Origin of the sequence: Streptacidiphilus sp. MAP12-33, assembly GCF_041261265.1 — a bacterium.
In the GTDB taxonomy this organism is placed as follows: Bacteria; Actinomycetota; Actinomycetes; order Streptomycetales; family Streptomycetaceae; genus Streptacidiphilus.
Genome location: NZ_JBGCCA010000001.1, coordinates 1 through 456,732 on the forward strand (window position 1 = coordinate 1; position 456,732 = coordinate 456,732).

Below are 456,732 nucleotides of genomic sequence, written 5' to 3' on the forward strand. Positions count from 1 at the left end.
GTGACCAAGCTGGTCAGCCTGGCGAACACGCTGGGCGGCATACCCAGCGACCACATCACCTTCACGACGATGCCGGCCATGAACGACCCCTACAACCCGCAGGCCTGGCTGGCCCCCGCGCCGAACGCGCAGCAGTTGTTCGACGCGATCGCCAACGACCAGTCGCTGTCCGGCGGGCCCTCCACCACCAAGCCGACCGCCGGCGCCTCCGGCGCGGCGAGCGCGACACTGGACCCCTCCACCATCGAGGTCCACGTCTTCAACGGCACCGGGACCCCCGGGCGCGCGGCAGCGGTGCAGGGCGAGCTGACCAGCAAGGGCTACTCCGACGCGATCGTCGAGCACACCGCCCCGCCGTCGGTCAGCGCCAGCAAGGTCGAGTACTCCGCGTCCGACCCGCAGTACAAGAAGCAGGCCCAGCAGGTGGCGAGCGCGCTCGGCCTGCCGTCCTCCTCCCTCACCGTCACCCCCGGCCTGACCACCGTCCACGTGATCGTCGGCCCCGACCTCAAGGTGGGCGCCGGCGGCAGCACCGCCAAGCCCCCGGCCAACATCGGCCAGGCCACCAACGGCGCCCACGCCGAGGTCGCCGGCGACACGGTCAAGTGCGCCCAGGCCTCCCCGTTCCCCCTCGGCGGCCTCCCCTCCTCGGCCGCGGCCTACCAGGGCCTCACCGTCGAGCAGGCGTACGCCCTGGCCACCAAGAACGGCATCCCGGACTCCGACAAGCAGAAGTAGCCGCCGGGTCGGGTAGAGTTACCTTTCGTTGCACCGGGGTGTAGCGCAGCTTGGTAGCGCGCTTCGTTCGGGACGAAGAGGCCGTGGGTTCAAATCCCGCCACCCCGACTTCGCAAAGCGGCCGGAGGCCCTGTCATTCGACAGGGCCTCCGGCCGTTTCGCGGGTACCCGCGCTCAGCGCTTGCGGGCCTCGATCAGGTGGCGGGTGGAGTGGGCCAGGAAGAGGCCGTCGTGGCGGATCCGCGCGTCCATCTCGCGCAGACGGTCCTGGTACGTCGCCACCGAGAAGTCCGGGACCGTCCACAGCACCTTGCGCAGGAAGTAGACGACCGCGCCGACGTCGAAGAACTCCATGCGCAGGCGGGCGGTACGCAGGTCGACCACCTCGAGGCCGACGGCGCGGGCCTCGGCGGTCTCGACGTCGGGGTGGCGGTCCTCGCCGGAGGTCGGCCAGGGGCCGAGGAAGTACTCGGTGAGCTCCAGGGAGGTGGCCGGGCCGACGTGCTGGGAGAGGTAGCTGCCGCCCGGCCCCAGGACGCGGGCGATCTCGCCCCAGTGCACCGAGGCCGGGTGGCGGGAGGAGACCAGGTCGAAGGCGCCGTCGGCGAAGGGGAGCGGGGGCTCGTCCGGATCGGCGACGACCGCGACCCCGCGCGGGTGGAGCAGCCGGGTCGCCCTGGCGAGGTTCGGGGGCCAGGACTCCGTCGCCACCATGGTCGGCGGGTAGGTCTCGGTGGCACCGGCCAGGACCTCGCCGCCGCCGGTCTGGATGTCCAGTGCCGCGTGCGCCTCGCGCAGCCGGGCACCGAGGAGGCGCTGGTAGCCCCACGGCGGGCGCTCCTCGGTCGCGCGGCCGTCGAGCCAGGAGAAGTCCCAGCCGTCGACGGAGACCGCGTCCGCCTCGGCGACGAGGTCGTCGAAGGAGCGGGAGGAGTGGTCCATGGTCGCGAGTATCGCCCGTGGGCGGGCGACGCGCTCGCGAAATATCCCGCCGCATCGCCGCCCTCGGGAGAGGATCGAACGAGAGCAGCAGTCCGCGCAGCCGAGGGAGCGAAGCCCATGGCCGACCGCACGGTCGCCGAGCAGATGATCACCGTCCTGCGCCAGGCCGGTGTGCAGCGGATCTACGGGGTGGTCGGGGACAGCCTGAACCCCGTCGTGGACGCGATCCGGCGCAGCGACGGCGCCATCGAGTGGATCCACGTCCGCAACGAGGAGGCGGGCGCGTTCGCGGCGGCCGCCGAGGCCGAGACGACGGGACGGCTCGCCGTCTGTGCCGGCTCCTGCGGGCCCGGCAACACGCACCTGATCCAGGGCCTGTACGACGCGCACCGCTCGGGTGTGCCGGTGCTCGGGCTCGCCTCGCACATCCCGTCCGCGCAGATCGGCACGGGCTTCTTCCAGGAGACGCACCCGGAGCGGGTCTTCGCGGACTGCTCCGGCTACTGCGAGATGGTCGGCACGCCGGCCCAGCTGCCGCGGGTGCTGCGCACGGCGGTCCAGCACGCGCTCGGACAGAGCGGGGTGTCCGTGGTGGTCTTCCCCGGCGACGTGGCCGCACTGCCCGTCGCCCACCCGACGGGCACGAGCGCGTTCCTGCAGCCGGACCAGCGGGCGACGCCTGTGCCGGCGCAGGCACAGGTCGAGGCACTGGCCGAGGCGATCAACGCGGCGCGCAAGCCGGTGCTCTTCGCGGGAGCGGGGGTGCGCGGCGCGCACGCGGAGGTGATGCGGCTGGCGGAGACGGTCCTCGCGCCGATCGGCCACTCGCTGCGCGGCAAGGAGTGGATCCAGTTCGACAACCCCTTCGACGTCGGCATGAGCGGACTGCTCGGCTACGGCGCGTGCCACGACGCGCTCCACGAGGCGGACCTGGTGCTGCTGCTCGGCACCGACTTCCCCTACGACTCCTTCCTGCCGGGCCGCCACACCGTCCAGATCGACCACGACCCCACCCGCCTCGGGCGGCGCACACCACTGGACCTGGCCGTCCACGGCGACGTCGCCGCGACGCTGCGGGCGGTGCAGCCGCTGCTGAAGCCACGTCAGGACCGGTCGTTCCTGGACGACATGCTGCGCCGTCACGGCGCGGCGCTGGAGCGGGTGGTCGGCGCCTACACGAAGAACATCGAGCACCACACCCCGATCCACCCCGAGTACGTCGCCGCCCTGCTGGACGACGTCGCGGCGGACGACGCGATCTTCACCGTCGACACCGGCATGAACAACGTCTGGGCGGCGCGCTACCTCACGCCCAACGGCCGCCGCCGCGTCATCGGCTCCTTCCTGCACGGCTCCATGGCGAACGCGCTACCGCACGCGATCGGCGCGCAGCTGGCCCATCCGGGGCGGCAGGTCGTGGCGCTGGCCGGGGACGGCGGGCTCGGCATGCTGATGGGCGAGCTGCTGACGCTGAAGAAGTACGCGAGCCGGGCACCGGTGAAGGTGGTGGTCTTCAACAACGGCGCGCTCGGCATGATCAAGCTGGAGATGATGGTCAGCGGCTACCCGGAGTACGAGATCGACAACGGCGACGTCGACTACGCCTCGATCGCCCGCGCCTGTGGCATCGACGGCATCCGGGTCACCGACCCCACCAACGTCCGCTCCGCCCTCGCGGACGCGCTCGCCACCCCGGGCCCTGCCCTGATCGACGTCGTGACGGACCCGAACGCACTCTCCCTGCCACCCACCATCACGGCCGCCCAGCTCAAGGGCTTCGCCCTCGCCGCCGGCCGCACCGTGCTCGACGGCGGCGTCGGCAGGATGCTCGACCTCGCCCGCAGCAACCTGCGCAACATCCCGAGGCCGTGAGCGGCGGTCAGCTGAACACGAGCGGGCAGCGACGCCGTATCGAGTGCCCGGCGCCGACAAGGCGCCCGGGTCCGTGGGCCTCAGAACACCGACCAGCCCGACAGCGTCGTCAGGGCGTCGAGGGCCGCGACGGCGGCGACGCTGTTGCCGGCGGGGTCGAGGGCCGGGCCCCAGGCGCAGACGGAGGCGCGGCCGGGGAGGACGGCGAGGATGCCGCCGCCGACGCCGGACTTGCCCGGGAGGCCGACGCGGTAGGCGAAGTCCCCCGCGGCGTCGTAGGTGCCGCAGGTGAGGAGGATGGCGTTGATGCGCTTGGCCTCGCTGCGGGTGAGCAGGCGGGTGCCGTCGGCGCGCAGGCCGTGGCGGGCGAGGACCAGGCCGGTGCGGGCGAGGTCCTCGCAGGAGGCGGCGATGGCGCAGTGCGCGTAGTACTCGGCCAGGACCGTGTCGACGTCGTTGACCAGGTTGCCGTGGCTCGCGATGAAGTGCGCGAGCGCCGCGTTGCGGTGCCCGTGCTCGGCCTCGGAGGCGGCGACCTCCTGGTCCGTCGTGAGCGCGGCGTTGCCGGACTCGGCCCGCAGGAAGTCGACGACGGCCTGTGCCGCGTGCCCGTCGGTGAGGCTGTGCAGGTGGTCGGTGACGACGATCGCGCCCGCGTTGATGAACGGGTTGCGCGGGATGCCGTGCTCGGTCTCCAGCTGGATCAGCGAGTTGAAGGGGTTTCCGGAGGGCTCGCGGCCGACGCGGTGCCACAGGTCCGGCTCGCCGCCCTCGGCGAGGGCGAGTATCAGCGTCAGCAGCTTGGAGATGCTCTGGATGGAGAACGGGCGCCCCCAGTCGCCGACGCCGAAGACCTCGCCCTCGACGGTGGCCAGGGCCATACCGAACGCGTCCCCGTCCTCGCGCGCCAGCGCGGGGATGTAGTCGGCGACCCGGCCCGTCCCGGCGGTGCGCAGGGCCGCGGTCATCGAGGCGGCGAGCAGTTCCTGGTAGTCCACGGCGTTGTCCACCCGGACATTCTCGCTGGTCGAGGCGGCCCGGCCCGATTCCCGGACAGGGGCGGGGCCGGTGGTTACGATGACAGGACAAGTTACTCGCCGGTAGACACCCGAGGAGCTCCGCCACCATGACCGCACCGCAGCACGCCCCCACCCTGGACCGCGACGGCGAGGTCTTCGTCCTCGACATCGGTGACGGCGAGAACCGCTTCCACCCCAACTGGCTGACCGCCGTCGGCGCACTGCTGGACGAGGTGGAGCAGGCGGAAGGGCCCAAGGCCCTGGTGACCGCCGCCACCGGGAAGTTCTTCTCCAACGGCCTGGACCTGGAGTGGCTCTTCGCCCACGCCGACCGGGCCGGCGCCTACGTCGAGTCGGTGCAGGCGCTCTTCGCGCGCCTGCTGACGCTCCCCCTCGTGACGGTCGCCGCGCTCCAGGGGCACACCTACGCGGCCGGGGCGATGCTCTCGCTCACCCACGACCTGCGGATCATGCGGGCCGACCGCGGCTTCTGGTGCCTGCCGGAGGCGGAGATCAACATCCCCTTCACCCAGGGCATGTCCGCGCTGATCCAGGCCCGGCTGGCCCCGCAGACCGCGCACACCGCCATGGTCACCGCCCGCCGCTTCGGCGGCGTGGACGCGGCGACGGCCGGGATCGTCGACGCCACCGCCGACGAGGCGGGCCTGCGCGCCGCCGCGATCGAGCTGGTCCGCCCGCACGCCGCCAAGGCGGGCCCGACGGTCGGCACGATCAAGGAGCGCCTGTACGCGCCGGTCCTGGAGGCGCTCCGCGAGAAGGACGTCCCGCTGGGCTGAGGTGGCCGGTCGCCGAGGGAGGGGCCTGTTCCGTCCGGACCCGTGCCGGTCCGGCCTGACGGCACGTCGCATTGCGGGCCCGGACGGGCACGCCGACCGTGGAGGGGTGGACGAGAAGCGAGGGGACGCCGCGGCCTGGTGGGCGACGCTGCCGCCCGCCGCCGGATCGGCGGTGATGGCGACCGGGATCGTCTCGGTCGGCCTGCACCTGGTGGGACCAGAAGGGCTCTCGGTGGCCCTGCTCGTACTCGGCGGCGCGGCCTGGCTCGTGCTCGCCGCCGCGTTCGTGTTCCGGCTGCTGCGGGACCGCAGCCGCTGGGAGGCCGAGGCGGACACCCCGCCCGCGCTGACCGCCGTCGCGGCGACGACCGTGCTCGGCACCCGCGTCTGCCTGCTGGGCTCCTCCGGATGGCGGGCCCTGGCCGTCGCCGCGCTGGTGGTGGCCGTCCTCGCCTGGACCGTGCTGCTGCCGCACGTCGTTCGCCACTGGGCCCGGCACGGCATGCCCGGCGCGGTCTTCCTGGTCTGCGTCGCGACGCAGGGCCTGGCCGTCCTCGGCGCGACGCTGGCCGCCGCCCTTCCCGTGACGTGGCTGGCCTGGGCGGCGCTGGTCTGCTGCGGGCTCGGTCTGGCGCTGTACGTGGTGGCGTTCCGTCACTTCGACCTGCGTCAGATCGCGACCGGCGCGGGCGACCACTGGGTGGCGGGCGGCGCCCTGGCCATCACCGCCCTGGCGGGCGCGAAACTGCTCGCCGTCCCGGCCTGGCACGGCACCGGGCTCCACGCCGTGCTGCGGCCGCTGACACTGGCCGTCCTGACGCTGGTGCTCCTGTGGTACCTGGTCCTGGTCCTCGCCGAGCTGCGCTGGCCGCGCCCCCGCTACGACCTGCGCCGCTGGGCGACGGTCTTCCCGATGGGCATGACGGCCGCCGCCACCCTCTCGACCGCGACGGCGGCCTCGGTCTCCTGGCTCCGCACCCCGGGCCAGGTCCTCCTCTGGCTCGCGGTGGCCGCCTGGGCCTTGACTCTCATCGGTCTGCTCCGCACCCTGATCCGTCCGCACCGGGCCGACGCCGCGCAGCCGCGCGGGTGACGCGGCCGGCGCGGCCGAGCGGCGGACTCGCGGGCGTCAGCGGCGGGCGGTCGCCGACGCGGTGTCCGCCAAGGGCGCCACGGTGGTGGCGGTCGGGGCGGCCGCGAGGCGGCGGGCGCAGGCGCGGTGCTGGAGGGTGGCGTTCGCGGCCACCGCGAGGCCGAGGCCGAGCCAGCCGACCGGGCCCGCGGCCATGACGACGCCGGTGAGCAGCAGCGGTCCGGCGGACTTCTGGATCGACTGCGACATCCCCGCGACGCCCAGGTACGCCGCACGTGAGCCCTCGGGAGCAAGGAGGACCGAGAGCTCCCAGGAACTGACCGAGCGCAGCAGCTCCGCCACCGTCACCAGGACCGCCGCCGCGAGCAGCGCGAGCGAGGCTCCGACTGCGCCGCCGCCGGTCGTCGCGGCCAGCAGCAGGCAGGTGAGCAGCAGGGCCGCGCCGTACAGGAGTACGGAGCGGACCGCCCCGCGCGGTCCCTCCGCCGCGGCGGAGACGCGCAGCTGGAGGACCACCACGAGGACCGTGTTCACGGCGAGGAACGCGGGCACGAGCGCGTGCGGCGCGGTGGTGTGGGCGACCAGCCACAGCGGCAGGCCCACGTTGAGGATCGAGTCGTCGAGGCAGAGCGGGATGTCGCGCAGGACGAAGAGCAGGTAGCCGCGGTCCCGCCAGGGGCTGCGCGCCGCCTCGCCGTCGCCGGACCCGGCCGCCCCGACGACGGCGGAGGCGGACGCGGAGGACGCGGAGGACGCGGAGGACGCGACGGGTGTGCTCGTCGCCGTGGGCTCGGCGGTGCGCCAGACCAGGGCCGCGGCCAGCAGGTAGGAGACGCCGTTGCCGAGAGCGAGCGCCCGGTACGCGCCGTCGGTACCGACCGCGAGGCCGGCCGCCGCGATCCCCGCGCCCAGCGCGTAGCCGGCGTTCGCGGTGGTGCGGGCCAGCGCCTGGTAGCCGGTGCGGCGGTCCCCGGCGACACGCGTGGCGAACAGCATCTCCAGCATCTTGGCGCCCCTCTCCCCGAGCGCCGTGACGGCCACGACCGGGAGCAGCATCGCCACGCCGTGGCCCAGCAGCAGCCCGCCGACCGCCACCAGGCGGATCAGGTGACTGCCGATCAGCAACCCGCGTGCGGGGAGGCGCCCGGCCAGCCAGCCCGCCAGCGGCGAGCCCGCGATCCCGGCGAGCCCGGCGACGCCCAGCAACAGGCCGATCTGACGGGCGCCCAGGTGGGAGACGAAGGTGAAGTACAGCACCGAGGAAGCGGCCCAGACGCCCGTCCCGGTGCGGTCGACGAGCATCGCCCCCAGCATGATCCGCGCGTCGCGTCCGCCCGGCGGGCGCCGCAGCTGGGCCAGGAGCCCCTCGTTCGCCGTCACCTCGTGCCCCCGCTCCCGTGCACTTATCTTGACATCAAGAGACTTGACGTCAAGATGTTAGCCGGGGCCCCGCGACGTGGTCAACATCACTCGGAAGCCGCAGCTGACGCACTTTCAGCCAGGTGGCCTCGTTGCCCGGTACACAGGCCAGGTTCTGACGGTGTCGCAGCGGGCAGGGCGGCCCGGCGTCGCCCAAGGAGCCCGCCCGGCACGCTCGAAGCCCTGAATCGGACGGGCAGGAACCGATTAGTGTGGTTTGACCGTCCTAAGCGCCGGATCAGATCAACCTTTGATCACTTCTTTCACTCAGTCCTCACTCTCTGACCGATCAGGGCCGAGACCACGCCGGAGCAGCGCGATGAACCACCAGTCCACCCCGCCCGGGGAGTCCGTCATGGCGCCGTTCGGCGCACCCGGCGGGAGCGGCGAGCCGGGCGTGTGCGGGGAGTGCGGCGCACCGGTTCCCGACGGCGGGCCCGTCGGCGGCGCCAAGCGCCGCAAGCGGCGGCGCGTGCTGGTCTGGACCGCGGTGGTGGCCTGCCTCGCCGCGGTCGTGGGTGTGGCCATACCCGTGATGAAGCACTACGAGATCCCGCCGTTCAGTGAGAAGGGCCAGCCGCTGGCCTTCGACACGCCCGGCCCGCAGGGTGGAGGCGGCCAGAACGGCGGCGGTGACGGCAAGCCCGCCGCGGTCGACGCGCTGACCCAGCTGCCGACCGGCCCCGAGGCGCCGTGGAAGGTCGAGCACACGCTCGACGACGGCACCCACATCGGCGTCATCACGTACCACGGCCCGAAGTCCGGCTACACCGGCAAGGTCTGGGTCTGGGCGCCCAAGGCGTACAGCGACCCGAAGTACGCCCACAGCGGCTTCCCGGTCATGATCGCGCTGCCGGGCGGCCCGGGCTTCAACGACAACTACTGGAAGGACCCCGGCCTCAAGCTGGAGCAGAGCATCACCCAGTGGTACCAGCAGGGCAAGAGCAAGCCCTTCCTGGTGGTCATGCCAGTGCTGAACCCGGGCCCCGACGACCACGCCCACTACTGGGACGGCAGTGACATCCCCGGCCAGCCCAAGATGGGCACCTGGCTGACGGACGACATCCCGGACCTGATGCGGCAGAACTTCCGGACCATCAAGTCGCGCGACGGCTGGGCCTTCATGGGCTCCTCCAGCGGCGGCTTCGCCGGCCTCAAGGCCGTGCTGAAGTACCCGGAGAAGTTCAAGGCCGCGCTGATCTCCGGGCCTGACATCGTGGCGGACTCGCCGTTCTGGAAGGGCCACGCCAAGGAGCAGGCGGCGAACAACCCGCCCGTGCTGGCCAAGCAGCTGCTCGCCCGCGGCGGACCCGACATCTACCTGGCGTTCCAGTACGGCACCCGGGAGGGATCGGGCGAGATCGGCGCGGTGACGGGGTTCCTCAAGCAGTTCGGCAACAAGGGACCGATCCACACGACCGTCAACGTCATCCAGGGCGGGCGCCACAACGCCTACACCTACGTTCCGGCGATGGGCACCGGCCTGATCACCTGGTTCAGCGACCAGCTGATCGGCCCCACGCCGTCCCCGTGAGCGCAGGAGTGTGACGGCAGTCACATTCCTGTCCGTCACAGACGCGTCCTCCTTCCCGTCGAGAAGACGAACCACCCCGACGGGAAGGACCCCACGATGCTCAGCCGTGCCCGTCGGCGGGTGGCGTCCGCACACGCTTGCCGGGCCGCGACGGCGGCCGAGGCCCGGCCGCTCGTCGAGGCCTTCCTCGCCTCTTCACCGCGGTGTTCGAACGCTTCTACGCCGGGACGGAGATCACGTTCGCGTCGTACAACCACGCACCGGCGCTCGTCATCCGAACGCCGGTGCGTGAAGTGGTCTACGTCTTCGGTTGTGACGCCGAGGGCCGGATCGCCGAGGTCTACGCGGTGCTCAACCCCGACAAGCTCCGGCGGTCGGGGCTCAGTGGACCAGCAGGGCCTGGTGCGGCACCGGAACGGCGGACCCGTCCCAGTTCATGATCCACAGCACGTCCTTGACCGGGGCCTTGACCGTGTAGTCCACGACCCGGACCCGGAGCTCGAAGGTCTTCGAGGCGCCGTTGGCCAGACCGGCCGCGTTCAGGTCCTTGGCGAACGGCTGCCAGTGCCCCTTGGCGGCCGAACCGACCCACTCGTCGACGGCGAGCTTGGCGCCCGGTGCCTGCTGGAGCATCGGCTCCATGAGCCAGGCCTGGTTCAGGGCCGCGCCGGTGTGGTTGGTGACCGTCAGCGACTCGAAGGCCGGGTGGCCGACGGAGAGGCTGGTGTCACCCGTCAGCTTCTCGACGACCGGACCACCGGTGCCCTTGCCGACCTTGATCCCCACGGTGGCGATCGAGGGCCGCACGGGGCCCGGGCCCACGGCGCCGACAGCGACCTCGATGCCCTTGTCGTTGCGCGGGAACGCCTTGGTGGCCGCGAGCGCGATCTTCCAGGAGAAGGTCGCGTGGGCCGGGATGGTGAAGTAGCCCCACTTGGTGCCCGCGGGGTGGAAGATACCGATGTAGCCCGGGGTCTGCGACTCGAACAGGCTCCCCGTGGCGGGCGTGCGGCCGAGTGCCGTGACGGAGCCGTTCAGCTCACCGTGGCTCAGGTACACGGAGCCCTGGGCCATGACGCTCAGCAGGCCGTCGAACTTCTGGGCCTTGCCGCTGGTGTTGGTGACCTTGAACACCTCGGTCCGGGCGGCGCCACCCGGCGTGATGGCAGCGCCCGTGGTCGGGGTGAACGAGACCCGCAGCGCCGGCGGCGTGGCGGTCGCCGCGTTCGCGGCGGCCGGGAAGGCCAGCGCGGCGGAGCCGAGCAGCGCGGCGGCCGCGACGGTGGCGGCGGCTGAACGGGTGAGGCGAGCGGACATCAGGAGCCCCCCAGGCTGTGTTGACGCGATGGTCCGGAGCGGTTTCTGTTCGCTGCGCTCCCGGCGGGAAGAACACTAGGACGGGAACGATCTTCGAACCAGACGCGCACTGTCACAGGCGTGCAACAGGCGCGGACGTATGCGGACGTATATGGGGAAGGCTCGGGGCCCGGCGGCGGATAGTCTTGGCCCATGTCTGCTGCTACCCCGGTCCGTGTCCGCTTCGCCCCCTCGCCCACCGGCATGTTCCACGTCGGGGGTGCCCGCTCCGCGCTGTACAACTGGGCCGTGGCGCGACAGTCCGGCGGCGTCTTCGTGCTGCGCGTCGAGGACACCGACGCCGCGCGCAACAAGCCCGAGTGGACCGACGGCATCATCAACGCGCTCGCCGCGATCGGCATCCACCAGGACGACCCGACCTTCGAGGGCCCCTACTTCCAGTCGCAGAACGCCGAGCGGCACCGCGAGGCGGCCGCCCAGCTCCTCGCCTCGGGCCACGCCTACTACTGCGACTGCACCCGGGAGATGCTGACCGCCCGCACCGGCTCCGAGCACCTCGGCTACGACGGCTTCTGCCGCGACCGCGGCCTCGCGTACGCCGAGGGCCGCGCGCTGCGCTTCCGCACCCCCGACGAGGGCGAGACCACCGTCAAGGACGTGGTGCGCGGCGACACCGTCTTCCCGAACAAGGCCATCGAGGACTTCGTCATCGCCCGCGGTGACGGCTCGGCCGTCTTCCTGCTGGCCAACGTCGTCGACGACCTCGACGAGAAGATCACCGAGGTGATCCGCGGCGAGGAGCACCTGTCCAACACCCCCAAGCAGCAGCTGCTCTGGGAGGCGCTGGGCGCGACCCCGCCGGTCTGGGCGCACCTGTCGGTGATCGTCAACGAGAAGCGGCAGAAGCTCTCCAAGCGCCGGGACAAGGTCGCACTCGAGGACTACCTGGCGGAGGGCTTCCTGCCCGAGGCCATGGTCAACTACCTGATGCTGCTGGGCTGGTCCCCGGGCGAGGACGAGGAGATCCTCCCGTTCGAGGAGCTGGTGCGCCGCTTCCGCATCGAGGACGTCAACACCTCGCCGGCCTTCTTCGACATCAAGAAGCTGACGGCCTTCAACGGCGAGTACATCCGCGCGCTGACGCCGGAGCAGTTCCTCGCCGCGTGCGCGCCGTACCTGACCGCGCCGTACGCGACGTGGACGCCGGAGCAGTTCGACCGGGCCCTGTTCGAGACGGTCGCGCCGCTGGCGCAGACGCGCCTCGCGGTGCTGTCGGAGATCACCGCCAACGTGGACTTCCTCTTCCTCGACCAGCCGGTGGAGGACGAGGCGTCCTGGTCCAAGGCGATGAAGCCCGGCGCGGACGCAATCCTGCGCGACGCGCGGAGCGCGTACGAGACCGCGGAGTGGGCGGCCGAGCCGCTGAAGGAGACGCTGCTCGCCATCGGCGAGAAGCACGGCCTGAAGCTGGGCAAGGCCCAGGCTCCCGTCCGCGTGGCCGTCACCGGCCGCACGGTGGGCCTCCCGCTCTTCGAGTCCCTCGAGGCGCTGGGCCGCGACCGCGTCCTCGCCCGCCTGGACGCGGCCATCGCGAAGCTGTAGCAGCGCCACAAGGGGGCGTTGCACTGTCCAGGGGCGCGGGTCTCTGCTCGATCAACTGCGTGCGCGAGCAACCCACTTAAGGCGGATGGCCCTGCTCGCTCGGGATCTCGATGTCGTGGGTGGCTTGTCGCTCCCCCCGGGGAGCGACCTATCGGTGGAGCCCCGCGCCCCTGGACAGTGCTCCCGCCGCATTGGTGACCGTGATCGCCACCTCGACGGCCTTGCCGAACTCCCGCGCCAGGCGCGGCCACAGGACGCGGGGGAGGTAGGGCGCGCCCGGGCCCTCGCCCGTGGTCGCGCGGGCGGAGGCGATCACGGTGTCCCCACCGATCAGCAGCTGGTCCGCGCGCCCGGCGTCGATCAACGACGCCAGCGCGGCGAACAGCCGCCAGTCCGTGGCGTGGTGCGTGCGCGAGGGGCCCTCGAAGCCCAGGAAGCAGCCCGTGGCGGCGAGTTCGCGCAACGCGCGGTCGTCGGGGAACCGGTTCAGGTGCCCGAGGATCACCGATTCCGGTGCCACGCCCAGCTCGTCGCAGAGCAGCGCCGCGACCTCCGCACCGGAGGTGCCGTGCTCCAGGTGGACGCCGACCGGCGCACCGCAGGCGTGGTGGGCCTCGGCGGCGGCGCGCATCGTCCAGCGGGCATGGGCGTCGAGGCCGTGGAATCCGCCCGCGACTTTGATCATCCCGGCCCGGACTCCCGGAACGATCCCCTCGGTCAGCTCCCGGACGAAGACCTCCGCGAGCCGGGGACCGGCGAGCGACTCCACCACCGTCGGCGCGTAGTGGCGGGCCTGGTGCAGGCCGGTGGCGGCGACGAGGTGGACGCCCGTCCGCCGGGCCAGGCCCGGCAGTTCGGCCGCGTGCCGGCCCATGCCGTAGGGCGTCCACTGGACGAGCGCGCCACCACCGAGGCGGGCGAACTCCGCGAGCTCGGCCCCGGCGGCCGCCGCGTCGTCCAGCTCCTGGCCCGGCAACGCGACCGAGCGCAGGAACAGATGGTCGTGCGCGTCGACCCGCCCCAGCTCCGCCGCGGGGACGTCGCCGAGCACCGTGCGCACCAGGGACGGTGTCACGCGTCCACCGCCGCGAACGCCGTGCCGACCGCGCGCAGACCGGCGAGAGCCTTGGGAACGCCGACGTAGGGCGCCAGATGGACCATGCTCTCCACGATCTCCTCCCGGCTCATGCCGATCCGCAGGCTGGTCCGCACGTGCCCGACGAGCTGCGGCTCCACGCCCCCGAGCGCGGTGAGCGCCGCCAGGTTGAGCAACTGGCGGTCCCGCAGGGAGAGGTCGCCCTCGCGTTGGTAGGTGCCGCCGAAGAGGGCCGTGACGACCCAGTCGGTGAAGCCGGGCGCCAGGCCCTCCAGGGCCGGGAACGCGGCCTGCTGGGTCGCCTGGTCCTGGAGTTCGTCGAGCAGCGCGTAGCCCGCCTCACGGTCGAGCGTGGCGCGGGTGAATCGGTCTTGCATCTGACTGCCTCCCCGGGTTTGCGTAACGGCTCAGCCGTTACCGACTCGACGACCGTAGCATGTGTAACGCCTGAGGCGTTACGATTTCTGCATGCCCGACGACGATCTCTCCTTCCGGCTCGATTGCGGGGCGACCTGGCTCAACCTGCTGGCCACCCAGGGCCGCCACCCGACCAGCACGCCGATCGAGCGGATCGCCACGCCCGAGCGACTGGCGGCCTGGCTCGCCCTGCACGGGCTCACGCCGGACGCACCGGTCACCGAGGACGACGTCCGGCTCGCCCAGGAGCTGCGCCGGCCGATCCGCGCGCTCGCCTGGGCCACCGTCACCCGCACCCCGGCCCCCGCGGACGCGATGCGCGAGCTCGGACGGTTCCTGCGGGACCACGACGAGCCGGTGCGACTGCTGACCGCCGAGGGAGGGTTGCGCCGGGCAGCGCCGGCCCGCACCGCCGGGGCACTGTCGCAGGTCGTGCGGCAGGCCGCCGACCAGCTCACCGGGCCCGAGCGACTGACCCTGAAGGCCTGCCCCGAGCAGGACTGCCTGGGGATCTTCAGCGATCCGGGCGGCCGTCGCCGCTGGTGCCCGGCACCGGCTTGCGCGAGCCGGGGGCGGGTCCGCGCGCTGCGAGCGCGACGCGCGGGCACATCGGACGACCATATGACTAGTTCTGACCCGGGATGACCGTTTTCCCGGCGGGGTAGGCCCCACGGGTGACCCCTGCCACCGCCACCGCGCCCCAACAGCCTTTCGTGCTGCCCGAGTTCTACATGGTCTACCCCGCCAGGCTCAGTCCCCACCTGGAGCGGGCCCGCGCACACACCAAGGAGTGGGCGCGGTCGATGGGCATGCTGGAGGGCTCCGGCGTCTGGGACGAGCACGACCTCGACGCCCACGACTACGCGCTGCTCTGCTCGTACACCCACCCCGACGCCACGGCCGAGGACCTGGACACCGTCACCGACTGGTACACCTGGGTCTTCTTCTTCGACGACCACTTCCTGGAACTGTTCAAGCGCACCCAGGACCGCGAGGGCGCCAAGGCCTACCTCGACCGCTTGCCCGCCTTCATGCCGCTCGACCCGGCCGCACCGGTGCCGGACGCGACCAACCCCGTCGAGGCCGGGCTCACGGACCTGTGGCGGCGGACCGTTCCTCACCTCTCCTCCGGCTGGCGCGCCCGCTTCGCGGAGAGCACGCGGAACCTGCTGAACGAGTCGTTGTGGGAGCTGTCCAACATCCACGCGGGTCGCATCGCCAACCCGGTCGAGTACATCGAGATGCGCCGCAAGGTCGGTGGCGCACCCTGGTCGGCCGGACTGATCGAGTTCGCCAACCGCGCCGAGGTCCCGGCGCAGGTCGCGGCGAGCCGTCCGCTGCGGGTGCTGCGGGACACCTTCTCCGACGCCGTCCACCTGCGCAACGACCTCTTCTCCTACCAGCGCGAGGTCGAGGACGAGGGCGAACTCAGCAACGGCGTCCTGGTGCTGGAGCACTTCCTGGGCTGCGCCACCCAGGACGCGGCGGAGGCCGTCAACGACCTGCTCACCTCGCGCATGCAGCAGTTCGAGCACACCGTCGTCACCGAGCTGCCGGCGCTGTTCGTCGAGCGGACGCTGGACCCGGCCGAGTGCGCGGCCGTCCTGGCCTACGCCAAGGGGCTGCAGGACTGGCAGTCCGGCGGCCACGAGTGGCACCTGCGCTCCTCCCGCTACATGAACGCCGGTGCCCTGGACGGTGGTTCGGGCCGCTCCTGGCAGCCCGGGCCGAGCGGCATCGGACTGTCGGCCGCCGACCTGCGGACGCTGACCGGCCGTCTGGGCCTCAAGCGTGTCCGGAGCTTCGCCCATGTCCCGCACCAGCCGGTCGGACCGCTGGAGGCGCCAGGCGTGGCTTCACCGTTCCCGCTGACGATGAGCCCGCACCTGGACGAGGCGCGCCGGGCCACGAACACCTGGGCGGTCGCCCACGGACTGTTCAGCGAGGGGATCTGGGACGAGGGCCTGCTCGCCGGCTTCGACTTCCCGCTCTGCGCCGCCGGGATCTTCCCCGACGGCACGGCGGACGGCGTCGTCCTCGCGGCGCTGTGGCTCACCTGGGGCACCTACGCCGACGACTACTACCCCGCCGTCTTCGGCCGCGGCGGCGGCCCCGCGGCGGCACGCCTGGCCAACGCCCGGCTGTACGGGCTGATGCCCGTCGATCCGGGCGAGACCGCCGGGCAGCCCACCACCCCGGTCGAACGCGGTCTCGCCGACCTGTGGCGGCGCACCGCCGCCGATCTGCCGCGCGAGGCGCGGCGGAGCCTGCGCCGGGCGGTGGGCGACATGCTGGACAGCTGGCTCTGGGAGCTGGACAACCAGGCGCTGCACCGGATTCCGGACCCTGTCGACTACCTGGAGATGCGCCGCGACACCTTCGGTGCCCCGCTCACCATGGCGCTGAGCCGCCTCGCCCGCGGCGAGGAGGTACCCGCCGCGTTCTTCGACAGCGGCGCGGCCCGCGCGTTGCAGGGTGCGGCGAGCGACTACGGCTGCCTGCTCAACGACCTGTGGTCGTACCGGAAGGAAATCGAGTTCGAGGGCGAACTGCACAACGCGGTCCTCGTGGTGCAGTCGTTCTTCGACTGCGACGCCCCGACGGCGGTCCGTATCGTCACCGACCTGATGGACTCGCGACTGCGCGAGTTCCGGCACGTGACGGCGGAGCAGCTGCCGGTCGTCCAGGACGACCTCCACCTCGACGCCACCGCGCGGTCCGGGGTCGCCGACTGGATCCGCGACCTGGAGCACTGGATCGCGGGCGTCGCCCACTGGCACGCGGAGACCTCCCGCTACACCGAGCGCGACCTCCTCGCCCGCTACGGCGGCGGCCTCACCGGCTCGGGCGGTCCGGCCTTCCCCACCGGCCCGGCGGGGCTCGGGACGGCTTCCCTGAACGCCTTCCGATAGGTGCACACCTTCAGCGGCGCGGGGCGCTGCTGATCAGCGGCACCTCCCCCGGCCCTCGGCCGGGGGAGGTGCCCCCTGCGTGAGCGCGAGCAACCACCGACGAGCGGATGGCCTGCGCGTTCGGGGCTCTACCTGCGTGGGAGGGGCACCTCCCGGCCGAAGACGGGGGGATTGTCGCGCCCCGCGGCGGAGCCGCACATCAGCAGCGCCCCGCGCCCCTGCGGGGCGCTCAGCTCCGCTGCTTGCGGATCTCCTTGGCGCGGCCGTCGACGAAGTCCAGGAACCAGTCCGGCACCTGGCCGGTCGCCCGCAGGTGCAGGCGCTCGTCGTGGCTGAGGCGCTCCGCGCCCTCGTCGACGGCGAAGGCGTAGTCCATCTTCTGGTCGCTCATCGCCTCACGGCGCATGTCGCCGCCGAGCCGTGCGCCGTTGGCCCCGGACCGGTTGCCCCCGACGCCCCCGCCGGACCCGAGCGAGCTGAGCCAGCCGAACAGACCCACCTTCCGGGTGTGCTTGTCGACGTGCTCCTTGACGGCGAGCCAGCACAGCCGGTCGTCGTTGAGCTTCGGCACGGCCGTCAGTTGCTGCTGCTTCTTGGCCACGAACCCACCCCCAGCGGATCACACGGTCGGATCACGAAGAATCGCGCCGAGCACGCTAGCACCAGCCCCGACGGCGGTGAAGATCACCCCACCACCACCCGCACGATCGCCACCACGCCCACCGCGACGATCACGCCGCGGAGCACCGGCGCGGGCAGGCGGCGGCCCACCAGGGCCCCGAGCTGGCCGCCCACGACCGAGCCGGCGGCGACCAGCAGGGCCGCCCGCCAGTCGATCCGGCCGACGACGGCGAAGAGCACCGCGGCGACCCCGTTGACCAGCAGGGCCAGCACGTTCTTCACACCGTTGATCCGCTGGAGCGGCAGCTCCAGCAGTACGCCCATCAGTCCGAGCAGCAGCACGCCCTGCGCCGCTCCGAAGTAGCCGCCGTAGATCCCGCACAGGTAGACGCCCACCAGCAGCGCCCGGCCGCCGTCGGCCGGGCGCGGGCGGCCCTCGGCGCGCGCGGCGAGGCGCTTGGCCAGCAGCGGCTGGAGCAGCACCAGCGCGAGCGCGCCCGCGATCAGGAACGGGACCACCGCCTCGAAGGTCTTCGCGGACAGCTCCAGCAGCAGCACCGCGCCGGTCAGGCCACCCGCGAGGGCGGACGCGCCGAGGCGGCGAAGCAGCGGGGTCAGGCCCGCCAGCTCGCGGCGGTAGCCGAGAGCGCCGCTGACCGAGCCGGGCACCAGGCCCAGCGTGTTCGACACGTTCGCCGTCACCGGCGGCAGCCCGGCCGCGAGCAGCACCGGAAAGGTGATCAGCGTCCCCGAGCCGACCACGGTGTTGATCAGTCCGGCTCCCACACCGGCCAGCGCGACGCCCGCCTGGGTCCAACCGGACGCTCCGGCCAGCCCGGCGGCCGTCGTCAGGACAGCTCCGTTCATTCCGCACCCCTTGCTTCGGCGATCCGGTCCACCGACGCGGTACCGGTCGCGGTTCGTGAGCCGAGCTTCTCATCCAGCTCCCATGTGGCTCCCACCGATGTCTCAGGGCGGGTGGGGAGTCTCGATATGCGAAATGGGAGGAAGGGGATGGCGATGGACACGACCGCACGAAAGGTCGCCGCGTTCGTGGCAGGCGGACTGCTGCTCACGGGTGTCGGCGCGACGGTCGTCCCCGCGGTCGCCTCCCCGCGCGCGGCCTCGGCCACGCCGAGCTCCGCCACGTCCCAGGTCACCGCGCCCACCGCGGCCGCGAGCGGGACCGCGACGACGCAGGCCGGCGCCTCGGCCAGGGCCGGCGCGTCCGCCAAGGCGAGCGCGAGCACCGGCACCCGGACCACGGCCTCCGCCACCGGGCCGAGCGCGAGCCCGAGCCCCACCGCGAGCGCGAGCACGGCCGCCACCTTCGCCAACGCCGCTACGACCGGGGACGTCCCGGTGACCGCGGCCGGTCAGTCCCAGGTGCTGTCCTCCTCCCAGCAGAGCACGAAGGTCGGCGCGATCTTCTCCTCCTCCTCGATCACGCCCGGCAACCACCACTGCACCGCGAGCGTGGTGGACAGCCCGGCCGGGGACGTGATCGTCACCGCCGGACACTGCCTGGGCACCGACCCGGACAGCGCGGTCTTCGTCCCCGGCTACCGCGACGGCTCCGCACCCGACGGCGTCTGGAAGATCACCCAGGTGATCGAGAACTCCGCCTGGACCGGTGACGGCGACCAGGACGACGACGTGGCCTTCGCCTTGGTCGCCCCGCAGAACGGCCAGAGCCTGGAGTCCGCCGTCGGCGGCGGCTACACCCTCTCGACCTCGGGGACGACCTCGGCAACGGTGCAGATGACGGGCTACCCCTCCGCCACGGACGAGCCGATCACCTGCACCGGCGACGCCTCGGCGTTCTCCTCGACGCAGCTCGTCATCGACTGCACCGCGTTCACCGGCGGCACCAGCGGGACGGCCTGGCTGGCGGGCTACGACTCCGGCTCCGACCAGGGCAGCATCATCGGCGTGATCGGCGGCTACCAGCAGGGCGGCGACACCGCGGACGTCTCGTACAGCATCGTCTTCGGCCCGGCCACGCAGTCGCTCTACGAGCAGGCCGTCACGTCCTGACCCGGGGGGCCGGGACAAGACCCGGGGGCCGGGTCAGGAGACGTCGAAGCGGGGCGCCGAAGCGGTTCCCTCGAGCCGGCGGGCGTCGAGGCGGGGACTCCCCCGCGACCCCCCGCCTCGACGGAGCTCATGCTTCCGGTCTCAGGACGCGCATGTCAAGACGCGACGTCTCGTCTCGCTCGGCGGGGCCCTAGAATGCGATCATGGGCCGAACCCCCAATCCCGACCTCCGCAGCGCGCGGGCCCGCCGCGCCATCCTCGACGCCGCCGTCGAACTGGGCACCCGTGACGGGTACGCCCAGGTCACCGTCGAGGCGATCGCGGCGCGGGCCGGCGTCGGCAAACAGACGATCTACCGGTGGTGGCCGCGCAAGTCCGCCGTGCTGCTGGAGGCGCTCAACGAGCGGTCCGGCCCGGCGGCGGAGGTGCCGGACACCGGCGACCTCGCCGCCGACCTCGGCCGGCAGCTGCGGATGGTCATCGGGCTGCTCAACGGCGACCTCGGGCTGATCTGGCGCGGCCTGCTGGCCGACGCCCAGAGCGACGCCTGCCTGGCCCAGGAGCTGCGCGACAACTTCTTCACGCCCAGACTGCGACGCTGGCGGGACCGGCTGGAAACCGCCGTGGCCGCCGGCGAGCTGCGGGCCGACGTCCCCTCCGCCACCATGGTCGAGCTGCTCTTCGGGCCGGTCTACTACCGCTACCTGATCGGCACCTCACCGCTGGACGCGGACGACGCGGAGGCCCTGATCGAACAGATCTTCAACGGTCTGCGCCCGCGCCCCTGAGCCACGACATAGGGTGACGCACGTGCGATTCGACGCCGTACCCAAGCCCCCCACCGTGGCCGCACGGCCGCACGACCCGCGCGGCTACCCCGTCCCGGCGATCACGCCGTACGAGGAGGGGGAGCCGCGGTTCGCGCGGACCGACTACGAGAAGAGCGCGGCCTGCGCGCGGGGGCGCCTCTGCTCGGTCTGCGGGACACCGATGCCGACGGACGAGCCGGTCTGGCGGGTCGTCGGCGCGCCCGAGGCCGAGGCCATCGGCGCCGCGCTGGACGCGGGCCGCCCGTACCGGAACCTCGCGCCCACCTGGGAGGGGCCGGGGCACCGGCTCTGCATGCTCTACGCCTCGATGGTCTGCCCGTACCTGGCCCGGCCGCAGGCCCGCCGCAAGGTGCTGGACCGCGGGCGGGCCCGGGGCGCCACCGGTGCCGTCGTCGGCTTCGGCGACTTCGAGTACGCGGTGACGGACACCCAGGTGCTCTTCCGCTTCCTCGACGTCGTCGAGTTCCTGCCCCACGACGACGCCGCCTCCACCCATCTGGACACGCTCCAGCAGGAGTTGGATCAGCGGTAGGCCGGCAGGCCCTGCACGGTGGAGACCAGCCGCGGCGCGGCCGATCCGTCGATCGGCAGCACGGCGATGCCGGCCGGCGTGCGCACCGCGACGGTGCGGCCGTCGGGCGAGACGGCGGGCTCGGTGTAGTCGGTGGTGGCGTTCGGCGTCAGGTCCTTGGCGGTCGGGCCGCTCCGGGTGAACTGCTCGAGGAACACGTGGTCGTGGCCGCCGACCGAGCGGACGAACACGACGCTCCCCTCCATGTCCTGGCCGGGGACCAGGGCGGGCTCGGAGCCGCTGGTCAAGCTGGAGCCCTGCTGACGCAGGTAGTCGTCACGGAGGTAGACCTCGCCGTTGCCGCTGTTGGCGTAGACGACCTCCCCGAAGAAACCACCCCCGTTGACCCAGGTGTTGCCGGTCACCGGCGGGAAGACGTTGCTGCCCTGCTGACCGTTGAGCCCGAGCGGGGCGGGCGTGCCGCCTGTCGCGGGGACCTCCATGAGGCGGGTGGCGGAACCGCTGCCGGCCACGAAGAAGAGGTTGTCGCAGGCCGGCACCCGGTCCGGGTTGCCGGCCTTGATGACCTGCCAGGCCGGGTGGGACCAGGTGACGTTGCCGGGGTTGCGGGCGACGACCACACGGTCGGAGCCGTCCGGGTTGGCGGTGTCGAGGTTGCCGTCGCCGTCGACGAAGGCGGCCCGGGTGCCGTCGGGGGACCAGGTGAGGTCGCGCACCACGACGCCGAAGTCGACGGTGGTGCCGTTCATGACGACGCGGCTGGTGCCGTTGCTGACGGTCAGCATCGTCCCGGCGGTGCCGTTCAGGGAGACCGGGGCGGCGCTCACCCCGCCGTTGCCGCCGGTCGGGGCGGTGGACGGAGCGCCCGACGGAGCGGTGGACGGACCGGCGGACGCGGACCCGCTCGGCGAGGCGCCCGCGTGCGAGCCGGAGGCGACCGGCGCCGGGGAGGCGCTCCCGGCCGGGGAGGCGGAGCCGCACGCGGTCAGCAGGCCGCCCGCGGTGACGGCGGTGACGAGGGCGATCGCTGTGTTGAGCGGGCGAGGACGCATGGTGGTTCCCCCGGATCGGGCAGTCTCGTGGAAGGCTCATGAAAGGCCTGCCAAGAAACTGCCCGGCGCCCGTCGTGGATCCGTGCGCTCCCCGTCACAACCGCGCTACAACCAGCTGTGCGCGGAACCCCGGTCAGTCGACGTCGATCTGACCACTGTTCAGCTGCTTGCGCGGGATCTGCTTGCCGTCCTCCGCACCGTTGCCCGGCTGCGGCGTACCGAGGTTGCGGCGCACCGAGTCCAGGATGGTCAGGCCCTGGCCGACCAGTCCGGCGGCGATCTCGCCGAGGCCGTCCGCGCCGTTGAGCACGTTGACGTTGGCACCGGCCAGGCCGCCCGCCGCCTCCTTGACGATCAGCGGCAGCTGGTCGATCAGCATCCGGTCCAGCGCGACGCGGTCGTGCGAGGCGGCCGCCTCCGCCTGGATCTTCATCTTCGCGGCCTCGGCCAGCGCCAGCACCCGGATCCGCTCGGCCTCCGCCTCGGCGGGCTTGACGATCTCCGCGACCAGCTGCTGCTGACGCAGCTCGGCCGCCCGCTGGGCCAGCTCGGTCTGCGCCGCCAGCACCTCCTGCTGGGCGTGCGCGGCGGCCAGCGGACCGGCCTGCGCCGCCTCCGCCTGGGCGCGGTCGACCTCGGCCGTGTACTGGGCCTTCACGACCGCCGTCTGCCGGGCGTACTCGGCCTGGTTCCGGGCGGCCGCCTGCTCCGCCTCGGCCGCGGCCTGGGTGGCCTGGGCCTGCGCGACCTGTGCGGCACGCTTGATCGCGGCCTTGTGCGGGGCGGACATGGCGGCGATGTAGCCGGCGTCGCCGTCGTCGATGGACTGGATCTGCAGCGAGTCGACCACGAGGCCGATCTTGGCCATCTCGGCCTTGGAGGTCTCCAGCACCTCGGTGGCCAGCTTCTGCCGCTCGGTGACGATCTCCTCGACCGTCATCGAACCGATGATCGACCGCAGGTGACCGGCGAAGATCCGGCCGGTCAGGACCGACATCTGGTCCTGGTCGGAGAGGAACCGCTGGCCCGCGTTGACGATGCTCTCGTGGTCGTTGCCGACCTTGAACGCGATCACGGCGCGGACCGTGAGCGCGATGCCCTGGCGGGTCACGCAGGTCTCGGCGACCTCCGACTCGCACATGGCCAGGGTCAGGAAGCGGGTCTTGCGGAAGACCGGCAGCACGAACTTGCCGTGGCCGGTGACGACGCGGAACGGAGCCCCCTCCAGCCCACGCCTGCCACCGGAGATCAGCATCGCCTCGTCCGGGGCGGGAACGCGGTAACCGAACATCCTTCTCGTCTCCTCGTCCAAGCTCATCCAAGAAATCCTGGAAAGTCGGGGTGAAACTACACCTCTACTCCACCCCTTCGTCGAGCGGATCCGCCCACTCGATCACATCGACCTGACGGGCCCCGCGCGACTCGATCACCAACACCGTGGTGCCGACCGCCAGCGGCTGCTCCGACCAGGCCAGAAAGGCCTCGCTGCCACCCCGGACCCGTACCAGCACCTCGCCGGGGCCCGCACTGCCGCGGGTCGCGATGAGCAACCGACCCGTGCACCCGATCACCGCCTCGTCCGCCGGCATGCCCAGGTGCTCCCTTCGGTATTCCCGCTGTGGCTCGGGGATCACGACCCTAGCGCGAATTCCGGCAGCCCAGCAGGTTACGGACGGCGTTTGCTCTCCTATGCTGGACTTGTTATTTACACAGCCTTAACACCGTCGCCGTCGCCAGGCTCCGATACCGGGAGCCGCGCGCTCTCAAGGCCCCGGCTCACCGATACCGCCGACTGACCCGGTGGGATTGAGGTGGTCCACATGGCAACCGCGACCGCGCCCCCCAAGGGAGGGCCGCAGCACGCCCTGAAACGCGACATCGGGCTGATCGGTCTGACCTGGACCTCGGTCGGGTCGATCATCGGCTCGGGCTGGCTTTTCGGCGCTCTGTTCGCCGCCCAGGCCGCCGGCACGGCGGCACTCGTCTCCTGGGGCATCGGCGCCGTGGCCATCATCATTCTGGCCTTCGTGCACGCCGAGCTCGGCGCGGCCTATCCGGTCTCGGGTGGCACCGGCCGTTTCCCGCACTACGCCTTCGGTACCGCCGCGGGCGCGTCCTTCGGCTGGTTCTCCTGGCTGCAGGCGGTCACCGTGGCCCCGATCGAGGTCATGGCCGCACTGAACTACCTGTCCGTCCACGCGAGCTGGATCCAGACGGGCAAGAACCACCTGACCGGTGGCGGCTACGCGCTGGCCGTCGCCTTCATGGCCTTCTTCGTCGTCGTCAACTGGCTCGGCATCAAGGTGCTGGCGCACACCAACAGCGCCGCCACCTGGTGGAAGATCGCCATCCCGGTGCTCACCATCCTGGTCTTCGCGGCCACCGCGTGGCACAGCAACAACTTCGGCTACCAGGGCTTCTCGCCGTTCGGCTCGGAGGGCATGCTCTCCGCGATCAGCACCAGCGGCATCATCTTCGCCCTGCTGGGCTTCGAACAGGCGGACCAGCTCGCCGGGGAGAGCCGTAACCCCAAGCGCGACATCCCCGTCGCGGTCATCGGCTCGATCCTGCTGGGCGCGCTGATCTACATCATGCTGCAGGTGGTCTTCATCGCCGCCCTGCCGCACAGCGCGTTCGCGGCCGGCGGCTGGGCGAACCTCAGCTTCACCGGCAAGACCGGCCCGTTCGCCGGTCTGGCCACGACCATCGGCGTGGGCTGGCTGGCCACGATCCTGTACATCGACGCGGTGGTCTCCCCGGCGGGCACCGGCCTGATCTACACGACGGCGACGTCCCGCGTCTCCTACGGCCTGTCCCGCAACGGCTACGTGCCGGAGGTCTTCGAACGGACCACCAAGCGCGGCGTGCCGTGGTTCGGCCTGCTCTTCGCGTTCGTCATGGGCCTGGTCGTCTTCCTGCCGTTCCCGACCTGGCAGAAGCTGGTCGGCTTCATCACCTCGGCCTCGGTGCTGATGTACGCGGGCGCGCCGCTCTCCCTCGGCGTGCTGCGCAAGTCCGACCCGGACCGCGTCCGGCCGTACCGGCTGCCGGCCGGCAACTTCTGGGCGCCGGTCGCGTTCATCGTGGCCAACCTGATCATGTACTGGTCCGGGTTCGACACGCTGTGGCGGCTGGGGATCGGCATCCTGCTGGGCTACGTCCTGCTCGGCACGTCGGTGGCTTTCAAGCTCAACCCCAGGTCACCGCACCTGGACTGGCGCTCCGCGCAGTGGCTGCCGGTGTACCTGATCGGCATGGGGATCATCTCCTGGCGCGGCCGCTACTGCAGTGCCGGACCGGCCTCCACGAACTCGTGCAGCGCGACGAACAGCCTGCCGCTGTGGTGGGACATGGTCGTCGTGGCGGCGTTCAGCCTGGTGATCTTCTACTGGGCGCAGGCGGTGAGGCTGCCCGCTGAGGAGACCCAGGAGTACATCGGCAACGTGGACGTCGCCGAGCCCACCGGCACCGCGACTCCGCCCAAGGAGTGATGCCGTAGGCGTCTTCAGGGGCGCGGGGAACTGCGCGAGCCACCGACCTGTGCGGGTGGCCCTGTTACTGCGGGACCATCCGCATCGGGTGGTTTGTCGCGCAGTTCCCCGCGCCCCTTGGTAGTGCAACCACAGGCGGGATGCCGACATCACCCGCGCCATCGAGGCGGGCGCCTGGGCAACCGGGAGATCGCTCGGGCGCTCTTCATCAGTGAGGCCACCGTCAGGACCCACCTGGTCCGCGTCGACGCCAAGCTCGGCGTCGACACCCGCGCGGCGGCCGTCGCGCAGGCCAAGGAGCGGCGGCGGCCGCCCTGGCCGTCGTCAACTCCATGCCACGGTATGGCACCCGACCGGGTGATACGCGGCGACGATCCGTAGTCGGCTGGTTACCATCGGCGTGGCGAACGGGCCCACGCCGGGTCGCCGCGCCCGCTTGCCGACGAGGAGCCGTCCGATGTCCCAACTCCCGGCCGACACCAACGCCGAGGCCCGGTCCGCGAGAAGCGGCCCACTCGCCGTTCCCGGGCCGAGGCTGTCCATGCAGGCGGCCCGCTGCCAGTACGAGGGCCTTCCGATCCACGCCCGCCCGCCGTTCGGGGTGCTGCGCCCGACGCGACGCATCCGCGAGCACGCGCGGGAGCGGATCTCCGGGGTGCCGGGTCCCGGGCGTCCGTCCGTCTTCGAGGTGGGCAGCTGGGTCACCGTCCGCAGCGCGGCGGAGGTCCGCACGACACTGGACACGGACGACCGCCTCGGCGGCCTCTGGTTCACCGAGTCCCAGTGGTCCTTCTGCGGCGGCACCTACCAGGTCGAGCACGTGGTGCGGCGGATGCTCGACGACCACTACCGGATGCGCCGCATCTCCCGCACCGTCACCCTCCGGGGCGGCACGTGCGCCGGGGCCGGCCCCGAGGACGAGGGCTGCGGGCTGGGGTGCGCCCTGCTCTTCCGCGACGACTGGCTGCGTCCGGCCGAGGCCCTGCCCGCTCCCCCGGCGCCGCTGCGCTACGCCACCGTCCGCACCCTGCAGGAGATCCAGCAGACCCTCGGCTCCGACGGCACCCTCCTCGGCGTCCCCTTCCACGCGGCCATGGCCCGCCATGTCGGCCGCCGCCTCCCCGTCCTGCGCCAGGTCACCCCCCGCGCCCTGCCGCGCTGGCAGTACCCGGTCGGCGAGTGGTACCAACTCGACGGCCTGCGCTGCCTCGGCGAACCCCTGGCCGACCTCGGCTGCGACCGCCAGTGCTCCCTCCTGTGGCACCGCAGCTGGCTCCACCTGGAGTAGCACGGCCGGTTTCGGCGGCGGAACCGAATGAAACCGCGCTGAAGCCATCGTGAATCCGACCGGCCGCAGTCTCTTCCTCGTCACCACCGCACCAACGGAACACGACGAAGGAGGAACCGGTCATGAGCCCGTCGCAGCTGGCGATCGAAGCCACCGGTTTGCGCAAGGCGTACGGCGAGAAGGTCGTTCTGGACGGCATCGACCTGGCTGTCCCGGCCGGGACGGTCTTCTCGCTGCTCGGTCCCAACGGGGCCGGCAAGACCACTGCGGTGCAGATCCTGTCGACGCTGATCAGCGCCGACGGCGGCAGCGCCCGGATCCTGGGGCACGACCTGACCGGAGAGGCCGACGCCGTCCGCGCCGGGATCGGCGTGACCGGGCAGTTCTCGGCCGTGGACAACCTGCTGACCGCCGAGGAGAACCTGCTCCTGATGGCGGACCTGTACCACCTGCCGCGCGCCGAGGGACGGCGCCGGGCCGCCACGCTGCTGGAGCAGTTCGACCTGGCCGACGTGGCGAAGAAGACCGCCGCCACCTTCTCCGGCGGCATGCGGCGCCGGCTGGACCTGGCGATGACGCTGGTCGGACAGCCGAAGGTGATCTTCCTGGACGAGCCGACCACCGGCCTGGACCCGCGTAGTCGGCGGGCGATGTGGGAGATCATCCGCGGCCTGGTCGCCGGCGGCGTCACGCTCTTCCTCACCACCCAGTACCTGGAGGAGGCCGACCAGCTCGCCGACCGGATCGCGGTCCTCGACCACGGCCGGCTCGTCGCCGAGGGCACCCCGGAGGAGCTCAAGCGGCTCGTCCCGGGCGGCCACCTGGTGCTCCACTTCCCCGACGCCCAGGCTCTCGACGACGCGGCGCGGCTGCTGCCCGCCGGGCCCCGCGACGACAACGCGCTCACGCTCCAGACACCGAGCGACGGCAGCGCCCGCGCCGTCCGCGCGGTGCTGGACCGTCTCGACGCGGCCGGCATCCCGGTCGAGCGCCTGACCGTGCACACCCCCGACCTGGACGACGTCTTCTTCGCCTTCACCGGTCGGCCGACCAGGTCCACCGTTCCGAACCAGACCGGCCAGACCAGCCAGAGCACCAGCAGCGACGAGACCCCGAAGGCGGCCGCACGATGAGCACTCTCTCCTACGCCCTGACCGACTCGGCGACGATGCTGCGCCGCAACCTGCGGCACGCGACGCGCTACCCCGCGATGACCGTCGGCGTGGTCGGCATGCCGGTCGTCATGCTGCTGCTCTTCAACTACGTCTTCGGCGGCGCCATCGGTCACGGCATGACGGCCGGGGCCGCGACGGCAACCGGCGCCCAGCACGGCAGCTACCTGAACTACCTGGTCCCCGGCATCCTGCTGATGACCATCGCCTCCGGCTCGATGCCGATCGCCGTCGCGATCTGCACCGACATGCGCGAGGGCATCGTGGCCCGGTTCCGCACCATGCCCATCTCGCGGGCCTCGGTCCTCACCGGGCACGTCGTCGGCAACGTGCTGGTGACGCTGGTCAGCTCGCTGCTGGTGATCGGCGTCGCGTTCGCCCTCGGCTTCCGGTCCACCACCGGACTGCTCGACTGGGCCGGCGCGCTCGGCCTGACCACACTGGTCACCCTGGCCGTCACCTGGCTCGGCGCGGGCCTCGGCCTGGCCAGCCCGACCCCCGAGGGCGCGAGCAACAACGTGCTGCCCTTCTCGCTCCTGCTGCCCTTCCTGAGCAGCGCGTTCGTCCCGCTCGGCTCGCTGCCCACCGGGCTGCGGCAGTTCGCCGAGTACCAGCCCTTCACCGCCTTCATCGAGACGATGCGCGGCCTGATGCTGGGCACCCCGATCGGCCACAACGGCGTCCTGGCGCTCGTCTGGATCGTGGTGATCGGCCTCGGCGGCTACGCCTGGAGCAAGAAGCTCTTCCACCGCGACCCGGTGGCCCACTGACCCATCGGTCAGCACTCACCGGCGAGAGCCGCCAGCGCCGCGAGGCGCAGACCCTCCGGATCCAGGCCGGCGTACGACGAGACCGCCTCGTCATACGCCGGCCGGTCGGCGTTCCAGGCCGCCGCGCGGGCGCGTTCCGCGGACATGGTGGGCTGGAAGTTCCGTGCGTAGCGCAGCCGTTCGGCCAGCGCCACGCGACGGGCGGCGCGCGTCGCCTCGCCGTGCTCGATGTCGACGTAGGCCAGCGCGACCAGTCCCGAGCCTACCCGGGTCAGGTCCACCCCGGCGGGAGAGAAGGCCATGGCGGGGCGGGTCAGCATGGCGCCGAGGTTCCGCTCCACCTCCGCGACGAGCCCGGCCACCAGCCCGCTGCGCCGGTGCTGGGCGTGCGCGGCGACGGCGACCGCGTGGACCTCGACGACCCACGGCTCCAGCAGGTCGAGCTCGCCGGGCCGCTTCGTGCGGGCCGTGCCACCGCCGTCCCCGTCCCCGCGATCGGGTTCCGCGCGATCGAGTTCCGCACGGTCCAGGTCCGTGCGGTCCGGGTCCGTGCGGTCCGGGTCCGTGCGGTCCGCGAAGAGGCGGAGCCGGTCCACGGCGCGGCGCCAGAAGCCCAGGCCGAGGTCGGTCTCGCCGCGCACCAGGGCGATCTCCGCCCGGCCGCCGAGCTCCACCAGCAGTGCGTCGACGGTCTCGTCGGTGTGCAGCAGCGCGGCCTGCTCCAGCCAGCGTTCGGCCTCGTCGGGCCGGTCGAGCTGGAGGTTGGTCAGCATCAGGGCCCAGCGCAGGCCGATCTCGTCCGAGCGCCAGCCGAGCCGCTCCTGCAGCAGCAGGGCGGCCCGCAGATGGTGCTCGGCCTCCTGCGGTGTCTCGGCCAGCAGGCACAGCTCACTGACCCGGGAGTGGGCCAGGATCTCCAGCAGCGGCAGCGAGCCGCCGCGTCGCCCGACGGCGGACAGCATGCCGCGGGCGTGGGCGAGCGCGCCCTCGACGTCGCCCTGCGCCTCGGTCGCATAGCTCGCCATACCGCGTGCGACGGCCGCCAGCAACGGTGGCTGGTCGTCCCCCGCCAGTGCGAACACCGGTGCCGGATCACCGAGGACCAGGGCGTCGCGGCTCGCGGACAGGACCGTCGCCAGGGCGCGGACCATCGTCGTCGGCGGACCGGCAGGCAGTCGACGCAGCGTCACCAGTGCTCGCACGGCCCGGGGCCCGCGCACCAGGTAGGTGTTGGTGACGCCGAGCGTGCTGACCGTGCGGACGGCCTCGACCAGGGCCGGATCGGTCGGACGGTAGTGCGAGAGCAGCGGGGCGACGTCGGCGTCCAGCACGGCCAGCCGGTTGTGCTTGGCCTCCACCGTCCACAGGCTCGCCAGAACGGCCGCGGTGGCGGCGACCGTGTCGCCGTCCTCCCGGGCCAGGCCGAGCCGCAGGGCGAGAGTGAGGTTCTCCTGCTCGACGCGGATCCGGTCGGCGGCCCCGGACAGGTCCGCCCCGAACGGGGCGTCGAACTCGGCCAGCCCGAAGGCGCGGGCCCACGCCAGCAGGGCCGCCGTGGTGCGCTCGGTCCCGCCCTCGGCCTCCCGCTGCGCCGCGCTGAACTCGCGGACCGTCTCCAGCATGTGGAAGCGCAGACCTGCCGGGGTGTCGGCGGCCTTGAGCAGGGACTGGTCGACGAGGTGCTCGACGAGCTCCAGCGCGTCCGGGGCCTCGTCCTCGGCGAGAGCGTCGAGCAGGTGCTGGGCGGCGTCGACGGTGAAGCCTGCGGGGAAGACCGAGAACGCGCGCATCGCGGCCCGGCCGTCCGCGTCGAGCAGGTTCCAGCTCCAGTCGACCACGGCCCGCAGCGTGCGGTGACGCTGTGGCGCGTCGCGGGCGCCGCCACGCAGCAGCGCGAAGCGGTCGGTGAGCCGGCGCGCGATCTCCGCGACGGACAGCACCCGCACCCGGGCCGCCGCCAGCTCGGCCGCCAGCGGCAGCCCGTCGAGGTGGCGGCAGAGCGCGCGGACGGCGTCCCCGGGCAGCTCGACGTCGGGACGCGCCGCGCGGGCCCGGCGGCGGAACAGCTCGGCGGTCTGCTCGGGCCCCAACTCGGGCAGCAGGTAGACGGATTCGGAGGAGAGGCCGAGCGGAGCACGGCTGGTGGTGAGCACCCGCAGGTCCTTGGTCCGCTGCACCAGCACCCGCACGGTGTCGGCGACCCCGCCGACCACCTGCTCGCAGTTGTCCAGCACCAGCAGCACCGGGCCGGTGCCGAGCGCCTCCACGAGCGCGGTGAGGTCGTCGGCGGTACCACGCCCCGGCACGGACGTGCGCGCCCCGTCGTGCGCGGCGACCGCCGCGGCGATCTCGGCGGCGACGTCCGCGTCCGTGGTCACGGCGGCCAGCGGCACGAAGTGCACCACCCGCTGCTCGGCGGCCCGGCTGACGACCTGCGCCAGCCGCGTCTTGCCCAGCCCGCCCGGACCGACGACGGAGGTCACCCGCGCGCTGCGCAGCAGCGCGGAGACGGCGGCGATGTCGTCGTCCCGGCCGATCAACTCGTTCGGCTCGTGCGGCAGACCGTGCCGCTCCAGCGGCACCTCCCCCTGGAGCAGCGTCCGTTGCAGGGTCTGCAGCCCCGCCCCCGGGTCCACGCCCAACTCGTCGCGCAGCGAACGCCGGTACTGCTCGTACCGGGCGAGCGCGGCGGGCGGGCCCACGGTGGCGGCCTCGGCGCGCAACAGCTCCAGCAGCGCCTCCTCGTCGCGCGGCTGCGCGCGCACCACGTGCGCGAGCGCGGGCGCGGCCTCCTCGTACCGCGCCAGCCGGGCCAGCGCGAGGGCCTGCGCCCGCGCCAACGCCCGCCGCACCGGCGCGCGTTCCGCGCGCAGCGCCGAGACGGGGTCGTCCTGGCCCCCCTCCGGCGCGCCGGCCTCGCCCTCCCACAGCGCGAGCCCCGCCTCGGCGTGCGCGAGCGAGGCGGCATGGTCCCCCTCCCGTGCCTGCTGGGTGGCGGCGGCCGCCCGCAGCAGGACAGCGGAGCTGTCCACCTCGTCCTCGGCGAGGTCCAGGCGGTAGCCGGCGGGGGTGGTGACGATCAGCGCGGCCCCGAGCTGCGCGCGGGCGCGCGAGACCAGCACCTGCAACGTCTTGGCCGGGTTCTCCGGCTGCGCGTCGGGCCACAGGCCCGCCGCGAGGAAGGCAGCACCGCACCCGACCCGCAACTCGCTCGCGAGCAACGCGAGCAGACCCCGCACCCGGCCGGAGGTGACCTCCTGCCCCCGAACGGAGACACGTGGCAGCAGGGTCAGTTCGATCGTCACGTGTGCAGAGTAGTCAGTGGCAACCTCCTGAGGGGCGCGAGGCTCTGCCGATCTGCGGCTCCGCCGCGGGGCGCGACACGCCACCCACGCAGGTAGAGCACCGAACGCGCAGGGCCATCCGCACCGGGTGGTTGCTCGCGCAGTTCCTCGCGCCCCCAAGGAGGTTACGACCGGCTCACGCAGCGAGCAGTGTCCGCAGTTCCTCCACGAACGCGGCTGCGGCGTCGCCGGAGGTGCCGCCGAGGGGGGCGAGGAGGGTGTCGAGGCGGGCCTGGACGACGGTGATCGCCTCGCGCGCGGCCTGCTCGCCGCGCTCGGTGAGGGTGAGCCGGACCGCGCGGGTGTCCGCGCTGTCGCGGACCCGCGCGATCAGGCCGTCGGCCTCCAGCGCACGGGCCAGCTTGGAGACGTAGAGCGCCTCCAGGCCGGTGCGCTCGGCCAGCTCGCGCTGGTTCGGCTGCCGCCCCTCCCGCTGCATGGCGTAGAGGGAGGCGACGAAGGAGTACGTCGCCTGCGTCAGCCCGAGCGGAGCGACCGCCCGGTCGACCGCGGTGCGCCACTTCAGCGACAGCCGCCAGACCAGGTGCCCGGCCAGCGAGCCCTCGGGGAACGTCTCCGCGCCTGTCGTGTCACTCTCGCCCATGCCCGATACCGTACATGGCTACTGTCATCTCCTCCTCGCTCCCGGCCGCCCTCGGGGCCACCACCGGCGCGCCGCCGCCCACCCGGGCGCGGGTCAGCAGCAGCCACACCGGCACGGCCACGAGCAGCGCCAGCGCGGGCAGCACGTAGAGGTTCTGGCACAGGAAGTCGAGGACGGCCAGCGGCGAGCGGTCGCCACCGGGAAGCGGCACGGCCCAGGTCAGGCCGCCGGGCCAGTCGTCACCGCGGATCGGGCGGAACCAGCCCGGCGGCCAGGCGCCGTAGACGAGACAGCCGAGCACCGGGGCGGACCACCTGGACCAGTGACCCCGCCGCACCCAGACCACCAGCAGCGCCGAGGCGGGCAGCAGCGCCCACACCCAGTGGTGCACCCAGGACATGGGCTCCACCAGCAACGCCGCGACCGACACCAGCACCAGCCCGGCAGCGGCCCGGCCACGCCGGTGCAGCAGCACCCCCAGCCACAGCCCGAGGGCGGCCGCCGCCCACCCCAGCAGGCCGCCCACCTCGCGCACCCGTGCGGTGTCGGCGACGGCACGCATGCAGAAGGAGGCCACCGCCTGGTCGATCGGGGTGGCCATGAGCAGCATCCGGTGCGCGCGCTCCGGCAGACTGCTCAGCTGCGGCCAGTAGGCGAGGGAGGCGCGCGGCAGCAGGACCAGGCCCAGCACCACCGTCCCGGCGAAGGTCGCGAAGCCGCGCAGTCCGGCCGCACGGCGGCCGGTGCACAGGTAGTGGACGAGGAACAACGCGGGCGTCAGCTTGATCCCGGCGGTCAGGCCCAGCAGAACACCCTTGAGCCGGTGGCCGTCCGGCAGGCACCAGTCGGCCATCGCGGGTGCGAGCAGGAGCAGGTTCAACTGGCCGTAGCGCAGCGTCTCCTGGACCGGCGCGAGCCACAGGCCCACCGCCGCGCAGACCAGCACCGCCGCGGGCCCCGGCCGCTCCTCGCCGGCCAGCCGCAGCCCGCACCAGCTCACCAGCACGAGCGCGGCGACGCTCGACCCGAGCAACAGCCCCTGTGCCACGGCGAACGGCGGCGCCAGCCCCCAGAAGACCAACGCCGCGAACGGCGGGTACAGGTACGGCAACCCGCCGGGCCCACCCCGCAACAGGTACAGCCGCTCCTCCCCGCCCGGCAGGCTCTGCCCGGCCCGCAGGTAGACGGCGAGGTCCATCTGCCGCAACTCTCCCTCCGACCAATGGAACAGACACCACAGCCACAACCCGAGCGCGGCGGCGAGGACGAGCACGGCCGCCACGAGGGCAGTCCGACGAGCGGTCACGGAGTACTCCTGGGACGAGAGAGATTCGTGGACCAACGACTAACGTGCACCGCCCGGTCGAGTCACGGAATTCCGCCGCCTCGGAGTGTCGGGCGAGTGTGAGGGTGCGGGGCGCGGTCCACACCGCCGACATCACCACCAGGGGTGATCGTCAGAACCTGCCGTCAGGCCGTAGCGCCTCGGGCGCCGGACGGATCGTAAGGTGGGGCTGGTAACACCGGTCCCACCCCGCGGATCGCCGTCCGCACCCACAAGGAGCGCTCGCATGTCGCAGTCCCCCACGTCTTCCGCGCAGCTGGCCGAGGCCGTCGCCGGGCTGATGCCGCGGGCGAAGGACGAGCTGGCCGAGCTGGTCGCGTTCGCGTCCGTCGCCGACCCGCGGCAGTTCCCTGTCAGCGAGTGCGAGAAGGCGGCCCGGTGGGTCGCGGACGCGCTGGGCGCGGAGGGCTTCACCGACGTGGCGCTGCTGGACACCCCCGACGGGACGCAGTCCGTCTACGGCCTGCTGCCCGGCCCGGAGGGCGCGCCGACGGTGCTACTGTACGCGCACTACGACGTGCAGCCGCCGCTGGACGAGGCGGCCTGGGTCTCCCCGCCCTTCGAGCTCACCGAGCGCGACGGCCGCTGGTACGGGCGCGGTGCGGCCGACTGCAAGGGCGGTCTGCTGATGCACCTGACCGCGCTGCGCGCGCTCAAGGCGAACGGCGGTGTTCCGGTGACCGTCAAGGTGATCGCCGAGGGCTCGGAGGAGCAGGGCACCGGCGGCCTGGAGCGCTACGCCGAGGCCCACCCGGAGCTGCTGACGGCGGACGCCATCGTCATCGGCGACACCGGCAACTTCCGCGTCGGTCTGCCGACCGTCACCGCGACGCTGCGCGGCATGAGCATGGTCGAGGTCGCCGTGCGCACCCTCGGCGGCAACCTGCACTCCGGCCAGTTCGGCGGCGCCGCGCCGGACGCGCTGGCCGCACTGATCCGCATGCTGGACTCGCTGCGCGACGAGACCGGCCGCACCGTCGTGCACGGTCTGGAGGCGGAGGCCGAGCAGCAGTGGGACGGCCTGCAGTACGAGGAGTCGTCCTTCCGTTCCGACGCGAAGGTGCTGGACGGCGTCGGCCTGATCGGCACCGGCACCGTCGCGGACCGCCTCTGGGCCCGCCCGGCGGTGACCGTCCTCGGCATCGACTGCCCCGCGGTCGTCGGCGCCACCCCCTCGGTCCAGTCCGCCGCCACGGCGCTGGTCTCGCTCCGCGTCCCGCCGGGCCTCGACGCCGCCCGCGCCGAGGAGGCGCTCGCCGCGCACCTGACGGCGGCCGCGCCCTGGGGCGCGCAGGTCGAGATCACCCCGCGCGGCCAGGGCCAGGCCTTCCGCGCGGACACCTCCAGCCCGGCGTACGCCGCGATGGCCGCGGCCATGGCGGTGGCCTACCCGGGCGAGCAGATGCAGGTCGCCGGCCAGGGCGGCAGCATCCCGCTGTGCAACACGCTCGCGACGCTCTACCCGGAGGCGGAGATCCTGCTGATCGGCCTCAGCGAGCCCGAGGCGCAGATCCACGCGCCGAACGAGTCCGTCTCGCCACAGGAGCTGGAGCGGCTCTCCCTCGCCGAGGCGATCTTCCTGCGCACCTACGCCAAGCGGTAGTCGCGGCCTTGCCGGGCGCCGCGCGGCCTCAACCGCGCGGCCTCAACGGCGCGGCCTCAACCGCGCAGGTCGACCATGCAGAAGACCTTGTCGTAGCGCCGTTCGCCGACGGCCACGAAGTCGGGGAGCCGGCCGTACTCGGTGAACCCGAGGCTGCGGTACAGGTGCAGGGCGTTCGCGTTGTCGCCGCGGGCGTCGAGGGTCAGCACCTCGACGCCGGCCGCGCGGGCGTCCGCGACCAGCGCGGTCACCAGCGCCCGGCCCACGCCGCGCCCCTGCGTGGCGGGGTCGACCGCGACCTTCTCCAGGTCGGCGTGCGGCCGGTGCGTCGGCCGGGAGTAGCGGGTCCAGTAGCCGAGGCCGACCAACCGCCCGTCGAGGACGGCCACGCGCAGCGCGGCGTCACCCGCCCGGACGTCCGCCGTGACGCCGGCGAGCAGCGCGCTCACCTCCTCGCGCGAGGGCGGCTCGACCCAGCCCAAGGCAGCGCCACCGCGCACCAGCTCCGCGAGGAGCCGGTGCGCGGCGTCGGCCCAGGAGGCGGGCAGCTCGTCAAGCGCGAGAACGGTGAGGTCAGCGGCGGCGTCCATGTCCGCGAGCCTAGCCGCGGCCGCATCGCAGACGGGGACAGGGACGGGTACGGGTACGTACGGGTACGGTCAGGCCACCGCCGGGGTGTAGTGCGCGGCCTCGTCGCCCTCGACGACGTAGCTGTGCTGCCCGTCCACGCCGACCGGCACGTCACCGGCGACGGTGACGCGGTGCAGCAGGCGCGGCAGGTCCCCGTAGTCGTCCGGGGCGTAGTGCTGGGTGGCGCGGTTGTCGAAGAGCACCACGTCGCCCGGGTTCCAGGCGATGCGGACGACGTTCTCGGGCCGGGTCACGTAGGACTGAAGCAGGCGCAACAGCTCCTGCGACTGCTCGCTGTCGAAGCCGAGCAGGGTCCGGGCGAAGCCGCCGACGAAGAGGCCGCGCCGGCCGGTCTCCGGGTGCACCCGGACGACGGGGTGGGCGGTGCGGTACTTCCGGGAGGTGAACTGCTTGCGCCGCTCGGCCGCGCGGTCGTCGCGCGGGACGGCGTAGTCGTAGTCGTTGGTGTGGACGGCCCAGGCCCGGTCGGCGAAGGCGCGCAGCGGCTCCGGCAGGTCCTCGTAGGCGGCCTGGGAGTTCGCGATCAGCGTGTTGCCGCCGTAGGGCGGGACGACGATGCTGCGCAGCGTCGACGCCTTGGGTGGGGTGCGGACGAAGGTGACGTCGGTGTGCCAGCGGTTGGCACGCTGGCCGGCCTCACCGTCGACGGGAAGGACGTTGGGCTGCCCGTCCGCCGCGGGGACGGTCGGGTGCGCGGTGGTCAACTCGCCGAAGAGCGAGGCGAAGCGCAGCTGGCCCGCGTCGTCGAGGTGCTGGTCGCGGAAGACCAGCGCCTTGTGGTCGAGCAGGGCGGTGTTGAGCTCGCCGACGAGCGCGGGGTCGAGCTCCCGGGTCAGGTCGACGCCGAGGATCTCGGCCCCGATCCGGCCGCCGATGCGGCGGACGTCGAATCCGGTGCTGGTGGACATGGTGGTTCCTCTCAGACGGCGGTGACGGCGGTACGCGGGTGGGTGAACTGGTTGGCGGGACGCGGCAGGCCGTAGTGATCGCGCAGGGTGCTGCCGGTGTACTCGGTGCGGAACAGCCCCCGGTTCTGCAGGATCGGGACGACCTGGTCGACGAAGTCGGCGAGGCCGGTCGGCAGGATCGGCGGCATGATGTTGAAGCCGTCGGCCGCGCCCTGCTCGAACCAGTGCTGGAGCTGGTCGGCGATCTGCTCGGGCGTACCCGCGTAGACGCGGTGGCCCCGGCCGCCGCCGAGGCGGGCGATGAGCTGCCGCAGCGTCAGTCCCTCACGCCGGGCCAGCTCCGCGACGAGCGCGAAGCGACTCTTGTTGCCGTTGATGTCGCTCTCCTCGGGCAGCTCCGGCAGCGGCCCGTCCAACGGAAGGCCGGTCAGATCGACACCGACCATGCCGGAGAGCTGCGCCAGCCCGTACTCCGGCACCTGGAGCTCGGTGAGCTCCTCCAGCAGCGCCTGGGCCTCGGCCTCGGTGCCGCCGATGACCGGGCAGATGCCCGGCAGCACGAGCAGTGCGTCCTCGCTCCGCCCGTGGCGGGCGAGCCGGCCCTTGAGGTCGGCGTAGAAGGCCTGCCCGTCCGCGAGCGTCTGCTGTGCGGTGAAGACGGCCTCGGCGTGGCGGGCGGCGAACTCCTTGCCGTCCTCCGAGGAGCCGGCCTGTACCAGCAGCGGATAGCCCTGGGGCGAACGCGGCACGTTGAGCGGGCCCTGGACCTGGAACCACTCCCCGGCGTGGTCGATCGCACGGACCTTCTCGACGTCGGCGTAGTGGCCGCGCTCGCGGTCGACCAGCCGGGCGTCGTCCTCCCAGCTGTCCCAGAGCTTGGTGACCACCTCGACGAACTCCGTCGCGCGCTCGTAGCGCAGCGCATGGGCGAGGTGCTCCTCGCGGTTGAAGTTGCGGGCCTCGTTGACGGAGCCCGAGGTGACGATGTTCCACCCGGCCCGACCGCCGCTCAGGTGGTCCAGGGAGGCGAAGGCGCGGGCGGTGTGGAAGGGCTCGTTGAAAGTGGTGGAGACGGTCGCGATCAGCCCCACGTGCTCGGTCGCGCCGGCGAGGGCGGAGAGCAGCGTCAGCGGCTCGAAGCCGCCGAGGGCGTTGTAGCGGACCTGCCCCCACAGGGCGAGCCCGTCGGCCAGGAAGACCGAGTCCAGCCGGCCGCGTTCGGCGGTGCGCACCAGCTCGCGCCAGTAGCCGAGTTCGGTGGCGCGCTCGGGTCGGCTGAGGGGGTGCCGCCAGGCGGCGTCGTGGTGGCCGGCGTTCATCAGGAAGGCGTTGAGATGCAGTTGACGTTTGGCCTCGGGTGCGGCGGGCGGTGTCATCGGGTCTCTCCTCAGGCGGCGTTGACGGGGATGCGCCAGGCGCCGAGGCGGCGTTCGGCGGCGACGAGCAGCTGGTTGACGAGCACGCCGATCACGGCGATGGTCACGATCCCCGCGTACATGTCCGGGATCGCGAAGTTGAACTGCGCGGAGTTGATCAGGAAGCCCAGCCCCGCCTTGGCGCCGACCATCTCGGCGGCGACCAGCACCAGGATCGAGATGGCCCCGGCGAGGCGGATGCCGGTGAAGATCGTCGGCACGGCCGCCGGGAGGATGACCTTCTGGAACAGGCGCAGCGGGGAGAGGTCCATCGAGCGGGCGAGCCGCAGCAGGGTCGGGTCGACCTCGCGGACCGCACTGATGGTGTTGAGCAGGATCGGCCAGGTGCAGGCGTAGAGGACGATGGCGATCTTCGACGTCTCGCCGATGCCGAGCAGCAGGATGAACACCGGCAGCAGCGCGAGCGCGGCGGTGTTGCGGAACAGCTCCAGCAGCGGCCCGAGCAGCGCGGCGAGCGGGCGGTACCACCCGATGAGCAGTCCGAGCGGGACGGCGAGCAGCACGGCCAGGCCGAAGCCGCTCAGCGAACGGACGAGGCTGGCTTCGGTGTTGGCCCAGAGCTGCCCGTTCAGAGCGAGGGTCCACCAGTCCTCCATGACGACGGAGAACGGCGGCAGGAACGTCGCGTCGACCAACCCGGCCCGAGGCGCGACCTCCCACAGCACCAGCAGCGCGACGATCGCGACGGACTTGGTCACCACCCGCAGCAGCAGCCGCCCGAAGCGCGCGCCCCAGGGCCGCGCTGCGGTCGGGGCCGAGGCCGGAGACACCACGGCACTCCCCGTCCCGTCCTGGACGCCCGCCCCCGCCTCCGGCGGGGTCGGCTCGGCGGACGGCTCGTCCGGGGCGGCCGACGCCACCGTCCCCTCTCGCGCCCTCTCTCGCGCTCCCACTCCCGCTCCCGCCGGAGCCGGTACGGGCGGGTCGTCCTGGGGGCGGGTGTCGGTCGAGGTGGTGATGCTCATGCGGCTGCCCTCTCCTTCTCCAGGCGTTGGGCCAGCGCGACCTCGTCGCGCAGCAGAGTCCAGATCTCGTGCCGGTGGCGGGCGAACTCGGGGCTGGAGCGCAGGTCGTCCACCTCGTGGCGGCCCGCGCCCAGCGCGATCGGCACGACGTGCTTGACGCGGCCCGGCCGCGAGGTCAGCACTGCGACGCGCTGTCCCAGGTGGACGGCCTCGTCGATGCCGTGGGTGATGAAGACGACCGTCTTGCCCGTGCGCTCCCAGATCCGCAGCAGCTCGTCCTGGAGCGTCTCGCGCGTCTGCGCGTCCAGCGCGGCGAAAGGCTCGTCCATCAGCAGCACGTCGGGGTCGTAGGCGAGGCTGCGGGCGATCGCCACGCGCTGCCGCATGCCGCCGGAGAGCTCGTGCGGGTGCCGGTCCTCGAACCCGGCCAGGCCCACCAGCTCCAGGAACTCCCGGGCCTTCACGGCCCGTTCGCGACGCGGGACGCCCGTGGCCTCCAGACCGAACTCGACGTTGCCGCGCGCCGTGCGCCACGGCAGCAGCGCGTACTGCTGGAAGACGATGCCCCGGTCCAGTCCGGGACCGGTCACCGGCGCGCCGTCCAGCAGGACGCGTCCGCTGGACGGGCGGGTCAGCCCGCCGAGCAGGTCCAGCAGGGTGGACTTGCCGCAGCCGCTCGGCCCCACCACGACCAGGAACTCCCCGGCCGCGATCTCCAGGTCCACCCCGTCCAGGGCGAGGAGATCGGCCGCGCCGCCCCGCCCGGGGAAGACCTTGCCGACACCCTCGAACGCGATCTTGGCCGTCATGCCGTCAACTCCCCGACCGGTAGGCGTTGTACTGGTTGGTGTAGAGCGAGGCCGCGGTGACGCTGCCCTTCGGGACGGTGCCACGGCCGGCGAGCCAGTCGAGCCAGAGCTGGAACTCGGCGTCGGTGATCCGGCCGCCGGTCTCGGCGACGCCGAAGGACTGGAAGTACTTCAGCGGGGTCGCGTTCTCGTTGCGTCCGCGCTTGTGGACGATGTCGGTCATCCGCGCCACCACCTGCTCGCGCGGGGTGGTCCGGGCCCACTCGATGGCCATGGCCGTGCCGGTCACGAACGTCCTTGCGGTGTCCGGGTTCTGGCGCAGGAACCGCTCGGTCATCACGTAGGTGCCGGCGCTGAACGCGCCGAGCAACTGGTAGTCGGTGAACAGCGGCCGGATGCCACCCGTCGCCAGGGCCTTGTCGCGCAGCACGCCGCCGAGGACGGCGACCTCGATCTGCTTCTGCCGCAACGCCTGCTCGGTACTGACCGGCGGCAGCACCACCGGCTCGACCTGCGCGATCTCGGCGGGGCTCAGCCCCTGGCGCTTGAGGTAGATGTCGAGCATCGCCTCGTCGTGCGCACCCAGGGTGTTGACGCCGACCTTGGCGCCGATCAGGTCCCGTCCGGAGCGGATCGGACTGTCCTGGCGGACGTAGAAGCCGTTGTAGGAGTAGCGGTCGACGCCGTAGTAGCTGATCACGGCCTTCACGGGCGCGTGCTGCGCCGCCAGCTTGACCACCGCGCCGTTGAACGCGCCGCCGAAGTCGACCTGCCCGGTGGCAGCGGACTGGATGTCCTGCGGACCGCTGATGGTGTCGCCCACCCAGTCCAGCGTCACGTCGCCGAAGTAGCCCAGATCCTGCGCCAGTTCGGGCAAGAGCACCTGCCCGGCCCAGCCCTGGTAGCGCAGCTTCTTCGTCTGCCCGCCACCCCCCGACCCCGCCGCGGCGGCGGCGCCGCACCCGGCCAGCGTGACAGCGGCGGCGGAGCCGCCAAGGAGGGCGAGAAACCGGCGTCTGGAGGCGGAGGTGACGGAGGCAGGCATGGCAAAGAACCCCTTCACTGGGCGGGAATGCGGGCAGGCAGAAATTCACGACGGGAAACAGGAATGTAATCCGACGCAACACCGTGCAATGATCGGCGGCCCGGAAAACAAGAAAAGCCGCGCACGGGACACACGTGCGCGGCGAACGAAAAGCCAGCTCAGCCAGGATCGACTAGCGGCCGGATCGGTTCACCGACCGGCGGCACAGAGGGCGCTGGCGTCGCGCCGGAGATCGACGTGACGGCGCAGCGCGAAATTCGCGGACTGGCTCATGGACGAAATCCTGACAGGAATTCACTCGGTACGTCAATACGTCAATTCAGAGAACTGATCAGATCGCGTGTGATGTCGGTGAGCGTCACCGCTGTCGGCGCAGAGGTCGCGCTGCCGTCCATGGCCCGGGCGATCCCGAAGTCGATCAGCACCGGTCCGTCGGGAGACAGCATCACAGCCCGTACACGGACTACGAAGTCTCCTCGTCGGCCTGGTGCGCACGGCCCTGCGCCGTGAGCGCGGACAGTGCGGCGAGGTGGTCCTCGAAGGCGCGGCGGCCCTTGACCGTCAGCGAGAGCCAGGTGCGGGGACGGCGCCCGACGTGGCCCTTGCGGACGCGGACGTAGCCGGCCTCCTCCAGGGCGACGGCCGCCTTGGACAGGGTGGGTGCGGCGATCTGACAGGACTCGGAGACGGTGGCGAAGTCCGCCTCGCCGCAACCGGCCAGGAAGGCGGCCAGTTTGAGCTTGGGCAGGGTGCCGAACGTCTCGTCCGGGAGCGGGGGCTGGTCGGCTTTTCTCATTCCGGGCGGGTCCATCCGACGAGCCGGTACCAGTTCTCGGCACCGGCGATCAGACCGAAAGTGATGATCCCCCAACCCGAGCTGCCGAGCAGGAAGCAGACCCCGCCGACCCCGAGGGCCGCGATCAGGAACCAGCGGGACGCGCGCCGCCGGAACTGCGTCGTCGGGGTCTCCCCGAGCGGGACGAGACCACCGCGACGCCAACGGCGCACCAGGGCCACGTACATGGCCAGATGGGCGACCACCAGGACGATCCCGGCGATCCCGAACACCTGGGCGGCGCCGTGGTCGCCCCCGCTCAGGTTGGACACTCCGATCGCGGCCATGGCCAGTGCGAAGGTACCCCCGGCGTAGGGCGGGAACCAGGCGGGGACACGTGGGGGCGCGGCGGAACGGCGCGTTTCGGCGGCGATCCGCAGGGCCTCTTCGGGAATCAACTCAGCTGCCATGCTCGAAGGCTAGCATTCAGTTTCCAAAAGGAAAGTACTTTCTTTGCATCAGGTCAGGATCCGGGCGTCCGCATGCCCTGGCGGATGCGGGTGGCCAGCCAGAGATCGAAGCGGTCGTCCCCGTCGTCGAGGCTGCGGCTGGTCAGGCGCATGGCCTTGTCCACCCGGTTGCGGACGGTGTGCCGGTGGACCGCGAGGCGGCGGGAGGTCTCGTCCCAGGAGCCGCCGGTGTCCAGCCAGGTGGCCAGGGTGCGCACCAGTTCCCCTCCCGGGTCGGCGGCGTCCAGGGGGCCCAGCACGGAGTCGGCGTAGCCGCGCAGTGCGCGGCGGTCGCCGAACTCCAGCAGCAGGCGCGCGGAGCGCGCCTCGCGTGCCTCGACGGGGTGTCCCAGGGCGCGGCTGACCGCGACGAGGGCGCGGGCCTGCCGCAGCGACCCCCCGGCGGCCTCCGGCGGCACCGCCGGCCCGATCCCCGCGGCCGCCCCGGGCGCGAAGCGCGCCAGCACGTCGCGCAGATCCACCTCGTCCCCGACCACCCCCTCCACCAGCCCGTCCCTCACCCGCACGAGCCCTCCGGGCACAGCCAGCGCGAGATCCGCAGCCAACTCAGCCGCGCTGTCGCTCCCACCCCGCCCCACCTGTCCCCTTGCCCCGCCCGAGCCCCCGCTCCCGGCGTCCACGCCCGGCGCGGACGCAACCCCGCCCCGCGCGCCCGCGGCAGCCCCCGGGCCCTCGGCCCAAGGCTCACCCTCGCCCGTCACGCCCGCCCCTGGCGCGAGGGAAGCGGCTGCCGGCGGGGAGGGGTCCAGGGCGACCGTGCGGACCGTGTCGCTGGTGAGGCCAGGAGGAGGCACGATGAGCGACCAGCCCATCGGCCCGATCGACGCCACCCGCGTCCCCCGCTACGCCGGCCCCGCCACGTTCGCGCGACTGCCCCGCACCGACGAGGTCGACCACGTCGACGTCGCCGTCGTCGGCGTCCCGTTCGACAGCGGCGTCAGCTACCGCCCCGGCGCCCGATTCGGCCCCGCCCACGTGCGTGCCTCCTCCAAGCTGCTGCGCCCGTACCACCCGGCGCTGGACGTCTCCCCGTTCGCGGCCCAGCAGGTCGCCGACGCGGGCGACATCGCGGTGAACCCGTTCGACATCACCGAGGCGATGAAGACGGTGGAGCTGGCCGCGCGGGAGCTCGGCGCGGGCGGCACCAAACTGCTGACCATCGGCGGCGACCACACCATCGCCCTGCCGCTGCTGCGCGCGGTCGCGGCCGAGCACGGCCCGGTCGCGGTCGTCCACTTCGATGCCCACCTCGACACCTGGGACACCTACTTCGGCGAGCCGACCACCCATGGGACGCCGTTCCGCCGCGCGTCGGAGGAGGGTCTGCTCGACCAGGAGCGCTGCCTCCACGTCGGCATCCGCGGCCCGCTCTACTCGCGCGAGGACCTGCGCGAGGACGGCGTCCTCGGCTTCCAGGTGGTCCACGCGGACGACTACCAGGACGCGACCGTCGCCTCGGTCGTCGAACGGATGCGGCGCCGCCTGGGCGAGGGCCCCGTCTACGTCTCCATCGACATCGACGTCCTCGACCCGGCCCACGCCCCGGGCACCGGCACGCCCGAGGCCGGTGGCCTGACCAGCCGCGAACTGCTGCACACGCTGCGGGGCCTGGTCGGGCTGGACATCGTGGGCGCGGACATCGTCGAGGTCGCCCCGGCCTACGACCACGCGGAGCTGACGGGCATCGCGGCAGCGCACGTCGCCTACGAGCTGCTCTCGGTCCTGGCCAGGAACCGACAGTAGCGGCCGGGGAGTCGGCTACGGTCCCCTGGTGACCCACGCCGACTCCCCCTCCTGCGACGCCCCCGCCTATGAGGCCGTGGCCGAGCGCTACGCCCAACAGTTCCACGACTCCCTGCGCGAACGCCCGTTGGAGCGCGCCTTGCTGGGCGCGTTCGCGGAGCTGGTCCGCCTGGGCGGGAACGGGGAGGTCGGCGATCTGGGCTGCGGCCCCGGGTACGTCACCGCCCATCTGCACGGGCTCGGACTGCGCGCGTTCGGCGTCGACACCTCGCCCGCGATGATCGCGCTGGCCCGCGTCGCCTACCCGGAGCTGCGGTTCGAGGTGGGTTCGATGGCCGCGCTCGACCTCCCGGACGGCGGGCTCGGCGGCATCCTGGCGCGGTTCTCGGTCATCCACCTCCCGCCGCGCGATCTCCGCTCCGTACTGGCGGAGTTCGCCCGGGTGCTGGCCCCTGGCGGGCACCTGCTGATCAGCTGCTACGCCACCGACGCCGACGCGGCCGCCCCCACGCAGTCCTTCGACCACTCTGTTGCCACGGCCCACCGCTGGTCGCCGGACCACCTGTCGGCGCTGCTGCGCGAGGCCGGGTTGGACGAGACGGCCCGGGTGCTCGTCGAACCGAAGCCGACGGACCGCAGACCGTTCCGGGAGCTCCAGTTGCTCGCGGCGAAGCGCGTGACTTGAACCTTGTGCAAGTTCTTGTGCAAGTTCTCGCGCGGCATGTCCTATCGTGGGCGCCATGCCGCGCGACACCCTCACCCGGGACCAGATCGTCCGGGCCGCCATCGCCCTCCTCGACGAGGAGGGGCTGGAGGGCCTCAACATGCGTGCCCTGGGCAAGCGCCTCGGCTCGGCGGCGACCGCGGTCTACTGGCACGTCGGCAGCAAGGACAACCTGATCTCCCTCGCCGGCGACCGGGTCTGGGCCGAACTGACGCTGCCGGACGCCGCTCCCGGGCCGGACGGCTGGCGCGAGGCGGCCGAGGCGACGGCCGTCGGCGTGCACGGGATGCTGGCCCGGCACCCCTGGCTCGTCCAGGCCTTCGGCGCGCACCTGATGTTCGGGCCCGGCAAGGCCCGGCACGACGACCACATCCTCGGCCTGTACGAGGGCGCGGGCTTCACGCCCGCCGAGGCGGACCAGGCCGCGGCGGCGGTGCTGACCTTCGTCCTCGGCAACGCTCTCGGCCCTGCGGCCGCAGCCGCGCTGTCCCGGAAGCTCGCCCGCGACGGCGCGGACTCGCAGGCCCAGCTCGCGGAGGGCATGGCCCGGGCCCGCGAGGTCGCCTCCCGGTACCCGCGCCTACGGGCCCGCCTCGACGCCCCGGACGCCGCCACCCACGGCGCGGACTACGGCTCCGCCCCGGACCACACCTTCGCCTTCGGCCTCCACGCCCTCCTCGACGGCCTCACCGCCCACCTCGCCTCCAAGCGATAGCCCCTGCCGGAGGCGGCGCCGTCGCGGCGTCCCCTCCCCGCCGGAGGCGGCCCCGCTTGCACCGCCCCCGCCACCGGATCCCTCTTCGCCCCTCTCCATCCCCTCCCCTCTCCCCGCCGGAGGCGGCCCCGCTTGCACCGCCCCCGCCACCGGAGGAGCGTCGGAGGCAGGAACCCAGACACGACAGGAATGGGGGCCGGTCATGCACGTACGCACCACCTACGTGACGGGCGATCCGGGAAAGATCGACCAAGCCCTGGACGGGCTGCTGGTGGAGGCCGTCAAGCTGCTCTCCGACCAGCCGGGCTACCGGGGCTACGGGCTCTTCGCCGACCGTGAGCTCGGCAAGATCGCGATGGGCAGCTGGTGGGAGACCCTGGAGGACTCCGCCGCCAGCAACCAGCACCTGCAGCAACGACGCGCCGAGCTCCTCGCGCCCTTCGCGTCATCCCTCTCGATCATGACCTTCGAGGTCCTGGCCTTCACGCCGAACCCGCAGGTCGAGGCGGGCGCGGGCTTCCGGCTCGGCCGCTTCCAGATCCCGCCGGACAAGCTGGACCGGATGGCCGAGCTGTTCCGGACGGTGGGGCTGCCCTCCTTCGAGGGGACGCCGGGCTTCGCAGGCGGCTCCCTCCTCGCCGACCGGCGCACCGGCATGGGCTCGGTCGGGACCCTGTGGGCCACCCGGGACGCCCTCGTCGCGTCCCGGGGCGCGCAGTCCGCCGCCCGGGCGCGGGCAACCTCGGACGTGCCCATGAACGTCATCGCCCTGGAGGAGTTCGAGGTGGTCCTGCTGGACCGCCGCGACTGACTCGCGACGACAGACCGTGGAGGCCCGGACGGGAACGACCGTCCGCCTCCTACCAGGCGGTCTACAAGCCGCTGCTGGTCGTCGACCAGTCCTACCTGGACGCGGGCCGAAGCGAGGTCACCGCCAAGTACGGCTCCTTCGACGCCTACCTGCACCAGGGCCTCGGTCTCTCCGACGGCGACCTTCGCTGGCTCAAGGCGGAGCTGCTCGTCGGCTGAGCCATCGGACGTTCGGCAAAAGATAATTGATCCCCCCTCAAGTGGATCTTGTGGACTACCGTGCGACACGGGTACCACACAGCATCCAAGGGGGATCTCCTCGTGCGAACGAGAACACTGCTCGAAACGGCGGCCGTCGCCACCGTCGCCGGCCTCGTCGGCATGGCGGCGGCGCCGGTCGCCGGGGCCAGCACCGCGGCGACGCTGCCGTTGACGGCCGCAAAGCTGCAAGCCATGGTGGTCGACCAGGTCCACCGGCACGTCTTCCTCAGTGACGGCGCGAACGTCTACGTCACCGACTTCTCCGGGACCCTGGTGGCCACCGTCGCGGAGCCCGGCGCGGGGGCCATGGCGCTGTCGCCCGACAGCGGCGCCCTGTACGTGGCGCTCAACGGCAACCTGAACCCGGCGGACACGGTTCCGTACACCCAGATCGTCACGGTCGACACCACCTCGTTCGCCCCGACCGGGACGAGGAACACCGGCATGACCGAGCCGGGCCGGACCAGCATGGTGCAGATCGGCGGCAAGCTCTGGTTCAACGCCGGTCTGCTGACCTCGGCGGGCTGGAAGACGGGCATCGGCGTCTACGACCCCAGCACGCCGTCGATGGGCAACGTCTTCACCCCGACCACCGTCCCGGCCGACCTGCTGAGCGTCAACCCGGCGGCGCCCGGCGTGCTGGTCGTGGCCGGGGCCCCGGCCACGGCGGGCGCGCCGAACATCGGCGTCTACGACGTCTCCAACGGCACCCTGCCCTACCAGCCGACCGCCGCGGCCTCCGTGCCGGACGTGGGCGCCCCGAGGGGGCGGAGCGCGGCCCTCGCGGTCAGCGCGGACGGGCGGCAGATCGTGCTCGCCGACGGAGACGTGCTGCGCACGAGCGACCTCACCTCCGTCGGCCGGTACCTGTCCCCGGTCGTGAACGGAGCCCTGACGAGCGTCTGGCTGGCGCCTGACGGAACCGTCGCGTTCGCCGGCCCCGCGCCGACCGCCGCCGGCCAGGTGCCCGGCGTGGACCTGTTCGTCTTCGCACCCGGCGCCTCCCACCCGTTGAACACCTACGCGTTCCCCTCCTCCGTCACCGCGGGCGCGCTCTCCGGCGAGGGTGTGGCCTGGGACCCGGACGGAAGCCGGATCTTCACCCTCGTCCTGGACGCCTCGGGCGACGCCGGGACGCTGGGGGCACTCGACTCCCCGGAGGTCGCGGCGACCGCGATCGCGCTGTCGGCGCCGGCCCAGGACACGCTCGGCCAGGCCCTCACCGCGCACGGCACCCTCGGCTCCGGTGCCGCGCTCGCGCCCGGCACCACCGTCACCGTCACCCGCTCCGACGCCGCGAGCCCGGCCGGGACCACGGTGGCGACCGTTCCTGTCGCCGCGGACGGCTCCTTCTCGTTCACGGACACCCCGCCGGTCGCCGGTGCGGCGACCTACACGGCCCAGTACGCGGGCGACGCCGCGCACAAGCCGACGACCACGTCCGCGACGGTGCAGGTCAACCGCCTGTCGACGACGCTCACGGTGACGACCGACGCCGCGGCCTACGCCTACGGCGGCTGGGCCACGGTCACCGCGCACCTCGGCACGACCCCCACCGGCCGCACCGTCTCGCTCTACGCCCAGCCCTACGGCGGCGCCCGCACCCTGGTGGCGACCGGCACCGTGGACGCCCGGGGCGACCTGACCGCCCGCTACCGCGCCTGGCGCACCACCACGTTGACCGCCGTCTTCGCGGGCGACGACCGCTACGCACCGGCGACGGCCACCCGGCAGATCGCGGACCGGGTGAGCCTGGCGGAGGCACTGAAGGGCTACTACCGTTCCGTCAGGTACGGCAGCATCTGGGTCCGCGACTACCACCACTCCGCGAAGCCGGTGCTGACCGCCTCGGTCACCCCGAAGAAGCCCGGCCAGTGCATGGTCTTCGACCTGGAGCGCTACGACGGCGGAGCCTGGCACAACCTGGGCGCAACGCCGTGCATCAAGATCAACGCCGCCGGGACGGCCTCGATCACGGTGGTCCGCACCATGCCGACGGGCCTCTACCGGATCGACGCCGCCTACCTGGCGGCCCGCACGGACCCGTCCAACGCGAGCACCCCCGGCGCCTGGCAGTTCTTCGCGATCACGAACTGACCACCCCGGCCTCGCACGGCGGCGGACCGGACCGCCGCCGCGCGAGGCGAGCAGTTTTCGAGAAGCGGCACGGGCCACGCCGGACCTAGTTTGAAGACATGACCTCCATCGCATCCCTCACCCTCGACGTGGCCGACCCCGAGGCCGCGCGCCGCTTCTACGCCGAGGCCTTCGGCCTGGACGCGCGCCTGCGCGTACGGGCGGCCGAGGCGCCCAGTTCCGGCTTCCGCGGCTTCACGCTGTCGCTGGTCGTGGCCCAGCCGGCCGACGTCGACCTCCTCTTCGGTGCCGCCCTCGCCGCGGGCGCCACGGCGCTCAAGCCCGCGACGAAGTCCCTGTGGGGCTACGGCGGCACACTGCAGGCGCCGGACGGCACGATCTGGAAGATCGCGACCTCCGCGAAGAAGAACACCGGTCCCGCCACCAAGGAGTTCGACCAGCTGGTCCTGCTGCTCGGCGTCGCGGACATGGCCGCCAGCAAGCGCTTCTACGTCGAGCACGGGCTGACCGTGGCCAAGAGCTTCGGCCGCATGTACGCCGAGTTCGCCGCGGACGCGGACAGCACGGTCAAGCTCGGCCTGTACCGTCGCCGCGCCCTGGCCAAGGACGCGGGCGTCGCGCCCGAGGGCACCGGCTCGCACCGGCTCGCCATCGGCGGTACCACCGCCGCCTTCACCGACCCCGACGGCTACGCCTGGGAGACCGCTGTTCCGGCGTCCGCCGCAGCCTGACGGCGCACTCGGGCGGGCGCGACCAGGTAGGTGCAGCCGGGCATCCGGGCGGGTTCTGTCGGCGTTTCAACGGATTTGTGCCGATCTGCTTTCCTACCCTGGCTCCATGTCACCCACCCCGCGCACGACCGCCCAGCGCTACCCCGAGCGGGTCACCTACGACCGTGACGCCGCCTACGCCATCCTCGACGAGGCGCTGGCGGTCCACGTCGGCTTCGCCACCGACGACGGCCCCGTGGTCATCCCGACCCTGCACATGCGGGAGGGCGACGAGCTGCTGCTGCACGGCTCCGCGTTCGGCCGGTTCATGACCACCGCCGCCGCGGGAGCGCCTCTGTGCGTCACCGCGACACTGATCGACGGGCTCATCCTGGGACGGGCGGCCTCGCACCACTCGGCCGCCTACCGGTCCGTCATGATCTTCGGCCGGGCCGCGCCCGTCGAGGACGAGCGGCAGCGGGCCGACATGCTCGGGCGCATCGTCGAGAGCGTCGTGCCGGGTCGCCTGGACGGCCCGAACGCCGCCCGTCGGCCCAGCGTCGAGGAGGCCCACTACACGGCGGTGCTGACGATGCCCATCGAGGAGTTCTCGATGAAGGTGCGCGAGGGCTTCGCCCGTGACGAGCCCAAGGACGACGCGGTCGAGGCCTGGGCGGGCTTCATCCCGTTCACCCCCGCCCCCGGCCCGCCGGTCCCCGACACCATCACCGGTACCCGGTTCACCGCCCCCGCCTACGACCCCGCCACCCACCGCTTCCGCCAGGACGGCTGACGCCGGCAAACCGTTGGCGGGGATCACCCGGCTCTGCTGGACTACGGGCTGTCTGTCTCATCGTCAAAGTCCGTCCTGGGGTGGAGAGAACATGAGCAAGGAAGCTGCGTACGAGATCGCCGGGAACATCTGGCGCATCCCGGCGGCACCGTTCGACTTCGTCAACATCTACGCCCTCGTCGAGGACGACGGCCGGGTGACCCTGGTCGACACCGGGGTCAAGAGCTCGGCCGCCCGCACCGCGGCCGGTCTCGCGGCCATGGGCAAGTCGGTGCAGGACGTCCAGCGCATCGTGCTCACGCACGCGCACGGCGACCACGCCGGCAACGCCGCCAACCTGGTGACCGAGGCGGGCCTGGACGGCGTGGCGATCAGCGCGATCGACGCGCCCTTCGCCCGCATCGGCCAGGCCCCGCCACGGGACCAGACCACGCTCATGGGGCGGTTGCTGACCCGGATGTCCAAGCCGGGCAAGGACTTCCCCGCGGTGGTCGTCGGCGAGGAGTTCGCCGACGGTGACGTGCTGCCGGTGGCCGGCGGGCTGAGAGTCGTGCACACCCCCGGCCACACCCCCGGGCACGTCTCGCTGTTGCACGAGGACACCGGCGTGCTGATCACCGGCGACTCGATCTGGAACGTCCGCAAGTTCAGCTTCGGGGTCCGCGCCTTCTGCACGGACATCGCGCTGAACCGGCGCACCGCGCACGTGCTGGGCGAACTGGACTACTCGGTCGCCGCGTTCACGCACGGCCCGCACGTCGGCGAGAACGCCCGCGAGCGCGTGCGCGGCTACCTCGCCGACGCGGCGAAGAACGGCGGGTCGCAGGGCTCCGACGCGTCGTAGCGGCGCGGCCGCCGTCCCGGGCCGAGGAAGCCCTTTCGTGCCGGGTCCGCGCTGACCACGGCCGTTCCGGCTGTCCCGCGGTGTCCCAGAGGCCTCGTCGCGGGCGGCCGGGACGGGTGTCATGGAGTCACCCGAGCACGGAACCGTGAACCCCGAAGGGAACCACCTTGAAGCTCAGCAGCGTCTCCGGCCTCACCTGCCAGGTCGCCGACCTCGACCGCACCGTCGCCTTCTACGAGAGCCTCGGCTTCCGGATCGGCAAGCGCGACGCCGAACAGGCCACGTGCTACGTCAACTGGTTCTGGATCACCTTCACGGCCGCGGAGGGCCCCGTCGAGGCGCCCAGCGGCCCGACGGTCCACCTCAAGGTCGAGAACATCGAGGAGGCCCACCAGGGCCTGCTCGACGCCGGGCACAAGCCCGAGAGCGAGCCGGCCAAGCGGTCCGGCGGCGGGACCGAGTTCTCCCTGCTCGACCCGGACGGCTACCGGCTGGTCTTCTTCTTCAAGAAGTAGGCGCCCCGCGTCCAGCGGTCGGGCCCGCGCCGGTCTGCCGGCGCGGGCCCTCGGCTGTGGACGGGAGATCAGGGCTGGGCCGGCCCCTGCCCCTGCTCAGGCGCCTGGCCGGGCACCGGGCCGGGTGTCTGCCCGGGCGCCTGTGGACCCTTGAACGCGGCGCCGATGGTCTCCAGTCTGCCGCCCTCGGCGGTGAAGCCCAGGTAGCCCACCGCCACCGCGCCGAGGCCGAGCAGGACGGCCAGATAGGTGCCGAAGTCCGCGCCGGCGCTGATGAACGGGTCGTCCGCGGCGGGCACCGAGGGGTAGGTCAGCCAGCGCAGCAGCACGATGACCGTGGCGACCAGCGCCACCCCGCCGAACGCGGCCCAACCGCCGCGCAGATCGACCTGCCGTCCGAACGCGGGCAACGCGACCAGCACGCCGATCGCCAGCAGCATCAGCATCGGCAACCAGCCGCCGATGCCGACGCCCCAGGCGTTGCCGCTGGACGCGAATCCGTAGGTCACCCCCGGGTACACCGACTTCTCGGAGACCGAGTACCACGGCAGGAAGCTGTCGATGAGGGCCAACAGCCCGATGACGGCCAACACCCGGGAGCGGGTGCCGAGTTTGGTGAGATCCATGCCATCCTCCATCGCACGGTGGAGCGCCGATGTTCCATGCCGGTATCTGCCCGTTCCAGGCGGTCCCCCACCATGGACGAGAGGTCGGGAACCGGCGCCCCGGATCGCGGACGCCGCAGCGGCGAGGCGGGTGACGGCCTCGACGCGGTCGGCAGCCTCGGGAACCGCGGCGATGGCGACGCGCAGACGGGCCGCGGGCGGCTCCGCGGGGAAGCAGTGGCGGCCGGGGTTGACGGAGACCCGCTGCGCCGGGGCCGCCTCGGCGAGGGCCGCCTCCGGCAGACCGGGAGGAAACCGCCGTGACCGAGATGGCGGGCGAAGAGGGTCCGCAGGGTCGACAGCCTCGCGGCCGGCGCCCGTCGCCACGCGTCGGGCCGCCGGGCGGCCCGGGCCAGAGCGCCGCCGAACAGCCGGGTGAGCTGGAGGCTCTCGTGCAGGTAGCCGCCGGCGCGTCGCGAGGGTGCCCGCCGACGCGGCGCCGCGCGCTCCTCGGCGCGCTCGGACCCCGGCAGGAACGGCCACCCGGCCAGGGCCACGGGCCGAGCCGGAGGCGCGCGGGCCGCGACGGGCATACCGTGGCGGCCATGACCCATGTCACCGGCATCGGCGGATTGTTCTTCCGCGCGAAAGATCCCGAGGCCCTGGCCGCCTGGTACCACCAGCACCTCGGCATCCCGCCCGTCGGCGCACCGTCCGGCCCCTGGCACACGGGGGCCGGCGTCACCGCCTTCGCGCCCTTCCCGGCCGACACCGACTACTTCGGCCGCCCCGACCAGTCGTTCATGCTGAACCTGCGGGTCCGCGACCTCGACACCCTCCTGGGCTCCCTCCGCGAGGCGGGCGCCCAGGTCGAGGAACCCGCCGTCGACACGCCCTACGGGCGCTTCGGCTACGTCACCGACCCCGAGGGGAACCGCGTCGAACTCTGGGAACCCTCCGCCTGACCGACGCCGACGGCGCGGGTGGACGCCTCAGTACTCGCCCTTGATCACGAAGAACGAGCCGCGGATCACCCCGGCCAGCTTGGACTTCTGACGCGCGAACTTGAAGCGGTCCACCAGCTCCTCCGGCACCTCCATGCCGTCCGAGAGCTTGAACCCGACCGCGCGCTTCTTGCCGTCCTCGATGCCGTACATGACGTTGACCGACAGGCCGGACTCGTAGAACACGTAGGCCATCCGCAGGCCGTCGACCTCGAAGGAGGTCACCTCCAGCGGGCGAGAGGCGATGACGATGTCCCGCTCCTCGGCCAGGATCCGGTTCACCCAGGCGAGGGTCTCTGGGGCCGCGGCCACCTCGGTGACGGTGAACACGTGATCGAACTTGTTCTTGTAGTAGCGCGCCTCGTTGGCCCGCAGTCCGGCCAGCGCCTCCGCGACCGGGGACGACTCCAGACCGACGGTGGACACGTTCACGAAGTCGACGGCATACGGCATGCGTCCTCCTGACCCTGTTGGCGGCGATCCACCCAGGCCACGGTAACGGCCGATCCACCGCCCCGCCTTCCCGACCGGCCACGCCCCGCGCCGTCACACCGCCGCAGCGGCGGTCCGGCCCGGCAGCCGGAGGCGGCTGACGACGAGTTGCAGCAGCGGCGTGCAGACGACGGCGACGCCGAACCCGGCCACGGCGCCCAACGGCTGGACCAGGACCGCCACCAGGAAGCAGAAGGCCGCGAATCCCCACAGCCCCCTCAGCACCCCGCGCAGCGTGGCGGTGGCGGCCTGCGTCCCGCCCTGCGCCAGGGCGAACGCCGCGACGACGCTGGTCGCGATCGGGAAGGGCGCGAGCACGCCGGTCAGGTTCGGCCCGAGGTGTGCCGCCGCGGTTGTCACCGCGGTGACGAGCAGTGCCGTCACCGCGGCGCGCGCCGGCAGGTCCCACCACGGGGCCACTCGCGCCGTCGTCACCGGGACCGTCCCGGTGGCCGCCGTCCTGCCCTCGATCCGGGCCAGGGCCCGCGTGGCGAGGCCGGCCCCCACCAGGGCGAGCCCGAGCGCGACGACCGGCGGCACCGACACCTGCGCGAGGACCGCGTCCACCGCCAGGCAGACAAGCCATGCCAGAACCAGCGTGACCCACCAGTTGCGCGTGCGCGAGCCCCGCGACAGCAGGACGAAGACCACCGCGAAGACCGCCAGTGAGACCAGCCCGAGCAACGACGACGACGCGGCACGAGCGGCGAACCCCCGCCCACGCTCGAGACAGGTGATCGCGAGGATGGGCCCCGCCACGATCGGCAGCGCGACCAACAGCCCGGCGACCGAAGGACCCCACCGCCTCCCGGCCAGTGAGGCCCCGACCACGAGCCCTGGCGCGAGCAGCAACTTCATCATCAGCATCGACACCGGCGTCATGCTCGCACAGCCGCCAGCAACCGCGCACGGCCCGGAACAGCCCCGAACGGCCCTGGGCCGCCCCGCGTCGCGGGGCGGCCCAGGGCGGACGTACGACCGGCGGTCAGCCGGGGATCACTTGACCGTGACCGAGGTGGCGCCGGAGGTCGCGGCGGCGCTGGCGGCGTTGCCGCCGTAGCTCAGGCGCCAGGCGCCCGAGGCGTAGTCGCGCAGGTTGACGCGCACGGAGCCGTCGGTCGCGGTGCGGGCCCACTGCTCGGTGACCCAGGTGCCCGTCCCGGCCTTGCGGAACTGGACCTTGACCCACTGGGAGCCGTAGCCCTGCCACGTGCCGAGGTCCCAGTTGGCCCGGTTGAGCTTGCCCTTGAGGGTCACCGCGCCGCCCTTGTGGACCGAGGTCGCGTTCGCGGCCACGGCGAGCTGGTCGGCCCGCTTCCAGCTGAAGGTGGTCGCCTCCTGGTAGAAGGTGGTGTGGCCGTCCTTGGCGGTGACCAGGACCGCCACGCCCCACTCACCGGCGAAGGCGTTCGGGGGCAGGTCGCCCGGGTGGTAGCTGATCACCTGGGCGTGCTTGACGGTCTCGGTGGTGGCCGTCGTGGACGTGGCCGGGGTGGCCGGCCCCTCCAGCAGATCGGCCTTGGTCGGCAGGCCGGTCCTCCCCACCAGCGCGAGCGGGAAGGCGGCCAGACGGATGCTGCGGACGCCCTTGGCGTCGTAGGCGGTGATGTTCACGCCCATGGTGGTCTTCCCTGACACACCGAAAACGTTCGAGGTCCACGACGCATGGGTGAGGACCGGCCCGGGGGTCGCGGCGACGGCCGCGGTCGGCGCGGCGAGAGCCGCCAGCGCCAGGGCGCCCACGAGGACGGGGGCGGCTATGCGAGTACGCATGATGCTCCAAGGACGAAGGCCCGTCTCCATGACGGGATCGCGTGCGAGTCTTTATACGCCTGTCGTGATCACCCGCGCGGGCGGGGGTCCCCCAACGTTTCGTGCCCGTCGTTCGTGTCAGTCGGTGAAGGACCCGACCGACGACCCACGGAGGAACGCAGCGTGACCCCTGATCCGATGACCACCACCGGACCGTTCGCACGACGGCGCCTGCGCGGGTGGACCCGCCGCCGGGCCACCGCGGCCGCCACCGTCACGCTGGCCGTCGCGGCCGCGGGCGCCGTCCTGCCGAGCGCGGCGGCCGACGCGGCAGCCGGCGCCCCGCCGGCCGCGCGCCCGGCGGCCCACAGCGTGTCGGGTGGTTCCGTCAGCGCCCAGCAGATGGTCCGCCTGCTCACCGAGGTGCTGCCCGCGAAGGGCAGGAGCACGGACGGAACCGGCCGGGGCGTCAACGGCAAGGGCCTGCCCAGCCCTTACGGCAACGGCCTGTTCGAGCCGACCGCCCGGGTCACCTACGACGACGGGCACGGCCCGGCCGGCATCTGGGTGGACGTCACCCGCTGGAACCGGCCCGACACCCACCTGGAGCCGTTCACCTGCAAGACCCTGGGCCCGTCGGGCCGCGACCGCCAGTGCACGGTGGTGCGCCTGGCCGGCGGCGCCGTGGTCAACCTGACCCGGCAGGACTTCCCCAACCCCCAGGGCGGCTGGGAGCGGATCTTCACCGCCACCTACGCGCTCAAGGGCGGCGGCCGGGTCGTGATGCAGGAGTCCAACTCCGTCTACGACAAGCAGCCGGCGACTCGCGTCAACCCTCCGCTGACGCTCCCCCAGCTGGAGGCCGCCGCCACCAACCCGGTGTGGAAGAAGGTGGTCGCCGCCATCCCGGCGGCCGGCGCCCAGCCGAGCAACCTCAACACACCGTTCGGACCCGACGGGATCGGCGCGGTCTTCTACCGGCTGATCCCGGCCGGTTTCTCCATCTCCGGCACCACGGGCAGCATGTGGCCCGCGCCGGGCAACACGATGGTGCTGCGCGACGCCAAGGGCCGCGGCAGCGTCTACAACACGGACCTGAGCTCCCAGTCGACGACCTGGCTGCGGAACTGGTTCCACAAGCAGTACCCGAGCGCCACGGCCCTGCCGGGCGGCGGCCGGCTCGGCGTCAAGCGCGTCCCCGGCGACCACGCGGGCACCGAGCAGTACTGGGTCGCGGTGCTGCGCGGGCACACGATCGTCGAGGTCGTCGCCCTCAACAGCGTCGGCCCCAACGGCACCCGCACCCGCCCGACCCCGGTGCTCAGCATCGCCCAGCTGACCGCCATCGCCGAAAGCCCCACCTGGGGCTCGGCCACCTGATTCCCGACCGCCCTCTCGATCCCGGGGGCCGTCCCCCGACCCCCCGTGACCGCGGTCAGCGGGGGGACGGGGAGTCGGACCTGCGCAGCGCGGAGCGGCCCGCGTAGCGCGCCGAGGCTCCCAGCTCCTCCTCGATCCGGATGAGCTGGTTGTACTTCGCGGTGCGGTCGGAGCGCGAGAGCGACCCGGTCTTGATCTGGCCGCAGCCGGTCGCCACCGCCAGGTCCGCGATGGTGGTGTCCTCCGTCTCGCCCGAGCGGTGCGACATGACGGCCGTCCAGCCGGCCTGGTGGGCCGTGGTGACCGCGGCCAGCGCCTCGGTCAGGGTGCCGATCTGGTTGACCTTGACCAGAATCGAGTTGCCCACACCGGTGCGGATGCCCTCGCGCAGCAGGGTCTCGTTGGTGCAGAACACGTCGTCGCCGGTGAGCTGGCAGCGGTCACCGACGCGGGCGGTCAGCTCGCGCCACCCGTCCAGGTCGTTCTCGGCCATCGGGTCCTCGACGGAGACGACCGGGTAGGCGTCGATCAGCTTGGCCAGGTAGTCGGCGTGCTCGGAGGGGGTACGGCGCACCCCCTCGCCCACGTAGTCGTAGACCCCGTCGTGGAAGAACTCCGACGACGCCGGGTCCATGACCAGGCCGATGTCCGCACCGGGACGGTAGCCGGTGCGCTCGATGGCGGCCGTCACGAAGTCGAGCGCCTCCTCGGCGGTGCGCAGCGCGGGCGCGAAGCCGCCCTCGTCGCCGACGCCCGTGGAGTGCCCGGCCGCGAGCAGGTCGCGGCGCAGGGTGTGGAAGACCTCGCTGCCCATCCGGACGGCGTCGAGGAAGGTCTCGGCGCCGACCGGCGCGATCATGAACTCCTGGAAGTCCAGCGGGTTGTCGGCGTGGGCGCCGCCGTTGACGATGTTCATCATCGGCAGCGGCAGGAGGTAGGCCTCGGGACCACCGAGGTAGCGGTAGAGCGGCCGGCGGTGGGCCGCGGCGGCGGCCTTGGCCGTGGCGAGGGAGACGCCGAGGATCGCGTTGGCGCCGAGCCGGGACTTGGTGGCGGTGCCGTCGAGCGCGATCAGCGCGGCGTCGAGACCCGCCTGGTCCACCGCGTCCCGGCCGCGCACGGCCGCCGCGATCACCCCGTTGACCAGGCCCACCGCGCGGTCGACGCCCTTGCCGTGCCAGCGTGCGGCGTCGCCGTCACGCAGCTCCACGGCCTCCCTGGCTCCGGTGGACGCGCCGGAGGGGACGGCCGCGCGCCCCAGCGACCCGTCCGCCAGGACGACGTCGACCTCGACCGTGGGATTGCCCCGGCTGTCGATGATCTGACGGGCGAGGACGGACTCGATGGTGGCGTTGACGGTCCCGACTGCGTGTGCGGACATGGGAGTTCCTCCCCGTTGTTGGGTTCCGCCGGCCCGGCTGCGACGACGCTGGCGCTGGGCCCGACAGTCAAAACAATACAGCAATGCTGCTCAGTTCTGCTGTACAGCTTTGCTGTGCAGGTCACGCGGACGGCTCGGCCGGCCAGCGCGGGGTAAGGTGCCTTATGTCCACCCCGGAAGCCGCCGCCATCGCGGCCGAACTGCGCACGGCGATGGGTAAGCTCACCCGACGCGTCAAAGACGAGGACCGCATCCCCCTGGGCCAGGCCGCCGTCCTCGGCGCCCTCGACCGCAACGGCGCGATGACCACCAGCGACCTCGCCGCGGACCAGCGCGTGCGCCCCCAGTCGATGGCCCGGGCGGTCGGACTGCTCATGGACCAGGACCTGATCACCCGCCGCGCGCACCCCACGGACGGCCGCAAGTCCCTCGTCGAACTCTCGGACGCGGGCCGGGCCGCACTCGAGGCCGAACGCAGCCGCCGCGCCGGCTGGCTCGCCCAGGCCATCGAGGCCGAACTCACCGACGAGGAACGCACCCTGCTGGCCCACAGCACCGCCCTCCTGGAGCGCCTCGCCGCCCGCTGACGCCATCCGGCCACGCTCACCCGGAGCCGACGGATCCGCTCAGGCGAAGGCGACGACGGCGGCCATCCACTGGCGATCGCAGGTCCAGACGGCCGCGCAGGAGCCTGCGACGCTCACCTGCTTGTAGCCGGTGGCCAGTTGGTCGGCGTGACGAACAGGGTCGGCAGCGCGGTGAAGCCGTCCGTCCAGGTCGGCAGCGCGTCTCCCTGGACACCGGCGACGCCACCCGGGCCGGCCGGTCCACCAGCGGCTAACGACCCGGCTTCCGCATGTGGCAGCATTCTGCCGGAGTCGCGGGGGGCGCGGCACTCCGGCGCGGACGGGAACGGGGTCGAAGGTGCTCGACGAGAGCGAGCTGACGCAGCTGGTGGCAGCTGCCCAGTCAGGTGACCAGGGGTCATTGGAGCACCTACTGGCCAAGCTGCGGCCGTTGGTCATGCGGCGCTGTGCCAAGTTCCTGCCCCATCACGCCGACGCGGAGGAGGCCGCCCAGGACGCGCTGCTGTCCGTCAGCCGGCATCTGCACGAGTTCGGCGGGCGCGGCTCGTTCCTCGGCTGGGTCACGGTGATCGCGTCCAACGCCGCCAGGTCCACCTACCGTTCGATGCGCCGCCGCGCCGAGGACAGCCACGCGGTCCTGCCCGAGGACGTGGACCCCCGGACGACCAGCGTCATCGCGGGCACCCGGATCGACCTGATGGAAGCGCTGACCGCACTGGAGCATCAGCACCCGGCGCTGGTGGAGTCGTTCGTGCTGCGCGATCTCGGCGACCTGACCTACCTCCAGGTCGCCGAGACCCTCGACGCTCCCCTGGGCACCGTCAAGGACCGTATCCACCAGGCGCGCCGCTTCATGCGCGACCGCCTCACCGACAGCGTCTGAAGGCCCGGGTGCGCGCTCGGGCCGCCGTCACCGTCCTTGCCGCGGCCGCCGTGCTCGGCGTGCTGACCGGGCGCTTCGTCCTGCCCGCCCGGTCTCCGGCCCCGGCGGCACCGAAAGCGGCCCCCGGCCACAGCGTCACCGGGCCGAAGGCCGCCACCGGACCGAAGGCCGCCACCGGACCGATGACGAAGCGGAACCTGGTGACTGCGACGGCATTCACGGATGTCGGCGTCACCGGGCACATCTACGTGCGGGACCGGTTCGGCGACGGCAGCTACGGCAACGGGGACTGCGTCGGGGAGAGGACCCTCCTCCAGACCCTGGGCGGGACGGGCGCGTACTTCCGCGGCCTGATGACGTCCAAAGCCGCGTCGCCCGACGACCCCACCATCGCCCTCGGCGAGTCCACGCAGATCGCCCGGGAGATCGCCGCGGACGCCGGGACCGCGGCGCTGGCACAGAACTTCACCGAACGCCTGGTACTGGAGGAGGTGCCCTGCCAGGACGAGCCGCCCACCCACTGGGTCTACGGGCCGACGCACACCCTCACTCTCGCACCGGGCGTCAGCGCGAGCTGGATGGGCATCTACGAGGGGACCCTGAACACCACCGGAACCGCACCGCCCGGCCGGGAGCCGTGCGGCGGCATCTCGTTCCTGCGCAGCGGCTCGCACTACGCGATCCTGGACGTCGACGCCTGCCTGGGCACGCGTGCCATGACGGCACTGGTCCGCACCGCCGTGTCACAGCTCTGAAACAGCGGCCGGCCGGTCCAACTTCTCTCGAAGGGCCGACATCTCCCCGGTTGTACGAGGGCGCAGAGCGCGCCCCGACGACCAGGGGGATGAGATGTCCGACAACCAGACGACCCGCCAGAAGTTCTCCCGTCGCGGCCGTGTCGCGGCAGCCGTGTCCTGCGTCGCCGCCGCCCTCCTCGCGGTGGGCGCCTCCGTCCAGCCCGCGTCGGCCGACGCGAGCGCGCACGCGACGCACCGCTCGGCCGTCTCCGCGCCGGTGGCCGCCCCTGCGCTCGCCACGCCCGGCCTCGGCTCGCAGAACCTGATCCAGAGCGGCGACTTCTTCCAGCAGGGTCTGGCCCCGGTGGCCGCGACGTTCGGCCTGGCCGGGAAGCAGGGCCTCTCGGCGTGCTCGGGCGAGGAGACCATGCGGGTGCTGACCAAGGGGCGGGCGACCGGCTACGCCGACGTCATCTGGACCTTCGACACCCGCGCCGGCCTGCTGACCGAGTCCACCGCGGAGGGCTCCACCGTCGCCTCGGCGACCTCGTACGAGAAGCAGCTCAACGCGCTCGTGAGCAGCTGCCGGAAGGAGCCGGCCGGCCACTGGTACTACGGCGCCCCGCGGGCGCTCACCGTCCCCGGCGGCGAGGGCCGCTGGTACCCGGCCTACAACGGCGACGGCGTGGCGTCCGGCGGCACCGCCGTCGTCCGCAGCGGCCGGCGCGTCGCCATCGTCGAGCTGACCGGAGCGCCGAGCAACGACCCGGGCTCCGTCAAGGGCATCGCCGCCGCCGCCATCCACCGCCTGGCCGGCTGACCCGTCGCCACGCCGCGGCCCCCGCCGATCCGGCGCGGGCCGCCGACGCGGCCGGACCCGACAGCGCTGACCGCTGCTTCACAGCCGTGACAGAGCGCTCCGGACGACGCGGTTCCTCGCGGCCGTCCCCAGGCAGGCGTCAATCTCCAGCACCCCGTAATGGGAACCGCTGCGCAGCACGGCCAGGCCGCCGCAGGGCTCCCTGCCCTCGGGCGCTGTACCGGTGGTGTTGAGGGTTCCCCGGTAGTAGCCCATCCGGCCCGCGGTGACGTCCGGGGCGAGCGGCAGCGTCACGGTCCTTCCGTAGGCCCGGTGCCCCGGCGGCGCCGTCTGGCCAGCCGGAGGCCGAGGACGAGCGCGCGGGCGCGGGCGCGGGCGCGGGCGCCGAGACGGACGTGCCCGCGGTCGCGGGAGTGGCAGCGCCGGGGGGCGGTGGCAGCACGAAACTCCAGCCCGCCGAAGGGGAGTTCCACACGCCCGCCGAGTCCGGCAGAATGCTGCCACATGCGCAAACTCGGTCGTTACCTCCTCGTGGAGCGGCTCGGTGCCGGCTCCTTCGCGACGGTGTGGAAGGCTTACGATCCGGAGCTCGACACCGACGTCGCGGTGAAAGTGCTGGCCGAGAACTGGGCCGCCAACGCCGACGTACGCGAGCGGTTCCTGGCCGAGGCGAGGCTGCTGCGCAAGATCGCCAGCCCGCGGGTGGTCCGGGTGCACGACGTCGGAGTGCAGGAGGACCGGCCCTACTTCGTCATGGACTACGTACGCGGCGGCACCCTGGCGGACCGGGTCGGGCACTGCGACCCGCAGGAGGCGCTGCGGCTGGCCGCGGAGGCGGGCTACGCGGTTCATGTCCTGCACGAGGCGGGCGTGGTGCACCGCGACGTCAAGCCGTCCAACCTGCTGCTCGCCGCCGGCCCCGGTCCCGCCCGGGTGCTGGTGGCGGATCTGGGCAGCGCGAAGCAACTGGCCGACGCGTCCGGGCTGACGGTGACCACGGGCACGCCCGCTTACATGGCCCCGGAACAGGCCTTCCAGACCGGCGGCTTCGACGGGAGGGCCGACGTGTACGCGCTGGCCGTCGTGGCCTACGAGCTGCTGACCGGGCAGAAGCCCTTCGGCCCGGGCGGACGCGCCACGGCCCTGATGACCGACCAGCCGACCGCGTCGACGCTGCCGGCGCTCCCGGCCGGAACGGAGCTCCCACCGCACGTCGCCCTGCTGCTGCGGGCCGCGATGTCGATCGAGCCGGCGGACCGACCGGCGACCGCCCAGGCCTTCGCAGACGCGCTGCTGACCCCGCTCCCGCAGCCCCAGGCCCAGGCCCAGGCCCAGGCGACCGAGCCCGAACTCCCGCAACGTTCTCGGCAGCTGAGCCTGCGGGCGGTCTGTCTGGCGTCGGGCGCGGTGTTCACGGCGACGACCCTTTTGAGCTGGCTCTACCGTTGAGCCTGAGGCGGACTCCGGCCGAACGGCGCGCGGGCCGAACAGGGTTTGTCACGGGTCTGGAACAGCCGCCCAGGCCTCCAACCTTTCCGGTGCGGTCGGCATCTCCCCGGTTGCGTGAGGGCGCAGCAGCACTCGTCTTCGCGTGACGCACAGGGAACTCACGAGGGGTGTGGAGAAGATGGCACGGAACGCGCGACGGGCGGCGCACCGCAGGTACGTTGGGATCGCGGTGCTCACCGCGGCGGTACTGCTGGGGGCGACCGCCTGCGGCGACGGCTCCGCAAAGGCCGCCGGGCCGGGCTCTGCGTCGACGCAGTCCCCGTCGGCCGGCGGGACCTTGGGCACCGGTTCCGGGTCGGGCAGCCCCTCGCCCACCCACCCCGCGGGCCCGCCGCTGCTGCTCGACACGATCGCCCCGGCCGACGGCGCCACCGTCGGCGTGGCGATGCCCGTCTCCGTGGAGTTCACCCACCCCGTCGCCCCATCCGCCCACGCCGCGGTCGAGCAGGCGATGAAGGTCACCACCTCCACCCCGGTCACCGGCGCCTGGCACTGGTTCGGCAACACCCGCGCGGACTGGCGGCCCCAGAACTTCTGGCCCGCCGGCACCCGCGTCACCGTCGACGCCCGCCTCACCGGCATAGCCGACGGCAACGGCCGCTACGGCATCCACGACTACCACCACGCCTTCACCATCGGCGCGGACTGGGAGACCAGGGTCGACGCCCCCGCCCACACCATGGACGTCTACCTCGACGGAGTCCGCCAGAAGCACTTTCCCATCGACGCCGGCAGCGCACAGTTCCCCACCTGGGACGGCACCATGGCCGAGATGGAGAAGGCCCCGTCGGTGCACATGACCTCCTGCAGCGTGCACATCACCTGCGACCCGGCCAACGTCAACTTCTACGACGTCACCCTGCCCTGGGACGTCCGGCTCACCACCTCCGGCACCTTCGTCCACTACTCCACCGCCCACCCCAACCCCGGCCAGTCCACCTCCCACGGCTGCATCCACCTGTCCCTGGCCGACTCCCAGTGGTTCTACGCCCACGCCCACCAGGGCGACCCCGTCACCGTCACGGGCACCCCGCGCGGCCTCGTCCCCGGCGACAACGGCTACGCGGCCTTCACCCTGAGCTGGAGCAGCTGGCTGGCCGGCAGCGCCACCGGAGCACAGCAGACCACCAGCTGAACCGGCCCCCGGTGCCGCCCGCCTACGCTGCGGGTCGGCGCAGGACGTAGCCGATGCCCCGTACGGTGTGGATCAGTCTGGGGGTGCCGTTCGCGCCGGAGTCGAGTTTGCGGCGCAGGTAGGAGATGTAGGACTCGACGATGCTGAGGTCGCCACCGAAGTCGTAGGCCCAGACGTGGTCGAGGATCTGCATCTTGGAGACGACCCGGCCGGTGTTGTTCAGGAGGTACTCGAGCAGTTTGAACTCGGTCCTGGTGAGCGCGACCGCGTGGCCGCCGCGCAGCACCTGGTGCCCGACCGGGTCCAGCTCCAGATCGGCCACGACGAGTCGGCCGTCCACGTCCGGGCAGCCGGCGCGGCGGAGGATCGCCCGGATCCGGGCGATCAGCTCCTCCAGACTGAACGGCTTGGTGACGTAGTCGTCGCCACCGGCGGTCAGACCGTTGACCCTGTCACCCAGTCCGTCCTTGGCCGTCAGGAAGATCACCGGCAGCCGGTCACGCTCGGCGCCCTCGGGTGTCGCCGCGAACTCGTTGCGAAGCCGCCGGACGACCGCGAATCCATCGGTGTCGGGCAGCATGACGTCGAGCACGACCAGATCGGGGCGGTCCCGGGCGACGGCCGCCACCGCCTCCGCCCCCGAGGCCGCTGAGGTCACCCGGAAGCCTGCGAATGTGAGGGACGCGGAGAGCAGTTCGCGGATGTTGGGTTCGTCGTCGACGACCAGCAGGCTGGCCTCGGTCATGTCCATGAGCGGCGGCTCCCGTAGGAGGAGTGGTCGAGTGATCGGAAGGCCTGCGTCCCAGGCGGGATCGGCATGAGGACAGGCCATGGCTCAGCCCCTGGTGCCACCGGCGCCCGCGGTGCTCCCGCCCTCGCTGACCGTGGTTGCCGTCACGTTGCCCGAGGAGTCCGTGGTGCCGCGGACGGTCACGCTCTGTCCCGGTTGCAGCCGGCTCACCGTGCTGCTCTTGGCGATGCTGACGGTGGTGGAGCCGGTGGTGGTGACCTTGACGATGTTCCCGGAGCTGTCGGTCAGGTAGATGGTGTTGCCGTCGACCAGCTTGACCGTCCCGGTCGTGGCCCCGCCGCCCCCGCCGCCCCCGCCTCCGAAGCCACTCGCGCCAGTACCGCCCCCCGCCGCGCTCCCGGCAGCTCCGGCACCTGCGGCGCCTCCGAGGCCGGGGAATCCGGAGGCTCCGCCCGTCGCACCCGAGCGCAGTTTGGCGAACGCCGAGGCCGCGCTGCCCGCGCTGGAGGTGCCGCTGTTCTTCTCCACCATCGCGCCGGCGACGAAGGAGCCGGCCCCGAGCACTCCGGCGACGAGCAGCAGGGTCAGCCAGGGCAGTTTGCGTCGCGGCGGGGCGGCCAGCTCGGCGGCGATGTCCCGGGCGTCCGGCGCCTGGGACAGGACGTCCTCCGGGTTGAGCCGCTGTTCGCGGGTGCTGTCGTCCGGTGTGCCGGACACGAACTCCACCTCCCCCGGGTCCTCGCGCAGGCCGGGGACGATCGAGCCGTCGGCCTTCACCAGATCACTACGGCGTGCTGCCATGTCCGCGTCCTCCTTTAGAAGTTGTTGGCTGTCACTCATGGCGCAGCGCGTCGATCGGGCGCAGGCTCGCCGCGCGGTTGGCGGGGTAGCTGCCGAAGAACAGGCCGATGGCGACGGCGATGCCGAAGGCGCCCCAGACCGAGGCCGGGATCACCACCGGCTGGATTCCGACGATCGTGAAGCGGGCTCCGATCAGGGCGGCCACGACGCCGAGGCCGCCACCGATCAGTGACAGCAGCGTCGACTCGGCCAGGAACTGGCCGAGGATGACGCCCTTGGGCGCGCCGATGGCCTTGCGGATGCCGATCTCACGGGTCCGCTCGGTGACGGTGACCAGCATGATGTTGGTGATGCCGATGCCGCCGACCAGCAGCGAGATCGCCGCGACCGCGCCCAGCAGCACGGTGAACGTCTGCGTGCTGGAGGAGCGGGTCGCCAGCAACGTGGTCTGGCTGCTGACCCGGAAGTCGACCGCCGAGGCCGAGGCGATGCCGTGGGTGCCCATCAGGACGGTGGTGATCTCGTCGGTCGCCTGGGTGGTGGTGTCGGCCGAGCGCGCCTCGACCAGGATCTGGCTGAGCGAACCGAAGCCGGTGTAGGCGTTCTGCACGGTCGGCAGCGGCGCGATGATCACGTCGTCCGGGTCGTTGAAGCTGCTGGTGCTGCTGCCCTTGGTGGCCAGCTCGCCGACGACGGTGAGCGGGGTGCCGCCCAGGGTGATCTTCTTCCCGATGGGTGAGGCGGTGCCGAACAGGTCGGTCGCCGTGGTCGAGCCGATCACCGCGACCTTGCGCGAGGCCAGCACGTCGTCGTTGCTGAAGTAGTCCCCGGTGGCGATCTTGCTGTTGGACGCCTCGAAGTAGGCCGGGTAGGTGCCGATCACCGAGCTGACCGTGTGCGAGGTGCCGTCGTAGAGGGCGGTCTGCGGGGTCTGCACCTCGGGCGCCACGCCCTTGATGTCCGGCCCCTGGGTGGTGTCGGCGAGCGCCTGGGCGTCCGCGATGGTGAGCGGCTTGGTGCTGGTCGCCGTCGACTGCGCGCCGAAGCCGGCACCCGAGCTGACGGTCAGCGCGTTGGTGCCGAGTGCGTCGATGGAGTTGACCACGGCCTGCGAGGAACCGTTGCCGACCGCCAACAGCAGGATGACCGAGGCGACACCGATCAGGATGCCGAGCATGGTCAGCCCGGAACGGACCTTGTTGGCCGCGAGTCCGCTGACAGCGAAGCGCAACGTCTGGAGCGGGTTCACCCTTGGATTCCCGTCTGCGCGTGCTGGATCCGCGGGACGTGGTGCGCGCCGCGGGGCTGCTCGGGACCCTGGACGTACAGCGAGTTCGCGGCGAAGCGGGTCGGATCGAGCAAGGCGGGCGGAGGTCCCAGGACCGGGGCTTGGCGCACATCGGAGTCGACACGGCCGTCGACGAGTCGGACCACGCGCTTGGCGTGCCGGGCGACCTCGTCCTCGTGCGTGATCACCACGACCGTGCGGCCGGCGGCGTTGAGCCGGTCCACGATGGCGAGGACGTCGTCGGTGCTGCGGGTGTCCAGGTTGCCCGTGGGCTCGTCGGCCAGCAGCATCGCGGGCGAGGTCACCAGCGCACGGGCCACGGCCACACGCTGCTGCTGGCCACCGGACAGCTCGTTGGGCCGGTGGTCGGCGCGGTCAGCCAGACCCACCATGCTCAACGCCGCGAGCGCCCGGCGGCGGCGCTCGGCCGGCTTCACCCCTGCGTACGCCAGGGGGAGTTCGACCTGGGCGACGGCGGTGGTGCGCGGGATCAGGTTGAAGGACTGGAAGATGAAGCCGATCTTGCGGTTGCGCACGAGCGACAGCTGGTGCTCGTCCAGACCGCCCACGTCGAGACCGTCCAGCAGGTAGCGGCCCGCCGTCGGCGCGTCCAGGCAGCCCAGGATGTTCATCAGGGTCGACTTGCCCGAACCCGAGCTGCCCATGATCGCGACGAAGTCGCCCTGGTGGATGCTCAGGTCGACGCCCATCGGCTCGCCCTGTCCGTTCAGGGGACCGGCGAGCGCGTGGACCGTGGCCTCGCCGGTGCCGTAGGACTTGACCAGCCGCTGCACGGTGATCACGGGGACCGGGTCGCGGGTCTCACCGGAGGCGGCGGCTGCCGGAGCGGTCCGCTTGCCCACCGCTCCGGCAGAACGACGCCTGAGGGCCGGAAGGGAGTGGCTCATCCGCGGCCACCTCCGCCCAGCGCACCAGCGGCGGCGCCGGCAGCGGCGCCGACCCGGCCGCCACCCGTCCCGCCGGGGAAGGCTCCGCTGGGGAACCCGTTGCTGCCGCCGGCCGAGACCACCGTCAGCTCGACCTTCTGGCCGAGGCTGACCCCGCTGGTGATCTGCACCTCGGTGTCTCCCTGGACGCCGACGGTGACCGTCTGCCTGGTGGTACTGCCGTCGGCGCCGACGAGAGTCACCGTGCCGCTGCTGCCGCTGCCGGTGAGCGCCGTGGTCGGCACGTAGAGCGCGTTCTCGGCGTCGCCGGTGACCACCTCGACGCTCGCGGACAGGCCGGTCCGCAGACTGCTGGTGTCGCTGGTGATGGCCATCGTCGCGGCGTACTGCACCGCGCTGGAAGACCCACCACCACCGCCGCTGGAGCCGGAGGAACCGGAGGAACCGCTGCTCACCGGGAGCGAGCTGATCGAGACCACCTTGGCCGGAAGGGTGGCCCCGGTCGCGTTCAGGGTCACCGTGGCGGCCTGCCCGGCCTTCAGCTTCAAGGCGTCGGCCTCGGAGAAGTCGGCGCTGACCTCCATCCCGCTGGGGTTGGTGATGACCACGAACCCTGAGGGCGAGCCCGAACCGGAACTGGAGCTCGACGAGGAACCGCTGCCGCCACCCGATCCGCCGGAACCCGAACCGCCACCCGTGCCGCCGGAACCCGTGCCGCCGGAACCTGAACCGCCGGAACCTGAACCGCTGGAACCTGAACCGCTGGAGCCTGAACCGCCCGAGCTCGAACTGCCGGTGCCGGAGACCGTCTGGCCGACCTTGCCGCTCACCGACGCCACCGTGCCGCTCACCGGCGCGGTGATGACCGTGCCGGCCACCTCCGCCTGCGCGGCGGCGACGGCGTTCTGGGCCGAGGTCACCTGTTGTTCGGCGTTCGCCAACTGCACCGGGTCCACCGTGGGGGCTGCCGTGGCAGCGGTCACCGCCTCGACGTCGGACAGAGCGGCCGCCTGAACGACGGCACCGGCCGTGTGCGACTGCGAGCCGCTGGAGGACGCGGAGGCGGACGAGGTGGGCTTTGCGGGCGCACTCGCCGAGGGCTTGCTGCTCGGCTTCGAGGAGCCGGACTGCGAGGAGCCGGGCTTCGGCGAGGGGGAACTGCTGTGGGTGGTGCCGCCCGGCGCGGAGCCGCTGGAGCCGCCCGAACCGCCACTCGAGCTCCCACCGGAGCCGCCACCGCCCGAACCCGTGGCGGAGGTGGAGTCGTTGCCGGCCTCCACACTGGTCAGGTTCGCCTCGGCGGAGGTCAGCGTGGCCTGCGCCGAGCTGAGTGCCTGGTTCGCGTCGGTCGGATCGACCTTCGCCAGAACCTCGCCCTGGGTGACCTTGTCACCTGGCGCCACGTAGACCTTCGTCAGCGTGCCGCCGGTGACGAAGTCGACCCCCGCGTCGGAGGGAGAGATCAACGACCCGGAGCCGTCGACCGTCGCCTGCACCGTGCCCTGGGCTACTGTCGCGGTCTTGATCGCGGACTTCGCGGGAGTACTGCTGTCGTTCACTGCCGCGTAGGCGGCCCCTGCGCCCGCCACCAGCACAAGGCCGAGTACGGCATTCGACAGGACGGCCCGGCGCCGCCGTGGAAGCAACTTCATGACGCCACAGCGTGGCCCGCCGACCTGTCGGAACCTGGCACAAGCCTGGGAGTTTCCCGGGCACCTCACCTCAAGAATGCGCACCAACTACGACATTTGCTCCGTACCTTGGCGTGCTTGACAGGCCGGGCACATCCGACGCCTATCAACTCACAGGCAGTCGGCGGTCTCCGCCCAGGCCACTGCTACGGCGGCGCGGTGAGATCCAGGGCCAGGGCATCCCAGCCGCCAGACAACCGTGGTCCTGCTGCCCACCCGCAGTCCGGCGCCCTCGGCCAGTCCGAGCGCCTGACACACCACCGCAATCTCGAACCTGCGAGAGGCCGGCGGCCTCCTGGCCTCCGGCCTCTCGCGTCAGTCCCCCGAATCAGCCGGCGCCGCCGGGCATCCGCGGCGCGGCGACGGCAGGGTCAGCCCCGCCCGCCACCACCGCCGAAGCCGCCAGCGCCACCGCCACCGCCACCGCCACCGCCACCGAGGGCACCACCGCCACCACGGCCGCCGCCGAAGCCGCCACCTCCGGCAGTGCCACCTGTCGTGGCCGTCGTCACCTGGACCTTGTCGCCATCGGTCAGGCCGCTGAGAATCTGCACGTCGCTGTCGCCGGCGAGGCCCACCTTCACACTCACGGACCGGGTCTTGCCGTCGGCCAGGACCTCGGTCGCGAGCCGGGTGGTGCCGGTTCCGGTGAGCGCCGCCGTCGGCAGGTACAGCGCACTGTCCACTTCGCCCGTCAGGACCGAGACGGTTGCGCTCTGACCGGTGCGCAGATCACTGGTGGGGCTGGTGATGACCAGCAGCGCCGCGTAGTTCACCGTGCCGGACGAGGACGAGCCGGAGGAACTGCTCACGGGGAGCGAACTGACGGACAGCACCTTGGCGTTGAGCTCCGTCCCTCCCGTGGTCAGGGTGACGGTGGCGGCTTGGCCCTTGGCCACCTTCAGCGCGTCGGCTTCGGCGAAGTCGGCGGTGACCTCCATGCCAGTCGGGTTGGTGATGACCACGAAGCCGGTGGGCGCGGTACCCGCGCTGCTGGTGGTGTCGCTGCTCGCGGAGACCGTCCCGCCGACCTGACCGGCGACCGAGTCCACGGTCCCGGCGATCGGCGCGGTCAGCACGGTGCCGGCCACGGCGGCCTTGGCGGCGGTGACCGCGTTCTGGGCCGACGTCACCTGGGACTCTGCCTGGGTCTCCGCGGAGGCGCTCACGGTGGGTGTGGCCGTCACGCCGTTGACGGTGGTGGAGCTGGGGTTCTCGACCTGGTTGAGGTTGGCCTGGGCAGCGGTGAGCGCAGCCTCGTCGTCGGCGAGGGTCGCGTTGGCCGAGGTCGGGTCGATCTTGGCGAGCACCTCGCCCTTGGTCACCTTCTGCCCGGCCTTGACGTAGACCGCGGTGAGAGTGCCGCCGGTGGCGAAGTTCACGCCGGCATCGCTGGGGGAGGTCAGGGTCCCGGCAGCGCTGGCCGTCGCCAGCACCAGGCCCTTGGCCACCGTGTAGCTGGTGGTGTTCGCCGAACTCGTGCCGGCGCTCGACGCTGGATGCACGGTGGCGTAGGCAGCCCCAACCCCGGTCACGAGGAGGACAGCGAGGACGGAGTTGAGCAAGGCGGCCCTGCGCCGCTGTGGGAGCACCTTCATAGGTGCACATGGTGTTCCGTCAGTTGAGCGAAGCCCTGGAAGAAGCCTGGGTATCCGCTGTCAAAGGTGGCGCTCCCCTGATCGGCCAAGGCCGAAGCCCCGGCCGCGCGATCGGCCTCAGTCTCCCGACAGCCTCTGCCAGCGCCCCGCCGATTCCAGCCGACTCCCGGGAGCCCTCGTGAATGGCGCGCACAGTGCGGCCCGGCTCAGCGCAGCCAAGCCAGGCGGCCAGGCTCGGAACATCACCGCCCCCTTCGTCGCACCACGATGGCCGGGATCCAAGGCCCGGCACGGCTGCGGCCCGCGTAGGCCCAGGTGGGAGAGCTTCGATCCGAAGATGAGTGCGAGGGCCATACTGATCTGCATGGCCCTCGCACCGGGTGTGGGATGCCCCGTTCCCGCCCTCGCCGTCCGGATCTGCACGTGGTGGTGAGGTGTGCGGAGTGCTCCGTCACCTGTGCGCGATGCTGAGCTGCAGTGTTGGTGGGGAATCGAACCCCTGCGTTGCTCTTCACGCGCCATGGGCCGGATAGACCGCCGGCCCGCGGTGTGTGCACGCCTCCGTGACGACTACCTGCTTCCCACACCCAGCTTGTGAGAGGTCAGTCCTCGATCAGGTCGATCTCCCAGTTGGTGCGCTGGATCAAGGTGTCCACCTCGCGGATCTCCTTGGCCAGAACGTCCGCCTGGGCGCGGAGTTCGGCGACTGGCAGCGCGGACAGAATCCTCAGTTCGGACCGCAGCTGGCGTACGGCTCCGCGCTGGTCGCGCCCCGAGGCGGCGTCGGCGGCTGACGTGATCACCGAGTGGCGCAGCCGAAGGACGTCACGGCGGGCAAGGGCGTCGGTGAGGGTTCCGCCGCCCTCGACGGTCGCGGCGGAGTTCGTCCGGTTGATCTGGCGGATCAGCCGCTCCAGCTCGTCCAGCACTTCGCCGGCCTCTGCCAGGACCTCCGCCGCGTTCTCGGCCGGTTCCTCGCCCTCCTGGTAGCGGGCGCTGCCGACGACGCGCGTGCGCAACTGCTCCACCCGCCGTACCGCAGCAGCCCGCTCTGCGAGCGCTTCAGCCAGTTTCACCGCGTCATCACCCCTACGTCCTGCCGATCGTCCAGCAAGTATGCACGTCAGCAATCGGCGGGCCCCGCCCTGCGGAGCGGGGCCCGCCGGGCACCTGCGGGCGGCTGCATCTAAAACTGCAACTAGGGAACGCCGAAGGCCCCGACCGCCAGAGGGGTCGGTTCGTCTGCCCTGGTGGGCGGGTACGGAGGATACACATCTGTAGCGCGCCGCATTACGCCGCGATACGCTGGCTCCATGAAGACCATCACTCAGCGAGAGCTCGCGGCGCGCTCCAAGGCCGTGCTCGACGACGTGGAGGCGGGTGAGACGTACCACATCACCCGAAACGGCACGGAGATCGCCGAGGTCCGCCCGCTCAGCAGTAGGCGCCGTTTCGTCCCGGTGGAGGAACTCCAGCGGAAATGGCGCCACGCGCCACAGGTCGACGCGGCTCTGATGCGAGCGGAGGCGGACGAGTTCTTCGACTCCGAGGACCGCGTGGATGACCACCGCAATCCATGGGATCGCGCATGACCGGCAGGCTGCCGCGCGGGCTTCTGGACACGTGCGTCGTCATCGATCTCCCGCTGATCGACTCCAGCCTCCTGCCCGTGGAGGCGGCCGTCTCCTCGATCGTCCTGGCTGAACTGGCCCAGGGCGTCGCGATGACGGGCGACCCAGCCGAGATGATGGCGCGAGCGCAACGCCTGGCCGACGTGGAGGCAGAGTTCGCGGCCATCCCCTTTGACCGGGAGGCCGCCCGCAGGTTCGGGACGCTGGTGGCGCTCACCGTCAAGGCGAATCGCAACCCCCGCCCCCGTCGGATGGACCTGCTGATCGCCGCGACCGCCGCCGCCCACGGACTCCCACTCTTCACGCGGAACGCTGACGACTTCAAGGGGCTGGAACAGGGCGTCGAGATCATCTCGGTGTGATCTCTCCCGCTCGGCCGCTTGGGACTGTGAATGAGCGGACGAACGCAGAAGGCCCGCACTGATTCCCTGGGCGGGCCTTCTACCTGCGGAGAATACGAGATTCGAACTCGTGAGGGGTTGCCCCCAACACGCTTTCCAACTGTTCGTCCGGGGGTCCAGGGCGGTTCGTCACCGTCCTGACCTGCGACGCAGTGGTCGAAAGCGAAGCGCTCGGACACCCGCGAACGCAGCCGAATGCAACCCGAACTGCAACCCTCCCGCTGGTGAGCCAGCGGCCTTATGCTGCCTCAGCTACGCCGTCGGCCACCCCAACCATCAGGACCGATCAGGCAGCGGTCCTGATGGCCGGCACCCTGCTCGGCCTGGGTCAGCCCGTCCGGGTACCAGCGGGCAAAAGTCAAGGGCGCTGACCCGCTGCCGGGTAAGAGCCCAGCTCATCGGCGGATTCGCCGCAGCTGGGCTCAACGCGTCTCATGTGGTTGCGCGGTCGTAAGCGGGATCACCCCCGTTCCTTGTCGAACTTCGACGACGACCAGAAGTAGCCGAGCACCGTGAGACCGAGGCACCACGCGATCGCGATCGCGCCGTTGTCGCCGATCTTGCTGTGGAGGAGCAGGCCTCGGAGGGTTTCGATGGCGGGGGTGAAGGGCTGGTAGCGGGCTATCGGCTGGAACCAGCCCGGCATTGTGTGCAGGGGTGTGAAGGCGCTGGAGATGAGTGGCAGGAGGATCAGGGGCATCGCGTTGTTGCTTGCTGCTTCCGCGCTCGGGCTGATCAGGCCCATTCCTACTGCAATCCAGGTCAGGGCCAGTGCGAAGAGGACCAGCAGGCCGATGGCTGCCAGCCATTCCACCGGCGTCGCGTGGGATCGGAAGCCGATCGCCACCGCTACCGCGCCTACCAGCAGGACGCTGACGATCGCCTGGATCACGCTGCCGATCACGTGGCCGACCAGGACTGACGAGCGGTGGATCGCCATCGTGCGGAAGCGGGCGATGATTCCTTCGGTCATGTCGTTCGAGACCGATACCGCTGTGCCGACCACGGTGCTTCCGATCGTCATCAGCAACAGGCCCGGGACGAGGTAGGCGATGTAGGCCGTCCGGTTGCCGCCGACGCCCGCGCTCATCGCTCCGCCAAAGATGTAGACGAACAGCAGCAGGAGCACGATCGGGGTCAGGAGGAGGTTCAGCGTCAGGGACGGGTAGCGGCGGGCGTGGAGGAGGTTGCGGCGCAGCATCGTCGAGGAGTCGCGGGCGGCCAGGGTCAAGGTGCTCATCGGACGTTCTCCAGGGGTCGGTCGGTGACCTCGGCCAGATCGGAGTCGGACGCGGCGGCCTGCGACGCGCCGGCGCCACCGGGCCAACTGTCCGTCAGGGCAAAGAACACATCGTCGAGGTCCGGCGTGTGGACGGTCAGCTCGTCTGCGGTGACGTGGTTCGCGTCCAGGCGGTCGAGGATGGCCCGCAGGCTGCCCTGGCTCCCATCGCTCGGCAGCTGAAGCGTCAGCGCGGCATCGTCCCGAGCGGCGTCGCGCAGCGTGTCGCCGGCCTCCTGGTACGCCTGCGGGCTGGTGAACCGAAGCCGCACATGGCCGCCGGGAACGAGTCGCTTGAGCTGGTCGGCGGTGCCTTCGGCCGCGATCTTGCCATCGTGCAGCACCGCGATGCGGTCGGCGAGTTCGTCGGCCTCCTCGAGGTACTGCGTCGTGAGCAGGACGGTGACACCGTCCGCGACCAGGTCCCGAACGGTCTGCCACATGGCGTGGCGGGCCCGCGGGTCCAGGCCTGTGGTCGGTTCGTCGAGGAAGACGATCCGCGGGTCGCCGACCAGGGTCATCGCGATGTCCAGGCGGCGCTTCATGCCGCCGGAGTAGGTGGACGCTGGCTTGTCCGCCGCGTCCGTCAGGTCGAAGCGCTCCAGCAGTTCCGCGGCGACGCGGCGGCCCTCGGCCTTCGTCAGGTGGTGCAGGTCGGCCATGAGGCGCATGTTCTCGATGCCCGTGATCAGGGGGTCGACGGCCGAGAACTGGCCGGTGACGCCGATCGCGGCGCGGACCGCCTGCGGGGCGGTTGCCAGGTCGTGGCCGCCGACGAGGATCGGGCCGGACGCTGGGTCAGCGGCCACGAGCGTCGAGAGGATCTTCACGGTCGTGGTCTTGCCGGCGCCGTTCGGGCCGAGCAGGGCGAAGATCGTCCCCTGCGGGATGGTCAGGTCGATGCCGTCGAGGACGATCTTGTCGCGGTAGGACTTGCGCAGCCCGGTGACGGTGATCGCGGGGGCGGCGAGGGTGGGTTCGGTCATGGCTGGTGCTCCTGTCACAGACTGCGGGCGGTGATGTCGCCCTGGGCCGTCATCGCATGGATGGTCAGCTGCACGGTGCCGTCGCTGTTCTTGAGCGCGTTGTGTATCCGGCCGTAGGTGGTCCCGGCGTCCAGGGCCGCGGACACCCCGTGCGCCGCGCCGACCGTCAGGTCGCCAACGCCAGTTCGGAGCTCAACGGTGCCGGTCACGGCCTCGTCGATGCGGATGTCGCCCATACCGGTGGTGATCCGCGCCGGGCCGCTCAGGCGGCCGACGGTGACGTCGCCGGCGTGGGCCGTCAGACGGGCGCCGGCGGCCTCGTCGATCTCGATGGCGACCGCGCCGTTCGCGCCGTACCCGCCGTCGACCGCGACGTCCCCGAGCGTTCCAACGCCCCGGAAGCCGACGGCGCCGGCCTTCACCTGGATGTGGGAGCCCGTGGGCACGTGGAGCGTCACCGCGACCGAGCCCGAGGGGCCGAGGATCTGGCTCCGGATCCTGGCCGCGGTCTCGATGCGCAGCACGCCCTTGCTGAACGCGAGCGTGGTCTGCTCCCCGAGCTTCACGTCGCGGCCCTTGGTCGCGTCGACCGGACGGACCTCGACGGTCGTGTCGGCCCGGTCTGCGGCGATGACCTCAACATGTCCCGCGGAGATGTCGAGGACGGCGGTGATCGGGGCCGGGGTGTCAAACCGCTGAGGGATGGTGGGGGTCATGGTGCTGCTCCTTGTCCAGGCTGCGGGCGGTGATGTCGCCGTGGGCGGTGGTGGCATGGATGTTCAGGGCGGCGCGGGCGCCGTCCGAGTTCCGCAGGGTGTTGATGATGCGGCCGGGGCCGACGCCGGCGTCGAGGGTCGCTGCCACTCCGGGGGCGGCGCCGATCGAGATCCGGCCGGTGCCGGTGTGCAGCGTGACCAGGCCCTGGCGGGCCTCGGCCACGGTGATGTCGCCGCGCTGCGTCCTGATCTCGCCGGGCCCGGCCAGCCGGCCGACCGCGACGTCGCCGGACTCCAGCACCAGGCGCACGGCGGTCGCCTCCTCGATGACGACCGACCCGGCCGCGCCCTCGAAGACGACCTCGCCGAGCGGGCCGACGCCGTGGAACGCGCCGACGGCCGACGTCGCCGCCACCCCGGACCCGGACGGCAGGTGCACGGTTACGTCGACGGACCCCGAGTCGCCCAGGACCCGCGGCACGGACCGCTCGGTGCCGACGTGCAGCACGCCGACGTCGAAGTCGACCCGGGTCCGTCGGGCCGCCGTCACGTCGCTGCTCCTGGTGGCGTCGTCCGGGCGGACCTCGACGGTCGCGTCGGACCGCTCGGAGGCGACACACAGGATGCGTCCCGCCGCGATTTCCACGACGGCGCGGATCGGCACAGCGACGAGGAAGGAGACCCGGGTCTCCGGTGCGTTCATGACGGTCATGGTCCGAACACCACCCCGGCCTCTCAAGAGACCGAGCTGCCTGTGGGGCGCTCGCGCAGCCGGCGAGAACCCGCTACCACCTGCAGGATTGCCAACTCGCGGCAGCTGTCCCTGAATTGCCCCGGCCGGGGCGGGACGACGGATGAAGATCGCGCGTCGACGCGAACTGATCTAGGGTGCTGGTCGGCGGAGACAGGGGGCTCGCGGTGAGTGACGATCTCGCACTGAGACTGCGGACGATCAAAGACGCGTCGCGACGCAGCCTGCGCGAGATCGAGCGGGCAACCCACGTCAGCAACTCCTCGCTGTCCCGCTACCTGTCCGGGCAGGCGACACCACCGTGGAACGTCGTCGTCGCGCTGTGCCGGGCCACCGGTCACGATCCACGCCCGCTGCGTCCGCTGTGGGAGGACGCCGATCGCCGACGGCGAGCCCCCGGCCGTCCCGCCGACCCGCGTCGCGCGGCCCTCGAGCGGCCGGCCCGCAACGACCTGCCCCGCGACGTCGCCGTCTTCACCGCCCGGCGCGACGAGGTCGACCACGTCGCCCGCCTGGCACAGTCAGGCCACACGCTGGCGATCGACGGCATGGGGGGCGTCGGCAAGACGGCGCTCGCCATCCACGTCGCCCACCGGCTGACCCCCGAGTTCCCCGACTGTCAGCTGTACCTGGACCTGCACGGCTTCACCCCCGGCCGCGACCCGGTCGCCCCGGCCGACGCCCTCCTCACCTTGCTGCGCGCGCTCGGCGTTCCCGTCGGCCGCATCCCGGACGATCCGGAGGAGAGGTCCGCACTGTGGCGCGCGGAACTCTCGACCGTGCGGGCGATCGTCGTCCTCGACAACGCCGCCGACGCCGAGCAGGTCGAGGCCCTGCTCCCGGGCGCCGGCCGCAACACGGTGCTCATCACGAGCCGCCGACGCCTCGTCGGTCTCACCGGCGTCGAGCCGCTGTCGCTGGCCCCGCTCGGCCCGGTCGACGCCGCCGAGTTGTTCACGACCGCGCTGGGACCGGGCATCGAGGCCGCGGCGGAAACGGTGAGCGAGCTGATGAAGCGCTACGGCGGGCTGCCGTTGGCCATTCGGGTCGCCGCCGCACGGCTCCGGCATCGCCCGTCGTGGTCCGTCGCCGACCTCCTCGACCATCCGCCGAGCTCCGACGAGGAAGGCGTCGGCAGGGTCATCGACACGTCGCTGGCGCGGCTCGCCGGGCCACAGCGTCGGCTTTTCCGGCTGCTCGGCGTCTTCCCCGGCGCCGTGATCGATCCCTTCGCCGCCGCCGTGCTGGCCGACCTGCCGGTCACCGGAGCACGGACCTTGTTGGCCGAACTGGTGGACGCGAACCTGCTCGAGGAGCCGCGCGCCCAGCGCTACCGATTCCACGACCTGATCCGTGAGCGCGCCGCGGAAGCCTCCCTTCGGGAGGAGTCGGCGGCCGAACGGGACACCGCTCTCGAACGCGTCACCGACTTCTACCTGCACTGCCTGCAGACAGGCAGACCGATGCTCGGGCCGTCCTCCCCTCACCGGCGTGCGGTGCGGCACGTCCCCACGAGGACGCCGGACCTCGGGTCCGCCGAACGGGCCATGGCCTGGTACAGCGACGAGGCCGCGACCATCCACCGGATCTTCGACCTGACCCTGGCGGAGGGCCACGACGAGATCACCATCCAGTTCGCGCTCTTCGTCGACGAGTTCCTCGGCCACCGCGGCGAGATGGGCGCCTGGCGGCACGTCAGCGGCGCCGGGATTGCCGCCGCCGAACGCCGTGGCGACCGCTGCGAGCTCGCCGACCTCCGCCTGGCGAGCGGGACCGCCAACCGCTACCTCGGACGACTCGCCGAGGCCGAGGCCGACCTCACCGCGGCACTCGACCTGGCGGTGGCACTCGACGACACCCGCATCCGCATCAGCGCACTGCGACGCCTGCTCGGCGTCGCCGACGACCGGGGCGACCTCGACCGCGTCCTCGACCTGCGCCGGCAGGTGCTGGAACTCCCGGACTCGCCGTCCACCTGGAACGTCGCCTTCACCGTGACGAACTGGGGACGCGCGCTGGTCCGCCTCGGCCGGGCCGCCGAGGCCGACGCCGAGGCGTCGCGGATCCTGGCCGGCCCCCACGCCGCCGACGACTCACTGCGTCTGTTCTGCCTGCGATCGCGCGGCCGCGCCCGGCTCGGCCTGGGGGACTTCGAAGCCGCGCTGGCGGACTTCCTCGCAGCGGTGGAGGTGAGCCGGCTTCTCGGGCACGTCTCGTACACGGCGGTGTGCCGCGCCGACACAGCCGAGGCGCTGAGCGCGCTCGGCCGCCACGCCGAGGCACTGGACGAGCACGAAGGGGCAGTGGCCTGGGTCACGGACAACGGCGAGATCAACAACGAGATCAACCTCCGCGAAGCCTTCGGCCGGACCTGTCTGGCGGCCGGCGACCTGGAACGCGCCGAGCAGCAGTTCCGGCGCTGCCTCGCGCTCGCCGAACCACGCGGCTTCGCCTACGTCGCCGAACAGGCCCAGATCGGGTTGGCGCGGGTCGCGGAGGCGTCCGTAGGGCACGTGCGGCTATAGGAGGACGAGCGGGACCCCGGACCTGCGCGGGGTTGCCCTTCCAAGCCGCGCCAGGCCGACGGCGTGATCAAGCCCACCCAGTCGAGCGCCGACATCCAGGGCCTGGAGAACGGCCACTGGGTCACCCTCGGCAAGAACCAAGCCCTGCCGACCCTGCCCGGCCTGGCCAACGGCGCCTCGCTCACCTTCCAGCTGCGGATCCACCTGACCGGCTACGCGACCACCCTCAAGGGCGGCACCACCAAGGTCGGCATCGGCGACATCACCTGGACCCCCGCCCGCGGCCCCATCGCCCGCCTCGGCGAGACCTACGCCATCGTCAACAGCCGACGCAGCGATCGAGCCACCACGCCCACTCGGAACAAGCTCGACAGAAAAACGACGAGGGCCCGGACCGCTTACGCGGTCCGGGCCCTCGATCGAGGCGGAGGATACGAGATTCGAACTCGTGAGGGGTTGCCCCCAATACGCTTTCCAACTGTCCGCAAGCCCGTTCGGGGACGTCCGCGAGGGTTCGTGGCCAGGCTGAGCACGATGCACGTACTGCGCCGAACGCCGACGTCCACCAGCGCACTGGACAAAGATGTGGACAACGACGGCGCTTGCCCAAATGTGGGCGACGAGGGACTCCCGCCCTACGCGGGATGCCCTTCCAGGCCGTGCCAGGGCCAGTACTCGAGACCGGCCTGGTACATGTTGATGGCCGCGGCCGGACTGCATGAGTGCGAGTGGTCCAGGAACGACTGGTAGTACGCGCCCTTGATCGAGTGCGCCGGGAAATAGGTGTCGACCTCGATCCACTTGGTCGCGTGCGGGCCCAGGTTCCCTAGTTCGAGGTTGCTGCTCAGCCACTGGGACGCGTGGGGCGTGGTAGGGCTGTTCCAGGCCCACGTCAGCCGGGCCCGCTTCCACTGGCCGCCAGCCACCCGCCACCACATCGACGGCAGCGGCGCCCGGCGCTGGACGTCTCCTGAGGTCACGAAGTTGACGTAGACGTTGGGAATGACCACGGACTGGTGGTTTCGCACCGGGACCCACTCCCGCAGCCGCACCCCGGGCTTACGGGCTGTCGGCACGGTGCTCGCGCTTCCGTCGCTGTAGCCGATCGTGCACGCCTCCGCCGAAGTCGCGCTCGTGGTCGTCTTCGCAGACGCCAGTCCCGCCCCCGAAACCGTCAGTCCCGCCACCACGCACGCCGCCAGACCGGCACCGACAACACGTCGGATCATTCGCTTCAAGATTCCCTCCCCAGGATCGGACCGGAGTGTAGCGGCCTTCCTTTGGCAGCCGTCCTATCCCTGGGAAGCGATGAGAGGACCAAGACCGGGCATGTCGTTCAGACGGGCGGACGGGCCCCAGGACCAGGACGACGAGCGCCCGAAACAAGCGAGACCAGAACGGCAACCCAGGAAACGACGAGGACCCGGACGCAGAAGCGTCCGGGTCCTCGTCTGCCCTGGTGGGCGGGTGCGGAGGATACGAGATTCGAACTCGTGAGGGGTTGCCCCCAACACGCTTTCCAACTGTTCGTCCGGGGGTCCGGCCGGATTCGCCACCGTCCTGACCAGCGGCGCAGGCGCCGCCCACCCCCTTGCCGAACGCTCTTGAACGACCCTGAATGCAACCCAAACTGCAACCTGTCGGCGACCGCGATAGCCTCACAGCAGCAGCGACGGCTCCCCGCATAGCGCCTTTTAGCGCTGCATCGCGATCCAGGCAGCCTGCGGCGAGGATGACTGCTATCCACGACACCGAAGCGATGACCGGCACGCCCGCTTGGCAGACAACCGTCAGATGGCTGGGCCTCGGCGGACTGGGAGGCGGCGAGCCTGGCAGAGGCGAGGGCTCGCTGTTGCGCGGCAACCGCGGGAGTCAGCGGCGGTACCAGCCAAAGCGACAATGCGGACTCATGTACATCTGGTACATTGAATGCGTGAGCGAGCCCATGATTGAGTCCATGGCCGAGGTCCGTAGCCACCTTGCCGATGTCATCGACCGGGCCCGTCGCGAGGAGACTCCGACGATCATCACGCGGCGAGGCAGGCAAGAGGCTGTAGTGATCGACATCGAGGAGTATCAGCGCCTTCGTCGGATAGCAGACAACGCCGAGGAGGCATGGCTGAATCGCCTCGCCGACGAGGCGGAGGCAGAGGGCATGCACGGGTCCGTCTCTCTTGAGGAGATGGCCGCCCTCCTCCGAGCCCAGGAGGGCTGAAGCGCCGTGGGACACGTCACGCGCTTCACCCCCCACGCTCAGCGTGACATGCTGAAGATCGCGCGTCCCGATGCTCTGCGCATCCTGCACCGTCTTGCCGAGCTGCAGAGGGCCATGGATGTCGGCGACACCACGGCGTTCGACATCAAGGTCCTGCAGGGGCACTCGGCCCGATGGCGTCTCAGAGTTGGCGACCATCGCGTCGTCTACACCGTGGAGAACGGCCAACTGGTCGTCTGGGTCCTGACCGTGGGCCACCGGGGCGATGTCTACCGCCAGATCCCGTAACGGTCCGGCAGGAAGAACCGGCGGGACCGCGGGCGGGCGTGCCACCGGAAGCGCCGCTGAGACTGCAGATGAGACTCTGAACGACGAGGGCCCCGACCGAAGAACGGTCGGGGCCCTCGTCTGTCCAGTTGGGCGGGTGCGGAGGATACGAGATTCGAACTCGTGAGGGGTTGCCCCCAACACGCTTTCCAATTCTCCCCAGCACCGTCCGCGCGGGTTCGCACCCGTTCTGACCTGCGGTGCAGTAGAAGCTGGGCCCTGCCCTGGACCTTGGCGGACGGGGGTGAGTGAGACCAGAACTGAGACCACTCCGGCCTGGGCGCCTGCCGTACGTGGACCTCATGGGAGCGACCACAAGGGGCCAGCGCCGCTCGCCGCCCAGTTCGGCTACAAGTGCTTGGTGAAGAACTCGGTCAGCTTCTCGGCGACCTGCGGGACGTACTCCGGCTTCCAGTACAGGTCGATGTGCGAGGCGCCGTCGAGGACGACGAGTTCCTTGGGCTCCTTGGCCTTCTCGATCGCGTTCTGGCTGTAGTACAGGGTGTCGGCCTCGGAGCCGGCGATCAGCAGCAGCGGGCGCGGGGAGATCAGCTCGATCCCCTCGAACGGGAAGAACGCCATCTGCTGGCTGAGGCTGGACAGGGCGAACGCGCCCATAGTCCGGGGGTTCGGGTCGATCTCCGAGTAGTACCGGTAGCCCTCCTGGTACATCATCGGGATCGTCGAGAGGTCGTTCATGTCGAACTTCGGGTTGTCCGCGATCAGCGAGAACAGCTCGACCTCGCCGCCGGCGGCCTCGCGGGTGCGGGCCGCGGCGGAACGCTCCAGGAGGCTGGTGCGGTACTCGACGGTCTGCGCTCCGAGCGGGCCGACGCCGTCTCGGCGCGCGGCGCCCACATCGAAGGTGCTCACCCCGGCCGCCGCCTTGATCCGCATCTCGGTCTGCGCGGCGTTGACGGTGTAGCCGCCGCCCGCGCAGATGCCCAGGGCGCCGATGCGCTCGGGGTCCACGTCCGGGTGGTTGCTGAGGAAGTCCACGGCGCAGCGGATGTCCTCGACGCGGACCGAGGGGAAGTCGGAGAAGTGCGGCTCCCCGCCGCTCTCGCCCTGGTAGGAGGCGTCGTAGACCAGGGTGAGGAAGCCCTGGGCGGCGAGCAGCTTGGCGTAGGTGGTGGGGACCTGCTCCTTGACCGCGCCGAACGGGTGGGTCACCACGATCGCCGGGTACTTGGTGCCCTGCTCGAAGCCGTCGGGCCGGAACAGGTTCCCGACCACCGTGATGTCCTTGTTCTCGAAGGTGATGCGTTCCATGGTCGTTTCCTTGCCGTGCGGGGATGGTTGGTGCGGTGTGGGTCGCCCTGGTCAGGGGCGGATGAGGACCTTGAGGGCCTCGCGGTCGTTCATGAGGCGGTAGCCCTCGGCGGCGTCGTCCAGGGCGACGGTGCGGTCGAAGACGCGGCCGGGGTGGATGTCGCCGTTGAGGATGTGCGGCATGAGCTCCTCGATGTAGGCGCGGGAGGGTGCGACGCCGCCGGTGAGGGTGATGTTGCGCATGAACTCCCGGAAACCAAAGGGAACTTCGGGGTACTGCGGGGCTCCGACGCGGCTGATGACGCCGCCGTCGCGGACCACTCCGGCCGACTGGACCAGGGCGTCCTTGAGGCCGACGCATTCCAGCACCCGGTCGGTGCCGGTACCGCCGGTCAGCTCGCGGACGGTGGCGACGCCGTCTTGGCCGCGCCCGGCGACGACGTCGGTGGCGCCGAAGTCGCGGCCGAGATCGGTGCGCTGGGTGTGGCGGCCCATCAGGATGATCCGCTCGGCGCCGAGCAGCTTCGCGGAGATGACCGCGGACAGGCCCACCGCGCCGTCGCCGATGACGGTGACGCTGTCGCCGACCGTCACACCGGCCGTGCGGGCGGCGTGGTAGCCGGTGCAGAGCACGTCGGAGAGAGTGAGCAGATCCGGGATCAGCTCGGAGTCCTCGCCGACCGGGAGCTTGACCAGGGTGCCGTCGGCCCACGGGATACGGGCGGCCTCGCCCTGGCCGCCGTCCATGCCGCCGACGCCCCACTGCCCGGCGTGCACGCAGGAGGTGGTCAGGCCGCGGCGGCAGTTCTCGCAGGTGCCGTCGGAGTAGGTGAACGGGACCACGACGAGGTCACCCGTCTTGACGGTCCGCACCTCGGCGCCGGTGTCCTCTACGACGCCGATGAACTCGTGGCCCATGTGGCGGGGGGTGTCGGTGTACGGCTGGGACTTGTAGGGCCACAGGTCGCTGCCGCAGACGCAGCCCGCCACGATGCGGATCACCGCGTCGGTGGGCTGCTGGATCTTGGGGTCTGCGACGTCTTCGACGCGGACGTCGCCGGCCTGGTAGAGCAGTGTTGCGCGCATGGCGGATTGCCTGTCCTTCGGTGTGCAGGGTGGTTGGTCAGCGGGTGGGGGTTCGCGGCGCCTGGTAGACGGCGTCGGTGACCTGCTCGGCCCAGTCGGTCTTAGGGGCGTCGCTGGTGTCGCCGTCCATCAGGACCAGGTGAGCCATGAAGCGGTCAGGGGCGGCGCCGTGCCAGTGCTCCTCGCCCGGCGCTGTGTACACGGTGTCGCCGGGGTGGGCCTCAATGACGGTGCCGTCGCGGCTGCCCAGCAGCGCGACGCCCTCGACGACATGCAGGGTCTGGCCCAGGCGGTGCGAGTGCCAGTGGGAACGTGCACCGGGCGCGAACCGGACGACGGCCAGCCGGGCCTGCTCGGCACGCGAGCCCGCGTAGATCCCGTCGACCCAGACGTCCCCGGTGAACGTGGAGGCCGGGCCCTTCGCGGTGGCCGGGCGCTGGATGATTTCCATGGTTCCTCCTCCGTTCAGCGGCTGCCCTGTCACGCCTCGGCGATCGCCTTGAGCTGGGTCATCGCGGACATCGCGTTGGGCCATCCGGTGTAGAACGCCAGGTGCGTGATCGCTGCGACCAGCTCCTCCTTGCCCAGCCCGTTGGCCAGCGCCAGGCGCAGATGCGCGTCCAGCTGTTCGGGGCGGTGGAGCGCGGTCAGCGCAGCGACCGTGACCAGGCTGCGGTCGCGCGGTGACAGCGCGGGGTCGGCCCAGACCTGGCCGAACAGCACGTCGTCGGTCAGACGCACCAGCTCGGGAGCGGTGTCGCCGAGCAGCTGCTGAGCGCGGGTCTGGGCTTGCTCTGTCATGGGTCTGTGCCTTCGTCTCGGGGATGGGGGCGGCTCCGTGACGTGGAGCGATCCGGTGATCCGATCCCTGTCTAAACCGTGCCCGCCGAAGCGACCACGCGGCAGGGCGAGCTGTTCCGGTGAGCGCGAAAGGGGGTGTGCCACGGCCCCCCTCGCCTGCGGCACGGGCGTCACGCGCGGGCCACACTGATGCCATGGCACCCGAACGGCAGCAGCACGACAGCGGCGGCACGGAACTGGGGCGGTTCCTGCGCGCCCGGCGCACCCAGGTCACCCCGGCCGAGGTCGGCTTCACCCCCGGTGCAGGAGTGCGCCGCACCCCAGGGCTGCGCCGCGAGGAGGTCGCCGCACTGGCCGGCGTCAGCATCGACTACTACACCCGGTTGGAACGCGGCCGGGAGACCCACCCGAGCCTGGCCGTGGTCGAGTCCCTCGGGCGCGCTCTCAAGCTGGACGAGGACGAGCTCGGCCACCTGCGCAACCTCGCGATCCGCGCCGCCCACCACGCACCCGTGCCCCCGGCCGCGCCGAGCCGCACGGTCAGCCCCAAGGTCAAGCTGCTGCTGGAGAACCTGCGCCCCAGCCCGGCCTACGTCACCAGCCGCACCCTGGACCTGCTCGCCGCCAATCCCGGCGCGCTCGCGCTGTACGCAGGCATCGAGAACTGGCCGGTCCGGCAGCGCAACCTCGCCCGCTACCTCTTCCTCCACCCGCAGGCCCGCGACCTCTATGCCGACTGGACCACCCAGATCCGCGGTTGCGTCGCCCGCCTGCGCGCCCTGGCCGGCACCGACCCCGACGCCCCCGACCTCGCCGGACTCATCGGCGAACTCCTCCTGAAAAGCCCCGACTTCGCCAAGCTCTGGGACCGCTACGACGTCGCCCGAGCCAGCCACGCACAGAAGCCCAAGACCTTCCACCACCCCCAGGTCGGCGACATCACCCTCGCCTTCCAGGGCATGCAACTCGAGGGCACCCCCGGCCACCGCCTGGGCATCTACGTCGCCGAACCCGGCTCCCCCGACCACGACGCCATGATCCTGCTCGACCTGACCGCACCCCGGTCCAGCGTGCTGCCAGCCGCTGGCAACGCCCGCGCTTAGACACGGTCACCCGGAAGTACGGCTTGGCCCTGCGTCGTTCTTCGATGCGCCTACGGCTGGACGCTGCCCACACGCGGAGCCCCTCCTCAGCCGAGGGTCTCCTCAACGTGCTTTCCGACTGCCTGTTCGTCCGGGGGTACAGCCGAGTTCGCCAGCATCCTCACCTTCGCCGGAACGTTGACTGACGGCCTCAGCGGAGCCCGCGAACGGAACTGCAGGCAACCCGAACTGCAACCCCATAAACGACGAGGACCCGGACGCAGAAGCGTCCGGGTCCTCGTCTGCCCAGGTGGGCGGGTGCGGAGGATACGAGATTCGAACTCGTGAGGGGTTGCCCCCAACACGCTTTCCAAGCGTGCGCCCTAGGCCTCTAGGCGAATCCTCCGTGGGAGAGCTTACTAGATGTTTGGGGGTGCTCGTGCACACGGTCGACGCAGGTCGGGGGCGCGGGGTCGGCGGTGGGTGATCGGCAGGGGGTTGTCGGGTGGGGGCGGTGAGGGATGGGGCTGGGATCCGGTACTGTTGGCACCAGCCCCTCGTGTGGCGCTATCTCGCTGAACCCCCCCAGGGCCGGAAGGCAGCAAGGGTAAGTGAGCTCTGGCGGGTGCACGGGGGGTCCTTGCGTTGTTAGGGCACCGATTTGTCGGTGGTGACCGTTAGGGTCGAAGACGTGTCGCTCGCTCTCTATCGCCGGTACCGACCCGAGACCTTCGCCGAGGTCATCGGGCAGGAGCACGTGACCGGCCCGCTGCAGCAGGCCCTGCGGAACAACCGGGTCAACCACGCCTATCTGTTCAGCGGCCCACGCGGCTGCGGCAAGACGACGAGCGCGCGCATCCTCGCCCGTTGCCTGAACTGTGAGCAGGGCCCCACGCCCACACCCTGCGGCGAGTGCCGGTCCTGCGTGGACCTGGCCCGTGGCGGGCCCGGGTCCATCGACGTGATCGAGATCGACGCCGCCTCGCACGGTGGTGTCGACGACACGCGTGACCTGCGGGAGAAGGCGTTCTTCGCGCCCGCCTCCAGTCGCTACAAGATCTACATCATCGACGAGGCCCACATGGTCTCGACGGCCGGCTTCAACGCCCTGCTCAAGGTCGTCGAGGAGCCGCCGGAGCATCTGAAGTTCATCTTCGCCACGACGGAACCCGAGAAGGTCATCGGGACGATCCGCTCCCGTACGCACCACTACCCCTTCCGGCTGGTGCCGCCGGGCGTGCTGCGCGACTACCTGGCCGAGGTCTGCGGCAGGGAGAGCATCTCGGTCGAGGATTCCGTCTATCCCCTCGTCGTGCGCGCCGGGGCCGGGTCCGTGCGTGACTCGATGTCGGTCATGGACCAGTTGCTCGCCGGGGCCGACGAGCGCGGTGTGACGTACGGCATGGCCACCGCCCTGCTCGGCTACACCGACGCCGCGCTGCTGGACGAGATCGTCGATGCCTTCGCCACGCACGACGGGGCCACCGTCTTCGGGATCGTCGACCGCGTGATCGAGGGCGGCCACGATCCGCGCCGCTTCGTCGCGGACCTGCTGGAGCGGCTGCGGGATCTGGTGATCCTCGCCGCCGTGCCGGACGCGGGCGAGAAGGGCCTGATCGACGCGCCCGCCGACCGGGTCGCGGTGATGGAGGAGCAGGCGCGGCGCTTCGGCTCGGCCGAGCTCAGCCGGGCCGCCGACATCGTCAACACCGGGCTGACGGAGATGCGCGGGGCGACGACGCCCCGGCTCCAGCTGGAGCTGATCTGCGCCCGGGTGATGCTGCCCGCCGCGTTCGCGGACGAGACGTCCTGGCAGGCCCGGCTGGAGAAGCTGGAGCGCCGCGGCGTGGTCGGCGGCGTGGCCGCGATGCCCACGATGCCCGGTGCGGCCGCCGCCGCGCACGCGATGCCCGCGCCCGCGATGCCCACGCCGACGATGCCCGCGTCGGCTGCCCCCGTGGTCACCCCCGCCCCGACCGCTCCGGCGCCCCCCGTGGCGGAGGCACCCGCCGCGGCCGGGGGCCGCACGCCGGGCGCTTGGCCGGTGACGCCCAGCTTCGGCTCGGCGCCCGCGGCCACCCCGCAGCCGTCCCCGCCCCAGTACCAGTCCCCGTCCCAGCAGCCCGCGCCCACCCCGGTGCAGCCGCAGGCCGGCGCGTCGGCGTCCACCCCGGCGCCCGGGGACGCCGGGAACATCAGCGCAGGCCAGGTACGCCAGTTCTGGCCACAGGTGCTGGAGGCCGTGAAGGGCCGTCGCCGGGTCACCTGGATGCTGCTACAGCAGGCCCAGGTCGCCGGGTTCGACAACGGCGTCCTGCAGCTGGGCTTCGAGCACGCCGGGACGCGGGACGGCTTCGTCAACGGCGGGCACGACGAGATCCTGCGGCAGGCGCTGCAGGAGTCGGTCGGCGTCACGTGGAAGGTGGAGTGCCTGATCGGCCCCGGCGGCTCGGCAAGCTCGCCGGTCGCCCCCTCTCCCGGGGCTCCGGGAGGCTTCGGTGGTTCCGCCCAGCCGCAGCGGCCCGCCGCGTCCGCCGCGCCGACGGCGTTCCAGCAGACTCCGCCCTCACCCGCACCCGCCGCGTTCCAGCCCCCGGCCCAGGCCGCGCCTCCGCAGGCGCACGCCCCGGCACCCACGGCGCAGTCCGTAGCGCCCGCGCCGCGTGGCGCCGCCCCCGGCGCTCAGGGCGGCCCCGTCACGCCGAGCCATCCCTATCCGGAAGGCCCGGACGGCCCGGACGACGACGACATGCCGCCGCCCCCCTTCGATCCGGACGAGGACATCCCGGAGCAGGACGTCACGTCCGTCTCCGGCCACGACCTGATCATCCGGGAGCTCGGCGCGACCGTGATCCAGGAGACCCAGCACGACCGCTGAGTCGCGCAGGCGAACTGACGGCGATCCGACGCGCCCAGCACGTAGGCTCAGCCAGGACAGCCTTGAGGCAGGACAGCCTCCAGGCAAGACAGGCACCACGACAGGCAGGACAGGAGCTCCCATGTTCCCCGGCGGCCAGCCCGATATGCAGGCCCTGCTCCAGCAGGCACAGCAGATGCAGCAGCAGCTCGCCCAGGCGCAGGCGGAGCTCGCCGCCGCCGAGATCGAGGGCAGTTCCGGCGGCGGCCTGGTCCGGGCCACCGTCACCGGCGCGGGTGAGCTGCGCGCCCTCGTCATCGACCCGAAGGCGGTCGACCCCGAGGACACCGAGACCCTGGCGGACCTGGTCCTCGCCGCGGTCCGGGACGCCACGGCCGGCGCGCAGCGGATGGCCGCCGAGCGGCTCGGCCCGCTGGCCCAGGGCCTGGGCGGCGGGGGCGGCATCCCCGGTCTCCCGTTCTGAGTCCACACAGTTCCGGCTGAGTCCACACAGCTCCGGACGGCAGGTCCGGACGGCAGGTCCGGAACCTGGACGGCTCCCCGCGCGTAAGTGGGTGTGTCGGGGAGCTGTGACTGTGCGCCCGTCCGGAGGATGATGGGCGCGAATAGGTAGAAACCCACCAGCCATCAGCACCAGAGCACCCAGAGCACCAGAAAGCACCAGAGAGCAGGTAACGCGGCGTGTACGAGGGCGTGGTCCAGGACCTCATCGACGAGTTGGGCAGGCTGCCCGGCGTCGGGCCCAAGAGCGCGCAGCGGATCGCCTTCCACATCCTGCAGGCCGATCCGGTGGACGTGCGCCGGCTCGCGCACGCCCTGACGGAGGTCAAGGAGAAGGTGCGCTTCTGCACCGTCTGCGGCAACGTCTCGGAGGCCGAGCTGTGCCGGGTCTGCCAGGACCCGCGCCGCGACCCGAGCCTGATCTGCGTGGTGGAGGAGCCCAAGGACGTCGTCGCGGTCGAGCGCACCCGCGAGTTCCGCGGCCGCTACCACGTGCTCGGCGGCGCGATCAGCCCGATCGACGGCGTCGGCCCGGACGACCTGCGGATCCGTGAACTGATGCAGCGACTCGCGGACGGCACGGTCACCGAGCTGATCCTCGCCACCGACCCGAACCTCGAGGGGGAGGCGACGGCCACCTACCTGGCCCGGCTGCTGAAGCCGATGGGCCTGAAGGTGACCCGCCTGGCCAGCGGCCTGCCCGTCGGGGGAGACCTGGAGTACGCCGACGAGGTCACCCTCGGCCGGGCCTTCGAAGGGAGACGACTTCTTGATGTCTGACACGCCCGCTACGCCCCCCATCGACATTCCCGTCAGCGCGCAGCCGATGATCGGTGTGCACGGCGACGGCACGCCGGACGAGTTCGCCGTGCAGATCGCCGACTCGGTGCAGAGCTTCCTGCTCTCCCTGCCGGAGATCGCCAAGGGCGACGAGCCGGGCAGCGCGGTCAGCCTGCTGCTGCTGGAGGTCTCCCAGCTGCTGCTGACCGGCGGCCGTCTGGGCGCCATCGAGGACGTCGTGCCCGAGGACCGCTACGAGGCCGACACCGGCCCGGACTCGGACGAGGACGAGCTGCGCCGCCAGCTGGCCGAGCTGCTCGCGCCGATCGACGTCTACCACGAGGTCTTCGACCCGTACGGCCCGGCGGACAAGCCGCTGCCGTGCCGGATCTCGGACGACCTGGCCGAGGTGGTCACCGAGCTGCGCCACGGCATGGCGCACTACCGCGAGGGCCGGATCTCCGAGGCGCTGTGGTGGTGGCAGTACTCGTACCTGGCCACCTGGGGCTCGACGGCGACGAGTGTGCTGCGCGCGCTGCAGTCGCTGGTGGCGCACGTGCGGATGGACAGCCCGATCTCCGCGCCGGCCGACGGCACCGACACCGACCACGACGGGCTGACCGACGAGCAGCTGGAACAGCAGGCCGGCGACCTGATGGTCGCCGAGCTGGCCACCGAGCTGGGGATCTGACCGGCGCCGGAGCGGGCAGCCGGGGCACGCGAAAGGGCGTTCACCGAATGTGGCGAAGGACACACGGTGGGCGCCCTTCGCCGTGCGGCCGGGAAATCCGGAGCCGCGGCCACCCTCCCCCGGCAAATCTTCCGTCCACCGAGCGTCCCGGCCGGGACGCTCGATGATCGAATCCTGATACGACCGTCTCGCACCTCGGACACCACCCGCCGGGACTAGGCCGATCGCTAGACTGGCCAGCGACCACAGGCCTGCCGGACACCCACCTCCGAGGGCCAGGACCACCGAGTCGAGGAGCGCACGTGGGCCTTGTCGTGCAGAAGTACGGCGGCTCATCCGTAGCGGATGCCGAGGGCATCAAGCGGGTCGCCCGCCGGATCGTCGACACCAAGAAGGCCGGCCATGAGGTCGTCGTCGTGGTGTCCGCCATGGGTGACACGACGGACGAGCTCATCGATCTCGCGGAGCAGGTGTCTCCCATCCCTGCGGGCCGCGAGCTCGACATGCTGCTGACCGCCGGAGAGCGGATCTCCATGGCCCTGCTGGCGATGGCGATCAAAAGCCTGGGCCACGAGGCACAGTCCTTCACCGGCAGCCAGGCAGGCGTGATCACCGACGCCGTCCACAACAAGGCCCGCATCATCGACGTGACGCCCGGCCGGATCCGTGCCGCGCTCGACCAGGGCAACATCGCGATCGTCGCCGGCTTCCAGGGCGTCTCCCAGGACACCAAGGACATCACCACCCTCGGCCGCGGCGGCTCGGACACCACCGCGGTCGCCCTCGCGGCGGCGCTGAAGGCCGAGTGCTGCGAGATCTACACCGACGTGGACGGCGTCTTCACCGCCGACCCGCGCGTGGTGAAGAAGGCCAAGAAGATCGACTGGATCGCCTTCGACGACATGCTGGAGCTGGCCTCGTCCGGCTCCAAGGTGCTGCTGGCCCGCTGCGTCGAGTACGCGCGCCGCTACGACATGCCCATCCACGTGCGCTCGTCCTTCTCCGGACTGACCGGCACGTGGGTCTCCAACAAGCCGCTGACCAAGCCCGAAGGGGGCGAGATCGACATGGAGCAGGCCATCATCTCCGGTGTGGCCCACGACACCTCCGAGGCGAAGGTCACGGTCGTCGGCGTGCCCGACAAGCCGGGCGAGGCCGCACGCATCTTCCGGGCCGTGGCCGACGCCGAGATCAACATCGACATGGTGGTCCAGAACGTCTCCGCCGCGACCACCGGCCGCACCGACATCTCCTTCACCGCGCCCAAGGCCGAGGGCCGCAAGGCCATCGACGCGCTGGAGCGGGTGCAGGAGTCGATCGGCTTCGAGTCGCTGCGCTACGACGACGCGATCGGCAAGATCTCCCTGGTCGGCGCGGGCATGCGCTCGCACCCCGGCGTCACCGCGACCTTCTTCGAGGCGCTGTCCGCCGCGGGCGTCAACATCGAGCTGATCTCCACCTCCGAGATCCGCATCTCCGTCGTGACCCGCTCCGAGGACGTCAACGCCGCCGTGCAGGCCGTGCACACCGCGTTCGGCCTCGACAGCGAGGACGAGGCGATCGTCTACGGCGGCACGGGCCGATGACCGTTCCGGGTGGCGAGCACCGCCCCGGGGCCGCGAAGGCCCAGCCCAAGCGGCCGACCCTGGCCGTCGTCGGCGCCACCGGCGCCGTCGGGCGGGTCCTGGTGGAGCTGCTCGCCACCCGCGCGGACGTCTGGGGCGAGGTCCGGCTCTTCGCCGGGCCCGAGGGCGTGGGCACCGAGATCCCGGTCCTGGGGCGGTCCGAGCCCGTCCGCACGCTGGAACCCGGCTGCTTCGACGGCGTCGACATCGCGCTGTTCGAGGCGCCCGAGGACGTCGTGCTGGAGTGGGCGCCGCTCGCCGTCGAGGCGGGCGCGGTCGCGGTGGACGGCTCCGCCGCGTTCCGGCTCCACCCGGACGTGCCGCTGGTCGTCCCGGAGATCAACCCCTCCGCCGCGCGGATGCGCCGGATCGGGATCATCGCCGCGCCGCGCTGCGCGACGCTGGTGCTGACGGTGGCTCTGGCCGCGCTGCACGCGGAGTTCGGCCTCAGCCAACTGGTCGTCACCGCCGCGCTCGCCGCCTCCGGCCGCGGCCGGATCGGCGTCGACACGCTGCGCCGCCAGACCGCCGAGGTCGCGGGCGACCCGACGGTCGGCACCCGCACCGGCGACCTGCGCCGGGCCGTCTCCGAGCAGGAGGACGACCCGTTCGAGGCGCCGCTCGCCTACAACCTGCTGCCCTGGGCCGGTGACACCACCGAGGACGGCTGGTCGAGCGAGGAGCTGGGCCTGCGCAACGAGACCCGCAAGATCCTGGGCCTGCCCGAGCTGCCGATCTCCGCGACCTGCCTGCGGGTCCCGGTCGTCAGCGGCCACTCGCTGACCGTCCACGCGGTCTTCGACAACGAGCCGGACGTGCACCGGGTCCGCGAGATCCTCGACTCCTCGGCCGGCGTCATCGTCTACGACGACCCGGAGAAGGGCGAGTACCCGACGCCCGCCGACGTGGTCGGCTCCGACCCGACCTGGGTCGGCCGGGTGCGCCGCTCCCTGGACGACCCGCACGGCCTGGAGCTGTTCCTGTGCGGGGACAACCTGCGCAAGGGCGCCGCGCTCAACTGCGTGCAGATCGCCGAACTGGTCGCCGCCGAGGGCCCCGGCCAGCGGTAGGGCCGGCAACAGGACGCGGCGGCGGTCCGGCCCCGGACGGATCGGGAAGAGGTTTAAGGGGAGTTGGTGCAGACGTCGGATTCGGCTTCCGTGCCGGTGGACGGCCCCGTACCGTAGTGCCACTGAACACGGTGTCACGGAGGGGCCAGGTGACGTACAACCCTCACGGCGGGTCATGCGTCCAACTGGCGTGCCACCAAGCTCGGTGCTCGTCATGACAGCGCCCTTCACCGCCGACGCCTCCCGCTCCCACACCGGCCCGCACGCCGCCGCCACGGGCCCCGCCGGCGCGGCCTCCGCCACCGTCACCGTGGGCGCGAGCGTGGACCACCTCACCGAGACCTACCAGGCCCACTACTCCTCGCTGCTGCGCCTCGCCGCGCTCCTGCTGGACGACACCGCCTCCTGCGAGGACGTGGTGCAGGAGGCGTTCATCCGGGTCCACTCCGCGCGCCGCAGGCTGCGCGACCCCGACAAGACCCTCGCCTACCTCCGGCAGACGGTGGTCAACCTCTCCCGGTCGACGCTGCGGCGCCGGATCATGGGCCTGCGCCTGCTGCAGAAGCCGATGCCCGACGCGGCCAGCGCGGAGGAGGGCGCGTACGACGCGCTGGAGCGCGACGAGCTGATCCTGGCCCTGCGCGGCCTGCAACGACGTCAGCGCGAGGTGCTGGTGCTCCGCTACTTCTCCGATATGACGGAGGCTCAGGTCGCGGACACCCTGGGCATTTCCGTAGGCTCCGTCAAGGCGTACGGCTCGCGCGGGCTCGCCGCGCTGCGGATCACCATGGACGGCGGCGCGTTCGACGCCGGTGCGGCGAAGGCGGCCACGCCGCGCACCTACGCGCGGGCGGACGCGCGGCAGGACCAACGACCGGACCAGCGGCCGACGGCACGGACGGAAGCGAAGTCAGAGGGGAGGCAGCGGTGAGCGCGGAACGGCGCTCGCGCTACCTGCGCGTGGTGCGGCCGGGATCGGGGACCGGTTCCGACGCCGCGGCGACGCCGCCGCTTCCCGTCGAACCGCCGCTGACCCCGCCGCTCTGGCTCGACGCCGCCGGACGCCGACCGGCCACGCCGACCCTGCCGGACGCCCAGCGCCCACCTGGCACACCCGGGGTGCCGAGCGGGCGGGCGGCTTCGGACGGTGCGATCCCCACCCAGGCGAGCCGGTCCACCCCGTCCCCCTCCCCGCGCCACGAGCCCTGCGACGAGGACCCCGTGGGCGCCGCGCTGCGCGCGAGCCTGCTGCAGGCGGTCGACGGGGTGCGGCCCGCCCCCGACTCGCTCGCGCAGCTGCGCCGCGCCGTGCCGCAGCGGCGCGCGCTGAAGCGTCGCGCCTACGGCGGGGTGGCCGTAGCCGCCTCGCTCGCCCTGCTCGGCCTGACCGCCCTGCACTCCCTGGGCCCGTCCACCGCAACCAGCGCGGCCACCGGGCCGATGGGCTCGCTGCTCCCCGGCACCCACGCGTCCACCGGCCGACACGGCCATGGCGGACCGTCCACGGACGTCTCCACGCCCGGCCTGCCCTCGATGGGCGACTCCGCCTGGCCCTCCCGCGGTCGGCGGCCGGGTGGCGCGGTGCTGGTCCCGCTGCCCTCCGGCGGCGTCACCACGGTGGCGGCCTCCCTCGCTTATGTTCCGGCACCGACGGGCGCACTGACCGAGTGCAGCCGCGGCCAGCTGGGACGCGGTGCGGCCGGGCTCGCCGCGCCGGACGCCTCCGGGATCGTCTACGGCTCCTTCGCGGTCAGCAACATCTCGGGAACGTCCTGCAAGATCAGCAGTGCGGGTGCGATCGACGTGCTGGCGCCCGTCGGCACGAACGTGACGCGCTTCACGGTCACCGCACACACCATCGGTGACCCCGCCGTCTCCCTGCCCGCCCCCGATCCGGCGCACCCGGCGCTCGCCCTCGCGCCCGGCCAGACCTACGTCGTCGACTTCGCCTTCGTCCCCGGGGCCTGTCCCAGCAACAGCGGCGCCGGTCCCACCGACACCGCGAGCGCGGCGGCACCGGCCACCGCCGGGGACGTCTCGGCCGGCGCGACGGGCAGCGGCAGCAGCAGTGCCGGTGGCACCGCGGGTGCCGCCGGCGCCGGGACGGACGGCAGCGCGGGCGGCGCGGGCAGCACGCCGCCGTCCTCCCCCGGCACCCCCGGCGGCGCGACCGGGACCGGCGCGGGAGGCACCGGGTCCCCCTCCGCCTCGCCCGCACCGAGCGTCCAGCTGGCCGCCGTCCCGGCGGCGGGCGGCGCGGCCGCCGCGAGCACGACGCTCCAGGGCGCCTGCGCCGGGACCATCTACCGGACCGACCCCCTGGCTGCGCCGCACTAGCGCGCGGTTACCGTTAGGGGGTGTACCGGACCCTCCTGACCCCGCGCTGGCTGGGTCTCCACCTGCTCGCGCTGGTCGCCGTGCCGGTGTGCATCCTCCTCGGGATGTGGCAGCTGAGCCGCTTCGAGCTGCACAGCCACGCCGAGAGGCAGCAGGCCGCGCACGCGTCGGGGGACGCGGCGCCGACGGCGCTGGCGCCGTTGCTCGCGGGCACGGACAAGGACGGGATCAACAGCGACGACGGCCGCCGGGTCTCCTTCTCCGGCACGTACGACGCCGCGCACCAGCTGGTCGTCCCGAAGCGGACGGTGGACGGGAGGACCGGCTCACTGATCCTCACCCCGCTGCGGCTGGACGGCTCCGGCACCTACCTCGCCGTCGTCCGCGGGTGGCTCCCCGGCACGCCCGCCACCGCGCCCGCGCCGCCCACCGGCGACGTCTCCGTCACCGCCCGCCTGCGCGCGGCGGAGACCCCGGACACCACCGACGCGATCTCCTCCGGCACGCTCCCGGCCGGGCAGCTCGGGATGATCTCCCCGGTGACCCTGGTCAACGCCCTCCCCTACACCGTCTGGAACGGCTGGGCCTCCCTCGACGCGAACGCCCCGGGCACGGCGGGCCTCAGCCCGCTGCCCTACTCGGCCGCGAACGCGGCCTCCTCGGGCGGCGGGCTGAGCCTGCAGGCGATCCAGAACCTCGGCTACGTGGGGCAGTGGTTCGTCTTCGCGGGGTTCGTGGTCTTCATGTGGTTCCGCTTCGTCCGCCGCGAGATCGAGACGCAACGGGACAGGCTGCTCGGGCTCGAGCCCCTTTAGGGGCGCGAGGCCCTGCTCGATGAACTGCGTGCGCGACAATCCCCCAGCCTCCGGCCGGGGGGACCCCCTCCCACGGCCTTGGGATCCCGAACGGACAGGGCCATCCCCCTCGGGCGGGTTGCTCGCGCGCGCAGTTCATCGGCACGCAGTTCATCGGGCAGGGCCCCGCGCCCCTCAGGTCACAGGTGGCGAGCGACGAAGTCCAGTTCCAGTCGCAGCTGCTTGATCCGCTCCTCCACCACCAGCGAGCCGTGCCCGGCGTCGTAGCGGTAGACCTCGTGCACCTTGCCGAGCCGTTCCAGCTGCGCCACGTAGGTGTCGATCTGCCGGATCGGGCAGCGCGGGTCGTTGACGCCGGCGCTGATGTAGACGGGCGCGCCGACCGACTCGACGTACGTCAGCGGCGAGGACGCCGCGTAGCGGTCGGGGACCTCCTCGGGCGTGCCGCCGACCAGCGTGCGGTCCATCGCCTTCAGGGCCTCCATCTCGTCGTGGTAGGCCGTCACGTAGTCCGCGACCGGGACGGCCGCCAGGCCGAGCGCCCAGGCGTCGGGCTGGGTGCCGAGCCCGAGCAGGGTGAGGTAGCCGCCCCAGGAGCCGCCGGAGAGGACGATGCGCTTGGGATCGGCGAGGCCGCTGGCGACCGCCCACTCCCGGACCGCCGCGATGTCCTCCAGTTCGATCAGACCGACGCGGTGCCGCAGCGCGTCCGTCCAGGCGCGGCCGTAGCCGGTGGAGCCGCGGTAGTTGACGCGGACCACGGCGAAGCCGTGGTCGACCCAGGCGGCCGGACCGGCGGCGAAGGAGTCGGAGTCGTGCCAGGTCGGGCCGCCGTGGATCTCGAAGACGCACGGCAGCGGGCCCTCGCCCGCGTCCGCCGGGCGCTGGACGAGGGCGTGGACGGTGCCGCCGGGGCTCTCGACCCAGACGTCCTCGACGGGGACGGAGGTTGGTGCCTGCGGGCCGGGCGCCGCGAGCACGACCGCGCCGCTGGTGGAGCGGACCACCGGCGGCTGCTCGGCGGAGGACCACAGGAACTCGACCGTGCCGTCGGGGCGCGCGGACGCGCCGGAGACCGTACCGGTCGGGGTGTCGAGGCGGCTGAGCTCGCCGGCGGCCAGCTCGTAGCGGTAGAGCTCGCTGCGCGCGCGGAAGCTGTGCTCGACCAGCAGCGCGGAGGCGTCCGGATACCACTCGGCGGTGACGTCGCCGGGCAGGTCCAGGACGATCTCGTGTTCCCCGCCCGTCGCGGTGTCCCAGATCAGCGGCTCCCAGCGGCCGCGGCGCTGGTGGGCGACGAGCATCCGGGCGTCGCCGGGCAGCGGGGCGAAGCCGAGGCAGGACAGGCCGAGCGGCTCCTCGCGGCCGGTGGCGTCGTCGAGTTCGGCGACGGTGTGCACGGTGTCGCCCTCGACCCGCAGCACGCGCAGCGCGCTGTGCATGGCGTCGCCGTGCTCGGTGTGGTCGACGGCGATCAGGTTGCCGTCGTGGGAGAGGTCGCCGACGCCCGCGGACTCGCGGTGCCGGTAGATCTCCAGCGGCTCGGCGACGCCGGGGCGGACCAGGTGCAGGGTGGAGCCGTCCTCGTCGGTGGAGCGGCCGACGACCGCCTCCCCGCGGCGGCCCAGGGCCAGGCCGGCGGGGTAGGACGGCGCGAGTCCGGGGACGGCCTCGGGGTCCGCCCCCGCGCCGTCCGCGTCGGTGCGGCCCTCGAACGGCTGGCGGCGCCAGACGCCGAACTCGTCGCCGTCGGTGTCGTCGAACCACCAGATCCACGCGCCGTCGGGCGTGAGCGTCGCCTCGGTCGTGCCGTTCGGGCGGTCGGTGGCGCGCCGCTGCGCGTCCCGCGCGCGGTCCCAGGCGTAGATCTCGTAGGTACCGGTCGCGTTGGAGACGAACAGGGACCGGTCCGGCGCGTCCTCCGCCCACTCCGGCAGGCTCACCCGGGCGGCGCGGAACCGCCGTTCCCACGCGGGGAGGGCGTCGAAGACCGCGTGGACGGCCTCCTCCTGCGCTTGCGTCGTCTCGCTTCGCTGGCTGGTCATGGGGACCATCATCGGGCACGGCCCCGACATGACACACGGGCCCGGTCCGCGCTTGTGCGCGAACCGGGCCCGTGGGGGACCGCTGCCTCAGCCGGCCATCAGGTTGTACGTGTTCCAGCCGCTGCCGACGCGGACGCGCGCACCGTACGGGGCGCTCGCGTGGTTGGTGCCCGGGTAGAGCCAGAGCACGCCGCTCGCGTCGCGGGTCACCAGGTCGTTGACGCCGTCACCGGTGAGGTCACGGGCACCGATGATGGTGTTGTAGATGCTCCAGCCGCCGCCGACGCGGATCCGCGCACCGAAGGGCGAGGTCGCGCTGCTGGTGCCCTGGTAGAGCCAGAGCACGCCGCTGGAGTCGCGGGCCAGCATGTCGGCGTTGCCGCCGCCACCGATCGATCCGACACCGACCATGGTGTTGTAGATGCTCCAGCCGCCGCCGACGCGGATCCGCGCGCCGAAGGGCGAGGCCGGGTTCCCGGTGCTGCGGTACAGCCAGAGCACGCCGCTCGCGTCACGGGCGACCAGGTCGGTGCTGCCGCCGCCGACCGTGCCGACGCCGACGATCGAGTTGTAGGTGTTCCAGCCGCCGCCGACCCGGACGGGCGCCTTGAACGGGGTCGTGGCGGACCCGCTGCCCTGGAGGAGCCACAGCACGCCGGTGGTGTCCCGGGCGTACAGGTCGCCGCCACCGAGGGTGTCGTGCCCGACGGGCTCGGTCAGCAGGTTGTAGGTGTTGTAGCCCGAGCCCACCAGGGTGCGCGCGGCGTACGGGCTGCTCGCCTTGCCGGTGCCGTTGTACTGCCACAGGTTGCCCGAGGCGTCCCTGGCCATGAGGGTGTGCTGACGGCAGAGCGTGCCCGCGAGCCCGCTCTCCTTCGGCGCACCGAGGCCCGAGGCCATGTCGTAACCGGTGTGGGCCGAGTAGGTGGCGGTGCCGTCACCCGTGATGTCGTTGTTCCCGACGGTGATGTCGCGGAACGCGGAGCCGTAGCTCGAGGACGCGGCCCTGTAGAGCACCGGGTTCAGGTAGCCGGCCCGGCCGCCCAGGCACGAGGTCGTCGCGTTCGCCTGCGCGATCACGGCGGCCCAGACGGGCGCCGCACCGGAGGTGCCGCCGCTGATGCCCAGGATCTCCTGGTTGTAGTTCTGCCCCGACGGGTCGAGCTGGGTGTAGAGCAGCGGGTAGCCGCTGTTCGGGTCGGCCAGCGCGGAGACGTCCGGCACGGCGCGGTTGGTCGCGGTGGAGAACCCGCTCTGGAACGGCTGGGCCGGCCAGATCTTGGAGAGGCCACCGCCGCCGGCGCCGCCGTACTGGCCGCCGCCGTTGTTCCAGACGGTCTCCTTGAGACCGGTGCCGGAACCCTGCATGCGGGTGCCGCCGACGCCGGTGACGTACGGCTGGGAGGCCGGGTCGTCGACCGAGAGCGTCTGGTCGGTGCTGACGCCGTAGCGGTAGCAGTCGCTGGCACCGGAGTCACCCGACGCTGCCACGACGCTCTGGCCCTGGGCCGCCGCCTCCTGGAAGACCGTGTTCTCGGCTGCGAACTGGGCCGGGTCGGCGGAGTTGAGGTTCGTCTCGCACAGGCCCCAGCTGGTCGAGATGACCTGGGCCGAGTTGTCGGTGACGATGCGCTGGTAGGTGTCCAGGACCTGCTGGTCGGTCGCGTTCTGCGCGTCCGGACCCATGTAGTCGTGGATCGTCGCGCCCGGGACGAGAGCCATCAGGTTCTCGATGTCGAGCAGCGACTCGGCGCCGTAGTGGTCGTTGTCCGGGGCGATCGTCGGGCCGCCGTCCACCGCGGTGTACTGCACCGCCGTGTGGGTGCCCATGCAGCCCTGGTACTCGTTCAGGCTGTTGTGGTCGACGTTCTCCAGCTCGAAGAGCGCGATCGTCTGGCCGGAGCCGGTGGAGTAGCTGTGCGGCAGGCCGTAGGCCGACGCGAGGGCACCCGGGCTGTAGAAGTTCTGGGTGTCCTTCAGGTTGTTGCTGTTGATCACGTTCTGCCACACGGTGCAGAACGCGGGACCGGTGCTGTGCGGCGCGACGGTCCGCGAGGACACGTGCGCGGAGCTGCCCGCCGCGACGGTGTGACCGCTCGGCTTCTCGTGCGACGTGTAGGTGCTGACGTTGTTCAGACCCACGACCGAGGCGACCTGCGGCGCGACGTCGGCCGGCATGGTCGGCGCGGCGGTGCTGACGTAGCCGTGCTTGCCGTTGGCCAGCGTCAGGTTCTGGAAGCCGGTGTTGAACGCCTTGGCGGCCTGGGCCGCGCTGGCGGTGACCGGGATCGACAGGCCGTCCGCGGTGACCGTGCCCGGCTTCAGGCCGGCCTGACGCAGGGCGGCCTTGACCGAGTCGATGGTCTGCTGGGTCGGGCCGAAGACCGAGGCGAACTGTCCGGTCGCCAGGAAGTGGTGGTACTGCGGGTCGCCCGGGGTGCTGGTGGCCTTGATGAAGGCCTCGAGCGCGGCGGGGTCGCGCGGCTTGAGGTTGACGCTCAGGTGCAGCTCGGTCGAAGACGCGGTGGCACCGGTCTTGTGCGCGCCGAGGGGTATGTGAGGCGTCGAGCCGATGCGCTTCGGGGTGGTGTCGGCGCCGGCGCCGGACCCACCCGAGAGCGGAGCGGCCGAGGCGATCGGGCCCGCGACGCACAGAGCCGCGGCGATGCCGGCGGATATGAACGCGACCCGTCCAGCCTTGTTGGCCATGCTGGATCTCCTATGACGTGGTGACGTCGCATCAACCAGAGGGACGGCGACGTCGCAACCGGAGCGCAAGGCGGTCCGGTGACTCCCCCAACAGTGAAATAGGAGGTCTTTCTATCAGCTGCGTTCAGGCCACGTCACAGGGGGGTGGGAATCTTTCAGGAAAACGTTATGACAACGAAGCTTCATGAACGTTCGCGGAACGGCACCATCAGCAACGCCCAGGCCAGCAGGGCTGCGACAGCCGCGCGTTCGCCCGAAATGCCCGGTACGAGTTGGAGGATCAGCGTCACCGCGGCGACACCGAGCGCGGTGCCGAGACCGCGTCCCATATTGACCATCCCGCCGCCGGTTCCGGCGGACTCCGCCGGGAATGCGCGCATCACCATCGTGTTGTTCGCGGGGGTGAACACACCCAGCCCGCAACCGAGCAGCGCGAGCACGAACGGCAGCACGGTGACGGTCAGCGGGACGACCAGCAGCAGGCCGAGGGCGACCAGGCAGAGCGCCGCGCCCGCCCGGGCCCGCGCGCGGTCCGGGAGGGTGGCCGGCAGCAGCCGGTCCGCGGTCGTCGCGGCGAGGGCGAAGCCGAGCGGCAGCGCCGTCAGCACCAGCCCCGCGGTCACCAGGACGACGCCCTGCCGGGACAGCACGACCGGCACCAGCACCAGCGGCCCGAAGAGCACCAGGTAGCCGCTCATTCCGGCCAGCAGCCCGCGGCCGTGCGAGCGCAGCAGCTTCGGGTCCAGCAACGGCTGCGGCACCCTCGCCTGCCGTCGCATCAGCACCCATCCCGCCACGACGGACAAGGCCGCGAGCACCGCCGCGGACCATCGCGGCAGGCCGAGCCCCGAGACGACCGAGAGCGCGAGCAGCAGCCCGGTGCTGGACAGCGCGAGCAGCGCGACCGCGAGCCGGTCCACCCGGGTGTCGGCGCACCGCCGGCGAGTGCGCGGCAGCAGGTAGTGCCCGGCGATCAGGGAGACCACGCCGACCGGCACGTTGACCAGGAACACCCAGCGCCAGCCCAGCGTCGCCACGATCGCCCCACCGACGGTCGGCCCGAGGGCCAGGCCGACGGCCTGCCCCGCGGCCTGCATGCCGAGCGCGGTCCGCATCCGCCCCGCCGGGGCGGAGGTCGTCACCAGCGCGACGCTGTTCGCCTGCATCAGGGCCGCACCGAGCGCCTGCACGACCCGGAACACCACGAGCACGGCCAGGCCCGGTGCGAGCCCGCAGGCCGCGGAGGCCACGGTGAAGACGCCGAACCCGTAGAGGTACATCAGCTTGCGCCCGTGCATGTCCGAGAACCGCCCGACGGGCACCAGCAGCGCGACGAGCGTCAGCAGGTACGCGAGCGACACCCACTCGACCGCGGCGGGCGAGGCGTGGAAACCCCTGCCGAGCGCCTGGTAGGTGAGGGTCACGATGCTGGCGTCGAGCTGGCCCATGAACGCCCCGAAGCACACCGTCGCCACGGCGAGCCGCCACGCCCAGCTGCGTCGACGTATCACGTCGGGGCGGGGGCGCTCCTTCGTGAGGAGGTCCCACCCCCGGGGTACCGGGGCGTCGCTGAGGGCCATGGAACCCAGTTTATCTCTGCCTCCGACATAATCGGAAGAGGAGCAACTCTGCGCACCGAGGCGATCACCACGGGTGCCCCCGGAAGCGGTAGCCAACCTGTGACCGGGAGATCACGGAACCCATAGGTCCTCCGGACAGGCTTGTCACCATGGACCAAAGGACCCGCTCCCGCGCCATCACCGCCGCCGCCGTCCTGCTCACGGCCGGCTTCACCGTCGGCACCGCGGCCCTGCCGAGCAGCGCCCACGCGGCACAGGAGCCCGGAAGGTCTAGACCAACCGCGACACAGTCGATAGCGTCGGGGCCATGGAGTCCTCCGTCCTCGCCTTCGCCGTCGACCTCCTGGACGAGGGCGCAGACCTCTTCTTCGGCAACCTGACCGACCGCGCCGGTGTCGGGGGGCTGACACTCGCGTCCGTCTACCACGAGGCCCGTGACGTCTTCCCGCACAACCCGCGCCGCGTCGTGCGCTACCTGGAGCCCGGCGCCGCCTACTTCCAGCCCGACGCCGCCCTGTGGCGCGGCCGCACGCTCGCACCCCGCGCGTCCACGGCGATCGGCGACGAGGACCCCTTCGAGCTCGCCTGCGCGCAGGCCGCCCGGCGCGGGATGAAGCTGCACGCCTGGACGGTCTTCCTGCACAACGACCGGCTCGGGTTCGAGCACCCGCAGTGCGCGCCCGAGAACGCCTTCGGCGACCGGCACCTCACCGAGCTGTGCCCGGCCAACCCGGAGGTCCGCGACTACGTGCGGACCCTGGTCCTGGAACACGCCCGCTACGGGGTGGACGCGATCCGCGCCGAGTCGCTGCACTTCCACGGGCTGCGCCACGGTTACCACCACGAACGTTATTTCGAAGAGCTCGGCCCGATCACCGAGGCGCTGCTCGGCCTCTGCTTCTGCCTCCACTGCCGCGCCGCCGCCCGTGCGGCGGGGGTCCCGGCGGACGAGGTGCGGGCCCAGGTCCGGCAGGAGATCCGCGTCCGGCTGGAGGACGAGAACGCCGCCACCGCGCCGGGCTCGCTGACGGAGATCGCGGACGGGGCGCTCGCCGCCTACGTCGACGCGTCCGCCGCGACCGTCACCTCGCTCGCCGCCGAGGCGGCGGAGACGGCCGAGGCCTGCGGCATGCGGCTCAGCTTCATGGACGGCGGCGGTCCGGGCACCGGCTGGCTCTCCGGGATCGACCTGCCCGCCCTGGCCAAGTCCGTCCACGGGATCGAGACGCTCGGCTACGCGCCGACCGCCGCGCAGGTGCGGGAGAAGGTGGCGGCGTTCGCGCTGCACGGTGTCGCCCCCTCAGCCCTGGCGGTGATCCTGCGTCCGATGGCGAAGGACTGCGACAGCGCCGAGAACTTGGCGGAGAAGGTGGCCACCCTGCGCGGGCTGGGCGTTCCGGAGGTGGAGTTCTACCACTACGGGCTGATGCGGCTCTCCTCCCTGGACCGGATCGGCACGGCGCTGGGCCATACACGGTAGGCTGCCCGTGTGATCTTCAAGCGCATCGGAAGCGGGCGGCCGTACCCCGACCACGGCCGGGTCAGCACCCGTCAGTGGGCGGACGTCGCTCCGCGCCCGGTCCGCCTCGATCAGCTCGTGACGACCAAGGGCCAGCTCGACCTGGAGACCCTGCTCGCCGAGGACTCGACCTTCTACGGGGACCTCTTCGCCCACGTGGTGAAGTGGCAGGGCGACCTCTACCTCGAGGACGGCCTCCACCGTGCGGTCCGCGCCGCGCTCCAGCAGCGCCAGGTGCTGCACGCGCGGGTCCTCGAAATGGACTGAACGGGTTCACTGATCATCCGTTAGTACGCCTGGGCAGGCGCTGAGCTGGTCGTCGGGGCTACTGTGAGCAACGACACCCGAACCACGGCCGCCCTTCGGCGTTGTACCTGTGAGTACTGCCGACGGCCGCCCAGCGCACAAGGGGGCAACCCGCGGTGAGCATGCTGACTCCCCCCGGCCTCAAGGGAAAGCAGTACCGCATCAGCGGCAAGGCCTACCCGCGCCTGTCCCGCCCCGGCCAGAAGCGCCGTCGGGTGTTCCAGGTGCTGGGCGCGGTCGTCGCACTGGCGGTGATCGGCTGGGGCACGGTCCAGCTGGTCGCGCAGTTCGGCGGAAAGAAGAAGTCCGCCACCGCCGCGGCCGGCCACTGTGTCCGCCCGGCCACGGCCGCGGGAGACGCCGCCAAGGCGTCCGCGAGCCCGCACGCCTCCGGCGCGGCCGCTTCCGGAGCCGCAGGCGCGCCCGGCGCGTCGGCGTCCGCCGGTGCCTCCGGCGCGGCCGGTTCCGCCGGTGGGGTCGTGCTGCCGCTGCCGAGCGGCATGCCGCAGCCGGCCACCGTCACCGTGAACGTCTACAACGCCACCGGCCACGCCGGCCTGGCCGGCCAGACGGCGAGCCTGCTGCGCCAGCGCGGCTTCAAGATCGGCAAGATCGCCAACGCCCCGGCCACGCTGGAGGGCAAGATCACCGGCGCGGCCCAGGTCACCGGCGCGAACGGCAGCAAGGCCGCGATGACGCTGGTCGGCTCGGAAGTCACCGGCGCCACCACGACCACCGACACCCGCACCGACGGCAGCGTCGACCTGGTGATCGGCAACGGCTTCACCGCGCTGCTGAGCCCGGCCCAGGCCTCCCAGGCCCTGGCCCTGGCCGTCTCGCCGTCCCCGACGGCCGGCGCGCACTGCTGACGCCGCCCGCACCTCACCCGCTTCGCGCGGACCGCCGGGGACGGGACGATCAGTCGCCGGCGGTGCCGTAGAGGCGGTCGCCCGCGTCACCCAGGCCCGGGACGATGTAGCCGTGCTCGTTGAGGTGGTCGTCCACCGCGGCGGTGACGACGGTGACCGGCATCCCGGCCAGCTCCTTCTCCAGCACCGCGACGCCCTCCGGGGCGGCCAGCAGGCAGATCGCGGTGACGTCGGTGGCGCCGCGCTCGATCAGCAGCCGGATCGCCGCCACCAGGGTGCCGCCGGTGGCGAGCATCGGGTCCAGCACGTAGACCTGACGGCCCGAGAGGTCCTCCGGCATCCGGGTCGCGTACGTGGAGGCCTCCAGCGTCTCCTCGTTGCGGACCATGCCGAGGAAGCCCACCTCGGCGGTCGGCAGCAGCCGGGTCATGCCGTCCAGCATGCCGAGGCCGGCCCGCAGGATCGGCACCACCAGCGGGCGCGGGTAGCTGAGCTTGACGCCCGCGGTGACCGCGACCGGGGTGGTGATCTCCACCTGCTCGGTCCGCACGTCCCGGGTTGCCTCGTAGGCCAGCAGCGTCACCAGCTCGTCCGTCAGGCGACGGAAGGTCGGGGAGTCGGTGCGCTCGTCACGCAGGGTGGTCAGCTTGTGGGCGACCAGGGGGTGGTCCAGGACATGAATCCGCATGGGACGACATTAACCGAGCGCAGCGTTCATCCCCTTTTTTCCGGGCATGCCGACCCCATCCGTGCACCCCACTGGTGCCGTGCGCGGCGGCGAGGGAGAGTGTGGGGAACGGAAACGCGACACCCGAGGGGTGACCGCCGATGCCTAAGTCGACCCCCAAGTCGACCGCCAAGTCGAAGCGGCGCGCAGAAACCGCCGAACCCGTCGAGCCTGCGGTCGAGTCCGAACCCGTCACCGAGGACCCCGCCGAGCGCCGTCGGCGCCGCGCGGTCTTCCTGCGCGAGCTCGCCGAGGCCCGCGCCCTGCGCGAGCGCGTCCAGCCGCGCCGGACCAAGGCTCTGCGACTGCGCCAGGCCGCCCGGATGCGCACCTTCCGTTTCTAGTCGCCGCCTGGCCGCTCCGCTTTGGACACGGATCCGTCAAAGATCCTTTGCCGTGGTGTCGTCTTGGCCGTGGATCTCGCCAACTCCTCAACACGACCTGGGAAGACGCGCGCCGGAACACTCCCCGGAGGGCACCGCTTTCTGTCACGATGCCGATGGGGCGTCCGCACCTGGGGGCCCTGGACCGCACCGAACGGTCCTAACGGCCGAAGACCTGGGAGAGTCGCTGGTGGCGTACTTCGCTGCATTGCTCGCTCGCACCGAGGACGGGTGGGACGTGAGCGAGACCGATCTCGACGACGTCGAAACCCTCGCCGACCTGGCCGACCTGGCGCGCGAGGCTGCAGAGGACGAGGAGAGCGTCCTCGTGTTCATCGAACAGGAGGACGCCTGGTTCGCGGTCGTCCGGGTGGACGGGGAGGACGACCCGCGGGTCTTCGTCTCCGACGCGGCGGCCGCCTCCCGCAGCTCCTACGGGGAGCTGGTGCTCACCGACGAGCTGCTGGGCCGCGAGGGCGACGACGAGCTGGAGGACCTCGACCACCTCGTGGTCGACCTCGACGACGAGGACGCCGAGGACTCCGCCACCGAGGACGACGAGGAGGACGGCGCCGACGCCGCCGGGGGCGCGGGCATCCCGTCCGGCCCGCTGGGCGACGCCGGGCTGCTGATCGAGTTCGGCTTCGGCGCCAAGGAGCTGATGGACCTGGCCGCGGAGGGCTCCGTGCCCGGCGACGCGCTCAGCGAGATCGCCGAGGCCCTGGGCTGCGGCGAGATCCTGGAGGCGGTCCGCTAGCGGCTGCGCCGTTCGGTCAGACTGGTCCCATGACCCGCCTGCCCGCCCCGGTCCGCCTCGACCCCGTCCGCACCCGCTGGGAGCCGGCGATGCGCCTCGCCCTCGCCGAGGCCGCGCTGGCCCCGGCGACCGGCGACGTCCCGGTCGGGGCCCTCGTCCTCGCCCCGGACGGCTCGGTCATCGGCCGCGGCCACAACGAACGCGAGGCCGTCGGCGACCCGACGGCTCACGCGGAGATCCTGGCGATCCGCGAGGCGGCTGTCGCGGTCGGGGAGTGGCGGCTGACGGGCTGCACCCTCGTGGTCACGCTGGAGCCCTGCACCATGTGCGCGGGCGCGATCGTCCTCTCCCGCCTCGACCGCGTCGTCTACGGCGCCCACGAACCGAAGACCGGCGCCGCCGGCTCCCTCTGGGACGTCATCCGCGACCGCCGCCTCAACCACCGCCCGGAGGTCATCTCCGAGGTCCTCGCGGCGGACTGCACCACCCAGCTCCACGCCTTCTTCGACGCCCATCGGGAGTGACGGCCGTCACGTGCGGGAAAGGCGTTTAGGAGCACGGCCCACCGTCCGGTAAGCTGTCCCACGGTAGCGTGTCCGAGCGGCCAAAGGAGCACGCCTCGAAAGCGTGTGTGGGGGCAACTTCACCGTGGGTTCGAATCCCACCGCTACCGCCAGCTTCACCCCGAGGGCCCGTCAGTGATCTGACGGGCCCTCGGCGTTTGCCTCAACGCGTGATGGTGAAACGGGTGATGTCGGCGAGACCGTCGGCGGGGTTCCCGCTCGGCATCAGTGCCCCCGTGACCGAACCGGCGATGCGCCAGTGGCCGAGATAGGCGTTTCCGCCGACGTGCAGGCGGAAGGTGACATGGCCGAGAGCCCCCGGGCCCACCAGGGTCCCACCGTGGTTGCCAGCGATCCCGTAGTTCTGGTCCGCACCTGCGGAGCTCGGGACGGGGCGCTCCCAACGGCGCGTCGCCACGTCGTAGAACTGGAAGCTCATGCCACGGTACTGACCCGCACCCCAGGGGCCGGAGTTCTGGATGTCCGTTCCGTACAGCAAGGGCACGAGAGACTGGCGCGTGTGCTCCGAGCGGTACCAGAGCGTGAAAGTGACCGTGCTGCCACGCCGCACGCGGGCCGGCAGTCCCGTGATCCACGACTCGGTGACAGGCCGCGGCGGCGAGGCCACGATGTGCCCGGCACCGTGGTCCCGCTGCCCGACGGCCGACGCGGTACCGACCGAGCCAGCCGCCAACGCGCTCGCGCCGACGACACCCGCGGTCAACACCGCCGCGAGGCTCCTGAACCCGAAGAACACGACCATGATCCCCTCCCGATGAGAGCAGGACTGTACCCCAGCGGGTCGTCCCGGTCCGGGCTTCGGCGGGTTCAGCGGGTTCAGCGAGAGTCGGTCACGCTTCTCAGGGCCGCATGGCGAAGCGGCGGCAGACGTGGACGCGGGCGAACTCGGCGCGCAGGCGCTCCTCGTCGGCGAGGCGGGCGTGGAGGAAGAGCGCGATGGGGCGCAGGCCGGGACGGGGCGTCTCGACCGCCCGGGCCGGCTCGCCGGGGGCGGTGTAGTGGTTGGCGTAGACGTGCAGGTAGTGGTCGCTCTCGGCGAAGCCCACGGCCCGGTACCAGGCGAGGGTCTCCGGGGTGTCGCGGGTCCAGGCGTCCAACGTGGCGGCTCCCGCCGTCCGGGCCGCGGCGCGGGTCCGGTCCAGCAGGAGGCGGCCGATGCCGCGGTGCTGGTGGTCTGGGTGGACGGCCACGGTGTCGATGGTGGCGAGCTCGCCCTCGACGCTGGTGTCCATGATCCCGACGACTCGGTCGTCCTCGTCGACCGCGACCAGGTCCAGGCCGGGTGCGGACGTGGCGGGCTTGGCCCGCAGGACGTCGTCGAAGTAGGCGGTGGTCAGGAAGGCCAGCACCCGGCAGCGCAGCCAGGCGGTCTCATCGGCGGGCGTGTACGCGCGGACGGTGTAGTTCATGGTGGTGATCCTCTGCAGGCGTGGTGGTGTGCGGGCGGCGGCTGCAGAGGCGAGTGGTCACACTCCCGATGGTGTCCGAGCGGGCGGCCGGCCCGCAATCGGAATTCCGGCTCGGACGCTACGGCGGTCGAAGGGCAGCCCGGGTAGGGCTCGTCCCGAGGAGTGAGACTGCGGTTTCTTGCGGGTCCGGGCTCGCGTTGTCGCGCGGTGCGCGGGCGGCGCAGGGGATTTTGCGGTGGGGTGCGGGCTGGGTCAAAGGATCTGCGGGCGGGGCTTTCGGGGAGGTCCGCGGGCGGACGGGCGCGTCCGATTTGCCCGCTAGCGTGGCCAGCCCGCGCGCTGCGCGGACGACCTGCGAGAGCCCGCGAAGGGGACCAACGTGACGCCCGAACCTGCCCCGTTCCCCGGTGCGCTCGACGGAGCCCGGATCGCCGGACTCGCCGAGCGGTACGGGACCCCGTTGTGGGCGTACGACGCGGGCACGATCCGTGCCCAGATCGCGCGGCTGCGCCGGTTCGACACGATCCGGTACGCGCAGAAGGCGTCGTCCAACACCCATCTGCTGCGGCTGATGCGCGCCGAGGGCGTGTCCGTCGACGCGGTGTCGCTGGGCGAGATCGAGCGGGCGCTGGTCGCCGGGTACGACGTGGCGGGCGAGCACGAGCCGGTGGTGTTCACCGCGGACCTGCTGGACCGCACCACGCTGCGGCGGGTCGTCGAGCTGGGGGTGCCGGTCAACGCCGGGTCGCCGCAGATGCTGGAGCAGATCGGGGCCGCGTCGCCCGGCCACAAGGTGTGGATCAGGATCAACCCCGGCTTCGGCCACGGCCACAGCCGCAAGACCAACACCGGCGGCGAGCACAGCAAGCACGGCATCTGGCACGAGCACCTCGCCGAGAGCCTCGCGATCGTCGCCCGCCACGGGCTGGACCTCGTCGGCTTCCACATGCACATCGGCTCGGGGGTCGACTACGACCACCTGGAGGCCGTCTGCGAGACGATGGTCAAGCAGGTCCGCCTCGCCGGGCAGGACGTGCGGGCGATCTCCGCGGGCGGCGGGCTCTCCGTCCCCTACACGGCCGGGGAGCCGGAGCTGGACACCGACCGGTACTTCGGGCTGTGGGACGCCGCGCGACGTGAGCTCGTCGCCGAACTCGGCCACGCCGTACGGCTGGAGATCGAGCCCGGCCGGTTCCTCGTCGCGGGCTCCGGCGTGCTGGTCAGCGAGGTCCGGGCGGCCAAGCCGGTCGGCAGCAACGACTTCGTGCTGGTCGACGCCGGCTTCAACGACCTGATGCGGCCCGCGATGTACGGCAGCAGCCACCGCGCGACGCTGCTCTCGCCCGCGGGCGAGCCGCGCACCGAGGGCGTGCGGGACACCGTGCTGGCCGGACCGCTGTGCGAGTCGGGCGACGTGTTCACCCAGGGCGCCGGGGGCGAGGTGCACGCCGTCCCGCTGCCGACGCCCCGCGTCGGCGACCTGCTCGTCTTCCACGACACCGGCGCCTACGGCGCCAGCATGTCCTCGACGTACAACTCCCGCCCGCTGATCCCCGAGGTGCTGGTGGACGGCGACGCCACCGCGCTGATCCGCCGGCGGCAGACCGTCGCCGAGCTGATCGCGCTGGAGCAGACGGAAGGCTGAGAAGAACCGAGAGGGGCCTGGCCGGGCCCGCCCCCTCGTACGGGCCCGACCAGGACGTGCGACACAAGGCTCAATGGGGAAGCGGACAGCCGAACATGGGCTGGTGCCAGACGGGGTTCTCGGCGATGGTCGCGAGCTGGCCGAACGTCAGCACCGGCGACGACAGCGTCGGCGGCCCGCTCACGTCCACGCTGTTGAGCGCGACCACGGTGGTCCACAGGGTGCCGTGGATCACCGCGGCCTGGTTCCACACCACGCCGCGTCCGCTCTCACCGCTCAGGCGGACCTCGCCCAGCCAGTCGCCGTCCGCCAGCCTCACGCCGTGCGGGTAGGTCTGGTGGAACTCCGCCAGCGAGTCGCTCGCCTTGTTGGTGTTGTAGACCAGATCCACGAAGACACTGCCCTTGCCCTGCGGCCCCGTGAGCACGCTGGTGCAGCCGAGCTCCCACTTGGTCCTGGCCGGCACGACCGGCGTGTGCCGGTAGCCCTTCGGCAGCAGCCCGGCCATCACGTTCACGAGGCTGGGCGACCTGGGAACGAGCTTGGCCTGCTTCGGGATCGCCGCAAGGACCTGCTGCCAGATCGGCGCGATCACAGCCGCCCGCACCTGTGCCAGGGTGAGCGGCATGTCCGTACGCGTCGGCACCACGCTCAGGTCGGTCTGGTTGGACTCGCCGACGCACACCATCTCACCGCTACGGAAGGTCAGGCAGGCGCTTTGTTCGGCCAACGTCCCCGACTGCGGCATCGGGATCACGCTTCTGCTGACGGTGAGCACGCCGTCGCCCGGCCAGGGCGTTTCGGTGCAGCTGTAGCCGGACTGGTGCTGGGTCGGGCAGCTCTCGGGCATCTTGGTCTGCCCGTTGGCGTCCCAACGCTCGAGGTGGACGTTGAGGCGGGCGGCACTGTGGCCGTTGTCGTAGAGGAGCGCGGCGTTGGCGACGTACTGCCCCGTGTCGGCCTGGTCGCCCAGTGGCTTCTGGCCCAGGCCGAGCCCGGTGACGTCGCTCAGCCGCCCACCGTGCGGCAGCGTGGACTCGAACCACGCGATCATCCGCGCCTCGGTGACGTCCGCCGGCGCCAGCTTGGGCTTGTGGGTCCGGTTCGCCGGATCGGGCTGGGCGGACACCAGGTGCGGGGCTGCGAACGCGCCGACGGCCAGGACCGCGGCGGCCAGGCCGGCTGCGACGGCGGCACGGGTGCGGCGCTTGCGGCGGACCCGGCCGGTGAGGAGCTCGGGGTCGAGCGGCAGGGTCACGGCCCGCTCGGCAGCCTGGTGGAGGGCCGTGGACAGCTCCGGCAGGTCCGCCTCCGGCGCCTGCGACGACGTCTGCGCGCTCACTGCGCGATCCCCTTTCCGGCCGTTCGTCCGCCAGTGAAGGCCCCGCCCACCGGTTCCCGCTCCCTCTCCTGCGCCGGCACCCGCGCCGACTCCGGTCCCGTCCCCGGCTGCGACTGCGACTGCGACTGCGGCTCCTGGCCCGGCTCCTGCCAGGGCGCGTCCACGACCGTCGACATCCGGGCCAGCCCGTCGCTGAGGTAGCGCTTGACCGCGCCCTGGCTCAGCCCCATCCGCTCGGCCACCCCCGCCACCGGCAGATCCTCGTAGTAACGCAGCACGACGCAGGCGCGCTGTCGGGGTGAGAGCGTGCCGAGCGCGTCGGTCACGTCGAGGCGGCGCACCGCGCCGCCGCTGTGGTCAGGGGCGCTCTCCGGCCCCGAAAGGCGCGGCAGCAGGCGCGAGAAGCGCTGACTGCGGCGACGCTTGTCGAGGAAGTCGTTGAGCATCGTGCGGCGCACGTAGCCCTCGACGTCGCCCAGCGACCAGGAGCGCCGCGGCCGCGCGAAGACGCGCACCAGCGCCTCCTGGACGAGGTCCGCGCCCTCCGTCACGTCACCGCAGAGCAGATAGCCGTACCGGCTCAGCTCCGCGCCCCGTGCCCGCACCAGTTGTGCGAGCTGTTCCGACCACTCGGTCACAAGCCCCTCCCTGCCCCTCAGTGAGATACACGAACAGCTCGCGTGTTTCGTTGGGGGGGTAGGGATCAACCGTTCACAGCTCGCGCAGGCGGCGTTCCAACCGGTCGCGCTCGGCGGGGTTGCGGGTCAGGGCGAGGGCGCGCTCCAGCGCCTGCGCGGCCTCGGAGCGCCGGCCCAGGCGGGTGAGCAGGTCCGCGCGGAGCGCGTGCAGCAGGTGGTAGCCGTCCAGCCGGTCCGCGAGGCCGTCGGCCTCGGCGAGCGCGACCGCCGGGCCCTCCACCTCGGCGAGCGCGACGGCGCGGTGCAGAGCCACCACCGGTGTGGGCGCGAGCGCGAGTTGCTGGTCGTACAGACGGCAGATCTGCCGCCAGTCGGTCTCCGCGGCGGTCGCGGCGTCGCTGTGGACGGCGTTGACGGCCGCCTGGATCTGGTACGGCCCCGGCCGGTCGCGGCGCAGGCAGCGCCGGACCAGCTGCTGCCCCTCGGCGATCAGCTCACGGTCCCACCGGCCGCGGTCCTGCTCCGCGAGCAGGACGAGCGCGCCGTCCGGGGCGAACCGCGCCGGTCGGCGCGCCTGGACCAGCAGCATCAGTGCGAGCAGACCGAGCACCTCCGGCTCGTCGGGCATCAACGCGGCCAGCAGCCGCCCGAGTCGGATCGCCTCGACGCACAACTCCTCCCGCGAGGACGCCTCCGGCCCCCCTGCGGGCCCAGCCACCCCGGCCACCCCAGCCGCACCAGCCGCACCGGCCGCACCGGCTGCACCAGCCGTCCCGGCCGGGGGCTCCCCCGGGGCGCCCTCGGCGGCCAGGTAGCCCTCGTTGTAGATCAGGTAGAGCACCGCGAGGACCGGGCGCAGCCGCCCGGGGAGCTCTGCCTCCGGCGGGACGCGGTACGGGATGCGGGCGTCGCGGATCTTGCCCTTGGCGCGGACGATCCGCTGCGCCATCGTCGGTTCGCTCACCAGGAAGGCGTGGGCGATCTCGCCGGTGCTGAGGCCACCGAGCAGCCTCAGCGTCAGCGCGACCTGCGCCTGCTCGGCCAGGGCCGGGTGGCAGCAGGTGAAGATCAACCGCAGCCGGTCGTCCTGCACGGCGTCCGCCTCCTGCGCTTCGTCGGGTCCGGACGGGGTCGGCGCGTTCAGCAGGGCGGCCTGCGCCTGGCGGGCGTCGCGGGTCGCCTCGCGGCGGGCGCGGTCGATCGCCTTGTTGCGTGCGGTGGTGATGATCCAGCCCGCCGGGCTGGGCGGCAGCCCGTCGCACGGCCACCGCTCGGCCGCGACGGCGAAGGCCTCCTGCACGGCGTCCTCGGCGAGGTCGATGTCCCCGAGAACCCGGACCAGCACGGCCACCGCCCGCCCGTACTCGGCCCGGAAGATCCGCTCGATCGCCTCGGGGACAGGCACGGTGGTCAGTCCTCGACCTCGCCCTGGAACGGACGGACCTCGATGGCCAGTCCGGTCGCCTCCGCGTAGCGGCTGCCCCACGCGAGCGCGGCGTCCAGGTCGACGGCCTTGATGATGGTGACGCCGCCGAGGTACTCCTTGCCCTCGGTGAACGGACCGTCCACGACGAGCACCTCGCCCCCGTCGGGGCGCAGCACCGTCGCCGTGCTGGGGTCGTGCAGTCCGTGACCGAAGACCCAGTCGCCGGACGCCTGCAGCTCGCTGCGGATCCTGCCGAGCTCCGCCATCACCTTGGCCAGGAACTCCGCGTCCGGGATCGGGCCCTGCGGCTGGTACATGCTGAGCAGGTACTGCTTCTTCATGACGTGTCGCCTCCTCGTGGGGTTCTTCACCCTCTATACGAGCGGGACACCCGGGATTCGACAGCCGCGACGCGCGGATCGGCGCGGACGGCCCTCAGGCCGTCCAGTGCGGTGGGCGGGCCAGCGCGGCCGGCAGCCGGGTGGCCGCGTCCCCGCGGGCCGCGGCCAGCTGGACCTGGGTGACGAAGAGCGCGCCGGTCAGGTCGGCGCCACGCAGATCAGCGCCGCGCAGGTCCGCGCCGGTGACGTCGGCGCCGCGCAGGTCCGCGTCCCGCAGGTCCGCGCCGATGAGGTAGGTGCCGCGCAGGTTGGCGCCGCGCAGGTCCGCCTTGCGCAGTTTGGCGCCGACCAGGTCCGCGCCGCGGTGGTTACGCCGACGGCCCGGCAGCCCCGCCCGGGCCAGCTCGCTCGCCTCCAGCAGCAGCCCGCTCACGCCCGCCCGCACCCCGGCCACGTCGAGCGCCGCCAACGCGTCCGCCTCGCCCCGGGTCAGGGCGTCGATGTCGTCGAAGGCGCGGCGCAGGCGGGGGACCAGCGGCGCGGCGGCGGGGAGGGCGAGTGCCTCGTCGAGGTACCGGAGCAGCTCGTGCAGCTGCCGCATCACCGGGAAGGCCGCGAACATCGCGGGGGCGGAGGCGGGGTCGCGACGCCAGTCGACGCCGCCGAAGGTGACCTGGGAGACCTTCTGGCCGGCGCCGAAGCAGTCGAAGACGGTGCAGCCGGTGTAGCCGGACTCGCGCAGCTCGGTATGGATGCCGCAGCGGAAGTCCTCGGCGAGGTTGCGGCAGGGCGTCCCGGCGGCCTTGTTCTGTGCGAAGTCCGCGGACTTCGCGAAGGGCAGCGCGACGCAGCACAGCCCGAAGCAGTTGCCGCAGTCGGAGACGAGAGGAAGGAGAGGGAGTTCGGCGGGCACCTCCCCATTGTCCCAGGCGCGCGATTGTCCCAGGCGCGCGCGGTGCCGCTGGGCATGCGAAAAGCCCTGCCCCCGACGCTGACCACCCTGCCACTACGCGTCGGGAGCAGGACCTCGCTCGGAGGGGGGAGCGGCGATGGGGGGACTTCGCCACTCCCCCGCGGAGTTCCCAATCGACGATGCCTCCGGGGGGGGTGAAGGCACCGTCGATCCCACAGCGGGATCTCCGGATCCACGTACGGGAACGGTTCCTGCCAGACCTGCTCGGTACGTGTTCCACTCTGCCGTCTGCCGCGACCGCTCGCAGGCGGCATTGGACCTGATGTGCGAGGACCTTGGTCCCTTCGAGTTCACACACCGCTCACACCGCGCCGGGGCCGGGGGCTAGGCTTCGCCCGTACGGGTGAGCGCCCGCACGGATGACGGGGAGTCAGCGGCGTCGGGGACGCGGGGAGGTGCACGAGATGGGACAGGCCAAGAAGATCGCCACCTGGGCCGTCGTGATCTTCGTGCTGTACACGATCATCACCTCACCGGTCCGGGCGGCCGACCTGGTGCAGGTGGGTTTCACCGGGATCTCGCACGCCGCGAAGGCCTTCGGCACGTTCATGAGCAACCTGATCAAGTGATCCCGCAGGTGAAGTACCCTCGGGGCACTCAAGCCCTCAAGGAGTGCCGCTCATGATCCGCCACCTGGTCCTGTTCAAGCTGAACGACGGCGTCACCAAGGACGACCCGCGCGTCCCGGCCGCGGTCGCCGCCTTCGAGAAGGTCGGCCAGACCGTGCCCGAGCTGCGCGAGTGGCAGATCGGCTGGAACATCACCGATCGCGACATCGCCCAGGACTTCGCCATCAACAGCCTGGTCGAGGACGCCGCCACCCTCCAGGCCTACCTGACGCACCCCGACCACGTGGCCGCGGCCGGCCTCTGGCGGGAGTTCGCGACCTGGGTCATCGCCGACTTCGAGATCTGAACCGGAATCAATAATTCCACCAACACGCGTAAGGCCGGTGCTTGCCCGCCTCACGTCCTACTTGTGATGCTATGACCAGTTTTGCCAGATATGGGACCGGCAAACACGGGCCAGCTGGACATCACGAGGGGCGGCGTGGCGATGCAGGCACCGGAGGAGGCCCCAGGCGAGGCGACTGAGGCCGCGCCGCACGCCCAGGCATCGCCCACCGCGACACCGCACCCCACGGTGGCACCGCACCCCACGGTGGCACCGCAGCCCACGGCGACGTCACAGCCCACAGCGGCACCGCAGCCCGAACCGACCGAGGCCGAGGCCGAGGCCGAGGCCGAAGCCGGGGGCGGGGGCGCGGGCGAGGGCGCGGGCGCGGGCGAGGCCGAAGCGCCACAGGCGGAGACCCTCACCAACGCGATCGCGGAGTCGCGCGTCGACGTCCGTGCGCTCACCCGCGTGCTCTTCGAGCGGATGACCGAGCTCCCGTCCGGCTCGCCCGAGCACGAGCGCGTGCGCGCCGCCCTGATCGAGGTCAACCTCCCCCTGGTCCGCTACGCCGCCGCCCGCTTCCGCGGTCGCAACGAGCCGATGGAGGACGTGGTCCAGGTCGGCACCATCGGCCTGATCAACGCGATCGACCGGTTCGACCTCAGCCGCGGCGTGCAGTTCCCGACCTACGCGCTGCCGACCATCCTCGGCGAGATCAAGCGCTACTTCCGCGACAACGTGCGGACCATGCACGTACCGCGCCGGCTCCAGGAACTGTGGGTCCAGGTCAGCGGCGCGATGGAGGAGCTGACCGTCACCCACGGACGGCAGCCCAAGGTCCCCGAGATCGCCGCGTCGCTGCGCATCCCCGAGGAGGACGTGCGTGCCTGCCTGGACGCCGGCCGCGCCTACAACGCCACCTCGCTGGAGGCCCAGCAGGAGCACGACGGCGGTCTCGCCCTGCTCGACCGGCTCGGCTACGAGGACTCCGCACTCACCCATGTGGAGCATCGGGACATGGTCCGTCATCTGCTCGTGCAGCTGCCGGACCGGGAGCGACAGATTGTGATGCTCAGGTTCTTCGGCAATCTGACGCAGTCGCAGATCTCGACCGAGCTCGGCATGTCCCAGATGCACGTCTCACGCCTGCTGGCTCGCATCTTTGCTCGGTTGCGCAGCGGCAACCACTGGGAGAGCTGAGGCACGGACGGGCGCACGCGGCGTCGCCTCGCGCCGATCGCTCTGTGTAGTCGGCTGTCCGTCATATGCCGTAATAGTGCTACTGATCAACTTGCGAAATAGCTCCTGACAGCACGTTACTGCCGCGTGACATCTGGCCCTCTCGTGGTTTGCCGGGGATGCTGTGCCGGTATCTCAGTGGAGGTACGGAGTCGTCGGCATGTCGACTCATCGATGGCTGAGTTGAAGGGGGTTGCAGCGTGTCCGAGGCTCTCGCCCACGGCGCCGTGGTCCTGCCCGCCCAGCGGGCGACCGATCCGGTCGCGCCGGTCACTCCGGTGGTCCCGGCGGTCGTTCCGGGGGAGGACGGGCTCGACACCCGCACTCTCTCCCGCTCACTCTTCCTGCGGTTCGCGGAGCTCACACCGGAGCACCCGGACCACGCCTACGTCCGCAACACCCTGATCGAACTCAACCTGCCGCTGGTGCGGTACGCGGCGGCGCGCTTCCGCAGCCGCAACGAGCCGATGGAGGACATCGTCCAGGTCGGCACGATCGGCCTGATCAAGGCGATCGACCGGTTCGACCACGACCGCGGCGTGGAGTTCCCGACCTTCGCCATGCCGACGATCATCGGCGAGATCAAGCGCTTCTTCCGCGACACCAGCTGGTCGGTCCGGGTCCCGCGCCGCCTGCAGGAGCTGCGCCTGGCCCTCACCAAGGCCGGCGACGAACTCAGCCAGCGGCTCGACCGCAGCCCGACCGTCGCCGAGCTGGCCGCCTGCCTCGGCGTCACCGAGGAGGACGTCGTCGAGGGCCTGGCCGTCGGCAACGCCTACACGGCCTCCTCGCTGGACAGCACCCCGACCGAGGAGGACGGCGACGGCCCCCTCGCGGAGCGCCTGGGCTACGAGGACGCGGCGATGGAGGGCGTGGAGTACCGCGAGGCGCTCAAGCCGCTGCTGGCGCGGCTGCCCGCCCGGGAGCGGCGGATCATCATGCTGCGGTTCTTCGGCAACATGACGCAGTCCCAGATCGGCGAGGAGATCGGCATCTCCCAGATGCACGTCTCGCGCCTGCTGACCCGCACCCTGGCCACGCTCCGGGAGGGCCTGATCTCCGAGGGGTAGCCGCAGCCGGAAGGGGCCGGCCGTCGGCCGGCCCCTCGCGGCGCGGTACGTCAGTCCAGCAGGTTCTTGCGCAGTGCCTCGAGGTCCGCGTCGGACAGGCCGAGGCCCTCGCGCAGGAACGCGTCGAAGCTCGGCCAACCCGCGGCGACGGCCGCGAAGGCCGAGTCGAGGTAGGCGCGGTCCGCGCGCATCACCGGGCGCATCAGCTCGGGCTCGCGCATGACGCCCTGGGTGCCGAGCTGGTCGAGGATCCGGGCGATCAGCGCGTCCGTGCGCTCGTTGGTGAGCAGGTAGTCCTCGTAGACCGTCTCGCGGTCCACCCCGAGGGCGGTCAGCACGATCGCCGCCGTCCAGCCGGTGCGGTCCTTACCCGCCGTGCAGTGGAAGAAGAGCGGCAGCCGCTCGGGGCGCGTGAGCGCCCTGACCGTCGCCGCGAAGCGCGCGCGGATCTCCGGGTCGGTGACGAACCAGTCGTACATCGAGACCATCAGCCGCTCCGCGCCGCCGTCACCCAGCAGGGCGCGCTGCGCGTCGGCGTCCTGGGCGGCGAGTGTGTCCCGCAGCGCGGAGTAGATGTCGTGGTCGAGGGCGTAGACGGGCTGGGCCTCCAGCTCCGCGCCCTCCGGGAGCAGGTCCGCACCGTTCTCGGCGACCTCGTTCAGGCCGCGCAGGTCGATCACGTGGCGCAGGCCGAGCCCCGCCAGGATCGCCAGGTCCTCCGCCGAGGCCCGGTGCAGCGCGTCGCCGCGCAGGGCCACGCCGCTGCGGACCGTACGGCCGTCGGCGGTGCGGTATCCACCCAGGTCACGGGCGTTCACGGCGCCCTGCAGACCGAGGCTGCGCCCCGGGGTGCTGTCGATCTGGGTCACATCGGCTCCTTGATCGGGCGAAACGTTTCCTCGTGCAATCGTTCGCCAGTCTAGGCACGGGCGGAGCCCGGACCGAAGCACACCTTCCTGATCTGATGACCCATCAGTAAACTGACGCCTCCGGCGGTAGGCGGAACGGGGAGGACGAGCGTCGATGGCACGTTCCACGGCCGGCCTGGTGGCAGGCGGCCTGCTCGGTGCGACGGTGCTGGCCCTGGCGGGCTGTGGGGCCGATCTCGGCGGTTCGGTCGCCCTCGGCGACGGCTCGCCCACGCCCGCCGTGACCACGCCCTCCCACGACGGCGTGGTCTTCGTCCCGCTCGACTCCCCCACGACCGGCGGATCGGCGACCCCCGGCAACGGCACCGGCACCACGCCGGGCACCACACCCCCGGCCTCGACGGGCTCGGGGACAGGTGGCGGCGCCGGGACACACGGTGGCGGTACCCACGGCGGCGGGGCGCCCGGAACACCCGGAGGCGGCACGGGCGGCGGCACGTCGGCATCCGGCGGCAGCGCGGGCAGCCCGACCGGCACGCCCAGCCCCCCGCCGGGCGGAGGCGGCAGCACCGGCGGCGGGTCGGGCGGCGGAACAGGCGGAGCAGGTGGTGGAACGGGCGGCGGCTCGGGTGGCAGCGGCGGCGGCACGCCGCAGACGCCCGCGAGCCTCGCGGTCACCGCACTGCACACCGCCGCGACCGGTCAGCGCTGGTGCCAACGGGTCGTCCTCACCCTGGCCAACAGCGGTGACCGTGCCGCCACCAGCGGCACGGTGACCTTCGCGACCCACGTCATCGGCGCGCTCGGCGTTGACTGGTGGACGTACCAGACCAGCCAGCCGCTGGCCGCGCCGGTCGCGGGGCACGCGAGCGCACAGGAGAGCTGGACGGTCTGTCTCGACTCCTGGCGCGTGCCCGACGGCATGCACATGGAGACGCGGGCGGCGACCCTCAGCTGAGGCGGGGCCTCGGCGAGGGCCGGCCGAGGGGGTTACTTGAAGGCGAGGTAGACGACGCCGATCACGACCACCAGGCCGATGATCACCGCCGCGGTGATCACGCCGGTGCGGCGCGTCTCGCTCGGCGCGGTCGCCGGCTGGGCCACGGGCTCGTCGACGAAGGCACGGAACATCTGCGTGCTCGCCGAGCTGTCCTCGTTCGCGGGCTGCTGGTAGTTCTGGTAGTTCGACATGTGCCCTGACTCTAGCCAATCCGGAACGGAAGCTGGACCCCCGAATGTCGCAGCTCTGTGACAGAACCCCGGGAACCCGCGTGGCGAAGTCGTACGGCGTGGCAGGGAACACGTCGCGGCCGGGCGGTCGTTGATCCCGGCATGACCTCCTCCGCACGTGTGCAGCTCGGCAGCTCCGACCTCTCTGTCTTCCCGCTCAACCTCGGTGGCAACGTCTTCGGCTGGTCGGCCGACCGCGACCAGTCCTTCGCCGTCCTCGACGGCTACGCCGCCGCCGGCGGCAACTTCCTCGACACGGCCGACGTCTACTCCGCCTGGGCCCCCGGCAACTCCGGCGGCGAGTCCGAGACGATCATCGGCGCCTGGACCGCCGCCCGCGACAACCGCGACGACATCGTCATCGCCACCAAGATCGGCGCGCACCCGCAGTTCAAGGGGCTGAAGGCGGAGAACATCGCCGCGGCGGCCGAGGCCTCGCTCAAGCGCCTGGGCACCGACCGCATCGACCTGCTCTACACCCACTTCGACGACGAGTCGACGCCCGTCGAGGAGATCATGACGGCGCTGGACACGCTGGTCCGGGCGGGCAAGGTCCGCCAGATCGCGGCGTCCAACATCTCCCCCGAACGCCTGCGCGCCTCGATGCAGTTCGCCCGCCGCGAGGGCCTGGCCGAGTACGTGGCACTCCAGCCGCACTACAACCTGGGCTTCCGTGCCGCCTACGAAGGCGGGCCTGCCGCCGTCGCCGCCGAGTTCGGCATCTCCTGCGTGCCCTACTACGCGCTGGCCGGCGGCTTCCTGACCGGCAAGTACCGGGCCGGCGGCCCCGCCGTCGACAGCGTGCGCGCGAGCTCCGCCGAGAAGCTCGCCGCGAGCGAGCAGGGGCAGCGGGTCCTCGCCGCGCTGGACACCGTCGCCGAGGCGCACGACGTGGCCGTCGCCACGGTCGCGCTGGCGTGGCTGGCCGCGCAGCCGACGGTCGCCGCGCCGATCGCCTCCGCCCGCACCGTGGAGCAGCTCGCGGCGCTGGTCGCCTTCCCGGACCTGGCGCTGACCCAGGCCGAGCTGGACGCGCTGACGGCGGCCTCGGCCCCCGTCGAGACCTCCGCCTGATGGCGGTCCAGGTCCGGCCGCTCACCCCGGAGGCGCTCGCCGAGGAGCTCGCCGAGCGCGTCGCCCGGCTGAGCGAGGAGGACGGCCGGACCTGGACCAGGGTCGCCGTGGACGGCGCGGACGCCGCCCGTCCCGGCGACCTCGCCGACGCCCTGGTCGAGCCGCTGCGCGTGCGCGGGCGCCCGGTCCGGCGCGTCCGCGCCCGTGACTTCCTGCGCCCGGCCTCACTGCGGTTCGAGTACGGCCACCACGACGCCGACGCCTACCTGGACCGCTGGCTCGACGCGGGCGCGCTCTTCCGCGAGGTCTTCGACCCGCTGGAGCCGGGCGGCTCCGGCCTGGTCCTGCCCACCCTGTGGGACCCTGCCACCGACCGCGCGACGCGCGCGCAGCGCGTCCCACTGCCGCCGGGCGGCGTCCTCGTCCTGGACGGCCCACTGCTGCTGGGCCGCTGGTTCCCGCTCGACCTCACCGTGCACCTGCGGCTGACGCCGGCCGCGCTGGAGCGCCGCACGCCCGAGCCGGAACGGTGGACGCTCCCGGCCTTCGCCCGCTACGAGGCGGAGGTCCGCCCGGAGGAGCAGGCGGACATGGCAGTGCGGGCCGACGATCCTCGTCGGCCCGCACTGGTCGTCAACGTCTGACGGTCACTGCCTCGGGAAGGAGGCGAACTCCACCGGCACCTGCGCCGTGCAGTACGCGCAGCGGCTGGCGGCGGCCGGGATGGAGCTCAGGCACTCCGGACAGTCCTTCTTCGGCGCGTCCACGTCCGCCTTGGTGGCGAAGCGGGCGCTCAGCTTGGTGATCGGCAGCACCACGCAAAAGTAGACGACCGCAGCGGTGATCAGGAACGTGATCACGGTGTTGATGAAGTCGCCGTAAGCGAACTTCTGGCCGTGGACCTCGGCGACCCCGCCGCTGAAGTCGGTGCTCTTGCCGGTGAACAGGCCGATCAGCGGGGTCAGGAAGTCCCCGGTGAACCCCTTGACGATGCCCGTGAACGCCGCACCGATGACGACGCCGACGGCCAGATCAACGACATTGCCGCGGAGCAGAAACTTCCGGAAACCCTTCATGGCGCGCCACCGTATCACCCGTTAGGGGGACGTAAGTTACGCCGACTTGTCCAGTTCCTCCGCCTTCTGCGCCGCGGCCTGGGCCTGGATGCCGGAAACCTTGCGCAGCGGAACCTCCTTGATGACCAGTGAGAGCAGGAAGGCCACCGCCGCCACGCCGGAGGCGATCAGGAACACCAGGTGCATCGAGTCGGCGAAGCCGATCTTGAAGGGTGCCGCCAGGGCATCCGGCAGCTGCTGGATGAAGGAGGAGTCGCTCAGCACCGAGCCGGAGTTCGCGCCGGAGAGCGCGTGCGGGTGCTGCGCCACCGCGTGCTGGAACGCCGGGGTGTGCTGGGCGGCGGTGAAGGCCTTGGCGACGTTGTCCTTGACCGTGCTGAACAGCACCGAGAGGAAGATCGCCGTACCGGCCGTCGCGCCGAGCTGGCGGAAGAAGGTGGCGGAGGCGGTGGCCACACCCATGTCCTGTGGCGGGACCGCGTTCTGCACGGCCAGCGTCAGCGTCTGCATGGTGAGGCCCAGGCCGATGCCGAAGACGGCCATGTAGCCCATGGTCTCCGGCAGCGGGGTGTTCCACTCGACCCGGAAGTGGAAGAGCAGCATCGCGCCGACCATCACGGCGGTGCCGACCACCGGGTAGATCTTGTAGTGCCCGGTCCGGGCGATCAGCCGGCCGACGACGATGGACGTGACCATCATGCCGAGCATCAGCGGCAGCATCATCAGACCGGACTTGGTCGGGCTCGCGCCCTTCACGATCTGCAGGTACTGCGGGATCATCATCATCCCGCCGAACATGGCCATACCGATCAGCACCGAGAGCACGCTGGTCTGGCTGAAGACCTTGTTGGAGAACAGGCGCATCGGGATCAGCGCGGCGTCGCCCATCCGGCGCTCGACGAGGATCCAGGTGACGATGCCGACGACGCCGATCCCGTAGCAGGACAGCGACCGCGCGGAGGTCCAGCCCCAGGCCTGGCCCTGCTCGGCCACCAGCAGCAGCGGCACCACACCGACGGCGATGGTGACGGCGCCCCACCAGTCGATCCGCTGGGCGCGGCGCACGTGGGGGACGTTCAGCACCTTGGCGACGACGACGAGGGCGACGATGCCGATCGGGACGTTGACCAGGAAGACCCAGCGCCAGCCGGCGATGCCGAGGATCGAGTTCTGACCGGCCAGGAAGCCGCCGACCAGCGGGCCGAGCACGCTGGAGGTGGCGAAGACGGAGAGGATGTAGCCCTGGTAGCGAGCGCGTTCGCGCGGCGGCACGATGTCGCCGATGATCGCCAGCGCGAGGGACATCAGACCACCGGCGCCGATGCCCTGGAACGCGCGGAACGCGGCCAGCTCGATCATCGAGGTGGAGAAGGTGCAGGCGACGGAGCCGACGACGAAGATGCTGATCGCGGCGAGGAAGAACGGCTTGCGGCCGTAGATGTCGGAGAGCTTGCCGTAGAGCGGCGTGGCGATCGTCGAGGTGATCAGGTAGGCCGTGGTCGTCCAGGCCTGCTCGCTCAGGCCGTGCAGGTCGTCGGCGATGGTCCGGATCGCGGTGGAGACGATGGTCTGGTCGAGCGAGGCCAGGAACATGCCCATCATCAGGCCCGACAGGATCGTCAGGATCTGGCGATGGCTCAGTCCGGCCTTGGCCGCTTCGGGTATGCCCGGCGCTGCGGCGGTGGCCGCCCCGCCATGACTGTTGCTGCTCACTTGGCTGCTCCTTGCTCGGCGAAGTGATGCCGGGCGAATTCGTCGTTCAGGCGGGACAGGAGGCGGACCAGCTCGTGGCGGTCCGTACCCGTCCAGTTCTCCAGGAGCGCGCTCAGCTCCCGGTTGCGTTGCTCTCGGAAGGCCTCGAACGCGGCGAGACCGGCCGGGGAGACCGACAGCAGCACGCCGCGCCGGTCGTCCGGGTCGGGGGTCCGCTCGACCAGGCCGCGCTCGACCAGCGAGCGGATCTGTCGGCTGACGGTCGACAGGTCCAGATGCGCCTCCCCGGCGAGATCCGTCGCCCGCCTCGGCCCGCACCGGACCAGCACGGCGAGCAGCACGCGGTCGCCGCCGTTCTCGTCGCGCGAGCGCTGCCGCTTCGCCTGCATCAGGCGGAAGAAGCGGACGATCTCCTCGCCCAGCTCCGCGGCGACCGGGTCCACCTTGTCCGGGTCCACGGGGTCCACCGGCGTCGTCTGTTCCACGGCCGTCCCGCCCCTTGTCCTACATAGTTGCTTGCTCCCAGCAAGTAAATGTAGCGCACATCGGTACGTGCAGAATCCACCTTCAGGACGACCCCGCCTCGGTCGCCGGACCTAGCACCACGGCCAGAGGGGGCACTGGTTGCGCTCCGGTCTCGGTCCTGTCCGATGCGTAGTGCGAAAGTCGCCTCCGGCTCTAGCGTGGGCGCGCACGAACCCCTGATCCCCCTCACACCCTCTGGAGGGCGCTCAATGGTTCCATCCGCACGTCGTCGCATCCTCGCCGCCGTCGTCGGCGGACTGACCCTGGTCGTGCCCAGCGCCGCGCTCGGCGCGACCGCCGTCACGACCGCGTCAGCAGCCACGTACCCGCAGGTCAGACCGACCGTCGCCGAGTACACGCAGCTCAGCACCTCCACCACCCCGCCGACCCAGGCCCAGTGCGGCTCGGCCGGGCGGCGCTGTTTCGACCCGCAGTCCGTGCAGGCCGCGTACAACGTCGGCCCGCTCTACGCCAAGGGCTACGACGGCACGGGCATGACCATCGCGATCGTGGACTCCTACGGCAGCGACACCATGGCCCATGACCTCCACGTCTTCGACCAGGCCTTCGGCATCGCCGCCATGTGCGGCGAGGAGTCCGTCACCTGCGCGCCGGGGATGCCCTCCTTCAGCGAGCTGCAACTCCAGGGCGCGCCCGCGACCGTCGCCCCGCCGTCCCAGAGCAAGGGCACCGGGCAGGAGGACAAGGCCGGCTGGGCGCTCGAGGTCGCCCTCGACGTCGAGACCGCGCACGCGATGGCGCCCGGCGCCAACATCCTGCTGGTCACCACGCCGACCGCGGAGACCCTCGGCGTCCAGGGCCTGCCGCAGATGATGGCCGCCGAGGACTACGTGGTCCAGCACCACCTGGCCAACGTCATCTCCCAGTCCTTCGCCTCCGGCGAGGGCGCGTTCGCCAGCTCTCAGGCGCTGCAGAACCTGCGCTACGCCTTCCAGGACGCGGCCGCCAACGGTGTCACCGTGCTCGGCTCCTCCGGCGACAACGGTTCCGCGATCACACTGAAGACGCCGGTCAAGAACCCCCGCACGCTGCCCGACCCCGGCGTCGAGTGGCCCGCCTCCGACCCGCTGGTCACCGGCGTCGGCGGCACCTACCTGTGCACGGACGCGAACGCGAGCGCGACCAGCCCGCGCACCGTGGACAGCAGCAGCAACCCGGCCAAGTGCCAGGCCGACCCCGGCCAGGCGGAGATCGGCTGGACCGACGGTGGCGGCGGCTACAGCTCCATCTTCTCCCGCCCCTCCTACCAGGACACGCTGCCGGCCGGCAGCACCGCGATCGGCGCCATGCGCGGCGTCCCCGACATCTCCCTCCAGGCCAGCTCCGGCACCGGCATGCTCGTCTACGTCTCCCTGCCGCCGGACGGCAACAGCGGTCTGAGCTGCGGCTCCGCCGCGTGCAGCACCGGCTGGTACGACATCGGCGGCACGTCGCTGTCCTGCCCGCAGTGGGCGGGCCTGACGGCGATCGCCGACCAGATCAACGGCGGCGGCCTGGGCCAGATCAACCCGGCGCTCTACAAGGTGGCGGCGAACCCCGCGCAGTACGCGGCGGACTTCAACGACATCACCATCGGCAACAACCAGACCGACCCGACCGTGGCGGGCTACTCGGCGTCCACCGGCTGGGACCCGGTCACCGGTCTCGGCACCCCGAACGCCGCGCTGCTCCTGCCCGACCTGGTCGCGGCAGCGCACTGACGCCGGCCTGAGCCTTCCGGGGCGCGGGGCCCTGCTCGATGAACTGCGCGCGCGACAAGCCACCCTGTGTGGTGAGTCGCGCAGCGAGCAGGGCCATCCGCACGCCGGTGGTTGCTCGCGCACGCAGTTCTCGAGCAGGGCCTCGCGCCCCTTGAGGTAGTGCCACTACCCGCCGTACAGAGCCGCGAGGCGGGGCAGCCGGCGGCGCATCTCCCCCATGTCGTCGAAGTCGAAGTTCCACGCCTGGTCCAGCTCGGGGTAGCGGACGCTGAACGACCGCGGCGGCAGCTCCGCGCCCGTCGCGGAGATGTGCGCCCGCCAGGCGATGGAGAGGGCGTCCTCGCCCTCCAGATCGGACCCGTGCGCGGCCGCCGCGCGCACCTGCGGCAGCTCGGCCAGCGCGTCCGGATCGGCGACGACGCGCTCGTACGTCTCCCGCCCCTGAAGGATCAGCCAGCCGCGGAAGTAGTCGAAACCGTCGTCCGAGCACCCACCGTTGATCATGTAGGCCGCGGCCCACAGAGGGCTCCGGTAGGACCGGGCCATCAGCGCCCACAGACCCCGCTGTGCCGCGATGATCTCCGCCGCCCCGCGCCGCGCGAGTATCCCGCTGGCCCGGGTGGCCACCGCCGCGCCGTCACCCACGCCGGTGAGCTCGCGGCGTGCCTCCTCGATCAGCTGCCAGAAGCCCCGGATGTCGACCTCGCGGCCGTTCGCGCTCTCCATGGTCCGCAGCATGGCACCCACCACTGACAATGCCCGCTGGCTCCGTCCCGGGCCAGAATGAGCGCGTGATCGACGACTGGGAACCCTTCTACGCGGCCACCGCCGACAGCCCCGTGCGTGCCCTCTGCCTGGAGGCGATCGAGACCGCAGGGGACGCCCGGGGACGGCTCGCCGTCGACCTCGGCGCCGGGGCGGGCCGGGAGACGGCGGCGTTGCTCGCCGCCGGCTGGCGGGTCCTCGCGCTGGACGGCGCGCCCGGCGCGCACCTGCGGATCGAGGCGTCCGTGGCGCCGAGGGACCGGGACCGCCTGACCGTCACCGAGCAGTCCTTCGGCTCCCTCGACCGGCTGCCGCAGGCGGGACTGGTCTACGCGGGCTACGCGCTGCCCTTCCAGCGGGCGGAGGTCTTCGCCCGCACCTGGGCGCTGATCCGCGCCGCTCTGGAGCCGGGCGCGCTGCTCGCGGTGAACCTCTTCGGCCCGCGCGACACCTGGGCGGCCGATCCGGCGATCACCACCCACACCACCGGCGAGGCCCGCGCGCTGCTCGCCGGCCTGGAGATCCTCACCGTGCGCGAGGAGGAACGCGAGGGCCACGCCGTCGGCGGCCCCAAGCACTGGCACGTCCTCGATCTGGTCGCCCGCGCCTGAACGCGCGCGAGGGGCGCCCGAGCCGCTACGGCTCAAGCGCCCCTCGACGCGTCGCTCGGTGCGCCGCTCGATGCGTCGCTCGGTGCGTGGATCAGACCGTGCCGGACTTGGCGATGGAAACCTTGGCGCTGGTGGCGCCGCCACGGGAGCCGTAGCTCTCGATCTTCTTGACGACGTCCATGCCCTCGACGACCTCGCCGAAGACGACGTGCTTGCCGTCGAGCCAGTCGGTGACGATGGTGGTGATGAAGAACTGCGAGCCGTTGGTGTTGCGGCCGGCGTTCGCCATCGACAGCAGGCCCGGCTTGGTGTGCTTGAGCTGGAAGTTCTCGTCCTCGAACTTCTCGCCGTAGATGGACTTGCCACCGGTGCCGTTACCGGCGGTGAAGTCACCGCCCTGCAGCATGAACTCGGGGATCACACGGTGGAAGTGCGAGCCCTCGTAACCGAAGCCGTGCTGGCCGGTGGCCAGCTCACGGAAGTTCTGGGCCGTCTTCGGGACGACCTCGTCGAACAGCTTGAAGACGATCCGGCCGGCCGGCTCGTCGTTGATGGTGATGTCGAAGAAAACGTTGTCACTCATGGACACCATCCTCACATCCCCGGCACAGTGATCGCTCCCGATCCCACCCGTACACCCCGGTTCGGACGGATATCCTCCGCAGGACCCTCACGTCCCCGGCTTGCGACCCCACACCTCGACGAGGGTGCCCTTACGGGTGACGGACCACAGGTGCGCCGCGTCGTGGATGGTCAGGTTGACGCAGCCGTACGAGCCGGGTCCGCGGTGCACGTTCCCGTAGATCCCGTGCAGCGCCTCGCCGCCGCTGAAGAACTGGCTGTAGGGCATCGGCGAGTCGTACTCGGTGGACCAGTGGTGCAGATGCCGCCAGTAGATCCGGAACCGCCCGGTCCGCGTGATGTTCCCGCGCCGTCCGCTCCGCACGGTGACGGGCGCGAACACCACCGACTTCCCCTTCATCACCCACATCCGCTGCGCGCTCAGGTCCACGCAGACGACGGGGTTCTGCCCGTCGGCCCGGCAGTGCCGCAGCTCCGTGGCGCTGAGCCGCACCGCCCGCCTGCTCGCCGCCTCCGCGCCGGGCGCCCACAGGGCCCCGAGCACCAGCACGACGAGAACCAGGACGACGGCCATGACTGAACGTTTCTTCATGAAGCTCAACGGTCGCCAGCCGGAGTGGAACCGAACCACCGTCGCACAGTTCTTCATCCCATCGGATCAGCGGCTCAACCGGATGACCACGCTCCCCGCCCACTGCTACATTGCCGCGGCCCGATCACCGGTAAGCGGAGGCCGTATCCATGAGCGGGACCGTCAGAAGCAAGGCCACAGCCACCCCGGCTCCGCCTCCGGCGCCCACCGCCGGCAAGATCACCGCGGGCGTGATCACGGCCCTGATCTCCATGGTCCTGTGCGCCGCCGCCTACGCGGGCGTCATCGCCACCACCCGGACGGTCTACGGATGGATCGGGCTGATCATCGGCGGCGCCATCGGCTCGGCGGTCCACCGCCGCGGCTGCGGCGGCGCGGTGACCTCGACGGTCAGCGCCGTCTGCTCCCTGGCCGCCACGTTCCTCGGCCAGTACGTGGGCTTCACCCTGCTGGCCGCGCACGATCTCGGCCTCGACCCGGTCGACATCCTGCTCCACCACAGCGGTGCCGCCCTGACGCTGTGGCAGGACCAACTCGGCTTCGTCAACCTGATGGGCCTGGTCCTCGCGCCCGTCCTCGGCGCCGTCTTCCCCAACATCGGGGACACACCCAAGCGCCTGTGAACACCCCGGCCGCACGGGGTCACACCGGCCACGCGTCCCCGCGCACGCGGGCGTGCAGATGCTCGTCGTGCCAGCCGTCCTCGTGCAGCAACGCGCCGCGCATCGTCCCCTCATAGGCGAAACCGGCCCGCTCGGCGACCCGGCAGGACGCGGGGTTCGCCACCGAATGCGTCAGCCGCAAGCGCTGGAGCCCGAGCTCCTCCACTGCCCACCGGCTCACCTCGACCAACGCCTCGGTCCCCAACCCGGTCCCCCGCCCGGCCGGCAGCAGCCAGTACAGGACCTCGGCGCTGCCGCCGACCAGATCGACGTCCGCCCACCCGATCAGTCCCACCGGCCGCTCGGCCCCGGCCGCGACGACCGCCCAGATCGCCGCCTCCTCGCTCCGCCACCTCCGCCGCCACCGCGCGATCCGCTCGCGCGCGTCCGCCTCGGTCACTCCACGCCCGGGGCGGCTCCACCGCTGGATCCCGGGGTCCAGTGCCGCCTCGACGATCGCCGCTTCGTCCCCCTCCTGCCACGGTCGCAGCAACGCGCCCGAAGGCAGTGGCCGCACAGGCTGCTCACCTGCGGCCATCCGCCCGGCGGGCACGACGGGAGGTACGGAGGGAATCATCGTCGCAGCCTAGTCACGAGACGACTGCGGCAGTGCACGAAGCGTGCGAAGGGCTAGTACGTTCGGGGAGGCCCGGCGCCCGGACCGATGGGCGCTCAGGCATCCATCAGACTTCCCGAGGAGGCGTTCGTGCACGCAAGAAGGACCGGTCGGTGGCTGACCGTGGGAGCGTTGGCGAGCGCCGCGGCGCTCGCCTTCACCGGGGTCGCCTGGGCCGGGGGCGTGCTTCCGAACGGGACAGCCGTCTCGTCGACGGTCGCCCAGGGCTACAACTACCCGACGTCGTACAGCTACTGGTCGGTGTCGGCGGTCCAGCCGTCCTCCGGCGCGAACTTCGGGCTGAACGTGCTGAACGTGGGGGGCGGCCTCGCCGGCAGCAGCAACGTGGGCACGGACAGGACCAACTTCGTCGCGGTGGACTCGAACTCGGGCACCGAGCCGTTCGGCACCTGGTACCCGCAGGTCGTCCAGCACACCGCGGGCTCGTACTGGGTCGAGGCGCAGTACGGCGCGAAGATCACCACCATCCCCACTCCGACCCACCACGGCACGACCGGCGCGGGCGACCCCGACATCGCCTTCTCCGTGCTCAACGGCAACCAGGTGACGTCGATCTCGGACATCTACCTGACGGCGGGTGAGTCCTTCTGGGCCTCCACCCCGGTCGCGGCGCAGGAGCTGTACCTGCTGGAAGCCACCCCGGGCCAGTCCTCCACCTACGTGCAGGGCCGCAGCACGGCCGCGGCCGGCCAGAGCACGAAGGTGGTCGACAACTGCACCCTCTACACGGCCAAGCAGACCGGCTGGCACGCTCTCGTCCTGGTCGGCGACTCCCCCCTGACGGGCAACTCGCAGGCGGGCATCGCCTTCGGCATCCACCAGTACGACCCGACCCAGCCGACCTACTGCCCCATGGCGAACTTCCCGGCCGCGACGCCCTGAGCCCCGGCGCCGCCGGCGCGTGGTGGCCGTTCCGCCCCGCCAGGACTTCCTGACCGGTGTTCGGCAGTCGTCCCCGCAACGGCTGAAGGCCCTCCCTGATCGAATCCGGGAGGGCCGCTCAACCGGTGCGCCCGGCGCGGGCCGAAGCCGCTCGTGCCGTCGCCACGACTCCGAGCACGAGGGCGGCCACGAGCGCGGCCAGCCCCGCACAGATCACCGGATTCACCCACCAGGACACGAGTTCGGTGCCGACTCCGTCCGAGGTCACGCATTGCGCACTCACCGGCAGCACATGCCGGGACACGATGTGGTCGCCCGGAACACCCTTCAGCGCGCAGACCTTGTCCGGCCCTTCCCACACGCCCCCGGCGAAGAACCCCCAACCGTAGGCGGCGGACGCGGCCGCGGCCGCCATCACCGCGATCAGCGCGCACGTCAGCACGCCGGGCAGGCGCAGGCCGCCGACGGCCCTGCCCGACGCCCGGATCCTGATCCACCGGACCAGCAGGGCGATCCCCGCAAGACCGAACACCAGCGGGCCGACGAAGGGCGCGAGCAACAAGGCCACCAGCGCGAACTCCCCCATGGTGGCTCAGACGGGGCGCAGCTCACACCGGTTCCCCCGCTCCGGCGCCCGCACCCTCATGGAACCCCGCGGCGCGCGCCGGAATGCCAGAAGCCCCGGCCGTCAGATTCGGTCGGGGCTTCTGTGCTGGTGCGCTCGGCAGGATTCGAACCTGCAACCTTTTGATCCGTAGCTCTTGCCAGATCGGTCATCTACGGACAACTACGTCTCGTCTATGCCGCCCGTGGGCGCCCAAGACCACGCACGGACAGCCCCGTTGCGGTACGCCACTGCTGTACCGCGGGCCGTATCAACGAGAACGGAACGTCCGCTCGTAGATGACAAGGAACGGCGCTACGTAGCCCGAAGCCTCCGTCACCTTCGCCTGATGCGTGCAGACGAGCAGCACTCCCGCCGCCAACGCGAGCGCGTACACCACCGCACTCAGCACGGAGGGGCCAGCGTCTGACCTGTCTCCCTGGACGTTCCCTTGACGGTCTTCCATAATGACTCTGGTCCTCTCACGCGTATGAGAAAAAGGGCCGGTGGGGTCGCCTGTTCCCGCAGGCGGCCTCACGCCATTTGACTGCCCTGAGCCTTGCGCCATTGAGATTAGGGCTTCGGCCCTAACATCAGCAAATTGCCTGCTTAAAGGCCCCTCTTGTAGCTACAAGCTCTCCAACGCCGACAATCCGGCACCGCCTCAGAATCAGCCAAGCGAAGCGCAGATCAGCAGGTGCGGAGGTGCGCAGGTGCTGATGACTTCCGCGTACCCGAAGCTCACACCAGCCGCATCGGGCCGAGCACCCGCGCGGGAAACAGCAGGTAGATACCCGCATGGGACGCTGGCTGTGGCGCCGCCACGCCACCATCAGCTGCGCCACAAGCCATACTACTGATCTCTGCGTCGGGCAGTCGTCCGTCTTATTGCTCCGGAGTTTCGAGCCACTGAATCGCTACCAGTTCTCAGCTACCAGTTCCCCGCTACCGCTTCTGTCGAAGTGATTCGAGATGTATTTTCTTCCACTCCAACGGTGCTTGGATCACGTTATTTTCGAGTGGCTACACGACTGCTCATTCGCGCGAGTTTCCGCGCACTCCAACCGCTGCTAGCTCCGGCGAATTTTTCACTCCACCACCGCAGCTCACCGCCACGAGTTTCCGCGCAGTCCAACGGCTGCTGGTTCCGAGATTTCTTCCACCCACCTACGACACACGTCGCGATGCGAGCCCACTCCTCCTACCTACTCCAGCAGGCCTGACGTCGTGCTCGTGTAGCCCTTGCCGTCAGGCCCGGTGACTGTAACGTTCTGACGTTCCGCTGGAGCCCTAGGACTGGTGCCGGTCCGTGACTAGTCCGGATCTTGGAGAACCGGAGCCAGGCCTTCAGTAGGATGACCGGCCTGACGCGCTTCGGCCTGCAAAGGGGTGCCATGGGTCTGTTCGGTTCCAAAAGATCTGCGTCAACATCGAGCAGTCCCACGCCCGCCGGCGTACGGCTGAAGGCAGAGTGGACACAAGGACATCCGCCCCAGTTGCGCACCTTCCTAGTTGCGCTTCAAGGAAGATATGAGGCGGTCCTTACAGCCGGCGCAGTCAAGACGGAAGTGACGGCTGACTTCTGGGGTGCGGTCCTGGAGGCTGGGGCCTACCACCACGGCTCACTCCCGGCCGCTGCCAACCTGAGTGACACGCCCCGCGCCCTGCTTGGCCGCCTCGACTACCAGCGGAACATCCTCGCCGCCTTGACCGAGTTCGCCTCGTATTGGGGAGTTCCCGGAGCACTGGTTCAGGCATGTTTGGACGCTGAGGAGTTGAACAAGCACACAGCCGCATTGCACGCGTCGGCAGAGGATCAGTTCGACTGGCAGCGAACGGTACCTGCCGCGTTCGCCTGCTCACTGATTCCAAGGGACCGCTCAGGGCGAGGTGCCACCGGACTGCTCGGCACGCATCAAGGGCGGTTCACCTTCGATACCGACACTGTCAGTGCCCGGTCGGTGTTCACCGCTATGGACGTTGAGTTCGCCACCCAGCACGAGGACGGCGGCGATGTGCTCTGGTTCCACACCAACGGCAAGATGGGGAGATGGGAACGCGCTGAGTGCTTCAGCCCCCGACTGATCTCCAACTTGGTGCTTGAGGGCGCTGGTGTAGAGCTGCGCGAGTGATCCCCAGCGGGCTGCCGCTCGGGCTGAGTGGGGTGGTTTCTCCTCGATCGGGCAGCTCTGCCGAGCCGGGGTTCTCCCAGGGCCGCCGGGCTCACCGTGTGACCCTTGGGCTTGGCCTGGCGGCCCTGGGAGGTTCCCGGTACGCCTCCGGTGCTCGGTCGGGGAGGAGCCACCCCGCGCCCCACCCCCTCCCACCGCCGACCCGCACTCTTCGCTGCCGGCTGACTCCTTGAGAGGGCCGGGGTTTGAGGCAGAGCCCCAAGGCGTCTGCGAGGCCGGTGGTGATGGCGACGGCTGGGGAGAAAGGGCGTCATGTTCCCGGAGCGGGTTCCCCGTCGTGACTGAGCGCCTACCGCCGAAACTGCCCCGGTCCCGCCCCGGTCCGACCGGTGCCCTGGACGCACCCCGTACCCGTTCCGGCGGTGGGTGCTTGAAGCAAATCGTCGGTGAGCTCAGCCATGCAGCCCCGGACTGTTGATCCCCCTTGTCCTTCTCTGTCCGAGGGGGAGGCCACCGCCGGCGCGCGCTCGCCCGTACTTAAGGCCTGAGGGCGGGCGGGCATCGGCGGATGGCCGACGCCCGCGAAGCAGTGTGAATGTCCAGACCGTGAGGTCGCCGATCAGTTATTCGCTCTGCCCGTGTGTCCGTGGTAGCTGCTGCGGGACTCGTCCCGCGTCGATTCCTTGCTCTTCCATCCCCTGCGGTTGGTGGAGCGCGGACGTGCAGGAGCGACCGGGGAGAGGGCGCCGATCGGGCCGGGGCGGGACCGGGGCAGTCATCCTGAGGTGCTGGGCCTGTCCTGGAAGGCGATCGACTTCGAGACCGGGGAGCTGTACGTCGGGGAACAGCTTCAGCGCGCCGGCCGTGAACTGCTCCGCCGCGAGACCAAGACGGAGGACTCGGAGGACTACCTCCCGTTGCCCGCCGTCTGCCTGACCGCGCTGCGGCTGCGCAAGCTCCAGCAGGACCGCGCCAAGAAGGAGGCCGCGGACGCCTGGCAGGACCCGCAGGATCTGGTGTTCACCACGCGGTACGGGACTCCGATCGAGCCGGGCAACCTGACCCGGATGTTCCCCGCTCGCTCCCGCCGTGCCGGCCTGCGCGAGATCCGGCTCCATGACACGCGTCACACCTGCGGCTCGCTCCTCGCCGCGCTGGAGGTCCACCCCCGCGTGGCCATGAAGATCCTCCGCCACTCGCAGATCTCGATCACGATGGAGATCTACACCCACGTGACGGACGACCAGACGCGAGAGGCTCTGCGGAAGCTCGGGGATGCCCTCGGGTGAATGCGGCTGACCCCGTTGCTGTACTTCGCTGCTGTACGGCCCCTAGAAATGCCTTGAGGCCCCTTCCCGTTCGATTGGGAGGGGGCCTCTGGCCTGCTGTGCGCTCGGCAGGATTCGAACCTGCAACCTTTTGATCCGTAGGCCGGTTCACCTGCCCGAGTCGCCCAGGCTGGGACGCTCAATCACCTGAACGACCAACACAACCCCAGCAGTCAGGCAGGGCTGCGATCCGTTCCGGTGCGCCTGGGTCCAGCGACGTTGATGTCATCGGTTGATGTCAGCCGTCGCGATGGTCCCCGTGCTCTCAACTTCGGCCCGCGATGGCCCGGATCATCGCGAGTGCCTGCCGGCCGGTGCTCTGGCTGTTTCTGTGTGCTGGTGGCACCACTATGCCGATGAGCCAGATCAGCCCCAGAAACAGGACCAGCAGCGTCAGCGGCAGGCACAGGGCCACGAGCCGCAACGTGTCCGCCGTGGGAGTGGGAGCCGTACTACTCGGTGTTGCACTCGGCGGCTCGATCGGTACTGTCATGAAGCGACCTCTCTACAGACCCATGTAGTCGGTCCGAGACGGCTCCCGCGCCAACGGGGGCCGTCATTCTTTGCCCGGCCACGCCACTCAGACTCACAGCTATAAGCAACACCATCGGAGCGACAATCGAAAAGGTCGTTATCCACAGGCGGCTGTGGATAACTGGCCTGACTGCTTCAGCGTCAGTCTGACCTGCAATTTTGCCAGTTACCCGAACCTCATTTGACGAAGAACGCCGGGCACGGCACGCCATCGGCGAGGACATTCGCCCCTCGGACTTCGCCCGACGAAGCGCCGGCCCTGCTCCCTTCTGGAAGCTAGCACCCGATTCCGCCACAGAAGCGCCGGGAGCCGTTCCACAGACGACATCCAGCTAGCTCGACCGAGACCCGGGGGCCAGCTGCGGGCCGCAGCCCGAGACTTGAGCCTCGGAGCTGGGGCTTTGTCCGCCCCGCCCATCCTTGGGCACGCTCGCAGAGTCGACGAGCTGCCCTCCAGGGAACCCTTGAGATTCTTTCAACGGGTTGCACAGCCTTTCGGCTCGACGTCCCAGGTTGGCCAAAATGAACCGCCGGACCCAGACCCCCGAGCGGGTCACACGGCTTCCTTCGCTGTGGACCATGATGCTGCATCAACGTGACGCACCCTCACCCATCGCTGCGCTGCTGACAAAATGCCGGCGGGGCAATCACCCAGCGTCGCCGCATGTCGGTGACCTGCGTCAACCCCTTCAAGTGAGTGACGGGTTCCGATAACTCAGAGTCGATAATCGGTGGGTATATTTATTCGTGTCGCGACCCAGTTAGCAATGGCTTTTCTGTTTTGTCCTGTGATGCAAATCACAGGTCTAGTCGAGCGTGTAACAGTGTGTGATGGCCTGTCTATGCGGCCGCCTGCTGAGGGAGCCCAATGCCTTCGTCCACGTGGACTGGCGGAGGTTGGCTCCTCGACTCGATCGAGGAGCCATGCCTGATCCACTCCCCGGGTGCTACGCCAGAGCGTTTGCGATCAACAGCATTGAGTCCACTACAGCGGCAGCCCCGGCGTTGGCCAGGCGCACGTCCTTCCCCGGCTTGTTGGCATAGCCGATCGTTGCCACGCCGGCCGCCTCTCCCGCCTCAACATCGCGCGCTGCATCGCCAATGAAGATGCACTGTTGCGGCTTGCTGGCTTCCGCCTCCATGGCTTCAAGGAGTAGCCGCGGATTTGGCTTCATAGACGACGGATCGCCCGGAACGCGTCCGAAAATCCCTGCCACGTAACCGCTAAGGCCATGAGCTGCAAGAAAGGCCGTGATGGCCGCCGCAGAGTTGTTGCTGACTACCGAAACGGAACGCTTCGACTCGGCACAGGCGAGTAGAAGCGCACCGCTGCCGGGGGTGGGTTGGCTCATGCCTACGGCCTCGACCTCCAGTGCAGTCAGTGCCGCGTCTACGCCCGGCACGAGATCGGGCCGGCTGTCAGCGACGCGGCGCAGGAGTGCGACGGGATCGTTCTCGGTAGACCACTCCGCGGGCACGTGCTCATCCTGAGCCACCAGGTGCCCGCGGAGGCGTTCCGCGACCTCGACAGCCGACAGGCCAGCGAACACCGAACACACCGGACCATCGAAGTCGAGGAGGATGTGACGAGCAGGCCGAAGCAGTTCCGACAGAGACAGAGGAGATCCCGTCACGGCTGGCGCTCATAAGCAATGGTGGACCACACGCTGTTGAACCATGCCTGAGACTGCTGGACGTACTGCGAACCCAACGAGGCGTCATCCGGACCTGCGGAGTGGTGGAACAGCGTCGTGTCCTTCCCCGTCACGTCGTAGAAGGTGTGGGCGTCCCCCTCGACGGAAACGGTGCGCTCGCGCAGCGGATAGAAGCCGAAAAACGCCTCGGAGCTGTTCAGGATGTACAGCTTGAAGAGGCTCGCTCCCCGATGCACCCTGACCTGCACTGTTGCGGACTGGACCAACCCAAGTTCGGCCAGCACCCCCACCGAGTGGGCAATCCCGCCGGCATTGGTCAGGGCGATCCCACGGGCCCGATCCCGTAGCGCTGGTTCGTCCTTGAGGCCATCCACCAGCACCGGCACCGCCATGGGCTCGGAGGTGTCCGGCAGAAGAAGTCGGACCGCGATGGACTCAGGCGCGAGTCGACCGGAGCGGATCTTGTCCAACGGCTCCTGCATGGCGTTGTGCAGGGTCTCGCTGGAGAAGCCTGCAAAGTCGATCGTCACCTGAGGCTGTGCAAAGGCGGCCTCAAGGTGCGGACGAAGCCCAACGGGACGCTCGGTGCGCTCCCGCACGAACGAGCCGCTGCCCTGCCGCGTGACGATGAGGCCCTCGCTCCTGAGCAGCTCCAGGGCCCTGTCGATTGTGCCGCGCGCCACGCCATAGTGCTTGGCCAACTGCGGACCAGAAGGCAGCTTCTCGCCGGCTTCGAAACCCGGCTTCTTCGTGAGGATCGCTGCGCGAATCAGCGTGCTGACCTGCTGATACGGCGGACGCGGGTCATCCAGGTCAAGAGTCATGCCTACATGCTAGGGGACATGCCCAACAGACGCGAGTAACCCATGTCTCTTGACCTGCTTAGGCAGGTTGTCTATGTTGAGTATGTCGCCACCGAGAGAAGCGGTAGCGACACAGAGGGCCCTCTTTGGGCTGCTCTGACCTGCACGAACGCACGACCAGGGGCCCGGGGCAGAGCGGGCTGAGGTACCCGGCGCCTTGTCAGCCGGAGGGCACGTCGTCTGCCTGGAACGGGAGCACGCTCCCGCAATGACGACGCGCTGACCGGGCTAAATGCCGAGTCAGCGTGATCAAACGAGTGTCTTTGGTCCTCGACGTGCCCGCTTCGGCGGGACGTCGGGGGTCATGGCTGCTCGCTTGAGCGCCTATCACCCGCGGCTGACAAGGCCGTCCATCCCGGAGGGAGGCCCGCCATGGGCCTGTTCCGCCGCTCCACCAGCAGCAGCACGACCGTCGTCATCACCGGCAACGGCCAGCAGGTCAACCTGGGCCAGGTCGACGGACAGGGAATCCCGCTCACCGAGCCGACCAAGCCCAGCCGGCCCACCCGTGGCGGCAAGGTCACCCGCGACGACCGCGGCAACCAGGTCAACACCGGAACGATCACGGGCGGCATGCACAACTAGCCCGGATCCAGCACACCTTCCCGGCCCTGCGTACGCGGGGCGGCTGGTCTCCCGCCAAGGTTCACAGCCGCCCCGCTACGGGCCTTCCACCGTTCAAGGAGACAGACCCGTGAGGTACATGGTTGCAGGCCACGAGGCCGCTTCGGCGGATGAGCTCGTGGCGCTCGCGTTCGGCATCGACCGTGAGCTGTTCGCCGGCGTGCCCGGCGAGACCGCGATGGAGCGCGCGGCGCGGCTGGACGTGGCCGCCGAGGTGCTGGCCAGCCTCGACCCGGAGGCCGCGCGGTTCGCCCGTGAGCTGCTGCGCTCGGCCCCGGCGCCGCTGCGTCGGCCCATCCCGGTGCGGCACCGGGTCTACAGGACGGGGGTCGCGGCATGATGCGCCGTCAGCAGCACGCGCACCGCACCTGCGAGCACACCACCGCCCGCGGCACGGGCGACCGCCCCGGCGCCCAGTGGGTCGCCGGGATCGCCGCGGCGCTGGTGATCTGGAAGTTCCACCACTTCGGCATGCCGGCGCTCGCCGGGGCCGCGGGCGCCTACCTGCTCACCCTCATCCTGATCCACCTGGCCATCGGGGGTGCGCGCCGATGAACCGCTGGCCCAAGGTGCTCCTGGTGCTCGGCCTGCTGGCCGTGGTCGGCATGGCGTTCCGCGTCTCGTGGCACGCGCTGCGGGACGTGGCCCACGCCATCGGCGCCGACGCGACGGCGGCCGGCGTCTATCCACTGGTTGTGGACGGACTGATGGCGCTCGCGCTGATCGCCGGGCTGATCCTGCCCGCGGGGCGGGATCGGACGTTCGCCCTGCGGGTGCTGGCCGGGTACACGGTCGCGTCGCTGGTGCTGAACTACGTGCACGGCCTCGTCCCGGCGATCCAGTCGGGCGGGCGGGTGCGGTTGGCCGACTGGGCGCCCGCCAACTGGGCACTGGTGCTGCTGGCCACGTCGCTGCCGGTCGGCTCGATCTTCTTCGGGTCGGATCTGGTCGCGAAGGTGCTGCACCACAAGCCCGAGTCCGTCGAATCCGAGCAGATGCGGGTAAATCGGTCGGGGTTTGACCTGGGCGAGTCGGCCGACACTGACCCGCACCCGCCTGTCTACGTCACCCCCGACCCTGCCCCGGCCGCGCCGATCGAGGCGTCGACCCTGGCCCTGGAGCGGCCGACTGCCGCGCCGCGTCCGCGTCGGGCGACCGGCACCGTTCCGCCCGCCGCGCGAACCAAGCGCCCGACTCGCAGCATGGACGAACTTCTCATCGAGGCGCGGGCGTTGACCGTCGACTGGCCGGACGAGGCGCTGACAGCGGATCGGCTGCGGATCGAGCTGCACACCTCCGCGGCGAACGCGCGGACGCTGCGGGACGCGCTCAAGTCGGAGCGCGCCGCGAGCACCAAGCTGCACTCCGTTCCGGACCCGGACGAGGGTGACGCGGCGCCGTCCGCGGACGACTCCGACGCGGCCTAAATCTCCTGGGAGGGATCATGCGTACGGCTCAGGAACTCGCTGCCATGACCTACGAGGAGGTCTCCACCGCGCAGGTGCGATGGGAGATCAGCCTGGTTGAGGTGCAGGCGTGGTTCATCGTGTTCGACTCCGCGTCCCCCCGGACGCGACGGCTCAGGGCACTGCCGGAGTCGATCGCCCTGGCGAACGAGATCAAGGCACTGCCCCCGAACGGCGTCCGGTGAGGTTCTACGACCCGACCGGCGCCCGGTTCGGCATCCCCACCTACCCGTTCCGACTCGCCCCGGACGGCTACGCCACGCGGCGGCAGCTCCGCGCCCGGGACCTGCGCCCGGGCGGCCAGCCCGTCGCCGCACAGATCATCTGGCGCTCGCGTCGCACGCGGGGCGAGGTGCGGTGCGCCTACCTGTACCGCCTCGACCTAGCCAAACCGGTCCGGGCGATGACGCCCGCGAAGCGCGCCGCGCTCGCCGCGGCGAACCGCGCCCGCCGCACCTGCCCCGACTGCGTGCGGGACGTCGGCTACGTGATCCCGAGCTCTCTCGGATGCTGCGTGGCCTGCCACGACACCGCGGCGTTCGCCGCATAGGAACGGCGCAACCCCTTGCACATCCCGGTACTTGGCACCGGGGCGCGTGTCGCCTGCCAGCAATGACGCGCCCCGGACCGCCCAACTCGACCTGCGAGGAAGGACAGTTCAGTGAACCACGACCCGCTGAACGACCCGGCCGGCTCCGTGGCCGTGCAGGACGCGATCCCGGACGCCCCGGGCGCCGCGGTCCTGCCGTTCCCCGACCGCCTGAGCGAGAACACCCCGGCGCCCTCGTCGCCGACGCGGGCGCGGCTGACGCTGCCGCCTCGTCTGGTGGCCGCTGCCCGGCGCACCCGTGACGTGGCCACGCACGACCGTACGCGGGCCGCGGCGAGGTTCACGGTGCGGCACGGCATGTACGCCCTGGGCGGCGCGGGCATCCTGGCCCGGCGCGGCTGGGAGTCGCGCACCACGGCCCGGTACGAGCGGATGATGCGGGCCGCGGAGGCGGCCGGTCAGCCTGAGGTGGCGATGGAGTGGGAGCAGCGCGCCGCCGCGTTCCGTTCCTCCCGTCACCAGCGCCGCATGGACTGGATCACGGCTCCGCTGCGCATGGCGAAGAGCCTGGTGGCCGGGTCGCTGGCCACCATGGCGGGCCTGTTGGCGCTGGGGATCGCCATGGCGATGAGCACGCACCACATCGCCGACGTGATCGCCCCGACCATGTTCGCGGTCCACCTGGCCACCATGGTCGTGCTGATCGCCTCCGTCGTGTGGGGTCCGCTGCTCACGGCGCTGCCGTGGCTGGCGTTGATGGCCTGCTGGAATGCGGGGCGCAAGCGCCAGGCCGCGCCGGCGTGGGCGCTGCCCGCCCGCACCAGCGAGGGTGAGCCGGTCACGCCGTCGAGTGTGGTCCTGGCCCTGCGTGACCTGGGCATCTCCGCGCTGCGCCGGTCGATCCTGGAGATGGGCGACGGCGGGGGGAACATGCTCTCGCCGATCGTGATCGCCGGGTGCGGCGTCGAGGTGGACGTGACGCTCCCGACCGGCGTTTCTACCGACGAGATCCAAAAGCGGCGCCGCAAGCTCGCGGAGAACCTGAACCGGCACGAGCACGAGGTGTTCATCACCATCCCGACCGCCGCCCGCACGGTGCGGCTGTGGATCGCCGACTCTGGTGCGCTGGACGAGCCGATCGGGGAGTCTCCGCTGGTCACCGACGTGACCGCGACCGCGAACTACAAGACGGGGCGGGCCCCGTGGGGCCAGGACCTGCGTGGCGACGCGGCACGGATGAGCGTGTTCCAGCGCCACCTGCTGATGACGGGCCTGTCCAACCAGGGCAAGACCGCCGCGCTGCGGGCGCTGGCCGTGTGGTTGTGCCTGGACCCCACGGTGGAGTTCCGCATCGGCGACCTCAAGGGCGTGGGCGACTGGGCCATGTTCGACGGCCTGGCCACCGTCCTGATCCAGGGCCCGACCGACGACCACGTCATCGAGGTCACTGAGATGGTCGAGGAGGGCGTGGAGGAGATGGAGCGGCGCCTGCTGGCCCCGCCCGGAACCGTGCACCCGCCGCTGGTCCTGATCGTGGACGAGGCGCAGGTGGCGTTCATGTGCCCGATCGTCGGGCAGGACAAGCGCCCCTACGGCGGCACCAAGGCCACAAGCCGCTACTTCATGGCCGCGAGGAAGATCCACAACCAGGGTCGCGCGGTCAACGTCACCTTGTGGCAGGGCACCCAGGACCCCACGGACCAGAACCTCCCGAAGCTGGTCCGCGAGGGCGCGCACGTCCGCGCGGCTCTCGTGCTGGGCACCGAGTCTCAGTCCCGCATGGCCCTGGGCGACAAGGCCGTGGACGGCGGCGCCTCCCCACACCTGCTGCGACAGGGAAAGGACAAGGGCACGCTGGTCGTCACCGGCGACGGCATCGACATGCCCGCCGGGCAGTCCTCGATCACGGTCCGGACGCACTACATCACCGACGCCCACGCGGTCGAGATCACCGACCGCGCCAAGGCCGCCCGCACCGCCGTCATCACCCGCGCCGCCGCGGAGAAGGACACGGAGCAGGTGGACCCGCTCGCCGACGTGGCTGCGGTGATCGGCGACGCGACGCGCATGCTCACCCGCGAGGTGCTCCAGCGGCTCGCCGAGAAGAACCGCGGCTTCTACCGCGCGTGGACCCCCCAGGACCTCAAGCAGCTCCTGGAGAGCGCCGGCGCCGCCGCGCACAAGTCCGACGGACAGATGGTCGTCACCCGCTCCAAGGTCCTCGACGCCCTCGCCCGACGGGACGACGCGCCCACCGACGACTACGCGGAGTAAAGGGAGGCACGCAGGGAGGCAGGGAGAACTCCCTACCTGCCTCCCTGAACCCTCCTCCCTGCCCTGAACTGTGACAACGCGTCACAGGGAGGCGCCAACGGCGCTGCTCCGACCTGCCAGAACACCCCCGAAAACAGGTGTTCGCGCGCCGCAGCGCCTCCCTCCCTGTCACACACCGTCACATCACCGGCCCACACGACAGGAGGCCCCACATGGGCCCGAACCTGCTCGCCACCGCACTGCCGGACCTGGCGTTCGTCGCCGACGGCGGCGCCCTCGTCCGCGAGATCGAGACCTACTTGGCCGCCCACCCCACCCGCACCCTGCCCGCCCCGCGCCGCGGCACGGCGGCGCCGTGGGACCTGGGCGTGCCCGCGCGGCCGGCCCCGAACTGGCTCGACCGCATCCGCCACCGCGCCCCGGCGCCGGTGCCGATCGACACCGCGACGCACCTGCGCCTGCTCTCCCGCTACATCACCGCCCACGGCTGGACCCAAGGCCGGCTGTGGGACGACACCGGCGCCGTGTGCCTGCTCGGCGCACAGCTCATGGTCCTGGCCGCCGGCTACGGCACCCCCGCCACCGCGTCCCGCGCCCGCGTGCTGCTCATGGAGCAGTTCGTGGCCCAGGGTCCGTTCCGCTCCGTGGACGAGTGGAACGACCAGCGCGGCCGAACCGTCGCCGAGGTTCACGCCCAGCTCGACCGCGCCGCCACCCGCGCCCGCTGACCCCAGAAGGGAACTGTGACCATGGCCGCGAACATCCGCCCGCTCGCCGCCGCGCACCTGCGCGACGCGCTCACCGCCGCATCGGAGAACCGCCTGCCCGAGGCCGTCGGCGCCCTGATGGCCATCGATCCGGAGTCCTGGGCCGCGATCAGCGCACGCCTGAGCGAGCTGGGCACCACGGTGCCCGCGCTCATCGCCCGCGCCAGCGACAGGCAGGCCCAGTGAACCGGCCGATCATGGCCGCGGCGGCACTCGTGGCCGTGCTGGCCCTGACTGGCTGCGGGTTCTCGGAGTCGACCTCTACCGGCGTAGTGATCGACCACGGCCCCCGCCACAACCCCGCCACCCACTCTGAGGAGTGGTGGCTGACCGTCCGGCAGTCCGACGGCGCCACCAGTGCTTTCCGGGTCCTGATCAACACCTACGACCGTTGCCCGATCGGCGCCCACTACCCCGCCTGCAAGATGGCGCACCCGCGCGACGTGAGCACGCCGCAGGAGGCGTGATGCCGACGAGCTGGGCGAGCAAGGACAACCCCGGCCTGTACGTCTTCGCGCCACACCACCCGCGCAGCCACTGGAACGCGAACGCCCCGTCGCAACTCCCGCGGGCGCACTACGTGTGCCGCTGCGGGCAGTCCCGGGCCGTGATCGGCGCCAAGGAAGTGCAGGCGCTGATCCGCGAGTACCTCGACCACACGGCCGGAGAGCACCCCGACCTGCCCGTGGTCCCCAAGCGGCAGGCCAAGCGCGCGGCCTGATCCACCCGTGTCACAACTCCGGTGCACAGCAGGGGAGTTAAAGATCCCGACTGTGCACCGGAGGCCCTGAGCGCCCCTCTGCGGGCCTGAGAGGATTCTGCTGGATGGATTCCACCTTCGACCTGACGAACGCCGCTCTGGCGGCCACACAGCGCGACTGGCCCGTCTTCCCGCTCCGCCCCGGCTCCAAGAAGCCCGCCCTGCACGGCGAAACGGCCTGCCCGGGCACCGGGCCCTGCGCCCACGGGCATGCCAAGTGGGAGCAGCGCGCCACCACCGACGAGGCCATGGTGCGCGGTTGGTGGCGGCAGGCACCCGCGGGGAACGTCGCCATCGCCACCGGCCCGGCTGGGCTGCTGGTGGTGGACCTGGACGCCCCGAAGAACGGTTCGGACATGCCTGGCGGCATGACGACCTTTCGTGCGCTCTGCGAGCGCGCCGGGTACGACCTGCCCGCAACTCGCACGGTGCGGACCGCGGGAGGCGGATGGCACCTGTACTTCACCGCCCCCACCGGGGTCCGGCTGGGCAACACCGCCGGCCACCTGGGGCCCATGGTGGACACCCGCGGCTGGGGCGGCTACGTCGTCGCCCCCGGCAGCACCACCCAGGTCGGCACATACGGCCTGGAGAACCTACTCGACCCCGCCCCGCTCCCCGCCTGGCTGCTCGACCTGCTCACGCCCAAGCCCCGGCCCGCCGTGACCGTGACCCGGGCGGGACGCGGGGGCGGCTACGCCGAAGCGGCGCTTGCGAACGAGTACAACGCCGTTGCGGGCGCGGGCAAGGGCGAGCGGAACTGGCGCCTGACCCGGGCCGCGCGGGCCCTGGGCCGGTTCGTCGCCGACGGGCGGCTCACCAGGGAGCGGGTGGAAGACGCTCTTAAGTCGGCAGGCAGCCTGTGCGGACTCACCGAGCGCGAGTGCCGCGCCACGATCACCAACGCCCTGAACTGGTCGATCGCCAACAACCCCACACGCTCCACCACTTAAGAGCCCATCCGGGCCACCCACGGCCACGCAGACGCCGACGCACCCCGCCCCGGCACCGCTTCGGCGTGCCGAGGGGCGCCGGCCGAAGGCCGCCCCCACTGCTTTTCGCCCTGAGCCGCAGGTCACCACCTGCGGCAGCAATCACCAGGAAGGACAGCACGCCTGATGACCGCTCGCGAGAAGTCGCCCCCGCCCCCGTTGGACGGGGCCACACTGCTCAACGAGGTGGAAGTCTTCCACCGCCGCTTCAACGTCTTCCCCACCGAAGCCGCCTACGTGGCCGTCACCCTGTGGAACGCCCACGCGCACCTGCTCGACTGCTTCGACTCCACGCCCCGCCTGGCCTTTCTCTCCCCGGAACCGGGCAGCGGCAAGAGCCGCGCACTGGAGATCGTGGACACCCTCGTGCCACGCCCGATGGTGGCCGTGAACGCATCCGCCGCCGCACTCTTCCGGGCCGTGAGCGGGCCCGACGGGCGACCAACGATCCTGTTCGACGAGATCGACACGATCTTCGGTCCCAAGGCCGGGGACAACGAGGAGTTGCGCGGCTTCCTCAACGCCGGACACCGGCGCACCGGCGTGACCTACCGGTGCATCGGCGACGGCGGCAACCAGACCGTGCAGGCGTTCCCGTCCTACACCGCGGTCGCCGTCGCCGGTCTCGGCTCGCTGCCGGACACGATCCTGACGCGCTCCGTGATCATCCGCATGCGGCGCCGGGCGTTCAACGAGAGGATCGAGCCCTACCGGGCCCGGCTGCACGAGCGGGAAGGCCACAAGCTGCGCGACCGCCTGGCCAAGTGGGCGGAGACCGTGCGCGAGCAGGTCATGGGCGCCTGGCCCGAGATGCCCGAGGGCGTCACCGACCGCCCGGCCGACGTGTGGGAACCGCTGCTCGCCATCGCCGACGCTGCGGGCGGGGACTGGCCGCAGCGGGCCCGGGAAGCCTGCGTGGTCCTCGTCAAAGCGTCCCGGACCGATGCCCGCGCCAGCCTGGGCGTGCGGCTGCTCACCGACCTGCGCGATCACGTCATGGCGGGCCTGGACCGCCTGCCCACCATCGCCGTGCTCGACCGGCTCAACGCCCTCGACGACGCCCCGTGGGCCGATATCCAGGGCAAGCCGCTCGACTCGCGCCGCCTGTCGAAGATGCTCAGTGAGTACGTGACGGCGAACAACGAACCGATCGTGCCGCGCAACATCCGCAGCGCCGGCAGCGTCCTCAAGGGCTACTACAGCGAGGATCTCGCGGACGCCTGGGCCCGCTACTGCCCTCCCCCCTCTCCAGAGTCCGCTACATCCGCTACGCCGCTACAGCCCAGCTCACAGCCACCGCTGGTGTAGCGGCAACCCCAGATGTAGCGGCTACGCACGCGAAACGGCCGTAGCGCTCGAAGCGGCGCGTAGCCGCTACATCTGCGCTATCCGCTACAGATTCACCCCCGCTGACCTGCGATGTAGCGGCGTAGCGGATGTAGCGGCTCTGGGAGAAGGGGGCCGCACCCCCTCCCCGAATCGCCCGGTACCACCTTGCTCGCTCCAGCACGCCCGGACAGGAGGACTCCCCTCGTGACCACCGCCACGCCCGAAGCGCTCACCGTCCCCGAGGTCATGGCCGCCCTCCGCGTCGGCCGCAGCACGGTCTACGACCTCATCCGATCCCGCCAACTGCCCAGCTTCACGGTCGGCCGATGCCGCCGCATCGCCGCGGACAGTCTCGCCTCTTACATGCAGACCCGAATCGAGGAAACCGACTGATGGCCAAGCGCCGCGCCAATGGAGAAGGCACCATCACGAAGCGCAAGGACGGCCGCTACCAGGCCGCTGCGTACGTCTACCGTCCCGACGGCACGCGGGCGCGCAAGTTCGTCTACGGGAAGACGCGGGAGGAGGTGGCCAACCAGCTCATCGAGATGCAGGACCTCACCCGCAAGGGACTGCCCGCCATCACGTCGGCGATGCCCGTCGGCGACTACCTTGCCCACTGGTTGACCCGGATCGCCCCGACGCGCCTCAAGCCCGCGACCCTGGCCAGCTACGAGCCCATGGTGCGGCTGTACATCGCCCCCGCCCTGGGGCGGAAGCGTCTGAACCGCCTCTCTCCGGCCGACATCCGCAAGTTCCTGGCGGACTTCGAGGGCGCCTGCCTGTGCTGCCTCCGCGGCGTGGACAAGGCCCGCCCGGTCGAGGAGCGCGAGTGCTGCGCCATCGGGAAGTGCTGCCAGCGCCGTCCCGCTCCGCGAACCGTCCAGTACACCCACGCCGTTCTGCGCTCTGCCCTCCAGCAGGCAGTGCGAGAGGAGCTGATCGTGCGGAACGTCGCCCGCATCGTGGAGACGCCCAAGGTCCCGCACACCGAAGTGCGGCCGCTCGACCGAGGTGAAGTCCTGCTCCTGCTCAAGGCCGCCAACTCCCACCGGCTCCACGCCCTGTGGCACCTGCTGGTGGCCACGGGCCTGCGTCGCGGCGAAGTGCTGGGGCTGACATGGGCGGACATCGACCTGACGACCCGGCAGCTCCGAGTGCGGCGCAACCTCCAGAGGCTGAACAAGGGGCTGATCTTCGGCACGCCGAAGACGGCCCGGTCGCTTCGGACCGTCGCGCTCCCTGCATCCTGCGTCGCTCAACTCAAGCGGCACAAAACGGAGCAGGAGTCGGAGCGTGCTCTGGCCGGCCAGGACTGGGAGCCGTATGCGTTCCAGCCCGACGGGTTGGTGTTCACCACCTCGACCGGGCGCGCCATCGACCCGCGGGGGCTGAACCGCATGCTCACCGTGCTCTGCCGGAACGCGCACGTGCGCTCCATCCGAGTGCACGACCTGCGACACACCGCGGCGTCGCTCATGCTCGCGGAGGGCGTTGCCATTCGAACCATCATGGAGACGCTGGGCCACGCGAACATCAGCATGACCATGGACACCTACGGCCACGTGATGGAGACCACGCTCCGGGACGCAGCGGATCGGATGGACAAGGCGCTGGGCGCCACGCTTGAGACGCCCGACAGATCCGAGGGAGACGACGACGATCCGCCCGCCGCAGGGGTCCTCGTTCGGCGTTGATGTCAGCCATTGATGTCAGAAGCCCCGCACCATTCGGTGCGGGGCTTCTGATCTGGTGCGCTCGGCAGGATTCGAACCTGCAACCTTTTGATCCGTAGTCAAATGCTCTATCCGTTGAGCTACGAGCGCTTGTTCAGTTGGTGTTCGGTTCGCTCCGGGCTTCCTTCTCGTTCGCCCCTCGCGGCCTCACGAGAAGAACATTACACGACCTCGGCCCGGAGGCGAAATCGAGTATTCGAAGGCCCCGCGAGGCCCCCACCTGCGGTCATGCCAGGAGGTCGACCGAAGTGCCGAGGCCCGAGGCGGAGGCTCGGCGGTAGGCGAGCCAGGAGAGGGCGAGGTCCTGCCAGGGGAGGCCGACCGGGGCGTGGACCGACAGGAGTGGGCGGGGGAGGGGCCGGGAGGCGAGGACGGTGGCGAGGGGGGTGGCCGTGAGGGTGGGGTCGGTGAGGACCCCGGAGGTGCGGGCGAGCGGGAGGTGGTCGACGGTCAGGGAGGCGGCGGCCAGCAGGTCCGGGGAGAGGTCGCACTTGCCCGGCTCGTCCGCGCTCAGCGTCGTGAGGTGCTGGCCCTGGTGGGTGTCGGCCAGGGAGAGGAGCGGGGTGCGGGACCAGGTCGCGAGCAGGACGAGGTCGGACGCCGCGCTGACCGCCGCCGGAGAGGTCGCGACCGTGCCGCCGTGGCGGGCGGCGAGGGCGGCGGCGCGGGCGGGGTCGGTGTCGTGGACGGTCAGCGTCGGCCAGGAGCGGAGGCGGCCGAGGCCGAGGAGGGTGAGCTCCGCCTGCGCGCCCGCACCGATGACGCCGAGGCGGCCGCCCTCCGCGCCGAGAGCGTGCAGGGCGAGCCCGGCGGACAGGCCGGTGCGCCAGGCGGTGACCGTCGCGGAGTCGAGCAGCGCGAGCAGCTCGCCGTCCGCCGCCGCGTGCAGGCAGATCACGCCGCGCAGGGCCGGCCTCGCGCCCGGGAACTTGGCGTTGACCTTCACCGTGTAGGCCTCGACGCCCGGCACGAGCCCGGGGATCAACGCGGTCGCGGTACCGGGGAAGGGCAGCGGGGCGACCAGCCGGTGCCCGGAGGGCGTGTGCGGGTCGGCAGCGAGGAAGGCGGAGCGGAGCGCGTCCAGACAGGCGTCCGGGTCGAGGACGGCGAGCAGGTCCGAGCGGGTGAGGAGCAGTGTCACCCGCAGAGAGTCCCAGAGGCCCGGAGCCCCGGACATGCCACGGGGCCCTGACCTCGGTGAGAGATCAGGGCCCCGGAGTGGAGCGGAGGCTGAGGGATTTGAACCCTCGATGGGCGGTAAAACCCAAACCGCATTAGCAGTGCGGCGCCATAGACCGGACTAGGCGAAGCCTCCTCAGGCGTTCGTGTTCGCCGACTGGCGATCACAACCGTCTGCAGGGATGATGCCACAACCCTGGGGGCTGCGGCCAACCCCGGACCACGTTACTAGGCGGGTCGCCGGGATCGCAAAAACAATGCGATAGTGCTAGCTGGCCGAAGCACCCCTCCCGCGGCACGCAGCCGCAGGCAGGGCGCAAGGAGCAGCAAGGAAGCGAGTAGGAGGACCTCCCGTCGTGAGCAGCAGGCCGACCCGAGGCACTGCTCGCCTCGCCGCGATACTCGACGCCCTTCCCGACGCGTTGCTGCTGGTGAACAGCAACGGCACCGTCGTCGACGCCAATGCCGCGGCGGTGCGCAGCCTCCAGGCACCAGGGACGTCGCTGGTCGGCCGTGGCGTGCTGTCCCTCCTGCCCGAGTTCGACCCGAGCCGCATCCCCGGCTCGATGCGCCCTCGCAAGGGCGGCCCCGAGGGTGCCGAGGACGACGACGCGCCCGTCCGGATGAACGCGCTGCGCACCGACGGCTCGGTGCTGCCGGTCGAGGTCGAGGCGAGCGAGTTCGAGGACGACGGCCGGCTCTCGCTGAGCACCAACGGCTCGGGCTCCTACTACGGCGCCAACCCCGGCATCCCCTCCCCCAGCGACCGCGAGCTGCTGCTGATCGTCGTGCGCGATCTCAGCGCCCGGCTGGAGGTCGAGGCGGAGCTGCGGCGTCAGCACAAGCAGACCGAGATGATCCTGCGCGCCGCCGCCGAGGGCGTGGTGGGCGTGGACACCGACGGGCTGGTCGTCCTGGTCAACCCTGCCGCCGCGCACATCCTCGGCCACCGGGCCGGGGAGCTGGGCGGCGCGGACCTGCTGTCCTTGGTGATGCACTCGCGCGCGGACGGCACGCCGCTGCCGCCGGAGGAGTCCCCGCTCGCCGACACGCTGCGCTCCGGGCGCCGCCACCGGGTGCGCACCGCGACGCTGTGGCGCAAGGACGGGCGGCCGGTGTCGGTCGAGCTGTCCACCGCGCCCGTGCGCGACGGCGACCAGCTGGTCGGCGCGGTGATGACGTTCACCGACCGCACCGCCTACCTGCACCTCGCCGACCGGCACGAGCACCTGACCGCCGTGCTGGAGCAGGAGCTGCGCAAGCCGCTCGACCGGCTCAACGACACCCTGGAGCAACTGGCCCGCGACCCCGCCGGACAGCTGTGGCCGGAGGCCAACTGGGTGCTGCGCCGGCTCGCCGACGAGTGCCGGCGCACCTCCACGCTGGTCGACGGCGTACTGGCCTACCAGCGCTTCGACGCTGCCGTGGAGGCCGGCAAGGAGCGCCTGGAGCAGCAGCCGGTCCAGCTCGACACCGTCCTCGCCGAGGCCGTCGCGATGGCGACGGAGCTGCTCGGCGAGGGACGCGTGGACATCTCCGTGCACCCGGCGCAGGTCGAGCTGATCGGCGACGCCGACCGGCTGGCCGAGGCGCTGGGCCACGTGCTGGCCGAGATCGCGGTCGCGCCCGAGCAGGGCACGAGCGGCGGCAACGCGCTGTTCGGGATGGCCGTCAACGTCGCCTCCGGGCTCTCCGGTCGCCGCCCCGGCGGTCGGCACGGCGCGCGGCGCGCGGGCAGCGGCGGCGTGGTCGTCGCGGCCGCGCAGCGCGGCGACGTGGCCCGGATCGAGTTGCGCGGCCCCGGCACGGGCACGGGCACGGTCCACCAGCCGATCGCGCGCGGCATCGTGGAGCGCCACGGGGGCGTGCTGCAGTCGCACGACCTGCCGGACGGGCAGGGCCGCGTCTACATCGTCGAGCTGCCGCTGGACCCGGCCAACGCCGCCGGGTTCGCGCCGCTGCCCGCCCCGGGCGAGAACGCGACGACGCTGCTGCCCGAGCTGCCGCTGGAGCCTCCGGCGTCGGCCGCGTCGGCGACGACCGGTTCCCGCGCCGAGGTGGAACCGGCCGGTGCGCCGCAGCAGGCGCAGCAGGGACAGCAGGGACAGACGCCCGCCGAGGGGACCGACCGCTCGCGGCGTCGCAACCGCCTGCCGGCGCCCGAGGTGGTCCGCGCGCCGCGCGCCCTCCAGGAGGAGCACGAGCAGGCCCTGGCGCAGGCCGCCGCACAGGCCGAGGCAGAGGCCCAGGCGCAGGCCGACCGGCAGCACGGGGCCCAGCTCCCCGCCCTCCCGGGGCAGGGCGCCGAGGCGGGCGAGACGCCGGCCGGTGGGTTCCCCGGGCTGATCGGTGGTCCGGTCTACCCCGGTCTGGAGCGCGCCCTGCCCCCGGCCGGCAGCATGATCCCGGCCGACCGGCGCCGCCAGACCAACGGCGGCAACGGCCGCCGTCGCCGCCTCGCCCTCGGCCCGGCGACGGGCGACGAGGCGGCCCCGCAGCCGCACGGCGCCCACCCGCACGGGCCGTTCGCCCTGCCCGGCGGCGAGGAGCCCGCCGAGACGGGTCCGGCCGCGCTGGAGCCGGTCCACCCCGCCGTGCCGCCGGTGCCGTCGATGCAGCCCGGCATCGCCATGGGCGGCCCGCAGACGTCCCCGCCGGCCGAGGCCGCTCGCGCGCCCTTCGGCGGCCGCTTCGAGCTCGGCCCCGCGCAGGCGGACGCGGCTTCCGCCGCCCAGACGTCCGCCGAGGACCTCGCGGCCGCGTCCGGTGTCGCGTCAGGCGTGCCGATCAACCGGCAGCAGGTCAACGGCACGACCCAGAGCACTCCCCTGCCGCAGCAGTCGCGGACGCGCAGCCATGCCGCACTGCCGCTGCCGCCCGCGGCGCCGATGCCGAGCGGCGGCACCTTCGGCGGGCGCGGCGGCGTGATGAGCCTGTCGCAGTCGCCGCTGCAGGCGGTGCAGACGCCGCCGAACGGGACGCCGCTGCCCTCCCAGCAGACGCCGCCCCACGGCCAACGCGTTCCGCAGCACCAGCCGCAGCAGCCGGACCCGCAGGCGCAGCAGGTCCAGCGCCCCGCCCAGCCACAGCAGCCGCCCCACCAGCAGCAGCCCGCCGAAGGCCCGCTGACGGAGAGCCGGCTGGAGTTCATCGCCGGTGCCGACTACCCGACCATGATCGCCCCGGCCTCCGACGGGCGGCCGCGCCGCCTGCTGGTCTGGCCGGAGCCCGACCCCTCGACGCAGCAGGCGCTCCAGGAGCGCGGCTACCGGCCGATCCTGGTGCGCACCAGGGACGAGCTGGACGCGCAGGTGCCGGGATTCCCCGCAGCCCTGTTCGTCGACCCGCTGACCGAGCCGATCACGCGGACGGCGCTGCAGTCGCTGCGCACCGCTGCCGGGGACGCGAACGTCCCGGTGCTGGTGACGGCCGGTCTCGGCCAGGCCACCCCGGAGGCGGCCTACGGCGCGGACCCGGCGGTACTGCTGCGGGCGCTGGCCCCACGCGACAGCGAGCGGCACGCTCCGCGCGTGCTGCTGATCGAGCAGGACCCGCACGTGGCCGCCGCGTTCACGGCAGCGCTGGAACGGCGCGGCATGCACGTCGAGCACGCCGCGTCGGAGAACGACGCGGTGTCGCGGGCCAGCAGCGTCCAGCCGAACCTCGTCGTGATGGACCTGATGCTGATCCGGCGCCGCCGGATGGGCATCGTGGACTGGCTGCGGAGCAACAACCGGCTGCACCGCACCCCGCTCGTCGTCTACACCTCGGTGGACGGCCCGGAGCAGCGGGCGGGCCTGCGCTCCGGCGAGACGGTGCTCTTCCTCGCGGAGCGGTCCACCTCGCCCGAGGTCCAGGCCCGGATCGTCGACCTGCTCGGCCGCATCGGCGCGCTCGGCGAGGCCTGAGCCGGACGGCCCGCCCCGCCCCGCTCCGCGCTGTGGTGACGGCGGGTCACCCCTCCTGCGCCGCGTCCTCGCCGTAGGTGCCGGACGCGGCTGCGGCCTGGCTCTGCCCGCAGGTCCGCTGGTCGTCCAGCGGCGCCTGCCAGAGCGGCACGGTCGACTGCGCGGCCGCCGCCCCACCCATCCGGACGAAGTAGCAGACTCCCCGGATCCGCGCCGCGGCGCTCAGCACCCCGTCGGCGGTGCCGACTCCAAGGACCGCGCTGCTCGCGCTGCTCGCGCCGTCCGAGCCGGTCTGTGCGGTCCGCGCGGTCCCCAGCAGCAGCGCGCGGACCCCGGCACCGTCCTCGGCGTACTGGCCCGGCGCGACGGGGGCGACGTCGGGCAGCCGGTGGTCGAGCAGGCCACGCGCCACCGCGAGGTCCGCGTCGGCGGGGCACCTCTGCCAGGTCACCCGCACCGTCCAGGCGCCGAGCCCGAACGACAGCGCGTAGCAGGCCGCCTTCCCCTGGACGTCCATCAGGACGACGCCCTGGTTCACGGTCCTGGTCCGGTCGGAGGCCATGGAGACCAGCACCCCACCGTGGCGCTCGACCTGCTCGACGAGCGTGCCCTGGCTGAACAGACCGCCGTAGATGCTGCCCGGGGCGTAGAAGCCGGTATTCAGGTCCCCCTGGACCGCCTTCACCACGGCCTGCGCCTGCTGGTCCGCCACCGCCGGCCCCCCTCCGCCGCCGGACGCCCACACGCCGACACCGGCCACGAGCGCCCCCGTCACCACCAGCGCGCCGACAACTCCCCGCCGTTGCATACCTCCCCTTCCCGCCTCACGGCACCGACGGAGCGGGAGGCTACACCGAGAGGGGCGCGGGGAGTTCCCCGCGCCCCTCTCGGTGGATGGTCCCTCAGCCGCGGTAGGCGGGGAGGCCGGTGTAGCTGGAGACCTTGACCGGGGTGCCGCGGCCCTCGTCCGGGAGGACGTCGATGCCGGTCGGGGTGCGGAAGGCGATGGAGCGGCCGTCGGGCGAGAAGGTGGGCTCGGTGAAGTTGGTGGTGGCGCGCGGGGTGAGGTCGCGGACGACCGGCTTGTTGCCGGTGAAGCTCTCCTCGAAGATGTGGTCGTGGCCGCCGACGGAGCGGACGAAGACGACCTCCTCGCCGTTGGGCGAGAGGGCGGGCTCGGAGCCCTGGACGAGGACGCCGCCCTGCTGGCGGATGTAGTCGTCGCGGATGTAGACGTCACCGGTGCGGGTGTTGTCGTAGACGATCGAGCCGTAGGTGCTGCCCGCGTTCGGCCAGGCGTTGGCGGTCTGCGGCAGCGCGCCCTCGCCGGCGTACTCGTTGAGGGTGAGCGTGGCGGGCTTGGCGTTGTGCGCGGTGGCGGGCACGGTCTCCAGGCGCGTGGTGCCGCCCTTCGAGGAGACGAAGATCAGGTTGTCCTTCGCGGGGACGCCGTCCGCCCGGTCGGCCTTGGCGACCTGCCAGGTCGGGTGGGACCAGGTCTGGCCGGCGACGTGCTGGGCCACGACGACGCGCCCGCTGCCGTTCGGGTTCGCGACGTCGAGGTTGCCGTAGCTGTCGACGAACGCGGCCTTGGTACCGCTCGGGTTCCAGGCCAGGTCGCGGACGTCGGTGCCGAAGTCGACCCGCGTGCCGTTCATGACGACCCAGCGCGTGCCGTTGCTGATGGTCAGCCCGTTGTGGGCGGTGCCGTTCAGGAACGTCGGCGCGGAGACCTCGACGCCGCGCGGGGCGGCGTTGGCCAGGGTCGGGACGAGCGCGCCCGCCAGGGCGGTGGCGGCGATCACGACGGCGGCTGCGGTGCGGCGGTGACGAGCGGTCATGGCGGGGCCTCTCCGGGAGTGCTGGGTGGTCGGGTGCTCCGGAGCCGCAGGTGCCGCTCGGTGCGATATGACCATCGTGGCGACCGCAGATCGTGATTCTGTGGGGCTGATGTCACCGCCTCGCAACAGCACCCGAAAGGGCGCCCGCCGTCCCCGGCGGGCGCCCCGGCACCACGAGGGCTCAGCCCTTCTCGCCCTTGCCCAGCAGGGTGACGTCCAGCTCACCGGCGGCGTACTCGGCGCGGATGACCTTCTTGTCGAACTTGCCCACGCTGGTCTTCGGCACGGACTCGATCAGCGACCAGCGCTCCGGCAGCTGCCAGGAGGCGACGCGCTCGGCGAGGAACGCGCGCAGCTCGGCGAAGCCGGTGTCCGCCTCCGGGCGCAGCACGACGGTGGCCAGCGGGCGCTCGCCCCACTTCTCGTCCGGGACGGCGACGACGGCCGCCTCCAGCACGTCCGGGTGGGCCATCAGGTGGTTCTCCAGCTCGACGCTGCTGATCCACTCGCCGCCCGACTTGATGACGTCCTTGGCGCGGTCGGTGAGGGTGAGGAACCCGTCGGGGCTGATGGTGCCGACGTCGCCGGTGCGCAGCCAGCCGTCCTCGCTGAACTTGTCGGAGGAGAGCTCGTCGTCGCCGTAGTAGGAGCCGGCGATCCAGGGCCCGCGGACCTCCAGCTCACCGGCCGTCTCGCCGTCGAACGGCGCGGGCGTGCCGTCCGGGCCGATGATGCGCGGCTCGACGGAGGCGGGGAAGCGGCCCTGGGTGAGCCGGTAGGGCCACTGCTCCTCGGCCGTCAGGCCGCCCGGCGGCAGGGCGAACGAGCCGAGCGGGGACGTCTCGGTCATGCCCCAGGCGTGGACCAGGGTGATGTGGTGCCGCTCCTCGAACGCCTTCATCAGCGACGGCGGGCAGGCCGAGCCGCCGATGACGACGCGGCGCAGCGAGGAGGTGTCGTAGGAGCCGTGGTCGAGCTCGTCGAGCAGGCCGGTCCAGATGGTGGGGACGGCGCCGGAGACGGTGGGGCGCTCGGCCTGGATCATCTCGGCGAGCGGCTTGGGCTGCAGGAAGCGGTCCGGCATCAGCAGCGAGGTGCCCACCATGAACGCGGCGTGCGGCAGGCCCCACGCGTTGACGTGGAACATCGGCACGACCGGCAGCGCCTTGTCGGCGGAGGTCAGCGCGAAGTCCTCGGCGGAGATGACCTGGAGGCAGTGCAGGTAGACCGAGCGGTGGCTGTAGACGACGCCCTTGGGGTCGCCGGTGGTGCCGGAGGTGTAGCACATGGCGGCGGCGGTGCGCTCGTCCAGGTCGGCCGGGAACGGGAAGACGGTCGGCCGGTCGGCGATCAGCTCCTCGTAGCCGTGCACGGTGATGCCGCGGGTCTTGGCCTCGTCGAGCGCGGCCACGTCGCCCGGTCCCACGACGACGATGTGACGCAGGGTCGGCTGGAGGGTCGGCAGCAGCGGGGCGAGCAGCGGCAACAGGCTGCCGTTGACGAAGATCGCACGGTCGGCGGCGTGGTTGACGATGTAGGAGAGCTGGGCGGCGGGCAGCCGCAGGTTCAGCGTGTGCAGCACCGCGCCCATGGAGGGGACGGCGAGGTAGATCTCCTGGTGCTCGGTGTTGTTCCACATCAGGGTGGCGACGCGCTGGTCTCCGGTGACGCCGAGCTCGTCGCGCAGGGCGTGGGCCAGCTGCGCGGCGCGGGCGCCGACCTCGGCGAAGGTGCGGCTGTCCGCACTGGTGCCGTTCCAGGTCGCCACGGTCGCGTTGCCGTGGAACCCGGCTCCGTGGGCGAGGATGCGGCCGACGGTGAGTGGGACGTCCTGCATTGTGCTGAGCACCTGGGTCCTCCTTGACCTGACCTGTCCGGCCCCGCCCAGGCCGGAGCCCCTGCTACCCGTGAGTAGGGGCGATGTGGGGATTCTCGCCCCCGCCCGGCCACAGGACAATGGCCGAGCTTGTGTACCGCCTGTCCAGAGGACAAGCGTCACACCGCTCGGCCACTGCGGGAAGCCCCGGCGGTCGGTCGGGTCCGGCCGTCCCGGGTCCGATCGGACCCGGGACGGCCGGGGGCTCTACTCGACGACGGCCACGGGGGCGTCGACGGCATTGCGGTCGATCATCGCGGTCTGGCCGCCGTGGCGCTCGACGGCGTTGCCGACGTACTGGTGGACGCGGTGGTGCCCGGCCCACTGGCCATGGCCCAGCGCCCGGTAGCCGTCGGTGGAGGAACGGCGGTCCCAGCGCGCGTACCAGATCACGTCCGGCATGGCGCCGACCTGCTGCGCGGCGCGGGTGAGCGTGGTCTCACCGGAGAGGAAGGCGTCGACCGGGGCCTCGCGCCAGGTGCCGGCCGGGCCCTGGCCGGTCGCGGCGAGGGAGGCGAGGTCGGCGACGCCGGAGTCCGCGGAGCTGTAGAAGCCGGAGAGGTACCCGGCCGCGTGGACGGCGCGGGACCAGGAGGTGGTGTAGCGCAGCACGGCCAGGCTGCACCGGCCCCGGTCGCGGGAGTAGGCCTCCATGTCCAGGTAGACGGGGCTGCCGGGGGCGAGGCCGAGGGAGCGGGCCGCTCGGACGGCGTCCTGTCCGTCGGTCTGGCCCTGCCCGAAGGCGTTCCAGGAGCTGATGCGGGCGGTGCGCGCGTGTGCGCCGGTGACGCAGGGCGCCTGCGCTCCGACGTAGAGCGGCAGCATGTGCCAGCCCATGGCGGCGGCGGCGCGGACGTAGCCGCGGTTCAGCAGCGGTTGGGAGCAGGCGCGGTTCCCGCCGCCGATGTAGAGGCCCAGCGCGCCGTAGGGCGAGCTGTGCCGCCAGGCGCGCAGCAGGGAGGTTCCGGGGGCGGAGCAGGTGTCGAAGGCCTGTCCGGTGAAGACCTGCGGCACCCCTCGCCGCGTACTCGCGGCAGCCTCGGTCGGGGACACCAGCGCTGGTACGCACACCAGCGCGAGCATCGTGCAGAGAAGTGCGCGCAGCGCGGCTCGAGACCGCGGAGAGCGACGACGGCGCAGAACGGTTCGGGCTTTGGTCACACACGATCGTGAGCTGAATGTCCGTTATGTGACGATATGCCACGCCAAGGTAAGGTGATTGCTGTTTATACGCTCCTTACCTCATACTCGACCGCATGACCTCGACCCCGCCCTCCGCCCGCACCGCGCCTTTCGAGGAGCACGGTGGCTGGAGCGACGTGTCGGCCGGTGTCGGCGCGCCACCTCCGTTGCCTGCGGGCAGCGAGGGTCAGGAAGCGCAGCGGCGCCGGAACAGGATTCCGGCGCCGCTGTTCTGTCTGGCGGCGATGGTCACCGTCCAGCTCGGCATCGCCCTGTCCACGCCGCTCTTCCCGCAGTTGGGCGTCGCCGGGACGACACTGCTGCGCCTGGTCACCGCGTCCACGGTGCTGCTGCTGGCCACCCGCCCGCGGCTGCGTGGCCGCAGCGCGCACGATCTCGGCGCGGCGGCGCTGCTCGGGCTCGCCTCGGCGGGCATGACGCTGACCTTCGCGGGCGCGGTGGCCAGGATCCCCATGGGCACCGCGGCGACCATCGAGTTCCTCGGCCCGCTGGCCGTCGCCCTCGGCTTCTCGCGACGCCTCGGCCACGTGCTGTGGGCGCTGCTCGCCGCGGCGGGCGTCGCGCTGCTCACCCTCGTGGGCGGGGGCGGCCCCGGTTCCGGCCACGACCACGTCTCGGCGGCCGGGCTGGCGTTCGCCTTCGGCGCGGCGGTCTGCCTCGCGCTCTACATCCTGCTGACCCAGCGGGTCGGCAGCGCGTTCAGCGGCTTCGAAGGGCTGGCCCTGTCGCTCACCGTGGCGGCAGTCGTCCTCGTTCCCTTCGGCGCGGCCCAGGCCTGGCACGGCGTCACCACGAGCGCGCACCCGTGGGTGCCGCTGCTCAGCGCCGCGGGCGTGGCGATGCTGTTCCCGGTGGCGCCGTACCTGCTGGAGATGACGGCGCTGCGGCGGCTGCCGCAGCGGGTCTTCAGCGTCATCGCGAGCCTGGAACCCGCGGTCTCGGCGCTGGTCGGACTGGCCGTCCTCGGGCAGGTCCTGTCCCTGGTCCAGCTCGCCGGCATCGCCTGCGTCGTCGCGGCGAGCGCGGGGGCCACCTTCTTCGACAACAGGTAGCTGCCGTAACTGCAACCCCGCAAGGGGCGCGGGGAACTGCGCGACAGGCCACCCGGGGTGGTCACATCCCGAACGATCAGAGCCATCCGCACAAGGGGGTTGCTCGCGCAGTTCCCCGCGCCCCTCAATCGGCCTTCGCGCCCAACAGCTTCCGCTGGGCGGCGTAGGTCTGCTTCGGGCGGTAGCCGAGGCGTTCGTAGAGACCGACGGCCCCCGTCGGAGAGTCGGCGTCGACGCCCAGGGCGGAGCGGGTGTACCCCGCGGCCAGGGCCTCCCGCAGGACGTGGGCCAGCAGCGCGGAGGCGATACCGCGCTTGCGGCCCGACCGGGTCGTGCCGACGAGGGCGATGTACAGCTCGCGTCCCTCCGGCGTCGCGTACTCCTCGCCGAGGACGATCGACAGCGGCGTGCCCTCGGCCGCGTCGTAGGCGACGAAGCTGTTGCCCGCCCGGTAGGCCGGGCCGCCGGTGAAGTGCGCCCACCCCTCCGGTGTCTGCCGCACGCTGTCGTAGTGGTCCTGGAAAGCCTCGTTGCGCACGGCCAGCGCGTCCGCTGAGCACTCCTCGGAGAAGACACGGAACTCCACGCCGTCCGGGACCGGCGACTGCGGCAGCGCGGCCACCGTCGCCGCGAGGTCGTCGACGACCATGTTGCGGAACCAGCGCACGCACTCGTACCCGAGCTGGGCGAAGAGCCGCTCGGAGGCCGCGGAGCCGACGACGCACCCGTCCATCAGGGCCAGCGGGGCCCCGGGGAACCGCTCCTCGTGCAGCACCCTGGCCGCGTCCTCCGCCCAGCCCAGCAGCCGTGCGCCGATGCCGCGGCCGCGGTACGCCGGGTCCACGTCGCCCAGCTGCCAGAACTCGTGGACCGGGGCGGCCTCGGTGCGGGCCTTCATGTAGTGGTAGCCGACCATGCGCTCCCCGTCCCAGACGGCGAGGCTGCCGCGCGCCATGTCGATGTAGGGATCGTCGAAATGGCCGAGCAGGTCGGCTTCGGTGGGGTGCTCGTCCTCCTGCTCGACGGCCTCGACGGCCTCCGTGAGGCGGCACCAGGCCGGCACGTCCGCGCGGTCCAGGGGCCGCCAGGTGAGCTCCGTCGCTCCGTCAGCACTCATACGCCCGAGTCTGCGCACCGAACGACCGGACGGGCAACGCAATTACGCGTCGGAGGTCAGCACCAGCCCGGACGTCGGGACGCCGGTCCCGGCCGTGACCAGCACCGCCGACGCCCCGGCCACCTGGTTGACGCTGCTGCCGCGCAACTGCCGTACGCCCTCCGCGATGCCGTTCATGCCGTGCAGGTAGGCCTCGCCGAGCTGGCCGCCGTGGGTGTTGACGGGAAGCCGGCCGCCCAGTTCCAGGCCGCCGTCGGCGGCGAACGCCGCCGCCTCGCCTCGGCCGCAGAAGCCGAACTCCTCCAGCTGCATCAGCACGAAGGGGGTGAAGTGGTCGTAGAGCACCGCCGTGTCGATGTCGCCGGGGCGCAGCCCGCTGCTGCGCCACAGCTGGCGGGCGACGACGCCGAGCTCCGGCAGGCCGGTGAGGTCGTCACGGTAGAAGCTGGTCATCGCCTCCTGGGCGCGGCCCGCGCCCTGGGCGGCGGCCGCCACGACGGCGGGCCGGTGCCTCAGGTCACGGGCGCGCTCGACGGAGGTGACGACGACGGCCTGCCCGCCGTCGGTCTCCTGGCAGCAGTCGAGCAGCCGCAGCGGCTCGACGATCCAGCGGGACGCGGCGTGCTCGGCGAGGGTGATCGGACGGCCGTAGAAGTACGCGGCGGGGTTGGTGGCCGCGTGGCGCCGGTCGGCGACGGCCACGTGGCCGAGCACGTCCGGACCGAGGCCGTAGGTGTGGAGGTAGCGGGCGGCGTGCAGGGCGACCCAGGAGGCGGGGGTGAGCAGCCCCGGCGGCATGGTCCAGCCCATCGCGACGCCCTCGGCCGACGGCTGCCGCGACTGCAGGCCGGAGCCGAAGCGGTGGCCGGAGCGCTCGTTGAAGGCCCGGTAGCAGACGACGACCTCGGCGACGCCGGTGGCGACCGCCATCGCGGCCTGCTGCACCGTCGCGCAGGCGGCGCCGCCGCCGTAGTGGATGCGGCTGAAGAACGACAGCTCGCCGATACCGGCCGCCTGGGCGACGGTGATCTCGGGGCTGGTGTCCATGGTGAAGGTGACCAGCCCGTCGACGTCCCCGGGGGTCAGCCCGGCGTCGTCGAGGGCGGCGTGGACGGCCTCGACGGCCAGCTTCAGCTCGCTGCGGCCGGAGTCCTTGGAGAACTCCGTGGCCCCGATCCCGGCGATCGCGGCGTGGCCGCCGAGCGTGTCGGCGCGGTGCAGGCTCATCCGTGCTTCCTCACCTTCGCTGATCCGCTCACCCGCACTGGTCCGCTCACGGGCGCTGGTCCGCTCACGGGCGCTGGTCCGCTCACGGGCGGTGGTCCGCTCACGCGCGCTGGTCCACTCCCCCGCACCGGCCCGCTCACCCGCACCGTTCCGCTGACGTGCACGCCGAGCCGGTTGGTGCCCCGGATCGCGAGCACCGTCCCCCCGTCCGGGCCGCGTTCGGTCACCTCGCCGCTGAACTGGAGCTCGTCACCGGGGTAGGCGGGCACGCCGAGGCGGATCGCGATCGCCTCGATGCGTGTGTCCGGGCCGGTCCAGTCGGTGACGTAGCGGCCGACGAGGCCGTTGGTGGTGAGGATGTTCATGAAGATGTCGGGAGCGCCCTTGGCGCGCGCCAGCTCCGCGTCGTGGTGCACGTCCTGGTAGTCGCGGGAGGCGATGGCCCCGGACACGATCAGGGTGCGGGTGAGCGGTATCCGCAGCGGCGGCAGCCGGTCCGGTCCGGCGGGGTGGAAGACGGGGAGCTCCAACTCCTCGTCGAAGCGCTGGAATCCGAGGCGGACGGGCATACCGATGGTCACCTCGTCGGGCGTCCTGGTGGCCACGTTGGCCACGACGCGGACGCCTTCAGCGAGTTCGACGAGCGCGACGGCATAGGGCTTGGTACCGAAGGCCGGTGGGAGCGGGTGGTGGACGGTGACCTTGGAGTACACCTGTCCGTCCCCGCTCGCGGCCTCGGCGTGCCACCGGTCGCTGCCGCAGGCGTTGCATCCGGGCAGCCACGGGAAGCGGGCCGTCCGGCACGCGTCGCAGCGCTGGAACCGCAGTTCGCCGGCGGCGACGCCCTCCCAGTAGCCGGCGTTGTCACGGTTGACGACCGGCCTCGGACGCCGCGGCTTCGTGTCCACAGCCTGTGGACGTTCGCCCGCGGCGACGGGCCTGAACTTCAGGATGCGGAAGCGGTGCGTCCCGACCGGGGTCGCCTCCCCCGGCTTCTCCCCGGCCGCCTCGTCGTAGGCGCGCACGTTCATCCGCGTGGTGATGAAGTAGCCGGTACCCAGTGCGGTGTGCTTCTCCACCGAGACGCTCTCGATGACGGAGTCGAACAGCACCCGCTCACCGACTCGCAGTGGCCGCGCGTACTCCTGCTCGCAGTCGGTGGCGACCACGGAGGCGTATCCAGCGGCCTCCAGCTCCCGCATGAGGGCGTCGAAGTGCTCGCTGCGACCGGACAGTCCCATGGTCCACGCCTGAAGCATCGCGGGCGGCGCGATCCCGTCCGGCGGGCCGGCGTCGCCCATGGCCTCGCACCAGTGCCTGATCATGGGCGCGTTGACGGGATCGGGCCCCACTCCGGCCACGGTGGAGGGCAGTCCCTGGTAAGCCTCCAGATTCACAGATCTGACACTGCGTCAGATATACCGGCCGTGTCAAGACACGACCACGGCCCCGAGGGGGACACCCCGGGGCCGTGAGCGCCGTCCGACGCGGGCTATCCGCCGAACACGATCCGCACGTTGCTGTTGGACTGGTTGCTGAACACCTGGCCGGCGTTGCCCTTCAGGGCGAAGGTGTTGTTCTGGTTGGCCGCGCCGGATCCGTTGGCCGTCTGCTGCGACCAGTTGGCATTGCCGTCCACCCAGCCGGAGAGGTTCCCCGTCCCGGTGTCGGTCACGGAGCTGGTGGTGGTGCTGCTGCTCGAACCCCCACCCGCGAACGCTCCGTTGTCGGCGGACGCGGCCCCCGCCCCGATCAGCAGGGCGGCGGCGGCGAGCGGAACGGCGACGAGAGCGGTACGGATACGGGACATGCGGTCCTCCTGGCTGGTTCTGCGGTACTTCGGAGTGCTGCGGACTGCGACGTCGCACAGTCAGAATTCCTCAACGAATCGACAAAGAGCCAGAGCTGCCGGGCCATTTCGCCCTTTGGTGTGGATCGGGCGCGGAGCACGCATGGACCCGGATTTCCGGGGTCAGCCCCGACCGACCATCGCGTCGAGGTAGTCGTCGGCGATCTGCCGCGGCGTGGCGTCGGCCGGCGGTGGAAGGAGGGAGTCTGCCATGACGCCCAGCCTGCCCCACCGGCCCACCGGCCCACCGGCGGGGGCGCGAACAGCTCAGTGACCCCGGCGTCCGGGCAGCCCGGCCCACGCCCGCCGGCGGGGCCGACCGGAAATCCGCCGCGCGTCGCGGCGATGAGTTCCCCCGCCCCGATCCGTCGGATGATGGGCACCGACACCAATCGGAGGTACGAGGCGTGCGCAAGATCGTCGTCTACATGCTGCTGTCGCTCGACGGGGTCGCCGAGGCCCCGGACACGTTCTTCACCGACTGGGACGAGGCGATGGACGCCAACCTCGCCGCGGTGATCGAACCCCAGGACACGGTCCTCCTCGGCCGCCGCAGCTACGACGAGTGGGCGCGGTTCTGGCCGAGCAGCCCGATCGAGCCCTTCGCGACGTTCATCAACCACGTCACCAAGTACGTCGCGACGTCGACGCCCCTCGACGGCGGCTGGGACCACGCCTCGGCGATCGACGGCGAACCGCTCGACTTCGTCCGGGCGCTCAGGCAGCGGGCAGGTGGCGAGATCGGCGTCCACGCGAGTATCTCGCTCGCGCGAGCCCTGCTCGCCGCCGAACTCGTGGACGAGCTCAAGCTCGTGGTGGCACCCGGCATCGCCGGCACGGGCCGCCGCCTCCTCGACGACCTGCCCCCGCTCCGCCTCGAACTCCTCCGCAGCCGCCCCTCCCCGGCGGGCTACCTGCTCCTGGACTACCGCGTTCTGCGCTAGCCGGGTGATCGACGGCGGCACCCTACAGCGCGCCACCGTCGATCAGGACGAACAGGCCGATACCGCTGAGGACGACGGGGTGGAGGACGTCGCCCCAGCGTCCCAGCGCCTTCGCGACGGCCGGGCGGGTGGCCAGGTACCTGCCCGCCAGACACCACACCGCGACCAGGGCCAGGAAGACGGCGGCGTAGACGGCGATCCCTCCGGGGCCGGCCGTGGCGAGGACCGGCGTGTAGACGCCGATGTTGTCGCCGCCGTTGGCCAGGGTGAGCGCGGCGACCTCCAGCGTCCTGGGCCCGCTCTGCCTGCTCCTCGGCGCGGCCTCGCCCGGGGCGGCGCGGTGGCGCCAGGACTGCCGTGCGGCCCTGAGCCCCAGGGCGAGCGGCAGCAGCCCGAGGTAGGGCAGCGCCGTCCTCGGGAGGAACGACGCGCCCAGGGCGGCCGCCACGGACACGGCGAGGATCACCGCGAACGCCAGGTACTGGCCGACCATGATCCGACGGGTGAGACCCGGCTCCCCGGAGCCCCGGGCGAAGAACAGCGAAAGGACCAGGATGTCGTCCACGTTCGTGACGGCGAACAGCCCGACCGCTTGCCCGACCGTGCCCACAGCCATTGGCGTCCGACCTCTTCCAACCGATCGGCCCCCGACCGTTGTCGCTGGTCGGGGGCCGATCTACTGCGGAGTCTGTGGGATTTGAACCCACGGTGGCGGTGAAGCCACGACGGTTTTCAAGACCGTTCCCTTAGGCCGCTCGGGCAAGACTCCTGGCGCGGACGCGGTGATCGTATGCGATCACGGTCCACGGCAGGGATCTTCTCACGAGTTGAGCCGCGGATGGCGGTGATTACTGGTTGTCACCGGTTCGGGAACCGAGAGTGAGGATGGTCGTGTGGGACTGCCCATTGCGGGTGTAGGTGACGGTGACCTTGTCGCCCGGGTGGTGGGCCCAGATCTCGCTGACCAGGGTCGGGCCGGAGTCGATGATCACGCCGTCGAGGGAGGTGATCACGTCGCCCGGCTTCAGGCCGGCCTTGTCGGCGGGACCACCCGGAGTGACCGGCGGGGTGCCCTGGACCGAGGAGGTGTTGATGCGGGCGCCGTCACCGGTGTAGGTGTCGTCGCGGAGGATGCCGATGATCGGGTAGACCGGCTGGCCGGTCTTGATCAGCTGCTGGGCCACCCACTTGGCCTGGTTGATCGGGATGGCGAAGCCGAGGCCGATGCTGCCGGACTGGCTGCCACCGGTGGACTGGCCGGTGGACTGGATCGCCGAGTCGATGCCGATGACCTGGCCCTCGCCGTTCATCAGCGGTCCGCCGGAGTTGCCCGGGTTGATCGAGGCGTCCGTCTGGAGGGCGTTCATGTAGGACGTCTGCGCGCCGGTCTGGTCGCCGGAGGCGACCGGGCGGTTCTTGGCGCTGATGATGCCCGAGGTCACCGTGCCGGAGAGCCCGAAGGGCGCGCCGATGGCGATGGTCGTGTCGCCCACCTGGACCTGGTCGGAGTCACCCAGCGGGAGCGGGACCAGCTGCTCCTTCGGGGTGGAGTCCAGCTTGATCACCGCGACGTCGTAGCCCTGGGCGCGGCCGACGACGGACGCGCCGTAGCTGGAGCCGTCGGCGAACTTCACCGTGAGCTTGCCGCCGCCCAGCGAGGGCGCGACGACGTGGTTGTTGGTGAGGATGTGGCCCTGGGTGTCGAAGACGAATCCGGTGCCGGTGCCCGACTCCGAGGAGCCGCTCGCCTCGATGGTGACGACGCTCGGCAGCGCCTTCTGCGCGATCGCGGCGATGGAGCCCGGCGCACGGCTGAGCGCCTTCGGGTCGGTGCTGCTGGAGACGGTGGTGCTGGCGTCCGCGCCGCCGGAGTTGCGGCTCTCCAGCCAGGCGCCGATGCCGCCGCCGAGACCGCCCGCGAGGATCGCGGTCGCGGCGAGGACGGCGATGAAGGTGCCGCGACGGCTGACCTTCTTCGGCTTCTCGTAGGGCACACCCGCTCCGTACATGCCGTACGGGGAGGGCGACACGGCCGGGCCACCGCCGTAGGGCGGCTCGCCCGCACCGAAGACACCGCCGGCACCCGAGGTGGGCGGCGTCGGCGGGACCGGCGGCAGCGGCGGCGCGCCGTAGGGCTGCGTCGTGGGCGGCGTCACGGGCTGGGCCGGGGCGTGAGCCGGGGCATCGGCCGCCAGGGCGGCGGGAGCGGCGGGAGCGGCGGGCTCCGGCTGGTACGGGGGCACCGGGGGCTGCGGCAGCGGCTGGGTCGGCGCGCTGTCGCTCACCGGGGCCGCAGCAGGCGCAGCGGGCGCGGGAGCGGCGGGCGCGGCCGGGGCAGGCGCGAAGGCCGTCTGCTCGACGGTCGCGGGCTCGGCCGCGGCAGGCTCGGCGGCGGCGTCAGCAGGCTCGGCCGCCGGGGCCGGGTAGCCAGCCAGCTCCGGGTCGGCCGGGGGCTCAATAGGGCTGCTCGCGGGCGCCTGATCCACCGGACGATCCGTGCTGTCCGCCGGAACCGCAGCGGGGGCAGGGGACGGCGTCCCCTCGGGTCCGCCCTCGTGCTCGGTGCTCACGAACGACCTCCTTGTTGAGGGACCAACGCCCCTAGCATTCCGCACACGCTGTCGGGGCATCGTAAGTCCCAGCCGTGCGCGCAGCACCTGGTTCGGATGTCCGAACTGCGGCGATGCTCTTGGCCACGTCGGCGCGACGGCTTACCATGCCCTCGAACACACGCATCATATGCGCGGGAGCTTGGACCTCATTCCAGGCTGAGAGGGCGACGAGCCGCTGACGCGGCAGGGTCGCCGACCGCCTGAACCTGACCGGGTAATGCCGGCGTAGGGAGCTCTGAACACGGCCATGTCCGCGACCCTGCACAACGCCCAGCCGTCGTCCGCCGACGCACGCGCCGAGGCGCCGCTCGTCCTCGACACCGCACCGCCGAGAACGCTCGGCTTCCGCGACCAGGCGGCCCTGTGGGCCAATCTCGGCGTCAGCCTGATCGGGTTCTCCAGCGCCGCCACGGTGATGGTCAACGGCCAGGGCCAGAACCTGGCCCTCGCCGCCTCCCTCACCGCGATCGTCGTCGGCACCGTGGTCGGCACCCTAATGCTGGCGCTCGCCGCGCTGATCGGCACCCGCACCGGCGCGCCCGCCATGGCCGTCCTGCGCGGGCTCTTCGGCACCCGGCTGTCCTACCTGCCGACCGTGCTGAACATCCTGCAGTGCATCGGCTGGGGCATCTACGAGCTGATCGTGATCACCCAGGGCGCCCAGGCGCTGTACGGCGGCATCCCGCGCTGGGTCTACGTGGTCCTGGCCGGGCTGCTCACCACCGCGATGACGATCTGGCCGCTCGGCTCGATCGCGGCGCTGCGCCGCTACGTGGCGATCGCCGTCGGCGTCTCCATGCTCTACTTCACCGTCCAGCTGGCCCGTCACGGCGTGCACAACCCCGGCGGCAGCAACTGGAACGGCTTCCTGAGCGCCACCGACTACGTGGTCGCGGTCTCGATCTCCTTCGTGCCGCTGGCGGCCGACTACACCCGCCACTCGCGCACCGGCAAGGCGTCCTTCTGGGGCACCTTCTCCGGCTACACCGTGGCGCAGGTGTGGTGCTACGTGGTCGGCGCGATCGCCCTGACGCAGGTCGGCGGGGACGCGAACAAGATCTTCTCCACCTTCACCGGGCTGACCGCCGGCTGGCTGTTCTTCCTGGTGCTGGTGCTGCGCGAGGCCGACCAGTCCTTCGCGAACGTCTACTCGACGGCGATGTCGATCCACAACCTGTTCCCGAAGGTCGACCGCCGCTGGCTCACCCTGGGCATCGGCGCTCTGGTGACCGGCTCGGCGCTTCAGATCGGCAAGTTCACCGACATCTACTACGCCTTCCTCGGTCTGATCGGCGCGTTCTTCGTGCCGCTGCTCGCCGTGCTGGCGGTCGACTTCTTCCTGGGCCGCGGCCGTGACGGCTGGGACATGAGCGAGCAGGCGCCGACCCGCTGGCTGACGCTGCTGCCCTGGGCGCTCGGCTTCGTCCTCTACGAGCTGATCAACCCGGCGACGCTGCCGTACGCGTGGTGGATCAGCTTCTGGGCCGACGCACAGAAGTTCACCCACATCCACCCCACCTCGTGGACCTCCGCCTCGCTCTTCTCCTTCCTCGTCGCCGGCGGGGTCACCTGGGCGCTGACCCCGGTGCTGCGCCGCCGCGCGGCCTGACCCGCGCCTGACCTGCCTGACCTGCCTGACCTGCGCGGACGGTACGGGGCTGCGCGTTCACCTGACGTACACGCGACCCGAATAAGGTAGAGGCGTGCACAACCAGCCCAGCCCCCGGACCGTCGTCCCCAACCGCGCGCGGACGACGGTCATCGCCCACCGAGGAGCCTCCGGCACCTTCGCCGAGCACACCCTCGCCGCCTACCAGCTGGCGGTGGAGCAGGGCGCGGACGGTCTCGAGTGCGACGTCCGGCTGACCGCCGACGGCCACCTGGTCTGCGTCCACGACCGCACCGTCAACCGCACATCGAACGGGCGCGGCGTCGTCTCCACCCTGGAGCTGGCGCAGTTGTCCGAGCTCGACTTCGGCGCGTGGAAGGCGAACGGCTCGACGCAGGTCGAGGAGGCCGACTGGACCTCGCCCGAGCACACCAGGGTGCTGACGCTGGAGCGACTGCTCGAACTCCACGCCGACGCCGGGCGCCGGGTGGAGCTCGCGATCGAGACCAAGCACCCCACCCGCTACGCGGGCCTGGTCGAGAAGCGGCTGATGGAGCTGCTGCGCCGCTTCGACCTCCTGCCGAACGGCCGGAGCGACGAGCCCTCACCGGTGCGGGTGATGAGCTTCTCGCAGCTCTCGCTCAAGCGCGTGCGGCAGATGGCGCCGGAGCTTCCGACGGTCTTCCTGATGGAGCGCGTACTGCCCTGGCTGCGCGACGGCTCCCTCCCGCACGGCGCGCGGATCGCGGGCCCCGGTATCGACCTGATCCGCGCCAACCCCGGCTACGTCGCCGCCCTGCACCGGGCCGGCCACCGGGTCCACGTGTGGACGGTGGACGCGCCGGAGGACGTCGAGCTGTGCCTGCGGCTGGGCGTGGACGCGATCATCACCAACCATCCGCGGCGAGTTCTCGACCAGCTCGGACGCTAGACCGAGTCGTGGGGTTCATTCCGGCCAACGGCCCGATCCATTCGTCCGGAATGGCTGGAAATTCCTCTGGATCGTGGCTGGAACACCATTCCGAGGCGTCGAATGAATGCGCAGCGTAGCGGGGTTGTGACGCGCTGTTAAATGCGCTCCTTGCGCCCGCCGCGAGCTCCTGGAAAGCACGCAGGGTTGCCTTGTTTTCAGTTTTCGACTTGCCCGCACCGGGCATTCACACCCTGGCGCAAGACGAAGGAGGAGGTCCGGGGGTGGCCGTGGTGGTGGCGCATGATGTGCCGACTTCTTCGTCGACCATGGCAGTACCTCATGGTCCGGAGAGTGTGCGTGCCGCGCGACGGAGGCTGCGTGAGGATCTCGGTGAACGCCTGGTCCCCGAGCCCGTCATAGACGACGCGGTACTGATCCTGTCGGAGTTGTTGAGCAACGCCTGTCGGCACGCGAGACCGCTGGAGCGGGAGCTGACCGCACAGGAGCGCGAAGAAGTACTGGTGGGCTGGGAGTTGCACAGCGACGGCCTGCTGACCGTCGAGGTGACGGACGGCGGTGGCCCGACGCGGCCACGCCGCGGGAATCCGTCCCTGACGGCGAAGGGCGGCCGCGGGCTGGGGATCGTCGGCCAACTGGCCTCGGAGTGGGGCGTCCGCGACGACGCGACCGGCGAGGTCACCGTCTGGGCGATCCTCCGCGTCCGCGCCCGCCACGCCCGCCGCGAGGAGCCGCCGGCGGCGGCGGCCAGCTAGGCACCTCTGTTCGGTCGCACCGCCTCAGGGGCGCGGGGCTCTGCGCGACAGGCCACCCACGCGCGGACGGTCCTCATCGAGCAGGGCCATCCGCCTCGGGTGGTTGCTCGCGCGGTTCCCCGCGCCCCTGAGGCGGCTGCGCCGCCCGGGCCGTGCAACTACCTCTAGGCTCTCCCGGAGGGAACTTCGTTCCCGCTTTCACGTTCCGTCCCCTCGGGAGTACGCACCATGGCCAAGAAGAAGGCCCCCCTCCGGACCGCCGCGGCCGTCACCGACGGGCCGGTGCCCGTCGTCGGCGCGCGGGAAGCCTGCCCCTGCGGGTCCGGGCGCCGTTACAAGGCGTGCCACGGGCGGGAGGCCGCGCACGCGGTGACGGAGCTGGTACAGCGGCCGTTCGAGGGACTGCCGGGCGAGGGCGACTGGGTCGCCCTGCGCGAGCTGGTGCCCGCCGCCACCGTCGCGCTGACGGTCAACGCGGAGACGCTTGCCACCGCAACGGGTGACGTCCCGTCGGTGACGCTGGCCACCGTGCTCCCGATGGCCTGGCCGGCCATGCGCCGCCAGGACGGCAGCGTCCTGCTGGGCCTGCAGACCCAGACCTCCTCCGGCGACCTGAGCCGGGACCTCGCGGACGCTCTGATCCAGGCGCTGGCGACCGAGCCGGGCAACCCGGTGCCGCCGCGCCGCCCCGAGCCGGGCGGCCCGCGCCTGCAGGAACTGCTGGACCTGGACGCCACGTTCGAGCCGGACGTGCGGACCGGCTTCGAGTTCTGGCTGGAGGACGCGGCCGGTGCGACCGGCGAGGTCGCCGCCTCGCTGGAGCAGGCCAACGCGGCGATCATCCCGACCGCGAAGCTGGACTCGGTGCCGCAGGCCTACTGGTGCGCCGCCCCGGACCGCAACCACCTGCGCTGGGTCATGCCGCACGAGGAGGAGCGCCTGCTCGACGCGCTGGCGCGCCTCTCCGCGACCGGCGAGGCCTCCCTCGGCGAGGGCACCAAGCTGGTCGGCTCGTTCCGCGCCCACGGCCTGGTCGTGCCGGTCTGGGACCTGCCGCAGGAGCTGGCCGCCGCGGACGTCGAGAAGCCGGCGGCGGAGTTCGCCGAGCGCCTCGCCGCCGCGCTGGCGGTGACCGAGCCGCTGACGCCGGAGCAGCGCAAGGCGCGTGCGGGGCTCACCAGCCGCCAGGTGACGCTGAGCTGAATTGGCCTCACTTTCGGCAGTCGACTCCACCGCAAACAAGGTGATCTGCGTCACATTCACCCGGTGGAGTCGATAATTCCGCACAAACCGACACCCCAAGGGAATTTGCTTGCGGGCCAGAGTTTGTTACGGTTTGAACAGCCCGGTCGCTGGTGCATCCCCCGTCGCCAGCGGCCGGGCCTTTTCCTTTTCCTTGGTACTTCCAGTGGGCAAAGCCGCTCAGGGCGCGAGCGAGGCCCCGTCCGGCGTCGCGACACTCGCCGCGACCAGCGCCTCCACCAGATCGCCCACCGCGGGCAGCCACGGCTCCCGCCGCGCGGATGCCGGACGGCGGACCCAGCGAAGCGACCCGGCCGCGGTCCGCGAGGGCGGCAGCACCAGGTAGCCACCGGGACCGTGGTAGCGCAGGCTGGTCGGCACCCACTCCTGGGCCTCCAGCAGCTCGGCCAGCTCCGGGAACGAGTAGGGCGCCACCAGCAGCACGTAGCGCGTCGGCGTCGCGATCACCGGGCCGGTCCGGACACGCAGTGCGTCGAAGTAGTCGAGGACCCGGACGCCGGCCTCGGCGGGCAGGCTCAGTGCGCAGACCTTGTCCCCCGTGGCGACCAGGACCGGCGCCTGCGGACGGCGCGACCACCACCAGCGGATCATCCGGTCGTCCGTCGTCGCGGCGAGCAGTTTGGGGTCGTGCGGATGGACCCCGGGAATCTGGCAGTCCGGACGGGGGCAGCGGCACGCGCCCTCCGGCCCGAGACCGACGCCGGGCAGCACCGGCCAGTCCCACCCCTGGGAAGCGATCCTGGCCGCGCCGAGCAGTCGCGCCCGGGAGCGGTGCCGACTGACCTTGCTGACGAGTGTTGATACCCCGCGCATGAGCACTCGTTCCTTTCCGTGACGGTCAAGGATCGGTACGTGACCTCGCGCAACGAGAAGCGCACCACGCCCGACGCGCTCACAGAACCCGACGGGACCGGCGCGGGGCGGCGATGGCGACCGCAACCAGGACCTTCCGGCCCGGGCGATGCCGCCCCTACCGGTTCTCTACCCATCGTTGGCTCGCGCGAGCACGTTCTGGGACGAGACTGACGCATCGTCCGGAATGACGCACGGTGAGCGACGATGGTTCCTCCGTTCGGGGTATTCGTCCGGCGGTACGCGAAGGGGTCTGCTAGTGGGAGCGACGCGGGGGTGTCGTAGCGCCGCTGGAACCGTACGATCCGGGGATGGCCCCGGACTCTGCATCGGCCCACGAGGCTGATTCCGCATCAATTCCCGTTACCGGCAGTGGGAACGGCGCTCCCGAATGCGTCGTCGTGGTTCCCGCCCACAACGACGCGGGCCGGATCGCCCTGACGGTGCTGGCCGCGCGCGCCCTGCCGGGGGTGCGCGCGGTGGTGGTCGTTGAATCCGGTTCGACCGACTCCACCCGACGGGTCGCGGCCGACAGCGGCGCGCAGGTGCCCGCCGACGCGTCCGCGCTGGCCGGATACGCACCTCTGCCGCTGCTCTTCGTCGACCCGGGCCGGCAGCAGCGGATCACCGAGGCGCTGACGCTGCTGGGGCCGGTCGCGGCGGGCACGGCGGACGCCGTGGTGGCCGTCTCCGCCGCGCGCGGGGACGCGGCGGCACGCCTGGCCAGGCGGGGCCTCGGACGGGCCGGTCTGGCCCTGCCCGGCGTGCTGACGGGCGAGTACTGCCTCAGCCAGGCGGCCTGGTCGCTGGGGTGGCCACCGGCCGCGGGCGCGGGCGGACTGCCCGGCGTGGTGGCCGATCTGCTGCGGGCGGGGCGAACGGTGGTACCGGTCGCGCTCGAAGCACCGAGGGAGCGTCCGGCCCGTGGCTGGCGCGGTCGCCGGCAGGTCGCCCGGGCGCTGCGCGATCGCCGCGCGTAGCCGAACTCGTTCTGACAAACGATCATTCGCACCGATGTTTTTCGGCCAAATATTCGGGCAAAGACACCAACCACCCGGCAGCTGACAGTTCTGGACATCACCCGATCGGTGTGTGTAGAAGAGACTCATTAATTGCCGCTATGGCATGACATGGGGGTGCATAGTGATTCAATTCAGACAATCAACTAAGAATCCGGCATCACTCTTTGTAGTTTTCGCAGGTGTGGACCATGGCTGAGCCTCAGACCACCACCCCGCCCGCGGCCCTGGGCCTCCCCGCGCCCTCCAGTCCTGCTGAAACGATCAGCGGCGAGCAGATCTGCGCCATGCGCGAGCGCTCCGCTGACCCCCTGGCTGATTTGACCACCCTCTACGACCTGACGGACCGGCTCAGCAGCGCGCCCGACCTGGCCGCCGCCCTCACCGGAGTCCTCGCCGACAGCGCGGCCCTGGTCGGCGCCCGGCGGGGCATGCTGCTGCTCACCCACCCGTTCACCACCCTCGGCCTGGGCCTCGACCGCGCCGACCTCGGCGCGCTGGAGACCGTCCCGACCGCGCAGGTCCTGCGCCCGAGCGTCGGCGAGCCCACCGGCGACCGCTTCCAGGAGGTCGCGGTCCAGCTCGGCATCGCCGCGTCCTACGCCCAGCCGCTGGCCGACCTCGGCTCGGTGGTCTGGTTCTACGACACCCCCGCCCAGCCGAGCGAGCGCGAGCAGCGCCTGGCCGGGCTCTACTGCGCCTCCGCCGCCCGCATCCTGGCCAAGGAGGTCGACCGCGACCGCCTGCGCCGCACGGCGGACGCGCTGCGCCGCGGCCTGCTGCCGAACGCGCTGCCGCGCATCCCCGGCATGCGGATCGCCGCGCGCTGCGTCCCCGCCGGGCTCGACGGCGCGGGCGGCTGCGACTGGTACGACGCGATCACCCTGCCGGAGGGCGCGCTGGCCCTCAGCGTCGGCAGCGTCACCGGCGGCGGCGCCGACTCCGCGGCCGCGATGGGCCGCCTGCGCGCGGCGCTGCGCGCGTACGCGGTGCTGGAGGGCGAGGATCCGGTCGCCGTGCTCGGCGATCTGGAGCTGCTGCTCAAGAGCACGGAGGCGGCCAGGTCCGCGACGGCGCTGTACGCCTACGTCGAACCGGGCCCGCGACGGCTCTCCCTGGCGGGGGCCGGACAGTGCCCGCCGCTGCTGGTCACCTCCTTCGGGGCCTCGTTCGTGGAGACCTCGCTGAGCGCGCCGCTGGGCATGCTGAGCTGCTGGGAGGCGCCCGGCGTGGAGCTGCGCGCGGACCGCGGCGATCTGCTGCTGCTCTACACCGACGGCCTGGCCCGCCGGTGCGGCAGCTCCCTCCACTCCGGCCAGGCCCGCCTGCGCGCGACCGCGGCGGAGGCGCCGCGGGACGTCCGCCACGACCCGGAACGTTTCTGCGACTACCTGCTCGAATCCTGCCTCGGCACCAGCCGCCCGGACCCGGGCGGCGACGACATCGTCCTGATGGCGGCCAGATTCGAGTAGCGGGTGAGTCCTCGCTCCCGCAGGCAGAGGCACCTCCAGGGGCGCGGGGCCCTGCTCGATGAACTGCGTGCGCGACAATCCCCCGGCCTCCGGCCGGGGGACCCCCTCCCGCGGACCTCGGGATCCCGAGCGGACAGGGCCATCCGCCTGCGGTGGGTTGCTCGCGCCCACGCAGGGGGCACCTCCCGGGGCACCTCCCGGCCGAAGGCTGGGGAGGAGCCGCATGTCGGCAGGGCCCGCACCCCTGGCGGCTGCGCCGCCTGGGGGACGGCAACTTACCCAACGACTGTTATGAACCACCCCTTGCGCCGTACGCTTGTACGGACCGCGCACCCAGGACACCCCTGACATTCGTGCGCGCGTTCCCCGTACCACGAGGAGGCGACAGAGCGTGACCGAGGAGAACCTCGCGCCCGAGGAGACCGAAGAGGCCGCGCCGCAGGCGATCAAGCAGCGGAAGAACGGCCTGTACCCGGCCATCTCCGACGAGCTGACCGCCGTGATGAAGGCCGGCTGGGCCGACACCGAGCTGCGGGACCTCGTTCCCGCCGAGCAGTCCGCGTACACGGCCAAGCGGCGCGCCGCGCTCTCCGCCCGGTTCCCCGGCGAGCGTCTGGTGATCCCGGCCGGAAACCTGAAGACCCGGTCCAACGACACCGAGTACGGCTTCCGCGCCGCCACGGAGTACGTGCACCTGACCGGCGACCAGACCGAGGACGCGATCCTCGTGCTGGAGCCGCACGGCGGCACCCACGACGCGTACCTCTACCTGCTGCCGCGCTCCGACCGTGAGAACGGCGAGTTCTGGCTCAGCGGCCAGGGGGAGCTGTGGGTCGGCCGCCGCCACAGCCTGACCGAGGCGGAGACGCTGCTCGGGCTGCCCGCCAAGGACGTGCGCAACGCCCCGGTCGAGCTGGCCGAGCGCGCGGACGAGTACCCGGCCGTCACCCGCGTCGTGCGCGGGTACGACGCGAAGATCGACGCCGCGCTGGCCCCGCACACCACCAAGCACGGCGACGACGAGCTCAAGGTCTTCCTGAGCGAGCTGCGCCTGGTCAAGGACGAGTGGGAGGTCGCGCAGCTGCAGGCCGCCTGCGACGCGACCACCCAGGGCTTCACCGACGTCGTGCGCGAGCTCGCGCAGGCCGTGGCCACCTCGGAGCGGTGGATCGAGGGCACCTTCTTCCGGCGCGCCCGGGTCGACGGCAACGACGTCGGCTACGGCTCCATCTGCGCCGCCGGTCCGCACGCGACCACGCTGCACTGGGTCCGCAACGACGGCCAGGTCCGCCCGGGCGAGCTGCTGCTGCTGGACGCGGGTGTGGAGACAACGACGCTCTACACCGCCGACGTCACCCGCACCCTGCCGATCAGCGGCGAGTTCGACGAGCTCCAGCGGAAAATCTACCAGGCCGTCTACGACGCCCAGGAGGCCGGCATCGCGGCCGTGAAGCCGGGTGCGCGTTACCGCGACTTCCACGAGGCCTCGCAGCAGGTGCTGGCGGAGCGGCTGGTCGAGTGGGGCCTGGTCGAGGGCCCGGTCGAGCGGGTACTGGAGCTCGGCCTGCAGCGTCGCTGGACCCTGCACGGCACCGGCCACATGCTCGGCCTGGACGTCCACGACTGCGCGCACGCGCGCGTCGAGTCCTACGTCGACTGCGTGCTGGAGCCGGGCATGGTGCTCACGGTCGAGCCGGGTCTGTACTTCCAGGCCGACGACCTGACCGTGCCGCAGGAGTACCGCGGCATCGGCGTCCGGATCGAGGACGACATCCTGGTCACCGCCGACGGCAACCGGAACCTCTCGGCGGCACTCCCCCGCACCGCCGACGAGGTCGAAAGCTGGATGGCGGGCCTCAAGAGCTGAGGCCCGCCACCGGGTCGATCGCTAGCGGCATGGCCGCGTGGTTCAGCCGAGCCGCGCGGCCATCGTCTTGAGGACGTTCAGGGAGCCGGTGGCCACGTCCAGGTGCGCGTTGGTGCCCTCGATCTGGACGAAGGAGATCGTGTCGCCACGCTGGACGAAGAACTCCTGCGCGTCGGAGGGCAGGTCCGGGATGTTGCCGGGACGGCCGGCGGCGTTGCGGATCTCCAGGCGGTAGGAGACACCCTGCGTGATCCACGCGGTGCGGGTGACGCTCGCGTGGACGTGCTTGTGGAGGTCGTAGTCCACCGGACCGCGGTCGACGAGGTTGGCGCAGTGCGCGTAGTCGGACTCGATCCGGGCGAGCGCGGTCTTGGCCTTCGCGGCGCTGGAGAAGTGGAACAGGACCTGCGAGCCCTGCACGAGGTGCGCCTTCGTGGCGAACTGCTCGACGGAGATGGAGCTGGTGCCCAGCTCGTGGGCCGGCCGCTTGTCGTAGCCGCAGGTGAACAGCCACTGGAACTCGGCCGTGGTGGTGTGGCGCGTCTTCGGCTCCGCCTGCCAGTGGAAGGCGCCGCTCTGCGGCATCTGCGCGCCGGTCAGCCACGGGGAGGTGTGCGTCGCGGCGTTCGCGGAGCCGGTGGCTCCGGCGGCGAGGCCGAGCGCGACAGCGGTGACGGCGGCGAACTTGGCAGCACGGGACGAACGCAGAGCGCGCATGACGGGACCCCCCAGGGCATGTGATGTGGTGGCTTCTTGCCGTTCTCGCCGATCCGCCGGACCGGCTGGCGAGATCAATTACAGCGCAGGGGGCGTCACTGCTCTCTGTTCGAACCGTCGTGATCGTGTAACAGCGGGATAAGCTCCAGCCATGGCCGTCGACCTCGTCCTGACCAGGGCTCCCGCGCCCGCGCACACCGTGGCCGTGCTCGCCTTCGACGGCATGGCGCCCTTCGAACTGGGCGTGGTGGTCGAGGTGTTCGGCCTCTCCCGACCGGAGCTCGGCGAGCTGTCCTGGTACGAGCTGAAGGTCTGCGCCGAGGAGCCCGGGCGGGATCTGCGGGCCGTCGGCGGGTTCAGCCTGAAGGCCGAGCACGGCCTGGACGTGCTCGCCGCCGCCGACACCGTGATCGTCCCCGGCGTCCCGCACGCCGGCGGCGAGGTCTCGCCCGCGCTGGTCGCGGCGCTGCGCACCGCGCACGAACGCGGCGCACGCCTGGTCTCCATCTGCTCGGGCGCCTTCGCGCTGGCCGCGGCCGGGGTCCTGACGGGTCGCCGGGCGACCACACACTGGCGTTACGCGGACCTGCTGGCCGCGCAGTACCCCGAGGTCGAGGTCGACTCCGACGTCCTCTACGTCGACAACGGTGACGTGCTGACGAGCGCGGGCAGCGCGGCCGGCATCGACCTGTGCCTCTACCTGGTGCGCGCGGACCACGGCGCGCAGGTGGCCAACACCGTCGCCCGGCGGTTCGTCGTCCCCCCGCACCGGGAGGGCGGCCAGGCCCAGTTCATCGAGGCTGCGGTCGGCCCGCTGCGCGACGAGGAGGACGGGGTGGTCCGCAGCATGGCCTGGGCGCTGGAGCGTCTGGCCGCGCCGCTGACCGTCCCCCGGCTCGCGCGCGTCGCCGGCATGTCGGAGCGTTCCTACCTGCGGCACTTCGCCCGCAGGAACGGGACGAGCCCGATCCGCTGGGTCCTGGCCCAGCGGATCGCCGCGAGTCTGCCGCTGTTGGAGGCCGGGTCGGCGCCGATCGAGGAGGTGGCGACGGCGGTCGGGTTCGACAGCGCCGCCACCTTCCGCCACCACTTCACCCGCACGATGCGGACGACACCGACGGCGTACCGCAGGGCCTTCGGCAGGGCCGCGTAGCCTCCGTCGCACGCCGTCGCGGTGGCCGTTCAGAGGCTGCGGGCGGTGATGTCGCCCATGGTGGTGGTGGCGCGGATGGCGAGGGTGGGGGTGCCGTCGTTCTTGAGGGCGTTGGCGACGCGGCCGTGGCCGGTGCCGGCGTCGAGGGTGGCGGGGATGCCGGGGGCGGTGGTGACGGTGATGTCGCCCTGGTGGGTGTGCAGGACGACGTTGCCGGTGGTGGCTTCGGTGACGGTGATGGCGCCGCGGTTGGTGGTGATCTGGGCGGGGCCGTTGAGGCGGCCGATGTGGACGTCGCCGTCGACGGCGGCGAGGCGGACGGCGGCGGCTTCGTCGATCTTGATGTGGCGGTAGGCGCCCTCGACGTCGACGTCGCCGAGGCGGCCGACGCCGCGTACCTCGCTGCTGGCGGTGCGGGTCTTCAGGGCGGAGCCGGCGGGCAGTTGGACGGTGACCTCCAGGGCGCCGGAGGGGCCGAAGTACTGGTTCCCGGGCTGGCCGCCGTCGACGCGGAGGATGCCGTCCTGGTAGGTGACGGTGGCCTTGGCGGCGGCCTTGACGTCGCGGTTCTTGCCGGGGTCGGCGGGGCGGACCTCGACGAGGGTGTCGGTGCGGTCGGCGGCGATGACCTGGATGCGTCCGGCGGCGATCTCGACGACGGCGGTGATCGCGGCGGGGGTGTCGAACTTCTGCATGGTGGGCTCCGGTGAGTGCGCTGGCCGGTGTTTCCGACATGAGAAACGCTACGTTGCGTTCGGAGATCCGGCAATAGCCTTGTTGCACGCCATCCACGTATCCACAGCTCACGGCTGCTTTTTCGTTGCAACTGGATGGAATCTAACGCAATGACAGGCAGGCATTGCGTTGCATTGGATGAGAACGAACGCTATGCGCCGTGGGGTTGTCCCCACCCCCGCCCCGGGGAGTGGCCGGATGGTTCGGGCCCGATCGCGCTGGAAGCGTGAGTGGACGTCACCACACGACCTCCAGAAGGCAGAACCCACATGCGAAGCACCAAGCTCGGGGCGCGTGTCCTGGCCCTCACCGCCGCGGTCGCGATGGCCTGCGGAATGGCGGCGCCCGCCTTCGCCGCGACGGCCCACACCACCGCGCGGCGCGGCGACGTCGTCAGCGTGACCCCGATCGAGCACCTGACCGCCGCTCAGACGACCGCCTACGCACGGGAGGCGGGCTTCGCCGTCGCGGCCGGGCGCGACGGCGTGGACGCGTACCGGATCGTCTACCGGACGGTGACCCCACAGGGGCGGCCGACGACCGCGAGCGGCGTGCTGGCCCTGCCGCGCGGCGCCAAGGGCGCCCTGCCGACGCTGGAGTACACGCACGGGACGATGCCCTACCGCGGTGACGCGCCCTCCGTCTCGGACGGGCCGGACCGGGCGGTGCCCTTGATGTTCGCGGGGCGGGGGTTCGCCGGGGTCGCCCCCGACTACCTCGGCCTCGGCGTCGGCCCCGGCGAGCACCCGTACATGGACGTCGCCTCCGAGACGACAGCCTCCGTCGACCTGCTGCGCGCGGCCCGCACCGTCGCCGCACGGCACGGCGAGCACCTCGACGGGCGCCTGTTCGCGACCGGCTTCTCCCAGGGCGGCGCGGCCGCGATGGGCGTGGGCCGCGCCGTGCAGCGCGGCGAGGCGCCCGGCTTCCGCCTCGCGGGGCTCGCCCCCGTCAGCGGTCCCTACGACGTGGGCGGACAGGAGCTGCCGGCCGCGCTGGACGGGCGGCTGGCACCGCCGACCGCCGCGTTCTACCTGGCCTACGTCCTGACCGCGTGGAACCGGCTGCACCCGCTCTACCACTCGCCGTCGGAGGCGTTCCGCGCCCCCTACGACCGCACCCTCGCCCCGCTGTTCGACGGCAACCACACGGACGAGCAGATCGGCGTGGCGCTCGCGCCGAGCCCGCAGGCGATGCTCACGCCGAAGTTCCTCGCCCTGCTGAAGCACCCCACCGGCGCGCTCGCCTCGATGGTGAACACGGCGGACCGGGTCTGCACCGACTGGGCCCCGCACGTGCCCATCCACCTCTACGCCGCCACCCGCGACACCGACGTCGCCTTCGGCAACGCCATCTCCTGCGACGCCTCGCTGCGCGCGCACGGCGTGAACGCGCCGCTGGTGAACGTCGGGCCGGTCGACCACCCGCACTCGGCGTTCCGCGCCTACCCGCAGATCCTGGGCTGGTTCGGCACCCTGGCCGCCCAGCACTGAACGCACTCCTGGCAATGAACGCACGGTGGGCCGCCGCCCTCACCGACGGCGGCCCACCGTGCGTCCTCACCTGCCACCCGGGTCTCCCGGGTCAGCGCTCCCCGCGGTCCGCGTTGGCGACGATCGCCTCGCGGAACCAGGCGGCGGCGCCGGGCGCGACCTTCTCGTAGGTCTCGGTGAAGCGCGGGTCCGCGACGTACATGTCCGCCATGCAGCGGTGCATGCCGTAGGAGACCTCGAAGAACCGCCGGGTGATGTGCTCCCTGTGGTCCTCGGCGATCTGCATCCCCTGCTCGCTGTCGGCGGCGACACCGGCCGCGACGGCCTCCGCGATACGGGAGTTGAGCGCGTCGCCCTCGGCCCGGATCTCCACCCAGTCCTGCTTGGAGTACTTCGCGGCGCGCTTCTGGGACTCCTTCCAGACGTCGGTGTCGCCCCAGCGCTGCTCCGCCTCGTCCTGGTGGTCGACGTAGTCCTCGCCGAAGACCTCGAACTTCTCCTCCGGGGTCAGTTGGATCCCCATCTTCCTCGCCTCCAGTGCGTGTTCCACGGACGCGACCATCTCCTGGAGCCGGTCGATCCGCCCCAGCAGCAGACTGCGCTGGCGGCGCAGGTGCTCGCTCGGGCTGACCTCGGAGTCGTCCAGGATGGTCGCGATGTCGTCGAGGGAGAAGCCGAGTTCCCGGTAGAAGAGGACCTGCTGCAGCCGGTCCAGGTCCGCGTCGTCGTAGCGGCGGTAGCCGGACGGCGTGCGGTGGCTCGGACTGAGCAGCTTGATCTCGTCGTAGTGGTGCAGCGTGCGCACGGTCACCTTGGCGAACCGCGAGACCTGACCGACCGAGTAACTCATGGGGGCCCTTTCCTCTCCCTCGTGTCACCCAGCCTGCGGTCTCACGTCGCGTGAGAGTCAACCGCGATTGTGCGGCACCGCTCAGGAGGCGTGGGCAAGAGGACGACCACGGCGTTCGCCGTGGTCGCGGTAGGTCAGGGTCCGGTCGAAGCTCACGACCGCGCCGGTGCGGGGGTGGTTTCGGAACTGGACGCTGTCGGAGAGGGCCCGGATCAGGAACAGGCCGCGTCCGCTCTCGGAGCAGAGCTCCGGCGCGACGGCAGCGGTGGTGGCCACGTTGGCGGTGGCGGCTCTGACCCGGCGGCGTCCGCCGTGACCGGGGCGCAGCCGGACCGCGAAGCCCGGCCCCGAGTCGGTCACCTCGATGTGCAGCCGGTCGCCGATGATCGCGGCGGTGACCTGGAACCCGTCGTTCGCCCCGGCCCCGCAGGGGCCGGCGTGCTCGACGGCGTTGGCACAGGCCTCGCTGAGCGCGACGCCCACCTCGTACGAGACGTCCGGGTCGACGCCGGCCGCGGACATCGTCCCCAGCAGCACCTTCCGGGCCAACGGCACGCTCGCCGGCTCACGCCGCAGGTGCAGAGACCACCAGATGTCCACGAAAGGCTCCTCCTGGCTGCGGCACCACATACCAGTAGGTATTGCCGACCCGCCCGGGAACGAACCGCTTCGCTCGGATCTTGTCGCTCTCTTGGCGGATAACGGAGCGCGAAGGCGCACATGGGGGCGCACAGAAGGTGCGCTACCTCAGGGGCGCGAGACTCTGCCCGACCAACTGCGTGCGCGACAATCCCCCAGCCTTCGGCCGGGAGGAGCCGAATGTCAGCGCAGCCCCGCGCCCCTGGGGTAGGTGCAACCCCTGACCGTTTTCGGCCCCGCGACACTGCGTCGCGCGGGGCTCTGAGAGACTGACGGGCGTCATGGCCACCGCCCGCGCGATGAGCGCACCCAGTGTGGACCTTCGCGTAGTACGGGCGCTGCCCTTCGCGACGGTCTGCGTCCTGGTGTCCGCGCTGGGCCACGCGTGTGCCGGCGGCGGGCCCGTGCCGGTGCCGACGCTCCTCGTCGGCCTGCTGCTGGTGGCCCTGCCCGCCGCCGCCCTCGCCGGGCGGGAACGCGGGCTCCCCGCGATCGCCGGGGGCCTCGCCGTGGGCGAGCTCGGGCTGCACGTGCTGTTCCACCTGACCGCGCACGGCAACGGCGGCATGGCCGACATGCCCGGCATGGCCGGCGGCTCCTCGGACCCGATCGCGCGCCTCGCGGCCTCCCTGCTGTGCGGGCCGCTGCCGGCCGGCACCACCTCGTGGGACATCGTGACCCGGGCGGGGCTCGACCCGCACGCCTATCTGGCCTCGGCGCCCATGCCCGCCGGTGGCGGCCTGTGGGCCGTCCTCGGGCTGACGCCGGTCATGGTGGCCGGGCACCTGCTGGCCGCGCTCGTCGCGGGCTGGTGGCTGCGGTGCGGCGAGGCGGCGCTGTTCCGGCTGCTGGCGCTGGCCCTCGAACCGCTGCGCGCGCTGCTGCGCCGGGCTGTCGGCCTGCTCGTGGCGCTGCTCGACAACGCCGCGGAGGCCACCCCGCTGCGCGGGACGCGCCGCGCGCACGAGCCCTGGCGGCTGCCCGCCCGGGTGCACCTGCGACACCAGCTGGTCCGGCGCGGGCCCCCACGCGCTCTCCTGGTCTGACCGTTCTCCGCCCGGTGGCGGTGACGGCGCGACCCCTCGCCCACCCGCACCGGCCCCGCCCACGGGGCCGCCACCCGTGCCGTCCCCTCCGTGCGTCGCCGCACCGACCCGGCACACAGGCTCAAGGAGAGATCCAGCTCATGCGTACCCCTGCCCTTCGCACGCGCGGCCTTCGCACCCCCCTCCGCCGTCTCGCGGTTCCGGCCGCACTCGCCGCGGGCGGCGTACTGCTGCTCGCCGGGCCCGCCTCCGCGCACGTCACCGTGCAGCCGGACGCGGCCACCGCGGGCGCCGCCGACCAGGTCTTCGCCTTCCGGGTGCCGAACGAGTCGGACACCGCCTCGACCGTCAAGGTCGACGTGTACTTCCCCCCCACCTACCCGATCGCCTCCGCACTGGTCGGGGCCGTGCCGGGCTGGACCAGCGAGGTGAAGACCACCAAGCTCGCCCAGCCGATCCAGACCGACGACGGCCCGGTCACCGACGCCGTCTCGGAGATCATCTGGACCGGCGGCAAGATCGCCCCGGGCCAGTACCAGGACTTCACCGTCGACTTCGGCCAGCTGCCCAAGGACGCCAGGCAACTGGTCTTCAAGACCCTGCAGACCTACTCGGACGGCAGCGTGGTCCGCTGGATCGACGCCCCGGCGACCTCCGGCGGGACCGAGCCGCAGCACCCGGCCCCGACGCTGAACCTGACCGCGGCCGCCTCGGACACGGGCTCCGCCGGCAGCACGGACGCGAAGGCGTCCGGGGGCAGCGGCCAGGCCACCGTGGCGGCGAGCAGCACCAGTGACAGCGACACCGCGGCCCGCGTGCTCGGCGGCGTCGGCGTGGCCGTGGGCGTGGCCGGTGTGGTGCTCGGCTTCCTCGGCTGGCGCCGCGGCGGGCGCCGCAGCACGTCCTGAGTGTCCGCAGCGTGATGTGCGCGGCCTGATGTCCGCAGCCTGACGCGCGCGGTGGGCGGCCGGGCGGGCATCCCTGCCCGCCCGGCCGGCCACCGGCCACCGCTCCCCTTCTCTCTCCGCTTCTCCCGGGAAAGCCCTCTCATGACCTCCTCGCTCCCGACCCGACGCTCAGTGCTGCTCGGTGCGCTCGGCGGCGGCGCCGCCCTGCTGCTGACCGCCTGCGGTTCCTCCGGCTCCTCCTCCGGCGCGGCCTCGACCGACGGCAGCCAGATCACCCCGTCCATGCAGGGCCACACGGGCCCGTACCAGGGCGACCCGCTCGGCCGCACCTTCGACAAGCCCGCCGTCACCCTCACCGACACCAGCGGCAAGCCGTTCGACCTGGTCGCGGGCACCCGCGGCAAGGCGATGCTGCTGTACTTCGGCTACACCCACTGCCCCGACGTCTGCCCGACGACCATGGGCGACATCGCCGTGGCCGTCAGCAAGCTGCCGAAGGACCAGCAGGACAGGATCGACGTCGTCTTCGTCACCACGGACCCGGCCCGGGACACCCCGGCCGGGATCCGCACCTGGCTCAACGCCTTCAACCCGAACTTCATCGGCCTGACCGGCGACATCGACACGATCATCGCGGCGGCCAAGTCCGTCGGCGTCTACGTCGCCGCGCCGGTCAAGGGCCAGGAGCCGGTCCACGGCGCGCAGACCCTCGGCTTCCTGCCGGGCGACGGCAAGGCGCACGTCCTCTACACCAGCGGCACCACCACGGCCGTCTTCGAGCACGACGTGCCGCTGCTGATCAAGGGGGTGACCCCGTGAGGCGCCGCGCCCTCGCCCTGGCGCTCGCCCTCCCCGCGGTGCTGGCCGGATGCGCGTCGGCCTCGTCCGGCACCCACGCCGCCGCCGGGGCCCCGCGGCTCAGCGTCACCGGCGCCTACATACCGCTGCCGTCGATGCCGGACATGGCCGCCGGCTACTTCGTCCTGCACAACGACGGCGACAAGGCCGCGACCCTGACGGGCGTCACCAGCCCGGGGGCGCAGTCGGTGTCCATGCACCAGAGCACCGCGTCGACCATGGTCGACCTGCCGACGGTCCAGGTGCCCGCCCACGGCACGGTGACCTTCGCCCGCGGCGGGCGGCACCTGATGCTCATGGGGCTGGACCCGGCGCCGAAGGTCGGCGCGCGCGTCGAGCTGAATCTGCGCTTCGACGACGCCGCACCGGTTACCGTCCAGGCGACCGTGCAGCCGCTGACGTACCAGCCCGGTCAGTGAGGCAGTGAAGCCGTGACGAGGAGAAGGACGCTCCGATGAAGCGATACGCACGCCGGACGGGCGCGCTGCTGGCGCTGCTGGTGGCGCTGCTGCTCGGCGGCGCCGGTGTGGCCTCCGCGCACGCCGCGCTGCTGTCGACCGACCCCGCGCAGGGCAGCGTCGTGGCCGTACCGCCGACCGCGGTGACCCTGCGGTTCAGCGAGTCCGTGACGCTGGAGCCGGACGCGCTGCGGGTCTTCGACCCCAGTGGCAAGCGGGTCGACACGGGCACGGCGGGGCACGCCTCCGGTGACGCCTCGACGGCGCAGGTGCGGATCGACTCCAGCGCGGCCGCCGCGCAGGGCACCTACACGGTGGCCTGGCGGGTGATCTCCGCGGACACCCATCCGGTGGCGGGCGCGTTCACCTTCTCCATCGGACGGACCTCCCCGCCCGCCACGCTGACCGGCGTCGCCGGGGTGGGCGGCAGCGGGCCCACCGCACTGGGCTCCCTGTACGGGGTCGCACGGGCGGTGCAGTACGGGACGGTGGCGCTGCTCCTGGGTTCGGTCGGGACGGTGCTGCTGTGCTGGCCGGGCGGACTGCGGCGGCGGGGCGTCCAGCGGCTGATGATCGCGGGCTGGGCCGGACTGCTGCTGGCGACGCTGGCGGAGCTGCTGCTGCGGGGGAGCTACGAGGCGGGGACAGGGCTGGGCAAGGTCCTCGACCTCTCCCTGTTGCGCCAGGTGATGGGCGAGAAGCTGGGCGAGCTGCTGGCCGTGCGGGTGCTGTTGCTCGCGGGCGCCGGGATCTTCCTCGCACTGCTGGCCGGGCAGGCGAACCAGTCCGACGACCAGGAGAACGCCGACGAGAGCAGTGCTCTCGTCGTGGAGCGGCGTCGCCGAATCGGACTGGGTGTCACCGGAGCACTGCTCTCGATTGCGATCGCCCTGACCTGGCCGCTCGGCGACCACGCCTCCGTCGGCATGCAGGTGCCGCTCGCTGTCACCCTGGACACCGTCCACATCCTCGCGATGTCCCTGTGGCTCGGCGGACTGGCGACCGTCCTGGTCGGCCTGCGCACCCTCACCCGCGACGGCGGCATCGACGTCCGGGCCGTCGGCCGCTTCTCGACGCTGGCCTTCTGGTGCGTCACCGCGCTCACCGCGACCGGCGTCTACCAGGCCTGGCGCGGCCTCGGCTCCTGGTCGGCGCTGACCGACAGCACCTACGGCCGGCTGCTCCTGGTCAAGATCGGCGCGGTGCTGGTCATCCTCGCCGCCGCCTTCATCTCCCGCCGCTGGCTCGCCCTGCTGCGCACGGACGCGGCAGCGACGACAGCGGGTGAGGCCGACGAGGCGGAGGTCCGCACCGAGGTGCACGTCGGCGCGAGCGGCGCCGAGCAGGCCGAGGGCGGATCCGGCACCGAGGCGCCCGAGGCCGGAACCGCCGTCGACGTGGCCGCCGCCGACGGGGACGCCGCCGACGACGGCGATCCGGAGCGCGCGGCGCAGCTCGCCCGGCAGGCGAAGGCCCGCGCGCAGGCCCGGCAGCGCAAGGACCGCGAGGCCGCGCCCGCGCGCGGCATGCTGCTGCGCTCGGTCACCCTGGAGGCCGTCTTCGCCGTCGTGGTGCTGGGGCTGACCACCGCCCTGACCAACTCCCCGCCCGGCCGCTCGGTCGCCGAACAGCAGGCCGTCGCCGCGGCGGCCTCGCGCGGCCCCGTCGACGTGACCATCCCCTACGACACCGCGGGCAGCACGCGCGGCGCCAGGGGCAAGGTCACCATCGACATCGACCCGGCCCGCACCGGCCAGAACACCCTGCACGCCTACCTCTACGACAGCACCGGCAAGCCCGTGGACGTCCCCGAGATCGACATCGCGCTCACCCTCAAGGCGCAGAACCTCGGGCCGCTCGGGGTCAAGCTCGACCACCTCGACATCGGCCACTACGGCACGACGGCGCTCCAGCTGCCGATGCCCGGACAGTGGATCCTCGCCGTCACCGTCCGCTCGGACGACATCGACGAGGCCACGGTCACCACGCCGATCACCGTGGGCTGACCGACCTGATGGCACGCAACGACCCGCGCACCGACCGGAAAGACGGAAGCACCACCATGAGCACCGACGCACCCCGCCCGCAGCTGACCCGCCGTCGCCTCCTCGGCGCGGCGGGCGCGGGCGGCGCCGCCGGGCTGGCCCTGGGCGCGGGCGGCTACGCCCTCGCCCGGCCACCGGCGTCGGACCCGGGCGCGACCGGAGCGACCGGAGCGGCCGGACCCGCGCTCGGCGCCGCGTCCGTCCCGTTCCACGGCACCCACCAGGCCGGGATCGTCGAGCCGATGCAGTCCTCCCTCCACGCGACCGCCTTCGACCTCACCCCCGGCACCGGACGTCCGGGCCTGGCCGCGCTGCTGAAGCGCTGGTCCGCCGCAGCGGCGGCGATGGCCGAGGGCCGCACGCCGCCCGGCCTCACCGACGACCAGGTGGCCCTGGACGCCGGGCCCAGCTCACTGACCGTCACCTTCGGCTTCGGGGCGTCCGTCTTCGCCAAGGCCGGACTCGCCGCGCGGCAGCCCGCCGCGCTGGCGCCCCTCCCGGCCTTCCCCGAGGACCGGCTGGACCGGGCCCGCAGCGACGGCGACCTGTGGGTGCAGGTCTGCGCCGACGACCCGCTTGTCGCCTTCCACGCGATGCGCACCCTGCAACGCCTCGCCGTCGGGCAGGCGGCCCCGCGCTGGCAGATGACCGGCTTCAGCCGCGCCCCCGGCGCCACGGCGCGACCGATGACCGGCCGCAACCTGATGGGCCAGATCGACGGCACCAACAACCCCAAGCCCACCGACGCGGACTTCGCCGGGCGTGTCCTCGTCCCCGCGAGCGGGCAGCCGGCGTGGATGGCCGGCGGCAGCTACGCCGTCTTCCGGCGGATCCGGATGCTGCTGGACGTCTGGGACCAGCAGTCGGGGGAACTGCAGGAACGCACGATCGGCCGGCGCAAGCGCGACGGCGCACCGCTGTCGGGCGGCACCGAGACCACCCCCGTCGACCTCGCCAAGCAGAACCCCGACGGCTCCCTCGCGGTTCCCGGCGACGCGCACGTGCGGGTGGCCGCGCCGGCCTCCAACCAGGGCGCGGCGATGCTGCGACGTGGATACAGCTACCACGACGGTTTCCGCCCCGACGGGGCGCCGGACGCGGGGCTGCTGTTCGTCTGTTTCCAGGCGGACCCGATGACCGGCTTCGTCCCGGTGCAGCGCAAGCTCGCCCGGGGTGACGCGCTGTCGCGCTTCGTCGTGCACGAGTCCTCGGGCCTGTTCGCGGTCCCCGGCGGAGCCGCGGCCGACGGTTACGTCGGGCAGGCACTGCTGGAGGGCTGAGGCGGTACGACGTCCCAGTGCGCAAGACCAGGAGTCCCACCTCCCGTTCACTCGTTAACGTTACGTCCGTGGCAAACGCAGCTCTGGAGGTCGCCGTGTCCGCGAACCGATTCACCTACCTCGGTCCGGAGGGCACCTTCACCGAGGCCGCCTTGCGCACGCTGCCCGAGGCGGCCACCCGGGAGCTCGTGCCGATGGGATCCGTGCCCGCCGCGTTGGACGCGGTGCGGAACGGGGAGGCCGCCGCCGCGCTCGTGCCGATCGAGAACTCCGTCGAGGGCGGCATCCGGCAGACGATGGACGAGCTCGCCCAGGGCGAGCCGCTGATGATCTACCGCGAGGTCCTGCTCCCGATCTCCTTCGCGCTGCTGGTGCGACCTGGCACCGCGCTGGCAGACGTGAAGACCGTCACCGGCCACCCGGCCGCCCAGCCGCAGGTGCGGCACTGGATGGCGGAGCACCTCCCCGACGCGCACTGGGAGTCCGCGGCGTCCAACGCGGACGGCGCGCGCCTGGTGCAGGAGGGGCGCTACGACGGGGCCTTCGCCGGTGCGTTCGCCGCGCCGCTCTACCACCTGGAGCCGTTGGCGACGGAGATCCACGACGCCGCCAACGCCACGACGCGCTTCGTGCTCGTCGGCCGCCCGGGGCGGCCGACCGCGCCGACGGGGGCGGACAAGACCTCCGCGGTGTTCTGGCTGGCGGACGACCACCCGGGCGCGCTGCTGGAACTGCTCCAGGAGTTCGCCGTGCGCGGGGTGAACCTGATGCGGATCGAGTCCCGGCCGACCGGGGAGGGCCTCGGCAAGTACTGCTTCGCCGCGGACGCGGAGGGGCACATCACGGACCGCCGGGTGAGCGAGGCGCTGATGGGCCTGCACCGGATCTGTCCCCAGGTGCGGCTGCTGGGCTCGTACCCGCGGGCGGACGCGGTCCCCGCGACGGTGCGTCCGGGCACGTCGGACGCGGAGTTCGCCCGCGCCTCGGACTGGCTGTCCCGCGCCTTGGACGGTCGCGGGGACCTGTAGTCCACAGCCCCGAGCGAGTTATCCACAGGCGGGCTGGTTATCCACAACCTGGGGACACGTCGCGAGATCCGGCGAAACTCACCTTGCCTCTCAAAACTTGCAGATCAGGCAAGTCGGACATAGAGGGATTCAGATGGCCAGTTTCCCCAAAGTCCCCTTCCCGGACCCAAAAAATCACGCCCCTGGCCGCAAACTCGAGGTTTGACGAGCTCAGAGGCGTGATTGCCCACAATCCACAGGCCGCCTCGGCGGTCTGTGGATAAAGTCGGGATATCCACAGACCGCCGCGTCAGGCGTCGGGGAAGTTGATGGAGTAGCCCTGCTGCACCAGCCACGGCAGCAGCTGGGCCAACGCCTCGACCGTCTGGCTGCGGTCGCCGCCGCCGTCGTGCATGAGAATGATCGAGCCGGGCTTCAGTTGCTTCTTGGCGGTGTCCACGATCGCGGACACACCCGGGCGCTTCCAGTCGTTGGTGTCCACGCTCCACGCGAGCGGACGCAATCCGTTCTGCGCGGATATCTGCCGGATCTCCGGAGTGAAATCCCCACCCGGTGCGCGGAACCAGCTGACCTGCGTTCCGGGACCGCCGGCCTGCTCGATCATCTGCTTGGCGCCGACGATCTCATTCGTCTCGTAGGTCAGGCCGCGCTTCGACATCGCCTCGTTGTGGTGCACCGAGTGGTCGCACAGCCGGTCGCCCGCCGCGAGGATCTGCTTGACCACCGACGGGTTCGCCTGGGCGTTCGGGCCTATCTCGCAGAACGTCGCGTGCGCGTTGTACTTCGCGAGCAGCGCGAGGATCTTCGGGGTCCACTGTGCGCTCGGGCCGTCGTCGAAGGTGAGCGCGACGGTCTTCTCACCGCCCGGGTGGGCGATGTAGTACTCCAGCTGCTTGCTGACCGTGTCGGTCCCGTTGGGAACGGTGTCGCCGGAGGTGCGCTTCGGGTCGGGGGAGGTGCTCGCCGCACCGCCCCTGGTCCCCCCGCTCGCCCCCTGCGCCCCGGTGCCCCCGCCGCACGCGGAGAGCGCCAGCACCGCCGCCAGCATCGCTCCCGCAGCCGCCACCGTGCGCGTCTTCATCCCAGTCCCGCCTTCCGTCTCGCTGTCCGCCCGCCAACTGTCGCAGCCGAATTGGCGAATTCAGAGCGATCTCACAGCTTCGGGGTGACCCCGGGACGAAGATGTGACAAACCAGACCGTGCGACTGTGAGTCCGCTCACCCACGTCCGCGCCCGGTAGGCTCGTACCGTGATTGACCTTCGCCTGCTTCGCGTGGACCCGGACCGTGTGCGTGCCTCCCAGCGCGCCCGAGGTGAGGACGTCGAGCTCGTCGACGCCCTGCTCGCCGCCGACGAGCGGCAGCGATCGTCCAGTTCCCGCTTCGACGAACTGCGCAACGAGCAGAAGCAGCTGGGCAAGCAGGTGGCCCAGGCCAAGGGCGACGAGAAGGCCGCACTGCTGGAGCGCACCAAGCAGCTGGCCGCCGACGTCAAGACGGCCAACGCCGAGCAGTCCGAGGCCGAGGCCGAGGTGCAGCGCCTGCTGGGCGGGCTGGCCAACCTGCTCGACCCGGACGCCCCGGTCGGCGGCGAGGAGGACTTCGTCACCCTCGAGGAGGTCGGCACCCCGCGCGACTTCGCCGCGGAGGGCTTCGAGCCGCGCGACCACGTCGAGTTGGGCAAGATCCTCGGCGCGATCGACACCGAGCGGGCCGCCAAGGTCTCCGGCTCGCGCTTCTACTACCTGACCGGTGTCGGCGCGCTGCTGGAGCTCGCCCTGGTCAACATGGCGATCGCGCAGGCCACCGAGGCCGGCTTCATCCCGATGATCACGCCCGCGCTGGTCAAGCCGCGCGCCATGGAGGGCACCGGCTTCCTCGGCCAGGCCGCGGAGAACGTCTTCCACCTCCCGGAGGACGACTTCTACCTGGTCGGCACGTCCGAGGTGCCGCTCGCGGCCTACCACATGGACGAGATCCTCGACGCGGACCAGCTGCCGCTGCGCTACGCCGGGTTCTCGCCGTGCTTCCGCCGCGAGGCCGGCACCTACGGCAAGGACACTCGCGGCATCATCCGTGTCCACCAGTTCGACAAGGTGGAGATGTTCTCCTACGTCGCGCCGGAGGACGCCGAGGCGGAGCACAAGCGCCTGCTCCAGTGGGAGAAGGACTTCCTGAACAAGCTCGGCCTCGCCTACCGCGTCATCGACGTGGCCTCGGGCGACCTGGGCGCGTCCGCCATGCGCAAGTACGACATCGAGGCGTGGATCCCCACCCAGGGCAAGTACCGCGAGCTCACCTCGACCTCCAACTGCGGCGAGTTCCAGGCCCGTCGTCTGGGCATCCGGATGCGCGGCGAGGACGGCAACCGTCCGCTCGCCACGCTGAACGGCACGCTGTGCGCGGTGCCGCGCACGATCGTGGCGCTGCTGGAGACGCACCAGCTGGCCGACGGCTCCGTCGCCGTGCCGGAGGCACTGCGGCCGTACCTCGGCGGGCGCGAGGTGCTGACCCCGGTCGGCAAGTAAGTACCACCTGAGAGAGAGTCAGACCACGTGAGCTCCGCCCCCCGGCCGTTCGACCTGATCGCGACCGACCTGGACGGGACGCTGCTGCGCGACGACCACACCGTCTCGCCGCGCACGCAGCGCACCCTCGAGGCCGCGAAGGCCACGGGGGCGCAGCACATCGTGGTGACCGGGCGCACCGCCGCCTGGACCCGGCCGACGCTGGACGCGATCGGCTACACGGGCCTCGCCGTCTGCGGCCAGGGCGGTCAGCTCTACGACGCGGGCGCGCACCGGCTGGTGACGTCCGTCACCCTGGACCGTCAGCTGGCCGGCCTCGCCCTCGCCAAGGCGGAGGCCGTGGTCGGCCCGATGGCGATCTCGGTGGTCCAGGACGGACTGGAGGGCGATGTCCTCTTCTCGTCCGACTACGAGATGCCGGATGCCGGCGAGGGCCGCGGGACGCCCGTCGCCCACCTCAAGGAGCTGTGGGCCAAGCCGTTGAGCCGGGTGCTGGTGCAGCACCGGACGCTGTCGGACGACGACCTGGCCGCGGCCGTCGGCGAGGCCGCGGGCGGCCTGGTGACGGTCGTGCTGGCCGGGCAGGGCTTCGTGGAGTTGCTGCCGCTGGGCCTCTCCAAGGCCACGGGCCTGGCACTGGCCTCCTCGCGCCTGGGCGTGACGAAGGACCGGACCGTCGCTTTCGGTGACATGCCGAACGATGTGCCGATGTTCCGCTGGGCCGGCCACGCGGTGGCCATGGCAAACGCGCACCCGGAGCTCAAGGCGGTCGCCGACGAGGTGACGCTGAGCAACGAGGAGGACGGCGTCGCCGTGGCGATCGAAGGATTTTTCGGTCTCTGAACCTTGTTAGCATGGTGAGCGGAGATACCTCACCAGGAAGGCAAGGCGGAGCAATGGCGATGAGTGGAGCAGCGCTCATCGACCTCGTGGACCTCGCCGAGCTGATCGACGCGAACATCAAGCGTCCGGAGAGCTGAAGCCGCGCGCCCTCGGGCGCCGTCCGCTTCCCTCCCCCTCTCCCGCTTCTGTCTTCTTCGCATCGAGGCCGCTCCATCATGTCCCGCTCCGTGCTCGACACGCCCGTTTCGTACGCCTCCGCCCCTTCTGGGGCCTCGCGGCTGAGCCGCGTCATCGCCCACCCGGCGACCGCGCTGGTCGGCATCCTGCTGGTCTCGCTGAACATGCGCGCCTCGGTCTCCGCCGTCTCCCCGCTGCTCGGCGACATCACCGGCCACTATGGCCTCTCCTCGACGGCGGGTGGCCTGCTGACGACGATCCCGGTGCTGATGATGGGCTCCGTCGCGCCGCTCGCCGCACGGCTGAACCGCAAGGTCGGCCCCGAGCGCGTGGTCGCGCTGGCCCTGGTGACGCTCGTCGCGGGGATCGTGCTGCGCGTCCTGCCGGGCGTGGCGGCGCTGTTCGCCGGCTCACTGGTGCTGGGCGCGGCGATCGCGCTGCTCAACGTCACCATGCCGGGCCTGGTCAAGCGGGACTTCCCGGAGCGGGCGGCGGCGATGACCGGCGTCTACACCACCTCGATGATCGTCGGCGCGACCCTGGCCGCGGCGCTGAGCGTGCCGCTGGAGCACGCCTTCGGCGGCTGGGGCGGCTCGCTCGCCTCCTGGTCGGTGCTGGCGGTGTTCGCGTTCCTCGCCTGGCTGCCCCAGCTCACGGCCGCGAAGCGGCCCGCGCTCGCGACGACCTCCGCCACCGCCGCGAAGCTCAGCGGGCTGTGGAAGCACCCGCTGGCCTGGCAGCTCGCGGTCTTCATGGGCATCCAGTCGCTGCTCTCCTACACCCTGATCGCCTGGCTGCCGACCATCCTCACCAGCCAGGGCATGGACCGCGGCACCGCCGGCGCGGTGTTCGCGGTGAGCTCGCTGGTGCAGATCCCGGCGGCGTTCCTCGTGCCGCTCGTCGCCGGACGCACCACCAACCAGCGGGCGCTGGTCGCGCTGATGGTCGGCTCCATGGCCACGGGCGTCGCGGGCCTGCTGATCGCGCCGACGGCCGCGCCCTGGCTCTGGGCGATCCTCGTCGGCATCGCGCAGGGCGGCGGCTTCGGCCTGGCCATGGCGATGATCGTGCTCCGCAGCGGCTCGGCGCAGGTGGCCGCGCAGCTGAGCGGGATGTCCCAGCTGGTCGGCTACTTCATCGCGGCGGTCGGGCCGGTGGGCTTCGGCGCCCTCCACCAGGCCACCGGCGGCTGGGTCCTCCCGCTCGCCGTGCTCCTCGGCTGCTGCGCCGTCGGCCTCACCGCCGGCCTCGGCGCAGCCCGCCGGGTCGTCCTCTCCGCCTGAGCTCAGTCGCAGGGCCAGTTGCGCTGCCCCCCAGGGGCGCGAGGAACGGCGCGAGCAACCACTGACGAGCGGATGGCCCTGCGCGTTCGGGGCTCCACCTGCGTGGGTGGTTTGTCGCGCAGTTCCTCGCACCCCTGAGGGCAGTGCAACGACCTGCGGGAGCGTGGGGCACGCCACCGGCCGGTCATGCTTGGGACACGGACCGTCCACAGAACTCGGGTAGCATCGCGGCGCTTCGGCGAGCCCACGGCGAGCCGCAGCGGCCGAAACCGCGGCGCCTGGACGAGTCTGGAGCATGACCTTGATGAGCGCAGCCCGCAGACTCGTCGACGCGGCCCGCATACCCGTGGCCGCTCCCGCGCCCGAGGTCCGCCCGGTGCGCCGGTTCGCGCCGGCCGTCCTGCTGCTCGGCCTCGTCGTGTTCGGAGCGGCGCTCGCGGCGTACATCCGCGTCGTCCACGCCCACCCCGACCGGCTCTGGTCACCGATCGACCTGCGGGTCTACTACTGGGGCGGCACCACCGCCCGGCACAGCCACCGGGTCTACGACCTGGACTTCCACCTCGGCTCGCTGGGTCTGCCGTTCACCTACACGCCGTTCGCGCTCGCCATCTTCAAGGTCCTGTCCCACCTGGACGAGCGGACCCTGCAGTGGCTCGTCGCCTGCGGCAGCATCGCCGCCCTGGTCGCGTCCGCCTGGCTCGCCTGGGGGATCGCCGGCTACCGCCGGAACCTCGGCCGCCTCGGCGCCGCGCTCACCGTCGCCGGGCTCGCGCTGTGGACCGAGCCGATGATGCAGAACCTCGGCTTCGGCCAGGTCAACGTCTTCCTGATGCTGCTCGTCCTGCTCGACTTCGCCCAGCCGGACCGGTGGTGGACCAAGGGCATCGGCGTCGGCCTGGCGGCCGGTTTCAAGCTGGTCCCGGTGATCTTCATCGTCTACCTGCTGGTGACCCGGCGCCTGCGCGCGGCCGCCGTCGCGACCGCGACGCTCGCCGCCACCGTCCTCGGCGGCTTCCTGCTGCTGCCGAGCGAGGCCCACCGCTACTGGATCGACGGCCTGTTCGCCGACTCCTCCCGAGTCGGCGGGATCAACTACGTCGGCAACCAGTCCTTCCAGGGCGTGCTGGCCCGCACGCTCAACCTCGACGCCACCGGAGTGAAGCCGTACTGGCTGCTCGCCGCCCTGCTCGCGGCCGCCGTCGCGGTGCCGTTGTCGGCGTGGGCCTACCGCCGCGGCGAGGAGTTGCTCGGCCTCGCCGCCACCGCACTGCTCGGCCTGCTGGCCTCGCCCATCTCCTGGTCCCACCACTGGGTCTGGATCGCGGTGTTCCTGACCGCGGCGGGCCACCTGCTGTACAGCCGCCGTGCCCGGTGGTGGGCCTGGCTCGTCGCCGCCTGCGGCTACCTGCTCTGGTTCGCCTGGCCGTCCGTCGCCTTCGGCGACCGCAAGCCCTCGGGCAGCGGGACCAGCCTCCCCAACGGCCTGATCTGGTCCGTCCCGTACAACAACAACGCCGAGGACGGCTGGACCGGCTTCCAGCTCGTCATCGGCAACCTCTACCCGCTCCTGGGCATCCTGCTGCTGGCCGGTCTGGGCCTGTACCTGCGGCGCACCCGTCAGCCGCGACCGGCGGGGGCGCGGGGCTCTGCCGATGTCAGCCGAGCCCCGCGCCCCTGAGGTGAGGGCGGCTACTCCTCGCCGGCCAAGGTGAGCCGCGTCAGGCGGGCGGACGCGAGCCACGCGCCGCCGAGCGTCGCGACCAGCAGCAGCGGGACCGCCGTCGGCAGGTGGACGGAGGAGCTGATCACACCCGGGGAGGCGATCTTCTCGCCGATCGACAGCGCCCACTGGTGCACGCTGAGCGTCTGCGCGCCCGGCACGTACGCGCCGACGACCGTCTCCCACAGCAGGGCGTACATCAGGCCCCAGACCACCGCGTGGCGCGAGACCACGCCCAGCAGCAGGAAGAGCGCGCTGTACGCGATGCCGGCGATCAGCGCCGCGATCGTGTAGCCGAGCGTCAGGTTCTCGAAGGTGCCGAAGAGGATGAGCCCGGCGAAGTACGTCGGCAGGGCCGCGAAGACGACCGAGCAGCCGATCGCGACCACCAGCTTCGAGGTGATGATCTTCCACCGCGGCTGCGGCTTGGACAGCAGGTAGATGATCGAGCCGTCGTCGATCTCGGGGCCGATGGCCCCGGTCCCGGCGACGAGACCGACCAGCGGGACCATGGTGCCGAGGGCGAGGCCGCCGAGGATGTTGGAGGCGGTGCCCTGGTCCTGGCCCGCGACGCCGCGGATCAGCGCGGAGAGCGCGAGCAGGAGGACGGGGAGCGCCAGCAGGAGGAGGCCCCGGCGACGGCCGAGCAGGCCGCGCGCGGTCAGCCGGGCGACGGTGACGTTCATGGTGAGGTCTTGGCCTTCCCTAGCTGGCTACTTGGCGGCGACGAGGTAGGAGAAGACGCTCTCCAGGGACTCGTCGGCCGGGGAGACGGTCAGCAGGCGGATGCCTGCCTCCTTGGCGACGCGGGGCACCAGCTCCGTGAACCGGTAGAAGTCGACGGCCTGGATCTGCAGTTGCTGGTCCTTCAGGTCCAGCTCGATCCCGGCCGTGGACGGGTCCGCGATCAGCGCCGAGGCGAGCGCACGGTCGTCGCTGGACTTGACGGTGTAGCGGTGCGGGCGGTCCGTCATCAGGCGGCGGATCTTGCGGTAGTCGCCCGAGGCGGCGTGGCGGCCGGCCACGATCACCTCGATGTGGCGGGCGAGCTGCTCGACCTCCTCCAGGATGTGGGAGGAGAAGAGCACCGTGCGGCCGTCCGCGCCGAAGCGGCGCAGCAGCTCCATCAGCTGCATCCGCTGGCGCGGGTCCATGCCGTTGAACGGCTCGTCGAGCAGCAGCACGGCCGGGTCGTGGACGAGGGCGGAGGCCATCTTCACCCGCTGCTTCATGCCCTTGGAGTACGTGGAGACCTGCCGGTCCTGCGCGTACTCCATCTCGACGGTGGCCAGCGCGCGCTGCGCCGCCCCGCCCGGATCGGGCAGGCCGTGCAGCTCGGCGTTGGCGAGGACGAAGTCCCAGCCGGTGAGGAAGTCGTACATGGCCTCGCGCTCGGGGACCAGCCCGATCTGCTTGTAGGCCTGCTGGTTCTTCCAGATCGGGGTGCCGTCGAGGGTGACCGAGCCGGAGGAGGGCGGCAGGAAGCCGCTCATCATGTGGATCAGGGTGGACTTGCCGGCGCCGTTCGGGCCGAGCAGGCCCGTGACGCCGGGCTCGATCGTCATCGAGACGTCGTTGACCGCGACGACGTTGCCGAACCAGCGGGACGCCCGGTCGATGCTGATGGTGGTCATGGTGCTGCCTCCTCAGATCTTCCGGTAGCGACGGACGAGCAGGGCGAAGGTGCCGGCGGCCAGCACCGCGATCTCCAGCAGGAAGACGATGCCGCCCAGCGTGGTGGGCGTCGACGCGACCTCGCCACGGGTGCTGAGGCCGAACATCCACGAGGTGGTGGAGTCGATCAGGAAGCCCGGGTTGAGCATCGAGGTCCAGAACGCGTTCGCCTGGTGGCCGGTCACGTGCATCACACCGCGCAGCGCGCCGGCGATGCCCGCCGAGACCATGAACAGCGCGATGATCGCCGCCACACCGAAGCCGCGGCGCGGCGTCAGCGAGGCGATGAGCAGGGCGAGGCCGGAGTAGACGAGCGAGTAGAACGCGGCGGCGACGACGCCGAAGGCGAAGTGCCGGGTGTTGTAGCCGAAGTCCATCGAGCCCAGCATCGAACCGATCCACATGATCAGCATCGGCAGCATGGTGAGGATGAAGACGGCGGAGACCATCGCCGCGAACTTGGCCCGCACGTAGTCGCTGGAGCGCAGCGGACGGGAGAAGTAGAGCGGGACCGTCATGAACCGCAGATCCCGCGAGAGCAGCACCGGCGCCTGGGCGGCGGCGAAGACGGCGGTGACGAACTGCAGGTTGGTGAGGTACTGCGGGTAGTCGACCGGCAGCTTGGTCATCTTCACATAGATGGAGACCGCGACGATGATCAGCGCGGGCACCGCCATGATCACGGCCATGGCCATCGGCAGGATCTTGGACTTGCCGGACCGGCCGAGGCCGAAGGCGCCACGCAGGCTGGAGGTGTACAGCGAGCGGGTGGCGTAGCCGACGCCCAGCCGGGGGCCCTCGTAGTGCCGGTAGCCGATGTCGTGGATGACGTCGAGCCGCTGCTCGGGAGAGGCCGGAGTGCGCGTACCGGACGTCCGCTGGTCAGACATGAGCGGCCTCCTCGGACCTGTCGAGGGCGGCGGCGTCGGTGGCGAACACCTCGGAGATGTGGTGGCGGCGCTGCTCCAGCCGGACCAGGCCGACGCCCAGATCCGCGACGGCGTCACGGATCACGTCGTAGACCTCGTCCCCGGTCAGCTCGACCAGCAGCACGTGGCCGCCGTCGGCGCTGGCCGTCAGCCCGGCCTCCGTCAGCCGGGCCAGCAGCGCGGCGTCCGCGTCGAAGGACGGATCGCCCTGCCGCTCGGTGACCTCGACCGCGAGCAACGAGGTGGCCGCCGTGAGGTCCGCGGTGGAGGAGCTGCGCAGCAGCTTGCCGCCGTCGATGACGACGACGTGGTCGCAGGTGCGCTCCAGCTCGCCCAGCAGGTGCGAGGTGACCAGCACGGAGATGCCGAACTCGCGGTGGACGCGCCGGATCAGCTCCAGCATGTCGTCGCGGCCGACCGGGTCGAGCCCGTTGGTCGGCTCGTCGAGCAGCACCAGCTGCGGGTCGTGGACGAGAGCCTGGGCGAGCTTGACGCGCTGCTTCATGCCGGTGGAGTACGTACCGATCGGGCGGTAGCGCTCCTCGTACAGGCCGACGTGGCGCAGGATGTCCGCGGTGCGCTCACGCGCGGCGGTGGCGGGCAGCCCCGACATCCGCGCCATGTGCACCACGAACTCCGTGGCGGAGACGTCCGGCGGCAGGCAGTCGTGCTCGGGCATGTACCCGACCCGCTCCCGGATCTCGCCGCCCTGGGTGGCGACGTCGAGCCCGAGCACGTGGGCACGGCCCTCCGTGGCCGGGGCGAGCCCCAGCAGGATCTTGATCAGAGTGGACTTACCCGCGCCGTTCGCCCCGACCAGACCGACCACTCCGGGCTGCACCTCGACGGAGAGGTGGTCCAGAGCGGTGACCCGGGGGAACCTCTTGGTGAGGTTATCCGTAGTGATGACAGCCACAGGACGACCCTAGTCACCCCGTGGCCCCCGTCACATCAGGTTGGCGGCTGACTTTTCCCTAGCCCTGGGATGTATGCGAGGGGGTGCATCCCCTAGGGGACGCACCCGCTCACCTCAGGGTCGGACCAGGGTCGGGCGTGGCTCAGCCCCCCAGCATCTCCATCTGCAGCACCATGGCCTGCGCGAAGTCGACGGAACTGACCGCCTTCGGGTTGCTCAGCTCCAGCAGGCCGGTGACGTCGCCGTCGGAGAACAGTCCGACCCGCAGGGCGGGACCGGCCTTCCCCGCCGGACGGCTCACGCTGTCCGCGGCACCGAAGGGCACCTGGCCGAAGGAGTTGTCCAGGCCGAGCGTCGGCGCGGTGGCGAGGTTCGTCCCCAACTCGGCGTTGAAGACGTTCTCGGAGGTGGTGGGGGAACGGAAGGCGAGCAGGTAGACCGACACCTTGGTGCCGTCCGGCATCCGCCACCCGGTGGCCGCGATGTGCCGCACCCCGTTCTCGGCCAGCAGCTCCCCGAGGCTGTCCGGGCTGATGAACTGCTTGACGTAGTCGGCCACCGGCACCCACCCCTTGGTGCCGGGGTAGGCGGGGTCGGCGACGGCGCCGACCGGGCGCGGCAGGCGGTTGTCACGGCAGCTTCCTGGGGTCGTTCGGTGGGCGGACGGGCAGCTGGTCAGGCGCTCAGGAGGCGGTGCTCCAGCAGGACGACCTGTTCGAAGTCGACGGCCGGGACCTGCTTCGGGTTGCTCATCACGACGAGCGCCTCCGTGTCGCCGACCGGGAGGTAGGCGTACGTGACGGCCGGCTGGCCGCCGGCCGCCGGTGCGGCGTGGATGTTGGCCGCCGGGAGGCTGCTCAGGTTCACGTTGCCCGAGCCGGCGGCGGTCGGGGCCGCGCGGAGGTAGCCGCCCACGCTCTCCTCCATGTCCGCGTCGGACGCGGAGGAGGTGGAGCGGAACTGCTGCAGGTAGATCTCGGTGTGGGTGCCGTCGGGCATGGTCCAGCCGGTCGCGGCGACGTGACGCAGCCCCGCGTCCTGTAGCGCCTCCTTGACGGAGAACGCCGACGACGAGGTGAACAGCCCCAGCAGGCTGCTGGTCGGGTACCACCCGCCGGTCCCGGGCAGGCCCGACTCGGCGGTGGCACCGGCCGGTGCGGGCAGCAGCAGCGAACGGAGGTCCACCCGGTGCACGTGCTGCGCGTCGTCGTTGCCCTGTCCGTTGCCCGGCGGCAGCGTCGGCAGGGTGAGCGCGGGGAACGCCCAGCGCCCGTCCGAGGGCGTCTTCAGACCCGGCAGGTCCGTCCGCGCGGGCGCGGTCACCAGCGCGGCGGTCACCGTGCCGACGACGGCCAGCACGCCGACGGCCGTGGCCCACCGACCCACCGTCCGCAGCCACGGCCGCTCCTTCCGCACCTTCGGCGCGTACTGCGGTGGCAACGCCCACACCCCCTGCGGCGCGGCCTGTCCACCCCCGGCGTACGGATACCCCGCCACCCCGGCCACCGGCTGCTGCCACGCCCCTGCGGGCGCGTGCGGGGCGGGCACGGGGACGGCAGGCACGGGCGGAGCCGGGGCGGGAGCCGGGGCGGGCGACGCGCCCTGCGCAAGCGCGGCAGCGGGCTGCACGTCCCCGGCAGAGGCGGAGGCGGAGGCGGAAGCGGGCGACGCGACAGAGGCGGCAGCCGGCTGAACACCCCCGGCGGAAGCCGGGGCTGGCGACGCGACAGGCGTGGCAGCGACCTCAGGCACAACCGGCGCCGCGGCAGCGGGCTGCGCGCCGGCGGCGTCGAGGTCTGCCGGGCCAGGCGCGGCCTCGCGTGCGAGCAGCAGGCGCGGGTCGGCCGGGACCGCGCTCGGCGCGGCGGCCTCGGTCGCGTGGTCCGCGCCGGGCGAGGTGGCCTCACCCGCCTGCGCGGAGGTGCCCTCGGCCGGAGCGGCGGCGGGAGCCGCCGACTCGTCCGCGCCATCCGCGCCGTCCGCGGCGACGGCGGGCTCCGCCTGCACCGCGGCATCGCCGGGCGAAGCGTCGCTTGGCACAGCGTCGGCCAGAACGGTGTCCGCCGGGAGCGCATCCACCAACGCACCGTCCACAGGCTCCGCCTGCACGACGGGCTCGCCGGGGACGGCGTCACTCGGGCACGCGTCCGCGGGCACGGCGTCGCTCGGCACCGCGTCGCTCGGGGCCGTCGCCGGGATCGCGTCCGCGGGGGGTGTGGTGGCGTCGGACGGGGGGACGGGCTGGGGGGCTTCGGAGGTGGTCATACCTGGGCCGCCGGGGTCGCGAGTCGGGACAGTTGGTTGCGGAGGAAGTCCGCCGCCGCGGACTGGGGGAGGGGGCTGACGCCCTCGGCCTGCATGGTGATGAGCAGGTCGCCCTCGACGTCGTCGCAGCGCAGCAGATCCAGCGCGGAGCCGTACGGGTCCGGCGGCTGGTAGCAGTGGGCGTGCGGGAAGCCCCCGACCTGGGGGCCGGAGCGCATGCCGCCGGTGGCCGAGTCGAGGGTCCGCAGGCCCTGCTGGAGGGCGCTCACGTGCGCGGCGTCCTCCTGGATCACGGTGATCTCGATGGAGAGGCCGTCGTCCGTGTCGGCGTAGGTCCGCAGCGCGTAGCCCTTGACCCCGGGCAGGCCGAGCTCCGACTGGAGCGAGGCGCGGGCGCCGGTGCTGAGGAAGCGGAACTCGCGCTGGAACATGGACGCGTAGCGGTCCGGGCTGAGCACGGTGTCGTTCCCGAAGCCCGCCACGTCGGCGCCGGGCGCGGCATTCGACGGGACCGGCAGCAGGAGCTCGCCGAGCGGGCCGAAGTGGCTTCCGTCCGGGCGGACGCCGAACGGCGGCGCGGCCAGCGGCGCCTGCGCCACGGGCGCGGGCGGGGTGGAGTGCGAGCGCGCGGCCAGGATCAGGCCGCCGGTCACGCCTCCCACGGCGACCGCGGACAGGACGAAGGCGACCGCTGCCGCGGTGACCCGGCGCGGCCGACGCGGCTGGGAGCTGTCCGGCTGCTGCCCCGGCGCGGCCGCGGGCTGCGAGGGCTGCGCGACGGCCTCGGCGTTCACAGGCGCTCCAACTGGTTCTGGAGGACGGACATGACGGACTGCGAGGAGATCTGGCTGCCACCCGCGACGTAGACCTCGACCACGATGTCGCCGTGACGGGCGAAGCCGCGGCCCTGGTAGTAGGTGTTGCCGCCGCCGTCGCTGTGGCCGGTCGTCCCCGCGAAGGCCTGGCCGTTCTCCGTGCCGGGGACGGCGACGCCGTCGCCGCCGCAGGAGGTCTTCGCGTAGCCCTCCTGGTCGCTCACTTCCTTGGTGGCGTTGGCCTCGTCCTGCTTCTGGAACTGGAGCAGGACGATCTGGTAGCTGGTGTCGCCCTGCATCCACTCGGCCTCGGCGGCGCGGCGGAAGCCGTCCTGCAGCAGCCAGCGGAACTCGGTCGCGGGCTCCTTGTACTGGAGGGCGAAGGCCGCCGGGGAGAGCCAGCCGTCGGGGGTGTCCGGCTGCTCCCAGGGGCGGCTGCCGGCGGGCGCCGACACCAGCAGCGACGGCAGGTCGCCGTCGGTGCGCACGGCGTCGTCCTGGTCGGCGGGGAGGGGCGCGGGCGAGGCCGTGGCGTGGGCGAGCGGGTAGTGCAGCGCGTCACCGGCCAGTGGCGGCAGCGGCGTCGGCGGGCGCTGCGCCTGGATCGCGTAGCCGATCCCGCCGCCGCCCAGGGCACCGAGCACGACCGCTCCGGCGACCAGCAGCGCGATGCGTCCACGGGACCACCGCCGGCGCACCTTCACCGGCCGCTCCGCCTGGCCGGTCTGCTCGGCCTGCTCGGCCTGCTCCACCTGCTGCGGCGGCAGCGTCGCCGGGCCGGGCTCGGGTGTCGTCGTCACGTCTTCTCCTGGTGCGGTCGCCATCGCGTCGGCGGTGGCGTCGGCGTGGGTGTCGTGGGTGCTCACACGCCGCTGGTGAGGCGCTTTTCCTGGCGCTGCATCAGCTGCGTGAGCAGCGAGCGGCTGGGTGATCCGGCTCCGGTGACGTCGACCTCGTACTCCACGTCGCCGACGTGGGAGACGCCGATGAGCAGGCCCTGGCCGTTGTTGTCGCCAGGGGCGACGCTCTCGCCGAGCGCGTCGGAGATGCCCGAGACGGTGAAGGAGTGACCGTGGGCGAAGCTCAGCCCGGAGACCCAGTCGGCGGCGTGACCGGCACCGTCGAAGTGGATCAGGTGGACGGTCACCGTCCACACCCCGTCGTTGGTGACGAAGCTGCGGTAGGCGCCGCCCTGGCAGCCGAGCTGGTTCAGGATGCCGCGGCTGGTGCTGGGGTTGTTCATCTCCTTGGCGATGTCGCCGAGGCTCTGGGAGACACCGTTGGGGTCGCCGTCGACCTGGTCGCCGTCGGGCACGGGGAGCAGGAAGAAACGCAGGTCACCGCTGTGGATGTTGCCACTGACCCGGCCCTTGACGGTCGCCGAGGGGCTCGGCGTCGGACTCGCCGTCGTCGGCGTGGGGGAGGGAGCGGCGGAGGCGCTGCCACCGGTGCTCGGACGCACCGCGGTCGGGCTCGCGGCCGGGCCGGCGACGTTGTGCGAGGAACCGCCGCTGCCCAGGGCGACGACCGCCCCGGCGGTCGCGGACGCGAGGACGAGCCACCCGGCGACGGCCAGCGCGACCGCACCGGCCCGGCGGCGCGGCCGGTTCCCGCTCGGCGGCAACGGCTGCTGCGCGTAGGGCAGAGGAGGCGGCGGCACCGCCGGATATCCGGGCTGCGCCCCCGGCTGCCCGACGGACGCACCCGAGAAATCGGGATTCACGACACATTCCCCCACTGCGCACGATTTGAGGAGCAGGCGACGAGCGGAGGGCTCTAGCACGCCTGCGAGCTGCGAGTATGCCGTGACTCACAGTCAATCCCAAAGTTCTTTATGCGATCGATACCTGTATCTGCGTCACACTGTCACCGAGGTCCTGATTTCCTGTCGGAATTATCAGAAAAGTCCGGAAATCCCGTCGCATGCGGACCGAATCAGCTCGACGCTCCCACGACGAGGATGCGCGCCGGCGTCGTCCGGCCGGCGCCCGGCCCGAACGGGCGGCACCCTTGTGGCGAGGTGGCGGCGGCGGTTGGATGGGCGGCCGTGACCGATGACGAGACGTCAGCGCCCATCGCGTGGCCGCCCGACTGGACCGGGTGGGCCGAGTGGGAGCGGTTCGCCGACGAGCTGCCGGCCGAGGACCTGGCCCGGGCCTTCCTGGAGGGGCTGGACCATCCGAAGCTGTTCACGCCCGCGCACGTCCTGTCCCGGCGCCTCGGCCACATCGCCGTACACGGCGGGACCCCGGCCGAGGAGCAGGCCGTGGCGGAGACCGTCGAGCTGATCCTGTCCGGACTCGCCGAACCCGGTTCCTCCGTGCGCCGCTCCGAGCACGCCGTGTTCCTGCTCGGCGCGGCCCGCGCCGAGCGGGCGGTCCCGCTGCTGATCGACCAGGGCCGGCCGGGGGCCCAGGCCGTGGTGGCCCTCGCCCGGATCGGCGGCGCCGAGGCGGAGGCGGTGCTGGTCCGACTGGCCGGGGAGCTGACCTCGCCCGACATCCCGATGCGGCAGCGGCACGCGTCCAACGCGGAGCCGGTCCTGTGGGGGCTGTGCCGGCTGGCGACACCGGAGGCGGTCGACGCCGCCCTGCTGCTCGTCCAGGGGACGAAAGGACCGTGGTCGGATGCGACCCTCGGCATGGTGGTACGCGTCGCCGACCACCGCTTCGAGCCGTTCCTCCTGGAGCTGTGCGCGGGCCCGCAGCGAGAGTTCGGCCTGGCCGGACTGAGCAGAGCCGCCACCGCGCACGCCGTGCCGACCCTGCTCCACCTGCTGCACGACGACCGTCTCGACGCCCGCAGCCACCGGACCGTCGCCCGGGCGCTGGCCACCGTGGGGCCCGGAGCCGCGCACCGGCTGACCGCCCGGGCCTGGGAGAACCGGGGCGCGAGCACCCGTACCCTCCGGGCGCTGGCCTGGGCGCTCAGCCGGGTCCTGCCCGAGGGGGGTCTGCAAGGGCGTCCGCCCGAGTTGCTCGCGTTGCTCGCCCACGACGACCCCGGCGTGCGGACCGCCGCCGCCGGGGCGCTCGGGCACGTCGCCGACCCACGGACCGAGCCCGCCCTGGTGCGGGCCCTCGGCGACCCGCACCACCGGGTCCGGGCCCGCGCGGCGAACGCGCTCGGCGGGCTCCCGGCCACGGAAGCGGGCGACGCCGCGCTGGCGCGGACCGCCGGGGCCGACCCGGTGGCCTGTGTGCGGGAGGCTAGCCGAGCTGCGCGAGACCGTCGGTCGCGATCCGCTCGAACACACTGAGGTCGTTCTCGAAGATCGAGTCCGGGACCGGCCAGTGGATCACCAGCTCGTCGATGCCCAGGTCGCGGTAGGTGCCCGCCCAGTCGACGAAGGCGTCGACGGAGGCGAGCGGCTTCTCCGCGGTCGACCCCTGCAGCAGCACCTTCTGCAGCGTGCCGACGTCGCGGCCCTGCGCCTCGCAGGCCGCGCGCAGCTTGGCGAGCTGCGCCTCGACGACCGCAGGAGCCTGGTCGACGGGCACGTCGCCCGGACCGCGCGGGTCACCGTAGGTGACCCAGCCCTGGCCGTACTTCGCGGCGAGCTTCAGCCCGCGCGGGCCGGTGGCGGCGACGTAGAACGGGACACGCGGCTCCTGGACGCAGCCGGGGATGTTGCGGGCCTCGACCGCGGAGTAGAAGCGGCCCTCCTCGGTGGTCGACTCCTGCGTGAGCAGGCGGTCGAGCAGCGGCAGGAACTCGTCGAACCGGTCCGCCCGCTCCCGGGCGGTCCACGCCTCCTGACCGAACGCCGTGGCGTCGAACCCCGTCCCGCCGACCCCGATGCCGACGGTGATCCGGCCGCCGGAGATGTCGTCGAGCGTCATCAGCTCCTTGGCGAGGGTCACCGGGTGCCGGAAGTTCGGCGAGGTCACCAGCGTGCCGAGCCGCAGGCGCTCGGTCGCGGTGGCGGCCGCCGTCAGGGTCGGCACGGCGCCGAACCACGGGTCGTCCTGGAAGGACCGCCAGGTGAGGTGGTCGTAGGTGTACGCGGCGTGGAAGCCGAGTTCCTCGGCCCGCTGCCAGATCTTCTGTCCCTCGCTCCACCGGTGGATGGGGAGGATCACCGTGCTCAGACGCATACAGCCGACCCTACGCGTTCGCTCTGGCAGGTGAGGTTTCGAGCAACCTGCGTGACGGCTCCCGCGGAGCACTAGCGTGGGCGCCGCGGACGCCGTGGACGCGTTGAGCAAGATCGGGATCCTGGACCTGCCCGTGCCGACGCCTCCGCCGGCCGGCGCCGAATGGATCGAGGCCTACCGACACTGGGTCCGGTCCGTTGACACCGAGCAGATCGGACATCAGGTCCATCAGGCTTACCAGGGAGGGCAGGGCATGGATACCGCCGCACAGCGAGGTCACACCATCGATGAGCGATCGCTCCGGGACCTCCTCGAACGAAGCGCAGGGTTGAAGGGCGAGCTGGTCGCCTTCGCGCAGAGCCGGCGCTTCGACCGATGGTTGACTCCGGCTCTGCTGGACGCGGCGGGGCCCGAGCGGCGGCTGGACGAGCTCGAGGCAATCCGGATCACGGACAACTTCATCCTCCGGTACCGCCTGCCGGACGGTTCCACCGTGGTGGACACGTTCGTCGCCGCGCGACGGGACCTGGCCGAGAGCGACCGGCAGATGCTGCTCGGCTGGCGTGACCCGGTGGAGGGCATCTTCGAGATCCGACGCAAGGACGGGGATGCCGTCGTCCTGCTGAACCTGGTCGACGACCTCGAGTACCGCACCTACTCGAATGTCGGCCGTGCCGCGTTCCGCGGCGTCGCCAAGGGTGATTTCCTCGTCGCCCCCCTGGTACCCGTCCACTCCGTCGACGGTGCGTGGCTGGTCTCCGGAGCCTTCTCCGCCTACCCGAAGACCAGCGCCGCCGCAATCGCGCGGGCCGCGCTCGAACTGGCCACCAGTCACCCCGCGCTGGTGTTCCGCAACCCCGAGAAGATCGAACAGGGATGGGAGTCGATGCGGGCGGACCGGGCCGCATTCATCGAGTTCTGCGGCGGTGACGAGCTGGTCCTTTCCCCTGCCGAAGCCGAGGACCGGCTCAACGCCTACTACCGGCACCGGCGGGAGACCACCGTCACCCGGCTGCCCGAGCGCGCCCACAGCAGGCGGCTGCCCGGCCCTGGCCTCCCGTCCTTCGAACTTCCGCAGGAGCTCGCGGAGGCGGACACCGTCGGCGTCATCTACGACGAGATCGACGGACTGAACTTCTACGCGGACTACGGGATGCTGCGGGACCTCTTCGCAGACCCCGCCCTCGCGGGGCGCCGGCAGCACCAGGAGTTGCTCCGCACATACCTGCACGAAGAGTCCGTCGCGCCACTGCCGATCCGTCGACTGGTCGCCGCCCACCCCGAGACGGCCGACGCGGTCTTCCGCAAGCTGCTGCGGAAACCCGGATTCTCCTGGCCTGAACACGGCGAGGAGCTGCTGCGCCGACGCAAGCCCTGGTACTACGCGCAGGAGCCACGCCCCGGCGTGTCCGTGATCGGCGAGCGCCTCAGCGAGCTGGCGGCAGGAAGCCGACGCCCTGCGCTCCCCCGGGCGCGGCACGTACCACCTCGGTGAACGTCCTCGCCCCGCAAGACGCATGCCTTCGACCGTGCCCCGGGGGCACGAGCCCGGGATCAGGCGGCCCTAGTCACGGTGGGAGAGGCGGTCCCGCACGGTCGCCCACCCGTCTGCCAGGCGGAGCAGGCGGCCCTCGACCCGGTCGCGCACCGAGAGGCGGAGCGACTGGTAGCGGAACCAGGCGGGAAGGTCCCGGAACGGGACGAAGGTCAGCACATCCTTGATCGCGCTGTCGGCGGCGCCGCCGAGCCCTGCGGCACGCAACAGGCCGTACAGGGCCGGCGTGAGCCGGCCGTGCAGGCGGGCGAGGTCGCCGGTGGCCACATGACCGAGCCGGCGTACCGTCCCCTCGTCGGCCCGCAGGGCCCGTTCCACCCTGGCGGCAGCCACATCGAAGTCGACGCCGGACAACACGAGTTCGACCACGGCGGTGCCGACCTCCGGATCACCGCGCTCGAACGCGGCGTCCACCGCGCGTGCCGGCTCCCAGCCGACGTCGGATTCGGGGTCGTGCTGGCTGTCTTCCATGGCGGCTCCGACCCTACGCGAGGCGGTGGCCGCTCCGCCGGTCCCGCACCTGCGGTCCGGGCCTCCGGGATGGCTCGGTGCGTTCTCTTGTCCGCTCGGTCGGGGGCTGCGACATTGGCGGCGAGAGCGGGTACGCGCAGGTTCGGGGGACCGATGGCGGAGTCGGTGGGAGAAGCGCGGGCGAATGCCACGGCCGCGGCAGGGCCGTGTGCCGGGATGCTGCCGCCGCGCGGGTTCGCCGCGGTGGGCGCGGCCGGGTTCGAGCCGGTCGGCCGGGCGCGCGGGACGGGGTCGTACCACGTCGAGGTCAGTGGTGAGACGTGGAACTGGCACGCCCACGACTGCGGGTACTCCTCCAGGCCGACCGGCCCGGCGCCCGTCGTGGTGTCCGGATCCGGAGGCTCCAGCACCGTGCTGGTGGAGGTGCTGGAGGGGGCGCGGCACCGGGCGCTGGAGCGCCTTCGCGGCGCCTGCGCACAGCTCGGCGGCCATGGGGTGGTCGGCGCACAGGTCGGGATCGCACCGTCCACGGTGACCTGGCTCGGGGCGGACGTCACGGTCAGCGGCACCGTGGTCCGCGCGCGCGGCGTGGCCGACGCCGTTGCCCTCCCCTTTGTCACTCACCTGGACGGGGCCGACTTCGCCAAGCTGCTGCTGGCGGGCTGGGTGCCGGTGGACCTGCTCGTCGGGCAGTGCGTCGGCGTGCGCCACGAGGACCGGACGAGCTGGAACCAGCAGCGGTCCGCCGCCAACGAGGAGATGCACGGCTGGACGGAACTGCTCGGCCGCGTCCGCGAGGGCGCCCGCGCCCGGCTCCACGAGCAGGCCGCGGAGCGGGGCGGCGACGGGGCGCTGCTGAACGGCGACGAGGTCGCCGTGTGGGAGCAGCGGTGCCAGCGGCCGGGCACCGCGTCCGCCGGCCGCAGGGAACCGACGGACAAGGTCGCCCGCTGCACCGTCGTCGGCACCTCCGTCGCCCGCTTCGCGAGCGGACCGGCCGGACCGGCCGGACCGGCCGGGGTGCGGCCGCTCACCGTGCTCCCGCTGCGTGGTGCGTGAGCTCAGGTGGTGTAGCCGGAGTTGAGCTCGACGTAGGCCTGCGTCAGGTCGCAGCCGTAGACGGTGAACTCGCCGTCCGCGATGCCGAGGTCGATGCGGAGGAGGATCTCGGTGCCGGTCAGGTAGGCCGCCGCGCAGGCGAGCTGCGCGTCGTCCGGTTCCGTCGGGAACATCTCCAGGTCGCCGTAGTGGATGCGCACGGCGGACGGGTGGATGTCGTTCTCGTCGTCGAGCTTGCCGACGGCCATGGCGACGCGGCCCCAGTTGGGGTCGGCGCCGTGCACGGAGGTCTTCACCAGCGGGGAGTTGACCACCGCCTTGCCGACGCGCCTGGCCTGGGCGTCGTCACGGGCTCCGGTGACGTGGACCTCGATCAGCTTGCCCGCACCCTCGCCGTCGGAGGCGATGTCGCGGACGAGCGTCAGCGCCGCCTGGTACAGGACCTGCTCGAACACGGCCTCGTCGACCTCGCCCGCCAGGCCGTTGGCGAAGACGGCGGCGGAGTCGCTGGTGGAGGTGTCGGTGTCGATGCTGAGCGCGTTGAAGGTCCGGTCCACGACACGGCGGAAGATCGCGTCCAGGGTGGGTGCGTCGAGCCGGGCGTCGGTGAAGAAGAAGGTCAGCAGCGTGGCCATGTTGGGCTCGATCATGCCGACGCCCTTGGCGATGCCGACCACCACCGCGTCGCCGCAGCGCAGGTGGACGGACTTGCTGCGGGTGTCGGTGGTCATGATGGCCGCGGCCGCCGCCTGGAAGTCGGCGGGCGGGAGCGGGGTCGGGATCGCCGCGAGACCGGCCCGGATGGACTCCATCGGGTAGGGGCGGCCAATGACGCCGGTCGAGCCGATGACCAGCTCCTCCGGCTTCACCCCGGCCGCCTCGGCGGCGAGCCGGCGGACCTCCTCGGCGTTGGCCGCGCCGACCCGTCCGGTGGCGACGTTGGCGTTGCGGGAGACCACCGCCATGCCGCGACTGGCCTGCGCGGCAGCGTCCGCGCGGCTCAGCACCACGCTCGGCCCGGCGAAGCGGGACCTGGTGAACACGGCCGCGGAGACCGCCGGAACCTCGGAGACCACGAGGGCGAAGTCGTGCGCGGCGTCAGTCGGGGTGGCGTCCTTGAGGCCCAGGTTGGCCGTGTGGGAGCGGAACCCCAGGGGCATGGGCGCAGGCTGGTGCGTCGTCATGATTCGACAGCATAGCTATGCCCTCAAAGGAATGCTCATGCATTCCATTCGCTGGGACCGACCGGGTCCTGGTCGCGGTAGTCGTAGACCGTGTAGGGGTAGTTGGCCTGCTCGTAGGCGTAGCCGGAGCGGTCAACCTGGGCCGCCTCCGTCAGCCAGGTGTCCGCCAGCGGCGGAGCGGCCGCCACCTGGGACGGGATGGGGATGTTGGTCAGCTGCGTCCCCGCCGCATGGCCGGTGTACCCGGCGACCGGCACGCCGAGGCCGGTGGGGGCCTGGAGCGAGCCGTAGCGTTCCATCCGCTGCCAGCGCAGCCGTGCCCCGGCCACCGCGGTGACCACGGACTGGATGACCACCAGGTACATCAGCTGCCGGTAGACGAACTGCTGCAGCGGCAGGCTCCACAGCGGCCCCGGGCTCTCCCCGTCCAGGCGGAACGCGTACAGGCCCATCAGCAGTTGGAGCAGCATGAAACCGAGCCAGAGCCCGATCACGTGCAGGGGATCGAGGAAGACCAGGCCGTAGAGGGCGAAGATGTCGACCACCGGCGCCAGCAGCGGCAGCAGCACCTGGAAGAGCAGCAGGTAACCGAGGCCGCGGCGGCCCAGCTTGCCCGCGGCGCCACGCTGTACCATCGCGCCGCGGTGCTTCCACATCGCCTGCATCGTGCCGTAGCACCAGCGGTAGCGCTGCTTCCACAGCGCGCCGAGCGAGGCCGGGGCCTCGGTCCAGGCGACCGCGCCCTCCTCGTAGACGACCCGCCAGCCGTCGCGGCACAACGCCATGGTGAGGTCGGTGTCCTCGGCCAGGGTGTCCTCGGCGAGTCCGCCGACCCGCAGCAGCGCCTCCTTGCGGAAGCCTCCCACCGCGCCCGGGACCGTCGGCATGCACTCGGCCAGATCGAACAGGCGCCGGTCCAGGTTGAAGCCGACCACGTACTCGATGTGCTGCCAGCGCCCCAGCAGACCACCGCGGTTGACCACCTTGGCATTGCCGGAGACCGCGCCGACGCCGGGGTCGGCGAACGGCTGGATCAGCTTGCGCACGGCGTCCGGCTCGAAGACGGTGTCACCGTCGACCATCACCAGCAGGTCGAAGGAGGCGTTGGCGATGCCGGTGTTCAGCGCGGAGGGCTTGCCGCCGTTCTCCTTGCGGATCACCCGGACGCCGGGCAGGCCGAGCGACTCGGCGAGGTCGGCCGTTCCGTCCGAGGATCCGTCGTCGACGACGAGGATCTCGACCGGGTGGTCCTGCGCGACCAGCGAGCGGACGGCGGCCTCGATGCCCGCGCTCTCGTTGTAGGCGGGGACGATGACGGTGGCCGGCTCGGTGACCGGCTCCTCGCCCCACGGGTACTGCGTCATGCGCTTGTGGCGCCGCGCCGCGACCACGGAGACGACCGCGCGCAGCACGCTCAGCACACCGGCCGCGATCATGAACCAGCCGATGACGGTCAGCAGCCAGTGGCTCAGCAGCAGCACCCAGATCAACGCCAGGCCGAGCCAGTGGTCGGTCGGGGAGGCCTTGGTCATCGGCGCGGACAGGCCGGTCGTGGCGCTGACTGTGCCGACGGTCAGGCCCTCCTGCTGGTACTGCGTCAGCAGTTGGTCCAGCGCCGCGACCGACTGGGAGCGGTCACCGCCGGCGTCGTGCATCAGCACGACCTGGCCGGCCGGGAGCTTCCTCGAACTGACCCGCATGCCCGGGACCGTGCCCGGGATCGCACCGTTGGCGACGATCTTCGGGACGCCGGGCCGCTGCCAGTCCTCGGTGTCCTGGGTGGTCAGCACCGTCAGGTAGCCCTCGCGGCCCGCCTGCTGGATGGCCGCCCAGTCGTCGTCGTCGACCGAGTCGTTGCCCGAGGAGTAGGGCGGACGCAGCAGCGTCGTGGTGTCGCCGGTGGCGCCCGCGATGGCCAGCTGGGCCTCGCGCAGCTGGAGCGTGCGCTGCCAGGCCGGGATCAGGCCCAGGTTGGGGTGGGTGAAGGTGTGCACGCCGAGCTCGTTGCCGTCGGCGACGATCCGCGCGGTGACGTCCGGGTTGGCGGTGACGTTCTCGCCGATGACGAAGAACGTCGCGTGGACGTCGTGCTTGCGCAGCACCGCCAGGATCTGCGGCGTCCACCTCGGATCCGGGCCGTCGTCGAAGGTGAGCGCGATCGTGCCGGGCCGGGGCCGGGCGGTGCGGGGCGTGCCGCCGGGGCCGCCCTGCGGGGATATGACGGGGCTGCCGCCGCTGACCGCGGACGGCACCGACCCGGACGGGCCCTGGACCATGCCCGCGCCGTCCGGGGTGCTGCCGAACATGTGCTGGGTGTAGCCCTCGATCAGCAGGGCCAGCGTGAGCGTCACCACCAGCGTTCCGAGCAGCAGCCAGTGCGTGCGCAGGGGGACCTGACGGACGATCCCGCGTCGGCCGCGACGTGCGGTGCGACCGGTCGGGGCGGTGGGGCGGGACGCGGAGCTCATCGTGCGGTGGCTCGTGCCTTCTTCGTCGGATGGTGCGAGGCCCCCGGCGGGTTCGCCGTGTGGGTGCTGTGCCCGTGCGTGATCACCGTGCTCGGCGAGGCCGTGACGCTCGGCAGGGCGGAGGGCGTGGCGGAGGGTCCGGCGGTCGCGCCCGTCGTGGCGCCGGTGGCGGCCGTGGTGCCGGTGCCTCCGGTCGCCTTGGTCCCGGTCCCGGTGCCCGTGCCGTTCGCGCCGGTGCCGTGCGTGCCGCCGCCGGACGCGCCGTGGGTGTGCGAGCCGGGGGCCTGGGGCGGGGCGGGGAGCGGAAGGTACGGGCTGTTGATGGTCGGTCCGCCGAGCAGGGTGCTCACCAGGAGACCGATGTAGCCGACCGCGGGCACCACGAGGACCCGGCCGATCAGGCGCACCCGGCGCTGGCGCCGCCCGCTCGCGTCGACGAACACGGGACGTTCCGGGACCCGCCGTTCGGGGGGGCCCGGCGTCGTCTCGACCGTCTCGTCCCCGGCCGTGGTACCCGTGTGCACGAGGCAGGACCCTAGCGTCCCAGGGGCCGTTTGACCACGCTGGGCCGGAACGACGAGACCGGGCCGTTACCCCCCGACTGGGGGGACAACGGCCCGGCGAACGAGGGGGGTTCGTACGGTGTCACGCCGTGGGCACCTGGGCGGCGCGGTCGGCGGCGGCGCTGGTGACGGGTTCGGCGTCCTCGTCCGCGATGACCGCCGGGACGCCGCGCAGGCGGCGGACGACCAGGCCCGCGCCGAGCAGCAGCACCACCCCGCCCGCCGCGACGACGGCGTGGAAGCCGTCGACGTAGGCCTGCTGCGCCACCGTGGTCAGCGCGTGCCCGACCGGCGCCGGAAGACCGGGCGCCACCGCGACGGCGCCGCCGACCGACTCGTGCGCGGCGGACGCCGCCTGCTCCGAAAGCCCCGCCGGGAGCGTCAGCCGGTGCCGGTAGACCGCCGTCAGCAGGCTGCCCAGCACCGCGATGCCGAGCGCGCCGCCCAGCTCGGTGGCGGTGGACTCCACCGCGCTCGCCGCACCGGCTCGCTCCTTGGGCGCACTGGCCAGCATGGTGTCGCCGGAGATCCCGAAGACCAGGCCGATGCCGAGACCGGAGACGAACATGACGGCGCCCATCACCCAGTAGTCGGTGGCCACGCCCACCAGCAGGTAGCCGAAGCAGGATCCCGCCATCAGCAGCAGCCCGATGCCGACGGCCCTGGCCCGCCCGAGCGCCTGCACCGCGACCGGGCACAGGGGCCCCGTCACCATCGCCCCGAGCGGACCGAGCAGCAGCGCGAACCCGGTGCCCATCGGCGAGTAGCCGCGCACGTCCTGGAAGTAGAGGGAGGCCGCGAGGGACTGCGCCGCCAGGGCGAAGATGCTGAGCGTGTTGGCACCGATCGCCCCGGAGAAGCCGCGGCTGCGCAGCAGGTCGAGGTCGACCAGGGGGTGTGCGGTGCGGCGCTGACGCAGCGCGAAGGCGGCCAGCAGCGCGAGGCCGAGCACGGCGGTGATCCAGACGTCGGGCCGGGCGAGGCCGTCGCGGGCGGCTGTCTTCAGCGCGTAGACCGTCGAGACGACGCCGAGGCAGGAGAGCGGGACGCTGCGCCAGTCGATCGGGCCCGGGTTCGGGTTGCGGGACTCCACCAGCAGGAACGAGCCGGACAGGATCACCACCGCCATGACGGGCACGTTGATCAGGAACACCGAGCCCCACCAGAAGTGGTCCAGCAACGGCCCGCCCACCACCGGCCCGAGCGCGAAACCGGCCGCACCGACGCCACCGCCGATGCCCATCGCCATGGTCCGCTCCTTCGGATCGGTGAAGGCGTTGCGCACCAGCGACAGCGTCGAGGGCATCAGCGTCGCTCCCGCGACGCCCTGCAGCGCCCTGGCGGCGATCAGCCAGCCGGTACTCGGCGCCTCGGCGGTCAGCGCGGACGCCAGCGCGAAGCCGGCGCTGCCGAGAAGGAGCAGCCGCTTGCGGCCGTAGCGGTCGCCGAGGCTCCCCATCACGATCACCAGCCCGCCGAGGGCGAAGCCGTAGGCGTCGGCGATCCACAGCAGCTGGGTGCTGCTCGGGCCCATGTCCCGGACCAGGTGCGGGAAGGCGAGGTTGACGACGGTGTTGTCGATCCCGAGGACGAGGGACGCGACGCAGCAGATCGCGAGCGTGCCCCACTTGCGGGCGGCGGAGAGGTTCCCTGTCGAAGTCATGCCCCGACGGTCGCGCCCGGCGCGCACCGCGCGCTGACCGGACGCTGACCGGGGTGCTGACCGGGGCACCGACCGTGCCGCCGGCCGACCGCTAGAACGTGGCCACGGCCGACGTCACGAAGGCGATCGCGTCGTGCGGGGCGAGTGCGGCACCGCGCGTGTAGGCCACGGCGTGGGCGGCGTCGACGTGGGTGGTGTCCGGGCGGGGGTCGAGCACGGTGGCCGCACCGAGGAGTTCCGCGGCCGCCGCGCCCCTGCCCTCCAGCAGCGCCAGCTCCGCGAGGACCGCGGCGAGTTCGCCGTAGGTGGGGAGGTTGCGGCCGCCGTCCAGGATGGACGCGGCCGCCCCCAGCCGGGCCCGCGCCGCCTCGCCGCGGGACTCCGCGAGGTCGAGCCGGGCGAGTTCCAGCTGGACCGCCGCCTCGATCCCCGCGCCGCTGTACCAGCCGACCAGGCGGCTCGCCAGGGCCTGCCCGCACAGCTCCCGCGCCCGCTCGAACGCGCCGCGACGGCGCGCGACCTGGGCCAGACCCAGTCGCGAGCAGGCGAGGTTGTCGCTGACCCCGAACGGCTCGACCAGTTGGACCGCGCGGGTCAGGTCCCGCTCCGCCGAGCCGAGGTCGCCCGCGCGCACGCTCAGCTCGGCGCGGCTCCACAGCAGCTCCGCCATGTCCTCCGGGGAGTCCAGCTCGCCGGCCAGCAGCAGGGCGCGGTCGGTGCACGCGGAGGCGCCGTCGCGGTCGCCGAGGCGGCCCCGGGCGCGGGCCAGCTCCATCAGGGCCATGACCATGCCCCAACGGTCGCCCTGCTCCTCGAATCCGCGCAGCGCCTGCGTCAGCTCCCCCTCCGCGGCGGCCGCGTCCGCGTGCAGGAACCAGTGCTGGAAGGCCAGGCCGAAGTGCAGCAACGCCCGGTACCAGGGGTCGGTCAGCACACCGTCGGCGACACGGTTCTGCTCGACCATCGACACGTCGTCGGGCACCCCGACGAACGGCGCCCACAGCACCACCACGAACGGGAAGCGCAGCGGGTGCTCGTACATCAGCCGGGCCATGACCGGGCGGCACGTCTCGATGTAACCGGCCAGCTCGGGGGTGTCCAGACCGCCGGAGATCGCCGCCAGGACCGCCAGCACGAACTGCTGCTCGCGCCCGGGCGGGATGCTCCCGCCGATCGCGGCGAGCAGCCGCTTCGCCGGGACGCGGCCCTCGGTCCGCAGGCCGCGCAGCATCCAGTAGCTGGAGAGGCAGGCGAGCAGGTCCAGCGCGCGGTCGGGGTCGGTGGCGATGGCGTGGCGCAGGGCGGCGTCGAGGTTGTCGTGGTCCGCGGTGAGCCGGGCGAGCACGTCCAGCTGCCTGGCCCCGCGGAGCTGCGGTTCGGCGGCCTCGGCGAGCCGGAGGAAGTGGTCCAGGTGCGCGTCGGCACGCTCGCGCCGCTCGTCGGCGGCGGCGAGCTGGTCGGCCGCGTAGGCGCGGACGGTCTCCAGCATCCGGTAGCGCATCTCGCCCGCGCCGTCCGGCCGGTAGGCCACGACGAGGGACTTGTCGACGAGCGCGCCCAGCAGTTCGACCGTCTCGGGCCCCGTGCCGCAGACCGCCTCGGCGGCGGTCAGGGACCAGCCGCCCGCGAAGACGGAGACGCGGCGCAGCATCGTCCGCTCGGCCTCCGGCAGCAGGTCCCAGCTCCAGTCGACGACGGCGCGCAGGGTCTGCTGGCGCGGCTGCGCGGTGCGGCTGCCGCCGGTGAGCAGGCGGAACCGGTCGTCGAGACGGCCGGCGATCTGGCGCGGGGTCAGCAGGCGCAGCCGCGCCGCGGCGAGCTCGATGGCGAGCGGGAGCCCGTCGAGCCGGCGGCAGATCTCCGCGACGGCTGCGGCGTCGTCGGGCGCCTGCGTCTCCGGGTCGAAGCCCGGACGCACGGCGGCGGCGCGCTCCGCGAACAGGCGCAGGGCCTCCGGCCCGGGCAGCGGCTCCAGCGGGCGCACGTGCTCGCCCGGGACGCCGAGCGGCTCACGGCTGGTGGCCAGGATGCGCAGTTCGGGGCAGGCGAGCAGGAGGCGCTCCGCGAGGGCGGCGGCCTCGGCGACGATCTGCTCGCAGTTGTCCAGGACGAGCAGCAGGTCGCCGCGGCCGGCGAGTGCCGGGGCGAGGCGGTCGGCGGCGTCGGCTCCTCCGCCGAGCACACTCGCCTCGCGCACGCCGAGCGCGCCCAGCAGCGCGGCGTCGAGCGTCGCCGCGTCGGCGACGCGGGACAGGTCCGCAAAGCAGGCGCCGGCGGCACCGGGGTGCCGGGCGGCGGTCTCCAGCGCGAGGCGCGTCTTCCCGGTCCCTCCGGGGCCGGTGAGCGTCACCAGCCGCCCCCGCGTCAGCGCCCCGGCCAACCCGCCCAGGTCGGCCTCCCGCCCGACGAAGCTGGTCAGCGGCCGCGGCAGCGCGGGTGCCCCGACGCCGCCGCCCGCACCAAGATCGTCAAATGTGCCACGTGGAACATTTCGCGATCTTGCTCCCGCCCCGGCCTCCCCGGCATGAGCTGTCGAGGCGGCGAGAACGACCCCCGGCCCGCCACCGGGCACCCCGGCCCCGGCCATCGGCTCCGCCGGACCGACGGCCTCCGGCCCGGCCAGAGCCGAGCCCGGCGCGGGCGCGCCGGCGCCGGATCCCGAGCCGCCGGGGGCGCTGGTCGGGCGGGGTGCGCGCAGCGCGGGGTCGGCGCGGAGGATCGAGAGGTGGAGGGCGGAGAGGTCCGGGCTCGGGTCGGTGCCCAGGGAGTCCGCGAGGGTCTCCCGCAACGCCGCGAACGCTGCCAGCGCGTCGGAGGGGCGGTCCGCGGCGTAGAGGGCGCGCATCAGCAGGGCGGTCAGGGGTTCACGCAGCGGCTCCTCCGCCACCGCCGAGCGGAGCTCCGCGATCAGCTCGCGGGCGCGGCCCAGCGCCAGCCCCGCCTCCGCGCGGGCCTCGACCGCGGCCAGACGCAGTTCCGTCAGCCGCACCACCTGCCCTGCCGCGAACGGCGCCCCGCCGACGTCGGAGAGCGGCTCCCCGCGCCACAGGCCGAGCCCCGCGGTCAGCGCGGTGAAGGCCTGGGCCGGGTCCTCCCCGGTCAGCGCCGCCTCGCCGTCGGCGACCAGGCGGCCGAAGGCGTACGCGTCCACCTCGTCGGGTGCGGTCAGCACCCGGTAGCCGCCGGGGCCGCCCTCGATGCCGACGCCGACCGGCCGCAGCGTCGAGCGCAGCCGGGAGACCTGGGACTGCAGCGCGTTGCCGACGTTCCCCGGCGGCTCCTCCCCGTAGAGGCCGTCGATCAGGCGCTCGGTCGTGACCGTCCGCCCGGCGTCCAGCAGCAGCAACGCCAGCAGCGCACGGCGGCCGGGGCCGCCGAGCGGCAGCTCGCCGCCGTTGTCGTTCCAGGCCTGGGTCGTCCCGAGGATGCCGAATCTCACCTGGTGATTCTGACCCATCGTCGGGCAGGCGCGTGGCTGATCGATCACCGAAAGCGCGGGCAGGGACCCGTGGGATGTGAGGATGTACCCGTGATCCCCTCCCTCATCGCCACCGACCTCGACGGCACCCTGCTGCGCGCCGACGGCACCGTCTCCGCCAGGACCGAGGAGGCGCTGCGCCGGGCCGAGGACGCGGGTGTCTGCATCGTCTTCGTGACCGGTCGCCCGCCGCGCTGGATGGGCGCGGTCACCAAGGCGGTGGGGCCGCACGGGATCGCCATCTGCTCCAACGGCGGCGCGCTCTACGACGTGCGGCGGCAGGAACTGCTGGAGACGTACCCGATGCACGCGGACGACGCCCTCGCCGCCGTACTGGCGTTGCGCTCCGCCCTGCCGGAGGTGAGCTTCGCCTTCGAGTACCCGGACGGGTTCTCGCACGAACCGGCCTACCCGCGCACCCTGTGGGACATGGACGCCGCCGACCGGGTCGCCCCGGCCGAGGAGATCCTCGCCGGCCCGGCCGGCCACCAGGTGTTCAAGCTGCTGGCCAAGCACCCGAGCCTGGACCCGGACGAGTTCCTGCGCCTGGGCCGCGAGCTGGTGGGCGAGTACGGCGAGGTGACCCGCTCCGCCGCGGTGGCGATGCTGGAGATCAGCGCCCCGGGCGTGAGCAAGGCGAGCGCGCTCGCGCGCTGGTGCGCTGCGCGCGAGATCCCGGCGGAGCGGGTCGTCGCCATCGGCGACATGCCCAACGACCTGCCGATGCTGGCCTGGGCCGGCACCGGCTACGCCGTGGCCAACGCCCACCCGGAGGTGCTGGCGGCGACCAGCCGCCACACCGCCGGCCACGACGAGGACGGTGTCGCGCAGGTCATCGAGACGCTGCTGGCCTGACCCGCGCCCCCGCTCGCGCGCCCGCCCGCGCCCGCCGCACGGCTCACTCGGCCGGGCAGCCGCCCCACAGCTTCGCCAGGTCAGCCGGGATCGCGTGGATGCAGCCGCCGGCCGTGCCGGGGAAGTTGTCGCTGCCGATCACGGCCCAGCTGCCGCCCGCGGCGAGGGAGAGGTACTTGCGGGTGCTGCCGTCGTCCTGCGCGGCGACCTGGTCGTTGTAGGTCGCACCGGGCGTCAGGTCGAACGCGGTCGCGGCGTAGATCGTGCCGCCGCACTCGCCGTAGAGGAACTGGTGCGGGCGGGGCGTGATGTGGCCGCGGTGGCTCGCGGCCTCGTAGGCGCTGGTGACGGCGGCCTTCACCGCGTCGGTGGCGACGAGGTTCTGGCAGCCGGCGGCCGCCGCGGAAGCGCCCGGGGTGCCACCGCCGGTCCCGGGGGTCGCCGCGGAGGTGCCGCCGGTCGTGGCCCCGGACGTCCCGCCGGACGTCCCACCGGAGCCGGACGTGGGGGCCTCCGTCGGGGCGGCGCCCCCGGCGGACGCGGTGCTGCCCGAGCTCGGGGCGCTGCCGCCACCGTTGCCGGAGTTGCAGGCGGTGAGCAGCAGCGCGGAGGTCAGGACGACGGCGGCCGAGGCGGCGGCGCGGCGCGTGGTGGTACGCATGGGATTCCCCCCAGGTGGTGTTCGCGGCGACGGGTCCGGCGAGCCGTCCCGGTCAGGGTGAGTGAAATCTAGCGAGGACTGCGCAACACCCTGCCCGCCGCTCCGCTACAGACTCGCAACAGCGCGCCTCCGTTTCCTGCCCGCTACAGCGAGGCCGTCCAGAAGACGCGGGTGCCGCGTCCGGCGGTGCCCGGCTCGAACCAGGCGTCGCCACCGAGATTGCGGGCCCGGTCGCCGAGGTTGCGCAGGCCGCTGCGGCGGCCGCCCTCGGGGATGCCGACGCCGTCGTCGGTGACGGTCAGCACGACGGCCGGCCGGCCCTGGCCCGGGGTGACCCGCCCCTCCACGTCGATGTGCACGGTGCTGTCGACCACCACGTCCACCCGCGACGCCTCGGCGTGCCGGGCGGCGTTGGAGAGCATCTCGCGCAGCGCGGCGACCAGCTGACGGCCGATCGACTCCCCGGTCATCGCCTCGACCGGGCCGACGAAGGTCACCGACGGCTTGAAGCCCAGCGGCCCCGACGCCTGCGCGCACTCGCGCAGCACCCGGCTGCGCAGGTCCTCGCCGCCCTCGGGGGTGTCCTCGTGCTGGAGGGCGTAGATGGTGGTGCGGACCTCCTGGATGGTGGCGTCCAGCTCGTCGACGGCCTTGGAGATCCGGGTCTGCACCTCCGGCACCTGGGCCAGGCGCGCGGCGCTCTCCATCATCATCCCGGTGGCGAAGAGCCGCTGGATGACCAGGTCGTGCAGGTCCCGGGCGATCCGGTCGCGGTCCTGGTAGACGGCGAGGCGCTGCTGGTTGTGCTGACCCTCCACCAGCCGCAGCGCGAGCGCCGCCTGCGCGGCGAAGCCCTCGGCGAGCTCGCGCTCGTCCTCGGTGAAGGGCGGCATGCCCCGGCCCCGCCACACGCTGACCGCGCCGAGGACCCGGCCGGAGCTCTTCAGCGGCAGCGCCATGCTGGGCCCGAAGGACTGCCGGATGTCGACCCGGATGTCGGAGTCGGTCCGCATGTCGGCGACCATCACGGTGTCGCCCGCGAGCAGCCGCCGCACCCGTTCGGTGGCCGGCACCGGCTCGCCGATCAGCAGGTCGGCGGCCTCGCCGGAGGCGTGCGCGACGCGCATGCCTCCCTCCTCGATGGGCAGCAGGATCATGCCGAGCGCGGCCCCGGCGAGGTCGCGCAGCAGCTCGGCCGTGGTGGTCAGCGCCACGGCGGCGTCGTCGGCGGTCAGCATCACGTTGGTGACCTCGCGGGAGGCGGAGATCCACCGCTCGCGTCGCCTCCCCTCCTCGTACAGCCGCGCGTTCTCGATGGCGACGCCGGCGGCCGCCGCCAGCGCCTCGACGATCTGCTGGTCGGCGGCGGAGAAGTGGCGCCCGTTGTGCTTCTCCGCGAGGTAGAGCGTGCCGAAGAAGTGGCCGCGGACCCGGACCGGAACGCTGAGGAAGGTGTGCATCACCGGGTGCCCGTGCGGGAAGCCGACGGCGCTGGGGTGCTTGGTCAGGTCCTCCAGCCGCAGTGGCTCGGGGTGCTCGGTGACGTAGCCCAGCAGCCCGATCCCGGCGGGCGGGCCGCCGATCTCCAGCTCCTGCTCGGAGGTGATGCCGACCTGGATGAAGTCGGACAGGCCGTGGGTGTGCGGGGCCAGCACGCCGACGGCGGCGTACTCGGCGTCGACCAGGTCGGCCGCGGCGTTGGCGATCCGCTGGAGCGTCGCGTGCAGGTCCAGGCCGGAGCTGACGGCCACGACGGCTTCGAGCAGCTCCCGCATCCGGTCGTTGACGGCGGCGACGGCGTGCAGCCGCTCGGCGACCTCGGAGACCAGGTCGTCGACCTCGAGGGACCCGAGGTCGGGAATGAAGTGCGCGTCGCTGGTGGCCATGGAGCGAGCGTAGTTTGTCCACATTTGCCGCGACGCCGGACACGCGCCACGCGCCGTCCCGCGTCAGGAGGTCTGCACGGACGGCTCCGGATCCGGCTCCGGCGTCGGCGCCTGCCTCCTCGTGATCAGCGCCAGGGTGACGTAGCCGGCGACGAGCACCAGCCAGAAGCTGATCAGGCGGTAGACGAGCACCGCCGTCAGGGCCGGGCCCGCGGACATGCCCGTGGCGACGAGGGCGGCGGTGAGGGTGACCTCCACGACGCCGATGCCGCCCGGGGTCAGCCCGATGCTGCCGCCGGTCTTGGCCAGGCAGTACGCCAACAGCAGCCCACGCCAAGGAACGTGGCTGCCCGTGGCGATGATGGCGCAGGCCAGGCAGTTGCAGTCGGCCACCCAGTTGCGCACGGCCGAGAGAAAGGCCAGACCGTACTGGCGCCGGGTCGCCCGGAGGCCGGAGATCCGCTGGAGCAGCTCCTCGAACGCGTGCGCCGCCTCGGCGCGCGGCCGGTGGAAGAGCCGGCGGCTGCCCCCCACGGCCAACGCGACCGTCCGGTTGACGAACCGGCGGACGGCGGGGAAGCGCAGCGCGCACACCACGGACAGCATCGGGAGCGCGTAGACAGCCGCGCCCGTCAGGCCGACCAGGAACGTGCCCGGTCTGCCCGGGATCGCCGCCCCGACCACCATGACGAACGCGAGCGACAGGGCCGCGGAGACCCCGGACAGCGTCAGCGCCCAGCTGACCACGACCGTGTCGACCCCGCGACGCCGCAGGTAGCGGTAGGAGAACGCGGTGCCGACCCCGGCCCCGGCAACGGGAATGCTGGTGGCCAGGGCGGTGTAGCCGAAGGCGACGCCCACCGCCGTGCGCAGCGGCACGGGGCTGCCGCCCACCCCCAGTAAGCGGCGCTGGCTGCGTGCCATGGCGACCATCGAGCCGAACTCCGCGACCAGGGCCAGCGCGGCGAACTGCCACCGCAGATGCCCGAGCGCCACCAGACTCCGGCGTAACGCCGGGACGGTGGCGAAGACGGTCACGACCACGGCGAGGGCCGCGCACACCGCGCCCAGGGCGGCGGCCCTGCGGGCGTCGGGACGTATGGATGCCATGGTGCTGCCGTTCCCCGCCCGGGGGCGGCTGACCCCTCACCGGACGGTGAACCAGGTCGCACCAGGCGTCCCACATGTCACGCGCCCGCGCGGGCAAGGCGGAACACGGGGCGGGCACGGGCACCCCCACGCGCCGGGCACACCTCGCGCCCCGCGAGTGCCGTGACCACAGGCGCCCCACGCGACGAGCGCGCCTCGCGCCCTGCGGGTGCCGTGACCGCAAGCGACCCACATGTCACGCGCCCGCGCGGGCAAGGCGGAACACGGGGCGGGCACGGGCACCCCCACGCGACGGGCACACCTCGCGCCCCGCGAGTGCCCTGACCACAGGCACCGCCACGCGACGGGTACGCCTCGCGTCCCGCGAGTGCCGTGACCGCAAGCGACCCACATGTCACGCCCCCGCGCGGGCAAGGCGGAACACGGGGCGGGCACGGGCACCCCCACGCGACGGGCGCGCCTCGCGCCCCGCGAGTGCCCTGACCACAGGCACCGCCACGCGGCGGGCCCGCAGCCCGGCCAGGCAGCCGAGAGCGGAGCCTCCGGGCCCTGGCGGCAGTCGAGCGGCCGGGCCGTCGCCGGAGCGGGCGGGCTCTACCCCACCGACACGGCGCCTTCCCCAGCCCGCGCGGGCTCGCGCTCGCGCTCGCGCTCCCACAGGTCACGCAACAGGCCGTCCACCGCCACCAGTTCGTTCCAGGTGCCGCGCTGCGCGACGCGCCCGGCGTCCAGGACGAGGATCTCGTCGACCGACTCCAGCCCCGCCAGGCGGTGCGTGATCAGCACCGTCGCGCGGCCGCGCGTCGCGGCGAGGAGGTCGGCCGTCAGGGCGTCCGCCGTCGGGAGGTCGAGGTGCTCGGCGGGCTCGTCCAGGACCAGGACCGGGAAGTCCGCCAGCAACGCGCGGGCCAGGGCGAGCCGTTGCCGCTGGCCGCCGGAGAGCGACGCGCCGTGCTCGCCGACCATCGTGTCGAGGCCGTCCGGGAGGGCGCGGACGAAGTCCGCCAGGCGGGCGGCGGTCAGCGCGGTGAACAGCTCCGCGTCGGTGGCGCCCGGGCGGGCCAGGCGCAGGTTCTCGCGCAGGCTGCTGTCGAAGACGTGGGCGTCCTGCGCGCACAGACCCACCGCGCGGCGCACGTCGTCGCCGGCAAGGGTCCGGGTGTCGGTCCCCGCGAGGGTGATCGCACCCGAGGACGGGTCGAGGAACCGCAGCAGCGCGTGGGCCAGCGTGGTCTTGCCGGAGCCACTCGGCCCGACGACGGCGACGCGACGGCCCGGCGTCAGGTCCAGACAGACGCCGCGCAGCGCGGGCGTGGTGCGCCCCGGCCAGGTGACGGTGAGGTCGTCGACACGCAGCGGGAGCGGGTCGGCCGGGAGCGTCGCGGGGGAGTCGGGCTCGACGACCGGCTCGGGCGCCTCGGCGAGCTCGGCGAGGCGCGCCGCCGAGCGCAGCCCGCGCTGACGGGTCTGCACGGCGGCCGTCAGCCCGGTCACTCCCTCGAACGCCGCGAGCGGCGTCAGCAGCAGCACCGCCAGCCAGACACCGTGCAGCCGACCGCCCGTCACGGCGGCGACGCCGACGGCCGCACAGGCGACGGCCGTCAGGCCGGTGAGCGCGGTGGTGATCCCGGTGCCGAGCCCGAGGCCCGCCGCGGAGCGGCGCTGCAACCCCGTCAGCTCGGCGTCGATCGCGCGCAGCGCGCCCAGACGGGCGGGCAGGGCGCCACTGACGGTCAGCTCGGCCGCGCCGTCCAGCAGCGCGACGACCTCGCCGCTCAGGCGTCCGCGGGTCTCCGCCTGGGCCTGCTCGGCCCGGATCGACAGCCGCAGGGCCAGGAGCGGGACCAGCACCCCGGCCAGCAGCAGCCCGAGGGCGAGGAGCAGTCCGGCGAGCGGCAGCAGCCAGCCGACGACGCCGACGGTGACGGCGCCCGCGAGCACCGTCGCGGCGAGCGGAAGGCGGTAGCGCAGGTAGTGGTCCTGCATCGCGTCGACGTCGGCGACCATACGGGCCAGCAGGTCCCCGCGCCGGAACGTCGCGCCGAGGCCGGCCGGGGCCAGCCGCGCAAGGCGGCCGTAGACGGCGGTCCGCAGCGCGCCGAGGCTGCGCAGCACGGCGTCGTGGCTGACCAGCCGCTCGGCGTAGCGCAGCGCGGAACGGCCGATGCCGAAGGCGCGCGTGGCCGTGACGGCCACCATCAGGTACAGCACGGGCGGCTGCTGCGAGGCCCGCGAGATCAGCCACCCGGAGGTGCCCATCAGCGCGGTGGCGCAGAACAGCGCGAGTGCGCCCAGCACGATCGCCGCCCCGAGCCTCGGCTTCGGCCACCCGGCCCAGCCCCCGGCCCGGCCCGCGGCCGTGCCAGGCAGGCCGACCCCGGCCTCCGGCCCGGCCCCCTGCACGGGCACGCGCCCCGCGGCGACGCCGAACGGTGTGCCACCGAGCCCGGCAGCGCCCGTGCCCGCAGGGGCAGCGAGCCCCGTGCCCTGCGCGGACGCACCCTCCGGCGCCGCCTGGCCTGCCGGCGCCGAGAGGGCCGCCTGGCTCGCTTCGGCGGCGTCCGCCGCCGGGGGGCCGGTCAGTTCGATCCGGCGGTCGGCGAGGGTGAGCAGGGCCGGGCGGTGGGAGGTGAGGAGGACCGTGCGGCCCACGGCCAGCTCGCGGATGGCCGCGACCACCGCGGACTCGTGTGCGTTGTCGAGGCCCGCCGACGGCTCGTCCAGCAGGACGACATCGCGGTCGGCCAAGAAGGCGCGGGCGAGGGCGACGCGGCGGCGCTGACCGGCCGAGAGGCCGGTGCCGGAGTCGCCGATGACCGTCAGCTCGCGCTGCGGCAGCTCGGCGACGAACTCCCAGGCCTGGGCGGCGACCAGCGCCGCCCTCAACTGCTCCTCGGACGCGTCCGGACGCGACAGCCGCACGTTGTCGGCGATCGTCCCGGCGAAGAGGTAGGGATGCTGGGGCACCCAGGCGATCCGGTCGTGGGCCGGGGCCTCCACCGTGCCGTCGAAGGGCACGAAGCCCAGCACCGCCGCCAGCAGCGTCGACTTGCCCGCGCCCGACGGCCCGGTGACCGCGACCGTCTCCCCCGGGGCGACAGTCAGCGTGAGGTCCGAGAGCGCCGGTTGTTTCCGCCCCTCGTAGCGGACGGTCAGCCCGTCCACCCGCACACCGCCCGACGGCGAGGCGGTGACGCGGGACTCCACGAGCGGCGTCTCCAGAACGGCGAAGATCTGCTCCGCCGCCGCCAGACCCTCCACGCTCGCGTGGTAGTGCGTGCCGACCTGACGGATCGGCAGGTACGCCTCGGGCGCCAGGACCAGCACCACCAGCCCGCTGTACAGGTCGATACCGCCGTCCACGAGCCGCATGCCGATGCTGACCGCGACCAGCGCGACCGACAGCGTCGACAGCAGCTCCAGCGCGAAGGACGAGACGAACGCGACGCGCAGCGTGCGCAGCGTCGCCCGCCGGTACTGGTCGGTGATCTTCCGGATCGACTCGGCCTGGGCCTTGGCCCGGCCGAAGACCTTGAGTGTCGGCAGCCCGGCGACCACGTCGAGGAAGTGGTGCGAGAGGCGTCCGAGCGTGCGCCACTGACGGTCCATCCTGCTCTGGGTGGCCAGGCCGATCAGGACCATGAAGACCGGGATCAGCGGCAGCGTCGCCACGATGATCGCGGCGGAGACCCAGTCGGCGAACACGATCCGGGCCAGCACCGCGATCGGCACGATCACGGACAGCGCCAGCTGCGGGACGTAGCGGGCGAAGTAGTCGTCCAGCGCGTCGACACCACGCGTGGCCAGCGTGACCAGCTCGCCGCTGCGCTGCTGGGCGAGCCGGCCGGGGCCCAGCGCCGCCGCCCGCTCCAGCAACTGCTCGCGCAGCTGGGACTTGACCTTGGCGGAGGCACGGTGGGCGACCGCCTCCGTCGCCCAGGCGACCGCGCCGCGGCCGAGCGAGACCGCCGCGAGCGCGGCCAGGGGCCCGGCCAGACGGCCCAGCCCCTCGCCGTGCTGGAAGCAGCCGACGACGATCTGCGCCACCAGCAGCGCCTGGGCGATGACCAGTCCGGCGCCGAGCGCGCCCAGCGTCACCGAGGCCAGCAGGAATATCCGGGTCGCTCTGGCGTACCGCAGCAGGCGCGGGTCGACGGGCTTCACTTCGTCCCCTTCGGGGTCAGGCGGGTGTCACGCGGGGATGTTCTGCACGCCGATGCGGCGGCGGAACACCCAGTAGGTCCAGCCCTGGTAGACGAGCACCACGGGGGTCATGATGCCCGCGACCCAGGTCATGATCTTCAGCGTGTAGTCCGAGGCGGACGCGTTGCTGACGGTCAGCGACCAGGCGGGGTTCAGCGAGGACGGCATGACGTTCGGGTAGAGCGACAGGAAGAGCATCGCCACCGCCGCCACGATGGTCACCCCGGAGAGCAGGAACGCCCAGCCCTCCCGGCCCAGCTGGTTCGTCACCAGGGCCCCGACCAGCGCCAGGGCCGCGACGACCATGGCCGCGAAGGACCAGTTGTCGCCGTTGTTCACCTGGGTCCAGACGAGGAACGCCAGCGCCGCCAGCGCGGCGACCGCCCCGACCCAGAGCGCGAACGCCCGGGCCCGGTCCCGGATCTCACCGACCGTCTTGAGCGCGGTGAAGACGGCCCCGTGGAAGGTGAACAGGGTCAGTGTCACCACGCCGCCGAGCAGCGCGTAGGGGTTCAGCAGATCGAGGAAGTTGCCCACGTACTCCATGTGGGCGTCGATCTTGGTGCCGTGCACGATGTTGCCGAAGGCCACGCCCCACAGGAAGGCGGGCAGCAGCGAGCACCAGAAGATCGCGTGGTCCCAGTTGCGCTTCCAGCTCGCGTCGTCCCGCTTGCCCCGGTACTCGAAGGCCACGCCGCGGACGATCAGGCAGACCAGGATGATCAGCAACGCCAGGTAGAAGCCGCTGAACAGGGTGGCGTACCAGTCGGGGAAGGCGGCGAAGGTCGCGCCACCGGCGGTCAGCAGCCAGACCTCGTTGCCGTCCCAGACCGGGCCGATGGTGTTGATCAGGACGCGGCGCTCGCGCTCGTCCCTGGCCAGCGCCTTGGTGAGGATGCCGACACCGAAGTCGAAGCCCTCCAGGAAGAAGTAGCCGATCCAGAGGACCGCGATCAGCACGAACCAGACGTCGTGGAGTTGCATGGCTCGGTCTCCTCAGTACGCGAAGGCGAAGGGCTTGTCGGCGTCCTCGGAGCCCGCCGGGGGACCGCCGAGCCGTGGGTCCTGACGCGGCGGCTCCTCGTCCGTCGGTCCGGCCTTGGCGTACTTGACCATGAGCTTGACCTCGATGACCGCGAGGATTCCGTAGAGCAGGGTGAGCACGATGAGCGAGGTCCACTGCTCGCCGATGGAGACCCCGGGGGAGACCGCGTCGGCGGTGGTCATCAGCCCGTAGACGACCCAGGGCTGACGGCCCATCTCGGTGAAGATCCAGCCCCAGGAGCAGGCGATCAGCGGGAAGCCGAGGGTCCAGATGCCGCCGCGCCAGACCCACTTGGTCAGCGTCGGGCCGAGCTCCCTGGTCCTGGTCAGCATGAAGACCGGCACCTCGTCCCCGGCCCGCCGGTACTCCGGCGCCAGCCAGAACCGGCGGCGGGTGAGCCAGAGCCCGGCCATGGCGACCACGAAGGACGTCATGCCGAAGCCGATCATCCACCGGAAAGCCCAGAAGGTGGTGGGGATGTTCGGCTTGTAGTCCGCCGCCTTGTCGCCGTACTTGGCCTTCTCGGCGGCGTTGGTGTTGTTGATGCCGGGCACGGGGGACGAGAAGTCGCCCTTGGCCAGGAAGGAGAGCAGACCCGGGATGGTGATCTCGACGGTGTTGTGGCCCTTGGAGACGTCGCCGTAGGCGAAGATCGAGAAGGGTGCCGGCGCCTGGGTCTCCCACAGCGCCTCGGCCGCGGCCATCTTCATCGGCTGCTGCTCGAACATGACCTTGCCGAGCGCGTCACCGCTGATCGCGGTGCCGAGACCGGCCAGCAGGCAGACCACCAGGCCCAGCCGGAGCGAGGTCACCATCGAGGCGACCTTGACCCGTGCCTTCTCGTCCGGCGCAGCCCCCTCCGCCTTGGCCAGGCGCGACGTCCTGCGCAGCTGGTAGGCCGCGATACCGATCATGAACGCACCGCCGACCAGGAACGCCGCGGTGATGGTGTGGAAGACGACCACCAGGGTGGTGTTCTGGAAGAGCACCTTGGGGAAGTCGGTCAGCTGGGCGCGACCGTTCTTGAGCTCGTAGCCGACCGGGTGCTGCATCCAGGAGTTGGCCGCGAGGATGAAGTAGGCCGACAGGGTGGTGCCGATGGCGACCATCCAGATCGACAGCAGGTGCAGCTTCCTGGGCAGCCGGTCCCAGCCGAAGATCCACAACCCGATGAAGGTGGACTCGAAGAAGAAGGCGATCAGCGCCTCGAAGGCGAGCGGGGCGCCGAAGATGTCGCCGACGAAGCGCGAGTAGTTCGACCAGCTCATGCCGAACTGGAACTCCTGCACGATGCCGGTGACGACACCCATGGCCATGTTGATCAGGAAGAGCTTGCCCCAGAACTTCGTGGCCTTGAAGTACTTCTCACGGCCCGTCCGTACCCAGGCGGTCTGCAGGCCCGCGACGAGCGCGGACAGCGAGATCGTCAGGGGGACGAAGAGGAAGTGGTAGACGGTGGTGATGCCGAACTGCCATCGCGCCATCGTCTCGTGAGCGAGCGCGAGCTCCACGGGTTCCCTCCTCGTCGGGCGGCCATCGTGCCCATCAACGCACCTTTTGCCGCACTTATGTGGGATATGCGAGTTGAACACGAAATGCACGTGCGCTTGTGAACGTGAACACGATCACAAGCTATTATCACCATGTCGTTTCGCAGAGACTGACAGGGGGGTGGGGTGAGTCGACAGCGCCGTTCGGCACAGTCCCACCAGGAGGAATAGCCGTTTCGGCGCTTGCCGTCGGGGGCGTCTCAGGCGGGTGTCAGGTGGCGCAGGTCACGCGCTGGGCAGGAAAATCCGGAAGACGGCGCCCGCACCGGGGGCGGTCTCCAGTTCGACCCGGCCGCCGTGGGCCTGGGTCAGCGCGGAGACGATCGCGAGCCCGAGGCCCGCTCCCCCGCCGTCGCGTCGGCTGCGTGAGGCGTCGACGCGGTAGAAGCGCTCGAAGACGCGCGCCGACTGGTCCGGCGTCAGCCCCGGGCCCTCGTCGGCCACCTCGATCACACCCTCGCCGTCGACCGTCCCGACCCCGATGCGGACCGGGGTCCCGGCCGGGGTGTGCTTGACGGCGTTGCCGACCAGGTTCGTCACCACCTGCCGCAGCCGCGCCTCGTCCCCGAGGACCAGGGCCGCACCGGGCGACTGCGCTCCGGCGGGACCGGAGAGCCGCACCGGACGGGTGGGGTCGAGCGCGGTGGTGTCGTGCAGCGCGTCCGCGGCCAGCGTGCGCAGGTCCATCGGCTCGAGTTCCAGCGGCCGCTGCTCGTCGAGGCGGGCCAGCATCAGCAGGTCCTCGACCAGGCCGCTCATGCGGACGGCCTCGCTCTCGATGCGGCCCATCGTCCGCTTGACGTCCGCCTCGTCCGCGAGCGCGCCCATCCGGTAGAGCTCGGCGAAGCCGCGGATCCCGGAGAGGGGGGTGCGCAGCTCGTGGCTGGCGTCGGCGATGAACCGGCGCATCCGGTCCTCCGACTCGGTGCGCGCGGCGAAGCCCGCCTCGATCTGCTCCAGCATCGAGTTCAGCGAGCGGGCCAGTGAGCCCACCTCGGTGCGGGCGTCCGCGTCGGCCCCCGGCACCCGGTGGGTCGGCGGCTGCCCGGCCGCGGTCTGCTCCGAGATCTGGTGCGCGGCCTGCTCGATCCGCTGCAACGGCCCGAGCCCCGCGCGAACGGCGAAGAAGCCGGCGACGGTGAGGACCAGCAGCACCCCGCCGCCGATGGCGAGGAAGCCCTCGTTCAGCTTGGCCAGCATCGCGTCGGTGTCGTCGAGCGAGGTCGCGACGACGACGCTCGTCCCCGGGTGGTCCGCGCTCGGGCGGATCAGCACCCGCCAGCTGCCGCCGCCGTGGTCGGCGGGGACGGTGAAGGGGTGGTTCGTCCGCGAGGCGAGGGCGTCGCCGGTCAGCACCGGCAGCGAGGGTTGCGGGTCGCCCTGCTCGATGGGTTGGGTCTCCACCGTGCTGTAGTGGCCGGTGGCGTCGATCTGCCCCAGCACGAACTGGCTGGGCAGGTAGGCGCGGCGGGGGCTGTTCGTGGGCAGGGCCAGCGGCCGCTTCCAGTCGCCGGTGCGACGAACGGCAGTGTCGCCGAAGCGGGTCAGCTGCGTGTCGACCCGCTGCACGAGCTGGTCGCGCACGCTGCCCAGCACGAGCGTGTCACTGACGACGAGCCCGAGCACGACCAGCGCGATCGCCAACGCCAGCAGCCTGACCCTGAGCGAGAACCTGCCCCGGACCTTGGGTTGCAACCCCCTGGGGGCGCGGGGAACTGCGCGAGCAACCCCCCGAGGCGGATGGCCCTGATCGTTCGGGATCCGACCGCCCTGGGTGGCTTGCCGCGCAGTTCCCCGCGCCCCTGGGAGGTGCGACGTCCCCGGCGCCGAAAGGCGCTTACGCAGCCGGGCGGCGGAGGACATAGCCGACTCCGCGCACGGTGTGGATGAGCTTGGGCGCGCCCTCCGCGCCCGAGTCCATCTTGCGGCGCAGATAGGAGATGTAGGACTCGACGATGCTGAGGTCCCCGCCGAAGTCGTAGGCCCAGACGTGGTCGAGGATCTGCATCTTCGACACCACCCGGCCCGTGTTCGTCATGAGATATTCCAGCAGCTTGAACTCGGTCGGCGAGAGCGAGACCGGCCGCCCGGTCCGGTGCACCTGGTGGCCGACCAGATCCAGCTCCAGGTCGGCCACGACCAGGCGGCCGTCGTCGGCGGGGCCGCCGGTACGGCGCAGGATCGCGCGGATCCGGGCGATCAGCTCCTCCAGGCTGAACGGCTTGGTGACGTAGTCGTCGCCACCCGCCGTCAGCCCGTTGATCTTGTCGTCGACCCCGTCCTTCGCGGTCAGGAAGATCACCGGGATCTTGTCCCGGTCGCTGTCGTCCCGCAGCCGTTTGACCAGGGCGAAGCCGTCCACGTCGGGAAGCATCACGTCCAGCACCACCAGGTCCGGGCGCGCCCGCTGGACGGACGCGACGGCCTCGGCGCCGGTCGCCGCCGAGGCGACGCGGAATCCGGCGAAGCGGAGCGAGGCGGAGAGCAGCTCGCGGATGTTCGGCTCGTCGTCGACGACGAGCAGGCTGGCCTCGGCGGTGTCCATGGGCGCCCCCGGTGAGTACGGAACTGGCTGCGGCAGGTTAGTCGCCGTAGATGAGGAGTTCATGAGTGAACCCTGTGCGCGGGTTCAGCCTCCCACCTGGGTGACGGTAGTGGCAGCCACATCGCCGTTGGAGTCGGTGGTCCCGCGGACGGTGACCGTCGCTCCCGGCTTGAGCTGGCTGACCTTGCCCGACTGGGCGATGCTGACCTTGGTCGAGCCACCGGTGGTGATCTTCACGATGTTGCCGGAGGTGTCGGTGACGTAGATCGTCGAGCCGTCGACGAGCTTGACCGTCCCGACCGTCGCGCCGCCACCGGCGCCACCGCCGAAACCGGCTCCGCCGCCGAAACCGCCCCCGCCGAAGCCACCGGCGCCGGTGCGGCCGGAGGCGCCCGTGCCGGTGCCGGTGCGGCCCGCCGCGCTGAAGCCGCGGCCCGACGTGCCGGTCGAGCCGTTGTTCTTCTCCACCAGCACACCGCCGAGGAAGCCGAGACCCGCGACCAGGCCGCCGGCCAGCAGCAGCGTCAGCCACGGCAGCTTGCGGCGCGGCGGGGCGGCCAGCTCCGCGCTGATGTCCAGCGCGTCCGGCGGCTCGGCCAGGACGTCCTCCGGAGAGACGACCGGCGGTTCGACGAACGGCTCGATCGCCTGCGAGTCGACCGTGTGGGACCGGGACACGTCGAGGTCCACGGTTTCCTCCTCTGTCGGGAAAAGATCACTCATGACGCAGCGCCTCGATCGGACGCAGGCTCGCCGCCCGGCTGGCCGGGTAGCTGCCGAAGAAGAGGCCGATCGCCACCGCGATCCCGAAGGCGCCCCAGACCGAGGCCGGGATCACCACCGGCTTGATGCCGACGATGGTGAAGTGCGCGCCGACCAGCGCCACCCCGACGCCGAGGCCGGCACCGATCAGTGACAGCAGCGTCGACTCGGCCAGGAACTGGCTGAGGATGACGCCCTTGGGCGCGCCGATGGCCTTGCGGATGCCGATCTCCCGGGTCCGCTCGGTGACCGTCACCAGCATGATGTTGGTGATGCCGATGCCGCCGACCAGCAGCGAGATCGCCGCGACCGCGCCGAGCAGCACGGTGAAGGTCTGCGTGGTGGAGCTGCGGGTGGTGAGCAGCGTGGTCTGGCTGCTGACCCGGAAGTCGACCGCGGTCGGATCCGTGATGCCGTGCGTGCCCATCAGGATCGTGGTGATCTCGTTCTGCGCCTGCGTGGTGGTGTCGGCCGAGCTCGCCTCGACCAGGATCTGGCTGAGCGAACCGAAGCCGGTGTAGGCGTTCTGCACGGTCGGCAGCGGCGCGATGATCACGTCGTCCGGGTCCTGGAAGCCGGTGCCGCTGCCCTTGGTGGCCAGCTCGCCGACGACGGTGAGCGGGGTGCCGCCCAGGGTGATCTTCTTGCCGATCGGGTCGGCGGTGCCGAACAGGTCGGTCGCCGTGGTCGAGCCGATCACCGCGACCTTGCGCGAGGCCAGCACGTCGTCGGCGCTGAAGTAGTCACCCTTGACGACCTTGCTGTTGGACGCCTCGAAGTAGGCCGGGTAGGTGCCGATCACCGAGCTGACCGTGTGCGAGGTGCCCTCGTACAGGGCCGTCTGCGAGGTCTGCACCTCGGGCGCCACGCCCTTGATGTCCGGCCCCTGGGTGGTGTCGGCGAGCGCGCGGGCGTCCGCGATGGTCAGCGGCTTGGTGCTGGTCGCCGTCGACTGCGCGCCGAAGCCGGCACCGGAGCTGACGGTCAGCGCGTTGGTGCCGAGCGCGTCGATGGAGTCCTTGACCGCCTGCGAGGAGCCGTTGCCGACCGCCAACAGCAGGATGACCGCTGCCACGCCGATCAGGATGCCGAGCATGGTCAGGCCCGAGCGGACCTTGTTGGCCAGCAGGCCCATGGTGGCGAAGCGGAGCGTCTCGAACGGGTTCATCGCGCGCCTCCCTGGGTGAGCGCGCCTGCCAGGGCCGGCGGCGGCCCGTCCACAGGCGCCTGCCGCACGTCGCTGACGATCAGCCCGTCGACGAGGCGGATCACGCGCTTGGCGTGGAGCGCCACCTCGTCCTCGTGGGTGATCAGCACGACCGTGCGGCCGGAGTCGTTGAGCCGGTCCACGATGCCGAGGACCTCCTTGGTGCTGTGGCTGTCCAGGTTGCCCGTGGGCTCGTCGGCCAGCAGCATCGCGGGCGAGGTCACCAGCGCGCGGGCCACGGCCACACGCTGCTGCTGACCGCCCGAGAGCTCGTTGGGCTTGTGGTCGGCGCGCTCGGCGAGCCCCACCATGGTCAACGCGGCCAGCGCGCGGCGCCGCCGCTCGGCGGGCTTGACGCCCGCGTAGGCGAGCGGCAGCTCGACCTGGGCCAGCGCGGTGGTGCGCGGCACCAGGTTGAACGACTGGAAGATGAAGCCGATCTTGCGGTTGCGCACGAGCGACAGCTGGCGTTCGTCCAGCCCGCCGACGTCGATGCCGTCGAGCAGGTAGCGGCCGGTGGTCGGCACGTCGAGGCAGCCGAGGATGTTCATCAGCGTCGACTTGCCGGAGCCCGAGCTGCCCATGATGGCGACGTAGTCGCCCACCTCGACCGTGAGGTCGACGCCGGCCAGGGCGTGCACGACAGCGTCGCCCATGCCGTAGCTCTTCACCAGTCGCCGGGCCGAGATGACGGGCGCGGTACCGCGCTCGTCCGTCGTCGGCCCGGAGAGCGGGCCGGAGGTCAGGGTCATCCCCTGCCCCCGCCACCGCCGCCGGTGCCGCGGCCACCGCCGCCACCACCGAAGCCACCACCACCGCCGCCGAAGCCGCGACCGCCGCCACCGCCGCCGGGGAAGCCGGTGCTCGGGAAGCCGTTGCTGCCGGAGGTCGACACGACCGTGATCGCGACCTTGTCGCCGTCGTTCACGCCGGTGAGGATCTGGTCGTCGCTGTCACCCTGCACGCCGAGGGTGACCGGGGTGCGCTTGGTCGTGCCGTCCGCCTGGACGATGTTGACGCTGGCGTTGGCGCCGGTGCCGTTGATCGCGGAGGTCGGCAGGTAGAGCGCGCCGGACGCCTCACCGGTCACCACCTGCACGCTGGCGCTCAGGCCGGTGCGCAGGTTGGCGGTGTCGCCGGTGATCGCCAGCAGCGCCGCGTACTGCACGGCGCCGGAGGAGCTGCTGCCGCTGCCGGAGCTGCTGACGGGCAGCGAGCTGATCGACACGAGCTTGGCGTTGAGCACCTGGGAGGTGTCGGCGTTGAGCGTGACGGTCGCGGCCTGGCCGGCCTTCAGCTTCAGCGCGTCGCTCTCGGAGAAGTCGGCGCTGACCTCCATCCCGGACGGGTTGGTGATCACGACGAAGCCGGAGAGGCTGCTCGACGAGCTGGAGGAGCTCGACGAGGAGCCGCCGCCGCTGCCACCGGAGCCGGAACCGGAGCCAGAGCCTCCGGTGCCGGAGACGGTGTCGCCGACCTTGCCGCCGACGGAGGCGACCGTGCCGGAGACCGGGGCTTTCAGCACCGTCCCGTCGACCGCGCGCTGGGCAGCGGCGACGGAGTTCTCCGCGGACGTCACCTGCTGCTCGGCACTGGCGAGCTGCGCCTGGTTGACGGTCGGGGTGGGGGCGGGGGTGGGGGTCGAGGACGTCGCGCTGCCGCGCCCGCCGGTGGACCCGCCGCCGTTGGAGCCGGAGCCGCCGTTGCCGCCGCCGTTGTTGGAGCTCGCGGCGGGGGTCGTACCGGCCTCGACCTGGGTGAGGTTGGCCTGGGCGGAGGACAGCTGCGCCTGGGCGTTGGAGAGGGTCTCGTCGGCCGAGGTGGCGTCGACCTTGCCCAGCACCTGCCCGGCGGTGACCTTCTGACCGGCCTTCACGTCGACCTCGGTCAGCGTGCCGCCGGTGGTGAAGTTCACCCCGGCGTCCGACGGGGAGGTCAGTGTGCCCGACCCGGAGACCGTCGCGAGGACCGTGCCGCGCTGGACCGTCGCGGTGCGCGTGGTGGCGGAGCCGGTGCTGCTGGAGCCCTGCGCCACGGTCGCCCACGCGATGCCGCCGGTGGCCAGCAGCGCCGTGGCGAGCACGGAGTTCAACAGGACGGCCTTACGCCGTCGTGGAAGCACCTTCATGCCGCACACCTTGACGGGACCCGCCCAGCGGGCTCTGGGAGCAGCCTGGGAGTTCCCTGGGAGCGTATAGCTGGCAAAGTCCGACATTCGGGGCGTAAGCCCCTCTCTGCATCGCCGGTCGGGTCACCGCTCCCAGCGGATTCGAAGAACTCACCCAGGTGGTGCGCATGGCTGTGGGGTTCCTTCGAACCCATGACGACTCACCGCAACGCCGCTCGCGCGCGGGCCGCAGCGGCGGCCGGCCTCATCGGCGCCTCCGCACTGCTGCTGTCCGCCTGTGGCTCCTCCGGCTCGACGAGCGCCTCGGGGAGCCAGGCCTCCCCCTCGTCGTCGTCCGCGCGTGGCGCGGCGATGCAGGCCTACCGCACCTGCCTCAGCCAGCACGGCGTGAACCTCCCGACCGGTCGCCCCTCCGGGCGTCCTTCCGGCGGTTACGGCGGCGGTGGCAACGGCGGCGGCTACGGCGGTGGGGGCGGCGGCGGTTTCGGCTTCGGCGGCGGTGGTGCCTCGGCGAATCCGACCATGCAGGCCGCGATGCAGGCGTGTGCCTCGCTCCGCCCCAAGGGCGGCTTCGGCGGCGGGGGGCGCGGCGGCTTCAACTCCACCGCGATGGCGGCGTTCACCAGCTGCCTCAAGGACCACGGCGTGACCCTCCCGAAGACCGGCGGCCTCCGCGCGCTGAACACGACGGACCCGAAGACCGCCGCCGCGTACAACACCTGCAAGCCCCTCCTCCCCACCCGCAGCCCGGGCGCGTCAGCACCCTCGCCGTCGGCTTCCTGACAGGGACGTTGCGCGTTCCAGGGGCGCGGGGCCCTGCTCGATCAACTGCGTGCGCGACAAGCCACCGAGGTAGTGGGTCGCTCAGCGAGCAGGGCCATCCGAACAGGCTGGTTGCCCGCGCAGTTCCCCGCGCCCCTGACGGTTACACCGTCTTGCGGAACAGCTCCGCCGCCTGCAGGAAGAGGTCGTTCGCCTCGGTCTCGCCGATGGTGACGCGGGCGCCCTCGCCTGCGAACGGGCGGACGACGACGCCCGCCGCCTCGCACGCCGCCGCGAAGTCCATCGTGCGGTCACCGAGGCGCAGCCAGACGAAGTTCGCCTGCGTCGTGGCCACCGTCCAGCCCTGGGCCACCAGCGCGGAGACCACCCGCTCCCGCTCGGCCACCAGTGCGGCGACCCGCTCCAGCAGGGCCTCCTCCGCCCGGAGCGAGGCGACCGCCGCATCCTGCGCGAGCTGGCTCACCCCGAACGGCACCGCCGTCTGCCGCAGCGCCTCGGCGACCGGCTCGTGCGCGATGCAGAAGCCGACCCGCAGGCCGGCCAGGCCGTACGCCTTGGAGAAGGTCCGCAGCACGCAGACGTTCGGCCGGTCGCGGTAGACCTCGACGCCGTTCGGCACCGCCTCGTCCCGCACGAACTCGTTGTACGCCTCGTCCAGGACGACCAGGACGTCGCTCGGCACCGCGTCGAGGAAGCGCTCCAGCTCCTGCTGGTGCACGACCGTGCCGGTCGGGTTGTTCGGGTTGCAGAGGAAGATCAGGCGCGTGCGCGGCGTGATCGCCGCCAGCATCGCGTCCAGGTCGTGGGTCTCGTCCGCCTTCAGCGGGACCCGCACCGAGGTGGCGCCGCTGATCTGGGTGATGATCGGGTAGGCCTCGAACGAGCGCCAGGCGAAGATCACCTCGTCGCCCGGACCGGAGGTCGCCTGGAGCAGGGACTGCGCGACGCCGACCGAGCCCGTGCCGGTGGCCACATGGGTCTCCGGGACGCCGAAGCGCTGCGCCAGCTCGGAGATCAGGCCCGCGCAGGCCATGTCGGGGTAGCGGTTGAACGAGCCGGCAGCCGCCGTCGCCGCCTCCAGGACGCCCGGGAGCGGCGGGTAGGGGTTCTCGTTGGAGGAGAGCTTGAAGGCAGGGGCGCCGTCCGCGCCCTGGGCCGGCTTGCCGGGCTTGTAGGCGGGGATGCCCTTCAGGGCCTCGCGCAGGCGGGGGCCGTTCGCGCCGGGGGTGGTTTCGGTGCTCACCGTGGTCGTCCTCCAGAGAATGGCGACGCTGTCGCGCCCCGCAGGATCTCTGCTCGCGCGGCGCCGTCGCTGTAACCGGTCGAGATCACCATACGAGCCGATCGCGCGAACCTCACCCATGCGAGTGACATGTGCCGATTGCGGCCCGCGCAGACTCGCTGGGCGACACCGTGAGTGCATGACCAAAACGCAGGCGATCAGGGGCGAAACGGTCGTTGGTGCAAGGAGAAAACGCGCGAATGGTCATGGAGAAACGTATCTCCGACGCTTCCGGACACACCATCCCCTTCCGGCAGTTCCGCGCCATACGATCGGCCAGACATGACAGCTGCAGCGAATCACCACGGCCGGCGGACCACCACCCGCACCAGGCGCCTGGAGCGCGCAGGAATCCGGGACGTGGCGGCGGCCGCCGGGGTCTCCATCACCACGGTCTCCGACGCGCTCAACGGCAAGGGGCGGCTGCCCGACGAGACCCGCACCAAGGTCCGCGAGGTCGCCGAACGGCTGGGCTACCGCCCCTCCGCCGCCGCGCGCACCCTGCGCACGGGCCGCTCCGGCCTGATCGGCCTGACGGTCACCACGTACGGCCAGGAGCCGTTCACCTTCACGGAGTTCGCCTACTTCGCGGAGATGGCCCGGGCGGCGACCTCGGCCGCGCTCAACCGCGGCTACGCGCTGGTCGTGCTGCCCGCCTCCTCCCGGCACGACGTGTGGAGCAACGTCGCCCTGGACGGCACGGTGGTGATCGACCCGTCCGACCACGACCCGATGGTGGCCGACCTCTACCGGCAAGGCCTGCCGGTGGTCAGCGACGGGAAACCGGGCAACTGCCCGGTGACCGCCTGGGTCGACAACGACCACCATGCCGCGGTGCTCGGCATCCTGGAGCACCTGGCCCAGGCGGGCGCCCGCCGGATCGGGCTGCTGACGGGCACCAGCACCGACACCTACACGCGCCTGAGCACCGAGGCGTACCTCGGCTGGTGCCGCTCGGTGGGCCAGGAACCGCTGTACGAGGCCTACCCGGCGCACGACCCCTGCGCGGGCGCCGTCGCCGCCGACCGGCTGCTGGCCCGTCCGGACCGGCCGGACGCCGTCTACGGGCTGTTCGACCCGAACGGCACCGACCTGCTCGCCGCCGCCCGCCGCTACCACCTGCGCGTCCCGGACGACCTGCTGCTGGTCTGCTGCAGCGAGAGCGACGTCTACGCCACCACCGAGCCGCCGATCACCACGTTGTCGCTCAAGCCCCGGCGGATCGGCACCACCGTGGTCAACCTGCTGATCGACGCGATCGAGGGCATCGCACCCGCCGACGAGACCGCCGCCGACCAGAACGGCTCCGGGCAGCTGATGCCCACGGAGCTGATCGTCCGGCGCTCGTCACAGCGCCGCCCGCCGCGCACCACCGTGGCCGCACCGAGGCCGCCCGGGGAGGCGTGAATTCGGGCACGTGCGACAGGGGCAGGTCTGACCTGCCCTTTTTGTCCCCCGTTGCTCCGCGTTGCCCCCTTGATCCGTGAACGAATTCCCCTCGCTGATCCCTCCCAGGTGCGGACGCCGGGAAGGGCGGCTTTATACGATGGGCGTCATGACACCCGTGGACCGTCCCGCCTGGCCTGACCAGCCGGACCCAGGGCCGCACGCCGCGCAGGCAGCGGACGGGTCCACGCAGTTCGACTTCTTCGCGCCGCCGCCCGTACCGCCGGACGCGCCCCTGCCGCCGGCCGCGCCGATGGCCGCGCCCGTACGGGCGGCCGTGCCGCTCGGATTCGGGGCGCCGACGGTCCCGGCCACCCCGGCCGTCGCGCCGCCGATGCCGGCCGTCCCGCCGCAGGACCCGCCCACCCTGGAGCTCGGCGCGCCCATCGTCCCGGGAGTCCCGGCGCCCGCTCCCGCGCCCGACCTCGACGCGCTGCCCGGCGGCCCCGAGGGTCCGCTCTACGTGATCGGCGACGTCCACGGGTACATCCAGGACCTGCTGGACGGCCTGCACGCGCAGGGCCTGATCGACGCCGAGGGCCACTGGAGCGCCGGCCGCTCCCGGCTCTGGTTCCTCGGCGACTTCACCGACCGCGGCCCCGACGGCATCGGCGTGATCGACCTGGTGATGCGCCTGGCCGCCGAGGCGGCCGCGGACGGCGGCTACTGCCGCGCCCTGATGGGCAACCACGAGCTGCTGCTCCTCGGCGCCGACCGCTACGGCGAGGAGCCGGTCCACTCCAGCGCCGGCACCGCCTCGTTCCTCGCGGCCTGGCGCCTCAACGGCGGCCAGCCGCACGACATGGAGCGCTTGGAGGACCACCACGTCGCGTGGCTCTCCCGGCTCCCGGCCATGGCCGTCGAGGACGACCACCTGCTGGTCCACTCCGACACCACCGCCTACCTCGAGTACGGCAATTCGGTCGACGAGGTCAACGACGCGATCCGCGAGGTGCTCGGCCACGGCGACGCGGACGAGTGGTGGGACTGCTTCCGCCGGATGACCAAGCGCTTCGCCTTCCGCGGCGAGAACGGCCCGGAGGCGGCGCGGGAACTGCTGACGGCCTTCGGCGGCCACCGGATCGTCCACGGCCACAGCCCGATCCCCTACCTGCTCGGCGAGGCCCCGACGGAGGACGGCCACTCCGGCGTGCAGGTCGACGGCCCGCACGTGTACGCGGACGACCTGGCCGTGGCCATGGACGGCGGCGTCACCATGGAGGGCGAGGGCAAGCTGCTCATCGCCCGATTGCCGTTGAGCTGAGGGAGGCGCGCCGAGGGAGCGCGCGCTGAGGGAGCGCCCGGCGTCCGGGTTGCTTCGGGCAATTGCCAGAAGCAACGCGGGCCACTCCTGACGCGGAATTTCGCGAAACCGACTGTCGGTGTGTCAGTCCTCGCGCCTAGCATGTTGCGTTAACAACCCATAACCCCCGGCCGGTTTGGCCCGGCAGCCCTGAACGGCCGTCACTTCCACGGGGGGAGCAGAACCATGGACATCACCACTCAGCTGCTGTCCGAGGACAAGCCCGACTACGTGCGGATCCTGGACGAGTCGCTACAGACGCCGCACATCCGGGACGCGGTGCGCGCCACTCGGGGCGCCATCACGACCGAGGAGCTCCGCGAGCGCGCCATGCGCGAGCTGCCCGAGGTCGGCGCCGCCGCCGCGCCCGAGTACGCCCGCTACCGCGAGCTGCGCGAGCAGCTGGCCCAGGTCGGCGCGGGCCCCGACACCGAACGCCTCGGCAGCACCGACCCGGCCCAGTGGGCCGAACCGGGCACCGCGCTGGACGCGAGCCGCCGCGCTGGCCTGGGCCCGATGGCCGCGGTGCTCGCACCGGTGCTCGCCTGGACGAGCGCCCTCGTGCTGTGGCTCATCGGCCTCGCCGTCCGTGCCGGCTCGCCCTCGGTCTCGCTCGGCCGCTCGCTGATCACCGCGGCCGGCGCGCTCGCCGTCGTCGGCGGCGCGGCGCTGGTCGTCGCGACGGTCGCCCTGGTGCAGACCGCGAAGCGGGACGCCGCAGCCATACCCGAACGCCCCCAGCCGGAGTTGGCGGCGGAGGTCGCCAAGGCCCGCGAGGCGTGGCGCGCGGCGCTGCGCTCACGCGGCCTGCTGCCGTTCCTCGAATCCGAGCTGGCCGTGCGCAGCGCGCAGATCGCCGCGGAGGCGGCGCAACGCCGCACCCGCGTGGACCTGATCCGCCGCAACCCGAAACTCGGCTTCACCAGCCCGGGCTTCACCAGCCCCGGCGTCGAGGGCATCACCGACGGCCACGGCCACGAGAAACCGGAGGAGGAACGCGAGGACGAGGTCTACTTCTCCTCGCCCGGCTTCTCCTCCCCGGACTTCACCAGCCCGGACTACGACGGCTCGGACCACCTGAGCCGCTTCCTGCCCAACACCGACGACTAGCCGCGCTGTCCAGGGGCGCGGGGATCCACCCGATCTGCGGCTCCGCCGCGCCCCTGGTGTGTCAGCGACCGAGCTCGGCCGCGACCAGCTCCGCGATCTGGACCGCGTTCAGCGCGGCGCCCTTGCGGAGGTTGTCGTTGGAGACGAACAGCGCGAGGCCGTTGTCCACCGTCTCGTCGGTGCGGATGCGGCCGACGAAGGACGGGTCCTTGCCCGCGGCCTCCAGCGGGGTGGGGACCTCGGAGACGACGACGCCCGGGGCGGCGGCGAGGAGCTCGTACGCACGCGCGGCGCTGATCGGGCGCGCGAAGCGCGCGTTGATCTGAAGGCTGTGGCCGGTGAACACCGGCACCCGGACGCAGGTGCCGGAGACCTTGAGCCCGGGGATCTCCAGGATCTTCCGGCTCTCCTTGCGGAGCTTCTGCTCCTCGTCGGTCTCGTTCGAACCGTCGTCCTGGATGGAGCCCGCGAGCGGCAGCACGTTGAACGCGATCGGCTTGGAGAACTTCTGCGGCTCGGGGTACTCGACGGCCTCGCCGTCGAACGCCAGCTGGTCCGAGGCCTCGGTGACCTTGCACGCCTGCTGGTAGAGCTCGGCGACACCGGCCAGCCCGCCGCCCGAGACGGCCTGGTAGGTGGCGACGACGAGCGCCTCCAGCCCGGCCTCCTGGTGCAGCGGCTTGAGGACCGGCATGGCAGCCATCGTGGTGCAGTTGGGGTTGGCGATGATGCCCTTGGGGCGGTCCGCGATCGCGTGCGGGTTGACCTCGGAGACCACCAGCGGCACCTCCGGGTCGCCACGCCAGGCCGAGGAGTTGTCGATGACGACGGCCCCGGCCGCGGCGACCTTCTCCGCCAGCGCCCTGGACGTCGAGCCACCGGCCGAGAACAGCACGATGTCCAGCCCGCTCCAGTCCGCCGTCGCGGCGTCCTCGACGACGACCTCGCCGTCCTTCCACGGCAGCGTGGACCCGGCCGAGCGCGCGGAGGCGAAGAGCCGCAGCTCCGTCACCGGGAAGTCGCGCTCCTCAAGAATCCGGCGCATGACGCCGCCGACCTGACCAGTGGCACCCACGATTCCAATCCTCATGCCCCTACAGTAAGGGCCCGCGCGTCGAAGGCGAGCGGATATCCAGCCGTCGGACACTCCCGCTCACCCGTGCTGAGCTGCACAAACAGGAAGCCTTGCGGTGCCGCCGCCCGGCGGACGGGAAGCCCTGCGGAACGGCGGACCGCGCCCCGCCGGAATTTTCCCGTCCCGGCCGATGAGACCTCGCGAGATCCAGGCGCCACCGCCGCCGCATCAGCGGGTTCGCCGCGTCACGGCAGCCGGGCGGCCCTGACCACCCGCGCCTGGCGCCACAGCGCGAGCAGGAGCAGCGGCAGGCCGAGGAGGTGGTAGGCCACGTCGACGGCCGTGCCGCTGGTCGTCGTGAAGGCGAGTCCGACCAGGAAGCCGACGACGGCGAAGACCAGGGCCCCGAGGGCGAAGCCGCGGGACTGCGCCGGCTCCCGGCGCAGCCGGTCGGCGGCGACCAGCAGCACCAGGCCGATGACGCCCTCGGCCGTACCCGCCGAGTCCGGGTCGTAGGGCGGCGAGCCGCCAGCGATCACATGGGTCAGGTGGAGCACGGACATCACCAGCAGCGATGCCCCGACCCCGGCCGTGATCCGGCCGACCAGGCGGTCACCCCCGTCCCACCGGGCCGGGGCCGTGCGTGCGTTCACGCCTGTGGTCATGGCTCCAGGCTGACGCGCGGCGCGGCCGACCACGTCCCCCAGCGGGAGACACCCGCCCTACCCCGGCGGAAGCAGTCCCTCCCCACGGCCACCCGCCCCATCGCCACCCGCCACGGCGTCGGCCGCCACGGCATCGGCGGCGGCCTGCACGAAGGCGCGGACGCGCGCCGTGGTGTTGGCCTCCACCCACACCGGCCCGCGCTCGATCGGCGGTGCGTCGCGCAGCGGCACGTAGGCGAGGTCGGGACGCGGGTAGTACCGGCGGGCGTGCTCGCCGACGGGCAGGACGCCCCTGCCCATCGCGACCAGGCTCAGCATCTCCGAGAAGGTGCTGCCGACCGGCCCCTTCGGCACCGGCCGCCCGGACGGAGTGAACTCCGGGGTGCGGTCCCGCTTGAAGCCGACGGAGGTGGCCGCCGGATACTGCACCACCGGATGGTCGCCGAGAGCCTCCAGCGAGACCTCCACCATCTCGGCGAGCGGATGCCGCGCGGGCACGGCCAGCACCCGGCGCTCCCTCAGCAGGACGGGTCCGTTGGCCATCCCCTCGAACGGATAGGAGGCGATGAGCACGTCCACCGAGCCGTCCTCCAGGCTGGCCCGGGAGTTGAACAACTGCACCTCCCGCACGTCGACCCGGCACTCGGGGTGCCGCTCGCCGAAGAGGGAGACCGCCCGCAGCAGCACCGGCCCGACGAACTCACCCAGGAACGCGACCCGCAGCTCGCCGGTGACCCCGCGCCCGGCGTCCACCGCCCGCCGCAACGCCTGCTCCACCGCCGCGACCGCCGGGCCCAGCTCCTCGGCCAGTTGCCGGCCCACGGCGGTCAACCGCACCGTCCGGCTGGTCCGCTCGAACAGCGGCCCGCCCACCCGGCGCTCCAGTTTCCGCACCACCTGGCTGACCCGCCCGGTGGTCAGCCCCAGCCGCTCCGCGGTCCGCCCGAAGTGCAACTCCTCCGCGAGCGCAAGGAACACCTCGACCTCCACGCGTTCCCACACGGACCCAGCCCCCGCCCCGATCGTTGAATCCTGCTCAACGATCGTATGCCGATCGTGCGTTGTTCGGCACATGCTCCCCGCCGACCATGGAGACACCCCCAGAGCATCGGCCCAGCCCACCCGAGGAGCGCGAAGTGAGCAGCACCCCGACCCCGACCCAGACCCTGCGTGTCCAGGCCTTCGACCACCTGGTCCTCAATGTGGCCGACGTCGACCGCGCCCTCGACTTCTACCTCGGTCTGCTCGGTCTTGAGCCGGTCCGCGTCCCCGAATGGCGCGCGGGCAAGGTGCCCTTCCCCTCCGTCCGGATCTCCGCCGAGACCATCATCGACCTGGTCTCCCGCCCGCGCGGCGAGTCCAACGTCGACCACATCTGCCTCACCGTCGCCCCGCTCGACTGGGACGCCTTCCTCGCCGCCCTCCCTCCCACCGTCCCGGTCGTCTCCGGCCCGGTCCCGCGCTTCGGCGCCCGCGGCAGCGCGACCTCCGTCTACCTCCAGGACCCGGACGGCAACACCATCGAACTGCGCTGGTACCCGCAGGACGTGACGGAATGACGATCCGACGAACCAGGCATTCGGCGTAACCGCCGGACACGGAGCGTCGTTGGTCAGGGTGCGCGCAGGCAACCAGGGTGAGTCGACTTCGAAACGCGTGTGAATCTCAGAGCAGTCCGGGCAGCCCCCGGCGGGATGGATCTGTGGCCGTCAGCGACCTGCGCCCCTGGCCGCTGGGTCGTGCGGCGTCGTTCCTTCATCCCTGCTCATGAGAGGCGGCATCGCCATGCCACCTGACATCGCACTGATCGAGTCCCGCGCGCTGCGCAGGAGCGTCGTGCACCGCGTCGAGGCGCTCGACAAGGTCAAGATCCTCACCATGCTCCCGGACGGCACCTACGTGACGACCCGGATGGTCGCCGACTACTTCGAGGTCCCCGAAAGCACCATCAACAACCTCTCGCAGCGCCACCGCGAAGAGCTCGAAGCCAACGGTCTCCACATCCTCAAGGGTGTGGAAAAGTCTCGGTTCGTAAAACTCAACATGAGTTTTACGCAGGTCAGCGGCCGTGGAATCGCAATCTACGACCGCCGCGCCGTCCTCAACGTCGCGATGCTGCTGCGCGACAGCGCCGTCGCACGACGCGTCCGCGCGTACCTCCTCGACACCGAGGAGCGAGTTGTCCACAGGCCCGCCGGGAATCCACAGCCCCCGTCCCACGGCATGCCGCCGGGCCGGCGGCTCGGCCCCGGACCCCACTGGGACGAGTGGGAGGTCACCTCCCGCGACCCCGCCGCCGAGGCCTGGCGACAGGTCATCGACGGCGAGATCGTCCCGGCCCCGTCGGCGCCCGACTGGGCCGAGGGCGTCGATCGTCGCCTCGACTCCATGGGCCGTGTCGTCACAGCCCTGAACCACAAGGTGGACGACCTGTCCGACGACGTCCGCGAGGTCCGCCAGGACCTCCGCTCCCTCCGGAGCGAGCTCCGGCGTCCGCCACGGTCACCGCGGTCCGACACCGTCTGACCCCCACACCCGCCACACCCCGCTCCGCCCCCTTCGGGAAGCCCCGAGGGGGGCGGAGCCGTCTCACGAGGCCCCCGGAGTTTCGGGACGCCGAAACCATGTGACGCTTTTCTGCGCCGGAACCAAGTAGAGGTGTAAGGCAGTAACTCGTTCGTCCCAAGGAGCGTCCGTGCCCACGGAGCACCCGATAGCCCCACCCGTCAGGGACCCATCAGGGTTCGCCGAGTTCTACCAGCAGAACTTCGACGCCATCCTCGGCTTCGTCACCCGGCGCACCGACAGCGCGCACCTGGCCGCCGACCTGACCGCCGACATCTTCCTGACGGCGCTGGAGCAGGCGGACAGCTACGACGCCCGGCGGGGGGCGCCCGCTGCCTGGCTGTACGGCATCGCCCGCAACGTCCTGGCCTCGCACTTCCGCGGCAGCGCCCGCGAGCAGCAGGCCGTCTCCCAGATCGCAGGCCGCCGGATGCTGGACGAACAGGACGTCGCCGCGATCGAGGCGCGCATCGACGCCACCCGCGCCGCCCGGCGGCTGGCCGGTCTTCACGGCGCCCTGAGCGAATCGCTGCGAGCCGTGCTGGACCTGGTGGCCGTCGACGGACTGACCACCCGTGAGGCCGCCCAGGCCCTGGGCATCAGTACCGCCACCGCCCGGATGCGGCTGCACCGGGCCCGCAAGGCGCTGCGCAGCGTCACCCCGCCGACCGACCCGTCCCGCACCGCCCTTCTGGAGGCCGCCTCGTGAACACCCGTGTGCCCACCCCCGTGAACTTCCAGCAGCGCCTGCGCGACGAGCTGACCGCCCGCGCCGCAGAGATGACCGCCCTCGACCGGACCCCTGTCCGGCCGCGCCACGCCCGCCGCATCGCGGTGACCTCGCTCGGGCTGGCCGCCGCCGTCACCGCGGTCGTCCTGGGAGCCCAGGCCGGCGGCAGCCCCGTTGCCCCCCACGCCGCGCCGGTCACCTCCCCGAGCGTGGGCGGCAACCCGGCGCCCGCCCTCGGCGACGTCGGTTACACCGTGACGATCCGCCCCGACAAGGTCGTCGCCCTCAAGATCATCGGCACGCGCCTCTCCGGGCTCCAGGCGGCGCTGCGCCGGGCGGGCCTGCCCGCCGTCGTACTGACCCCATCAGCCGCCTGCCCCAGCAAGGTCGTCCCGGTCGACAGCAGCCACCTCGAGAAGGTGATGTCCCTGGACCCCAGGAACGGCCGTATCGCGCTGCTCGACCCCAGCGCCATCCCGCACGGGGACACCCTGCTGATCGTCGACGAATCCCCGGCGGACGCGCTCCACAAGTCCGTGGGGAGCCTGGCCACCATGCTGACCAGGCAGGCGCCGAGCTGCTTCCCCACCTCGCAGGTCGACATCGGCGAGGGCTGATCCCGCCGCCGGGCGGGGTGGCACCCGCCACCCCGCCCGGCACCGGAACAAGCCGCTGCGCCTGGCGGGCGCTCATGGAATTCACACCCGGCCCGGCCCTCGTTCTCAACGGTCAAACGGCCCATACCCCGGCATTCGGGCACGGCGTACCCGTTCGTGTCCGCACACCGGCCAGCACGCGATCTGGTGGCGCGAGACACCACCGGCGTGCTCTGGCTCTACCAGGGCACCGGCAACCCCAGCGCCCCCTTCGAGACCCGCGTCCGCGTCGGCGGCGGCTGGAACACCTACGACTCGATCGTCGGCGTCGGTGACATCACCAACGACGTCTGGACCGACCTGGTCGCCCGCGACGCGAGCGGTGTGCTCTGGCTCTACCAGGGCACCGGCAACCCCAGCGCCCCCTTCAAGGCCCGCGTCTCCCTCGGCAACGGCTGGAGCACCTACAACACTCTGGTCGGCTGACCGATCCTCCCTCGGTGACCGGTGACGCCACGGGCCGGCCTGCAACTCCTGCAGGCCGGCCCGTCGGCGTTGCCGATCAGTTGCCGATCAGTCGACCACGGGCAGGTACACCTTGCCGCCCTGGGCCATGAACTCCTCGGACTTGGCCTTCATCCCGGAGACGACAGTCGCGTCGTCGCCGTTCAGAGGCTCCTCACCGGCGAACATGTCCATCACGGTCCTGCTGATCTTCATCGAGCAGAACTTCGGCCCGCACATGGAGCAGAAGTGCGCCGTCTTCGCCGGGGCCGCCGGGAGCGTCTCGTCGTGGAAGTCGCGGGCGGTCTCCGGGTCGAGGGCCAGGTTGAACTGGTCCTCCCAGCGGAACTCGAAGCGGGCGTCGGAGAGGGCGTCGTCCCAGGCCTGGGCGGAGGGGTGGCCCTTGGCGACGTCGGCCGCGTGGGCGGCGATCTTGTAGGTGATCACGCCCGTCTTGACGTCGTCGCGGTTGGGCAGGCCCAGGTGCTCCTTGGGCGTGACGTAGCAGAGCATGGCCGTGCCCCACCAGGCGATCATCGCCGCGCCGATGCCCGAGGTGATGTGGTCGTAGCCGGGTGCCACGTCCGTGGTCAGCGGGCCGAGCGTGTAGAAGGGCGCCTCGTCGCAGATCTCCTTCTGGAGATCCATGTTCTCCTTGATCTTGTGCATCGGGACGTGGCCCGGACCCTCGATCATCACCTGGACGTCGTGCGCCCGTGCGATCCGGCCGAGCTCACCCAGCGTCTGCAACTCGGCGAACTGGGCCTCGTCGTTCGCATCCGCGATCGAACCCGGACGCAGGCCGTCACCCAGCGAGTAGGTGACGTCGTAGGCGCGCAGGATCTCGCAGAGTTCCTCGAAGTTGGTGTAGAGGAAGTTCTCCTGGTGGTGCGCCAGACACCAGGCCGCCATGATCGAGCCACCGCGCGAGACGATGCCCGTCTTGCGACGGGCCGTCATCGGCACGTAGCGCAGCAGCACCCCCGCGTGGACGGTCATGTAGTCGACGCCCTGCTCGCACTGCTCGATCACGGTGTCGCGGTAGACCTCCCAACTGAGCTCCTCCGCCTTGCCGTCGACCTTCTCCAGTGCCTGGTACAGCGGCACCGTGCCGATCGGGACGGGGGAGTTGCGCAGGATCCACTCGCGGGTGGTGTGGATGTTGCGACCGGTGGAGAGGTCCATGACGGTGTCCGCGCCCCAGCGCGTCGCCCAGGACATCTTCTCCACCTCCTCCTCGATCGAGGAGGTCACCGCGGAGTTGCCGATATTGGCGTTGATCTTCACCAGGAACCTCGAGCCGATGATCATCGGCTCTGACTCCGGGTGGTTCACGTTCGCCGGCAGCACGGCCCGCCCGGCCGCGATCTCCTCGCGGACGGTCTCGGCCGGCATTCCCTCGCGCAGCGCCACGAACTCCATCTCGGGCGTGACGATCCCCCGCTTCGCGTAGGCGAGTTGGGTGACCGCGGCGCCGTCGCGGCCGCGCCGGGGACGGCGCGGGCGGCCGGGGAAGACCGCGTCGAGGCCGTCGAGGCCCGCGCCCACCAGCACACCGCGCGGGGCGGTGTGCTTGAGGCCGTCGTCCTCCGGGCGCGGCTCGCGCCCGTGGTAGTCCTCGACGTCACCGCGCTGGCTGATCCAGGCGTCACGCAACGGTGGCAGGCCGCGGCGCACGTCCGGTTCGAAGGCGGGATCGGTGTACGGGCCGGAGGTGTCGTACAGCGGCACGGTGCCACCCGTGCTCAGCAGCACCTCGCGGTAAGGGACGCGCAGATCGGGCCGGGAGCCCTGGTGGTACGCCTTGCGCCAGGCCGGGGTCGGGTAGCCGCCCTCGGTGCTGGAGACAGACTTGTGCTGCGTGTCGTCATGCGTGGTCATCAGACCCACTACTCCCTACGCCGGCATTACCCGGTCAGGTTCCTGCGGTCGGCGCAGCGACGTCAGCGCCCTCTCAGCCCGGTGCTCCGAGCTCCCGCGTCTACAGATGAGATGCACACGACGATAGCGAGGAATGGCGGAGCTTGGCCAGGGCTGGGCCACGGAGTGGACACGCTGTAGCGTTCGCCAGCGTGGCAGAGCACCACCACCCCGACAGTCACGGGCACGGACACGGGCACACCCACGACCACGGCCCGGCCAGTCCCGCGTCCGCACGGCTGCGCGTCCTGCTCGCGGCGGTGCTGGTGCCGTTCGCGCTGGCCGTGCTGTCCGGCCTCTACCTGCTGTGGCCCGCGCCGCTGCCGGCCCACGCCCCGACGGGGACGGGCTTCGACCAGATCACCGTCACCGGCACGGTGACGGCCACCCGCACCGTGCCCTGCGGCCAGGGCTCGACCGCCACGAGCACGACGGGGGACTCCGGCACCTGCACGGAGATCACCTTCCAGCTGACCAGCGGCAAGAACTCCGGTCGCAGCGTCACCCAGACCCTCACCCCGGACCAGACCGCGGTCTACTCGGCGGGCGAGAAGATCGTCGTCGACTACTCGCCGACGGCGCCCACCGCGTTGCAGTACACGGTGGAGGACGCCGACCGCAGCGTCCCCGTCGCCCTGCTCGCGGGCGTCTTCGCGCTCGCCGTCGTCCTGGTGGGCCGCCTGCGCGGCCTGGCCGCGCTGGCGGCACTGGCGATCAGCTTCCTGGTGCTCACGTTCTTCGTGCTGCCGGCCATCCTCGGCGGCGAACCGCCGCTCGCCGTCGCCGTCGTGGGCGGCGGGCTGATCATGCTGCTGGCCCTCTACCTCTGCCACGGCCTCTCGGCCCGGACCTCCGTCGCGGTCCTGGGCACCATGGCCTCGCTCGCCCTCATCGGCGGCCTGGGCCAGCTGTTCATCGGCCTGACCCGGCTCACCGGCAACACCTCGGACGAGACGGCGTTCGTCCACTCGCTCTTTCCCGGCATCCAACTGCCGGGTCTGCTGCTCGCCGGCGTCATCATCGGCTCGCTGGGCGTCCTCAACGACGTGACGGTCACCCAGGCCAGCAGCGTCTGGGAACTCCACGCCGCCAACCCGGCCCTCGGCGCACGGGCGCTGTACCGCGCGGCGATCCGGATCGGCCGCGACCACATCGCCTCCACGGTCAACACCCTGGTCATGGCCTACGCGGGCGCGGCGCTGCCGCTGATGCTGCTCTTCTCGCTGTCGCACCGCGGGGTGTGGCAGGTGGCGACGAGCGAGATCGTCGCCGAGGAGGTCGTGCGCACACTCGTCGGCAGCATCGGCCTGATCGCGTCCGTGCCGCTGACGACCGCGCTGGCGGCGTTCGTGGCCTCGCGCGATGTCGCGGATCTTCCCGAAGTACCGGCACGAGCCCGGACATCCCACCGCCGCCGTCGGTGAGTTGCGGTCTCGGCGCGGCCGAATCCATGTGCGGGGGGCTGGGGCGGACGGCTAGAGTCTCGTCGTTGATCACCGTCGAGTGATCTCTCTTCCTTCCCGAGGAGCCCCGTGCGCATATCCCGCCGGCGCCTCAGATCCGCAGCCGTTCTCGCAGCGGCCACCCTGTGCGCCTCCGTATCGTTCACCGAAGCGGCTCACGCCGCCGCGGCACCCACCGTCTCGATCAGCATCGACGGGACGACACCCGGCACCACCCCGACCGTCTCCGGCGTCATCGGCGTCACCGCGACGGTCACCTCAAGCCCGGGCGCCCCTGCCACGCAGATCGAGTACTACGTCGCTCGGTCCGGACTCGTCCAGACCATCGCGATCCAGCCCGGCCAGTGCGATGCCTCCTGCACGCTCCACTGGACCATCGACACTGCGGCCGTACGGCCGGGCCAGACCGGCGGCGCAGCCCTCCCCGTCATCCCTGACGGAAGCCGTTTTGTTGGCGCGTTCGCCGCCAGTGCCGGCGCCACGAGCTCCGTGGCGAGCACCCCGGTCGACATCGACAACCACCGCCCGAATCTGCTCTCGTCGAATCTGCCGAGCATCGCCGGTGTCGCCACGGCGGATCAGCTGACCTTCAACGTCACGCCGGCCGTCTCGCCGACCGCTCCGGCCGGGACCACCATCGCCGACGTGCAGTTGGAGGCAGCCGGTCCGGGGGCGCAGGCCTGGCCGGTCTCGCACTTCACCGACAACGGCGACGGCACCTGGACCGTCCACTTCGCCAAGGGCTCGCTGCCCGGTGGCTTCTACTCGGTCTATGCCGTCGCGACCGACAGCAACGGCATCGTCAGTGCGCCGAGGACCGGCGAGGTCATCGTCGACTCGGGCTTCACCGTCACCCCGCAGGCCACCGCCACTCGGCCGGACGGACAGGCCCTGTACGCCGACGTCACCCACCCCGGCTGGACCGGCTGCGGTCAGTCCTTCTCCTACCCGGGTGTCACCCACCTCCAGCTCGACGTGGACGGTCAGCTCTGGCAGGACTCCGCCGTCGACGCGGGCCTGTTGGTCTGGGACGGGCACGGCTGCCGTCTCCCGGCAGCCGGTACGTCGGGCACGCCGCTCAAGCGGCTGCCGCTCGGCCGGCACACGCTGACCTGGGTCGTCACCGACAACGCGGGCGTCCAGCAGAGCGTCGACCAGCAGGTGACCGTCGCCCTGCCGCTCACCTCGAACTGGCCCGTCCTGGACCAGACCGTGGTGGCGGGCAGCCCCCTGCAGGTGAAGGCCAAGGTCTCCGCGCCGGACGGCTTCAGCAAGCTGCGGTCGTGGTCGGTGGTGCTGAACGGGATCAAGGTGGTGGCGTCCGGCACCGGGGCCACGCCGGTCTCGCTCTCACTGCCGACACCGCTGACGAGGGAGACCGGTGGCACCGTCACCCTGCACCTGGTCTCCGACAGCGGGCTGATGTCCGCCCAGACGTTCTCCTACCAGACCGGCTGGGCCACCGCGGCCTACGCCCACGTCTCGGCGACCTCGGTGAAGCGCGGTTCCTACGTCTCGCTCTACGCGAGCGACTGGGAGCGCATCAACGGCACCTGGCACTTCGAGCCGCCCTTCTGGGCGACCGTGCAGTACCAGTGGAGCGTGGCGGGCAGCGGCGTCTGGCACAACGACCCGCTCTCCGGCACCAGCCCGTCCCACCCGGCGCCGGGGGCCGTGCGGATGCGCGTCGGCAGCAACGTCTGCTTCCGTGCCGTCTACGGGCAGAACCCGCACCTCACCCAGTTCGGGTACGACAACATCCCGGCGACCAGCGCGCCGGTGTGCGTGACCGCGCACTGAGCGACAGCTCGTCACGAGCGAAGGGGCCGACCGCATCTGACGCGGTCGGCCCCTTCTGTCATGAGCGGGTGAGCTCACGTCAGCTCTTGGATGCCTTCTTCACCAGGATCACCACGACCGCGCCGAGCGCCACCACGGCAAGCAGCTTGAACACGAGACCGAGCAGCCCCATGAAGATGCCGACTATCGCCGACAGCACCCACCACGCGATGACGATGGCCGCGATCGGGACCACGATGTTGCGCACCCAACCCGGGAGTGCCTTCCACAGTTCAGTCATGATGTCCGTCCTCCCCCTGGGGTGTCCTGGCTTACGTCTTCGATCGTACGGGCGCGACAAGGCCCGACGAAGGTTTCCTGCCCCTGAGAAGACCCGGATAAGACCCTGATCAGGACAGTCGGGGAAACCCTCACAGAAGCCGGGGTTTCACCCCTCGGGCGGCGAGAAGACCACGAGCACCCGCAGGTCCTCGCTGACGTGGTGGAAGCGGTGCGGCGTCCCGGCCGGGACGAAGACGACAGCGCCGCGCGCCACCATCTGCGTCTCCTCGCCCACGGTGACCGACGCCCGGCCGCTGACCACCACGTAGAGCTCGTCCTGGGCGTGGGCGCCCTGGGTGTCGAGCTCCCCGGCGTTCAGTGCGTACAGGCCCGCTGACATGCTGCGTTCGCGCAGGAAGCGCAGGTACGCACCCTCGTTGGCGGACCGCTCGGCGTCGAGGTCGTCCATCCGGAAGAGCTTCATGCGGCCATTCAACCAGTCGGACCGACTGTCGGGACTACCGCTAACGGTCACCGGCTGCGACGATCACGGCATGACGAAGTTCGTACTCAAGACCCTGATCAACGCGGCCGCCATCGGAGTGGCGGCCTGGCTCATCAAAGGCATCGACCTGACCGGCTCCGACTGGGGGCACAAGGCGCTGACCCTCGTGCTCGTGGCCCTGGTCTTCGGCGTGGTGAACTTCTTCGTCAAGCCGCTGGTCAAGCTGTTCTCGCTCCCGCTGTTCATCCTGACCCTGGGCCTGATCACCTTCGTGATCAACGCCCTGATGCTCTGGCTGACCTCCTGGGCCTCCGGCAAGCTCAGCCTGGACTTCAAGGTGGAGGGCTTCGTGCCGGCCCTGCTGGGCGCGCTGATCATCAGCGTCGTGGCCTGGGGCCTGCACCTGGTCGTCCGCGACGAGGACTGACGAGGACCGAGGCGAGGACCGAGGCGCGGACCGAGGCGCGGACGAGGCGCGGACGAGGTCGCCTCAGCGGCCGAGGATGGCCTCCAGCTCGCGGTCGAGGTCGGCGACCGTGTGCTCCTGTCCCATCGGGAGCACACGGTCGGTCCGGCCGAGGAACGAGATCAGCGGCACGGCGGGAGAGCGCAGTACCGCCGCGCCGTCCGTCGAGCGCAGCTCGATGCAGACGTCCATGAAGTCCTCGTCGGTGCCCGGAACGGGCCGGACGCGGACGTCGCCCTCGCCGCTCGGGCGGGTGATCCCGTCCAGCAGCAGCTCCCTCCCGAAGAGCCAGGTGACCGGCGGGTCGCCAGGCAGGTGGAAGGTGAGGCGGACCGCCAGCGGGTCGCCAGGGTCGTAGGAGAGCTCCACGGCCGTGTCGAAGGCGAGCTCGTCCGAGACGAGCAGGCTCATCACCAGGCGGCCCTTGACCAGGCTCTGCTGCATCTTCATTGCGGTACCTCTCGATCCCCGTCGTCAGTTGGTACTGCGTACTGCGTACTGCGTACTGCGAGCGTCCATCGTCGCTTTTGTCCGCTCTCGGACCCAAGGGCGAAGTTTTCAAATGGTGAACGAGAGCCGGTCCATGACCGACCCGACCCGGGCCGCGAGCCGGTCCGCGACTGCGGGGAGTCGAGGGGACTGCACCGCCGGCAACGAGAGCGCGATGGTGCAGACGGCCGCCCCGACCATGATCGGAACCGCCGCACAGACCACCCCGGGCATGTATTCCTGCTGTTCCAGCACCGGACGCCCGAGCGGCCGCGCCTCCAGGCGGCGCAGCAGCACAGGGGTATCGCTCACCGTGCGTCGCGTCAGCGACAGCGGACGGTGACGCGAGAAGTAGTCAAGGCGGCCTTCCCGGTCGAGCTGGCCGAGAAGGCACTGCCCGATGGCGTGCGCGTTGCCGGTGGCGCCGAAATCGGCCCACTCCTCCACGGCCTCCACGCCCGGCCCCTCGGAGACGTCGACCACCTCCACCTCGCCGTCGCGGTAGGTGGCGAAGTAGGTGGCGGCGCCGAGCTCCTCGCGCAGCCGCGTCAGCGCGTGGCTGATCGCCTCCCGGCCCTCGCGCACCTCGCGGTGCCGACCGAGCGAACCGACCGCCTCGCCGTGGACGTAGAGGCCGTCGACCCGGGCCAGGTATCCCTCGTGGGTGAGCGTCCGCAGCAGGTGGTACGTGGTGCCGAGCGGCAGCCCGGCCCTGCGGGCGAGCTGCTTGGCGGTCGCGCCCGAACGGTGCTCGCCGACGGCCTCGAGCAGCCGCAGAGCCCGCTGCACGGAACCGATCAGTGTCGGTGCGGCCTTCTCCGTGGCCATCTCGACTCCCAGGGCCAGGGCATATGCCATTTGGACGCAACTCCTCCACATCATGCCCACTGATCGGGGGAATTGTCTGCGACTCCGGTGTACTCCTGACCCCGCCGAACGGCGGGGTACCGCCACGGCGTGTCCCCGCCCTTCTCCTGGTTTCACCTCTGGCCCCCTGCGGCACACTTCCAACGTGGTGGCACGAACCGCGACACACGTAGCAGCACGACCCGCCCCGCGTCCGGTGGTGAAGCGCACGGCCCGCGCGATCCTGCTGGACGACGGCCCCGACGGCCCCGAGCTCGTCATGATCAAGCGGACCAAGCCCGGCCGCACTCCCTACTGGATCACCCCCGGCGGCGGCATGGAGCCGAGCGACGCGACCGTCGTCGACGCCCTCCACCGCGAGCTCTCCGAGGAGCTGGGCGGCAAGGCGACGGACATTGTCCCCGCCTTCGTCGACACCGTCTCCCACACCCATCACGAGGACGGCACCGAGCTGCATCCTCACGGGGTGAAGGTGCAGCACTTCTTCGTCTGCCGGCTCAGCAGCATGGACCTCTCCCGCAGGCACGGCCCCGAGGTGGACGAGCCGGTGGGCGAGTACGAGGTCGTCCGGCTCCCCTTCACCCGCGAGGGCGTCACGGCGGTCAACGTCGTCCCCCCGTCCCTGCGGGCGTACCTGGCCGCGAACATCGAGGGTGTCCTCGCCCTGCTCTCCGACGATCTCGCGTCGGGGTAGTCGGGGCAGGGGAGGCGCAGCCGGGAGACGGAGCCTCGGGGCGCGCGGTCAGACCTGGCCGTCCTCCAGGTCGTACAGCATGTGCTCCGCGCGCACGCCCGCGCCCAGGAGCACGCCGCGCGTCCTGCGGATCATCGCCGACGGGCCGCTGAGGCACGCGCGGTAGCCCTCCCACGGGCCGGTGTGGCCGATGACCTCCGGGAGGGTGCCGCGTTCCGTGCCCACCGGCAGCGTCGAGCCGGGGGTCGGCTCCGCGACAGCGGTACGGACGGAGAGCCAGGGCAGGCGACGGTCCAGCTCCCGCAGCGCCGGGAGCGCGTACAGCTCCTCCGCACGCCGCGCGCCGTAGTGGATCTCGACCGTACGGCGCGCGCCGCTCAGCGCGAGCTCCTCGACGATCGCCAGCAGCGGCGCGACGCCGGTACCCCCGCCGACCAGCAGCAGCGGATCGTGGTCGCGCGGGTCCACCACCATCCGGCCCAGGGCCGGACCGAGCCGGAGCACGTCGCCGGGCTGGGCCCGGTGCACCAGGGCGTTGCTGACCCAGCCTGCCGGAACCGCCTTGACGTGCAGCCGCAGCAGCCCGTCCGCGCCCGCCCGGGCGGGCACCGAGGACGGGGAGGCGAGGGAGTAGTTGCGCCACACCCGCGGCCACCAGGGGACCTCGACGCTGGCGTACTGGCCCGCACGGTACGGGTAGGGGTGGTCCGTCCGCAGCGTCACCACCGCGATGTCGCGGGTGACCGGTTCGACCGACTGCACCTCGCCCTGCCACCAGGCGGGCGAGCTCTGCGCGTCCCGGGCGGCCGCGGCCATCATCACCTGCGCGATCACGCCGTAGACCTTCTCCCAGGCCCGCGCGGTCTCCTCGTTCCACTCCCGGCCGCAGTACCGTTCCAGCGCCGCCAGCAGCGCCGCCCCGACGGGGGCGTAGTGCTCGTCCCGCACGCCGTACCGGCGGTGACCGCGAGCCAGCTTCTCCAGGTAGTCGACGAGCGTCGGCGGATCGTCGGCGGCGCGGCCGGCGGCCAGCAGCGCGCGGAAGAGGCGATCGCGCTGGACGTCCATCGCGGCCGGGAAGAGCGCCCGCAACTCCGGGCGGGAGAGGAAGAGCACGGCGTAGAAGTGCGCCGTGGCACGGTCGGCGACCGGTTCCACCAGGCCCAGACTCCGCCGGATCAGCACGATGTCCTGCGGCGTGGGCCCGACCGAGCCGGTGTCGTCCGCGGCCGGCCCCGCCGCTGCGGACCGCTCGGCCGCCGCCTGCCGGGCCGCGGCGGCCTTCTGCCGGGCGGCCAGCGGCACGACCGCCACCACCGAGCCGGGCAACGGCATCGGCGGGGGCGGCAGCGGTGAGGACGGGATGCCCTGCGGCATGGGGGGTGGCGCGGCCTCGATCGGCAGCGGCGCGAGCGGCTGCGCAGAGGTCGCCGGGACGGCCCAGGCCCTGCTCCACGCGTCGTCCGGCCCGACCCAGTTGAGCGCCGGCGCGTTGGCGATCAGCGGCGTGTAACCGGACTGCCGCAGCGCCACCTCCTGCGCCGAGCCGCCGTCCACCGGCGGTTGCTGCGTCGCCGGCCGGGCCGCCGGTTCGGGCGGCGGCTCCGGCGCCGCGGCGGGAGGTTCCGCCGGGGGTTGAGCCGCCTCGGCGGCTTCGGCCACCTCGGCGGACTCCTCCGCCGAGGCATTCCGTCGGTCCGCTCCGCGCGTGCGGGAGCGACCGTTTCGATTGAGCGCGCTTCCGATCGACACCTTGGAGCTTCATCTCCCGTCGGGTCCGTACCTGCTTCGGAGCCTGGCACGGGGTGACGGGGTGTCCCACCAATAGGATGAAGAACAGGGCGTGCGCGTATCGGAAGCGCTACGCTGACGCGCCCCCGCCCGCAACGGCAGAGCGCTCCAGCGCCTCGGTGAGCTCCTGCCCCAGCTTGCGCTTGGCCCGCGCGCCCACCGCCGTCCACACCGGCTCCCCGCCGCGGAACAGCATCAGCGTCGGCATGGAGAGCACGCCGTAGCGGCTCTGCGTCCCCGGGTTGGTGTCCACGTCGAGCGCGACGACACCGAGCTCGTCCCGTCGCTCCGCGGCCAGCTCCGCCAGGACCGGCGCCATCATCCGGCACGGCGGGCACCAGTCGGCGGTGAACTCCACCAGCACCGGCAGTTCGCTCGCCAGCACCCGCGCCTCGAAGTCCGCGTCCGTCACGGCCGCGACCTGCTCACTCGTCCCCGCCATGGCCCTCTCCCCTCACCCGGTACCGCTCCTGGTCGTGCTCCTGGTCGTGCCCTTGGTCCTGCGCCAGCTCGCACCGGGGCTCCGGCGGCGTCCGGGCCGTGGCGTCCAGCTCCGCCCGCGCCAGCTGCGCGCCCACCTGCTCGCGGACCTCCTGCAACCGGCCGATCACCGAGTCGAGCTCGGCGAGCTTGCGCCGGTACACCTCCAGCGACGCCGGACAGGCGTCACCGCTGGGATGGCCCGCGCGCAGGCAGTCCACGAACGGCCTGGTCTCCTCCAGCTCGAAGCCGAAGTCCTGCAGCAGCCGGATCTGCCGGAGCAGCCGCAGGTCCTCCTCGTCGTAGCGGCGGTAGCCGTTCTCGCCGCGGCGGGCGGGCAGGAGCCCGCGCGCCTCGTAGTAGCGGAGCGTCCGCGTCGTCGTGCCCGCCTCGCGGGCCAGCTCACCGATGCGCATGTCCCGACCGTAGACCTTGACCCCGACGTCAACGCCAGGCCCGCGGGCACACGCGTCAGGAGTCGGTGTCGCGGGTGTTGGAAGTGTCGCGGGTGTCCCGGGTGTTGGAGGTGTCGCGGGTGTTGGCCTGGACGCCGAAGTGGAGCATGGCCGGGAGGGTCAGCTCGCCGTAGGTCTCGTTGACCGCGGCGGCCACCGCGTCCGGGTCGCCCGGGTGCTCGGCCAGGTGCGCGTCGAACTCGCGCAGGTAGTCGCCGGTGAAGGCGATGACGCGCGCGGCGTCGTCGTCCTGTCCCGGTGCGCGGTGCCCCGCGACGATCCGGTCGGCGTCGAGGCCGCGCACCGTCTCCAGCGTGGCCAGCCAGTCCGCTCGCTGCGCGGCGGTGGTGTCGGCGGTCCACAGGTGGGTGCCGTTGAAGGTGACGTCCCCGCTGATCACCGTGCGGGCGTCCGGGACGTGGACGACGGTCGAGGCCGTGCAGTCGCCCTGGCCGACGGTCAGCATGTGCACGGGCGAGCCGTCGATCAGCATCGTGTCGGTCGGCAGCGGCCCGGGGACGATCGGCATGGAGGTGACGTCGTCCCCGAACGCCTGCTGCCACTGCGCGACCTTGGCCAGCCCCGTGCGGGTGATCTCCTCGATCACCGACGGGTCGGCGTAGACGGGGGTGCCGGGGAAGAGCCGCAGCACCTCCTCGGTACCGAAGTAGTGGTCCGGGTGAGGGTGGGTGACCACGATCGCCGCGAGCGTGCGCGCCTTGCCCGCGACCCACTCGGCGAGCTCGCGCCCCGCACTGCGGGTCAGCTGGGTGTCGACCAGCACGGCGTGGACCGGACCGATGATCAGCGAGGAGGTGGCGAAGAAGGCGGCCTCGGAGCCGGTGAAGACGTCCACCTCCAGCGGGACCCGCGCGGGCACGGCAGGCGCGGACGCGCTGGCCGGGGGCCCGCCCGCCGCGCCGACGCCGGGGGTGTCCGCGTCCGGCGTGCCGGCAACCGGTTCCGTCGCGCTCGGCGTGCTCCCGCTCGGGACGGCGGCCTTGTCCGGGGCCCCGGGCTCGTCCGGGTTACCGGCGGCCCGGGTGCGCTTCCTCGCCATCGCTCAGCCTCTCCGCCGTGGACGCTCCGCGGGCGACCGTCCGCCCCAGCGATGTCCGCTCTACCCGAATGATGGCAATCATGGCAAAAGGCAGCACTTCGCCGGGTATTTCACCACCGCTCGGCGCGCCAGCCCTCCGGGTCCACCCCGCCGGGGACGGGGCCGTCCGCCGGATAGGGCTCCCGGGTCAGCACGAAGGTGCCCACGTCCAGATGGGTGACCCGGCCCTCGGCGTCGCGGACCACCCGCATCGGCTCGCCGTGCCAGTAGCCACCCTCGGCGGTCCAGGTCCGCCCGTCGGCGGACCGGCGCAGCCGGGCCTCGCGGGTGTTGCTGCCGCTCAGCGGCGTCAGTTCCAGCACGTCCTCGGCGACCAGTCGCAGCCCGAAGCCCGTCGGCCCCCAGTACCAGGGGCCGGTCAGCGCCAGCACCTCCGGATCGCAGGCCGCGAGCGGCCGCCACGGCTCGGGGATCAGCGGCTCGCGCTCGGCGACGATCCGGAGCAGGTCCGTGGCCAGCTCACCGAAGCCGGTGCCGGGGCTGGAGGTGGTGTTGGTGAGCACCACGACGCCGAGCCGCTGCTCGGGGGCGATCCAGAGCCCGGCCAGGAAGCCGGGCATCGAGCCGCCGTGCCCGACCAGGGAAAGACCGTCCGCGCGGGCCACCATCAGGCCCAGGCCGTAGCCTTCCTCGCCCGGTGCCTGGCTCTCCCGCATCTCCGCGACCGAGGCGGCGCCCAGCACGCGGTCGTCCCCGGCGAGCAGGAACGCGGCCCAGCGGGTCAGGTCGTCGGCGGTGGACCACAGCTGCCCGGCCGGGCCCATCCGCCCGGTCTGCTGCAGCGGCTCGGCCAGGATCACGTCCGCCCAGGGGTGTACCGCCCAGCCGCCCGCGTGCGGGGCGTCCGGCAGCGCGGTCGTGCGGCGCATCCCCAGCGGGCGCAGCACCTCGCGGTGCAGCACGGTGTACCAGTCGTCGCCGCGCAGCTGCTCGACCAGTGCGCCGAGCAGGGCGTAGCCGACGTTGGAGTAGTGGAACAGCCGGCCCGGCTCGTGCGGCAACGGCGGGTGCTGCAGCAGGTCGGCGAGCTCGGGACGGAGCGCGCCGTCGGTCCGTTCCCACCAGGGGCCGGGCGGCTCGTTGCTGAGCCCGGCGGTGTGCGCCAGCAGCTGCCGGATCGTCACCTCGCCGACGGCCGGGCCGACGGCGGGCAGGTGCTGCCCGAGCCGGTCCGAGAGCTTCAGCTGACCTTCGTCGCGCAGCCGCATGACCAGCACCGCGACGAAGGTCTTGGTGATCGAGCCGATCCGGAACTGGACGTCCGGGTCCGGCGCGTGTCCGTCGACGATGCTGCGCGAGCCCCACCAGCGCCGCTGCCCGTCCCGCAGCACGGCGGCCACGACACCGGGCAGCCGCCCGTCGCGCTGGGCGACGGCGAGCCGGTGGGCGAGCGCGCGTCGGGTCTCGGGCAGCAGGTCCGCGAAGTCGTCGTCGCCGACGGTGGTGGTGCCGGCGGTGGTGGTGCCGGCGGACGCGGGGGGTACGGGGTTCACCATGGCTCGAACGCTAACCGCCGTGGTCGGGCGGAGCGAGACGATTTTTCCGAGTGTCACCCACGAGCCGCCCGGGGGCCGCAGCCCGGGGCCAAAGGCCCGGCGCGGCGTCAGACGTAGGCCGCCAGCACCTCGATCTCCGCGCGCAGGCGCTCCACGTGGTCCGGTCGGCCCACGCGCTCGTAGGCCGCGACCGCCTCCCGCCGTTCGGCGACCTCCGCGCGGACGACGGCGCGCACGTCGTCCTCCGTCAGCACCCTCCGGGCGACCTCGGCCGCGCCGACACCCACCGGACTGCCCTCGATGCTGAGCGAGCCCGGACCACCCGCGACGGCCGGATCCGCGGGGACCGCCTCGGCGTTCTCGATCGCGCCCAGGGTGGCGCGCAGCACGGACGTGGTCAGCCGGTCACGGCCCTTGATCGCGACGGCGAGGGCGTCACGCAGGCGGTGGCGCAGAGGCAACGGGTCGGTGGTCATGGCGAGGACCTTAGAGCGGGAACCGGGCCGGTTTCGACCTGTTTTCTCCCGCTCGGCCCACCACCGTTCCCGTATCCCTCGGGTGAGAACGTGCCGCGACAGTTGCCCCCGGCCGTCCGCGTCGTTGGTCCTGGCATGACGGCAGACTCGTTGACCCCCTACCCGCCAACGGAAGAAACGTTTCCGCAGTCCGCTCGGCAGGTCACCTCCCGGCAGCACCCGGAGGATCCCATCTACGTCCACCTGGCCAAGGCCTGGCACCGCGAGGGCCGCACCGTGCCGGGCGAACCGGATCTGGAATGGCGTCGGCTGACCAGGGGCCTGCACCCGGCCCCGCTCCCAGCGCCGCGCGACGGGCGGCTGCTGCCCGGCAAGCACCGCAGAGAGAACGGAGGGCAACAACCATGACCCCACCCCAGGCCTCCGCCCCCCAGCCGTCCGACGAGGCCACCGGCGTCGGCTCGGGCAGCCAGGGCCAGGACTCCGGCGCCGCCGTGCGGGTCGCCTGCGGCGCGGAGATCGAACTCGCCCTCGTCACCGGCCCAACCAGCGAGGTCCCCTTTCCGGCACGGCTCACCTACACCCAGGCCGACCCGTACGCCGTCCGGCTGCACTGCCAGACCGGCCCCCGCACCACCGTGACCTGGGTGCTCTCCAGGGAGACCTTGAGCCAGGGGCTGGAGGGCCCGAGCGGCCTCGGCGACGTCCACGTGTGCCCGGTGCCCGGACCGGGGCGGAGCACCGTCCTGATCACCCTCGGCACCGGCGTGGACGCCGCGCTGTTGCGCGGCGACAGCGGGGTGATCCGGCGCTTCCTCACCCTCTCCGCGGCCGTGGTGCCTCCGGGCGAGGAAGACCGCCACCTGGACCTCGACGCCCTCATCGCACATCTGCGGCAGGCGCCTTGAGCGCTCGCCTCAGGACCGCTCCGCCGGACCGGCCACCGGCCCCGCCGCCGCGCCCGGCGCCGCTCCCGCGGCCGCTGGGGCTCCGGCGCCGCGTCCCTCGTCGTATCCCGCGACGAGGGTGCCGAAGAGCCGGTCCCACAGCGTCGTGTAGAAGCCGAAGTTCCGCTCCGGGAACCAGTGGTGACCGACATGCAGGGCTGGGGTCGCGATCCAGCGGAAGACCGTGGAACGGCGCCACGACGCCGGCAGCGGATCGACCCCGGCATGGCCCAGGGCACCGAACACCAGGTTGGCGACCCCGAACGCGACGATCGCCGACGCGGCGAACCGGTGCAGGGCCAGGACCGTGAGCCAGACACCGCCGAGCCCGGCGACCTCCAGCGGATGAACGGCGAACAGCGTCAACGGTCCGACATAGGCGAACCGGTGGTGCAGTCGGTGCGCCAGCGGGAAGAGCCGCCCCAGATGGGCGATCACATGGCCGAGATACAGCGCCACGTCCATGCCCAGGGTCAGCAGCACGAAGTCCACCACCGCCGCCGGGCCGAACCCGGCGTCGACGCCGATCACGTCACGCCGCCACAGCCACCAACCGAGCAGCAGCACCACGCTGTTGCCGATGACCGTGCTCACCGCCAGGCGGCGCTGCGCCCGGCGCTCGGCCTCGACGTCCGGCACCGCGGGCACGACACCCGCCGGATCGGGGACGACGACCGACCAGGGCAGTGACCGTGCCACCACGGTCACCAGATGCGCGATCATCAGTTGCACCACGTTGACGGCGACCGCCAGCAGGGCGAACCAGCCCCACGGCAGTGCGCGCAGTCCTGCGAGGAAGCCGGCCACGGCCCCGAGTCTGCCACCGGCCCGCGCCGGGGCGAAGGGGTTCGTCCAGGCCCGCGATCCCCGACAGCCCTCCTGCCCGGCCGTCTCCCCGCTCGGGCGAACGACAGGTCGCCGGCCGGTAGCACGGTCAGCTCCGTGATGGTGAAGACGAGGTAGAAGTAGAAGAAGAGCTCCAGCGTCGACACCCGCCGCCCGCCCGGCGTCTCGGCCCCGGTATCCGCCGCGGCGCCCGCCCCCTTCAGCTCCCCGTGACACCCGGCCCCCACCAGCTCCTCGTACACCGCGTCCACCTGCTCCGGCCCGGCGCAACGGAAGGCCAGCCCCGTCCTGCCCCCGCCCCGCGGGGCGCGCCACCCGGGGTGGAACGACCGCACCGTCTCCTCGCTGTCCAGCACCAGCAGCAGCCCTCCGGGCAGGTCCGCCTCCACGTGCGGCTGTGCCTCGGCCCCCTCGGGGAACTCCAGCCCCAACCGCCGGTAGAACCCGACCGACGCGGTCATGTCGGAGACGACCAGGCCGACGAAGGCGAACTGCGGCGCGGACGTTGTCGTGTTGTCGTTGTCCATACCGGCGAGCCTAGGTCGGCGCAGGCGACCCGGTCTTGAAGGAAACGGACGTCCCCCCGCGACGGACCGTTGCCCGGTCAGCCGGGACTCCCCTCCTCGTCACGGTCCCACAGCACGGCGGGGGCCCGGCAGCGCAGCCACGCCGACAGCTCGGCGCTCAGGGCCTCCTCCACCTCCGCCTCCAGCAAGCTCGACCAGGGAAGATCCGCGTGCGGCAACTCGTCCTGCCACGCCCGCGCGACCTCGGCCACCGACCGCCGCGTGGGCGGCCCCCCGGCCGTCGCGGCGTCCCACATCACCAGCCAGGAGCGGATCTCGCCCGAGGCCTCGACGCATGCCGCCAGCACCTCGCTCATCGGCGCGGTCTCCTCGGGGCAGACCAGGCACGCCCACCACCAGGCCCGCAGGAACTCCGCGACCGCCTCGGCCTGCGCCACCGGCCACCGCTGCCACCGGCCCCGCGCGACCGACCCGCCGGCCTCCGCCAGCCAGAACGCCGCCACCCCACCGGCGGCCAGCGCCGCGGCGAACTCGGGCAGGATCCGGCGCAGCACCGCCGGGTGGTCCCGCCAGCCCGGCTCCCACCACGTCCGGAACAGCAGGTCCGAACCGAGCGGCAGACCGGGCCTCTTGAGCAGCGCCAACTCCTCGGCGCTGCCCCAGTGGCACGCGCAGTTCGTCTCGTCGGCCGCCGCGGTCTCGCCGCAGAACGCCTGCGCCACCGCCGCCACCGCGCGCTCCAGCCGCGACCGCGCGGCCTCCGGATCGAGACCGCCATCGACGTGCACCATGCCGTCCGCCTTCGAGGACTCCGGCCGCGGCCGAAGGGAGCACCCTACTGCACGTCATGTGACGGAGTGTTTGACCCTGACCCGGCGTCATGGCCGATAGTCGGCGGCATGGAGGAGCACATCACCGTGGGACGCGCAGCCGAGCTGGCCGACGTGACCGTCCGCACCCTGCACCACTACGACCGGATCGGTCTCGTCCGGCCGTCCTCGCGGACGGCGGCCGGGTACCGCGCCTACGCGCCCGGCGACGTGGAGCGGCTGCGGGAGGTGCTCGCCTACCGGCGGCTGGGCTTCGGGCTGCGCGAGATCGCGACGCTCGTGGACGACCCCGCCACCGACGCGGTCGCGCACCTGCGCCGGCTGCGCGGCCTGATGCTGGAGCAGCGCGACCGGGCCGACGCCATGGCGGCGGCCATCAACCGCGAGCTGGAGCTGCGGGCCGCAGGCACCAGGACCCCACCCGAGGAGCAACTCAAGATGTTCGGAGCACAGCTGTACGACACCATCGGCTCCGCCTACCCGGCGACGCGGCGCACCGACCCGCGCATCGCCGCGCGGATCTGGGACGCGCTCGGCGACGCCCGCACCGTGCTCAACGTCGGAGCCGGCACCGGCTCCTACGAGCCCCCGGACCGGGAGGTCACGGCGGTGGAGCCGTCCGCGGTGATGCGCGCACAGCGTCGCGCGGACGCGGCGCCGTGCGTGGCCGCTACGGCGGAGCGCCTGCCGTTCACGGACGGGTCCTTCGACGTCGCGATGGCGGTCAGCACCGTCCACCACTGGGCGGACCCGGTCGCCGGGCTCCGCGAGATGCGGCGCGTGGCCCGCCGCGTGGTGGTCCTCACCTACGACGCGAGCGCCCCGGGCTGGCTCGACCGCTTCTGGCTGACCCGCGACTACCTGCCGGAGTTCGCGGACGTCCTCACCGGCTGGCCCTCCCTGGCCGACCTGGCCCAGGCGATCGGGGGCCGCGCGGAACCCGTCCTCGTCCCGTGGGACTGCGCGGACGGCTTCTTCGAGGCCTACTGGCGCCGCCCCGAGGCCTACCTCGACGAACACGTCCGCCGCGCGGTCTCCGTCTGGACCAAGGTCGGCCCGGACGCCGAACACCGCGCCGTCGACCTGCTCCGCAACGACCTCGCCACCGGCCGCTGGGCCACCCGCAACCGCGACCTCACCGCCCTCGACGCCGCCGAACTCGGCCTCCGCCTCCTCACCACCGCTACGCCGTCGCCCGGCGAACGCGGTAGTTCCAGCGTGTGAGTGACCTGACCACGGTCTCGGCGCCGATGGGGTTGGCACTGTGCACGAAGACCGTCCCGATGTGGAACGGTTGCCCACCGAAGGCAGCCTCTTCCAGGAGCGTCACCACGGGCATGATGCTGTCCTCACCGCCCAGGTCGTGGTCGAGCCAGAGCTCGTCGACGAACCGGCCCCGGTGCTCCTCCAGCAGCTGAACACCCTCACGGCTGGTGCGGTCGACCCGTGTGGCCCGGGGGGAGCGGCCGAAGGTCGTCGATACCCAGAATGACCGGCGTCCGCGCGGGTTGATCCTTGTTCACCGGTGCATTGTCCCCGCACCGCTCAGCGCCCGAAGGTGACCTTGAAGTCCGGCCTGGCCCGCGCGAACTTGGCGAGGCGGCCCTGGAGTGACGACGCCTCGGCCGGGAGCCGGCGTTCCAGCTCGATCCAGCCGGCCGGCCGTCCTCGACGTCGAAGACGAGGTGACCGCAGCAGGGGCAAGGCCGACGACTGTCCACCGGGGCAGTCTGGCCCACGGTCCCGGTGCGCGGCGACCCAGTCCGTAGGGCTCAGGGTGTGAGTCTGATCGAGGTGGGTCCTGGACAGCTTGAGCGCGTGGTCCGCGCAGTGGCAGGAGCGCCGGGGACACGCGTCGCTGCGGATGTGCGGGAGTTCCTGGGCCAGGGCAGGCCGGCCGAAGGCACCTGATCGGGTCCCGCCCCTCCGCCGACACCGTCGACACCGTCGACGCCTTCACCCGGACCTGCGACCGCGAGCGAAGGCTCAGCTCTGGGCCATGTCCACGAACCGGGAGTAGTGGCCCTGGAAGGCCACGGTGATCGTCGCCGTCGGGCCGTTACGGTGCTTGGCCACGATCAGGTCGGCCTCGCCCGCGCGGGGGGACTCCTTCTCGTAGGCGTCCTCGCGGTGCAGCAGGATGACCATGTCCGCGTCCTGCTCGATGGAGCCGGACTCACGCAGGTCGGAGACCATCGGCCGCTTGTCGGTGCGCTGTTCGGGACCACGGTTCAGCTGGGAGAGCGCGATGACCGGCAGCTCCAGCTCCTTGGCCAGCAGCTTGAGGTTTCGGGACATCTCCGAGACCTCCTGCTGCCGGCTCTCGGCCCGCCGCGAGCCGCCGTTCTGCATCAGCTGGAGGTAGTCGATGACGACCAGCCGCAGGTCGTTGCGCTGCTTGAGACGACGGCACTTGGCCCGGATCTCCATCATCGACAGGTTCGGGGAGTCGTCGATGTAGAGCGGGGAGTCGTTCAGGTCCTGCATGCGGCGGGCGAGGCGGGTCCAGTCCTCGTCCGTCATCGCGCCGGTGCGCATGTGGTGCAGTGCGACGCGGGCCTCCGCCGAGAGCAGACGCATCGCGATCTCGTTGCGCCCCATTTCGAGGGAGAAGAAGACGCTCGGGATCTTGTGCTTGACCGAGCAGGAACGGGCGAAATCGAGCGCCAATGTCGACTTTCCCATGGCGGGACGTGCGGCGACGACGATCATCTGGCCCGGGTGGAGGCCGTTGGTGAGGGAGTCGAGGTCGGCGAAGCCGGTGGGGACGCCGGACATCTGGCCGCTGCGGGAGCCGATGGACTCGATCTCGTCGAGGGCGCCCTCCATGATGTCGCCGAGCGGTGCGTAGTCCTCGTTGGTGCGCTGCTCGGTGACGGCGTAGATCTCCGCCTGGGCGCGGTTGACGATCTCGTCGACGTCGCCCTCGGCGGCGTAGCCCATGCCGGCGATGCGGGTACCGGCCTCGACGAGGCGGCGCAGGACGGCGCGCTCGTGGACGATCTCGGCGTAGTACTCCGCGTTCGCCGCCGTCGGGACCGAGTTGACCAGGGTGTGCAGGTAGGAGGGCCCGCCGACGCGGGTGATCTCGCCGCGCTTGACCAGCTCGCTGGCGACGGTGATCGGGTCGGCCGGCTCGCCGCGGGCGTAGAGGTCGAGGATGGCGCCGTGGATCAGCTCGTGGGCCGGGCGGTAGTAGTCGCCCGGCTTGAGGACCTCGACGACGTCGGCGATGGCGTCCTTGGAGAGCAGCATGCCGCCCAGGACGGACTGCTCGGCGGCGAGGTCCTGCGGGGGGACGCGCTCGAAGCCCGCGTCGGAACCGCCGCCGGAGCCGCCGGAGCCGTCCGAAGAACCGTTACCGCGCTTATCGCCGTCCCTGCCGTCCCTGCCACCGCGCCCGCCGCGGCCTCCGCCGCCGTCGCGGTCGCCGTCCTCGCGGCGGCGGGAGAAGGGCAGACGGTCGCCCGGACCGCCGTCGTCCGGCGGTGCGGCGGGCGGGACCCACTCGTCGTCCGGCGGCGGGGGGACGTCCTCGAACCCGTCGTCGTACGGTGCCCCGCTCATCGGTGCCGCCTTCCGCTGCCTTGCCGCCTTACCGTGCCGTAGCGCTCCATTCAACGGCACGGGTCAGACAATGGCCAAGATGGTTATCCACAGGGGGTGTGGATACCGGCTCGCTACCTGTGGACAACTGCCACCAGGCTGTGCACGACGTGGGGGACAACTTGTGGACAAGCTCACGTCCCGACCAGAATGATCGCCCTGACCTGCGCAAACATGGCTTCCCGCCCGCGCCGCCGAAAAACTTCTCCGACCGGCCCAAGATCGCGACAAACGGTGCGCGACCGACCGCGCCACGCGGTGAGAGGTAATGACCAACAATCAGTTGCGCCCATTACCTGTGGATGACTACCGTAGGACCATGAGACTGCGCCAGCGCCCCCTCGACCGCGAGATCCTCGCGCTCGCCCTCCCGGCCTTCGGCGCACTCATCGCCGAGCCGTTGTTCCTGATGGCCGACTCGGCCATCGTCGGCCATCTCGGCACCGCGCAGCTGGCCGGGCTCGGCGTCTCCGCCGCCCTGCTCGCGACCCTCGTCAACGTCTTCGTCTTCCTCGCCTACGCCACCACCGCGGCCGTCGCCCGCCGCATCGGCTCCGGCGACCGGCAGGCAGCGCTCAAGCAGGGCGTCGACGGGATCTGGCTGGCCCTGCTGATCTCGGTGCTGGTCGTCGCCACCGCGATCCCCGTCGCCCCGACCGTGGTCCACCTCTTCGGCGCCTCGCCGACCGCCGCGCCCTACGCCGTCGACTATCTCCGGATCAGCAGCGCCGGCATCCCCGCGATGCTGATCGTCCTCGCCTCCACCGGCGTACTGCGCGGCCTCCAGGACACCCGGACCCCCCTTGTCGTCGCCATCGCCGGCTTCTCCACGAACCTCCTGCTCAACCTGACCCTCGTCTACGGCGCCGGTCTCGGCATCAGCGGCTCCGCCCTCGGCACCGTGATCGCGCAGTGGGGCATGGCCGCCGCCTACCTCACGGTCGTGCTGCGGGGCATCCGCGTCAACCACTCCGGCCCCGGCAGTTGGTGGGCGACGCTGCGCCCCGACGTCCCGGGCATCCGCGCGAGCGCGACGGCCGGTGTCCCACTGCTGGTCCGCACGCTGAGCCTGCGCGCGATCCTGCTGATCGCCACGGCGGTGGCCGCGCGGCTGGGCAACACCTCGATCGCCGCGCACCAGATCGCGATGTCGCTGTGGAGCTTCCTCGCGTTCGCGCTGGACGCCATCGCCATCGCGGGCCAGGCGCTGATCGGCCGCGCGCTGGGCGGGGGCGACGCGGCGGGCGCGCGGGCCGCGACCCGCCGGATGGTGGAGTGGGGCGCGGGCGCGGGTGCGGTGCTGGGCACTGTGCTGATCGTGGCGCAGCCGCTGTATCTGCCGCTCTTCACCAGCGACGCGGCGGTACAGCGGCAGTTGCTGCCGGTGCTGGTCGTGGCCGGGGTGATGCAGCCGGTCAACGGGGTGGTCTTCGTCCTCGACGGCGTCCTGATGGGGGCCGGCGACGGCCCGTATCTCGCCTGGGCGATGCTGGCGACGCTGCTGCTGTACGCGCCGGTGGCGCTGCTGCTCGGCTCCCAGGGCCTGACCGGCCTCTGGCTCGCCATCGGCTTCGCCATGATCGCCCGCGCCGTCTCCATGGCGCTGCGCGCCCGCACGGGCGCCTGGCTGGTCACAGGAGCCGTCCGGGCGTAGCCCTCAGGGGCGCGGGGCACGACAAGCGGGGCACGGCAAAGGGGGCACGGCAAAGGGGGCACGGAATCCGAAGATTCCGTGCCCCCTTCTCAGCTCGAAAGAGCGATCGTCAGGCGGCGACGACGTTGACGCTGATGGACGCGGCAACCTCGGGGTGCAGCTTGACGGTGACCGTGTGGGCACCGGTGGTCTTGATCGGGGAGCCGATCTCGACGCGGCGCTTGTCGACCAGCGGGCCGTCGACGGCCTTGATGGCCTCGACGACGTCGCCCGGGGTCACCGAGCCGAACAGGCGACCAGCGTCACCCGCACGGACGGCCAGCTTGACGGCCAGAGCCTCGAGCTTGGCCTTGACCTCGTTGGCCTGGTCCAGGGTCTGGATCTCGTGGATCTTGCGGGCGCGACGGATCGCGTCCACATCCTTCTGGCCGCCCTTGGTCCAGCGGATGGCGAAGCCACGCGGGACCAGGTAGTTGCGGGCGTACCCGTCCTTGACCTCGACGATGTCACCGGCGTTGCCGAGACCCGAGACCTCGTTGGTGAGGATGATCTTCATAGTTCGGTCACCCTCCTATTCAGCGAGCGGTCGAGGTGTAGGGCAGCAGAGCGACCTCGCGGCTGTTCTTCACAGCCGTGGCCACGTCGCGCTGGTGCTGGGTGCAGTTGCCGGTGACCCGGCGGGCGCGGATCTTCCCACGGTCGGAGATGAACTTGCGAAGCAGGTTCGTGTCCTTGTAGTCGACGTAGGTGATCTTGTCCTTGCAGAAGACGCAAACCTTCTTCTTAGGCTTGCGCACGGGCGGCTTCGCCATCGTGTACTCCAGTGTTCGTGATCAAGTCGTGTGTTGACCGCCGGAGGCGGTCAGACCGCTGAGCGCGGTCGCCGAGCCGCCGCTCTTTAGAACGGGGGCTCGTCCGAGAAACCGCCGCCGGCCGGGGCACCCCAGCCGCCGCTGTTTCCACCCTGCTGGCCACCGCCGGCCGGGGCGCTGGACGCCCACGGGTCGTCGGACGGGCCGGACTGGGAGCCTCCGCCCCAGCCACCGCCCTGCTGGCCACCACCACCACCACCGCTGAACCCGCCGCCCTGCTGGCCACCGCCGAAGCCGCCGCCGGGACCGCCCGAGCGCTGGGCCCGGGTGACCTTGGCGGTCGCCGAGCGCAGGCTCGGACCGACCTCGTCGACCTCGACCTCGAAGACGGTCCGCTTCTCGCCTTCCTTGGTCTCGTACGAGCGCTGACGCAGGCGGCCCTGCACGATGACGCGCATGCCGCGCTGCAGCGACTCGGCCACGTTCTCCGCGGGCTGCCGCCAGACGTTGCACGTGAGGAAGAGGCTCTCGCCGTCCTTCCACTCGTTGGTCTGACGGTCGAAGGTGCGGGGGGTCGACGCGATGCGGAACTTCGCGACGGCCGCACCTGACGGGGTGAACCGCAGTTCGGGGTCGTCGACAAGGTTGCCGACAAGGGTGATGACGGTCTCGCCTGCCATGTTCGACCTCTCGGGAGAAGACGTGCGGGGTGAGCTGAAGTGCTCGGGTTACTCGGATGCTCCGCCTCACTCAGGAGGCGGCAGCGGACATGCTCAGTGGGTCTCCGGGCGCAGGACCTTGGTGCGCAGCACCTGCTCGCTCAGGTTGAGCTGACGGTCCAGCTCCTTGACGACAGCAGGCTCAGCCTTGATGTCGAGCACGGAGTAGATGCCCTCGGACTGCTTCTTGATCTCGTACGCCAGGCGACGACGACCCCACGTGTCGATCTTCTCGACATTGCCACCGCCGGTGCGGACGACATTGGCGAAGTTCTCGATCAGCGGGGCGACAGCGCGCTCCTCGACGGACGGGTCGAGGATCACCATGACCTCGTAGTGACGCATTTGGAACCCACCTCCTCTGGACTCAGGCGGCCACGGTCTCTCCGTGGCAGGAGGGTCTTCAATTCACGTCGGCAACGGTAGCGACCGCCACTGACAACGTCGGGAACGACAATGCCGGACGGATCCACACCGGTGCAGACGGTCCAGCCTACAGGCACCCGAACGGGGGCTTGAAATCCACCCTCGTATCGCCGCAATCTGTACACATCGGGTAGGAAGCGCACTACTGTGCGTAATCGTCTGACCTCCCTAAGGAGGCGGTCCCATGGCCCAGTCAGCCCCGCCGGTCGGAGCCACCGGTCAGGTCGTCCGTCGTAACCCCCTGGCGGCCCTGTTCAACACCGACGGCAAACCGCACCCCCTGGAGAACACGCTCACCGCCGTCACCGCGGTGCTGGGCATCATCGCCATCGCCACCTGCGCGTTCCGCAGCCTGCACGTCGTCGCCTCCTGGGCGGGGCTGGCCGGAGTGGCGACAGCGGCGGTGGCACAGTACAAGTCGGCGACGACAGCCGAACGCTTCGTCATCGTGGTGGCCGGCGGCATGGCCGCGGTCGGGCTCGGGATCGGTCTCGCCCACGGCGGGTTGATCTGAGCCGGGAGGCGCCGCCGGCGCCTCCCGCCACTCCCTGTCACCTCTATGGGGTGCTCCCCCTGGGCAGTAGGCTGCGCACTTGACGCGATCCACGCCCGAGGAGCACCCCCACATGAGCCTGCGCCTGAGGACCATCAGCCGCGAGGAGCACCTGGCCTTCATCCGGAGCCTGCCGTCCGCGAGCCACATGCAGGTGCCCTCCTGGGCGGACGTCAAGGCCGAGTGGCGCAACGAGTCGATCGGCTGGTTCGACGAGCAGGACCGGATCGTCGGCGCCGGCCTGGTGCTCTACCGACAGCTGCCCAAGGTCAAGCGCTACCTGGCCTACCTCCCCGAGGGCCCGGTGATCGACTGGTTCGACCCCAACCTCGAGGGCTGGCTGCGCCCGATGCTTGACCACCTGAAGAGCCAGGGCGCCTTCACGGTGAAGATGGGCCCGCCGGTGATCATCCGGCGCTGGCAGGCGGAGACCATCAAGAACGCCATCTCCACCGGCGAGGCCAAGCGCCTGCGGGACATCGAGGCCGACTGGTACGAGCCGCGCGCGATCGACACCGCGGACCGGCTGCGCCGGATGGGCTGGCAGCAGGGCGAGGACGGCGGCGCCGGCTTCGGCGACGTGCAGCCGCGCTACGTGTTCCAGGTGCCGCTGGCCAACCGCTCCCTGGACGACGTCCTCAAGGGCTTCAACCAGCTCTGGCGCCGCAACATCAAGAAGGCCGAGAAGTCGGGCGTCGAGATCGTCCAGGGCGGCTACGACGACCTGCCGGTCTTCCACCAGCTCTACCTGGAGACGGCCGAGCGCGACAAGTTCATCCCGCGCCCGCTCTCCTACTTCCAGCGCCAGTGGCGCGCACTGACCGCCGAGGACCCGAACCGGATGCGCCTGTACCTGGCGTACCACGAGGGCGACCCGCTGGCGGGCACCACGATGATCACGGTCGGCCAGCACGTCTGGTACTCCTACGGCGCCTCCACCGTGCACAAGCGTGAGGTCCAGCCGAACAACGCCATCCAGTGGCGGATGCTGCGCGACGCGTACGCGCTCGGCGCGACCGTCTACGACCTGCGCGGCATCAGCGACACCCTGGACGAGACGGACCACCTGTTCGGTCTGATCCGCTTCAAGGTGGGCACCGGCGGCCAGGCGGCCGAGTACCTGGGCGAGTGGGACTTCCCGCTCAACAAGCTGCTGCACAAGGCCCTCGACATGTACATGCAGCGTCGCTGACACTACGTCCGCGTACGCTTCAATCCCGGAACGACCCGGAACGACCGACACCGGAACGTGGAAGGCCCTCCCATGGCGCTCAGTATGTACGTGGACACCCCTCGCTGGCGTGACCACCAGCGCAAGGTGCTGGGGGCCTTCCCTGGCCTCGTCCCGGTCGCCAAGGGCAACGGCTACGGCTTCCGCAACGCCCGGCTCGCCGAGGAGGCCACCCGCCTGGGCGCCGACATGCTGGCGGTCGGCACGGCCTACGAGGCCGCCGAGCTGAAGGACTACTTCGGTCGCGACCTGATCGTGCTCACCCCGTACCGCATCGGCGAGGACCCGGTCCCGCTGCCGCACCGGGTGATCCGCACGGTCGGCACCGTCGACGGCGTCCGCGCGCTCGTCGGCGGCCGGGTGATCGTGGAGTGCATGACCAGCATGCGCCGCCACGGCGTCAACCCCGAGGACCTGCCGAAGCTGCGCATGGCCATCGAGGACGTCCGGGTGGAGGGCTTCGCCGTCCACCTGCCCATGGACCGCCCCGAGGGCGTCGACCCGGTCGGCGAGACCGCCCGCTGGGTCGACCAGCTGCGCACGGCGGGCCTGCCGGTGCGCACGATGTTCGTCAGCCACCTCAGCGCGGCGGAGATGGAGCAGCTCCAGGGCTGGTACCCGGAGGTCCGCTTCCGTGCCCGGATCGGCACGCAGCTGTGGCTCGGCGACCACGAGGCCATCGAGAGCCGCGGCACGGTCATGGACGTCCACCGGATGGCCAAGGGCGACCGCTTCGGCTACCGCCAGCACCGGGTCTCCGGCGACGGCCACCTGATCGTCGTCGCGGGCGGCACGGCCCACGGCGTGGGCCTGGAGGCCCCGAAGAACATGTCGGGGCTGACGCCCCGCGCCAAGAACCTCGCCCGCGCGGGGCTCGCGACGCTGGGACGCAACACGTCGCCCTTCAGCTGGAACGGCGGCAAGCTCGGCTTCGCCGAACCCCCGCACATGCAGGTCTCGCTCCTCTGGGTCCCGGGCGAGGTGGCCCCGCCGGCCGTCGGCGAGGAACTGCGCGCGACGCTGCGGCACACCACCACGCTGTTCGACCGCATCGTCGACCGGCACTGACACCAAGCGGCACTGACACCAAGCACAGGGGCGCGGGGCTTGCCCCGCGCCCCTGTGGTGTCACTCGTGGACCGAAGAGCTCCCCACGGCGTAACTCGTCGCCCCCGAAGGGCGGGACTCCGGCGCGGCCTGGACCTTGACGCCCGTCAGCGTGAACACGTCCGCGGCGCCGTCGAGCACCCCGCCCGAGGGGTCGTCGCTGCCGTCCGCGCGGACCGGGTCCGCGGAGGGGGCGAGGATGTCGCGGATGACGAGCACGACGAGGTAGAGCGTGCCGAGGATGTGGACCGCGATCGACGCGTGGTACCAGTCCGGCGGCAGGCCCTTCTGGTTGCCCGACGCGCCGTAGGCGAGGTAGTACCAGACCCCTAGGAAGTACAGGACCTCGCAGACCTGCCACACCAGGAAGTCCCGCCAGCGCGGCCGCGCCAGCACCGCCAGCGGCAGCAGCCACAGCACGTACTGCGGCGAGTAGACCTTGTTGGTCAGCGTGAAGGCCGCCACCACCAGGAATGCCAGCTGCGCGAACCGCGGTCGCCGCTTCGCCGCCAGGGCCAGCCAGCCGATGCCGAGGCAGCACAGGACCAGCAGGATCGCCACGATCGTGTTGACGGTGTTGGTCGACACGTTCAGCCAGTTGTTCTGGGTGAGGATCAGCCAGAACGAGCCGAAGTCCACCCCGCGCGACTCACTGAAGGTGTAGAACGTCGCCCAGCCGTTGAAGTTGGCCAGCATGAACGGGATGTCGACCAGCAGCCAGGCGACCGCCGCCCCGGCCAGGGCCTGGCCGAACTCGCGCATCCGGCCCGCCCGCAGACAGAGCACCAGCAACGGGCCCAGCAGGAACACCGGGTACAGCTTGGCGGCCGTGGCCAGGCCGATCAGCACGCCCGCCCAGACGGGGTAGCGGCGCGCCCACAGGGCCATGCCGACGGCCGCGAGCGCGACCGCGAGCATGTCCCAGTTGATGGTCCCGTCCAGGGCCAGCACCGGCGCGAGCGCGAAGAGCAGCGCGTCCCACGGGCGGCGGCGGTGCGTGCGCGAGAGCGCGACCACGGCCACGACCGCACAGACCAGCAGCATGCCCGCGTTGACCAGGTAGAAGATCTGCTCGCGGTAGACGTCGGCGCCACCGGTCGGCGTCAACTGCGCCGCACCCCACACGAAGAGCCCGGTGAGCACCGGGTACTCCAGGTACTGCATGGTGGGGTCGGAGGGGTTGGGGATCTTGTCGACGTAGGGGATGTTGCCCGGCACGTTGAAGCCGCGCAGGTCGAACAGGTGCGGGATGTCGCTGTAGCAGGCGTGGTCGTACTGCGCGGAGGCGCCGTAGAACCAGCCGCTGTCGTAGCAGGGCACCTTCTGCACCATGCCGAGCGCCCAGACCACCACGGTGACGATCGCGAGCACGCGCGCCGCGGTCCACCAGCTCACCCCGAGCAGCGCGTGCCGTCCGGGCGCGCCGCCGATCAGCTCGCTGGCGGCCGCGGAGACGGGGTCCTCGTCGGCGGGCACGACGACGGTGTCCTCCGGCGGCGGCACGGGCAGCGTCGGCTGCGCCACGGCGGCGAACTCCTCCTCCGCGTCCCCCGGCCCGGCCCAGACGTGCGCCGCTGGCTCGTCTGCACGCCCGGCGTCGCCGGCCTGCTGGTCACTCGACGTCATACCGCTCATCCTGCCGCACGATCCTTTCCAGGGGTTGTGGACAACGCGCTGCCCCCACGTCTGGCCGCCGTACCGTCGCGCCGCCGCACCGGCGCCTACGCCACGCGGCCCCCACCCTTCCGGGTCGGGGCCGCGTGGCGTTCACTGCTCTGACGTCGCTACCCGCCGTTGGGTTGCGCCTGTCCGTTCGGCACGGCCGGACTGCTGGAGCTCCCGCCGCCGCCCGGATGCTTCTTGCTCGACGACGGACTCGGGTTCGGGCAGGTGCCGAGGTCGATCTCCAGCTGCGTGCACGGCGAGGACGAGTCCGACGGCGAGCTGCTGGGGCTCGCGCTGGTCGACGGCGAGGACGACGCGGACGCGCTGCTGGACGCCGAGGAGCTGGCAGAGGGCTTGGCGGTCGGCGAGGCGGAGACGCCCGGCTCGTTCTGGATCGTGCCGTAGTGCGGGTCGCCCGGCAGCGGGACCGGGGTCACGCCGTTGAGCGCCTGCTCCATGTAGGCGGTCCAGATCTCGGTCGGGAAGTCGGCACCGTAGATCTCCTGCTGGCCCGCAAGACCGGTCAGCGACATGAGCGCGTGGGACTTGGGGTCCACGTCCCACAGACCGATGGCCGTGGAGAGGTCCTTGGTGTAGCCGACGAACCAGGCCGACTTCTTGGAGTCGGTGGTACCGGTCTTGCCGGCCGCGTCCCAGCCGAGGGCCTGGGCCTTGATACCGGTGCCGTAGGGCTCCTGGACCACGGCCTTCAACGCGGTGGTCACCGAGTCGGCGACGTCGGGGCTGAAGACCTGGTGCGGCTTCGACTTCGTGACGGTCGTGGCGCCGTTGTAGACGAAGCTCTGGACCTCGTACGGGTCGGCCTCCATGCCCGAGGCGGCGAAGGTCGCGTACGCGGTGGCCATGCGGATCGGGCCGGGGGTGGAGGTACCGAGCGCGAAGGACGGGCCGAGGCCACCCCAGTTGGAGTCCTTGTTCAGGCCGGCGAGGATGGCGGCGTCCTTCACGTTCTGCATGCCGACGTCCATGCCGAGCTGGACGTAGACGGTGTTGATGGACCGGGCCATCGCCACCTTCAGGTTGATCGGCCCCAGGTTGTCGCCGGAGTCGTTGACCTGTGTCCAGGGGCCGTTCTTGTCCGTCCAGAGCGTCCCGTCGGGGTTCTTGATCTTGAGCTTGTCGTTGCCGTTGTAGAGGCTGTTCAGCGAGACGCCGACAGGACCGGTCGCGCCACCGCCCACCTGGTTGTCGCTGGACTGCACGCCGTCCTTGAGGGCGGCGGCCAGCACGAACGCCTTGAAGGTCGAGCCGACCAGGACACCGGGGTTGTTGGCGTCGTCGAAGGCCTGCTTCATGTAGTCCGGGCCACCGTAGATCGCGGTCACCGCGCCGTCACCGGGCTTCACCGAGGCACCACCGACGTGGAGCCAGGCGTCCACCGGGTAGGTGTTGTACTTGCCGGTGATGGAGTCCTTGTTGGTGACCTTCCGCTTCGGGTCGAGCTTGTACTGACCCTTGAAGGGTTCAGCGACGGCCGCCTTCATGGCGTCCATGTCCGACTGCACGAAGGTGGTGCGGATCGTGTAACCGCCCTTGTCGAGCGACGCCTGGGTCACGCCGCCGTGGGTGGTCATGAAGAGGTCGGCGAGGTCCACCAGGTAGCCGACGTAACCGGTGCCCGTGCTGGCGGTCTTACGGGGCAGCCACTTCGGGAACCCGCTGGTGATGCCGTCCTGTGCCAGGGGCGCCGTGGCCATCTTGTCGGCCGCCTGCCGGCTCAGGATCCACTGCCAACGAGCCTTCATGCGCGCCGTGTTGGCGTCAACGTTGTTGCCGGCCGCGTCACCTGCGGGGTCGTACAGGCTCGGACCGTTGACCAGGGCCGCGAGGAAGGCGCCCTGGCTGACGGTCAGGCTCTTCGAGTCGGTGTTGAAGTAGGTCTTGGCGGCCGCCTCGATGCCGTAGGCGCCGCGCCCGAAGTAGACGCTGTTGAGGTAGCCCTCAAGGATGTTCTGCTTGGACACGCTCTGGTTGAGCTTGACCGCGAGCATGATCTCTTCGAACTTGCGGCTGACCGTCTGCTGCGAGCCGAGGAACGCGATCTTCAGGTACTGCTGGGTGATCGTCGAGCCGGACTGGACGTCACCGCCGGAGGCCATCTTGTAGACGGCACGCGCGATGCCCTGCGGGTCGACACCCGAGTCGGTCCAGAAGTTGGCGTTCTCCGCCGCGAGGAAGTCGTTCTGCACGCCGGTCGGCACGTCACCGAGGGGGACCTTGGTGCGGTTGTAGGCGCCACGTACGGCCATGGTCTTGCCGTTGGACCACTGGTACGTGTTGGCCTGCATGTTCATGGTCGCGTCGATGCTGGGCATCTGGACCGTGGCGTAGGCGTAGCCGACGAGCGCCGTCAGGCTGCCGAAGCAGAACAGGAAGCAGCTGGTGACCAGCTTCCACGAGGGCAGCCAGCGGCGGAAGCCGGTCTTGCCCCAGCGCGGGTAGTCGATGAAACGCTTCGGCCGGGGGCCGTTCGGGCCCTTGCCGCCACGACCGCCGGGGCCGCCCGGGCCACCGGGTCCGCGGCCGCCTCCTCCGCCGCCGCTGCCGCCGCGGCCGCCGCCCTTGCCCTGGGCCGCGCGGCGCATCTCCGCGCGGGTCGGGCGGGGCTCCGCCGGGGAGCCGGCGGCGGGGCCGCCGCCCGGCTGCGGGCGTGCGGTGCGTCGCGGGGGCATGCCGCCGCTCGGGTGGGCAGCGCTCTGGCCGCGGCCCGACGAGGTCGGGCCATTGGGGCGACGGCCGCCGTACTGCGGCTGCTGCGGCTGCTGCGACTGCGGCGTTCTACGCCGGTGTTCGCTCATCCTGCTTCCAGCTGTTCCTCGGACTGAAGGCTGCGCTGCGGCTGCCTGAAGGCGGTGGTCCTGTTCCCCCATGGCGACGCGGGCCGAAGAGGCCAGAGTCCGCCGAGGACGGGGACGCCATCGGGAGACCCGTGGTTCCCGTGGTCTCCGTGATTCCTGGCGGCTTTCTGCATAGGCGACAGAGTACGCAGCTTGGGAAGCCCCCTAACCGGGCGTCAACTCCCAATTGGGACATATCGCCGACAGATCCTTATCAAAGGTCAGCCAAACTCCCGTGCGCCGCGCACAGAACCCGCATCTCCCCGGCCACTCCCGGGCCGTCCTTACACAGAACCGACAACTGTGAGAGCCACCACCCCACTCCCCGCGAGCCCCCTCTTGCCGCCGCAACACCGGAGCCATATCGTCTCGATGTATCGGTTCGATACATCGCAGTGGCATACTCGTGATGACGACAGCGGGACCGAGTCACGCGGCACGAAGGACGAAGGAGGCGAAGCCGGACCATGAGCAGGCGCTCGGGCATCCTGGAGTTCGCCGTCCTCGGCCTGCTGCACGACTCGCCCATGCACGGCTACGAGCTGCGCAAGCGGCTCAACGTGCTGCTCGGCTCGTTCCGTGCCTTCTCCTACGGCACGCTCTACCCCTGCCTGAAGGGCCTCGTCGCCCAGGGCTATCTGGTCGAGGACAACCCCGACGCCGAGTACATCCCCGCAACCGCCCTGAACGGCAAGCGATCGAAGATCGTCTACCGGCTGACCGGGGAGGGCAAGCAGCGCTTCGAGGAGCTGCTGGCCGACTCCGGTCCCGATGCCTGGGAGGACGAGCACTTCGGTGTTCACTTCGCCTTCTTCGGCCAGACCGACAAGGCCGTGCGCATGCGCGTGCTGGAGGGTCGCCGGAACCGGCTGGAGGAACGACTGGAGCGGATGCGGGCCTCGCTGGCCCGCACCCGCGAGCGCTTGGACGCTTACACCCTCGAACTGCAGCGCCACGGCCTTGAGTCGGTCGAGCGCGAGGTCCGCTGGCTCAACGAGCTGATCGAGACCGAGCGCGCGAACCGCGGCGGCCGCGGCCACGCCACCGCCCCACCGGGCGGGGACGAGTAGCAGCAGCACCATGCGGGCGGCCGGGGGAGCGCCGACGATCGGCACGACCTACCGCATGACCCCAGAGACGTACCGCATTGACTGAAGGCAGAGACCCGTGCCGCAGCACGAGTCTCACGAGTAACAAGGAGCAACCGGAATGAGTTCGGTTCGCGTAGCCATCGTGGGTGTCGGCAACTGCGCCGCTTCCCTGGTGCAGGGTGTCGAGTACTACAAGGACGCCGACCCGAACAGCCGCGTGCCGGGCCTCATGCACGTGCAGTTCGGTGACTACCACGTCTCCGACGTGGAGTTCGTGGCCGCGTTCGACGTGGACGCCAAGAAGGTCGGTCTCGACCTGGCGGACGCCATCGGCGCCTCCGAGAACAACACCATCAAGATCTGCGACGTTCCGTCGTCCGGTGTCCAGGTCCAGCGCGGCCACACCCTCGACGGCCTCGGCAAGTACTACCTGGAGACCATCCAGGAGTCCACCGAGGAGCCGGTCGACGTGGTCCAGGTCCTCAAGGACCGCCAGGTCGACGTCCTGGTCTGCTACCTGCCCGTCGGTTCCGAGGCCGCAGCGAAGTTCTACGCCCAGTGCGCCATCGACGCCAAGGTCGCCTTCGTCAACGCCCTCCCGGTCTTCATCGCCGGCACCAAGGAGTGGGCGGACAAGTTCACCGAGGCCGGCGTGCCGATCGTCGGTGACGACATCAAGTCCCAGGTCGGCGCGACGATCACGCACCGCGTGATGGCGAAGCTGTTCGAGGACCGCGGTGTCATCCTCGAGCGCACCATGCAGCTGAACGTCGGCGGCAACATGGACTTCAAGAACATGCTCGAGCGCGAGCGCCTGGAGTCCAAGAAGATCTCCAAGACGCAGGCCGTCACCTCGCAGATCCGCGACCGCGAGCTGGGCGCCAAGAACGTCCACATCGGCCCGTCCGACTACGTCGCGTGGCTCGATGACCGCAAGTGGGCGTACGTGCGCCTCGAGGGCCGCGCCTTCGGTGACGTTCCGCTGAACCTCGAGTACAAGCTCGAGGTCTGGGACTCCCCGAACTCCGCCGGTGTCATCATCGACGCCGTGCGTGCGGCGAAGATCGCCAAGGACCGCGGCATCGGTGGCCCGATCCTGTCGGCGTCCTCGTACTTCATGAAGTCCCCGCCGGTCCAGTACTTCGACGACGAGGCCCGCGAGAACGTCGAGAAGTTCATCCGCGGCGAGGTCGAGCGCTGACCCGCTGACGCGGACCCGCACTGACCTGCAAACGCCCCCATCCGCCGGTTTCGGCAGATGGGGGCGTTGCACTTTGCCGGGGGCGCGAGGAACTGAGCGAGCCACCGGCGTGCGGATGGCCCTGCGCGTTCGGCCTGCCGGCTGCGTGGGTGGCTCGTCGCCCACGCAGGACATCGAGCAGAGCCTCGCGCCCGTGCAGGATGCAACTGAATCATGATCGTGAAGTGCTGCACGTGAAACACTTGGCGATCTTGCTCGCGAATGCGTGCGCCCGCGCACGGCACGTGCCAGGCTAGGCCGGTGGCGACGACACCGACCCTGCGCGCGCTGCTGCGGCTCCGTGGCTTCCGGCGCCTGCTGGCCACGCGGCTGCTGTCGCAGCTCGCGGACGGCGCGTTCCAGGCGGCGCTTGCCGCGTACGTCGTCTTCTCTCCCGAGCGGCAGCCCAGTCCCGCCGCCATCGCGTCCGCATTCGCCGTGCTGCTGCTGCCGTTCTGCCTGATCGGCCCGTTCGCGGGCGTGCTGCTGGACCGGTGGCGGCGACGCCAGGTGCTGGTGAAGGGCAACCTGCTGCGCCTGCTGCTCTGTCTGGCCACCGCCGCGCTCGTCGCGGCGCAGGCGCCCACGTGGGTGTTCTTCACCGCCGCGCTGCTGGTCACCGGCATCAACCGGTTCGTCCTGGCCGGGCTCTCGGCCGCGCTGCCGCACGTCGTCACGGACGAGCTGCTGATCGGCGCCAACTCCCTCGCCCCGACCGCCGGCACGCTCGCGGCGACCATCGGCGGCGGCGGGGCGTTCCTGGTGCGGCTCGCACTGCCCGCCGGGGCGGCCAGCAACGCGCTGCTGGTGGCGCTGGCCGGCGGCGGGTACGCCGCGTCCGCGTTGGTGGCCACCACCCTCGGCAAGGAGTCACTCGGCCCCGAGCGCAAGCAGCGCGAGGAGGCCGCGGAGGCGACCATCCGCACCGCTCTCACCGACACCGCCCGCGGCCTGCTGGACGGCTTCCGGCACCTGCTGCAGGACTGCCGCCCGGCCGCCCGCGCGCTCGGCGCAGTGACGGTTCTGCGGTTCTGCTACGGCCTGCTGCTGGTCGTCCTGCTGATGCTCTGCCGCAACACCTTCGCCGCGCCCAGCGACCAGAGCGGTGGCCTGCGCTGGCTCGGCACGGCGCTGGGCGCCTCCGCCGCCGGCTACTTCAGCGCCGCCGCGCTCACCCCGTTCGCCGGCCGCCGGCTCACCGTGCCGGGCTGGCTGACGACCTGTTCCGCGCTCGGCGCGGTCCTGACGGCCGCACTCGGCTTCTTCTTCACACCCTGGCCCACCATGGTCGCCGCCTACGCGCTCGGGCTGCTCACCCAGGGCGCCAAGATCAGCACCGACACCCTCGTCCAGAGCGGCGTCGAGGACGCCTACCGGGGACGCGTCTTCGCCCTCTACGACGTCCTGTTCAACAGCGCGCTGGTCGCGGCGGCGGGACTGTGCGCGCTGGTGCTGCCGATCTCGGGACGCTCCGTCCCGGTCGTGCTGACGGCGGCGGCGCTGTACGCCGCCACCGCCCTCGTCTACGGCGCCACCCGCCCGTGGCGGGCCGCGCTCACCCCTGCCGCTCTGCCCACCAGGTCCTGAGCGCCTCGGCCGCGGCCTCCTCGCCCATCGGGCCGTGCTCCAGGCGCAGCTCCAGCAGGAACGTGTACGCCTCGCCGACCTCCCGGCCCGGCTTGATGCCGAGCAGCCGCATGATCTGGTCGCCGTTCAGGTCGGGCCGGATCGAGTCCAGCTCCTCCTGCTCCTGCAACTGGCCGATCCGCTGCTCCAGACCGTCGTAGCTGCGCGCGAGCGCGGCGGCCTTCTTCTTGTTGCGGGTGGTGCAGTCCGAGCGGGTCAGCTTGTGCAGCCGGTCCAGCAGCGGGCCCGCGTCGCGCACGTAGCGGCGCACCGCGGAGTCGGTCCACTCGCCGGTGCCGTAGCCGTGGAACCGCAAGTGCAGCTCGACCAGCCGGGAGACGTCCGCGATCAGCTCGTTGGAGTACTTGAGCTCGCGCAGCCGCTTCTTGGTCATCTTCGCGCCGACCAGCTCGTGGTGGTGGAAGGAGACGCCGCCGCCGTCCTCGAAGCGCCGGGTGCGCGGCTTGCCGATGTCGTGCAGCAGCGCGGCCAGGCGCAGCGTCAGGTCCGGCTTGCCGTCGCCCTCGCCGGTCGACTCCAGGTCGATGGCCTGCTCCAGCACGGTCAGGCTGTGCTCGTAGACGTCCTTGTGGCGGTGGTGCTCGTCGCGCTCCAGGCGCAGCGCGGGCAGCTCCGGCAGGACGCGGGCGGCCAGACCGGTGTCGACGAGCAGGGTCAGGCCCTTGCGCGGGTGCGCCGACAGCAGCAGCTTGTTCAGCTCGGCCTGGATCCGCTCGGCGGAGACGATGTCGATCCGGTCGGCCATCTCCGTCATCGCGGTGACGACCTCGGGCGCGACCTCGAAGTCCAGTTGCGCGGCGAAGCGCGCGGCACGCAGCATCCGCAGCGGGTCGTCGGAGAAGGAAGCCTCCGGCGTGCCCGGCGTGCGCAGCACTCCCTCGGCGAGGTCGGCGAGCCCGTGGTGCGGGTCCACGAACTCCACCTGGGGCAGCCGCACGGCCATCGCGTTGACCGTGAAGTCGCGGCGCACCAGGTCCTCCTCGATGGTGTCGCCGAAGGTCACCTCGGGCTTGCGGGAGTTCCGGTCGTACAGCTCGGAGCGATAGGTGGTGATCTCGATCTGGAGGTCGTGCTTGCGCACGCCGACCGTGCCGAACGCGATGCCCACGTCCCAGACGGCCTCGCCCCAGCCCTTGACCAGCTTCAGGATCTCCTTGGGCCGGGCGTCGGTGGTGAAGTCCAGGTCGTTGCCGAGCCGGCCCAGCAGCGCGTCGCGGACGGAGCCGCCGACCAGTGCGAGGGTGAAGCCCGCCGCCTGGAAACGCTCGCCGAGGTCGACCGCGACCGGGTAGGCGCGCAGGATCTCGCGTACCCGCTCCGCTTGCGTCTCGCTCAGCGCGGCACCGCCGTCGGCGAGGACGGAGGCGGGGGTGGGCTCGGATGCGGGGAGGCCGGAGGGCATAGCGTGGGACACGACAGACAAGGGTACGGGGCGCGGCACCTGCCGTGCTTGCACTATCCGGGGCGAACCGGAACCGTGGGCGCCAGGAACCACGTCGTACCCCCGTCCGGGCCTGCCTACCGGCACACGAGGCGGCTCGGCGTCGTTACCATGCCAGGGCGCGGGGCGCGGGGCGCGGACCGAAGGCGCCTGCCCCGCCGTATGGGGCATCCCCGGGGACAGCGACGAGAACGGCGAGGACGCGTGGGCGAGGCGGCGACGGGGAGGTGGCGGGCAAGCGGCCGGCCTGACAGGGGTCGGGCGGAAAGGCGGAGCGGGAGCACGCTGCGCCGGGCCGCGCGGCTGACGCTCGCCTCCGGGCTGGTCGTGCTGGCCGGGCCGACGCTCGCACCCGCCGCCGAAGCCGCGCCGCAGATCACCGTGAGCGACGTGCCGGCGCTCCAGCACACCGCCTCCTCGACAACGCTGGCGCCGGCCGACACCCACACGAGCGTCGAGGTGACGCTCAACACGGTCACCCCGGCCGTCCCCACGGCAGACGGCGAGGTGACCGTCACCGGCACGGTCCGCAACCGCACCTCCAGCGCCGTGCAGGGGCTGCACGTGGGACTGATGACCACCGGGGCGGCCCTGACCCAGCGCTCCGAGATCGAGTCGGTGGCCGCGTTGGGCGAGAAGCCGAGCGGCAACGACGGATTCGAGCGCGGGGACCTGCAACAGCGGATCGGCACACTCGCGCCGGGCGCGACCGTCTCGTTCTCGATCAAGGCGCCGATCTCGAAGCTGGGCCTGCCCGCCGACCCCGACGGGGTCTTCGCCCTCGGCGTGGACGCGCAGAGCAACGTCGGCGCCGACGCGGGGTACCCCCTCGCCATCGCCCGGACCTTCCTCCCGCTGCACCCCAGGAACTCCAGCGTCAAGGCCACCAAGGTCGCCACCCTCTGGCCGCTGACCAACCCGCCGGTGCTTCAGGCGCAGACCTATGTCGACCCGTCCTCGCACACCGAGGAGCCGGTGCTGACCCAGGAGCTGGCCGGTTCGCTGGCGCAGGAGGGCCGGCTCGGCCAGCTCGCGTCGATCGGGCAGCAGAACCCCGGTCTGCGGCTGACCTGGATGGTCGACCCGGACCTGATCGACACGGTCAGCGCGATGACCGGCGACTACCAGGTGACCACCGCCGCCGACACCTCCGGCGCCAACGCGGGCTGCCACTGCCTGACCGCGGGCACCGGCAAGCAGGCGGCCACCAACTGGCTCGCCCAGGTGCAGAGCGCCCTGTCCACCGGGAAGCCCGACGTCGTCTCGCTGCCCTACGCGGACCCGGACCTGGCCTCGCTCGCCCACAACTCCACCGCACGGAGCCAGGTCGCCTCGCTGCTGCCGGTCCTCGGCAGCAGCGTGGGCCTGGACCGGCTCCAGGTCGACGCCAACCACGACGTGGCCTGGCCCTACCAGGGGTACGTCGACACCTCGATCGTGTCGGTGGCCAAGAGCATGGGCGCGAGCCAGATCATCGTCAACGGCGCGTCGATGCCCGACAGCCCGGACCTGACCTACACCCCGAACGCGGCACGCAGGATCAGCGGCGGGATGACCGCGGTCGTCGCCGACAGCGAGCTGACGAAGATCTTCGCCGGGGACCTGTCCACCCAGGCCGAACAGACCGCGGCCGTGCAGCGGTTCCTCGCCGAGACGCTGGCGATCTCCGGGGAACAGCCGTACACCCAGCGGGACGTCGTGGTGCAGCCGCCGCGCAACCTGTCCACCGCCACCGCGCAGACCCTGGTGCGGGCCCTCAAGGACGCCCAGGGCGGCGCCTGGGTGCAGCCGGTGGACCTGAACAGCGTCGTCCAGGCGGGGGCCAGCACCGGCGCCGACACCCGGGTGCCCTCCACCGGCAGCTACCCGTCCTGGCTGCGCGCCGGTGAGCTCAGCGGGACCGCCGTCGACGCGCTGACGAAGACCCAGCAGGGCCTGACCCAGCTCCAGCGCATCCTGACCCGCCCGGACCGGCTCCGGGAGCCGTTCAACGCGGCCATGGTCCGGTCCGTCTCCACCGGCTGGCGCGCGGACCAGCCGGCGGGGATCACCTATGCGTTGGACATGAACGGCTACATGACCTCGCTGACGGGGTCGGTCTACATCATCAAGAAGACGAGCGACGTGGTCGTGCCGGGCGACAACGCCTCCGCACAGATCGCCGTCAGCGTCGAGAACGACCTGGAGCAGCCGGTCACCCGGCTCAAGCTCCACCTGGAGGTCGCCGACACCGGCTACCCCCGCCTCAAGATCGACTCACAGTCCGCGCAGGACGGCGTGGACATCACCGTCGCCGGCGGCCGGACCAAGTACACCGCCCGTTTCAAGGTCACGGCCACCGCGAACGGCCAGGTGAAGATGAAGGCGGTGCTCCTCTCGGCGCAGGACGGCTCCGAGATCAACCACCAGTACTTCTACGTCAGCATCACCTCGGTGTCCTCCGGCGTCATCGCCGTGATGGCCAGCGGCGGGTTGCTCGTCGTCCTGGCCGGTCTGCGGTTGTACTGGAAGCGCAAGAAGAACGCGGCCCTCGCCGCCGCCACCGCCGAAGGTCCCGAGGACCCGACGGCAACGAAGGACACGGAGGCAGACGCATGACCGCGCCGCGAGACGGCAGGACCCCTCAGGGCGGCACCGGCGGCCACGCGCCCGACCCGTACCTCGACCAGACCTACGCGCACGACCCCTACCCGGCGGACCCGTACGCCACGGACCCGCACGCGCCCGCCGCGACGCAGGCGCCGCCGGCCCCCGGGTCCCTGTACGGCGAGGGCGGCTACCCGCCCCCGCCGCAGCCGCCGTTCCCGCCGCACACTCCGCAGCAGCAGACACCGCAGCCGCAGGCCTACCAGCCGGCGCAGGGCGGGCCGCCGGGGTACTCGGAACAGCAGCCCTACGGGCAGCAGACGCAGCCGTACCCCGCGCAACACCAGCCGCAACACCAGCCGCAGCAACCGGGGCAGGCCGCGTACCAGGCCCAGCCGCCCTACCAGCCGCAGGGCTTCAGCCAGGCCTACGGGGGCCAGCAGCAGCTGCCGCCGCAGCAGCCAGGCGTCCAGGGCTGGCCGCAGGATCCGCAGCAGCCCGGCCAGCCGCCGCAGTACCCGCCGCAGGGGCAGCCCGGCCAGCCGGGTCAGACCGGTCAGCCGGGCGCCGAGCCCTACCTCGGGGTCGACGAGCTGATCAGCGGCGCGGGTCGCCGCCAGGCGGCGCGCGAGCACACGCAGGCGCAGCAGCAGCGCGCCCAGGACGAGGCCTACGACTTCCTGTTCCGCGACAGCGGACCGAGCCTGTACGGCGAGGCGGGCGGCGACGCCGTCGCCGAGACCACGAGCACCATCCCGCTGCTGGTCCCGCAGGACCTGCCGCAGCGGCCGGAGGAGACCGAGGCCGAGTCGTCCTCGGCCGAGGCGGGCGCCCCCAAGGGCAAGGTCGCGAACCTGCTCAACTCCAGCGCGATCATGGCGGCGGGCACGCTCGTCTCGCGTGGCACCGGGTTCCTGCGCACGATGGTGATCACCGCGGCCATCGGCGTCTTCACGCTCGGCGACCGCTACAGCGTCGCCAACACCCTGCCGACCATGATCTACATCCTGGTCGGCGGCGGCGCGCTCAACGCGGTCTTCGTCCCGCAGCTGGTACGCAGCATGAAGAACGACGAGGACAACGGCGAGGCCTACGCCAACCGCCTGCTGACCCTGGTCGTGGTCGGGCTCGGCACGGTCGTGGCCGCCACCGTGATCGCCGCGCCGCTGCTGGTCCGGGCGGTCTCGAACGAGTCGATGGCGACCCCGGCCTCGGCGGACGTGACGGTGGCGCTGACCCGCTACTGCCTGCCCACGATCTTCTTCATGGGCCTGCACGTGGTCATGGGTCAGATCCTGAACGCGCGCGGCAGATTCGGCCCGATGATGTGGACCCCGGTCCTCAACAACATCGTCGTCATCTTCACCTTCTCGATGTTCATCTGGGTCTACGGGCCGTGGAAGTCCACGTACATGGACGTCACCACGATCCCCTCGGCGGGCGTCCGGCTGCTGGGCATCGGCACGCTGCTCGGCCTGGTGGTCCAGTCGCTGGCGATGTTCCCCTACCTGCGCCATGCCGGGCTGCGCTTCCGCCCGCGCTTCGACTGGCGCGGCCACGGCCTCGGCCACGCCGCGAAGCTGGCCAAGTGGACGTTCCTGTTCGTCCTCGCCAACCAGGCCGGCTTCCTCGTCGTCACCCAGCTCGCCACCGCAGCCGGTGGCGCGGCGGGCGTGGCCGGCAAGGGCCTGGCGGCCTACCAGAACGCGCTGCTGATCTGGCAGCTGCCGCAGGCCGTCATCACCGTCTCCATCATGAGCGCCGTGCTGCCGCGCATCTCCCGCGCGGCCGCCGACGACGACGCCACCTCGGTCCGCGACGACCTCTCCTACGGCCTGCGGACCTCCGCCGTGGCGATCATCCCCGGCGCCTTCGCCTTCCTGGCGCTCGGCCCGGCGATCGGCGCGGCGATCTACAACGAGGTCTCCGTCGGCTACATGGTCTCCGCTTTCGCGCTCGGCCTGATCCCCTACTCGGCCCAGTACGTGCTGCTGCGTGGCTTCTACGCCTACGAGGACACCCGCACGCCCTTCTACAACACCGTGTGGGTGGCCGCCACGCAGGCGCTGCTCTCGGCGATCTGCTACGTCGTGCTGCCCGCCACGTGGGCCGTCACCGGCATGGCCTTCGTCTACGGCGCGGCCTACGTGGTCGGCCTGATGGTGGCCGTGCCGCGGCTGCGCCGCCGGATCGGCGATCTTGACGGCGATCGCATCAAGCGCACCTACACCAAGCTGATCGGCGCCAACGTGCTGCCGGCCGTGGTGGGCGCGGGTCTCAGCTTCGCCGTTCTCGGTGCGCTGGGCGGAGGCCGCGTCGGCGGCATCGCCGCCGTGGTGGTCGGCGGCGTGGTGCAGATGGGCCTCTTCCTGGTCGTGGCCAAGCGGATGCGCATCGACGAACTCAACTCGCTTCTCGGTATGGTTCGCGCGAAAATCGGACGCTAGGTGAACCAACCGCAGATTTCGCCGAGCCGCGCAACCAACGAGGCCGCCCGACGGTCGTAAGGGGCGCGACGAGTTGGCACAATTGATCGTGGGTCGGGCCGTGTCGTCATGCGGCCCGCCGTGGGATCGGCGGCAATGCGGTTCGGGGAGGCAGGACAACGGTGGCTGAGCGCAGCGAGACGGCCGTGGAATCGACCACGGGCGGCCCTCGGGCGGGCGAAGGGCAGTCGGAACGGACTTCGGAGGCGACCGCCCAGATGTCCGTCGAGGCCCTCGCCACGGAGCTGAGCGCGGATCCGGAGTCCGCGCCTGACGCCATCGCAGCCGCGTCGGAACCCGAGCCGTCCCCGGCCGCTGACGAGCCGTCCGCCGCGGATCCCGCCGAACCGGCGGACACCGACGGCGATGCCGCGCAGGCAAACGCGGTGCCGGCCAAGCCCGGCAGCAAGCCCGCTGACGCCACCTCGGCCACCGCCGCGCCGGCGAAGCCGACCCGGCAGTCCTCCGACACCACAGCGGCCACGGCGACCGCCACGCAGGGCGCGTCGGCAGCCAAGGCTGCCACCGAGGCGGAGCCGACGGACAGCGCCGCTGAGGGCACTGCGACAGCGAAGGCCGCCAGGGCGAAGCAGGCAGGCAGCGCGGCCAGGACAAAGCCCGCGGACAGCGCCGCCGACACCGGGGCGGCTGCTGCTGCGCAGAGCGCAGCGGCAGCGAAGGCCGCCAGGGCGAAGCAGGCAGGCAGCGTCGCCGGAGCAAAGCCCGCGGACAGCGCCGCCGACACCGGGGCGACTGCTGCTGCGCAGAGCGCAGCGGCGGCGAAGGCCGCCGAGGCGAAGCAGGCAGGCAGCGCCGCCAGGACAAAGCCTGTCGAGAGCGCATCCGACGCCGCGACTGCTGCCGCGAACGGCAACGCAGCGGCGGCGAAGGCCGCCGAGGTGAAGCCGGTGGACAGCGCGGCATCGCAGAGGGCCGCGAAGCCGGCCGCCGAGGCCAAGCCGGTAGACAGCGCCGCCGAGGCGGCGGCCGAAGGCGCCTCCGCCGGGGCGAGCGTCGCGGCGCCCGCGCGGCACAGTGGGGACCGGATCGCGCGGCGGTACCGGCTGGAGGAGTGCACCACCAGCAACGAGGTCTTCAGTTCCTGGCGCGCCGTCGACGAGAAGCTGCGGCGGGCCGTCGGCATCCACCTGCTCGCCGCCGCCCACCCGCGCGCCAAGGGCGTGCTGGCCGCCGCGCGGCAGGCGGCGCTGCTCGGCGACCCGCGCTTCGTGCAGGTGCTGGACGCCGTCGAGGACGGCGACGAGGTGTACGTCGTGCGCGAGTGGCTGCCGGACGCCACAGGGCTGGACACCCTGCTGCTGGCCGAGCCGCTGGAGGCCTACGAGGCCTACCAGCTGGTGCGCCAGCTCGCGGACGCGCTCGCCGCCGCGCACCGGCGCGGCCTCGCGCACCTGCGGCTCACCCCGGCCTCGGTGCTGCGCACCGACAGCGGGCAGTACCGGATCGACGGCATCGCCGTGAACGCGGCCCTGCGCGGCGTCGAGGCGGACGACAGGAGCGACGCGGCGCTGCGCGACACCCGCGCCATCGGCGCGCTGCTGTTCGCCGCGCTGACCCACCGCTGGCCCTTCCCCGAGGGCGGCAACGGCCTCCAGCGGCTGCCGCGCGACCTCGGCACGGTGCCCGCGGAGCGGGTCCGCGCGGGCGTGCACCGCGGTCTCTCGGACCTGACCGCCCGCACGCTGTGCACGCCGCCCGGCGGCAAGCTGACGCCGATCACCGCCCCCGACGAGCTCGCCAAGGCCGTCACCGAGCTGCCCAAGGTGCGTCAGCCGGAGCCCGAGCCGCTGGTGCTGCCGAGCTACCCCGCCCACCGGGCCACGCCCCAGCGTGGCACCGGGGCGGCTCCCACGACGGTGACCGCGTCCGTCCCGCCGCGGACGCCCCACCAGCCCCACAGGCCGCAGCAGGCCCCGCAGCCCGCCCTGCCGGGCCGCTCGGGCCGCGCGCTGAAGTGGGCGGTCTCCCTGGTCGTCCTGGGCGCGATCGCGCTCGGCAGCTGGGGCACCGCCGAGGCGCTGATGGCGAAGAACAACAGCAACAACGGGGCGACCAACAACCAGCTGGGCCAGAACACCACCGGCTCCACACCGGGCACCTCGGGCGACAACGGGCGCACGCTGAAGACGCTGTCGCTCTCCTCCGCCACGGAGTTCTCCCCGCTGGACCCGACGACGATAGCGGGCGACAAGGCGCCCCTGACGATCGACGGCGACCCGAAGACCGCCTGGATCACCGCCAGCTACAGCGGCTACCCGAACTTCGGGAACTACACGACGCGTAAGGACGGCAGCGGGATCCTGGTCGACCTCGGCAGCGTGCAGAGCGTCTCCGAGGTCAAGGTGCTGCTGCCCTTCGGCGAACAGACCCAGGAGATCCTCGCGGCCCCGGCCGGCGACTCGTCCGCCCCGACGGACCTGAGCGGCTTCACCCAGCGGATCAGCAACGACCAGCTCCTGCCCGGCACCAGCCTGGACAGCGGCGTTCTGGCCCAGCCGGTGCGCACCCGCTACGTGCTGATCCACGTCACTTCGCTGCCCGCCGACCCCACCTCCGCGGGCCAGTTCCGGGGCGGCATCTCGGAGATCCAGGTCCTGGGCTGACGCGGACACCTCCGGGATGGCAGGCTTGACCCCGACTTCCGCGTGGCCAGCCGTGACACATCAAGGGGGGTGGAGGGCCAGGTGACCGAACCGGTCGAGGACGCAGAACTGCTGCGTCGCCATCTGGAGGGCGATCCCGACGCCTTCGGCGAGCTGGTGCGCCGCCACCGCGACCGCCTGTGGGCGACCGCGCTGCGCACGCTCGGCGACCGCGAGGAGGCCGCCGACGCCCTCCAGGACGCGATGGTCTCCGCCTTCCGCGCCGCGCACACCTTCCAGGGCCGCTCCGCCGTCACCACCTGGCTGCACCGGATCGTCGTCAACGCCTGCCTGGACCGGGCACGCCGCAGCAACACCCGCCGCACCCGGCTGGTGGAGGACGAGACGGTGCTGGAGAGCGCCGCGGGCCACGACGAGGGAGCGGACGTCTCCGCCGAGCGCGGCGAGCTGCGCCGCGAGCTGACCGCCGCGCTGGCGACGCTGCCGCACGAGCAGCGGGCCGCGCTGGTCCTGGTGGACATGGAGGGCTACTCCGTCGCGGAGGCCGCGACGCTGCTGGGCGTCCCCTCCGGCACGGTCAAGAGCCGCTGCGCGCGGGCACGGGCCAAGCTGCTGCCCCATCTGAGCCATCTCCGGGCCGGTGCCGCCGACCCGGACCGATCAAGATCACGAACTGTCACACGTGAAGCAGTAAACGATCTTGGTCGAGCGGGCGCGGGGAACCGGGCGGCCCCACCGCACGTCCCATCGCCGGACCAACCGGACCGAGCCGAGACCGCGAGCGCCGCAGGAGGTGAGCTGAAGGCATGAGCGACTCCACACTGCACCCGGCTCACCCCGACGTCGAACTGCTCGCGGAGCACGCCGAGGAACTGCTCCCAGCCGAGCAGAGCGCCGGGCTGACCGCACACCTGGACTCCTGCGCGGAGTGCCGGGAGACCTATGCCGCCCTCGCCGAGCTGACCGCGCTGCTGGGCGACGAGCCCGACGCCGGCCCGATGCCCGAGGACGTGGCCGCCCGCATCGACGCCGCCCTCGCGGCGGAGCGGGAGCGTCCCTGGGACCTCGACGGAGCGACCGTCGCAGCGGTCACGGAGGACACCGCCGCCGCCCGCACCGACGCCGAGGGGACCACCACCGACGGCGCGGAGAGCGACGGCGCGGAGAGCGACAGCGCGGAGAGCGACGGCGGCCGCACGGGGGCGTCCAGGCGTCCCGCCGGGGAGCGGCCGGCCGACAACCGTCCCGGGACCCGCTCGCGGCGCAGCGCCCGCATGCGCCGCGCGCTCGTCACCCTGGCGCTCTGCCTCGCCGCCGGCGGCATCGGCATCGCCGTCTCCCGCGGCGGCGATCTGGACAGCGGGGCGAACAACAGCGCGTCGGCCAACGGTGGCGCCCAGGTCGTCCCCCACTCGCTGAGCGCCGCCTCGTCGTCCGCCTACGACTTCACCCAGGCGAACCTCGTCGGCGAGGTCCAGCGCCTCGCCGGCGACGCCCAGGCGAAGAGCGCGGGTGCGGCGGTCGGGACCGTGCCCTCCGCCTCGCCCTCCTCCTCGGGGATGGCCCCGCACACCGCGCCGAACAACGGCGCCCAGACCGTTCCCGGCGGCGCCTCCGTGGCGCCGTCCGGATCAGCCGAGCCCACCGCCCCCACGTGCGTCCTGGCCGCCACCAAGCGGACCGACGCGCCCGCCGTGCAGGGCCTCGGCCACTACCTGGGCGTCGAGGTCTTCGCGCTGCTCTACCCGGACGCGACCGATCCCGCGCACCAGTGGGACGTGTACCTCGTCCAGAATTCCTGCTCCGCTCCGCTGGTCATGCTCCACCAGTCGGTGCCGCGCGCCTGAGGCGCCGGGAATGCGAGACACTTGGTAACCGTTGACCGGGGTGGACACCACCGGCCGGCAAGACGGCAGCCGCGCGTAAGCATTCAGGAGAACCAGTGAGCGACGTTCGCAACGTGATCATCATCGGCTCAGGCCCGGCCGGCTACGCGGCCGCGCTGTACACCGCACGTGCCTCGTTGAACCCCCTGGTCTTCGAGGGCTCCGTCTCCTCCGGCGGCGCCCTGATGAACACCACCGAGGTCGAGAACTTCCCCGGCTTCCGCGACGGGATCATGGGCCCGGAGCTCATGGACAACATGCGCGGCCAGGCCGAGCGTTTCGGCGCCGAGCTCGTCCCCGACGACGTCGTCGCCGTGGACCTCAGCGGCGACATCAAGCTGGTCACCGACTCCGAGGGCACCGTGCACAAGGCCAAGGCGGTCATCGTCGCCACCGGCTCGCAGCACCGCAAGCTGGGCCTGGAGCACGAGGACGAGCTGTCCGGCCGCGGCGTCTCCTGGTGCGCGACCTGTGACGGCTTCTTCTTCCGCGACCAGGACATCGCCGTCGTCGGCGGTGGCGACACCGCGATGGAGGAGGCCACCTTCCTCTCGCGCTTCGCCAAGTCCGTCACGGTGATCCACCGCCGCGAGGAGCTGCGCGCCAGCAAGACCATGCAGGAGCGCGCCTTCAACGACCCGAAGATCACCTTCGCCTGGAACAGCGAGGTCGCCGACCTCCACAGCGAGGGCGGCAAGCTGAGCTCGGTGACCCTGCGGGACACCCGTAACGGCGAGACCCGCGCGCTTCCCGTCACCGGCCTGTTCATCGCGGTCGGCCACGACCCGCGCACGGAGCTGTTCAAGGGCCAGCTGGAGCTCGACGCCGAGGGCTACCTGCGCGTCGACGCCCCCTCCACCCGCACCAACGTCTCCGGCGTGTTCGGCGCGGGCGACGTCGTCGACCACACCTACCGCCAGGCCATCACCGCCGCCGGCACCGGCTGCTCCGCCGCCCTGGACGCCGAGCGCTACCTGGCCGCCCAGGCGCACGTCGAGGTCGAGCAGACCGCCTCGGTCTGATCCGGCACGACCGAAGAAGCCATCCCGTACCCGCACCACCAACCCGAGGAGATCCCGTGGCCGGCGCCACCATCACCGTTACCGACGCAGACTTCGAGGCCCTGGTCCTGAAGAGCGACAAGCCCGTCCTGGTCGACTTCTGGGCCACCTGGTGCGGCCCGTGCCGCCAGGTCGCGCCGATCCTGGAGGAGCTCGCCACCGAGTACGGCGACAAGCTCACCATCGCCAAGATCGACATCGACGCGAACCCGGACACCCCGGCCAAGTACGGCGTGCTGTCGATCCCGACCATGAACGTCTACCAGAACGGCGAGGTCGTAAAGACCATCGTCGGCGCCAAGCCGAAGAGCGCGCTGCTGCGCGACCTGGCCGCTTTCGTCGGCTGAATCCATCTGCTGATCGGCTGATCGGGTCACAACACCGCGGCATGCCCGCTCCGGGCCCCTGGTTTCACGGAAACCGGGGGCCCGCGGCGTACGATCTTGGCTATGTCCCAGCAGCGACCGTCCCACGCGTACTCCTGGAAGCTCGGGGACACCGGTCCCGCCGTCGCCGAGATCCGCTTCAAACTCACCCTGCTCGGCCTGCTCGCCGAGCCCCCCACCCAGCGTCCGGGCCGCCACCTGCCCTCCGCCGAGTCCCTCTTCGACCTGGACGTGGACGCGGCCATCCGCCACTTCCAGCAGCAGCGCGGACTCACCGCCGACGGCATCGTCGGACCGGAGACCTACCGGCACCTCAACGAGGCCCGCTGGCAACTCGGCGACCGGGTGCTCAACTACCTGCCCAGCAGCATGCAGGTCGGCGACGACGTCGCCCAGCTCCAGCAGCGGCTGCTCGACATGGGCTTCACCCCGGGTCGAGTGGACGGCATCTACGGCCCCGCCACCGCCCAGGCCGTCGGCGAGTTCCAGCGCAATATGGGCCTCTACCCCGACTGCACCCTCGGGCCCACCACCTATGTGGTGCTGGAGCGGCTCTCGCGCACCGTCGTCGGGGGCACCCCGCACGTGATGCGCGAGACCGAGATGCTGCGTCACTCCGGCCCTGCCCTGACCGGCAAGGTGATCGTCATCGACCCGGGCCACGGCGGCCCCGACACCGGTCTGCGCGGGTACGGCCTCAACGAGGCCGACATCGTCTGGGACGTCACCAGCCGTCTGGAGGGCCGGCTGACCGCCCTCGGTGTGCGGACCTACCTGACCCGCACCGCCGACACCGCCCCCGAGGAGGCCGAGCGCATCCGCTTCGCCAACCGCACCGGTGCGAACCTGATGATCTCGCTGCATCTGGAGGGCCACACCAACCCCACCGTCGGGGGCGTCGCGAGCTACTACTACGGCGACGACAGTCGCGGCCGATGGTCCCACACCGGCAAGCAGTTCGCGGGGCTGGCCCAGCGCGAGCTCGTCGCCCGCTGTGGCCTCGGGGACCTGCGCAGCCACGCCCGCACCTGGACGATGCTGCGCGCCACCACCATGCCGTGCGTGCGCCTGGAGCTCGGCTACCTCACCCACGCCGGCGACGCGGAGCGGCTCCGCTCCCCGGAGACCCGCGCCCAGGCGGTCGAGGCGATCGCGGTCGCCGTCCAGCGCGTCTACCTCCCGCCAGAGGACGACGCCCCGACGGGCGTGCTGCGGCTTCCGCTGACCCGCGTCTGAGGCGCCTCAAGATCATTGGCTGCTTCACGTGAAGCAGTTAGTGATCTTGAAATGCTTCACAGCGGGCGCAGCGACGGCTCCTTCTGCACGGCGCCCAGCAACCGCTCCAGGGCGACCTCCATCTCGCCCTTCCACGACAACGCCGACCGCACCTCAAGCCGCAGCCGCGGATACCGGTGGTGCGGTCGGACCGTCTTGAAGCCGACCGCCAGCAGATGGTCCGCCGGCAGCACGCAGTGCGCGTCCTCCGCCTTCGCGTCACCGAACGCCTCGATCGCCTTGAAGCCCCGACGCACCAGATCCTTGGCCACCGTCTGCACCAAGGTCCGGCCGATCCCCTGCCCCTGATAGCCCGGCAGCACCCGAGACGTCATCAACTGCACCGCGTCCGGGGAGATCGGGCTCGTCGGGAAAGCCAGCGACCGCGGCACGTACGCGGGCGGTGCGTACAGGACGAAGCCCACCGGCACGTCGTCGACATAGGCGATCCGACCGCAGGACCCCCACTCCAGCAGCACGCCGGAGATCCAGGACTCCTTCTCCAACTCCGGCCGCCCGTCCTTGATGGCGGCCTCTCCGCTGACCGCGTCCAGCTCCCAGAAGACGCAGCCTCTGCACGGCAGCGGGAGATCAGCGAGCGAGTCCAGCGTCAGCGGTACCAACCGGCGTCCCATGCCTCCACGATAGGCGCCCGCACGAAAAGACACGCGGGCATGACGGAGCCCCCGTGCTCGGAGAGCGCGGGGGCTCCGCCATGATGCCCGCTGGGTCAGTCCTCGATGGGCTCGGCCTCGACGTCCTCGCCGAGGATTCCCTGACGCAGCCGCTCACCCTCACCCGGCGCGAACGCACCGAGGATGCGGTCCAGGTCGTCCACCGAGGCGAACTCCACGACGATCTTGCCGCGGTCCTTCCCCATCTCGACCTTGACCCGGGTGTCGAACCGGTCCGAGAGCCGGTTGGCCAGGCTCGCGAACGCCGGGGAGACCCGACGGCCGGCCCGCGGGGCCGGCGCCTTGCGCGGCTTGCCGGTCTCCTTGGCGAGCAGCGTGGCGATCTCCTCCAGGTTGCGGACCGAGAGGCCCTCCGGAGAGATCCGCGCCGCGAGCTTCTCGCGCTGCTCCTCGTCGTCCACGCCCAGCAGCACCCGGGCGTGCCCGGCGGAGAACTCCCCCGCCGCGAGCCGCCGCTGCATGAACGGCGACAGCTTCAGCAGCCGCACCGTGTTGCTGACGTGCCCGCGCGAGCGGCCGATGCGGTCGGCCAGCTCGCCCTGGGAGCAGGAGAAGTCGTACATCAGCTGCTCGTACGCGGCCGCCTCTTCGAGCGGGTTCAGCTGGGCGCGGTGCAGGTTCTCCAGCAGCGCGTCGAGCAACATCTTGTCGTCGTCGGTGGCGCGGACGATCGCCGGAATGGCGTCGAGGCCCGCCTCCTTGCCGGCCCGCAGACGACGCTCGCCCATGATGAGCTCGTAGCGCTCCGGCCCCACCTGGCGCACCACGATCGGCTGGAGCAGACCGACCTCCTTGATGGAGGTGATCAGTTCCGCCAGCGCCTCGTCGTCGAAGACCTCACGCGGCTGGCGCGGGTTCGGCGTGATCGTGTGGATCGGGAGCTCGGCGAAGTACGCGCCCTCGATCGGCTTCAGCTCCGGACCCGAGGAGGACTCGGCCGCGTCCACCGTCCGGACCGGGATGGAGGCGACGCCGCCAGCGCCGTTCAGGCCGGCGACCTTGACGGCCGCGATGCCGCGTTCCGGGTTGGCGACCACGGGCGCGCCGGTGCCGACGGCACCGGGGGGAGTGACGGGCGAGGCGGCCGCCGGGATCAGCGCCCCCAGACCACGACCAAGACCCCTACGACGCTCGCTCACCGGTTCCCCTCCATCGTGCTGTGCTGGTCCATGCCGTGCTGTTCGAGGCTGCGGTTGTGCTGGGCGTAGACCCCGGTCGCCGCGCCGTTGGCGTAGCTGACCGCGGTGGCTGCCGCCTCGGCCTCCGCGTTCCGCAGGGCGATCTCCCGGGCGGCCTCCAGGTAGGACAGCGCGCCGCTGGAGCCCGGGTCGTAGGTGAGCACCGTCTGCCCGTAGCTGGGCGCCTCGGAGACCCGGACCGACCGCGGAATGCTGGTGCGCAGCACCTCGCTGGTGAAATGGTTGCGCACCTCCTCGGCCACCTGGGAGGCGAGCCGGGTGCGCGCATCGTACATGGTGAGCAGGATCGTGGAGACGTGCAGATCCGGATTGAGGTGCGCACGGACCAGGTCCACGTTGCGGAGCAGCTGCCCGAGGCCCTCCAGCGCGTAGTACTCGCACTGGATCGGGATCAGCACCTCGCGGCCGGCCACCATCGCGTTGACCGTCAGCAGGCCGAGCGAGGGCGGGCAGTCGATCAGGATGTAGTCGAGCGGCTGCTCGTAGGCGGCGATGGCGCGCTGCAGACGGCTCTCACGGGCGACCAGGGAGACCAGTTCGATCTCGGCCCCGGCCAGGTCGATGGTGGCGGGGCAGCAGAAGAGGCCCTCGACGTCGAGCACCGGCTGCACCACGTCGGCCAGTGGCTTGCCCTCGACGAGCACGTCGTAGATGGAGGGCACCTCGGCGTGGTGGTCGATACCCAGGGCGGTGGACGCGTTGCCCTGCGGGTCGAGGTCGATCACCAGGACGCGAGCGCCGTGCAGGGCCAGCGAGGCGGCGAGATTGACCGTGGTCGTGGTCTTGCCGACGCCGCCCTTCTGGTTGGCGACGACCATGACGCGGGTCTGCGCGGGGCGCGGCAGCGGATCTCCGACCCGCGCCATCGCGGTGACGGCGGCCTGCGCGGCGCGCGCGATCGGAGTGTCGTCGGCGAGCGGCGGGGTGTCGGAGTCCTGCATGTCGGCCAGTGTTTCATGCGCCCCCGTGGGTTGGACAACGGGCGCGGGCAGCCGGGGCCCGGGGAGCGGCTCTGCGACGACGGGCTGTTCGACGGACATGGTGGCGCCCCCCTGAGTCTCCGGGCTGTCGTCAGCATCATCGCGCAGCTCACGAGGCACAGGGGCGAGTTGGCGACGATCGAGGCCCCTGGGCGCCATGTCTTCACTCAAAGGGCGAGTTTCACCGAATGGGCGAGTCTCACTCGAAGGACGGCCGGGACGGGTACGTTGGGCGGCCTCACGGCTACGGCTGAGGATGCCGGAGAGCAAGGAGCGACGTTTCACGAGCACCACGATGCCCGTTTTTGGGCACTATCTGACGGTTCGACACTCCGGCACATAAAGACAAGATCACTAACTGCTCCACGTGAAGCAGTTAGTGATCTTGAAAAGAAGACTCAGCGGTTTCGGCGGTTCCGCGAGGCGCGAGCTGCCTTGGCACGACGCGCGGCCGACTTCACCCCGCCCGGACTCTCGCCCGCCATCACCCGGACCACATGCGTCGGCGTGGAGACCACGTCGGCCCCCACCACCTCCACCGACCACTCCACAGCCCCCAGCTTCAGCAGCGCGGCCCGATGCTCGGCCACCTCCTGCTCCGCCGAGTCGCCCTTCAGCGCCAGCATCTGCCCGTACGGGCGCAGCAGCGGCAGGCCCCAGCCGGCCAGCCGGTCCATCGGCGCTACCGCCCGGGCCGTCACCACATCGACCTGGACCTTGCCGACCATCTCCTCGGCCCGGCCGCGCACCACCGTCACGTTGTCCAGACGCAGCTCCCGCACGACCTCCTCCAGGAAGTTCGTGCGCCGCAGCAGCGGCTCCAGCAACGTGATCTGCACATCCGGACGGGCCAGCGCCACCGGGATGCCCGGCAGGCCGGCCCCGGACCCCACGTCGCACAGCGACAGCGGGGACGGCTTCTCCGGCAGTGCCTCACCCAGCACCGCACAGTTGAGGATGTGCCGCTCCCACAGCCGGGGCACCTCACGCGGGCCGATCAGGCCGCGCTTGACCCCCGCGTCAGCGAGCAGCTCCGCGTAACGCTCGGCCAGCGGCAGCCGATCGCCGAAGAGCTCCGCGGCGACAGCCGGGGTCTCCCCGAGCTCCGTCGAAAACTCCTCCGGCTGGTCCTCGACCACGCCGCACCACTCCTTCTCGCTTACAGCTGCTGCTCATCAAAACCTGCAACGGCCCCGCCTGCGGCACGCGACGACGCGCACCGCGGACGGGGCCGGACAATCCTGCGGGGCCCGCTCAGGCAGGCAGGACGACCACCCGGCGCTGGGGCTCCTCGCCCTCCGACTCGCTGCGCAGACCGGCGGCGGCCACCGCGTCGTGAACCACCTTGCGCTCGAACGGCGTCATCGGCCGCAGGCGCACCGGCTCGCCGGACTCCTTCACGTCCTTCGCCGCCTGCGCACCCAGCTCCGCCAGCTCCGTGCGCTTGCCCGCGCGGAACCCGGCAATGTCCAGCATCAACCGGCTGCGCTCCCCGGTCTCCCGGTGCACCGCCAGACGGGTCAGCTCCTGGAGGGCCTCCAGCACCTCGCCGTCCTGGCCCACCAGGCGCTGCAGCGTGCGCATCGCCCCCGGACCCTCACCGACGATCGACACCGAGGCGCGGTCGCCCTCGACGTCCATGTCGATGTCGCCGTCCAGGTCGGCGATGTCGAGCAGCGCCTCCAGGTAGTCCGCCGCGATCTCGCCCTCCTGCTCCAGGTTGGCCAGCAGCTCGCTCTTGGACGTGCCCTCGGGGGCCACGGTGCCGTCCGTCACAGGATCGACTCCTTCGGTGAATCAGATGGAGACAGAGAGGATGAAGACAGGGAGAGGGAAGCGGGTCAGGACTTCTTCTTCGGCGACTGCCCGCCGCCCTGGTTGCGGTTGCCACCGCCACCGCCACCGGCGGTGGCCCGGCCACGCGAGGACGCGGCGGTCTTGGTGCCGCCCCCCTGCTGGCCGCCGCCACCGGAGGAACGCTGCGACTTGGTCTGCCGCTTCGGCTGCTGACGCACCGGCGCCGGCTCCGGCACCTCGTCCTCGACCGGCTTGTCCGAGCCGCCCTTGACCAGCGAGGCCAGGCCCTTGATCTCGGTGCCGTCGGCGTTGAGCTTGCCCGCCGCCTTCAGGCGCGCCTGGCGCTCCTTCCAGGCCACCGAACCCGGCGTCGGGTTGTTGCGGATGATCACCAGCTGCTGGCCCAGGGTCCAGATGTTCGTGGAGAACATGTAGATCAGGACACCGATCGGCATGGCCGGACCGGTGAAGACGTAGATCAGCGGCAGGAAGTACATCATCATCTTCTGCTGCTGCATGTACGGCGTCTTGACCGTGAGGTCGACGTTCTTCGTCATGATCTGCCGCGTGGTCATGAACTGCGTGACACACATCAGCGCGATGAAGATGCCGGCGACGATCCGGACGCTCGTGTGGGTCGTCGAGTAGAACGTCCCGGAGATCGGGGCCCCGAAGATGTCGGCCGCCTTGGCGCTGTTCACCTGCGCCTGGGTGAAGATGCCGACCTTGTGGCCCTCGGAGATCAGCCGGAGCACACCGTAGAGCGCGCCACCGATCGGGATCTGGATGAGCATCGGGAGGCAGCTCGAGGCAGGGTTGGTGCCGGCCTCCCGATAGAGCTTCATCATCTCTTCGGACTGGCGCTGCCGGTCGTTCTTGTACTTCTCCTGGATGACCTTCATCTTCGGCTGCAGAGCCTGCATCGTCCGCATGGACTTGATCTGCTTGGTGAAGATCGGGATCATCGCCGCGCGGACGACGAGCACCAGCAGCACGATGGAGAGGCCCCACGCCCAGCCGCTGTTCGGATTGAACACCTGGCTGAACATGCCGTGGAAGCAGACGAGGATCGCTGAGACCACGTAATACAGCGGACTCAGAATCGTGTCGTAGAACTGCACCGGTCAGACTCCTTGGGCAGTGGTCGGGGGGACCGGCTTGCGAAACCGCCGGTACCAGACCGGGTGCTTTCGTTCCGGGACGTAGTCGAAGCCGCCGGGGCTCCACGGGTTGCACCGTAGGATCCGCCAGGCGGTGAGGACGGTGCCCTTGATCGCACCGTGGACCTTGATGGCCTCAAAGCCGTAACGCGAGCAGGACGGGTGGTAGCGACACACCGGTCCCAGCATGGGGCTGATGGTCCACTGGTAGAGCTTGATCAGCCCCAACAGCGGGTACTTGCCGGCGAAGAGGCCGACCAAGCCGACCACCACCCACAGCAGGTACGTCACTGCCCTGCTCCCGTCGGCGATGAGGCGCTCAGTTTGCGCAGCGCGGAGTCCAGATCGCGTGCCAGGTCCGCGTACTGCGCCTCGGCGGCCGAGGGCAGCGCGCGTACCACTATCAGGCTACCTGCGGGCAGGTCGCCGATCCGTTCGGCCACCAGATGGCGCAGCCTCCGCTTGACGCGGTTGCGGACCACCGCCACACCGACAGCCTTACTGACAACAAAACCCGCACGCGCCGGGAGAAAGTTCCCCCCGGCGCCATGCGGGTTTGCAGGCTCCGCGGTCGTGCCCCCGATGTACAGGTGCACGACCAGCAGCGGACGGCCGACTCTCCGGCCCCGCCGCACCGCGGTCGCGAAGTCCTCGCGCCGCCTCAACCGAGATTCGGAGGGCAGCACGACCGACAACCTCTACTTCAGGCAGTCGGTCAGGCGGACAGCTTGGTGCGGCCCTTTTCGCGGCGCGCCGCGAGGATGGCGCGGCCAGCACGCGTACGCATGCGCAGGCGGAAGCCGTGCGTCTTCGCGCGACGGCGGTTGTTCGGCTGGAAGGTGCGCTTGCTCACGGGGAAACTCCAGGTCAATCGAAGGGGCGGCCGGACCGTCGCTTGGCCGTCACCGTGCGTCCGCGCGATCCCCATAACCCGTTCGATACGGTGATCCACGACGCCCAGAGCTGCTCGCCTCGTATGCGGAGACTCCGCGGGCATGCGGCAGCGGCCATCGACAACTCGACCTCGTTACGGTACGCGGAACGGCACCGACGGGTCAAACCAGACCCCGGCGAAGCCCGCACAGCGTGCCACATCACCTGCCGCGACGGACCCGCGACACGTTTCCCACACCCTGTGGACAACAACTTGTACGAGGACGCTTCGGCCGCCTACCGTTGACAGACTTCCCAAGGAACTTCTGCCCCCAGTGAAGGCGTGCACCAGTGGCTGACCCAACAAACGATCTCGCTTCCGCATGGGCGCGAGTCGTCGAGCGACTGGCGAACGACCCGGCGGTCGAGTCCATGGACAAGAAGTGGCTGCAGCGCACCCACCCCATGGGCATGATGGCCCACACCGCGTTGCTCGCCGCCCCGAACGAGTACGCCAAGGGCGTCCTCGAGGGCCGGCTCGTGCAACAGATCACCGAGCTGCTCGGACAGGAGTTCCAGCGCCAGGTCCTGATCGCGGTCGTCGTGGACGCCAGCGCCGGTACCCTGGCCCCGCCCGCGCCCCAGGCGCCGGCCCCCACGCCGCCGCTCCAGCAGCAGCCCGGGCCCTACCAGCAGCAGGGCCCGCAGGCCCCGGCCCAGCACGGCTACGGCTACGGCTACGCCCAGCCCCTGGGCGGCCGGTCCTTCGCGGAGCAGTCGTACCCGGAGCCCTACGCCGAGCCGTACACCGAGCCCTACACGGCCGCCCCGGCCGCCGAGCCCGCACCGCAGCAGCAGGCACCGCAGCAACCCGCCTACCGGGACGAGTGGGCCGTGCCGCAGCTGCCGGTGCAGCTGCCGCAGTCAGCCCTGCCGGAGCCCGCCGCGTCGGCTCAGCCGCCCGCGCGTCCCGACGCGGCCTCGGCCGCGCTCGAACCGCGCGCCGAGCACCTGCCCGAGTCCGCGAGCCCGCAGCCGACGCCTCCGCTGCCGCGTCCGGGCACCGGGTCCAGCGGCAGCAGCCCGCTACCGGCCGGTGGCGGCAAGGACGAGCCGGCCGCGCGGCTGAACCCGAAGTACCTCTTCGACACCTTCGTCATCGGCTCCAGTAACCGCTTCGCCCACGCGGCCGCGGTCGCGGTGGCCGAGAGCCCGGCCAAGGCCTACAACCCGCTGTTCATCTACGGCGAGTCCGGCCTGGGCAAGACGCACCTGCTGCACGCCATCGGGCACTACGCCCGCAGCCTCTACCCGGGCACCCGGGTCCGCTACGTGAGCTCCGAGGAGTTCACCAACGAGTTCATCAACTCGATCCGCGACGACAAGGGCGACGGCTTCCGGCAGCGCTACCGGGACATGGACATCCTGCTGGTCGACGACATCCAGTTCCTGCAGAACAAGGAGTCGACGCAGGAGGAGTTCTTCCACACGTTCAACACCCTGCACAACGCGAACAAGCAGATCGTGATCTCCTCCGACCGGCCGCCCCGCCAGCTGGTCACTCTGGAGGACCGGCTGCGCAACCGCTTCGAGTGGGGTCTGACCACCGACGTCCAGCCGCCCGAGCTGGAGACCCGCATCGCGATCCTGCGCAAGAAGGCGATCCAGGAGCAGCTGAACGCGCCGGCCGAGGTGCTGGAGTTCATCGCCTCGCGGATCTCGCGCAACATCCGCGAGCTGGAGGGCGCGCTGATCCGGGTCACCGCCTTCGCCAGCCTCAACCGGGCGCCGGTGGACCTGCAGTTGGCCGAGATCGTCCTCAAGGACCTGATCCCGGGCGGCGAGGAGGACGGGCCGGAGATCACGGTCAACGTCATCATGCAGCAGACGGCGGCCTACTTCGGGCTGGGCGTCGACGACCTGTGCGGATCCTCGCGCAGCCGGGTGCTGGTGACGGCGCGGCAGATCGCCATGTACCTGTGCCGGGAGCTGACGGACCTCTCGCTGCCGAAGATCGGGGCCGCCTTCGGCGGCCGCGACCACACCACCGTCATGCACGCGGACCGCAAGATCCGCACGATGATGGCGGAGCGCCGGGCCATCTACAACCAGGTGACCGAGCTGACCAACCGCATCAAGAGCTGACGCTCGGCGGAGCTGTGTGGAGGGGCGCCCCCGGTGGGGGCGCCCCTCCGTCGTTTGCCCACAGATGTGGCCGCAGCGGCTGTCCACATGCTGGGGAGAACGGAGTTATCCAGAACTCGTCCACAGGGCGCCGCGCTCTGGGAGGATCTTCCCAGCTCAGCCCCCTGTGGAACTGTGGGAAACAGATCTCCACAACCTGTGGACAACTTGGGGGCGGTCAACCGGCCGCCAGAGTTATCCACGCGCTGTCCCCAGGGAGAGGCGGGTTATCCCCAGAGGCGGGCCACTTCTCCACAAGAATGTCCACAGAACGGCAACCCGGAAGGGCATTTCACACTCCCGGGCGAATTGGGTCACGTGTTGTTGCCACAGGGGCTGTGGGAAACGTGGGGAAAACCTGGGGACAGAGCGGTGGACAACCTGGGGACAACCCAAGGAGCCTGTGCACAAGGGGTGCTGCGTCCACAGGACGTGTAGTTTTCCCACAGCTTCCGTCCCCAGGCGATGTGGACAAAAAGTGGGCCCCGACCAGCGCAGAAAGGGGTTATCCACCGTATCCACAACCCCTACTACTACTACCCACTAGATATAGCTCGGTCTTGATCCAAAAGCAGGGTGGGCTCAGATCTGTGGAGAACGCTGACGGGACGCTCGTTCGAGGCCGCTTCGGGGCCTTCTGCTTCGGCTGTCCGTGGTATGCGTCAGACTGTCTCTGGCAACCAGGAGCGTGCCCCGTCCCGTGGGCCTCCATGCGAGCCGTAGATGAACACCTTGCTGAACACACAGCGACATCCACCCAGGAGGCGGTTACCGGTGAAGTTCCGGGTCGAGCGTGACGTCCTCGCGGAGGCGGTGGCCTGGGCCGCGCGCAGCCTCCCGGCCAGGCCCCCGGTGCCCGTTCTCGCCGGGCTGCTGCTGACGGCCGAGAGCGACGGCGCAGAGGGCCGTCTGAGCCTGTCCGGCTTCGACTACGAGGTCTCCGCGCGCGTGGCGACCGAGGCGGACGTGGAGGAGCCGGGCACTGTCCTGGTCTCCGGCCGTCTGCTGGCCGACATCTCGCGCGCCCTTCCCAACAGGCCTGTGGAGATCTCCACCGACGGCGTGCGCGTGCTCGTCGTCTGCGGCAGCTCGAAGTTCACACTCCCCACGCTTCCTGTGGACGAGTACCCCGCCCTGCCCCAGATGCCCACCGTCTCCGGCGTGGTCCCGGGCGACGCCTTCGCGGCCGCGGTGGCCCAGGTGGCCGTCGCGGCCGGCCGTGACGACACGCTCCCGGTGCTGACGGGCGTCCGCGTCGAGATCGAGGACGACCGGGTCACCCTGGCCGCCACGGACCGCTACCGGTTCGCCGTGCGGGACCTGCTGTGGAAGCCGGAGCAGCCAGGCCTGTCGGCCGTGGCGCTGGTCCCGGCCAAGACGCTGCTGGACACGGCCAAGTCGCTCAGCGCGGGCGACAACGTCTCCATCGCGCTCGCGGGCAGCGGCAAGGGCGAGGGCCTGATCGGCTTCGAGGGTGCCGGCCGCCGAACCACCACGCGCCTCCTGGAGGGCGAGTTCCCGAAGTTCCGGGCCCTCTTCCCGACGGAGTTCTCCGCGATCGGCACAGTGCCCACCCAGGCCTTCGTCGACGCCGTCAAGCGCGTCTCCCTGGTGGCCGAGCGGAACACCCCGGTGCGGCTGAGCTTCGAGCAGGGCGTGGTGACGCTGGAGGCGGGCTCGGGCGACGACGCACAGGCTGTGGAGCGGATCGACGCCGACCTCGAGGGCGACGACATCTCGATCGCCTTCAACCCGGCCTACCTGCTGGACGGCCTCTCGGCCATCGACTCCCCGATCGCCCAGCTGAGCTTCACCACGGCGACGAAGCCGGCGCTCCTGAGCGGCAGGGCCTCGCAGGAGTCCGAGGCGGACGAGGCGTACAAGTACCTGATCATGCCGGTCCGACTCTCGGGCTGAGCCGGCAGTCGCACTGTCCAGGGGCGCGAGGAACTGCGTGACAAGCCACCCACGCAGCTGGCAGGCCGAACGGTCAGGGCCATCCGCACGCCGTGGCTTCTCGCGCACGCAGTCGATCGAGCAGAGCCTCGCGCCCCTGAGGTCTGGCCAGGGATAGGCTCGTGCATTGGTGCGGCAACGGGGCCGCGGACAGTCGACACGGAACGAAGGACTGATCATGCAGCTCGGACTCATCGGTCTCGGCAAGATGGGCGGCAACATGCGCGAGCGCATCCGCCGCGCGGGCCACACCGTTGTCGGGTACGACCGTGACCCCGCCCTGTCCGACGTCGCGAGCCTGAAGGAGCTGGTCGGCTCCCTCGCCGCGCCGCGCGTGGTGTGGGTGATGGTCCCGGCCGGCGGCCCGACGCAGTCGACCGTCGACGAGCTGGCCGAGCTGCTGGAGCCGGGTGACGTCGTCGTGGACGGCGGCAACTCGCGCTGGACCGACGACGAGAAGCACGCCGCGGAGCTCGCCACCAAGGGCATCGGCTTCGTCGACTGCGGTGTCTCCGGCGGTGTCTGGGGCCTGCAGAACGGCTACGCGTTGATGTACGGCGGCGCCGAGGCCGACATCGCCAAGGTGCAGCCGATCTTCGATGCGCTCAAGCCCGAGGGCGACTTCGGTGCCGTGCGCGCCGGCAAGGTCGGCGCGGGCCACTTCGCCAAGATGGTCCACAACGGCATCGAGTACGCCATGATGCAGGCCTACGCCGAGGGCTGGGAGCTGCTGGAGGCCGTGGACAGCGTCGAGAACGTCCGCGAGATCTTCCGCTCCTGGAAGGAGGGCACGGTCATCCGCTCCTGGCTGCTGGACCTGGCCGTGGACGCCCTCGACAAGGACGAGCACCTGGGCAAGCTCAAGGGCTACGCCGCGGACTCGGGCGAGGGCCGGTGGACGGTGGAGGCCGCGATCGACAACGCGGTGCCGCTGCCCGCGATCACCGCCTCGCTCTTCGCCCGCTTCGCCTCGCGGCAGGACGACTCCCCGCAGATGAAGATGATCGCCGCGCTGCGCAACGAGTTCGGCGGCCACGCGGTCGAGTCCAAGTAGAGCTAACTCCACAGGAGTTATCCACAACCTGCGAAGGAAGCTGTGCACGTCGCGCATCTGTCGCTGGCCGACTTCCGCTGTTACGCCCGGGCCGAGGTTCCCCTCGACCCGGGCGTCACCGCGTTCACCGGTCCCAACGGCCAGGGCAAGACCAACCTGGTGGAGGCCGTCGGCTATCTGGCGACGCTCGGGAGCCACCGGGTGGCAGGGGACGCCCCGCTGGTGCGCGCGGGCGCGGAGCGCGCGGTCGTACGCGGCATGGTGGTGCGCGACGAGCGGCAGACGCTGATCGAGCTGGAGCTCAACCCGGGCCGGGCGAACCGGGCGCGGATCAACCGCAGTGACAACGTGCGGCCCCGGGACGTGCTCGGCATCCTGCGGACGGTGCTGTTCGCGCCGGAGGACCTGGCGCTGGTGAAGGGCGATCCGGGTGAGCGCCGCCGCTTCCTGGACGAGCTGCTGACGCTGCGCGCGCCGCGGCTGGCGGGGGTTCGGCAGGACTACGAGCGGGTGCTGAAGCAGCGCAACGCGCTGCTGAAGTCGGCGGCGCAGGCGCGGCGCGGGGCGGGCCGGGGGATGGACCTGTCCACGTTGGACGTCTGGGACGACCATCTGGCCCGCGCGGGGGCGGAGCTGCTGGCGTACCGGCTGGACCTGGTGGCGGCGTTGCAGCCGCTGGTGGCCCATGCCTACCAGGAGCTGGCGCCGGGCGGCGGTGGGACGGTGCTGGAGTACCGCTCGTCGATGGGCGAGGGCGTGCCGCTGTCGGGCGGCCGCGAGGCCCTGTACGCGGCGCTCATGGCCGCGCTGGGCGCGGCCCGCAAGCAGGAGCTGGAGCGCGGCCTGACGCTGGTGGGCCCGCACCGCGACGAGCTGGGCCTGCGGCTGGGGGACCTGCCGGCCAAGGGCTACGCCTCGCACGGCGAGTGCTGGTCGTATGCGCTGGCGCTCCGCCTGGCTTCCTACGACTTGCTCCGCTCGGACGGCGGCGAGCCGGTGCTGATCCTCGACGACGTCTTCGCGGAGCTGGACGCCCGCCGCCGCGAACGCCTGGCGGAGCGAGTCGTGACGGGCGAGCAGGTCCTGGTCACGGCCGCCGTCCCGGAGGACGTGCCGGAGGCCCTGAAGGGCGCCCGTTACTCGGTCCTGAACGGCGAGGTGACGAGGCTTTGATACCGCGGCGCCTGAGCCGACTGTTCCGGGCCGGAGCCCAGGCGCGGCCGGAGCCGCAGGCAGAGCCGGCTCCGGCCGCCGAGTCGCTGCGTATCGGTGAGCAGCCGCTGCCCTATGCGCTGTTCACCAGCTCGTTCCGCAGTACCGAGGTGCGCGCCCTGGCTCTGGCCGGGCTGGGCCGGGGCGAGGAGGCCGCTGACGAGCTGCGGCGGGTGCGTGGAGCCCGGACCGCGATGAACGGGTTCAACCGGCGGAGCTACTCCATGCTGGGTGAGCTGTTCCCTCCCGGCGCCTTGGACGCCGTGCTGGAGGTGTGGCGGGAGATCCTGGCCGAGGATCCTGAGGCTGCCGTCCCCGAGTGAGGTGGCGCGCGTACCCTGGGAGACTCTGTCCACAGGGTGTGAGTGAAGAGGCGAGCCGTGACCGAGGAGACTCCCGAGCTCAGCGGTGTCGATCTCGCCCGCGTGGCGCTGCGGGCGGCGCGGGAGCAGGCGCGTGCCCGTGGCGAGGCCACGTTGCAGAAGAAGCAGGCGCGCAGGACCGGGCTGCGGTCCGGCGCTCGTGCCGACGGGCGGGATCCGCAGCCGCTCGGCTCCGCGATCAGCCGGCTGATCGCGGAGCGGGGCTGGGAGGCGCCCGCCGCCGTGGGCGGGGTGATGGGCCGGTGGCCGGAGATCGTGGGGCGTGACATCGCCGCCCACTGCGAGCCGGAGCACTACGACGAGGACGAGCGGGTGCTCACCGTGCGCTGCAGCTCCACCGCGTGGGCCACTCAACTGCGTTTGATGGCACCGCAGTTGCTCAAGAATCTGAACGGCGGCCTGGGCCACGGCACGGTGCGGCTCATCAAGGTCCAGGGGCCCTCGACGGGTCCGGCCCGATACCGGGGACGGCTGCGTGCCCCGGGCAGCAAGGGTCCCGGCGACACCTGGGGTTAGGGCACACTTCGCCCGGAGCCGAGAAACGGCCGTCAGAGCGCTTTGCGCCCCCCTCGCGAGTGTGGGGACATGTCGGGCGCCCGTTGACGTCCGGCACGGGCCGCCCAGAGGGCCGCAAAGCCCCATCTCTGTCAGTCCTACCGGTAGACTGGAAGCCAAACACCGCCGCTAGCGGAAACGCTCGCGGTGGAGAGTCGTAACGCCGTGGCCGTTTCCGGTCCGCCCACTGGGCCGGGACGGCCCGCGCTGTGCCAGAGAGGGCGTTTCGTGGCCGAGTCCGGCAACCCCAACCAGTCCCCAGACGAGAACGGCGAGAACCAGCAGTCGTACGACGCCAGTGCGATTCAGGTGCTGGAGGGGCTCGAGGCCGTCCGCAAGCGCCCGGGCATGTACATCGGCTCGACCGGCGAGCGTGGCCTGCACCACCTGGTCTACGAGATCGTCGACAACTCGGTCGACGAGGCCCTGGCGGGGCATGCCGACACCATCGACGTGACGATCATGCCGGACGGCGCGGTGCGCGTCGTCGACAACGGCCGTGGCATCCCGGTCGGTGTGGAGAAGACGACCGGGAAGCCGGCCGTCGAGGTCGTGCTGACGGTGCTGCACGCCGGTGGCAAGTTCGGCGGCGGCGGGTACGCGGTCTCCGGTGGTCTGCACGGTGTGGGCATCTCGGTCGTCAACGCGCTCTCGCACCGTCTCGCGGTCGAGGTCAAGGCGGACGGCCACCGCTGGTCGCAGGAGTACAAGATCGGCGTTCCGGTGGCCGAGCTGGCCCGGCACGAGGAGACCTCGGAGACGGGCACCACGGTCACCTTCTGGGCCGACCCGGACATCTTCGAGACCACCGACTACTCCTTCGACACCCTCTCGCGGCGTTTCCAGGAGATGGCGTTCCTGAACAAGGGCGTCACGATCAACCTCACCGACGAGCGTCCCGACCACACGGACGACGAGGGCAAGCCCAACGCGGTGAGCTACCACTACGAGGGCGGCATCTCCGACTTCGTCCGGTACCTCAACTCCCGCAAGGGCGAGGTGATCCACCCCACCGTCATCGACTTCGAGGCGGAGGACAAGGACAAGAAGATCTCCGTGGAGATCGCGATGCAGTGGAACACCTCGTACAACGAGGGTGTCTACTCCTTCGCGAACATCATCCACACCCACGAGGGCGGTACCCACGAGGAGGGCTTCCGGGCCGCGCTCACGGGTCTGGTCAACCGGTACGCGCGCGACAAGAAGCTGCTGCGCGACAAGGACGACAACCTCACCGGTGAGGACATCCGCGAGGGTCTGACCGCGATCATCAGCCTCAAGCTGAGCGAGCCGCAGTTCGAGGGCCAGACCAAGACCAAGCTCGGCAACACCGAGGCGAAGACCTTCGTGCAGAAGGTCGTCAACGAGCACCTGGGCGACTGGCTGGACCGCAACCCGAACGAGGGCGCGGACATCATCCGCAAGGCGATCACCGCCGCCACGGCCCGCGTCGCCGCCCGCAAGGTGCGCGACCTGACGCGTCGCAAGGGTCTGCTGGAGTCGGCCTCGCTGCCGGGCAAGCTGTCGGACTGCCAGTCCAAGGACCCGACCGAGTGCGAGATCTTCATCGTCGAGGGTGACTCGGCCGGCGGCTCGGCCAAGCAGGGCCGTGACCCGCGCGTCCAGGCGATCCTGCCGATCCGCGGCAAGATCCTGAACGTCGAGAAGGCCCGGATCGACAAGGTGCTGCAGAACACCGAGGTCCAGGCGCTGATCTCGGCCTTCGGCACGGGCGTGCACGACGACTTCGACCTGGCCAAGCTCCGCTATCACAAGATCGTGCTGATGGCCGACGCCGACGTCGACGGCCAGCACATCTCCACGCTGCTGCTGACGCTGCTCTTCCGCTTCATGCGCCCGCTGATCGAGGGTGGCCACGTCTACCTGGCCCGCCCGCCGCTGTACAAGATCAAGTGGGGCCGGGACGACATCGAGTACGTCTACTCCGAGCGGGAGAAGGACGGCGCGCTGGAGGCGGGCCGTCAGGCCGGCCGCAAGCTGCCCAAGGACGACGCGATCCAGCGCTTCAAGGGTCTGGGCGAGATGAACGCCGAGGAGCTGCGGGTCACCACCATGGACCGCGACGTGCGTCTGCTCTCCCAGGTCACCCTGGAGGACGCCGCCCGCGCCGACGACCTGTTCTCGATCCTGATGGGCGAGGACGTCGAGGCCCGCCGTTCCTTCATCCAGCGCAATGCCAAGGACGTCCGCTTCCTCGACGTCTGAGTCTCTCCGGCAGCCGAAGCGTTCAGCAGCGAAAGGAAACTGACCACCCGTGGTCGACGACAACCGCCCCGAGGGCGAGCAGCCGGAGTCCGTCCCGGCCGAGGTGAACGGCGGGAACACCCGGATCGAGCCGGTCGAGCTCGAGACGGAGATGCAGCGCTCCTACCTCGACTACGCGATGAGCGTCATCGTCTCGCGTGCCCTGCCCGAGGTCCGCGACGGCCTCAAGCCCGTCCACCGCCGCGTGCTCTACGCGATGTACGACGGGGGCTACCGCCCCGAGAAGGGCTACTACAAGTGCGCCCGCGTCGTCGGCGACGTCATGGGCAACTACCACCCGCACGGCGACAGCTCCATCTACGACGCCCTGGTGCGCCTGGCGCAGCCGTGGTCGCTGCGGATGCCGCTGGTGGACGGCAACGGCAACTTCGGCTCCCCGGGCAACGACCCGGCCGCCGCCATGCGGTACACCGAGTGCCGGATGATGCCGCTGGCCATGGAGATGATGCGGGACATCGACGAGGAGACCGTCGACTTCTCGGCCAACTACGACGGCCGCTCGCAGGAGCCGCGGGTCCTGCCGGCCCGCATCCCGAACCTGCTGGTCAACGGCTCCACGGGCATCGCGGTCGGCATGGCGACCAACATCCCGCCGCACAACCTGCGCGAGGTCGCCTCGGGCGCCCTGTGGTACCTGAGCAACCCGGAGGCCTCCAACGAGGAGCTGCTGGAGGCCCTGATCGAGCGGATCAAGGGCCCGGACTTCCCGACCGGCGCGCTGATCGTGGGCCGTCGCGGCATCGAGGACGCCTACCGCACCGGTCGCGGCTCGATCGCGATGCGCGCGGTGGTCGAGGTCGAGGAGATCCACGGCCGCCAGTGCCTGGTCATCAGCGAGCTGCCGTTCCAGGTCAACCCGGACAACCTGGCACTGAAGATCGCCGACCTGGTCAAGGACGCCCGCATCGGCGGCATCGCCGACGTCCGCGACGAGTCCTCGTCCCGCACCGGCACCCGCCTGGTCGTCGTGCTCAAGCGCGACGCGGTCGCCAAGGTCGTGCTGAACAACCTCTACAAGCACACCGACCTGCAGACCAACTTCGGCGCCAACATGCTGGCCCTGGTCGACGGCGTGCCGCGCACCCTCTCGATCGACGCCTTCATCCGGCACTGGGTCAACCACCAGATCGACGTGATCGTCCGCCGCACCCGCTTCCGGCTGCGCAAGGCCGAGGAGCGCGCGCACATCCTGCGCGGTCTGCTCAAGGCGCTGGACGCGATCGACGAGGTCATCGCGACGATTCGCCGCTCGGACACGGTCGACGTCGCCCGCCACGGCCTGATGTCGCTGCTGGAGATCGACGAGATCCAGGCCAACGCGATCCTGGAGATGCAGCTGCGCCGTCTGGCCGCCCTGGAGCGCCAGAAGATCACGGCCGAGTACGACGAGCTGATGGCCAAGATCCGCGAGTACAACGCGATCCTGGACTCGCCGGCCAAGCAGCGCGAGATCATCTCCGAGGAGCTGACCGCGATCGTCGACAAGTACGGCGACGAGCGGCGTTCGACGCTGATCCCCTACGAGGGCGACATGTCCGTCGAGGACCTCATCGCCGAAGAGGACATCGTCGTCACCATCACCCGTGGCGGCTACGTCAAGCGCACCCGCTCGGACCTGTATCGCTCGCAGAAGCGCGGCGGCAAGGGTGTGCGCGGCGCGCAGCTGAAGCAGGACGACATCGTCGACCACTTCTTCGTGACCACCACGCACAACTGGATCCTGTTCTTCACCAACAAGGGCCGGGTCTACCGGGCCAAGGGCTACGAGCTGCCCGACGCCGGGCGTGACGCCCGCGGCCAGCACGTGGCCAACCTGCTGGCCTTCCAGCCGGACGAGCAGATCGCCCAGGTCATGGCGGTCCGCACCTACGAGGCCGCCCCCTACCTGGTGCTGGCGACCCGCTCGGGCCTGGTGAAGAAGACCTCGCTGAAGGACTACGACTCGCCGCGCTCCGGCGGCCTGATCGCGATCAACCTGCGGCAGGACGAGGAGGGCAGCGACGACGAGCTGATCGGCGCCGAGCTGGTCTCCGCCGAGGACGACCTGCTGCTGATCTCCAAGAAGGCGCAGTCGATCCGCTTCACCGCCACCGACGAGGCGCTGCGTCCGATGGGCCGGGCCACCTCGGGTGTGAAGGGCATGAGTTTCCGCGAGGACGACGAACTGCTCTCGATGTCGGTCATCCGCCCGGGTACCTACGTGTTCACGGCCACCGACGGCGGCTACGCCAAGCGCACCAAGGTGGAGGAGTACCGCGTCCAGGGGCGTGGTGGCCTGGGCATCAAGGCCGCGAAGATCGTCGAGGACCGCGGTTCGCTGGTGGGCGCGCTGGTGGTCGAGGAGAGCGACGAGATCCTGGCGATCACGCTCTCCGGCGGGGTGATCCGTACGCGGGTCGCCGGGGTCCGTGAAACCGGACGTGACACGATGGGCGTCCAACTGATCAACCTGAGCAAGAAGGACGCCGTCGTCGGCATCGCGCGCAACGCGGAAGCTGCTGCCGAGGACGAGGTGGACGAGGTCGAGGACGGTGCCGAGGGTACCGACGCCGGTTCTGCGGAGCCGACGGCCGAGTAGCCGCTGCCGCTTCCACTCCTGCCACGGGCTCCGGTGCGATTCGCCGGGGCCCGTGCCAGGATGCTGGCAGTCGGTTGCTTGCGCCCTGGGCGATCAGGTTGAACGATCGGGCGAACGGGCGCCACGCATAACGTGACGACACACCAGGGCCGGCACGGCCCTGGCGGGGAATGCGGGAGGACCAGGGTGAGTAACCCCACGGGAGCGGCGGGAGCCGCAGGGCGGGCGCAGAACGCCGCCGGTGCGGCGGCCGGCGGTGCAGGCGGCGGGCGGGACGCGGGCTCGACGTCGGTGATGCCCGCGGTGGGTGCCGCAGCCGCCCCCGACGGCGCCCCGCAGGCTCCGCGCCGCCGTCAGGGCGGTCCCAACGGCGAGCAGGCCCAGGCCCGCGCCGCCGCGGAGGCCAAGGCCGGGGTGCCGACGGGCGCTCAGACCGCCGCCAAGCCCGGCGCGGCCCCGGCCGCTCCGGCGGCTCCGGCGGCGGCTCCGGCCAAGGACGGCTACTCCACGCCGACCACGTACGCCAAGGGCCAGCCGACGCCGCCGCGCGGCACCCCTGTCCCGGCCGCGGCGGCCGGTGCGGCCACCGGTGCGGCCTCCGGCCGCCCCCAGGGCGGCTCCGGCGAGCCCGCCCGCCGTCCGGGCCCGGCGGCGGCCCCTCCGTCCGGCCGGACCCGTCGCGCCCGCCTGCGGGTGGTCCGTACGGACCCGTGGACGGTCATGAAGGTCAGCTTCCTGCTGTCCATCGCACTCGGCGTGATCACCATCGTGGGTGTCTCGCTGCTGTGGATGGTCCTGGACGCGGCCGGCGTCTTCAGCTCGGTCGGCGGCACGCTCAAGCAGGCCACCACCGGCACGGACACCACCTCCGGCTTCGACCTGCAGTCGTACCTCTCCTTCGGCAACGTCTTCCTGTTCACCCTGCTGATCGCGGTGATCGACGTGGTGCTGCTGACGGCCCTGTGCACGCTGGGCTCGTTCATCTACAACACCGCCGCGGGCATGACCGGCGGCGTCGAGGTGACCCTCGCCGAGGAGGACTGAGCCCGACCCGGCTGGGCCTCCGGATACGGATTTGGGCAGATCGCTGCAGGTGCGCTAATCTTCTAACGCAACGCAGCGCGGGCCTATAGCTCAGACGGTTAGAGCGCTTCCCTGATAAGGAAGAGGCCACAGGTTCAAGTCCTGTTAGGCCCACCCAGCGTGAAACCCCCGGACGGTCATCCGTCCGGGGGTTTCGGCATTTCGCGCCCCGTCCGGCCGCCTGGACCCGCGGTGCCGACACCTCCAGGTCCTGTTCCCGTCCCCGCTTGGTGGGCGGGTGCCGACGGGCGCCCGCGCTCGCAGGTCCGGCCGCGTTCCTGGGCGTCGCAGGAGGTCCGAAGTCGCCGCTCTTCAACCTCTGCTGCCCGGCGTCAGCCACCCACCGTGCCGGCGCGTCCGGTGGTCGCCCCGGCCCGGAAGTCCTCGCCTGGGCGCCTGGGCGCCTGGGCGCCTGGGCGGCCGAAGGGCAAGGACATCCTCGGCGGGGGGAGCTGAGCGGGTGGCCGCGTACGGAGTCGGTCACCGACCGGGCGCTCACTCGTTGCACTGGGCAGATACCAGTCTGGGCGTCCGCTGATGGGGTGTAGCATCGCGGCAAGGACGTCATCGAGGAAGTCGAGGTCTCGCGGTGAAGAAGCTTCTGCTGGTTGTTCTGGTCGCCCTCGGCGGGTACTTCGTCTACCGCCAGGTGCAGGCGGACCGCGCCGAGCAGGACCTGTGGACCGAGGCCACGGACCCGATTCCGGCGGGCTCCCGCTGAGGTAGCAGCTGGTCTTTCCTGCCGCGCCGAGCGGGTACGCTTGTGCGCGGCAGTTCGCGGGGCCTTAGCTCAGTTGGTAGAGCGCCGTCTTTGCATGGCGGATGTCAGGGGTTCGACTCCCCTAGGCTCCACAGTCACGTACGAAGGGGTCCGACCCTCCCATGGGTCGGGCCCCTTCGGCGTTTCACTTCTTCTTCTTCTTGTCCTCGTCCTTGGCCACCTCGGCGTCCTCCGCCTCCTTCGCGGCGACCTCCGGGTCCAGCGGCAGGGAGCCGTTGACGGCGGCGCTGGCGCTGGAGCCGCCGGAGCCGGTGGTGGTGTCGCGCAGCGGGATGGACGTGGTCGGGGGTTCCACCAGCCAGTCCGGGTTGGACTGCTTGCGGTACCACTTCCACGCGGCCAGGCCGCCGGTGGCGAGCGCGCCCAGGGCCAGCAGGGTGAACCCGCGGCGGGCCCAGCGGCCCCTGCGGGAGGCCGCGCGGGCGTGGGCGGCGGTCAGTGCCTCGACCTCGGCCAGGGAGACCTGGCCGCGCAGGACCGGCAGGGCGGCCAGGGAGCGGTCGTGGACCTCCTGGGCGGCCAGCTCGGCGGCGGGCAGGACCCGCTCCTGGGCGAGCGCCCGGGCCTGCTCGGCGGCCATCGCGGCCGCCTCACGGGCCTGTCGGGCGGCGACCCTGGCCTGGTGGGCCGCCTGCCGGGCGGCCTTGGTCACCGCGTCGTCCACGGCCGGCGGCACGCTGCCTCGGCCCTTCTCCCACAGCGGTACCACCTGGCTCTGCACGGCGGTCTGTGCCGCCTGCCGCGCCTGGTCCACGGCCTGCTCGATGACGGGGGCGGCCTTCTGCCAGGCCGCCCCGCTGTACTGGGCCGCAGCGTCCTTGGCACTCACCGCATAGGGCACGAGCTGCTCGCGGGTGCGACTGGCTGCCTCGCGGGCTGTGTCGATCCGGCTCACCGGTAACCTCCTCCTCGGGCGTCCTCTTCGTCACGTAATCACCCAATGAAAGATCATGCCGCCTGATTCGTTCCCCGGCGCGCTGAAACAGACGGTTCTTCCTCCTCTGCATCCTGCTCCTTTGTGAGCTGTTGCACAGGGCGTGCGAGGATTCAGGCAGGGATCCAGTCATGGATTCCGGCAAGGATTCGTTCGGCCAGGAAGGCGCGTCGTGGCCCAGCAGCTGTTCGCCACCCTCCACACCAACCACGGGGACATCGAGCTCAAGCTCTTCCAGTTCCACGCCCCGAAGACGGTGACGAACTTCGTCGAGCTGGCGGAGGGCGGCCGCGAGTGGACCCACCCGGGCACGGGCGCGGTCAGCAGCGACCGGCTCTACGACGGCACCGAGTTCCACCGCGTCATCGCAGGCTTCATGATCCAGGGCGGTGACCCGCTCGGCAGCGGCGTGGGCGGGCCCGGCTACCAGTTCAAGGACGAGATCCACCCGGAGCTGGCCTTCGACCGTCCGTACCTGCTGGCCATGGCGAACGCCGGGCCGGGCACCAACGGCTCGCAGTTCTTCGTCACCGTCGACGCGACGCCGTGGCTCAACCGCAAGCACACCATCTTCGGCGAGGTCGCCGACGAGGCGTCGCGGAAGGTCGTCGACGCGATCGCGGCCGTGCCGACCGGCCCGGGGGAGCGGCCGGTCGAGCCGGTGGTGCTGGAGTCGGTGGAGATCATCCGTCGTTGACGCAGGGCCTCGTCGGGGAGAGCGGGACGACATGCCGGACTGCTACCGCCATCCGGGGCGGGACACGGGGGTGCGCTGCACCCGATGCGAACGGCCGGTCTGCCCGGACTGCCGGGTCGAGGCCGCCGTGGGGTTCCAGTGCGTGGAGTGCGTGCACGAGGGGCGGGCGGCGCCGGCCAGGGGGCCGCGTACCGACTACGGAGGGCCGGTCCGCGCCGACGGCGCGCTGGTCACCCGCTGGCTGATCGGCGCGAACCTCGCGGTGTGGCTGCTGGCCTGGGTCGGCGGCGACGCCGTCTTCTGGCGCCTGGTCATGCAGGGCGACGCGGTCGCGCCGGGCGGCCAGTGGTACCGGATGGTCACCTCGGTCTTCCTGCACGAGCCGACCGCCTTCGGGATCCTCCACATCGCCCTGAACATGTGGTCGCTGTGGATCCTGGGTCCGTACGTGGAGTCGGCCCTCGGGCGGCTCCGCTACCTGGTGCTGTACCTGCTGGCCGGGATCGGCGGCTCGGCGCTGGTGATGCTGACCGCGCCGACGCAGTCGGTGGACGGCGCCTCCGGGGCGATCTTCGGGCTGCTGGGCGCGGTGATCGTGATCCACCGGCACCGCGGGTTCGAGCTGGGCCCGATCATGGCCGTGCTGGTGGTGAACCTGGTGGCCACCTTCTCGCTGGGCTTCATCGCCTGGCAGGCGCACATCGGGGGGCTGGTGGTCGGCGCGCTGCTGGCGGCGGGCTTCGTCCACGCCCCGGCGGCGCCGGTCCGGCGCCGGGACACCGTGCAGGCCGTGGCGGTGGTGCTGGTGGCGGCCCTGGTTGCCGGGGTCAGCCTGTACGCGGCGGCCCACGTCACGGGATGAGTGGGGTTATCCACAGAACGCACAGGGCGGCTCGCACAACCGTGCGAGCCGCCCTCGTGTGACCTGCGCTACGCGCGTTCACCTGCGGATGTGGCGCGTCTCACCGTCGCCGGGAAGGGCCGCCCCGATCGAGTTATCCACAGATAGTCGGGGTTTTTCCCCACTGTGGATAAGTCGTGTGGACAAGCGTCACTTCCACTGGGTGGAGACGCCGAAGCCACCCGCGATGAACGCGAAACCGATCAGGATGTTCCAGTTGCCGATGGCACTGATCGGCCACTGGGCGTTCGTCACGTAGTAGACGACGATCCAGACGAGACCGATCAGGAACAGGCCGAGCATCAGCGGGGCGACGAAGCCGCGGCCCGACTTGAGCTTGACCGCCGTGGCTGCGGCCGTGGTCGGCGGGGTGTAATCCGACTTCTTACGGATGCGTGACTTCGGCACTGGTAGGGCTCCCGGGGACGTGGGCCGATCAGAGGGGGCACGTGGGCATGGGTGCGGCACGGTACGCGCGCGTCCGTTAGCGTAGTGGCTGCGGGAGTCGGAAGGAGATAAGGGTACGTGGCAGATTCGGAAGAAGTTCCGCCCGCGTCGGACATTCCGCCGAACGAGGGAACTTCCCGACCGCATCTCCGGCGACTTTCCGGCCGGTATGCCGGACGTGTCCTGACCTGTCTGATCTTCGCGCTGGCCGGATTTCTCTTCTACACCAGTGCCCGCACCGCCAACGGCACGAACCTGCGCAACGACAACACGCTGTTGCGCCTGTCGGACCTGATACAGCAGCGCAGCCAGGAGAACGCCGCCGCCGACTCCCAGGTCGGCGCGCTCCGCGCGCAGATCGACCAGCTCGCGCAGGCGCACCCGGGCAACCCCGCCGACCAGGCCAGGCTGACCGCCCTGGAGCAGGCCGCCGGCCTGGACGCGCTGAGCGGCCCAGGCCTGACCGTGACGCTCAACGACGCGCCGCCGAACGCCACCGCCCGCATCCCCGGCGTTCCGCAGCCGCAGCCGGACGACCTGGTCATCCACCAGCAGGACCTGCAGGCCGTCGTCAACGCGCTGTGGCGCGGCGGCGCCCGCGGCATCCAGGTGCAGGACCAGCGGCTGATCTCCACCAGCGCGGTGCGCTGCGTCGGCAACCAGCTGATCCTCCAGGGCCGGGTCTACTCCCCGCCGTACGTGATCAGGGCCGTCGGCACCCCGAAGACGCTGGAGACGGCGCTGAACGGGGACATCTACATCCAGACCTACCTCCAGTACGTCACCGCCTACGGGCTGGGCTGGAAAGTGGAGCCGTCGCGGGCGATGACTCTTCCGGGCTACTCGGGCACAGTGGACCTCCAGTTCGCGAAGTAGGCGATCAAGGAGGACCGCGTGGGGCGGCTGGTGGCGCGGACGCTGGTCGAGCTGTGCATCACCGTCGGCGCGCTGATCGTGCTGCTCACCTGCTACCTGTTGTTCTGGACCGACATCGCGGCCAACCAGGCGATGGCGGGGGAGCTGAGCCGGCTCCAGCAGCAGTGGGACCAGCAGCAGGCGGACCAGCCGCAGGTCGCGCCGTCCCCGACCACGAGCGCGGCGGTGCCGACGGCCTCCCCCACGCCCACCCCCACGGCCTACCCGCCGGGCCAGGCCTTCGCGGTGCTGTACATCCCGCGGTTCGGCCGGGACTGGAAGAAGCCGATCGTCGAGGGCACCGGCGTCACCGACCTGCAGCAGGGCATCGGCCACTACACCGGAACGGCCGAGCCGGGCCAGCCGGGCAACTTCGCCCTGGCCGGGCACCGCCGCACCTGGGGCAACCCCTTCAACGACTTCCCGCTGCTGCGGCCGGGGGACCGGATCTACATCGACGACGGCCACTTCTGGTACGTCTACCAGCTCGACCGCACCCCGTTGCGGACGCTGCCCACCGACGTGGGTGTGCTCGACCCGGTGCCGCCCGAGTCCGGCTACACCTCGCCCGGCTCCTACCTGACGTTGACCACCTGCGATCCGGCCTGGGGGCACAGCCATCGGCTGATCGAGTGGGGCCATCTGGTGTCCACCACGCCCGTCTCGGCCGGGCCACCTGTGACGTTGCCGAGTTGACCCCTGACCCGCGGGGGTCCCCGATACGCTGGAGCCGAAACGAGGAGGCAGGCTCGATGTACGGCTTTCTGTGGCGCAAGCTGCCCGGCAGCGCGCCGCTGCGCGCCCTGCAGTGCCTGCTGCTGTTCCTGGCCGCCGTCTTCGTGCTGTTCCAGTTCGTCTTCCCGCGGCTGGAGCCGCTGCTGCCGTTCGGCGACGTCACCGTCAACGGCACCGGCACCGGAACGGGCAGCGGAACGGGCTCCACGGCCCCCGCCTCGCCCGGTCCGTCCGCCTCCACGCTCAACGGCGCGCACCGCTCGCCGGTCGTCGAGCTCTTCCAGAACCACGGAGTCGTTGCCTGATGTCCGCCCGCCCCGCCCGGATCCTCGTCGTCGACAACTACGACAGCTTCGTCTTCAACCTGGTGCAGTACCTGTACCAGCTGGGCGCGGAGTGCGAGGTGCGGCGCAACGACGAGGTGGACCTCGCCACCGTCACCAGGGACGCGTACGACGGGGTGCTGCTCTCCCCCGGCCCGGGCGCGCCCGAGGAGGCCGGGGTCTGCATCGAGATGGTGCACCACTGCGCGGGGATCGGGCTGCCGGTCTTCGGGGTCTGCCTGGGCCTTCAGTCCATCGCCGTCGCCTACGGCGCGGTCGTCGGCCGCGCGCCGGAGCTGCTGCACGGCAAGACCTCGCCGGTCAGCCACGAGGACGGCGGCGTCTTCGCCGGGCTGCGTTCGCCGCTGACGGCGACGCGCTACCACTCCCTCGCCGTCGACCGCGACACCGTGCCGGACGCGCTGCACGTCACCGCGTGGACGGACACCGGCGTCATCATGGGGCTGCGGCACCGGGAGCACGCCGTGGAGGGCGTGCAGTTCCACCCGGAGTCGGTGCTGACCGAGGGCGGCCACCGGATGCTGGCGAACTGGCTGACGGTCTGCGGTGACCCGCAGGCGGTGGCCCGTTCCGCCGGGCTGGCTCCGGTGATCGGCCGGGCGGCGGTCGCGTGACGGACCCGCACACGCTCCAGCTGCGTGCCGTGCGGTCCGGTCCCCCGTCCACCGGCGCGCCCGCGCCGGGCGGCCGCGCTGCTCGTCGTCGCGGCGCCCGCGCGGCCGGCTCCCCCGCGTCCGGCACCGGCTCCCCCGAGCCCCCGTCCGGCGGCCGGGCGGCCCGGCGACGTGCGGCCAGGGCACGCAAGGAGGGGCCCGGCATCATCGCCGTACGGGCCTTCGGCGAGCTGCTGATCACGCTGGGCGTGGTGATGATCCTCTTCGTCGCCTACCAGCTGTGGTGGACCAACGTCCGCGCGGACGCGTACGCCTCGGGCCAGGCCTCGACGCTGGAGCAGCAGTGGGGCGGCGAGAGCACCGCGAAGGCGCACCCGCCGTATCCGGACACGGTCGCGCCGGGGACGAAGTTCGCCATCATCTACATCCCCAAGCTGGACGTGAAGACCCCGGTCGCGGAGGGCACCGACAAGGACTCCATCCTCGACAACGGCCTCGTGGGCCACTACACCGGCGCCCAGGAGACGGCCTTCCCGTGGGACTCCTCGGGCAACTTCGCCCTGGCCGGGCACCGCAACACCCACGGCGAGCCGTTCCGCTACATCCCGCGCCTGGTCCCCGGCGACAAGATCGTCGTGGAGACGGCCTACGACTGGTACACCTACGTCGTCACCGGCTCGCTGCCGCAGACCTCGCCGACCAACGTCTCCGTCATCGCGCCGGTCCCGCCGCAGAGCGGCTTCAAGGGCCCGGGCCGGTACATCACGCTGACGACCTGCACCCCGGAGTTCACCTCCACCTACCGGATGGCGGTGTGGGGCAAGCTCGTCGAGGACCTGCCCAAGAGCGAGGGCGGGCAGCCCGCGGCGCTGTCCGGCTGAGCCGGGGCGGTACGCCCACCGCCGCTCAGGCGGGCAGTGCGTAGACCAGCCACACGCCGGGCCGGGCCTCGACCGAGGCCGGCGCCGGCATCCGCTGGCTGGACGACCAGTCCACCAGGTGCTCCAGGATCCGTTCGGCGCTGCGCCGGCCGAACGCCGTCCAGCGCCGGTCGCCGAGGAGCTCCGCCGCGTCGGTGAACTCGCTGAACCGGCGCAGCGCGTCCTCGCCGCGGCCGCGCAGCAGGTCGGCGAGGGCCAGCCCGCGGGAGACGTCGGCGCGGCCGCGCGGGTCGTCGGCGTCGCGGTGCAGCAGGGTGGCCTCCGTGAGCAGCCGTTCCGCGCGGTCCGGATTGGCCTCGCTGAGCGCGATGTCGGCGGAGCCGACCGCGCATCCGGCCTGCCCCGCGGGGTCGGCGAGGTCGCGGAAGAGGGCGGCGGCCTGCTGGTAGTGGTGGGCCGCCTCGTCGGTGCGGTGCCGCTGCCAGGCGAGGTCGCCCAGGGACCGCAGCATCGCGGCCCGCACGTCCTCGCGTCCGGCGCGTCCGGCGGCGTCGAGCGCGAGGTCGCACAGCTCCTCCCACTGCGGCCAGCCGGCGGCGGCCTCCAGATAGCCCGTCAGCGCCTCGGCCAGTTGCCACACCAGGGGCCAGTGCTCCGCCTCGTGGGCCAGCCGGGCCGCGTCGAGTGCGCCGGGAGTCTCCTCCTGGAACCACCGGACGGGGCTGTCCCCCACGATCCGCGCCCACGGCACGGCCCGCGCGACCGCGCCGGGCGCGGTGGACCCACCCGGCCTGGCGGTGAGGGCGGTCGGGGCAGCCACGGTGGGCGGGGTGGGCACGGTGGGGGCGATGGGGGTGGCCGGGACGCCGAGCGTGGCGGCCCGCGCGGGCGCGTCAGGGCCACCCGGCCTGGCGGTCGGGGCAGCCACGGCGGGCGGGGTGGGAATGGCGGCAGCGCCGGTCGCGCCGGGGCGCCCAGGCCCGGCGGCCTGGGCGGTCTGGGCGGTCAGGCCGGGCTCCGTGCCACGGGCGGTCGCGGCGCGCGCGCCGGGCGCGGTGGGCGCGGCGCGGGTGGGGCCCGTGGGCGGGCCCGGTGGGGTGTTGCGGGCTGCGGTCTGGTGGGGGCGGCCCGGGAGGAGGGTGCGGTCGGCGTGGGTGGCGAGCGCCAGGTAGGCGGCGGCGAGGCGGCCCGCGGCGGCTCGCCGCTCGGACTCGGGTTCCTCGGCGTCCAGCCGTTCCACGGCCAGGGCCCGCAGCAGGGGGTGGATCCGGTACCGGTGGGCGGTCTCCGGGCCGGTGACCTCCAGCAGGCGCAGCTCCAGGAGCCGCTCGACGACGCGTTCGGCGGCGCCGTGGCCGGTGCCGAGCAGGGCCGCGGCACCCCACAGGGCGAAGCCGGACGCCGGGGCGAGGGCGAACAGCCGGAACGCCCGCCGTTCCGTCCCGGGGGACTCCTGGTAGCCGACCAGCAGCGCGCTGCGGACGTCGAGGTCCCCGACGGCGAGCACGTCCAGCGGGGCGGGTGCGGTCCGCAGCCGCTCGGCGAGGGTCGCGGCGGTCCAGTGCGGCCGGGCGACCAGCGTGGCGCCGGCCACCCGCAGGGCGAGCGGCAGGTATCCGCACAGGCGGGCGATCTCCCGGACGGAGTCCGGGTCCCCGCCCGCCGCGTCGCCGCCGATCCGGGTGAGCAGCCGCTGCGCCTCGGCCGGCGGCAGCACGTCGAGGGTCAGGTGGCGGCCGCCCTCCAGCCCGGCGAGCCGGCGGCGGCTGGTGACCAGCACGAAGGCGTCCGGTGCGGCCGCGACGATGGGCCGGACCTGCTCCTCCGTGGTGGCGTCGTCGAGGATCACCAGCAGGCGGCGGCCGCGCAGTTCCTCCACGAGCCGGTGGCAGACCTCGTCGACGTCGGCCGGGTGCTCGGCCGCGGCCGAGCGGCGGCGCCGCTCGGCCGGGCCGAGGAGGTGGTCGAGCAGGGCCAGGGCCCCCTGGGCGGGGTCGAGCGGCCGTCCGCGCGAGCCGCGCAGCCCGATGAGCACCTGGCCGTCGGGGAAGGCGTCGGCGTGACGCCGGGCCAGCTCCACCGCCAGGGTGGTCTTGCCCGCGCCGGAGCGCCCGCTGATGTCCAGGACCCGCACGCCGGGCTCTCCCTCGGCCGTGCCGCCGATCAGCGGACCGGCCGCGGCCAGTGCCTTCTCCCGGCCGGTGAAGTCCTCGGTCGGCGCGGGCAGCCAGAGCACCGGGCGCGGCGCGGGCCGGGCGGAGGAGCGGGAGCGGTTCGGTTCCTGCCAGGCGAGCGTGGGGTCCGAGCGCAGGATGCGTTCGTGCAGCCGGGTCAGGGCCGGCCCCGGGTCGACGCCCAGCTCGTCGGCGAGCGCCTTGCGGACCCGTGCGTAGGCCGCGAGGGCGTCCGACTGGAGGCCGGAGCGGTAGAGGGCGACCATCAACTGCGCGTGCAGCGCCTCGCGGTAGGTGTGTGCGCCGGTCAGGGCCAGCAGCTCACCGGTCAGTTCGCGATGCCGTCCGACGCGCAGGTCGGCTGCGACGCGCCGCTCCAGGGTGCCCAGGCGCAGTTCCTCCAGCCGCACGGAGGCGGCGGACAGCAGCGGTCCGTGCGGGACCCCGGCCAGCGCGACGCCGTTCCACAGGCCGAGCGCCTCGGCGAACAGGGCCGAGGCGTCGGTGAAGTCGCCGTGCTCGTAGGCGTCCAGACCGGCCGCCCGCAGCGACTCGAAGACGGTGAGGTCGAGCTCCCGGTCGGCGATGTTCAGCCGGTAGCCCGGCGGGCGGGTCTGCAGCAGGCGGTCGCGCGGCTCGTCGGGCGGCAGTCCGGCGGCGAGCTGGGTGCGCAGCTGGGAGACGTAGACCTGGAGGGTGGTGATGACGGTGCGCGGCGGTTCGTCGTCCCAGAGTTCGTCGACGAGCGAGGTGATGGGCACCACCTCGTTCGCGCGGACCAGCAGCGTCGCCAGCAGCGCCCGGACCTTGGTGGCCGTGGGGGTGCGCGGATCCATCCGTACCGGCCCCAACACGAAGTACCTCATGGCTGATCCATCCCCCGTTCCGTCGTCGCACGGCTGGTGCTCGTGCCTCATGTCATCCTCAGCAGTCCTGTCCCACGACGACCTCGACCGTGCCGACCTGGCGCGATCCCTGGAGGAAGCGCAGGGACAGGGGCAGCAGGGGTCGGCCGTCCGCGTCCCGCCGTGCCGGCCGGGGCGTGGACTCGCAGACCAGCGCGAGGTCCGGTTCGGCGAAGCCCTGGAAGTCGGCGCTCCAGCCGGCCAGGACGCAGCTGCCGGGCGGGTAGCCCTGGAGCTGTCCGGCGTGCAGGAAGGCCAGCTGCCGCGAGGCCTCCATGAGCACCAGGACCGGTACGTGGTCGGGCGAGCCCTCGGCGAAGACCGGGTGGCCCGGTTCGGCGACCACCTCGGCGACCAGGGTCTCCTCGCCGGCCCCGGTCCTGGGGCGGGCGACCACGACGTTGGCCGGGTCGGCGCGGCCCACGACGTGGGGTGCGACGCGTTCGGTGAGCGGGTCCCGGGCCGGTGCGGCGTGGCCGGCGCGGCTGGTGGCCCGGCCCCTGCTGCGGTGGTTCTGGTAGACCTTCGGCATCAGGAAGACCAGCCGGGCGCGGGCGGTGCCGCAGGGCATCCCGTCGATCCGGATCTCGGCCCGGCACTCCAGGCCGCGCGGTACGCCGCCCACGACGTCGACGGGGGTGAGCGTCAGCTCCAGGCCGAGATGGGTCGGCCCGGGGGTGCGCCGCCAGGCGGCTGCCGGGTCGAGGGTCACCTCGCTGGTGGAGAAGACGGCGGGCCGGCCGGCGGGGACCCGGAAGTAGCGGTGGGCCACGAACAGGGTGGCCCGGCGCAGGGCTTCGAGCGGCAGGTGCGGCTCGTGGTGGGTGCCGGGGCCGTCGCCGTAGAGCGGGTGCCGCTCCGGCAGCACCGCGGACAGCCCGAAGTCCTGGGCCTGGACGCCGGTGCTGCCGCGCAGGAAGCCCTCCAGGGTGCGCGGGCGGTGCACCAGGTGGCGCACGAGCGGCGCGAGGTAGTCCGAGGCCGGTGCCGCGGGTCCGGCGGCGAGCGTGGTCACGGGGGCGGACGGCGCGGGCGGTGTGGGCGTGGGTGTGGGCATGATCCGGTTCTCCTGTTCCTAGCTCGTTCCGGTCGCACGGCGGTGGGCGGTCTGGAGCAGCAGCCAGACCGTGTGCAGTTCGTCCTCGTCGCGCGGCCCGAAGACCAGCACCGATCCGGCGGGCGCGCAGGACACGCCCCAGCCGGCCTCGCAGACCTGTTCGGCGGTCTCGGGCGGGAGCATCAGGTGCAGGCTCCCGTCGTAGGGCGGGTGCAGGTGGCCGAACTCGGTGCCGGCGAAGAAGGCCTGCACGGGTCCGTGCGCCAGGGTGGGCGACAGGTGGTAGGCGCGGCTGCCCGGCACGCACACGTAGGAGGGGCCGATCCGTACCCCCCGCAGGGCCGCGGCCTGGTCCAACAGCCGCTGTTGCAGCTCGGGCGAGGGCGCCTGGGTGAGCTGTTCGGCCCGTTCCTTCACCGAGACCAGCGGAGGGCGTCCACGACGCGGCGGCATCAGTTGCCCGCCGTCGTGATGTGTCGTCATGCGGCCTCCCGAGCACTGCCTCGTGGCCGTGCAGCGGCGCACGGGCTCACAGCGACAGTCTTCCCGGGGCCGGTACCGTTTGGTTCCTGTCCGGGTTCCGTCAGGACGGGAGTGAGGGGACGGCCATCGGTCGTCCCGGGGGAACGGCACCGAGAAGGATCGGAGCTGTCAGCACGACACGCAGTAAGTCGACTCGGGGGAGTTGGAAATGATGCGTCGCATGATCACGGCGTTGCTCGGAGCGGTTTTGGCCGGGGCGCTCATGACGTCCGCCGCGGGTGCGATCCACGGGAGCATCCAGGCGGACGAGGGCATCGGGGGCAACAGTACGCCCGGTACGACGGCCACGGCGGCTCCGGCCACACCGTGAGGCCCGGCGGTCCGGGGCCTGGGCAGGGCCCCGGCCCGCCAGGGCGGCAAAACCGGCTCAGCTCGTGCGGATGTGCCCGACGGGGACGCCGAGGCGGTCGAACCGGTCTCGGGCCTGTTCCCGGTGGATCGCGGCGGAGGCCGGGTCATCCAGGGCCACCTCGATTTTGGCGATCTCCTGCAGTGCCTCGGCCTCGTCGATCCTGGCGCCGATCTCCACGGCGCCGGCAAGGGCCTCCCGATGGCAGGTCAGGGCCTGGCGCAGCTCACCGCGCTGGTGCTCGACGCGCCCGAGGACGTTGTGCACACGCACCACGACGGAGGGCGAGTGGATCGTCCACAGCATGTCCCGCGCCTCGAGGGCGTGGCGGTGCGCCTCCTCGACCCGGCCGAGCAGCAGCAGGACCCCCGCCTTGCGGGCGAGGACCAAAGCGTGGTGCGGCGACCCCGGCAGCTGCTCCGAGAGCTTCTCGGCCCGAAGGATGCTCTCGAGGGCGTGTTCCGGGCGGCCCAGCCCGACCTGGGCCGAGGACAGATTGGTCAGTGCCAGCACCCGGAAGTACGGCAGGCCCAGACTCTCGCACATGATGTTGGCCAGGCCCGACTCCTGCTCCGCGTACGCGTACTGACCGAGGTAGCAGGCCGAGGAGCCGATGCTCACCCGCGTCGTCGCCTCCTCACGTACGTCGCCCGAATCCTGGTGCATGGCCAGCGCCCGTTCCAGGCACCGCAGGCCCTCACGGTAGTCCCCAAGGCTGCTGTGGAAGACGGCGAAGCGGCTGAGCGCGCCCGCCTCCAACTCGAGGTCACGGAGCTCCACGGCCAGCTCCACCGCGCGCCTCGCGTGGACCGCGCCTTCCCGGAAACGGCTCAGCTGCCACAGGGAGACGGCCAGGAAGGTGTTGGCGCGTTGCAGTTGGTAGGGGTCCCCCACGGCTTCGGCCATACGCACGCCGGTCTCGGTAGCCTCCAGGTACTCCTGGAGGTAGCCGTTCTCCTGGAGATAGGGGCCCAGGTTGCGGGGTATCCGCGCTGCCTGCCGGTGCAGGCCCATGCGTTCGCTGGCGCGCAGTGCGGCGAGCACGTTGGCCCGCTCCTGGCCCATCCAGGCCTGTGCGGCGTCGGGGCCGGGGAACTCAGGGAGGGTAGGCGTCGACTTCGGTTCGTGTCTGGCAGGATCAGGCTTCCAGCCTTGGTAGAGCGCCTGGGCGGCGGCACTGACGGCCCCGGCGTAGTACTCCACCAGCCGTTCGGCCGCCGCCTGGTCCTCCGGTGGGCAGACACCCGGCTGGAGCGAGTGGGCGAAGCTGCGGACCAGGTCGTGGAAGACGTACCGCCCGAGCGTGTGCTGTTCCAGCAGGTTGACGTCGACCAGGTACTCCAGCCGACGCTCGGCCTCGTCCAGGGACAGGCCCAGCAGGGCTGCCGCGGCGTGGACGTCCACGTCCTGGCCGGGCAGCAGGCCGAGCAGGCGGAGGGCGTCCTGGTAGTCGGCGGTCATGCTGTCGTGGGACAGGCGCAGGCTCGCCGCCACGCTGCGGTCGCCGCCGCGCAGTTCGTCCAGTAACCGGGTCTGCTCGTGCAGTCGGCCGACCAGGTGCGCGAGGGTCCAGCGGGGACGGCTGGCCAGCCGGCCGGCCGAGATGCGCAGGGCCAGCGGGAGCCGGCCGCAGAGTCTGATCAGGTCGGTGGCGGCCTCGGGCTCCGCCGCCACGCGCTTCTCGCCGAGGGCGCGGACCAGGACCTCGTGGCTGTCCTCTTCGGTGAGCACGTCCAGGGAGAGGGTCTCCACCCCGTCGAGGTCGTCCAGCCGGACCCGGTTGGTGACCAGGACCAGGCAGCCGGGCGAGGCGGGCAGCAGCGGGCGCACCTGCTCGGCGTCCAGGGCGTTGTCGAGCAGGATCAGCAGCCGCCGCTGCGCGGTGCTGACCCGCCACAGCGCGATCCGGCTGAGCAGCCCGTCCGGGATGCGTTCGCCGGGGACGCCCAGGGAGTGCAGCAGTACGTCGATCGCGGCACTCGGGTCCAGCGGCTGCTGACCCGGGGTGAAGCCGGCGAGGTCGACGTGGAGCTGTCCGTCCGGGTAGTGCTCGGCCAGCTGATGCGCGGCTCGTACGGCCAGGGCGGTCTTGCCGCAGCCGCCCATACCGGTGATTGAGATGATCTTCATATGGCCCTCGGCACTTCCCGCGCTCTCCCGCAGCTGCGCCAACTCGGCCATGCGGCCGGTGAAGTCGGGCAGGTCGTAGGGGAGCGAGCGGGGCGACCCGGAGGGGCGGGGCGCGATCACCTCGACCGGGAACTTCTGTCCGGCCGCCACCGACGGCGGGTCCAGCTCCGGGCTGCTGCGCAGGATGTCCTCGTGCAGGCGGCTGAGCGCGGGTCCGGGGTCGATGCCGAGCTCGTCGGCGAACAGCGCCCGCACCCGGGCGTACTCCTCCAGGGCGTCTGCCTGGCGCCCGGACCGGTACAGGGCGAGCATCAGCTGACCGCGCAGTCGCTCGCGCAGCGGTTGCAGCCGGACCAGTCCGCGCAGTTCACTGACCAGTTCGGGATCCGGTCCGGCTTCCAGACGGATGTCGACCAGTTCTTCCGTCGCGGCCAGCCGGAGCTCCTCCAGCTCCGCGGCCATGGCCTCGATGACGGGGCTGCCCAGACCCGCGAGCACCGGTCCGCGCCACAGTGCGAGCCCCGCGCGCAGCTCGTCGGCGGCGTTCGCGGACAGTCCGGCCGCCTGGGCCTCGCGGGCGCGCCGCAGCCGGACCCGGAAGATGCTGAGGTCGAACTGGTCCTCCGCGACGAGCGCACGGTATCCCCCGCCGTCGGTGTGCAGCAGTTCGTGGCCGCCGGGCAGGCGGCGGCGCAGGTCGGCGACCATCTTGCGGATCTGGTGCTCGGCCGTGGCCGGCGGCTCGCCCTCCCAGACGGCCTCGACCAGGCGCCGGACCGGGACGACCCGCCCCGCGTCGAGCAGCAGCACGACCAGCGTCCGCTCCTGCTGGGGGCCGCCGAGGGGCAGCCGGATCCCGCCCGCGTGGCATTCCAGGGGACCGAGGACGCTTAGGCAGAGCCCCCCGTCCTCGCCTGTCGAGTCGACCGCCATGACCGCTACCTCCCCCGTCACCGCCCTGCCCCCGGGGCCGGCCGTCGGCGCGATCGGGGACCGTGTCCGATCGTAGGCGGTGACGTGGGCCGATGGCAGGAGGGTCCTTCGGCCGCCGCCGACCGTGGGCGTGGTGAGAGAGGACACTCAGCCGGCCTTCCCCGACCAGCGGAACAGGTCGGCGGTGCGGGCGCGCAGGCGCGGCGCCGTCGGTTCGGCGGGCGGCATGAGGACGGCGACCGCTCCCCCGTGGGTGTCCGGGGTGGGGACGGCGGCCAGCCCCCAGGCCCCGGCCGCGGCGCTGACGCCGGCCGCGCCGCCGTAGTCGGGCCCGACGCCGACGCAGAAGCTGTCCAGCGAGGTGGCGAGCCCGTCGGTGGCCTTCAGGAACGCCTGCTTGCGCACCCAGCAGTCCAGGAAGGCGCGGTCGCGCAGCGGTTCGGGCAGGCGGCGCACCATCTCCTGCTCGTCGGGGTGGAGCAGCGGCACCAGTTCGGTGCCCGGCACGGCCTCCACCGCCTCCACGTCCGCGCCGACCGGGGAGGCGGCGAAGGCGCAGACGGCCAGGCCGGTGGTGTACGAGAGCGAGAAGTGCAGGGCGGGCTCCGCCTGGACCAGCGGGCGGCCGTGGTGCCGCCCGCAGCACCGGCAGACAGCCCGGTCGATGGTCACCCCGCCTGCCGGGCGGCCGAGATAGGCGCCGAGCAGCAGCCGCAGCGCGACATGGGCGGTGAGCAGCATCTGCCGGCCCTCGGCGTGACCGCACAGGTCGACGCGTTCACGTTCGCCCGGGTCGAGCAGGCCGCGGAGGCGGTCGGCCGCCGCGAACTGCTCCGCCGCGGCGGGCACCAGCCACACGTCCACCGCACCGGCGGCGGGTCGCCGACCGGGCGACGGAAGCTCCGACACCGCGGCGAACTGCTCTGTGGTCTCCAGCATGGTCTCACCTCCAGGTTGAGCGGTGGGGGACGCGCCTTTCACGAGTGGCGGACCAGTTCGGCCAGTTCGGCGCTCATCGCCCCGGAGATGCGGCGCGGGTCGGTCAGCTCGTCGGCCGCGCCGTGCAGGCCCACGAAGACCCGGTCGCGGTAGCGGCTCACCGCGACGGCCACGGTGTGGCCCTGGGCGAGCGGGGCCAGTGGGTGCAGCGCCGTCAGCGGGGCACCGGCCAGGCGGAACGGCAGGCCCGGCAGGGGGACGTCGGTGACCAGGGCGTCGAACAGCAGCGGCGCGGTCGGTCGCAGCACCGGGCCGGTGAAGCGGTGGCAGCCCGGTGGCAGCAGCTCGGAGAGGGTCGCGACGGCGCCGGGGCCGCGGTCCGCGCCGCGTTCCTTGTGCGCGCCCATCGCCTCCCGGACGCGCAACAACCGGATCAGTGGGTCGGGTTCGGCCAAGGGCAGATCCACCAGGTAGCCCGAGAGCTGGTTGCCGGTCTCCGTCCGTCCCGCTCTGGTCCGGGCGCTGACCGGCACCAGCACCCGGCTGGTGCGCCGCGCCGGATCGTGGCCGAGGCCGAGGAACCAGCGCCGCAGCGCCCCGGCGAGCACGGCGAGCACGACGTCGTGCAGGGTGCCGCCGTGGGACCGGCGCACCTTCTGCAGCGCGGCGAGCTCGAGCACCGGCAGGGCGACCACCCGCCGGGCGGTGTCGGCGGGGCCGCTGCGCAGCGGTGAACGGGTGCGCCGCAGCACGTCGGTGAGGCCGGTGGTGGCCACCGCGGCGGCGACGTCACCCGCCACGCCCGCGGCCCGCAGACGGCGCCGGACGTCGGCCACGGCGGTGGGTGCGGCGCGCAGCAGCCGCCCCAGGCTCCCGGCGCCCGGGCCCGGGCCGGCCGGGACCGCCGCGGGCTCCGCCGCCGGCGGCCGGCGCTGCCGCGGCAGCCGGTCCAGCAGCCGGACCCCGAGCTCGACGGCGCGCAGGCCGTCCACGGCGGCGTGGTGGAGCTTCAGCAGCAGCGCGAAGCCCTCCTCGGGCCCGGCGGTGGGGGACGACAGCAGCACGTGCGCCTCCCACGGCGGCAGCTCCCGCCGCAGCGGCGCCGCCATCAGCTCGGCGGTCGTCTCGGCGAGCGAGCAGCCCGGGGCGGGCCGGTGCAGGTGGACGTGACGGTGGCCGTCGAAGGCGGGATCGTCGCGCCAGTGCGGCGGTTCCAGCGGGTTCCACGGGACGGCCACCCGTTGCCGCAGCCGGGGCGAGAGGGCGGCGCGCTCCGCGATCAGCGCGGCCAGCTCGTCCGTGGACGCGGTCCCGCCCGGCCCGAAGCGCAGCAGCGCGCCCAGGTGCATCGGCGCCGAGACCGACTCCAGGCTCCAGAAGGCCATGTCGAGCGCGCTGAGCCGCTCCGTTGTCGCGGTTGCCACGAGGGCTGTCGCCGTCGCCGTTGCAGTGGTCACCGTTGCTCCCCCTCAAGACCGTTGGCGCGCTCCACTCTCCCCGTGCCGCTTGTGCCGCGCTTGTGGCGCCGCACCGGGAACGCCCGTCGGCGGCATCGGCCCAAGCCGCGGACAAGGGCGCGTTGGCACGGTGCGGCGACGGCCACCCGCGCCGTCCGCGTATCCCCGCCGCCCGAGGAGGACCGAAGGTGACCAGGTTGCTCGATGCCCCGCTCGACCTGCTGGCGATCGCGCCGCATCCGGACGACTTCGCCGAGGCGGCGTGTGCGGGCATGGACCCGGAGACGTTCTTCCCGGTCTCGGACGGCCACGCCTCCTCCGCCCAGGTGGCGCACGCGAAGGCGGTCTGCGCGCCGTGCCCGGTGCGGCGGCGCTGCCTGCGCGAGGCGCTGCGGCTGGGCGACACCGAGGGGATCTGGGGCGGCCTGACCGCGGCCGAACGCCGGGAGATGAGCCTGCTGCTGCGTCACTCCGGGCTCTCCGCGGCGGAGCTGGTGAGCCGGGTGCTGGCCGGGCAGCAGGAGACCATCCCGCGCCGCCAGGTGCCCGCCACCGTCGCCGCCCTGCTGCTGCGCGGCTGGAGCGACCCGCAGATCGCCGCCCGGCTCGGCATCGGCACCCACGCGGTCCGCCGGGTCCGCGGCGCGACGACGCTGCTGGAGCACCTGCGCGCCTCCGCCTGAGCAGGCCCTGGTGCCGCCCGCCGGGACGGGTGGCCGAGGGGCTCCGGGACGTCACAAGAGCCGCGCAAGTCGGATCGAGCAGCCTGCGAGCCGAAACCAAGAGCGGCGAAAGGACACGGCGTGACTGCCAACGATCGGACCAGTGGCACGGGCGGTGGTCGGCGGACCTCGGAGCTGAGGGTCCGGCACCGGGTGATCCACGGCCACCGGATCGCGTTCCGGATGGCCGGCAAGGGCCCGGTGCTGCTGCTCATCCACGGCATCGGGGACACCTCCGACACCTGGGCGGACGTGCTGCCCGGGCTGGCCCAGCACTACCGCGTGGTGGTGCCGGACCTGCTCGGCCACGGCAGCTCCGCGCGGCCCCGCGCCGACTACTCGGTGCCGGGCTTCGCCAACTGCATGCGCGACCTGATCTCGGTGCTCGGCATCGAGCGGGCCACCCTGGTCGGGCACTCGCTCGGCGGCGGGGTGGCGATGCAGTTCGCCTACCAGTTCCCGGAGCGCTGCGAGCGGCTGGTGCTGGTCGGCACGGGCGGCGTCGGCCGCCAGGTGACCCCGCTGCTGCGGGCGGCGACGCTGCCGGGTGCGGGGGCGCTGCTGGCGGCGCTGCGGGTCCCGGGCATGCACCTGCCCTTCCAGGTGGGGGTGCGGCTCATGCAGTTGTTCGACTTCGGGCTCGGTCTCGACGCCCCCGACCTGCTGCGGGTCGTGGACGCGTTGCCGGACGGCAGCGCCCGCAGCGCCTTCGTGCGCACCCTGCGCTCGGTGGTGGACTGGCGCGGCCAGGTCGACACGCTGATGGACCGCTGTTACCTGACCCAGGGCATGCCGACGCTGCTGGTCTGGGGTGACCGCGACCAGGTGGTGCCCGCCGCGCACGCGGGCCTGGCGCACATGTCGATGCCCGGCAGCCGGCTCGCGGTCTTCGAGAACACCGGCCACTTCCCGTTCCGCAGCGACCCGCAGCGGTTCGTCAACCTGGTGCACGAGTTCGTCAGGGACACCGAGCCGGCCTCGTTCAGCCCGGAGGAGTGGCGGGCGATGCTGCGCACCCGGCGGCCGCACGCGCGCGGCGAGGAGCGTCGCGCTCGCCTGCACGCCGTCGGCTGAGCCGTCGAACGCCTGAACGTGGCACGCAAGCCCGGTTTAAGGCCCTTGGCCGAGTATCGGAGCACATGGGGGAAACGCCACCCCCTGCCTGTCGTCTACCCGACAAAGGGGATGACCTTGCCCAGCAACGAGAACTTCCCGACGTTCACGGATCTGGTACGGCACCGCGTCGCGGAGCACCCGGAGCGGGACGCCTACATCTTCCTGCACGACTCCAGCGACAACCAGGAGCCCGAGCACCTCACCTACGCCGGGCTGGACCTCGAGGCCCGCCGGCTGGGGTCCTGGCTCCAGGGGCGCGAACTGTTCGGCGAGCGCGTGCTGATGCTCTACAACCACGGCCTCGCGTTCTCCAAGGCCTTCGCCGGCTGCCTGTACGCGGGCGCCGTGGCGGTGCCCTCGCCGCTGCCCGGCGGGCACGGCCAGGCCTTCTCGCGGGTCACCGGCATCGTCCGCGACGCCGGGGTGCGGGTGGTGCTCACCGACCGGGCCAACGTCGACGACGTGACGGACTGGCTGGAGGCCGAGGGCCTGAGCGAGGAGGTCGAGTGCCTGGCGACCGACACGCCCGACTACGGCGACGCGGACGCCTGGACGCCGCCGCCGCTCGGTCCCGAGGACCTGGCCTTCCTGCAGTACACCTCGGGCTCGACCAGCGACCCCAAGGGCGTCATGGTCTCGCACCGCAACCTGCTGGCCAACGAGGAGTGCCTGGTCGAGATCCTCGGCACCACCCCCGGCGGCACGCTGGGCTCCTGGCTGCCGTACTTCCACGACATGGGCCTGATCGGCTTCATCCTGCAGGCGCCCTACCAGGGTTCGACCCTGGTGCAGATGTCGCCGGTCTCGTTCCTGAAGCGGCCGCACCGCTGGCTGGAGATGATCTCCGAGTACCGGGTCGAGGTCTGCGGCGGTCCCAACTTCGCCTACGACCTGTGCACCCGCAGGATCACCGACGCGCAGCTGGCGGGCCTGGACCTGTCCTGCTGGAAGTCGGCGCTCAACGGTGCCGAGCCGATCCGCGCCGCCTCCATCCACGCGTTCGCCGAGCGCTTCGCCGCCGTCGGTTTCGACCGGGGCGCGCTGCACCCCGGCTACGGCATGGCGGAGACCACGCTCGGCGTGACCGGCTCCGTCCGCGGCGTCGAACCGATCGTCCGCGCCGCCTCGGCGGCCGAGCTGGAGAACAACCGCCTGGCCGACGCGGCCGAGGGCGAGTCCTCCCGCTCCGTCGTCAGCTGCGGCCGCGTCGTCGGCTTCGACCTGCGCATCGTCGACCCCGAGTCGCACGAGGAGCTGCCCGAGGGTGGCGTCGGCGAGATCTGGGTGCGCGGCGAGAGCGTCGCCCGGGGCTACTGGAACCGTGACGAGGTCAACCGGGAGACCTTCGGCGCCCACACCACCTCCGGCGCGGGCCCGTTCCTGCGCACCGGCGACCTCGGCGCGCTGCTGGAGGGCGAGCTGTACGTCACCGGGCGGCGCAAGGAGGTCCTGATCTTCCAGGGCCGCAACGTCTACCCGCAGGACGTGGAGCAGGTCGTCCAGGGCTTCAACCCGCTGCTGGGGCAGGGCCCCGGCTCGGTGTTCACCGTGCCGGTGGGCGGCCGCGAGGTGGCCGTGGTGGTCCAGGAGATCCGCAACGCCGGCCCGGACACCGACCTGGAGTCGCTGGCGCAGTCGGTCCAGTGGGGCGTCTCGCGCGAGTTCGACGTGCCGGTCGGTGGCGTGCTGCTGGCCAAGCCGGGGACGGTGCGCAAGACCACCAGCGGCAAGATCCAGCGCTCGCTCATGCAGAAGCTGTTCCTGGACGGCAAGTTGGAGGGCATCCAGGAGGTGCTGAGCCCCGAGGTGGCGGCCCGGATCGGACGTCCCGTGCCGGTCGGCGCACCGGCCTGAACGCGACGGACCGGACCGGAGCCAGGACAGGAGGGGAACCCTGATGACCACCACGGCTCACACCCCGGGCGCCGCTGCGGCGGCACCGGACGCGGAGGCGCGCGTCGCCGCCGTGGAGGCGGCCTTCGGGGACCCGTGGGACCCGGAGAACCCGGTGGGCCACGCGGCCCTGCTGGCCGCCGACGCGGACCGACGGGTCCTGCCCGAGGCTGAACGGGCGCTGGACCGCTTCGGTCTCGGCGCCGAGCTGGTGCCGACCGCGCTGGGCGGCCGGATGGACCGCGTCGACACGGTCGCCCGTGTGCTGCGCCACGTCTTCCGCCGGGACGCCTCGGTCGGCGTCGGCCACGCGCTGATGTCGCTGATGGCGTCGGTGCACGTGTGGAACGCCGGCACGGAGCTCCAGCGACAGGAGACGGCGCGGCTGCTGCTCGGCGGCGGCCGGATGACCAACGCCTACCACGAGGTCGCCCACAGCAACCTGCTGCTGCGCGACGAGTACGAGGCGTGGCCGCGGGGCTCGGGCTACCTCCTGTCCGGCCGCAAGCGGGTGATCTTCAACGGCACCCGGGCCGACGCGCTGACCCTGGTGTGCCGCACCGGCGGCACGGGGCTGCGGTCCCACTCCGTGCTGCTGGTGCGGCGCGAGGGGCTCGACCCGTCCGCCGTCTCCGAGCTGCCGCGGCAGGAGACCCTCGGGGTGCGCTCCTGCCACACCGCCGGGCTCGGCTTCCGGGCCTGCTTCGTGGACCGTTCCGCGCTGCTGGGCGCGGAGGGCGACGGGGTCGAGCTGTCCCTGCGCTCGTTCCAGGTCGTGCGTGCCGTCGCCGCCTCGGCGGTGATCGGCGTCGCCGACACGGCGCTGCGCACCGCGGTGCGCACGGCGCTCGCGTCAGGACAGACCAGGGAGCGCCCCTGGCAGACCCTGACCGGCGGCTTCGCCGACCTGCTGCTGTGCGACGCGTTCGCCCTGGCCGGCACCCGGGCGACGCACCTGCTGCCCGGGCGGACCAGCGTGTACGCGGCGGCCGTCAAGTACCTGGTGCCCCGGGTGCTGACGCAGACGCTTAACGACCTCTCCTCGGTCCTCGGCGAGCACCTCTTCGACCGCGAGGGGGAGTCCGGCTTCTTCCAGAAGACGGTGCGCGACCTCCCGGTGGTGAGCCTCGGCCACTCCGGCAGCGCCGCCTGCCAGGCCACCCTGGTCCCGCAGCTGCGCCGGCTCGCCTCCGGCTGGCTGCGCACCGCCCCGGCGCCGCAGCGGCTGTTCCGGCCGCACGGCGACCTGCCCGGGCTGCCCGGGGCCGAACGCCTGCTGCTGGCGGCCCCGGACGACCCGGTCGCCTCCTGGCTCGACCTGGCGCCCGAGGGCCCGTTGCGGCCGCTCGCGGCCGCGCTGCGGGCGGAGTTCGAGGAGCTGCGCGCCCGCTGCCTGGAGCTTCCGGCCGACGTCACCGACCTGCGGGCCTTCCCGCTGACCGACCGTTACGCGCTGCTGCTGGCGGGCGCCGCGGTCGTGGCCGTGCACACGGCCTGCGCCGAGGGGCCGTCCGGGGCCGGGGACGCGTTCCTGGCCGACCCCGCGTGGGCGGCCCTCGCCCTCACCCGGATCGCCCGCCGGCTCGAACTGCCGGTGCCCGACCCCGCCCCGGAGTGGTCCGAGACCCTCCGGCGCGAACTCCACGACCGCTACACCCTTCCGCGCAGCTTCGACCTGTACGCGACGCCGGTCGCGGGCTGACCAACCGAGGAGTGACCAGTCATGACCCAAGCCGCCAAGGCCCGCAACGAGGTGACGCTGCGCCGGTGGATCACCGAGCGGGTGGCGCTCTACCTGGAGAGGGACCCCGCCGCCATCTCCCTGTCCGTCCCGCTGGCGACGTACGGCCTCGACTCGGTCGTCGCCCTCAGCCTCTGCGGTGACATCGAGGAGGAGTACGGCGTCGAGCTGGAACCGACCGTCGCCTGGGACTACCCCACCGTCGAGGCCCTCGCCGACCACCTGGGCGACCAGATCGCGGGGAGCGCCGCCCGATGACCGACATCGCCATCGTCGGGCTGGACTGCCGGTTCCCCGGCGCGCCCGACGCCGGAGCCTACTGGGACCTGCTGATGCGGGCCGGGGACGGCGGCGCCGAGGTGCCGCCGGACCGCTGGACCGCCGCCGACTGGTACGACCCGGCCGGGGCGCCGGGCCGCACCAACACCACCCGGGGCGGCTTCCTGGCCGACCCCGGAGTGTTCGACAGCGAGTTCTTCGCCGTCTCGCCGCGCGAGGCCGGTGCCATGGACCCGCAGCAGCGGCTCTTCCTGCAGACGGTGTGGCGCGCCCTGGAGGACGGCGGCATCCCGCCGCACCGCCTGGCCGACACCGCCACCGGCGTCTACGTCGGGGTGATGGCCAACGAGTGGGGCCAACTGCACCTGGGCGACTACGCCAAGGTCACCGCCCAGACCGGGGCGGGCAACGGCTACTGCATGGTGGCCAACCGGATCTCCTACCACCTGAACCTCAAGGGGCCGAGCCTGGCGGTGGACACCGCCTGCTCCTCCTCGCTGGTCGCGGTGCACCTGGCGGTCAACGCCCTGCTCTCGGGCGAGGTCGACCACGCGGTGGCGGGCGGCGTGAACCTCCAGCTCACCCCGGCCCTGGGCATCTTCTACACCCAGGCGGGCCTCTCCGCGCCCGACGGACGCTGCAAGCCGTTCAGCTCCGCCTCCGACGGCATCGGCCGCGGCGACGGCGTCGGCGCCGTGGTGCTGCGCCGCCTGGAGGACGCCCTGGTCGACGGCCAGCAGGTGTACGCGGTGATCCGCGGCAGCGCCGTCAACCAGGACGGCCGCAGCAACGGCCTGACCGCGCCCAGCCGCTGGGCGCAGCAGGAGGTGCTGGCGGCGGCCCTGCGCCGGGCCGGGACCGACCCGGAGCGGGTCGACTTCATCGAGACGCACGGCACCGGCACGGTGCTCGGCGACATGATCGAGACCAAGGCGCTGGGCCACGTCTACGGGGCCGAGCGGGAGCAGCCCTGCGCCATCGGCTCGGTCAAGGGCAACATCGGCCACACCGAGGCCGCCGCCGGCATCGCCGGGCTGATCAAGGTGGCCCTGTCGCTGCATCACCGCATCGTCCCGGCCAGTCCGTTCGCCACCCGGGAGAACCACAAGCTGGCCCTGCGCTCGCACGGGCTGCGGCTGCTGAAGACGCCGATGCGGCTGCCCTCGGGCGAGGTGCTGGCCGGGCTGAGCAGCTTCGGCATGGGCGGCACCAACGCCCACGCGGTGCTGGCCTCCGCCCCCACGCGGGCCCGCCGACCGCTGCCGACCGGCGAGGAACCGGAGACCCCGGTGGTCTTCACGCTCAGTGCCAACAACCTCGACGGGCTGCGCCGCAACGTCGCGGCGCAGGCGGAGTGGCTGGAGCGCCGCAAGCAGGAGCCGGTGGGCCCGCTGGCCTGGAGCAGCAACCAGATCAAGTCCACGCTGCCGCAGCGCTTCGCCGTGGTCGCGCGGAACACCGGAGAGCTGGCCCGCAAGCTCGCCGAGGCGGCGCGGGACCCCGAGGAGCTCGCCGCACGGTCCCACCACCCGGAGGGACGCCACCAGGTGGCCTTCCTCTTCACCGGGCAGGGCGCGCAGTTCCCGGCGATGACCCGCAGGCTCTACCAGGAGTCCCCCCTGTACCGGGGTTTCCTCGACGAGGCCGACGAGGCGCTGCGGCCGCACCTGGGCCGGTCGGTGCGCGACCTGGTCTTCGCCACCGACGAGCGGGTGATCCACCGCACCGGCAACACGCAGCCCGCGCTGTTCGCCGTCGGCTACGCCATGGCCCGCACCCTGACCAGTCTTGGCGTGGAACCCTCCGCCGTCCTCGGCCACAGCATCGGCGAGTTCGCCGCCGCCGTCACCGCGGGCGTGCTCTCCCTGGACGACACGGCCTGGCTGGTCTCGGCACGCGGCCAGCTGATGCAGCAGCTGCCCGCCGGGGGCGGGATGACGGCCGTGCGGGCCGGCGTCGAGGAGATCGAGGACCTGGTCGCCGAGGAGCCGCTGGTCGACGTGGCCGCCCTGAACGGGCCGACCGCGACGGTGCTCTCCGGTGAGCTGGAGGCGCTGGAGCGGATCGCGCGGGCGCTGCGCCGCCGCGGCATCGACGCGACCGGACTGCGGGTCTCGCACGCCTTCCACTCCACGCTGATGAGCCCGATGGTGCCGGAGTTCAGCCGGGTCGCCTCGGCCACCCGGCCCAGGGCGCCGCGCATCCCGCTCTACTCCACGCTGCTGGGCCGCGCCATCGACCAGGAGACGATGGACGGCGAGTACTGGGTCAACCACGCCGTCCAGCCGGTGCGTTTCGCCGACGCCGTCCGCGACCTGGTCAAGGACGGGCCGCGACTGCTGATCGAGATCGGGCCCAAGCCGGTGCTCACCTCGCTGGTGCGCAAGCTGCGCCTCGCCGAGGACCTGGTCTGCCTCCACCCCGCCACCGGTGAGGACGCGGGCGGCAAGGAGCTGGCGGAGGCCGTCGGCGAGCTCTTCCTGGCCGGGATCGACCCCGTCTGGGCGGGCCTGTACCCGGAGCAGGACCGGCGGTTGCAGCGGCTGCACCCCTACGAGTTCTCCACCCGGCGCCGCTACTGGAACCTGCCCACGGCGGTCCCGGTGGCCACCGCGCCGCAGACCGAGGAGCCGGCGCTCGCCGGCGAGGGGGAGGCCGCGGGCGCGAGCACGAAGGCCGTCCTGCCCGCCGACACCGACCGGGTCTCCCACGCGGTGATCACCGCCATCGCCGAGACCGGCGGCTACGAGCCGGGCGAGATCGCGCTGCGCTCCCGCCTCTACGAGGACCTGGGCCTGGACTCGGTGCAGGTGATGCAGCTCAAGGCGCGGGTCGAGACCGCGCTGCCGGAGCTGCCGGAGTTCACCGTCCAGCAGCTCCTGCCGCACCTGGCCACCGTCGGCGCGCTGGTCACCTTCCTGCGCGAGCACAGCCTGCGTGAGCCCGGCCTGCGCGAGCACAGCCTGCGCGAGCCGAGCAACGCCGAAACACCCCAGGCACGTTGACGTCCACCGCAGTTCTGGAAGTTCTGGAAGGAAGGCCGCGACCATGACCGCCGCCAAGGCGTACATCGCCGCCGTCGGGACCGCCCTGCCGGGCGCTCCCGTCGACAACCAGCACCTCGCCGACCGCTTCGGCATCGACGCGGACTGGATCGAGTTGTTCATCGGGACGAAGACCCGTCACTTCGCGGTCGACCTGGAGACCAAGGAGCAGCAGCACACCCTCGCCGACCTCGCCGCGCAGGCGGGCGCCAAGGCGCTCGCCGCCTCCGGGCTGGAGCCCGAGGACATCGGCTTCGTGGTGCTGGGCACGGCCACGCCGGACGCGCTGATGCCGGCCACCGTCAACCTCGTCGCCGACAAGCTGGGCCTGGACCAGCTGCCCACCTACCAGCTCCAGTCCGGCTGCGCCGGCGCGGTGCAGGCGCTCGACCTCGGCTACGCGCTGGTCAGCAGCGGGCTGCATCGCAACGGCCTGGTGCTGGGCGGTGACGTCTGCGCCAAGCACCTGCCGCTGGACCAGGACTTCGCCTCGATGCCGGCCTCCGAGCTGGTCAACTTCGTGCTCTTCGGCGACGGCGCCGGGGCCGCGGTGCTCACCTCCGAGCCGGTCGGCGCGCGGCTGGCCCTGCACCGGGTGCTCAACCGGCTGACGGGCCTGGGCCGCGAGCCCGGCCAGACCGTCGAGTGGTTCGGCGCCAACGACCGGGACTCGGGCAAGCAGCCGATCCGCGAGGACTACAAGGCGATCGAGGGCGCGGTGCCGGTGATGACCGGCGAGGTCGTCTGGGAGCTGCTGGACGAGCTGGGCTGGTCCGACACCGACCTGGACTACCTGCTGCCGCCGCAGCTCTCCGGCCGGATGACCGAGCGGATCGTGGCCTCGCTCGACCTGCCCGGCGTCACCGAGGTCTCCTGCGTCGCGGACACCGGCAACACCAGCAACGCCCTGCCGTTCATGCAGCTCGCCCGACTGCTGGAGCGCGCCGAGCCGGGCCAGAAGGCCATCGGTGTGGCCGTCGAGTCGAGCAAGTGGATCAAGGCCGGCTACGCCCTGGAAAAGGTCTGAGGAGCTGATCAGTCGCCATGACCGACACACAGACGAAGACGAACCTCGCTCCGCTGGAGCAGATCCGGGCCTGGAACGCCGAGAAGCGCCTGGTCGAGGAGTACCCGCAGGTGCTCTCGCTGATCCGGCTGCTCGACCCGGCCGCCCGCGCCTCCGTCGGCCAGCTGCTGGCCCGCCTGGACGCCGAGGAGGTCCAGCGTCTGCACCCGCAGACGCCGGCTTTGACCGCGGCGATCACCGGCCACTCCACGCTGGCCGCGCTGGTCGCCCCGCTCACCGGTGAACTCGCCCGACACGGCGTGCTGCTGCGCCCCCGTGTCTCGGACTACGACGCCTACGCCCGCGAGCTGCGCGACCCGGTCAGCGAGGTCTACCTGCCCGGCACCGACCTGGTGCTGTGCGTGCTGGACGCCGAGGCGCTCCTGGACGACCTCCCCTCGCCCTGGCGGGTCGAGCACGCCGAGCAGGCCCTGCGCGCCAAGCTGGCCCAGCTCGACGCGCTGGCCGGCGTCTACGCGGCCCACGGCGGCGGCACGCTGGTGCTGAACACGGCGACGTTGCTGACCAGGTTCACCCACCAGCTGGTCGACCTGCGCTCCCGGGCCCGGCTCGGCGCCGCCTGGCGCGAGTTCAACGCGGGCCTGCTGCGGCTGGGCGACACGCACGCCAACACCCTGGTCCTGGACCTGGAACCGCTGGTCGCCGCCGGTGGACCGGTGGCCGACGCCCGGCTCAGCGTCTACGTGAAGGCCCGGCTGTCCGAGGAGACGCTCTCCGCGTACGCCGTCGAGGTCGGCCACCTGGCACGGGCGCTGACCGGGCGCTCGAAGAAGGTCCTGGTGCTGGACGCGGACAACACCCTGTGGGACGGCATCCTCGGCGACGACGGCCCGGAGGGCATCGCGGTGGGCGGCAGCTTCCGCGGGGAGGCCTTCGCCGCCTTCCAGAAGGTCTGCCGGCAGATCGGCTCGCAGGGCGTGCTGCTCGCCGTGTGCAGCAAGAACGACCGGGAGCCGGTGCTCGGCGTGCTGCGCGAGCACCCCGAGATGGTGCTGCGCGAGGGCGACTTCGTCAACGTCACCGCCAACTGGCAGCCCAAGGACGAGAACCTCAAGGCGCTCGCGGCCCGGCTGAACCTCGGCGCCGACAGCTTCGTCTTCGCCGACGACAGCCCCTACGAGTGCGGCCTGGTCGAGGCCGGGGTCCCCGGTGTCGCCGTGGTCCGGCTGGACGACGAGCCCGCGCTGCACGTGGAACGGCTGCTCGTGGACGGCTGGTTCGACGTGCGGGAGCTGACCGACGCGGACCGCGGCCGGGCCGAGCAGTACCGGGTCGAGGAGCTGCGCCAGGAGTTCCTGGACAGCGCGGGCTCCACCGAGGAGTACCTGGCCGGGCTCGGTGTGACGGTCAGGTTCGGGCCGCCCGAGGGCCTGGAGGTCACCAGGGTCGCCCAGATCACCCAGCGCACCAACCAGTTCAACCTGACCACCCGGCGCCTCCAGCCGGAGACGGTCCGCGAGCGGATGGCGGACCCGGCCTGGCTGGTGCTGGCGATCCGCTCGGGCGACCGCTTCGGCGACAACGGCACCGTCGGCGCCGTCTTCGCCGAGATCCGCGAGGATGGCCTGCACCTGGACAACTTCCTGCTCAGTTGCCGGGTCTTCGCCCGCGGCATCGAGCAGGCCTGCACCGCCGCCCTGCTGCGGGCCGCGCGCGACGCGGGCCTGCCGGCGGTGTGGGGCGAGTACCGGCCCACCGCCAAGAACCACCGGATGCGGGAGTTCTACCCCGACCTCGGCTTCGCCGACGCCGGGGAGAGCGACGGGGGTCTGCTCTTCCGTCACCCGCTCCAGGACGTCGAGCCCGCTCCGGCCCACGTCACGCTCGACGCCGACCTGTCCGGCCTCGACGGCCCCGACGCGGCCACCCACCCGATCGCCTCCAGGAACTGAGGGACAGCCATGGCGACCTTGACCACCTCCGACGACTACGTGAACCTGCTGCGCGACCTGGTGGGCTTCCCGGTCTCGCCCGACGAGCTCGACACGCCCTTCGACATGCTCAACGGCTGGGACTCGGTGCACCTGCTCAAGCTGGTCACCGCGATCGAGCGGGAGAGCGGGGTGCGGCTCGCCGTCGCCCGGGTGCTGGAGGCGCAGACACTCAACGAGATCTTCGGTCTGGCGTCGCTCGCATGAGCACCGGCACGGGCACGGACGGCGGCGCCGGCACCGGCGGCCTCGCGGGGCCGGGCCTGGTCGTGGTTCCCGAGCGGCAGCGCCGGCACACCCTGTACTTCCTGGAGTACGCCTTCGCCGCCCAGCGGTCCGTCGCCATCGACTGCGTGGTCGACATGACGGCCGTCCAGGCGCACCGCCGGGCGGCCAAGGCGGACGGGCACGCGTTCTCGCTGGTCAGCTATGTCGTCTGGGCGGGCTCCCGCGCCGTGGCGCGCCAGCCCGAGGCCAACTCCGCGCTGATCGGCCGGTGGCGCCCCCGTCTGGTGCGCTACCCGCGGGTCAACACCAAGGTCGCGCTGGACAAGACCATGGACGGCCGCCGGGTCGTGCTCTCCGCGCTGGTGCGCGGCTCCGAACGGCTCGGACTGGAGGCCATCCAGCGCGAGATCGTCCGCCATCGCGACGGCGACCCCGAGACGATGCCGGAGTTCGCGGGCGTGCGGAAGCTCAACCGGCTTCCCGCGCCCGTCGGCCGGTGGATGTTCCGCCGCCTGCTGCGCCGCCCCGCCGTGCGCGGTCTGGCGCTGGGCACCCTGTCCGTGAGCTGTCTGGGCCACCGGCCCGTCGACGCCTTCATGGGCGCCGGCGGCACCGCGGTCACCTTGAACGTCGGCCGGATGCACGACCAACCGTGGGTCCGGGGTGGGGAGGTGACCGTGGCACCGGTGATGCGGGTCAACCTCACCTTCGACCACAGAGTGATCGACGGAGCCATCGCCGCGGACATCCTCGGAGACATCAAGGACACCCTGGAGAACATCCATGCGTACGGCGCCGCAGAGCAGCCCCCTGCCCGTGATTCCGCCGCCGGTCAAGATCGCCGCTCCCCATACGTGGGAGGACGTGCGTGACAACATCGAGCGGTTCGGCACGGCCGTGCTCTACGCCCGGCTCGACTCCTTCCAGCAGGAGTCGCGGGACGAGTCCGCGCTGCGCCGGCTGCTCGGCCGCGACTGGGCCCGCTACACCGGGTTCGGGCACCCGGTGCTGCGGCGCCAGTTCGCGGCCACCCGGGCCCTGCTGAAGGAGGCCGCGGCGCTGGTGCTGCGGGTGCCGGCGGAGTCGGTCGAGCTGTCCTACGGCCCCAGCGGCCGCCCCTACCTGCGCGGTTACGACCAGCTCGACATGAGCCTCAGCCACACCGAGGACATGCTCGTGGTCGGGCTGACCACCAGTGGCCTGATCGGCGTGGACGTGGAGCGCGCGGACCGGATGCTGTGGGGCCCGGGTCTGGGCCGCCAGATCTGCACCCCGCACGAGCTCCGGCTGCTGACCGGGCTGCCCGAGGCGCAGCGCAACCCCAGCCTGGTGCGCCTGTGGACGCTCAAGGAGGCCTACAGCAAGGCCATCGGGCAGGGCATGCAGTTCCGGTTCACCGAGTTCGGCTTCGCCGCCGACTCGGCCGAGGACGCCACCGACGTCCAGGCCCTGCGGCCCGACGGCGCGCCCGGCACCGGCGACGAGTGGTCCTTCAGCACCTTCGCGCTGCCGGAGGGCTTCTGCGTCAGCGCGGTCGTCTACAACGCGGGCTTCGGCAGCGGGTTCGACCCCGCCGCCGGGACCATGCTCGACCAGGGCCTGGTGGCCGCGCTGTCCGCGGCCCTCGGCTCCGGCCCGGCCCCCCACATCGAGGAATGAGGAAGGCGACGTGAACGGTATGACGGGGGACGACCTCGGTGACCACGGTGACCACGGTGACCTCGGTGCGCTCGGTGACCTCGCCGAGCTGAAGCAGTTCGTCCTGCTCCACGCCCGCGCGCTGGGGCTGGAGCCCGAGACGGCCGCGCAGGTCCGCGACCGGATCGAACACGACGACGGGAGGGCGGGGAGCGGCTCCTGGGTCGGCGAGTGGTCGGCCGAGGCGGAACGGCGGATCTCCGCCGGGGACCTGCCCGGCGCGATCTCCCGCTACCTGCTGGCGAGCTTCCCCTACCCGCGCGACGCCGCCCGGCAGGGCGCCCGCAAGAGCGCCCTGTCGGTCTTCGACGCCTGGCGGCAGGCCGTGCCGGCCGTGGAGCGGCTCACCGTGGAGACCCCGGACGGGGTCTTCCACGCCTGGGCCAGGGGCCTTGACCGGGACCGTCCCAAGCCGGTGCTGGTGGTCACCGGCGGCATCGTGTCGGTCAAGGAGCAGTGGGCGCCCTTTCTGGACCTGGCCGCGGCGCTCGGCGCGGCGGCCGTGATCACGGAGATGCCGGGCGTCGGCGAGAACACCCTCACCTACACCCGGGACAGCCACCGGATGTACGGGGCGGTCCTCGACGCCGTCGCCGACCGGGCCGACAGCACGCACGCGGTCCTGGTGGCGCTGAGCTTCAGCGGGCACCTGGCGCTGCGTCAGGCCGCGGTCGACGAGCGCATCCGCGGCGTGGTCACCGTCGGCGCGCCGGTGGCCCGCTTCTTCGACGACGCGTCCTGGCGACCGGTGGTCCCCGAGGTGACGGTGGGCGCCGTCACGCACCACGCGGGCCTCGGCGGAGTAGACCGTGCCGGGCTGTTCGCGACGCTCGCCGACTGGGGGCTCACCCCGCAGGAGCTGGAGGCGCTGCGCATTCCGGTGGCCTACGTGCGCAGCCTGCGCGACGAGGTCATCCCCAACGAGGAGGCGGAACTGCTGCGGCAGCACGTCGCCGGGCTGCGGCTGGCCGACTTCGACGACGTCCACGGCTCTCCCGGCCACATCGACGAGGTGCGGGAGTGGATGGCGGCCGCCGTGGCGGACATGCTCGGCACGGTCGCCCGCTCCGGACTCACTCTCGGCACCCTCCAGGAGGTGAACCGGTGAACGGCTTCGACGCCGCGCCCACGCCCTACCTGCCCCATCCACCGAGCGGCGACGCGCTGCTGAACCTGTTCTGCTTCCACCACGCGGGCGGCAACGCCGCCGCGTTCCGGGGCTGGGCCGAGTTCCTCGGCCCGGACGTCTCGGTGGTCCCGATCCAGCTGCCCGGCCGGGCCAGCCGTATCCGCGAACCCCGGTTCACCGAACTGGAGCCGCTGGTGCGGGAGGTGGAGGACGCGCTGCATCCCTGGCTGGACCGTCCCTACCTGTTCTACGGCCACAGCATGGGCGCGCTGCTGGCCCACCAGGTGGCCGCGCGACTACGGCCGGACGCGCTTCAGCCCGAGGCCCTGATCGTCGGCGGCTACCCCGCGCCGCATCTGCCCCACGCGCTGGACATGCCGGCGGACATGACGGACCAGGATCTGATGGAGACCCTGCTGGGCCTCGGCGGCCTGCCCGCCGAACTGGCGGACAGCCCCGAGTGGCTGGAGGTGCTGATGCCGGTCATCCGGGACGACCTCACCGTCTCCGCGAACCACCGCCCCGCCCCGCCGCGGCGGCTGCCGATCCCGATCCACGTGCTGGCCGGACAGCACGACCTGCTGGTGGACGTCGGCGACGTGCTCGCCTGGGAGCAGCACACCTCGGCGGGGTACCGCGCGGAGACGCTTCCCGGCGGGCACTTCTTCCCGCGCGAGTACCCGGCCGCGTTCTACGCGGCGCTGCTGCGCGCGGTCTCCGCCTGGCTCCCGTTCGAGCTGGACGGCGCGCGGGCCTTCGGCTGAGGCCGGCTGGTCGGCCGACCGACCGACTGATCGGCCCGGCCGGCTCGGCCCGGCCCGGCCCGGCCGCTAAAGCGGGACTTAAACGGTCTCCCCGACCATCGCAGGGGCGACCCAGACACCAGAACCAAGACCGGAGGTTTCCTCATGGCACAGCCCGTGACCCGGCCGGACCGCAAGGGAGGGACGGCCGTCGGCATCGGCGCCGCGGGTCTCGCGGCGACCCTGCTGGTACTCCTCTTCGTGTGGATCGTCGGAGCGTCGATGAGCTCCCCGCAGCCGCACGACATCCCCGTCGGGGTGGTCGGCCCCGCCCCCGTGGCCCAGCAGGTGGTCCACGGCATCGACGCGGCCCAGCCCGGCGCCTTCGACCCGCGCGTCTACGCCGACGCCGACACCGCCCGCGCGGCGCTGGCCCGCCAGGACGTGCTGGGCGTGGTCGTGCTCGGCCAGGGCCAGGACCAGGTGCTGGTCACCGGCGCCTCCGGCGACGCGGACAAGCAGGCGGTCCTCACGCTGGGCCAGCAACTGGCCGCGCACCAGTCCGCGCAGCTCCAGGTGGTCGACACGGCCCCGCTCCCGCACGGCGACGAGCACGGGCTGCTGGCCTTCACCCTGATGGTCGGCCTCAGCCTGGCGGGCCTGGTCTTCCAGGCGATGCTGTGGCTGCGCTTCCGCGGCCTCGGCCGCGTGGTCTGGCTCGGCTCCGCGGTGGCGTTCTCGCTGGTGGCCGGTGTCGTCGCGGCGAGCGTCGCGGACCTCGGCCTCGGCGCCTTCGGCGGGCACCTGTGGGAGGTGGCCGCGATCGGCGCGCTGCTCGCCTTCGCGACGGTGTCCACCGTCGCCCTGCTGCTGCGGGTGCTCGGCTTCCCGGCCTTCCCGATCGCGACCCTGCTCCTGATCCAGCTGGGCATCGCCACCTCCGGCGGCCCGCTCCCCCGGCAGTTCCTGCCCTCCTTCTACCGGGCCGTCTCCCCCGGCATGCCCGGCTCGGCCGAGGTCCTCGCGGTCCGCCGCGTCGCCTACCTCCCGAACGCGCCCATCGGCACCGAGCTCACCGTCCTGGCCCTCTGGGCGGGCGCCGGCGCCCTCCTCACCCTCGCCCTCTGGACTCTCCGCACGGCCCGTCCCACACCCCCCGCTCCTCCGGAGTCCCCGGCCCCGGCCCCGACCCCCGACATCCCGGTCCAGACCGGAGCCTGACCCACCCCCGAGCAGGAGGCCCGCCGCTTTCCCCCCGCGGCGGGCCTCCGCGATGGCGGCGGGCTACTTCGGGGTCGATGCCGAGGCGATCAAGAAGCTGACCCAGCGGCACCGCGAGGAGCTGGAATCGAACGGAATGACCGTGCTTCGGGGAGAAGCCCTGGTCGGCTTCGAGAGGGACATCATGTCCCTCTCGAACAAGAGTTATCCACAGGCCCTTCGTTCCAACCTGACCCTGCTCAGCCGCCGGGCGGTGCTGAACATCGCCATGCTGCTGCGCGACAGCGACGTCGCGCGTCGGGTACGGGTCCACCTGCTCGACGTGGAGGCGTCCGCGCGGGCGGAGCCCGGAGTGCTGGAGCGGTACGTCACCGAGCTCGCGGCCACGACCGCGGCGCGGGTCGCGTGCGAGGTCGTCGAGTCCCGCATCGACGCCCGGCTGAGGCCGCACACCGACGTGATCGGCGCGCTCAGCGTGAAGGTCACCAACGTCGAGTGCGCCGTGGCGGGCGTCCAGGACGCGCTGGCCGGTGTCCGTCAGGAGTTGGCCGAGCTACGGGCGGAACGCTGGATCCGGTTGTACCGGCGACGTTGTCGTTGACGGCCCTGTTATCCGCGGGACAGTCGCCAGACCGTCGTGCGCTTGGTCTCCGCGTCCTCCAGCTCGCGCTGGACCGGGACGGCGTAGCTCTCCAGTGGGTCGAACTCGGTGCGTGGCAGGTAGGCGCGGCCGGGGTCACCGACGAAAGCGGTGGCTCCGGCCGTTCGCGCGCGGTGGAGGAAGGAGAGGACGCGGGTGGCGAGGGTGCGTTCGTAGAACGCGTCGCCGACGAGGACGACGTCCGCGGCGGGGGTGGGGTCGGCGTCGAGGACGTCGCCGAGGGCCGGGCCGAGGGTGACGTCGTTGGCGGCCGCGTTGAGGGCGAGCGCGTCCAGGGCGAGTGGGTCGATCTCGCTGACCTCGACGCTCGCGGCCCCGGCCCGCACCGCCGCGATGGCGACCAGCCCCGAGCCGGACGCCAGGTCGAGCACGCGCTTGCCGGCCACCGTCTCGGGGTGGTCCAGCACGTACCGCGCGAGCGCCAGCCCACCGGCCCAGGCCTGCGCCCAGAACGGCGGCGGCGGGTTGTCCTGGCCGGACGTGCTCTCGGTCTCCGCCCACAGGTCGAAGACCTGGTCGGCGAGGTGCAGCCGCACCTCCGTCAGAAAGCCGGGACTGGCGGGCGCGAGCCGCGTGTGCGCGCGCACGAACTCGGCGGCGCTCGGGAGTGGGGTGACGGGGATCACCGCGCCAGTCTGGCGGGCCAGGGGGCGGGCAGGCAATGTCAGAGGGGCGCGAGCCCCCACCGGTGCGGTGGAGCCTCGCGCCCCTCTGGTGCGTGGATCGGCTCAGCCGTTGCCGCCGCCGTTGCCCTGGCCGGGGGGCGTGAAGCCGCCGTTGCCGTTCCCGCCGATGATGCCCGGGGTGCCGCCGCCGCTCGGGTTGCCGGTCTGGCCCTGGTCGGTGGTGGCGGCCTGCGGGTTGATGACGATCGCGACCTGGCTGTTCGCCGGGACCTGCGTGCTGCCGTCCGTGGCCACGGGCTGGCCGTTGACCGTCTCGGTCAGGACGTTGCCGTCCGGCTGGCCGGGCTGGTTGGCCGGAGCGTAGCTCCGCACGCAGATCAGGTGCTGGGCCTCGATCTGCTGGCAGGCCGACTGGTAGTCGGTGCCGACGATGTACGGCACCTGGGACATCGCCTGGCCGCTGGAGACGACCACGTCGATGGACGTGCCCTTGGGCTGGCTGCCCGTCGGCGTGTAGCTGATGATCTGTCCCTTGGCGATCGTCCCGGACGCCTGACTCGTCTGCTGCCCGAGCTGGAAGCCCTTGTTCGTCAGCGCCGTCGTCGCCTGGTCGACGGTCATGCCGTCGAGGTTCGGGACGCCGTCCGTCAGCGGGCCGCTGCTCAGCTGGACGGTGATGGTGGCGCCGTCCTGGATCGTCGTGCCGGCCACCGGGTCCTGCTTGCAGATCTTGCCCTTGTCGGCGGTGTTCGTGTCGCAGGCGATGGACGTGCCCTTGACCAGGTGCACCTTGGTGCCGAACTGGTTGTTGATCTGCGCCTGGGCGTCCGTGAAGGACTGCCCGGTCAGCGAGGGTGCCTGCATGGTGGTGTTCGCCGAGTTGCCGAACATCGACTTGGTCACGAAGAACGCGCCCAGCAGCACCAGCACCGCCGCGACGATCAGCACGATCACCGAGGTGTTCCGGTTGCGGCCGCCGCCGGACGCCGCCCTGCGGCGGTCGCCGCGGCCGCCGCCGTAGCCGTTGTCGTACTCGTCGTCGTAGCCCTGGCCGGGGTCGTAGCCGTCGCCGCCCGCGTCGTAGCCCTGGCCGGAGCCGGGCAGGATGCTGGTCTGGCCGCCCTGCGGGCCGTGGCCGCCGGGGACCGGGGGCATCGCCATGGTCCGGCCGTACTGGTCGGTCTGCGGCTGCTGGCCGTAGCCGTTCATGCCGAAGGCCATCGTCGGGGTCGAGGCCGCGGCGACCGGCAGGCCGTCGAGGGCGCGCTCGATGTCGGCGCGCATCTCGTCCGCGGACTGGTAGCGGTAGTCGCGGTCCTTGGCGAGCGCCTTCATCACGATGGCGTCGTACTCGGGCCGCAGCTCCGGGTCGTAGAAGGAGGGCGGGTTCGCCTCCTCGCGGACGTGCTGGTAGGCCACGGCCACGGGGGAGTCGCCGACGAACGGCGGGCGGACGGTCAGCAGCTCGTAGAGCAGACAGCCGGTGGAGTACAGGTCCGAGCGGGCGTCGACCTGCTCGCCCTTGGCCTGCTCCGGGGAGAGGTACTGGGCGGTGCCGATGACCGCGGCGGTCTGCGTCATGGTCATCCCGGAGTCGCCCATGGCGCGGGCGATGCCGAAGTCCATGACCTTGACCTGGCCCGTGCGCGTCAGCATGACGTTCGCGGGCTTGATGTCGCGGTGCACGATGCCGTTGCGGTGCGAGTACTCCAGCGCCTGGAGGATGCCGATGCACATCTCCATCGCGCGCTCCGGCAGCAGCCGGCGGCCGGAGTGCAGCAGCTCACGCAGGGTGGAGCCGTCGACGTACTCCATCACGATGTACGGGATGGAGATGCCGTCGATGTAGTCCTCGCCCGTGTCGTAGACCGCCACGATCGAGGGGTGGTTCAGTGACGCCGCGGACTGTGCCTCGCGACGGAACCGGGCCTGGAAAGACGGGTCGCGGGCCATGTCGGTCCGCAGCGTCTTGACGGCGACGGCGCGTCCGAGCCGGATGTCGTGACCGATGTAGACCTCGGCCATGCCGCCGCGTCCGAGAACGCCGCCCAGCTCGTACCGGCCGCCGAGGCGACGCGGTTCTTCCATGGTTCGAGCCCTCTCCACTCTCCGGTCCGCCCAGCCGCGCCCGCATGGGTTGTGGTGCGGGCGGACAGACCGCTGCTGCGGATACGCTACCGGGCGCGCAAGTCAATGCGGATTCGCCGGACGACCTGATACAGGAATGGAATACGTCTGCGCTGGACGAACACGGCGAACGTGGCTTTGGTCACCCACCGTTCGGCCCAGCGTGGCGGGGCGTGACGAGGGTCACTGGCCGAGGTAGGCCTGCATCATCGTCTTGGCGATCGGCGCGGCGAGGTGCATGCCCGAGATGTCGCCACGAGCCGTGTCGCTGTCCTCGACCACGACCGCCACGGCGATCTGCTTGCCGTTCGCGCCCTTGGCCCAGGAGACGAACCAGGCGTACGGGTTGTTGGAGTTGTTCACGCCGTTCTGCGCGGTACCGGTCTTGCCGCCCACCGTGACCCCGGGGATCTTCGCGGTCGTACCGGTGCCGTTCAGGACGACGTTGACCATCATCGTCTGCAACTGCGCGGCGACCTCGGGCGTGGTGGCCTGGGACAGCTGCTTGGGCGACCACTGCGAGATCACCGAGTTGTTCGCGGAGCGCTCCTCGGAGACCAGGTAGGGCTGCATCAGCGAGCCGTTGTTGCAGATCGCGGCGGCGACCATGGCCATCTGCAGCGGGGTGGCCCTGGTGTCGAACTGGCCGATGGAGGACTGCGCGGTCTGCGCCTGGCCCATGCCCTTGTCGAAGTTGCTGGCGGTGACGCCCACCGGGATGGTCAGCGAGGAGTTGTTGAAGCCGAACTTCTGCGCCTCCTCCAGCATCCGCGCCCCGCCCATCTCGGCGCCCAGCTTGCCGAAGACGGTGTTGCAGGACAGCGCCAGCGCGGTGTTCATCGACGCGTCCTTGCAACCGGTGTCGCCGGCCTCGTTCACCAGCTTCTGGTTGTTGGTGCCCGGCAGGGTGTACGGGTCGGGGGTCTGCGTCGGCGCGTTGATGTCGGTGACGTTGCCGTTCTCCAGCGCCGCCGCGGCGGTGACCAGCTTGAACGTCGAGCCCGGCGGGTAGGTCTGGCGCAGGGCCCGGTTGAGCATCGGCTGCGACGGGTCCTTCAGCAGCGCGTTCCAGTTCTTCGCGTACTCGCTGGTGACACCGGCGATGCTGGTCGGGTCGTAGGACGGGAAGCTGACCAGGCCGAGGATGGCACCGGTCGAGGGGTCCAGGGCGACGGCCGCGCCCTTCTTGCCCTGCAGGCCGTTCCAGCCCGCCTGCTGCACCTTCGGGTCGATCGTGGTGACGATGTCGCCACCCTGCTTCTGCTTGCCGGTCAGCGTGTCCAGCGCGTTGCGGAAGAACAGGCGCGAGTCCGTCCCGGACAGGATCGGGTCCTCGACGTTCTCCAGCAGGTTGGAGCCGAAGGCCTGGGAACTGTAGCCGGTGATCGGCGCGTACATCGGGCCGTTCACGTAGGCCCGGCGGTACTTGTAGTAGTTGCCGTTGACCAGCAGGTCCTTGGTGACCGCCTGCCCGCCGACGATGATGTCGCCGCGCGGGTAGCTGTAGGCCTCGATCACGGTGCGCTTGTTGTGGACGTTCGCGTTGAGCGCGCTCGCGTCCAGGCCCTGCACCCAGTTGGCCCGGATCATCAGTGCCAGCACCAGGAGCAGGCAGAACACGGAGACCCTGCGGATCGGCTTGTTCATGGGGCGCTCAACTCCGGCGGCTTTCGGCATGCTGACGTTCGGCACCCTACATGGGCGCCTTGTGTCCTTAGGACGGCTACGGCGCGGTTCCCGGTTGCAGCAGCTCACCCGGAGCGGGTCGGCGGGCCAGATCGCTGATCTTGAGCAGGACCGCGACCAGCGCCCAGTTGGTGATCACCGAGGAGCCGCCCTGGGCGATGAACGGCAGCGTCATGCCGGTGAGCGGGATGGCCCCGGTGACGCCCCCGGCGACGATGAACACCTGGAGTGCGAAGGCGGCGGAGAGCCCGACCGCGAGCATCTTGCCGAACGGGTCGCGGGCGGCGAGCGCGGTCCGCAGGCCCCGCTCGACCAGCAGGCCGTAGAGCAGCAGTACCGCTATCACCCCGGCGACGCCGGTCTCCTCGCCGATGGTGCCGAGGATGAAGTCGCTCTTGGCGGCGAAGCCGATCAGCCAGGAGCTCCCCTGCCCGAGCCCCGTCCCGAGCGCGCCGCCCGCGCCCAGCGCGAACAGCGCCTGCCCGATCTGGCCGACGCCGTTCCCGCCGCCGGTGGCCAGCGGGTGCAGCCACTCGTCGATCCGTCCGCGCACGTGGCCCTCGGTGCGCGCCACCGCCCAGAAGCCCAGCCCGGCCATCAGCACCCCGAAGAGCACCCAGCTGGTGCGCTCGGTGGCCACGTAGAGCATCACCACGAAGATCCCGAAGAACAGCACGGAGGTACCGAGGTCGGTCTCCACGACGAGGATCACCAGGCTGAGCGCCCAGACCACCAGGATCGGCCCGAGGTCGCGTCCGCGCGGCAGGTACAGGCCCAGGAAGCGCCGGCTGGCGAGGGCGAGGGCGTCCCGCTTGACCATCAGGAAGCCGGAGAAGAAGACCGGCAGCAGGATCTTCACGAACTCGCCCGGCTGGATCGAGAACCCGCCGAAGTGGATCCAGATGCGCGCGCCGAAGTCGCTGGCGCGGGTCGGGAAGAACGCGGGCAGGGCCAGCAGGACCAGGGCGGCGAAGCCGGAGAGGTAGGTGTACCGCTGGAGCCGGCGGTGGTCCTTGAGCAGCGCCATGACGGCGACGAAGAGGGCGATCCCGAGGCCGGACCAGAGCAGCTGGTTCTCGGCGGCGGGGTAGTTCGGGTGCAGCTGGCGGGCCTTGTCGAGGCGCCAGATGAAGACCAGCCCGAGGCCGTTCAGCAGGGCCGCGATGGGCAGCATCAGCGGGTCCGCGTTCGGCGCGAAGCGCCGGACGGCGAGGTGGGCCAGCACGGCGAAGGCGCCGAGCCCGGCGCCGTACCCCACCATCCCGGCGGGCAGCCGCCCGTCCATGGCGAGACCGGTCTCCGCGTAGGCGAGGACGGGCACGAGCACGGCGAAGACGAGCAGGGAAAGCTCGGTGTTCCTGCGGTTCGGCGCACCCCGCGGCACGACCGCGACGACAGGACTCTCCGTGGCCGTCATCTCAGATCGCCGCTCCCGCCTCAGGTTGCCCCTGGAATAGTGCGACCTGCGGCGGAAAGCTAAACCTCCGTCAGGAGGCCGCGCACTGTTGGGCGACCGTCGCGTCGGCGCCGGTGAAGCTGGGCGTCGGGGAGGGCTGCGGTGCGGGGCTCGTGGAGGGGTGGGTGCCCGGCTTGGGGCTGCCCGACGGCTTCGGGGCCGGTGTGGGCGTCGTCGGGGTGGTCTTCTCCGCGCGGACCTGGCGGCAGATGGTCGCCTCGTGCTTGAGCTGGCTGACCTTGCTCTGGGCGTCACCCAGGCTGGCCGCCGAGATCGGGCCGTCCGCGATGTTCTTCTGGTCCATCCCGGGCAGGTCCTTCAGCGGGACGTCCGTGTGGTCCTCGTAGACCGACGAGAGCTTGAGCCCGGCCAGGTTCTGCGAGATCCCTTTGTAGATCGCGACGTGGTCCCCGTTCGCGCCGACGTAGTACTGGGTCTGCGTCCACTGGTAGCCGAAGTACGCGCCACCGCCCAGCAGGGCGATCAGGGCCACACCGAGCGTCGTCGGCATCAGCCAGCCCCGTCGCTTCTTCTCCTTCGCGCGGCGGCGGCTGCGGCGGCCCTCCGGCTCGTAGTCGTCGTCGAAGCCGCCCTCGTACTCGTCGTACTCCTGGTAGCCGCCCTGGCCGGCGTCCGCGCCGTCCTCGGCGCCGTAGGCCTCGGGACCGCGGCCCCGGCCGAGCGAGGCCGCCCGGGAGGCGGGGGTGCTGGCCACGGACTGGTGGTGGACGCCGTCGGCGACCGCGCCGACCACGACGGGGGCGTCGGCGAACTGCGTCGCGGCCATCGGGTCCTGCTCGCCGATGTCGAGCACGTCGGCGACGACGCAGGTGATGTTGTCGGGGCCGCCGCCGCGCAGCGCCAGCTCGATCAGCTCGGCGATGGTCTGCTCGGGCGAGTAGTAGCTGCCGAGGGTCTCCTCGATGGTCTGGTGCGAGACCACCCCGGACAGGCCGTCGGAACAGAGCAGGTAGCGGTCGCCGGCACGGACCTCGCGGATCGACAGGTCCGACTCGACCTCACCGGTGCCCATCAGCGCGCGCATGATCAGCGAGCGCTGCGGGTGGGTGGAGGCCTCCTCCTCGGTGATCCGGCCCTCGTCGACGAGGCGCTGCACCCAGGTGTGGTCGGTGGTGATCTGCGTCAGCACGCCGTCGCGCAGCAGGTAGGCGCGGGAGTCGCCGATGTGGATCAGCCCGGCCGTCTGGCCGGTCCACAGGATGGCGGTGAGCGTGGTGCCCATGCCCTCCAGGTTCGGGTCGGCCTCGACCAGGACACGCAGGCGCTCGTTGGCACGCTCGGTGGCGGCCTGGAGGGCGGCCATGGGGTCGGTGCCGGGAGCGGTCTCGTCGAGCTCGACGATCGTGGACAGCACCTCCGATGAGGCGACCTCGCCCGCTGCCTGCCCGCCCATGCCGTCCGCGACGGCGAGCAGCCGGGGACCGGCGAAGCCGGAGTCCTCGTTGCCCTCGCGGATCATGCCCTTGTGCGAACCGGCGGCGAATCGCAGCACCAGGCTCATGTGCCGTCCGCCCCCTTCCCTCGGTCCCCTGCGCGATGCCCCGGTGCAGCGTGCGTTGCTGCATCGTACGGCCACGACCGCCCGGCCGGTCGAACCAGGGCTTCCTCCACGACGGGGCCGCCCTCACGGTGGTGTGCGCGCTGGTTCATCACCGGGTCACTTCCGCAGCTCGATGACGGTGCGGCCGATCCGGATCGCCGACCCCGGCTGGAGCGGGGTGGGGCTGGTGAGCCGCTGGCTGTCGAGGAAGGTGCCGTTGGTCGAGCCGGTGTCCTCGACGATCCAGGCGCCGGCGTTGCGGTCCGGATAGATCCGGGCGTGCCGGGAGGAGGCGTAGTCGTCGTCGAGCACGATCGTGGAGTCGTGCGCCCGGCCGAGGGTGATGGTCTGCCCCTGGAGCGCGACGGTGGTGCCCGCCAGCGAGCCCTGGGTGATCACCAGGTGGGTCGGCGCCCCGCGACGCTGCCGCTGCTGCGTGGGCGCCTGCTGGCGCTGCTGTGGCGCGGTCGCGGCGGCCTGGGCAGGCTGGCGGGCGGTGGTCGGGTTGCCGCCGCCCTTGCGGGCCGGTGCGGCGGCGCGCTGGGTCACCTTGGTGCCGAACAGGTCGGAGCGGATCACCTGGACGGCGACGATCACGAACAGCCACAGCACGGCGAGGAAGCCGAGCCGCATGACCGTGAGGGTCAGTTCTGACATGTGCCCCGCGTCACCCTTCGGCTTGCCGGTAGACGATGGTGGTGCTGCCCACGACGATTCGAGAGCCGTCGCGGAGCGTAGCGCGGGTGGTGTGCTGGCCGTCGACGACGATGCCGTTGGTGGAGCCGAGATCGAGCACCATGCTCGGGTTCCCGACGCGGATCTCCGCGTGGCGCCGGGAGACGCCCGGGTCGTCCACGCGGACGTCGGCCTCCGTGCTGCGGCCCAGGACCAGGACCGGACGGTCCAGCGGGTGGTGCTGGCCGTTCAGCTCCAGCCAGCGACGCACCCCGGCGCCCGCGGCGGGCGCGGGGGCGGCGGAGCCCGGGAAGGCGTGGACGTCGGCCTCGGCGGGCCGGCCGGGGCCGCCGCTGAAGGCGGTGGGCCCGTCGACGCTGAACGGCGCGGCAGGCGGCGCGCTGGGCGGCATGGACGGCGGCGGGGGCACCTGCGCCTGCCCGGGCTGCGGCTCCCAGGCCTGCGCCTGCCGACCGCCGTAGGGGGCGGCGGGCTGCTGCTGCCCGTACTGCTGCTGCGCGTGCGCCTGGGCCTGCTGCTGGGCCGGGGCCTGTGCCTGGGCGGCCTCGGGGCCGGCCTGGATGCGGCTGCGGACCCGGTAGAGGCCGGTGTCGAGGTCGTCCGCGCGCTCCAGCTGGACGGCCAGCGGTCCCATGAAGGAGTAGCGCTGCGCCTGCGCGTACTCGCGCACCATCCCGGCGAGCTCGGTGCCGAGCTGGCCCGAGTACGGGCTGAGCCGCTCGTGGTCGTGCGGGCTGAGCTCGACGATGAAGTCGTTGGGCACCACGGTGCGGTCGCGGTTCCAGATGCTGGCGTTGTTGTCGCACTCGCGCTGCAGCGCGCCGGCGATCTCGACCGGCTGCACCTCCGACTTGAACACCTTGGCGAAGGCGCCGTTGACGAAGCCCTCCAGCCGCTGCTCGAACTTCTTCAGGGCTCCCACGGGGCACCCCCTTCCGTCGGGTGTCGTCGTCCCACCCGGCGTCCGGCGCGGGCGGCTGCTGCTTGTCTGCCTTACAGATCGTATCTACGCCCGGGGCCGACGTGTGGTTCCTCGTCGGCGTCGTTCGGGCCGCCGCCGCGACAGCAGGATGCCAGTGGACTGGTACCCGGCCCAGAAGGGGGACATCCCCGTCTCACTCGTTCGGCCGGGCCCGCCCTTGCGCCCCCGCGCCCCCGGCCAGGAGCGGATGTGATTCCACCCCCTGCGACGTGCTACTGTTCTTCTCGTCGGAAGGCGACACCGCGGAAAACGCGGAGCGGACAGGCCGGGAACAACCGGTTTGAAAGCCCCGGGAAAACTTCGGTAGAGTCGACGACATCACCCAGATGCGCGGGTGGCGGAATAGGCAGACGCGCTGGATTCAGGTTCCAGTGCCCGAAAGGGCGTGGGGGTTCAACTCCCCCCTCGCGCACATCGCGAAGGCGCCTCTCATGTGACGGAAGTCACGTGGGAGGCGCCTTTTTGCTGTCCCCTACGCGCCGGGGAAGCGCCGGGTTCCCAGGAAGTCGTGACCTGAGTAACGGTCCGGGGACGAATGACGGACGCCCGGCCAAGCCGCCGCGCAGGGGTGGTAAGAATTTCTGACTTTCGACTTACGCGGGGCCTGTGACCAAGCCGGGCCCCGCAATCATCACGTCATGAGGGGGACGCCGGCATGTCCGGACAACCTGGGCCTCGACGCGCGCATCGCCGCAGAAGCAGGGCGAAGCGTCGGGCCGTCGCAGGCTTCATAGCAACCGCCGCCGTGATCGGCGGCCTGTTCGGCGTCATAGCGCCGGCCTCGCAGGCCGACCAGTACACCAACGGCGTCGACAACATGCGGACGAACTGGGACGGCAACGAGAGCTCGCTCTCTCCGGCCGCCGTCGAGTCGTCCACCTTCGGCAAGCTCTTCGGCACCACGCTGGACGGCCAGATCTACGCGCAGCCGCTCGTGGTCGACCACCAGGTGATCGCGGTCACCGAGAGCAACAGCATGTACGCGCTGAACCCCGGCACCGGCGCGATCATCTGGAAGAAGAACTACGGCGCCGCCTGGCCCTCGTCCGCGATCGGCTGCGGTGACCTCGCGCCGAACGTCGGCGCGACCGGCACCCCCGTCTACGACCCGGTCAGCAACGCGCTGTACTTCACCACCAAGGTCGACGGCGGTACCAACCACCAGAGCCCCAGCTACCTGATGCACGCGGTCGACCCGACCTCGGGCGCGGAGAGGGCGGGCTGGCCGGTCACCATCCAGGGCGCCCCGGCCAACGAGCCCAACGCGCCGTTCAACGCCTTCTACGAGATGCAGCGACCCGGTCTGCTGCTGCTGGACGGCGTCGTCTACGCGGGCTTCGGCGGCCACTGCGACAAGCAGCCGTACCGCGGGTACGTCGTGGGCGTCAGCACCACCAGCCACAGCATCACCTCCATGTGGGCCTCTGAGACCGGCGCCAGCACCAGCGGTGGGGGCATCTGGCAGTCCGGCGGTGGCCTCACCTCCGACGGCTCGGGCCGTATCTTCGTCAGCACCGGCAACGGCATCAGCCCCGTCGCGGGACCCGGTACCACCCAGCAGGGCACCACCCCGCAGGGCACCCTGGCCGAGTCCGTGGTCCGGCTCCAGGTCGGGGCCGGCGGCGCCCTGTCCACGGCGGACTTCTTCAGTCCGTCCAACGCGGCCACGCTCGACCTGACGGACAAGGACATCTCCTCCGGCGCGTCGATGGCGCTGCCCGACGGCTACGGCAACGCCAACCACCCGCACCTGCTGGTTCAGCAGGGCAAGGACGGCCGCGTCTTCCTGCTGGACCGCGACAACCTCGGCGGGCAGGCCCAGGGCCAGAACGGCTCCGACGCGGTGGTCGGGGTCTCCGGTCCGTTCCAGGGACAGTGGGGCCACCCGGCGTTCTGGGGCGGTGACGGCGGTTACGTCTACCTCATCGGCAACAACGGCCCGCTGCGTGCCCTGCACCTGAACACCGGCGGCACCAACCCGACCCTCACGGCCACCGGGCAGACCCAGGACGTCTTCGGCTACACCTCCGGCTCGCCGATGGTCACCTCGGACGGCACCAACGACGGCTCGGCCATCGTCTGGATGGTCTCCGCCGACAACGCGGCGGGCGCGAACGGCACCCTGCGTGCCTACAGCGCCACCCCGGACGGCAGCGGGATGCTGCAACTGCTGTGGTCGGCGCCGGTCGGCACCGCCGCGAAGTTCGCCACCCCGACCGCCGACAGCGGCAGGGTCTACGTCGGCACCCGTGACGGCGTCCTGTACGGCTTCGGCAGCCCGGCGGCCACGGCCCTGAAGGCCAGCCCGCTCGACTTCGGCCAGGTCCAGACGAACACCACCGCCACAAAGACCATGACGCTGACGGCGACCAAGGCGGTGACGGTCACCGGCGTGAAGGCGACCGCGCCGTTCTCGGTGCCGGGCCTCGCCGCGGCCAAGGCCCTGGCCTCCGGCGGCACGCTGCCGCTGCAGGTCTCCTACGACCCGGCCACGACGGGCGGTACCAACGGCACCCTGACAGCGACGCTGTCCGACAAGTCCACGCTGGTCTTCGCCCTGCACGGCATCGGCACCAACCCCGGCTTCGGGGCGTTGCCGAGCACCACGGACTTCGGTCAGGTGCCGACCGGCACGACCGAGACGGAGAACATCCAGTTCACCAACACCGGCACGACGGACGAGACGATCAGCGCGGTCACCGCGCCGACCGGATCGTTCACCGCCACCGGGTTGCCGAACGTGGGCGACACCGTCAAGGCGGGCGCGTCCTTCGTCGCCACCGTCACCTACACGCCCACCACGGCCTCCGCCGCGGCGGGCACCCCGGACACCTCGACGATCGGAGTGACCGCCACCAGCGGACACTCCCTCACCGCCAACCTGACCGGCACCTCGGTCGTCGGCAAGGGCCACCTGACCTTCTCGCCGTCGACGCTCGACTTCGGGACCGTTCCGGTCGGCAGCTCCAAGACGCTGAGCTTCACGGTCACCAACGACGGCAACATCCCCGTCACCGTGACCAAGGCCAAGGCGCCCAACGGCGACTACACCAGCGCGGTGCAGATGTCCGAGGGCCTGGTCATCGGTCCGGACCAGACCGCCAAGCAGTCGGTCACCTTCGCGCCGACCACCGCGGGCACGCTGACGGCCTCGTACGAGGTCACCGGCGACGGCGTCAACAGCGACGGCACCCCGCAGGGCGCCATGCTGGAGAACCTGACCGGTGTCGCCACCGGTTCCGCCGACTCCACCGGCGCCACCGGCGCCACCTGGCAGGCCAACGGCGCCGCGGTCCTGCCCGGCGACGGCAGCATCACGCTGAACCCGGCCGCCGCCTACCAGAAGGGCAGCGCGGTCTTCCGGCAGGCGCTGCGCACGGAGGGCCTGCGGGCCACCTTCACCGTCAAGATGGGTCCCGGTACCGGAGGTGACGGTGTCGCCTTCTCCCTGCTGGACGCCTCCAGGGCGCACACCAACGCGCTCGGCACGACCGGTGGCGCGCTCGGCATCGCCGGACAGTCCGGCGTCGTGGTCGGTCTCGACGCGGCCACCTACGCCCCGAACCCCGGCTACGCGAACTTCGTCGGTGTCGCCAACAGCACCTACGGCTCGACCGCGCTCACCTACCTGAGCACGGCACGGCTCGCGACCGCGTTGCGCCAGGGCACGCACCAGGTGGACGTGCAGGTGACCGGCGGTCACGTGCTGGTCTGGGTCGACGGCGTGCAGCAGCTGAACGTCGCGGCGACGCTGCCGGACTACGCCTACGTCGCCTTCTCCGGCGGCACCGGCTCGGCGTACGACGCCCACACGATCCAGTCGTTCGTGCTCAGCGGCGGCCCGGTGCCGACGACGCTCGGCTACACGCCCGTCCCGCAGACCCGCGTGCTGGCCACCTGGGCCGGCGTCGGCCGCACCGGCACCTCGCCGATTCCGGCGGGCGGCTCGGTCAGCGTCCCGATCGCCGGCAAGAACGGTGTCCCGGGTGACGCGACCGCCGTGGTGCTCCAGGTCGGCGCGCTCTCGCAGGCGTCGGCGACCGGGTCGATCCAGGCCTGGCCGCACGGGGCGACCCGGCCCAACTCCGGTGCGGTGTTCTGGAACGCTCCGCAGATCATCCAGAAGACCGCGGTGGTCCGCCTCGGTCAGGGCGGCGCGGTGGACTTCTACAACTCCAGCGCCGGCAACACCGGGATCTACGCCGACGTGCTCGGCTACTACAAGGCCGGCACGGGCCTGCTGATCACGCCGACCACCACACAGGTCGTGGCCTTCGACACCGCCAAGGGCATCGGTCAGCCCACCAAGGCGCCGATGCCCGCGGGCGGCACGGTCAAGGTCCCGGTCGCCGGGACGGTGGTGCCCGCGGGGACCACCTCGGTGCTGCTGAACATCAGCGCGATGCGCTCCGCGGTGGGCGGCTCGGTGAGCGCCTGGCCCGACGGGGGCACTCCGCCGGCGGCGGCGGTGCTCTACTGGAGCCCGAACAGCGACATGATGTCCAACCTGGTCCAGGTCGCGGTGGGCGCCGACGGAAAGATCGACTTCAAGAACTGGGCGAACACGCCCATGGTCGTCAACGCCGTCGTCGAGGGCTACACCGTCGCGGGCGGTGGCCAGCACTTCGTGCCGATCCAGCTGTTCCCGGCGCTGAACACCGCCTACGCGGTGGGTGTGCCGACCACGACCGCGGTCCAGCCCGGCGGTGTCGTCACGCTGCCGGTCGCGGGCAACGGCGGGGTCCCGGCCGGTGCCAAGGGCGTGCTGCTCCAGGTCGGCGGCTTCGGCGGTACCGGTTCGGGCTGGCTCGGCGTCTACCCGGGCAACGGGGCCAAGGCGACCACCGGCTCGCTGTTCTGGAACGTCGCCGGACACACCGTGACGAACATGGTCATGGTGCCGCTGGACGCCTCGGGCGCGGTGAACTTCCAGGTCAACGGCAGTGCCCCGGAGCAGATCCAGGCCACGGTCGTGGGCTGGTACACCGGCTGACGGCCTGTCCGTCCCGCTCGCGCCGCCGCGTCCTCCCCACGGGAGGGCGCGGCGGCGCTGTCGTGTCCGGGCCGCCGTGCGCCTCTGTGGCACGGATCACGGCAGCGGTTCGTGTGCTGTACGGATATGTCCCTGGTGAGTGGCACAGGCCGGTCATAGGCTCCGCCCCTGACCTTTCTCATGGGGAGATCCGTGTCTCATCACTCGCGCCGTTCGCTCACGGCGCTCACCTCCGCTGTCGCCGTCGCCGCCGTGGCGGTCGGCTTCCTCGGAACCGGGACCGCCCAGGCCGCGTCCGCCGGCCCGGCCGACGGCGTCATCGCCTACGAGGCGCCCAACGGCAGCGTCCACTACGTCAACGCCGACGGGACCGGCGACCGTGTCGCAGCCGGTGTGCAGTCCCCCGGCTCCGGCCGCATCAGCTGGGCCGCCGACGGCAGCCGCATCGCGGTCAGCGGCTCGGGCACCGTCTTCACCGCCAAGTTCGACGGCTCCGCGCCGCTGAACGTCTCGTCCGGCCGGCAGGTGTCCACCCAGGACGGCGTCTACGGCGGCGCCAGCACCTGGATGGTCTCCGACGACGGCGCCCACATCTACCGGCAGACCTCCGACGGCTGGAGCTGGGCGCAGCGTGTCCTGCCCGCCGCCGACGAGCCGGCTTCCGTCGCCGACACCCACGCCGTGTACAGCTGGCGCGGTCTGTTCGCGTTCACCCGCGCCTGGGGCGGCTCCACGTCGGTCATGACGTACGACCCCGCGACCAAGCGGCTCAACGAGGTCGCCAAGGTCGCCGCCAACCCGGCCTTCTCGGCCGACGGCTCGACCATCGTCTACGAGCAGAACCAGGGCGGCGTCAGCCAGATCGGCGCCGTGAACCCGGACGGTTCGCACGGGCGGACCCTCACCTCCGACCCGGCGGGCGCGCACAACCCGAGCCTGTCGCCGGACGGCACCAAGCTCGCCTACACGTCCTACGACAGCACCCGCGGCAACGTGGTCAAGCTCCTCGACCTGACCAAGGGCACCACCACGGTGCTGGCCGACGGTGAGATGCCGGTCTGGCAGCCGCTGCGCAAGGCCGTGGTGGACCACGTCTACGGCACCGGCGGCGTCAGCAACGACGCGGCCGCCTCGCGCTGGCAGTTCGACAGCCTGGGGCACAACACCCCCGGTCTGCTCGCGGCCCGCACCGCGGTGCTGGCCGACCGCAACGACACCACCGACGCGGTGCTGGGCATCGAGCTGGCCGCGGAGAAGCAGGGGCCGCTGCTGCTGACCTCGCGCGGCTCGCTCGACAAGGCGGCCGCCGACGACCTGCGCCGCACCCTCAAGCGCGGTGCCACGGTCTACCTGGAGGGTGGCACCTCCGTGCTCACCTCCTCGGTCGCGACCCAGGTCCAGCGCCTCGGCTACCGGGTGGCCCGGATCGCCTCCGCCGGCGGCGCCGCCGGCCAGTCGGTGGGCACGGCCTGGAACGTCGCCCACGTGCCGACCCAGGTCGTCGTCGCCGACGCCCAGGACTACCGGGTCGCCGCCTCGGCCGCGACCATGGCGGCCTCGGCCGGCGGTGGCGGCCGGACCGTCGTGCTGCTCAACACCGGCTACTCCCTGCCGAGTTCGCTGACCGCGTTCTTCAACGGGTTGAACCCGAAGAGCACCGCGGTGACCGTGGTGGGCAACCGCAGCATCTACGCCATGGAGCACAGCCGGACGCGGCAGGCGTGGCAGTTCTGGATCGTCCCCGGCGCCGACGCCGAGTACCTCTCCGTCAACATGGCCAAGTTCTGGTGGGGCGCACCGGCGGTCACGACCCTGGCCAACACCTCCGACTGGCGGTCGGGTTTCGCCGGCGGTTCGGTCAACGCCGGGTACGGCCCGCTGCTGTGGACCTCGGCCACGGGCCTGGACCCGGTCGACCACTCGTACATCGCGCAGGAGGCCGCCAGCGTCGGCAACGTCCAGCTCTTCGGCACCGGCTGGCCGATGGCCACGGTGAACGGCATCGACGCCGCCCTCGCGTCCACTCCGTCCTGGGCCCAGCTGGTCCAGAACCCGAACGGCACCTCGCCGGCCTCGGCGGCGGCCCACGCCGCGACGGGCGCCGGCACGCCCACCCTGGTGGCGGGCGCCGGAACGCACACGGTGGTGACGGGCACGACGCTGCACTGACCGGCACTCAGCACACAAGGACCCCTCCGGCCCGTACCCACGGGCCGGAGGGGTCCGCTCTTACTTCTCGGCCAGGCTCGCGGCATGGTCCGGCACGTAGTGCTGTTCGTCGCGGGGCGGGCGGACGTAGCCGGTGGAGCCCGGCCGCTTCGGGAAGGTGATCTTGCGCGCCGGCTGTTCGACGTACGGGACGGCGGTGAGCATGTGCGCGATCATGTTGAGCCGCGCCCGCTTCTTGTCCTCGCTCTCGACCACGTTCCAGCGGGCCTCCGGGATGTCGGTGTGGATGAACATCTCGTCCTTGGCCCGGGAGTAGGCCTCCCACCGGGTGATGGACTCCAGGTCCATCGGCGAGAGCTTCCAGCGCCGCATCGGGTCGTCCCTGCGGGCGCGGAAACGGCGCTCCTGCTCGTGGTCGCTGACGGAGAACCAGTACTTGAGCAGGATGATCCCGTCCTCGACGAGCATCCGCTCGAAGATCGGGCACTGGTGCAGGAACCGGTGGTACTCGTCCTGGGTGCAGAAGCCCATGACCCGCTCGACCCCGGCGCGGTTGTACCAACTGCGGTCGAACAGGACGATCTCGCCCGCGGCGGGCAGGTGGGAGATGTAGCGCTGGAAGTACCACTGCCCGCGCTCACGCTCGGTGGGCGCGGGCAGCGCGGCGATCCGCGCGATCCGGGGATTGAGGTACTCGGTGACCCGCTTGATGGCTCCGCCCTTCCCGGCGGCGTCGCGGCCCTCGAAGACGAGGACCACCCGCGCACCGGTGGCCCTCACCCACTCCTGCAGCGTGACCAGCTCGGACTGGAGCCGGAACAGCTCCCTCTCGTACGCCTTCTTGGGCAACTTGTCAGCCATTGCAGGAGGGTACGTCGCACCGCCCAGGGGCGCGGGGAACTACGCGACAAGGCACCCCGTGTGGTGTGTCGCCGCACGTGCGGGGCCATCCGCTCAGGGTGGTTGCTCGCGCAGTTCCCCGCGCGCCTCAGGTTGCTGCGACTTCCTCAGGGATCTCGATCCGACTCTCCGTGCGTCGGCGCGAGAGCCCGGACGGCCACCACAAACGGTGGTCGAGGTCCATGGCCAGCGCGGTGACCAGGACCGACCGCACGACGAACGTGTCCAGCAGGACACCGAGGCAGACCGCGAAGCCGATCTCGGCGAAGCCGACGATCGGGAGCGTGCCCAGGACGCCGAACGTGCTGGCGAGGATCAGGCCCGCCGAGGTGATCACCCCGCCCGTCGCGGCCAGGCCGGCCAGCGCGCCGTTGCGGGTGCCGTGCTTGACGGACTCCTCGCGGACGCGGGTCATCAGGAAGATGTTGTAGTCGATCCCGAGTGCCACCAGGAAGACGAAGACGAACAGCGGGAACGCGTTGTCCTCCCCCTCGAAGTGGAACAGGTGCGTGAAGGCCAGCGCCGAGACGCCCAGTGCCGCCGCGAACGACAGCACCACCGTCAGGATCAGCACGATCGGCGCGATGACCGCCCGCAGCAGCAGGCCGAGGATCACCAGGACGACGACCAGCACCAGCGGGATGATCACCTGGTTGTCGTGGTTCGAGGCCCGCTGCACGTCCAGACGGACCGCCGTGTCGCCGCCGACGTAGGCGTTCGCGCCCGGGACCGCGTGGACCGCGGCGCGCGCCGCGTCGACGGTGTTCTCGGCCGCCGTGCTGTCCGGGGAGGAGGTCAGCGTGGCGGTGACGTACGCGAGGCCGTTGCGGTCGACCGGCGCGGTGACTCCGGTGAGGCCGTGGCCGTCGAGGCGGCCGAGCGCGGCCGCGACCTGGTCGCCGGCCGAGGCGTTGGCGATGACCCGCAGGGGCGAGCCGGTGCCGGCGGGGAAGTGGGCGTCGATGACGGTCTGCGCGGCGACGGAGTCCGGCTTGGTGGAGAAGGAGCCGGCCGAGGAGAGGCCGTCGGCCTTCAGGCCGAACATGCCGAGGGCCAGCGCGCCCAGCGCCAGCGCGGTGCCGATCCAGACGATGCGCGGGCGCCGCGCGATGCCGCCGCCGACCTTGGCCCACAGGCCGGTCTCGGTCGGCTCGGCGGTGCCGAAGCTCGGGCGGACCGGCCAGAACACCCAGCGGCCGCAGATGACCAGCAGGGCGGGCAGCAGCGTGATCATCGCCAGCAGTGCGACGAGGACGCCGATCGCGCAGACCGGGCCGAGGCCGCTGGTGGAGTTCATCTCCGCGACCATCAGGCAGAGCATGGAGACGGCGACGGTCGCGGCGGAGGCGAGGATCGCGGGGCCCGCGCGGTGCAGGGCCTCGGCCATCGCCTCGTGCCGGTCCTCGTGGCGGCGCAGTTCCTCGCGGTAGCGGGCGACCAGCAGCAGGGCGTAGTCCGTGCCCGCGCCGATGACCAGCACCGTCAGAATGCCCTGACTCTGCCCGTTGACGGTCAGTCCGGCGTGGGCGGCCAGCAGGTAGATGACGGCCTGCGCGGCGGTCAGTGCCAGGCCCGAGGAGAGCAGCGGCAGCAGCCACAGGGTCGGGCTGCGGTAGGTGAGCAGCAGCAGCACGATCACGACGCCGAGCGTGGAGTAGAGCAGGGTGCCGTCGATCCCGGCGAAGGCCTTGCTCTGGTCGGCGCCGTAGCCGCCGGGGCCGCCGACGTGGGCGGTCATGCCCTGGTCGCCGGCGGTGGCGATGCTGCGGATCTTGTCCACGGCCGGCCCGAGGTTGTTCCAGCCGCCCTTGGACATGTCGATCATGACGACGGACTGCAGCGCCTTGCCGTCGGTGGACGGGTGCGGCGGTGCGACCGGGCCGATCACGTGGGCGATCTGCGCGAAGGCGGTGGCGTCCTGGGTGGCCTTCGCCGTGTCGGCCGGGGTGATCCCGCTGTCACGGGAGTAGACGACCACCGCGGGTGCGCTCTCGATGGAGACGAACTGGCCCTGGAGGTTCAGGACCTTGGTCGACTCCGCGCTGCTGGGCAGCCAGCTGGCGTTGTCGTTGTTCTCTGCTCCGGTCAGCTTGCCGGAGAGCGGGCCGAGGACCAGCAGGGCAATGATCCAGACCGCGAGTACGACCCATTTGCTTCGGCGGCCGGCAGGAGCGGCGGCGAGCCGCCGGACGAGGTTCATGTGAATGTATCCCCCAACTAAACGCGATACATCGCGACTGTCTCGTCTTACGATGTGTGCGCGGGTCGGGGGCTGTCAAGGAATCCAGGTCAGCGTGCAACCGATGTTCACCTGGGTCAGCGCGGCTCGGCGTTGTACCGCTCCAGCAGGTCGGCGAAGAGCGCGACGTCCTCGTCGGACCAGTGCGCGAGGCGGTTGAGGAAGGCGACGCGGCGCTGCTCGCCGGCCTTGCGCAACAGCTCGGCGCCGGTCTCGGAGGGGTGGATGATCTGACCGCGCTGGTCCTCGGGGTCGGGGCTGCGCTCGACCAGGCCGAGCTTCTCCAGGGTGGCCACCTGACGGCTGACCGTGGACTTGTCGAGCAGGAAGTGGCTGGCCAGGTCCGTGCCGCGGCAGCCGCCGACGTCACGCAGGTGGTCCAGGATCGCGTAGCTGACCAGGGTCAGGCCGGGGTGGATCTGGGAGGCGATGGCGCGGGCGCGGCGCGAGAAGGCGGTCAGTTCGCGCTGGATGGAGTCGATGCTGTCCATGCGTGCGCCGGCGGCCGTGGGCGCTGAAGAGGGAGCCATGGTTGCACTATACAACTAAGCCTGTCCTGGCGCGACCCCGGTACTACGGCCGCTGCGGCCCCGGCTGCACCGGCAGCGGAAGCTCGAACCAGACCACCTTGCCGACCGCCTTGCGGCTGGTGCCCCAGCGCGAGGCGAGCTGGCTGACCAGCCCGAGGCCGCGGCCCTCCTCGTCCAGCGGCTCCGAGGGCTCCAGCGAGGGCAGGTTGTGGTCGTCGTCGCTGACCTCGACCAGCAGTTTGCCGACCCGCATCAGCTGCAGCTCGACACTGCCCTTGGCGACCCGGAGCGCGTTCGTCACCAGCTCGCTGACCAGCAGCTCCGTCATCTCCGTCAGTTCCGCGAGGCCCCAGCGGGTCAGTTGGTCATGCACAAGACTACGGGCCCGGCGCACCTCGCTCGCGTCGAGGGCCAGCGACCAGGAGATGACGTCCTGCGGCGGGATGCCGTCGAAGCGCGCGATCAGCAACGCCAGGTCGTCACCCCGGTCCTCCGTGTGGAGGCGCTCCAGCACCGTGTCGCAGACCTCCTCCGGGCTGCGTCGCGGGTCCACGATGTCCCCGCACAGGGCTGCCAGCCCGTCCCCTATGTCGCCGCCGCGCATCTCCACCAGGCCGTCGGTGCACAGCACCAGCATCGAACCGTCCGTCACCTTGACCTCGCGCGAGGAGAACGGCACCCCGCCGACGCCGATCGGCGCCCCCGACGGGATCTCCAGCAGCTCGCCGCGCCCGTCCGGGTGGACCAGTACCGGCGGAACGTGGCCGGCCGAGGCGAGGGTGCAGACCCGGGTGATCGGGTCGTAGACCGCGTACAGGCAGGTGGCCAGGTGGTCGTCGCCCAGACGCTGCGACAGGTTGTCCAGGTGGCGCAGGATCTGACCGGGTGGCAGGTCGAGGGCGGCCAGCGTCTGCATCGCCGTGCGGAACCGGCCCATCGCCACGGCGGAGTGCAGGCCGTGGCCCATCACGTCGCCGACCACCAGGGCGACCCGGCTGCCGGGCAGCTGGACCGCGTCGAACCAGTCGCCACCGACCTCCGCGCGGCGGTCGCCGGGCAGGTAGCGGTGGGCGATCTGCACGCCGGGGATGCGCGGGGGACGGGTGGGCAGCATCGAGCGCTGGAGGGTGAGCGCGGTGTGCGCCTCCATCCGGTGCAGTCGGGCGTTGTCGATCGAGAGCGCGGCGCGGGCGGCGAGCTCGCGCAGGTAGGAGGCGTCGGCCTCGTCGAAGGCGGGCCGGTGCGCGTCGCGCAGCAGGGTCAGCGCGCCGAGCACGGTGCCGCGCGCGGTCAGCGGCAGCGTCAGCATCGAGCGGCCCTCGAACAGCGAGGCGAGGCCCGGACCGCCGCGGCCGGACGCGCAGGCCTCGGCGGTGTTCGGGTCGAGCCGGGGGACCAGCACGGGCTTGTCGTTCTGCAACGCGTAGCCGGACGGTGTCTCGCTCGCCAGCGTCACCAGCGAGCCCTCGGTGACCAGGTGCTTCCACGGCAGCGTGGTCGGCCCGAAGGAGCAGGCGACGCGACGCAGCTGGGTGGCGTCGTCGGGGCGTTCGCGCGGCGGCTCGGAGTCGGTGATCAGGCGGTCCCGCAGCTCGACGCAGGCGAAGTCGGCGATGCCGGGGATGACGACGTCGCAGACCTCGTGGACGGTGCGGTCCAGGTCGAGCGTGGTGCCGATGCGGGAGCCCACGTCAGTCAGCAGCAGCAGCTGCGGGTTGACCGGCTCACCGTCCGGCACCTCCCCCATGGCCGGTCCGCCGAGGCTGACGCTGGCCCGCGAGGGGGGACCGCTGAACGGCCCGTCGTCGACGGGGGCGCGGCGCGGTGCGGCTCCGACGGAGGGGTCGTAGGCGGCGGACTCCTCGAAGGGCCCGGGCGTCCGGTCCTGCGGCGCCTGCTCGGGCGCCTCCTCCTCGGTCGCCCGGGAACGTGCCTGCGACGGGACCGCGGCCCGGCCGCCGTGCTCGGGCTGCTCGGCCGCGAGCCGCCCACGGGAGCGCTTCGCCGTGTTCGCCGCGTTCGCCGCAGAGGCGGCGGCGCCGGCCGGGGTGGCACCGGTGGCCGAGCCGGACTGCCCAGCGGGGGTCGACGGCGACGCCTGGCCGGTCTGACCCGCCCGGCCCGGCCGCTCGGCGACGGCGCGGTCGCTGGTGGCGCGGTCGGTGGCGGTGCGGTCGGTGGAGCGGGAGGCCGCGGCCGGGTTGGGGCGGGCCTCGGACCAGTCGGCCTCGGCCACGCGCGCCTCGGCGGCACGGGGGCCGGTGGCCCGCGCCCCGACGGCGCGGGTCCTGGCGCCGCGGACTCCGGCTGCGGGCTCGCTGTCGGGGACCGGCATGACCGGCAGGACCAGCTCGTCGAGCCGCAGCGCGGGGGCGCCGGCGGCGAGCAGCTGGGTCAGCAGCGCGCGCCGGCGGTCGGCGGCGACGCGGGGGAGCACCTGGGTGAGCCGTCGCGCCGCGCGCTCGCGGTCCGCACGAGTCGGGCACGGGGAGAGCACCGGCTCTCCATGCGGACCGCCGCCCGCGGCGGGGCCGCCGGGCGCCTCGGCGGCGAACGGGATCAGATCCTCGCCGATCGCGATCCGCAGGCCCGATCCGGTCAGCCCGCGCGCGTCCGCGGCCAGCACGAGCATGCCGCGTCCGCTCGGCTCGACGGTGCGCCAGGCCCAGCAGCAGATCTCGATCCGGCGCCCGTCCCGGTCGGTCACGGTGAGCTCGCCCGCCCAGCCGGGGGCGAAGTCGACCAGCTCGTCGAGGTGGTCCAGGGCGTCGCCCGCGGCCTTGCCGGCCAGCGGCAACAGCCCGGTGGTGGTGCGGTCCAGTACGTCGTTGCGGCGGTGGCCGAAGAGCTCCTCGGCGCCGAGGTTCCAGTGGGTGAGCCGCCCGTCGGAGTCGACCACGAGTGCGGCGATCCTGGCCAGCGCGACCACGCCGGGCAGAGCGGTCCCCTTGCCGTTGGTGCCGTTCATGCTCGGTGCGGTGCGATGTGCGGCGGCCTCGGACGCTGCGAAGGTCTCTTCCGTCATCTCACCCTCTCTCAGCGACTCCTCGGCTCCATATATTCGGGTACCCCAGGCAAGCACGGATCCTGCGGGCCTAACCCGATATTGAAGAACATTTGCCGTGTCCCGTAGCGCGTACACCTGCGCACGCCCTAGTGTGCGCCCTTTGTGCCCGAGCTGGGGACAGTAGGGTGGCCCGACGGACAGGCGCGTCGAAGAACGAGTAGTGAGGTTCCTGATGACTACCGACCGTGTCGAAGAGCCCGGTGGGGGAGAGCAGCAGGCACCGCCGGTCCGCTGGACCGATCCCGAGGAGCCCGAGCTGGAGGCCCGCGTCACGCAGGCGGAGACCGAGTGGGTCGACGCCGAGGTCGCGGTGGAGACGCTCCGTGTCGAGCTCGACAACTTCGCCCTCGTGCACCACCAGCGGCTGGGTCCGATGTACGTGCGCCTGGACGAGCTCGACGCCCTGATCGCCGAGGCCCGAGCGGCCCGCAGCGGCAGCGCCGACGACCTGCGTCGCGCGTACGAGGCGCGCAGCGTGCTGGAGCCGATGCCGGACCTGGCGTCGTTCTTCGGTGAGGCGGAGGGGGAGGGAGAGGTGCCCTCCTTCACCATCGAGGCGCCCGAGCGGATCCGCCCCGACCGGGAGGCCCAGCGCCTCTACCGCGAGCTCGCCCGCCGCGCGCACCCCGACCTCGCGCAGGACCCGGACGAGGTCCGCCGCCGCAGCGAGTTCATCGCGCGCGTCAACGAGGCCTACGGGCGCGGAGACGTCCTCGGCCTGGAGCAGCTGGCCCAGGAGTGGGCCGACGGCGACGGCGCGGCGCTCCGGCCGGAGTCCGGCACCCCCGAGCGCGTCGCCTGGCTGCGCCAGCGCCTGGACTGGCTGGAGAGCCGCATGCGCCGCCTGGAGGCGGCCCGCGCGGAACTCGTCGGCAGCCCCATGGGCGAGTTGCTGATGCTGCACCCCGACGACCCCGACGCCCTGCTGGAGGTCCTCGCGGAGCAGCTGCTCGCGAGCGTCGCCGAGCGGCAGTCCGAGCTTGAGACACTGTTGTCGTAGCCCTTTGTTGTTCCTGAGGAGACCCTCGTGTTCCAGCCCTCCGTCCCCACCGTCGACATCTCCGCGGTCCCGGCCGACGCCGTCCTGCTGGACGTGCGTGAGCAGGACGAGTGGGACGCGGGCCACGCGGACGGCGCGGTCCACATCCCCATGAGCGAGTTCGTGGCCCGCCTCGGCGAGCTGCCGGACGCCGAGCAGCTGTTCGTGATCTGCCGGGTGGGCGGCCGTTCCGCCCAGGTCGTCCAGTACCTGGTCGCCCAGGGGAGGACCGCCGTGAACGTCGACGGCGGCATGCTCGCCTGGGAGGCGAGCGGCCGGGCGCTGGTCAGCGACAACGGCGAGGCTTTCGTCGCCTGAGGCGCCTAGCGCCTTCGGGGGCGCGGGGCTGCGCACATCGGCAGCCCCGCGCCCCTGGATAGTGCAGCCGAGGGCAGTGCACCATGTTGCTGACGATCCGTCAGGAATCATGGGGGTGCCATCGTGAACGCACTCGTGGAGGCCGTGCTCGCCCAACGTGGGCGGGAGCGGGCCGCGCTGGTCGGGGACGGGTTCGCCCATACCGGCGAGGAAGTGCTGCGTGCGGTCTGTACCCGCGCCGCGTACCTTGCCGAGGAACTCGGTGCCGCCGCCTACCCGCACGTCGGGCTCCTGCTGGAGAACACCCCCGAGTACGTGTGGTGGCTGGAGGCCGCCGCCCTCGCCGGGGCCACCGTCGTCGGGGTGAATCCGACGCGGCGCGGGCCGGACCTGCTGCGGGACCTCACCCACACCGACTGCGCGCTGCTCGTCACCGAGACCCGGCTGCTGCCGCTCGTCGCGGAACTCCCGCTCGCGACACCCGTGCTGGTCGTCGACTCCCCCGAGGCCCGCGACACCCTCGCGCCGTACGCCGACGCCGGCCCGCCCTCCACGGTCCCGGCACCGGACGCGCGCCTGCTGCTGACCTTCACCTCCGGTTCGACCGGCGCCCCGAAGGCGGTCGTCTGCAGCCAGGGCCGGATCGCCCGCGCAGGCGACAAGCTGCGCGCCCAGTACGGACTGACCGACGCCGACACCGGCTACGCCTGCATGCCGCTCTTCCACGGCAACGCGCTGATGGGCCTTTGGGCCCCGCTGCTGCTCGGCGGTGGCACCATCGCGCTGCGGCGCCGCTTCTCCGCCACCGGTTTCCTCGCCGACGTGCGCAGGTACGACGCCTGCTACTTCACCTACGTCGGCCGCGCCGTCTCCTACGTGCTGGCGACCGAGCCGCAGCCGGACGACGCGGCGAACCCGTTGCGGCTCGGCTTCGGCACCGAGGCGGGGGCCGTGGACGCGGCCCGCTTCGAGCGGCGTTTCGGCTGCCGGCTCGTCGAGGGATACGGCTCCTCCGAGGGTGGCTGCAACCTCCAGCAGGACCCGGCCGCGCCGCCCGGTGCCGTGGGGCGCAAGGGTTCTGGCCCCTATGACGACCTGGCCGTCGTCGACCCGGACACCGGCGAGGAGCGGCCCCGCTCCCGCTTCGACGCGGCCGGGCGGCTGGTCAACGGCGAGGAGGCGATCGGGGAGCTGGTCAACCGGACGGCCCGGGCCGGGTTCGAGGGCTACTGGCGCAACGAGGCCGCGGGCTCCGCCCGCCTGCGCGACGGCTGGTACTGGACCGGCGACCTCTTCCACCGCGACGCCGACGGCTGGTTCCACTTCGCCGGCCGCAGCGCGGACTGGCTCCGCGTGGACAGCGAGAACCTGGCCGTCGCCGACATCGAGAACATCCTCGCCCGCTGGGAGTCCGCCGTGGCCGTCGCCGTCTACGCGGTGCCCGACCCGGTCGCGGGCGACCAGGCGATGGCCGCCGTCGAACTCCGGGCGCGGGCCGAACCGTCCGAACCGTCCGCGCTGGCCGCGGAGTTCACGGCCTTCCTGGCCGCACAGCCGGACCTGGGCACGAAGATGCCGCCGCGCTTCGTCCGCCTCGTCCCGCGGATGCCGGTCACGGCCACCCACAAGACCGCCAAGACGAGCCTGCGCGAACAGCGTTGGGAGGAGGTCGGTGACGACCTGCTGTTGTGGCGTCCCTACGGGCGGGCGGTGGCAGGCGAGTCGGTGTACCGGCTGTTCACCGGTGAGGACCGGGAGAAGCTCGCGGCGCTCTTCGCCGAGCACGGGCGGTCCGGGCTGATCGCCCGAAACCGGGTGCCGGAGGCGTGAGTCTCGGCAAAGATGTTGTTCCCGGACTGACGAAAGGCGCCCATGCTGTTGCACACGGAGCGGATCGAACTGCGGCCCATCACCCCGACCGTCGCCGCCGCGCTGCGCGCAGGCGGCAACGGTGGCCTGGAGTGGCTCGGCGGCGGCCCCTACGAGGGCACCCTCGACGCCTGCGGCGGGCTGCTGAAGGCGCACGAGGCGGGTGTGTACGAGGAGGCGTGGGGCGCGTTCGCGATCGTGCTGAAGGAGGAGGCCGTGGCCGTCGGCGGCGTGGGCTTCCACGGTGCGCCGCGCGGCGGGAGCTGCGAGATCGGCTACGACCTGGTGCCCCCGGCCCGGGGCCGCGGCCTCGCCACGGAGGCCGCCCGCCTGGTCACCGCGTACGCGCTGACGCAGCCCGGGGTGGAGTACGTGGTGGCGCACACGGAGCCGGCGAACACCGCCTCTCAGGCGGTGCTCGAGCGCGCGGGATTCGCCCGCGACGGCGAGACGGAGGGCCTGGTCCGCTTCATACGGCGGTAGCCGAGGCGGCGAAGCCGCCAGGGGCGCGAGGCTCCGCCGATGTGCGGCTCGCGCCGACGCGGCGGAGCCGCACATCAGCAGAGCCGCACATCAGCAGAGCGGCACATCGGCAGAGCCTCGCGCCCCTGAGGCGAGTGCGACTACAGGTGGCGCAGCAGTCCTACCGGTGACTCCACCGCGTCGGCGACGAAGCGGAGGAAGCCGCCCGCCGTCGCGCCGTCGCAGACCCGGTGGTCGAAGGTGAACGAGAGCTGCACGACGCTGCGCACCGCGAGCTCCTCCCCCACGACCCACGGCTTGCGCGCGATCCGGCCCACGCCCAGCATCGCGGCCTCGGGGTGGTTGATGATCGGCGTGGAGCCGTCGACGCCGAAGACGCCGTAGTTGTTCAGCGTGAACGTGCTGCCGGTCAGCTCGGCCGGGGTCAGGGACCCGTTGCGGGCCGCCTCGGTGAGGCGGGCGATCTCGGCCGCCAGGCCCTCCGTCGACATCCGGTCCGCGTCGCGGACCACCGGGACGACGAGCCCGCGCCCGCTCTGCGCGGCGAAGCCGAGGTGGATCGCACGGTGGCGGCGCACGCCGGTCGGGCGACCGTCAGGGCCCAGCTCCACGCTGGAGTTGAGAGCGGGGAAGCGCCGCAGCGCGGCGACGGAGATGCGGGCGAAGAGCGGCAGGACGCCGACGCCGACGGCGGCCTTCGCCTCCAGCAGGGCGGTCGCGTCCGCGTCGACCCAGCAGGTGGCGTCGGGGATCTCGCCGCGGCTGCGGGCGAACCGCTCCGCGGCGATGCGCGCGCCACCGCGCAGCGGGACGAACTCGCTCTCGGTGTCGGCCGGCTGGACGGCCACGGTCCGCGCCTGCGCGGCCCGCTCCACGTCCGCCCGCATGATCAGTCCGTCCCGGCCCGTCCCGGCGACGCCGGCCAGATCCACTCCGCTCTCGCGGGCGAACCGCCGCACCAGGGGGGAGATGACGGCCGCGACCGCGACGGGGGAGCCGTGGCTCGCCAGAGCCTCCGGCCCTGCGGGCACGGCCCGCGCAACGCTCGGCTGCGCCGGGGCCTGCGGGGCGGCGGCCGGTGCCGCCGTGCCCGCGCCCGGCGTGGTGACGCGGCGACGGCGCGGGCCCGTGCTGTGGCTGGTGCCGTAGCCGACGAGGACGTTGCCCGAGCCCTCGGGCTCGGTGGGCGTGGCCGACGTGCTCGCCGGATCGCTCACCGCGACGGTGACGAGTGGGGCGCCGACGGGGACGGTGGCGCCTTCGGGGCCGGCGAGGGTGGTGACGACGCCCGCGTAGGGGCAGGGGACCTCGACGACGGCTTTGGCGGTTTCGACTTCGGCGACGGGTTGGTCGACGGTGATGACGTCGCCGACGGCGACGAGCCAGCGGACGATCTCGGCTTCGGTGAGTCCTTCGCCGAGGTCGGGGAGGGTGAATGCGCGCACGGAGGCCATGGTGGTCACTGCTCCCACTGGAGTTTGGCCACCGCGTCGAGGATGCGGTCGACGCCGGGCAGGTGGTGGCGCTCCAGCATCGGTGGCGGGTAGGGGATGTCGAAGCCGGTGACCCGCAGCACGGGGGCGGCCAGGTGGTGGAAGCAGCGCTCCATCACCCGTGCGGCGATTTCGGCGCCGGGGCCGCCGAAGCCGGTGGCTTCGTGGACGACGACGGCGCGGCCGGTGGCGCGGACGGCCGCGCAGACGGTGTCGTCGTCGAAGGGGGTCAGTGAGCGCAGGTCGACGACGGTGAGGTCCCAGCCTTCCGCCTTGGCGGCTTCGGCGGCTTCCAGGCAGACGGGCAGGGAGGGGCCGTAGGTGAGCAGGGTGGCGGAGGTGCCCTGGCGGCGGACGACGGCCCGTCCGATCGGTTCGACGGGGCCGGGTGTCACTTGGTCCTTGGACCAGTACAGGCGTTTGGGTTCGAGGAAGACGACGGGGTCGTCGGAGGCGATGGCTTCGCGGAGCAGGCCGTAGCCGTCGGCCACTGTGGCCGGGGTGACGACGTGGAGTCCGGGTGTGTGGGCGTAGTAGGCCTCGCTGGAGTCGCTGTGGTGTTCGACGCCGCCGATGCCGCCGCCGTAGGGGATGCGGATGGTGATCGGCAGCGGTAGCCGGCCGGCGGTGCGGTTGCGCATCTTGGCGACGTGGGAGAGCAGTTGCTCGAAGGCGGGGTAGGCGAAGGCGTCGAACTGGAGTTCCACGACGGGGCGCAGGCCGTACATGGCCATGCCGACGGCGCTGCCGAGGATGCCGGCTTCGGCGAGGGGGGTGTCCAGGCAGCGGTCGGAGCCGAATTCGGCGGCGAGGCCGTCGGTGATCCGGAAGACGCCGCCGAGGGTGCCGACGTCCTCGCCCATGACGAGCACGTTCGGGTCCTCGCGCATGGCGTCACGCAGCGCGGTGTTGAGAGCCTGCGCCATGGTCAGCGACCCGGCGGTGGCGGTGGCGGTGCTCATCGTGCGTCGGCCTCCGCCGCGAGTTCGGCGGCCAGCAGGTCGGCCTGCTCCCGCAGTTGGGGGGTGGGCTCGGCGTAGACGTGCGTGAACAAGGACATGGGGTCGAGTTGGGGTTCGGCGTGGAACTCGGCGCGCATCTCGGCGGCGAGTTCCTCGGCGGCCTGGGCGGCGGCCGCGATGCCGGCGTCGTCGATCAGGTCGTGGTCGCGCAGGTGGCGCTCCAGGACGGCGAGGGGGTCGCGTTGCTGCCAGGCCTCGACCTCGTCGGGGGTGCGGTAGCGGGTCGCGTCGTCGGCGTTGGTGTGGGCCTCCAGGCGGTAGGTGACCGCCTCGACCAGGACCGGGCCGCGGCCGGAGCGGGCGTGGGCGACGGCCTCGGCCAGCACGGTGTAGACCGCGGCGGCGTCGTTGCCGTCGACCAGCCGGCCGGGGATGCCGTAGCCGACGGCCTTGTGCGCCAGCGTCGGCGCGGCGGACTGCTTGGACAGTGGCACGGAGATCGCGTAGCCGTTGTTCTGGACCAGGAAGACCACGGGGGCGTTGAGCACGCCGGCGAAGTTCAGTGCCTCGTGGAAGTCGCCCTCGCTGGTGCCGCCGTCGCCGACGGTGGTCAGCGCCACGATGTCGTCGCCGCGCAGGCGGGCGGCGTGGGCCAGGCCGACGGCGTGGGGGGCCTGGGTGGCCAGCGGGGTGGACAGGGGTGCGGTGCGGTGGGCCTTGGGGTCCCAGCCGTGGTGGGCGTTGCCGCGCAGCAGCGTCAGCGCCTCGACGGGGCGTACCCCGCGGGCGACGACGGCGAGGGTGTCGCGGTAGGAGGGGAAGAGCCAGTCGTCCTCGCGCAGTACCGCCGCGGCGGCGACCTGGCAGGCCTCCTGCCCGGTCGAGGCCGGGTAGACGGCCAGGCGGCCCTGCTTGGTCAGCGTGGTGGCCTGCTGGTTGTAGCGGCGGCCCAGGACCAGGCGCCGGTACAGGTCCCGCAGCAGCTCCGGGTCCAGCTTGTCCGCGGCCGGGGTGCCCAGGATCCGCAACGGCTCCGGATCGGGCAGCAACGGCGCGGGATCACGCCGCGGACCATGAGCGTCAGGCGGCCAGACGGAGGCCGGGGAGCCCGCGGGTTGGTCGAGAAGGGTCATCTCGGCACCTCCGGAGGGTGGGGTGAGGGTGGGGAGATGCATGGGCAGGGTGGTGCGGTGGGAGCGGTGGCTCTCCCTACCGATTGTTCGGTTGAGTGATCGAAATGACTACTCTTGCGGCGCAGTGGTGGACAGACGGCCCACAGAGCGCTTCATTGGAAGCAGGTCGTCCATGGGGAGGGCGGAGGAAGCCATGACCGCTGAACAGATGGCCGGAGCGGAGCAGCGTCCGCTGGACCGGGTGGACCGCGCGATCCTGAGGTTGCTCCAGCAGGACGGGCGCGCCTCGATCCGCTCGGTCGCCGAACGGGTCCACGTCTCGCGGGCCAACGCCTACGCGCGGATCGCGCGGATGGTGGACGACGGGGTGATCCGCGGCTTCACCGCCCGCGTCGACCACGAGCGCGCCGGGCACGGCGCCTCGGCGTACGTGACGCTGAAGGTGGTGCAGAACTCGTGGCGCCAGGTGCGCACGGCGCTGCTGGAACTGCCGGGCATTGAGCACATCGCCCTGGTCGGGGGCGAGTACGACGTGCTGATGCTGGTGCACACGGTGGACAACCGGGCGCTGCGCGACCTGGTGCTGAACAAGATCCAGTCGATCCCGGGCGTGCTCGGGACGCAGACGCTGCTGGTCTTCGAGGAGACGGACCGGATTCCCGTTCTTCCGGACTGAGGCAGCCGGCCGGACCGCGACGACCGCGACGACCGGGACGACCGCGACGACCGGGACGTCGGGGCGGTCAGTCCGTGGCGCGCAGGCCGTGGAAGGCCAGCTCGCTGACGGCGTCGACCACGCGGGCCGCGGACTTGGCGCCGTCCGGGCCGTCGGGGCGGTACCACTCGACGAGTGAGTTGATCATGCCGAAGAGCAGCCGGGTGGCCAGTCGCGGCTCCACGTCCGCGCGCAGCGAGCCCTCGGCGACCGCGGCCGCCACCAGCGCGGCGACCTGGTGGTCGAACTCGCGCCGCCGCTGGAGCGCCCACTGTTCGGTCTCGGTGTTGCCGCGCACCCGCAGCAGCAGTGTCACGTAGGGGAGCTCGGTGAGCAGCACCTCGGTCGTCCGCCGCACGACGTGGTGCAGCCGGGCGAGGGCGTCGCCCTGGGTGGCCTCGGGCTCCGCCAGCGTGCCGAACAGGCCGTCCAGGGCGCGGCCGACCGCGAGGCGGAGCAGTTCCTCCTTGCCCTTGACGTGGTGGTAGATCGAGGACTTCGAGATGCCGGCCGCGCGGGAGAGATCCTCCATCGAGGTGCCGTCGTAGCCGCGCTCGTTGAAGACCCGCACAGTGACGGCGAGCAGCGTGTCGACGGTGTAGCTGTCGCGGCGCGGAGCGCGGGAGGTCTCGACCATGTGGACGAGTATCACATCACGTTGTTCCGCCACGCTGCCGAAGTTCATCGTTGTAGTGCTATAACTATTGTAGGAATACAATGATGTGAGAGAAGGAGGCGGTGACATGCCCCAGCAGGTGTCGCAGCTGAGCGCGCGACGACGGTTCCTGATCCTCGCGATCTGTTGCATGAGCCTGTTCATCGTCGGGATCGACAACACGATCGTGAACGTGGCACTGCCGTCGATCTCCCGCGATCTCGGCGGGGACGTCTCCGGCCTGCAGTGGGTCGTCGACGCCTACGTCGTGGTGCTGGCCTCGCTGCTGATCCTCGGCGGCTCGATGGGCGACCGCTTCGGGCGCCGCCGGGTCTTCCGGACCGGCCTCGCCCTGTTCACCCTCGGGTCCCTCGTGTGCAGTCTCGCGCCCAGCCTGGACTGGCTGATCGGCGCGCGCATGCTGCAGGCCGTGGGTGGATCGATGCTCAACCCCGTCGCGATGGGGATCATCACCAACACCTTCACCGACCCCAAGGAGCGCGCCCGCGCGATCGGCGTCTGGGGCGGCACCATCGGCTTCAGCATGGCGCTCGGCCCGATCGTCGGCGGCGTGCTGGTCGGCGCGGTGGGGTGGTCCTCGATCTTCTGGATCAACATCCCCGTCGGCCTCGCCGCGATGGTCCTGGCCGGCCGCTTCGTCCCCGAGTCGCGGGCCCCGCGCCCGCGCCGGATCGACCCCCTCGGCCAGCTGGCCGTGATCACCCTGCTCGGCTCGCTCACCTACGGCATCATCGAGGCCCCCAAGGCCGGCTGGGGATCGGCCCAGTCGCTGCTCTGCTTCGGCCTCGCGGCGGCGGCGCTGGTGACGCTGCTGGTCGTGGAGTCGCGCCGTGACGAGCCGCTGATCGAGCTGCGCTTCTTCCGCAGTGTGCCGTTCGCGGGCGCGACGCTGATAGCGATCAGCGGCTTCGCCGCGCTGGGCGGGTTCCTCTTCCTGAACACCCTCTACCTCCAGGACGTCCGCGGCTTCAGCGCGCTGCGGGCGGGCCTGGCCACCCTGCCGATGGCGCTCGCCACCGGCGTCTGCTCGCCGCTCAGCGGCCGCCTGGTCGGTTCGCGCGGTCCCCGGCTCTCGCTGGTCGTCGCCGGTGTGGCGATGGCCGCGGGTTCCCTGCTGATGGTCGGCCTGCGGCCGGACACCCCGGTGTGGCAGCTGCTGCTCGCCTACCTGCTCTTCGGTCTCGGCTTCGGCATGCTGAACGCACCCGTGACCAACACGGCGGTCTCCGGCATGCCCCGCGCCCAGGCGGGCGTCGCGGCGGCGGTCGCGTCGACGAGCCGGCAGACGGGCCAGGCGCTGGGCGTCGCGGTGATCGGTTCCGTCGTCACCTCCACCGTGGTGGGCGGTCTGAAGGCGGGCTTCGCCGAGGCGAGCCACGTCGGTTGGTGGATCATGGTGGGCTGTGCGGGGGCGGTGCTGCTGCTCGGTCTGGCTACGACGGGCGCGTGGGCGCGCGCGACGGCCGAGCGGGTTTTCGCGGCGGTGCCCGAGGAGAGTCGACAGAGTGTGAGTGCGGGATGAGCGAGGAAGCGGCCCGGGTCTACGCCGTGATGCGGCGGCTGGTGCTGGAGGCGGACGACCGCAAGCAGCGCGTCGTGGACGCGCTGGGCATGAGCTACATCCGCAGCCGCGCGCTGCGCGCGCTGGCGGTGGAGCCGATCCGGATGAGCGAGCTCGCCGTCCGGCTGGTGACGGACAAGCCGTACACCACCGTCGTGGTGGACGATCTGGAGGCGCGCGGCCTCGTGGTCCGGGAGCAGGACCCCGACGACCGCCGCTGCAAGATCGTCCGCATCACCCCGGCAGGCCGCGAGGCGGCGGAAACGGCGACCCGGATCATCACGGCACCTCCGACGGAGTTGGTGGCGTTGCCGCCGGAAGACCTCGAAGCCCTGGATCGCATCCTGGGGAAGTTGCACTGACCCCGGGGGCGCGGGGCTCTGCTCGATCAACTGCGCGCGCGACACGCCACCCAGCGAGGTAGGGCCCCGAAGGCGCAGGGCCATCCGCACGCCGTGGCTTCTCGCGCACGCAGTTGATCGAGCAGAGCCTCGCGCCCCTGGAGGGGCTGTACCTCCCGACCGATCATTCGGTTACCGTAGGTCGTGGCAGAGTCGCCGCCCGGAGCCCCTGAGGAGTGCGTTGTCATGACCGCAGCCACGGTCCACCCGCTCATCGACCGTCACCAGCAGACCCTCGACCGCGCGGTGAGCGCACTCGCGGAGCGGGACTACTGGTCCCCGTACCCCGAGTTCCCGAAGGCCTACGGCGAGGACGCCATGGCCGTGGGCGGTGCCGCCTTCGCCGCGCTGAAGGGCACCACCCGGCTGCCCGCCGAGGGCGAGCTCGTCGGGCCCGGTGTCGACGCCGGTGGCGAGGTCTCCCCCTACGGCGAGGCGCTGGACATCGCCTACGGCTACCGCTCCGCGGACGCGCTGATGAACGCCGCCGTCGCCGCCCAGCCGGCGTGGGCGCAGGCCTCGCCGCTGCTGCGCGCGGCGGTCTGCCTGGAGATCCTGGCGCGGATCAACGCCCGTTCCGTCGAGTTCGGCTTCGCCGTCCAGCACACCACCGGTCAGGCCTTCGGGATGGCCTTCCAGGCCGGTGGCCCGCACGCGCAGGACCGCGGGCTGGAGGCCGTCGCCGCCGCCTTCGTCGAGCAGACGAAGATCCCCGCCCGGGCCAACTGGACCAAGCCGCAGGGCAAGCGCGACCCGCTCCAGATGGAGAAGGAGTTCCTGGTCCGCCCGCGCGGCGTCGGCCTGGTCATCGGGTGCAACACCTTCCCGACCTGGAACGGCTTCCCGGGCCTCTTCGCGTCCCTCGCGACCGGCAACACCATGGTCGTGAAGCCGCACCCGCGCGCGATCCTCCCGCTCGCGCTCACCGTCGAGATCGCCCGCGACGTCCTCACCGAGGCCGGGTTCGACGCCGACGTCGTGCAGCTGGCCCCGGAGAAGCCCGGGGAGGGCCTCGCCAAGACGCTGGCGACGCGGCCCGAGGTCGCCGTCATCGACTACACCGGCTCGACCGCCTTCGGCGACTGGCTGGAGGAGAACGCCCGTCAGGCGCTCGTCTACACCGAGAAGGCCGGCGTCAACACCGTCCTGGTCGAGTCGACCGACGACTACGCCGCCGCGCTCGGCAACCTGGCGTTCAGCCTCTCCCTCTACAGCGGGCAGATGTGCACCACGCCGCAGAACCTGCTGATCCCCCGCGCGGGCATCGCCACCGACCAGGGCACCAAGTCCTTCGCCGAGGTCGTCGCGGACCTGTCCACCGCTGTCGGCAGGCTCCTGGGCGACGACGCCAAGGCCGCGCAGATCCTCGGCGCCGTGGTGAACCCGGGTGTGCTGCAGCACATCGAGCAGGCCGAGAAGGGTGAGCTGGGCGAGCTCGCGCTGGCGCCGCGGGCCGTGGTGAGCCCGGAGTTCCCGGAGGCCGTGATCCGCACGCCCGCGCTGGTGACCCTGGACGCGGCCAAGGACGCGCTGCCGGGGGAGTGCTTCGGCCCGGTGGCCTTCGCCATCGCCGTCGACTCCGCCGCCCAGGGCGTGGAGCTGTTCGCCGAGACCGTCCGCACCCGCGGCGCGATGTCGGCGGCCGCCTACACCACCTCGCCCGAGGTGGAGCGCGCCGTGATCGACGCGGCCGTGGACGCGGGCGTCTCGCTGTCGCTCAACCTGACCGGCCAGGTCTTCGTGAACCAGACCGCCGCCTTCTCCGACCTGCACGGCACGGGCGCGAACCCGGCCGCCAACGCGGCCTACACCGACGCCGCGTTCGTCGCGAGCCGTTTCCGGGTGATGGAGGTCCGCCGCCACAACGGCTGACACGTCGCTGCAAAAACGGGGCCGTCCAGGATTTTCCTGGGCGGCCCCACTGCTTTCCACTGACACGGTTGCAGGTGTTCTGTTGCGCCTTTTACAGGCTGTAGGTGGCCGAAGTGGTGCCGAATCACTCAGGGTAAGCACTGGTGCGGATCACGTTGCGACCGCAATGTTTTGATAACAATTCTGCCCTCAAGTCGGCTTCGGGGCATGGAATCCGCAGCTCAGGACCCTTACTGTCGGTCCCCATCGTGATCGTCGGAAAGGACCTCGGACCGCCCCCGCGTCTTTGAGAAAGGCACTCCCCCGAACATGACGCCCCCGCACATGACGGATGCCAGCTTTTTTGAGCTCTCGCGCTACACGAACCGCACCAGGCTGACATCGACCGCCCGCCACATGAGCCGCCGATCTCTGCTGCGCGGCGCGATGGCCGGCGGGATCGCCGTGGCGGGCGCGAGCGCGCTCTCCGCGTGCGGTGTCCAGGGCCATGTCGTTCCGCCCGGGTCGAAGGACGACGGCCAGGCCGGCAAGGACTACTCGGACATCGAGAAGCAGGTCGTCTTCGCCAACTGGCCGGCCTACATCGACGTCGACCCGAAGAACCAGAGCAAGCGGCCCACGCTGGACGCCTTCACCAAGCAGACCGGGATCCAGGTCCAGTATCTGGAGATCATCAACGACAACAACGACTGGTACACCAAGGTCGACCCGTCGCTGGTCAAGGGCATCGACACCGGTTACGACATCATGGTCGTCTCCGACTACATGGTGGCCAAGTACCGGAACTACGACTACATCCAGTCGCTGGACCTCGCCAACATCCCGAACCATTCCAAGCTGCTGCCGAGCGTTCTCCACGACCCGACCGACCCGGGCCGCCAGCACTCCATTCCGTGGGCGTACGGCTACACGACCGTCGCGTACAACAACAAGCTGGTGAAGCAGCCGATCACCTCGATCGCCGAGCTCTTCACCCGCCCCGACCTCAAGGGCAAGGTCTCCCTCTTCGCGGAGATGGAGGACACCGTCGCGATGGCCCTGCTGGCCCAGGGGCTGGACCCGGAGAAGTTCACCGACGCGCAGTTCAACCAGGCGCTGGAGTACATCCGCCGGGCCAAGGACGCCGGCCAGATCCGCTCCTTCACCGGCAACGACTACCTGAGCGACTTCCAGCAGGGCAACACCGCCGTCACCATGGCCTACTCCGGTGACGTGGCCCAGCTCGGCAAGGACTACCTGGTGACCGTCGACCTCCCCAAGGAGGGCCTGCTGGCCTGGTCGGACAACATGGTCATCCCCAACTTCGCGCGGCACAAGAAGAACGCCGAGAAGCTGATGAACTACTACCTGCAGCCCGAGGTCGCCGCGGAGCTGACCGACTACATCGACTACATCCCGTCGGTGGATGGTGCCGTCGCCGCGCTGCAGCAGCTCGACTCGACCGCCGCCGCAGTACCGCTGATCGTGCCGACCAAGGAGATGCAGGCCAAGGCGCGCGGCTTCATGGCGCTCAGCATCGCCCAGTTGAACGACTACACCAGCCGCTTCCAGCAGATCACCGGCCAGTAGTCCCCCGCCCACGGAGAGAAGAGTTCCGATGAGTTCCAACGACGTACTCGGCCGCACCGAGGGCGGAGACCTCCGCCTGGTCGGCCTCACCAAGCGCTACGGCTCCTTCACCGCGGTGGACGACTTGAGTCTGACGATCCCGCAGGGGTCGTTCTTCGCCCTGCTGGGGGCCTCTGGCTGTGGCAAGACCACGACGCTGCGCATGATCTCGGGTCTGGAGGACCCGACGATCGGTCAGATCTTCCTGGGCGAGCAGGAGGTCACCGACCTCAAGCCGTTCCGCCGCCCGGTCAACACCGTGTTCCAGAACTACGCGCTCTTCCCGCACCTGGACATCTTCGAGAACGTCGCCTTCGGCCTGCGCCGCCGCGGCGTCAAGGACGTCAAGAAGGCCGTCACCGACATGCTCGACCTGGTCGAGCTGGGCCACCTGGCCAAGCGCAAGCCCACCCAGCTCTCCGGTGGTCAGCAGCAGCGCATCGCGCTGGCCCGCGCGCTGATCAACCAGCCGCAGGTGCTGCTGCTGGACGAGCCGCTGGGCGCCCTGGACCTCAAGCTGCGCCGCCAGATGCAGATCGAGCTCAAGCGCATCCAGACCGAGGTCGGCCTCACCTTCGTGCACGTCACGCACGACCAGGAGGAGGCCATGACCATGGCCGACACCATCGCGGTGATGAACCACGGACGCATCGAGCAGCTCGGCTCCCCCGCCGACCTGTACGAGAACCCGAACACGACCTTCGTCGCCAACTTCCTCGGCCAGTCCAACCTGATCCCGGCCTCGGTCGAGAGCGAGAAGGACGGTGTGGTCACCGTCTCCGCGCACGGCCAGCAGCTCAAGCTCGACGCCAAGCGCTGCCGCTCCACCAGCGGCAAGATCATCCTTGGTGTCCGCCCGGAGAAGGTCCAGGTCGCCACCGACCGCGGCGAGGTCCCGGCCGGCTTCAACGCGCTGAGCGGCGGCAAGGTCGTCGACACCAGCTTCATCGGTGTCTCCACCCAGTACCTGGTGCAGATGCCGTCCGGCGAGGAGATCTCGGTCTTCGAGCAGAACACCGGCCGCACCATCCAGCGTCCGGGCGCCGAGGTCGTCGTCTACTGGGACCCGAGCCAGGGCTTCGGCCTCGAGGGAACCCAGGACATCGAGGCCGGCGCCGAGGCCGACGAGGAGGCCGCGGCATGACGACCCTCACCGAGGCACCCGCCCCGGTGGAGCAGCGCGGCAAGGAGCGCAAGCCCCGCCGCAACCTCACCCCCTGGATGCTGCTGCTCCCCGGTCTGCTCTGGCTGACCGTCTTCTTCCTGGTCCCGATCCTCACCTCGGTCTCGGCCTCGGTGCAGACGGGCAACTACGACGACGGCTTCAAGCTGACCTGGCACTTCGCCAACTACCGTGACGCGCTGCTCAACTTCGGGCCGCAGTACTGGCACTCGCTGCTGTTCTCGGTGATCACCACCGTCTTCTGCCTGGCGCTGGCCTACCCCGTCGCGTACTTCATCGCCTTCAAGGGCGGTAAGTGGAAGACGCTGCTGATGGCCCTGGTCATCGTGCCGTCCTTCACCAGCTTCCTGATCCGCACGATCGCCTGGAAGACGATCCTCGCGGACAACGGCTCCGTGGTGCACGTGCTCAACGACCTGCACCTGCTGAAGATCACGACCGCGCTCGGCTGGACCGTCGGCAACCACGTGCTGGCGAGCCCCGCCGCGGTGGTGTGCGGCATGGTCTACAATTTCCTGCCGTTCACGATCCTGCCGCTGTACACCTCGCTGGAGAAGATCGACCCGCGCCTGCACGAGGCCGGTGCCGACCTGTACTGCGGTCCGTTCCAGACCTGGCGCCGGGTCACCCTGCCGCTGTCGATGCCCGGCGTCATCGGCGGCACCCTGCTGACCTTCATCCCGGCGGTCGGTGACTACATCAACGCCCAGCTGCTGGGCAACCCGAACACCACGGTGGTCGGACAGCGCATCGAGGACCTGTTCCTGCGTCAGTCCAACGGCTACCCGGTCGGCTCCGCGATGTCGGTGGTGATGATGGTCGGCACGCTCGTCATCGTCATGACCTACATCTGGCGGGCCGGGACGGAGGACCTGCTCTAGTGGCTACTCAGACCATCTCCGCCCCCGCCACCGGTGGCGACGCGCCGCTGAAGGTGCGCCGGCGCAGTCCGCTCGCCTGGGCCAAGTCGCACGTGCTGCTGGTCGTCACCGTCCTGGTGTTCGTCTTCATGCTGCTGCCGAACGCCGTCATCCTGTGGATGTCGTTCAACTCGCCCGACGGCAAGTTCAACTACACCTGGCACAAGTTCTCCCTGGACGCCTGGAAGAACCCCTGTTCCAACAGCACGATGTGTCACAGCATCGGGCTCTCGCTGGAGATCGGCGTCGTCGCGACGATCATCGCGACCATCCTCGGCACGATGATCGCCTTCGCGATGGTCCGCCACCGCTTCAAGATGCGCAGCGGCATCAACGCCCTGCTCTTCCTGCCGATGGCCGCCCCCGAGGTGGTCATGGGTGCGACGCTGGCCGCGCTGTTCTTCAACACCATCGGCCCCGGCGCGATGGGCTTCTGGACGATCACCATCGCCCACGTGATGTTCTGCATCTCGTACGTGGTGGTGACGGTCAAGTCCCGTCTGGCGGGCATGGACCCGACGCTGGAGCGGGCGGCGCAGGACCTCTACGCCACCCCGACCCAGACCTTCATGAAGGTCACCCTGCCGCTGGTCGCCCCGGGCATCGGCGCGGCCGCCCTGCTCGCCTTCGCGATCTCGATCGACGACTACATCATCACGGTCTTCACCGCCGGCAACTCGGAGACCTTCCCGATGTACATCTTCGGTTCGGTGCAGCGCGCCTACCCGGCGCAGATCGACGTCATCGGCTCGCTGATGCTGCTCGGCACGATGTCCGTCATCGCGGTCTCGCAGATCCTCAACCAGATGCGGACCTCGCGGAAGAAGTAACGCGCGGTCACCCTGCTTGTCCAGCCCCCGTCCGGGATTCCCGGGCGGGGGCTACTGCTTCTGCTGCGCGTAGTGGCGGGCGGCCTTGGCACGGTTGCCGCAGCGGGCCATGTCGCACCAGCGGCGGCGGCCGTTCTGGGAGGTGTCGAAGAAGCTCAGGATGCAGTGCTCGTGCCGGCACTCGCGGATCCGGGCGGGGTCGCGGGCGAGCAGTCGCAGGTAGTCGTCGGCGGCGAGCCAGGCGGGTAGCCAGACGGGGTCGGCGACGTCGGGCTCGTCGTGGGGGAGGCCGTCCGGGCCCACCGTGCGGCGGATCCGGCCGTGGGCGAGGACCTCGTTGAGCGGGCCGGCGTCGCGCGGGTCGATCCGCAGCGCGAGCAGCGCGGCGCGGGCCCGGAGCAGGGCGTCGAGCGTCTCCGGGGTGTCGGGCGCACGGCCGGTGAGGCCGTTGGACGCGAGCCAGATCGCAAGGCCCCGTGGCTGGTGGAAGAGCTGCTCGTCGTGCCAGCGGGTGTTCAGCAGGTCGAGGGAGAGTGGCTCGCCGCGCAGCGGGCGGGGGTCCTGGTCCTGATCGTGCTGATCGGCGAGGGCGTCCATGCCCGCAGTCTAACCGTTCAAGTCGCGAGTACTGGTTGCGCTGGAGCGCTTCTAACTCCTATTGTCGTTGTGAACGGTTAGACATCGGTTGGACATCGCCTTTCGGAACGGGAGTTCGTCATGCCTGCCTCGCTGCGCACCGGCCACATCGGGATCAACGTCACCGACCTCGACCGCTCGGTCGCTTTCTACCGCGACGTCCTCGGGCTGGAGGTACTCGGCGGCACCGAGCCGGGCACGCCCCCGGAGCGCCGCCGCGCCAGGCTCGGCAAGCAGGGCGCGCTGCTGCTCACCATCTGGCAGCAGGCCGCCGGTGCCCATCCGACCGACCGGGCCGGTCTGCACCACCTCTCCTTCGAGGTCGACAGCGTCCAGGAGGTCCGCGAGGCCGAGTGGGCCCTGAAGGAGCGCGGCGCGACCTTCCACCACGACGGGATCGTGCTGCACGGCCCCGGCCAGGACTCCGGCGGCATCTTCTTCACCGACCCGGACGGCACCCGGCTGGAGATCTACACCGCGAGCGGCGTCGCCGCCGAGGGTGAGGCCCCCTTCGCCGACGCGCCGACCTGCGGCTTCTTCTAGACGGTCGCGGAGATGACGACCATGACCGGTTACCACCCGGGCGAGCGCGCCGCGCAGGCGCGCCTCGGGGACACCACGCGGGCGGACCATCTCGGCCGCAGCATCCGGGACACCGTCCCGGCCGTGGCCGCCGCGTTCCTCGCGCAGCGGCAGCTGCTCGTCGTCGGCGCGGCCGATGCCGCCGGACGGATCTGGGCCACCGTACTGACCGGCGAGCCCGGCTTCGTCTCCGCTCCCGACGAGCGGACGGTCCTCGTCGCGGCGACGCCGGCCCCGGACGACCCGCTGGCCGGCGTGCTGCGGGGGAGCACGCCGGCCCGGGTCGGCACCATCGCGCTCGAGCCCGCGACCCGGCGCCGGATGCGGGTCAACGGCCTGGCCGAGCCGGGACCGGACGGCTTGGTGCTGCGCACGGAACAGGTCTTCTCGAACTGCCCGAAGTACATCCAGAAGCGCTCCCCCGTCCCGGTCGCCGGGACGGACGCGATTGCCGCGCCCGCCGCTCTGCCCGGGCCGGCGCGCTGGTCCACCGAGCTGTCGGCGGCTCAGCAGGAGTTCGTCGCAGGCGCCGACACCTTCTTCCTCGCCAGCGCCGACGGGGAGGGCCACCTGGACGCGTCCCACCGCGGCGGCCTGCCCGGCTTCGTGGAGGTGCTCTCCCGGACGCGGCTGCGCTGGCGCGACTACGCAGGCAACGGCGCCTACATGACGCTGGGCAACCTGGAGGTCAACCCGCGCGCGGGCCTGGTCCTCCCGGACTGGGAGTCCGGCGACCTGCTCCTGCTCACGGGAGAGGCCCGGACGGACTGGTCGGAGCGGGTCGTCGACTTCGAGGCGACGGCCGTCGTCCTCCTCCCCCGGGCCCTGCCGATGCGCTGGACCGAGCCCGAGTTCTCGCCGGCCAATCCCCCTCTACGCTGAGCTCGTGATCGACGTCGAGCAACGCTGGGCCGAGCTGGCCGCCCAACCGGACACCGTCCTGCTGGAGGGCTTCCACGTACTCAAGCACGCCCTGCGCTTCGGGGCCGTCGTCCCACTGACGGTCACCTCCGACCCGGCGGGCCTGGCGCGGCTGGCCGCGGATCTCGCCCCCGACCTCGGCGTCGTCGACGCGGTCCCGGTCGGGGGCGAGGTTCTGCGCCGCCTGGTCGCGCGCCCGCATCCGACGGGCGTGGCGGCGCTGGCCGTTCGTCCACAGCCTGTGGACAACGCTCCGCGCACGACGCCGACGGTTGTCCTGGAGAACCCGCGCAACCTCGGCAACATCGGCGCGGTGGTGCGCCTCGCCGCCGGTTTCGGCGCCTCGGGCGTCCTGACGACGGGTGAGGTGGACCCCTGGCACCCGACGGTGGTGCGTGGCGCGGCGGGCCTGCACTTCGCCACCACGGTGGCGCGGACTTCACTGGAGGCGCTGCCGCCGGGGCCGATCTACGCGCTGGACCCGGAGGGGGTCTCGATCCACGACGTCACCTTTCCGGATGACGCTGTGCTGGTTTTCGGCTCCGAGCGGCACGGGGTGACGGATGATGCGAGGGAGATAGCCACCTCGACTGTGGCTATCCCCATGCGTCCTCAGGTCTCCAGCTTCAACCTCGCCACGTCCGTGGGCATGGCGCTGTTCCACTGGCAGGGCCGCGCGCGCCACTAACGGGTGGCCATCCCCAGTCTGTGGAGAACCTCCCCGATGTGCGCGGGCCTGCCATGCAGCCGCGCCGCGCCGAGGTCGACGCTGATGTCGGCCTCGGCGAGGGGTGCGGTCTGCCGGAGCAGGTGGCGAACCATCGAGGTGTGCAGCAGCCGTTGGCACGGCGGGTGGTGCGCGACATGCCGTCGGATGCCCACGCGCTCGACTTCCGGGTGCTCATGGTCTAGCGAACTCCGTTCAGGACGGTGAGGACGTCGGCTGCCGCGCCGGCGATGAGCAGAACGGAGCGCGGTAGCGGCTCCGGCATCGGTGCGGGCTCCGGGCGCGGTGGCTGGAACCTGGCCCGGGCCAGGTCGGTGAGGCGGACCTGCGGGCAGGGGCGGAACGCCCGGCTGCCGAAGATGCCGACGCGCTCGACGCGGGTGCAGCGGAAGCGGGGGCCGTAGGGCGGGCCGTCGTCCTCGTCCGGGGTGGGGAAGACGGAGTCCATCGCGCCGTGGGGGCAGTGGACGGCGCCGTCGGGGTAGAGCCGGAACGTCTGTCCGAGGACCTCGAACGTGGCGACGGGCTCGATCGGCGCGGCGCCGAGGTCGAGCACCTCGGCGAACGTCTCCGCCATGCGCTCGCGCGCGGCGCCGAGGTCGGTGTCGCCGCGCCGGATGGAGGGGAGGAGTTCACGGGTGACCCAGTCCTGGAAGGGACGGGCGGTCGGCTTGTCGGAGCGCATGATCAGCCGGTAGAGGCCGCTCTCGCTGACGACGTTGAGGTTGGGGTTCCCCCGGCGGAACCCGCTCTGACCAGCGGCTGCGTGAATACCCTCATTCGGAATGCGGGTATTCACGACCCGGATCTCGCCCTCGGGGAGGAGCCTGGTCGCCTCGGAGGGGTTGGTCCGGCCGAGGATGCGGCAGATGTCGGCGACGGCGAACCACGGCTCGTCGTCGATCAGGATGACGCGGATCCGCTGGCCGGTCGCCGGGAACTGTGTGTGCAGCATTCGCGTGTGCATGACGCGCCCTTTCGGGTGGGTGACGGAGCGTCCTGCACAACGCGGGTTATCGGATGACCGACACGGCCTCCGGATCGCGCTCGGGGGTGCGGGGGGCGCGCATGATCGTCTGGCGCACGACTGGCGTGGCGGAGAGCCGCGCCACCCCCTTAGCCACCCCCTGACCGGCCCGGACGAGGAAGCCGGTGGGGAGGAAGACCGCGTCCGCCGTGATCATCGCCAGGGAGAAGAAGGGCAGTCCCAGCACCACCGCGATGGCCAGGTGCTCGGTGATCATCATCGCCAGCATGACGTTCTTGATCCGCCGGTTGAAGACCAGGAACGGGAACCCCACCTGCGCGATCACCGTGCCGTAGGTGATGACCGTGACCAGCGTGCTGCTTCCGCCGAGCGCGCCCGCCAGCGACGGCCACGGCTCGAAGTAGTGCAGGTGGACCGGGTACCAGAGCGCGGTGCCGCCCTCCCAGAGCGAGCCCTGGATCTTGTACCAGCCCGCCGTGGCGTAGATGAAGCAGACCTCCGCCGCGATCACCAGCATCGCGGCGTTGTGCACGAGCGCCGCCAGCGCGTCGAGCAGCGCCGCTCCCTCGCCGTCGGGCGCGCGTCGGGCGAGGAGGCCGCGCAGACCGGCCAGCAGCCAGCAGAGCCAGAAGAAGGTGCCCCAGGTGTAGAGCCCGATGTCCAGCATGCCGAGGGTCGCGAAGCCGGAGAGCTGGCAGAACGCCAGCGCCAGCCCGAGCGCCACCCAGATCGCCACCCCGACCGGGTCGCCCGCCCGCCGCGTGCCGCGCCGCGCGGCCCGCGCGTCCAGGGACCACACCGTGCCGCACCGCGTGAAGGCCAGATAGATCGCCATCAGGTGGACGACGTTGTCGCCCCCGTCGCCGACCAGGACGGAGCGGTTCTGCAGGGAGAGGACCAGGACCATGAAGACCAGCGAGGTGGCGCGGGTGCGCCAGCCCAGCAGCATCAGCACGCTGACGGCGATCGCCGCCGCGTACACGCCTTCGAACCACCAGCGCCCGTCCGACCAGGCCAGCACGGTGAACGCGTGGTTGGCGGACAGCATCTGCCGGGCCAGGTCCCCGCTCCAGGGCGAGAGGTCGCCGTACAGCACGCGGCGGTGCGGCCACTCGCGGAGCAGGAAGCCGCCGAAGGTGAGGGCGACGCCGATCCGGACGACCGCCGCCTGGTAGGGCGCGAGCGTCCGGCCGGTGACGGTGGTCCAGCCGGTGAAGGCGGCGTCGCCGAGGCGGGTGGTGCGTGCGCGCAGGTGGGTGCGCATCAGAAGACCCCCAGGCCGCGGTAGTCGTCGTCGGTGGCCGGCCACCAGGGCAGCTGGCGGTAGGACGGGCTGGCGGTGGCCGGCGCGCCGGTCCAGGACGGGCCGGTCACGTCGGTGGTGGCCGACCGGAACTGGATCTGGATGATCTTCTGGCCCTGCCAGGACCGGCCGATCCGCTGCAGGCCGATCCGCTTGAGGTACTCCTCGCTCAGCGGTCCGCCGAAGCCCGTCGACTTCTCGGTCTGCTGGTCGTGCCAGGCGGTGTAGTAGTCCCAGGCGCGGCGCAGCTGGTTCTGGTTGACGTGGCTGGGGAACGGGTTGCCGCGGATCGCCGCGATGTCCTGCGCGGTGAGGCCGATCCAGGGGGAGTCGACGCGGTGGCCGTCGGAGTCGATGGTCTCCACGCGCGCCTGCACCGCGACGTTCTGCTGGAGCGGGTTCGGCGCGAACAACTGCCAGTTCTGCTCGAACTCCGGCAGCACGTGGGCGTTGATCGCGGCGGCGTGGTGCTGGGAGACGGGGTTGCTCGGCGCTATCGAGAGGAAGACGGTGCCCAGGTGGTAGACGGCTGCGACGGCCACGGTGGCCGTGGCGAGGCAGAGGACCAGGAGCGAGGGCAGCGACCAGCGCCGCTCCTGCCCGACTTCTCCGGTTTCCTCGGTGGAGTCCGCCTCCGGTATCGGGTCGAGGGGAGTCGCCTCGTCCGGCTCGTCTGCCACGTCTGCCCGCCTCGCCCGCTCCGGTGATTCCTGAGCACGGTACTGAGGTCCGCCGCCTGTGCGCGACCCTTCCGTGTATCTAGAACTTGTTCTAATCTGACGTCGCGTCAGCAGATGCCGCAATGACAGGCCGCAATGGCAGGCAACGGAAGGGGCGCCCCGTGGACTTCACCTTCACCGACGCGGAGCAGGCTGCGGCGGAGGCGGCCCGTGCCGTCTTCGCGGACGTGACGCCGGATGGAGGCGTCCCCAGCCCGGCTCTCGGCGTCGAGCCGGTCGCCCCCGACATCGACCGGGAGCTGTGGCAGCGGCTGAGCAAGTCCGACCTGCTCGGCATCGCCCTCGGCGAGGAGTACGGCGGGGCCGGGCTGGACGAGATCGCCTGGTGCCTGGTGCTGCGCGAGTCCGCGCGGGTCCTGGCCCGCGTCCCGCTGCTGGACACCGGCGCGGCGGCGCTCGCCGTCCAGGCCTTCGGCGCGGAGGACCTGCGGCGCCGGCTGCTGCCGGAGATCGCCGCCGGCCGCCTGCTGATCGGCGTCGCCGCGCACGGCCGCACCGGCCACGAGCCCGCCGACGAGGCGGTGACGGCGGCGCCAGTCGACGGTGGCTGGGCTTTGACCGGCGAGCAGACGGGCATCGCCTGGGCGCCGGTGATGGACCTCGTCCTGGTCCCGGCGCGCGGCCCCGAGGGCACGCTGCTGCTGCTCGTCGACCCGCGTGGCGAGGGCGTGACGCTGGAACGTCAGGTCTCCACCAACGGCGAGCTGGCCGGACGGCTGCTCCTCGACGGCGCGGTGGTGGACGCCGGTCGGCAGCTGGGTCCCGCGGCGGCGGACGGCGCGAACTGGCGGGCGGTCCGGGCGCGCATGATCGTGGGCGTGGCCGCCCTGTGCCTGGGCCTCGGCGAGGCGGCCCTGCGGCTGACCTCCGACTACGCGTCCAAGCGGGAGCAGTTCGGGCACCCGATCGCGACCTTCCAGGCGGTGGCGATGCAGTCCGCCGACCGGTACATCGACCTGCGGTCGATGGAGGTGACGCTCTGGCAGGCCGCCTGGCGGCTGGCCCACGGGGTGGAGCTCGCGGACCGGATGCCGCTGGAGGCGGATCTGGCCACGGCGAAGATCTGGTCGGCGGAGGGGGTCCGCGCGGTGGCCTCCACGGCCCAGCACCTGCACGGCGGCATCGGCGCGGACCTCGACTACCCGCTCCACCGCTACCACGCCTGGGCCAAGCACCTCGAGCTGACGCTCGGTCCCGCGGCCGCCTTCGACCAGGAACTCGGCGACCTCCTGGCCGACCACCCGTTGCCGTAGGCGGCGTAGCCTCCTACAGGGGCGGGGGGTTCTGCTGATCAGCGGCCCCTCCCCCAGCCTTCGGCCGGGAAGTTCCCCCTGCGGGGCGCGAGCAACCACTGACATGCGGATGGCCCTGCGCGTTCGGGGCTCTACCTGCGCGGGAGAGGCACCTCTGGGGCACCTCCCGGCAGAAGGCTGGGGATTGTCGCGCCGACGCGGCAGAGCCGCACATCAGCCGAGCCCTCGCGCCCCCGGGGAGTTGCGACTGGCTGGGTGTGCAGAAGTCCTCGCGCCCCTGGACAGGGCGACTGAGCCGACTGGGATAGTGCAGGGCATGAGGTCTCGTGGATACGACGCCGTCGTCCTCGCCGGGGGAGCCGCCAGGCGACTGGGTGGGGAGGACAAGCCCGGGCTGGTCGTCGCGGGGACGACGCTGCTCGACCGCGTGCTCGCGGCCTGTGGGGACGCGGGGGTGACCCTCGTCGTGGGGCCGGAGCGCGCGACCTCGCGCGCCGTGCGGTGGGTGCGGGAGGAGCCGCCCGGGGGCGGCCCGGTGGCCGGGCTGGCCGCAGGCCTCGCGGAGGTGGGGGCCGCGGTGACGCTGCTGCTCGCCGCCGACCTGCCGTTCCTCGACACCGACACGGTGCACCGCCTGCTGGACGCGCTCGACGCCCCGGGCGTCGACGCCGCCGTGCTCGTCGACGCGGACGGCCGCGACCAGCTGCTCACCGCCGCCTACCGGACTGGCCCGCTCCGTGCCGCCCTCGCGGCGGTCGCGCAGCCGCACGGCGCGCGGTTGCGCGCCGTCACGGCGGGGCTGCGGACGCTGCGGCTGCCCGACGAGAGGGGGGCGGCCGTCGACTGCGACACCTGGGAGGACGTGGAGCGGGCCCGCGCCCGCGCCGCGCACGCCGTGCCTCCGGAGCGGTGAGGGAACGGACACGCACGCGATACCACCCTGATGCGCGCCGGGGGCGCGCCCATCGGCGACGATGGAGGCGTGCTGGATGACTGGATCGCCGCTGCCAAGACCGAGCTCGGGATCGACCTGGAGGTCGATGTCCACGGGCTGCTCGACATGACCCGGGACGTCGCCCACGGTGTCGCGCGCCCCGCGGCGCCGCTGACGGCGTTCCTGGTGGGCTACGCCGCTGCCACGGCCGGTGGCGGCCCGGAGGCGGTGGCCGAGGCGAACCGGAAGGCCGCGCAGCTGGCGCTGCGCTGGGCGGCGGACCGTGCCGAGGAGCACCCGGAATGACCGGCTCGGAGGCGGAGACGGATCTGCTGGCCGCCTACCCGTTCCTGCTGCCGCAGGCGTCGACACCGGCGCCCGTGCCCGAACCGGAGCGTCCGTTCGACTACGAGGCGGCGGACCGCGCCGAGGAGCCTGCTGCCGCGGCCGCCTCGCGTCCGGATCCGACGTTCGACCAGGCCCTGGACGACGCCTTCGGACTGGTCGGCGCCCGCCCCGGTGGTTCAAGATCAGCAAATGCGTCACGTGGCGCATTTTGTGATCTTGGTCGGGGGGAGGACTCCGCCGTCCCGCCGCCCGCGCACCCGGCGCAGGAGCTGGCCTGGCCGCAGGCACGCGCCGCCGCGCTGCGCGCCGGGGCGCGCCCGCTCGGCACGCGGGAGTGCGATGCCGCGGACGCGCTGGGGTCCGTGCTTGCCGCGCCGCTGGCCGCCGCCACGCACCTGCCGGCCTTCGACACCTCCGCCATGGACGGCTGGGCCGTCTCCGGCCCGGGTCCGTGGCGGCTGCGCTCGCCCGCCGAGGGCGAGGGGCTGGCCGGACGGCCGGCGGCGGCCGCACTGGAGGACGGCGAGGCTGTACGGATCGCGACGGGCGCGCCCGTCCCGTCCGGCGCCACCGCCGTGCTGCGCCGCGAGGACGGCGTGGTCCGCGCCGACGCTGCCGGACTCGCCTGCCGACCCGGTGTCCAGGCCCCGCCGCCCGGCCGCGACATCCGTCCGCGCGGGCAGGAGTGCCGCGCCGGTGAGGCGCTGCTCCCCGCCGGGACGCAGGTCACGCCCGCCGTCCTGGGCCTCGCGGCGGCCGCCGGTGTCGACCGGCTGACCGTGCACCGGCGCCCCACCGTCGAGCTGCTGGTCCTCGGTGACGAGCTGCTGACACAGGGCCCGCCGAAGGACGGCCGGATCCGCGACGCGCTCGGCCCGATGCTGCCGGGCTGGCTCGCCTCCTACGGCGCGACCGTCACCGCCGTGCGGCACGTCGGCGACGACCGGGCCGCCCTGGTCGCCGCCCTGCGCGCGGCCCGCGCGGACGTGGTGGTCACCACCGGTGCCACCGCCGCAGGACCGGTCGACTTCCTGCACCCGGCCCTGGCCGAGGTCGGTGCGGCGCTGCTGGTGGACGGGGTGCGGGTGCGGCCGGGCCATCCGATGCTGCTGGCCGCGCTGCCGAGCGGCGTCGGCGCCGCCGCCCACCTCGTGGGCCTGCCCGGCAACCCCTTCGCCGCCGCCGTCGGCGCGGCGACGCTGGCCGAACCGCTGCTGCGGGGCCTCGGCGGCTGCCCGGCGGCGGCGCCCTACCGGGTCCCGGCCGCGGCGGACTTCCCCGGCCAGGCCGGCCACACCCGGCTGGTGCCGGTCGCCCTGCCCGAACGGGGCGCGGCGCCGCTGCGCTTCGACGGCCCGGCGATGCTGCGCGGCCTCGCGCTGGCCGAGGGCCTGGCCGTGGTGCCGCCGGGGGGAGTGGCCGCGGGCAGCCCGATCGAGGTGCTGGACGTGCCGTGCGGCTGAGGCAGAGCCGCGAAGCCGAATCCGCCGCCGAGCTCCGGCAGATCCACCTGCCGGAGCAGGAGCGCGGTGGATCGCCGCTCCACCAGGTCGGGCGCCGGCTCGTGCTGGCGCTGGTCATTCTGGTCGTCACCGCGCTGCTGGTCTGGCTCGGCCGCGACGGCTACCGCGACAGCGCGCACGACCACCTCGACCTGCTGGGCGCGTTCTACTACGCCACGGTGACCCTCTCCACCACCGGCTACGGCGACATCACGCCCGTCAGCGACAGCGCCCGGCTGACGAACATCCTGGTGATCACGCCACTGCGGGTGCTGTTCCTGATCGTCCTGGTAGGCACCACGCTGGAGGTGCTCACCACCCGCGGCCGCCGGCTGTGGCGCATCAACCGCTGGAGGCGGGAGTTGGACCAGCACATCGTGGTCGTCGGCTACGGCACCAAGGGCCGCAACGCCGTGGAGACGCTGTTGCAGAAGGGGACGCCGAAGACGTCGATCGTCGTGGTCGACCCGCAGCGGCGCACGGTCGAGGCGGCGGCCTCGGAGGAGGGCCTGGCCGGTGTCGTCGGCGACGGCACCCGCACGGACGTGCTGTTGCGGGCCGGAGTGGACCGGGCGGCCCAGGTGATCGTCGCCCCGCAGCGGGACGACACCGCGGTGCTGGCCACGCTGACGGTGCGGCAGCTCAACAAGGGCGCGGTGGTGGTCGCGGCCGTCCGCGAGGACGAGAACGCCCCGCTGCTGCGCCAGAGCGGGGCGACGGTCGTCGTCACCAGCGCCAGCTCGGTGGGCCGCCTGCTGGGCGTCTCCACGCTCAGCCCGCACACGGGCGCGGTCCTCGACGACCTCCTCACCGCCGGCCACGGCCTGGACGTGATCGACCGCCCGGTCACCCACGCGGAGGTGGGCCGCTCGCCGCGCGACTGCGGCGACCTGGTGGTCGCGGTCGTCCGGGGCCGTCGCCGCCTCGCCTTCGCCGATCCGGAGGCGGCGGTCCTGCAGCCGGAGGACCGGCTGATCACCATCGCCCGCACGGGATAGGCGGCGTGGCCGCCTTCGGAGCCTCGCGCCCCCGGACGGTGCAAGCCCAGCCCGGGTCGGCGGCGACGGGTCACTACGGCGGGCCCGGCCCCAGGAGCCAGATGGCGCCGTAGGCGGCCGAGCCGAGCGCCAGGAGCGTCATCGTCACCGCGACCCACCGCACGCGCAGCGTGGCGAGCCAGGCGGCGGGCGGCAGCAGCAGCGGGAACCCCGGCATCAGCAGGCGCGGCTTCGAGTTGAAGTACGCCTGCGCCCCGAGCGCCAGTGCGACGATCACCGCCGCGTACGCGAGGACGGGCAACGGCAGGCGCCGGCGCACGCAGGCCACCAGCGCCCACAGCACCACACCGACGAACGCCAGCAGGCCGATGCCCGCGCCGGGACTGTGCGCCAGCTGGTGGCCGACGAAGCGGGCGTACGCCGCGCCGAAGTCGAAGCCGTTGCCCCACCGCGCCTGGACGTCGAGGTAGGTGGAGAGGCCGCCGACCCAGCCCGCGTAGGCCAGCAGGCCCGCGGGTGCGAGGAGCGCGCCGAGAACGGCCCGGGTGCGGCCGGGCTCGCGCCGCCACAGGGCGAGCGCCGCGCCGACCCAGACGGCGGCGATCACCGCCGCCGCGCTGGGGCGGGTGATGCCCGCGAACGCGGCGAGCAGGCCCGCCGTGAGCCAGTCGCGGCGCAGCACCGCGAACAGGCTCCAGGCCGCGAGCGCGGTGAACAGGGACTCCGTGTAGGCCATCGACTGCAGCACGCCGATGGGCAGCGCCGCCCAGAGCAGCACCAGCAGGGTGGCCGCGCGCCGGCCCGCGAGCCGCTCGCCGACGGCGAAGATCCCGAGCGCGGCGGCCAGTGAGGCGAGCGCGCTGACCAGCAGCCCGGCGTCGGCGTAGGAGAGGCCGGTGAGGGTGTGCAGGCCCCGCTCCAGCCAGGGCAGCAGCGGAAAGAAGGCCAGGTGGGAGTGGGCGCCGGCGCCGCGGGTCTGGGCGGTGGCCTGGTAGCCGGGCCAGTGGTAGCCGTGGGCGGCGATGTCGGTGTACCAGAGCGAGTCCCAGCGGGCCGACAGCAACTGGTGCGGGCTGCGGCCCTCCGCGCCCGCCCAGACGGCGAGCACGACCAGCCCGAGCACGCGCACCACGACGTAGAGCCCGAGCGCGGGCAGCGCCCGCCCCAGCAGGGCCGGCGCCCGCAGCCGGAGCGGCCGCCGCTCCGTCGTGCTGAGCGGCCGTACCGCGGGGGCCCGGGGCGCGCGGCCGCGCGGCGCCGAAGCGTTGGTGGGCTCGCCGTCCGGCGTGGTGGGGTGCGGTTCGTTCGCGTGCGGGGACGGGGCCTGCGGGTCAGACGATGCGGCCACGCGCCAGTCCCTCGGCGGAGTGCGGGCCGCCGACGGCGGAGAGGCCGGGGCGGCCGCGTTCGTTTTCCTCGGCGGAGAGCCGGCTGACCATGAGCCGGACGACGGCGGCGAGGTAGGGGTCGTCGACCAGGTAGACCTGGCGCCGCCCCTCGCGGCGCGAGCGGACCAGGCCCGCGAGGCGGAGCTTGGCCAGGTGCTGGCTGACCGCCGGGAGCGAGCCGCCGACCTGCTCGGCGAGACCGGTGACGTCGCACTCGCCGGCGGCGAGGATCCAGACGATCTGCAGCCTGGTGGGAGAGGCGAGCAGCCCGAACGCGGCGGCGGCCTGGTCCATCACCTCAGGACCGGGAGGTCCGTCCGGCGCGGTCGCGGCGGCGGCGCCGATCACGGCCCCGATGGCCGCCCGGACCTCAGCGCCAGTCGTCATCCGCGCTCTCCTTCGCCGTCGCTCTCCCCGTGACCGGGGCCGCGCCCACCAAGACTAGGGCCTGTCCGGCTGTGGTCACGGGGCCGAGTCCGGGACGTTCGTGGCGCGTGCGTAGGCCTCGCTGGGGGTCATCGGGACCCCGTCGATCTCGACGGTCTGGTACGTGCTGACCGGCGCGCAGCCGCTGGTGTTGTCCGCGGTCCGGGCGTCGGCGCCGTTGAGGGCCTGGGAGGTGTCGGCCGGCGAGGGCTTGCCGGTGCCGCCGGGGTAGGACGTGCCGGAGGGCCAGTCCGCACCGATGACGAGGGTGACCCCGGACGCCGAGGAGGAGGCGCTGAGCGCGCTGTCGGGCAGGCCCAGCGCCGTCGCGACGGTCCGGGCGGCCGCGAGATCGCCGGGGGCGTACCGGAGCTGGGTGCTCGGGGTGGTGGTCGGCGAGGTGACGGCGGTCGTGCCGGAGCCGAAGCCGGATCCGGTGAGCGCGTCGGCGAGCTGGGTGGCGCGGCCGTGGGTGCCGCTGGCGTTCTCCACCCGCACGTCGATCTTCCCGGCGGAGACGGAGTCGGAGCCGCTCCCCGTGGACGCCGAGGCCGAGGCGAATGCCGACGCGCCTGCCGATGCCGTCGCGCTCGCGCCTGCCGACGCCGACGCGCTCGCGCTCGCCGACGGCGAGGCCGACCCGCCGCCCGCCGCCGTGAGCGACTGGTCGTTGGCGATCGCCGCGAACAGCGCCTGCGCGTCCGGGCCCACGACCAGGCGGTCCGGGTTGTTCGGGTCGGTCTGGGTCTGCATGGTCGTGAAGGTGATCCGGCTGGTCGGCACCTTGGCCACGTCGTTGGCGAGGCCCAGCAGGGAGGTGATGCTGCCGAGGCCGCTGTCGACCGTCAGCGCCTTGGTGGCGGAGTCCGCGAGGTCGAAGAGGCGGGTGGGGTCGGTCAGTGTTCCGGCGCTGCGCATGGAGCGCATCATGGAGCTCAGGTACAGGTGCTGGGCGGTGAGGCGGCCGAGGTCGCCGCCGTCGCCGAAGCCGTGCCGGGAGCGGACGAACTCCAGGGCGGCGACGCCCTTGAGGTTGTGGGTGCCCTTGGCCAGCTTGAGGTGCGAGTAGGTGTCGTAGACGTTGTCGTCCACGCACACGTTCACTCCCCCGACCGCGTCCGACATGTTGACCACCCCGGAGAAGGTGACCTCCATGAAGTGGGTCAGCGGGACGCCGGTCAGCTGGTGGATGGTCTCCATCTGGCACTGCACGCCGTAGGCCAGAGCACTGTTGATCATGCCGTAGTAGCCGCTGGTGGCGTTGGCGCTGTTGCTGGGGTCGGTGCAGGCCGGGACGTTGACCATGGTGTCGCGGGGGATGCTCATCACCGTCGCGTTGGAGCGGTCGGCGGAGACGTGGACGAGCATCTCGACGTCGGCGTTGCCGTAGCCGCCGCCGATGTTGCAGTCCCCGCCGAGGTTGCAGTCCTGCTGCGTGTTCCGCGCGTCGGTGCCGATGACCAGGATGTCGATGGGTGTGCGGCCGAAGGCGTCGGGCTTCTCCTGGCCGAGGGTCTTCCGGGTGTCCCCACCCAGGTGGACGGTGTGCAGGTTGCCGCTGAACCGGTTGTAGAGCCAGGTGCCGACCCCGGCCACGATCAGGACCAGGACGGACAGCACGAGCGCGAGGATCTTCAGCACGCGACGCGCCCGCGAGCGCGGTCTGCGCCCGAGTGACCCGCCTTCGTCGTCCGTCTCGTCGAGCATGTCCTGGGCCCCCGTCGTCTCCATCCGGATTCCATGCTTGCGCAATCCTGCAAGCGTACGCCTGTTCCCGCCCGGGGCACCGGATGGCTCACCGTGACGAGCCGTACACGCACCGTCATGATCCGATGAAGGCCGAACCGTCGGATCGGACTGACGAAGTCCGGGATGTCTGAGAGGCCCTCATGTACCGCAGGTTCCCCGTTCCGCTGCGCCGCCGCGGACTGCTCGCCGTGGTCGCGGCGTCGGCGCTGTTCGCCCCGCTCGCCGCGGCGGCCTCCTCGGCCGACGCCGCCGTCGCGCGCGGCAACCCGGGAGGCCACCAGCGTGGTGTCCCGACCGAGCACAACGTCCCGTTCAGCACCCGCTGGTCCGCCGACCTCCACGGCACCGTCACCAGCGTCGGCAACTCGATCGTCACCTGTGATCCGGCGAAGCCCAAGCGCTACCCCGACGCTCCCGACTGCCTGACGGCCCGCCACCAGGTGCCGCCGACGCTGGGCACCCGCGCGGGACGCAACAACGACTACTGGATGCAGTACATCAACATCGACGGCCCCGGCCACAAGGGACCGCTCGGCGACCCGATCTACTCGTCCAGCTCGGCCGAGTTCAAGCTGCCGCCGAACTCCGAGGTCAAGTTCGCCCGGCTGTACTGGGGCGGCACCTACGGCATCGTCATCCCCGACAAGCACGTCAACGTGCAGAAGAACATCAACGACGTCGACGAGGTCTACTTCCGCACCCCGAAGACGCACGGCTACGTGAACATCAAGCGCGACACCGCCATCGGCTTCGACGCGACCGACCCCGACCACAGCTACGCGACCTCCGCCGACGTGACCGACCTGGTCAGGGCCGGCGGCGACGGCACCTACGAGGTCGCCGACCTCGACGCGGCCATGGCGATCGACGCCTGGGGCGGCTGGTCGCTGGTCGTCGCCTACGAGAACTGCGACAAGCCGCTGCGCCACCTCCAGGTCTGGGACGGCTACCAGCACCAGGCCATCAACTCCGGCAAGACCGTGGCCGTCAGCCTCGACGGGCTGCACACCCCCGCGACCGGAACCGTCGGCCTGCGCCTTGGTCAGATCACCTACGACGGCGACCGCGGCTGGAACGACCGCGTGGAGGTGGTCCCGAACGTGGGCTCGCCGTTCGCGCTCGGCGACAGGCTGAGCCCCGTCGACGACGTGCAGAACTCGGTGCTGGCCGACAACGACCCGCACGACAGCAACTTCCAGTGGCGGCGCAACCCCGACTACGCCAACACCCTGGGCTACGACAACCACCGCTTCTTGCTCGACGGCAGGCTCGCCAACGGCACCACCAACCTGACGATCGACTATCCGTCAACCGGCGAGGGTACCAATATCGGCGCCGTCTACGCGGTCGTGGACCTCGCGCGCTAGCTCGATCGGGTGACATGACACCGCGCTCCCGACCTGCGGCAGCCCACCTGACCTGCGACGACTGGATTTGTAGGCGAACGAGGTGGGAATCGGCGCGCTGATAGCGTCGGCGCCACCAATGACAGATGACCCCGGCGGTGCTACCAACACCCCGGGGCCCGGCACCGGGAGAACCCACTCCAGATGCGTATTCATCGTAGCCCCGCCCCGCGGACTTTCACCGCATTGCCCAATCCTCTTCTTCAGGACCGCAGCCTGTCGTACACGGCTCGTGGCCTGCTGGCGGACCTCCTCTCCCGCCCGGACGGATGGCGGGAGGACGGTCGGCAGATGGCCGGATCCAGCCCGCAGGGCCGCGCCGTTGTCGCAAAAGCGCTGCGCGAACTCGCGCGGGCCGGGTACTACCGGGTGGACAAGGTCCGGCGATCGGACGGGAGGCTCGTCAGCGAGTCCCACGTCTACGACACCCCGCAGCTCACACCGGGGGGCGGGTCTTCGGGACCCGGCCCCACGCCGGGCGGTCCCCCTGACGTCCTTCCAAAAGACCAGGGTAAAAAACCCTCCCTCCCCCGCCCCGCCCCGGCGAAGGCCGCACCCGAGGTCCGGGCGGTGGAGACTGCGCCTGAGGTCCAGGCGGCGAAGGCCGCACCCGAGGTCCGGGCGGTGGAGACTGCGCCTGAGGTCCAGGCGGCGAAGGCCGCACCCGAGGTCCGGGCGGCGGAGGCCGCACCCGAGGTCCAGGCGGCGAAGGCCGCACCCGAGGTCCGGGCGGTGGAGACTGCGCCTGAGGTCCAGGCGGCGAAGGCCGCACCCGAGGTCCGGGCGGTGGAGACTCCGCCCGAGGTACGCGCGGCCGTGGCCACGCTGTTCCGGGTGCTTCGCCCGGAACAGCGGCTACGCCTCGGCACGGCTGAAGCCTTGAGCCTGGCGCCCCTGGTGGCGGGCTGGCTGGACCGTGGGGCGAGCGAACAGGAACTCGCCACCGCCCTGCTGTCGGGCCTGCCGTCCAGAATCCACGCACCCGTCGCCCTGCTGCGCCACCGCCTGACCCAGAAGCTCCCACCTGAGCGGCCGCCTGCCGCAGCCGTTCCGAAGCCGCGGTGGCACGAGTGCGGGAGATGCGCCGACCCCGTCCCGGAACCGGGGATCTGCCGCCCGTGCGCCGGCCTGGTGCCCCGCCAGCCGGCCGTCGGCCCGGTCAGCGCCACGACCGCCCGTGGCGCGGCACTGGTCAGAGCCGCGCTGCGCGGCCGACAACTCCAGCCTGGCTGACCGCGCGGCACGGGGTGCGGGTGCCCGGCGGGGCGGCGCGGTAGCGTCGGGCCATGCGAGCGATCACGATCGAGACGCCGGGTGGCCCGGAGGCACTGGTTCTGCGCGAGGTCCCCGATCCGGTGCCGGGTCCGGGCGAGGTGCTGGTCGAGGTGACGGCCACGGCGGTCAACCGCGCCGACGTGCTTCAGCGCCAGGGCTTCTACGACCCCCCGCCGGGCGCGTCCCGCTACCCGGGACTGGAGTGCTCCGGCCGCGTCGCGGCCCTCGGCGAGGGCGTCGTCGGCTGGTCCGTCGGCGACGAGGTCTGCGCCCTCCTGGCCGGCGGCGGCTACGCCGAGAAGGTCGCCGTCCCGGTGGGTCAGCTGCTCCCGGCCCCGAAGGGCGTCGACCTGGTCACGGCCGGCGGCCTGCCCGAGGTCGTCTGCACGGTGTGGTCCAACGTCTTCCAGGTGTGCCATCTGCGGCCGGGGGAGACGCTGCTGGTCCACGGCGGGTCGTCGGGGATCGGCACGATGGCGATCCAGCTGGGCAAGGCGATCGGCGCGCGGGTCGCGGTGACGGCGGGCTCGGCCGAGAAGCTGGCCGCGTGCGCGGAGCTGGGCGCGGACGTGCTGGTCAACTACCGCGAGCAGGACTTCGTGGCGGAACTGGCCGCGCTGGGCGGCGCGGACGTGATCCTCGACGTGGTCGGCGCGAAGTACCTGGACCGCAACATCGACGCGCTGGCCCTGAACGGACGGCTCGTCATCATCGGTATGCAGGGCGGGGTGAAGGCGGACCTGAACATCGCCAAGCTGATGGCCAAGCGCGGCGCGGTCGCGGCGACCTCCCTGCGGGCGCGCCCGCTGGAGGAGAAGGCGGCCGTGGTCGCCTCCGTCCGCGAGCACGTCTGGCCGCTGATCGAGTCCGGCGTGGTGAAGCCGGTCATCGACCGGGTCTTCCCGCTCGCGGAGGCGGCGGAGGCCCACCGCCTGATGGAGTCCAGCACCCACATCGGCAAGATCCTGCTGCAGGTCCTCGGCTGAGGGTTCAGACGATCGACGGGGCGGCGATCGCCAGGGCGATGCCGAGGATGAAGGCCGTGACGGTGAGCAGGAGGTACTTGGTGCCCTCCGGGCCCGCCCAGGACTTCTCCTTGCTGTTCGCGTAGCGGAACTCTTCCGGGTGCTGTGCGATCCAGCGGTTGCCGGCCCGCGCCCCGCGGATGCTCCACCTGGTGATCAGCCAGGCCGTGAGGGCGAAGTCCGCCGCCCACCAGAGCCATCTCGCCGTCTCGTGGTTCATTTCTGCTCCCCCGTGCTGTCGGTCCCGGCAGCCTACCCACGCGGCGGTCAGCCGGGGGCGATCAGGTGGGCGACGGCGGCGGGGAGGGGGCCCTGAGTGTCCTCTCGGGAGGACAAGCACCCTGGGCCCCGCCCGAGGTTGCCCGCCCGTCGCCCGGGACCGCTACGCTGCCCCCGCACGGCCCTGTTGTCTAGACCTCTTGGCGCTGGAAAGGGTACGCGGATGCAGGAGCACGTCCTCGACCAGGAGCACCGGGACTTCGCCGCGATGGTGCGGGCGTTCGTCGACCGGGAGGTTGCCCCCTTCCACGACGCCTGGGAGCGACAAGGACTGGTGGACCGTCAGGTCTGGCGCGCGGCGGGCAAGGCCGGACTGCTCGGGTTCGACGTCCCGGCGGAGTACGGCGGGGGCGGGACCGAAGACGTCCGCTACCCCGTGCTGCTGGCCGAGGAGTTGATCCGGGCAGGTGCCACCGGGCTGGGGTTCGCGCTGCACAACGACGTGGTCGGGCCGTATCTGAACGCCCTGGCCACCGAGGAGCAGAAGCGGCGCTGGCTGCCCGGGTTCTGTTCCGGCGAGCTGGTCACGGCCGTCGCGATCACCGAGCCCGCCGCCGGGAGCGACCTTCAGGCGCTGACGACCAGCGCCGTCCCCGCCCCCGACGGGGACGGCTTCGTGCTGAACGGGTCGAAGACCTTTGTCACCAACGGCATCCACGCCGATCTGGTCATCGTCGCCGCGCGCACCGAGCCGGAGGACCGGCTGCGCGGCGGGCTCAGTCTGCTGGTCGTGGAGCGGGGAATGCCCGGCTTCGAACGCGGCCGGCCGCTGGAGAAGCTCGGACGGCACGCGCAGGACACCGCCGAGCTGTTCTTCGACGACGTGCGGGTGCCGGCGGCGAACCTGCTGGGGCGGCGCGGTCACGGATTGCGGCACCTGCGCGAGCACCTGGTGCGGGAGCGGCTCAGCATCGCGGCCTCGGCCGTGGCGGGCGCGGAGACGGTGTTCGCGGAGACGCTGGAGTACTGCCGCACCCGCACCGCCTTCGGGCAGCCGATCGGCAGCTTCCAGCACAACCGCTTCGAACTGGCGGAGATGTCCACCGAGATCGACATCGCCCGCACCTACGTGGATCGCTGCCTGCTCGACCACAACGCGGGCCGCCGCGATCCGGTGACGGCGGCCCGGGCCAAGTGGTGGACCACGGACCTGCAACGGCGCGTGGTCGACCGCTGCCTCCAACTGCACGGTGGATACGGCTACATGCGCGAGCAGTCGGTGGCCCGGGCCTTCGTCGACACCCGGATGATGCCGATCTACGGCGGCACCAACGAGGTGATGAAGGAACTGATCGGCCGCTCCCTCGGAGTGTGAGGGCTCAGCCGCCGCGGGCCGAGGAGACGAGGTCGGCGATCTCGCCGACCGTCGTCGCGTCGAGCAGGTCGTCCGGGGAGACGTCGACGCCGAAGCGTTCGTCCAGCCGGCCCGCGAGCTGCATCAGGTTGAGCGAGGTGGCCCCGAGGTCGGCCGGATCGTCCTGTGGACGGACGTCGGGGACGGAGAGGATCTGGCCGAGGAGGGCGCAGATCTCGGCCGTCAGCCCGTCCGAGGACGCGGCAGGGGAGACGGGGGAGGCGGGCAGCGGCGCGGGCAGTGCGGCGCGGTCGACCTTGCCGTGCGGGGTGAGCGGGAACGCGTCCAGGGCGACGACCAGGCTGGGCACCAGCGCCCCCGGCAGCCGGCCGCGCCCGAAGGCGCGGACCTCGGCCGGGTCGGGGGCCGGGACGCCCGTCTCCGGGACGACGTAGGCGACCAGCGCGGCGCCGCCCGCGTCGCCCTGCTCGTGGACGGCGACGCAGACCCCGGCGACGCCGGGCATCGCGCTCAGCGCGGCCTCCACCTCGCCGAGTTCGATCCGGCGCCCGTTGACCTTGACCTGCCCGTCCGCCCGGCCGAGGAACTCCAGCGTGCCGTCCGCGCGCCGGCGGCAGTGGTCGCCGGTCCGGTACATCAGCGCGCCGTCCTCGCGGCCCGGCTCCGGGACGAAGCGCTCGGCCGTCAGCTCCGGCCGGTTCGGGTAGCCCTCGGCGAGACCGGCCCCGGCGATGCACAACTCGCCGGCCTCGCCCGGTCCGACGGGACCGAGGTCCGGCCCGAGCAGGTGCAGCCGGGTGTTGGCGATGGGCAGGCCGAGCGAGACCGCCTCCACGTGGACGGGGACCTGCCAGAGCGTGGAGAGCACGGTGGTCTCCGTCGGGCCGTAACCGTTGAACAGCGCGGCGACGCGTCCGCGCAGCTCCTGGGCCAGGTTCACGCCGAGGCTCTCGCCGCCGACCATGGCGACCAGGTGCGGCGCGTCGAAGCCCGCGTCGAGCAGCAGACGCCACTGGGACGGGACCGCCTGCATCCGGGTCACCCCGAGCCCGTCGACCAGCCCCACGAGGCGGCGCGGGTCACGCAGCTCCTGCGCCGTCGGCAGCACCAGCTCGGCTCCGGTGGCCAGCGGCACGCAGAACTCGGCCATGGCGATGTCGAACCCGGCGGCGGCCATCGCCATCCACCGGTCCCCGGGCTCGCACGGCATCTCCCGCGCGAGCTCCAGCACCACGTTGAGCAGCGCGCGGTGACCCGTCAGCACGCCTTTGGGGAGCCCGGTCGACCCGGATGTGTAGATCAGGTAGGCGGCGTCCCCGGCTCCGCCAGGTGCCTCGGCGGCCCCGCCCGTGCCGGAGGCGACCGCAGTCGCGGATCTCGCCCCGCCGGAGGCCTCTGGGGCGTCGAGGAGGAGCCGGGGTGTCGCCGGCTCCGCCGGCAGGCGGTGGCGCAGGTCGGAGCGGGTGAGGGCGAGGGACGCGGCGGAGTCGGCGAGGAGGTGGGTGATGCGCTCGGCCGGGTAGTCGAGGTCGACCGGGAGGTGGACGCCGCCGGACTTCCAGACCGCGAGCAGGGCGACCAGCAGGTCGGGCGAGCGGTCCAGGCAGACGGCGACGCGGGTGCCCGCGCCCACGCCGCGGGCGCGGAGGGTGGTCGCCAGGCGCTCCGCCGCTGCGTCGAGTTCGCCGTAGGTCAGGCGCGCGGACCCGCAGCGCAGCGCGGGCGCTGAGGGTTCGGCGGCGGCGCGGGACTCGAAGAGTCCGAGGACCGTGGTGTCGGGCAGCACCCGCACCGGTCCGCAACGGTGCTGTGCGGCAGGCGGGTTGAGCACGGCGATGCTGTCGGGCATGGATCGGCTCCGCTCTCGAAAGGCTCCGGCGGGCTGGAGTCTAGAGCGTGGTCTGGACCAATTGGTGGCCAATTCCGGGCTTCCGGTGCTGGTCGGGGTGGACACCTGGGGCCATGGCCCCAGGTGTCCACCGGAATACCCTTCCGGGCGGCCGCAGCGGCGTTGAAGGATGGCGAAGGCGCCACGGGGGGTCGGGCGCCGACGCTGCATCAGAGGGGGACTCTGACGTGAACGGGAATCTTCGACTGCACGACATGGGCTGGCAGTGACCGCCCTGACCGAGGTGGCCCGCTGGATCCCCGAACAACAGGTGGAGATCGCCGATCTGGCTCCCGAGCTGGGCATCCCGCCGCACGAACTGCGGATCTTCCGACGCTACCTCGACCTGCACCGGGTCCGCCTGGCGCCCGACAAGGACCTGCGCGGCCTGATGGTCGCCGCCGCGCGCTCGCTGAGCGGACTGCGCGGCAACGAGCACCGCGTGCGCTACGTGCTCGCCGGGCGGACGCTCGCCACGGCGGGTCCGGCGGACCGCAACGCGCTGCACGAGGCCTGCGCGGACCTCGGCCTCACCCACGCCGTCGCGATGACGGTCAACCAGCAGGCCTGTGCGTCCGGGCTGATGGCCGTCGACCTCGCCGGACGGCTGCTCGCCGCCGACGGCGACGAGGACGCGCTGGCGCTCGTGCTCACCGGCGAGAAGGCCGACTTCCCGGCCAGCCGCATGATCCCCGGCACCACCGTGATGGGCGAGGCCGCCGCGGCCTGCCTGGTCCGGGCCGGCGGCGGGCGCGACGAGCTGCTCGGCTACGCCGCGCACACCCACGGCGAGTACCACCGGGTGGAAGCGGCCGGGGACGTCGCCGACCGCTTCGGCGACCAGTACGTCCCGATGCTGGTCGCCGCGATGACCGACGCGGTCGAACAGGCCGGGCTGGGCTTCGCGGACCTCGCGCTCGTGCTGCCGCACAACGTCAACCGCTACTCCTGGAGCCGGGTCTGCCGCACGATCGGCCTTCCGCTCGACCGGGTCTTCCTCGACAACGTGCCCGAGCTCGGGCACGCGTTCGGCGCGGACGCGTTCGTCAACCACGCCGACGCGAGCAGCCGGGGCCGACTCGCCTCGGGTGACCACTACCTGATGGCCGGGGTCGGCCTGGGCGCGACCTTCGCCGCCATGGTCTTCCGCCACTAGGGCGGGACAGACCCGGAACCCCCACACCACACCGTCGATCGCACGGGCGCGGACCGCCGCGCCCGCGTCCGGGCGCGCCCGCGCGCTCCGGGCCCGTACATGAGGAGTGAACCGAGGTGTTTCTCACGGGTGTGAAGGAGGCCTGCACCGGGGCCCCGGACACGCCGATGGTCCTGCTGGGCAACTTCGCCGTCGAGGACGAGTGGGCCAGGGGCGAGGCCGGTCTGCCCGCCGTGGCCACCCGGGCGTCGGCCGCCGTCGCCAACCGGATGGACGAGTTCGCCCTGCTGCTCGGCGGCGAGGGTGACCACGTCGTGCTCAAGGCCGCGCCCGACCCCGGTTTCCTGGTGTATCTGCGCGAACTCGGCCTGGAACTGCCGCGGGTGCTGGTCGCCGACGTCACCGAACCCGGCCGGAGCGTCAGCGAGGACGTGCTGGCCTCGCCCGAGCTGCTGTCCGCGCTGCGCGAGCTCGGCGACGCGGGCGCGCGGTTGTGGCCGCACGGCATGTCGGCCGTCGAGGAGCGGATCTGCGCCCGGACCGGCCTCGCCCCGGCACTGCCCGGCGCGGCCGTGGCCAAGGCCGTCAACGGCAAGATCTACAGTCGCCGGGTCGCCGACGAGCTCGGCATCCGGCAGGTGCGCGGCTGGGAGTGCGAGACGGTCGGCGCCCTCGCGGCGGCCGCGCGCGAGGCGTCCGCCGTGCTCGCCGCCGGCGGCCGGATCGGCGTCAAGGACGCCTACGGCGTCTCGGGCAAGGGCATCGCCGTCGTCGACGACCCGGCGAGGCTCGACCGGCTGGTGCGGATGGTCACCCGGAGGGCCGAGCGGTCGGGCGAGGAGCGCGTCGCCCTCGTGGTGGAGCAGTGGGCCGCCAAGGCGACCGACCTGACCTGCCACTTCACCCTCGCCCGGGACGGCTCGGTGCGCTTCGACTTCGTCAAGGAGGCGCTGATCGCCCAGGGCGTGAGCGTGGGCCACCGGATGCCCGCCAGGATCACCCCCGCGCACCGCGCGACCGTCGAGGAGGTGGCCCACGCCCTCGGCAAACGCCTGGCCGCCGACGGCTACCACGGCGTGGTCGGCGTGGACGCGATGGTCGAGCAGGACGGCGGGCTGCTGCCCGTCGTGGAGATCAACGCCCGCAACAACATGGCGACCTACCAGACCCGCCTGCAGGAGCGGTTCGTGCCGGACGGCACGGTCGCCCTGGCCCGTCAGTACCGGCTGCGGCTGCGCGAGCCCCTCGCCTTCGACGACCTGCGGACCTGGCTCGACGGCCTGCTCTTCGCGACCGGCCCCGGCTCCGGCCGGGGCCTGCTGGTCGACGGCTTCGCCACCGTCAACGCCGCGCAGCATGCGGGCGCGCCCGGCGAGCCGTTCACCGGACGGCTGCACGGGCTGGTGATCGCCGGCACCCAGGCCGAGGCCGAGGAGTGGGACGCCGCCGTCGCCCGCCGGCTGGCCGCCCTCGGAACCGAAGGAGAGACCGCATGAGCGCCACCCGCGGACACGCGATCCAGGGCCTGCCGACCGCCGAGCTGGCCGCCGAGTTCGGCACCCCGCTCTACCTCTACGACGGTGAGGTGATCGAGCGCCAGTTCCGCGGCCTGCGCGAGCGGCTGCACCCGGACGTCGAGGTCTTCTTCTCGCTCAAGGCCAACCCCAACGTCACCGTCTGCGCCCTGCTGCACTCCCTCGGCGCGCGCACCGAGGTCTCCTCGCTGGTGGAGCTGGAGACGGTGCTGGCCGTCGGCGTGCCCGCCGAGCAGATCCTCTTTCTGGGGCCGGGCAAGAGCGAGACCGAGATCGAGGCCTGCCTCAAGGCCGGCATCCTCGCCCTGATCTGCGAGTCCTTCGACGAACTCGCGCTGATCGACCGGACCGCCGAGCGCCTCGGCGTCGTGGCCCGCGTCGTGCTGCGGGTCAACCCGAGCTTCCAGGTCAAGGGTTCGGGCCTGACCATGGGCGGCAAGCCGCGCCAGTTCGGCATCGACGAGGAGCAGGTGCTGGCCACGACGGGCCTGGCCACCGCGCACCGCTCGGTGCGGCTGACCGGCGTCCAGGCCTACCTGGGCACCCGGTTCCTCTCCGAACAGACGCTGACCCGCAACACCGAGCGCATTCTCGACCTGGCCGAACGCGTCGCCGACCGGCTGGAGTTCGAGCTGGAGCTGGTGGACGTCGGCGGCGGCCTCGGCGTCGCCTACTTCGCCGGCGAGCAGGACCTGGACGTCGACCTGCTCGTCGCCGGGATCAACCCCGTCGTCGACGCCTTTCGCGCCCGCCACCCGCACACCCGGCTGGCGATGGAGCTCGGCCGCTACCTGGTCGCCCACAGCGGCCTGTACGTGACCGCCGTGCGCTCGGTGAAGGAGTCCCTGGGCGAGCGGTTCGCGGTCGCCGACGGCGGCACCAACCACCACCTCACCGCCGTCGGCATCGGCTCCGCGATCCGGCGCAACTTCCCCATGCGGCTGCTCAACCGGGACGGTGCGGCCCCAAGTGCCCGCTGGAACGTCACCGGCCCGCTCTGCACTCCCAGCGACACCCTCGGCAAGGGCGTCGACCTCCCCGCCGACCTGCGCGTCGGGGACCTGATCGGGGTGGAGCGCTCCGGCGCCTACGGGCCCACCGCCTCGCCCGTCTTCTTCCTCAGCCACGGCTACCCGGCCGAGGTGCTGGTCCACCGCGGCCGGGCCCGCCTGATCCGCCGCCGCGACCAGGTTGAGGACCTCCTCGGTCCGCAGATCCTGCACGACCTCGAAGAGTCCCCGTCCCCGTCATCGTCCCCGTCATCGTCACCGTCCGAACGGAGTTCCTCATGACCGCGCTCGTTCCCGCCGACCCCGCGACCCTCGACAGCAGAAGAGAGGACGTCGTCCACGCGGTCGTCGCCGCGCTCGCCGAGGTGCTCGGCCGTGAGCTGCCCGGCGTCACCGGGACGACGCGCCTCTTCGACGACCTGAACGTCGACTCCACCGGCGTGCTGGGTCTGCTCATGGGCCTGGAGGACGGCCTCGACATCGAGGTCGACACCGACGAACTGGAGCAGCACCACCTGGAGAGCGTCGGCGCGTTGGCGGACTACCTGCTCGCGTACCTGTAGGGCGAGGGCATCGGGGAGCGCCGCTGTGAACGCACGCGTGGAGCAGATCCTGATCCTGCCCGTCGACACCCTCCCGGGGCACGGGCCCGACACCCGGATGATGCGGGAGTACGCCGAGCGCGCCGCCTTCTTCGAGCCGGGGGCCGAGGAGGGCTCGTGGCTCGCCCGCGGCCGCGGGGTGACCTTCGAGGAGATGGTCGAGCTGGCGGCCAAGGCCGTCGACCCGGCCGAACCGGTGGACCTCGCCGTCACCGTGGCCGCCACGGCGGACTGCGGCGACATGGGCTACCCCGGCAGCCTGCTCGGCCACCTGCTGCCGGGGCGGCCGACCGTGCTGGGTCTCGCCGACCAAGGCGTGGCCGGTCCGTTCACGGCCGTGCGCGTCGCCGCCGACCGGATCGCCCGCGGCGACGCCGGGCGGGCGGTCGTGCTGGTCCTGGAGCAGTGCCGAGTGCCGTCCGAGGTCCGCCCGGCACGGGACCGCGCGGTCCTCGTCGTCCTCGGCGGACGTGGGACGCACGCCGTCGAGGCGGTGGAGGTCCGGCGCGGTGCGTTCGACGGCCCGCCGAGGCACCGGCTGGTCACCTCCGCGCGCGGGGAGATCCCGGGCGACGAGGGCGCCACGGGCGTCTGGGCGGCGCTGGCCGAGCGCTGGCCGGACCTCGCCGGAACCTCAGTGACGGTCCGCGCCCGCGAGGAGGGGCTCGGCTACGGCTGCCGCCTCGATCTCGCCGCCTCCCTGCCCGGGGAGCCGCGGTGACACCGGCGCCGACCCGGACGACCGCCCCGGACGGTGCGGTGGAGGCGGTGACCGTCCCGATCCGCAAGGAGATCGCCGACGTCGCGAACCCGGTCGCGTTCGGGGCGGTCGTCTGGGTGGGCGGCCAGTCGGTGGTGGCCGCGCTGCTCGGGCACCTCGGCGGCGACGCGCTCTACGTGCGCGGCCTGCTGGTTCCCGTCGGCTTGCTGTTCGTCGCGCTTCAGGAGGCGCTGGAGGTCGTCACCCAGGTCGGCACCGCCCGCTGCCTGGGTCGCGGCGACGTGACCGCACTGCGCGGGCTCTGCCTGCGCCTCGGCGGCGTCGGCCTGGTCGGCTGCGGTGCGGTCGGCGTCGCCGTCTCGCTGGCCGCGCCCGCGCTCGCCGCGCTGCTCCACGTCCCGCCCGGCGCGGCGGACGACTTCGTCGCCGTGCTGAGCTGGACCGCGCTGGTGACGGCGCTGGGCGTGCCGGTCAACGTCGCCACCGCGATGCTGCGCGGCGGCGGCCGGCCCCGCGCGGGCGCGGCGCTGACCTTCGTCGTGGTGTGCGTGCAGATCGCCGGGGTATGGCTGTTCGGCGTGCACGGCGGGCTCGGAGTGTTCAGCCTGCCGTGGGCGACCGGGACCTCGGTGGCGTGCGGCGCCGTCCTCGGCGCGGTGTTGCTGCGGGGCGGGGTGCGGGTCCCGGGCGGCGCCGAGAGCGGGGGTCCGCCGGTGGACGCGCGGGCGTTGGTGCTGGGCGTCGGCCTGCCGATCGCCGCCACGTACGTGATGCTGAGCGCGAGCAACTTCGTGGTCGAGTGGATCCTCACGCCCTTCGGCGCGCGGACCGTCGCCGGCTACGGCGCGGCGGTCACCGTCCAGTCCGTGGCCGTCGTCCCGGCCCTGGCCCTCGGCACGGCGGCGGCGGTCACCGCGAACCGCCGCTGGTCCGCACTCCGCGCGGCCCACCGCGCGGGCCTGCGGATCGCGCTCGGGGCGTACGCGCTGATCGCGCTGACCGCGCTGCTGGCGGCGGAGCCGATCGGGCACGCGATGGCGTCCGACGGTGCGGTGGCGGCGGAGGTGACGGCGTTCCTGCGGATCATGGGGCCGTCGTTCCTGGGGTTCGGACTGGTCCTGTTCCAGCTCACCTTCCTGGAACAGACAGGCTCGGGCCGCCTGGCGGCGACGGTGAACCTCTGCTACTTCGCGACGACGCTCACCGTCGGGGGTTTGCTGGCACGGACGTTGGGCGACCCGCACGCGCTGTACGTGGTCTGGGCGGCGGCGAACGTCCTCGGCGTGCCGCTGGTCACCCTGCTGACGTCGCGCAGGACAGGATCGCGATGAGGGTGGAGCTCTGGCAGTTGCCCTGGCCGCCCTCACCTCAGGGGCGCGAGGCTCTGCCGATATGCGGCTCCGCCGCGGGGCGCGACAATCCCCCGGCCTTCGGCCGGGAGGTAGCCCCTCCGGCGTGCGGATGGTCCCCCGGTGACAGCGCCGTCCACATAGGGGAGTTGCTCGCGCCCACGCGGCGGAGCCGCACGTGTCGCAGCCGCGCGCCCCTGGACAGTGCGACAAGCCGGGGTCCGCATGGAAAGCCAGGCCCCCTCCTCCCGGACGGTCCCCACTGGAACCTGAGTCACAGCGGGGCGCACGCCCTCCTCGCCCTCTCCTGGGACGGCCCCCTCGGGGTCGACATCCAGGAGGTGCGGGACCGGCCGGACCCGCACCGAGCGGCGAAGCGCTTCCTCTCCGCCGCCGAGTACGACGACGTCGTCACCTCCGCCGATCCCGCCCGCGCGTACCACCGCGCGCTCTGCCGGAAGGAGGCGTGGGTGAAGGCCGACGGCGGCCGGCTGCTGGACGCGCTGCGCCTGCCCACCCCGGCGGAGGTCGTCGACCTCGACGCGCCTCCCGGCTATGTCGCCGCCCTCGCCGTCACCGACGGCCGCACGCCACGGATTCTTCGACACTCCGGGAAGGGAACCCCATGAGCACGGACCAGTTGGTGCGACTCCGCGTCGCCGCCGCGCGCAGCCGCACCGCGCCCGCCACCTGGGGGCAGCAGGCGATCTGGGACGCGGTGGCCGGGCTCGGCGCCGACGCGCCGCGCTACAACGTCGCGCTGCCGCTCGCGGTCGAGCCGGGGCGGCCCGTGGCCGCGATGCTGGAGGACCTGACCGGGCTGCTGCACCTGCACGACTCGCTGCGGACCCGGCTGCTGCCGGACGACTCCGGCCGCCTGATCCAGCATCTGGACGCGGAGGGGGAGTTGCCGGTCGTGCTGCGGCCGGGAGACCCGGACGCGCTGTTCGCGGAGCTGCTCGGCCTGCCGTTCGACACGGCGCGGGAGTGGCCGTTGCGTGTCGGGTTGGTCGAGGTGGACGGGCTCGTGCGGCACCTGGTGCTGGTGCTCTCCCACACCGCGACCGACGGCTGGGGCGTGCGGCGGCTGCACCAGGACCTGATCGACCTCTCGGCAGGCCTCTCCGTGCCGCGGATCCGGGCGCTGCGCCCGTCCCTCCAGCCCGCCGACGAGGCGGTCCTGCAGCAGTCCCCGCGCGGGCGGCGCCGTGACGAGGCTGCTCGGCGTTACTGGTGCGAGCGGTTGGTGAGCGGGCCGGGACGGCTGTTCGAGGGCAGCCGCGACACCGCCGATCCTGAGCGGCTGCTGCCCAACGCGCGGTTGCACTCGCCCGCGCTGGCGCAGGCGGTCGCCCAGGTGGCGGCGGGACGCGGGGTCAGTGGCTCGTCCGTGCTGCTGGCGGCGGTCGCCGCGCGGCAGGCGCAACTGTCGGGTGGCGGGGAGGCGCTGCTGCAGGTGGTGGTCAACAACCGGTTCCGGCCCGGGACGGCGCAGGCCGTCAGCACCCTGGCGCAGGAGGGGCTGTTCCATCTGCCTGCCGCCGACCGGCCGTTCGCTGACCTGCTGGGCCGGGCCCAGAGCGCCGCCTTCACCGCTTACCGTCACGCCGCCTACGACAAGCGGCTGTTGGACCAGGACATCGCCCGGCTGCGCCAAGAGCCGGGCGGGGTCGCCGACATCTCCTGCACCTTCAACGACGCCCGGATCGTCCGCGCCGACGCGCTGCCCGCCGCGGACGAGGTGGTGCCGCTCACCCGGCTGCGCGAGCGGACCCGGCTGACGTGGCCGGTCGAGTTCCCGCAGCGCGGGCCCGCGTTCACCTTCGCCATGGACGCCCTGCTGGTCCCGGACGCGGTGGAGCTCGCGCTGACCGCTGACGCGGCGCTGCTGCCTCGGACCGGCATGGAGTCGTTCCTGCTGGGCATCGAGGAACTGGTCCTCGCCGAGGCGAGAGCGCTGGGCCATGAGTGACGGGGCCATGAGTGACAGGGCCACGAGTGAGCCGACCCACGTCGCCGGGATCGCCTGGACCGCAGACGGCTACGAAGCCGTGGTCCTCGACGCGGCGGGCGGGCCGGCCGCCGTGCCGACGCGCTGGGGTGCGGCGCGCGTCGCCGAACTGGCCGGGTGGCTGCGGGGCTTCGGGCCCGGCCTCGCCGTCGTCGTGGACAGCACCAACGGCTTGCTCGACGGCCCGCTGACCGCCGCCGGGCTGGACGTGCGCCGGGCCGATCCGTGGACACTGCCCGGTCGCCCGGCCTTCGGTTCGGTCTCCGCGTCGGCCCTGGCCGAGCGCGCCCGGCGGGCGCCCGCGTCGTTGGCCCGGCTCACCGTCGCGAGCGGCAGCCTGGCCGGGCGGGAGGCGGAGTTCGAGGCGGGGGTGGCCGACGGCGAGGAGCTGCGGGCCAGGCTCACCGCGGCGGGACGCTGCGTGCAGCACGGGCGGCGCGACCGGCCGCAGGTCGCGCTGACCTTCGACGACGGCCCCGATCCGGTCCTGACCCGGACGATCCTCGCCGCGCTGGCCCGGCACCGGGCGCGGGCGACCTTCTTCTGTGTCGGACTGCACGTCGCGGCGCTGCCCGACGAGGTGCGGCGGATCGCGGAGGCCGGGCACGAGCTGGGCAACCACTCCTGGTCCCACCCGTTCCTGCCCGATCTGACGCCGTCCCAGCTGTGCGAGCAGATCGACCGGACCGGCGAGGCGATCGCGCGGGTGACCGGCGCGGAGCCGACCCGTTTCCGGCCGCCCTACGGATCGCAGACCCCGCAGGTGCTGGCCACGCTGGCCGGCCGGCCGACGACGGTCACGCTCTGGGACGTCGACTCGCGCGACTGGGCCCGGCCGGGGCCGGAGCGGATCGCGGCCACCGTGCTGGAGGCGGTGCGGCCGGGTTCGGTGGTGCTGCTGCACGAGGGCGGCGGGGACCGGCGGCAGACCGCGGCGGCCCTGCCGGCCGTGCTGGACGGGCTCCTGGAACGCGGTCTGGAACCGGTGACCCTCGGCGAGCTCTTCGACGGGAGCCTCGGGGCCCTGATCAGCCGTCCACCGGCAGCCAGCCCCGCTGCACCGCTTTGACGCCCGCCTCGAACCTGCTGCCCGCCTCCAGCCGTTCCAGCAGCGCGGCGGTGATCCGCCGGGCCGTCCGGGGGGAGACTCCCAGACGTTTGGCGATGCCGCCGAGGGTGAGGCCCGTCGCCATCAGCCGCAGCGTGGCCAGCTCCTGGGTGGTCAGCTCGCGCTCCTCGCCCCGGGCGGTCCGGGGCCGCGGGCCCGGCGCCGCGACCGCCAGGGCGTCGCCCTCGGCCCAGACGGACTCGAACAGCGCGCAGAGGGCCGCGACGATCCCGGAGACGGTGACGACGACCGCGCCCAGGCCGGTGTCCTGGCTGTCGGTGGGGAGGACGGCGGTGTTCCGGTCGATGACCAGCATCCGGGTCGGCAGGGTGGCCACGGTCCGCACCTGCCCGCCGTGGTCCGCGAGCCACTGCGCGTGCGCGAGGGTGGGCGGATGGGTGCGGATGCTGGTCAGGTAGACCGTGCGCAGCCGCACCCCGCGGTCCAGCAGGGCCGCGTTCAGCGGGCGGGAGGCGCGCATGTTGTCGTCCGTCTGGGCGCCGTCGGGGGCGAAGCTCAGCAGTTCCTCGGCGACGTCCCGGCTCAGCGCTGCTAAGCGCTCGCGGATCTCGTCGATCCCGGTCAGCACCTCCAGGCCCGCCCGGCCCCCGGGTGAGCCCGGCCCCGCCGTCTCGGCGGCCAGCCGCGCGGTGGCCTCGCGCGCCAGGGCGAGCTGCCGGGCGTGCTCCAGCAGCAGCGTCTCCTGCCGTGCCATCAGCACGTCCGTCGAGAGCAGCTCCGCCAGCCTCCGGCGCGCGTCCGGGCCCGGCGGCTCCTGTGGGTTCGCCATGTCCGGATTGTGGCATCCGGATCAGAGAAGGTCTAGACCATCTCTGAATGGCCTAGTGAGGCTTGCCGCGCGGCGGACGCGGTGTCCTAATTGCCACATATGAGTGCTTTGTCGGGCCTGGGGACGGGGGCCGCGCGGGCTGCCGGAACGGCCCTCGCGGCGGGTCTGCTGGTGGCCGCGGCCGTCACGCCCGTCTGGGCGCTGGGGGCCGCCGACGCCGAGGGGTCGGTCCCCCTCAAGGCGAAGCCCGGCGGGGCGCGCGCCTCGCATCCAACCGGCTCGCATCCGATCGGCTCGCACCTGACCGCGCGGCCCGGCGCCCACAGGCCGGTCGACGTGACCGTCCGGCTGCCGGACGGCCGCCTGCTGCACTTCACCTCCGTCCCGTCCGAGACGGGCGGGGCGCCCGGCTCGGGTGCCCCCGCCTCCGGCCCGTCCTCCGGGCCCGGTCCGTCCTCGACCACGTCCCCGCCCCCGTCCGGGGCCTCGGAGCCGCCGGGCGGCGACGGCTCCGCGAGCGCCGTGCCGGTGCCGGTGGTCAGCTCCCTCTTTCCCTCGCCCGTGGCCTCCGGCTCGCCCTCCCACCGCAGGCCCAGGCCGACGTCCAGGCCCTCCAGGGGCGCGGTGCCCGCGCACCCCGCGGTGACGCCCCAGGCGGCGCAGGGCTCCGGCGCCCCCGCCGTCGCACCCCAGCAGGGCGGCGACGCGGTCCCTCCGCCGGCCGGGGCCGACCGCCCCGCGTCCACCGTCCCGCCGCCGCTGGGACCGCAGGCGGTCCTCCAGCCCGACGCCTACAAGGCCAGGCTCGCCGACCCGCACACCACCTCGGTGGCCGACTCGCTGGCCCGTCGCGGCCTCCTCCTCGGCGTCGGCCTCGCCCTGATCGGCACGGGCGCCGCGCTCTTCGGCTGGCGTATCCGCAGGCTCTGACCTCGGCGCGGCTCGCGGTGGCCAGAGGAGGGCGCACACGTGTTCTGGTGAATATCACGCCCTCTTGACACCCCCGTAAGACAGAATGACCTTCATGAACAGCCCCAGCCAGCGGCCCGAAGACGGCCCTCACGTTCTGATCGTCGGTCCCGACGGCCTGCCGGTCGGCGGTGGCAACTCCCTCGAGAGCGGCGGCGGTGGCGGTGACGCCAGAGAGCTGCCGATCACGGAGATGGTCGAGCAGCCCGCCAAGGTCATGCGGATCGGCAGCATGATCAAGCAGCTGCTCGAGGAGGTGCGCATGGCGCCCCTCGACGAGGCCAGCCGCGTGCGGCTCAAGGAGATCCACGCCAGCTCCGTCAAGGAGCTGGAGCAGGGCCTCGCGCCGGAGCTGGTGGAGGAGCTGGAGCGGCTCTCGCTCCCCTTCACCGAGGACGCCATCCCCAGCGAGGCGGAGCTCCGCATCGCGCAGGCGCAGCTCGTCGGCTGGCTGGAGGGTCTCTTCCACGGCATCCAGACGGCGCTCTTCGCCCAGCAGATGGCCGCGCGGGCCCAGCTGGAGCAGATGCGCCGCGCCCTCCCGCCCGGTGCCCCCGGGCACGAGGAGGGCGACGAGGGCCACGGCGGGATCCGTTCGGGTCCCTACCTGTAAGCACGCCGAGCAGGGCGTGAACCCGGCTGTTTCCCGCCCTGCTCATCGCGCTAACGTTGGCCCCTGACGGCGTACCAGTGGGGCGCCCGGTTGGGGGAGCGAGAGCGCATGAGCGAGCACGGCGGCGCGGGCGACACCGGACGGACTGTGGGTCACGGCCGTTACGTGCTGCGGGAGTTGCTCGGTCAGGGCGGCATGGCCACGGTCCACCTGGGCGACGACACCGTGCTCGACCGGCCCGTCGCCGTGAAGACGATGCTCGGCGACATGAGCCGCGAGCCCTCCTTCCGCGAGCGGTTCCGCCGCGAGGCGCAGGCCGTGGCCCGGCTCAACCACACCAACATCGTCGCCGTCTACGACAGCGGCGAGGACGAGCAGGACGGCACGCAGGTCCCGTTCATCGTCATGGAGTACGTCGAGGGCTCCTCGCTCAGCTCCGTGCTGCGCCGCGACATCTCCGCCCACGGCGCGATGCCGACCGACAAGGCCCTGAAGATCACCGCGGACGTGCTGGCCGCCCTCGCGGCCTCGCACGAGCAGGGCCTGGTCCACCGCGACATCAAGCCCGCCAACGTCATGCTGACCAAGCGCGACGTGGTCAAGGTGATGGACTTCGGCATCGCCCGCGCGATGCAGTCCGGCGTCACCTCGATGACCCAGACGGGCATGGTCGTCGGCACACCCCAGTACCTCTCCCCGGAGCAGGCGCTCGGCAAGTCCGTCGACGCGCGCTCCGACCTGTACTCCGTCGGGTGCATGCTCTTCGAGCTGCTGACCGGGCGGCTGCCGTTCGAGTCCGAGTCGGCGCTCGGCATGGCCTACCAGCACGTCCAGGAGACGCCGCCGGCGCCGTCCAGCGTGAACGCGGCGGTTCCGCTCGCGGTGGACGCGCTGGTCGCGCGGGCGCTGCGGAAGGAGCCGGCACACCGCTTCCAGTCCGCCGACGAGATGCGCGAGGAGTGCCTGCGCGTCGCCCAGGGCGCGACCGGCGTCGGCGTCCCGCCGCAGATGACCGGCGAGGGCGGCCCGCGGCTGAGCAACGTCGGCGGCTCGGGCCAGAACGCGGTCTTCCCGCAGGCCCAGGGCCCCCTCAACACCCCCTACCCGCAGGGCGTCCCGCAGACCCCGCCGCCGTACGCGCAGCACCCGCAGACGCCGCCGCCCTACGCGCAGCGCCCGAACACCCCGCCGCCGTACGCCCAGCGCCCGCAGACCCCGCCGCCCTACGCGCAGCGTCCGCAGACGCCCCCGCCGTACGACCGGCGCCCGCAGACCCCGCCGCCGTTCCCGCAACAGACGCCGCCGCCGTACCCGCAGCGGCCCACCCCGCCGCCCATGGCGACGCCGCGGCCGATGGCCGCGCCCACGCCCCAGCCGTTCGTGGCGCGGCCGCCGATGCCCCCGGTGCAGAAGCCGTACGTGCCCTCCGGCGCCGCGCCGACGACGGCCGCGAGCGGCTGCGGACGGCTCGCGATCATCCTGCTGATCATCGGCGCGGTGGTGATCGGCCTGATCATCGTGCTCGCGCTGATCGGCATGAACGCCTCGAACAGCTCGTCCAACGGAATGGGCCTGCTCACGCATGCGGTGGCCGTCAACGGGACAAGCACCAGCCCGTGAGAGGCTCCGCATCCGCTGCCGGAAACCGGTAGCGTGCACAGGAGGTGCAGCCACCCGCGGACGTCGCGGACGGTGGCGGTGCGGCGCGGGACGGCGCGGCACACAGAACGCGGAACGCGCGCAACGATGGCGGAGAACGATGGCAGACACGCAGCACCCGCGGGACGAGGACGGCCGGGACGGCCAGGAGCCCCGACCCGAGGCTGAGGGTGCCAGGCCGCAGGGCGCGGACGCGGAGTCCTTCGTGACCACCAGCGGCCTCAGCGTCGTCGGCGAGGGCCGGTACAAGCTGACCAGCCGGCTCGGCCGCGGCGGCATGGCGGAGGTCTTCGCCGCGATGGACCAGCGGCTCGGCCGCACCGTCGCGATCAAGGTGCTGCGCCCCGAGCTCGCCGAGGACTCCATCGCGCGCACCCGGTTCACCCGCGAGGCCCACTCCGTCGCCTCGCTCAACCACCACGCCGTCGTCGCGGTCTACGACACCGGCGAGGAGGCGCAGGGGGCGGAGACCGTCCCGTACATCGTGATGGAGCTGGTCGAGGGCCATACGGTCCGCGAGCTGCTGCAGAGCCAGGAGCCGCCGCCGGTCGACCAGGCGCTGATCATCACCGCCGGGGTGCTGGAGGCGCTCGCCTACAGCCACAAGCACGGCATCGTGCACCGCGACATCAAGCCCGCGAACGTGATCATCACGAACAGCGGCGCGGTCAAGGTGATGGACTTCGGCATCGCCCGCGCGCTGACCGGCGTCACCTCGACGATGACGCAGACCGGCATGGTCATGGGCACCCCCCAGTACCTCTCGCCCGAGCAGGCGCTCGGCAAGGCGGTCGACCACCGCTCCGACCTGTACGCCACCGGCTGCATGCTCTACGAACTGCTGACGCTGCGCCCGCCGTTCACCGGCGACACCCCGCTGTCGGTGGTCTACCAGCACGTCCAGGATCCGCCGATGCCGCCGTCGCAGGCGAACCCGCGCGTGCCGGCGTCGCTGGACGCGCTGGTGCTGCGGGCGCTGGCCAAGGACCCCGACGACCGCTTCCAGTCCTCCGACGAGTTCCGCGCCCACGTCCAGCACGCGCTCCGGCAGATGCACGGCGCGGCGGCCGACCCCACCCAGGTCCTCGGCCCGGTCCCGCCGGTCGTCTCCCCGACAGCCCCCACCACCCTCCTCCCGCCCGCGGCCGCCGCCGGCCAGAACGCTCCCACGACGGTCATGGGCGCGGTCACCCCGCCGCCTCCGTCGGCGAAGCCGCCGGTCTATGACGACCAGTACGACGACGAGGGCGAGGGCGGCGGCCGCCGCGGGCTCTTCGCGGTCATCGCCGTCCTGGTGGTGATCGCCGCGATCGGCATCGGCGTCGCGCTGGCCATGAACGGCAGTGGTGGCGGGGGCGGCGGTGCGCCCTCCCAGAGCCCGTCCGTGACGCAGTCGACCACCCCGACGCAGGAGTCGACGCCGACCCAGGAGTCGACGCCGACGCAGACCACGCCGTCCTACAGCCCCACGCCGACGCCGACTCCGACGCCGACCCCCACGCCGACGCCGACCCCGACGCCGACCCCCACGCCCACCCCGACTCCGACGCCCACCCCGACGCCCACCCCGACCCCGTCGGACTCCAGCTCCCCCTCGGCCGGCAGTTCGTCCGCGGCGGGCGGAGGCAGCGGCACGGGCACCCCGAAGCCGGCCGCGTAGCGGCGCCGGACCGCACCGCTGCCCGGGGCCCGCGACCGGCGGGCCTAGTTGGTGTACGCGTCCAGGACCTGCTGGTACTCCTCGCACCACCAGACGATCTGGGCCGCCGCCGCGGGGAACAGTTCCGTCGCGCGGTCGTCCCGGCGGGCGTAGCGCCAGCGGAGCATCCAGAAGTCGTTGAGGCGTTCCCACCAGACCCGGTGGACCGCTGCGGCTATGTGGTCCGCGGTGTGGCCGGAGGCGTCCCGGTACGCGCGGGCGTAGGCGCGGACCCGGGACAGGTCCAGGACGCCGGAGTGCGGGTCGGCGAAGAACTGCGTCGCCGCGCGGACCGCCTCCTCGGTGACGGGTTTGACGCCGAGCCGGTCCCAGTCCAGGACCGCCGCCACCCGTTCCCCCCGGTACAGGAGATTGAGCGGGTGGAAGTCCCCGTGCACCCACCCGGCCGGTGGCGCGCTCCGCGCCCGGGGGCGGCGGGAGGCGTAGCCGTCGAGGAGGACCAGGCGTTCGCGCAGGCGCTGCTCCGCCAGGGCGTCGAAGGGCTCGCGCGGCGAGAAGGCGCGGGCCGCGCCGAGGAGGGAGGTGATGGTGATCCGGGTCTGCTCCGGGTCCGCCGTCGGCCAGCGGCCGGGGTCCAGGACGGGGGGCTGGACGCGTCGCAGCTCCGCGTGGATCCGGCCGAGCATCGTGCCGAGCTCCGCCGCCGCCCGCGGCGAGAGGGGACCGGGCGGGGTGCCGTCCACGAAGGGGAAGAGCGCGTAGCGGCGGCCGCGTTGCAGGACGAGCGTGCGGCCGTCGTCCGCCGCCACCGGCGGGACCGTCGGGAGGCCTGCGGCCGCCAGCGCGGCGATCGTGGCGTGCTGGGCGGCGATCGCGCCGCTGGAGGAGTGGCCCGCGTCGTCGAGGTACTGCTTGAGCACCCAGCGGCTGCCGTCCGCCGCGCCCACCCGCCAGACGCGGTTCAGCAGGCCGTGCTCGGTGCGTGCCACCGTCACCGGCTCGTCGATGCCGAAGCGTGCAAGCACCGCGTCGAGCCGCGCCGAAACGGCCGATAAACGACTTGTCAGCTGGAGTGTTTGACTCTGCGTCACGCGGCAGATGCTACTGCTGGGGTGGGAGCGACAGCCCGTGCTGATCTTCTGTGACCGTTAACCCTCCGTCGCGTGCATCTTCGCGACATACGCGGCGGCCTGGGTGCGCCGTTCCATGCCCAGTTTTGCCAGCAGGCTGGAGACGTAGTTCTTGACCGTCTTCTCGGCCAGGTGCAGCTCCGCGCCGATCTGCCGGTTGGTCATCCCCTCGCCGATCAGGTCGAGGATCTTGCGCTCCTGCTTGGTCAAGCCGGACAGCCGCTCGTCCTCCTTCTGGCCGCCGTCGCGCAGCCGCGCGAGGACGCGGGCGGTGGCCACCGGGTCGAGCAGTGACTTGCCCCCCGCGACGTCGCGGACGGCGGAGAGCAGGTCGGTGCCGCGGATCGCCTTGAGCACGTACCCGCTCGCTCCGGCCATGATCGCGTCGAAGAGCGCCTCGTCGTCCGGGAAGGAGGTGAGCATGAGGCACTTGACCTCGGGCAGTTGCGAGCGGATCTCCCGGCAGACCTCGACGCCGCTGCCGTCGGGCAGCCGGACGTCCAGCACGGCCACGTCCGGACGGGTGGCGGGGATGCGGACCAGTGCCTCCGCGGCGGTGCCGGCCTCGCCGACGACGTCGATGTCGGACTCCAGCGAGAGCAGCTCGTGGACGCCACGGCGTACCACTTCGTGGTCATCGAGGAGGAAGACCCTGATTTGTCCGGATTCGCTCATGGTCACAGCCTCGCATACAGGGCACGAAGACGCCGGATACGGGGTGTGTTTTGCCCCGGTTTGGGGGCGAGCATGGTAGTTGGACGTCCTAGGACAGAAGAAATTGGGTCTTCCCCTGGGTAACGTTCTCGAAGAGGATCAGGGCACACCTATCCGCCGATCCGAAGTCGTCGCCCACCCGAAGCGAGGACGCACGGAGCAGGCGACCGGACCGGTTGCCGGCAACCCCGGAGGCCGGAGATACCGAGGAGTGAACGTGACCGTCGAGAGCCCGGCGGGGACGGCGACCGCTGCCGTCCCGGAGCTGGTGCAGCTGCTCACCCCCGAAGGGGAGCGAGTGGAGCACCCGCGCTTTTCCCTGGAGACAACTCCGGAAGAGCTGCGCTCCATCTATCGAGACCTGGTCCTGGTACGCCGCTTCGACGGCGAGGCCACCGCGCTTCAACGTCAGGGCGAGCTGGGCCTCTGGGCCTCTCTGCTGGGACAGGAGGCGGCGCAGGTCGGTTCCGGCCGTGCGCAGCGCCCGGGCGACTGGGCCTTCCCGACCTACCGTGAGCACGGCGTCGCCTGGTGCAAGGGCGTCGACCCGCTGAACCTGCTCGGCATGTTCCGCGGCGTGAACCACGGCGGCTGGGACCCGTACGAGAAGAACTTCAACCTCTACACCATCGTCATCGGCTCGCAGACGCTGCACGCGACCGGCTACGCGATGGGTATCACCAAGGACGGCACCGACGACGCCGTGGTCGCCTACTTCGGCGACGGCGCGTCCAGCCAGGGCGATGTCAGCGAGGCCTTCACCTTCGCCTCGGTCTACAACGCCCCCGTGGTCTTCTTCTGCCAGAACAACCAGTGGGCCATCTCCGAGCCCACCGAGCGGCAGACCCGCGTCCCGCTCTACCAGCGCGCTGCCGGCTTCGGCTTCCCCGGCGTCCGGGTGGACGGCAACGACGTGCTCGCCTGCCTGGCGGTCACCCGCTGGGCGCTCGAGCGCGCCCGCGCCGGCGAGGGCCCGACGCTGATCGAGGCCTTCACCTACCGCATGGGCGCCCACACCACCTCCGACGACCCGACCCGCTACCGGATCGCGGACGAGTTGGAGGAGTGGAAGCTCAAGGACCCGATCGAGCGCGTCAAGGCCTACCTGGTCCGTGAGGACTGGGCGGACCAGGAGTTCTTCGACGCCGTGGACGCCGAGAGCGAGCAGCTGGCCCGCCGGGTGCGCGAGGGTGTCCGCAACATGCCCGACCCGGACCCGAGCTCGATCTTCGAGAACGTCTACGCCGAGGGGCACGCGCTGGTGGACGAGGAGCGCGCGGAGTACGTGGCATACGCGGCGTCGTTCGACGGCTCCGAAGAGGTTGGGGAGGGCCGCTGACATGGCTGCCGAGAACTACTCGATGGTGAAGGCCCTCAACGAGGCGCTGCGGCGCTCGCTGGAGGCCGACCCGAAGACCCTCGTCATGGGCGAGGACGTCGGCCGTCTGGGTGGCGTCTTCCGCGTCACCGACGGACTGCACAAGGACTTCGGCGACGCCCGGGTCATCGACACCCCGCTGGCCGAGTCCGGGATCATGGGCACCGCGATCGGCCTGGCCCTGCGCGGCTACCGCCCGGTCGTGGAGATCCAGTTCGACGGCTTCGTCTACCCGGCCTTCGACCAGATCGTCACCCAGCTGGCCAAGATGCACGCCCGTTCGCTCGGTCACGTGAAGCTGCCGATCACCGTGCGTATCCCGTTCGGCGGCGGCATCGGCGCCGTCGAGCACCACAGCGAGTCGCACGAGGCGTACTTCGCCCACACGGCCGGCCTCAAGGTCGTCTCCCCGTCGAACCCGGCGGACGCGCACTGGATGCTGCGCCAGGCGATCGCCTCGGACGACCCGGTGATCTTCCTGGAGCCCAAGCGCCGCTACTGGGACAAGGGCGTCGTGGACCCGCTGGGCGAGGCCCCGACCCCCCTGCACGCGGCCCGCGTCGCGCGTCCGGGCCGGGACCTGACCCTGATCGCCTACGGCCCGATGGTCAAGGTCTGCCTGGAGGCGGCCGAGGCCGCCGCCGAGGACGGCCGCCAGATCGAGGTCGTCGACCTGCGCTCGCTCTCCCCGGTGGACTTCGACGCCCTGGAGGCCTCGGTCAAGCGCACCGGCCGCGCCGTGGTCGTGCACGAGGCGCCGGTCTTCATGGGCATGGGCGCCGAGCTCGCCGCCCGGATCACCGAGCGCTGCTTCTACTCCCTGGAGGCCCCCGTGCTCCGGGTCGGCGGCTACTTCGCCCCGTACCCGCCGAGCCGGGTGGAGGAGACGTACCTGCCGGACCTCGACCGGGTGCTCGACGCCGTCGACCGCGCCCTCGCCTACTGACGGGGGTTGGAGAGCACCATGAGCACCACTGTTTCCAGCAACGTCCGCCAGTTCAAGATGCCGGACGTCGGCGAGGGCCTCACCGAGGCCGAGATCCTCAAGTGGTTCGTCCAGCCGGGTGACACCGTCACTGACGGCCAGGTCGTCTGCGAGGTGGAGACCGCCAAGGCCGCCGTCGAGCTGCCGATCCCCTTCGACGGGGTGGTGCAGGAGCTGTTCTTCCCCGAGGGCACGACGGTCGACGTCGGCACGGCGATCATCTCCGTCGCGGTCGCGGGCGGTGCCCCGGCCGAGGCCGTCGCGGCCCCGGCCGACGACGAGGAGCCGGAGCCGGAGCGCCGCGAGGTGCTGGTCGGCTACGGCCCGCGCTCGGGCTCGTCCCGCCGCCGCGCCCGCAAGCCCTCCGCCGCGTCGGCGCCGACCGTCGTACAGACGGTGGGCGAGGCGGTCTACACCGCCCCGGCCGCAGCGCCAGTGGCTCCGGCGCCGGTCGCCCCGGCGGCGGTTCCGGCCGCTCCGGTGTCCGGTGACCGCCCGCTGGCCAAGCCGCCGGTGCGGAAGCTGGCCAAGGACCTCGGTGTCGACCTCACGGCCGTCACCCCGACAGGTCCGCACGGCACGGTCAGCCGCGAGGACGTGCACGCGCACCTCGCCGCGGCCTCCGCGCCGGCGCCGGTCGCCGCCGCAGCGTCCGCCGCGCCCGCCGTGGCCGCGCCGGTCGCGTCCGCGCAGGGTGACGTCCGGGTCCCGATCAAGGGTGTCCGCAAGGCGACGGCGGCGGCCATGGTCGCCTCCGCGTTCACGGCCCCGCACGTGACGGAGTGGGTCCAGGTGGACGTCACCCGCACGATGAAGCTGGTCCGCAAGCTGAAGGAGACCGGCGAGCTGGGCGCGGGCGTCCGCGTCAGCCCGCTGCTCCTGGTCGCCAAGGCGCTGCTGATCGCGATGAAGCGCCACCCGGAGATCAACGCGAGCTGGGACGAGGGGGCGCAGGAGATCGTGCTCAAGCGCGCGATCAACCTGGGCATCGCCGCGGCTACGCCGCGTGGCCTGATCGTCCCGAACATCAAGGATGCGGGCAGCATGCCGCTGCCCGAGCTGGCCCAGGCCCTGACCGGCCTGATCGAGGTGGCCCGCGAGGGCAAGACCTCGCCGGCCGCGATGCAGGGCGGCACGGTCACCATCACCAACGTCGGCGTCTTCGGCGTCGACTCGGGCACCCCGATCCTGAACCCGGGCGAGGCCGCGATCCTCGCCTTCGGCCAGGTCCGGGAGCTCCCGTGGGTGCACAAGGGCCGGGTCGTCCCGCGCCTGGTGACCACGCTGGCGCTCTCGTTCGACCACCGCATGGTCGACGGCGAGCTCGGCTCCAAGGTCCTGGCGGACACCGCCGCGATCCTGGAGGACCCGAAGAAGCTCATCAGCTGGCAGTAGCCGGATGACCCCGGGGGCGCGAGAGGGAACCTCGCGCCCCTAATGGGGTAACTCTGCGTACGTGAAGTGACCGCGCTCGTTCTCGAATGAGTGAAGCTTCCTGCTGCGTTCCTGCTGCTGTTCACACTCCTGTTCGGCGCGACCCCCGTCGCCCCCGCCTTCGCCGACCCGGCGCAGGCGCGCGTCCTCGACACCGCGGACCTCGTCGAGAACGGCCCCGCCGCCGACCGCATCACCGTCGTCCTGATCGGGGACGGCTACACCGCCGACGACCTCCCGCGCTTCCGCGCGCAGGCGGAGGCGACCTGGCGGGCCATCAGCTCCGTCGAGCCGTTCCGCACCTACGCCCGGTTCTTCGACGTGAAGCGCGTCGACCTGGTCTCCCCCCACTCCGGCATCGGTGACGGTTCACCGCTCGGCATGCACTTCGACTGTGCCGGCACCCCGCGCCTGCTCTGCGCCGACGACGGGGACGTCTCCCACTGGGTCGGCCCGGCCGTCGGGCCCCGGTACGTGATCGCGCTGGCCGACTCCACCCAGTACGGCGGCGCGGGCGGACCCGGCGTCACCACGCTGTCCGCGGGGTCCGCGGACGCGGACCGCATCATCGAGCACGAGATGGGCCACACCGTCGGCGGCCTCGGCGACGAGTACGACGCCGCACCCGCCGACGACAGCTTCCCCAACCTGTCCGCCCAGGACGCCGACGCGATGACCGCCGCTCATGCGAAGTGGTGGCGCTGGCTCGGTGCCGCCGATCCCACCGGCGGCGTGGTCGGGGCGTACCGGAGCGGGAACGGGCTGTACCGGCCCACGCGGGACTCGATCATGCGGACCCTCGGCGGCGTCTACAACCTGCCCTCGCGGGAGGCGATCGTCGAGTCGCTCTACCGGCAGCTGCGACCGGTCGACTGCGCCGATCCGGCCCCGCAGCTCGGGCCGGTGACGCCGGGACGGGTGCTGCGGGTCGTCCCGCTGCCGCTCGCGGACGGCCGCCGAATGACCGTCAGCTGGACGGTCGGGGACCGTCCGGCGCCCGTCGGAGCCCTGCGTGACGGAGGGCTCGCCCTGGACACGGGCGCGCTGGGGCTGGGGCCGGACAGCAGGCTCCCGGTGCGGGCGGTCGTCACCGACGGGACCCCGTGGGTACGGGACGAGATGTTCCGTCAGGCCCGGATGCGGGGGCAGGTGGAGTGGGCCGTCGGCCGGTTTGCCCCGGGTTCGCAGGAAACTCCCAGGTCACGTCCTGCTAACGGGCGATGGTGACCCGAGAGTTGCTCGGGTAGTCATATGAGAGTGTGTAAGGACAAACGTACAGAGGGTGGGGAGTCGCACAGTGGGTGAGCGCAGGCGCCGCCGCGGTCGTGGGATCAAGGCAGGGCTCGCGGGTCTGCTGGCCGTCGGTGTGCTGGGGGCCGTCTTCGCGCCCTCGGCCCTGGCCGAGATCAGTGGAACGGTGACGCAGCCCCTCGCGGGCGCTTCCGCCTCGGCCGCAGCCTCGCTGAAACCGAGCACTCCCGGTCAGGGCTCGATGGCCACCGCGCCGAAGGTGGTGGCGACCACCACCACGACGTGGAACGCGGCCGCCGCCGCCACGTTCTGGACTCCGGCGAAGCTCGCCGCAGCCGCCCCGGTCGACGCGCCCAAGCCGGCGACGACGACCTCCTCGGGCCTGAGCGCGCACTCGATGCTCGGAGCCCGGCTGAGCACGCCGAGCTCCATCGCCCGCTCGACCCATTTCGCGGGCGCGTCGAGCACCGGCGTGATCTTCTACGCGTCGAAGGACATGACGACGCACTACTGCACGGCCAGCGTCGTGGACAGCCACTACGGCAACCTGATCATCATGGCCGCGCACTGCAACCCGGGCAGCTGGATGGCCTACGTGCCGAAGTACCAGCACGGCCTCTCCGCGGCCCGGCAGCCCTACGGGATCTGGGCCGTGACCAAGGTCTTCAAGGACTCGCACTACACCGGCGGCTCGGGTGCCGGCAGCGACTACGACTACGCGTTCGCGCAGGTGGCCAAGAACAGCAAGGGCCAGAGCGTCCAGAGCGTGACCGGCGGCAACTGGCTCAGCCACACCTCGAGCTACAGCAACTACGTCACCGCGCTCGGCTACCCGAAGATCACCGCCGACTCCGCGGACCAGGCCATCCGCTGCCACCCGAACTACGCGACGCAGAAGCTGCCGGGCTTCCGGCAGATGGTGCTGTACTGCACCGGCTTCTACGGCGGCACCTCGGGCGGACCGTGGCTGCTCGGCTTCAACGGCAACACGGGCTATCTGATCGGCCTCACCGGCGGCTACCAGGACGGTGGTCCCAACAGCTGGATCAGCTACAGCCCGATCTTCGACTCCCGGATCTTCACGCTGTTCCAGTACGCCGAGTACCACTGACCCGGTACCGCTGACCCGGTACCGCTGACCCGGTACCACTGACCTTGATCGTTCGCCCACGGTCCGGACGGGGGCGGGGTTGATTCGTCCTACCAATTAGGATGACGCCACGATGTCTGTCGACCCCGCCACCAGCGCGTCCTCCGAGCCCGTCATCGCCCCAGCTCCCGCGCGGCGGGAGCCGCCGGGCGGCCGTGGCGCGTGGACGGCCTGGGGCATCGGCGTCACCGTCTACGTCCTCGCGGTCGTCCACCGCACCAGCCTCGGCGTGGCCGGGATGGACGCGGCGGCGCGGTTCGGGATCAACGCGTCCGCGCTGTCGACCTTCTCCATCCTCCAGGTCCTGGTCTACGCCGGGATGCAGGTGCCCGTCGGCGTCCTCGTCGACCGCCACGGCCCGCGCCGGATCCTCAGCGCGGGCCTCGTGCTGCTCACCGTCGGACAGCTCGGCTTCGCGCTCGCGACCTCCTTCACCCCCGCGCTGCTCGCGCGCGGCGTACTGGGGTGCGGGGACGCGATGACCTTCGTCAGCGTCCTGCGGATCGGCGCCCGCTGGTTCCCGCTGTTCCGCAACCCCTTCATCGCCCAGCTGACCGGCCTGGTGGGTACGGTCGGGAACCTCGTCTCCACGATGGTGCTGGCCCAGGTGCTGCACAGCGCCGGCTGGACGGCGACCTTCGGGACGACCGCGCTGTTGGGCTTCGGTGTGCTGGCGCTGGTGGTCCTGGTTCTGCGGGAGACCCCGGACAGCGCCGCGCGGGAGCCGCTCCTGGTCCGGCGCGGCGCACGCGTCCCGGACGCGCCCGTGTCCGTGTCCGCGCCCGCGTCGGGCCGCGGCTCCGGCTCTCTGCTCGACCAGCTCCGTGGCGCCTGGCGCGAGCCCGGCACCCGGCTCGGCATGTGGGTCCACTTCACCACCGCCTTCCCCGCGTCCAGCTTCCTGCTGCTGTGGGGGATGCCGTTCCTCGTCTCCGGCCAGCACCTCTCCCGCGCCGTCGCGGGCGCACTGCTCAGCCTGGTCATCGTCGCGAGCATGGGCTTCGCGATGCTGTTCGGACAGGTGATGTCCCGGCGGCCGGGCTGGCGCACGCCGACGGTCTTCGGCGTGGTGCTGGGCACCGGCGCGACGTGGGGCGCGGTGCTGGCCTGGCCGCAGCCCGGTCACGTCCCGATGTGGCTGCTGCTGGTCCTCGCCGTCGTCTTGGGCAGCAACGGCCCGGCCTCCCTCATCGGCCTCGACTACGCCCGCCCGGTCAACCCGCCGGAGCGGATCGGGACCGCGTCGGGCATCGTCAACATGGGCGGCTTCATCGCCGCGGTCCTGGCCCTCTTCCTGATCGGCCTCGTCCTGGACCTGAAGACCCCGGGTGGCGGCACCGACTACACGGCGGGCGGCTTCCGCGCCGCGTTCGCGACGCTCTACCTGCCGATGGTGCTGGGCCTGGCCCAGATCCTCCGCCTCCGCCGCCGCGCCCTCACCCGCGAACGCGAGATCATCGGCGCGACGGTGCCGAAGGCTCGGGCAGCGGGATAGGCACGACCTGTCGTTGCACGACCCGGAGGCCGGGGCCGGAGCCCCGCGCCCCTCAGGGCGCTACGCGCCTCAGGGTGTGACGGCGAAGTTGTCCAGGATGCGGGCGGCGAGCTCCTCGTCGCCCTCGGCCTTCACGCCGGCCGCCGGCGCGGTGAGCCGGCCGCAGGCCATGCGGGCGAAGGTCTCCCAGTCCGTGGTGATCCGCACCGACGGGGCCAGCAGGACCTCGCCGTCCACCCGGCCGCGGCCGTCCGCGTCCACGTGGACGCTCCGCATGAACTCCAGCTCTCCGTGGATGTCGAAGACCGCCGTGGAGCCCGCCGGGGCGCCCGCGAGCTTCGCCACGGCGCGGGGCAGCATCTCGATCAGGTAGTCGCGGGTGATCACCGCCGCCGCGGTGTCCAGGTTGCCGGGACGGCCGAGCGCGCGCCGGATGTCCTGTTCGTGGGTCCAGACGTCGAAGACGCGGGTGCGCAGGAGCTGGTGGTAGGGCACGTCCCGGCTGTAGGGGCCCATCGGCCAGCGGATCTCGTCCGTCGGTTCGTAGCGGGTGTTGGTCCGCAGCGCGCGACCGCGCCGGATGATCGTGTACTCCAGCTCCGACGCCATCTCCACCGCGGTGTGGCAGCGCCGCTTGTCGACGGGGACCTCGCAGTAGCGGGTGAACTCGTCCACCACGTGCCGCAGATCGCGCGGCAGGGTGTGGATCGGGCGTGGGTCGCCCAGGAGTTCCGACTCCATGGCGATGACGTGCGAGACGACGTCCCGCACGGACCAGCCCGGGCATTCGGTCGGCCGGTTCCACGCCCCCTCGGGGAGCGGAGCGACCAGCTCGGATATGGCCTCGATGGAGTGGGTCCAGGCATCGGCATACGCCTGGACGGTCTGCTTGTCGGTCACGATCACGACCCCTCGGCGGAGCAGCCAACTTCGCTATCGGCACGTTACGCTCCCTGGTGTCCTTAAGGGCAGCGCTTTCCGCTGTTGATCGTAGGGCCCTTGACGAAACGGGTGGTACCGTGCGCGCTTCTCTTGTCCAGATCGATGTCAACGAGAACGAGTCTCCGAACGAACGGCGCGTCCGGATTGCCGAGTTGGTCCGCGCGCAGCGCGGCGTCGCGGACCTGGTGGTGCTGCCGGAGCTGTGGGCGCTCGGCGGCTTCGCGTACGAGTCGTGGGCGGGCGGGGCGGAGACGCTCGAGGGCCCCACGGCCGAGGCGATGTCGGCCGCCGCCAGGGACGCGGGTGTCTGGCTGCACGCGGGCTCGATCGTGGAGCGCGACCCGGAGGGGCCGCTGTGCAACACCTCGCTGTTGTTCGCGCCCGACGGCGAGTTGCACGCCTGGTACCGGAAGATCCACCGCTTCGGCTTCGACAGCGGCGAGGCCGCGCTGATGGCCGCGGGTGAGGAACTGTGCGTGGTGGACACGCCGTTCGGGCGGATGGGGCTGGCCACCTGCTACGACCTGCGCTTCCCCGAGCTGTTCCGGGCGATGCTCGACCAGGGCGCCGAGCTCTTCGTCGTCCCCGCCGCCTGGCCGGCCCGCCGGGCCGAGCACTGGTCCCTGCTGGCCCGCGCCCGCGCGGTCGAGGAGCAGGCCCTGGTCCTCGCGTGCAACAACGCGGGCTCGCACGCGGGCGTGCCGCAGGCGGGGCGCAGCCTGGTGGTGGACCCGTGGGGCACGGTGCTGGGCGAGGCGAACGGCGGCGAGCCGGGCAGCGCGGAGCAGGTGCTGACCGTCGAGTTCGACCCGGAGGTGGTCGCGCGCACCCGCGCGGAGTTCCCGGTCCTGCGTGACCGTCAGAAGTGGTTGCGGTGACCAGAAGGGCCAAAAAGGTCTGTGGCAGGAAGATGTCACTGAGATCCGTGGTGGCAGATCTGGTGACGTTCCTGTAAAGCCGCCATGATGATCCGCGCTCACACTGCATTCTGGTTGGCCAGTGGCCTCTTATGCGGTAAATGTGATGAGTGCCTGACAAAACAGCGTCCACAACGACGCCTCTCCCCTCACAGGCGCGCTCATCGCTGTGGCGCGACAGGAACTTCCTGCTGCTCTGGGGCGGGGACGCGACCAGCGACCTCGGCTCGGCCGTGTCCACGCTGCTGATCCCGCTGATGGCGGTCCAGAACCTGGGTGCGACCACGTTCCAGATCGCCATGCTCGCAGCCGCGCGCCGTCTGCCGGCCATAGTCCTCTCACTGCCGGCCGGAGTCTGGGTGGACCGGTTGCGGAAGCGGTGTCTGATGATCTGGTGTCAGATACTCAGCGCGCTCGCGATGGGCTCGGTGCCGGCGGTCGCCTTCTTCGACCACGTCCGGCTGTGGCAGCTCTACGTCGTGGCCGCCGTCGTCGGCAGTTTCACCGTGTTCTACGGTGTGGCCGACCGCAGTTACCTTCCGTCGGTGCTGTCGCGAGAGCAACTCGTCGACGGCAACGCGAAGATGAACGCGTCCGAGACCGTGTCGGACGCCGCCGGCCCCGCCCTCGGCGCCCTGTTGGCCGGGGTGATCACGGCAGCCAAGGCCGTGACGGTGGACGCGGTCTCCTACGTCGTGGCCGCGCTCACCCTGATGCTCATGCGCTCCCCCGATGCCGCGCCCGCGCCGGACCGGGCCGTGGCGTCGCCTGTCCGCTTCAGTGTGGCCATGACCGAGGGCCTCCGCCTGGCTTGGCGCAACCCGGTGCTGCGCGCGGTCACCTGCTGCACGGCCACCGCGAACCTCGGCATCAGTGCCGTGGTGAGCCTCGAGGTCGTCTACCTCGTGCGCGGACTGCATGCCTCTGGCCCGTGGATCGGCGTGGTGCTCGGCCTGGGTGTCCTCGGCGGCTTTGTCGGGAGCCTGGCGGCCGGTCCGCTGGCCGCCCGCCTCGGCGACGCCCGCGTCATGTGGGTTTCCCTCCTGGCCTGCGCTCCCTTCGCGCTGCTGATGCCGCTGGCCAGCCCCGGCGCCGGGCTCGTCCTCTATTCGCTCGGCTGGGCCGTCTTCAACGCGGGAGGCGCCGTCTACCAGACCGCGCAGATGGCCTACCGGCAGCGAAGTGTGCCTCAGGAACTGCTCGGTCGGGTCAATGCGGGGATCCGCTGGGTGGTCTGGGGCACTGTCCCGCTCGGAGCCCTGTTGGGTGGGACGCTCGGTACCTGGGCGGGACTGCGCACGGCACTCTGGGTGGATGCCGGAATTCTCGCCTGCACGGGGCTGTGGCTGCTCGCCTCCCCGCTGCGCGGGTGGCGGGACATCCCGGTGGAGGGTCAGCCGGGCTGAGCGCCCGCTCGTGTGGCGCGCTTGGCGCGGATGAGGGAGAGCAGCTCCCGGGCCGGGCCCTTCGGCTTCGCGCCCTTGGGCCAGACCGCGCGCAGCGGTCGCTGCAGGTCGAGGCCGCTGACCGGAACGGCCACCAGGCGCCCGGTCGCGAGCTCGTCGGCGACGGCGAGTTCGCTGAGAACGGCGGGGCCCGCGCCGCTGGTCGCGGCCGACTTCAGGGCCGTCGTCGACGCGAGCGTGAGCAGTGGCTCGGTGAGCCCACCCGACGGCGCGAGCGCGGCGTTCAGGACCTCGCGGGTGCCGCTGCCCTGTTCGCGCAGGATCAGCGGTGTCGCGGCCACCTCGTCGGGGGAGACGGGGGCGCGCCGGCGGGCCCAGCGGTGCGTCGGGGCGACGATCAGCAGCAGCCGGTCGTGTGCCACCACCGCTCCGTCCAGCCCGGAGGGGAGCCGGAGGCCCTCGACGAAGCCCAGGTCCGCCTCCCCGTCCAGGACCTGCGCGGCGACCTCGGTGGAGTTGGCGGCGCGGAGTGTCACGGCCGTGCCGGGGAGGGCGGCATGCAGGGCCAGGAGCCAGCCCGGCATCAGGTACTCGGCGACGGTGAGGCTGGCGGAGACCCGCAGACGGGCGTCGCGGCGTTCCCGCAGGGCGGAGATGCCCGCGTCGAGCGCCTGCGCGGCGCCGACGACCTGCGCGGCCCACTCGGCCACCAGGGCGCCCGCCTCGGTGGGCCGCGAGCCGCGCGGGGAGCGCTCCAGCAGGGTGACGCCGATCTGCCGCTCCATCGCGGCGATCCGCGCCGACGCCGCGGGCTGGGTGATTCCCAGCTCCGCCGCGGCCCGGCCGAGGCTGCCGAGACGGACCACGGCGAGCAGCAGCTCCAGCGCGCCCAGCTCGGGGACGTGCGTCGACAGCGGTGCGGGCGTCGCGCTCATAGACGCAGCTTATGTCCCCATCGGGGAGAGGTCCCTACCGACGCCGCTGAGCTGCGGCGATCGTGGAGATATGGCAACCACCGCGCTCACCCGACCGGTCACCCGGCGGATCACCGACCACCCCGTCGTCGAGGCCGCCGGACGCTTCGGCCCGAACTGGTACGCCGCGGTGATGGGCACGGCGATCGTCGCCAACGGCGCGCACGCGCTGCCGGGGCTCTCCGGGGCGCTGGTCGGGTTGGCGGAGGGTTTCTGGGTCCTCGGCTTCACGGGGCTGCTCGCCCTGGTGGGCATCCGGCTGGTGGGCCGGCTGCACCGGGCCCGGGTCCGTCCACTGGACGACCCCTCCGTCGCGGTCTTCCTGGGGTGCCCGCCGATGGCGCTGATGGCCGTCGGCTTCGGCGCGCTGGGCGCGGGCGAGCCGCTGCTCGGGCAGGGGAACGCGGTGGCGCTGGACGCCGTGCTGTGGACCCTGGGGACCGGCTACGGGCTGTGGGCGGCCGGGACGGTCATGTACAAGCTGGCGATGCACTACGAGGTCGCCCGGGGCGACTTCGCGCCCACCTGGCTGCTGCCGGTCGTCGCACCGATGGTCTCCGCCGCGCTCGGACCCGCGCTGATCCCGCACCTGCCCGCCGGGCAGGCGCAGCAGACCGTGCTCTACGGGTGCCTGGCGATGTTCGGGATGAGCCTGGTCGCGGTGCTGATGCTGCTGCCGACCCTGTTCGCCCGGCTCACGCACGACGGCCCGCTGCCGAAGACCCTGGTCCCGACCCTTTTCCTCGTGCTGGGGCCGCTCGGCCAGTCGGTGACGGCGGTGACCCAGTTCGCGGCCCACGGGCCCTCGGTTTTCGGCGGGTTCGCGCTGCTGTACGGGGTGCCGGTCTTCGGCTTCGCGCTCCTGTGGCTGGCGGTCGCCGGCGCGGCGACCGTGCGCGGGCTGCGGCAGGGGATGCCCTTCGCGATGACCTGGTGGGCGTACACCTTCCCGGTGGGCACCTGCGTCACCGGTGCGGCCGGGCTCTACGCCCGCACCGGGCTGGACGTCTTCGCGGTGGCCTCGGTGGCGCTCTTCGTCCTGCTGGTCACCGCATGGGCCGTGGCGGCGCTGCGCACGGCCCGGTGGGTGCCGACCTTCGTACGAGCCTGAGGGTACGAGCCTGAGGTCAGGACGCCTCGGGGTAGGTGACGGACGTGTCCGCCCAGTCCAGCGCGGTGATGATGGTGTGGCGCAGCTGCTGGTCGGTCCAGGTGGTGTCGAACTCCAGCGGCAGCACCGGGGAGACCTCCTCCAGGGTGGAGATCATCGGGCTGTGGGCGACGGCCTTGTCGACCAGCAGCACGACCGGCTTGCGCAGCGCGGTGGCCCAGCCCAGCTCCATGCCGACCCCGGCGGAGAGCGGCGAGCCGACATAGGCGATGGCCAGGTCCGCGGACTGCATCGCGCGGAACGCGGACGGCACGCGGAGGCCGACACCGACACCGCGGGTGGTCCACACGTCGTCGTGGTGCGTGCTGAACACGCTCACGCCGGCGTCCAGCAGGGACTCCCGGAGGCTCGATATCTTGCCGCGCAGGGCCAGGCTGAAGACGCCGTCGGCGGGACCGGTGAGGCGGAGGGACGGGGCGGCGAGGAAGACGCGCATGGTGCGGCGTGCGTCAGCCGCGATCTCCGCGTCGGACAGCTCGGTCACGATGGGCTCCATCGACATGGTTGACCGCGCAACGACAACTCCCGTACGTTGCGGGATGCGTGCTGCTTGGTCAGACAGGGGAATCAGGTGCCGGCGCCGGCAACCCTTGGGGGGATGCTTCGATGGTGCTGGGGAGACCAGGTGAGCGTCCAGGTTCCGCCTGTGACATCAAACTGCCGCGCAGTGGCACGAGAGGGCGTCACTCCTCAACCCCGTCTCGACGGAGAAGTCCCAACTGAGCTGCGCGGACGCCCGCCTCGAAGCGGCTTTCGGCGCCGAGTTCCTGCATGAGCGAGGCGATGTGGCGCCGGCAGGTTCTCACCGACATGCCCAGACGTCGCGCCACCACCTCGTCCTTGAGGCCTTGGGCGAGCAGTTCCAGCAGTGAGCGCTTGAGGTCGTCGGAGACGTTCTGGTAGCCGGGGCCTTCGGCGTGGAAGGGCTGAGAGGTGATCCAGAACTGGTCGAACAGGGCGCAGAGGAAGGACACCAGGACGGGCTCGCGGACCACGACCGCCCCGGGGGGCTGGTCGGGTTGGGCGCGCTTCGGGATGAACGCGACCTCGCGGTCGACGATGAACATGCGCTCCGCGAGCTGGTCGGCCGTGCGGACCTCCGCACCGGCCTCGGCCATCGCATTGACGTACGATCGCATGCTCAACTGCGTCCGAGTGGTGTGCTGGTAGATCATGCGTACCCGAACACCCCGCTGGGCCATGGCGTAGTCGTTCGGCAGGGAACGCTGCAGGGTGGCTGGATCCCGCTTCCCTCCCGGTTGCATGGTCATCAGGTCACGACTGCATTTGGACACGTACTGGTCGATCATCAGCTGGACCTCGGCCGGATCCGTGACGATCTCCAGGCCGCCGCTGACCGGACCGGAGACGGACCTGCCCAGGTACGCTGGCATGAGCTGCAGAAGCCGCTCACGGGTGTTGTCGACAGCGGTACGGTACGAACGGATGGTCTGTTCCAGCGGCTCGGCGAGCCGTGCGGCGGCCAGCTCCGGGTTGACGGGCAACAGTGGCCCGTCGTCGGCCGATGTCGGTTGCAGGAGATGGTGGGCGAGCAGTTCTTCCCGGCACCGAACGAGGCCCTCACGACCGAGTCCGGTCACCTCGCCGGCGCTGTCCCAGGAGAACCGCCCGTCCACCAGGGCTCTCATGTACACCGCTACTGCGTCCGCGCTCAGTGCTGCCGGCAGCTCCGGTGCACTCGCGGGGTTTGTTCCTGTCTTGTCCGGTTTCATCCTGTGGCCATTTCAGGTCTGGTCACTTGTTGCCACTATCGAACACTGACTTGCGCCTGTTCAGTACCCCATTGTGGTGGATGGTCGCCCTCCGTTCGGCGGCCAGCGTCATGGATCGGCCAAATTTACGACAGTGCGCGATCCGGAGAGAGAGGAAGAGGTTCCATGCGTTCTTCGCGTCGTTCGCTTCGGATGGCCGTCCTCACGGTTGGTGCAGCCTTCTTGAGCATCTTCCTGTGCTCTGGACCGGCCTTTGCCGACCACATCTGGGACGGAAGCACGGCCACGACGTTCGCCGTACAGCACTGAGCTCCCCGGTCGATCCTCCTCGACGACCGGGGTCTGCAAAAGCTGAGGGACCGTGCCTCCCCGGACACGGTCCCTCGGCTATGCCGTTGTGACGTGCGGCCCTCAGCGCGTGCCGTCCGGGCGCGGCTTGGGGCGCCAGACCACGAGGGCCGAGCTCTGCTGGTACGGGACCAGGTCGCGCCGGTAGGAGGCGTGGACCGCCGCTGCCGCGGCCTCCGCCGCGCCCTGGAGTTCCGCCACGCGCGACTGGAGCGCGGTGACCTGGTTCTCCAGCTCGATGATGCGCTTGATGCCCGCGAGGTTGATGCCCTCCTCCTGGGAGAGGCGCTGCACCTCGCGCAGCTGATCGATGTCCCTGGCCGAGTAGCGGCGGCCGCGGCCGGCCGTGCGGTCGGGGGAGACGAGGCCGAGACGGTCGTACTGCCGCAGCGTCTGCGGGTGCAGGCCGCTCAGTTCCGCCGCGACGGAGATGACGTACACCGGGGTGTACTCCGTCAGCTGGTACGCCACTCGGCGGCTGCCGCCGCCGGGAAGACCGGGGCCGCCGGGGCCGCCGTTGGGGCCGTCCGTCATGCCGGGCATCTCACGCCTCCTCCGCTGCCTTGAACAGCGCCGCCCGCGGGTCCTGTGCGGCCGTCGCCTCGCGGTACTTCTCCAGGGCCTCCCTGGCCTCGCCCTCCGTCTTCGGAGGGACCGCCACCTCGACCGTCACCAGCAGGTCGCCACGGGTGCCGTCCTTGCGCACGGCGCCCTTGCCGCGGGCCCGCATGGTGAGGCCGTTGGCCGTGCCCGCCGGGAGCTTCATGCTGACCGCCGGGCCGCCGAGCGTGGGCACCTTGATGGTGCCGCCCAGCGCGGCCTCGGGGAAGGAGACCGGCACGGTCACCGTCAGGTTGTCGCCGCGCCGGCCGAAGACCGGGTGCGGGGTGACGTGGACCGTCACGTACAGGTCGCCGGCCGGGCCGCCGCGCTCTCCCGAGGCACCCTTGCCCTTGAGGCGGATGCGCTGGTCCTCGCCGACCCCGGCCGGAATCCGCACCTGCATGGTGCGGGCGGAGGTCGCACGGCCGCTGCCGTGGCAGACCTCGCACGGGTCGTCGACCAGCAGGCCGCGGCCCTTGCAGTCGCGGCACGGCTCGCTGAGCGCGAAGTTGCCCTGGCCCCGGCTGACGTAGCCGGTGCCGACGCAGGTCGGGCAGACGCGCGGGGTGGTGCCCGCCTTCGCGCCGGTGCCCGCGCACACCTTGCACGCGGCCTGACTGGTCATCCGGATCGGGACGGTGGCGCCCTCGACCGCCTCGACGAAGCTCAGCGTCACCTCGGACTCGACGTCCGCGCCGCGGCGCGGCTGCGTCGTCGTGCCCCGCCCGCGGCCGCCGAACAGGCCGCCGAAGAGGTCCCCGACACCGCCGCCGCCGCCCCCGCCGCCGAAGCCGCCGCCGGAGGTCTGACCCGCGCCACCACCGAAGAGGTCGCCCAGGTCGAAGTTGAAGCCGCCGCCGGCGCCACCGGGGCGGAAGCCGCCGTTCGCGAAGAGGGCGCGTGCCTCGTCGTAGTCCTTGCGCCGCTTGGGGTCGGACAGGACGTCGTTGGCCTCGGAGATCTCCTTGAAGCGCTCCTCGGCGGCCTTGTCGCCCTTGTTGGCATCCGGGTGGTTCTCCCGGGCCAGCTTGCGGTAGGCCTTCTTGATCTCAGCGGTGGAGGCGTCCTTGGGCACACCCAGGATCTTGTAGTAGTCCTTCTCCACGTAGTCCTTGCCGCTCAACGCGCTCCCTCCTCACCACTGCTGATCGAGATCGTACGGCCCGGGGCCGGCCGCGGCGCACGCTCGCGCGTGCCCGCGACCGACCCCGGTCGGTCACTTCTCGGCGTCACTCTTGTCCTTGGAGGCCTTGGCGCCCTTGGCGTCCTCGGTACCCTCCGCGGACTCACCGTCGGCAGCCTCGGACTTCTCCTCCGACGCGGAGGAGGAGCCGCCCGGCTCCGGCTCGGCGACGGCCACCCGCGCGGGGCGGATGATCCGGTCGCCGATCTTGTACCCGGGCTGGAGGATCTGCACGCAGGTCGTCTCCTCGACGTCCGGCGAGTAGCTGTGCATCAGCGCCTCGTGCAGCTGGGGGTCGAAAGGCTCCCCCTGCTTGCCGAACTGCTGAAGGCCCAGCTTGGCGACGATCGACTCCAGCGAGTCCCCGACGGACTTGAAGCCGCCCGTCAGCTCCTCGTGGTCGCGAGCGCGGCCGATGTCGTCCAGCACCGGCAGGAGGTTCTCCAGGATCGCCGCGACGGCGATCTCGCGGACCGTCACCCGGTCGCGCTCGACGCGCTTGCGGTAGTTCTGGTACTCCGCCTGGAGCCGCTGCAGGTCGGCGGTGCGCTCGGACAGCTGCTTGCGCAGCTCGGCGACGGACTCGGTGCCCGCCTCCGTCTCCTCCGCCGGGGCCGCGCCCGCGGCGGGCTTGGCGCCCGCCGCGTCGCGACCCTTGGCGGCCTTGCCGGAAGCGGCGCCGGGCTCCTCAGAGTTGCCCCGCGTCTCCTCCGTCACTTGGCACCGCCCTCGCGCTTCTCGTCGTCCACGATCTCGGCGTCGACGACGTCGTCCTCGACGTGGGCGTCGGCGTGCGGGGCGTCCTGCGGAGCACCCGCGGCGGCCGAGGCCTCGCCGGCCTGGGCGTAGAGCGCCTGGCCGAGCTTCTGGGAGACGGTGGACAGCTTCTCGGAGGCCTCGCGGATGGCCGCGCTGTCCTCGCCCTTCAGCTTGTCCTTCAGGTCGACGACGGCCGCGGTGACCTCGTCCTTGATGTCACCCGGGACCTTGTCCTCGTTGTCCTTGATGAACTTCTCGGTCGTGTAGACCAGCTGCTCGGCGGTGTTGCGGGTCTCGGCGGACTCGCGGCGACGGTGGTCGTCCTCCGCGAACTGCTCGGCCTCGCGCATCATCCGCTCGATGTCCTCCTTGGGGAGGGCGGAGCCGCCGGTGACGGCCATGCGCTGCTCCTTGCCGGTACCGAGGTCCTTGGCGGAGACGTGCATGATGCCGTTGGCGTCGATGTCGAAGGTGACCTCGATCTGCGGGACGCCACGCGGGGCCGGCGGCAGACCGGTCAGCTCGAACATGCCGAGCTTCTTGTTGTACGCCGCGATCTCGCGCTCGCCCTGGTAGACCTGGATCTGCACGGACGGCTGGTTGTCCTCGGCCGTGGTGAAGATCTCGGAGCGCTTGGTCGGGATCGTGGTGTTGCGCTCGATCAGCTTGGTCATGATGCCGCCCTTGGTCTCGATACCGAGGGACAGCGGGGTGACGTCGAGCAGCAGGACGTCCTTGACCTCACCCTTGAGGACACCGGCCTGGAGGGACGCGCCGATGGCGACGACCTCGTCCGGGTTGACGCCCTTGTTCGGGTCCTGGCCACCGGTCAGCTCGCGGACCAGGTCGGCGACGGCCGGCATGCGGGTGGAGCCACCGACCATGACCACGTGGTCGATCTCGGACAGCGCGATGCCGGCGTCCTTGATGACGTTGTGGAACGGGGTCTTGCAGCGGTCCAGCAGGTCCGAGGTCAGCTGCTGGAACTGGGAGCGGGTGAGCTTCTCGTCCAGGTGCAGCGGGCCCTCGGCGGAGGCCGTGATGTAGGGCAGGTTGATCGTGGTCTCGCTGGAGGAGGAGAGCTCGATCTTGGCCTTCTCCGCCGCCTCGCGCAGACGCTGGAGCGCCATCTTGTCCTTGGACAGGTCGACGCCGTGGCCGTTCTGGAACTGCTTGACCAGGTGGTCGACGACGCGCTGGTCCCAGTCGTCACCACCGAGGTGGTTGTCACCGTTGGTGGCCTTGACCTCGACGACGCCGTCGCCGATCTCGAGCAGCGACACGTCGAAGGTGCCACCACCGAGGTCGAAGACCAGAATGGTCTGGTCGTCCTTGTCGAGACCGTAGGCCAGGGCGGCGGCGGTCGGCTCGTTGACGATGCGCAGGACGTTGAGGCCCGCGATCTCACCGGCCTCCTTCGTCGCCTGACGCTCGGAGTCGTTGAAGTAGGCCGGCACGGTGATGACCGCGTCGGTGACCTTCTCGCCCAGGTAGGACTCGGCGTCGCGCTTCAGCTTCTGCAGCACGAAGGCCGAGATCTGCTGCGGCGTGAAGTCCTTGCCGTCGAGGTTGATCTTCCAGTCGGTGCCCATGTGGCGCTTCACCGAGCGGATGGTGCGGTCAACGTTGGTGACCGCCTGACGCTTGGCGACCTCGCCGACGAGGACCTCGCCGTTCTTCGCGAAGGCGACGACGGACGGTGTGGTCCGGGCGCCCTCGGCGTTGGTGATGACGGTGGGCTCACCGCCTTCGAGGACGCTGACGACAGAGTTCGTCGTACCGAGGTCGATTCCGACCGCACGAGCCATCGTGAAACCCTCCAAAGAGAGGAAGTTGAGCTGAACAGACTCAAGAGTGCCTGAAGCTCCGCCGTGCGTCAACAGACATGAGCGAAGCTGGCTCAACTTTATGTCGCCCCTACGCCGCATGGGCGGTGGTGCGCTATGTCACCCCGGCTTCGACTGGGGATCGGGTACATGAATCGCTACGCTCAGCTTGAACTGCGATAAGTTACTAGTGGGTAGTTGTCGCTCCAGTCTCTGAGGGGCTCGCATGCAAATCGCCGCGATCATCGTGTCGCTGGTTCTGGCCGTGGTCGGCGCGGCGCTCTTCGCGCGCGCGTTCCTCCAGATCTACGGCTTCGTCCGGCTGGGGCAGAACGTGCCCGCAGGCTCGCGCACCAACGACTGGAAGGACCGCACGGTCACCGTCGTCCGCGAGTTCCTCGGCCACACCCGCATGAACCAGTGGGGCATCGTCGGTGTCGCCCACTGGTTCGTCGCGGTCGGCTTCTACACGCTGGTGCTCACCCTGGTGAACGCCTTCGGCCAGCTCTTCTCGGCCGACTTCACCCTGCCGGTCATCGGCAAGTGGGCGCCGTACGAGGTCTTCACCGAGCTCATCGGCGTACTGACCACGCTCGGCATCATCACGCTGATCGTGATCCGCCAGCTGAGCAAGGCGAACAAGCCGGGCCGCAAGTCCCGGTTCGCGGGCTCCAACGCCGGCCAGGCGTACTTCGTCGAGTCGGTCGTCCTGATCATCGGCCTCGCCATCCTGACCCTGCGCGGTCTGGAGGGCGTGCTGCGCGGGGTGCACTCCTACGAGGTCAACTTCCTCTTCTCCTACCCGCTGACGGTCGCCTTCCGCGGTCTGTCCACGGGCACGGTCGAGAACCTGGTCTACCTGGTCGCGATGATCAAGATCGCGACCTCGTTCATCTGGATGATCGTCGTCTCGCTGAAGACCAACATGGGTGTGGCCTGGCACCGCTTCCTCGGCTTCCCGAACATCTGGTTCAAGCGCAACGCCAAGGGCGAGGTCGCGCTCGGCGCGCTGCTGCCGATGCACTCCGGCGGCCAGCCGATCGACTTCGAGGACCCGGCCGACGACGCCGTCTTCGGTGTCTCCCAGGTCGAGGAGTTCTCCTGGAAGGGCATCCTCGACTTCTCCACCTGCACCGAGTGCGGCCGCTGCCAGTCGCAGTGCCCGGCCTGGAACACCGGCAAGCCGCTCTCGCCCAAGCTGCTGATCATGAGCCTGCGGGACCACGCCTACAACAAGGCTCCGTACCTGCTCGCCGGTGAGGACAAGTCGAACGTCCCGGCCGCCGCCGCGGCCGAGGCCGAGCGCCCGCTGATCGGCACCGCCGAGGAGAACGGCGTCATCGACCCGGACGTGCTGTGGTCCTGCACCACCTGCGGCGCCTGCGTCGAGCAGTGCCCGGTGGACATCGAGCACATCGACCACATCGTCGACATGCGCCGCTACCAGGTGATGATCGAGAGCAGCTTCCCGACCGAGGCCGGGACGATGCTGAAGAACCTGGAGAACAAGGGCAACCCCTGGGGCCTGGCCACCAAGGCGCGCCTGGACTGGGTCAAGGAGCTCAAGAAGGAGACCGGCATCGAGGTGCCGGTCATCGGTGAGGACATCGAGCCCGCCGAGGTCGAGTACCTGTACTGGGTCGGCTGCGCCGGCGCCCTGGAGGACCGGGCCAAGAAGACCACCAAGGCCTTCGCCGAGCTGCTGCACACCGCGGGCGTGAAGTTCGCGATCCTCGGCAAGGAGGAGACCTGCACCGGTGACTCCCCGCGCCGCCTGGGCAACGAGTTCCTCTTCCAGATGCTCGGCGCGCAGAACGTCGAGACCCTGAACGCGGCCCTGGAAGACGCCCCGGTCAAGCGGATCGTCGCCACCTGCCCGCACTGCTTCAACACCCTCGCCAACGAGTACCCGCAGCTGGGCGGCCACTTCGAGGTCATCCACCACACCCAGCTGCTGCAGCACCTGATCGACGAGGGCAAGCTGCTGCCGGTG

General features: G+C 72.0%; 413 protein-coding genes, 9 tRNA genes, 1 other RNA gene, 5 pseudogenes and 2 riboswitches (1 of these 430 only partly in view). Of the genes and pseudogenes, 231 read left to right on the forward strand and 197 right to left on the reverse strand.

Annotated elements, in window-relative coordinates:
• Both ABH931_RS00005 and ABH931_RS00010 read left to right on the forward strand, forming a co-directional pair.
• Positions 1–738 (forward strand): LCP family protein (locus tag ABH931_RS00005; RefSeq protein ID WP_370108541.1); only part of this gene is annotated, 738 nt, incomplete at its 5' end.
• A gap of 34 nt (positions 739–772) precedes the next feature.
• Positions 773–846, forward strand: a tRNA-Pro gene (locus ABH931_RS00010).
• Positions 847–912: 66 nt separating this feature from the next.
• Here ABH931_RS00010 and ABH931_RS00015 read toward each other — a convergent pair.
• A complete protein-coding gene (locus ABH931_RS00015) occupies positions 913–1,680 on the reverse strand; it encodes a class I SAM-dependent methyltransferase (RefSeq protein WP_370108543.1) in 768 nt (255 codons plus the stop codon).
• Positions 1,681–1,797: 117 nt separating this feature from the next.
• Between ABH931_RS00015 and ABH931_RS00020 the strand changes: the two genes are divergently transcribed.
• Positions 1,798–3,552 carry a pyruvate dehydrogenase gene (locus ABH931_RS00020; protein ID WP_370108545.1) on the forward strand — a complete coding sequence of 585 codons (1,755 nt, stop codon included), beginning with the start codon at positions 1,798–1,800 and terminating at the stop codon, positions 3,550–3,552.
• An 80-nt stretch (positions 3,553–3,632) separates the two neighbouring features.
• Here ABH931_RS00020 and ABH931_RS00025 read toward each other — a convergent pair whose 3' ends face one another.
• Positions 3,633–4,562: a glutaminase gene (locus ABH931_RS00025; protein WP_370108547.1), complete on the reverse strand. Its 930-nt coding sequence runs from the start codon at positions 4,560–4,562 to the stop codon at positions 3,633–3,635.
• A 116-nt stretch (positions 4,563–4,678) separates the two neighbouring features.
• On the opposite strand from ABH931_RS00025, the gene ABH931_RS00030 reads away from it, so the two are divergent.
• Together ABH931_RS00030 and ABH931_RS00035 are read left to right on the forward strand one after the other, a co-directional pair.
• Positions 4,679–5,368, forward strand: a complete 690-nt coding sequence (locus ABH931_RS00030) for an enoyl-CoA hydratase-related protein (protein WP_370108549.1) — start codon at positions 4,679–4,681, stop codon at positions 5,366–5,368.
• A 106-nt stretch (positions 5,369–5,474) separates the two neighbouring features.
• Positions 5,475–6,461, forward strand: a complete 987-nt coding sequence (locus ABH931_RS00035) for a tellurite resistance/C4-dicarboxylate transporter family protein (protein ID WP_370108551.1) — start codon at positions 5,475–5,477, stop codon at positions 6,459–6,461.
• Positions 6,462–6,497: 36 nt separating this feature from the next.
• Here the strand turns inward: ABH931_RS00035 and ABH931_RS00040 are convergent, their stop codons facing one another.
• Positions 6,498–7,841, reverse strand: a complete 1,344-nt coding sequence (locus ABH931_RS00040) for an MFS transporter (RefSeq protein WP_370108552.1) — start codon at positions 7,839–7,841, stop codon at positions 6,498–6,500.
• Positions 7,842–8,199: 358 nt separating this feature from the next.
• Here ABH931_RS00040 and ABH931_RS00045 point away from each other — a divergent pair, with 358 nt between their 5' ends.
• Positions 8,200–9,414 (forward strand): alpha/beta hydrolase, encoded by a 1,215-nt coding sequence (locus ABH931_RS00045; protein WP_370108554.1) that lies wholly within the window; start codon positions 8,200–8,202, stop codon positions 9,412–9,414.
• Positions 9,415–9,795: 381 nt separating this feature from the next.
• On the opposite strand, the gene ABH931_RS00050 is transcribed toward ABH931_RS00045, so the two are convergent.
• A complete protein-coding gene (locus tag ABH931_RS00050) occupies positions 9,796–10,731 on the reverse strand; it encodes a hypothetical protein (protein WP_370108556.1) in 936 nt (311 codons plus the stop codon).
• Positions 10,732–10,974: 243 nt separating this feature from the next.
• Between ABH931_RS00050 and gltX the strand changes: the two genes are divergently transcribed.
• The gene (gene gltX / locus ABH931_RS00055; RefSeq protein WP_370109431.1) at positions 10,975–12,333 is read left to right on the forward strand and encodes a glutamate--tRNA ligase; all 1,359 of its coding nucleotides are present in this window, start codon (positions 10,975–10,977) and stop codon (positions 12,331–12,333) included.
• Positions 12,334–12,481: 148 nt separating this feature from the next.
• Here gltX and ABH931_RS00060 read toward each other — a convergent pair whose 3' ends face one another.
• Both ABH931_RS00060 and ABH931_RS00065 read right to left on the reverse strand, forming a co-directional pair.
• Complete coding sequence (locus ABH931_RS00060) at positions 12,482–13,408, reverse strand: phosphotriesterase (protein ID WP_370108557.1); 927 nt, start codon at positions 13,406–13,408, stop codon at positions 12,482–12,484.
• Positions 13,405–13,806 carry a carboxymuconolactone decarboxylase family protein gene (locus ABH931_RS00065; RefSeq protein WP_370108559.1) on the reverse strand — a complete coding sequence of 134 codons (402 nt, stop codon included), beginning with the start codon at positions 13,804–13,806 and terminating at the stop codon, positions 13,405–13,407. Before ABH931_RS00065 ends, ABH931_RS00060 begins: the two co-directional genes overlap by 4 nt.
• A 91-nt stretch (positions 13,807–13,897) precedes the next feature.
• On the opposite strand from ABH931_RS00065, the gene ABH931_RS00070 reads away from it, so the two are divergent.
• Together ABH931_RS00070 and ABH931_RS00075 are read left to right on the forward strand one after the other, a co-directional pair.
• On the forward strand, positions 13,898–14,491 hold the full coding sequence (locus tag ABH931_RS00070; protein ID WP_370108561.1) for an ABATE domain-containing protein: 594 nt from the start codon (positions 13,898–13,900) through the stop codon (positions 14,489–14,491).
• 86 nt (positions 14,492–14,577) lie between these two features.
• Entirely contained in the window at positions 14,578–16,758 is a 2,181-nt protein-coding gene (locus ABH931_RS00075) for a germacradienol/geosmin synthase (RefSeq protein WP_370109433.1), read from the forward strand.
• 229 nt (positions 16,759–16,987) lie between these two features.
• On the opposite strand, the gene ABH931_RS00080 is transcribed toward ABH931_RS00075, so the two are convergent.
• Both ABH931_RS00080 and ABH931_RS00085 read right to left on the reverse strand, forming a co-directional pair.
• Complete coding sequence (locus ABH931_RS00080; protein WP_370108563.1) at positions 16,988–17,359, reverse strand: hypothetical protein; 372 nt, start codon at positions 17,357–17,359, stop codon at positions 16,988–16,990.
• 83 nt (positions 17,360–17,442) lie between these two features.
• Positions 17,443–18,246 carry a sulfite exporter TauE/SafE family protein gene (locus ABH931_RS00085; protein WP_370108565.1) on the reverse strand — a complete coding sequence of 268 codons (804 nt, stop codon included), beginning with the start codon at positions 18,244–18,246 and terminating at the stop codon, positions 17,443–17,445.
• Positions 18,247–18,399: 153 nt separating this feature from the next.
• Here ABH931_RS00085 and ABH931_RS00090 point away from each other — a divergent pair, with 153 nt between their 5' ends.
• The 3 genes from ABH931_RS00090 (at position 18,400) to ABH931_RS00100 (ending at position 20,778) form a co-directional block, all read left to right on the forward strand.
• A complete protein-coding gene (locus tag ABH931_RS00090) occupies positions 18,400–19,416 on the forward strand; it encodes a serine protease (RefSeq protein WP_370108567.1) in 1,017 nt (338 codons plus the stop codon).
• 203 nt (positions 19,417–19,619) lie between these two features.
• A complete protein-coding gene (locus ABH931_RS00095; RefSeq protein ID WP_370108569.1) occupies positions 19,620–20,204 on the forward strand; it encodes a TetR/AcrR family transcriptional regulator in 585 nt (194 codons plus the stop codon).
• A 22-nt stretch (positions 20,205–20,226) separates the two neighbouring features.
• Positions 20,227–20,778, forward strand: a complete 552-nt coding sequence (locus tag ABH931_RS00100) for a hypothetical protein (protein WP_370108571.1) — start codon at positions 20,227–20,229, stop codon at positions 20,776–20,778.
• On the opposite strand, the gene ABH931_RS00105 is transcribed toward ABH931_RS00100, so the two are convergent.
• The 3 genes from ABH931_RS00105 to ABH931_RS00115 all read right to left on the reverse strand — a co-directional run bounded on the left by ABH931_RS00105 (position 20,769) and on the right by ABH931_RS00115 (position 23,419).
• Complete coding sequence (locus ABH931_RS00105) at positions 20,769–21,830, reverse strand: hypothetical protein (RefSeq protein WP_370108573.1); 1,062 nt, start codon at positions 21,828–21,830, stop codon at positions 20,769–20,771. The two genes, ABH931_RS00100 and ABH931_RS00105, sit on opposite strands and share 10 nt — an antisense overlap.
• 133 nt (positions 21,831–21,963) lie before the next feature.
• Positions 21,964–23,121 (reverse strand): SPFH domain-containing protein, encoded by a 1,158-nt coding sequence (locus ABH931_RS00110; RefSeq protein WP_370109435.1) that lies wholly within the window; start codon positions 23,119–23,121, stop codon positions 21,964–21,966.
• A gap of 64 nt (positions 23,122–23,185) precedes the next feature.
• Complete coding sequence (locus tag ABH931_RS00115; RefSeq protein WP_370108575.1) at positions 23,186–23,419, reverse strand: hypothetical protein; 234 nt, start codon at positions 23,417–23,419, stop codon at positions 23,186–23,188.
• A 231-nt stretch (positions 23,420–23,650) separates the two neighbouring features.
• Here ABH931_RS00115 and ABH931_RS00120 point away from each other — a divergent pair, with 231 nt between their 5' ends.
• From ABH931_RS00120 to ABH931_RS00140, 5 genes and pseudogenes are all read left to right on the forward strand, one after another.
• The gene (locus tag ABH931_RS00120; RefSeq protein ID WP_370108577.1) at positions 23,651–25,321 is read left to right on the forward strand and encodes an APC family permease; all 1,671 of its coding nucleotides are present in this window, start codon (positions 23,651–23,653) and stop codon (positions 25,319–25,321) included.
• 174 nt (positions 25,322–25,495) lie between these two features.
• Positions 25,496–25,636: pseudogene (locus ABH931_RS00125) on the forward strand (LuxR C-terminal-related transcriptional regulator); the annotation flags it as partial.
• Positions 25,637–25,778: 142 nt separating this feature from the next.
• Positions 25,779–26,609: a hypothetical protein gene (locus ABH931_RS00130; protein ID WP_370108579.1), complete on the forward strand. Its 831-nt coding sequence runs from the start codon at positions 25,779–25,781 to the stop codon at positions 26,607–26,609.
• Between the two features lie 122 nt (positions 26,610–26,731).
• Complete coding sequence (locus ABH931_RS00135) at positions 26,732–27,742, forward strand: ATP-binding cassette domain-containing protein (RefSeq protein WP_370108580.1); 1,011 nt, start codon at positions 26,732–26,734, stop codon at positions 27,740–27,742.
• The gene (locus ABH931_RS00140; protein ID WP_370108582.1) at positions 27,739–28,551 is read left to right on the forward strand and encodes an ABC transporter permease; all 813 of its coding nucleotides are present in this window, start codon (positions 27,739–27,741) and stop codon (positions 28,549–28,551) included. Before ABH931_RS00135 ends, ABH931_RS00140 begins: the two co-directional genes overlap by 4 nt.
• A gap of 8 nt (positions 28,552–28,559) precedes the next feature.
• Here ABH931_RS00140 and ABH931_RS00145 read toward each other — a convergent pair whose 3' ends face one another.
• From ABH931_RS00145 to ABH931_RS00155, 3 genes are all read right to left on the reverse strand, one after another.
• Positions 28,560–31,856: a BTAD domain-containing putative transcriptional regulator gene (locus ABH931_RS00145; RefSeq protein WP_370108584.1), complete on the reverse strand. Its 3,297-nt coding sequence runs from the start codon at positions 31,854–31,856 to the stop codon at positions 28,560–28,562.
• Positions 31,857–32,031: 175 nt separating this feature from the next.
• Entirely contained in the window at positions 32,032–32,499 is a 468-nt protein-coding gene (locus ABH931_RS00150; RefSeq protein ID WP_370108586.1) for a MarR family winged helix-turn-helix transcriptional regulator, read from the reverse strand.
• A complete protein-coding gene (locus tag ABH931_RS00155) occupies positions 32,486–33,805 on the reverse strand; it encodes a glycosyltransferase 87 family protein (RefSeq protein WP_370108588.1) in 1,320 nt (439 codons plus the stop codon). Before ABH931_RS00155 ends, ABH931_RS00150 begins: the two co-directional genes overlap by 14 nt.
• 265 nt (positions 33,806–34,070) lie before the next feature.
• Between ABH931_RS00155 and ABH931_RS00160 the strand changes: the two genes are divergently transcribed.
• Positions 34,071–35,447, forward strand: coding sequence for a dipeptidase (locus ABH931_RS00160; protein WP_370108590.1), 1,377 nt, complete (start codon positions 34,071–34,073; stop codon positions 35,445–35,447).
• A gap of 56 nt (positions 35,448–35,503) precedes the next feature.
• On the opposite strand, the gene ABH931_RS00165 is transcribed toward ABH931_RS00160, so the two are convergent.
• The 9 genes from ABH931_RS00165 to ABH931_RS00205 form a co-directional block, all read right to left on the reverse strand.
• Positions 35,504–36,037, reverse strand: coding sequence for an N-acetyltransferase family protein (locus ABH931_RS00165; protein WP_370108591.1), 534 nt, complete (start codon positions 36,035–36,037; stop codon positions 35,504–35,506).
• Between the two features lie 69 nt (positions 36,038–36,106).
• The gene (locus ABH931_RS00170) at positions 36,107–37,006 is read right to left on the reverse strand and encodes a TauD/TfdA dioxygenase family protein (protein ID WP_370108593.1); all 900 of its coding nucleotides are present in this window, start codon (positions 37,004–37,006) and stop codon (positions 36,107–36,109) included.
• 11 nt (positions 37,007–37,017) lie between these two features.
• Positions 37,018–38,382, reverse strand: coding sequence for an LLM class flavin-dependent oxidoreductase (locus ABH931_RS00175; protein ID WP_370108595.1), 1,365 nt, complete (start codon positions 38,380–38,382; stop codon positions 37,018–37,020).
• 11 nt (positions 38,383–38,393) lie between these two features.
• Positions 38,394–39,407: an ABC transporter permease subunit gene (locus ABH931_RS00180; protein WP_370108597.1), complete on the reverse strand. Its 1,014-nt coding sequence runs from the start codon at positions 39,405–39,407 to the stop codon at positions 38,394–38,396.
• Positions 39,404–40,216, reverse strand: a complete 813-nt coding sequence (locus tag ABH931_RS00185; protein ID WP_370108599.1) for an ABC transporter ATP-binding protein — start codon at positions 40,214–40,216, stop codon at positions 39,404–39,406. Before ABH931_RS00185 ends, ABH931_RS00180 begins: the two co-directional genes overlap by 4 nt.
• Positions 40,217–40,220: 4 nt before the next feature.
• The gene (locus tag ABH931_RS00190; RefSeq protein ID WP_370108600.1) at positions 40,221–41,261 is read right to left on the reverse strand and encodes an ABC transporter substrate-binding protein; all 1,041 of its coding nucleotides are present in this window, start codon (positions 41,259–41,261) and stop codon (positions 40,221–40,223) included.
• Between the two features lie 463 nt (positions 41,262–41,724).
• Positions 41,725–42,057, reverse strand: coding sequence for a transcriptional regulator (locus ABH931_RS00195; RefSeq protein ID WP_370108602.1), 333 nt, complete (start codon positions 42,055–42,057; stop codon positions 41,725–41,727).
• Positions 42,054–42,506, reverse strand: a complete 453-nt coding sequence (locus ABH931_RS00200; RefSeq protein ID WP_370108604.1) for a hypothetical protein — start codon at positions 42,504–42,506, stop codon at positions 42,054–42,056. The genes ABH931_RS00195 and ABH931_RS00200 overlap by 4 nt, the downstream gene beginning before the upstream one ends.
• A gap of 53 nt (positions 42,507–42,559) precedes the next feature.
• Positions 42,560–43,072 carry a PucR family transcriptional regulator gene (locus ABH931_RS00205; protein WP_370108605.1) on the reverse strand — a complete coding sequence of 171 codons (513 nt, stop codon included), beginning with the start codon at positions 43,070–43,072 and terminating at the stop codon, positions 42,560–42,562.
• A gap of 289 nt (positions 43,073–43,361) precedes the next feature.
• Between ABH931_RS00205 and speB the strand changes: the two genes are divergently transcribed.
• The 10 genes from speB to ABH931_RS00255 all read left to right on the forward strand — a co-directional run bounded on the left by speB (position 43,362) and on the right by ABH931_RS00255 (position 51,778).
• Positions 43,362–44,309, forward strand: a complete 948-nt coding sequence (gene speB / locus ABH931_RS00210; RefSeq protein ID WP_370108607.1) for an agmatinase — start codon at positions 43,362–43,364, stop codon at positions 44,307–44,309.
• 25 nt (positions 44,310–44,334) lie between these two features.
• Positions 44,335–44,994 (forward strand): class I SAM-dependent methyltransferase, encoded by a 660-nt coding sequence (locus tag ABH931_RS00215; RefSeq protein ID WP_370109437.1) that lies wholly within the window; start codon positions 44,335–44,337, stop codon positions 44,992–44,994.
• 55 nt (positions 44,995–45,049) lie between these two features.
• Positions 45,050–45,748 carry a TetR/AcrR family transcriptional regulator gene (locus tag ABH931_RS00220; RefSeq protein ID WP_370108609.1) on the forward strand — a complete coding sequence of 233 codons (699 nt, stop codon included), beginning with the start codon at positions 45,050–45,052 and terminating at the stop codon, positions 45,746–45,748.
• Between the two features lie 202 nt (positions 45,749–45,950).
• Positions 45,951–46,559 carry an antibiotic biosynthesis monooxygenase gene (locus ABH931_RS00225; protein WP_370108611.1) on the forward strand — a complete coding sequence of 203 codons (609 nt, stop codon included), beginning with the start codon at positions 45,951–45,953 and terminating at the stop codon, positions 46,557–46,559.
• The gene (locus ABH931_RS00230; RefSeq protein ID WP_370109439.1) at positions 46,556–46,777 is read left to right on the forward strand and encodes a tyrosine-protein phosphatase; all 222 of its coding nucleotides are present in this window, start codon (positions 46,556–46,558) and stop codon (positions 46,775–46,777) included. Before ABH931_RS00225 ends, ABH931_RS00230 begins: the two co-directional genes overlap by 4 nt.
• 102 nt (positions 46,778–46,879) lie before the next feature.
• On the forward strand, positions 46,880–48,916 hold the full coding sequence (locus ABH931_RS00235; RefSeq protein WP_370108613.1) for an Ig-like domain-containing protein: 2,037 nt from the start codon (positions 46,880–46,882) through the stop codon (positions 48,914–48,916).
• Between the two features lie 98 nt (positions 48,917–49,014).
• Positions 49,015–49,647, forward strand: a complete 633-nt coding sequence (locus tag ABH931_RS00240) for a glyoxalase (RefSeq protein WP_370108615.1) — start codon at positions 49,015–49,017, stop codon at positions 49,645–49,647.
• A gap of 106 nt (positions 49,648–49,753) precedes the next feature.
• Positions 49,754–50,419 (forward strand): pyridoxamine 5'-phosphate oxidase family protein, encoded by a 666-nt coding sequence (locus tag ABH931_RS00245; RefSeq protein WP_370108617.1) that lies wholly within the window; start codon positions 49,754–49,756, stop codon positions 50,417–50,419.
• A 91-nt stretch (positions 50,420–50,510) separates the two neighbouring features.
• Positions 50,511–51,263, forward strand: a complete 753-nt coding sequence (locus ABH931_RS00250; protein ID WP_370108619.1) for an MBL fold metallo-hydrolase — start codon at positions 50,511–50,513, stop codon at positions 51,261–51,263.
• 167 nt (positions 51,264–51,430) lie between these two features.
• Positions 51,431–51,778 carry a VOC family protein gene (locus tag ABH931_RS00255; RefSeq protein WP_370108621.1) on the forward strand — a complete coding sequence of 116 codons (348 nt, stop codon included), beginning with the start codon at positions 51,431–51,433 and terminating at the stop codon, positions 51,776–51,778.
• A 68-nt stretch (positions 51,779–51,846) separates the two neighbouring features.
• Here the strand turns inward: ABH931_RS00255 and ABH931_RS00260 are convergent, their stop codons facing one another.
• Positions 51,847–52,404: a hypothetical protein gene (locus ABH931_RS00260; RefSeq protein WP_370108623.1), complete on the reverse strand. Its 558-nt coding sequence runs from the start codon at positions 52,402–52,404 to the stop codon at positions 51,847–51,849.
• A 584-nt stretch (positions 52,405–52,988) separates the two neighbouring features.
• Between ABH931_RS00260 and ABH931_RS00265 the strand changes: the two genes are divergently transcribed.
• A complete protein-coding gene (locus tag ABH931_RS00265) occupies positions 52,989–53,348 on the forward strand; it encodes a VOC family protein (RefSeq protein ID WP_370108624.1) in 360 nt (119 codons plus the stop codon).
• A gap of 27 nt (positions 53,349–53,375) precedes the next feature.
• Here the strand turns inward: ABH931_RS00265 and ABH931_RS00270 are convergent, their stop codons facing one another.
• The 3 genes from ABH931_RS00270 to ABH931_RS00280 form a co-directional block, all read right to left on the reverse strand.
• Positions 53,376–53,840 carry a phage tail protein gene (locus tag ABH931_RS00270; RefSeq protein ID WP_370108626.1) on the reverse strand — a complete coding sequence of 155 codons (465 nt, stop codon included), beginning with the start codon at positions 53,838–53,840 and terminating at the stop codon, positions 53,376–53,378.
• 93 nt (positions 53,841–53,933) lie between these two features.
• A complete protein-coding gene (locus tag ABH931_RS00275) occupies positions 53,934–54,752 on the reverse strand; it encodes a hypothetical protein (protein ID WP_370108628.1) in 819 nt (272 codons plus the stop codon).
• A gap of 123 nt (positions 54,753–54,875) precedes the next feature.
• Positions 54,876–55,652 (reverse strand): hypothetical protein, encoded by a 777-nt coding sequence (locus ABH931_RS00280; RefSeq protein ID WP_370108630.1) that lies wholly within the window; start codon positions 55,650–55,652, stop codon positions 54,876–54,878.
• Positions 55,653–55,814: 162 nt separating this feature from the next.
• Here ABH931_RS00280 and ABH931_RS00285 point away from each other — a divergent pair, with 162 nt between their 5' ends.
• Positions 55,815–57,011 carry a hypothetical protein gene (locus tag ABH931_RS00285; protein WP_370108631.1) on the forward strand — a complete coding sequence of 399 codons (1,197 nt, stop codon included), beginning with the start codon at positions 55,815–55,817 and terminating at the stop codon, positions 57,009–57,011.
• A 55-nt stretch (positions 57,012–57,066) separates the two neighbouring features.
• Here the strand turns inward: ABH931_RS00285 and eno are convergent, their stop codons facing one another.
• On the reverse strand, positions 57,067–58,392 hold the full coding sequence (gene eno, locus ABH931_RS00290; RefSeq protein WP_370108633.1) for a phosphopyruvate hydratase: 1,326 nt from the start codon (positions 58,390–58,392) through the stop codon (positions 57,067–57,069).
• A gap of 164 nt (positions 58,393–58,556) precedes the next feature.
• On the opposite strand from eno, the gene ABH931_RS00295 reads away from it, so the two are divergent.
• The 4 genes from ABH931_RS00295 (at position 58,557) to ABH931_RS00310 (ending at position 61,419) form a co-directional block, all read left to right on the forward strand.
• Positions 58,557–58,979, forward strand: a complete 423-nt coding sequence (locus ABH931_RS00295) for a MarR family winged helix-turn-helix transcriptional regulator (protein ID WP_370108634.1) — start codon at positions 58,557–58,559, stop codon at positions 58,977–58,979.
• A gap of 337 nt (positions 58,980–59,316) precedes the next feature.
• The gene (locus ABH931_RS00300) at positions 59,317–59,862 is read left to right on the forward strand and encodes an RNA polymerase sigma factor (protein WP_370108635.1); all 546 of its coding nucleotides are present in this window, start codon (positions 59,317–59,319) and stop codon (positions 59,860–59,862) included.
• Between the two features lie 8 nt (positions 59,863–59,870).
• Complete coding sequence (locus ABH931_RS00305) at positions 59,871–60,617, forward strand: hypothetical protein (RefSeq protein WP_370108637.1); 747 nt, start codon at positions 59,871–59,873, stop codon at positions 60,615–60,617.
• Between the two features lie 94 nt (positions 60,618–60,711).
• On the forward strand, positions 60,712–61,419 hold the full coding sequence (locus ABH931_RS00310; protein ID WP_370108640.1) for a hypothetical protein: 708 nt from the start codon (positions 60,712–60,714) through the stop codon (positions 61,417–61,419).
• A 78-nt stretch (positions 61,420–61,497) separates the two neighbouring features.
• Here ABH931_RS00310 and ABH931_RS00315 read toward each other — a convergent pair whose 3' ends face one another.
• On the reverse strand, positions 61,498–61,713 hold the full coding sequence (locus ABH931_RS00315) for a hypothetical protein (RefSeq protein WP_370108642.1): 216 nt from the start codon (positions 61,711–61,713) through the stop codon (positions 61,498–61,500).
• 210 nt (positions 61,714–61,923) lie between these two features.
• Here ABH931_RS00315 and ABH931_RS00320 point away from each other — a divergent pair, with 210 nt between their 5' ends.
• Positions 61,924–62,868 carry a serine/threonine-protein kinase gene (locus ABH931_RS00320; protein WP_370108643.1) on the forward strand — a complete coding sequence of 315 codons (945 nt, stop codon included), beginning with the start codon at positions 61,924–61,926 and terminating at the stop codon, positions 62,866–62,868.
• Positions 62,869–63,046: 178 nt separating this feature from the next.
• Positions 63,047–64,063: an Ig-like domain-containing protein gene (locus tag ABH931_RS00325; RefSeq protein WP_370108645.1), complete on the forward strand. Its 1,017-nt coding sequence runs from the start codon at positions 63,047–63,049 to the stop codon at positions 64,061–64,063.
• Positions 64,064–64,085: 22 nt separating this feature from the next.
• Here ABH931_RS00325 and ABH931_RS00330 read toward each other — a convergent pair whose 3' ends face one another.
• From ABH931_RS00330 to ABH931_RS00360, 7 genes are all read right to left on the reverse strand, one after another.
• Positions 64,086–64,814 (reverse strand): response regulator transcription factor, encoded by a 729-nt coding sequence (locus ABH931_RS00330; RefSeq protein WP_370108647.1) that lies wholly within the window; start codon positions 64,812–64,814, stop codon positions 64,086–64,088.
• Positions 64,815–64,898: 84 nt separating this feature from the next.
• Positions 64,899–65,615, reverse strand: coding sequence for a hypothetical protein (locus ABH931_RS00335; protein WP_370108649.1), 717 nt, complete (start codon positions 65,613–65,615; stop codon positions 64,899–64,901).
• A 31-nt stretch (positions 65,616–65,646) separates the two neighbouring features.
• Positions 65,647–66,864, reverse strand: a complete 1,218-nt coding sequence (locus ABH931_RS00340; protein WP_370108650.1) for an ABC transporter permease — start codon at positions 66,862–66,864, stop codon at positions 65,647–65,649.
• The gene (locus ABH931_RS00345) at positions 66,861–67,811 is read right to left on the reverse strand and encodes an ABC transporter ATP-binding protein (RefSeq protein WP_370108652.1); all 951 of its coding nucleotides are present in this window, start codon (positions 67,809–67,811) and stop codon (positions 66,861–66,863) included. The genes ABH931_RS00340 and ABH931_RS00345 overlap by 4 nt, the downstream gene beginning before the upstream one ends.
• The gene (locus ABH931_RS00350) at positions 67,808–69,463 is read right to left on the reverse strand and encodes an efflux RND transporter periplasmic adaptor subunit (RefSeq protein ID WP_370108654.1); all 1,656 of its coding nucleotides are present in this window, start codon (positions 69,461–69,463) and stop codon (positions 67,808–67,810) included. The genes ABH931_RS00345 and ABH931_RS00350 overlap by 4 nt, the downstream gene beginning before the upstream one ends.
• Positions 69,464–69,873: 410 nt before the next feature.
• Positions 69,874–71,100: an efflux RND transporter periplasmic adaptor subunit gene (locus ABH931_RS00355; RefSeq protein WP_370108656.1), complete on the reverse strand. Its 1,227-nt coding sequence runs from the start codon at positions 71,098–71,100 to the stop codon at positions 69,874–69,876.
• A gap of 602 nt (positions 71,101–71,702) precedes the next feature.
• On the reverse strand, positions 71,703–72,176 hold the full coding sequence (locus ABH931_RS00360; RefSeq protein ID WP_370108658.1) for a DIP1984 family protein: 474 nt from the start codon (positions 72,174–72,176) through the stop codon (positions 71,703–71,705).
• Between the two features lie 237 nt (positions 72,177–72,413).
• Here ABH931_RS00360 and ABH931_RS00365 point away from each other — a divergent pair, with 237 nt between their 5' ends.
• Together ABH931_RS00365 and ABH931_RS00370 are read left to right on the forward strand one after the other, a co-directional pair.
• Positions 72,414–72,692, forward strand: a complete 279-nt coding sequence (locus tag ABH931_RS00365) for a type II toxin-antitoxin system Phd/YefM family antitoxin (protein WP_370108660.1) — start codon at positions 72,414–72,416, stop codon at positions 72,690–72,692.
• A complete protein-coding gene (locus ABH931_RS00370) occupies positions 72,689–73,093 on the forward strand; it encodes a type II toxin-antitoxin system VapC family toxin (protein WP_370108662.1) in 405 nt (134 codons plus the stop codon). The genes ABH931_RS00365 and ABH931_RS00370 overlap by 4 nt, the downstream gene beginning before the upstream one ends.
• A gap of 499 nt (positions 73,094–73,592) precedes the next feature.
• Here ABH931_RS00370 and ABH931_RS00375 read toward each other — a convergent pair whose 3' ends face one another.
• The 4 genes from ABH931_RS00375 to ABH931_RS00390 are packed head-to-tail and all read right to left on the reverse strand — an operon-like array spanning position 73,593 to position 76,816.
• Positions 73,593–74,372, reverse strand: a complete 780-nt coding sequence (locus ABH931_RS00375) for an ABC transporter permease (protein ID WP_370108664.1) — start codon at positions 74,370–74,372, stop codon at positions 73,593–73,595.
• Positions 74,369–75,397 carry an ABC transporter ATP-binding protein gene (locus ABH931_RS00380; RefSeq protein WP_370108666.1) on the reverse strand — a complete coding sequence of 343 codons (1,029 nt, stop codon included), beginning with the start codon at positions 75,395–75,397 and terminating at the stop codon, positions 74,369–74,371. The genes ABH931_RS00375 and ABH931_RS00380 overlap by 4 nt, the downstream gene beginning before the upstream one ends.
• Positions 75,398–75,411: 14 nt before the next feature.
• Positions 75,412–76,113 carry a DUF4097 family beta strand repeat-containing protein gene (locus ABH931_RS00385; RefSeq protein ID WP_370108667.1) on the reverse strand — a complete coding sequence of 234 codons (702 nt, stop codon included), beginning with the start codon at positions 76,111–76,113 and terminating at the stop codon, positions 75,412–75,414.
• Complete coding sequence (locus tag ABH931_RS00390) at positions 76,085–76,816, reverse strand: hypothetical protein (protein WP_370108668.1); 732 nt, start codon at positions 76,814–76,816, stop codon at positions 76,085–76,087. Before ABH931_RS00390 ends, ABH931_RS00385 begins: the two co-directional genes overlap by 29 nt.
• Positions 76,817–77,031: 215 nt before the next feature.
• Between ABH931_RS00390 and ABH931_RS00395 the strand changes: the two genes are divergently transcribed.
• Positions 77,032–79,389, forward strand: a complete 2,358-nt coding sequence (locus ABH931_RS00395; protein WP_370108670.1) for a helix-turn-helix domain-containing protein — start codon at positions 77,032–77,034, stop codon at positions 79,387–79,389.
• A 635-nt stretch (positions 79,390–80,024) separates the two neighbouring features.
• Here ABH931_RS00395 and ABH931_RS00400 read toward each other — a convergent pair.
• Entirely contained in the window at positions 80,025–80,465 is a 441-nt protein-coding gene (locus tag ABH931_RS00400; RefSeq protein ID WP_370108672.1) for a hypothetical protein, read from the reverse strand.
• Between the two features lie 869 nt (positions 80,466–81,334).
• On the opposite strand from ABH931_RS00400, the gene ABH931_RS00405 reads away from it, so the two are divergent.
• Together ABH931_RS00405 and ABH931_RS00410 are read left to right on the forward strand one after the other, a co-directional pair.
• Entirely contained in the window at positions 81,335–81,604 is a 270-nt protein-coding gene (locus ABH931_RS00405; RefSeq protein ID WP_370109441.1) for a type II toxin-antitoxin system Phd/YefM family antitoxin, read from the forward strand.
• A 6-nt stretch (positions 81,605–81,610) separates the two neighbouring features.
• The gene (locus ABH931_RS00410) at positions 81,611–81,892 is read left to right on the forward strand and encodes a type II toxin-antitoxin system RelE/ParE family toxin (RefSeq protein WP_370108673.1); all 282 of its coding nucleotides are present in this window, start codon (positions 81,611–81,613) and stop codon (positions 81,890–81,892) included.
• Positions 81,893–82,279: 387 nt separating this feature from the next.
• Here ABH931_RS00410 and ABH931_RS00415 read toward each other — a convergent pair whose 3' ends face one another.
• From ABH931_RS00415 to ABH931_RS00430, 4 genes are read right to left on the reverse strand one after another with little or no spacing between them, the layout of a single operon-like run.
• Positions 82,280–83,203 carry an alpha/beta hydrolase gene (locus tag ABH931_RS00415; RefSeq protein ID WP_370108674.1) on the reverse strand — a complete coding sequence of 308 codons (924 nt, stop codon included), beginning with the start codon at positions 83,201–83,203 and terminating at the stop codon, positions 82,280–82,282.
• A gap of 51 nt (positions 83,204–83,254) precedes the next feature.
• Entirely contained in the window at positions 83,255–84,289 is a 1,035-nt protein-coding gene (locus ABH931_RS00420) for an alcohol dehydrogenase catalytic domain-containing protein (protein WP_370108676.1), read from the reverse strand.
• A 37-nt stretch (positions 84,290–84,326) separates the two neighbouring features.
• On the reverse strand, positions 84,327–84,740 hold the full coding sequence (locus ABH931_RS00425) for a cupin domain-containing protein (RefSeq protein WP_370108677.1): 414 nt from the start codon (positions 84,738–84,740) through the stop codon (positions 84,327–84,329).
• 29 nt (positions 84,741–84,769) lie between these two features.
• Positions 84,770–85,090: a carboxymuconolactone decarboxylase family protein gene (locus ABH931_RS00430; RefSeq protein ID WP_370108679.1), complete on the reverse strand. Its 321-nt coding sequence runs from the start codon at positions 85,088–85,090 to the stop codon at positions 84,770–84,772.
• A gap of 194 nt (positions 85,091–85,284) precedes the next feature.
• Here ABH931_RS00430 and ABH931_RS00435 point away from each other — a divergent pair, with 194 nt between their 5' ends.
• The gene (locus ABH931_RS00435; RefSeq protein WP_370108682.1) at positions 85,285–86,193 is read left to right on the forward strand and encodes a helix-turn-helix transcriptional regulator; all 909 of its coding nucleotides are present in this window, start codon (positions 85,285–85,287) and stop codon (positions 86,191–86,193) included.
• A 300-nt stretch (positions 86,194–86,493) separates the two neighbouring features.
• On the opposite strand, the gene ABH931_RS00440 is transcribed toward ABH931_RS00435, so the two are convergent.
• Positions 86,494–86,578 (reverse strand) — tRNA-Ser (locus ABH931_RS00440).
• 145 nt (positions 86,579–86,723) lie between these two features.
• Here ABH931_RS00440 and ffs point away from each other — a divergent pair.
• From ffs to ABH931_RS00490, 10 genes and pseudogenes are all read left to right on the forward strand, one after another.
• Positions 86,724–86,814, forward strand: an RNA gene (gene ffs / locus ABH931_RS00445) — signal recognition particle sRNA small type.
• Positions 86,815–86,863: 49 nt separating this feature from the next.
• Entirely contained in the window at positions 86,864–89,050 is a 2,187-nt protein-coding gene (locus ABH931_RS00450; protein ID WP_370108684.1) for a DNA polymerase III subunit gamma and tau, read from the forward strand.
• Positions 89,051–89,171: 121 nt separating this feature from the next.
• A complete protein-coding gene (locus tag ABH931_RS00455) occupies positions 89,172–89,513 on the forward strand; it encodes a YbaB/EbfC family nucleoid-associated protein (RefSeq protein WP_370108686.1) in 342 nt (113 codons plus the stop codon).
• A gap of 218 nt (positions 89,514–89,731) precedes the next feature.
• Positions 89,732–90,331: a recombination mediator RecR gene (gene recR / locus ABH931_RS00460; RefSeq protein ID WP_370108687.1), complete on the forward strand. Its 600-nt coding sequence runs from the start codon at positions 89,732–89,734 to the stop codon at positions 90,329–90,331.
• Positions 90,324–91,022 (forward strand): DUF5063 domain-containing protein, encoded by a 699-nt coding sequence (locus ABH931_RS00465; RefSeq protein WP_370108689.1) that lies wholly within the window; start codon positions 90,324–90,326, stop codon positions 91,020–91,022. The genes recR and ABH931_RS00465 overlap by 8 nt, the downstream gene beginning before the upstream one ends.
• Positions 91,023–91,324: 302 nt before the next feature.
• A complete protein-coding gene (locus tag ABH931_RS00470) occupies positions 91,325–92,608 on the forward strand; it encodes an aspartate kinase (RefSeq protein WP_370108690.1) in 1,284 nt (427 codons plus the stop codon).
• Positions 92,605–93,717 (forward strand): aspartate-semialdehyde dehydrogenase, encoded by a 1,113-nt coding sequence (locus ABH931_RS00475; RefSeq protein ID WP_370108691.1) that lies wholly within the window; start codon positions 92,605–92,607, stop codon positions 93,715–93,717. The genes ABH931_RS00470 and ABH931_RS00475 overlap by 4 nt, the downstream gene beginning before the upstream one ends.
• A 175-nt stretch (positions 93,718–93,892) precedes the next feature.
• Positions 93,893–94,519: pseudogene (locus ABH931_RS00480) on the forward strand (SigE family RNA polymerase sigma factor); the annotation flags it as partial.
• Positions 94,520–94,644: 125 nt separating this feature from the next.
• Positions 94,645–96,054, forward strand: a complete 1,410-nt coding sequence (locus ABH931_RS00485; protein ID WP_370108692.1) for a hypothetical protein — start codon at positions 94,645–94,647, stop codon at positions 96,052–96,054.
• A gap of 20 nt (positions 96,055–96,074) precedes the next feature.
• Positions 96,075–96,869: an SURF1 family protein gene (locus ABH931_RS00490; protein WP_370108694.1), complete on the forward strand. Its 795-nt coding sequence runs from the start codon at positions 96,075–96,077 to the stop codon at positions 96,867–96,869.
• A 179-nt stretch (positions 96,870–97,048) separates the two neighbouring features.
• On the opposite strand, the gene ABH931_RS00495 is transcribed toward ABH931_RS00490, so the two are convergent.
• From ABH931_RS00495 to ABH931_RS00505, 3 genes are all read right to left on the reverse strand, one after another.
• On the reverse strand, positions 97,049–98,914 hold the full coding sequence (locus tag ABH931_RS00495) for a prolyl oligopeptidase family serine peptidase (RefSeq protein WP_370108696.1): 1,866 nt from the start codon (positions 98,912–98,914) through the stop codon (positions 97,049–97,051).
• Between the two features lie 87 nt (positions 98,915–99,001).
• Positions 99,002–101,623 carry a protease pro-enzyme activation domain-containing protein gene (locus ABH931_RS00500; RefSeq protein ID WP_370108697.1) on the reverse strand — a complete coding sequence of 874 codons (2,622 nt, stop codon included), beginning with the start codon at positions 101,621–101,623 and terminating at the stop codon, positions 99,002–99,004.
• 182 nt (positions 101,624–101,805) lie between these two features.
• A complete protein-coding gene (locus ABH931_RS00505) occupies positions 101,806–103,203 on the reverse strand; it encodes an MFS transporter (RefSeq protein WP_370108698.1) in 1,398 nt (465 codons plus the stop codon).
• 307 nt (positions 103,204–103,510) lie between these two features.
• Between ABH931_RS00505 and ABH931_RS00510 the strand changes: the two genes are divergently transcribed.
• The 3 genes from ABH931_RS00510 (at position 103,511) to ABH931_RS00520 (ending at position 105,897) form a co-directional block, all read left to right on the forward strand.
• Positions 103,511–104,683: a hypothetical protein gene (locus ABH931_RS00510; RefSeq protein ID WP_370108700.1), complete on the forward strand. Its 1,173-nt coding sequence runs from the start codon at positions 103,511–103,513 to the stop codon at positions 104,681–104,683.
• 9 nt (positions 104,684–104,692) lie between these two features.
• Positions 104,693–104,989 carry a type II toxin-antitoxin system VapB family antitoxin gene (locus tag ABH931_RS00515; protein WP_370108701.1) on the forward strand — a complete coding sequence of 99 codons (297 nt, stop codon included), beginning with the start codon at positions 104,693–104,695 and terminating at the stop codon, positions 104,987–104,989.
• Between the two features lie 161 nt (positions 104,990–105,150).
• Positions 105,151–105,897, forward strand: coding sequence for a LytR C-terminal domain-containing protein (locus ABH931_RS00520; protein ID WP_370109443.1), 747 nt, complete (start codon positions 105,151–105,153; stop codon positions 105,895–105,897).
• Between the two features lie 49 nt (positions 105,898–105,946).
• On the opposite strand, the gene upp is transcribed toward ABH931_RS00520, so the two are convergent.
• The gene (upp, locus tag ABH931_RS00525; protein WP_042454274.1) at positions 105,947–106,585 is read right to left on the reverse strand and encodes a uracil phosphoribosyltransferase; all 639 of its coding nucleotides are present in this window, start codon (positions 106,583–106,585) and stop codon (positions 105,947–105,949) included.
• Between the two features lie 140 nt (positions 106,586–106,725).
• Between upp and ABH931_RS00530 the strand changes: the two genes are divergently transcribed.
• The 4 genes from ABH931_RS00530 (at position 106,726) to ABH931_RS00545 (ending at position 108,440) form a co-directional block, all read left to right on the forward strand.
• Positions 106,726–106,968 (forward strand): hypothetical protein, encoded by a 243-nt coding sequence (locus ABH931_RS00530; RefSeq protein WP_370108704.1) that lies wholly within the window; start codon positions 106,726–106,728, stop codon positions 106,966–106,968.
• 277 nt (positions 106,969–107,245) lie between these two features.
• Entirely contained in the window at positions 107,246–107,764 is a 519-nt protein-coding gene (locus ABH931_RS00535) for a hypothetical protein (RefSeq protein WP_370108705.1), read from the forward strand.
• 29 nt (positions 107,765–107,793) lie between these two features.
• Positions 107,794–108,288 (forward strand): tRNA adenosine(34) deaminase TadA, encoded by a 495-nt coding sequence (gene tadA / locus ABH931_RS00540; protein ID WP_370108706.1) that lies wholly within the window; start codon positions 107,794–107,796, stop codon positions 108,286–108,288.
• Between the two features lie 62 nt (positions 108,289–108,350).
• Positions 108,351–108,440 (forward strand) — tRNA-Ser (locus ABH931_RS00545).
• 50 nt (positions 108,441–108,490) lie between these two features.
• On the opposite strand, the gene ABH931_RS00550 is transcribed toward ABH931_RS00545, so the two are convergent.
• Positions 108,491–109,090 (reverse strand): hypothetical protein, encoded by a 600-nt coding sequence (locus ABH931_RS00550; RefSeq protein ID WP_370108708.1) that lies wholly within the window; start codon positions 109,088–109,090, stop codon positions 108,491–108,493.
• 97 nt (positions 109,091–109,187) lie between these two features.
• Positions 109,188–109,757, reverse strand: coding sequence for a GNAT family N-acetyltransferase (locus ABH931_RS00555; protein ID WP_370108710.1), 570 nt, complete (start codon positions 109,755–109,757; stop codon positions 109,188–109,190).
• Positions 109,758–110,136: 379 nt separating this feature from the next.
• Here ABH931_RS00555 and lysA point away from each other — a divergent pair, with 379 nt between their 5' ends.
• Positions 110,137–111,402 (forward strand): diaminopimelate decarboxylase, encoded by a 1,266-nt coding sequence (lysA, locus tag ABH931_RS00560; RefSeq protein WP_370108712.1) that lies wholly within the window; start codon positions 110,137–110,139, stop codon positions 111,400–111,402.
• Positions 111,403–111,472: 70 nt separating this feature from the next.
• Here the strand turns inward: lysA and ABH931_RS00565 are convergent, their stop codons facing one another.
• From ABH931_RS00565 to ABH931_RS00585, 5 genes are all read right to left on the reverse strand, one after another.
• Positions 111,473–112,744, reverse strand: a complete 1,272-nt coding sequence (locus tag ABH931_RS00565) for a hypothetical protein (protein ID WP_370108714.1) — start codon at positions 112,742–112,744, stop codon at positions 111,473–111,475.
• Positions 112,741–113,382: a SigE family RNA polymerase sigma factor gene (locus ABH931_RS00570; protein WP_370108716.1), complete on the reverse strand. Its 642-nt coding sequence runs from the start codon at positions 113,380–113,382 to the stop codon at positions 112,741–112,743. The genes ABH931_RS00565 and ABH931_RS00570 overlap by 4 nt, the downstream gene beginning before the upstream one ends.
• Positions 113,383–113,455: 73 nt before the next feature.
• Positions 113,456–114,787, reverse strand: a complete 1,332-nt coding sequence (locus ABH931_RS00575) for an RNA polymerase sigma factor (protein WP_370108718.1) — start codon at positions 114,785–114,787, stop codon at positions 113,456–113,458.
• A gap of 5 nt (positions 114,788–114,792) precedes the next feature.
• Positions 114,793–115,149 carry a YciI family protein gene (locus tag ABH931_RS00580; RefSeq protein WP_370108719.1) on the reverse strand — a complete coding sequence of 119 codons (357 nt, stop codon included), beginning with the start codon at positions 115,147–115,149 and terminating at the stop codon, positions 114,793–114,795.
• A gap of 94 nt (positions 115,150–115,243) precedes the next feature.
• A complete protein-coding gene (locus tag ABH931_RS00585) occupies positions 115,244–116,062 on the reverse strand; it encodes a pentapeptide repeat-containing protein (protein ID WP_370108721.1) in 819 nt (272 codons plus the stop codon).
• Positions 116,063–116,526: 464 nt separating this feature from the next.
• On the opposite strand from ABH931_RS00585, the gene ABH931_RS00590 reads away from it, so the two are divergent.
• The 4 genes from ABH931_RS00590 (at position 116,527) to ABH931_RS00605 (ending at position 119,328) form a co-directional block, all read left to right on the forward strand.
• Positions 116,527–116,691, forward strand: a complete 165-nt coding sequence (locus ABH931_RS00590) for a hypothetical protein (RefSeq protein WP_370108723.1) — start codon at positions 116,527–116,529, stop codon at positions 116,689–116,691.
• A gap of 52 nt (positions 116,692–116,743) precedes the next feature.
• Complete coding sequence (locus tag ABH931_RS00595) at positions 116,744–117,037, forward strand: Dabb family protein (RefSeq protein WP_370108724.1); 294 nt, start codon at positions 116,744–116,746, stop codon at positions 117,035–117,037.
• A gap of 141 nt (positions 117,038–117,178) precedes the next feature.
• Positions 117,179–118,219, forward strand: a complete 1,041-nt coding sequence (locus tag ABH931_RS00600) for a SigB/SigF/SigG family RNA polymerase sigma factor (protein ID WP_370109444.1) — start codon at positions 117,179–117,181, stop codon at positions 118,217–118,219.
• Positions 118,220–118,536: 317 nt separating this feature from the next.
• Positions 118,537–119,328 (forward strand): RNA polymerase sigma factor SigF, encoded by a 792-nt coding sequence (locus ABH931_RS00605; protein ID WP_370109446.1) that lies wholly within the window; start codon positions 118,537–118,539, stop codon positions 119,326–119,328.
• Positions 119,329–119,378: 50 nt separating this feature from the next.
• Here ABH931_RS00605 and ABH931_RS00610 read toward each other — a convergent pair whose 3' ends face one another.
• Positions 119,379–120,197 carry a tyrosine-protein phosphatase gene (locus tag ABH931_RS00610; protein ID WP_370108726.1) on the reverse strand — a complete coding sequence of 273 codons (819 nt, stop codon included), beginning with the start codon at positions 120,195–120,197 and terminating at the stop codon, positions 119,379–119,381.
• A gap of 154 nt (positions 120,198–120,351) precedes the next feature.
• Between ABH931_RS00610 and ABH931_RS00615 the strand changes: the two genes are divergently transcribed.
• The gene (locus ABH931_RS00615) at positions 120,352–121,155 is read left to right on the forward strand and encodes a hypothetical protein (protein ID WP_370108728.1); all 804 of its coding nucleotides are present in this window, start codon (positions 120,352–120,354) and stop codon (positions 121,153–121,155) included.
• 32 nt (positions 121,156–121,187) lie between these two features.
• On the opposite strand, the gene ABH931_RS00620 is transcribed toward ABH931_RS00615, so the two are convergent.
• The gene (locus ABH931_RS00620; RefSeq protein WP_370108730.1) at positions 121,188–121,388 is read right to left on the reverse strand and encodes a hypothetical protein; all 201 of its coding nucleotides are present in this window, start codon (positions 121,386–121,388) and stop codon (positions 121,188–121,190) included.
• A 141-nt stretch (positions 121,389–121,529) separates the two neighbouring features.
• Between ABH931_RS00620 and ABH931_RS00625 the strand changes: the two genes are divergently transcribed.
• Positions 121,530–122,501, forward strand: a complete 972-nt coding sequence (locus ABH931_RS00625) for an aldo/keto reductase (RefSeq protein ID WP_370108733.1) — start codon at positions 121,530–121,532, stop codon at positions 122,499–122,501.
• Positions 122,501–123,145 carry a uridine kinase gene (locus ABH931_RS00630; protein ID WP_370108735.1) on the forward strand — a complete coding sequence of 215 codons (645 nt, stop codon included), beginning with the start codon at positions 122,501–122,503 and terminating at the stop codon, positions 123,143–123,145. The genes ABH931_RS00625 and ABH931_RS00630 overlap by 1 nt, the downstream gene beginning before the upstream one ends.
• 3 nt (positions 123,146–123,148) lie before the next feature.
• Here the strand turns inward: ABH931_RS00630 and mscL are convergent, their stop codons facing one another.
• The 3 genes from mscL to ABH931_RS00645 are packed head-to-tail and all read right to left on the reverse strand — an operon-like array spanning position 123,149 to position 125,775.
• Positions 123,149–123,577, reverse strand: coding sequence for a large conductance mechanosensitive channel protein MscL (gene mscL, locus ABH931_RS00635; protein ID WP_370108737.1), 429 nt, complete (start codon positions 123,575–123,577; stop codon positions 123,149–123,151).
• A 36-nt stretch (positions 123,578–123,613) separates the two neighbouring features.
• Positions 123,614–125,290, reverse strand: a complete 1,677-nt coding sequence (locus tag ABH931_RS00640; RefSeq protein ID WP_370108739.1) for an MDR family MFS transporter — start codon at positions 125,288–125,290, stop codon at positions 123,614–123,616.
• Positions 125,287–125,775, reverse strand: a complete 489-nt coding sequence (locus ABH931_RS00645) for a MarR family winged helix-turn-helix transcriptional regulator (RefSeq protein ID WP_370108741.1) — start codon at positions 125,773–125,775, stop codon at positions 125,287–125,289. Before ABH931_RS00645 ends, ABH931_RS00640 begins: the two co-directional genes overlap by 4 nt.
• 249 nt (positions 125,776–126,024) lie before the next feature.
• Between ABH931_RS00645 and ABH931_RS00650 the strand changes: the two genes are divergently transcribed.
• Entirely contained in the window at positions 126,025–127,536 is a 1,512-nt protein-coding gene (locus ABH931_RS00650; RefSeq protein WP_370108743.1) for a hypothetical protein, read from the forward strand.
• A 165-nt stretch (positions 127,537–127,701) separates the two neighbouring features.
• On the opposite strand, the gene ABH931_RS00655 is transcribed toward ABH931_RS00650, so the two are convergent.
• The gene (locus ABH931_RS00655) at positions 127,702–128,274 is read right to left on the reverse strand and encodes a DUF4240 domain-containing protein (protein ID WP_370108745.1); all 573 of its coding nucleotides are present in this window, start codon (positions 128,272–128,274) and stop codon (positions 127,702–127,704) included.
• 53 nt (positions 128,275–128,327) lie between these two features.
• Between ABH931_RS00655 and ABH931_RS00660 the strand changes: the two genes are divergently transcribed.
• Entirely contained in the window at positions 128,328–128,912 is a 585-nt protein-coding gene (locus ABH931_RS00660) for a trans-aconitate 2-methyltransferase (RefSeq protein ID WP_370108747.1), read from the forward strand.
• 91 nt (positions 128,913–129,003) lie between these two features.
• On the opposite strand, the gene ABH931_RS00665 is transcribed toward ABH931_RS00660, so the two are convergent.
• Together ABH931_RS00665 and ABH931_RS00670 are read right to left on the reverse strand one after the other, a co-directional pair.
• Positions 129,004–129,495, reverse strand: a complete 492-nt coding sequence (locus ABH931_RS00665; RefSeq protein WP_370108748.1) for a peptidylprolyl isomerase — start codon at positions 129,493–129,495, stop codon at positions 129,004–129,006.
• An 87-nt stretch (positions 129,496–129,582) separates the two neighbouring features.
• Entirely contained in the window at positions 129,583–130,086 is a 504-nt protein-coding gene (locus ABH931_RS00670) for a L,D-transpeptidase (RefSeq protein WP_370108750.1), read from the reverse strand.
• A gap of 149 nt (positions 130,087–130,235) precedes the next feature.
• Between ABH931_RS00670 and ABH931_RS00675 the strand changes: the two genes are divergently transcribed.
• The gene (locus ABH931_RS00675; protein ID WP_370108752.1) at positions 130,236–130,709 is read left to right on the forward strand and encodes a hypothetical protein; all 474 of its coding nucleotides are present in this window, start codon (positions 130,236–130,238) and stop codon (positions 130,707–130,709) included.
• A gap of 19 nt (positions 130,710–130,728) precedes the next feature.
• Here the strand turns inward: ABH931_RS00675 and ABH931_RS00680 are convergent, their stop codons facing one another.
• Complete coding sequence (locus ABH931_RS00680) at positions 130,729–131,325, reverse strand: GNAT family N-acetyltransferase (protein ID WP_370108754.1); 597 nt, start codon at positions 131,323–131,325, stop codon at positions 130,729–130,731.
• A gap of 129 nt (positions 131,326–131,454) precedes the next feature.
• On the opposite strand from ABH931_RS00680, the gene ABH931_RS00685 reads away from it, so the two are divergent.
• On the forward strand, positions 131,455–132,267 hold the full coding sequence (locus tag ABH931_RS00685; RefSeq protein ID WP_370108756.1) for a hypothetical protein: 813 nt from the start codon (positions 131,455–131,457) through the stop codon (positions 132,265–132,267).
• A 118-nt stretch (positions 132,268–132,385) separates the two neighbouring features.
• On the opposite strand, the gene ABH931_RS00690 is transcribed toward ABH931_RS00685, so the two are convergent.
• Positions 132,386–132,853 carry a hypothetical protein gene (locus tag ABH931_RS00690; protein WP_370108758.1) on the reverse strand — a complete coding sequence of 156 codons (468 nt, stop codon included), beginning with the start codon at positions 132,851–132,853 and terminating at the stop codon, positions 132,386–132,388.
• A 1,373-nt stretch (positions 132,854–134,226) separates the two neighbouring features.
• Here ABH931_RS00690 and ABH931_RS00695 point away from each other — a divergent pair.
• Complete coding sequence (locus tag ABH931_RS00695) at positions 134,227–135,003, forward strand: hypothetical protein (RefSeq protein WP_370108760.1); 777 nt, start codon at positions 134,227–134,229, stop codon at positions 135,001–135,003.
• 785 nt (positions 135,004–135,788) lie between these two features.
• Complete coding sequence (locus ABH931_RS00700) at positions 135,789–136,292, forward strand: site-specific integrase (RefSeq protein ID WP_370108762.1); 504 nt, start codon at positions 135,789–135,791, stop codon at positions 136,290–136,292.
• Positions 136,293–136,596: 304 nt separating this feature from the next.
• Here the strand turns inward: ABH931_RS00700 and ABH931_RS00705 are convergent, their stop codons facing one another.
• The 3 genes from ABH931_RS00705 to ABH931_RS00715 form a co-directional block, all read right to left on the reverse strand.
• On the reverse strand, positions 136,597–136,824 hold the full coding sequence (locus ABH931_RS00705) for a hypothetical protein (protein WP_370108764.1): 228 nt from the start codon (positions 136,822–136,824) through the stop codon (positions 136,597–136,599).
• A 988-nt stretch (positions 136,825–137,812) separates the two neighbouring features.
• On the reverse strand, positions 137,813–138,499 hold the full coding sequence (locus ABH931_RS00710; protein WP_370108765.1) for an HAD family hydrolase: 687 nt from the start codon (positions 138,497–138,499) through the stop codon (positions 137,813–137,815).
• Positions 138,496–139,344, reverse strand: a complete 849-nt coding sequence (locus ABH931_RS00715) for a GntR family transcriptional regulator (protein WP_370108767.1) — start codon at positions 139,342–139,344, stop codon at positions 138,496–138,498. The genes ABH931_RS00710 and ABH931_RS00715 overlap by 4 nt, the downstream gene beginning before the upstream one ends.
• Before the next feature lie 411 nt (positions 139,345–139,755).
• Between ABH931_RS00715 and ABH931_RS00720 the strand changes: the two genes are divergently transcribed.
• From ABH931_RS00720 to ABH931_RS00790, 15 genes are all read left to right on the forward strand, one after another.
• Positions 139,756–139,968: a hypothetical protein gene (locus tag ABH931_RS00720; RefSeq protein ID WP_370108769.1), complete on the forward strand. Its 213-nt coding sequence runs from the start codon at positions 139,756–139,758 to the stop codon at positions 139,966–139,968.
• Between the two features lie 118 nt (positions 139,969–140,086).
• Complete coding sequence (locus ABH931_RS00725) at positions 140,087–140,347, forward strand: hypothetical protein (RefSeq protein WP_370109448.1); 261 nt, start codon at positions 140,087–140,089, stop codon at positions 140,345–140,347.
• A complete protein-coding gene (locus ABH931_RS00730) occupies positions 140,344–140,562 on the forward strand; it encodes a hypothetical protein (RefSeq protein ID WP_370108771.1) in 219 nt (72 codons plus the stop codon). The genes ABH931_RS00725 and ABH931_RS00730 overlap by 4 nt, the downstream gene beginning before the upstream one ends.
• The gene (locus ABH931_RS00735) at positions 140,559–141,434 is read left to right on the forward strand and encodes a DUF2637 domain-containing protein (protein WP_370108773.1); all 876 of its coding nucleotides are present in this window, start codon (positions 140,559–140,561) and stop codon (positions 141,432–141,434) included. Before ABH931_RS00730 ends, ABH931_RS00735 begins: the two co-directional genes overlap by 4 nt.
• Positions 141,435–141,451: 17 nt before the next feature.
• Positions 141,452–141,658, forward strand: coding sequence for a hypothetical protein (locus ABH931_RS00740; RefSeq protein WP_370108775.1), 207 nt, complete (start codon positions 141,452–141,454; stop codon positions 141,656–141,658).
• A complete protein-coding gene (locus ABH931_RS00745) occupies positions 141,655–142,023 on the forward strand; it encodes an RRQRL motif-containing zinc-binding protein (RefSeq protein WP_370108777.1) in 369 nt (122 codons plus the stop codon). Before ABH931_RS00740 ends, ABH931_RS00745 begins: the two co-directional genes overlap by 4 nt.
• Positions 142,024–142,134: 111 nt before the next feature.
• Positions 142,135–144,297, forward strand: coding sequence for an ATP-binding protein (locus tag ABH931_RS00750; RefSeq protein WP_370108779.1), 2,163 nt, complete (start codon positions 142,135–142,137; stop codon positions 144,295–144,297).
• A 212-nt stretch (positions 144,298–144,509) separates the two neighbouring features.
• Positions 144,510–145,025 carry a hypothetical protein gene (locus ABH931_RS00755; protein WP_370108780.1) on the forward strand — a complete coding sequence of 172 codons (516 nt, stop codon included), beginning with the start codon at positions 144,510–144,512 and terminating at the stop codon, positions 145,023–145,025.
• Between the two features lie 21 nt (positions 145,026–145,046).
• Positions 145,047–145,250 (forward strand): hypothetical protein, encoded by a 204-nt coding sequence (locus tag ABH931_RS00760; RefSeq protein WP_370108782.1) that lies wholly within the window; start codon positions 145,047–145,049, stop codon positions 145,248–145,250.
• On the forward strand, positions 145,247–145,531 hold the full coding sequence (locus ABH931_RS00765) for a hypothetical protein (protein WP_370108784.1): 285 nt from the start codon (positions 145,247–145,249) through the stop codon (positions 145,529–145,531). The genes ABH931_RS00760 and ABH931_RS00765 overlap by 4 nt, the downstream gene beginning before the upstream one ends.
• Positions 145,531–145,785 carry a hypothetical protein gene (locus ABH931_RS00770; RefSeq protein ID WP_370108786.1) on the forward strand — a complete coding sequence of 85 codons (255 nt, stop codon included), beginning with the start codon at positions 145,531–145,533 and terminating at the stop codon, positions 145,783–145,785. The genes ABH931_RS00765 and ABH931_RS00770 overlap by 1 nt, the downstream gene beginning before the upstream one ends.
• Positions 145,786–145,889: 104 nt before the next feature.
• On the forward strand, positions 145,890–146,777 hold the full coding sequence (locus tag ABH931_RS00775; RefSeq protein WP_370108788.1) for a bifunctional DNA primase/polymerase: 888 nt from the start codon (positions 145,890–145,892) through the stop codon (positions 146,775–146,777).
• A gap of 165 nt (positions 146,778–146,942) precedes the next feature.
• Positions 146,943–148,124 (forward strand): DUF3631 domain-containing protein, encoded by a 1,182-nt coding sequence (locus tag ABH931_RS00780; protein WP_370108790.1) that lies wholly within the window; start codon positions 146,943–146,945, stop codon positions 148,122–148,124.
• Between the two features lie 225 nt (positions 148,125–148,349).
• Positions 148,350–148,538 (forward strand): helix-turn-helix domain-containing protein, encoded by a 189-nt coding sequence (locus ABH931_RS00785; RefSeq protein WP_370108792.1) that lies wholly within the window; start codon positions 148,350–148,352, stop codon positions 148,536–148,538.
• Positions 148,538–149,842 (forward strand): tyrosine-type recombinase/integrase, encoded by a 1,305-nt coding sequence (locus ABH931_RS00790; RefSeq protein WP_370108793.1) that lies wholly within the window; start codon positions 148,538–148,540, stop codon positions 149,840–149,842. The genes ABH931_RS00785 and ABH931_RS00790 overlap by 1 nt, the downstream gene beginning before the upstream one ends.
• A gap of 53 nt (positions 149,843–149,895) precedes the next feature.
• On the opposite strand, the gene ABH931_RS00795 is transcribed toward ABH931_RS00790, so the two are convergent.
• The 3 genes from ABH931_RS00795 to ABH931_RS00805 form a co-directional block, all read right to left on the reverse strand.
• A tRNA-Arg gene (locus ABH931_RS00795) sits at positions 149,896–149,971 on the reverse strand.
• A gap of 136 nt (positions 149,972–150,107) precedes the next feature.
• Entirely contained in the window at positions 150,108–151,022 is a 915-nt protein-coding gene (locus ABH931_RS00800) for an ornithine cyclodeaminase family protein (RefSeq protein ID WP_370108795.1), read from the reverse strand.
• A gap of 83 nt (positions 151,023–151,105) precedes the next feature.
• A tRNA-Ser gene (locus ABH931_RS00805) sits at positions 151,106–151,196 on the reverse strand.
• A gap of 220 nt (positions 151,197–151,416) precedes the next feature.
• Between ABH931_RS00805 and ABH931_RS00810 the strand changes: the two genes are divergently transcribed.
• Positions 151,417–154,968, forward strand: a complete 3,552-nt coding sequence (locus ABH931_RS00810; RefSeq protein ID WP_370108797.1) for a PAS domain-containing protein — start codon at positions 151,417–151,419, stop codon at positions 154,966–154,968.
• A 46-nt stretch (positions 154,969–155,014) separates the two neighbouring features.
• Here the strand turns inward: ABH931_RS00810 and ABH931_RS00815 are convergent, their stop codons facing one another.
• From ABH931_RS00815 to ABH931_RS00830, 4 genes are all read right to left on the reverse strand, one after another.
• Positions 155,015–155,776 (reverse strand): hypothetical protein, encoded by a 762-nt coding sequence (locus ABH931_RS00815; RefSeq protein WP_370108799.1) that lies wholly within the window; start codon positions 155,774–155,776, stop codon positions 155,015–155,017.
• 94 nt (positions 155,777–155,870) lie between these two features.
• Complete coding sequence (locus ABH931_RS00820) at positions 155,871–156,809, reverse strand: TolB family protein (protein ID WP_370108801.1); 939 nt, start codon at positions 156,807–156,809, stop codon at positions 155,871–155,873.
• Positions 156,810–156,990: 181 nt separating this feature from the next.
• Positions 156,991–158,658 (reverse strand): long-chain fatty acid--CoA ligase, encoded by a 1,668-nt coding sequence (locus ABH931_RS00825; RefSeq protein WP_370108803.1) that lies wholly within the window; start codon positions 158,656–158,658, stop codon positions 156,991–156,993.
• A gap of 234 nt (positions 158,659–158,892) precedes the next feature.
• Entirely contained in the window at positions 158,893–159,756 is an 864-nt protein-coding gene (locus tag ABH931_RS00830; protein ID WP_370108804.1) for a DUF1906 domain-containing protein, read from the reverse strand.
• A 185-nt stretch (positions 159,757–159,941) separates the two neighbouring features.
• On the opposite strand from ABH931_RS00830, the gene ABH931_RS00835 reads away from it, so the two are divergent.
• Positions 159,942–160,940 carry a DMT family transporter gene (locus tag ABH931_RS00835; RefSeq protein WP_370108806.1) on the forward strand — a complete coding sequence of 333 codons (999 nt, stop codon included), beginning with the start codon at positions 159,942–159,944 and terminating at the stop codon, positions 160,938–160,940.
• Positions 160,941–161,064: 124 nt separating this feature from the next.
• On the opposite strand, the gene ABH931_RS00840 is transcribed toward ABH931_RS00835, so the two are convergent.
• The 4 genes from ABH931_RS00840 to ABH931_RS00855 form a co-directional block, all read right to left on the reverse strand.
• Positions 161,065–162,057 (reverse strand): GNAT family N-acetyltransferase, encoded by a 993-nt coding sequence (locus ABH931_RS00840; RefSeq protein ID WP_370108807.1) that lies wholly within the window; start codon positions 162,055–162,057, stop codon positions 161,065–161,067.
• Between the two features lie 42 nt (positions 162,058–162,099).
• Positions 162,100–163,284, reverse strand: a complete 1,185-nt coding sequence (locus tag ABH931_RS00845; protein ID WP_370108809.1) for a lipid-transfer protein — start codon at positions 163,282–163,284, stop codon at positions 162,100–162,102.
• The gene (locus ABH931_RS00850) at positions 163,281–164,681 is read right to left on the reverse strand and encodes an OB-fold domain-containing protein (protein WP_370108811.1); all 1,401 of its coding nucleotides are present in this window, start codon (positions 164,679–164,681) and stop codon (positions 163,281–163,283) included. The genes ABH931_RS00845 and ABH931_RS00850 overlap by 4 nt, the downstream gene beginning before the upstream one ends.
• A 95-nt stretch (positions 164,682–164,776) precedes the next feature.
• Entirely contained in the window at positions 164,777–165,094 is a 318-nt protein-coding gene (locus ABH931_RS00855) for a hypothetical protein (protein WP_370108813.1), read from the reverse strand.
• A gap of 446 nt (positions 165,095–165,540) precedes the next feature.
• Here ABH931_RS00855 and ABH931_RS00860 point away from each other — a divergent pair, with 446 nt between their 5' ends.
• A complete protein-coding gene (locus tag ABH931_RS00860) occupies positions 165,541–166,077 on the forward strand; it encodes a dihydrofolate reductase family protein (protein ID WP_370108814.1) in 537 nt (178 codons plus the stop codon).
• A 22-nt stretch (positions 166,078–166,099) separates the two neighbouring features.
• On the opposite strand, the gene ABH931_RS00865 is transcribed toward ABH931_RS00860, so the two are convergent.
• The 3 genes from ABH931_RS00865 to ABH931_RS00875 all read right to left on the reverse strand — a co-directional run bounded on the left by ABH931_RS00865 (position 166,100) and on the right by ABH931_RS00875 (position 168,647).
• Positions 166,100–166,693, reverse strand: a complete 594-nt coding sequence (locus ABH931_RS00865; RefSeq protein WP_370108816.1) for a cadmium resistance transporter — start codon at positions 166,691–166,693, stop codon at positions 166,100–166,102.
• A gap of 66 nt (positions 166,694–166,759) precedes the next feature.
• Positions 166,760–166,846, reverse strand: a tRNA-Ser gene (locus ABH931_RS00870).
• 79 nt (positions 166,847–166,925) lie between these two features.
• A complete protein-coding gene (locus ABH931_RS00875) occupies positions 166,926–168,647 on the reverse strand; it encodes a S1C family serine protease (RefSeq protein WP_370108817.1) in 1,722 nt (573 codons plus the stop codon).
• Positions 168,648–168,810: 163 nt separating this feature from the next.
• Positions 168,811–168,938: riboswitch (TPP riboswitch) on the forward strand.
• On the opposite strand from ABH931_RS00875, the gene ABH931_RS00880 reads away from it, so the two are divergent.
• The 4 genes from ABH931_RS00880 (at position 168,937) to ABH931_RS00895 (ending at position 173,187) form a co-directional block, all read left to right on the forward strand.
• Positions 168,937–170,298, forward strand: coding sequence for a cytosine permease (locus ABH931_RS00880; protein ID WP_370108819.1), 1,362 nt, complete (start codon positions 168,937–168,939; stop codon positions 170,296–170,298). (Overlaps the previous riboswitch by 2 nt.)
• 94 nt (positions 170,299–170,392) lie before the next feature.
• Positions 170,393–171,229, forward strand: coding sequence for a glycerophosphodiester phosphodiesterase (locus ABH931_RS00885; protein ID WP_370108821.1), 837 nt, complete (start codon positions 170,393–170,395; stop codon positions 171,227–171,229).
• 308 nt (positions 171,230–171,537) lie between these two features.
• Entirely contained in the window at positions 171,538–171,984 is a 447-nt protein-coding gene (locus ABH931_RS00890; protein WP_370108823.1) for an ATP-binding protein, read from the forward strand.
• Between the two features lie 228 nt (positions 171,985–172,212).
• Positions 172,213–173,187, forward strand: coding sequence for a DUF5926 family protein (locus ABH931_RS00895; RefSeq protein WP_370108825.1), 975 nt, complete (start codon positions 172,213–172,215; stop codon positions 173,185–173,187).
• A 219-nt stretch (positions 173,188–173,406) separates the two neighbouring features.
• On the opposite strand, the gene ABH931_RS00900 is transcribed toward ABH931_RS00895, so the two are convergent.
• Positions 173,407–174,060 carry a bifunctional DNA primase/polymerase gene (locus tag ABH931_RS00900; RefSeq protein WP_370108827.1) on the reverse strand — a complete coding sequence of 218 codons (654 nt, stop codon included), beginning with the start codon at positions 174,058–174,060 and terminating at the stop codon, positions 173,407–173,409.
• A gap of 440 nt (positions 174,061–174,500) precedes the next feature.
• Here ABH931_RS00900 and ABH931_RS00905 point away from each other — a divergent pair, with 440 nt between their 5' ends.
• The 3 genes from ABH931_RS00905 to ABH931_RS00915 all read left to right on the forward strand — a co-directional run bounded on the left by ABH931_RS00905 (position 174,501) and on the right by ABH931_RS00915 (position 178,457).
• Positions 174,501–175,079 (forward strand): hypothetical protein, encoded by a 579-nt coding sequence (locus tag ABH931_RS00905; RefSeq protein ID WP_370108828.1) that lies wholly within the window; start codon positions 174,501–174,503, stop codon positions 175,077–175,079.
• A 230-nt stretch (positions 175,080–175,309) separates the two neighbouring features.
• Positions 175,310–176,590 carry a PP2C family protein-serine/threonine phosphatase gene (locus tag ABH931_RS00910; RefSeq protein ID WP_370108830.1) on the forward strand — a complete coding sequence of 427 codons (1,281 nt, stop codon included), beginning with the start codon at positions 175,310–175,312 and terminating at the stop codon, positions 176,588–176,590.
• 391 nt (positions 176,591–176,981) lie between these two features.
• Complete coding sequence (locus ABH931_RS00915; protein ID WP_370108832.1) at positions 176,982–178,457, forward strand: aminopeptidase P family protein; 1,476 nt, start codon at positions 176,982–176,984, stop codon at positions 178,455–178,457.
• A 42-nt stretch (positions 178,458–178,499) separates the two neighbouring features.
• Here the strand turns inward: ABH931_RS00915 and ABH931_RS00920 are convergent, their stop codons facing one another.
• Complete coding sequence (locus ABH931_RS00920; RefSeq protein WP_370108834.1) at positions 178,500–179,174, reverse strand: hypothetical protein; 675 nt, start codon at positions 179,172–179,174, stop codon at positions 178,500–178,502.
• A gap of 151 nt (positions 179,175–179,325) precedes the next feature.
• Between ABH931_RS00920 and ABH931_RS00925 the strand changes: the two genes are divergently transcribed.
• Positions 179,326–180,327 carry a helix-turn-helix domain-containing protein gene (locus tag ABH931_RS00925; protein ID WP_370108835.1) on the forward strand — a complete coding sequence of 334 codons (1,002 nt, stop codon included), beginning with the start codon at positions 179,326–179,328 and terminating at the stop codon, positions 180,325–180,327.
• 29 nt (positions 180,328–180,356) lie between these two features.
• On the opposite strand, the gene ABH931_RS00930 is transcribed toward ABH931_RS00925, so the two are convergent.
• Positions 180,357–181,022, reverse strand: a complete 666-nt coding sequence (locus tag ABH931_RS00930) for a DUF4097 family beta strand repeat-containing protein (RefSeq protein ID WP_370108836.1) — start codon at positions 181,020–181,022, stop codon at positions 180,357–180,359.
• 309 nt (positions 181,023–181,331) lie between these two features.
• On the opposite strand from ABH931_RS00930, the gene ABH931_RS00935 reads away from it, so the two are divergent.
• Positions 181,332–182,555 carry an alpha/beta hydrolase family protein gene (locus tag ABH931_RS00935; protein WP_370108838.1) on the forward strand — a complete coding sequence of 408 codons (1,224 nt, stop codon included), beginning with the start codon at positions 181,332–181,334 and terminating at the stop codon, positions 182,553–182,555.
• Positions 182,556–182,646: 91 nt separating this feature from the next.
• Here ABH931_RS00935 and ABH931_RS00940 read toward each other — a convergent pair whose 3' ends face one another.
• The gene (locus ABH931_RS00940; protein WP_370108840.1) at positions 182,647–183,405 is read right to left on the reverse strand and encodes a MerR family transcriptional regulator; all 759 of its coding nucleotides are present in this window, start codon (positions 183,403–183,405) and stop codon (positions 182,647–182,649) included.
• A gap of 81 nt (positions 183,406–183,486) precedes the next feature.
• Entirely contained in the window at positions 183,487–184,005 is a 519-nt protein-coding gene (locus ABH931_RS00945; protein WP_370108842.1) for an ATP-binding protein, read from the reverse strand.
• A 338-nt stretch (positions 184,006–184,343) separates the two neighbouring features.
• Between ABH931_RS00945 and ABH931_RS00950 the strand changes: the two genes are divergently transcribed.
• The 7 genes from ABH931_RS00950 to pheA all read left to right on the forward strand — a co-directional run bounded on the left by ABH931_RS00950 (position 184,344) and on the right by pheA (position 191,667).
• On the forward strand, positions 184,344–185,090 hold the full coding sequence (locus tag ABH931_RS00950; protein WP_370108844.1) for a hypothetical protein: 747 nt from the start codon (positions 184,344–184,346) through the stop codon (positions 185,088–185,090).
• Between the two features lie 140 nt (positions 185,091–185,230).
• Positions 185,231–185,998, forward strand: a complete 768-nt coding sequence (locus tag ABH931_RS00955; protein WP_370108846.1) for a YcnI family protein — start codon at positions 185,231–185,233, stop codon at positions 185,996–185,998.
• Positions 185,999–186,139: 141 nt separating this feature from the next.
• Complete coding sequence (locus ABH931_RS00960) at positions 186,140–186,817, forward strand: SCO family protein (protein ID WP_370108848.1); 678 nt, start codon at positions 186,140–186,142, stop codon at positions 186,815–186,817.
• Entirely contained in the window at positions 186,814–187,275 is a 462-nt protein-coding gene (locus tag ABH931_RS00965) for a copper chaperone PCu(A)C (protein ID WP_370108850.1), read from the forward strand. Before ABH931_RS00960 ends, ABH931_RS00965 begins: the two co-directional genes overlap by 4 nt.
• A 35-nt stretch (positions 187,276–187,310) precedes the next feature.
• The gene (locus ABH931_RS00970) at positions 187,311–189,320 is read left to right on the forward strand and encodes a copper resistance protein CopC (RefSeq protein WP_370108852.1); all 2,010 of its coding nucleotides are present in this window, start codon (positions 187,311–187,313) and stop codon (positions 189,318–189,320) included.
• Positions 189,321–189,376: 56 nt separating this feature from the next.
• Positions 189,377–190,639, forward strand: coding sequence for an iron uptake transporter deferrochelatase/peroxidase subunit (gene efeB, locus ABH931_RS00975; RefSeq protein WP_370108854.1), 1,263 nt, complete (start codon positions 189,377–189,379; stop codon positions 190,637–190,639).
• 95 nt (positions 190,640–190,734) lie between these two features.
• Positions 190,735–191,667, forward strand: a complete 933-nt coding sequence (pheA, locus tag ABH931_RS00980; RefSeq protein WP_370109449.1) for a prephenate dehydratase — start codon at positions 190,735–190,737, stop codon at positions 191,665–191,667.
• Positions 191,668–191,956: 289 nt separating this feature from the next.
• Here the strand turns inward: pheA and ABH931_RS00985 are convergent, their stop codons facing one another.
• Positions 191,957–192,748: a polysaccharide deacetylase family protein gene (locus tag ABH931_RS00985; RefSeq protein ID WP_370108856.1), complete on the reverse strand. Its 792-nt coding sequence runs from the start codon at positions 192,746–192,748 to the stop codon at positions 191,957–191,959.
• 168 nt (positions 192,749–192,916) lie between these two features.
• Here ABH931_RS00985 and serS point away from each other — a divergent pair, with 168 nt between their 5' ends.
• From serS to ABH931_RS01010, 5 genes are all read left to right on the forward strand, one after another.
• Positions 192,917–194,194, forward strand: a complete 1,278-nt coding sequence (gene serS, locus ABH931_RS00990; protein WP_370108858.1) for a serine--tRNA ligase — start codon at positions 192,917–192,919, stop codon at positions 194,192–194,194.
• Between the two features lie 27 nt (positions 194,195–194,221).
• Entirely contained in the window at positions 194,222–195,037 is an 816-nt protein-coding gene (locus ABH931_RS00995; protein WP_370108860.1) for an HAD family hydrolase, read from the forward strand.
• Positions 195,038–195,048: 11 nt separating this feature from the next.
• Positions 195,049–195,174 (forward strand): hypothetical protein, encoded by a 126-nt coding sequence (locus ABH931_RS01000; protein ID WP_370108862.1) that lies wholly within the window; start codon positions 195,049–195,051, stop codon positions 195,172–195,174.
• Positions 195,175–195,252: 78 nt separating this feature from the next.
• Positions 195,253–196,497 (forward strand): CynX/NimT family MFS transporter, encoded by a 1,245-nt coding sequence (locus ABH931_RS01005; RefSeq protein ID WP_370108864.1) that lies wholly within the window; start codon positions 195,253–195,255, stop codon positions 196,495–196,497.
• Positions 196,498–196,801: 304 nt separating this feature from the next.
• Entirely contained in the window at positions 196,802–198,178 is a 1,377-nt protein-coding gene (locus ABH931_RS01010; RefSeq protein WP_370108865.1) for a glycosyltransferase 87 family protein, read from the forward strand.
• 11 nt (positions 198,179–198,189) lie between these two features.
• Here the strand turns inward: ABH931_RS01010 and ABH931_RS01015 are convergent, their stop codons facing one another.
• The 9 genes from ABH931_RS01015 to ABH931_RS01055 all read right to left on the reverse strand — a co-directional run bounded on the left by ABH931_RS01015 (position 198,190) and on the right by ABH931_RS01055 (position 206,542).
• Positions 198,190–198,906: an ABC transporter permease gene (locus ABH931_RS01015; RefSeq protein ID WP_370108867.1), complete on the reverse strand. Its 717-nt coding sequence runs from the start codon at positions 198,904–198,906 to the stop codon at positions 198,190–198,192.
• A gap of 27 nt (positions 198,907–198,933) precedes the next feature.
• On the reverse strand, positions 198,934–199,854 hold the full coding sequence (locus ABH931_RS01020) for an ABC transporter ATP-binding protein (RefSeq protein WP_370108869.1): 921 nt from the start codon (positions 199,852–199,854) through the stop codon (positions 198,934–198,936).
• 12 nt (positions 199,855–199,866) lie between these two features.
• Positions 199,867–200,784, reverse strand: a complete 918-nt coding sequence (locus tag ABH931_RS01025) for an ABC transporter permease (protein ID WP_370108871.1) — start codon at positions 200,782–200,784, stop codon at positions 199,867–199,869.
• Positions 200,777–201,739: an ABC transporter ATP-binding protein gene (locus ABH931_RS01030; protein WP_370108872.1), complete on the reverse strand. Its 963-nt coding sequence runs from the start codon at positions 201,737–201,739 to the stop codon at positions 200,777–200,779. The genes ABH931_RS01025 and ABH931_RS01030 overlap by 8 nt, the downstream gene beginning before the upstream one ends.
• A gap of 142 nt (positions 201,740–201,881) precedes the next feature.
• A complete protein-coding gene (locus ABH931_RS01035; RefSeq protein WP_370108873.1) occupies positions 201,882–202,298 on the reverse strand; it encodes a hypothetical protein in 417 nt (138 codons plus the stop codon).
• 116 nt (positions 202,299–202,414) lie between these two features.
• Complete coding sequence (locus tag ABH931_RS01040; RefSeq protein WP_370108875.1) at positions 202,415–204,004, reverse strand: hypothetical protein; 1,590 nt, start codon at positions 204,002–204,004, stop codon at positions 202,415–202,417.
• Positions 204,001–204,798, reverse strand: coding sequence for a hypothetical protein (locus ABH931_RS01045; RefSeq protein WP_370108876.1), 798 nt, complete (start codon positions 204,796–204,798; stop codon positions 204,001–204,003). The genes ABH931_RS01040 and ABH931_RS01045 overlap by 4 nt, the downstream gene beginning before the upstream one ends.
• Positions 204,795–205,685 (reverse strand): hypothetical protein, encoded by an 891-nt coding sequence (locus ABH931_RS01050; RefSeq protein ID WP_370108878.1) that lies wholly within the window; start codon positions 205,683–205,685, stop codon positions 204,795–204,797. Before ABH931_RS01050 ends, ABH931_RS01045 begins: the two co-directional genes overlap by 4 nt.
• Positions 205,682–206,542: a hypothetical protein gene (locus ABH931_RS01055; RefSeq protein ID WP_370108880.1), complete on the reverse strand. Its 861-nt coding sequence runs from the start codon at positions 206,540–206,542 to the stop codon at positions 205,682–205,684. Before ABH931_RS01055 ends, ABH931_RS01050 begins: the two co-directional genes overlap by 4 nt.
• A 324-nt stretch (positions 206,543–206,866) precedes the next feature.
• On the opposite strand from ABH931_RS01055, the gene ABH931_RS01060 reads away from it, so the two are divergent.
• Positions 206,867–208,078 (forward strand): HEAT repeat domain-containing protein, encoded by a 1,212-nt coding sequence (locus ABH931_RS01060; RefSeq protein WP_370108882.1) that lies wholly within the window; start codon positions 206,867–206,869, stop codon positions 208,076–208,078.
• Here ABH931_RS01060 and ABH931_RS01065 read toward each other — a convergent pair.
• Positions 208,029–208,916, reverse strand: a complete 888-nt coding sequence (locus tag ABH931_RS01065) for an LLM class flavin-dependent oxidoreductase (RefSeq protein ID WP_370108883.1) — start codon at positions 208,914–208,916, stop codon at positions 208,029–208,031. The two genes, ABH931_RS01060 and ABH931_RS01065, sit on opposite strands and share 50 nt — an antisense overlap.
• A 328-nt stretch (positions 208,917–209,244) precedes the next feature.
• Here ABH931_RS01065 and ABH931_RS01070 point away from each other — a divergent pair, with 328 nt between their 5' ends.
• Positions 209,245–210,411, forward strand: coding sequence for a hypothetical protein (locus tag ABH931_RS01070; protein ID WP_370108885.1), 1,167 nt, complete (start codon positions 209,245–209,247; stop codon positions 210,409–210,411).
• Positions 210,412–210,480: 69 nt separating this feature from the next.
• On the opposite strand, the gene ABH931_RS01075 is transcribed toward ABH931_RS01070, so the two are convergent.
• A complete protein-coding gene (locus ABH931_RS01075) occupies positions 210,481–210,942 on the reverse strand; it encodes a hypothetical protein (protein WP_370108886.1) in 462 nt (153 codons plus the stop codon).
• Positions 210,943–211,158: 216 nt separating this feature from the next.
• On the opposite strand from ABH931_RS01075, the gene ABH931_RS01080 reads away from it, so the two are divergent.
• Positions 211,159–212,001 (forward strand): heavy metal-binding domain-containing protein, encoded by an 843-nt coding sequence (locus ABH931_RS01080; RefSeq protein ID WP_370108887.1) that lies wholly within the window; start codon positions 211,159–211,161, stop codon positions 211,999–212,001.
• A 2-nt stretch (positions 212,002–212,003) separates the two neighbouring features.
• Here ABH931_RS01080 and argJ read toward each other — a convergent pair whose 3' ends face one another.
• The 5 genes from argJ to ABH931_RS01105 form a co-directional block, all read right to left on the reverse strand.
• On the reverse strand, positions 212,004–213,185 hold the full coding sequence (argJ, locus tag ABH931_RS01085) for a bifunctional glutamate N-acetyltransferase/amino-acid acetyltransferase ArgJ (RefSeq protein ID WP_370108889.1): 1,182 nt from the start codon (positions 213,183–213,185) through the stop codon (positions 212,004–212,006).
• Positions 213,186–213,220: 35 nt separating this feature from the next.
• Positions 213,221–215,653: a bifunctional polysaccharide deacetylase/glycosyltransferase family 2 protein gene (locus ABH931_RS01090; RefSeq protein ID WP_370108890.1), complete on the reverse strand. Its 2,433-nt coding sequence runs from the start codon at positions 215,651–215,653 to the stop codon at positions 213,221–213,223.
• A complete protein-coding gene (locus tag ABH931_RS01095) occupies positions 215,650–216,177 on the reverse strand; it encodes a hypothetical protein (protein ID WP_370108891.1) in 528 nt (175 codons plus the stop codon). Before ABH931_RS01095 ends, ABH931_RS01090 begins: the two co-directional genes overlap by 4 nt.
• Before the next feature lie 121 nt (positions 216,178–216,298).
• Positions 216,299–217,879: an MFS transporter gene (locus tag ABH931_RS01100; protein ID WP_370108892.1), complete on the reverse strand. Its 1,581-nt coding sequence runs from the start codon at positions 217,877–217,879 to the stop codon at positions 216,299–216,301.
• A 91-nt stretch (positions 217,880–217,970) separates the two neighbouring features.
• The gene (locus tag ABH931_RS01105; RefSeq protein WP_370108894.1) at positions 217,971–221,318 is read right to left on the reverse strand and encodes a BTAD domain-containing putative transcriptional regulator; all 3,348 of its coding nucleotides are present in this window, start codon (positions 221,316–221,318) and stop codon (positions 217,971–217,973) included.
• Between the two features lie 90 nt (positions 221,319–221,408).
• Here ABH931_RS01105 and ABH931_RS01110 point away from each other — a divergent pair, with 90 nt between their 5' ends.
• On the forward strand, positions 221,409–222,212 hold the full coding sequence (locus ABH931_RS01110) for an HAD family hydrolase (protein ID WP_370108896.1): 804 nt from the start codon (positions 221,409–221,411) through the stop codon (positions 222,210–222,212).
• A 43-nt stretch (positions 222,213–222,255) separates the two neighbouring features.
• Here the strand turns inward: ABH931_RS01110 and ABH931_RS01115 are convergent, their stop codons facing one another.
• The 12 genes from ABH931_RS01115 to ABH931_RS01170 form a co-directional block, all read right to left on the reverse strand.
• Positions 222,256–222,873 (reverse strand): hypothetical protein, encoded by a 618-nt coding sequence (locus ABH931_RS01115; RefSeq protein ID WP_370108898.1) that lies wholly within the window; start codon positions 222,871–222,873, stop codon positions 222,256–222,258.
• A 143-nt stretch (positions 222,874–223,016) separates the two neighbouring features.
• Positions 223,017–224,759 (reverse strand): GAF domain-containing protein, encoded by a 1,743-nt coding sequence (locus tag ABH931_RS01120; protein WP_370108900.1) that lies wholly within the window; start codon positions 224,757–224,759, stop codon positions 223,017–223,019.
• A gap of 63 nt (positions 224,760–224,822) precedes the next feature.
• Complete coding sequence (locus tag ABH931_RS01125; protein ID WP_370108901.1) at positions 224,823–225,869, reverse strand: YbhN family protein; 1,047 nt, start codon at positions 225,867–225,869, stop codon at positions 224,823–224,825.
• 594 nt (positions 225,870–226,463) lie between these two features.
• Entirely contained in the window at positions 226,464–230,033 is a 3,570-nt protein-coding gene (cydD, locus tag ABH931_RS01130) for a thiol reductant ABC exporter subunit CydD (RefSeq protein ID WP_370108902.1), read from the reverse strand.
• Between the two features lie 27 nt (positions 230,034–230,060).
• Positions 230,061–231,056, reverse strand: coding sequence for a cytochrome d ubiquinol oxidase subunit II (cydB, locus tag ABH931_RS01135; RefSeq protein WP_370108904.1), 996 nt, complete (start codon positions 231,054–231,056; stop codon positions 230,061–230,063).
• A gap of 12 nt (positions 231,057–231,068) precedes the next feature.
• Entirely contained in the window at positions 231,069–232,628 is a 1,560-nt protein-coding gene (locus ABH931_RS01140) for a cytochrome ubiquinol oxidase subunit I (RefSeq protein WP_370108906.1), read from the reverse strand.
• 264 nt (positions 232,629–232,892) lie between these two features.
• Positions 232,893–234,311, reverse strand: coding sequence for a sensor histidine kinase (locus tag ABH931_RS01145; RefSeq protein ID WP_370108907.1), 1,419 nt, complete (start codon positions 234,309–234,311; stop codon positions 232,893–232,895).
• Between the two features lie 193 nt (positions 234,312–234,504).
• Positions 234,505–235,212 (reverse strand): response regulator transcription factor, encoded by a 708-nt coding sequence (locus ABH931_RS01150; RefSeq protein ID WP_370108908.1) that lies wholly within the window; start codon positions 235,210–235,212, stop codon positions 234,505–234,507.
• Positions 235,213–235,296: 84 nt separating this feature from the next.
• The gene (locus ABH931_RS01155; protein WP_370108910.1) at positions 235,297–235,902 is read right to left on the reverse strand and encodes a hypothetical protein; all 606 of its coding nucleotides are present in this window, start codon (positions 235,900–235,902) and stop codon (positions 235,297–235,299) included.
• Between the two features lie 25 nt (positions 235,903–235,927).
• Positions 235,928–237,142: an ABC transporter permease gene (locus tag ABH931_RS01160; RefSeq protein ID WP_370108912.1), complete on the reverse strand. Its 1,215-nt coding sequence runs from the start codon at positions 237,140–237,142 to the stop codon at positions 235,928–235,930.
• A complete protein-coding gene (locus ABH931_RS01165) occupies positions 237,139–237,933 on the reverse strand; it encodes an ABC transporter ATP-binding protein (protein ID WP_370108914.1) in 795 nt (264 codons plus the stop codon). The genes ABH931_RS01160 and ABH931_RS01165 overlap by 4 nt, the downstream gene beginning before the upstream one ends.
• Positions 237,930–239,309: an efflux RND transporter periplasmic adaptor subunit gene (locus ABH931_RS01170; RefSeq protein ID WP_370108916.1), complete on the reverse strand. Its 1,380-nt coding sequence runs from the start codon at positions 239,307–239,309 to the stop codon at positions 237,930–237,932. The genes ABH931_RS01165 and ABH931_RS01170 overlap by 4 nt, the downstream gene beginning before the upstream one ends.
• A gap of 192 nt (positions 239,310–239,501) precedes the next feature.
• Between ABH931_RS01170 and ABH931_RS01175 the strand changes: the two genes are divergently transcribed.
• On the forward strand, positions 239,502–240,092 hold the full coding sequence (locus tag ABH931_RS01175; RefSeq protein ID WP_370108917.1) for a hypothetical protein: 591 nt from the start codon (positions 239,502–239,504) through the stop codon (positions 240,090–240,092).
• Positions 240,093–240,234: 142 nt separating this feature from the next.
• Here ABH931_RS01175 and hisC read toward each other — a convergent pair whose 3' ends face one another.
• Positions 240,235–241,335, reverse strand: coding sequence for a histidinol-phosphate transaminase (hisC, locus tag ABH931_RS01180; RefSeq protein ID WP_370108919.1), 1,101 nt, complete (start codon positions 241,333–241,335; stop codon positions 240,235–240,237).
• 321 nt (positions 241,336–241,656) lie between these two features.
• On the opposite strand from hisC, the gene ABH931_RS01185 reads away from it, so the two are divergent.
• The 3 genes from ABH931_RS01185 (at position 241,657) to ABH931_RS01195 (ending at position 245,233) form a co-directional block, all read left to right on the forward strand.
• Complete coding sequence (locus ABH931_RS01185; protein ID WP_370108921.1) at positions 241,657–242,781, forward strand: LacI family DNA-binding transcriptional regulator; 1,125 nt, start codon at positions 241,657–241,659, stop codon at positions 242,779–242,781.
• 148 nt (positions 242,782–242,929) lie between these two features.
• The gene (locus ABH931_RS01190; protein WP_370108923.1) at positions 242,930–244,084 is read left to right on the forward strand and encodes a metallophosphoesterase; all 1,155 of its coding nucleotides are present in this window, start codon (positions 242,930–242,932) and stop codon (positions 244,082–244,084) included.
• A 225-nt stretch (positions 244,085–244,309) separates the two neighbouring features.
• On the forward strand, positions 244,310–245,233 hold the full coding sequence (locus tag ABH931_RS01195; RefSeq protein WP_370108924.1) for a hypothetical protein: 924 nt from the start codon (positions 244,310–244,312) through the stop codon (positions 245,231–245,233).
• 61 nt (positions 245,234–245,294) lie between these two features.
• On the opposite strand, the gene ABH931_RS01200 is transcribed toward ABH931_RS01195, so the two are convergent.
• From ABH931_RS01200 to ABH931_RS01210, 3 genes are all read right to left on the reverse strand, one after another.
• Positions 245,295–246,323, reverse strand: a complete 1,029-nt coding sequence (locus ABH931_RS01200; protein WP_370108925.1) for an aspartate-semialdehyde dehydrogenase — start codon at positions 246,321–246,323, stop codon at positions 245,295–245,297.
• Positions 246,324–246,553: 230 nt separating this feature from the next.
• The gene (locus ABH931_RS01205; RefSeq protein WP_370108927.1) at positions 246,554–246,973 is read right to left on the reverse strand and encodes a hypothetical protein; all 420 of its coding nucleotides are present in this window, start codon (positions 246,971–246,973) and stop codon (positions 246,554–246,556) included.
• Between the two features lie 57 nt (positions 246,974–247,030).
• Positions 247,031–247,951 carry a LysR family transcriptional regulator gene (locus ABH931_RS01210; protein WP_370108929.1) on the reverse strand — a complete coding sequence of 307 codons (921 nt, stop codon included), beginning with the start codon at positions 247,949–247,951 and terminating at the stop codon, positions 247,031–247,033.
• 188 nt (positions 247,952–248,139) lie between these two features.
• Here ABH931_RS01210 and ABH931_RS01215 point away from each other — a divergent pair, with 188 nt between their 5' ends.
• The 5 genes from ABH931_RS01215 to ABH931_RS01235 all read left to right on the forward strand — a co-directional run bounded on the left by ABH931_RS01215 (position 248,140) and on the right by ABH931_RS01235 (position 251,350).
• Positions 248,140–248,532: a VOC family protein gene (locus ABH931_RS01215; RefSeq protein ID WP_370109451.1), complete on the forward strand. Its 393-nt coding sequence runs from the start codon at positions 248,140–248,142 to the stop codon at positions 248,530–248,532.
• A gap of 226 nt (positions 248,533–248,758) precedes the next feature.
• A complete protein-coding gene (locus ABH931_RS01220; RefSeq protein WP_370108930.1) occupies positions 248,759–249,499 on the forward strand; it encodes a hypothetical protein in 741 nt (246 codons plus the stop codon).
• Between the two features lie 169 nt (positions 249,500–249,668).
• Entirely contained in the window at positions 249,669–250,247 is a 579-nt protein-coding gene (locus ABH931_RS01225) for an RNA polymerase sigma factor (protein WP_370108932.1), read from the forward strand.
• A complete protein-coding gene (locus tag ABH931_RS01230) occupies positions 250,244–250,885 on the forward strand; it encodes a hypothetical protein (RefSeq protein WP_370108933.1) in 642 nt (213 codons plus the stop codon). Before ABH931_RS01225 ends, ABH931_RS01230 begins: the two co-directional genes overlap by 4 nt.
• Before the next feature lie 186 nt (positions 250,886–251,071).
• Positions 251,072–251,350 carry a hypothetical protein gene (locus ABH931_RS01235; protein ID WP_370108935.1) on the forward strand — a complete coding sequence of 93 codons (279 nt, stop codon included), beginning with the start codon at positions 251,072–251,074 and terminating at the stop codon, positions 251,348–251,350.
• Positions 251,351–251,437: 87 nt separating this feature from the next.
• On the opposite strand, the gene thiC is transcribed toward ABH931_RS01235, so the two are convergent.
• A complete protein-coding gene (thiC, locus tag ABH931_RS01240) occupies positions 251,438–253,249 on the reverse strand; it encodes a phosphomethylpyrimidine synthase ThiC (protein ID WP_370108937.1) in 1,812 nt (603 codons plus the stop codon).
• Positions 253,245–253,357: riboswitch (TPP riboswitch) on the reverse strand. It overlaps the preceding gene by 5 nt.
• Positions 253,358–253,440: 83 nt before the next feature.
• Here thiC and ABH931_RS01245 point away from each other — a divergent pair.
• Positions 253,441–254,712 carry a YibE/F family protein gene (locus ABH931_RS01245; protein WP_370108938.1) on the forward strand — a complete coding sequence of 424 codons (1,272 nt, stop codon included), beginning with the start codon at positions 253,441–253,443 and terminating at the stop codon, positions 254,710–254,712.
• A gap of 108 nt (positions 254,713–254,820) precedes the next feature.
• Positions 254,821–256,551 carry a hypothetical protein gene (locus tag ABH931_RS01250; RefSeq protein ID WP_370108940.1) on the forward strand — a complete coding sequence of 577 codons (1,731 nt, stop codon included), beginning with the start codon at positions 254,821–254,823 and terminating at the stop codon, positions 256,549–256,551.
• 79 nt (positions 256,552–256,630) lie between these two features.
• On the opposite strand, the gene ABH931_RS01255 is transcribed toward ABH931_RS01250, so the two are convergent.
• Complete coding sequence (locus ABH931_RS01255; protein WP_370108942.1) at positions 256,631–256,831, reverse strand: DUF5326 family protein; 201 nt, start codon at positions 256,829–256,831, stop codon at positions 256,631–256,633.
• A 147-nt stretch (positions 256,832–256,978) separates the two neighbouring features.
• Positions 256,979–257,296 carry a cupin domain-containing protein gene (locus tag ABH931_RS01260; RefSeq protein ID WP_370108944.1) on the reverse strand — a complete coding sequence of 106 codons (318 nt, stop codon included), beginning with the start codon at positions 257,294–257,296 and terminating at the stop codon, positions 256,979–256,981.
• Positions 257,297–257,366: 70 nt separating this feature from the next.
• Between ABH931_RS01260 and ABH931_RS01265 the strand changes: the two genes are divergently transcribed.
• Positions 257,367–257,744, forward strand: coding sequence for a phage holin family protein (locus ABH931_RS01265; protein WP_370108946.1), 378 nt, complete (start codon positions 257,367–257,369; stop codon positions 257,742–257,744).
• A 63-nt stretch (positions 257,745–257,807) separates the two neighbouring features.
• Here ABH931_RS01265 and ABH931_RS01270 read toward each other — a convergent pair whose 3' ends face one another.
• Both ABH931_RS01270 and ABH931_RS01275 read right to left on the reverse strand, forming a co-directional pair.
• Positions 257,808–258,233, reverse strand: coding sequence for an SsgA family sporulation/cell division regulator (locus ABH931_RS01270; protein WP_370108948.1), 426 nt, complete (start codon positions 258,231–258,233; stop codon positions 257,808–257,810).
• A gap of 108 nt (positions 258,234–258,341) precedes the next feature.
• Complete coding sequence (locus tag ABH931_RS01275) at positions 258,342–259,130, reverse strand: IclR family transcriptional regulator (RefSeq protein ID WP_370108950.1); 789 nt, start codon at positions 259,128–259,130, stop codon at positions 258,342–258,344.
• Between the two features lie 208 nt (positions 259,131–259,338).
• Here ABH931_RS01275 and ABH931_RS01280 point away from each other — a divergent pair, with 208 nt between their 5' ends.
• Positions 259,339–259,833 carry an NUDIX domain-containing protein gene (locus ABH931_RS01280; RefSeq protein ID WP_370108952.1) on the forward strand — a complete coding sequence of 165 codons (495 nt, stop codon included), beginning with the start codon at positions 259,339–259,341 and terminating at the stop codon, positions 259,831–259,833.
• A gap of 48 nt (positions 259,834–259,881) precedes the next feature.
• On the opposite strand, the gene ABH931_RS01285 is transcribed toward ABH931_RS01280, so the two are convergent.
• From ABH931_RS01285 to ABH931_RS01310, 6 genes are all read right to left on the reverse strand, one after another.
• Positions 259,882–261,495, reverse strand: coding sequence for a globin domain-containing protein (locus tag ABH931_RS01285; protein ID WP_370108954.1), 1,614 nt, complete (start codon positions 261,493–261,495; stop codon positions 259,882–259,884).
• Between the two features lie 199 nt (positions 261,496–261,694).
• A complete protein-coding gene (trxA, locus tag ABH931_RS01290) occupies positions 261,695–262,066 on the reverse strand; it encodes a thioredoxin (RefSeq protein WP_370108956.1) in 372 nt (123 codons plus the stop codon).
• The gene (locus ABH931_RS01295; protein WP_370108958.1) at positions 262,050–262,520 is read right to left on the reverse strand and encodes a MerR family transcriptional regulator; all 471 of its coding nucleotides are present in this window, start codon (positions 262,518–262,520) and stop codon (positions 262,050–262,052) included. The genes trxA (ABH931_RS01290) and ABH931_RS01295 overlap by 17 nt, the downstream gene beginning before the upstream one ends.
• A gap of 55 nt (positions 262,521–262,575) precedes the next feature.
• The gene (locus ABH931_RS01300) at positions 262,576–263,619 is read right to left on the reverse strand and encodes an MBL fold metallo-hydrolase (RefSeq protein ID WP_370108960.1); all 1,044 of its coding nucleotides are present in this window, start codon (positions 263,617–263,619) and stop codon (positions 262,576–262,578) included.
• Between the two features lie 110 nt (positions 263,620–263,729).
• Positions 263,730–265,175, reverse strand: coding sequence for a serine hydrolase domain-containing protein (locus ABH931_RS01305; RefSeq protein ID WP_370108962.1), 1,446 nt, complete (start codon positions 265,173–265,175; stop codon positions 263,730–263,732).
• Between the two features lie 107 nt (positions 265,176–265,282).
• A complete protein-coding gene (locus ABH931_RS01310) occupies positions 265,283–265,651 on the reverse strand; it encodes a GatB/YqeY domain-containing protein (RefSeq protein ID WP_370108964.1) in 369 nt (122 codons plus the stop codon).
• 404 nt (positions 265,652–266,055) lie between these two features.
• Between ABH931_RS01310 and ABH931_RS01315 the strand changes: the two genes are divergently transcribed.
• Positions 266,056–266,559 carry an SsgA family sporulation/cell division regulator gene (locus ABH931_RS01315; protein WP_370108966.1) on the forward strand — a complete coding sequence of 168 codons (504 nt, stop codon included), beginning with the start codon at positions 266,056–266,058 and terminating at the stop codon, positions 266,557–266,559.
• Between the two features lie 9 nt (positions 266,560–266,568).
• Here ABH931_RS01315 and ABH931_RS01320 read toward each other — a convergent pair whose 3' ends face one another.
• From ABH931_RS01320 to ABH931_RS01330, 3 genes and pseudogenes are all read right to left on the reverse strand, one after another.
• On the reverse strand, positions 266,569–267,405 hold the full coding sequence (locus ABH931_RS01320) for a sterol desaturase family protein (RefSeq protein ID WP_370108968.1): 837 nt from the start codon (positions 267,403–267,405) through the stop codon (positions 266,569–266,571).
• Between the two features lie 236 nt (positions 267,406–267,641).
• Positions 267,642–267,971 (reverse strand): annotated as a pseudogene (locus ABH931_RS01325) (VOC family protein); the annotation flags it as partial.
• A gap of 77 nt (positions 267,972–268,048) precedes the next feature.
• Entirely contained in the window at positions 268,049–268,762 is a 714-nt protein-coding gene (locus ABH931_RS01330) for a hypothetical protein (protein ID WP_370108970.1), read from the reverse strand.
• 108 nt (positions 268,763–268,870) lie between these two features.
• Here ABH931_RS01330 and ABH931_RS01335 point away from each other — a divergent pair, with 108 nt between their 5' ends.
• A complete protein-coding gene (locus ABH931_RS01335) occupies positions 268,871–270,025 on the forward strand; it encodes a methyltransferase domain-containing protein (RefSeq protein ID WP_370108972.1) in 1,155 nt (384 codons plus the stop codon).
• Here ABH931_RS01335 and ABH931_RS01340 read toward each other — a convergent pair.
• Together ABH931_RS01340 and dnaB are read right to left on the reverse strand one after the other, a co-directional pair.
• The gene (locus tag ABH931_RS01340) at positions 269,985–270,314 is read right to left on the reverse strand and encodes a cyclic-phosphate processing receiver domain-containing protein (protein WP_370109453.1); all 330 of its coding nucleotides are present in this window, start codon (positions 270,312–270,314) and stop codon (positions 269,985–269,987) included. The genes ABH931_RS01335 and ABH931_RS01340 overlap by 41 nt on opposite strands.
• A 473-nt stretch (positions 270,315–270,787) precedes the next feature.
• A complete protein-coding gene (dnaB, locus tag ABH931_RS01345) occupies positions 270,788–272,368 on the reverse strand; it encodes a replicative DNA helicase (protein WP_370108974.1) in 1,581 nt (526 codons plus the stop codon).
• A 358-nt stretch (positions 272,369–272,726) separates the two neighbouring features.
• On the opposite strand from dnaB, the gene ABH931_RS01350 reads away from it, so the two are divergent.
• A complete protein-coding gene (locus tag ABH931_RS01350) occupies positions 272,727–274,061 on the forward strand; it encodes an MATE family efflux transporter (protein ID WP_370108977.1) in 1,335 nt (444 codons plus the stop codon).
• Between the two features lie 109 nt (positions 274,062–274,170).
• Here ABH931_RS01350 and rplI read toward each other — a convergent pair whose 3' ends face one another.
• The 4 genes from rplI to rpsF all read right to left on the reverse strand — a co-directional run bounded on the left by rplI (position 274,171) and on the right by rpsF (position 275,937).
• Positions 274,171–274,617, reverse strand: coding sequence for a 50S ribosomal protein L9 (gene rplI / locus ABH931_RS01355; RefSeq protein ID WP_370108979.1), 447 nt, complete (start codon positions 274,615–274,617; stop codon positions 274,171–274,173).
• Positions 274,618–274,636: 19 nt separating this feature from the next.
• Positions 274,637–274,873, reverse strand: a complete 237-nt coding sequence (gene rpsR / locus ABH931_RS01360; RefSeq protein WP_030254746.1) for a 30S ribosomal protein S18 — start codon at positions 274,871–274,873, stop codon at positions 274,637–274,639.
• Positions 274,874–274,959: 86 nt separating this feature from the next.
• Complete coding sequence (locus tag ABH931_RS01365) at positions 274,960–275,553, reverse strand: single-stranded DNA-binding protein (RefSeq protein ID WP_370108982.1); 594 nt, start codon at positions 275,551–275,553, stop codon at positions 274,960–274,962.
• A 93-nt stretch (positions 275,554–275,646) separates the two neighbouring features.
• A complete protein-coding gene (gene rpsF, locus ABH931_RS01370; RefSeq protein WP_370108983.1) occupies positions 275,647–275,937 on the reverse strand; it encodes a 30S ribosomal protein S6 in 291 nt (96 codons plus the stop codon).
• Positions 275,938–276,202: 265 nt separating this feature from the next.
• Between rpsF and ABH931_RS01375 the strand changes: the two genes are divergently transcribed.
• The 3 genes from ABH931_RS01375 (at position 276,203) to ABH931_RS01385 (ending at position 278,870) form a co-directional block, all read left to right on the forward strand.
• Positions 276,203–276,532, forward strand: a complete 330-nt coding sequence (locus ABH931_RS01375; RefSeq protein WP_370108985.1) for a hypothetical protein — start codon at positions 276,203–276,205, stop codon at positions 276,530–276,532.
• A gap of 112 nt (positions 276,533–276,644) precedes the next feature.
• Positions 276,645–277,763, forward strand: a complete 1,119-nt coding sequence (locus tag ABH931_RS01380; protein WP_370109455.1) for a lipid II:glycine glycyltransferase FemX — start codon at positions 276,645–276,647, stop codon at positions 277,761–277,763.
• Positions 277,764–277,835: 72 nt separating this feature from the next.
• Positions 277,836–278,870, forward strand: a complete 1,035-nt coding sequence (locus tag ABH931_RS01385; protein WP_370108987.1) for an alanine racemase — start codon at positions 277,836–277,838, stop codon at positions 278,868–278,870.
• A 60-nt stretch (positions 278,871–278,930) separates the two neighbouring features.
• On the opposite strand, the gene ABH931_RS01390 is transcribed toward ABH931_RS01385, so the two are convergent.
• Positions 278,931–280,535 (reverse strand): glycosyltransferase family 87 protein, encoded by a 1,605-nt coding sequence (locus tag ABH931_RS01390; RefSeq protein WP_370108989.1) that lies wholly within the window; start codon positions 280,533–280,535, stop codon positions 278,931–278,933.
• Between the two features lie 158 nt (positions 280,536–280,693).
• Positions 280,694–283,393 (reverse strand): transglycosylase domain-containing protein, encoded by a 2,700-nt coding sequence (locus ABH931_RS01395; protein WP_370108991.1) that lies wholly within the window; start codon positions 283,391–283,393, stop codon positions 280,694–280,696.
• A 506-nt stretch (positions 283,394–283,899) separates the two neighbouring features.
• Between ABH931_RS01395 and ABH931_RS01400 the strand changes: the two genes are divergently transcribed.
• The 3 genes from ABH931_RS01400 (at position 283,900) to ABH931_RS01410 (ending at position 287,350) form a co-directional block, all read left to right on the forward strand.
• A complete protein-coding gene (locus tag ABH931_RS01400) occupies positions 283,900–284,502 on the forward strand; it encodes a PadR family transcriptional regulator (RefSeq protein ID WP_042458378.1) in 603 nt (200 codons plus the stop codon).
• A 139-nt stretch (positions 284,503–284,641) separates the two neighbouring features.
• Positions 284,642–285,724 carry an inositol-3-phosphate synthase gene (locus ABH931_RS01405; RefSeq protein WP_370108992.1) on the forward strand — a complete coding sequence of 361 codons (1,083 nt, stop codon included), beginning with the start codon at positions 284,642–284,644 and terminating at the stop codon, positions 285,722–285,724.
• Between the two features lie 300 nt (positions 285,725–286,024).
• A complete protein-coding gene (locus tag ABH931_RS01410; protein WP_370108994.1) occupies positions 286,025–287,350 on the forward strand; it encodes an MFS transporter in 1,326 nt (441 codons plus the stop codon).
• Here the strand turns inward: ABH931_RS01410 and ABH931_RS01415 are convergent.
• A complete protein-coding gene (locus ABH931_RS01415; protein WP_370109457.1) occupies positions 287,319–288,812 on the reverse strand; it encodes a CCA tRNA nucleotidyltransferase in 1,494 nt (497 codons plus the stop codon). The genes ABH931_RS01410 and ABH931_RS01415 overlap by 32 nt on opposite strands.
• 201 nt (positions 288,813–289,013) lie before the next feature.
• Here ABH931_RS01415 and ABH931_RS01420 point away from each other — a divergent pair, with 201 nt between their 5' ends.
• The 8 genes from ABH931_RS01420 (at position 289,014) to ABH931_RS01455 (ending at position 301,116) form a co-directional block, all read left to right on the forward strand.
• Positions 289,014–291,449: a DUF6049 family protein gene (locus tag ABH931_RS01420; RefSeq protein WP_370108996.1), complete on the forward strand. Its 2,436-nt coding sequence runs from the start codon at positions 289,014–289,016 to the stop codon at positions 291,447–291,449.
• Positions 291,446–293,884, forward strand: coding sequence for a murein biosynthesis integral membrane protein MurJ (gene murJ, locus ABH931_RS01425; RefSeq protein WP_370108998.1), 2,439 nt, complete (start codon positions 291,446–291,448; stop codon positions 293,882–293,884). Before ABH931_RS01420 ends, murJ begins: the two co-directional genes overlap by 4 nt.
• Positions 293,885–294,141: 257 nt before the next feature.
• Positions 294,142–296,547, forward strand: coding sequence for a serine/threonine protein kinase (locus ABH931_RS01430; RefSeq protein WP_370109000.1), 2,406 nt, complete (start codon positions 294,142–294,144; stop codon positions 296,545–296,547).
• An 81-nt stretch (positions 296,548–296,628) separates the two neighbouring features.
• Positions 296,629–297,357 (forward strand): RNA polymerase sigma factor SigM, encoded by a 729-nt coding sequence (sigM, locus tag ABH931_RS01435; RefSeq protein ID WP_370109002.1) that lies wholly within the window; start codon positions 296,629–296,631, stop codon positions 297,355–297,357.
• Positions 297,354–298,394: a zf-HC2 domain-containing protein gene (locus tag ABH931_RS01440; RefSeq protein WP_370109004.1), complete on the forward strand. Its 1,041-nt coding sequence runs from the start codon at positions 297,354–297,356 to the stop codon at positions 298,392–298,394. The genes sigM and ABH931_RS01440 overlap by 4 nt, the downstream gene beginning before the upstream one ends.
• A 95-nt stretch (positions 298,395–298,489) precedes the next feature.
• Positions 298,490–299,455 (forward strand): thioredoxin-disulfide reductase, encoded by a 966-nt coding sequence (gene trxB / locus ABH931_RS01445; RefSeq protein WP_370109006.1) that lies wholly within the window; start codon positions 298,490–298,492, stop codon positions 299,453–299,455.
• A gap of 56 nt (positions 299,456–299,511) precedes the next feature.
• On the forward strand, positions 299,512–299,841 hold the full coding sequence (gene trxA / locus ABH931_RS01450) for a thioredoxin (RefSeq protein ID WP_370109008.1): 330 nt from the start codon (positions 299,512–299,514) through the stop codon (positions 299,839–299,841).
• A gap of 102 nt (positions 299,842–299,943) precedes the next feature.
• Entirely contained in the window at positions 299,944–301,116 is a 1,173-nt protein-coding gene (locus ABH931_RS01455) for an N-acetylmuramoyl-L-alanine amidase (protein WP_370109010.1), read from the forward strand.
• Between the two features lie 56 nt (positions 301,117–301,172).
• Here ABH931_RS01455 and ABH931_RS01460 read toward each other — a convergent pair whose 3' ends face one another.
• The 9 genes from ABH931_RS01460 to rpmH all read right to left on the reverse strand — a co-directional run bounded on the left by ABH931_RS01460 (position 301,173) and on the right by rpmH (position 307,839).
• Positions 301,173–301,790, reverse strand: a complete 618-nt coding sequence (locus tag ABH931_RS01460) for a GNAT family N-acetyltransferase (RefSeq protein ID WP_370109012.1) — start codon at positions 301,788–301,790, stop codon at positions 301,173–301,175.
• A gap of 95 nt (positions 301,791–301,885) precedes the next feature.
• Positions 301,886–302,989 (reverse strand): ParB/RepB/Spo0J family partition protein, encoded by a 1,104-nt coding sequence (locus ABH931_RS01465; protein WP_370109014.1) that lies wholly within the window; start codon positions 302,987–302,989, stop codon positions 301,886–301,888.
• Positions 302,986–304,089 (reverse strand): AAA family ATPase, encoded by a 1,104-nt coding sequence (locus ABH931_RS01470; protein ID WP_370109016.1) that lies wholly within the window; start codon positions 304,087–304,089, stop codon positions 302,986–302,988. The genes ABH931_RS01465 and ABH931_RS01470 overlap by 4 nt, the downstream gene beginning before the upstream one ends.
• A 338-nt stretch (positions 304,090–304,427) precedes the next feature.
• Positions 304,428–305,168, reverse strand: a complete 741-nt coding sequence (gene rsmG / locus ABH931_RS01475; protein WP_370109018.1) for a 16S rRNA (guanine(527)-N(7))-methyltransferase RsmG — start codon at positions 305,166–305,168, stop codon at positions 304,428–304,430.
• Between the two features lie 115 nt (positions 305,169–305,283).
• On the reverse strand, positions 305,284–305,805 hold the full coding sequence (locus ABH931_RS01480) for a protein jag (protein WP_370109020.1): 522 nt from the start codon (positions 305,803–305,805) through the stop codon (positions 305,284–305,286).
• A 65-nt stretch (positions 305,806–305,870) separates the two neighbouring features.
• Positions 305,871–306,947, reverse strand: coding sequence for a membrane protein insertase YidC (gene yidC, locus ABH931_RS01485; protein ID WP_370109021.1), 1,077 nt, complete (start codon positions 306,945–306,947; stop codon positions 305,871–305,873).
• 3 nt (positions 306,948–306,950) lie between these two features.
• Positions 306,951–307,247: a membrane protein insertion efficiency factor YidD gene (gene yidD, locus ABH931_RS01490; RefSeq protein ID WP_370109458.1), complete on the reverse strand. Its 297-nt coding sequence runs from the start codon at positions 307,245–307,247 to the stop codon at positions 306,951–306,953.
• A gap of 26 nt (positions 307,248–307,273) precedes the next feature.
• Positions 307,274–307,672, reverse strand: coding sequence for a ribonuclease P protein component (rnpA, locus tag ABH931_RS01495; protein ID WP_370109023.1), 399 nt, complete (start codon positions 307,670–307,672; stop codon positions 307,274–307,276).
• Positions 307,673–307,701: 29 nt separating this feature from the next.
• Positions 307,702–307,839, reverse strand: coding sequence for a 50S ribosomal protein L34 (rpmH, locus tag ABH931_RS01500; RefSeq protein ID WP_370109025.1), 138 nt, complete (start codon positions 307,837–307,839; stop codon positions 307,702–307,704).
• Positions 307,840–308,210: 371 nt separating this feature from the next.
• Between rpmH and dnaA the strand changes: the two genes are divergently transcribed.
• The 12 genes from dnaA (at position 308,211) to ABH931_RS01560 (ending at position 322,002) form a co-directional block, all read left to right on the forward strand.
• Positions 308,211–310,004, forward strand: coding sequence for a chromosomal replication initiator protein DnaA (gene dnaA / locus ABH931_RS01505; protein ID WP_370109027.1), 1,794 nt, complete (start codon positions 308,211–308,213; stop codon positions 310,002–310,004).
• 813 nt (positions 310,005–310,817) lie between these two features.
• Entirely contained in the window at positions 310,818–311,960 is a 1,143-nt protein-coding gene (gene dnaN, locus ABH931_RS01510; protein ID WP_370109029.1) for a DNA polymerase III subunit beta, read from the forward strand.
• 217 nt (positions 311,961–312,177) lie between these two features.
• Entirely contained in the window at positions 312,178–313,053 is an 876-nt protein-coding gene (gnd, locus tag ABH931_RS01515; RefSeq protein WP_370109031.1) for a phosphogluconate dehydrogenase (NAD(+)-dependent, decarboxylating), read from the forward strand.
• Positions 313,054–313,095: 42 nt separating this feature from the next.
• Positions 313,096–314,226, forward strand: a complete 1,131-nt coding sequence (recF, locus tag ABH931_RS01520; RefSeq protein ID WP_370109032.1) for a DNA replication/repair protein RecF — start codon at positions 313,096–313,098, stop codon at positions 314,224–314,226.
• Positions 314,223–314,588, forward strand: a complete 366-nt coding sequence (locus ABH931_RS01525) for a hypothetical protein (protein WP_370109034.1) — start codon at positions 314,223–314,225, stop codon at positions 314,586–314,588. Before recF ends, ABH931_RS01525 begins: the two co-directional genes overlap by 4 nt.
• A 57-nt stretch (positions 314,589–314,645) precedes the next feature.
• On the forward strand, positions 314,646–315,164 hold the full coding sequence (locus ABH931_RS01530; RefSeq protein WP_370109036.1) for a DUF721 domain-containing protein: 519 nt from the start codon (positions 314,646–314,648) through the stop codon (positions 315,162–315,164).
• Positions 315,165–315,431: 267 nt separating this feature from the next.
• The gene (gene gyrB / locus ABH931_RS01535) at positions 315,432–317,429 is read left to right on the forward strand and encodes a DNA topoisomerase (ATP-hydrolyzing) subunit B (RefSeq protein ID WP_370109038.1); all 1,998 of its coding nucleotides are present in this window, start codon (positions 315,432–315,434) and stop codon (positions 317,427–317,429) included.
• Positions 317,430–317,478: 49 nt separating this feature from the next.
• Positions 317,479–320,067 carry a DNA gyrase subunit A gene (gyrA, locus tag ABH931_RS01540; protein ID WP_370109040.1) on the forward strand — a complete coding sequence of 863 codons (2,589 nt, stop codon included), beginning with the start codon at positions 317,479–317,481 and terminating at the stop codon, positions 320,065–320,067.
• Between the two features lie 186 nt (positions 320,068–320,253).
• A complete protein-coding gene (locus tag ABH931_RS01545; protein ID WP_370109042.1) occupies positions 320,254–321,111 on the forward strand; it encodes a DUF3566 domain-containing protein in 858 nt (285 codons plus the stop codon).
• Between the two features lie 79 nt (positions 321,112–321,190).
• A tRNA-Ile gene (locus tag ABH931_RS01550) sits at positions 321,191–321,264 on the forward strand.
• Positions 321,265–321,739: 475 nt separating this feature from the next.
• Complete coding sequence (locus ABH931_RS01555) at positions 321,740–321,871, forward strand: DLW-39 family protein (RefSeq protein WP_218161989.1); 132 nt, start codon at positions 321,740–321,742, stop codon at positions 321,869–321,871.
• A gap of 58 nt (positions 321,872–321,929) precedes the next feature.
• A tRNA-Ala gene (locus ABH931_RS01560) sits at positions 321,930–322,002 on the forward strand.
• A 53-nt stretch (positions 322,003–322,055) separates the two neighbouring features.
• On the opposite strand, the gene ABH931_RS01565 is transcribed toward ABH931_RS01560, so the two are convergent.
• The gene (locus ABH931_RS01565; RefSeq protein ID WP_370109044.1) at positions 322,056–322,826 is read right to left on the reverse strand and encodes a DUF5324 family protein; all 771 of its coding nucleotides are present in this window, start codon (positions 322,824–322,826) and stop codon (positions 322,056–322,058) included.
• 211 nt (positions 322,827–323,037) lie between these two features.
• Between ABH931_RS01565 and ABH931_RS01570 the strand changes: the two genes are divergently transcribed.
• Both ABH931_RS01570 and ABH931_RS01575 read left to right on the forward strand, forming a co-directional pair.
• Positions 323,038–323,562 carry a peptidylprolyl isomerase gene (locus ABH931_RS01570; RefSeq protein WP_370109046.1) on the forward strand — a complete coding sequence of 175 codons (525 nt, stop codon included), beginning with the start codon at positions 323,038–323,040 and terminating at the stop codon, positions 323,560–323,562.
• Between the two features lie 70 nt (positions 323,563–323,632).
• Entirely contained in the window at positions 323,633–324,424 is a 792-nt protein-coding gene (locus tag ABH931_RS01575) for a rhomboid family intramembrane serine protease (RefSeq protein ID WP_370109048.1), read from the forward strand.
• 189 nt (positions 324,425–324,613) lie between these two features.
• Here the strand turns inward: ABH931_RS01575 and crgA are convergent, their stop codons facing one another.
• Entirely contained in the window at positions 324,614–324,871 is a 258-nt protein-coding gene (gene crgA / locus ABH931_RS01580; RefSeq protein ID WP_370109050.1) for a cell division protein CrgA, read from the reverse strand.
• 222 nt (positions 324,872–325,093) lie between these two features.
• Here crgA and ABH931_RS01585 point away from each other — a divergent pair, with 222 nt between their 5' ends.
• The 5 genes and pseudogenes from ABH931_RS01585 (at position 325,094) to ABH931_RS01605 (ending at position 328,399) form a co-directional block, all read left to right on the forward strand.
• Positions 325,094–325,786 (forward strand): DUF881 domain-containing protein, encoded by a 693-nt coding sequence (locus ABH931_RS01585; RefSeq protein ID WP_370109460.1) that lies wholly within the window; start codon positions 325,094–325,096, stop codon positions 325,784–325,786.
• Between the two features lie 18 nt (positions 325,787–325,804).
• A complete protein-coding gene (locus tag ABH931_RS01590) occupies positions 325,805–326,521 on the forward strand; it encodes a class E sortase (protein WP_370109052.1) in 717 nt (238 codons plus the stop codon).
• 56 nt (positions 326,522–326,577) lie between these two features.
• Positions 326,578–326,763, forward strand: a pseudogene (locus ABH931_RS01595) (hypothetical protein); the annotation flags it as partial.
• A gap of 101 nt (positions 326,764–326,864) precedes the next feature.
• Complete coding sequence (locus ABH931_RS01600; RefSeq protein ID WP_370109054.1) at positions 326,865–327,518, forward strand: aminodeoxychorismate/anthranilate synthase component II; 654 nt, start codon at positions 326,865–326,867, stop codon at positions 327,516–327,518.
• Positions 327,515–328,399 (forward strand): class E sortase, encoded by an 885-nt coding sequence (locus tag ABH931_RS01605; RefSeq protein WP_370109056.1) that lies wholly within the window; start codon positions 327,515–327,517, stop codon positions 328,397–328,399. Before ABH931_RS01600 ends, ABH931_RS01605 begins: the two co-directional genes overlap by 4 nt.
• Positions 328,400–328,424: 25 nt before the next feature.
• On the opposite strand, the gene ABH931_RS01610 is transcribed toward ABH931_RS01605, so the two are convergent.
• From ABH931_RS01610 to ABH931_RS01620, 3 genes are read right to left on the reverse strand one after another with little or no spacing between them, the layout of a single operon-like run.
• Entirely contained in the window at positions 328,425–331,439 is a 3,015-nt protein-coding gene (locus tag ABH931_RS01610) for a BTAD domain-containing putative transcriptional regulator (RefSeq protein WP_370109058.1), read from the reverse strand.
• A 58-nt stretch (positions 331,440–331,497) separates the two neighbouring features.
• Positions 331,498–332,535, reverse strand: a complete 1,038-nt coding sequence (locus ABH931_RS01615) for an AfsA-related hotdog domain-containing protein (RefSeq protein ID WP_370109060.1) — start codon at positions 332,533–332,535, stop codon at positions 331,498–331,500.
• A gap of 18 nt (positions 332,536–332,553) precedes the next feature.
• On the reverse strand, positions 332,554–333,018 hold the full coding sequence (locus tag ABH931_RS01620; RefSeq protein WP_370109062.1) for a hypothetical protein: 465 nt from the start codon (positions 333,016–333,018) through the stop codon (positions 332,554–332,556).
• Positions 333,019–333,226: 208 nt separating this feature from the next.
• Here ABH931_RS01620 and ABH931_RS01625 point away from each other — a divergent pair, with 208 nt between their 5' ends.
• The gene (locus tag ABH931_RS01625; RefSeq protein WP_370109063.1) at positions 333,227–333,388 is read left to right on the forward strand and encodes a hypothetical protein; all 162 of its coding nucleotides are present in this window, start codon (positions 333,227–333,229) and stop codon (positions 333,386–333,388) included.
• Positions 333,389–333,445: 57 nt separating this feature from the next.
• Here the strand turns inward: ABH931_RS01625 and ABH931_RS01630 are convergent, their stop codons facing one another.
• The 3 genes from ABH931_RS01630 to ABH931_RS01640 form a co-directional block, all read right to left on the reverse strand.
• Positions 333,446–336,490 carry a BTAD domain-containing putative transcriptional regulator gene (locus ABH931_RS01630; protein ID WP_370109064.1) on the reverse strand — a complete coding sequence of 1,015 codons (3,045 nt, stop codon included), beginning with the start codon at positions 336,488–336,490 and terminating at the stop codon, positions 333,446–333,448.
• A gap of 147 nt (positions 336,491–336,637) precedes the next feature.
• Complete coding sequence (locus tag ABH931_RS01635; protein ID WP_370109066.1) at positions 336,638–337,429, reverse strand: 4'-phosphopantetheinyl transferase superfamily protein; 792 nt, start codon at positions 337,427–337,429, stop codon at positions 336,638–336,640.
• A gap of 38 nt (positions 337,430–337,467) precedes the next feature.
• Positions 337,468–338,886 carry a wax ester/triacylglycerol synthase domain-containing protein gene (locus ABH931_RS01640; RefSeq protein WP_370109067.1) on the reverse strand — a complete coding sequence of 473 codons (1,419 nt, stop codon included), beginning with the start codon at positions 338,884–338,886 and terminating at the stop codon, positions 337,468–337,470.
• Between the two features lie 188 nt (positions 338,887–339,074).
• On the opposite strand from ABH931_RS01640, the gene ABH931_RS01645 reads away from it, so the two are divergent.
• The 15 genes from ABH931_RS01645 to ABH931_RS01715 all read left to right on the forward strand — a co-directional run bounded on the left by ABH931_RS01645 (position 339,075) and on the right by ABH931_RS01715 (position 356,319).
• Complete coding sequence (locus tag ABH931_RS01645) at positions 339,075–339,569, forward strand: WhiB family transcriptional regulator (protein ID WP_370109068.1); 495 nt, start codon at positions 339,075–339,077, stop codon at positions 339,567–339,569.
• A gap of 120 nt (positions 339,570–339,689) precedes the next feature.
• A complete protein-coding gene (locus tag ABH931_RS01650; protein WP_370109070.1) occupies positions 339,690–340,682 on the forward strand; it encodes an alpha/beta fold hydrolase in 993 nt (330 codons plus the stop codon).
• 111 nt (positions 340,683–340,793) lie between these two features.
• Positions 340,794–342,578, forward strand: a complete 1,785-nt coding sequence (locus ABH931_RS01655) for a fatty acyl-AMP ligase (RefSeq protein WP_370109071.1) — start codon at positions 340,794–340,796, stop codon at positions 342,576–342,578.
• Positions 342,579–342,621: 43 nt separating this feature from the next.
• Positions 342,622–344,319 (forward strand): acyl-CoA dehydrogenase, encoded by a 1,698-nt coding sequence (locus ABH931_RS01660; protein WP_370109073.1) that lies wholly within the window; start codon positions 342,622–342,624, stop codon positions 344,317–344,319.
• Between the two features lie 21 nt (positions 344,320–344,340).
• Entirely contained in the window at positions 344,341–344,616 is a 276-nt protein-coding gene (locus ABH931_RS01665) for an acyl carrier protein (protein ID WP_370109075.1), read from the forward strand.
• Entirely contained in the window at positions 344,613–347,642 is a 3,030-nt protein-coding gene (locus ABH931_RS01670; protein ID WP_370109077.1) for a type I polyketide synthase, read from the forward strand. The genes ABH931_RS01665 and ABH931_RS01670 overlap by 4 nt, the downstream gene beginning before the upstream one ends.
• Positions 347,643–347,685: 43 nt before the next feature.
• Positions 347,686–348,708 (forward strand): 3-oxoacyl-[acyl-carrier-protein] synthase III C-terminal domain-containing protein, encoded by a 1,023-nt coding sequence (locus tag ABH931_RS01675; protein WP_370109079.1) that lies wholly within the window; start codon positions 347,686–347,688, stop codon positions 348,706–348,708.
• A gap of 17 nt (positions 348,709–348,725) precedes the next feature.
• Positions 348,726–350,660, forward strand: coding sequence for an HAD-IIIC family phosphatase (locus ABH931_RS01680; protein WP_370109080.1), 1,935 nt, complete (start codon positions 348,726–348,728; stop codon positions 350,658–350,660).
• A 9-nt stretch (positions 350,661–350,669) separates the two neighbouring features.
• Positions 350,670–350,906 (forward strand): acyl carrier protein, encoded by a 237-nt coding sequence (locus tag ABH931_RS01685; protein ID WP_370109082.1) that lies wholly within the window; start codon positions 350,670–350,672, stop codon positions 350,904–350,906.
• Positions 350,903–351,799, forward strand: coding sequence for a 2-oxo acid dehydrogenase subunit E2 (locus tag ABH931_RS01690; RefSeq protein WP_370109083.1), 897 nt, complete (start codon positions 350,903–350,905; stop codon positions 351,797–351,799). Before ABH931_RS01685 ends, ABH931_RS01690 begins: the two co-directional genes overlap by 4 nt.
• Complete coding sequence (locus ABH931_RS01695; protein ID WP_370109085.1) at positions 351,792–352,586, forward strand: 4'-phosphopantetheinyl transferase superfamily protein; 795 nt, start codon at positions 351,792–351,794, stop codon at positions 352,584–352,586. Before ABH931_RS01690 ends, ABH931_RS01695 begins: the two co-directional genes overlap by 8 nt.
• 19 nt (positions 352,587–352,605) lie before the next feature.
• Positions 352,606–353,733 (forward strand): alpha/beta hydrolase, encoded by a 1,128-nt coding sequence (locus ABH931_RS01700; protein WP_370109462.1) that lies wholly within the window; start codon positions 352,606–352,608, stop codon positions 353,731–353,733.
• Positions 353,730–354,518 carry a thioesterase II family protein gene (locus ABH931_RS01705; protein ID WP_370109087.1) on the forward strand — a complete coding sequence of 263 codons (789 nt, stop codon included), beginning with the start codon at positions 353,730–353,732 and terminating at the stop codon, positions 354,516–354,518. Before ABH931_RS01700 ends, ABH931_RS01705 begins: the two co-directional genes overlap by 4 nt.
• Positions 354,519–354,662: 144 nt before the next feature.
• A complete protein-coding gene (locus ABH931_RS01710; RefSeq protein WP_370109089.1) occupies positions 354,663–355,718 on the forward strand; it encodes a hypothetical protein in 1,056 nt (351 codons plus the stop codon).
• A gap of 52 nt (positions 355,719–355,770) precedes the next feature.
• On the forward strand, positions 355,771–356,319 hold the full coding sequence (locus tag ABH931_RS01715; RefSeq protein WP_370109091.1) for a hypothetical protein: 549 nt from the start codon (positions 355,771–355,773) through the stop codon (positions 356,317–356,319).
• 8 nt (positions 356,320–356,327) lie between these two features.
• Here the strand turns inward: ABH931_RS01715 and ABH931_RS01720 are convergent, their stop codons facing one another.
• The 7 genes from ABH931_RS01720 to ABH931_RS01750 form a co-directional block, all read right to left on the reverse strand.
• The gene (locus ABH931_RS01720) at positions 356,328–357,005 is read right to left on the reverse strand and encodes a methyltransferase (protein ID WP_370109093.1); all 678 of its coding nucleotides are present in this window, start codon (positions 357,003–357,005) and stop codon (positions 356,328–356,330) included.
• Positions 357,006–357,107: 102 nt separating this feature from the next.
• Positions 357,108–359,093, reverse strand: coding sequence for a Stk1 family PASTA domain-containing Ser/Thr kinase (pknB, locus tag ABH931_RS01725; RefSeq protein WP_370109095.1), 1,986 nt, complete (start codon positions 359,091–359,093; stop codon positions 357,108–357,110).
• Positions 359,094–359,315: 222 nt separating this feature from the next.
• Complete coding sequence (locus ABH931_RS01730) at positions 359,316–360,779, reverse strand: peptidoglycan D,D-transpeptidase FtsI family protein (protein ID WP_370109097.1); 1,464 nt, start codon at positions 360,777–360,779, stop codon at positions 359,316–359,318.
• 76 nt (positions 360,780–360,855) lie between these two features.
• The gene (locus ABH931_RS01735; RefSeq protein WP_370109098.1) at positions 360,856–362,235 is read right to left on the reverse strand and encodes an FtsW/RodA/SpoVE family cell cycle protein; all 1,380 of its coding nucleotides are present in this window, start codon (positions 362,233–362,235) and stop codon (positions 360,856–360,858) included.
• Positions 362,236–362,305: 70 nt separating this feature from the next.
• The gene (locus ABH931_RS01740; protein ID WP_370109100.1) at positions 362,306–363,796 is read right to left on the reverse strand and encodes a PP2C family serine/threonine-protein phosphatase; all 1,491 of its coding nucleotides are present in this window, start codon (positions 363,794–363,796) and stop codon (positions 362,306–362,308) included.
• 156 nt (positions 363,797–363,952) lie between these two features.
• Complete coding sequence (locus ABH931_RS01745; protein WP_370109102.1) at positions 363,953–364,492, reverse strand: FHA domain-containing protein; 540 nt, start codon at positions 364,490–364,492, stop codon at positions 363,953–363,955.
• 10 nt (positions 364,493–364,502) lie between these two features.
• Positions 364,503–365,453 (reverse strand): FhaA domain-containing protein, encoded by a 951-nt coding sequence (locus ABH931_RS01750; protein ID WP_370109104.1) that lies wholly within the window; start codon positions 365,451–365,453, stop codon positions 364,503–364,505.
• 388 nt (positions 365,454–365,841) lie between these two features.
• Between ABH931_RS01750 and ABH931_RS01755 the strand changes: the two genes are divergently transcribed.
• The 3 genes from ABH931_RS01755 to ABH931_RS01765 all read left to right on the forward strand — a co-directional run bounded on the left by ABH931_RS01755 (position 365,842) and on the right by ABH931_RS01765 (position 372,675).
• Positions 365,842–365,925, forward strand: a tRNA-Leu gene (locus tag ABH931_RS01755).
• 333 nt (positions 365,926–366,258) lie between these two features.
• Positions 366,259–370,506 carry a choice-of-anchor D domain-containing protein gene (locus ABH931_RS01760; RefSeq protein WP_370109105.1) on the forward strand — a complete coding sequence of 1,416 codons (4,248 nt, stop codon included), beginning with the start codon at positions 366,259–366,261 and terminating at the stop codon, positions 370,504–370,506.
• Between the two features lie 192 nt (positions 370,507–370,698).
• Entirely contained in the window at positions 370,699–372,675 is a 1,977-nt protein-coding gene (locus ABH931_RS01765) for a TolB family protein (protein ID WP_370109106.1), read from the forward strand.
• A gap of 60 nt (positions 372,676–372,735) precedes the next feature.
• Here the strand turns inward: ABH931_RS01765 and ppk2 are convergent, their stop codons facing one another.
• From ppk2 to ABH931_RS01785, 4 genes are all read right to left on the reverse strand, one after another.
• Positions 372,736–373,536: a polyphosphate kinase 2 gene (ppk2, locus tag ABH931_RS01770; RefSeq protein WP_370109108.1), complete on the reverse strand. Its 801-nt coding sequence runs from the start codon at positions 373,534–373,536 to the stop codon at positions 372,736–372,738.
• Positions 373,537–373,663: 127 nt separating this feature from the next.
• Positions 373,664–375,775 (reverse strand): MMPL family transporter, encoded by a 2,112-nt coding sequence (locus ABH931_RS01775; protein ID WP_370109110.1) that lies wholly within the window; start codon positions 375,773–375,775, stop codon positions 373,664–373,666.
• 116 nt (positions 375,776–375,891) lie between these two features.
• Entirely contained in the window at positions 375,892–376,344 is a 453-nt protein-coding gene (locus tag ABH931_RS01780; protein ID WP_370109112.1) for a MarR family winged helix-turn-helix transcriptional regulator, read from the reverse strand.
• 43 nt (positions 376,345–376,387) lie between these two features.
• Positions 376,388–379,369: a SpoIIE family protein phosphatase gene (locus ABH931_RS01785; protein WP_370109114.1), complete on the reverse strand. Its 2,982-nt coding sequence runs from the start codon at positions 379,367–379,369 to the stop codon at positions 376,388–376,390.
• Positions 379,370–379,583: 214 nt separating this feature from the next.
• On the opposite strand from ABH931_RS01785, the gene ABH931_RS01790 reads away from it, so the two are divergent.
• From ABH931_RS01790 to ABH931_RS01805, 4 genes are all read left to right on the forward strand, one after another.
• Positions 379,584–380,411: a J domain-containing protein gene (locus ABH931_RS01790; protein WP_370109116.1), complete on the forward strand. Its 828-nt coding sequence runs from the start codon at positions 379,584–379,586 to the stop codon at positions 380,409–380,411.
• A gap of 27 nt (positions 380,412–380,438) precedes the next feature.
• Positions 380,439–380,768: a rhodanese-like domain-containing protein gene (locus ABH931_RS01795; RefSeq protein WP_370109118.1), complete on the forward strand. Its 330-nt coding sequence runs from the start codon at positions 380,439–380,441 to the stop codon at positions 380,766–380,768.
• A gap of 123 nt (positions 380,769–380,891) precedes the next feature.
• Complete coding sequence (locus ABH931_RS01800) at positions 380,892–382,598, forward strand: AMP-binding protein (RefSeq protein ID WP_370109120.1); 1,707 nt, start codon at positions 380,892–380,894, stop codon at positions 382,596–382,598.
• 42 nt (positions 382,599–382,640) lie between these two features.
• Positions 382,641–383,120, forward strand: a complete 480-nt coding sequence (locus ABH931_RS01805; RefSeq protein WP_370109122.1) for a GNAT family N-acetyltransferase — start codon at positions 382,641–382,643, stop codon at positions 383,118–383,120.
• A gap of 140 nt (positions 383,121–383,260) precedes the next feature.
• On the opposite strand, the gene ABH931_RS01810 is transcribed toward ABH931_RS01805, so the two are convergent.
• From ABH931_RS01810 to pdhA (ABH931_RS01820), 3 genes are read right to left on the reverse strand one after another with little or no spacing between them, the layout of a single operon-like run.
• The gene (locus ABH931_RS01810) at positions 383,261–384,574 is read right to left on the reverse strand and encodes a dihydrolipoamide acetyltransferase family protein (RefSeq protein WP_370109464.1); all 1,314 of its coding nucleotides are present in this window, start codon (positions 384,572–384,574) and stop codon (positions 383,261–383,263) included.
• Between the two features lie 5 nt (positions 384,575–384,579).
• Positions 384,580–385,575, reverse strand: coding sequence for an alpha-ketoacid dehydrogenase subunit beta (locus tag ABH931_RS01815; protein WP_370109124.1), 996 nt, complete (start codon positions 385,573–385,575; stop codon positions 384,580–384,582).
• Positions 385,572–386,708: a pyruvate dehydrogenase (acetyl-transferring) E1 component subunit alpha gene (pdhA, locus tag ABH931_RS01820; protein WP_370109125.1), complete on the reverse strand. Its 1,137-nt coding sequence runs from the start codon at positions 386,706–386,708 to the stop codon at positions 385,572–385,574. Before pdhA (ABH931_RS01820) ends, ABH931_RS01815 begins: the two co-directional genes overlap by 4 nt.
• 193 nt (positions 386,709–386,901) lie before the next feature.
• On the opposite strand from pdhA (ABH931_RS01820), the gene ABH931_RS01825 reads away from it, so the two are divergent.
• Positions 386,902–387,384, forward strand: coding sequence for an Lrp/AsnC family transcriptional regulator (locus tag ABH931_RS01825; RefSeq protein WP_370109127.1), 483 nt, complete (start codon positions 386,902–386,904; stop codon positions 387,382–387,384).
• A 67-nt stretch (positions 387,385–387,451) separates the two neighbouring features.
• Here the strand turns inward: ABH931_RS01825 and ABH931_RS01830 are convergent, their stop codons facing one another.
• The gene (locus tag ABH931_RS01830; protein WP_370109128.1) at positions 387,452–388,060 is read right to left on the reverse strand and encodes a TetR/AcrR family transcriptional regulator; all 609 of its coding nucleotides are present in this window, start codon (positions 388,058–388,060) and stop codon (positions 387,452–387,454) included.
• 106 nt (positions 388,061–388,166) lie between these two features.
• Between ABH931_RS01830 and ABH931_RS01835 the strand changes: the two genes are divergently transcribed.
• The 7 genes from ABH931_RS01835 (at position 388,167) to ABH931_RS01865 (ending at position 396,474) form a co-directional block, all read left to right on the forward strand.
• On the forward strand, positions 388,167–389,621 hold the full coding sequence (locus ABH931_RS01835) for an MFS transporter (RefSeq protein ID WP_370109130.1): 1,455 nt from the start codon (positions 388,167–388,169) through the stop codon (positions 389,619–389,621).
• Positions 389,618–390,022, forward strand: a complete 405-nt coding sequence (locus ABH931_RS01840) for a MarR family winged helix-turn-helix transcriptional regulator (RefSeq protein ID WP_370109132.1) — start codon at positions 389,618–389,620, stop codon at positions 390,020–390,022. Before ABH931_RS01835 ends, ABH931_RS01840 begins: the two co-directional genes overlap by 4 nt.
• Before the next feature lie 225 nt (positions 390,023–390,247).
• Entirely contained in the window at positions 390,248–391,933 is a 1,686-nt protein-coding gene (gene paaN / locus ABH931_RS01845; RefSeq protein WP_370109134.1) for a phenylacetic acid degradation protein PaaN, read from the forward strand.
• Positions 391,934–392,329: 396 nt separating this feature from the next.
• The gene (locus ABH931_RS01850; RefSeq protein WP_370109136.1) at positions 392,330–393,502 is read left to right on the forward strand and encodes a PotD/PotF family extracellular solute-binding protein; all 1,173 of its coding nucleotides are present in this window, start codon (positions 392,330–392,332) and stop codon (positions 393,500–393,502) included.
• A gap of 28 nt (positions 393,503–393,530) precedes the next feature.
• Positions 393,531–394,685: an ABC transporter ATP-binding protein gene (locus ABH931_RS01855; protein ID WP_370109138.1), complete on the forward strand. Its 1,155-nt coding sequence runs from the start codon at positions 393,531–393,533 to the stop codon at positions 394,683–394,685.
• Positions 394,682–395,605, forward strand: a complete 924-nt coding sequence (locus ABH931_RS01860; RefSeq protein ID WP_370109140.1) for an ABC transporter permease — start codon at positions 394,682–394,684, stop codon at positions 395,603–395,605. The genes ABH931_RS01855 and ABH931_RS01860 overlap by 4 nt, the downstream gene beginning before the upstream one ends.
• A gap of 128 nt (positions 395,606–395,733) precedes the next feature.
• Positions 395,734–396,474, forward strand: coding sequence for an ABC transporter permease (locus ABH931_RS01865; RefSeq protein WP_370109466.1), 741 nt, complete (start codon positions 395,734–395,736; stop codon positions 396,472–396,474).
• A gap of 51 nt (positions 396,475–396,525) precedes the next feature.
• Here the strand turns inward: ABH931_RS01865 and ABH931_RS01870 are convergent, their stop codons facing one another.
• Positions 396,526–397,071, reverse strand: a complete 546-nt coding sequence (locus ABH931_RS01870) for a CGNR zinc finger domain-containing protein (RefSeq protein WP_370109142.1) — start codon at positions 397,069–397,071, stop codon at positions 396,526–396,528.
• Positions 397,072–397,191: 120 nt separating this feature from the next.
• Between ABH931_RS01870 and ABH931_RS01875 the strand changes: the two genes are divergently transcribed.
• The 4 genes from ABH931_RS01875 to ABH931_RS01890 are packed head-to-tail and all read left to right on the forward strand — an operon-like array spanning position 397,192 to position 399,525.
• A complete protein-coding gene (locus ABH931_RS01875; protein ID WP_370109144.1) occupies positions 397,192–397,653 on the forward strand; it encodes a VOC family protein in 462 nt (153 codons plus the stop codon).
• A gap of 12 nt (positions 397,654–397,665) precedes the next feature.
• Complete coding sequence (locus ABH931_RS01880; RefSeq protein ID WP_370109146.1) at positions 397,666–398,574, forward strand: pyridoxamine 5'-phosphate oxidase family protein; 909 nt, start codon at positions 397,666–397,668, stop codon at positions 398,572–398,574.
• A gap of 4 nt (positions 398,575–398,578) precedes the next feature.
• A complete protein-coding gene (locus ABH931_RS01885) occupies positions 398,579–399,301 on the forward strand; it encodes a TrmH family RNA methyltransferase (RefSeq protein WP_370109148.1) in 723 nt (240 codons plus the stop codon).
• A 20-nt stretch (positions 399,302–399,321) separates the two neighbouring features.
• Positions 399,322–399,525: a hypothetical protein gene (locus tag ABH931_RS01890; RefSeq protein ID WP_370109150.1), complete on the forward strand. Its 204-nt coding sequence runs from the start codon at positions 399,322–399,324 to the stop codon at positions 399,523–399,525.
• On the opposite strand, the gene ABH931_RS01895 is transcribed toward ABH931_RS01890, so the two are convergent.
• Genes ABH931_RS01895 through ABH931_RS01905 form a run of 3 tightly spaced genes read right to left on the reverse strand, consistent with a single transcriptional unit; the run spans position 399,522 to position 402,311 of the window.
• Positions 399,522–400,295, reverse strand: a complete 774-nt coding sequence (locus ABH931_RS01895; RefSeq protein ID WP_370109152.1) for a Bro-N domain-containing protein — start codon at positions 400,293–400,295, stop codon at positions 399,522–399,524. The two genes, ABH931_RS01890 and ABH931_RS01895, sit on opposite strands and share 4 nt — an antisense overlap.
• Before the next feature lie 58 nt (positions 400,296–400,353).
• Positions 400,354–401,592 carry an HTTM domain-containing protein gene (locus tag ABH931_RS01900; protein ID WP_370109154.1) on the reverse strand — a complete coding sequence of 413 codons (1,239 nt, stop codon included), beginning with the start codon at positions 401,590–401,592 and terminating at the stop codon, positions 400,354–400,356.
• Positions 401,592–402,311, reverse strand: coding sequence for a DUF5819 family protein (locus ABH931_RS01905; RefSeq protein WP_370109155.1), 720 nt, complete (start codon positions 402,309–402,311; stop codon positions 401,592–401,594). Before ABH931_RS01905 ends, ABH931_RS01900 begins: the two co-directional genes overlap by 1 nt.
• A gap of 161 nt (positions 402,312–402,472) precedes the next feature.
• Here ABH931_RS01905 and ABH931_RS01910 point away from each other — a divergent pair, with 161 nt between their 5' ends.
• The 4 genes and pseudogenes from ABH931_RS01910 to ABH931_RS01925 all read left to right on the forward strand — a co-directional run bounded on the left by ABH931_RS01910 (position 402,473) and on the right by ABH931_RS01925 (position 407,406).
• The gene (locus ABH931_RS01910; RefSeq protein WP_370109157.1) at positions 402,473–403,624 is read left to right on the forward strand and encodes an acyl-CoA dehydrogenase family protein; all 1,152 of its coding nucleotides are present in this window, start codon (positions 402,473–402,475) and stop codon (positions 403,622–403,624) included.
• Positions 403,625–403,940: 316 nt separating this feature from the next.
• Positions 403,941–404,864, forward strand: a pseudogene (locus ABH931_RS01915) (NTP transferase domain-containing protein).
• Complete coding sequence (locus ABH931_RS01920) at positions 404,861–406,369, forward strand: molybdopterin molybdotransferase MoeA (RefSeq protein WP_370109159.1); 1,509 nt, start codon at positions 404,861–404,863, stop codon at positions 406,367–406,369. The pseudogene ABH931_RS01915 and the gene ABH931_RS01920 overlap by 4 nt, the downstream one beginning before the upstream one ends.
• Entirely contained in the window at positions 406,360–407,406 is a 1,047-nt protein-coding gene (locus ABH931_RS01925) for a TrkA family potassium uptake protein (RefSeq protein WP_370109161.1), read from the forward strand. Before ABH931_RS01920 ends, ABH931_RS01925 begins: the two co-directional genes overlap by 10 nt.
• A 73-nt stretch (positions 407,407–407,479) precedes the next feature.
• On the opposite strand, the gene ABH931_RS01930 is transcribed toward ABH931_RS01925, so the two are convergent.
• The 3 genes from ABH931_RS01930 to ABH931_RS01940 form a co-directional block, all read right to left on the reverse strand.
• On the reverse strand, positions 407,480–408,592 hold the full coding sequence (locus tag ABH931_RS01930) for a glycosyltransferase family 39 protein (RefSeq protein ID WP_370109468.1): 1,113 nt from the start codon (positions 408,590–408,592) through the stop codon (positions 407,480–407,482).
• Positions 408,593–408,737: 145 nt separating this feature from the next.
• Complete coding sequence (locus ABH931_RS01935; RefSeq protein ID WP_370109469.1) at positions 408,738–409,088, reverse strand: ArsR/SmtB family transcription factor; 351 nt, start codon at positions 409,086–409,088, stop codon at positions 408,738–408,740.
• 168 nt (positions 409,089–409,256) lie between these two features.
• Positions 409,257–410,951 carry an LCP family protein gene (locus ABH931_RS01940; protein WP_370109163.1) on the reverse strand — a complete coding sequence of 565 codons (1,695 nt, stop codon included), beginning with the start codon at positions 410,949–410,951 and terminating at the stop codon, positions 409,257–409,259.
• Positions 410,952–411,109: 158 nt separating this feature from the next.
• Between ABH931_RS01940 and ABH931_RS01945 the strand changes: the two genes are divergently transcribed.
• The 3 genes from ABH931_RS01945 to ABH931_RS01955 all read left to right on the forward strand — a co-directional run bounded on the left by ABH931_RS01945 (position 411,110) and on the right by ABH931_RS01955 (position 414,636).
• Positions 411,110–412,336: a hypothetical protein gene (locus ABH931_RS01945; protein WP_370109165.1), complete on the forward strand. Its 1,227-nt coding sequence runs from the start codon at positions 411,110–411,112 to the stop codon at positions 412,334–412,336.
• A gap of 330 nt (positions 412,337–412,666) precedes the next feature.
• The gene (locus tag ABH931_RS01950; RefSeq protein ID WP_370109167.1) at positions 412,667–413,608 is read left to right on the forward strand and encodes a hypothetical protein; all 942 of its coding nucleotides are present in this window, start codon (positions 412,667–412,669) and stop codon (positions 413,606–413,608) included.
• Between the two features lie 53 nt (positions 413,609–413,661).
• Positions 413,662–414,636 carry an NAD(P)H-quinone oxidoreductase gene (locus tag ABH931_RS01955; RefSeq protein WP_370109169.1) on the forward strand — a complete coding sequence of 325 codons (975 nt, stop codon included), beginning with the start codon at positions 413,662–413,664 and terminating at the stop codon, positions 414,634–414,636.
• Positions 414,637–414,640: 4 nt separating this feature from the next.
• Here the strand turns inward: ABH931_RS01955 and ABH931_RS01960 are convergent, their stop codons facing one another.
• Positions 414,641–414,895: a hypothetical protein gene (locus tag ABH931_RS01960; protein WP_370109171.1), complete on the reverse strand. Its 255-nt coding sequence runs from the start codon at positions 414,893–414,895 to the stop codon at positions 414,641–414,643.
• A gap of 222 nt (positions 414,896–415,117) precedes the next feature.
• On the opposite strand from ABH931_RS01960, the gene ABH931_RS01965 reads away from it, so the two are divergent.
• Entirely contained in the window at positions 415,118–416,269 is a 1,152-nt protein-coding gene (locus ABH931_RS01965) for an acyl-CoA dehydrogenase family protein (RefSeq protein WP_370109174.1), read from the forward strand.
• Positions 416,270–416,273: 4 nt separating this feature from the next.
• On the opposite strand, the gene ABH931_RS01970 is transcribed toward ABH931_RS01965, so the two are convergent.
• A complete protein-coding gene (locus ABH931_RS01970) occupies positions 416,274–418,118 on the reverse strand; it encodes an amino acid adenylation domain-containing protein (protein ID WP_370109177.1) in 1,845 nt (614 codons plus the stop codon).
• Positions 418,119–418,383: 265 nt separating this feature from the next.
• Between ABH931_RS01970 and ABH931_RS01975 the strand changes: the two genes are divergently transcribed.
• The 9 genes from ABH931_RS01975 to ABH931_RS02015 all read left to right on the forward strand — a co-directional run bounded on the left by ABH931_RS01975 (position 418,384) and on the right by ABH931_RS02015 (position 427,610).
• The gene (locus tag ABH931_RS01975; RefSeq protein ID WP_370109178.1) at positions 418,384–419,313 is read left to right on the forward strand and encodes a 3-oxoacyl-[acyl-carrier-protein] synthase III C-terminal domain-containing protein; all 930 of its coding nucleotides are present in this window, start codon (positions 418,384–418,386) and stop codon (positions 419,311–419,313) included.
• A 116-nt stretch (positions 419,314–419,429) separates the two neighbouring features.
• Complete coding sequence (locus ABH931_RS01980; protein ID WP_370109181.1) at positions 419,430–420,809, forward strand: ATP-grasp domain-containing protein; 1,380 nt, start codon at positions 419,430–419,432, stop codon at positions 420,807–420,809.
• A complete protein-coding gene (locus ABH931_RS01985) occupies positions 420,806–422,140 on the forward strand; it encodes a type III PLP-dependent enzyme (RefSeq protein ID WP_370109183.1) in 1,335 nt (444 codons plus the stop codon). Before ABH931_RS01980 ends, ABH931_RS01985 begins: the two co-directional genes overlap by 4 nt.
• The gene (locus ABH931_RS01990) at positions 422,137–422,421 is read left to right on the forward strand and encodes an acyl carrier protein (protein ID WP_370109185.1); all 285 of its coding nucleotides are present in this window, start codon (positions 422,137–422,139) and stop codon (positions 422,419–422,421) included. Before ABH931_RS01985 ends, ABH931_RS01990 begins: the two co-directional genes overlap by 4 nt.
• A gap of 25 nt (positions 422,422–422,446) precedes the next feature.
• Positions 422,447–423,181 carry a hypothetical protein gene (locus ABH931_RS01995; protein WP_370109187.1) on the forward strand — a complete coding sequence of 245 codons (735 nt, stop codon included), beginning with the start codon at positions 422,447–422,449 and terminating at the stop codon, positions 423,179–423,181.
• Complete coding sequence (locus ABH931_RS02000) at positions 423,178–424,512, forward strand: MATE family efflux transporter (RefSeq protein ID WP_370109188.1); 1,335 nt, start codon at positions 423,178–423,180, stop codon at positions 424,510–424,512. Before ABH931_RS01995 ends, ABH931_RS02000 begins: the two co-directional genes overlap by 4 nt.
• A complete protein-coding gene (locus ABH931_RS02005) occupies positions 424,509–425,159 on the forward strand; it encodes a 4'-phosphopantetheinyl transferase superfamily protein (RefSeq protein WP_370109189.1) in 651 nt (216 codons plus the stop codon). Before ABH931_RS02000 ends, ABH931_RS02005 begins: the two co-directional genes overlap by 4 nt.
• Positions 425,156–426,502, forward strand: coding sequence for a condensation domain-containing protein (locus ABH931_RS02010; protein WP_370109191.1), 1,347 nt, complete (start codon positions 425,156–425,158; stop codon positions 426,500–426,502). The genes ABH931_RS02005 and ABH931_RS02010 overlap by 4 nt, the downstream gene beginning before the upstream one ends.
• A 7-nt stretch (positions 426,503–426,509) precedes the next feature.
• Entirely contained in the window at positions 426,510–427,610 is a 1,101-nt protein-coding gene (locus tag ABH931_RS02015) for a polysaccharide deacetylase family protein (RefSeq protein WP_370109192.1), read from the forward strand.
• Here ABH931_RS02015 and ABH931_RS02020 read toward each other — a convergent pair.
• A complete protein-coding gene (locus ABH931_RS02020) occupies positions 427,570–428,439 on the reverse strand; it encodes a LuxR C-terminal-related transcriptional regulator (protein ID WP_370109194.1) in 870 nt (289 codons plus the stop codon). The two genes, ABH931_RS02015 and ABH931_RS02020, sit on opposite strands and share 41 nt — an antisense overlap.
• Before the next feature lie 99 nt (positions 428,440–428,538).
• Here ABH931_RS02020 and ABH931_RS02025 point away from each other — a divergent pair, with 99 nt between their 5' ends.
• From ABH931_RS02025 to ABH931_RS02040, 4 genes are all read left to right on the forward strand, one after another.
• A complete protein-coding gene (locus ABH931_RS02025; protein ID WP_370109196.1) occupies positions 428,539–429,369 on the forward strand; it encodes a hypothetical protein in 831 nt (276 codons plus the stop codon).
• A gap of 94 nt (positions 429,370–429,463) precedes the next feature.
• Entirely contained in the window at positions 429,464–430,021 is a 558-nt protein-coding gene (locus ABH931_RS02030) for a bacterial proteasome activator family protein (protein ID WP_370109198.1), read from the forward strand.
• Positions 430,022–430,129: 108 nt separating this feature from the next.
• Positions 430,130–431,641, forward strand: coding sequence for a protein kinase (locus ABH931_RS02035; RefSeq protein WP_370109200.1), 1,512 nt, complete (start codon positions 430,130–430,132; stop codon positions 431,639–431,641).
• Between the two features lie 139 nt (positions 431,642–431,780).
• A complete protein-coding gene (locus ABH931_RS02040) occupies positions 431,781–433,340 on the forward strand; it encodes a protein kinase (protein WP_370109202.1) in 1,560 nt (519 codons plus the stop codon).
• Between the two features lie 44 nt (positions 433,341–433,384).
• Here ABH931_RS02040 and ABH931_RS02045 read toward each other — a convergent pair whose 3' ends face one another.
• Together ABH931_RS02045 and ABH931_RS02050 are read right to left on the reverse strand one after the other, a co-directional pair.
• Complete coding sequence (locus tag ABH931_RS02045) at positions 433,385–434,365, reverse strand: phosphotransferase enzyme family protein (RefSeq protein WP_370109204.1); 981 nt, start codon at positions 434,363–434,365, stop codon at positions 433,385–433,387.
• Between the two features lie 123 nt (positions 434,366–434,488).
• Positions 434,489–435,145 carry a response regulator gene (locus ABH931_RS02050; RefSeq protein ID WP_370109206.1) on the reverse strand — a complete coding sequence of 219 codons (657 nt, stop codon included), beginning with the start codon at positions 435,143–435,145 and terminating at the stop codon, positions 434,489–434,491.
• Between the two features lie 250 nt (positions 435,146–435,395).
• Between ABH931_RS02050 and pdhA (ABH931_RS02055) the strand changes: the two genes are divergently transcribed.
• From pdhA (ABH931_RS02055) to ABH931_RS02080, 6 genes are all read left to right on the forward strand, one after another.
• Positions 435,396–436,523 carry a pyruvate dehydrogenase (acetyl-transferring) E1 component subunit alpha gene (gene pdhA / locus ABH931_RS02055; RefSeq protein WP_370109208.1) on the forward strand — a complete coding sequence of 376 codons (1,128 nt, stop codon included), beginning with the start codon at positions 435,396–435,398 and terminating at the stop codon, positions 436,521–436,523.
• A gap of 1 nt (position 436,524) precedes the next feature.
• Positions 436,525–437,508 (forward strand): alpha-ketoacid dehydrogenase subunit beta, encoded by a 984-nt coding sequence (locus tag ABH931_RS02060; protein ID WP_370109210.1) that lies wholly within the window; start codon positions 436,525–436,527, stop codon positions 437,506–437,508.
• Positions 437,509–437,526: 18 nt separating this feature from the next.
• Complete coding sequence (locus ABH931_RS02065) at positions 437,527–438,942, forward strand: dihydrolipoamide acetyltransferase family protein (protein ID WP_370109212.1); 1,416 nt, start codon at positions 437,527–437,529, stop codon at positions 438,940–438,942.
• Between the two features lie 90 nt (positions 438,943–439,032).
• A complete protein-coding gene (locus tag ABH931_RS02070) occupies positions 439,033–440,208 on the forward strand; it encodes a M64 family metallopeptidase (protein ID WP_370109214.1) in 1,176 nt (391 codons plus the stop codon).
• Between the two features lie 70 nt (positions 440,209–440,278).
• Complete coding sequence (locus ABH931_RS02075; protein WP_370109216.1) at positions 440,279–441,343, forward strand: serine protease; 1,065 nt, start codon at positions 440,279–440,281, stop codon at positions 441,341–441,343.
• Between the two features lie 112 nt (positions 441,344–441,455).
• Positions 441,456–442,877, forward strand: a complete 1,422-nt coding sequence (locus tag ABH931_RS02080) for a nitrate/nitrite transporter (protein ID WP_370109218.1) — start codon at positions 441,456–441,458, stop codon at positions 442,875–442,877.
• A gap of 69 nt (positions 442,878–442,946) precedes the next feature.
• On the opposite strand, the gene ABH931_RS02085 is transcribed toward ABH931_RS02080, so the two are convergent.
• A complete protein-coding gene (locus ABH931_RS02085) occupies positions 442,947–443,777 on the reverse strand; it encodes a maleylpyruvate isomerase family mycothiol-dependent enzyme (protein ID WP_370109220.1) in 831 nt (276 codons plus the stop codon).
• 119 nt (positions 443,778–443,896) lie between these two features.
• On the opposite strand from ABH931_RS02085, the gene ABH931_RS02090 reads away from it, so the two are divergent.
• Both ABH931_RS02090 and ABH931_RS02095 read left to right on the forward strand, forming a co-directional pair.
• On the forward strand, positions 443,897–444,697 hold the full coding sequence (locus tag ABH931_RS02090; RefSeq protein WP_370109222.1) for a carbon-nitrogen family hydrolase: 801 nt from the start codon (positions 443,897–443,899) through the stop codon (positions 444,695–444,697).
• A 149-nt stretch (positions 444,698–444,846) separates the two neighbouring features.
• Positions 444,847–446,142: an MFS transporter gene (locus ABH931_RS02095; RefSeq protein ID WP_370109224.1), complete on the forward strand. Its 1,296-nt coding sequence runs from the start codon at positions 444,847–444,849 to the stop codon at positions 446,140–446,142.
• On the opposite strand, the gene ABH931_RS02100 is transcribed toward ABH931_RS02095, so the two are convergent.
• Positions 446,130–447,077, reverse strand: coding sequence for a LysR family transcriptional regulator (locus tag ABH931_RS02100; protein ID WP_370109226.1), 948 nt, complete (start codon positions 447,075–447,077; stop codon positions 446,130–446,132). The two genes, ABH931_RS02095 and ABH931_RS02100, sit on opposite strands and share 13 nt — an antisense overlap.
• A 70-nt stretch (positions 447,078–447,147) precedes the next feature.
• On the opposite strand from ABH931_RS02100, the gene ABH931_RS02105 reads away from it, so the two are divergent.
• Positions 447,148–448,227 (forward strand): TDT family transporter, encoded by a 1,080-nt coding sequence (locus tag ABH931_RS02105; RefSeq protein WP_370109228.1) that lies wholly within the window; start codon positions 447,148–447,150, stop codon positions 448,225–448,227.
• A 16-nt stretch (positions 448,228–448,243) separates the two neighbouring features.
• Here ABH931_RS02105 and ABH931_RS02110 read toward each other — a convergent pair whose 3' ends face one another.
• The 6 genes from ABH931_RS02110 to dnaK form a co-directional block, all read right to left on the reverse strand.
• A complete protein-coding gene (locus ABH931_RS02110) occupies positions 448,244–448,771 on the reverse strand; it encodes a hypothetical protein (RefSeq protein ID WP_370109230.1) in 528 nt (175 codons plus the stop codon).
• 199 nt (positions 448,772–448,970) lie between these two features.
• Positions 448,971–449,936, reverse strand: a complete 966-nt coding sequence (locus ABH931_RS02115; RefSeq protein ID WP_370109232.1) for a LuxR C-terminal-related transcriptional regulator — start codon at positions 449,934–449,936, stop codon at positions 448,971–448,973.
• Between the two features lie 495 nt (positions 449,937–450,431).
• Positions 450,432–450,911: a heat shock protein transcriptional repressor HspR gene (locus ABH931_RS02120; RefSeq protein WP_370109234.1), complete on the reverse strand. Its 480-nt coding sequence runs from the start codon at positions 450,909–450,911 to the stop codon at positions 450,432–450,434.
• 1 nt (position 450,912) lies between these two features.
• A complete protein-coding gene (dnaJ, locus tag ABH931_RS02125; protein ID WP_370109236.1) occupies positions 450,913–452,094 on the reverse strand; it encodes a molecular chaperone DnaJ in 1,182 nt (393 codons plus the stop codon).
• 93 nt (positions 452,095–452,187) lie between these two features.
• Positions 452,188–452,871, reverse strand: coding sequence for a nucleotide exchange factor GrpE (grpE, locus tag ABH931_RS02130; protein WP_370109238.1), 684 nt, complete (start codon positions 452,869–452,871; stop codon positions 452,188–452,190).
• Entirely contained in the window at positions 452,868–454,721 is a 1,854-nt protein-coding gene (gene dnaK, locus ABH931_RS02135; RefSeq protein WP_370109240.1) for a molecular chaperone DnaK, read from the reverse strand. Before dnaK ends, grpE begins: the two co-directional genes overlap by 4 nt.
• Before the next feature lie 244 nt (positions 454,722–454,965).
• On the opposite strand from dnaK, the gene ABH931_RS02140 reads away from it, so the two are divergent.
• Positions 454,966–456,732 carry the 5' portion of a (Fe-S)-binding protein gene (locus ABH931_RS02140; RefSeq protein ID WP_370109242.1) on the forward strand. It continues 432 nt past the right edge of the window, so only the first 1,767 of its 2,199 coding nucleotides appear in the window; its start codon is at positions 454,966–454,968; the stop codon falls past the right edge of the window.

Bases quoted from the DNA above. Each gene is read 5' to 3' on its own strand.
- ABH931_RS00590 (WP_370108723.1), top strand. From the start codon at position 116,527: ATGGGACAGGCCAAGAAGATCGCCACCTGGGCCGTCGTGATCTTCGTG.
- ABH931_RS02115 (WP_370109232.1), bottom strand. From the start codon at position 449,936: ATGAGAGCCCTGGTGGACGGGCGGTTCTCCTGGGACAGCGCCGGCGAG.
- ABH931_RS00370 (WP_370108662.1), top strand. From the start codon at position 72,689: ATGACCGGCAGGCTGCCGCGCGGGCTTCTGGACACGTGCGTCGTCATC.
- ABH931_RS01200 (WP_370108925.1), bottom strand. From the start codon at position 246,323: ATGAGGATTGGAATCGTGGGTGCCACTGGTCAGGTCGGCGGCGTCATG.
- ABH931_RS01880 (WP_370109146.1), top strand. From the start codon at position 397,666: ATGACGACCATGACCGGTTACCACCCGGGCGAGCGCGCCGCGCAGGCG.
- rplI (WP_370108979.1), bottom strand. From the start codon at position 274,617: ATGAAGATCATCCTCACCAACGAGGTCTCGGGTCTCGGCAACGCCGGT.
- ABH931_RS00925 (WP_370108835.1), top strand. From the start codon at position 179,326: ATGGCCGTCGACCTCGTCCTGACCAGGGCTCCCGCGCCCGCGCACACC.
- dnaB (WP_370108974.1), bottom strand. From the start codon at position 272,368: ATGAGCGGGGCACCGTACGACGACGGGTTCGAGGACGTCCCCCCGCCG.
- ABH931_RS01470 (WP_370109016.1), bottom strand. From the start codon at position 304,089: ATGTCCGTCGAACAGCCCGTCGTCGCAGAGCCGCTCCCCGGGCCCCGG.
- ABH931_RS02080 (WP_370109218.1), top strand. From the start codon at position 441,456: ATGTCTGTCGACCCCGCCACCAGCGCGTCCTCCGAGCCCGTCATCGCC.
- ABH931_RS02040 (WP_370109202.1), top strand. From the start codon at position 431,781: ATGGCAGACACGCAGCACCCGCGGGACGAGGACGGCCGGGACGGCCAG.
- ABH931_RS01635 (WP_370109066.1), bottom strand. From the start codon at position 337,429: ATGCTGGAGACCACAGAGCAGTTCGCCGCGGTGTCGGAGCTTCCGTCG.
- ABH931_RS01665 (WP_370109075.1), top strand. From the start codon at position 344,341: ATGACCCAAGCCGCCAAGGCCCGCAACGAGGTGACGCTGCGCCGGTGG.
- argJ (WP_370108889.1), bottom strand. From the start codon at position 213,185: ATGACGACGCACCAGCCTGCGCCCATGCCCCTGGGGTTCCGCTCCCAC.
- ABH931_RS00650 (WP_370108743.1), top strand. From the start codon at position 126,025: ATGGTTCCATCCGCACGTCGTCGCATCCTCGCCGCCGTCGTCGGCGGA.
- ABH931_RS00910 (WP_370108830.1), top strand. From the start codon at position 175,310: ATGGCTGAGCCTCAGACCACCACCCCGCCCGCGGCCCTGGGCCTCCCC.
- ABH931_RS01420 (WP_370108996.1), top strand. From the start codon at position 289,014: ATGGGGCATCCCCGGGGACAGCGACGAGAACGGCGAGGACGCGTGGGC.
- ABH931_RS00325 (WP_370108645.1), top strand. From the start codon at position 63,047: ATGGCACGGAACGCGCGACGGGCGGCGCACCGCAGGTACGTTGGGATC.
- ABH931_RS00675 (WP_370108752.1), top strand. From the start codon at position 130,236: ATGAGCGGGACCGTCAGAAGCAAGGCCACAGCCACCCCGGCTCCGCCT.
- ABH931_RS00625 (WP_370108733.1), top strand. From the start codon at position 121,530: ATGACCTCCTCCGCACGTGTGCAGCTCGGCAGCTCCGACCTCTCTGTC.
- ABH931_RS01100 (WP_370108892.1), bottom strand. From the start codon at position 217,879: ATGACTTCGACAGGGAACCTCTCCGCCGCCCGCAAGTGGGGCACGCTC.
- ABH931_RS01265 (WP_370108946.1), top strand. From the start codon at position 257,367: ATGACGAAGTTCGTACTCAAGACCCTGATCAACGCGGCCGCCATCGGA.
- ABH931_RS01080 (WP_370108887.1), top strand. From the start codon at position 211,159: ATGCTGCCGCCGCGCGGGTTCGCCGCGGTGGGCGCGGCCGGGTTCGAG.
- ABH931_RS01940 (WP_370109163.1), bottom strand. From the start codon at position 410,951: ATGGAGACGACGGGGGCCCAGGACATGCTCGACGAGACGGACGACGAA.
- ABH931_RS02035 (WP_370109200.1), top strand. From the start codon at position 430,130: ATGAGCGAGCACGGCGGCGCGGGCGACACCGGACGGACTGTGGGTCAC.
- ABH931_RS00430 (WP_370108679.1), bottom strand. From the start codon at position 85,090: ATGACAGAGCAAGCCCAGACCCGCGCTCAGCAGCTGCTCGGCGACACC.
- ABH931_RS00770 (WP_370108786.1), top strand. From the start codon at position 145,531: ATGCCGACGAGCTGGGCGAGCAAGGACAACCCCGGCCTGTACGTCTTC.
- ABH931_RS01375 (WP_370108985.1), top strand. From the start codon at position 276,203: ATGGCCCAGTCAGCCCCGCCGGTCGGAGCCACCGGTCAGGTCGTCCGT.
- ABH931_RS00350 (WP_370108654.1), bottom strand. From the start codon at position 69,463: ATGAAGTTGCTTCCACGGCGGCGCCGGGCCGTCCTGTCGAATGCCGTA.
- ABH931_RS00680 (WP_370108754.1), bottom strand. From the start codon at position 131,325: ATGATTCCCTCCGTACCTCCCGTCGTGCCCGCCGGGCGGATGGCCGCA.
- ABH931_RS01400 (WP_042458378.1), top strand. From the start codon at position 283,900: ATGAGCAGGCGCTCGGGCATCCTGGAGTTCGCCGTCCTCGGCCTGCTG.
- ABH931_RS00615 (WP_370108728.1), top strand. From the start codon at position 120,352: ATGGCACGTTCCACGGCCGGCCTGGTGGCAGGCGGCCTGCTCGGTGCG.
- ABH931_RS00865 (WP_370108816.1), bottom strand. From the start codon at position 166,693: ATGGCTGTGGGCACGGTCGGGCAAGCGGTCGGGCTGTTCGCCGTCACG.
- ABH931_RS01025 (WP_370108871.1), bottom strand. From the start codon at position 200,784: ATGTCTGACCAGCGGACGTCCGGTACGCGCACTCCGGCCTCTCCCGAG.
- ABH931_RS00135 (WP_370108580.1), top strand. From the start codon at position 26,732: ATGAGCCCGTCGCAGCTGGCGATCGAAGCCACCGGTTTGCGCAAGGCG.
- ABH931_RS00475 (WP_370108691.1), top strand. From the start codon at position 92,605: ATGACCGTTCCGGGTGGCGAGCACCGCCCCGGGGCCGCGAAGGCCCAG.
- ABH931_RS01700 (WP_370109462.1), top strand. From the start codon at position 352,606: ATGACGGGGGACGACCTCGGTGACCACGGTGACCACGGTGACCTCGGT.
- ABH931_RS01860 (WP_370109140.1), top strand. From the start codon at position 394,682: ATGACGACCCTCACCGAGGCACCCGCCCCGGTGGAGCAGCGCGGCAAG.
- ABH931_RS01810 (WP_370109464.1), bottom strand. From the start codon at position 384,574: ATGGCCTCCGTGCGCGCATTCACCCTCCCCGACCTCGGCGAAGGACTC.
- ABH931_RS00695 (WP_370108760.1), top strand. From the start codon at position 134,227: ATGACCGGCCTGACGCGCTTCGGCCTGCAAAGGGGTGCCATGGGTCTG.
- ABH931_RS01935 (WP_370109469.1), bottom strand. From the start codon at position 409,088: ATGGACCAGGCCGCCGCCGCGTTCGGGCTGCTCGCCTCTCCCACCAGG.
- ABH931_RS00185 (WP_370108599.1), bottom strand. From the start codon at position 40,216: ATGACGGCCAAGATCGCGTTCGAGGGTGTCGGCAAGGTCTTCCCCGGG.
- ABH931_RS01600 (WP_370109054.1), top strand. From the start codon at position 326,865: ATGTCCGCCCGCCCCGCCCGGATCCTCGTCGTCGACAACTACGACAGC.
- ABH931_RS01220 (WP_370108930.1), top strand. From the start codon at position 248,759: ATGCCACCTGACATCGCACTGATCGAGTCCCGCGCGCTGCGCAGGAGC.
- ABH931_RS00355 (WP_370108656.1), bottom strand. From the start codon at position 71,100: ATGAAGGTGCTCCCACAGCGGCGCAGGGCCGCCTTGCTCAACTCCGTC.
- ABH931_RS00780 (WP_370108790.1), top strand. From the start codon at position 146,943: ATGACCGCTCGCGAGAAGTCGCCCCCGCCCCCGTTGGACGGGGCCACA.
- ABH931_RS00320 (WP_370108643.1), top strand. From the start codon at position 61,924: ATGCGCAAACTCGGTCGTTACCTCCTCGTGGAGCGGCTCGGTGCCGGC.
- ABH931_RS01385 (WP_370108987.1), top strand. From the start codon at position 277,836: ATGGCGCTCAGTATGTACGTGGACACCCCTCGCTGGCGTGACCACCAG.
- ABH931_RS01390 (WP_370108989.1), bottom strand. From the start codon at position 280,535: ATGACGTCGAGTGACCAGCAGGCCGGCGACGCCGGGCGTGCAGACGAG.
- ABH931_RS01970 (WP_370109177.1), bottom strand. From the start codon at position 418,118: ATGCCCGACAGCATCGCCGTGCTCAACCCGCCTGCCGCACAGCACCGT.
- ABH931_RS00730 (WP_370108771.1), top strand. From the start codon at position 140,344: ATGATGCGCCGTCAGCAGCACGCGCACCGCACCTGCGAGCACACCACC.
- ABH931_RS01960 (WP_370109171.1), bottom strand. From the start codon at position 414,895: ATGAACCACGAGACGGCGAGATGGCTCTGGTGGGCGGCGGACTTCGCC.
- ABH931_RS00415 (WP_370108674.1), bottom strand. From the start codon at position 83,203: ATGGAACGCATCACCTTCGAGAACAAGGACATCACGGTGGTCGGGAAC.
- ABH931_RS00335 (WP_370108649.1), bottom strand. From the start codon at position 65,615: ATGGCAGCACGCCGTAGTGATCTGGTGAAGGCCGACGGCTCGATCGTC.
- ABH931_RS00735 (WP_370108773.1), top strand. From the start codon at position 140,559: ATGAACCGCTGGCCCAAGGTGCTCCTGGTGCTCGGCCTGCTGGCCGTG.
- ABH931_RS00095 (WP_370108569.1), top strand. From the start codon at position 19,620: ATGGGCCGAACCCCCAATCCCGACCTCCGCAGCGCGCGGGCCCGCCGC.
- ABH931_RS01825 (WP_370109127.1), top strand. From the start codon at position 386,902: ATGACCGCTGAACAGATGGCCGGAGCGGAGCAGCGTCCGCTGGACCGG.
- ABH931_RS01660 (WP_370109073.1), top strand. From the start codon at position 342,622: ATGACCACCACGGCTCACACCCCGGGCGCCGCTGCGGCGGCACCGGAC.
- ABH931_RS00020 (WP_370108545.1), top strand. From the start codon at position 1,798: ATGGCCGACCGCACGGTCGCCGAGCAGATGATCACCGTCCTGCGCCAG.
- ABH931_RS00065 (WP_370108559.1), bottom strand. From the start codon at position 13,806: ATGCAAGACCGATTCACCCGCGCCACGCTCGACCGTGAGGCGGGCTAC.
- gltX (WP_370109431.1), top strand. From the start codon at position 10,975: ATGTTCCACGTCGGGGGTGCCCGCTCCGCGCTGTACAACTGGGCCGTG.
- ABH931_RS00725 (WP_370109448.1), top strand. From the start codon at position 140,087: ATGGTTGCAGGCCACGAGGCCGCTTCGGCGGATGAGCTCGTGGCGCTC.
- ABH931_RS00715 (WP_370108767.1), bottom strand. From the start codon at position 139,344: ATGACTCTTGACCTGGATGACCCGCGTCCGCCGTATCAGCAGGTCAGC.
- ABH931_RS00120 (WP_370108577.1), top strand. From the start codon at position 23,651: ATGGCAACCGCGACCGCGCCCCCCAAGGGAGGGCCGCAGCACGCCCTG.
- ABH931_RS01160 (WP_370108912.1), bottom strand. From the start codon at position 237,142: ATGAACCCGTTCGAGACGCTCCGCTTCGCCACCATGGGCCTGCTGGCC.
- ABH931_RS01865 (WP_370109466.1), top strand. From the start codon at position 395,734: ATGCTGCTGCCGAACGCCGTCATCCTGTGGATGTCGTTCAACTCGCCC.
- ABH931_RS00390 (WP_370108668.1), bottom strand. From the start codon at position 76,816: ATGAACGCACCGGAGACCCGGGTCTCCTTCCTCGTCGCTGTGCCGATC.
- ABH931_RS00665 (WP_370108748.1), bottom strand. From the start codon at position 129,495: ATGAGTGACAACGTTTTCTTCGACATCACCATCAACGACGAGCCGGCC.
- tadA (WP_370108706.1), top strand. From the start codon at position 107,794: ATGACCCGCCTGCCCGCCCCGGTCCGCCTCGACCCCGTCCGCACCCGC.
- ABH931_RS01730 (WP_370109097.1), bottom strand. From the start codon at position 360,779: ATGAACAAGCCGATCCGCAGGGTCTCCGTGTTCTGCCTGCTCCTGGTG.
- ABH931_RS01120 (WP_370108900.1), bottom strand. From the start codon at position 224,759: ATGGCCACCAGCGACGCGCACTTCATTCCCGACCTCGGGTCCCTCGAG.
- ABH931_RS00140 (WP_370108582.1), top strand. From the start codon at position 27,739: ATGAGCACTCTCTCCTACGCCCTGACCGACTCGGCGACGATGCTGCGC.
- upp (WP_042454274.1), bottom strand. From the start codon at position 106,585: ATGCGGATTCATGTCCTGGACCACCCCCTGGTCGCCCACAAGCTGACC.
- ABH931_RS00105 (WP_370108573.1), bottom strand. From the start codon at position 21,830: ATGCGTCCTCGCCCGCTCAACACAGCGATCGCCCTCGTCACCGCCGTC.
- ABH931_RS01175 (WP_370108917.1), top strand. From the start codon at position 239,502: ATGACGACTCACCGCAACGCCGCTCGCGCGCGGGCCGCAGCGGCGGCC.
- trxA (WP_370108956.1), bottom strand. From the start codon at position 262,066: ATGGCGGGGACGAGTGAGCAGGTCGCGGCCGTGACGGACGCGGACTTC.
- ABH931_RS00520 (WP_370109443.1), top strand. From the start codon at position 105,151: ATGCTGACTCCCCCCGGCCTCAAGGGAAAGCAGTACCGCATCAGCGGC.
- ABH931_RS01990 (WP_370109185.1), top strand. From the start codon at position 422,137: ATGACCGCGCTCGTTCCCGCCGACCCCGCGACCCTCGACAGCAGAAGA.
- ABH931_RS00280 (WP_370108630.1), bottom strand. From the start codon at position 55,652: ATGCGTACTCGCATAGCCGCCCCCGTCCTCGTGGGCGCCCTGGCGCTG.
- ABH931_RS00195 (WP_370108602.1), bottom strand. From the start codon at position 42,057: ATGAGAAAAGCCGACCAGCCCCCGCTCCCGGACGAGACGTTCGGCACC.
- speB (WP_370108607.1), top strand. From the start codon at position 43,362: ATGAGCGACCAGCCCATCGGCCCGATCGACGCCACCCGCGTCCCCCGC.
- ABH931_RS00755 (WP_370108780.1), top strand. From the start codon at position 144,510: ATGGGCCCGAACCTGCTCGCCACCGCACTGCCGGACCTGGCGTTCGTC.
- ABH931_RS00500 (WP_370108697.1), bottom strand. From the start codon at position 101,623: ATGGCCAACAAGGCTGGACGGGTCGCGTTCATATCCGCCGGCATCGCC.
- ABH931_RS01405 (WP_370108992.1), top strand. From the start codon at position 284,642: ATGAGTTCGGTTCGCGTAGCCATCGTGGGTGTCGGCAACTGCGCCGCT.
- ABH931_RS01365 (WP_370108982.1), bottom strand. From the start codon at position 275,553: ATGGCAGGCGAGACCGTCATCACCCTTGTCGGCAACCTTGTCGACGAC.
- ABH931_RS01205 (WP_370108927.1), bottom strand. From the start codon at position 246,973: ATGACCACAGGCGTGAACGCACGCACGGCCCCGGCCCGGTGGGACGGG.
- ABH931_RS01785 (WP_370109114.1), bottom strand. From the start codon at position 379,369: ATGACGGAAGAGACCTTCGCAGCGTCCGAGGCCGCCGCACATCGCACC.
- ABH931_RS01350 (WP_370108977.1), top strand. From the start codon at position 272,727: ATGAGACTGCGCCAGCGCCCCCTCGACCGCGAGATCCTCGCGCTCGCC.
- ABH931_RS00920 (WP_370108834.1), bottom strand. From the start codon at position 179,174: ATGCGCGCTCTGCGTTCGTCCCGTGCTGCCAAGTTCGCCGCCGTCACC.
- ABH931_RS00720 (WP_370108769.1), top strand. From the start codon at position 139,756: ATGGGCCTGTTCCGCCGCTCCACCAGCAGCAGCACGACCGTCGTCATC.
- ABH931_RS00260 (WP_370108623.1), bottom strand. From the start codon at position 52,404: ATGGATCTCACCAAACTCGGCACCCGCTCCCGGGTGTTGGCCGTCATC.
- ABH931_RS00220 (WP_370108609.1), top strand. From the start codon at position 45,050: ATGCCGCGCGACACCCTCACCCGGGACCAGATCGTCCGGGCCGCCATC.
- ABH931_RS01715 (WP_370109091.1), top strand. From the start codon at position 355,771: ATGGCGGCGGGCTACTTCGGGGTCGATGCCGAGGCGATCAAGAAGCTG.
- ABH931_RS01190 (WP_370108923.1), top strand. From the start codon at position 242,930: ATGACACCCGTGGACCGTCCCGCCTGGCCTGACCAGCCGGACCCAGGG.
- ABH931_RS01780 (WP_370109112.1), bottom strand. From the start codon at position 376,344: ATGGCTCCCTCTTCAGCGCCCACGGCCGCCGGCGCACGCATGGACAGC.
- ABH931_RS00165 (WP_370108591.1), bottom strand. From the start codon at position 36,037: ATGGACGCCGCCGCTGACCTCACCGTTCTCGCGCTTGACGAGCTGCCC.
- ABH931_RS01805 (WP_370109122.1), top strand. From the start codon at position 382,641: ATGCTGTTGCACACGGAGCGGATCGAACTGCGGCCCATCACCCCGACC.
- ABH931_RS00150 (WP_370108586.1), bottom strand. From the start codon at position 32,499: ATGGGCGAGAGTGACACGACAGGCGCGGAGACGTTCCCCGAGGGCTCG.
- efeB (WP_370108854.1), top strand. From the start codon at position 189,377: ATGAGCACCGACGCACCCCGCCCGCAGCTGACCCGCCGTCGCCTCCTC.
- ABH931_RS01685 (WP_370109082.1), top strand. From the start codon at position 350,670: ATGGCGACCTTGACCACCTCCGACGACTACGTGAACCTGCTGCGCGAC.
- ABH931_RS00760 (WP_370108782.1), top strand. From the start codon at position 145,047: ATGGCCGCGAACATCCGCCCGCTCGCCGCCGCGCACCTGCGCGACGCG.
- ABH931_RS00960 (WP_370108848.1), top strand. From the start codon at position 186,140: ATGACCTCCTCGCTCCCGACCCGACGCTCAGTGCTGCTCGGTGCGCTC.
- rpsF (WP_370108983.1), bottom strand. From the start codon at position 275,937: ATGCGTCACTACGAGGTCATGGTGATCCTCGACCCGTCCGTCGAGGAG.
- ABH931_RS00115 (WP_370108575.1), bottom strand. From the start codon at position 23,419: ATGCCGGCGGACGAGGCGGTGATCGGGTGCACGGGTCGGTTGCTCATC.
- thiC (WP_370108937.1), bottom strand. From the start codon at position 253,249: ATGACCACGCATGACGACACGCAGCACAAGTCTGTCTCCAGCACCGAG.
- ABH931_RS01855 (WP_370109138.1), top strand. From the start codon at position 393,531: ATGAGTTCCAACGACGTACTCGGCCGCACCGAGGGCGGAGACCTCCGC.
- ABH931_RS00380 (WP_370108666.1), bottom strand. From the start codon at position 75,397: ATGACCGAACCCACCCTCGCCGCCCCCGCGATCACCGTCACCGGGCTG.
- ABH931_RS01440 (WP_370109004.1), top strand. From the start codon at position 297,354: ATGAGCGACTCCACACTGCACCCGGCTCACCCCGACGTCGAACTGCTC.
- ABH931_RS00190 (WP_370108600.1), bottom strand. From the start codon at position 41,261: ATGCCTGCCTCCGTCACCTCCGCCTCCAGACGCCGGTTTCTCGCCCTC.
- ABH931_RS01380 (WP_370109455.1), top strand. From the start codon at position 276,645: ATGAGCCTGCGCCTGAGGACCATCAGCCGCGAGGAGCACCTGGCCTTC.
- ABH931_RS01295 (WP_370108958.1), bottom strand. From the start codon at position 262,520: ATGCGCATCGGTGAGCTGGCCCGCGAGGCGGGCACGACGACGCGGACG.
- ABH931_RS02105 (WP_370109228.1), top strand. From the start codon at position 447,148: ATGGCAACCACCGCGCTCACCCGACCGGTCACCCGGCGGATCACCGAC.
- ABH931_RS01610 (WP_370109058.1), bottom strand. From the start codon at position 331,439: ATGAGGTACTTCGTGTTGGGGCCGGTACGGATGGATCCGCGCACCCCC.
- ABH931_RS00820 (WP_370108801.1), bottom strand. From the start codon at position 156,809: ATGACCGCTCGTCACCGCCGCACCGCAGCCGCCGTCGTGATCGCCGCC.
- ABH931_RS01065 (WP_370108883.1), bottom strand. From the start codon at position 208,916: ATGCGTCTGAGCACGGTGATCCTCCCCATCCACCGGTGGAGCGAGGGA.
- gnd (WP_370109031.1), top strand. From the start codon at position 312,178: ATGCAGCTCGGACTCATCGGTCTCGGCAAGATGGGCGGCAACATGCGC.
- ABH931_RS01195 (WP_370108924.1), top strand. From the start codon at position 244,310: ATGGACATCACCACTCAGCTGCTGTCCGAGGACAAGCCCGACTACGTG.
- ABH931_RS01170 (WP_370108916.1), bottom strand. From the start codon at position 239,309: ATGAAGGTGCTTCCACGACGGCGTAAGGCCGTCCTGTTGAACTCCGTG.
- ABH931_RS00505 (WP_370108698.1), bottom strand. From the start codon at position 103,203: ATGGCCCTCAGCGACGCCCCGGTACCCCGGGGGTGGGACCTCCTCACG.
- ABH931_RS00030 (WP_370108549.1), top strand. From the start codon at position 4,679: ATGACCGCACCGCAGCACGCCCCCACCCTGGACCGCGACGGCGAGGTC.
- ABH931_RS00425 (WP_370108677.1), bottom strand. From the start codon at position 84,740: ATGGAAATCATCCAGCGCCCGGCCACCGCGAAGGGCCCGGCCTCCACG.
- ABH931_RS00385 (WP_370108667.1), bottom strand. From the start codon at position 76,113: ATGACCCCCACCATCCCTCAGCGGTTTGACACCCCGGCCCCGATCACC.
- ABH931_RS00295 (WP_370108634.1), top strand. From the start codon at position 58,557: ATGTCCACCCCGGAAGCCGCCGCCATCGCGGCCGAACTGCGCACGGCG.
- ABH931_RS00085 (WP_370108565.1), bottom strand. From the start codon at position 18,246: ATGAACGGAGCTGTCCTGACGACGGCCGCCGGGCTGGCCGGAGCGTCC.
- ABH931_RS00510 (WP_370108700.1), top strand. From the start codon at position 103,511: ATGGAGTCCTCCGTCCTCGCCTTCGCCGTCGACCTCCTGGACGAGGGC.
- ABH931_RS02030 (WP_370109198.1), top strand. From the start codon at position 429,464: ATGAACAGCCCCAGCCAGCGGCCCGAAGACGGCCCTCACGTTCTGATC.
- ABH931_RS00455 (WP_370108686.1), top strand. From the start codon at position 89,172: ATGTTCCCCGGCGGCCAGCCCGATATGCAGGCCCTGCTCCAGCAGGCA.
- ABH931_RS01900 (WP_370109154.1), bottom strand. From the start codon at position 401,592: ATGCGCACCCACCTGCGCGCACGCACCACCCGCCTCGGCGACGCCGCC.
- ABH931_RS01185 (WP_370108921.1), top strand. From the start codon at position 241,657: ATGACAGCTGCAGCGAATCACCACGGCCGGCGGACCACCACCCGCACC.
- ABH931_RS01020 (WP_370108869.1), bottom strand. From the start codon at position 199,854: ATGACCACCATCAGCATCGACCGGGCGTCCCGCTGGTTCGGCAACGTC.
- ABH931_RS01655 (WP_370109071.1), top strand. From the start codon at position 340,794: ATGACCTTGCCCAGCAACGAGAACTTCCCGACGTTCACGGATCTGGTA.
- ABH931_RS00270 (WP_370108626.1), bottom strand. From the start codon at position 53,840: ATGCCGTATGCCGTCGACTTCGTGAACGTGTCCACCGTCGGTCTGGAG.
- ABH931_RS00845 (WP_370108809.1), bottom strand. From the start codon at position 163,284: ATGAGCCTGCACCGCGCCGACACGCTCGGCGGCCACGCCGCGATCGCC.
- ABH931_RS00550 (WP_370108708.1), bottom strand. From the start codon at position 109,090: ATGGTCGTGTTCTTCGGGTTCAGGAGCCTCGCGGCGGTGTTGACCGCG.
- ABH931_RS00250 (WP_370108619.1), top strand. From the start codon at position 50,511: ATGAGCAAGGAAGCTGCGTACGAGATCGCCGGGAACATCTGGCGCATC.
- ABH931_RS00880 (WP_370108819.1), top strand. From the start codon at position 168,937: ATGTCCGCGACCCTGCACAACGCCCAGCCGTCGTCCGCCGACGCACGC.
- ABH931_RS01260 (WP_370108944.1), bottom strand. From the start codon at position 257,296: ATGAAGCTCTTCCGGATGGACGACCTCGACGCCGAGCGGTCCGCCAAC.
- ABH931_RS00045 (WP_370108554.1), top strand. From the start codon at position 8,200: ATGAACCACCAGTCCACCCCGCCCGGGGAGTCCGTCATGGCGCCGTTC.
- ABH931_RS01740 (WP_370109100.1), bottom strand. From the start codon at position 363,796: ATGAGCCTGGTGCTGCGATTCGCCGCCGGTTCGCACAAGGGCATGATC.
- ABH931_RS00620 (WP_370108730.1), bottom strand. From the start codon at position 121,388: ATGTCGAACTACCAGAACTACCAGCAGCCCGCGAACGAGGACAGCTCG.
- ABH931_RS01310 (WP_370108964.1), bottom strand. From the start codon at position 265,651: ATGACCACCGACCCGTTGCCTCTGCGCCACCGCCTGCGTGACGCCCTC.
- eno (WP_370108633.1), bottom strand. From the start codon at position 58,392: ATGTCCGCACACGCAGTCGGGACCGTCAACGCCACCATCGAGTCCGTC.
- ABH931_RS00160 (WP_370108590.1), top strand. From the start codon at position 34,071: ATGTCGCAGTCCCCCACGTCTTCCGCGCAGCTGGCCGAGGCCGTCGCC.
- ABH931_RS00630 (WP_370108735.1), top strand. From the start codon at position 122,501: ATGGCGGTCCAGGTCCGGCCGCTCACCCCGGAGGCGCTCGCCGAGGAG.
- ABH931_RS00310 (WP_370108640.1), top strand. From the start codon at position 60,712: ATGTCCGACAACCAGACGACCCGCCAGAAGTTCTCCCGTCGCGGCCGT.
- ABH931_RS01455 (WP_370109010.1), top strand. From the start codon at position 299,944: ATGTCCCAGCAGCGACCGTCCCACGCGTACTCCTGGAAGCTCGGGGAC.
- ABH931_RS00405 (WP_370109441.1), top strand. From the start codon at position 81,335: ATGATTGAGTCCATGGCCGAGGTCCGTAGCCACCTTGCCGATGTCATC.
- rpsR (WP_030254746.1), bottom strand. From the start codon at position 274,873: ATGGCGAAGCCGCCCGTGCGCAAGCCTAAGAAGAAGGTTTGCGTCTTC.
- ABH931_RS01945 (WP_370109165.1), top strand. From the start codon at position 411,110: ATGTACCGCAGGTTCCCCGTTCCGCTGCGCCGCCGCGGACTGCTCGCC.
- ABH931_RS01620 (WP_370109062.1), bottom strand. From the start codon at position 333,018: ATGACGACACATCACGACGGCGGGCAACTGATGCCGCCGCGTCGTGGA.
- ABH931_RS02065 (WP_370109212.1), top strand. From the start codon at position 437,527: ATGAGCACCACTGTTTCCAGCAACGTCCGCCAGTTCAAGATGCCGGAC.
- ABH931_RS00130 (WP_370108579.1), top strand. From the start codon at position 25,779: ATGTCCCAACTCCCGGCCGACACCAACGCCGAGGCCCGGTCCGCGAGA.
- ABH931_RS00935 (WP_370108838.1), top strand. From the start codon at position 181,332: ATGCGAAGCACCAAGCTCGGGGCGCGTGTCCTGGCCCTCACCGCCGCG.
- mscL (WP_370108737.1), bottom strand. From the start codon at position 123,577: ATGAAGGGTTTCCGGAAGTTTCTGCTCCGCGGCAATGTCGTTGATCTG.
- ABH931_RS01835 (WP_370109130.1), top strand. From the start codon at position 388,167: ATGCCCCAGCAGGTGTCGCAGCTGAGCGCGCGACGACGGTTCCTGATC.
- ABH931_RS00175 (WP_370108595.1), bottom strand. From the start codon at position 38,382: ATGACACCGCCCGCCGCACCCGAGGCCAAACGTCAACTGCATCTCAAC.
- ABH931_RS00815 (WP_370108799.1), bottom strand. From the start codon at position 155,776: ATGCAACGGCGGGGAGTTGTCGGCGCGCTGGTGGTGACGGGGGCGCTC.
- ABH931_RS01920 (WP_370109159.1), top strand. From the start codon at position 404,861: ATGACCGGCTCGGAGGCGGAGACGGATCTGCTGGCCGCCTACCCGTTC.
- pknB (WP_370109095.1), bottom strand. From the start codon at position 359,093: ATGGAAGAACCGCGTCGCCTCGGCGGCCGGTACGAGCTGGGCGGCGTT.
- ABH931_RS01615 (WP_370109060.1), bottom strand. From the start codon at position 332,535: ATGCCCACACCCACGCCCACACCGCCCGCGCCGTCCGCCCCCGTGACC.
- ABH931_RS00465 (WP_370108689.1), top strand. From the start codon at position 90,324: ATGTCTGACACGCCCGCTACGCCCCCCATCGACATTCCCGTCAGCGCG.
- ABH931_RS00835 (WP_370108806.1), top strand. From the start codon at position 159,942: ATGACCTCGACCCCGCCCTCCGCCCGCACCGCGCCTTTCGAGGAGCAC.
- ABH931_RS00200 (WP_370108604.1), bottom strand. From the start codon at position 42,506: ATGGCAGCTGAGTTGATTCCCGAAGAGGCCCTGCGGATCGCCGCCGAA.
- ABH931_RS00015 (WP_370108543.1), bottom strand. From the start codon at position 1,680: ATGGACCACTCCTCCCGCTCCTTCGACGACCTCGTCGCCGAGGCGGAC.
- ABH931_RS01870 (WP_370109142.1), bottom strand. From the start codon at position 397,071: ATGGACGCCCTCGCCGATCAGCACGATCAGGACCAGGACCCCCGCCCG.
- ABH931_RS00940 (WP_370108840.1), bottom strand. From the start codon at position 183,405: ATGAGTTACTCGGTCGGTCAGGTCTCGCGGTTCGCCAAGGTGACCGTG.
- ABH931_RS02050 (WP_370109206.1), bottom strand. From the start codon at position 435,145: ATGAGCGAATCCGGACAAATCAGGGTCTTCCTCCTCGATGACCACGAA.
- ABH931_RS02060 (WP_370109210.1), top strand. From the start codon at position 436,525: ATGGCTGCCGAGAACTACTCGATGGTGAAGGCCCTCAACGAGGCGCTG.
- ABH931_RS01690 (WP_370109083.1), top strand. From the start codon at position 350,903: ATGAGCACCGGCACGGGCACGGACGGCGGCGCCGGCACCGGCGGCCTC.
- ABH931_RS00705 (WP_370108764.1), bottom strand. From the start codon at position 136,824: ATGACAGTACCGATCGAGCCGCCGAGTGCAACACCGAGTAGTACGGCT.
- ABH931_RS01040 (WP_370108875.1), bottom strand. From the start codon at position 204,004: ATGACCACCTCCGAAGCCCCCCAGCCCGTCCCCCCGTCCGACGCCACC.
- ABH931_RS01270 (WP_370108948.1), bottom strand. From the start codon at position 258,233: ATGAAGATGCAGCAGAGCCTGGTCAAGGGCCGCCTGGTGATGAGCCTG.
- ABH931_RS02015 (WP_370109192.1), top strand. From the start codon at position 426,510: ATGAGTGACAGGGCCACGAGTGAGCCGACCCACGTCGCCGGGATCGCC.
- ABH931_RS01075 (WP_370108886.1), bottom strand. From the start codon at position 210,942: ATGGAAGACAGCCAGCACGACCCCGAATCCGACGTCGGCTGGGAGCCG.
- ABH931_RS02020 (WP_370109194.1), bottom strand. From the start codon at position 428,439: ATGGCGAACCCACAGGAGCCGCCGGGCCCGGACGCGCGCCGGAGGCTG.
- ABH931_RS01395 (WP_370108991.1), bottom strand. From the start codon at position 283,393: ATGAGCGAACACCGGCGTAGAACGCCGCAGTCGCAGCAGCCGCAGCAG.
- ABH931_RS02100 (WP_370109226.1), bottom strand. From the start codon at position 447,077: ATGAGCGCGACGCCCGCACCGCTGTCGACGCACGTCCCCGAGCTGGGC.
- ABH931_RS01300 (WP_370108960.1), bottom strand. From the start codon at position 263,619: ATGGCGAGGAAGCGCACCCGGGCCGCCGGTAACCCGGACGAGCCCGGG.
- paaN (WP_370109134.1), top strand. From the start codon at position 390,248: ATGACCGCAGCCACGGTCCACCCGCTCATCGACCGTCACCAGCAGACC.
- ABH931_RS00950 (WP_370108844.1), top strand. From the start codon at position 184,344: ATGAGCGCACCCAGTGTGGACCTTCGCGTAGTACGGGCGCTGCCCTTC.
- ABH931_RS01745 (WP_370109102.1), bottom strand. From the start codon at position 364,492: ATGTCAGAACTGACCCTCACGGTCATGCGGCTCGGCTTCCTCGCCGTG.
- ABH931_RS01875 (WP_370109144.1), top strand. From the start codon at position 397,192: ATGCCTGCCTCGCTGCGCACCGGCCACATCGGGATCAACGTCACCGAC.
- ABH931_RS01015 (WP_370108867.1), bottom strand. From the start codon at position 198,906: ATGAACGTCACCGTCGCCCGGCTGACCGCGCGCGGCCTGCTCGGCCGT.
- ABH931_RS02005 (WP_370109189.1), top strand. From the start codon at position 424,509: ATGAGGGTGGAGCTCTGGCAGTTGCCCTGGCCGCCCTCACCTCAGGGG.
- ABH931_RS01670 (WP_370109077.1), top strand. From the start codon at position 344,613: ATGACCGACATCGCCATCGTCGGGCTGGACTGCCGGTTCCCCGGCGCG.
- ABH931_RS01680 (WP_370109080.1), top strand. From the start codon at position 348,726: ATGACCGACACACAGACGAAGACGAACCTCGCTCCGCTGGAGCAGATC.
- ABH931_RS00070 (WP_370108561.1), top strand. From the start codon at position 13,898: ATGCCCGACGACGATCTCTCCTTCCGGCTCGATTGCGGGGCGACCTGG.
- ABH931_RS00075 (WP_370109433.1), top strand. From the start codon at position 14,578: ATGGTCTACCCCGCCAGGCTCAGTCCCCACCTGGAGCGGGCCCGCGCA.
- ABH931_RS01330 (WP_370108970.1), bottom strand. From the start codon at position 268,762: ATGGTGCACGTCGATGGCGGTCTCGATCCGGAGGCCGCGCGGTCGCGG.
- ABH931_RS00670 (WP_370108750.1), bottom strand. From the start codon at position 130,086: ATGAAGAAACGTTCAGTCATGGCCGTCGTCCTGGTTCTCGTCGTGCTG.
- ABH931_RS01830 (WP_370109128.1), bottom strand. From the start codon at position 388,060: ATGGTCGAGACCTCCCGCGCTCCGCGCCGCGACAGCTACACCGTCGAC.
- ABH931_RS01625 (WP_370109063.1), top strand. From the start codon at position 333,227: ATGATGCGTCGCATGATCACGGCGTTGCTCGGAGCGGTTTTGGCCGGG.
- ABH931_RS01165 (WP_370108914.1), bottom strand. From the start codon at position 237,933: ATGACCCTGACCTCCGGCCCGCTCTCCGGGCCGACGACGGACGAGCGC.
- ABH931_RS00895 (WP_370108825.1), top strand. From the start codon at position 172,213: ATGGCCAAGAAGAAGGCCCCCCTCCGGACCGCCGCGGCCGTCACCGAC.
- ABH931_RS00240 (WP_370108615.1), top strand. From the start codon at position 49,015: ATGACCTCCATCGCATCCCTCACCCTCGACGTGGCCGACCCCGAGGCC.
- ABH931_RS00900 (WP_370108827.1), bottom strand. From the start codon at position 174,060: ATGCGCGGGGTATCAACACTCGTCAGCAAGGTCAGTCGGCACCGCTCC.
- ABH931_RS00555 (WP_370108710.1), bottom strand. From the start codon at position 109,757: ATGAACTACACCGTCCGCGCGTACACGCCCGCCGATGAGACCGCCTGG.
- ABH931_RS01460 (WP_370109012.1), bottom strand. From the start codon at position 301,790: ATGGGACGCCGGTTGGTACCGCTGACGCTGGACTCGCTCGCTGATCTC.
- ABH931_RS01840 (WP_370109132.1), top strand. From the start codon at position 389,618: ATGAGCGAGGAAGCGGCCCGGGTCTACGCCGTGATGCGGCGGCTGGTG.
- ABH931_RS00050 (WP_370108556.1), bottom strand. From the start codon at position 10,731: ATGTCCGCTCGCCTCACCCGTTCAGCCGCCGCCACCGTCGCGGCCGCC.
- ABH931_RS01950 (WP_370109167.1), top strand. From the start codon at position 412,667: ATGGCCGGATCCAGCCCGCAGGGCCGCGCCGTTGTCGCAAAAGCGCTG.
- ABH931_RS00375 (WP_370108664.1), bottom strand. From the start codon at position 74,372: ATGAGCACCTTGACCCTGGCCGCCCGCGACTCCTCGACGATGCTGCGC.
- ABH931_RS01090 (WP_370108890.1), bottom strand. From the start codon at position 215,653: ATGAGCTCCGCGTCCCGCCCCACCGCCCCGACCGGTCGCACCGCACGT.
- ABH931_RS00435 (WP_370108682.1), top strand. From the start codon at position 85,285: ATGGCACCCGAACGGCAGCAGCACGACAGCGGCGGCACGGAACTGGGG.
- ABH931_RS00170 (WP_370108593.1), bottom strand. From the start codon at position 37,006: ATGTCCACCAGCACCGGATTCGACGTCCGCCGCATCGGCGGCCGGATC.
- ABH931_RS00090 (WP_370108567.1), top strand. From the start codon at position 18,400: ATGGACACGACCGCACGAAAGGTCGCCGCGTTCGTGGCAGGCGGACTG.
- ABH931_RS00840 (WP_370108807.1), bottom strand. From the start codon at position 162,057: ATGAGTGCTGACGGAGCGACGGAGCTCACCTGGCGGCCCCTGGACCGC.
- ABH931_RS01305 (WP_370108962.1), bottom strand. From the start codon at position 265,175: ATGGTGAACCCCGTACCCCCCGCGTCCGCCGGCACCACCACCGCCGGC.
- ABH931_RS01850 (WP_370109136.1), top strand. From the start codon at position 392,330: ATGAGCCGCCGATCTCTGCTGCGCGGCGCGATGGCCGGCGGGATCGCC.
- ABH931_RS01125 (WP_370108901.1), bottom strand. From the start codon at position 225,869: ATGGCATCCATACGTCCCGACGCCCGCAGGGCCGCCGCCCTGGGCGCG.
- ABH931_RS00655 (WP_370108745.1), bottom strand. From the start codon at position 128,274: ATGCTGCGGACCATGGAGAGCGCGAACGGCCGCGAGGTCGACATCCGG.
- ABH931_RS01115 (WP_370108898.1), bottom strand. From the start codon at position 222,873: ATGCGTACCACCACGCGCCGCGCCGCCGCCTCGGCCGCCGTCGTCCTG.
- ABH931_RS01675 (WP_370109079.1), top strand. From the start codon at position 347,686: ATGACCGCCGCCAAGGCGTACATCGCCGCCGTCGGGACCGCCCTGCCG.
- pdhA (WP_370109125.1), bottom strand. From the start codon at position 386,708: ATGACCCTTCTCGACCAACCCGCGGGCTCCCCGGCCTCCGTCTGGCCG.
- ABH931_RS01985 (WP_370109183.1), top strand. From the start codon at position 420,806: ATGAGCGCCACCCGCGGACACGCGATCCAGGGCCTGCCGACCGCCGAG.
- ABH931_RS01005 (WP_370108864.1), top strand. From the start codon at position 195,253: ATGTCCCGCTCCGTGCTCGACACGCCCGTTTCGTACGCCTCCGCCCCT.
- ABH931_RS02025 (WP_370109196.1), top strand. From the start codon at position 428,539: ATGAGTGCTTTGTCGGGCCTGGGGACGGGGGCCGCGCGGGCTGCCGGA.
- ABH931_RS00245 (WP_370108617.1), top strand. From the start codon at position 49,754: ATGTCACCCACCCCGCGCACGACCGCCCAGCGCTACCCCGAGCGGGTC.
- murJ (WP_370108998.1), top strand. From the start codon at position 291,446: ATGACCGCGCCGCGAGACGGCAGGACCCCTCAGGGCGGCACCGGCGGC.
- ABH931_RS00600 (WP_370109444.1), top strand. From the start codon at position 117,179: ATGCAGGCACCGGAGGAGGCCCCAGGCGAGGCGACTGAGGCCGCGCCG.
- ABH931_RS00110 (WP_370109435.1), bottom strand. From the start codon at position 23,121: ATGTTCGGTTACCGCGTTCCCGCCCCGGACGAGGCGATGCTGATCTCC.
- ABH931_RS00595 (WP_370108724.1), top strand. From the start codon at position 116,744: ATGATCCGCCACCTGGTCCTGTTCAAGCTGAACGACGGCGTCACCAAG.
- ABH931_RS00775 (WP_370108788.1), top strand. From the start codon at position 145,890: ATGGATTCCACCTTCGACCTGACGAACGCCGCTCTGGCGGCCACACAG.
- ABH931_RS00930 (WP_370108836.1), bottom strand. From the start codon at position 181,022: ATGCAGAAGTTCGACACCCCCGCCGCGATCACCGCCGTCGTCGAGATC.
- ABH931_RS01710 (WP_370109089.1), top strand. From the start codon at position 354,663: ATGGCACAGCCCGTGACCCGGCCGGACCGCAAGGGAGGGACGGCCGTC.
- ABH931_RS00580 (WP_370108719.1), bottom strand. From the start codon at position 115,149: ATGAAGAAGCAGTACCTGCTCAGCATGTACCAGCCGCAGGGCCCGATC.
- ABH931_RS00225 (WP_370108611.1), top strand. From the start codon at position 45,951: ATGCACGTACGCACCACCTACGTGACGGGCGATCCGGGAAAGATCGAC.
- ABH931_RS01415 (WP_370109457.1), bottom strand. From the start codon at position 288,812: ATGCCCTCCGGCCTCCCCGCATCCGAGCCCACCCCCGCCTCCGTCCTC.
- ABH931_RS00955 (WP_370108846.1), top strand. From the start codon at position 185,231: ATGCGTACCCCTGCCCTTCGCACGCGCGGCCTTCGCACCCCCCTCCGC.
- ABH931_RS01315 (WP_370108966.1), top strand. From the start codon at position 266,056: ATGACCCCACCCCAGGCCTCCGCCCCCCAGCCGTCCGACGAGGCCACC.
- ABH931_RS01275 (WP_370108950.1), bottom strand. From the start codon at position 259,130: ATGGCATATGCCCTGGCCCTGGGAGTCGAGATGGCCACGGAGAAGGCC.
- ABH931_RS02010 (WP_370109191.1), top strand. From the start codon at position 425,156: ATGAGCACGGACCAGTTGGTGCGACTCCGCGTCGCCGCCGCGCGCAGC.
- ABH931_RS00530 (WP_370108704.1), top strand. From the start codon at position 106,726: ATGCCTAAGTCGACCCCCAAGTCGACCGCCAAGTCGAAGCGGCGCGCA.
- ABH931_RS01335 (WP_370108972.1), top strand. From the start codon at position 268,871: ATGGAGGAGCACATCACCGTGGGACGCGCAGCCGAGCTGGCCGACGTG.
- ABH931_RS00180 (WP_370108597.1), bottom strand. From the start codon at position 39,407: ATGAGCATCACCACCTCGACCGACACCCGCCCCCAGGACGACCCGCCC.
- ABH931_RS00985 (WP_370108856.1), bottom strand. From the start codon at position 192,748: ATGAAGACGCGCACGGTGGCGGCTGCGGGAGCGATGCTGGCGGCGGTG.
- ABH931_RS00330 (WP_370108647.1), bottom strand. From the start codon at position 64,814: ATGGACATGACCGAGGCCAGCCTGCTGGTCGTCGACGACGAACCCAAC.
- ppk2 (WP_370109108.1), bottom strand. From the start codon at position 373,536: ATGGCTGACAAGTTGCCCAAGAAGGCGTACGAGAGGGAGCTGTTCCGG.
- ABH931_RS00345 (WP_370108652.1), bottom strand. From the start codon at position 67,811: ATGAGCCACTCCCTTCCGGCCCTCAGGCGTCGTTCTGCCGGAGCGGTG.
- ABH931_RS01790 (WP_370109116.1), top strand. From the start codon at position 379,584: ATGACTACCGACCGTGTCGAAGAGCCCGGTGGGGGAGAGCAGCAGGCA.
- ABH931_RS01000 (WP_370108862.1), top strand. From the start codon at position 195,049: ATGGTGAGCGGAGATACCTCACCAGGAAGGCAAGGCGGAGCAATGGCG.
- ABH931_RS01965 (WP_370109174.1), top strand. From the start codon at position 415,118: ATGCAGGAGCACGTCCTCGACCAGGAGCACCGGGACTTCGCCGCGATG.
- ABH931_RS01150 (WP_370108908.1), bottom strand. From the start codon at position 235,212: ATGGACACCGCCGAGGCCAGCCTGCTCGTCGTCGACGACGAGCCGAAC.
- dnaK (WP_370109240.1), bottom strand. From the start codon at position 454,721: ATGGCTCGTGCGGTCGGAATCGACCTCGGTACGACGAACTCTGTCGTC.
- ABH931_RS01010 (WP_370108865.1), top strand. From the start codon at position 196,802: ATGAGCGCAGCCCGCAGACTCGTCGACGCGGCCCGCATACCCGTGGCC.
- ABH931_RS00420 (WP_370108676.1), bottom strand. From the start codon at position 84,289: ATGCGCGCAACACTGCTCTACCAGGCCGGCGACGTCCGCGTCGAAGAC.
- ABH931_RS02120 (WP_370109234.1), bottom strand. From the start codon at position 450,911: ATGCCCGGCATGACGGACGGCCCCAACGGCGGCCCCGGCGGCCCCGGT.
- ABH931_RS00690 (WP_370108758.1), bottom strand. From the start codon at position 132,853: ATGGGGGAGTTCGCGCTGGTGGCCTTGTTGCTCGCGCCCTTCGTCGGC.
- cydB (WP_370108904.1), bottom strand. From the start codon at position 231,056: ATGCAACTCCACGACGTCTGGTTCGTGCTGATCGCGGTCCTCTGGATC.
- ABH931_RS00740 (WP_370108775.1), top strand. From the start codon at position 141,452: ATGCGTACGGCTCAGGAACTCGCTGCCATGACCTACGAGGAGGTCTCC.
- ABH931_RS00970 (WP_370108852.1), top strand. From the start codon at position 187,311: ATGAAGCGATACGCACGCCGGACGGGCGCGCTGCTGGCGCTGCTGGTG.
- ABH931_RS01430 (WP_370109000.1), top strand. From the start codon at position 294,142: ATGTCCGTCGAGGCCCTCGCCACGGAGCTGAGCGCGGATCCGGAGTCC.
- ABH931_RS01775 (WP_370109110.1), bottom strand. From the start codon at position 375,775: ATGAACCTCGTCCGGCGGCTCGCCGCCGCTCCTGCCGGCCGCCGAAGC.
- ABH931_RS00855 (WP_370108813.1), bottom strand. From the start codon at position 165,094: ATGTCCCGTATCCGTACCGCTCTCGTCGCCGTTCCGCTCGCCGCCGCC.
- ABH931_RS00365 (WP_370108660.1), top strand. From the start codon at position 72,414: ATGAAGACCATCACTCAGCGAGAGCTCGCGGCGCGCTCCAAGGCCGTG.
- ABH931_RS00790 (WP_370108793.1), top strand. From the start codon at position 148,538: ATGGCCAAGCGCCGCGCCAATGGAGAAGGCACCATCACGAAGCGCAAG.
- ABH931_RS01255 (WP_370108942.1), bottom strand. From the start codon at position 256,831: ATGACTGAACTGTGGAAGGCACTCCCGGGTTGGGTGCGCAACATCGTG.
- ABH931_RS01815 (WP_370109124.1), bottom strand. From the start codon at position 385,575: ATGAGCACCGCCACCGCCACCGCCGGGTCGCTGACCATGGCGCAGGCT.
- ABH931_RS01955 (WP_370109169.1), top strand. From the start codon at position 413,662: ATGCGAGCGATCACGATCGAGACGCCGGGTGGCCCGGAGGCACTGGTT.
- ABH931_RS01630 (WP_370109064.1), bottom strand. From the start codon at position 336,490: ATGGCGGTCGACTCGACAGGCGAGGACGGGGGGCTCTGCCTAAGCGTC.
- ABH931_RS01735 (WP_370109098.1), bottom strand. From the start codon at position 362,235: ATGACGGCCACGGAGAGTCCTGTCGTCGCGGTCGTGCCGCGGGGTGCG.
- ABH931_RS00265 (WP_370108624.1), top strand. From the start codon at position 52,989: ATGACCCATGTCACCGGCATCGGCGGATTGTTCTTCCGCGCGAAAGAT.
- ABH931_RS00890 (WP_370108823.1), top strand. From the start codon at position 171,538: ATGGCAGTACCTCATGGTCCGGAGAGTGTGCGTGCCGCGCGACGGAGG.
- ABH931_RS00495 (WP_370108696.1), bottom strand. From the start codon at position 98,914: ATGACCAGCCAGCGAAGCGAGACGACGCAAGCGCAGGAGGAGGCCGTC.
- ABH931_RS01895 (WP_370109152.1), bottom strand. From the start codon at position 400,295: ATGCTGCACACACAGTTCCCGGCGACCGGCCAGCGGATCCGCGTCATC.